The sequence below is a fragment of the Streptomyces bottropensis ATCC 25435 genome (assembly GCF_000383595.1).
In the GTDB taxonomy this organism is placed as follows: domain Bacteria; phylum Actinomycetota; class Actinomycetes; order Streptomycetales; family Streptomycetaceae; genus Streptomyces; species Streptomyces bottropensis.
The window spans coordinates 1-461,373 of sequence record NZ_KB911581.1; the positions used below are offsets into that span (position 1 = coordinate 1).

Consider the following 461,373-nt stretch of genomic DNA (forward strand, 5'->3'; position numbering starts at 1 on the left):
TACGCGCGGCTACGCCATCCGGTCAAACCGGAGGTCACAGGGAGACACTATCCACAGGCTGGGGACAACAACTTGAACCGTACCGGTCGCCGTGACTACCGTGACTGAACTCCGATTCGTTCCTTTTCCTTTGGCTGCTGGGACCCGACCCACCCATCAGCTCCTCGTCTCGAGTGCCCCACCCGAGTTCCGAACCGACCTGTCCCAGAACCACACGTTCGTGGGACCTGTGAGAGAGCGTGCCCTGTGGCTGACGTACCTGCCGATCTTGCCGCAGTGTGGCCACGAGTACTGGAGAAGCTCCTCGGTGAGGGCCATGGTCAGGGCGTCGAGGTGAAGGACGAGCGCTGGATCAAGCGCTGCCAGCCCCTCGCCCTGGTCGCGGACACGGCGCTTCTCGCCGTCCCGAACGAGTTCGCCAAGGGCGTACTGGAAGGCCGTCTCGCGCCGATCGTCAGCGAGACCCTGAGCCGGGAGTGCGGCCGCCCGATCCGTATCGCGATCACCGTCGACAGTTCCGTCGGCGAGCAGCCCCCGCCGGTCCAGCACCGCTTCGAGGAGCCGGAGCAGCCTTCCGTCCCGGCCCAGAGTCGCGACGGCTACGAGGGCAGGACCGCCTACGACGGCCAGGGGCGCGACGCGCGCGGTGGGTACGACAACCAGAACCCGTACGACAACCAGAACCCGTACGAGAAGCGGAACGGATACGACGGCCAGGCCCGCGACCCCTACGAGGGGTACGGCCGTCACCGGGCCGAGGACCGTGGTCCCGGCCGCGGCGAGCAGATGGGCGGCGGGCCCGGCGACCAGTTGCCGCCCCCCCGCTCGGAGCACCCCGCCGGCCGCTCGGACCAGCTTCCGACCGCGCGCCCCGCATATCCGTCCGAATACCAGCGCCCCGAACCGGGCGCCTGGCCGCGACCGTCGCAGGACGACTACGGCTGGCAGCAGCAACGGCTCGGATTCCCGGAACGGGATCCGTACGCCTCGCCGTCGTCGGACTACCGCTCGCAGTCGAGCGACCGGCCGCCGTACGACCAGCACCGCGGCGACTACGACCGGCCGGGCGCCGACTCCGACTATCGCCAGGACCGGCGTGAGCTTCCCGATCCGCCGCCGGGCTCCGGCCATGTCCACCGGGGCGGCCCGGCGAGCAGCGCGCCCGGCCCGCTGGCGGCGCAGCCCGCGCCGGCGTCCGGCCCCGGGGAGCCGACGGCACGCCTGAACCCGAAGTACCTGTTCGACACCTTCGTCATCGGTGCCTCGAACCGTTTCGCGCACGCGGCCGCGGTGGCCGTCGCGGAGGCTCCGGCCAAGGCGTACAACCCCCTCTTCATCTACGGGGAGTCCGGACTCGGCAAGACGCACCTGCTGCACGCGATCGGGCACTACGCGCGCAGCCTCTACCCGGGCACGCGGGTGCGGTACGTGAGCTCGGAGGAGTTCACCAACGAGTTCATCAACTCCATCCGCGACGGCAAGGGCGACAGCTTCCGCAAGCGGTACCGGGAGATGGACATCCTGCTCGTGGACGACATCCAGTTCCTGGCGGACAAGGAGTCGACGCAGGAGGAGTTCTTCCACACCTTCAATACGCTCCACAACGCGAACAAGCAGATCGTCCTCTCCAGCGACCGGCCGCCCAAGCAGCTGGTGACACTGGAGGACCGGCTGCGGAACCGTTTCGAGTGGGGTCTGATCACCGACGTCCAGCCGCCCGAGCTGGAGACGCGGATCGCGATCCTCCGCAAGAAGGCGGTGCAGGAACAGCTCAACGCCCCGCCGGAGGTCCTGGAGTTCATCGCGTCCCGCATCTCGCGCAACATCCGCGAGCTGGAGGGCGCGCTGATCCGGGTGACGGCGTTCGCCTCGCTCAACCGGCAGCCGGTGGACCTGGGGCTGACCGAGATCGTCCTCAAGGATCTGATCCCGGGCGGCGAGAACGCCTCCCCCGAGATCACGGCCACCGCGATCATGGGTGCTACGGCCGACTACTTCGGGCTCACGGTCGAGGACCTGTGCGGCACCTCGCGCGGCCGCGCCCTGGTGACCGCCCGGCAGATCGCCATGTACCTGTGCCGGGAGCTGACCGACCTGTCGCTGCCCAAGATCGGCGCGCAGTTCGGCAACCGTGACCACACCACCGTCATGCACGCCGACCGCAAGATCCGCGCACTGATGGCGGAGAGGCGCTCCATCTACAACCAGGTGACCGAGCTGACGAACCGCATCAAGAACGGCTGACACAGGGCCGTCGCACGACGCCGAGGGCGCCCCGGGACGAGTTCCCGAGGGCGCCTTCGTCGTTCCGAGGGGCCTCGGGCCGTCGCCGGGGAGTCTCGGGCCGTCGCCGGACCGACATCAGGTGTTCGAATACCAGCCGCGTTACGGCCTCCCTCCACAGATTCGGGGACTTTCTTCCGTCCACACCCTGGGGACCGGGAAGTTATGCAGATCGTGTCCACAGGGGCGGCTGTTGAGGGATCATCAGGCCAGGTCATCCCCCTGTGGATTCGTGGACGAAAGATTTCCACAGGCTGTGGACAAAGCGGTGATCCACAGACTGTGGACGGGGTTGTCCACCGACGGCCCACAGGCTGAGCCGTGTTGTCCCCAGTGATCGACGGCTTCTCCACATGCCTGTCCACTGTTCGGCAAGCCAACGCGCCTCCTCACTGTGTCGAGTGAAAGGCGTCACACGAAGTTGCCTGGTTGGGCTGTGGGAAAGACGGGTAAACCTGGGGACGCCGTTGGGGAGAAGTGCCCCGAGGCTGTGCACGGTGTGTGCAGAACTTTCCGTTCTCCACAGACACCCCCGGTTGTCCACCGCCTCCGCCCACAGGCACGGTGGACAAAATTTGCCGTCTGAGCTGCGAAAACGGGGTTATCCACGGTTTCCACAGGCCCTACTACTACTCCCAACTAGAGAGAGCTGGGAATCCGTTTCGAAGTGGGTCCTGTGCACAACTCGCTCCGGGCTGCCTGACCGCGCCTCGTCACGACTTGACCCCGAGAGGCTCCGAGTGTCAGTGGTGTGCGTCAGACTGGTCCCCGGTGTCCTTCCCGTCACAGGGACCACCGACACCGAGACAGACGACGAAGCCAGGCAGGGCGAGAAGCGCCGGCAACAGCAGGAGGCGGCAACAGTGAAGATCCGGGTGGAACGCGACGTACTCGCGGAGGCCGTGGCCTGGGCGGCGCGCAGCCTCCCGGCCCGGCCGCCGGCGCCTGTCCTCGCCGGCCTCCTTCTGAAGGCCGAGGAAGGCCAGCTGAGCCTCTCCGGCTTCGACTACGAGGTCTCCGCCCGGGTCTCCGTGGAGGCGGAGGTCGACGAGGAAGGCACGGTGCTCGTCTCCGGCCGGCTGCTCGCCGACATCTGCCGTGCCCTTCCCAACCGCCCGGTGGAGATCTCCACAGACGGTGTACGGGCCACGGTGGTCTGCGGCTCCTCGCGATTCACACTCCACACGCTGCCTGTGGAGGAATACCCGACCCTGCCGCAGATGCCGAACGCCACGGGCACCGTTCCCGGTGAGGTCTTCGCCTCCGCCGCCGCCCAGGTGGCCATCGCCGCCGGGCGCGACGACACGCTGCCCGTCCTCACCGGTGTGCGCATCGAGATCGAGGGCGACACGGTCACGCTGGCCTCCACCGACCGCTATCGCTTCGCGGTCCGCGAGTTCCTGTGGAAGCCGGAGAACCCCGAGGCGTCCGCGGTCGCCCTGGTGCCCGCCAAGACGCTCCTGGACACCGCCAAGGCCCTCACGAGCGGCGACAGCGTCATCCTGGCGCTCTCCGGCTCCGGCTCGGGCGAAGGCCTGATCGGCTTCGAGGGTGCGGGCCGTCGTACGACCACGCGGCTGCTGGAGGGCGACCTCCCGAAGTACCGCACGCTGTTCCCGACGGAGTTCAACAGCGTGGCCGTCATCGAGACCGCCCCCTTCGTCGAGGCGGTCAAGCGCGTCGCCCTGGTCGCCGAGCGGAACACGCCGGTGCGGCTGAGCTTCGAGCAGGGCGTGCTGATCCTGGAGGCCGGCTCCAGTGACGACGCACAGGCTGTGGAGAGGGTCGACGCCCATCTGGAGGGTGACGACATCTCGATCGCCTTCAACCCGACGTTCCTGCTGGACGGCCTGAGCGCCATCGACTCCCCGGTCGCCCAGCTGTCGTTCACCACGTCCACCAAGCCCGCGCTGCTCAGCGGCAAGCCGGCGGTGGACGCCGAGGCGGACGAGGCCTACAAGTACCTGATCATGCCGGTGCGGCTCAGCGGCTGACCGGCCGGACACCGCCGACGGCTCGGCCGCGGCGGTGTCCCTACCGCCGCGGGCCCGGCGGAGCGGCGGGCCCGCGGTGCGAAGCCGCAGGTCGGGGGCCACTTATGAGCGGGTATGCCCACAGGTGTGCGTGAGCGTCCGGGTCTAGGCTCGTGGGTGGGTACGCAAGTGCCCTCATGCCACGTCGCAACCTAAGGAACAACTGATGGAGCTCGGTCTCGTCGGCCTCGGCAAGATGGGCGGGAACATGCGCGAGCGGATCCGCCGCGCAGGCCACACCGTCATCGGATACGACCGGAACCCGGATCTCGCCGATGTCCACAGCCTCGAGGAGCTTGTGGGCAGGCTCACCGGCCCGCGGGTCGTGTGGGTGATGGTCCCGGCCGGCGCGGCCACCCAGTCGACGGTCGACGAGCTGGCGGAGCTGCTCCAGCCCGGTGACGTCGTCGTGGACGGCGGCAACTCCCGCTGGACGGACGACGAGAAGCACGCCGAGGAGCTGGCCGCCAAGGGCATCGGCTTCGTCGACTGCGGTGTCTCCGGCGGCGTCTGGGGCCTGGAGAACGGCTATGCGCTGATGTACGGCGGTGACGCGGAGAATGTCGCCAAGGTGCAGCCGGTCCTCGACGCCCTGAAGCCCGAGGGCGACCTCGGGGCGGTGCACGCCGGCAAGGTCGGCGCCGGGCACTTCGCGAAGATGGTCCACAACGGCATCGAGTACGCGATGATGCAGGCGTACGCCGAGGGCTGGGAGCTCCTGGAGAAGGCCGACTCGGTGACGGACGTCCGTGAGGTCTTCCGTTCCTGGCAGGACGGCACGGTCATCCGCTCCTGGCTGCTCGACCTGGCGGTGAACGCCCTCGACGAGGACGAGCACCTGGACCGGCTCAAGGGCTACGCACAGGACTCCGGCGAGGGCCGGTGGACCGTGGAGGCCGCCATCGAGCACGCCGTGCCGCTGCCCGCGATCACGGCCTCGCTCTTCGCGCGGTTCGCGTCGCGCCAGGAGGACTCTCCGCAGATGAAGATGATCGCGGCGCTGCGGAACCAGTTCGGCGGGCACGCGGTGGAGACGAAGTAGCCCGCGGCACCGAAGACGAGACGAACACCGAACGTCGACGAGAAGTCGTCCACAGGGCCGCACGGTGGTCCACAACCCTGGGGGAGGTCGGCACCCGACCATGCACGTCACGCACCTGTCGCTGGCCGACTTCCGCTCGTACGCCCGGGTCGAGGTCCCGCTCGACCCGGGCGTCACCGCGTTCGTGGGTCCCAACGGGCAGGGCAAGACGAACCTGGTCGAGGCGGTCGGCTATCTCGCGACCCTGGGCAGCCACCGGGTGTCGTCGGACGCGCCGCTGGTCCGCATGGGCGCCGACCGTGCGGTGATCCGGGCGCAGGTGCGGCAGGGCGAGCGGCAGCAGCTGGTCGAGCTGGAGCTGAATCCCGGCAGGGCGAACCGTGCCCGCATCAACAGGTCGTCCCAGGTCAGGCCGCGCGACGTGCTCGGCATCGTGCGGACGGTGCTGTTCGCCCCGGAGGACCTCGCGCTGGTCAAGGGCGATCCCGGGGAGCGGCGGCGTTTCCTCGACGAGCTGATCACCGCGCGGACACCGCGCATGGCGGGCGTGCGCTCCGACTACGAGCGGGTGCTCAAGCAGCGCAACACACTGCTCAAGTCGGCCGCGCTGGCCCGCAGACACGGCGGCCGCACCATGGACCTGTCCACGCTCGACGTGTGGGACCAGCACCTCGCGCGCGTGGGCGCCGAACTGCTCGCCCAGCGCCTGGACCTGGTCGCCGCGATCCAGCCCCTCGCCGACAAGGCCTACGAGCAGCTGGCACCGGGGGGCGGACCTGTGAGTCTGGAGTACAAGCCCTCCTCTCCCGGCCTCGTCGGCCACGCGCGCGAGGAGCTGTACGAGCAGCTGATGGCCGCCCTGGCCGAGAGTCGCAAGCAGGAGATCGAGCGGGGCGTCACCCTGGTGGGACCCCACCGGGACGATGTGAATCTCAAACTCGGTGAGCTGCCCGCCAAGGGGTACGCCTCGCACGGCGAGTCCTGGTCCTACGCCCTGGCGCTGCGGCTGGCCTCGTACGATCTGCTGCGGGCCGAGGGGAACGAGCCCGTGCTGATCCTCGACGACGTCTTCGCAGAGCTGGACACCCGTCGACGGGAGCGGCTGGCGGAGCTGGTCGCGCCGGGCGAGCAGGTCCTGGTTACCGCCGCGGTCGACGACGACGTACCGGACGTACTGACAGGGACGCGGTACGTCGTGTCCGACGGGACGGTGGAGCGCGTATGAGCGGATCCGATGCAGTCCCGACACCGCCCGAGCCCTCCGGCGTGGACCTCGCGCGCGTGGCGCTGCGGGCCGCGAAGGAGGCCGCACGCGCGCGTGGGGAGGCCACCCAGCAGAAGAAGCAGGCCAGGCGCGGCGGTGGACTGCGCTCCGGCGCCCGTGCCGACGGCCGTGATCCGATGCCGCTCGGTCCCGCCATCAACCGTCTGATCACCGAGCGGGGCTGGGAGACGCCGGCCGCCGTCGGCGGGGTCATGGGCCGGTGGCCGCAGATCGTCGGCGACGACCTCGCCCGACGATGCGTACCGGAGCGGTACGACGAGGACGAGCGGGTCCTGCACGTGCGGTGCGACTCGACGGCCTGGGCGACGAACGTGCGGCTGCTGGCTCCGCAACTGGTCGCCCGGCTCAACGAGGACCTCGGGCACGGCACCGTACAGCTGCTGAAGGTCCACGGTCCCGCTGGCTCCACCCGTCGCTACGGGCCCCTGCGTGCTCCGGGCAGTACCGGGCCAGGCGATACCTACGGGTGACCGTAGTCACATTTTCGGGTGCTCCCGCGCCCCTCACCGGGGGGTTCGCGCTGCCCTGTGAGCACCCGTGCGCTCCGGTGTGTGTCGTCGCGTGCGGTTGCGAACGTGGACGTGACCCGGGAGTAGCAAAGGGTTGACACCCGGAAGCGCTGAGTGCCGCTGTGAGCCTCTTGGAGCCCCGCTCCCCATATGGGGAGTCGGGAGAGACCGGTTCAGGGCGGCACATGCGGACTCAGGTACCGGCAAACCCCCATCACTGTCGGCGCTACCGGTAGACTGGAAGCGAATCACGCCCCATTCGTGGGGACCGCTTCGGTAACACCGTTCAACCCAGACAAAGGCTTCCACCGCAACGCCGCAGCCGTTCCGGCAAACCCGCCGGGAGCCTGGCTTGTGCTGTGCCAGAAAGGGCGCTTCGTGGCCGATTCCGGCAACCCCAACGAGAACATCCTGTCCAACGAGGCCCCGGCTGGAGTCGCCGAGGCCTCGACCCCGGCGTACGACGCCAGCGCCATCACCGTCCTCGAGGGCTTGGACGCGGTCCGCAAGCGCCCCGGTATGTACATCGGTTCAACCGGTGAGCGCGGACTTCACCACCTGGTGCAAGAGGTCGTCGACAACTCGGTCGACGAGGCGCTGGCCGGCCACGCGGACACCATCGACGTCACGATCCTCGCCGACGGCGGCGTGCGGGTCATCGACAACGGCCGTGGCATCCCGGTCGGCATCGTCCCCTCCGAGGGCAAGCCGGCCGTCGAGGTCGTGCTGACGGTCCTGCACGCGGGCGGCAAGTTCGGCGGCGGCGGTTACGCGGTCTCCGGCGGTCTGCACGGCGTGGGTGTCTCCGTCGTGAACGCCCTGTCGACCAGGGTGTCCGTCGAGATCAAGACCGATGGCCACCGCTGGACCCAGGACTACAAGTTGGGCGTCCCGACGGCCCCGCTTGCCCAGCACGAGGCCACGGACGAGCACGGCACCACGGTCACCTTCTGGGCCGACCCGGACATCTTCGAGACGACCGAGTACTCCTTCGAGACGCTCTCGCGGCGCTTCCAGGAGATGGCGTTCCTCAACAAGGGTCTGCGGATCAACCTCGCCGACGAGCGCGAGTCGGCGAAGGCCACGGCCGGGGCGGACGAGGCGGGTGAGGACGAGAAGCACGAGGTCAAGAGCGTCTCGTACCACTACGAGGGCGGCATCGTCGACTTCGTGAAGTACCTCAACTCCCGCAAGGGAGACGTGGTGCACCCCACCGTGATCGACCTCGAGGCCGAGGACAAGGACAGGAGCCTGTCCCTCGAACTCGCGATGCAGTGGAACAGTGGCTACACCGAGGGTGTCTACTCCTTCGCGAACATCATCCACACGCACGAGGGCGGTACGCACGAAGAGGGCTTCCGCGCGGCGCTGACCAACCTGGTCAACAAGTACGCGCGCGAGAAGAAGCTCCTGCGTGAGAAGGACGACAACCTCACGGGTGACGACATCCGCGAGGGCCTGACGGCGATCATCTCGGTGAAGCTGAGCGAGCCGCAGTTCGAGGGCCAGACGAAGACCAAGCTGGGCAACACCGAGGTGAAGACCTTCGTCCAGAAGGTCGTCTACGAGCACCTGAACGACTGGCTGGACCGCAACCCGGTCGAGGCGGCGGACATCGTCCGCAAGGGCATCCAGGCGGCCACCGCGCGCGTGGCGGCCCGCAAGGCCCGGGACCTCACCCGGCGCAAGGGCCTGCTGGAGACGGCGTCCCTGCCGGGCAAGCTCTCCGACTGCCAGTCGAACGACCCCATCAAGTGCGAGATCTTCATCGTCGAGGGTGACTCCGCCGGCGGTTCTGCCAAGTCCGGCCGGAACCCCGAGTACCAGGCGATCCTCCCGATCCGCGGCAAGATCCTCAACGTGGAGAAGGCCAGGATCGACAAGATCCTGCAGAACCAGGAGATCCAGGCGCTGATCTCGGCCTTCGGCACCGGAGTCCACGAGGACTTCGACATCGAGAAGCTGCGCTATCACAAGATCATCCTGATGGCGGACGCCGACGTCGACGGCCAGCACATCAACACGCTGCTGCTGACCTTCCTGTTCCGCTTCATGCGGCCGCTGGTCGAGGCCGGCCACGTGTTCCTGTCCCGCCCGCCGCTCTACAAGATCAAGTGGGGTCGGGAGGACATCGAGTACGCGTACTCCGACCGGGAGCGTGACGCGCTGATCGAGATGGGCCGTCAGCGCGGCAAGCGCATCCGCGAGGACTCGATCCAGCGCTTCAAGGGTCTCGGCGAGATGAACGCCGAGGAACTGCGCATCACGACGATGGACCAGGAGCACCGCGTCCTCGGCCAGGTCACGCTCGACGACGCCGCCCAGGCCGACGACCTCTTCTCGGTGCTGATGGGCGAGGACGTCGAGGCCCGCCGCGCGTTCATCCAGCGCAACGCCAAGGACGTCCGCTTCCTCGACATCTGAGTCGGTCTCAGCTGACCGCACAGGGAAGGATCTTCACCAGCAATGGCCGACCAGAACATTCCAGTGACGCCTGAAGAGGGCGGCGAGATCGTCATGCGTGTCGAGCCCGTCGGGCTCGAGACCGAGATGCAGCGCTCGTACCTCGACTACGCGATGTCCGTCATCGTGTCCCGCGCGCTGCCCGACGTGCGCGACGGTCTCAAGCCCGTCCACCGCCGTGTCCTGTACGCGATGTACGACGGCGGCTACCGGCCCGAGAAGGGCTTCTACAAGTGCGCCCGTGTCGTCGGCGACGTCATGGGCAACTACCACCCGCACGGTGACTCCTCGATCTACGACGCGCTGGTCCGCCTCGCGCAGCCGTGGTCGATGCGGATGCCGCTGGTGGACTCCAACGGCAACTTCGGCTCTCCGGGCAACGACCCGGCGGCGGCCATGCGCTACACCGAGTGCAAGATGGCGCCGCTGTCGATGGAGATGGTCCGTGACATCGACGAGGAGACCGTCGACTTCACGGACAACTACGACGGGCGCTCCCAGGAGCCGACCGTCCTGCCTGCCCGCTTCCCGAACCTGCTGATCAACGGCTCGGCCGGTATCGCGGTCGGCATGGCGACCAACATCCCGCCGCACAACCTCCGCGAGGTCGCGGCCGGCGCCCAGTGGTACCTGGAGAACCCCGAGGCCTCCCACGAGGAGCTCCTGGACGCGCTGATCGAGCGCATCAAGGGCCCCGACTTCCCGACCGGCGCCCTGGTGGTCGGCCGCAAGGGCATCGAGGAGGCGTACCGCACGGGCCGTGGCTCCATCACGATGCGCGCGGTCGTCGAGGTCGAGGAGATCCAGAACCGCCAGTGCCTGGTGGTCACGGAGCTGCCGTACCAGACCAACCCGGACAACCTCGCGCAGAAGATCGCCGACCTCGTGAAGGACGGCAAGATCGGCGGCATCGCGGACGTCCGTGACGAGACGTCGTCCCGCACGGGACAGCGGCTGGTCATCGTCCTGAAGCGCGACGCCGTCGCCAAGGTCGTCCTGAACAACCTGTACAAGCACACCGACCTGCAGACCAACTTCGGCGCCAACATGCTGGCGCTGGTCGACGGCGTGCCGCGCACCCTCTCCCTGGACGCGTTCATCCGCCACTGGGTGACGCACCAGATCGAGGTCGTCGTCCGCCGTACGAAGTTCCGGCTGCGCAAGGCCGAGGAGCGGGCGCACATCCTGCGCGGCCTGCTGAAGGCCCTGGACGCCATCGACGAGGTCATCGCGCTGATCCGGCGCAGCGACACCGTCGACATCGCGCGCACGGGCCTGATGGACCTCCTGGAGATCGACGAGATCCAGGCCAACGCCATCCTCGAGATGCAGCTGCGCCGCCTCGCAGCCCTGGAACGCCAGAAGATCATCCAGGAGCACGACGAACTCCAGGCCAAGATCCGCGAGTACAACGAGATCCTCGCGTCCCCGGTGCGCCAGCGCGGCATCGTCAGCGCGGAACTCGCCGCGATCGTCGAGAAGTTCGGCGACGACCGCAAGACGATGCTGGTGCCCTACGACGGTGACATGTCCATCGAGGACCTCATCGCCGAGGAGGACATCGTCGTCACCGTCTCGCGCGGCGGTTACGTCAAGCGGACCAAGGCGGTCGACTACCGCGCCCAGAAGCGCGGCGGCAAGGGCGTACGCGGCACGAAGCTCAAGGAAGACGACATCGTCGACCACTTCTTCGTGTCCACGACCCACCACTGGCTGCTGTTCTTCACCAACAAGGGCCGTGTCTACCGGGCCAAGGCGTACGAGCTGCCGGACGCCGGACGTGACGCGCGTGGACAGCACGTGGCCAACCTGCTGGCCTTCCAGCCGGACGAGGCGATCGCCGAGATCCTCGCGATCCGCGACTACGAGGCCACGCCCTACCTGGTGCTCGCCACCAAGGGCGGTCTTGTGAAGAAGACGCCTCTGAAAGATTACGATTCGCCCCGTTCCGGTGGTGTCATCGCCATCAACCTCCGTGAAAAAGAGGACGGTTCGGACGATGAACTGATCGGAGCCGAACTTGTATCGGCAGAAGATGACATCCTTCTGATCAGCAAGAAGGCACAATCGATCCGCTTCACCGCGACGGACGAGGCACTGCGGCCCATGGGCCGTGCCACCTCGGGTGTCAAGGGCATGAGTTTCCGTGAGAGCGACGAGCTGCTCTCGATGAATGTTGTTCGACCCGGTACGTTCGTGTTCACTGCCACAGACGGCGGGTACGCGAAGCGGACCGGCGTTGACGAGTACCGCGTCCAGGGTCGCGGCGGCCTCGGTATCAAGGCCGCCAAGATCGTCGAGGACCGCGGTTCGCTCGTCGGCGCGCTGGTGGTCGAGGAGACCGACGAGATCCTCGCCATCACGCTGTCGGGCGGTGTGATTCGTACGCGAGTCAACGAGATCAGGGAAACCGGCCGTGACACCATGGGCGTCCAACTGATCAACCTGGGCAAGCGCGATGCCGTGGTCGGCATCGCTCGTAACGCCGAGGCGGGGCGGGAGGCGGAGGAGGTCGACGGCGACGAGGCCGTCGACGAGTCCGCCGAGGGTGCCGCGACGACCGGTACGGACGAGGGTGAGGCGCCCTCGTCCGAGTAGCACGAGGAGTGAGTCAGCGTGAGCGGAGCCACGGGCGCCGGGTCGTCCGGTACTTCGGCCGGCACTTCGACCGGGTCGGAGGCGGACGGCGGCGGCCGTGGCTCCGCCGCGCGTGCGATGGACACGCACACGACCCAGCTGAAAGCGATCAAGACGGGCGCGACGGACTCCACCGCGCCCGCGCCGTCGACCGAGAAGGCTGGACCCCAGGGGAGAACCGTGACGGACACACGTGGTCCGCAGGCCCAGCAGTCGGCGCCGACGGGCCCGTCCGCGCCTGCGGCCGGGCCCGTCCGCCCGGCTCCGCCGCAGCCCCAGCCTGCCGCCCAGGCGCAGTCCGGCGGCTCCGCGCTGCCGGGTGAGCGGCAGTCGCAGCAGCAGTCCGGCCCGTACCACCCGCCGCAGGCGTACCAGCCGGCGCCGGAGGGCTCCCGCCAGCCGCGCACGGGGGCGCGCACGACGCCGCGTACGCGCAAGGCACGGCTGAGAGTGGCCAAGGCCGACCCGTGGTCCGTGATGAAGGTCAGCTTCCTGCTCTCCATCGCCCTCGGCATCTGCACGGTCGTCGCGGCCGCGGTGCTGTGGATGGTCATGAACGCGATGGGCGTGTTCTCCTCGGTGGGCGCCACCATCTCCGAGGCCACCGGCTCGAACGAATCCAACGGTTTCGACCTGCAGTCGTTCCTGTCGCTGCCCAACGTGCTGGTCTTCACCACGATCATCGCGGTCATCGACGTCGTCCTCGCGACCGCCCTGGCCACCCTCGGCGCCTTCATCTACAACATCTCCGCGGGCTTCGTCGGCGGCATCGAGCTGACGCTCGCCGAGGACGAGTGAGCACGGCGCCTTCATAGAGACGGCTGACGGGAACGGCCTACGGGGACGGTGTCGAACACCGTCCCCGCCGAGGTCCCCCACCGCCTCGCGGGCCCCCTCCGGGTATCGATTTTGGGACTCCCCAGGTCGTGCGCTAATCTTCAGGAGTCAGCGCGCGGGACACACACCGCAGAGCGCGGCGGGGCTATAGCTCAGTTGGTTAGAGCGCATCCCTGATAAGGATGAGGCCACAGGTTCAAATCCTGTTAGCCCCACAGCTGAAGACCCTCAACCGGTAACGGTTGAGGGTCTTCGTCGTTCGAGACGCAGCCCGATGAGTGGTGACGCGGAAGCCCCCGGCCAGTTCGGCCGGGGGCTTCCGTTGTTCTGTCGCGGTCGTTCTCTGTGGTCGTTCTCCGCGCGTGTTCTGTGTGCTTGGGCTTGTGCCGTCTGCTTGTGCTGTCTGCCTGTGCTGTTCGTTTGTGCTGTCTGCTTGTCCTGCGAGGCGTCGTACGCAAGATCGCCACGGTGTGGTGCGTTCTGTTGCCTGGGTCGGATCAGCGCTGGAGGGGTGCGACGGGTCGCTCGGCCTGCGAGTGGGAGGGCTCCAGGACGGTGGAGTCCGTGCCCGCCGATTCGAGGAGCGCGCGGTGGCGGCAGGAGGGGGAGGAGCCGTGGGCCTCGGCGCGGATGCGTTGCTTCATCGTGGGAGGCAGGGCGCGGTCGTGGGGCCGGGCCGGTAGGGACATCGCTGTCGTCGTCGTGGGGGCCGCGCAGTTGCGAGTGGTCCCGGTCTGCGGTACCGCGGCCGACGCCGTGGTCGTGATCAGTCCGAGCGCCGTGCACAGCGCCAGGACGGCGGTGACGATGGCGGTCCACAGCTTCATGACCTTGTTCTGGGCCACGGCCCCTCACTTTCGGGTTGGGCGATTTGCGTACTTTCCTCATGATGTGTATGTGGGCTCCGAAATCATGTACCGACGCCCATGGCGCGTGGATCGTCGGATGAACACCACTCGGATGGGCGCAAGGGCCTCGCAAAGCTCCAGAGAGCCCGTATGTGGCCGCAGAGCCGCGTAGTGGCCGTAGTGGCCGCGGGAAGGCGCGCGCGGGGTGGGTGGGGCCGAGGGGTGCCCGCGGGGTTCGTCGCGGCGTGCGAGAGGTGGGGGACCTGTGTGATGAGCCTGCGATCGGAACAGCTGAATCCGGTTGTACTGCGGTCTTCCGGGCGGCAGTTGAGGGGCGGACGCAGGTCACCGATCGGTATCGGTCGGTGTGTATAGTCGGGCGCCAGAGGTCCCCTACGTCAAGGAAAGACGAGGTCGCGCGGTGAAGAAGCTTCTCCTGGTCGCACTGGCCGCCATCGGCGGGCTCCTCGTGTACCGCCAGATCCAGGCGGATCGCGCCGAGCAGGACCTGTGGACGGAGGCTACTGACTCCGTGCCCACGGGTTCGTGAACATCGACATCAGTCTCAGAGCAGACCCCGGCCGCGCTCGCGGCCGGGGTTTTGTGTCGCCCGGGCGCATAGCCCCTCTCCTCGCGGACATTCATGAGCATTTCGTCGTGGACGGATTCGCGTAGGCGAACGATGTGATTGCCCAGGCGAAGCAGGGAGTCGAGCAGAGGCTGTTTTCAGCCGCTCCTTCCCAGGAACGAGGGCACCGACGGGTACGGCCCGGCAGGATGGGCGCATTCACTCCAGGCTTTCTTCCGGGCGGTTCTTCCGGCCTTTCCTGCGGCCTTCGACTTCGGAGCCGCGACTTCGGCTACGACGAGGGGTGGCGCGTGATGAGGCGGCGCACGGGCTGGTGGCGAACCGCGGCAGCCGTGGGAGCGGCCCTGTGCGTGGCGACCATGTCGGCCGGACCCGCGACTGCCGCTGACCCGCCCGCTCCGTACGGCTACGCCGACGGCGCGAGGACGGTCGAGGGAGCCACGAGCAGCACGGGCGCCGTGCGGCTGGCGGCCGGCGGGGCATACCGCAGCTCCATCGGGCCAGGCGGGAAGCTCTACTACCGCCTCGATCTCGGTGCCGCCGCCAACGCGTACGTCTCGGCCACGGTCGTACCCGACGCCGGAGCGGCGGTCGCCTCGGCGGACGGCATCAGGGTCTCTCTGCAGGACGCGGACGCCCATCGCTGCTCGTACGAGACCGCCCGCTTCGGTGCGACCCGCAGTGCGCACCCCGTCACCGCCTGGGCCTCGCGCGAGATCGGCAGCGACGAGTACATGTGTCAGGAGGCGGGGACGTACTACGTCGTCGTCGAACGGGTCGGCGGCGCGGGTTCTGGAAGCGGTACGGGGACGGGTCCGGGCTCGGCTTCCGGTTCGGCGTCCGGCTCGGTGTCGGGTTCGCCCTCGGCCGGCGCGTCGGAGGAATGGGGGCTGGAGCTCGGCTTCGTGTCGGAGCCCGCTGTGACGAAGGGGGGTTCGACGCGTGCTCCCGACAGCTTCGACTCCGCACCACCCGAAAGCCTGTCCGGCGACCCCGAGAGCCGAAGCGGCGGAAGCGGCTTCGCCACGGCGAGCCCGGTGGGGCAGGGCGTCTGGCAGGACGAGGCCGGCATCAGGGCCGGGGAGACGCTCTTCTACAAGGTGCCTGTCGGCTGGGGCCAGCAGCTCCACGTCACTGCCGAACTGGGCAGCACGACCGGCGGCGACGGGTACGTGGGCAACGCGTTCGTCCTGTCCCTCTACAACCCCGTACGTGGCTTCGTGAACGAAAGAACCGCCAACTACGGGGGCGAACAACGGTCCACCGCCCTCGACCCGCTGCCGCCCGTCGCGTACGAGAACCGTTTCTCCCTCGAGGACGAAGTGAGCGGGATGCGGTTCGCCGGCTGGTACTACCTGGCCCTGCACCTGGGGACATCGGTCGCGGACCGGTACGGCGAAAAACCTCTGGGGCTGACCCTGCGGGTGCGGCTGGGGGGCAAGGCCGAGGGCGGGCCGGGATATCTCGGCATCTCCGAGCCTGGTGGCATCTTCGAGGTCACCGCGGAGGACCGGGAGGCCGCGGAGACCGGGGCCACGGGGGAGACCCTGGACGGTGCGGGGGTCAGCGGTGGCCGGGAGGACGCGCAGACGTCCGACGGCCGGGAGGGTTCGGGCGCCTCCGGAGAAAGCCGGCGTCTCGCCATGACGGTGGTCGCGGCGGGTGGCATCGGTACGGGGAGCCTGCTGGTGTTCGGACTCGTGGTGTGGACTCTCGTGGCGCGCAGGCGGGCGTCCGCCGACGTGAGGACGGAGGCGGAGCGCTCCAAGGCGAGCACGGCACCGCGGGGGCGGCACGGTGCGTCCCGGGGCCGGTGAAGCGTTCCGTGGGCTGGCTCCCTGGATCGTTCCGTGGGCTGTTCCGGGAGTGGCGGGGCGCTCAGCCGCGTCGCGGAGTCAGATCAGAGCTGGCCCAGGGCCCAGAAACCCACGGCGAAGCAGGCCAGTGCGAGCAGCAGGACCGGGAGGACCACCTTGAGGGGAGGACCCGGACGGCGTCGTGGAAGCGCCCTCGATCGCCGTGGAACCTGATGCAGCCGAGCGGTGTATGAACCAGTAGAGGCGTAAGCGTGCTGCTGCACCGCCGCGGTCGGGGCCTGAGCGAGGCCCAGCGGCGAGTGCGACTGGGGGGAGGGCACATGCGCGGGTTCGACGTTCTGCGCCGGGGCGACCTGTACGGGGGTCGCGGCAGGGGGAGTGGCCTGCTGCTCGGGGTGGTGCTCTGGGTAGCCCGGGTCGGGGCTGCGATGCTGCTCCGCCTGTCGCAGCGGTGCGTGGGCGGTGAGTACCTGGGGCGGCGGCAGATGGAAACTGCCGGTGTCCGACATCGAGGACGCCCGCGGGGGCACGGGATCGCGTTCGGGCCGTGGGGGTACGGGGGCGGGGGGCGCCTCGGGCGATATGTGACCGGTCTGCGGCGGAGACGCCGGAGAGGCGGGGGGCGAGGAGGCGGCATCGTGAAACCGATGCTCGGTGCCGGTGCCGGTGCCGGTGCCAGTGCCGGGTCCAGAAGTGGCGGAGTCGGTCTGGGGTGGAGCAGCCGTGGGCATGGGTGGCGGCGATACGGGTCCCGTGTGCCGGGGCTGGACTCCGGAAGCTGTGGACGGTGCGGGTAGCGCGGTGCCTGCGCCGGGCGGGGGCGGCGGGCTCGGGAACGGCGGTGCGTAAGCCGGCGGATTGTGGGGTGGCGGCGGGGTCGCTTCGGCGCCGGATGGCGAGTCGCCACGCGTGGCCGGTCCTGGGGGCCAGGACGGAGACGCCGAGGACGCCGAGGATGGTGCAGCCGGATAGGGAGGTGCAACAGCGGACGGAAGGGAGGCGGGTGCCGACGGGACGGCAGGCGCGGAAGGAGACGCAGGGGTCTGCCGGTCGAGAGGGTGGGAAGAAGCATCCCCATCCGCGCCCGCGCCTGGGCCGGGAGTCGGTGAGGACGTACCACCGCCCATCCCCGTACCGCCGGTACCGGTACCTGTTCCGGTCTTGTCCAGACCCGATGCCCTCTGCAGGGGTCCCTCGGGGGCGAACCCTGCGGGCAGCGGGCCGAGTTGGTCGAATACCTCCACGACCTCGTCGTCGGGCCCAGGCTCGGGCAGGAGCTCGGTGGCCGCGGCGAGGGCCTTTCGGGCGCCCGTGGCGGTGCGGAAGCGGGAGTCGGGGTCGGGCTGGAGCAGCGTGGCGATGACCTGCCACAGCGGCTCGGGGACGCCTCGTGGGGCCTTCGGTGTGCCGTGGGCGGCGAAGTGTTCGATGAGGGCCTTGGAGTCGGGTTTCGCGCCTTCCAGGAGGTACAGCGCGACGAGGCCCACCGCGAAGAGGTCGGCCGGGAAATCCGGGTCGGCTCCGAGCATCTGCTCGGGAGCGAAGTAACCGGGCGTTCCCACCACGTAGTTGGTCTCGGTCAGGCGTGGTTCGCCCAGGCGCATGGCGATGCCGAAGTCGGACAGGCGCAGGCGGGGCCGGGCCGTGCCGGTGGCCTCCAGCAGCACGTTGGCGGGCTTGATGTCGCGGTGGATGATGCCCTCGGCGTGCACGGCGGCGAGGCCGGACAGCAACTGATCGAGCAGGTCGCAGACGTAGACGGGCGGAAGGGGACCGTAGTCGTTGATGAGGTTGACCAGGGAGCCCCCGGCCACCAGGTCCATGGTGAACAGGACCTGGTCGTCATCGGCGGCCCAGCTGGCGGGCGCGAGCACATGGGGGTGGTCGATCCGGACGGCCTGCTCGCGGACGAAGCGCAGCAGGGCGTGCGCGTCACGCTGTTGCAGGATCTTGGCGGCCACATAGCGGCGGCGGCGGTGGTCCCAGGTGCGCCAGACCGCGCCGACTCCCCCGCGTCCGATCGGGTCGACCAGTTCGTACCGGCCGGCGAAGACCTCACCCATGGCTGTGCGTCGTTCCCCCTTCGGCTCCCCCGTGGCTGCCCGTCGGCGGAGGACACGGCGTTTCCGCCGCCCTCCGCAGAGCCGGCTCGCACGTGCCCGGCCCTCTCCGGAGCTTGATTCCGCGCCTTTTGTCTCCCTGCCGCCTTCCGCTGTGTCCACCGGCTCTCCTGGAGCCTACGTCCACGTCTCCAGGGCTCAAGAGGGCCCTACAGAACCCTCGTCCCCTTTTCGGCCTCGGCCCGGCCGCCGAACCCCCTTTCGGGGACCGGGCCTTGGGCTCAGCTCTGGTGGGACTGGTAGTGCGCCACCGCGTCCGAGGTGCGGCCCGCGCCGTACACCCGGAGGAACTCTGCCAGTTCCGGGTGGGTCGGGGCGAGGGTGTCCGCCGCCTCGATGATGTCGCCCGCTGCCGCCACGGAGCGAAGCAGTGACTGGATCTCGCGGACGACCCGCTTGACCGTGGGCGCCCCCGAACTCGTCGTCGACTGCGTGGTGTTGCTGAGCACCGATCCCCCCTGTGACTTCTTGATCTCGTCCATGCGCTCGGTCGCCTCGGCGGCACTCACACTGCCGTCCGCGACCTGACCCGCCAGGTCCTGCAGCAACTGCACCCGCTGGACCACCGCCGGGTTGCCGATCTTGGCACGCTGACCGCTCATCAGCTGCGACAGCATCGGTGCGGACAGGCCCAGCACCCCCGCGAGACGGGCCTGGTTGAGCCCCAGGTCCTCGATGAGCCTACGGAAGAGCGCCCCCAGCGGCTCTCCGTACCAGTTCCGCTGCAGCTCCCGGGCTCTTGCGGTCGCTTCCTGCTGTGCGGCGTCCATTGCGTCTCCCCATCGCTTCCCCAAATACCGTGGTTCGCTGTAGCGAACCACGACGAGCATCTTACGGAGAGTGGTCGTTCACGGGGACCCCCAATCTTTTTGCGAGATCCCGGGGGTGACCCGGTACTCTGGTCTGCGAAGCCCCCCGGTGGTCGGTTGTTCCGGGTGGATGCTTCGCCTCCGGGGCCTTAGCTCAGTTGGTAGAGCGCTGTCTTTGCATGGCAGATGTCAGGGGTTCGACTCCCCTAGGCTCCACAGCGGATTGACCGGGCCGGATGTCGTAGGACATCCGGCCCGGTCTTTTTGTTGCCCTCTGCGAGGGGCTCGTCGGTGCTGTTCCGGGCGGGGGTCGTCGCGATCGCTATCGGTGCGCTGAGGCGGGAAGGTGCCGCTGGAACGGGGCGACGCGCGTCGGCGGGTGCTGGTGTGCGCATATGCGAAAACGGTGCTCTGCGTCACAAGCGGGTGTGGCGGAATGTGCGCCTCACTCTTTGCAACCGGACCAATACATTCCGGCCGACGGCTTCCTGGGTCGCCGACGCCAGGGCTGTTTCACGTGAAACAGCCCTGGGGGGCAGAAGACCTGTAAGTCTTCTGCCCCCCAGGGCTGTTGGATGGTGCCCCGCCGAACGGGCTTCCGGGCAGAGCCGGGCCACGAGGAAAGCGTCGCGGCCCGGCCGGTGGCCTGTGAAAAATGACGTCGCCCGCCGGTACGTCGCCCGCCGGTCCTCAGGGGCGCTTGTCGCGGTCGGCGGCTTCCTCCTCGGCCTGCTTGGCCTGGACCTCCGGGTCGAGGGCGGACTGACCGCTGCCGTCGACGGAGGACAGGCGACCGGAGTCGGAGACCTCCGTGGCGGCGGGCGGCTCGACCAGCCAGTCGGGGTTGGCCTGCTTGTCCCACCACTTCCATGCGGCGAACGCGCCGCCGGCCAGGACGCCCATCACGGCCAGGCCCTTGACGGCGCGGCCGAGCCGTGCGCGGCGCTCCTGCCTGCGGACCAGCCTCTGGATCTGCTGGGGCGAGACCTGTCCACGTAGTGCGGCCAGCGCCGCGACGCTCCGGGCGGTGGCTTCCTCACGGACCGGGCCGGCGGCGGCCACGGCCTGCTCGATGCGGGGACGGGAGTAGTCGGCGGCCTGACGAGCCGCCTTACGGGTGCGGACGGCGGCTTCATGGGCCGCCTGATCGACTTTCGGCGGCACATGCGTGCGGGCCTGCTCAAGACGCGGGACGACCAGGGCGCCGTACTGGACGCGTGCCTGCTCCGCGGCCTGCGACACCTTCGGCGCGATCAGCACGCGTGCCTCGTGCGCGTAGTGCGAAGCCTTGTCCTTGGCTGTGTCGGCGTAGGGCGCCACCACTTCCGCGGCGTGCAGCACGCTGTCCTTTGCCGAGCCGGTCGCGGCGCGCACGCTCTCGATGCGGGTCACGGGATCCTCCTCCTCGGTGGCGTACGTAATTCGACTTTCCACCCTTTTGGGGATCATGCCTCTCGGAGCGATCCGGGGCATGTGCGGGCGGGCATCCGGGTCATGGGCGCCGACTCCGGCTGATCATCGAGCGGGAGCCGTTCTGAACCGGTCCGTGCAACAGAGTCCGTGCAATAGAGGATGAATACGGGACAACGGGAACTTGTCCACGACAGTGCCGACAATGCCACGGATCGCCGCGAAGCGCGCCGCTCCGGGGGTACTCGGCCGCTTTTCCGCGTCACTCCTCGTACGAGAGCGCGGGCGTCGGGGGACGCACGGCGTCGTCCGTGCGAGGATCAGGGGAGTCACAAAGGACAACGGAAGGCAGATCGTGGCAGAGCAGCTGTACGCCACCCTGAAGACCAACCATGGCGACATCGAGGTACGGCTGCTGCCGAACCACGCGCCCAAGACGGTCCGTAACTTCGTCGAGCTCGCCCAGGGCGAGCGTGAGTGGACCAATCCGGCCACCGGCCAGAAGTCCACGGACAAGCTCTACGACGGCACGGTCTTCCACCGGGTGATCAGTGGATTCATGATCCAGGGCGGTGACCCGCTGGGCAACGGCACCGGTGGGCCCGGCTACCAGTTCGCGGACGAGTTCCACCCGGACCTCGCCTTCGACAAGCCCTACCTGCTGGCCATGGCCAACGCCGGCCCGGGCACCAACGGCTCGCAGTTCTTCATCACCGTCTCCCCGACGGCATGGCTGACCCGCAAGCACACCATCTTCGGTGAAGTGGTCGACGCGGCCAGCCAGAAGATCGTGGACGCCATCGCCGGCGCCCAGACGAACCCGCGCACCGACCGCCCGGTCAACGACGTCGTCATCGAGTCGGTCGTCGTCGAGACCCGCCAGGGCTGATTCCGTCGGCGTTCACCGCGACGGAGGAACGCGCAGGGTCCATCGCGAGGCCGGAACCCAAAGGTTCGCAGGTCCCCGAAGGGAACCAATCGCCCCGCTCATCCGTAGGGATGGGCGGGGCGACGCGCTCCACACACGCGCAAGGGAGGGGATCCCGATGGACCAGGTGCCGAGCAGTCCGCAGGACGCGCAGAGCCTGCCCACCTGCTACCGGCACCCGGACCGCGAGACGGGCATCCGCTGCACCCGCTGTGAGCGTCCCATCTGCCCCGAGTGCATGGTGAGCGCCTCCGTGGGCTTCCAGTGCCCGGAATGCGTCCGCGGCGGCTCCGGCACCGGCCACGCGCCCTCCGCCTCCGCCCCGCGCACCCTCGCGGGCGGCACCGTCGCCGCCGACCCCCGGCTTCTCACCAAGATCCTGATCGGCGTGAACCTGCTGCTCTTCCTGGTGCAGCAGGCCGTGGGCGACACCTTCGAAGACCGGTTCGACCTCATCGGAAGGGCGTGGGACCCGGAGCTCGGTTCCTCGCTCCAGGGCGTCGCCGAAGGGCAGTGGTATCGGCTGGTGACGTCGATGTTCCTGCACGGCAGCGTCACCCACATCCTGTTCAACATGCTCAGCCTGTGGTGGATCGGCGGCCCTCTGGAGGCGGCTCTCGGCCGGGCCCGCTATCTGACGCTCTACTTCGTCTCCGGCCTCGCCGGCAGCGCGCTCACCTACCTGCTCGCAGCGCCGAACCAACCGTCGCTCGGTGCGTCCGGTGCCATCTTCGGCCTCTTCGGTGCGACCGGCGTTCTCATGCGACGTCTCAGGTACGACATGCGTCCGTTGATCATCCTGCTGGTGATCAACCTGATCTTCACCTTCAGCCCGATGTTCAACATCGCCTGGGAAGCCCACGTCGGCGGCCTCGTCGGCGGTGTGCTGATCGGCTACGCGATGGTGCACGCACCGCGTGAGCGGAGGGCACTGATCCAGTACGGCGCGTGCGCCCTGGTGCTCGCCGCCGTGGTGATCATGACGGTGATCCGGACGGCACAGCTGACCTGAGGTGATGTCGGAACGTCACCGTTCCACCGCTCCTCGGGCACCGTGACAGCACTGTTGTCCACAGAACGTGGCGGATCTTGTGCATAGGGTGCGGGCGCGGGTGCGCCCCCTGCCGCTCACCTGCGTTCTCGCAGGTCAGGCAAGGGGCGAACATGTTTACGGAAGCCGGTAGGTCAGTCATACCGGCGTCAACGCCCGGTGAGTTATCCACAGATCGTCGTTCTTTTTCCCCACTGTGGAAAACACCTGTGGATAACTCGGTGGATAGCTCTGGGGAGAGCTACTTCCGCCGGGCGGAGACCGCTACTTCCACTGGGTCGAGACGCCGAATCCCGCGGCGATGAAGCCGAAGCCGACCACGATGTTCCAGTTGCCGAACGCGTCGATTGGCAACGAGCCGTCGGTCACATAGAAAACCACGATCCAGGCCAGCCCGATGAGGAACATGGCCAGCATCACCGGAGCCACCCAGCCTCGGCTGTTCAGCTTGATGCTCGTGGCCTGCTTGGACGGTGGCGGCGTGTAGTCGGCCTTCTTGCGGATACGTGACTTCGGCACGAGGGTCTCTCCTGTCGATGCGCTGCGTGGCCGCGCAGGGAACTGTGGCGGGCTCCGGGGCAGCGTACAAGGGGACACGGAATGCTCCCCCGGGCGTCCGTTAGCGTAGTGCTTCCGTGGCGCCTAAGGAGATAAGGGTACGTTGAGCAATTCAGCCGACTCCCCCGAGGCCGGGTCCGGCACCTCCCCCGAGGCCGGGTCCGGCGGCTCGCCCGGCCCGGGCCCCGATCCCGCCGACCGGGACGACGCCCCCTCCTCCCGAGGCTTCCGCCCCGTGCGCGTGCTCACCGTCGGCGTCTTCGCCCTGGCCGGGCTGATCTTCTTCACCAGCTTCGACACCGCCAAGGGCACCGACATCCGCACGGACGCCTCGCTGCTGAAGCTCTCCGACCTGATCCAGGAGCGCAGTCACAAGAACGGGCAGCTCGACGAGTCCAACGCGGTCCTCCGGGACGACGTCGAGGCGCTCGCCGAGCGCGACGACGGCAGTACCGAGGCCGAGGACGCCAAGCTCAAGGCCCTGGAGAAGAACGCCGGCACCCAGAAGCTCAGGGGTGAGGCCGTCACCGTCACCCTGAACGACGCCCCGCCGGACGCCACCGCCAAGCTTCCCGGCTACCCCGAGCCGCAGCCCGACTATCTGGTCATCCACCAGCAGGACCTGCAGGCCGTGGTGAACGCCCTGTGGCTGGGTGGCGCCGAGGGCATCAAGGTCATGGACCAGCGGCTGATCTCCACCAGCGCGGTCCGCTGCGTCGGCAACACCCTGATCCTCCAGGGCCGCGTCTATTCGCCCCCGTACAAGATCCAGGCGGTCGGTGACCCGGAGAAGCTGCAGAAGGCGCTCGCCGCCAGCGAGGCGATCCAGAACTACATGGTGTACGTCAACGTCTACGGGCTGGGCTGGAAGGTCACCGAGGACGGGCCGGTGACTCTGCCCGGGTACTCGGGCACAGTGGATCTGAAGTACGCCAAGCCCGTGGAGTGACGGCAGCCGGGGGACCCGTGTCGGTGCGCGTGATCGTGAGGACCGTCAGCGAACTCTGCATCACCGTCGGCACCCTGATCGTGCTGTTCGTCGTCTACGTGCTGTTCTGGACGGGTGTGAAGGCCGACACCGAGATGGACCGTCAGGTCGACCTGCTCCAGGATCAGTGGGCGAAGCAGCCGGTGAGGCCGACGTCCGGCCCGGGCGCCTCGGCGGCTCCGGAGCGGCCCGCCCCGTACACGGACGCCAAGCCCTTCGCGCTCATGTACATCCCCCGCCTCGGTTCCACGTGGAACAAGCCCGTCCTGGAGGGCACGAAGACGGACACTCTCAAAAAAGGGCTCGGGCACTACGCGAACACCACGCAGCTGGGGCAGAAGGGGAACTTCGCGGTCGCCGGCCACCGCCGCACCTACGGAGATCCCTTCAAAGATTTTCCCAAGCTGCGCCCCGGTGACGCGGTCGTTCTGTCCGACGGCACGGACTGGTTCACGTACGTCATCGACAAGGGTCCCTTTCGGACATTGCCCACGGATGTCCAGGTCATCGACCCCGTGCCGACACAATCCGGGTACACGCGCGCGGGGCGCTATCTGACGCTCACGACGTGCGACCCGGAGTGGGGACACAGCCACCGGCTCGTCGTCTGGGGCCATCTGGATTCCACACAGCCTGTGGAGTCAGGGAAACCGGAGGCACTACGCCGTTAGTCTGGTGGCGGTACGGCGTGAGACCGGTGCCGTGGTGTGAAGGAAGGGACGGCATGTACGGCTGGATCTGGCGGCATCTGCCGGGTAACGCGTGGCTGAAGGCGCTGATCTCCCTCGTGCTGACCCTGGCCGTCGTCTATGTCCTCTTCCAGTACGTCTTTCCCTGGGCGGAGCCCCTGCTCCCCTTCAACGATGTGACGGTGAACGACCAGTGAGTGCCGCCCGACCCGCCCGGGTCCTCGTCGTCGACAACTACGACAGCTTCGTCTTCAACCTGGTCCAGTACCTGTACCAGCTGGGCGCCGAGTGCGAGGTGCTGCGCAACGACGAGGTGGCGACCGCCCACGCCCAGGACGGCTTCGACGGTGTGCTCCTGTCCCCCGGCCCCGGCACCCCCGAGGAGGCCGGCGTCTGCGTCGACATGGTCCGCCACTGCGCCGCGACCGGAGTGCCCGTCTTCGGCGTCTGCCTCGGCATGCAGTCCATGCAGGTGGCGTACGGCGGTGTCGTGAACCGCGCTCCCGAACTGCTGCACGGCAAGACCTCGCTGGTGGAGCACGAGGGCACGGGTGTCTTCGCGGGCCTGCCCACCCCCTTCACGGCGACCCGCTACCACTCCCTGGCCGCCGAGCCGACGACCGTACCGGCCGAACTGCAGGTCACCGCGCGTACCCACGACGGGATCATCATGGGCCTCAGGCACCGCGAACTGTCCGTCGAGGGCGTGCAGTTCCACCCCGAGTCGGTGCTCACCGAGCACGGCCACCGCATGCTCGCCAACTGGCTGGCGGAATGCGGCGACCAAGGGGCCGTGGCGCGGTCGACGGGGCTCGCCCCCGTGGTGGGCAGGGCCACGGCGTGACAGCACTGCGCCCCGAGCGCGAGAGTGCCCCCTACGGCGGCGAGGCCGCGTACGGGGGCGCCGAGTCGTTCGAGGCGGAGGCCTTCGATCCCGGGTCGTCCTACCGTGACACGGCCGAACCCCAGCAGTGGGCCGCCCAGCAGGCTTCTCCCTACGTCCAGGACCAGGGCGACTGGTACGGGCAGCAGCCGTACACGGAGCCCTCATTCGAGCCGTACGGGACCTACGAGCAGCGTCCGCAGGCTCCGTACGACGGCAGCTACGACGCCTATGCGCCGACCAGCGTCCAGGGGGAACTCCCGGCGGACACCGCCCAGGAGCACCCTCCGATCGACGAGGAGACCGTGGCGCTCCGGGTGGAGGAGGCACGGCGGATAGCGGCGACGGCCGAGTCCATACCCTCCTCTGCCGTCACGGCCGGCCGTGCGGCCCGCCGTAAGGCCGCCAGACGGCACGGGAGGCACGGAGGCTCCCCGGGCGCCCACGGGGCTTCCAGGGCCGCTCAGGGGCCCGACCAGCCCTTAGGTGCGGCCCCGCAGGCGTCGGCGCCCCTCTCCAGGATCGAGGCGCGGCGGGCGGCGCGGGCGCAGAAGCCCAGCGTTGGCGTGATCGCGAGCCGTGCCATCGGCGAGGTGTTCATCACCACGGGTGTGGTGATGCTGCTGTTCGTCACGTACCAGCTGTGGTGGTCGAACATCCGGGCCCACCAGCAGGCGGGCAGGGAGGCGACGAGCCTCCAGGAGGAGTGGAAGAGCGGGAAGCGTGCGCCGGGAGCCTTCGAGCCGGGGCAGGGCTTCGCCATCCTGCACATCCCGAAGCTGGACGTCGTCGTGCCGATCGCCGAGGGCATCAGCAAGTCGAAGGTGCTGGACCGCGGGATGGTCGGCCACTACGACGCGAACAGCATCAAGACAGCCATGCCCGAGGCCAAGACGGGCAACTTCGGCGTCGCCGGCCACCGCAACACCCATGGTGAACCGTTCCGCTACATCAACCGGCTGAAGCCGGGCGACCCCATCGTCGTGGAGACGCAGAACACGTACTACGTCTACGACATGGCCTCGATCCTGCCGGTGACACCGCCGTCGAACGTCAGTGTGCTCAATGCCGTGCCCCCGGGATCGGGTTTCACCGAGCCGGGCCGCTACATCACCCTGACCACCTGCACGCCGGAGTTCACGAGCAAGTACCGCATGATCGTGTGGGGCAAGATGGTGGAGGAACGGCCGCGCAGCGAGGGGAAGCCCGACGCGCTCGTCCAGTAGGGGCTCGACCGAGGGCGGAAGAATAACTGTGGCAGTGACCACCGACGAGACCGAAGACAAGACGAGCGCGCCCGAGGCCGCGCCCCGCCGCCGTATGAGCCGGCTCGCCACGGCGGTCAGTGTCTTTGGTGAACTCCTCATCACAGCGGGCCTGGTGCTCGGACTGTTCGTCGTCTACTCGCTGTGGTGGACGAACGTCCTCGCCGATCGCGAGGCGGACAAAGAAGCGAACAAGGTCCGCGACAACTGGGCCGCGGAGAACGTCCCGGGCGCCCTGGACACCAAGGACGGCATCGGCTTCCTGCACGTCCCCGCCATGGACAACGGCGAGGTCCTGGTGAAGAAGGGCACCTCCGCCAAGATCCTCAACGGTGGTGTCGCCGGGTACTACACCGACCCCGTCAAGGCGACCCTCCCCAGCTCCGAGAAGGACGGCAACTTCACCCTGGCCGCCCACCGGGACGGCCACGGCGCGAAGTTCCACAACATCGACAAGCTCGGCAAGGGCGACGCGATCGTCTTCGAGACCCGCGACAACTGGTACGTCTACAAGGTCTACGACACCCTCACCGAGACCTCGAAGTACAACGTCAAGGTCCTGTCGAACATCCCCAAGGAGTCCGGCAGGAAGAAGGCCGGCAAGTACATCACCCTCACCACCTGCACGCCCGTCTACACGTCCCGGTACCGGTTCATCGTGTGGGGCGAGCTGGAGCGCGTGGAGCGGGTCAACGCGGAACGCACCCTGCCGAAGGAACTGCGGTAGGTAGCTGTCCCGCTGACCGTCCGCCTGATACCCCATCGCGATGTTTCACGTGAAACGTCCGGTTTCACGTGAAACATCGCTGACAACGAAGAGTCCCGGCCCCCACAGAGGGGACCGGGACTCTTCGTTTGCGGAACCGAGGGGGCTAGCCGAAGAAGCCGCCGCCGTCGCCCCCGCCATTGTTGTTGTTTCCGTTGTTTCCACCGAAGCCGACCGAGGCGAGGGTGATCGTCGTCTGGGCCGGGTCGGCGTCGTTGCCGCCGTCCGGGTCCTGGTCGGTGACGAGGGCGGTGTCGCTCTGGTCACTGCCGTTGGCGAACTGGATGTTGGTGAAGCCGGCCGCCTGCAGGATCTGCTTGGCCTGGCCCACGGTCCGTCCCACGACGTTCGGGACCTTGGCCTTCGGCTCCTCCTCCTCGGCCGCCTTGCCGATCTGGATGGTGACCGTGTCGCCCTTGTTCAGCTCGGAACCCGCCTCGGGGTTGGTCGCGACGACCTTCCCGACGAGGCTCTGGTCCTCGGTCTCGACCTCGGTGCAGGTACCGACCAGGTTGTTGGCCGCCATCTGGTTCTTGGCGGCGTCACAGCTCTGGCGGGCCACATCCGGGACGGTCTCCTTGTCCGGAGCCTTGGCGACCGTCAGCGTGACCGTGGAGCCCTTCTCGATCTTGCCGCCCTCAGGGTCCTGGCCGATCACGATGCCTGCCGTGCGGTCGGACTCCTTGGTCTTCTTCTCGACCTCGAAGCCCTTGTCCTCAAGCTGGGTCTCGGCCTCGTCGTACTGAAGGCCCTGGACGTCGGGGACCGAGACCTTCGGAGCGCCGGTCGAGATCACGAGGGCGATGGTGTCGCCCTTCTTGACCTCGACGTCGGCCTTCGGCGTCTGGTCGCAGACGTTTCCGGTCTTCTCGGTTTCGCACGCGCGCTTGGTGGTGGTCACGTTGAGGTCGACGTTCGCGGCCGACTCCTTGGCTTCCGCCTCGGTCTGACCGATGAAGTTCGGCGCCTTGAGGGTGTCGTTGCCCGCGTCGTTGCCGGCGAACATCCACCGGCCGATGAGAACCGCGCCGATCAGCACCAGCACGCCGGCGACGACCAGGAGGATCGTCGAGGTGTTGTTCTTCTTCTGCTGGCGGCGGCGGCCCTGGCGGTCGTCGTACCCGCCGTAGCCGTCGTCCGGGCCGACCGGGGGCAGCATGGTCGTGGCCCCGGCGTCGGTGCGCAGGGCGGTGGTCGGCTGGTCGTCGGGGTAGCCGCCGTAGCCGACCGAGCCCATCGCCGCCGTGGCCGCGACGGGCTGGCCGTCGAGGCAGGCCTCGATGTCGGCGCGCATCTCGTCGGCGGACTGGTAGCGGTAGTCCGGGTCCTTGACCAGGGCACGCAGGACGATGGCGTCCATCTCCGGCGTGATCTCCGGGTCGAAGACGCTCGGCGGCTGGGGCTCCTCGCGCACGTGCTGGTAGGCGACCGCCACGGGGGAGTCACCGATGAACGGCGGGCGGACCGTCAGCAGCTCGTAGAGCAGGCAGCCCGTCGAGTACAGGTCGGACCGGGCGTCCACCTGCTCGCCCTTGGCCTGCTCCGGGGAGAGGTACTGGGCGGTGCCGATGACCGCGGACGTCTGCGTCATCGTCATGCCGGAATCGCCCATGGCGCGGGCGATGCCGAAGTCCATGACCTTGACCTGGCCGTTGCGCGTCAGCATGACGTTGGCCGGCTTGATGTCGCGGTGGACGATCTGGTTGCGGTGGGCGTACTCCAGGCCTTGGAGGATGCCGATGGTCATCTCCATGGCCCGCTCCGGCAGCAGCTTGCGGCCGCTGTGGAGAAGCTCACGGAGGGTGGAACCCTCGACGTACTCCATGACGATGTACGGGATCGAGACCCCGTCGATGTAGTCCTCGCCCGTGTCGTAGACCGCCACGATCGCGGGGTGGTTGAGTGAGGCGGCCGACTGGGCCTCCCGGCGGAACCTGGCCTGGAAGGTGGGGTCGCGCGCGAGGTCCGCTCGCAGCGTCTTCACCGCCACGGTGCGGCCGAGGCGGGTGTCCATCGCGAGGTAGACCTCCGCCATGCCACCACGGCCGAGCACCTGGCCCAGCTCGTACCGGCCGCCGAGGCGACGCGGCTCTTCCATAGCTTCCTACCAGCCCTCTCCGTCGGATCCCGACCGCACCGATGTGTGGTCCGGCGGCTGTGCTCCGGGCATACGGTACCCGGCTCGCCTTCTGTGACCTGGCCAACCGCGTCACCCGATACAGGACCGGTATCGCAACGTGCACCGATGTGAAGGCGACGTGAGCGGGGTCACTTCTTGCTGTTGATCACGGCCTGCATCACGCTCTTCGCGATCGGGGCGGCGAGACCGCCACCGGAGATGTCACCGCGATCGGCCGCACCGTCCTCGACGACCACGGCGACGGCGACCGGCGAGCTGCCGTCGCTGAGCTTGGCGTACGAGATGAACCAGGCGTACGGCTTCTCCTTGTTGTTCACGCCGTGCTGCGCGGTACCGGTCTTGCCGCCGACGGTGACGCCGCCGATCTTCGCCCTGCCGCCCGTGCCCTGGGGGTCGTTGACGACGGTCTCCATCATGTCCTGGAGCTTTTGGGCTGTCTCCGAGGAGACGGCCTGGGACAGGGTCTCGGGCTCGTGCGTCTCGATGATGTCGAGGTTGGAGGCGCGCAGCTGGTCGACCATGTACGGCTTCATCAGCTCGCCGTCGTTGGCGACGGCGGAGGCGACCATGGCCATCTGCAGCGGGGTGGTGCGGTTGGAGGCCTGACCGATGCCGTCCATGGCGTTCTGCGGAGCGTTGTCCTCGGGGTAGACGCTCTCGGCGGCGCGGACCGGGACGTCCAGCTCGGCTTCGTTGAAGCCGAACTTCTCGGCCTGCTCGATCATTTTCTCGTTGCCGACGTTGTCCGACATCTTCGCGAAGACGGTGTTGCAGGAGACCATCAGCGCGTAGCGCAGGGTGGCGTTCTTGCACACGCCGTGCTCGTTGGTGAGGTCGGTCTTCGTGCCGGGCAGCTGGTACGGGTCGGGGGTCTTCGTCTTGTCGTCGATGCCCGAGACGATGCTGTTCTCCAGCGCCGCGGCGGCCGTGACGACCTTGAAGGTGGAGCCCGGCGGGTAGGTCTCGCGCAGCGCGCGGTTCAGCATCGGCTTGTCGGGGTCCTTCTCCAACTTCGAGAAGGTCTCACCATCCTTGTTGCTGATGCCGGCGAAACTCGACGGGTCGTACGACGGCGTGGAGGCCAGGGCGAGGATCGCGCCGGTCTTGGGGTCGAGCGCGACGACGGCACCCTTCTTGTCGCCGAGGCCGTTGAAAGCGGCCTTCTGCGCGGCGGCATTCAGAGTGGTGACGACGCTGCCGCCCTCCTTCTTCTTGCCGGTGATCATGTCCAGCGTGTTCCGGAAGAAGAGGCGGTCGTCGTTGCCGGTGAGGATGCCGTCCTCGAGGCTCTCAAGCTGGTTCGCGCCGACAATCTGTGAGGAGTAGCCGGTGACAGGCGCCCACATCTCGCCGTTCTTCCAGGTGCGCTTGTACTTGTAGTCCGTCCCCTTGGTGGCGACCGACCCGGTGATGGCCTTGCCGTCGACGATGATGTCGCCGCGTGGGGTGGCATAGCGCTCGATGGCCACCCGACGGTTCTTGGTGTCCGTCTTCAGGGAGTCGGCCTGGACGTACTGAATCCAGTTGTCGCGGATGAGCAGGGCCAGGACGAGAAGCCCGCAGAAGATCGCGATCCGGCGCAGGGGCTTGTTCACGGTCGGACCACCTGGGTCATCTCGGCGTCGGGGGACGGAGCGGGGGACGGCGCCGGGCGGCGCGCCGTGTCGCTTACGCGCAGCAGGATGCCGATCAGTGCCCAGTTGGCGATGACGGAAGAACCGCCGTACGCCAGGAAGGGCAGGGTCATACCGGTCAGCGGAATCAGACCCATGACGCCGCCGGCGACGACGAACACCTGAAGGCCGAAGGCACCGGACAGGCCGATGGAGAGCAGCTTGCCAAAGGGGTCACGGGCGGCGAGGGCGGTACGGATGCCGCGTTCGATGATCAGCCCATAGAGCAGCAAAATCGCCATGACGCCGGCCAGGCCCAGTTCCTCGCCGAAGGTGGCGAGGATGAAGTCGGAGTTGGCGGCGAAGCCGATGAGGTCGGAGTTGCCCTGGCCGAGGCCGGTACCGAGGGTGCCGCCGGAGCCGAAGGCCCACAGGGCCTGCATGGCCTGCTCGGAGTGGATTCCCGCGGCGCCGGATTGACTCAGGGTGTATTCGCGCATCGGGTCGAGCCAGGCTTGGACGCGCTGCTGGACATGCGACTCGAACGAGGCCACGCCGACCGCACCGACCGCGGACATCAGCAGACCGAAGACGATCCAGCTAGTGCGCTCGGTGGCGACGTACAGCATGATCACGAACATGCCGAAGAACAGCAGCGACGTACCGAGGTCGGTCTCGAAGACCAGGATCAGGATGGAGATGACCCACACGACGATGATCGGGCCGAGGTCGCGTCCGCGGGGGAGGTAGAGGCCCATGAAGCGGCGGCTGGCGAGGGCGAGCGCGTCACGTTTCACCATGAGATAGCCGGCGAAGAAGACCGCGAGGATGATCTTCGCGAACTCTCCGGGCTGGATGGTGCCGAGGCCGGGAATCGAAATCCAAATCTTGGCACCGAACGTTTCGGCCCCGAGACCAGGTACGAGAGGCAGCACCAGCAGCACCAGGGACGCCGCCATGGAGATGTATGTGTAGCGCTGCAGGACGCGGTGGTCCTTGAGGAGGATCAGCACGGCGATGAATAGCGCGACGCCGATCGCGGAGTTCAGCAGTTGCCGGGGCGAGGCCTCGAAGTACTCGCTCCGCAGTTGCAGCCGCGCCGACTGGTCCAGGCGCCAGATCACCACCAACCCCAGCCCGTTCAGCAGAGTGACCAGCGGCAGCAGCAGCGGGTCCGCATACGCGGCGAACTTGCGTACGACGAGATGGCCGATGCCGGCCATCACGCCGAGACCGATGCCATAGGCGGCCAGCCCTGCCGGGATCTCGTCGTTCAGGGCGAGACCCACGTTGACGTAGGCGAACACCGGGATGACGACCGCGAATGCCAGCAGTGCCAGCTCGGTGTTGCGTCGGCTCGGGGTGCCGATCGCGCCGATCGTGGACGTGTGCTGCGTCGACGGGTTGGTAGTACTGCTCATCGTATGACTGGGCCCCTCGCGGCTTGCCTACTGCTCACCGCACCGTGAGACCAGTTCCTGCTCCTCCTCCGAGAGGCTGGGGCCGGTCGACGGTGTGGGTGCGGTCTGGGTCGGGGTGGGGGACGTCGACGGTTTCGACGTCGGGGACGGTGTGGCCTTGGACGTGAGGGAGGTCTTCGTGGTTCCCGTGACTCCGCCGGCCTCGCCCGCGCCGGTCTTGGCGTTGCTGTCCGCCGCCTCGCGGCGCTCGGCGTTCTTCTTGCACGCCGACGCCTGGGTGGACAGCTCCGTGATCTTCTTCTCGGCGTTGCTCAGACCGCCCTCGGCGATCGTGGCCTCGACCAGCTTCTGCTGGTAGGGCGGGAGGTACTTGAGTTCGATCTCGGGGTGGTCCTTCTGCACCTTCGAGAGCGAGATCCACGCCAGGTCCTGGCTGATGCCCCGGTACAGCGCCACATGGTCGTCGTTGGCGCCGACGTAGTACTGCGTCTGGGTCCAGCGGTAACCGCCGTACAGACCCCCGCCGACCACGGCGAGGGCGAGGACGCCGAAGAAGGATCTCTTCAGCCACCTGCGCTTCTTGCGCGGCTTCACGAAGTCGTCGTCCGAGTAGTCGTCGAAGCTGCCCGCGGCCGGCATGTACCCGGTGGCGTCGCCGGAGCCGGGCGGGCCGAACTCGCCGCCACCCTGCCCGTGCCCCTGACGGCCAAGGCCCGAAGCACGGCCGGCCGGGGTCTGCATGATGCCGTTGTCCTGCAGGTGAAGCTGGTTCTCGGCGACCGCGCCGACCACGACCGGGGTGTCGGAGAGCTGCCCGGCGAGAGTGTCCCCGGTGTCGAGGTCGAGGACATCGGCGATGATCACCGTGATGTTGTCCGGGCCGCCGCCGCGCAGCGCGAGCTGGATCAGCTCCTGCACGGTCTCCTGCGGGCCCTGATAGCTGGCGAGGGTGTCCTCCATCGTCTGGTGGGACACGACGCCGGACAGTCCGTCGGAGCAGATCAGGTACCGGTCGCCGGCCCGCACCTCACGGATGGAGAGGTCCGGCTCGACGTGGTCGCCGCTGCCCAGCGCGCGCATCAGCAGGGAGCGCTGCGGGTGGGTGGTGGCCTCCTCCTCGGTGATACGGCCCTCGTCGACCAGACGCTGCACCCAGGTGTGGTCCTGGGTGATCTGGGTGAGGACGCCGTCCCTGAGGAGGTACGCGCGGGAGTCGCCGACGTGCACGAGGCCGAGTCGCTGGCCGGTCCACAGCAGGGCGGTGAGCGTGGTGCCCATGCCCTCCAGCTGGGGGTCCTCCTCGACCATGGAGCGCAGCTGGTCGTTGGCGCGCTGTACGGCGGTGCCGAGCGAGGTGAGGATGTCGGAGCCGGGGACGTCGTCGTCGAGCGTGACGAGGGTGGAGATCACCTCCGAGGAGGCCACCTCGCCGGCCGCCTGGCCGCCCATGCCGTCGGCGATCGCGAGCAGCCGGGGACCGGCGTAGCCCGAGTCCTCGTTGCCCTCGCGGATCATGCCTTTGTGCGATCCGGCGGCGAAGCGCAGTGACAGACTCATGCGCACCTCGCCCGTCGGCTCCGGGTACATCCGCACGGTGCCCACCCTCCGGTCGGGAGCGCGCCGGGGCCCCTGGTGGGGGACTCCGCTGCGTGCTCGCTCCGCTCGCGCCTATTCATGATGTAGCACTACTTCCGCAGCTCGATGACGGTCTTGCCGATGCGGATCGGCGCGCCGAGCGGAATCGGCGTGGGAGTCGTCAGTCGGTTCCGGTCGAGATACGTGCCGTTGGTGGACCCCAGGTCCTCGACGATCCACTGGCCGTCGCGGTCCGGGTAGATCCGGGCGTGCCTGCTGGAGGCGTAGTCGTCGTCCAGCACGATCGTGGAGTCGTGCGCGCGGCCCAGCGTGATGGTCTGGCCCTGCAGCGCCACGGTGGTGCCTGTCAGCGTGCCCTCGCTGACGACGAGTTTGGTCGGGGCGTTACGCCCGCGGCGGCCGCCGCCTGTTGCGGGCGCGGGCTGCTGGCCGCGCTGCTGCGGTGGGGCGGCCTGGCGGGCGGCCGCAGCCGGCCGCGCGCTCTCTCGGCGCGACCCCCGCTGGGTGACGCGCGTACCGAACAGGTCGCTGCGGATGACCTGCACGGCCACGATCACGAACAGCCACAGTACGGCCAGGAAACCCAGCCGCATGACCGTGAGGGTCAGCTCTGACATTGCCCCCGCTTCACCCTTCGGCTTGCCGGTAAATGATGGTGCTGCTGCCCACGACGATCCGCGAGCCGTCGCGGAGCGTAGCGCGGGTGGTGTGCTGCCCGTCCACCACGATGCCGTTGGTGGATCCGAGATCCTGGATCGTCGAGGGCGTTCCGGTCCGGATCTCGCAGTGCCGGCGGGAGACGCCGGGGTCGTCGATCCGCACGTCGGCTTCGGTGCTGCGTCCCAGCACCAGCGTCGGGCGGGAGATCTGATGGCGGGTGCCGTTGATCTCGATCCAGTAGCGCATGCGGCCGCCGGCCGCCGGAGCGCCGGGCGGCCGCTGGCCGAGCGGGGCGACGCCGGGGCGGCCACCGCCGGGCGGCGGCGCGGCCGGCATGGGCGGGGCGCCCGCGGGTGCCGCGGTGGGCGGGTAGCCGTAGCCGCCGGGGCGGCCGGCGGCGGGGCTCGCCGGGGCGCCGGAGGGCGCCTGCTGGTCCGTGGATCCGGCGAGCGTACGGCTGCGCACCCGGTACAGACCGGTGTCCAGGTCGTCGGCCTTCTCCAGATGGACCTTGATGGGGCCCATGAAGGTGTAGCGCTGCTGCTTGGCGTAGTCGCGCACCATGCCGGCGAGCTCGTCGCCGAGCTGGCCGGAGTAGGGGCTGAGGCGCTCGAAGTCGGGCGTGCTCAGTTCCACGATGAAGTCGTTGGGGACGACCGTGCGGTCGCGGTTCCAGATGGTCGCGTTGTTGTCGCACTCCCGCTGGAGTGCTCCCGCGATCTCCACGGGCTGGACCTCGGACTTGAACACCTTGGCGAAGGTGCCGTTGACCAGACCTTCGAGACGTTGCTCGAACTTCTTCAGGACTCCCATGGGGCACCTCCTCCGTCGTCACCGCTCTGCGTACCGTGTCGGTACTGCTTACTGATCGTATCCACGCGCCGGGAAATCGGCTGGTTCCCCCGGTCGGCCCGGTCGACCGGTGTCACCCGGTATCGGCGCCCACTGGAGTCCCCTGCCGGATTCCCACCGGAGCTCCTCTTCGAACTACCTCGTCCGAACTCTGCCAAGGATCGTAGAGGCGGTGCGAGACCAGTGTCCCGCACCGGACTGTGCGCCCCGTCCCTCTCCTGTGGAGATGGCCGGGACCGGTACGAGGTTGATACGTGAACCAGCACTCGTTGATACGCGGCCGGAGGGGCCGTGCGTTCGGTCCGTGCCGGTCGGCCCTGTCACGTCGCCGCAGCGGGGCCGGCCGTGCGGAAGGGATGTGAAGCCACCGTCCCCAGCGTGCTAATCTTCTCGATGTCGGAAGGCGCCGAGACCGCAAGGAACGGGGCCTGAGGGCACACCCAATGCGCGGGTGGCGGAATAGGCAGACGCGCTGGATTCAGGTTCCAGTGCCCGCAAGGGCGTGGGGGTTCAACTCCCCCCTCGCGCACAGCGAAGCGGCCCCATCGTAATCACGATGGGGCCGCTTCTTTTTGTGCGCTCGCCAACCGCTCGGCAGGGCTGGATGCGCGATTGTGTGGCTGTGAAGTGTGAGGAGTCTCTCAGGGGGCTTCGGTAAGGGCTTTCGGCTTCCGGTGGTGCGGAACGGCACGGGGGCGTGCCGAGCTTGGCGTGCGCGGTCGCGGGTGGTGTTCGGGTCAGCGTCACGAGAATCGTCGTAGACGTTGCAGATGGGCATACCTGCGATGTTTCACGTGAAACGGTGCCGCGTGGTGCATCGGTCGCTCTCTCTCGGTGTTGGTTCCGCGAAACCGGTCAGCGCGACAATTCGCTCAACGTTCGCATTTTCGAACGGGCTTCTCGCTTCTCCCCCACCTGCCAGAGACGAGGCGTACATGGCACCGCCGCTCTCCACGTGGTCGGTGCGGCCGTTCGCGCTGAGGGACGTGACGCTCGGCCGGGGCCTGTTCGCCGACAAGCGTCAACTGATGCTCGACCACGGGCGTGGCTACGACGTCGACCGTCTGTTGCAGGTCTTCCGGGCGAACGCGGGACTCTCCGCCAAGGGCGCGGTCGCCCCCGGCGGCTGGGAGGGCGCACGGCCCACTCCGACAAGATCCGCTACATGCTCGACGCCCTGATCGAGGTGCGCGAGGTGCTGCGTGCCGACCCGCGCATGCTTGCCGGGGCCGAGAGGTTCGGCACCGCGCACGAGAACGTCCGGGGCTCCTACCAGTTCGTCGACCTGCCGGACAGCGTGAGTCATCTCGTGGTGACGATCGGCGGCGGCACCGGCACGCTCTACGTCAAAGGCAGGGCCGTGGCGCGGAACACCTCGATGTCGCTCACACCTGCGGCTCTCGGCGCTCTGGCGAACCGTAAGTCCGGGCTCTCCGGCGATCTGCTGCCCTCCCTCGCCCCGGTGGACGGGCAGCCGCTGCACTACACGCTGGACGGCACCGCGTTCGCTCCCTTCCACGAAGGGAGCGAGGACCTGACCCACGCCTATATGAAGCGTGCCGAACCGAAGGTGGTCCTCGGCAGGACCGACTCGGGCGTCGCCAACCCGGCGAAATCCGACGGCACGACCCTGCTGGACGAGATTTGGGCCGGGGCGCCGTTCGCCGACAGGGACGCCCTGGTGGCGCGGGTGCGGTCGGCCGTCACCTCCTGGGTGTCGGCCGGACTGCCCAGCCGCGTTCCGCCTCCCGCGCGGCTACGCGGCGAGGCGGGCGGCCAGGGTCTTGGCCTTGGCGGCCGCGTCCTCGAAGGCCTTGGCCCGGGAAGCCTCCGCGAGGGGGACCAGCTCGCTCATCGCGGGGTTGTGCGCGGCCATCGTCAGCTCCGGGACGATGAAGTCGACCTCCAGCCCGAGCGTTTCGGACAGGAGTGCCGTCAGGTAGTTCTGCACGTACTCCAGGGGCTCGCGGGGCGTGCCCGGAGCGTAGGAACCGCCGCGGCTGGCGACGACGGTGACCGGGGTGCCCTTCGTCTTCGAGTCCTCGCTCAGGGCGGTGCGGCCGATGAGGACGACGTTGTCCAGCCACGCCTTGAGGGTGGACGGGATCGAGAAGTTGTACATGGGGGCGCCGATCAGGATCGCGTCCGCCTGCTCCAACTCCACGATGAGCTTCTCGCGCTCGGCGAAGGCCGCGGCCTGCTCGGGGGTGCGCGTGGCCGGGTCGGTGAAGCCGGCGGAGTGCGCGGCGGCGCTGATGTGCGGCACGGGATCGGCGTGCAGGTCGCGGTAGACGACCGTGCCGTCCGGATGCTGGTCCTCCCAGGCCTTGCGGAAGGCCTCCGTCACCGCGCGCGATGACGAGGCGCCGGCGGGAAACACGGACGAGTCCAGGTGCAGCAGCGTAGCCATGGAGAGCTCCAAGGGAAGTGGCTTTGTTTTCGTACTCGACTATGAATAACACAGTCACTTACTTTTTTTCATCCCCGTACTTCAAGCCAGTACTCTTGTTCTCATGGCGGAGCAGCAGCAGGGCATCCATGGCGCCGGGCCGTGTCAGCGGGTCGACGAAGGCATCACGCGTGTGTTCGCCCTGCTCGGCAAGCGGTGGACCGGTCTGATCGTGGCCGTCCTGATGCCGCATCCCGCACATTTCGTCGATCTGCGCAGGGCGATTCCCGGCATCAGCGAGCGCATGCTCTCCGACCGGCTCACCGAACTCGGCGCGGCCGGACTGGTGGTGCGCGAGGTCGACGACGGACCGCCGTTGCGCGTCACCTACCGGCTGACCGAGGCGGGTGCGGCGCTGGGACCGGCGCTGCGGGAACTCAAGGACTGGTCCGAGAGCCATCTCCCGCAGAGCGGGCCGTGTCCGGGGGCGGCGCGGCCGGCCTAGCGCGGGCGCCCTGGCGCGGCCGGCCAAGAGGTGTCCAGTGCTTCGCGGGTCGGCTCGGCAGTGGGTGGACGACCGGGGTTTTCGCAGGTGCGGGCGGGTGCGACACGGAGTTTTCCACAGGGTCTGACGCGTTTCGGCCACCGGCTGTAACGTCAGCACGAGTTGATGTTCGTGCGTGGACGTGTACGGGGGAGGCGGTCGTGATGACCGAGGCCGGTACGACGGCAGGGCCGGTGGCCGACGCGGAGTCGGCGCAGTCGCGGGTGGCCGGGGTGGAGGCGGCGGTGTCGCCGTCGGCCGCCGCGCGGGTGCCGGAGGTGCGCGGGTTCGCCCGGTGGCCGTCGGCGGGGTCGCCCAAGGACGAGGGAAAGGCGCTGCGCACGAGGGTGCCCCGCAGCGCGCACGCGGACCTGACGCTCACCACCGACCGGCCGGACGCGGTGTCCGCGGTCGAGGAGTCCAACCGCGGCCGGATCGCCGGCCTCACCCCGATAAGGGTCGGCAGGATGGCGGCCACCCCCTTCGCGTTCCTGCGCGGCTCGGCGGGCCTCATGGCCCACGACCTCGCCCGTACGCCGATGACCGGCATCGGCGCCCAGCTCTGCGGCGACGCCCACGCGGCCAACTTCGGCCTGTACGGGGACGCCCGCGGCGGACTGGTCATGGACCTCAACGACTTCGACGAGACCGTGCACGGCCCCTGGGAGTGGGACCTCAAGCGCCTCGCCGCCTCCCTGGTGCTCGCCGGCCGCGAGGCGGGTGCCGACGAGGACGTCTGCCGCAAGGCGGCCTACGACGTGACGGGTGCCTACCGGCGCACGATGCGCCTTCTCGCCAAGCTCTCGGCGCTCGACGCCTGGAACGCCATCGCGGACGAGGAACTGGTCTCCCACACCGACGCCCACGACCTGCTCGGCACACTGGAGCGGGTCTCGGAGAAGGCGCGTGCCAACACCAGCGGGCGCTTCGCGGCCAAGGCGACCCGCGCCGTGGAGGGCGGCGGCCGCCACTTCGTGGACGCCCCGCCGGTGCTGCGCCGCGTGGGGGACGCGGAGGCGGCCGCCGTGGCCACCTCCCTGGAGCAGTACCTGACCACGCTGACGGAGGACCGCCACCCGCTGCTCGCCCGGTACGCCGTGCACGATGTGGCGTTCCGCGTGGTCGGCACCGGCAGCGTGGGCACCCGCTCGTACGTCGTCCTGCTCCTGGACCACCGCGGGGAGCCGCTCGTCCTCCAGGTGAAGGAGGCCCGCCCCTCGGCGCTGGAACCGCACCTCGCGACAGCCGGCTTCGAGGTGCCGGAGGTGGACCACGAGGGCCGCCGGGTGGTGCTCGGCCAGAAGCGCATGCAGGTCGTCAGCGACATGCTGCTCGGCTGGACCTCGGTCGACGGACTCCCCTTCCAGGTACGTCAGTTCCGCAACCGCAAGGGCAGCGTCGACCCCGCGGCCCTGGCCGCCGACCAGATCGACGACTACGGCCGCATGACCGGTGCTCTCCTCGCCCGCGCCCACGCTCACAGCGCCGACCCGCGCCTCATCGCCGGCTACTGCGGCAAGAACGACGAACTGGACGAGGCGACGGCCACGTTCGCCGTGACCTACGCGGACCGTACCGAGGCGGATCACGCGGACCTGGTGACGGCGGTGCGGGCGGGACGCGTCGCGGCGGAGGTGGGGGTCTGAGCGAGGGCCGGTGGAGGGTGCCCGGGGGTACCGAGCGGGCCGAGCGTGGCCGGCCGGGCGGCTGGGTGGCGCGGGCCTCATCGCTCCGTTCGTCGTCCTCGGCGGCTTTCGCCGGGGGTCGCAGCCGTGGCCTAGGCTGGGTCGGGTGACGACCCCGGAAGCCGAGCAGACACCGTCCGAGCGCCCCACCGAGCCCGGGCGGCCCGATGAGGGCACCGAGCCCGTCGAAGGCGCGGCACCGACCGAGGGCGCCGAGGGCACGGCGTCCGCCGGGAGTGGGGCCTCCGCCGAGGGCGGCTCGGGGCGGCCCGAGGAGCGGCTGGAGCGAGCCGTGCGGGCGGCCGAGCAGGCGCTGATCGAGTACGAGATCGCCGTCGAGACCTTCCGGGTCGAGGTGGAGAACTTCTCCCGGTTGCACCACCAGAAGCTCGGCCCCGTGTACGCGCGGCTCGACGAGCTGGACGCCCGGATCGCCGAGGCGAAGGCCGCGCGCACCGGTGACCCCGAGGATGTGCGCAAGGCCCAGGAGGCGCGGGCCCGGGTCATGCCCATGCCGGGCGTGGAGGAGCTGTTCCACGGCTGGATGGACTCGGAGGGCCTGTTCCCCGAGGCCGCGGCCATGCTCACCGATCAGCCCGTACGGTCGCCGGAGCGGGTGCGGCCGAGCGACGAGGCTCGCCGGCTCTACCGGGAACTGGTCCGCAAGGCCCACCCCGACCTGGCCCAGGACGACAAGGAGCGGGTGCGGCGGGACGAGTTCATCGCCCGTGTGAACGCGGCGTACGCTCGGGGCGACGAGGTCCTGCTGCGGGAGCTGTCCGCGGAGTGGGCGGCCGGGCCCGTGGAGCAGGAGCGCAGGCCGAGCCGGGCCGAGGAGCTGTACGCCCGGCTCGAATGGCTCGCCCAGCGCAAGGAGTTGCTCGCCCTCGTGGCCAAGGAGCTGGAGGAGGGTGCCATCGGGTCGATGCTCCGTCTCGCCCCGGAGGACCCCGACCGGCTCCTCGAAGAGATCGCCGACCAGTTGCTGGCGGAGGTCGAACAGCGGGAGACCGAGCTGGCGGAGCTGCTCGGCCGGGACGATTAGCCGGGGGTCGGGTCGGGTAGCGTCGTGCGCATGCAATCCGGATCTGGTGTGCCCACGGTCGAGGTCGGAGACCTCAAGGACGACGACTTCCTGCTGGACGTCCGGGAGGACGACGAGTGGCAGGCGGGTCACGCCGAAGGGGCGCTGCACGTTCCCATCAGTGAGTTCGTGTCGCGCTACGGCGAGGTGACCGAGGCGGCTCCGCAGGACGGCAGGATTCATGTGATCTGTCGTTCGGGCGGTCGTTCGGCGCAGGTCACCATGTATCTCGTCCAGCAGGGCATCGACGCCGTGAACGTGGACGGCGGCATGCAGATGTGGGCGGCAGCCGGCCGCCCGGTGGTGGACGACAAGGGCGGGGCCGGGTTCGTTCTCTAGGGAGGACTGGGGGAACACCTGGGGGACGTCTCCCTGGGGGCAGGTGCCGGACCGTGGGCGCGTGGGGCGCGCAGACAGGACGTACGCGCGCCCCAGGGTGTGGTGTGCGCGGCCCTCAGCCCAGGGGGTGGGCAGCCAGAAGGTCACCCAGTGCCTCTTCGTGGGCCGCCGCGGGGCCGAGCGACAGTTCCAGGTGCTTGGCCCAGGCGTGATAGCGGTGCAGGGGGTAGTCGACGTCCGCGCCGAAACCCCCGTGCAGATGCTGTGCGGTCTGCACGACCCGTCGTACGCCCTCCGAGGCCCAGATCTTGGCCACCGAGACGTCTCCGGCGGCGGGCAGCGCACCCCCCGCCCCGGAAGTGATCCGCCAGGCGGCCTGCCACAGCGTCGCCTCCATCGCACGCAGGTCGATGAAGCGGTCGGCGGCCTGGACGGCGACGGCCTGGAACGAGGCGATCGGGAACCCGAACTGTTCGCGCTTTCCGGCGTATTCGCTGGTCATGTCGAGTACGGCCTCACCCAGACCGAGCGCCAGCGCGCAGGTGCCGGTGGCCAGCAGCTCCCGCAGCCGCTCCCACGCCCCCTCCGCGTCGATGACGTCCCGCGCGGCGATCCGTGCCGACTCCAGCCGCAGCTCCGCGAGGCGTTCACCGCTGGTGGAGATCTGCTCGGCGAGCGTCACGCCTGGGTGGACGCGTGGAACGAGGGCGAGCATGGCCCGTCCGTCGACGGCGGCCGTGTCCTGTCCGGTCCCGTCGGGCGAGAAGCCGGGGACGACGGACTCCGGCGCGACCGTGGCGGGTACGACGACGAAGTCCGCGTGGTGCGCCCAGGGCACCGCCGTCTGCACGCCGTCCAGGACCCAGCCGCCGTCGCTGTCCCGCCGCGCGGTCACGGCGAGTTCGGCGGGGTCGTGGCCGGTGCGGCCGTGCGCGGCGACGGTGAGGACGATCTCGCCCCGGCCGACGCGGGCGAGTAGATCCTCCTTCAGCTCCTCGCTCCCGTGCGCCTGGACGGCCACGGCGGCGGCACTGGTCTCCAGCAGCGGTCCCCTGGCCAGCACCTTGGCCGACTCGCGCAGCACCAGGCACAGCGCGATGGGGTCGAGCCCCGAACCGCCGTACGCCGGGTCCAGCAACAGGCTGAGGAGATCCGCGCCCGCGAGCTTCGCCCACAGGGGCCGGTCGAAGTCGTCGGCCACGGCCCCCGGCACGAGCGACGGGCTCGGGACGCCGTCCGGTGCCACCCCGGCGAAGACCGCCCGCGCCGCCTCGGCCGCCGCCTGCTGCTCCTCGGTGAAGGTGAAGTCCACGGTTCCGCCCTTCCGTGTCGCCGATGACAGGGCGTCAAGATAGAACAGGTTCTAGAAGAGGGGAATGGTGCGGAGCCGGCCGTCGGTCGCGCGACGGGCGAGGCGGGCGGCTGAGCGGCCGAAGCGGCTTTCGGGGAGAGGCGGACCACACCGCGCCGTAAGGTGTCCCCCGCTGTGGATAACCTCAAAGGCGCCGTGCGAGCGGTGTGACGATGTGACTGCTGTGACCATCGGGGCTGTGCCGGACGGATACGGCTGAGTAAGTTCCGGTGGGGAAGCGGACCGGGTCCGTAGGAATCGGGGAGCGGGGCGGAATGGACGCGAACGACGAGGTCTCGAACGCCCGGCGGGGGCCGGACGAGCCCGAGGGCTCCGACTCCGCGAGCGAGGCGGACCCGCGGGTGCAGCCGTCCCGGCAGACCCCGGACCCCGCCTCGTCCCCGGCCCAGGAGGCCGCCTCGTCCCCGGCCCAGGAGGCCGCCTCGCCGTCGGCTCCGGACCCCGTCACACCCTCGGCCCCGGCCCCCGCCTCGCCGTCGGCTCCGGACCCCGTCACACCCTCGACGGCAGACCCCGACACGGCCTCGACGCCGGTCACCGCTCCGGACCCATCCCCGGGCCCGGAGGCCTCCGGTATGGCCGCGCTCACCCTGCCGTACCAGATCGCCGTGGCGCTGGTGCTCGCGGTCGTGGCGGTGGTGACCTGCGTCCACCTCGGGCTGGTGTTTCTCCATATCGCGCCCTCGAACACGCTGACGAAGCAGCACGGTCGTGCGGTGGACGAGTGGGTGTATCCGGAGTTCGAGCAGAACTGGAAACTGTTCGCGCCGAACCCGTTGCAGCAGAACATCGCCGTGCAGGCGCGCGCCGAGGTCCGCACCGCCGACGGTGAGACACGCGAGACCGGCTGGTACGACCTGTCCGCGCTGGACGGCGCCGCGATCGACAGGAACCCGGTGCCGAGTCACACCCAGCAGAACGAACTGCGCCGGGCCTGGGACTTCTACGTCGCCACGCACGACAACGACCATCGCGCCACCACCTCGCGCGGCGAGCTGTCCGAGCGCTATGTGCGCCGGATCGTGGTGATGCGCCTGGACCGCGAGCGGGCCGGCGAGCCGGGCGGTGTGATCGAGCGGATCCAGCTCCGGTCCCGTACCACCAACGTGCCGGCGCCCGAGTGGAGCGAGGAAAAGGTGTCCGACAAGCCAGTCGTCCGTGAGCTGCCCTGGTGGCAGGTGACCGACGACGACCGGACGGACGCCGCCGCCGACGCGGGCAGGGCCGGCCGGTCCGCCACCGGCCGGACGGAGGCGAGCGCCGAATGAGCGGCTCCGTGACTGCGACCGACCCGGTCCGCCGAGGGAGCCCCCTCGTGCGTCTGACCGCCGCGATAGGCAACGGGATCACCCGCGTGACGGATCGCGCGCTGGGCCCGTACCAGAGCGCGATCGTCCGCATCGGCTTCTCCGCGACATGGCTGCTGTTCCTGCTGCGCGAGTTCCCGCACCGACGCGAGCTCTACGGCCCCGACGGGCCCTGGAGCTGGGAGCTGGCCCAGCAGCTGACCGCGAGCAACGACGCGTTCACGGTGCTGATGTGGTCCGACAGCATGGTGTGGTTCGAGATCGTCTACGCCGTCGCCGTACTGTCCACCTTCCTGCTGCTGCTCGGCTGGCGCACCCGCGCCATGAGCGTGCTCTTCATGATGGGTGTGCTCTCGCTGCAGAACCGCAGCGTCTTCATGGGCGACGGCGGCGACAACGTCCTCCACCTCATGGCGATCTACCTCGTCTTCGTCCGCTGCGCCCAGGTCTGGTCGCTGGACGCGCGGCGCGCACGGCGTGGACGCGAGCGCCTGGAGCTGGACGGCGGGGCACCGGAGGACCGGGTCGGTCCCGCGCTGTGGTGCGTGCTCGGGTTCGCGCTGCTGCTGGCGACGTTCGGCGGTCTGATCCCCGGCGGTCTGCTGGGCGGCTGGCTGACGTTCTTCTGGGGCCTCTGGGTGGTGCACGCCCTGTGGTGGGCCGCCGGGCGCGTCGCGTCGGACACCAAGCCGCGCGCGCTGCTCGACATCGTCGGCAACCTCACGCACAACGCCGCTCTCGTCGTGATCATGGCCGAAGCCTGTCTGATCTACGCGGCGGCGGGCTGGTACAAGATCCAGGGTGGGCGCTGGCAGGACGGGACGGCGGCCTACTACCCGTTCCACCTGGACTACTTCTCGCCCTGGGCCTCGCTCTCCGACCTGCTCTCGTCCAGCGGCACGATGGTGATGCTGGTGACGTACGGGACGGTGATCGTGCAGGTCGCCTTCCCGTTCACGCTGTTCAACCGGCGCGTCAAGAACGTCCTGCTGGCGGTGATGATGACCGAGCACGCCGTGATCGCCGTAGTGCTGGGGCTGCCCTTCTTCTCGCTCGCGATGATCGCCGCCGACGCCGTCTTCCTGCCCACGTCCTTCCTGAAGCGCCTCGGCGCACTGGTGGCACGCGCGCGTGAGCGCGTCGTGCGTCGCGTCCTGCCGGGGCGCGCCCTCACGATCCCGGGCCCGCGCCGGCCACCGGTCCCCGACGAGGCGGAGGCGGCCGAGCAGGCGCACGTAGGCTTCAGGGCATGAACGATCCGGTGAGCGGACCAGCGGGCGGACCAGCGGGCGAACCGGCGGCGCGACCCGTGGCCGGCCCGGCGGGAGATGCCGAGGCCGGACGGGCGGCCGCGGAGGCCGCCCGGCCGTCGGCGGTCGGTCCCGTGGGGGCATGGCACCGCCTCGCCGCCGCCTCCGTCCTGCTCGACGGTTTCCACGCTCTGAAGCACGCCGTGCGCTTCGGCGCGCAGGTGCCGGTGGCCGTCACCGCCGACCGCACGGCGGCCCTCGCCCTCGCCGACGACCTGGCCCCGGACGTACGGGACCGGCTCGAGGACCTCCTCCAGGAAGTCCCGGAGGAGACGTACCGGGCCCTCGTGCCGCGCCCGCACCCCACCGCCGTCGCCGCCCTGGCCGTACGTCCCCCGCGCGCGGCCCATCTGGCGGCTCTCGCCGGTCTCCCGCGCGCCGCCCCCGTGGTCGTCCTCGACAACCCGCGCAACCTGGGCAACGCGGGTGCCGTGATCCGGCTGGCCGCCGGGTTCGGGGCGACCGGCGTGGTCACCACGGGCACCCTGGACCCCTGGCACCCCACGGTCGTGCGCGGCGGGGCGGGTCTGCACTTCGCCACGGCCGTCGAGCGCCTGGAGGTGGCCGATCTGCCTCCCGGCCCGCTCTTCGCGCTCGACCCGGAGGGCGACGACATCCGGGGACTGAAGCTCCCGGACGACGCCGTCCTCGCGTTCGGCTCCGAGCGCAGCGGCCTGTCGACCGACCTGCGTGCCCGCGCCGACCACCTGCTGTCCCTCCCGATGCGCCCCCAGGTCTCCAGCTACAACCTGGCGACGAGCGTGGCGATGACGCTGTACCACTGGAGCGCGGGTTCCTTCCGAGGGACGGGCTGAGGAAACCGAGCCGAGGGAACGCGCAGAGCGCGCGCCCCTAGCGGAGCGCGTCGCTGCGGACCTCGACCACCCGGAAGCGGTTGGCGACGAAGGCTCCGTCGCACAGGGCCGCGTTCGCCGCCGGGTTGCCGCCGGACCCGTGGAAGTCCGAGAACGCCGCCGTCTGGTTCACGTACACCCCGCCCGTGAGGTTCAGCGACAGCTGCGCGCACTCCTCCAGGCAGACCTCCTCGACGGCCTCGGCCACCTCGTCGGAGGTCGTGTACGCGCCGACGGTCATCGCGCCCTTCTCACCGATGGTCCGGCGCAGCAGCTCCAGCCCCTCCGCGGCCGAGTCGACGGCCACGGCGAACGACACCGGCCCGAAGCACTCGCTCAGGTAGGCGGCCTCGTCCTCCGCGCCCTCCCAGTACTTCCGCGCGCCGTCGAGCTTCACGATCACCGGTGTGCGGACGACGGCGTCCGGGAACTCGGGGTTGGTGATCTCCCGTGAGGGGAGCGCGACTTCGCCGAGCGACGCGGCCGCTTCGAGGCGGGACTTGACGTCGGGGTTCACGATCGCGCCGAGCAGCGCGTTCGCGCGCGCGTCGTCGCCCAGCAGACCGTCGACCGACCGGGCGAGGTCGGCGACGACCTCGTCGTAGGACTTGGCGCCCTGGTCGGTGGCGATGCCGTCGCGGGGGATGAGCAGGTTCTGCGGGGTGGTGCACATCTGGCCGCTGTACAGGGACAGGGAGAAGGCCAGGTTGGAGAGCATGCCCTTGTAGTCGGCGGTGGAGTCGATCAGCACCGTGTTGACGCCGGCCTTCTCGGTGTAGACCTCCGCCTGGCGGGCGTTGGCCTCCAGCCAGTCGCCGAAGGACGTCGAGCCGGTGTAGTCGATGATGCGGATCTCGGGGCGGGTGGCCAGGTCCTTGGCGATGCCCTCGCCGGGCCGTTCGGCGGCCAGCGCGACCAGGTTGGGGTCGAAGCCGGTCTCGGCGAGGACCTCGCGGGCGACCTGGACGGTGAGGGCGAGCGGCAGCACCGCGCGCGGGTGGGGCTTCACGAGGACCGCGTTGCCGGTGGCGAGGGAGGCGAACAGGCCCGGGTAGCCGTTCCACGTGGGGAAGGTGTTGCAGCCGATGACGAGGGCGGTGCCGCGCGGCACCGGCTTGAACTTCTTGGTGAGCGCGAGCGGGTCGCGCTTGCCCTGGGGCTTGCTCCACTCCGCGGCGTCCGGGGTGCGGACCTGCTCCGCGTACGCGTACGCCACCGCCTCCAGGCCCCGGTCCTGGGCGTGCGGGCCGCCGGCCTGGAAGGCCATCATGAAGGCCTGGCCGCTGGTGTGCATGACGGCGTGGGCGAATTCGTGGGTGCGGTCGCTGATGCGCTTGAGGATCTCCATGCACACCGCGGCACGCGCCTCCGCTCCCGCGTCGCGCCACGCGCGCCGGCCCGCCCTCATGGCGGGCAGCAGCGTGTCGAGGTCGGCGTGCGGGTAGGTGACGCCCAGCTCGATGCCGTACGGCGAGACCTCGCCGCCCACCCAGTCGTCGGTGCCGGGTTGGCCGAGGTCGAGACGGGTGCCGAGGAGGGCGTCGAAGGCTGCCTTGCCCTCGGCCATCCCCAGGCTGCCGTTCTCGCCGTAGGCCTTGGGGTGCTCGGGGTGGGGCGACCAGTACGCGCGGGTGCGGATCGCTTCCAGCGCCTGGTCGAGGGTGGGCCGGTGCTTGGCGATCAGGGCGTGCGCGGACGGTTCGGCGGCCATGCTTGACCAACTCCTCACGTCAGACACTCTTCTTCGAGCTCTGACCTGGGCAGGAACAGAATCAGGGGGTGGCGCGGAGCGCCTCGTGCGGGGTGGTGGTGGGCGACGGGTGGGCGGACAGAGTTAGAGTAACCGAACGATCGGTCGGGACAAGGGGGTCCGCCGCATCTGTGGACAACCCCGTGCGGGAGGATCGCGCACATGACAGGACTCGACCCCGGCAGCCCCGTGGCCGTCGTAGGCGCCGGCACCATGGGCCAGGGCATCGCCCAGGTCGCGCTGACCGCGGGCCATCTCGTACGGCTGTTCGATGCCGCGCCCGGCCGTGCGCGGGAGGCCGCCGAGGCGATCGGTGCCCGGCTCGACCGGCTCGTCGCCAAGGACCGCATGACCGGTGCCGACCGGGACGCCGCGCGCGCCCGGCTGCACGCCGCCGAGGATCTCGCCGACCTCGCGGACTGCGGTCTGGTCGTCGAGGCGATCCTGGAGCGGCTGGACGCCAAGCAGGAGCTGTTCCGCGCGCTGGAGGACCTCGTCGGCGAGGACTGCCTGCTCGCCACCAACACCTCGTCCCTGTCCGTCACGGCCATCGGCGGCGCCCTGCGCAACCCGGGCCGCTTCGTGGGCCTGCACTTCTTCAACCCCGCGCCGCTGCTGCCCCTCGTCGAGGTGGTCTCGGGCTTCGCCACCGACGTGACGTCGGCCACGCGCGCGTACGAGACGGCCCGCGCCTGGGGCAAGACGCCCGTCGCCTGCGCCGACACCCCCGGCTTCATCGTCAACCGCATCGCACGGCCGTTCTACGCCGAGGCCTTCGCGGTGTACGAGTCGCAGGCCGCCGAGCCCGTCACCATCGACGCGATCCTGCGCGAGTGCGGCGGCTTCCGGATGGGCGCCTTCGAGCTGACCGACCTGATCGGGCAGGACGTCAACGAGTCCGTCACCCACTCCGTGTGGCAGGCCTTCTTCCAGGACGTGCGCTTCACGCCCTCACTGGCCCAGCGCCGGCTCGTCGAGTCCGGCCGGCTCGGCCGCAAGACGGGCCAGGGCTGGTACGACCACACCGACGACGCCGAGCGACCCGAGCCGCACACCGCCGACCCGGTCCCGCCGCCCGCGTACGTCGTCGTCGAGGGCGACCTCGGCCCCGCCGGCGACCTGCTCGCGCTCCTGCGGGAGGCGGGCATCCCGGTCCGCGAGGACGAGGAGGACCACGGCACCCGGCTCGTCCTGCCGAGCGGCGGCCAGTTGGCCCTCGCCGACGGGCAGACCTCAGTGGAGTTCCGGGACGTCGTCTACTTCGATCTCGCACTCGACTACCGCAGGGCCACCCGGATCGCCCTGTCCGCCTCCCAGGACACCTCGCCGCAGACCCTCACGGAGGCCATCGGTCTCTTCCAGGCGCTCGGCAAGGACGTCAGCCTCATCGGGGACGCCCCCGGCATGATCGTCGCCCGCACGGTCGCACGGATCATCGACCTCGCGCACGACGCCGTCGCCAAGGGGGTGGCCACCAAGGAGGACATCGACACGGCGATGCGCCTGGGCGTCAACTACCCGCTGGGGCCCTTCGAGTGGAGCCGCAGGCTGGGCCGCAACTGGGCGTACGCCCTCCTGGACGACCTGCACCTGCGCGACCCCTCCGGGCGCTACGCGCCCTCGCTGGCGCTCTACCGCCACGCCTACGCCTCCGACAAGCGGGAGGGCACGTCCTCATGACGACCGCCAAGCGCGACACGTACACCCCCGAGACGCTGCTGTCGGTCGCGGTCCGGGTCTTCAACGAACGCGGCTACGACGGCACCTCCATGGAGCACCTCTCCAAGGCGGCCGGTATCTCCAAGTCGTCGATATACCACCACGTCACGGGCAAGGAGGAACTGCTGCGCCGGGCCGTCAGCCGGGCGCTGGAGGGTCTCTTCCAGATCCTCGACGAGGAGCCGGCGCGCTCGGGTCGCGCGGTGGAGCGCCTGGAGCACGTCGTACGGCGCATGGTCGAGGTGCTCCTCGACGAGCTTCCCTATGTGACCCTGCTGCTGCGGGTGCGCGGCAACACCGCCGCCGAGCGCTGGGCGCTGGAGCGGCGCCGCGACTTCGACCACCGGGTCGCCGAGCTGCTCAAGGCCGCGGCCGCCGAGGGCGATGTGCGCCGGGACGTGGAGGTGCGGCTCGCGACCCGGCTCGTCTTCGGCATGATCAACTCGATCGTCGAGTGGTACCGGCCGGAAGGCCGGGGCATGGGCGAGCGGGAAGTGTCCGAAGCCGTGGCCCATCTGGTCTTCTCGGGACTGCGGGCCCAGGACTGACGGACTGCGGGCGTGGGGGCTGAAGGTTGTGGACTCGGGGCTGAAGGCGTGCGGGCTCAGGGCTGACGGGCTGCGGGCGCAGGGCTGACGGGCTGACGGGCTCAGGCCCAGGGCTGACGGGACCGCGCGTCAGGACCGGTCGCGGGAGGTCCGGTCCCCGGGCAGCCGCCTGATGCCGCCGTCTGCCGCTGGTCCCGCCGCGCGCCGCCGGCCCCGCTGCCCGGGGACGATTCACCCCTCCGGTTCCACGTCCTCCTCCTCGAAGACCAGCAGGGTCCGGGTGCTGAGCACCTCCGGGATGGCCTGCAGCTTGGTGAGGACGACTTCGCGCAGGGCCCTGTTGTCCGAGGTGTGCACCAGGAGCAGGACGTCGTAGTCGCCGCCCACCAGCGCGATGTGGGCGGCGCCGGAGAGCTGGCGCAGCTGGTCGCGGACCGTCCGCCAGGAGTTCTGCACGATCTTGAGGGTGATGTAGGCCGAGGTGCCCTTTCCGGCACGCTCGTGGTTCACGCGCGCCCCGAAGCCACGGATCACGCCGTCCTCGACGAGGCGGTTGATGCGGGCGTAGGCGTTGGCGCGGGAGACGTGGACGCGTTCGGCGACGGACCGTATCGAGGCGCGGCCGTCGGCCTGCAGCATGCGCAGGATGTCCTGGTCTATGGCGTCCAGCGGTCGAGGGGGCGGCAGGGCCGGGCCGTGCTCGGGCGGCTCGGCCATTTGTTCAGGTGCCATGTGCCCCTGCCTCCCTGCCATGGACGGACTGCGTTCATTCCAGGCTGTGCAGAACCGTTTGTCCACAGCCTGAGGGTGCCTGTAGCCAAAATGCGTCAGCGACCGAACAATCGGTAGGTGAGGCGTGTCACAACCCGTGCCACGTCCCTGAGCCACTCCCACGAGGAGGTGCCGTATGACGGTCATGGAGCAGCGGGGCGCGTACCGCCCGACACCGCCGCCCGCCTGGCAGCCCCGCACGGACCCCGCGCCGCTGCTGCCCGACGCGCTGCCGTACCGCGTGCTCGGCACGGACGCGGCGGCCGACGCCGACCCCGCGCTGCTGCGCCGGCTCTACGCCGAGCTGGTGCGCGGCCGTCGCTACAACACGCAGGCCACCGCCCTGACCAAGCAGGGCAGGCTCGCCGTCTACCCCTCCAGCACCGGTCAGGAGGCGTGCGAGGTCGCCGCCGCGCTCGTCCTCGAAGAGCGGGACTGGCTCTTTCCCAGCTACCGCGACACGCTCGCCGCCGTCGCCCGTGGCCTCGACCCCGTGCAGGCGCTCACGCTGCTGCGCGGTGACTGGCACACCGGCTACGACCCGCACGAGCACCGGGTCGCCCCCCTGTGCACCCCGCTCGCCACCCAGCTCCCGCACGCCGTGGGCCTCGCGCACGCCGCCCGCCTCAAGGGCGACGACGTGGTCGCGCTCGCCCTGGTCGGCGACGGTGGCACCAGCGAGGGCGACTTCCACGAGGCGCTGAACTTCGCCGCCGTCTGGCAGGCGCCGGTCGTCTTCCTCGTCCAGAACAACGGCTTCGCGATCTCCGTCCCGCTCGCCAAGCAGACCGCCGCCCCGTCGCTGGCCCACAAGGCCGTCGGCTACGGGATGCCGGGCCGCCTGGTCGACGGCAACGACGCGGCGGCCGTGCACCAGGTGCTCGCCGAAGCCGTTGCCCACGCGCGCGCGGGCGGCGGTCCCACGCTGGTCGAGGCGGTGACGTACCGCATCGACGCCCACACCAACGCCGACGACGCCACCCGCTACCGGGGCGACGCCGAGGTCGAGACCTGGCGCGCGCACGACCCGATCACCCTCTTGGAGCACGAGCTGACCGAGCGCGGCCTCCTCGACGAGGACGGCATCCGGGCGGCCCGCGACGCCGCCGAGACGATGGCGGCCGACCTGCGCGAGCGCATGAACCAGGACCCGGTCCTCGACCCCATGGACCTCTTCGCCCACGTCTACGCCGAGCCCACCCCCCAACTGCGCGAACAAGAAGCCCTGCTCAGGGCCGAGCTGGCGGCGGAACACGAAGGGGCGCATCGATGACCACCGTCGCCGTCAAGCCCGCCACCATGGCGCAGGCGCTCAACCGCGCGCTGCGCGACGCCATGACCGCCGACCCCACCGTGCATGTCATGGGTGAGGACGTCGGCGCCCTCGGCGGTGTCTTCCGGGTCACCGACGGGCTCGCGAAGGAGTTCGGCGAGAACCGGGTCACCGACACCCCGCTCGCCGAGGCGGGCATCCTCGGCACGGCCGTCGGCATGGCCATGTACGGGCTCAGGCCGGTGGTGGAGATGCAGTTCGACGCGTTCGCCTACCCGGCGTTCGAACAGCTCATCAGCCATGTAGCCCGCATGCGCAACCGCACGCGCGGAGCGATGCCGCTGCCGATCACCATCCGGGTCCCGTACGGCGGCGGAATCGGCGGCGTCGAGCACCACAGCGACTCCTCCGAGGCGTACTACATGGCGACTCCGGGCCTCCATGTCGTCACACCCGCCACGGTCGCCGACGCCTACGGGCTGCTGCGCGCCGCCATCGCCTCCGACGACCCGGTCGTCCTCCTGGAGCCCAAGCGCCTGTACTGGGCGAAGGACTCCTGGAACCCCGAGGAACCGCAGGCCGTCGACCCGATCGGCCGCGCGGTCGTGCGCCGCCCCGGCCGCAGCGCCACCCTCATCACCTACGGGCCGTCCGTGCCCGTCTGTCTGGAGGCCGCCGAGGCGGCCACGGCCGAGGGCTGGGACCTCGAAGTCGTCGACCTGCGCTCCCTGGTGCCCTTCGACGACGAGACGGTCGCCGCGTCGGTGCGCAGGACCGGCCGGGCCGTCGTCGTGCACGAGTCCGGCTCCTACGGCGGGCCGGGCGGCGAGATCGCGGCCCGTGTCACCGAGCGCTGCTTCCACCACCTGGAGGCGCCCGTGCTGCGCGTCGCCGGGTTCGACATCCCGTACCCCCCGCCCATGCTGGAGCGGCATCATCTGCCCGGCGTCGACCGGATCCTGGACGCCGTGGGGCGCCTGCAGTGGGAGGCGGGGAACTGATGGCCCAGGTGCTGGAGTTCAAGCTGCCCGACCTCGGTGAGGGGCTGACCGAGGCCGAGATCGTGCGCTGGCTGGTCCAGGTCGGGGACGTCGTCGCGATCGACCAGCCGGTCGTCGAGGTCGAGACGGCCAAGGCCATGGTCGAGGTCCCCTGCCCCTACGGCGGTGTCGTCACCGCCCGCTTCGGCGAGGAGGGCACCGAACTGCCCGTGGGCGCGCCGCTGTTGACGGTGGCCGTGGGGGCGCCCGCCTCGGACGCCACCGCCGACGAGGGCTCCGGCAACGTGCTGGTCGGATACGGCACCGGGGCACCGCCGGCGCGACGCAGGCGGGTGCGGCCCGGGGAGCCGCTCCGGCCCACCGCCCCCGCCGAGCCGTCGGCTCGGCGCACCACCGTCGACGCGGCCCCCGTCGCGGTCGCCGCTCCCGCGTGCCCGGACGGACCCGTGCCGGTCATCTCCCCGCTCGTCCGCCGTCTCGCCCGCGAGAACGGCCTGGACCTGCGGAAGCTGCACGGCTCGGGCCCCGAGGGACTGATCCTGCGGGCGGACGTGGAGCACGCGCTGCGGGCCGCCACGGCCCCCGCTCCGGCGCCGAGCGCCATGACCGCGCAGCCGGTCGCCGCGCCCGCACCCGCCGAAGCCCCCTCCGTCACTCGGATCCCTCTGCGCGGCGTCCGGGGCGCCGTCGCCGACAAGCTCTCCCGGAGCCGGCGCGAGATCCCCGACGCGACCTGCTGGGTGGACGCCGACGCGACGGAACTGATGCGCGCCCGTACGGCGTTGAACGCGGCCGGCGGCCCGAAGATCTCCGTCCTCGCGCTCCTCGCCCGGATCTGCACCGCCGCTCTGGCCCGTTTCCCGGAGCTGAACTCGACCGTCGACATGGAGGCCCGCGAGGTCGTCCGGCTCGACCGGGTGCACCTCGGGTTCGCCGCGCAGACGGAACGGGGGCTGGTCGTGCCCGTGGTCCGGGACGCGCACACCAGGAACGCGGAGTCGTTCGCCACCGAGTTCGCCCGGCTGACCGAGGCGGCGCGGACCGGGACACTGACGCCCGGCCAGCTGACCGGCGGGACCTTCACCCTGAACAACTACGGCGTCTTCGGCGTCGACGGCTCCACCCCGATCATCAACCACCCCGAGGCCGCCATGCTCGGCGTCGGCCGCATCGTCCCCAAACCGTGGGTGCACGAGGGCGAGCTGGCGGTACGGCAGGTCGTGCAGCTCTCGCTCACCTTCGACCACCGGGTGTGCGACGGCGGCACGGCGGGCGGCTTCCTGCGCTTCGTGGCGGACTGCGTCGAACAACCGGCGGTGCTGCTGCGCACGCTCTGAGCGGCGGAGGAACCCGGTCGGGGCCGATCGACCACCGCGGGCGGACCCGACCGGGCCCGGGGCGCGCCGTCTCCCCCGCGTTCCCTGTGATCGTCTCGGCCCGCATACTCGGGGAGTGACCGCGCATGAGCCCCCGGGCGACCCCGGTACCGAGGCGTTCGACGCCGTCGTGCTCGCCGGAGGCGCCGCCCGGCGGCTCGGCGGCGCCGACAAGCCCGCCCTGCGGGTGGGTGGACGGGCGCTCCTCGACCGTGTGCTGACCGCCTGCGCCGGGGCGGCGACGACCGTCGTCGTCGCCGAGCCCCGGCCCACCGCGCGGCCCGTGCGGTGGGCCCGTGAGGAACCCCCGGGCGGCGGCCCGCTCGCCGCGCTGGGCGCCGGACTCGGGCACACCACCGCGCGTCAGGTCCTCGTACTCTCCGCCGACCTGCCGTTCCTGGAGGAGGCGACGGTACGGCGGCTGCTGCGCGCCCTCGCGGACTCCGAGGACAGCGCGGACACCGCCGACGGTGTGCTGGTCACCGACCCCGAAGGCCGTGACCAGCCCCTCGTGGCCGCCTACCGGGCCGAGCCCCTGCGCCGCGAGCTGGCCCGGCTCGCCGCCGGGCACGAGGGCCTCACCGGGCTCCCCCTGCGACGGCTGACCGCCGCGTTGCGCCTCACCCGCATCACCGACCCGGTCGCGTCCTTCGACTGCGACACCTGGGACGACATCGCCGCCGCCCGCGCACGGATCAGGGAGCATGGCCACGTGTTGGATGAATGGATTTCCGCAGTCAAGGACGAGCTGGGGATCGACCTCGACGTCGACATCACCGAACTGCTCGACCTCGCCCGTGACGCCGCCCACAGCGTGGCCCGGCCCGCCGCCCCGCTGACCACCTTCCTGATCGGCTACGCCGCCGCCAGGGCCGGGGGAGGCGCCGAGGCGGTCACCGAGGCCGCCCGCAAGGCCTCCGCCCTGGCCCTGCGCTGGGCCGACGAGGCAACGCCCGACGCCGAGCCGGGTGCCCCGTCGGGTCGAGGACCCGGTGCCGGGTCCGACGCCGGGTCCGACGCCGGGTCCGACGCCGGGTCCGACACCGGCGAGGACACCGGGTCCGGCCCCGGCCAGGACACCGGGCCGGCCGCCGGATGACCGCCCAGGACGCCGAGGAACTCGACGTGGAGGAGGCACTGGCCGTGGCCAACGACAGGGCCGTCCAGGGACCGAAGGAGCCCCGCTCCTCCCGCGAGACCTCCACGACGGGCCGGCCCGACACACACGGGTCCCAGGGCGACGCCCACCAATCCAGGGGCGACGCGCACGGGTCCAAGGGCGAACCTCACCACAGGGCCACCTCCTGGCCCGAGGCCCGGGCCGTGGCCGAGCGCGCCGCCCGCTCGGTCGGCCGCCGGGCCCCCGTCTCGGTCACCGTCGACAAGGCCCTCGGTCTCGTTCTCGCCGCGCCCCTGACCGCCCTCACCGACCTCCCCTCCTTCGACACCTCCGCGATGGACGGCTGGGCTGTGGCGGGTCCCGGTCCCTGGGCCGTGCGGGAGGACGGTGTGCTGGCCGGGCACGCCGATCCCGGGCGGCTCACGGACGGGGAGGCGGTCCGGATCGCCACCGGCGCCCGTATTCCGCCCGACACGACGGCCGTTCTGCGCAGCGAGCACGGCCGCACCGACGACCAGGGACGGCTGCACCCGACCCGGGACGTCTCCCACGGGCAGGACATCCGCCCACGGGGTCAGGAGTGCCGCCACGGCGACCAACTGCTGCCGCTCGGCACGCAGATCACCCCGGCAGCGCTCGGGCTCGCTGCGGCCGCCGGGTACGACACGGTGAGCGTGCTCCCCCGCCCGCGCGTCGAACTGCTGGTCCTGGGTGACGAACTGCTCACCGACGGACTTCCGCGCGAGGGCCTCATCCGCGATGCTCTCGGCCCGATGCTGCCGTCCTGGCTGCGGGCACTCGGCGCCGAGGTGACCGCCGTACGCCGCCTCGGGGACGACGCCGACGCCCTGTACCGGGCCGTGAAGAAGTCCCCCGCCGACCTCGTCGTGACCACGGGCGGCACGGCCGCCGGACCCGTCGACCACGTCCACCCCATCCTGCGCCGCCTCGGGGCCGAACTCCTCGTCGACGGCGTGAAGGTGCGCCCGGGGCACCCCATGCTGCTGGCCCGCACCAAGCAGGACCAGTATCTCGTCGGGCTGCCCGGTAACCCGCTGGCCGCTGTCTCCGGGCTGTTCACGCTCGCCGAGCCTCTGCTGCGGACCCTCGCCGGACGTCCCGCCCCGGAGCCGTACGCGGTGCCGCTGCGGGAGGGGGTGCATGGGCATCCGTACGACACCCGGCTGGTTCCCGTCGGTCTGCGCGGTGACGACGCCGTGCCGCTGCACTACAACGGTCCCGCTATGCTCCGCGGAATCGCCACCGCCGATGCCCTTGCCGTCGTACCGCCCGGCGGTGCCCGCCCCGGTCAGCAGCTGGAACTGCTCGACCTGCCCTGGGCGACCGCCGGGATCCAGGTGTGTTTCACGTGAAACATCGATACGGCCGACCAGCCGTAGGACCACGGTGTTTCACGTGAAACAACGGGCTGTCGGGGGCGAGGGACAGCCAGGGGATGTACGTCGAAACGGGGAGTGTTTCACGTGAAACTGCCGGGCCAGGACGCGATCGCCCGCAAGGCGGACGAGCGTCTGGTGACCCACCAGGTGAGGCTGCCGAGACGCGAGGTCGAGCGGCCGATCCGGCAGGTCGCCAAGCGACTGGCGATGGCCTTGTTCGTGCTGGTCGCGACCGCGTTCATCGTCTATGCCGACCATGAGGGGTACAACGACAACTCCGACGGGTCGGTGGACCTGCTGGACGCGTTCTACTACGCCACCGTCACCCTCTCCACCACCGGGTACGGCGACATCACCCCGGTCAGTGACGCGGCGCGGTTCACCAACATCTTCGTGATCACGCCGCTGCGTGTGCTGTTCCTGATCATCCTGGTCGGCACCACGCTGGAGGTCCTCACGGAACGCACCCGTGAGGAATGGCGAGAGAACCGCTGGAGGGCGGCCTTGAGAGAGCACACCGTTGTCGTCGGCTGGGGGACCAAGGGGCGGTCGGCGATCCAGACCGTCTGCGCGACCGGGCTGAAGAAGGAGCAGGTGGTCGTCGTGGACCCCAACTCCGAGGTCATCGAGGCCGCCACCGCCGAGGGGTACACGGGTGTCATCGGTGACGCGACCCGCAGTGATGTACTGCTGCGGGCCGAGGCGCAGAAGGCGCGCCAGATCATCATCTCCACCGCGCGGGACGACACCGCCGTCCTGGTCACGCTGACCGCCCGCCAGCTCAACCGCCAGGCCAAGATCGTGGCCGCTGTGCGGGAGGAGGAGAACGCGCCGCTGCTGAAGCAGTCCGGGGCGGACGTCGTCATCACCAGCGCCAGCGCCGCCGGACGGCTGCTCGGGCTCTCCGTGCTCAGCCCCGCCGCCGGCATGGTGATGGAGGACCTCATCCAGCAGGGCAGCGGCCTCGACATCGCCGAACGGCCGGTCATAAAGGCCGAGGTGGGGCGCGGGGTGCGGGAGACGGAGGACCTGGTGGTCAGCGTGCTGCGCGGACACCGGGTGCTCGGCTACGACGACCCGTCCATCGGTGAACTCCAGCTGACGGACCGGCTGATCACCATCGTCCGGGCCACCCCGAGCACGAAGATCACCCCCGAGACCAAGCACCTGCCGTAGCGGGAGCGAGAGGTGGCCCCGGGGCGCAGCGCCCCAGGGCCACCTTTTTCGTGACGCTCGCCTACTTGCGGTTGTAGAGCCGCATCGTGATCGGTCCGAAGACCAGCACGAACAGGGCGGACCAGCCCAGCGTCCAGGCGATCTCCGCGGTGGGCCACTCGCCCGCCATCAACTCGCGGACCGCCGACGCCAGATGCGTGACCGGGCTGTTGTTGACGAACGCCTGGAGCCAGCCCGGCATCGTGCTCGGGTCGACGAAGACGTTGGACAGGAAGGTCAGCGGGAAGATCACCATCATGCTGACGCCCATCACGGACTTCTCGGTGCGCAGCATCAGGCCGAACATCGTCCAGATCCACGAGAACGCGAACGAGAAGACGATGAGCAGCGCGACCCCGGCGACCACGCCCAGCACCCCGCCGTCCGGGCGGTAGCCGAGGATCATGCCGACGGTGAGCATCACCGCGGACGCGATCGCGTACCGCAGGGCGTCGCCCAGCAGATAGCCGACCATCGTCGACGGCCGCCAGATCGGCAGCGAGCGGAAGCGGTCGAAGACGCCCTTCTCGATGTCCGTGTTGACGGAGACACCGGTGTACATCGTGATCATCACGACCGACATCACCAGGATGCCCGGCAGCAGGAACTGGATGTACTCCTCCGGTGAACCGGCCAGCGCACCGCCGAAGAGGTACGTGTACATCAGCACCATCATGATCGGGAAGGCGGTGACGTCGAAGAGCTGCTCCGGTACGTGCTTGATCTTCAGCATGGCCCGCCAGCCGAAGGTCAGGGACGCCGACAGCGCGCTGGGCCGCGGTGGCCGTTCCCTGGAGATGAGCAGCGCGGCGAGCGACTCGGCGCTGACGGGAGCGAGTTCCTGGTTCTCGGTGGTGGTCGCGGTGCTCATACCGCCGCCTCGTCCTTCGTCTCGGGGGCGTCGTCGGCCTGCGTGGCCGCCGCCTTGGTGTCGTGTCCGGTGAGGGCGAGGAAGACCTCGTCCAGGCTGGGCTGCCCCAGCGAGAAGTTGTCGACGGTGATGCCGGTGCGGGCCAGTTCGGCCAGTGCCCGGGCGGCCGCCTCGGTGGCGCCCCGCCCGTTGGCGGAGCCGCCGCCCACGCGCGCGGTCAGCGCCACCGGGTCCGGCTCCCGCTGCACCTCGGCGTCCAGGGCGAGGCGCAGCACCTCCTCGGCCTGCGGCCGCTGGGCCGCGTCGCGCAGCCGCAGATGGACGGAGCCGGCCCCCACGGACGCCTTCAGCTCGCCCTTCGTGCCCTCCGCGATCACCTTGCCGTGGTCGATGACCGCGATCCTGGACGCCAGCTGGTCCGCTTCGTCCAGATACTGCGTGGTCAGCAGCACCGTCGTGCCCTGGGCGACCACCGCGCGCACGATGTCCCACACCTGGTTGCGGCTGCGCGGGTCGAGGCCGGTCGTGGGCTCGTCGAGGAACAGCAGGTCGGGTGTGTTCAGGATGGACGCGGCGATGTCGATACGGCGCCGCATGCCGCCCGAGTAGTGCTTGACCTGTTTCCCGGCGGCCTCGCTCAGCCCGAAGGCCTCCAGCAGCTGTCCGGCGCGGAGCCGTGCCGCCTGTTTGCCGTGGCCGAGGAGGCGGGCGAGCAGCACCAGGTTCTCGGTGCCGGTCAGGTCCTCGTCCACGGAGGCGTACTGCCCGGTCAGGCTCACCCGGCCGCGGACCTCGTCGGCCTCCCGGACGACGTCGTGACCGAAGACGTGCGCCTCACCCCCGTCGGGGCGCAGCAGGGTGGCGAGCATCTTCACCGTGGTCGTCTTGCCGGCGCCGTTCGGGCCGAGGACGCCGTAGACCGTGCCGGCCGGCACGGCCAGGTCGACGCCGTCGACGGCCCGGGTCTCGCCGAAGGTCTTCACCAGACCCGCGGTCTCGATCGCGAGGCCGGACGTCTGTGCGCTCATGTCTGAGATCCTTCCGCGTACGGGGCCCGTGTCTTGGGCTACGCAAAGGGAGACCGTGGGGCCCGCCGAAACTCATCGGTCGCCGCGCGGAAAGTCGCCACGGCTTCGCACTCGGGGCCGAGGCGTGTCTCGTGCGTCCGCGAGGCGATGGAGTCTTCACGATCTCGCCGATGGGCTGTGAACGCATCCCTGTGACGACCAGAGGTTCAGGATCGGCGGTGCGGGAGGGTCGGGGGCGGGCTGCCCGCCGAGGGCAACCGGGGTCGGGCGGGGGCCGGGCGGGGTCGGCGGCGGAGGCGTGAAGGTGTGGGTGCCAAGGGCGTGACGCCGAGGTCGGGGAGTAGCGTCCCCCTCATGCATGCGATCACGATTCCCGAACCCGGTGGACCCGAGGCCCTGGTGTGGGACGAGGTCCCCGACCCGGTGCCCGGCGAGGGCGACGTGCTCATCGAGGTGGCGGCGAGCGCGGTGAACCGCGCCGATCTGCTCCAGCGACAGGGCTTCTACGACCCCCCGCCCGGCGCCTCCCCCTACCCCGGCCTGGAGTGTTCCGGGCGGATCGCGGAGATCGGGCCCGGTGTGGCCGGGTGGAACGTCGGCGACGAGGTGTGCGCGCTGCTCTCGGGCGGCGGCTACGCGCAGAAGGTCGTCGCCCCGGCCGCCCAGCTGCTGCCCGTGCCCGCCGGGGTCGGCCTGACCCGGGCGGCCGCGCTGCCCGAGGTGGTCTGCACGGTCTGGTCGAACGTCTTCATGATCGCCCACCTGCGCCCCGGTGAGACCCTCCTCGTCCACGGCGGCTCCAGCGGCATCGGCACCATGGCCATCCAGCTCGCCAAGGCCGTCGGCGCGAAGGTCGCGGTCACGGCGGGTACCGAGGGGAAGCTCGAACAGTGCGCCGCCCTGGGGGCGGACATCCTGATCAACTACCGCGAGCAGGACTTCGTCGAGGAGGTCCGCAAGGCCACGGACGGCAAGGGCGCGGACGTGGTCCTCGACAACATGGGCGCCAAGTACCTCGACCGCAACGTCCGGGTCCTCGCTGTCAACGGCCGCCTCGCGATCATCGGCATGCAGGGCGGCGTCAAGGGGGAGCTGAACATCGGCGCCCTCCTCGCCAAGCGCGCCGCGATCAGCGCGACCTCGCTGCGCGCCCGCCCCCGGGAGGAGAAGGCCGCGATCGTCGCCGCCGTGCGCGAGCACGTGTGGCCGCTCGTCGACGGCGGCCATGTGCGCCCCGTCGTGGACCGTGAGATCCCCATGGACGACGCGGCCACGGCCCACCGGGTGCTGGAGGAGAGCGGCCACATCGGCAAGGTTCTGCTGGTCGTGCCGTAGCGGACCGGGCCCGTACCGAGCCGGGGTGCGACCCGGCTCAGTACCGCCTGATCCGCAGTCCGACGAAGGCCAGCCCGAGGCCCACGCCCATCAGGATGAGGCCGCTGCCGAGGGTGAGGACCCGCAGGACGGGTTCCTCGCCGGTCGCGCCGTCGGTTCCGGGCGGCGCGACCGGAACCGGCAGGGCCGCGTCCGGGTCGTCCGGCTCGGGGGCGGGGTCCTCCGGAGGCACGTACGTCTCGTCCTCCGGTGCCTGGGGCCAGGCCTCCTGCCGCCCCGGCCGCTCCCGTCCCTCGCCGGCGCGACTGCCGGCCCAGGAGGTCGCGGGGTCGGGCTCGGCCGCGTGCGCGGCCGGCACGGCCCCCGCCACCAGGACCAGGAACAGTCCCGCGACGAGGACGAGTCCCGTCAGGCGTGCCGTGCGAAACGTAGGGGCCACGCCCTCAGGCTCACACGCCCTCCGCACCCCGGCATCTCGGCCCGGGCCGCCCCGCCCCCGGCAACCGCCGTGTGCACGGTGGATCACCCAGGGTGGGGGGCTACGGCCCGGTGCGGTGCGGGCGTGGGAGAGAATGGCGGTATGGAGATGCCGAGGAACGAACGGTCGCCCGAACAGCCCCAGATCCTGGTCGTGGGCCAGGACGGAACGGCGGTGGGCGGCGCAGGAGACAAGGACTCCCGCGAGGTCCCGGTGACGGAGATGGTGGAACAGCCGGCCAAGGTCATGCGCATCGGCAGCATGATCAAGCAGCTGCTCGAAGAGGTACGGGTCGCCCCCCTCGACGAGGCCAGCCGGGCCCGGCTGAAGGAGATCCACGCCAGCTCGGTCAAGGAACTGGAGGACGGCCTGGCGCCCGAGCTGGTCGAGGAGCTGGAGCGGCTCTCCCTGCCCTTCATGGACGAGGTGATCCCGAGCGACGCGGAGCTGCGGATCGCGCAGGCCCAGCTGGTCGGCTGGCTCGAAGGCCTCTTCCACGGGATCCAGACGACGCTGTTCGCCCAGCAGATGGCCGCCCGGGCCCAGCTGGAGCAGATGCGCCGCGCGCTGCCGCCCGGCGTCGGCGGCCACGAGGGCGACGACGACCCGCGGACGATCGGCCGCTCGGGAGGCCCGTACCTCTAGCCCCGGGGCGGACCCCCGTCCGGCGCGACACCCCCCACTCCCTTCGTACACAAAGGGCCCGGCACGTGAGGTGCCGGGCCCTTCCACATGCCAGGGGTGCGGGGGTCAGGAGGGGTTGCCCGTGGAGACCTTGAGGACGACCGAGGGCATGTCCTTGGGGTCGACGTCCTCGTCGGCCGACGGGTACTGCTCCATCACGGTGCCCTCGCCGTAGGTGTTCTCGTCGACCTTCTGGACGTCGTACTCCCAGCCCGCCGCCTGGAAGCACTTCTTCACCGAGTCGATGTTCTTGAAGGTGAAGTCCGGCAGCTCGATCTTGTCCGGGTCGTTGTACGACTCCACGGGGTCCGTGCACTCGGTCGTTTCGATGACCTTCGAGGTGTCCGGGCCCTTGTGCCCCTCGACCACGGTGGGCGAGGAGGACGCGGTCGTGCCCTCGTCGCCGCCCTCGGTCTCGCTGCCCGAGTTCAGGGTGAGCGCCACGATCAGACCGCCGACCGCGAGGACCGACACGGCGATCGCCCCCACGATCACGCCCTTGCTGCTCTTCCCGCTCCCGGGACCCCCCGCCGACGGCGAGGACTGGTGGGGCGCGATGTTGTACGGGGGCGGGGTGGCCGCCCCCTGCTGCGGCGCGTAGGCGGAGGTCTGCGGCGGCGTCGCGTAGCCGCCCTGCTGCGGGTAGCCGTAGGACGGGGCGGGCGCGGGCGTCGGCGGGCCGTATCCGCCCGTCCCGTGCGGCTGGTACGGCGTCTGGACGCTGCCCGACTGTGGTGTGCCCGTGTGGTCGATGGGCGGGAAGACCGCGGAGGAGACCCCTGCGCCGCTGGGCGTCTGCGCGCCCGGCACGATGCTCGGCGCGAGGGGCTGGAGCGACGCGGCGACCCGCAGGCACTCGTCCCGCATCGCCTCCGCGCTCGGGAACCGCTCGTTCGGGTTCTTCTTCAGCGCGCGGGCGACGATGGCGTCGACGGCCGGCGGCAGGGAACGGTTGATCGAGGAGGGAGCGACCGGCTCCTCCTGGACATGGGCGTACGCGATGGCCAGCGGCGAGTCCGCCTCGAAGGGCAGGCGCCCGGTGGTCAGCTGGAACAGCATGATGCCGACCGAGTACAGGTCGGAGCGGGCGTCCACGCCACGGCCGAGGGCCTGCTCGGGCGAGAGGTACTGCGGGGTGCCCACGACCATGCCGGTCTGCGTCATCGACGTGACGCCCGACTGCATGGCGCGGGCGATGCCGAAGTCCATGACCTTCACGACGTCGCGCTTGGTCATCATCACGTTGCCCGGCTTGATGTCCCGGTGGACCAGGCCCATCTCGTGGCTGATCTCCAGCGCCGCCAGCACGTCCGCGGTGATCTTCAGTGCCTTGTCGGAGGGCATCGCGCCCTGCTGGGCGACGTCGGCGTCGAGCACCGAGCCGAGCGGGTTGCCCTCGATGTACTCCATGACGATGTACGGCGTCGTCATGCCGTCCATCTCGTCCTCGCCGGTGTCGAAGACGGAGACGATGTTCGTGTGGGTGAGCTTCGCCACGGCCTGCGCCTCACGGCGGAAGCGCTCACGGAAGGCCTGTTCGCGGCCCAGTTCGGTGTGGAGTGTCTTGATCGCGACCTGCCGGTCGAGCACCGAGTCGTACGCGAGGTGGACGGAGGCCATACCGCCCTCGCCGAGCAGGTCACGCAGCTGATAGCGGCCACCGGCTAGCGACCGCCCCGCGTACCGGCCCTGTGCGGCGTCCTGGCTCATCGTCCTGCGTCCCCCATCGGCGCGCGAAAGCTGCTGGCATGGCTCCCGCGATCGGTGATCCCTGCTGCTGCCGGTGATCCTTTGAGCTATTCCCGGCCAAGTCTGCCGCAGGCCACTGACACGTCAAGCTCGGTGCCCGATCCGTGACCGTACGAGAAAGAAGCGTCGCGGAAGCGTTACAGGGGGCGTACGCCCGGTACACAGAACTTGCACGAGTGCGCGCGCTGCGGGTTTCATGGCCGACTCGACCTTTGGATCCACCTTGAACCCGTCGTGAACCCCGTCGCGCATCCAACCCGGACCGGCCCCTTGCGTGAAGGCTGTAGCGTGGCCGCCGGAGACCGTAACAAGTACCGCGCGGACCGCGGGCAGAAACGACGGCGAGGACTGATGGCACAGCAGCAGCGCTCTCAGGGCCCGTCCGACCCCGAGGCGACTGGCGGCGGCATGTCGGACGCGCCGGAGTTGTGGGGCAACGGCGGGCTGGTCGGTGACGGTCGGTACCGGATGACCCACAGACTCGGCCGGGGCGGCATGGCCGAGGTGTTCGCGGCGGAGGACGTGCGCCTCGGTCGCACGGTGGCGGTCAAACTGCTCCGTTCCGACCTTGCCGAAGACCCCATTTCCAAGGCCCGCTTCACGCGTGAGGCCCAGGCGGTGGCCGGTCTCAACCACCACTCGATCGTGGCGGTCTACGACTCCGGCGAGGACGTCGTGAACGGCACGCCCGTGCCGTACATCGTCATGGAGCTGGTCGAGGGCCGCACGATCCGCGATCTGCTGATCAACGCGGAGGCGCCCGGCCCCGAACAGGCGCTGATCATCGTCTCCGGTGTGCTGGAGGCGCTCGCCTACTCCCACCAGCACGGCATCGTGCACCGCGACATCAAGCCGGCGAACGTCATCATCACCGACAACGGCGCCGTGAAGGTGATGGACTTCGGCATCGCCCGCGCCCTGCACGGGGCGTCGACGACGATGACGCAGACCGGCATGGTGATGGGCACGCCCCAGTACCTCTCCCCGGAGCAGGCCCTCGGCAAGGCCGTCGACCACCGCTCCGACCTGTACGCCACCGGCTGTCTGCTCTACGAGCTCCTCGCGCTGAGGCCGCCGTTCATCGGCGAGACCCCGCTGTCGGTGGTCTACCAGCACGTCCAGGACATCCCGGTGCCCCCTTCCCAGTCCTCGGACGGAGCGGCGCCGCCGGAGCTCGACGGCCTCGTCATGCGCTCCCTCGCCAAGGACCCGGACGACCGGTTCCAGACGGCCGAGGAGATGCGCGGCCTCGTCCAGTACGGCCTGCAGATGCTGTACGACCAGGGCAGCCACACCGGCACCTGGAACACCGGGCCCGTCGCCGTGCACGACGGCCGGCAGACGCCGCCGGGCGGTATGTCCGGTACGACGGTCATGCCCCACCCCGGGGAGCCGGGCACCTCGCAGATTCCGCAGCCGATCCTGCCGGGATACGGCGGCGGTGGCCGGGACGACGGCGGCTTCGAGGGGCGCGGCAACCGGGGCAGCGGCCGCGGCAAGCTGTGGATCCTCGCCGTTCTCGCGGTGATCGCCATCTCGGCGGGTGTCGCGCTGGCGCTGAACACCAACAAGGACGACGGCGGCGGCGGCAACGAGACCACGAAGTCGCCGACGACCTCGACGTCCAGCAAGGACAAGGACCCCACCGAGACGCCGAGCGACGACGTGACCGAGGAGGAGACCGAGGACAGCAACAGTACGGGCGACCAGCCCGACTACACGCCGTCGTACACACGGTCCCCGTCCTTCAGCCAGTCGCCGACGCCGAGTCAGCCGACGGCCAAGCCGACGACGGAGGACCCGCCGACGGAGGAGCCGACGGTCTCGGAGGAGCCGGAGCCCCCGGTGAGCGAGAGCCCCGACGAGGGCACCAGCGGGGACACCGCCGGTCTGCCGGGAGGTGTCGGCGGCGGCGGCGACGAGGAGTGATCCCGAGGCGTGAGCGCAGTGGCCCCGGACGGGTCACTCCACGAACGCCTCGCACACCGCGTCGTACTCCCTCGTCCACCACACCGCCAGCGCCGATGCCGCGGGGAACTGCGGATCGGCGCGGGTGTCGCCGCGCTCGTAGTGCCAGCGCAGCATCCAGAAGTCGTTGAGCCGCTCCCACCACACGCGGTGCACGGCGGCCGCGAGTTCGGCCGGGCCGGCCCCCGCGGAACGCCGGTACGCGCGCGCGTAGGACCGTACCCGCGCCAGATCCAGGGCGCCGACGGGACGCACGAAGAAGATCACCGCCGCCCGGACCGCCTCCTCCGCGCGCGGCCGCACACCGAGCCGGTCCCAGTCGAGGATCGCGGCGGGCACCTCGGGGGCGTCGTCGCGGTAGAGCACGTTCAACGGGTGGAAGTCCCCGTGCACCCACCCCACCGGGCCGCCCCCGGGCGGCCGCAGCCGCGCGTGGCGCTCCAGCAGTTCCCGCCGCTCCAGCAGCCGGTGCCGGGCGAGCGCGTCGAAGGCGTCGGCCGGCCGGTGGCGCCCCACCCGGTCGAGCAGCGCGTCGATGAGGGCGAAGGTCTCCACGGGATCCGCGCTCTCGGACCAGGGAGTCTCCGCGCCGCCGGGATCCCGTACGGCTTCCGCGCCGCCCGCCGTGCGATCGGCGCCGCGGGGCGCCGAGGCCGGCCTCCCCGGGCTCCGGCGCCGGGCCTGGAGCAGCCGCTCGCGCACCGGTGCCACCGGCACCTCCGGCGACGACACCGCCGGAACCGCCGGCTGCCGCGCCGCCATCACCCGCTCCAAGGACGCGTGCACGACACCCAGGAGTGACCCCAGCCGGCCGCACTGCCCGGGGGTGAGCTGGCCGCCGTGCCGGTGGCGTCCCTCGATCCAGGGGTGCAGGGCGTAGGCGTGGCCGCCGACCACGGCGACCGTGTCGCCGTCGAGCCCGGCCAGGGGCGGGGCCACCGGTACCCCCAGCTCGGCCAGCCGCTGCGTGGCCCGGTGCTGGCGGACGATCGCGGCCGGAGCGGCGGTCTCGGGGTCGAAGTGGTGCTTCAGGAAGAACCGGCCGCGGGTGGTGGAGAGCCGGTAACCGCGATTCAGGAGCCCTTCGTCGACGGGTTCGCAGGAGAGGGCGGATCCGGCGGAGAACCGCTTCAGGAGGGAACCCAGCGGGGGCGCGTGGAGCGCGGAGGGTGGTACAGATGAGCGCGGCACGCGCCAGATGTTAGGGCACGCGCCACGCCCCTGAGCTGCCGGTTGTCGCACACAGTCGTTACCGGTCACACAGTGCTCAGAACCGAACGGTGGCTCGACGCGCAGACGTACGGGCCGGGCGGCCGCCGCGTCCGCGAGGGCCGTGGCGGGATCGCACGGCAGCACGGATGGAGCAACTTCGGCAGTCGATCTCGATGCCCGCCCCCGGTGAAGTCTTCCCGTGGCCGGGGTGACCGGGATAACGTGCCCGTGTTCCGGCCCCCTGCCAGGCTGTTAACCAGTGCTGTGACCAGCGACTGTTCCCGACGGACGCGACTTTCTTGGACCCCCTAGTACCGAATTACTTGGAAATCCAAGGAAAATCGCAGGTCAGTAGGGGTTTCACAGGAATGTGGAGCACTGGGTAACGTGCCTCGTGCAGGGCGCTCGCCGGGGCACCTGTCACGTCTGTTCCCGGCCAAGGGCACCCACCCCGTGCACGGGCACCGGGATCAGGCGAGCCGCACTGGTCACCCGGCAACCCCGGGGGCCGGACCGACGGAGGAGCACACGTGACCGTGGAGAGCACTGCCGCGCGCAAGCCGCGACGCAGCGCCGCAGGCAAGACCGGCACCACCGGCAGCAAGGCGGCCGGCACCACCGGCACCAGGCGCGCCGCCACTGCCGAGAAGCCGACCGACGCCCAGCCCGAACTCGTTCAGCTGCTGACGCCCGAGGGCAAGCGCGTCAGGAACGCCGAGTACGACCCGTTCGTCGCGGACATCACCGCCGACGAGCTGCGCGGCCTGTACCGCGACATGGTGCTGACCCGTCGCTTCGACGCCGAGGCCACCTCCCTGCAGCGCCAGGGCGAGCTGGGCCTGTGGGCCTCGCTGCTCGGCCAGGAGGCCGCCCAGATCGGCTCCGGACGGGCCACCCGCGAGGACGACTACGTCTTCCCGACCTACCGCGAGCACGGCGTCGCCTGGTGCCGCGGCGTCGACCCGACCAACCTGCTCGGCATGTTCCGCGGCGTGAACAACGGCGGCTGGGACCCGAACAGCAACAACTTCCACCTCTACACGATCGTCATCGGCTCCCAGACGCTGCACGCCACCGGCTACGCCATGGGCATCGCCAAGGACGGCGCCGACTCGGCGGTCGTCGCCTACTTCGGTGACGGCGCCTCCAGCCAGGGCGACGTCGCCGAGGCGTTCACCTTCTCCGCGGTCTACAACGCGCCGGTCGTGTTCTTCTGCCAGAACAACCAGTGGGCGATCTCGGAGCCCACCGAGAAGCAGACCCGCGTCCCGCTGTACCAGCGCGCCCAGGGCTTCGGCTTCCCGGGCGTCCGCGTCGACGGCAACGACGTGCTGGCCTGTCTCGCGGTCACCAAGTGGGCGCTGGAGCGCGCCCGCCGGGGCGAGGGCCCCACCCTGGTGGAGGCGTACACGTACCGCATGGGCGCCCACACCACCTCCGACGACCCCACCCGCTACCGGCACGACGACGAGCGGGTGGCCTGGGAGGCCAAGGACCCGATCGCGCGCCTGCGCGGTTACCTTGAGTCCCAAACCGACACGAACGAGGGATTCTTCGCGGAACTCGAAGCGGAGAGCGAGGCGTTGGGAAGGCGAGTGCGCGAAGTGGTGCGTGCCATGCCCGACCCGGACCACTTCGCCATCTTCGAGAACGCGTACGCGGACGGACACGCGCTCGTGGACGAGGAGCGCGCCCAGTTCGCCGCGTACCAGGCGTCGTTCGCCGACGGGGACGTAGAGGAGGGCAAGTAGCGATGACCACGCAGACAGCCGCGCAGACGGCAGGGCAGGACGCCGGGCGTTCCGCCCCGAAGAGCATGGCGATCGCCAAGGCGATCAACGAATCGCTGCGCAGGGCCCTCGAAGCCGACCCGAAGGTCCTCGTCATGGGCGAGGACGTCGGCAAGCTCGGCGGTGTGTTCCGGGTGACGGACGGCCTGCAGAAGGACTTCGGCGAGGACCGGGTGATCGACACCCCGCTCGCCGAGTCGGGCATCGTCGGCACCGCCATCGGCCTCGCCCTGCGCGGGTACCGGCCGGTGGTCGAGATCCAGTTCGACGGTTTCGTCTTCCCCGCGTACGACCAGATCGTCACCCAGCTCGCCAAGATGCACGCGCGCTCGCTGGGCAAGGTCAAGCTTCCCGTCGTCGTCCGCATCCCCTACGGCGGCGGCATCGGCGCGGTCGAGCACCACTCCGAGTCCCCGGAGGCGCTGTTCGCGCACGTGGCGGGCCTGAAGGTGGTCAGCCCCTCCAACGCCTCGGACGCCTACTGGATGATGCAGCAGGCCATCCAGAGCGACGATCCGGTGATCTTCTTCGAGCCCAAGCGACGCTACTGGGACAAGGCCGAGGTCAACCCGGAGGCCATCCCCGGTCCGCTGCACAAGGCACGGGTCGTCCGCGAGGGCACCGCCCTCACACTCGCCGCGTACGGCCCGATGGTGAAGCTCTGCCAGGAGGTCGCCGACGCGGCCGCCGAGGAGGGCCGCGCCCTGGAGGTCCTGGACCTGCGGTCGGTGTCCCCGCTGGACTTCGACGCCATCCAGGCGTCCGTGGAGCGGACCGGCCGGCTGATCGTGGTCCACGAGGCTCCGGTGTTCTTCGGCTCGGGCGCGGAGATCGCCGCCCGCATCACCGAGCGGTGCTTCTACCACCTGGAGGCGCCCGTCCTCCGCGTCGGCGGGTACCACGCCCCCTATCCGCCGGCCCGGCTGGAGGAGGAGTACCTGCCGAATCTGGACCGGGTGCTCGACGCCGTCGACCGCTCGCTGGCGTACTGAGGGAGAGGTCCGTGACGACGATGACAGACACGTCTCCGCGCGAGTTCAAGATGCCCGACGTGGGCGAGGGACTCACCGAGGCCGAGATCCTCAAGTGGTACGTCCAGCCCGGTGACACCGTCACCGACGGCCAGGTCGTCTGCGAGGTCGAGACGGCCAAGGCCGCCGTCGAACTGCCCATCCCGTACGACGGTGTCGTACGCGCCCTGCACTTCCCCGAGGGCACCACGGTCGACGTCGGCACGTCGATCATCGCGGTGGACGTGGCGGGCGGGGCCCCGGCCTCGGCGCCCGCGTCGGCGCCGGCCGCGACGGCTGCCCCGGCCGAGGCAGCCGCGCCCGCCCGGCCCGCCGCGAAGCCCGAGCCGGTGGCCAAGAAGCCCGAGCGCAAGCCGGTCCTCGTCGGCTACGGGGTCGCCGAGTCGTCCACGAAGCGCCGCCCCCGCAAGGGAGTTCCGGCCGCGGCGGTGCCCGCCGAGGACACCTTGTACGCGGCCACCGCGATCCAGGGCGTCCAGGGCGAGCTGAACGGACACGGTCACGCCGCCGGCGGGCAGCGTCCGCTGGCGAAGCCGCCGGTCCGCAAGCTGGCCAAGGACCTCGGTGTGGACCTGGCGACGATCACCCCGTCCGGCCCGGACGGCGTGATCACCCGCGAGGACGTCCACGCGGCCGTCGCCCCGCCGAAGGCTCCCGAGCCGGTGGCCCAGGCGCCGGTGACCCAGGCCGCTCCGGCCGCCTCCGCCCCGGCCCCGGTGGCGTCGTACGACGGCGCGCGCGAGACCCGGATCCCGGTCAAGGGGGTCCGGAAGGCGACGGCGGCGGCGATGGTCGGCTCGGCCTTCACCGCGCCGCACGTCACGGAGTTCGTGACGGTCGACGTGACGCGCACGATGAAGCTGGTCGAGGAGCTGAAGCAGGACAAGGAGCTGGCGGGCCTGCGGGTCAATCCGCTGCTGTTGATCGCCAAGGCGCTGCTCGTGGCGATCAGGCGCCACCCGGACATCAACGCCTCCTGGGACGAGGCCGCCCAGGAGATCGTGGTCAAGCACTACGTGAATCTGGGCATCGCGGCGGCCACCCCGCGCGGTCTGATCGTCCCGAACATCAAGGACGCCCACGCGAAGACGCTGCCGCAGCTGGCGGAGTCGCTGGGCGAGCTGGTCTCGACGGCGAAGGAGGGCCGCACCAGCCCCGCCGCGATGCAGGGCGGCACGGTCACCATCACCAACGTCGGAGTCTTCGGCATCGACACCGGCACGCCGATCCTCAACCCCGGCGAGTCCGCGATCCTCGCGGTCGGTTCGATCAAGCCGCAGCCGTGGGTCCACAAGGGCAAGGTGAAGCCCCGTCAGGTCACCACCCTGGCGCTCTCCTTCGACCACCGGCTGGTGGACGGGGAGCTGGGCTCCAAGGTGCTGGCGGATGTGGCGGCGATTCTGGAGCAGCCGAAGAGGCTGATCACGTGGGCATGAGGCCCACGACTGAGTAGGCTGACGGGTAAGGGCCGGTCGCAAATTGCTGTTGCGACCGGCCCTTACCCTCAACTCCGCTCAGGTGCCGTCAGCGGCGGCTGAGCACATACACCGGCGCCCCGTCCTCCGCCGCGCCCATGGGGTGGATGCAGGCGTGCTTGCGCAGCAGCCGCAGACATTCGTTGACGCGGTGCACGGACAGCCCCGTACGGGCCGCGATCGCCTCCAACGGCTGCCGCAGTTCACCCTTCTCGACCAGCACCGGGGCGATCACGACGGCCACCGTCCACACGTCCTCCGTCACCGACAACCGCTCCCGCCAGTCGGCCAGCACGGTCTCCGTGGTGGGCTGCTTCGGGACCGTCGTGGTGTCGGACACCGGCCGGGCGAGAGTCAGGGCGTCGAGCCGGTCCGCGATGCGCTCCATGGCCTGGGCCATGGCCTGCTGGGCGGCGAGGGTGGCGGTCTGCAGCTCCACCATCTGCTCCTGCAGGGCGATCGACCTCTGTTGTGCCACCGCGAGTTGCTCGTCCGCCTGGAGGTTGCGCTCCTCCAGCCGGACGATGGCCTCGGCGACCTGCTCGGGCATGGCGTAGGCGACGGGCGCGCCCGGCTCGCAGGGCTGCACCTCGGCCTCCTCCAGGGTGTAGGAGCCCTCGCGCTGAACGGTCTCGATCACTTCGGCGACCCACCGCTTGAAAGGTGCGCACTCCGGCTTGGTGCAGGCGCTGACGAGAAGGATCAGACCCTGGAGATCGATGAGATTCATGTCTCGGCGCCACTCCCGACCTGCGGGAACGCTGAGACCGTGACCTCCAGTCAGTGTCTCGAGAGACTCTCGATGCGTCTCTGGGACGTGATCGAGAAGAGCCTTCCGAGGCGTGGTGTAGCCCAACTGCTTGCAGACGTCCACCGCCGGGAACCAGTGCGTCCCGTCCGGCATTGTCAGTCGGCGGACCCGGGCTCCGGTAGCCGCGTAGACGAAGTCGCCGACGTCGAGCGCGTCCTGCTGACGCATGCGGGGGTCGGGCTGGTGCTTGCTGGGTTCGATCATGTGAACCACCTCCGCTGCGGAACGTATGGCGGAGGAAATCGAATATGCCAGCTGGATTAACCATGTTCACTAATGCGAGGTAAAGAGGCCTGATTGGCTTGCGCGAAGAAGCGGGAAGGGGCCACCGCGGTGAGCGGTGGCCCCTTCCCGTGAGATGCCCGGGTCGCCTACAGCGTGGCGAACCCGTAGTCCATGAGCTTCTTCACGTCCGCCATGCGGTTGGCCTCGGTGGAGGACGTGAGCACGGTGCCCATGACGGTCTTGCCGCTGCGGGTGGCCGCGAAGACGAGGCAGTACTTGGCCTCGGTGCCCGAACCGGTCTTGATACCGATCGTGCCCTTCCAGCCGAGCAGCAGGTTGGTGTTGTTCCACGCCGCCATGGTGCGGGTGCTGCCGGTCTTGGTGATCGTCTTCGCCGTGTAGGACTTCGTCGCCACGATCTTCTTGAAGTTCGCGTTCTTCATGACGTCGCGCGCGAGCTTGGTGAGGTCACGCGGAGTCGAGGCGTTCGCGCCCTTGCTGATGCCGTCGAACGAGTCGAACTTGGTGTTCGTCATGCCGAGGTTCTTGGCCGTGGTGTTCATCTTGGCGATGAAGTTCTTGGTACGGGCCGAGACCGTCGAGCCGGAACCGTACTTGTCGGCCAGGGCCATCGCGGCCTCGCAGCCCGACTTCAGCATCATCCCGTACAGCAGCTGACGGACGGTGACCTTGTCACCGACGATCAGATTGGCCGACGAGGCACCGTTCTTGACGATGTAGTCGCTGTAGGCCCCCTTGATCGTCACCTTGGCGTCGAGGTTCAGGTTCGGCTGCGACAGCACCACCTTGGCGGTCATGATCTTCGTGGTGGAGGCGGTGAGCCTCTTGGTGTCAGCGGCCTTGGTGAAGAGGGTCTTGCCGTTGGCGCTGTTCATCACGAACCCGCCCTTGGCGGTGATGGTGGGCTTCGCGGGTGCGGCCTGCGCAGGGGCGGAGCCGACGACTCCGGTCGCGATCATCGCGCCGGTGGTCACGACGACTGCAGCGGCTCTGCGGACACGTACGCCCTTTATGGCGGTAATCAAGTTAAATACCCCGATTGCGTCAAATGTCTGTGGAGCGCGGCCACTTGGGCTCCGGGTTTCGGGCAAGCAGGGCCGCTTCTCGTGTGACAAGTGAGTAGCACAAAAGGTTGTGCTCCGGGTGGCGCGGGGGTCAATTCAGGTTCACCTCACACTCTTCCGGCAGGTTCATGGTGGGTTTCCGTCCGGATCGTGGACGGGAGCGGCGATGAGTACGTGTTGTATCTATGCTGTCGACATGCCCTCCGCCCCCGCCCCCGCTCCCGCCTCCGCCGTGAAGCAGCCCCCCGCCGCCGACCGTGTCTACACACACGTCAAACAGGGTGTCCTGGAGCGCCGTTACGAAGGCGGCACGCTGCTCACCGAGGGCGAGCTGGCCGAGGCGGTCGGGGTCTCCCGGACGCCGGTGCGGGAGGCGCTGCTGCGGCTGGAGGTGGAGGGGCTGATCAGGCTCTACCCGAAGAAGGGCGCCCTGGTGCTGCCCGTCTCCGCGCAGGAGATCGCGGACGTCGTCGAGACCCGGCAGCTTGTCGAGGAGCACGCGGTCCGCAAGACGGTGCCGGCCTCGCCGCGGCTGATCGCCCGGCTGGAGGAACTGCTCGAACAGCAGAAGGCCCAGGCCGCGGCCGGGGATCTGGCCGGCGCGGCCGTGACCGACCGCTGTTTCCACGCCGAGATCGTCCGCAGCGGAGGGAACGAGATCCTCTCCCGCCTCTACGACCAACTCCGCGACCGGCAGCTGCGGATGGGCGTCGCCGTGATGCACGCCCACCCCGACCGCATCACCAAGTCGCTCGCCGAGCACGAGGAGATCCTCCAGGCGCTTCGCGCTGGAGACGCGGAGGCGGCCGTGGCGTTCGTGCACCGGCACGTCAGCTGGTTCTCCATGCTGGCGCGGGGGGACGTCCGTTGAGCCGCCCCGCCACACCCTCGTCCACCGGGTCCGTGCCCGGGGACCCGCCCGGTGGCCGCCGCGCCCTCGCCGTCTGGGGTGTGGGCGTCTCCGTCTACTTCGTCGCCGTCATCTTCCGTACGTCGCTGGGCGTGGCCGGCCTTGACGCCGCCGACCGCTTCCATGTGGGCGCCTCCGCCCTGTCGACCTTCTCGATCCTGCAACTGCTGGTCTACGCGGGCATGCAGATCCCCGTCGGCCTGCTGGTCGACCGGCTCGGCACGAAGAAGGTGCTGACGCTGGGGGTCCTGCTGTTCACGGCCGGCCAGATCGGCTTCGCGCTGTCGCCGTCGTACGGCACGGCGCTGGCGTCGCGGGCGCTGCTGGGCTGCGGTGACGCGATGACGTTCATCAGCGTGCTGCGGCTGGGCAGCCGCTGGTTCCCGGCCCGGCGCGGACCCATGATCGCGCAGATGGCGGGCCTGGTCGGCATGGCGGGCAACCTGGTCTCCACGCTGCTGCTGGCCCGCCTGCTGCACGGGGTGGGCTGGACGGCGGCGTTCGCGGGCAGCTCGGTCGCCGGCCTCGTCGTCCTGGTCCTGACCCTGTTGTTCCTGAAGGACCACCCCGACGGTCACGAGCCGGAGCCGTTCCCGCACCACGGGGCCGCGTACGTGCGGCGGCAGATCGCGGCGTCCTGGCGGGAGCCCGGCACCCGGCTCGGCATGTGGGTGCACTTCACCACCCAGTTCCCGGCGATGGTGTTCCTGCTGCTGTGGGGGCTGCCGTTCCTGGTCCAGGCGCAGGGCCTCAGCCGTGGCACCGCCGGTGAACTGCTCACCCTCGTCGTCCTGTCCAACATGGTCGTCGGACTGGTGTACGGCCAGATCGTCGCCCGGCACCACACTGCGCGGCTGCCGCTGGCGCTCGGCACGGTCCTCGCGACGGCGGCGGTGTGGGCGAGCACGATCCTGTACCCCGGGGAGCACGCGCCGATGTGGCTCCTGCTCGTCCTGTGCGGGGTGCTCGGCGCCTGCGGGCCCGCCTCGATGCTCGGCTTCGACTTCGCCCGCCCGGCGAACCCGCCGGAGCGTCAGGGCACCGCCTCCGGGATCACCAACATGGGTGGTTTCGTCGCCTCCATGACCATCCTCTTCGCGGTCGGCGTCCTCCTGGACGCGACCGGGGACGACTACCGCATCGCCTTCTCCGCCGTCTTCGTCCTCCAGGCCCTCGGCCTGACGCAGATCCTCCGTCTGCGCGGCCGCGCGGCCCGCCGCGAACGGGAACGCCTGGTGGCGAGCCGGGTGGAGACGGTGCACGTACCTGCCTGAGGGCCGGCCGGCGGCGAGCCCCCGGACGCGGCGGCTAGACGGTCACCGCGAACGCGCGCAGGATCGCCGCGATCAGATGGGGGTCGCCCTCGGCCTTGACGCGGTCGGCGACGAGGTCGGCGCTCACGCGGCCGCAGGCGAGGCGGACGTAGGTCTCCCAGTCGAGGGTGAAGCTGGCGGCGGGGCCGAGGGCGGGGGCGGTCTCCAGGGTGCCGCGGCCCTGCATGTCGACGCGGACGGTGCGGATGAACTCCACCGGGCCGTGCACGTCGAAGACGACAGCCGAACTGCGGGGCGCCTGCGCGTCCTCGGCGACGACCTTCGGCAGGACGGACAGCAGCTCGTCACGGACGACGTACGCGCCCGGCGAGTCCAGGTTCCCCGGCTGCCCCAGCGCGGCGCGCAGGTCCTGTTCGTGGACCCATACGTCGAACGCGCGGTTGCGCATGGCCTGTTCCAGGGTGACTTCGGTGCTGAGGGGGCCGCGGATCTTGTGCCCGGGGTCCCGCGACTCGTTCCGCAGCTGGCGGTTGCGCCGGATGATCGTGTACTCCAGCTCGGAGGTCATCTCCGGCGCGGTGTGGTGACGGCGGGCGTCGACCTGCATCTCCATGTACCGCTGGTGCTCGGTCCGCACGTGGTACAGGTCGCGCGGGAGGGTGTGGATGGGCCGCGGGTCGCCGAGCATCTCGCAGTCCAGGCCGATGACATGCGAGACCACATCGCGTACCGACCAGGCGGGGCACGGCGTCCGCCGGTTCCACTCACCCTCCACGAGCGGCGTCACCAGCTCGGATATCGCGTCCACGGAGTGGGTCCAGGCGTCGGCGTAGGGCTGAAGAGTGGGATGCAGACTCACGGAAACGGGACCCCTCGGGCGGTCGGTACCTGTCAGTACGGTCGGTGCGTACGGGTATGTGGGTGGCGGTTTCGGTGGGGGTGTCGGCGGTGACGGCGGTGAGTGGGCGTCGGCGGCTGTCGGTGGGTGTTCTGGAACGTTAAGTTACGCTGCTGGGAGTCACCCCGGCAGTGCTTTGGTGTGACGATCGTAGGCCGGTGTGGACGTCTCGAATGCCAGGACGGTGGTAGTGTGCGCGCCTCGCTCATCCAGATCGGTGTAGACGAGGACGAATCGGTCGATTCGCGCAGGCGGCGTGCGGCCTCGCTGGTGCGGGACCAGGCCGGTGCCGATCTCGTCGTCCTCCCGGAGCTGTGGACCACCGGCGCTTTCGCGTTCGAATCCTTCACCACGGCGGCCGAGCCGCTGGAGGGGCCGACGTACGAGGCGATGGCCAAGGCGGCGAGCGACGCGGGCGTATGGCTGCACGCGGGCTCGATCCCGGAGCGGGCCCCCGACGGGCCGCTCTACAACACCTCCCTCGTCTTCTCACCGTCCGGCGACCTCGCCGCCGCCTATCGCAAGATCCACCGCTTCGGCTTCGACAAGGGTGAGGCGGTGCTGATGGGCGCGGGCTCGGAGCTGGTGACGCTCCGCCTCCCCGAGACGACCGTCGGCATCGCCACCTGCTACGACCTCCGCTTCCCCGAGCTGTTCCGCGGGCTCGTCGACGCGGGCGCCGAGACGCTTCTGCTCTCGGCGGGCTGGCCCGAGCGGCGGCGCGCGCACTGGACCCTGCTGGCGCGGGCGCGGGCCGTGGAGAACCAGGCGTACGTCCTCGCCTGCGGAACGGCCGGTACGCACGCGGGGGTCCCCCAGGCCGGCCACTCGATCGTGGTCGATCCCTGGGGCGAGGTCCTGGCGGAGGCGGGCGCCGACGAGGAGGTCCTGACGGTGGAGTTCGACCCGGCGAAGGTCGCGACCACGCGGGAACAGTTCCCGGCGCTGAAGGACCGCCTCCTGGGCTTGGAGCCACCGCGCCGCTGAACCTCCGCTCAGCCCTGCGGCGGGGTTCGGGGGCCGTCCCGCAGGGCTGTGAGGAGCGCGTGCAGGGCGGTGGGGGTGGGCGACAGGATGGTGGTGGGGCTGTCGCTCTCGCGGAGGTGGAGGGTGGTGGGGGCGGTGGATATCTCTACGCAGGAGGTGTCTCCGCCTCCCCCGGAGAACGACGACTTCTGCCAGTGGAGTCCTTCGGGCACAGGGAGATCCTTCACAGTTCCTGGGCGATGCGGCGGATGAGGTCAAGGGAAGCATTCTGCGTGAGCGCTGCCTTGTCGATACTTTCGAAGAGAGCCCGGTATCGGTTCAGCCGCGCTGTGGCGTTGATGAATTCGGCGCCGTGTGTGGTGTCGATCTGCACGGTGTCGAGTGGGGATACCGGCCCGCCCACGTACTGCATGGCGTACCCGGCGCCTGCGAAGCCCTCGGCGGTGAAGGGGACGACGCGGAGGGTGAGAGAGGCCCTGTCGGCTGCCTGAAGAAGGTGTCCGAGCTGGGCGCGGGTGACCTGGGAACCGCCGACGCGCATGCGCAGCGCGGCCTCGTGGATGACGACGTCGTACGGTGTGCCTGCCTCCAGTACCTGCTGTCGCCGCATCCGGAACGAGACACGGGTCTCGCGGGCCTCTTCCGAAAGGCTCGGTTCGCAGAAGACCGAGGCGGCGCGCACGTGTTCCTCGATCTGGAGGACTCCCGGGATGTGCACCACTTCGAATACGCGTACGTATGACGCGTCATGCTCCAGTTCGGCCAGGTCGAGCGCCTGCGGTGGCATCGCGCCCCTGTACTCCTCCCACCAGTTGCCGAGGCGGGGTACTGACATCTCGACCAGCGCGTCAACGAGGGCGGTGTCGTCGCAGTCGTAGAACTCCGCCATCCTGCGGAGTCGTTCAGTGCTGAGGCCGAACCGTCCGGACTCGATGTGGCTGATCTGGGTCGGGCTGACTCCCAGTTGCGCGGCGGCCTTCCGGTTCGAGACGCCCGATGCCTCGCGCAGTTTCCGCAACTCTGCGCCCAATCGAGCCTGTCGGGCGGTCGGGGTGGGCCTCGATGTCATGCCTTCTCCTCGATCGAGTGACGAGCTTCCCTGAAACGTTGAGCCTGCTCAACGTTTACCGCTACGGTTGCCACTGTACTCACGGAGAGTGCCCGTGTGGTCGCCCATCCGCAACTCCCGCACGCCCATGCCCCGTTGGAAGCGCCACCCCGACCATCGACACCGGGGCGCCGGACAGCAACGCGGACAGGCGCGTGCAACCCCCTCACCTCCACCGGAGTTGATGCCCCATGCCCTCGTACACCCTCATCTGCCCACCCGTCGAAACCTCCCCCCACATCGCCCGCGATTTCGTCGCCACCGTCCTGCACGCGCTGCACCTGGACCGCACCCTCGTCGACGACGCGGTCCTCTGCGCCTCCGAACTCGTCACCAACGCCTGCGTGCACGCCAAGGGCGGTGACGGCACCGTGCTGTGGCTGGACGTGCAGGAGGGGCGGCTGCGGGTGGTGGTGTACGACGGGGACGAGAACCCGCCGGTCATAAGGGAACTGACGACTGAGACCTGGGAGCGGGGCGGCGGCCGGGGGCTGTATCTGGTCGACGCCCTCACCGAGGGCCGCTGGGGGCACGGCCCGGACCTCCCGTACGGCGGCCCGACGCACCCGGTGGGCAAGGCGGTGTGGTTCGACCTGCCCGTACGGCGAAGGGCGCTGCCGTGTTGACCGACGAGCCGCGAACACCCGACAGCCGTCAGCGGCAACTCGAAGCGGCGGCCGTTGTCCTGGACCTCGCGCGGCCGATGGTCGACGACGGCGCGTGCCTCACCGCCGACCAACTGCGCTGGATCGCCGGCCGCCTGGTCGCGTCCCTGGCGGACGTGCTCAGGATCGCCGCCGGTCGGTGCGATCTCCCGCCTGAACCGGGTGGAGGAGGTGGGTACGACACCTCCCCCCACTCGATCACCCGCCCCTAGGATGACCGGCATGGCTATGGACGGCGCGCAGACGACCCCTGACGTGGTGGAGGACGTGTTCGAGGGACACGCCACTGACATCGAGGTCGAGGACCCCGGTGAGGAGACCGAGCGGATCCAACGGCCGTGGAACCCCGACCAGATCCGGGTGAACACCAGCCAGTTCTCCCTGCGCAACATCCTCGACCAGATCGACGAGGGCTCCATCGAACTCGCGCCGGACTTCCAGCGTCTCCAGGTCTGGCGCGCCGACCAGAAGTCCCTGCTCGTCGAGTCCCTGCTGCTCCAGATCCCGCTGCCCGCCTTCTACTTCGCAGAGGACGCGGACGGGTCGTTCCGGGTCGTCGACGGACTTCAGCGGCTCTCCACGCTGCACGCGTTCGTCCGGGGCGGCGAGAACGGCTTCGCCCTCGGGAAGCTGGAGCATCTGAACGATCTGAAGGACTTGCGCTTCACCGATCTCCCCGTGCCGTTCCAGCGGCGGATCAACAACACCCAGCTGATCGTCAACGTGATCGACCCGACGACACCGCGCGGAGTGACGTACGAGATCTTCAAGCGGATCAACACCGGCGGGACTCCGCTGAACGCGCAGGAGATCCGACACTGCATGAGCAGCCCGCGCAGCAGGGACATCCTGCATCGGATGACCCACACGGACGCCTTCGCCAAGGCCACCGGGGGTCGCCTGACCAACCACATCCGGATGAACGACCGGGAGATGGCCCTGCGGTTCGCCGCGTTCTGGCTGAAGGACATCGAGGCCTACCAGGAGCGGCCCATGATGGAGCTGTTCCTGATGGACGCCACCGAGATGCTCGACGATCCGAAGCAGGTCCCTGACGAGCGGGTGGCGGCGCTGGAGGCTGCCTTCGACCGGGCGATGACCCACGCGTACCTCGTCTTCGGGGAGCACGCCTTTCGCAAGTGGCCGAAGGGCGATGACTACCGTCGTCCGATCAACCGAGCCATGTTTGAGAGCTGGTCGCTCGCCCTTGCCGATCCCGACCACACCACCGCCGATCTGCGAGCGCGCAGGAAGGCGATCGTGCGGGCCGCGCGGGAGCGGATGACCACGGACGTCACCTACCTCAACGCCATCACCTCCTCCACCACCGACCGTCATCGCGTCGACTACCGCTTCAAGGCCGCCGTCGCGGACGCCGGAGCCGGCCGGTGATCACTTCCCTGGAGATCCGCGGCTTCAAGCGGTTCGAGTCGGAGTCGTTCGAACTGCGCCCCCTGACCGTCCTGACCGGGGTCAACGGCGGTGGCAAGAGCACCATGCTCCAGTCCCTGCTGCTGGCGCGGCTGGCCGAGACGGCGCGCGGCGTGGCGGGCGACGCCGTGCGGCTGAACGGTCCGCTGCGGCTGGCCCTCGGTGAGGCCCGGGACGTGCTGAACTGGGCGACCGACGCACGCGAGATCACCGTACGGCTGGGCGGCCCGAACGGTGAGCAATGGGTGTACGTCCTCGGCCTGCCCGACTCGGAACAGGCACTGCACCTGAACGCGCTGCGGCTGCCGGTGCAGTCCGTGCCCGGCATCGGGCGGGATGTCGTCGACCCCGCGTTCACGTATCTGTGCGCTGAGCGTCTTGGACCACGCGACACGCTGTCGGTGTCCGCCGAGGAACCTGACCGGATCGGGGTGGGGGTGCAAGGTGAGTTCACCGCACAGGTGCTGGCACTGCGCGAGTCCCGTGCGGTCAGCCACCGCGGCCCCCGCGGGGAGGTCCGAGGCTCGCTGCACCACCCGGACGCTGCCGGTCCGCAACTCCGCCTCCAGACCGAGGCCTGGGCCTCGGAGATCATCCGCCCTCTGCAGATCACCGCACGGGTGGCCGTGGGCATCTTGGCCGGGACGATCCGCTTCAGCGAGCCCGGCCTGAGCGGTGAGGAGATCCGCCCCGTCAACACCGGCTTCGGTGTTTCCTACGCCCTTCCCGTCATCGTCGCCGGTCTGCTCACCGAGCCGGGCGACCTGTTGATCGTCGAGAACCCCGAGGCCCATCTGCATCCGGCGGGGCAGTCCCGGCTCGGCCGCTTCCTCGCGCGCGTGGCGGGCAGCGGAGTACAGGTCCTGGTCGAGACGCACAGCGACCACGTCCTCAACGGAGCCCGACTCGCCGTCGCCCAGGACGGCTCCCTCCCGGCGCAGGACATGATCACGCACTACTTCGACCACGACCGGACCCTGCCCATCGACATCAACGACAAGGGCGAACTCAGCCATTGGCCGAGTGGCTTCTTCGACCAGATCGAGACCGACCTGGGGAGGCTGGCCCGTGCCGGACGCAGCAGGTGATGGCGACGACTACCGCGTGGTCGTCGGCGAGGAGTCCTTCGACTGGCGGGAGCTGGCGGACGCCGATCTGCCCGAGGCCCTCGGCATGCTCGCGAAGTTATTGGAGCCCCTGGCCGACGGCCGCAAAGCGGCGTTCATGAACGCCGCGTACGACGTGGAGTGCCGGCCCTCGGTCTCGCTGATCGACGCCCTGTACTCGCCCGACGGCGGGCTGCCCCGTGACGTGCGGGCCCGCCTGCAGACGCTGCTGGGCAAGTGCAAGCGCCTGGATCCCGACGAGGCGGACCTGCCCCAGCCCGTCCGGGTGGCCGACGGACCCTGGCGCGAGCCGTCCTGGGGCACCGCACACGCCCTGGCCAGAGCGGCGGAAGGCCGCGCGATGTCCTGTCTCCTGGCGCCGTACGCCGAGGAACCCGACTGGCCGTCCGGATGGGTCACCTTCACCCGGACGACGGAGACGGGCCAGGACGAGGTGAAGGCACACGTCCTGCGCTCACCGAAGGACGCGCCGGACTTCTGGCGAGGCGTGTTCACCCACGAACCCGTTTCGGCCGAGCACTTCTTCACCCTCACCGAGGACGCCTTTCCCCGGCTGCTCTTCGCGGAGACTCTGCGTCTGCACCACTTCAAGGGCTCCTACGCCGAGGTCCTGCCCTGGCTGGTGAAGCTGCTCGGTGCGCTCAACGACCACTTCGCCCGGACCCTGGCCGACTGTTGCGGCGACCAGAACCAGGTCATGGCCAGATTCTCCGCCCTGGGCCTGGACATCTCCCCCGAGAGCTCGAACACGAAGAAGAACGCGAAGGCGTGGGAGCAGCGCAAGGTGGTCCACGGCGACGCCGTCTACCGCTGCGAGTGGCACGGCAAGCGCCTGTGGGACCGCGACCGGGTGCACTTCTCCCTGCCGCTCGCCGAGCAGGACGACCGCGTGCTCATCGGGATCTTCGTGGAGCATCTGGCGACCTGACGAGTCGTCTCAGTCGTCCCGCTCCTTCTCCGCCAGGTTGATCACGCACACCGTGACGGCGATGAGCAGCGCCGGGTCCGCGTCGTCGCGTACGACGTCGAGGCCGTAGGTCTCGCGGACCCGCAGCCATCTGCGGGAGATGTGGGCGAGGAGTTCGCCGTCGTACTCGACCACGAACTCACGGTCGAGGATCTTGCCGCTGACGTCGAGTTCGGTGCCGTCCGCCAGGGAGACGCGGTAGTGGTTGCGCAGCAGGGACAGGCGTTTGCGGCGGACGGTGGCGAGGGGCTCGCCGTCCCGTTCGACGACCATGGTGTCGCGCACGGCGAACATCTTGCGGCGGATGTCGATCAGCACCCGGCCCTGGGTGTCCTTCAGCTCGAAGGTGTCCCGCAGCCGCATGGCCTTGCCGTCGACGAGGAAGGCCTTCCGGCCGTGCTCGTCCTCGATCCAGTAGTCGTCACCGATGCCGAGGAGCCGGTCGCGTACGAGGAATCTCATGCCTACAGGCGTTCCCCGTGACCCGACCCGAAACGTCCTGTATAGGCCGAAGGGACGAGGCCGGCCCCGTTTCCGGGGCGGGCGCGCACGGAGGTCCGCGCCGGAACGTGGGGCCTCGGCCGCAGGCGGGCCCAGCCCTTCGGCCGGGGGCGGCCCGGTCCGGCTCACGGGGAGCGGGACCGGGCCGGCCGCCGCCGGGGCCGACGGGTCGGACGGGAGTTGTGGTGACGGAGCCGGCCGTTCTAGTAGCCCTGGTAGCCGCCCCGCTGCCGGTCGTCGTCGACCACCGGGGTCGTGGGCGGTACCACCACCCGCCTGCGCCTGGCGATGCTGCTGAAGGTGGCGACACCTATCAGTCCGACGATCATGAAGATGATGCCGACCAGGTCGAGGTTGACCCCCTGCATGTCCCAGTCGGTGGCGAACGTGAGGATGGCCCCCACGGCGATCAGGATGATGCACCCGCCCAGGCCCATGAGTGTTCCCTCCAGTGTCCGGTTGGGTCGGCCGGTCGTTCCGGTCGTTCGGTCCTACCGGTCGACATCGGGTACCCGGACCGGCCGCTCCGTAACAGCCGTTGCGGGCCTGACTGGTGCTCAGCCCTCCAGGAAGGCCGCCAGAGCGTTCGCCAGGAGGTAGGGGTCCTTCGCGCCGCACAGCTCACGGACGCTGTGCATCGAGAGGATGGCGACGCCGATGTCGACGGTGCGGATGCCGTGGCGGGCGGCCGTGATGGGGCCGATGGTGGTGCCGCAGGGCATGGAGTTGTTGGAGACGAACGTCTGGAACGGCACACCGGCCTTCTCGCAGGCGGCGGCGAAGACGGCGCGCCCCGAACCGTCGGTGGCGTAGCGGTTGTTGACGTTGACCTTCAGGATCGGGCCGGCGTCCGCGCGGGGGTGGTGCGTCGGGTCGTGGCGCTCCGCGTAGTTGGGGTGCACGGCGTGCCCGGTGTCGGAGGAGAGACAGACCGTGCCGGCGAAGGCGCGCGCCCGGTCCTCGTAGGAGCCGCCGCGGGCGAAGACCGAGCGCTCCAGCACTCCGCCGAGCAGCGGGCCGTCCGCGCCGGTGTCGGACTGGGAGCCGTTCTCCTCGTGGTCGAAGGCGGCGAGCACGGGGATGTACGGGAGGCCGTCGGCGGCACCGGCGACCGAGACGAGCGCGGCCGTACCGGCGTGCACGGAGAGGAGGTTGTCCATGCGGGGACCGGCGAGCAGGTCGTTGTCGCGGCCCAGGTACGCGGGAGGCTCGACGGAGTGGGTCATCAGGTCCCAGCCGGTGACCTCGCTGGCGGGGATGCCCGCCTCCTCCTCCAGGAAGGCGATCAGGTCGCCGTCGCGGACGTCGTCGCCGAGGCCCCAGACGGGCTGGAGGTGACGCTGCTTGTCGAGCTTCAGTCCGTCGGAGGTGACGTTGCGGTCGAGGTGGATGGCCAGTTGAGGGACGCGGAGAAGGGGTCTGTCGACGTTGACGAGGCGGGTGGTGCCGTCACGCAGGGAGAGCCGGCCGGCGAGGCCGAGGTCGCGGTCGAGCCAGGAGTTGAGCAGCGGGCCGCCGTAGATCTCCACGGCGATCTGGCGCCAGCCGTGCGCGCCGCTGTCGGGGCGGGGTTTGACCCGGAGGTTGGGAGAGTCGGTGTGGGCGCCGATGATGCGGAACGGGGTGTGGGCGTCGGCGCCCTCCGGCACGTACCAGGCGATGATCGCGCCGCCGCGCAGGACGAACTTCCCGCCCAGCGAGCCGTCCCACGCGTCGGTCTCCGAGACCTGCCGGAAGCCGGCCTTCTCCAGCCGCTCCGCGGCGCTCGCGACCGCGTGGTACGGGGTCGGGCTGCTCGCCAGGAAGGTCATGAGGTCGTCGGTGTGGCCGCGATCGAAGCGTGGGGGTGTGCGCATGGGGTTCACCTTAACGACGTACGAGGGCCCGCTCCCGGGGGATGGGAGCGGGCCCTCGTGGTGGGCGTGCGAAGGAGGGGCGCCGGACGGACGGGCAGGGTCCGTCCGGCGCCACGACCGGGTGCGGCCGGGATGCGGCCGTGAGCCACGCGCGGGACACGCCCGCGATCGCACCTGCGATCACGTCCGGGGTGAGGCGGGACGCGACAGCGGGTGGAGCCGGCCGGAGTCGCCTAGAACGCCGCCTCGTCCAGCTCCATCAGATCCAGCTCGACACCCTCGGCGATCTTGCGGGCGAGGGTGACGCCCGGGAGGACGTCGGCCGCGAAGAACTTCGCCGCCGCGATCTTGCCGGTGTAGAAGGCCTTGTCCCTGGCGGAGGCCGTCTCCAGCTTCTCGGCGGCGACGGCCGCGCCCCGCAGGAGGAGGTAGCCGACGACCACGTCACCGGAGGCGAGGAGCAGGCGGGTGGTGTTGAGGCCCACCTTGTAGATGTTCTTGACGTCCTGCTCGGTGGCGGCGAGGTCGGTGAGGAGCAGGCCGACGATGGCCTCCAGCTCCACGGCGGCCTTGGCCAGGTGCTCGCGGGCGCCGGACAGCTGCTCGCCGCCCTCGCCGAGCGCCAGGAACTTCTTGATCTCCTCGGCGAGGGTGTTCAGCGCGGCGCCCTGGTTGCGGACGATCTTCCGGAAGAAGAAGTCCTGGCCCTGGATCGCGGTGGTGCCCTCGTACAGGGTGTCGATCTTGGCGTCGCGGATGTACTGCTCGATCGGGTACTCCTGCAGGAAGCCGGAGCCGCCGAAGGTCTGCAGCGACTGGGCGAGCTGCTCGTAGCCCTTCTCGGAGCCGTAGCCCTTGACGATCGGCAGGAGCAGGTCGTTGAGGGCCTCCAGGGCGGAGGCGTCCTCGCCCGCCGCCTCCTTGACCTGGATCTCGTCCTGGATGGAGGCGGTGTAGAGGACGAGGGCGCGCATGCCCTCCGCGTACGCCTTCTGCGTCATCAGCGAGCGGCGGACGTCGGGGTGGTGCGTGATGGTGACCTTGGGGGCGGTCTTGTCCATGAAGTTCGCCAGGTCGGTGCCCTGGACGCGCTCCTTGGCGTACTCCAGCGCGTTGAGGTAGCCCGTCGACAGTGTGGAGATCGCCTTCGTGCCGACCATCATCCGCGCGAACTCGATGATGCGGAACATCTGGCGGATGCCGTCGTGCTTGTCGCCGATCAGCCAGCCCTTGGCCGGGTGACGGTCGCCGAAGGTCATCTCGCAGGTGTTGGAGGCCTTGAGGCCCATCTTGTGCTCGACGTTCGTCGCGTAGACGCCGTTGCGCTCGCCCAGTTCGCCGGTCTCGAAGTCGAAGAGGTACTTCGGGACAAGGAAGAGGGACAGGCCCTTGGTACCGGGGCCGTGGCCCTCGGGGCGCGCGAGGACGTAGTGGAGGATGTTCTCCTCCATGTCGTGCTCACCGGAGGTGATGAAGCGCTTCACGCCCTCGATGTGCCAGGAGCCGTCCTCCTGCTGGACCGCCTTGGTGCGCCCGGCGCCGACGTCCGAGCCGGCGTCCGGCTCGGTGAGCACCATGGTGGAGCCCCAGGTCCTGTCGACCGCGATCTGGGCGATCTTCTTCTGGACGTCGTTGCCCTCGTCGTAGAGGATGCCGGCGAAGGCCGGGCCGGAGGCGTACATCCACACGGCCGGGTTCGAGCCGAGCACCAGCTCCGCGTAGGACCAGATCAGGGAGCGGGGGGCGGTGGTGCCGCCGATCTCCTCGGGCAGGCCGAGACGCCAGTACTCGGAGTCCATGAAGGCCTTGTAGCTGTTCTTGAAGGAGGCCGGTACCGGAGCGGTGTTGGTCTCCGGGTCGAAGACCGGCGGGTTGCGGTCGGCGTCCGTGAAGGACTCCGCCAGCTCGTTCTCCGCGAGACGGGCCAGCTCCTCCAGGATGCTCTTCGCGGTGTCCGTGTCCATCTCCGCGAACGGGCCGGTGCCGTACAGCTTGTCGCGCCCGAGCACCTCGAAGAGGTTGAACTCGATGTCGCGGAGATTCGACTTGTAGTGCCCCATGGCGACGGCTCCGTAAGAGAGATCGGCGAGGCACTGGCTCCTCGCGCTAGTTCGCGTACCAACAAGTAGCTTCTATGTCGATGATGCTACCCATCGGTAATAAGAAGCAACCCCGAGCACTCCATCTGTGACTCGTTACGCTTTGCCGCATGTACGGCTACGACCAGAGCGCCGGCCCCCAGCAGCAGTACGCCCCGCCGCCGCAGCAGCAGATGCCCGGGCAGATGCCCGGCGGCCAGATGGGGGGCGGATACGGGCAGCAGCCACCGCTGTACCCGGAGCCGTCCCCGCCCTCCCTCGCGGACGCGGTCCGCGCCTTCACCACCGGCCAGCTGGCGGCGGAGGACTTCCAGCAGGTCTTCGCGACCTCCAAGGTGTACTGCCCGCGCGGCGACAACCCCGGGTTCCTCGCGCTGCACAACACCCAGCAGCCGGTGATCCCGATGTTCACCTCGCTCAAGGAGCTGCGCCGGTACGCCGGCAAGGAGTCCAAGTACTTCGTGATCACCGGCGCGGAGGTGATCGACCTGCTGCCCACCGGGTACGGCTTCGTCCTCGACATGGAGGGCGAGCACCGGATGGTGTTCGACGCGAAGGCCGTGGAGCAGATGGTGGAGTTCGCGATGCGGCGGATGTACGGGTAGCTCCGCGAGTGGCTCCGCCGGTCGGGCCGACCTGGGCCGGGCTGGGCCGGGCCGAGCTGGGCCGGATCGGGCCGGGTTCGGGTTCCGGTCCTTCGGGTCGCCTGCTGCTCGCCGGTGACCGGGATCGTCACCTCGCCGCTGGTCCTCTGGGACCGGCGGCGTTTCGTTGCCCGGGGACCGGAACCGCGGCGAGGGAATGGGATGAGGTTCGTGCGCTGTTAGGGCTGGCAGAAAGTTCAACAATCAACTAAAGTGAGCGCACAAGGAGGTACCGACATGCCCGCAGTGACCGTCGAGAACCCGCTGACCCTGCCCCGTGTGGCCGCACCGGCCGACGCGGTGGCCCGCCCGGTGCTCACCGTGACGACCGCGCCCAGTGGTTTCGAGGGCGAGGGTTTCCCGGTCCGCCGTGCGTTCGCCGGGATCAACTACCGCCACCTCGACCCGTTCATCATGATGGACCAGATGGGCGAGGTGGACTATGCGCCGGGAGAGCCGAAGGGCACCCCCTGGCACCCGCACCGCGGCTTCGAGACCGTCACTTACATCATCGACGGGATCTTCGACCACCAGGACAGCCAGGGCGGTGGCGGCACCATCACCAACGGTGACACCCAGTGGATGACGGCCGGCTCGGGCCTCCTCCACATCGAGGCGCCGCCGGAGTCCCTCGTCATGTCCGGCGGCCTCTTCCACGGCATCCAGCTGTGGGTGAACCTCCCGGCCAAGGACAAGATGATGGCCCCGAGGTACCAGGACATCCGCGGCGGCCAGGTCCAGCTGCTCACCACCCCCGACGGCGGCGCGCTCCTGCGCGTCATCGCCGGTGAGCTGGACGGTCACGAGGGGCCGGGCATCACCCACACCCCGATCACGCTGCTCCACGCGACGGTCGCGCCGGGCGCGGAGATCACTCTGCCGTGGCGTGAGGACTTCAACGCCCTCGCGTACGTCCTCGCCGGGCGCGGCAGCGTCGGTGCGGACCGGCGGCCGATCCACCTCGGCCAGACGGCCGTCTTCGGTGCGGGCTCCTCGATCACCTTCCGCGCGGACGAGCAGCAGGACTCCAACGCCTCCGACCTGGAGATCGTCCTCCTCGGCGGACAGCCGATCCGGGAGCCCATGGCCCACTACGGCCCGTTCGTCATGAACACCCGCGACGAGCTGCAGCAGGCGGTCGAGGACTTCCAGAAGGGGCGCCTGGGCACGATCCCGGCGGTTCACGGAATGACCGCCGAGGGGTTGTAGGCCCGCGCGGTCCGTTCGCCGGAGTTTCGGTGCGCCTGTCGTCCTCGGGTGCGTCGAGGTGTTCGGCGGCGGTGGGTGGGTAAAACCCGGTACTGTACGACAAGGCCCGAAGCCGCAACTTCGTTTTGCGACTTCGGGCCTGTCTGTTGCCGGGCTGCCGCCGGGGTCCGTGTCAGGGCCGCGCGTTTCTACGGCAGGACGTAGACCGGTGCCCCGGTCGGGGTGCAGCCCGTCTCTCAACTCCGGCTCCGGGGCGGTGTGGTCGTAGCGGTGCCTGAGGGTTGCGGCGATGTCCTGAAGGGCGTCGGCCATGATGCTCTGGCTGCGGTCGATCCGGTGCAGCAGGTCGTTCCGCTCCTCCTGGAACGCCGTCAGCATCTCGTCGGCCCGGATGTTGCGCTCTTCGAGCCGGACGAGGGCGTCCACGACCGGCTGGGGCATGACGTAGGCGGTGCCGCCGGTGGGGGCGGGTTGTACGGGGGCCGGGGCGAGGGCGTAGGAGCCGTCGCGCTGGATGGTGGCGATGACTTCGGAAACCCAGGTCTTGAAGGGCTCGGCTGCGGGTTTGGTACTGCTGTTGACCAGCCGGATCAGGCCATGGAGGTTGACGAGGTTCATGTCTCGTCGCCACTCTCGACCTGCGGGAACGCTGAGACTGTGCTGGCTGAGCACAGTCTCGGCGCTTCCGAAATTGGCCGTGTCGGCAATGTTCCGCAGAGCGGAGCCGACGTGGGCGAAGCCCAGGTTTCGGCAGATGTCCACCGCCGGGAACCAGTACGTCCCGTCCGGCAGTGTGAGTCTGCGGACCCGCGCTCCCGTCGCCGCGAACACGAAGTCGTTGATGTCGATCGCGTCCTGGCGTGCCGTCGGTTCCGCCTGCGGCGTGGGCGTGTTCTTCTGCTCGTCCATCGAGCATCACCTCCGCCTCGGAAGCTAGGCAGGCGCCGGTGTGACTCGTTTCCGTAGCAAGGATGTTCACCCGATAGGGGACAGAGGCGTCGATTCTGCTGCGAAGGCGGCGTGGGACGGCTTCGCCTTCTCACCGCGTCCGTGGCTAGTCGACCGGCCCTCCGTTCGAGCCGCCCGGTGCTGCCGTTTCGTTCAGCTCGAACCAGATGCTCTTGCCGTCGCCGCGGGGGTCCACGCCCCACGCGTCCGCGAGCACGTCCATGAGGACGAGGCCGCGGCCGGAGGAGGCGAGTTCGCCGGGGTGGCGCTTGTGGGGGAGGTCGTCGCCGGCGTCGGTGACCTCGATACGCATCCGACGCTTACCGCCGTCGCCGGTCATCTCGGCCACGAGGAGTGCGTCGGCGTCCGTGTGGACGAGGACGTTGGTGAGCGTCTCGGAGACGAGGAGGACCGCGGAGTCGACCTGGTCGCGGCAGTTCCAGTCGTGGAGAAGTTCGCGCACCTGTTGGCGGGCGCCGGCGATCCGTTCGGGCTCCGCCTGGGCCACGGTGAGGGCGGTGCGCCGTACGGCGGTGCCGTCGTTCCGGTCGCATGCCTCGCTCTCCCGGCACAGCAGCAGCATCGCTATGTCGTCCTCCCGCCGGTCGGCGAGCGGTCCGGGCGTGTGGTGCGAGGAGGGGCCGTGCACCCCCTGCACGAGCGCGTCCGCCAGCGCCTCCAGTCGCCCCGGCGCCAGGCCGGCCGGCTGTGGACGGGCGAGGGCGGGGGCGGTCGCGTCGGGGCGGGTGGGTGTGGGGGCGGGCGCCGGCCGCGAGCCGCCGGTGGCGCCTGACCGGCTGGGGAGCGCCGTTTCGCCGACGGTCGGCCGGCCGGCTGCCGGTGGGCCGGCCTTCGTTCGGCCGTCGGCTGGACCCTCGGCCATCGGCCTGTCGGCGGTGAGCGCGTCGGTTTTCGTGCGGGGACTTTCCCCCGGCCCGCTGCCGTTCGGCCCGCCGACGGCCGGCCGGTCGGCCTTGGGTCTGTCGGCAGTCCGTGCGTCGGCGTCTGTCCCGGAGCCTTCCAGTCCGGCGGCCTTCGAGCCGTCGACGGTGAGTGTGTCGGCCTCCGTCCCGGGACTCGCCGGGCTGTCGGCCTTCGAGTCGTCGGCAGTCGGTGTGTCGGCCTTCGGACCGGCACCCTCCGACCCACCGACGGTTAACTCCCGCGCCCTCGGCTGCCCCTCCCCCGAAGCCCCCGCACTCTTGTCCTCGTCCCCGGGGGACACCGTGTCGAAGGATTCCAGGATCGTGCGGATACGGCGCCAGCCCGTGTCGAGGTCGTGGCCGCCTGTTTCGATGAGGCCGTCGGTGCAGAGGAGCATCGTCTCGCCGGGTTCGAGGACGAGGCGGGTCGTGGGGTAGTCGGCGTCGGGGTCGATGCCCAGGGGGAGGCCGCCCGGGGTCGGGCGGACCAGGACAGTGCCGTCGGCCATGCGGACCACCGGGTCGGGGTGCCCGGCGCGGGCGATGTCGAGCACGCCGGAGACCGGGTCGACCTCGACGTAGAGGCAGGTCGCGAAGCGCAGGTCGGCGAAGTGGGCGGCGGAGTCGTTGGTGACGCCGTGCAGGAAGCGGGAGGCGCGGGAGAGGACGGCGTCCGGGGGGTGTCCCTCGGAGGCGTAGGCACGCAGGGCGATGCGGAGCTGGCCCATGAGCCCGGCGGCGCGCACGTCGTGGCCCTGGACGTCGCCGATGACCAGGGCGAAGCGGCTGTTCGGCAGGGCGATCATGTCGTACCAGTCGCCGCCGACCTGGAGTCCGCCGCCGGTGGGGACATACCGCGCGGCGACGCTCATCCCGGGTATCTCCGGGCCCAGCGTGGGGAGCATCGTGCGCTGGAGGCCGTCGGTCAGCTCACGTTCGGTCTCGGCGGCGCCGGCGCGGGAGAGCGCCTGGGCGAGCATGCGGGCGACGGTGGTCAGCACCGAGCGCTCGTCGGGTGTGAAGGTGACGGGGTGGGTGAAGCCCGCCATCCACGCGCCCATCGTGCGCCCGGCGACGGTCAGCGGCAGGAACGCCCACGACTGCCGGGCGAACTGTTCGGCGAGCGGCCAGGCCGTGGGGTAGCGCGCCTTGTACTCCTCGGGGGAGGAGAGGTAGACGGCGCGGCCGGTGCGGACCACCTCGGCCGCCGGGTAGTCCGTCTCCAGCGGCATATGGGTGAAGGGGCCCTCGTCGCCCTGGCTGTGCCCGTGGTGCCCGATGACGGTGAGGCGGTCGGCCTCCACCCCGAACACGGCGAGCCCGTCCGGCGAGAAGCCGGGCATCGCCAGGCCCGCGGCGACCCGCAGCACCTCGGCCGTGGACCGTGCCTCGGCCAGCGCGCGGCCCGCGTCCAGCAGGAACGCCTCACGTGAGCGCCGCCAGTCGCCGGTGACGGACGGGGCGCGGGCGGCGGTCGCGGGCGAGGGCTCGGTGACCTCCTGGAGGGTGCCGATCAGCTCGAAGGACTTGCGCACCGGGTCGAAGGCCGGCTTGGAACGGCTGCGGACCGTGCGGACCACCCGGCCGCGTTCGTCCATGATCCTTATTCGCACCTCGGCGAGGGTGTCCTCGGCTACGGCGAGCTGCACGACCGACACGATCTCGTTCCAGTCGACGGGGTGCAGACGTGCTCGCGCCCCGGCCTGGGTGAGGGTCGTCGGCTCCGCGGGCAGCCCCAGAAGACGGGCGGCCTCGGCGTCCACCGTGACGGTTTCGGCAGCGCTGTCCCAGGTCCACAGTCCCGTCGCGAGGGCGGACAGGACGTCCCCCACAGTGGGCGGGGGCTCACCAGTGCGCATTGACCCACTCTAAGAACAGCTGATCGGACCGTGCCACCGGCGCTGCGCCGGGCTCCGATCGGGACCGGGGGCACGGCAAGCGACCACGACCGGTGGCGACGGAGGTGACGGCAATCGACGCTAGCGACAGTAACCGCTTACGGTCCTGCCCATGGCTATGACCGTGCGTATCCGGTCGGCGGTGCGGTCGTCGCGGAGACGGGGAGCCTGCTCCACGGTGCCCGCCGCTCATCAATGGTGGGGAGGTGATCTCGGGGTGCCCGGTACCCTTGGGTTTGTTTCACGTGAAACATCGGCCGTGAGACACCGGCCGTGAGGCACCGCCCAGATCCCCGATCAGCGAAGGCTGGATGAACGACGATGCATCGGTACAGGTCCCACACCTGCGGCGAGCTCCGCGCCTCTGACGTCGGCACCGACGTCCGGCTGAGCGGCTGGCTGCACAATCGGCGCGACCTGGGCGGCATCCTCTTCATCGATCTCCGCGATCACTACGGCATCACGCAGCTGGTGGCCCGTCCGGGCACCCCGGCCTACGAGGCGCTGGACAAGATCTCCAAGGAGTCGACCGTCCGCGTCGACGGCAAGGTCGTCTCGCGAGGCACCGAGAACGTCAACCCGGACCTGCCCACCGGTGAGATCGAGGTCGAGGTCGGCGAGGTCGAGCTGCTCGGCGCGGCCGCCCCGCTCCCCTTCACGATCAACGCCGAGGACGGGGTCAACGAGGAGCGGCGTCTGGAGTACCGCTTCCTCGACCTGCGCCGCGAGCGCATGCACCGCAACATCATGCTGCGTACGGCCGTGATCAGCGCCATCCGTCACAAGATGACGGCCCTCGGCTTCAACGAGATGGCGACCCCGATCCTGTCCGCCACCTCCCCCGAGGGTGCCCGCGACTTCGTCGTGCCGTCGCGCCTCAACCCGGGCAAGTTCTACGCGCTCCCCCAGGCCCCGCAGCAGTTCAAGCAGCTGCTGATGATCTCGGGCTTCGACCGGTACTTCCAGATCGCGCCCTGCTTCCGTGACGAGGACGCGCGCGCGGACCGTTCGCCGGGCGAGTTCTACCAGCTCGACGTGGAGATGTCCTTCGTCGAGCAGGAGGACGTGTTCCAGCCCATCGAGAAGCTCATGACCGAGCTGTTCGAGGAGTTCGGCAAGGGACGGCACGTCACCTCACCCTTCCCGCGCATCCCGTTCCGCGAGGCGATGCTGAAGTACGGCTCCGACAAGCCGGACCTGCGGGCCCAGCTGGAGTTGGTGGACATCACCGACGTCTTCGACGGTTCGGAGTTCAAGGCGTTCGCCGGCAAGCACGTGCGCGCGCTCGCGGTGCCGGACGTCTCGGCCCAGCCGCGCAAGTTCTTCGACCAGCTCGGCGAGTACGCGATCGAGCAGGGCGCGAAGGGTCTGGCCTGGGTGCGCGTGGCCGAGGACGGTTCGCTGTCCGGCCCGATCGCCAAGTTCCTCACCGAGGAGAACGTCGCCGAGCTGACCAAGCGGCTCTCGCTGGCCGCCGGTCACGCCGTGTTCTTCGGCGCGGGCGAGTTCGAGGAAGTCTCGAAGATCATGGGCGCGGTGCGGGTCGAGGCCGCCAAGCGGGCCGGGCACTTCGAGGAGGGCGTCTTCCGCTTCTGCTGGATCGTCGACTTCCCGATGTACGAGAAGGACGAGGAGACCGGCAAGATCGACTTCTCGCACAACCCCTTCTCCATGCCGCAGGGGGGCCTGGAGGCCCTGGAGTCCCAGGACCCGCTGGACATCCTCGGCTGGCAGTACGACATCGTCTGCAACGGTGTCGAGCTGTCCTCCGGCGCGATCCGGAACCACGAGCCCGAGATCATGCTCAAGGCCTTCGAGATCGCGGGCTACGACCGTGACACCGTCGAGGAGCAGTTCGCGGGCATGCTGCGCGCGTTCCGCTTCGGCGCGCCGCCGCACGGCGGCATCGCGCCGGGTGTCGACCGCATCGTCATGCTCCTCGCGGACGAGCCCAACATCCGCGAGACCATCGCCTTCCCGCTCAACGGCAACGCCCAGGACCTGATGATGGGCGCGCCGACGGAGTTGGAGGAGGCGCGGCTGCGCGAGCTGCACCTGTCGGTGCGCAAGCCCCAGCCGAAGTAGGGCAAGCCTTTTCGCCGGCCTTTCCGTGAAGGGGCCTGAAATCGTTCGTCGATTTCAGGCCCCTTTCGTATGCGCGGCGCGGGAAGAAGGAGCCTTTTCCCGGCGCGCGGGTGTGCGTCAGGTGGCGCGCAGACAGCGGGAGTCGTCCGTCGGCTCCTGGTGGCAGCCGCCCGGGGCAGGCCGGAGGAGTGCCGGCTCGGGGGTGCGCCGGGCGGGACCGAACGCAAGCCTCAACGGAACCTCTGCCGAAAAGAGGGCCGGAAACAGACGGCCTTCTCGGACCCCTTTACTTTTGTGGAGGAATCCGCGCGAGAATGCGAGGCAAAGCACAGTCCTTTCTCATGCCATTGACAGGCGGCCTCCCTAATTTCCTGGCCATGACGGGAAACCAGACCGGAGACGAGAAGGCCCACGGGCCGAGGCACAAGCGCGATCTGACGCGCCGCAAGGTCGTCGTGGCGGGGGCGGGCGCCGTGGCCGCCGTGGGTGTGGGCGGGGCGGTCGTCGCCACCGCGAGCGCGGGCACGAACGGCGGCAAGGGAAGCGGAAGCGGTGAGCCCCTCGCCGCCACGAGCGCCAGCGCCGGCGAGGACTGCTACAAGCTGACCTCGGAGACCACCGAAGGCCCGTACTACATCGACGCGGACAAGCTCCGCCAGGACATCACGGAGGACAAGGAGGGCATCCCCTTCACCCTCCGTCTCAAGGTGATCGACGCCGAGACCTGCAAGCCGCTCCGCGACGCGGCCGTCGACATCTGGCACTGCGACGCGCTCGGTCTCTACTCGGGCTACGAGAGCTTCTCCGAGGGCGGCGGCACCCCGCCCACCGACGCCCCCTCGGGCACCCCCACCGACGTGCCGACCGGTGAGCCGCCGACGGGTGGCGGCGGTGGCGGGGGCGGACACGAGGAACCCACCAGCGACACCCGCTATCTGCGCGGCACCTGGAAGACCGACAAGCGCGGCCTCGTCACCTTCGAGACGATCTTCCCGGGCTGGTACCGGGGCCGCTGTGTGCACATCCACACGAAGGTGCACGTCGACGGCGAGTGGACGGACGCCGGTTACGAGGGCGGCACCACCTGCCACACCGGTCAGTTCTTCCTCGGCGAGGAGGCCGTGCTCGACTCAGCCGAGGTCGAGCCGTACTCGACCTCCACGACCGAGCGCACGACCCTCGACGACGACACGATCTACGACGGCGGCGGCGTCCAGGGCGGTCTGCTCAAGCTGAAGTACAGGAAGAAGAACGACATCTCCCGCGGTGTCGTCGGCTCCATCACGGTCGGCGTCGACCCGGAGGCCACGCACACCGGCACGGACGACTCCGTCCAGCCGGGTGCCTCGGCCACCGCGTCGGAGTCCGCCACGGCGGGCTGACCCCGGCCGAACCGGCGTACGGCAGGCCCGGAACCCCTCCCCAGGGTTCCGGGCCTTCGGCGTGCGCTCGTTTGTCGGGCGCCGGGTACCCGCAGGGGGACTCATCAGGGGACGCACAGGTTTGTCGACGGATGAGCACAGCGGGAAGGGGTGTCATGGGACGTACAGGGTGAGGGAACCCGTACGAAGCGTACGGTGGCGTACCAGCCGTACGGGACGAAGTGGCCGTACGGGACGAAACGTCGGAGCTGGAGGAGGCCATGAAGCCGGCAGTGCTGGTGGCGGTGTTGCTGATCGTCGGGGCGGTGGTCGCGATCGTCGCGCGGCGGCGGTCCGTGGACGACCCCGGTCCGTCGTCCGGCCTGGACGCGGAGGCGGACGCCAACCGCTGGGTCGTACGGCTGGGCGGCGGTCTGGCCGGTATCGACGTACGCGCGCAGGCCGGCGCGGGCGGCGCCGCCGGGGAGTCCCTGACCGAGGCGACGGAGTGTCTGCGCACCGCCCGCGCCCAGCTGACCCGGGCCCGCACGCCCGACGAGTACACGCGGGTGACGCACACGGCGGTCGAGGGGCTGCGCCATGTGGGGGCGGCACGTGCGGCACTGGGCATGGGCACGGTGCCGGGGGTGGACGGCCGTGCCGAGGAGCCGTCGACGGTCCGGAGTGCGATCAGCAGGCCGCTCGACCCGGCCGGCCGGTGCGGGCCGCCCCAGCGGGGTTCGCGGGACGGGGCGGACCCGGCGGCGGGGACCTCCACCCGACTGTTCGCAACTGGCGGTCTCCCTCCGGCGTCGTACTGATCATGACCACGTCGACCGCGTCCACCTCCGCCTCCGTCCCCACCGCCTCGACCCTCGGGGAGGAGATCCTCCTTCTCTCCCTCGACGACTCCTCCGGTGAGGCCCGGCTCCCCCTGCGGACGCCCTACGCGATCGCGACGGCCGCCCTGCTGGAGCGGGCCCTGTCCGACGACGCGGCGGACGCGGAGTTCCCCGAGGACATCGGGAAGTGGATCCACGAGCACAGCAAGAGGGAGTACGAGACCGCGCTGCGGGGCGTGCTGGACAAGGGCCTGATCCGGGAGGAGAAGCGCCGTGTCCTGCTCGCCTTCCGGACGACCCGCTACCCGGAAGCCGACGGCACGGTGGAGGCCGCGCTGCGCGGGCGTCTGGCCCGGGTGGTCCTGGAGGGTGCCGAGCCGGACACCCGCACCGCTGCCCTGATCAGCCTCCTCCACCACGGCGACCTGCACACCCTCGCCTTCCCGGACGCCGGCACCGAGAAGTCCCCGGCGAGGCGGCGGATGGCCGAGATCGCCGGACGGCACTGGGCCGATCCCGCGCTGCGCCGCATGGCCGAGACCGCGGCGGCCGCGGCGGCGGCGCTCGCGGCGGCGGCGATGGTGACGACCGTGGTGATCCTGACGGTGACGTGACACCGGGGCGGGGCGGCTACCGCCGCTCGGCCCGGTACCGCTTCATCAGCGCGCTCAGCCGCCGCGGGTCCTTACCGCCGTTCAGCTCGGTCAGGAGGTCGTCGGGGCAGAGTTCGTAGAGGTCGCCCCACCAGCCCCGGCGGCGGTTGTCGTAGACGCGGTAACCGCCGGGGACGCCCCGGGCGACGTAACGGCGTCTGCTCACTCGGGGTCCTCCTCCGGCGGGGACGCCAGGGCCTCCTCTTCCAGGAGGCGTTCGGCGATGTCGTCGGCCCAGGTCTGGGCCCAGCGGCGCAGACCCAGGATGGCCTCGGCGTCCAGGCCGTGGCGAGTGAATTCCCGGTCGTCGAGCCACTCGGTGCCCTCCAGGCGTGACTGGAGGTCGGTGAGGTCGAAGGTGGTGGACGTGGCGGAGGTGTGGCGGCGGGCCAGCTCCTCCAGTTCGGCGACGGTCCAGTGGGCGGTGGCCGCGTGCACGGCGATCAGGTCGCGGGCGGTGCCCCGGTCGGCCACGGCCCGGACCTTGGTGCCGACCACGTCCTCCAGGGAGAGCGTCGGGCCCCACGGTGTCCGGACCGGTGGGTGCCAGAGGGTCTCCTTGAGCAGGTCGAGGGTGCGTTCCTCGGCCGTGACGGGATCGGTGACGAGGAGACGGGCGAAGAGCGGGGCGGTCTCCACCGCGTGCACCAGCCAGCCGCGCTCCGCCAGGCCCGCCCGGACCGCGGCGGCGATCTGCTCCATCGGGGCCGCGTGCTCCGTCGCCACCTCCAGGTCCCGGCCGGGCGGCTGTGCCTCGACCAGTCCGTGTGCCTGCGCCGCGTGATCGCCGGTGAGGGCGAGGGCGTACGGGACACCGATCTCCAGCACGTCGTCCACGAGGCGGCGGAGCTGGTCGGGGAGGTCGTTCACGGGTGTGCCTCGAAGGCGGCGGGGCGCGGGAGCGACGGGCGTGGGGCCATGGAGGGATTATCGCGGCCCCGCCGGACTTTCCCCGGTCAGTACGGCCGTCGGCCCAGCCAGTTGCCGGGCGGATCGAAGTTCGCCACCACATACGTCCAGCCGTTCCGGCACCTGGCCCCGGCCGCGCCGACCCGTGTCGAGGTGCGCCCGACCACCTGGGTGTGGTGCAGGCACTCCCGGTCGTTCACGCAGGCGTTGGAGGGGCGGTCGTAGACGTCCGTCTCGTCGAGCCAGAGGCGGGCCGCGTCGGCCAGGGAGTAACGGGGGTTCGACCCCTTGGCCAGGTTCTCGCCGTACCGGCTGTTCGAGTGGATCGGCTCGCAGTCGGCGACCCGTACCCGCCCGCCCAGTGCCGGGCGTGCCCGGCGAGGGACTCGGCCCGGACGAGCGGGGGGAACGCCGACATCGGCTCGCGCCTTGTTGACGATCGTCAGAAATCCGCCGATCTCCGGTGGCCGGGCCGCCGGGGCAACCGACCCGGTGGTGGTCGCCCCGGTCGCCGTCGCCGTCCCCGCCGTCGCCGTGACCGTCACGGCCGGGGGTCGGGGAGCCACTGCCTCGCCACGCCCGGCGCGAGTGCCAGCAGCGCCGCCGCCACGGCCGCCGTCACCCGCATCCTGTCCCGTCCCGCCACTGGACCCTGTCCCGCCATCGGACCAGGAGAACGTCGCCTCGTGGAAGGGCACCGCGCCCCGAAGGACACCCTGCCGTCGGAGAACGTCGCGCGGTCGAAGGACACCCTGCCGCCGGAGAACACCGCGCCGGTCCCGCCCCCGACCGATTCCCGGATCGGTCGTCCAGTGCGTCGGCGAGGTCGGCGCCGAGGCTGTATCCGGCCCCGGGACTGGTAGGCCCGCATGTTGAGGTGTCGCGTATTCCAGCTTGGACAGCCCTCGTTGGTCACTCTGGGTGGCGAGGAGCGTGTTCGTGGTGCCCCCTCGGACGGATAGGTTCACCGTGGTGCGTTCGAGCTACTTCTGGAGGGGCACGGTGGACGTTGTCGCGATCATGAAGGCGCTGGCCGAACAGGGAACAACCGTGTTGTTTAAGGCTGATGCTGAGCGGATGGCAGAGAGGCGGAAGCCCTTGACGTTCGTGGTCAGTGGCGCCCCGTAGCGTGACGACATCCTCGTGCGTACCGATGCTGTCGGCGGAGCAGTGCCTCGAAGCCTGCTTGCCCCGCCTGCGCGAACTGGGCTTCAACTTTTCGGTACCGCGGGAGGCTATGCCGCGCGGCTTGACGTCGACCGGCCCGCCGCAGCCGCCGGACTCCAGGAGGCACAGGCCACAGACGGCTCGGCCCCCTGCTTCCCGAGTGAGGCAGGGGGCCAAGCCGTCTCCGCCGTCAGGCGAGCGGTGGAAGCTGTTCGCCCTGGACGGCCTGGAGGTCGATCCCGACGCGGAGCGTGGTGCCGATGGCGGCCATGCCGGGCCTGGACGACCTGGACTACCTGGACGACCTCGTTGCAGTCATCGCGAAGTCCTCGCGCGGCAGTTCCACGGTGGCCCGGAACGCGGCCCGTGGGCCGCCTCACGGGTCGGGACCGGTGCCGAGGTAGGCCAGGTCCAGGTCAACGACCCGGGCCTTGTTTGTTTCCTGACCGCCGACGCCGGCGCGTAGGCCGACGGCCCGGCGCGCACGCCACGGGTGGGTGGCGTTGCTGTCGGGCCGTCAGTCACTCACGCGATCTCACTTCCCGTGCAAAGCCCTGCGGCGACGTCCGCGAAGCACCAGCACGCCGCCAGCGACGATGACCAGCAGGCCACCGATGGCGCTGTACGTGACAGCGGTGCTCGCCCCGGTGGAAGCCAGGGGGCCGAACGAGTTGCTGCTGCCGCTCGGGGACGGCCGGCCGACGGGTGCGCCGTTCTCCGCCTGTGCACGACTGCCGGTCGTGCCGGCGGCGGAGACAAGAGGCGCGGCGGCGGTCGGCGTGGGGGCGGGCGACGGCTTGTCAGCGCCGGCGGTCCCCGACGCGGGCTTCAGCTGAAGAGTCGTGATCGAGTACGGCGGCAGCTTCTGTGCGCCCGCCGTGCCCCGCTTCGCCGTCGTCAGGGAGGTGTCTCCCTTGGCATACGAAACGGTCGTGACCGCCCCTGCGGCCGGGGTGAATCCGGCGTACGAGAGCGACACCTGCGCCGCGTCCTTCGGGCTCTTGTTGATCAGCATGACGTTCAGACCCTTGCCGCTCCGCACCGCGTGCACGGCAACCGACGAGTTGCGCGAGGACGACTTGACCATGGTGTCGCCGGGCTTCGCCAGTGCGGTCAGCGAGCGGATGCCCCAGTAGGTGGGGAAGGGCGTGTCGCGCGGCGGTTCGCACTTCCCCCCGGCGCAGGTTCCGGCGGAGAGAATTCCCCCGTCCTGGTAGTCGGTCTCGCCGTTGACCGTGGTGGGTGCGTCGCCCGAGCCGTTGTGCAGGTTCCACCAGTCCACGTGGGTGGCACCCTGCTCGAACCAGGTCATGTAGGTGTCCGGCGCGAACAGGGCTGCGGCCTGGCTGGTCAAGACGGGCGAGAAGACGGTGTCGGTCTCGGTGACCGCGATCTCCACCGAAGCGGCGCGCGAGCCCGTGTACTTGGCGATCAGCGAGCGCAGCGAGGACCTGACACCGGCGATCTGGGAGGGGGTGTTCAGCAGGTCGGCCGTGGTTTTGCCGCCCGGATACCAGTGGACGATGACGAAGTCGATCGAGCTTCCCGCGATGGAGAGCACCGTGTTGTTCCAGTCGGCGGTGTCACCGGGAGCCTTTTCCTTGTCCGGCCAGAAGCCGGGGGTGGTGAGCACCGCTCCGATCTTCACCTTCGGGTCCACGGCCTTCATCGCCTTCGAGTAGGCGACCAGGTTCTTCCCGTACTCTTTCGGGCTCTTGTCGGCGTGGTTGTCGGTTTCCCAGCCCTTGCCGTTGCCGTAGTGCCCGTTGCCGTAGACCTCGTTGCCGATCTCCCAGTACTTCACGCCGTAACCTTTGTCGACGTTGGCGTACTTGACCCAGTCGGCGGCCTCCTGGGGGGTGCCGGAACCGTAGTTCGCGGTCAGGATCGGCTGGGCGCCGACCTTCTTCGCGGTGGCCATGAAGCTGTCGAAGTCGGTGTTGGGTACGATCCAGCCGCCGTTGCCCATGGTGTGGGTCTTCCAGTGGAAGTCGTCCGCGCCGGAGCCGCCGGGATAGCGAAGCTGCCGAACTCCCGCGGCCTTCATCAGCGATGTCACCTTGGCGTCCCCCATGCGGTCGTCGCCGACGCCCGTGTTGAGGCCGACACCACTGCTGGGCACCGTGCCCAAGGAGGTACCGGCATCCACACGGATGCCGACGGTCGCCGCGGCGCCCGCGCTGGGCGCCAGGGCGCCGACACCGGCCGAGGCGGCGAGCACCGCCACCGCCCCCGCGACAAAGCGGAGGCGCATCCGGCTACGGCGGGGCGTGCGACCCCGAGGCATCGGCTGCTCGGCGGATCTCGGGTCTTCTGATGACACGTAATGCTCCGATCGGGTGGTGACACAGAGGACGTAGCGTCGCTGACCACGGCTCGCCCTCGTCGGTACACCCCTGAGTGGCCACTCAGAGCGGAAAAGGTTGCCATCTCAATCGTTTTTCGCCGAGATGCGGTCGCACCGTCTCACTGGAGGTGGAGCACCGCGTATCTGAGGTCGCGGGCGCTCGGGATCGGCCCTCGGGACTGGTGGGCTCGCATGTTGCGGTGTCGCATATTCGCTGGGCCGGTCCATCTCCAGCAGGGTCTTGACCAGCGGCAGGAACGCCGGGGCGACACGGCCAGTGCCGTCGTCGAGGAGGTGGGCGAGCGTGTCGGCGAGGGTGCAGTGTTCGCAAAGACGCCCGCCGAGTAGCAGCCCCTCGAAGCCGCAGCGATCACAGAAGAAGTCGCGGACGATGCCCGCGCAGTCTCGGCAGATCGGTGTGCCATCGGTGTCCCGCCCGGGCAGCAGCCGGTCGGTGCCGCAAGAGGGGCAGCGGCCGCGGACGCGCATCGCGCGTTCGTAGCAGGTCCGGTGGTGAGGCCGCTTCTGCGCGGTCCTGGGCCCGCTTCCAGGACGGGTGTCGCCTATTCGCATCCGACGCAATTGGCGTCGGTAGGATCAATCGAACCGTGGTTGGCGCTGCGATTGATCATGGGTTCTGCCGGGGTGATGGCCTGAGCTTGTCGAGGTCGGGGGCGTAGACGGTCATCCAGTGCGGGTTCAGCCGGTAGTAGACGACCTCGCGGTTCCAGTCGAAGGCGTCGTCGTCGTAGAAGTCCTTCAAGTAGGCGAGAAGTTCCTGCCAGTCGGCCGTGGTCGCGGCGTCCTCGGGGTTCATCTCCTCCACCGTGCCGTGAGTGAACACGCCGAGGTCCTCGCCGCGCATGTGCGCGACGCTGGCGGCCGGACGGGCCGCGAGATGGCGGGCCTTGGCGGCGTTGCGCGCCGTGCCGAAGTGCCACCGGCCGTGCAGGAAGTGCCCGTCGGCGCCGCTGATCCGCGGTTCGCCCTTTGCGGTCACCGTGGAGAGGGCGAGCGTGCACATGCCGGTGAGGACCCCGGTGAGCTGTGCCGCCGTGATGGTGCGGCCCTCGACGATCGAGCGGAGGTGTGCGGTCGAGCCGGAGAGGGAGGAGTCGAGGAGGGACTGGAGCTTGTCGAGTTCTTCTGGGGTTTCGCGCATACGCCCATCGTCGGCCGTAAACCCGACACCCTCTGTCGGTATTGATGAAGCAGCGGTGACCTGCCACCGCATCCCGGAACTGTGTCAAATGACGAAGATCAATCTCAGCGCCGACAATCGAGCGGACCGTTCACCGATCTGGCTGTGGTCCGACGCTTCGGGGACGGGGACGGGGACGGGGACGGGGACGGGGACGGGGTCGGGGTCGGGTCGTGTCGCCGGCCGGCCGGACATGACGGTGGGGCGGCACCAGGCCGCCCCACCGAACCCCCGTTGCCCGATCGGCTCGCTCAGCGCAGGAGCGCGCCGAAGCGGGCGTCCGTGGCGGGCGCCGAGAGGTCGCCGGCGCCGAACGCGAGGGACGACGTGGCCGTGAGTCCGGTCGCCGTGCCGCGCAGCACCCAGACCGCGCCGTTCCAGCCGTTCTCGGCCTCGGAACCGGCCGCGAGGTCGGCGTGGCCGTCACCGTCGAAGTCCAGCGGCGCGCTGCTCGCGCCGAACTGGTCGTCGTTCTCGGCGACTCCGGGTACGCCGGCGGTGTCCTGGTGGAAGGTCTGCGTGCCGGCGCCCGTGACGCCGGTGGCGCTGCCGGGGACCAGGGCGACGGAACCGGCGTCGGTGATGTCGCCGATGTCCTCGCCCGGGATGCCGAGCGCGATGTCGCCGAAGCCGTCACCGTTGACGTCCGCCACCGAGACCGTGGAGCCGATCCCGTCGCCCTCCTCCTCCACGCCGGGGAAGCCGGGCAGGTCCTGGTCGAAGGTCTGTACGCGCTCCTCGGACAGGCCGGAGGCCGACCCGAACGCGATCTGGACCTTGCCGCCGTTCCAGTAGTTGCCCACCACGACGTCGTCGAAGCCGTCGTTGTTCACGTCCCCGATGCCGGTGCCCGTGCCGGTCGCCGTGCCGTCCGAGGGGGTCCAGCCGGTGGTGAAGCCCGTGCTGCCGCCGCCGAGGAGAAGATGGTTGCCCCACTGGCCGTCGCCCGCGTACTTCCAGGCGACGATGTCGTCCTTGCCGTCGCCGTTGACGTCGCCGGTCCGGGTGGAGCGGATGGGACCGGTGATCGAGTCGCCGTCCTCCCGGCAGCCGATGCCGTTGGTGGCGCAGGACGCGTCGGGGGTGTCGTAGCCCCACCAGTCGGCCTTGTCCAGCAGGGGCAGGGTGGCGGTGGGCTGTCCGGCACGGGAGACCGGGCCCTTCCACACCGTGGCGTCGCCGCTCGACGGGTCGTCGCCCGCGCCGGACAGGTAGGAGAACAGGGCGAGATCCGTCTTGCCGTCGCCGTCGAAGTCACCGGTCGTGGGGGACTGCCCGTACCCGGGTATGGCCGTGCCGCCGGTGAGTCCGGAGGCGGAGCCCCAGAGGATGACGGAGCCGGGGCTGCCGCCCGAGATCACCAGGTCGCTGAAGCCGTCGCCGTCCAGGTCGCCCTTGGTGAAGTTGGTCCCGAAGCGCTGGTTCGCGGTGGCGGAGCCGGGAACGCCGCTGGTGGAGCGGCTGATGAGCTTCTTGTTGGCGGTGGAGATCCCATTGGCGGAGCCGTACGTGACGGCCACGTAGCCCGCCTTGGCCTGGCTGGAGATCGTGGCGTCCGGGGCCGACACGACCAGGTCGGCGTATCCGTCGCCGTTGAAGTCGTCCTGCGCGTCCGCGGACCCGGTGGCCGCCAGCGCCGGACCCCCGGTGAGAACCATGGCGCCGAATCCTCCGGCGAGCAGCACCGCGGCTGCCAGGGGTGCGGTGAGCGCGGTACGGGTTCGGCGGTGTGCTCGGGACATACGTGAGCCTTTCGAGTCGGTCGGTTCTGTACGCGGAAGGCCGCGTTCAGTGGGTACGACTCGACCCGGGCGATCCCAGTTGTACGTCCCAATGTCATGGATTCGTAACCGAGGAGACAGGTGTGGCGCTGAACTCCCTTGTTGCCAGAGGGAGTTCAGCGCGTGTCACCGTCGGTCTAGCAGATCGCCTCGAACCACTCGGGGTGGTCGATGAACGGGTTCTGAGTGTTGGCGCACATGCACCTACACCGCGCCCTCGAAGATCGACCGTCGCCTGTAGGAGCATGCGCCAGCCGCGGAGCTGGTCGAGGATCTGGGTGTCGAGGAGCTTGAGATCCATGAGCGGGATCCCGCACACGCGGACCGCCCGCGACCCCGAGGGGTGCGCGGGCGGTCCGGCGCCGGGCGCCGGGAGCGGCGCGGTCGGTGGGCGGGCCGGCTACGGCGTGACCGTCAGTGGTGTGTGCCCCACGGCCGCCGAGCCGTCGCCGAACTCGACGACGCCGACGTACCGTTCACCGCGGGCCGCGCCCGGCCACGCCACGGTGACCTTCGGGTGGTCGCCCGCGGAGACGGCCTGCCCGGCCGGGGTGACGGTGGGTGTGATCGCCGGGGTGCCCTGCCCGACCTTCCAGCTCCACAGGGTGTACCGCTGGCCGGTGGTGCCGGCCGGCAGTTCGTACTGCACGACGTAGACGTCGTAGTCGCCGGGCGGCAGGTCGACGTGTTCGTCGGAGCCGACGTCGGCCCATTCGCCGACGTGGTTGCCCTCGGTGTCGAAGGCGTACAGATCGAGATCGCTGCCGGGGACGTGGTCCGCGGAGGTGATCGCGAACCGGGTGAAGGCCGCGCCGTCGGGGACGTGGACGCGGTGCTTCACCGCGGCGTCGCCCGTGTGCGGGCTCTCCCAGAAGGAGGACTGGTCCGTTCCGGTGAGGGTGCCGGTGGTCTTCTCGCCGGTGTAGAGGGCCGCCTCGGCGGTCAGCTCGCCGGACCAGCCGACCCCGGGCGTCAGCGTCGCCGAGTCCCCGCCGGTGACCGTGACCCCGTCCGGGGCCGCGAACAGCGCGGAGCGCAGGGCGATCGGGCTGGTGACCTCGTGGTGGCTGTGCGCGTCGCTCAGGGTCAGCGAGCCGAAGGACCAGGTGCCGTGGGCGGCGCTCGTACGCTCGAACGCCACCTCGTACGAGGCCGATCCGCCCGGCGGGACCGTCAGCCGCTTCGGGGTGACCTCGGCGCGGAAGCCCGGCGGGGTCCGCAGCTTCGCCCGGTAGGTGGCGGTTGCGTCGGAGACGTTGGTGACCGTGCGGGTCACCGTCTGCACGCCCAGCAGGTCGCCGACCGAGATCGACGCGGAGTTGAGGTCGCTGGGGTCGGTCTTCGCGGCCGTGGGGCAGGCGTCGTCGCCGCTCTCCGTGACCGGCTTCTGGCCGATCGCGCAGAGGTACGCGGTCCAGTCGGCGGAGGTGGAGTCGTAGACCAGCCCGGGGTCGGCCGCCCGGGTGACCCGGGGCAGGCCCGCGCCGTGGTCGAGGGGCGAGGCGGAGTCGGCCAGGGCGCGGCCGATGGGGTCGCCGTTCTCGTCGGTGGTCGTGGCCGTCGTCATCAGCGCCGACTTGATCTCCATCGGCGACCAGTCGGGACGCAGTTGCCGCAGCAGGGCGGCGAGGCCCGCGATGTGCGGCGACGACATCGAGGTGCCGTCGGCGAAGCCGAACCGGCCGGTGAACCCGCCGCCGCTGCCGGGCACCACGCCCGCCGGGACGCTCATCCCGAAGGAGGCGATGTCGGGCTTGAGCAGGTCGCCGTCGCCGAAGTGGTCGGGGCCGCCGGAGGAGAAGGAGGTGATCTCCCGGGTGGCGCGGTGGCTGCTCCGGCTGGGCGTGAACGCGGCGGTCGCACCGGCCCGGGAGGCGTACGCGTGGACGGCCTTCGCGTCCTCGGTGGCGACCTGGACCACGGGCACCGCGAAGACGTACGCGAAGAAGTCCTGGGCGCTGGTCGGGGTGTGTGTGAGCACGATGCCCCTGCCGCCGACCGCCGCGACCTCGTCCGACTTGGTCTCGACGAAGATGGCGTCACCGCCCCGGTCGCAGACGATGAGCTTGTCCTCGGCCCGGGCCGGGTCGAGCGTGCCCGGCGCGCAGAGTGCGGCCATGGCGTCGTCCGCGCCGTCCTTCTTCACGGCGGTGGCCTCCACCAGCGCGGTGGAGTCGACGCCCGGGTTCAGGCCCGGGTTGGTGTAGCGGCGGCCGTCGCCGAGGACCAGGGAGGCGGTGTACGCGGTGTCGTGCGTCGCCGCGGCGACCGTGGTGACCCAGGGGCCGGTGTGCTCCACCGTGTCCGGGCCGCTGTTGCTCGCGGACGCGGCGATGAAGACCCCCGCCTTGGCCGCGTTGAACATGGCCTCCATGTCGGGCTGTTGGGGGAGCGTGCCGCCGATGGAGTAGTTGATGACGTCGACGCCGTCCGCCACGGCCTTGTCGATGGCGGCGGTGGTGTCCACGAGCGGGCAGCCGGTGCTCCAGCACGCCTTGTAGTAGGCGAGGCGGGCGGCCGGGGCGACACCGCTGAGCCTGCCCTCGGCGTTGCTGCCGGGCACCGACGCGGCGACGCCGTGGTTGCCGGCGGCGGTGGTGCCGGTGTGGGTGCCGTGGCTGTCGGTGTCCATCGCCGAGGGGATGTCCTCGCCGTCCGGGTCGGGCCTGCCCACGCCGAACCACTGGGCGCCGATCACCTTGTTGTTGCAGGTCACCTTGTGCGCGGGGTCGTCGCCGGGCACACAGTCCCCGTGCCACTTATCGGAGATGGTCCGGGCGTCGGGGCGCGGCTCCGGGAGGGCGGCGAGCATCGGGTTCGACGGGGAGACGCCGGTGTCCACGATCCCGACGATGACCCCCTCGCCGGCGTGCCCGGGACCGCCGGCCTTCGCCCAGAGGCCGCGCGTTCCGCTGAGGCCGAGGAGGCGGGGGGTGTCGGGGAAGGCGGCGGGGGTGCGTGACGCCTTGGTGCTCGGGGTGCTCGGGGTGCTCGGGGTGCGCGCGGGTGCGACGGCGGCCGCGGTCGTGTCGCTGTCGGTTTCCGAGCCGGTCCCGGTGCCGGTGGCCGTGCCGGAGCCCGTGCCCGTGGCCGTGGCCGTGCCCGAGCCGGTCGCTCTGGTCGCGGGTCCGGTGATCGCCGCCCGCTGGGCTTCGGGACCCGGACCGGGACCGTCACCGGGTGCGGGGCCGGGAGCCGGGGCAGGGACCTTGGCCTCGGTGTCGGCCGGGCTCCCGGCTTCGTCCCTGGCCTGATCCCCGGCCTGATCCCCGGCCTCGACCCGTACGTACGTCTCCGCCCGGCCGTCGGCGTCCGCCCCCGGTCCGTGGTCCGGCCGCGGTCCGTGGTCCGGCCGCGCATCCGTCAGCCGGGCGACCGTGTTGCGGGTCACCGAGACGACGCCCGGTGTCGTGCTCAGCTTCGCCGCCTGGCGGCCGGTCAGCTCGGCGGCGAATCCGTTGAACGTGTAGGAGTAGTCGTAGAGCGACTTGACCCCGGGCACGGCGGCGAGGATCCGCTCCCGGCGGTCGTCCAGATGGGCCACGTACGTGCGGACCGTGGCGGAGTCCGCGTCGAGCCGTTCGCCCGCGGTGGGTGCCGTCCGCTTCAGCCGGGGCAGCCCGCCCTCGTAGGCGGCGACGGGTGCGTCGGCGAGCTTCACGATGTAGGTGTCGTCGCCGTGGCTTGCGCTGTTCGCAGGGGCACCGGGTTCGGCGGCGAAGGTGGGAGCGATGACCGCCGAGACGATCAGGGCTCCGGCGAGCAGCGGTGCCAGCAGGGTGACCGCGGCTCTCGGGCGTATGTGATGGTTCGTCAACTGTGGTCCATGTCGATCGACTTGAGAAATCTCGATCCCCCGAGGACCCCAATGTCACAGACGACTCAGCGGTAACAATCTTGAAAGCTCACGTACTCGTGGGTCTCCACAGTCGTTTCACAAGAGACGACCGAAGTGGACCCGGTGGGCCGGGCGTCGGCTTTCCCGACTTCTCAAGTTCAGTTAAGCGGAGGCAAAGCAAGCTCAAAGGTTCACCTCGGATTGTCTTTCGACATGGACCAGACCCTTCTCGTGGTCGCCGATCTGGCCGCCATCTCCGTACTGACCTTCACGGTCTACTTCCCGCGCCACCACCGCCGCGACCTCGTCGCCGCCTTCCTCGGCGTCAACGTCGGTGTCCTCGCGGTCGCGATGACGCTCAGCTCCTCGTCGGTCGGCATCGGCCTCGGGATGGGGCTGTTCGGCGTCCTGTCGATCATCCGGCTGCGGTCCGACGAGATCGCGCACCACGAGATCGCCTACTACTTCGCCGCGCTCGCCCTCGGACTGCTGGCCGGGCTGCCGCAGGAGGTCGACGTCCTGTCGGCCCTCCTCATGACGCTGATCGTCGCCACGTTGTACGTCGGCGATCACCCGAAACTCTTCGGCCGCCACCGGCAGCGCAGCCTGCGCCTCGACGCCGCGTACACCAACGAGGACGCCCTGCGCGCGCACCTCGAAATACTGCTGGGCGGGCGGGTGGTGAACCTGTCCGTGCAGAACGTCGACCTGGTCAACGACATGACGCTGGTGGACGTCCGGTACGTCGTCACCGGCACGGGAACGCGCGCGCCGAGGGAGGCCGTGCACCCGGCCGGGCAGGAACAGGGGGTGCGCGCATGACGGCCCTGGACTCCGTCGCCCACGTGGTCGGGGCGCTGCGACCCATCGGCCTCGACGAACTCGTGGACCGCGCCGAACTGCTCACCCGCCTGGACCGCAAGTACATGCTGCCCCTCACCGACCTGCCCCTCGTGGTCGGCGGGCTGGTCGGCGGGGGTCTCTCACGGTCGGGCGCGGTCGAGGCCGAGGCCGGGGGAGCCCAGGTCCTGGAGGTCGACGGCGAACGGCGGTTCGCGTACCGGTCCGTGTACTTCGACACCCCGGAGATGGACGGCTATCTGGGTGCGGCCCGCGGTCGTCGGCGCCGTTTCAAACTGCGCGTCCGGACCTACCTGGCGTCCGGCCGGCACTTCCTGGAGGTCAAGACGCGTGGCCCGCGCGGCACCACCGTCAAGCAGCGCGTCCCGTATGACGGGGAACCCGGGCGGCTGACCCCCGAGGCCCGCGCGTACGCCGACGACGTCCTGGGCGAGGCCGGCATCGACGCCCGCGGCCTCCGCCTGGTGCCCGCGCTCACCACGCGCTACCTCCGCACGACCCTCTTTCTGCTGGACAGCGGCAGCCGGGTCACCGTCGACACCGGCCTGACCTGGGCACTGCCCGACGGCACCGCACTGCGCACGCCCGGACGGACCATCGTCGAGACCAAGTCCGGGCGCGCGGGCTCCGGCGCCGACCGGCTGCTGTGGTCGCTCGGACACCGGCCCTGCCCGGTCTCCAAGTACGGCACCGGGCTCGCCGCGCTCCGGCCCGACCTGCCCGCCAACCGCTGGCTGCCCGTCCTGCGGCGCCACTTCCCCACCGCACCTGCCCCGAACGGGAGCCCCGCATGAACCTCCGCATGAACGCCCGCATGAACAGCCGCACGAGCAGTCGCACGAGTCGCGGTACGAGCAGTCGCACGAGTCGCGGTACGAGCAGTCGTACGAGTGGTCGTACGAAGACCCGTGGGAGCGCGTGGAGGAGAAGGGTGCGGGGTTTCCGTACGAAGGCGGCGGCCGCTCTCGCCTCCGTCGTCCTCGCGACCGCCGCACTGGCCGGGTGCTCCTCCGGCACCGACTCCGGCTCGACGTCGTCCGGCTCCTCGTCGAGCGCGAGCGCGGCGGCGGCCGTGGACGGGACACAGGACGCGGCGGCGGTCCTCGCCGACAACGAGAAGACGCACGCCGAGGACGGTGACACGGAGTACGAGGAGTCGGATGCCGTCGCCATCGACCTGAAGGGTGACTCGGCCTCGGCCGACGGCAAGGGTGTGGAGGTCGACGGGACCACCGTCACCATCACCTCCGGCGGGACGTACCTGCTCAGCGGGTCCCTCGACGACGGGCAGGTCGTGGTCACCGCCCCCGAGGCGACCGTCAGGCTGGTCCTCGACGGTGCCGACATCTCCAGCTCCTCCGGGTCGGCGATCGCCGCGACCGAGGCGGAGCGGCTCGTGGTCGTCCTCGCGGACGGCAGCGAGAACAGGCTGAGCGACACGGACTCCTACGCCGACGACGCCGAGGCGAACGCGGCCCTGTACAGCGCCGGCGACCTGACGATCGGCGGCGACGGCTCGCTGGCCGTGCGGGGGAACGGCAACGACGCGATCGCCGGCAAGGACGGCCTGGTCGTCGAGGGCGGGAACATCACCGTCGAGGCCGCCGACGACGGTATCCGGGGCAAGGACCACCTCGTGGTCGACGGCGGCACGGTGACCGTGACGGCGAAGGGCGACGGGCTGAAGGCCGACAACGCGGACGAGGCGGACGCGGGGTACCTGGTCGTCGCGGGCGGCACCGTCTCCGTGACGGCCGGCGGTGACGCCCTGGACGCGGCCACCGATCTCCTCGTCACCGGCGGCAGGTTGACCGTAAAGGCCGAGGCCACCGACGACACCTCCGCGCACGGGCTGAGGTCCGGGGTGATCACGGTGCTGGACGGCGGCACGGTCGACGTGGACGCCTCCGCCGACGCGCTGCACGGCGACGGGGCCGTTCACCTCGACGGCGCCACCGTCACCCTCGCGGCCGGTGACGACGGCATCCACGCCGAGGGCGACCTCGTCATCAGCGGGGGCACGCTGGACATCACCGGCTCCGCCGAGGGCTTGGAGGGCAAGGACATCCTGGTCCGGGGCGGTACGTCACACGTCACCTCCAGCGACGACGGGGTCAACGCCTCGGGCAGCGAGGCGACTTCGGAAGGCGACGCGCAGGGCGGGGGCCCCGGCGGGGGCGGTGGCATGGGGGTCGGCGACTACTCGGCCGAGGTCACCGGCGGCACGCTCGTCCTGAACTCCGAAGGTGACGGCTTCGACTCCAACGGCACTGCCGAGATCACCGGCGGCACGATCGTCGTGAACGGCCCCCAGCGGGGCGGCAACGGAGCGCTGGACGTCAACGGCAGCTTCACCGTCAGCGGCGGCACGCTGCTCGCCTCGGGCAGCGCGGGCATGGTCGTCGCCCCGGGCGAGGAATCGGAACAGGGCTGGTTGTCGGCGACCCTGGACGCGTCGGTCGCGGCGGGCACCACCCTGCACATCGTCGACGCGGACGGGAAGGTCGTGGCGTCGTACGTCACCTCGAAGACCATCCAGAACGTCGTGTACTCGGGTGCGGCGATCAAGAGCGGAGAGGAGTACACCGTCTACTCCGGCGGCACGACCTCCGGCTCCGACACCGGTGGCCTCGCGGGTTCCGGCAAGCTCGGCTCGGCGAAGAAGCTCACGACGATCACGGCGGGCGAGGCGCCGGAGGGTGGTTTCGGGGGACCCGGTGGGGGCGGCGGGGGCCGGGGCTAGGAGGCGGCTGGCTCAGCGTCAGCCCGAGGCCTCAGCCGTACGGTCGGTGAAGCAGATCCTCCGCGCGCTCGACCGTATCCGCGCGGTCGAGCCAGGCGCTGACCAGGGTGAGGTCGGTGCAGGTGGTGATGCGTTCACGGACGCCGTCGGAGACGGCGATGCCTCGCACCTCCAGAACACGCAGCACACCCTGTCTCCGGGAGGGCTTGGCGGTGCACCGGTCCTGGCAGACGACGAGCAGGAGTACGGGCAGACGGTACTTGGACCGGAGATACGAGAGGTAGTACGGCCGGCCTACGCGGGCGTGCCGAAGTTCTGGGTCCAGTAGTTGCCCGGGCCCGCCAGGCCGATGCCTATCTCCTTGAAGCCGCAGTTGAGGATGTTGGCCTTGTGGCCGGGGCTGTTCATCCAGCCGTCCATGACGCTGTCGGCGGTGCCGTACCCGGCGGCGACGTTCTCGCCCGCCGACCTGTACGCGTATCCGACGCGGGCGAGGCGGTCGGTCATGGAGGAGCCGTCGGAGCCGGTGTGGGACATGTTCGTGTGATCGGCCATGTCCTGGCTGTGGTTCTGCGCGGCCTTGGTGAGCTTGGCGTCCACGGTCACCGGTGAGCAACCCGCCTTCGCCCGCTCGGCGTTGACCAGTTCCAGGACGCGGTCCGTGGGGCCGGAGTCCGCGCTGGTCGCGGCGGGGGCGGGAGTGCTCTCGGCCTTCGCGGGGTTCGGGGTCTTCGCGGACTCGGCCCGCTTGTCGACGGTGTCCGCGGGCTTCTCGGCGGGCGGGCTGGTCTTCTTCTTCGAGGGGGACGCGCTCGGGGTGGGGCTGGAACGGCGTTTGCTCGGCGTGCGGGACGGGGTGGCGGTCGCCGGGGCGTCCGCGACGGCGGTGCGCTCACGTTCGGAGGGCGTACTCGACGGTGTGGCGTCGGGTGCGGGGCCGGACTCCTGCCCGCCCCACCAGGATGAGGCCACATCGCGCCAGCCGCCCGGTCCGTCACCGCCCGCCTGGAGGACGGCGGTGGTGCCCACGGCTCCCACGGCCACCACGACGGCCGCGGCGATGACCGCCTTGCGGCGTCCCGCTCCCGCGCGCCCCGCCTTCGAGGCGTTCGGGGCCTTCGAGGCTTTCCTCTTCCGGCGGTGACTGCTCATGCGTGGCCTCACTGACTGGTCCGACTGCGGTCCGACGGCGTCGCGACCTCGGCGGCCGTGGCCGTGGCCCTGGCGAGCCCGGTCATTATGGGGACCCTCGAACACACCAGGCAACGAACGTGTGTGCCACCGCAGGTGACGTTCCGGTGACGCTTCGCAGGCGTGCGAGGGCGTGCGGCCCCGGTTTTCGACGCCCCTGTCCGGACGTCAACACCCGCCCGGGACCAGGCACAAGGCCGGTCGGCATCGACGGCCGGAGCTGTCGGCGCGGATCCCGGCGATGGGTTCGATTAGCCACCCCGTGGCCGAAATGGCCGATAGATACGAGGAAGTGTGCGGTTGTCGCCCCGGAAAAGCGGGCGATCGACAGCATCGGGGCGCAATTCGGCCGTGACGCATGTCACCCCCGATTCGAGGCGGTGAAGGACGGCCGCGGACGGGACGCGGCGGGGCTCCCGAGAGAGCGGATCGTCGTACGGGGGCCCAAGGCCCCGCGGCGGATCGGCCGTGGAGGAATCATGACGGCAGTCGCGCGCACGGCAGCCCCCGTCTAGATGGAGGGCGACGGCCTGGAGGCGCACATCCAGGGGGTGGGCGGCGGCATGAGCGTCGCCTTTCTCCAGCTCCCCCGGGGCACCGACAGGGCCCCGGCCCCCCCAAGGGCCTCCCCCGACGCCCGGCGACTCCCGCGGTGACTCTCACCAAGTGCCAAGGGGGAAAGTTCAGCTCGGCGGCAACCTATCCCGGCGCCGCGACCACACAGGAGTCGGAACCCCCTCCACAGGGGCTCCACACGAACCACGTGTTCCCCCGAACCACGTACGTTACGTAAGGACTCATCCGTGGCCTCTGCCTCCCCGCGCCCGTCCCACCGCCGGTCCCTCCGCACGCGCCGGGCCCTCGTGGTCTCGGCCGCCGCCGTGGCCGCCGCGGTCGGCGCCGGCGTCCTCGTGATGAACGCCAGCGCCTATCCCGTGGACCTCTATCACCAGGTGCTGCCCGCCAAGGACGGCTGGGCGGCGTCCGGTTCCGGTACGACCGGTGGTGCGAAGGCCGACGCGGCGCACACCTTCACGGTGTCGACGCGGGCGCAGCTCGTGAAGGCGCTGGGCTCCGCCACCGACACCACGCCCCGGATCATCAAGATCAAGGGCACGATCGACGCCAACACCAACGACTCCGGCAAGAAGCTGACCTGCGCGGACTACGCCTCCGGCACCGGTTACTCGCTCTCCGCCTACCTGAAGGCCTTCGACCCGTCGACGTACGGCAAGAAGGCCCCGAAGGGCACCCAGGAGTCCGCGCGTGAGGCGGCCGAGACCAAGCAGAAGAAGAACATCGTCTTCAAGGTGCCCGCCAACACCACCCTCGTGGGCGTCCCCGGCACCAAGGCGGGCATCCTCGGCGGCAGCCTGACGGTCCAGAACGTCAAGAACGTCATCATCCGCAACCTCACCTTCGCGGACACCCAGGACTGCTTCCCGCAGTGGGACCCGACCGACGGCTCGTCCGGCGAGTGGAACTCCAACTACGACGCGGTCACGCTGCGCGGCGCGACCAACGTGTGGGCGGACCACAACACGTTCACCGACGCACCGACCTTCGACAAGACGGAGGCGACGTACTACGGCCGCAAGTACCAGGTCCACGACGGGGCGTTGGACATCACCAACGGCTCGGACCTGGTGACCGTCGAGCGCAACCGGTTCCTCAACCACGACAAGACGATGCTGATCGGCAGCAGTGACACCGACTCCACCGGCAAGCTCCGCGTGACGATCCACCACAACCTGTGGAAGGGGATCGTGCAGCGGGCGCCCCTGGCCCGCATCGGCCAGATCCACCTCTACAACAACGTGTACGACACCGCCACGGTCAACGGCTACGCGCCCAAGTACAGCATCGACTCCCGCGCCAAGGCCCAGGTCGTCGCCGAGCGCAACGTCTGGAAGATCCCGGCCGGCGCGAAGGTCGCCAAGTTGCTGAGCGGCGACGGCACGGGTTCGCTCGCCGGCACCGGCAACATCGTCAACGGCAAGGCCACCGACCTCGTCGCCGCGTACAACACCGCGAACTCGTCGAAGAAGCTCAAGACCACGGTCAACTGGACCCCGGCCCTGACCGCCGGCCTCCAGACCTCCGTGACGAACCTGCTGACCGACCTGACGGGTACGGGCACGTCGGCCACGGGCGCCGGCGTCCTGTCCTAGTCCGGACCCGAAAGACTCCTGGCTGGGGGCGCCACCCGAGGCCAGGAAGGTGTCCCGGGCCCGATCAGGAAGGGGCCCGGGACACGCGCAGAGGGACCCGGGGGGCGAGCACGCTCCCCGGGCCCCGTGGGTTCCGCGGCCGCCCGCCGATGAGGCCGCCCGCCCCGCCCGACATCACGCGCGGCGCATGATGCTGTCCTTCACAGCGTGCCCTGGCCACAGCCCGCCAGGGGACACGGCAGGGTCGGGCCGAGAGGAGCGGGGCCCAGGTGCGGGCCGCGTCCCCTGGGCACCTCCGTGCGGGGTCGGGAGCGCGCGCCCGCGCTCCCGCCAGGTGTCGCCGTTCACCGCTCCACTTCCGGGCATCCGTGTACGGGGTCGACATCCTTGCCGAACCCGTGGCTACTCGTCCGTGAAGATCTCCTCGGCGGAGGGGACGATGACGGCCCGCCGGTGCCAACGGCGCAGGGTCTCGGGGTCGTCGCAGTTGGTGATCCGTTCGCGGACTGCCTCGGGGACGTCGATCCCGCGCACCTCGAAGGCGTCCAGGATGTCCTCGGCCCGGCCCGCGGCCCGGCCCTCATCGCGGATTTCCTCAGAGATGTAGGACTTGTAGAAAGAGAGGTCCACGGCCACCAGTTTCCTCCACGGCTCTGCGGCTGGGTGCGTGCCCATGCCTTGTGAGATGAGTTCGATGATCGGGTTGGCGAGGGCCGCGGGTGTGTCCCGCAGCACGTTGGTGATTGCTTTGAGTATGGCCCCGACGTCTGGATTCCTGGCGTGGGTGATGGCTGACAGTGTGGCGACGGCGAGGTCTTTGCGAACCTCGGCGGGGTCGGTGATCACCGGCATGTTGTGTGGACCCGCGACGAGCGGGCGCAGGGTGAGCAGAGGCCACTGGCGAGGGCCGAAGCGGACCTCCTGTGCCGCCCATTCGGCGGTCGCGCGGTCCTGGCAGACGACCAGCAGCATCGGCTGCAGCCGGTACTTCGTGAGCAGGTACGAGGCGTAGTACGCCCAGCTCGCGGGCTTGGCCGGGTCTTTCTTGCCCTGGGCCTCGACGGCGAGCAGAAGCGGCTCGTCGGCCTCCGTCTCCAGCCGCAGCAGCGTGTCGAGTCGGCGTTCGAGCGGGCGGGGCTCGGTGACGTCGGTCGGCAGGATGGTGACAGACGTGGGTGGGGCGAAGTCGACGCCGAGTACCTCGGAGAGCCGGGAGAAGAGGTCCGGGTATTCCTGGAAGATGCGGTGCATCGCCTCGTGGGGCGAGCTCAGGCAACCGGTCCCGAAGCCAGCCGAGTTGGCGATGTTCACTCGCGCGAGTGAGCGGACGCCGTGGGCGGGAGGGGTGGGGCTTGGTGGGGTTTCTTTCCCCATCGTGGTTCTTTGGGAAGAGCGCCCGTGGCACCGGAGCTCAGGTTTCTGAGCTCCGGTGGGAGGCCGGTCCTTCGAGCCGACCGGCTCATACGGTATTGCGGGGGGACGGGGCCCCGTTCGACGCCCCAGCGGGTCGGCGAGGGCCTCGACGAGGAGCAGGCCGCATCCGGACTCGGCGTCGGGGACGAGGGGCGGCGGCGCGGGAGGGCCACTCGGTGGAGAGGAGTCGGGCGAGGCGGGCGTGACGTGGGGGACAGCAGGATGCTGAAGTGTCGGATGCGGTGATCCAAGCATCGGCTCACCCAAGAGGACCGTGGTGCGCTTCGGTTGGGGCAGCCCGTGTGGTGAAGCTGCCCCAACCGAAGACGCGGGCCGTTGATCAGGACTAATCGCCGCGGTCGGCCCGGCGCAGGATGTCGCGTTCTCGGCCGATCTGGGTGTCGGGAGAGTCCTCGTGGTCGATGACGATGGTGTCGTCGGCCTCCTGGGCCCGGAGGTGGGCCCCGTAGGCGTCGGTCGCCCTCACCAGAAGAGCTTCCTGGTGTGCCGCGGGCCAGCTCTGGAGCAGGTAGGACTCCACGACCTCATCCACCACTGTCTGGTCGACAGCCGTGTCCCTGCCCCGGGCATGGACCCGCAACCGGTAGTGGCCCGGTCCTCGCGAGGCCAGCGAGGGCAGGTCCACGGGGTCGTCCATGAGTGGAGCCACGAGCGCTTCTCCGGACGGGGATTGCCATGAGATCTCGGCGATCTCTTCCCACTCCGCAGCGGGCTCGGGCTTCACGGCATGAAGCTCGACGCTCACGTGGACGTCGCCGGTGTGGATCCCGGTCGACACCTCGATCGCCCCGTCGATGGCCGACACGAGCCCGTTGTGAGACGAGTCAAGGTCATGGGCCACGGGCCCCTCCGGATCCGAGATCTGGACGAGGTGATACTCGGCGTGCACCAGAGCGGTTCGGGTGTGGACTGACTCATTCACGGTGTTGTCTTCCGGTCTCATCCGTCAGGGGCCTACCTGATCCATACCAGGTACCGGTCTCCTTCGAGGACGCGGCTGTAGGCGTAAAAACCTTTCAGCGCGCGACCGGCGCCCTTGTTCTGTTTGTCGTTGACCATGCGTCGGCTGAACGGACCGCCGCTGTATTTGGCACCCTGCCATGTGCTGGCGAAGGGGTACTCGTCGCAGGACTTGCCCGGTGGGCGTTCCAGGCTGCCGTACGCCTTCGTGCCGCTCACGGCCTTCCCCGACCGGGACACCTCCACGAGCTTGACCTGAGCCGCCCACGTCTTGGAGTCGCGGGCCGTGAAGGAGTATCCGATGAAGAGAAACTTGATGTTGCCGACCACGCGGCCCGTGCGCACATCCTTGGCATGGACCTTGCCACGCCACACACCGCAACTGCGCATCCGCTGCATGTACCAGGTCGAGTCCACGCCCTCGTCGATGCACCACTTGGGTTCCTTCCACGGCGAGCGCTTGGCCGCGGCGGTGAGAGCGTCCGGGCTTTCGACGAGCTCGGTCTCCGAGGGTGTGTCATCCGTCGTGTCCTGCAGCAAGGCTTCCTGATCGATGCTTTCGCGGGCCGCTGCGACAGCCAGGGCAGCCGCCTCACCTGCGGACGGGTTGGCGGTGGCATCACTGCGCGACAGTGCGGCCTGTTCCTCGGCAGTCAGCTCGTCGGCCGGCGTCGGAGGCGATACGCAGGCCACGTACTGCCCGTCGGGCGCCTCCTCGGCGCCCGACTCCGTCTGCTCGTCGCACGCCGTCTGGGTACCGGTCTCCATCGTGACGGGCTGTCCGTCCTCGGCGGTATCCGGCGCCGCCGCCGGCTCATCGGCCGTGCCTTCGATGCCCAGCGCCATGTCCTCTTCCGACGGCTCCGACTCCGGGTCACCCTCAGTGTCTTCCTCAGCCAATGGCAACTCGTCTGCGGCCGGGTCGGCGAGGTCTTCTTCCGTGCTCAGCGAGCTTTCCGGTACGGCTGTGGGATCGTCCGCCGCCTGCGCCACGGTGAGACTGCTGCCCAACAGCGCCAGCGAGGCGGCCCCCACGGCCAGCATGATTCTCGGTCCTCAAGTCGTACCCCCTGTGGATGGTCAGAGCAGCGCAAACCCGCCTACTTCTTGGCGTGTTCACGCTAATCAACCCGATCGAAGCACGGGGGACTGACAGTCGGCCATTGAGTTAGGCGCAGACCCGGCGGCGGGAGTCCGGCTCGAACGATCCGATGCAAGCGCGCAAGCGGCCGAGCGCGTCACGTTCCGGCCGTCGCCTCGGCCACACGCGTGAAGAGAGCTTGAGCTGATCTGTCAGGACGTCCCGTTGCGTCATTCGCCAGGGCTTGCCTGCGGCTCAAGACTCCAACGCAACGGTGTTGAGATCGAGTTCGGCCCATACCGTTTTGCGGGGGACGGGGCCGGGTTCGGTGCCCCAGCGGTGGGCGAGGGCCTCGACGAGGAGGAGGCCGCGTCCGGATTCGGCGGCGGGGGCGGGTGGCCGACGGCATGGGAGGTCGTCGCCGGGTGTGTCCGTCACCTCGATGCGGAGTGTGTTGTCCCGGGTCTGGAGGACGAGGCGGAAGTCCCGGCCGGGGAGCCGGCCGTGGGTGGCGGCGTTCGTGGCGAGTTCGGCGACGAGGTGTTCGGCGGTGTCGAGGGCGCCGTACGGCGGGCCCCAGGCGCGCAGCCATTCCGTGGCGAGGAGACGGGCGAGGCGGGCACCGCGCGGTGTGGGGGACAGCAGGACGCTGAAGTGCCGGGTGGGGGTGTCGAGATGGATGGACTTTTCATCAATGGCCGCCCGACCTCCGACCCGAAGGAGCTGCGGATCCTCGAACTGCGGTATGGCGTCATCCGGGCCCAGGCTCTCACTCCGAGGGAGTCACTCGCCTTCATCGAGCAAGTGCTGGGAGAAACATGATCCGTAAGGTCTCTGCCGGAGACGCCTCCGAGCTGAAGTGGTTCAAGAGCAGCTACAGCGACGGCACCGAAGGCGACAGCTGCGTCGAGATCGCGACCGCCCCCGGCACAGTGCACGTCCGCGACTCCAAGAACATGGGCGGTCCCCAGCTCGCACTCGCGCTGGAAGCATGGGCGGGCTTCGTGGTGTACGCCTCGGAGAGCTGACCGCTCAACTGCTCGTGCCCCGCCTTTGGTTGACACTAGAAGCGGGGGCGCGTTGGAGCACAGTTAAGAACACGGCGCAGGGTTGGGGGGAACAGTCCGTCAGCGAAGTCCTCTTCGGCGCTCTTGGGTGTGCGTGCAGCGGCCCAGGCTTTCACTTTGGTCTTACGGGCAGCGGCTCGGCGCCGCTTCGCGCCGTCGGGCACGGCTGATCGTGGTCGGCACCTGGGGCGAGAGCCCGATGCGCGGGGCCCTGCTGGGCTCGGCCCCGCACAAGCTGCTGCATCTGTCGCGCTTTCCCGTCCTGTGCGTGCCCACCGAGGAATGACGTGGTGAGGCCGGTGCGGCGCGCGCAGGACGGGCGGGCGATCGGCTCCCTACTGCTCGGGCGCGCCGCCGAAGCGCTCCTTGTACGTCTCCAGGTCCTCGTCCGTCAGCTTCGCGAAGAGGACCGGCGGGACGGTGAAGGGCGTACCGGCCGGGACGAGGTCGAGGGACCTGGCCTCCTCCGCCGTCACCCAGACGGCCGTGTCGTCCTTCAGGGCGAAGGCGGCGCGCATGACGGCCGAGGACGCCGGGATGAAGGGCTCGGAGACCACCGAGTAGAGGTGGATCAGGTTCATCGCGGTACGGAGGGTGAGGGCCGCGGCCTCCTGGTCGGTCTTGATCTCCAGCCAGGGGGCCTTCTCCTCCAGGTAGGAGTTGCCCGCCGACCACAGGGCGCGCAGCGCCGCCGCCGCCTTGCGGAACTGCAGGGCCTCCATCTGCGCCTCGTACTCGGCGAGCAGACGGGCGATCTCCTCGCCGAGGCGGGTCTCCGCCTCGCCGGCCGCAGCGCCCGCCGGGACCTCGTCGCCGAAGCGCTTCCTGGAGAAGGACAGGACGCGGTTGACGAAGTTGCCGAGGGTGTCGGCGAGGTCCTTGTTGACCGTGGCGGTGAAGTGCTCCCAGGTGAAGGAGGAGTCGTCCGACTCCGGGGCGTTGGCGATGAGGAAGTAGCGCCAATAGTCCGCCGGGAGGATCTCCAGGGCCTGGTCGGTGAAGACGCCGCGCTTCTGCGAGGTGGAGAACTTGCCGCCGTAGTACGTCAGCCAGTTGAAGGACTTGACGTAGTCGACCTTCTTCCACGGCTCGCGGATGCCCAGCTCGGTGGCCGGGAACATCACCGTGTGGAAGGGGACGTTGTCCTTCGCCATGAACTGCGTGTAGCGCACGGGGTGGTCGCCGGCGTCGGCCTCGTACCACCAGGACTTCCAGTCGCGCCTCTCGCCGTCCGGGGCCGCGTCCGACCACTCCTTCGTCGCGCCGATGTACTCGATCGGGGCGTCGAACCAGACGTAGAAGACCTTGCCCTCCGCCGCCAGCTCCGGCCAGGTGTCGGCCGGGACCGGGACGCCCCAGTCCAGGTCACGGGTGATGGCGCGGTCGTGCAGGCCCTCGTTCAGCCACTTGCGGGCGATGGAGGACGACAGGTGCGGCCACTCCTCCTCGTGGGCCGCCACCCAGGCCTCGACCTCGTGCTGCAGCTTGGACTGCAGCAGGAAGAGGTGCTTGGTCTCGCGGACCTCCAGGTCGGTGGAGCCGGAGATGGCGCTGCGCGGGTCGATCAGATCGGTCGGGTCCAGGACGCGGGTGCAGTTCTCGCACTGGTCGCCGCGGGCCTTGTCGTAGCCGCAGTGCGGGCAGGTGCCCTCGACGTAGCGGTCCGGGAGGAAGCGGCCGTCGGCCGGTGAGTACACCTGGCGGATGGCCCGCTCCTCGATGAACCCGTTCTCCTTCAGGCGGCGGGCGAAGTGCTGGGTGATCTCGACGTTCTGCGGGGAGGAGCTCCGGCCGAAGTAGTCGAACGCGAGCGCGAAGCCGTCGTAGACGGCCTTCTGCGCGTCGTGCGCCTGCGCGCAGAACTCGTCGACCGGCAGGCCCCGCTCCTTCGCGGCCAGCTCGGCCGGGGTGCCGTGCTCGTCCGTCGCGCAGATGTAGAGCACGTCGTGGCCGCGCTGGCGGAGGTAGCGGGAGTACACGTCCGCCGGGAGCATGGACCCCACCATGTTGCCCAGGTGCTTGATCCCGTTGATGTACGGAAGGGCGCTGGTGATGAGGTGTCGAGCCATCGGGGGCTGCTCCCAGGTCGGTTCTCTGACTGCTTCGCGAACCTTGAAATCGTAGCCGACACGGGTGTGCCGCCCGCCTCCCGTTTTAGGGGATGAGAAGCGGGCGGCACGGTGGGACCGGGGGTGGGGCTACGGGCGCCAGGCGGCCAGGATGCCCTCGTAGACCTCGGCGTCCGTGAGTTCGCGTGGGGTCTCGCCCGCCAGGAAGTGGGACGTGGTGGTCGTCTTCAGCTTGCGGAGGTAGTCGAACGCCTTGTTCTCCGGGTCGCCGAACGCGACGAACGCGAAGTGGACGGCGGGGTGGTTCTCGGCCGCGTCCGCGAGGGCCTGGTTCGCCGGGGTCTTGGCGTCCGGGGCGCCGTCGGTCTGGAAGACGACGAGGGCGGGGATGCCGGGGGCCGCCTTCCGGTGCTGGGCGAGGACTTCCTCGACGGCCACGTGGTAGCTGGTACGGCCCATGCGGCCGAGGCCGGCGTGCAGGTCGTCGACCTTGTTCTCGTACGCGTCGAGGGTCAGCTCGCCGGTGCCGTCCAGCTCGGTGGAGAAGAAGACGACCGGGACGGCTGTCTTCTCGGGGTCGAGGTGGGCGGCGAGGGCGAGGGTCTGCTCGCCGAGGGCCTGGGCGGAGCCGTCCTTGTAGTAGCCGCGCATCGAGGCGGACCTGTCCAGCACGAGGTACACCTTGGCGCGGGCGTCCTTGAGGTCCTGCTTGGCGAGTACGGTCCCGGCGGCGTCGTAGGCGGTGCGCAGGCCGGCCGGCACGGGGGCGGCTCCGCCTGGGGTGGCCGCCGACCCGGCCTCGGCTTCGCCCTCGGCCACGCCCGTTCTCCCATCCGCACCACCCGTGCCGCTTTCGTCGTCGGCCGCGGGTGCCACCTGCGGGGCGACCTCGCCGTCGGCGACCGCGGGTTCGGGGGCGGGTTCGGGCTGGGGTGCGGCCTCGGTTTCGGCTTCCGGGTCGGGCGCGGCTGCGGGCTCGGACGCGGCTTCGGGCTCGGGCTCAGAGGCGGCGACCGGCTCCGGCGCTGTTTCGGGCTCGGGCACGGAGGCGGCTTCGGGCTCGGCGGCGGCGACCGGCTCCGGGGAGGCCTCGTCTTCCTTCGCGGCTTCCGGCTCGGGTGCGGCCTCGACGGTGGGCTCGGCCTCGGGCGTGGCCTCCGGCTCGGTGGCGGCTTCGGGCTCGGCAGAGGCTTCTGCCTGCGGCTCGGCTTCGACCACGGGCTCGGCCTCGGGTGCCGCCTCGGCCACGGGCGCGTCGGCGGGCTCGGCCGCGGGTTCCGCGACGATCGGCTCGGCTTCGGCGACCGGCTCCGGGGCGGCGGTCTCGGCCACCGCCTCCGGCTCGGTCTCCTTGGCGGCAGAGTGCTCGGAGTCGGCCTCGGCAGGAGCCTCGGGTGCCGTCTCGGCGGCGGGCTCGGCCTCGGCAACGACCTCAGCCGTCGGCTGAGGCTCGGCTTCGGCGACTGCCTCCGGCGCGGCTGCCGACTCGGGCTCGGCCTCGGCAACGGCCTCGGCTTGCACCTCGGCGGCGGGCTCGGCCTGAGCCGCCGACTTGGGCCCGGCCTCGGTCACCGCCTCCGGCTCGCCCGCCGACTCGGGCTCGGTCTGGGCCTCAGTCACGACCGCGGCCTCCGCGTCGGCGGCCGGGGCCTCGGACGCAGGCACGGCCTCCACCTCGTCCGGCGCAGCCGCTACCGCAGCCACAGGCTCGGCCTCGGTCACCGGCTCCGGCTCGGCATCCACCTCGCCGGCAGGCTTCACCACCGGCTCAGCGGCGGCTTCCGGCTCGGGTTCGGCGGCAGCCGTCACCCCGGGCTCGGGTTCGGCGGCAGCCGCCGCCTCCGGCTCGGCCTCGGCGGCCGGCGTCGGCTCGGTCTGCGGGGTCTTCGCCTCGGGAGTCGCCACCGTGTCCGCGGCCGGGGTCTTCGCCCCGGTCTCCGTGGACGCGTCCTTCGCCTCGGCCTCCGTGGTCGACGCGGGGGTCTCCTCGGCCTCGGCCTCGCTCTCGCCGCCCCGCGGCTTCGGCACCGTGACGTTGTCGAAGGCCGCGGAGACGAGGTCGTCGGCGACGGAGGTGGGCGGCGTAGGCGCCGCGGGCTCGGGCTCGGCAGCCTGGGCCGGAACCCTCGGCTCGGCCGGCGCGGAGCCGTCGGTCGACTCCGGCGGGGAAACCCGCTCCGCCTCCTGCGAAGAATCCGTGTCGCGCCCCTTGCGTGAGCGACTGAACGCATTCCGCAGAAGAGAGAGAATGCCCATGTGCGCAACCCTTCGGGTGAGTTGAAGCCGTCAATCCCTGGCCAGGACGGACACGTAAGGTTAGCGGCCGGACGTGGCGATCTTGGGGTGGGGCGGGGGGCTTTCTCTATCCCCGCCGCCCCGCGCTGTCAACACCGCCTGGGCCGCAGCAGGTTCACCCCTTGTTCACCTCGCGTCCCCGTGCTCGAACGCACGCCCCCCTAGCGTCGCGCTCACACCAAAAAGTACAAAGAGCACCGAGGAGCGCGCTGTGCGCAAGCTGCTGCCCATGATCGGCTCGCATCCCGGCGGCCGTTCCGCCCTGACCTGCCGGTTCCGCTGTGGGGACGCCTGCTTCCACGAGATACCGAACACCAGTGCCAACGCCTATGTGGGTGACGTCATCGCGAGCGCGCTGAGCCGCCGCTCGGTGATGCGAGCCGCCGCCGTCGTCTCCGTGGCCGGCGCGGCCGGTACGGCCGTCACGCTCGGCACCGCCGCGCCCGCCGCCGCGGCCACGACGGCGGAGTCCGCCGAGGCCGCCAGGACCGCGGCGGCCAGGGGCAAGAACAAGGCCGCCCGCGGTCTGAGGTTCACCGCCGTCGAGCCGAACACCGCCGACACCGTGACCGTCCCCGAGGGGTACGAGCAGAACGTCGTCATCCGCTGGGGTGAGCCCATCCTGCGCGGCGCCCCCGCCTTCGACCCCGAGAACCAGACGGCCAAGGCCCAGGCGGGGCAGTTCGGCTACAACAACGACTTCCTCGCGCTGCTCCCGCTCCAGGGCGAGCGCGACCGCAAGCTGCTCGTCGCGAACCACGAGTACACCGACGAGATCCTGATGTTCCGCGGCTACGACGCCGCCAACCCGACCCGTGACCAGGTCGAGGTCGCCTGGGCCGCCCACGGTCTGTCCGCCGTCGTCGTCGAGGAGAACCGGCGTACCGGCAAGCTCACCGCCGTGCCCCGCCACCAGCTGAACCGGCGGGTCACCGCCACCACCGAGTTCCGGCTGACCGGCCCCGCCGCCGGCTCCGACCTGCTCAAGACCTCCGCCGACCCGACCGGCCGCAAGGTCCTCGGCACCCTCAACAACTGCTCCGGCGGCACGACCCCCTGGGGCACCACGCTGCACGGCGAGGAGAACTTCAACCAGTACTTCGCCAACAGCAGCCGTCCGACCGACAAGCGGTACGGCGTCGGCACCGGTGCCACCGAGCGCAAGTGGGAGCGGTTCGACAAGCGGTTCGACGTCGCCCAGGAGCCGAACGAGGTGCACCGCTTCGGGTACGTCGTCGAGTTCGACCCCTACGACCCGTCCTCCACACCCCGCAAGCACACCGCGCTCGGGCGGTTCAAGCACGAGGCCGCCACCATCCGCCTGACCTCGGACGGGCGTCCGGTCGTCTACTCCGGTGACGACGAGCGCTTCGACTACTTCTACAAGTTCGTCGGCAGCAAGCGGATGAAGAAGGGGTCGAGCCGCTCCGTCCGCGAGCACAACCTCTCCCTGCTGGACGAGGGCACGCTCTACGTCGCCAGGCTCACCGGCGACTCCCCGGCCATCGAGATCGACGGCACGGGCAAGCTGCCGGCCGACGGCGAGTTCGACGGCGCCGGTGAGTGGATCCCGCTGGCCACCGCCACCGCCAAGGGCGCCGTCTCGCACGTCGACGGGATGACGGCCGACGAGGTCTTCGTCTTCACCCGGCTCGCGGGCGACAAGGTCGGCGCCACCAAGATGGACCGGCCCGAGGACATCGAGCCCAACCCGGTCACCGGCAAGGTCTACGTCGCCCTCACCAACAACTCCAACCGCGGTGTCGGCTCCAACGCCAAGGCGGACGAGGCCAACCCGCGCAACGCCAACAAGCACGGCCACGTCCTCGAACTCACCGAGCACCGCAACCAGCCCGAGAGCACGAAGTTCGGCTGGCTGCTGTTCCTCGTCGCGGGCGACCCCGAGGACCCGGCGACCTACTTCGCCGGTTTCCCGAAGGAGCACGTCAGCCCGATCTCCTGCCCGGACAACGTCGCCTTCGACCCGCACGGCAACCTGTGGATCTCCACGGACGGCTCGCAGCTCGGCTCGCACGACGGTCTGTTCGGTGTCGCCACGCGCGGCAAGCGGCGCGGTGAGCTGAAGCAGTTCCTGACGGTCCCGAGCGGCGCCGAGACCTGCGGCCCGATCATCCAGGACCGCCGCGTCCTGGTCGCCGTCCAGCACCCGGGCGAGCTGGACGGGGCCACCGTCGAGAAGCCGAGGAGCACCTGGCCCGACGGCCCGGGCACCTACGTCCGCCCGGCGGTCGTCGCGGTGTGGCGCGCGGACGGCAGCGACATCGGCGTCTGATCCCGTACGCACCCGTACGCACCCATGCGCATGCGGGCCGTCCTCCTGTCGGGGAGGACGGCCCGCACGTCTTTCGGTGCCGCGTGGTTCAGGGAGCCAGGCAGCTGACGCCCGGCAGGCCCGCCGGGTCCACGAGGGCGGCCGGGTCGGCGAGCACGGCCGGGTCGACCAGCTCCGTCACGCCGGCCGGGGTCTCGGTGACGCAGGTGACGGTGGCGACGGGGTCCGGGATCGCCTGGGCGGCGGGGGCCGCGGCTCCGGCGAGGGCGAGGGTTCCGAGCAGGACGGTCGCGGTGCGACGCATGAAAAATCCCCTTATAGGTAGGGCGGTTGAACCGGATTGATCATGTCTGCTTTTCGGCTGCGCATTCGCCCTCAGTCACCCGTGCGGGGATGACGTAACGATTCGGCGGCCTGCACCCGGTTGACCTGCTCAGAGGGGCGAGGTGATCGCCCGCGCCGCCGCCACCTCCTGGCGCAGCGGCTCCAGCACGCTCCCGGGCGGCCCGCTGAGGTCGGAGCGCACCTCGTAGAGGGTCTCCGTCCTGCGCAACCCGTCCGACAGCTCCCGCAACTGCAGCGCGACCTGGTCGACCTCGGCGGTGGACGGCGGCTGCGCGCCCTGCTTGATCCGGACCCGCGCGGCCGTCGTCGCGTCGACGATCCGTTCGGCCGCCACGACCAGCGGCCACCAGGCGGCCGCGCGCCGGCCGATGGGCGGCGGTTCGGTCAGGGCCCGCTGGAACTCCGTACGGATGGCGGACAGGTCCCGGTACAGACGGCGGCGCATCCGGGTCCGGTCGGCGGGGTCGGCCGGCTCCGTACCGAAGGCCGCCTCGACGTACGCGGCCGTGTCGGCGACGGCGTCCGCGAGGCGGGCGCCGACCCGGGCGTGCCAGCTCTCCGGCCAGAGCAGATAGCCCGCGACCAGCGCGATCGCACAGCCCATGAGGGAGTCGACCAGGCGCGGCACCAGCAGACCGGTGCCCTGGTGGTTGAGGACGTCGGACAGGAGCAGGATCACCGGGGTGATGGCGGCCGTCTGGTAGCCGTAGCCCCGGGGGGTGAACACCGGGATGAGCGGCGCGAGCAGCAGCATCACCGGCACGTCCCACCAGCCACGCGGCACCTCCGCGAGGATCCCGGCAGCGACCACCAGCCCCACGACCGTGCCGAGCGCGCGCAGCAGCGCCCGGGAGAACACCGACCCGAAGTCCGGCTTCAGGACGAACGTGATGGTCAGCGCCACCCAGTACGAGCGCGGTACGGGCACGAGCGACACCAGGGCCTGCGCGATGCCGATGCACAGGGCGAGCCGCAGGCCGTAGCGCCAGGAGGCGCCGGACAGGGCGACGTTGCGGGCGACCCGGGCGGCGCGCACGCCCAGCGGGGCGGGGCCCCCGGACCGGTCGCCGGCCTTCCGCAGGGCGTCCGGCGACTTCTCGGTGGCGACGTCGGCGGCGTGCCGCAGCGCCTGGTCGACGGCCCGCCCGATCTCGCTGCGGGGCTCCGGCAGCCGCAGCCCCAGTGGCCCCGAGTACCCCGTCTCGACGGCCTCCGCGAGATGCCGTACGGCCACCGGGATCTCGGCGGGCAGCGGGCGGCCGGACAGCCGTACCGCGGGGGCGGCCTCCACCAGCGGGGTGACGGCGTTCAACTGGGCCAGCAGCCGCACCAGCTCGGGGCTGCGGCCGTGGTGCCGGGCGCGGCGGGCGAGGACCAGGTCGTAGGACTGGTTGAGGGACTGGGTGACGATGTGCCGGGCCGCGTCGTAGGCGTCCGTGTGGCCGGCCGGGTCCTCGGCGGTGGTCGTGGCGAGCAGGTCGGCGACCTTGCGGTAGGTGTCCGCGACGGCGTCCCGTTCCGGTACGCCCGCCCTGAGCGGCCAGGCGAACAGGGCCAGGGCGAGGACGAGCAGGCCGCCGCCGGTCATCAGCACCGGCGCGAGCCACCACTGGCCCGGCATCGGCAGGCCCGCGCCCACCACCGAGTTGAGGAGCAGGAGCAGACCCGAGACGGAGGCCACGGCGCCGATCGACGAGATCATCCCGGAGACGAGCGCGGCCAGGGTGAGCGCCACGACGGTGACCCAGCCCTGCCCGTACACCAGCGAGCCGAGCGTGATGCCGACGGCGGCGAACAGCTGGGGGACCGCGATGTTGAGCAGCCGCATCCGGTACGCGGCGGCCGTGTCGCTGATGACGCCCGAGAGGGCGCCCATGGAGGCGAGCGCACCGTACTCGGGCCGGCCGGCGGCCAGGCCGAGTACGAGTGGCAGCGTCAGCGCGACCGCCGCGCGGGCGACGGCCGGCCGGTTGACCGGGGTCGGCTGCGGCTGGAGGTTCCGCACCAGCCAGTCGGGCGGAGCGAGGCCGATGGGGAACGGGCGGGACATGCGCCCATTATGACCGCGGGGTTTCGGGGATTCGGGGGAGCCTGTGTGCCCGTTGGTTCACGCGCGGCGGTGCAGGTCGAGGTCGACGGTGACGGCGTCGTGGTCGGTGCCCGCCAGCTCGACGAAGCGGACCTCGCGGGCGGAGAAGTCCTCGCGCGAGACGAGGACGTGGTCGATCTGGGCGCCGAACCTCGGGGTCGTGGCGGAGGGCCAGGTCGGTCTGCGGTCCTGTCCGGTCAGCCGGGCCGCGTCGCTCAGACCGGTGTCGAGGATGGCGCGGAAGGCCGCGTGGTCCTGGGAGGCGTTGAAGTCGCCGGCCAGGATGGTCGGCGTGCGGGTGTCCTTCGCCGCGTACGCCCGCAGCGCGTCGAGCTCCTGCCGCCAGGTGTCCAGCGCTCCCGGGAGCGGCGGCATGGGGTGCGCCAGCTGCAGCCGTACGGGCCGGCCCTCGATGTCGGCGACCGCGGCGGGCATGCCCATCGAGCCGGGGATCGGGTCGGCGGACTTCAGGGGGTAGCGGCTGAGGATGACGGAGCCGGTGGAGCCGTAGCCCTCGACGGATTGGCGGTGGGGGTAGAGCGGTTTCTTTCCGCTCAGGTCCCCGAGGGTGTCGCGGAGTCTGGCCGAGCAGGTGACCTCGCACTCCTCGACGAAGACGATGTCGGGGCGGTCGCGGTGCACGGCCCTGACGAGGGCGTCGGTGGCGTGGCCGAACTGCACGTTCGACGTCATCACGCGTACCTCGGCGAGCACCGGGCCGGTCGGCTCGGTCGCCTTTCCGTACGGCTCGATGTACCAGGCGAGTGTGCCGAGGACGACGACGCCCCAGGTCAGGCCGGTCCACCAGCGGGCGACGAGGGAGAGGAGGAGGGCGAGGGCGGTGGGGGCGAGGAGCCAGGGCAGGAACGCGAGGAGCTGGGGGACCGGGGTGAAGGCGTCCACGTCGGCCACGCGGGAGGCGGCGACGACGGTGACGCCGAGGAGGAGCAGGGCGGCGAGGACGGCCTTGGCGCGGTGCCGCTTGCGCGGGGGTGGGGGCGGGGTTGCCTCCGGTGCCGGGTCCGGCATCGGCTCCGGCCGCTCGATGGTCGCGCTCTCCACGGGCCGGTGCCTCTCGTTCTTGTTGCGGGGTCCTTTTAAGGACGGGTGGGGCGGGGAGAAGGTTGCGTGGTCGGGTGCGGTCCGGTGGGGCTTCTCGCGCAGTTCCCCGCACCCCTTGGAAAGACAGGGGGTGCGGGGAGAAGGTTGCGTGGTCGGGTGCGGTCCGGTGGGGCTTCTCGCGCAGTTCCCCGCGCCCCTTGGAGGTCAGGCCCTGCGGGCCTGACAGGGGTTCCTGCGGGCCCGCGGTCGGGTGCGGGTGGGGTCACATGCGGGAGTGGGACTCCGGGGACGTCGCCAGGGACCAGATCACGAACACCGCGGCGCCGATGCAGATGAGTGACCAGATCGGCGCGTAGGGCAGGAACATGAAGTACTCGATGGCGAACAGCGACGTCAGGGCGATCCCCGCCGCACGGGCCCAGCCACGGCCCTGCATGACGCCCCAGCCGGTGGCCAGGACGGCGAGTCCGAGCACCAGGTGGATCCAGCCCCACGCGGTGAGGCTGAACTCGAAGACGTAGTCACCGATGTTCGTGTAGACGTCGTCCGTGGCGATCCCCGCGATGCCGTTGAGGATGCTCATGACGCCGATGGCCATCATCAGGACACCGGCGAAGACCATCCCGCCGTGGGCCCACTCCGAGCGGGCGTCCCGGTGGTGCGCCGACGTCTCCTGCGACGTCGGGTTCGAACGCGGTGCGGTGCTGTGCTGGGCCATGAGGGCCTCCTCCGACGGATTGACAGCTCACCCGCATGCTCACGCGGCGGGGGTGGCGCCGCATGTGGTGTAGGCCGAACGGGTGAATCACGGCCCCGGGGGCCGCCCCCGGTCCAGCCGGGCGAGGAAGCCCTCCAGCGCCTCGTTGAACGCGTCCGGTCGCTCCAGGTTCGGCAGGTGGGCGGCACCCTCGACGACGTGGAGGGTGGAGTCGGGCAGGGCGGCGTGCATGGCCTCGGCGTCGGAGACGGGGGTGTACTCGTCGTCGGCGCCCACGACGACCAGGGCGGGCACGGCGACCCGGGTGAGCAGATCCCGGTAGTCGGGGCGCTCGGCGCGGCCGCGCAGGGCCGCCGCCGCGCCCACCGGGTCGGTGGCCGTCATCATGTGGCGCACCTGGGCCGCGACCTCCGCGTCCGCGTACGGCGCGACCATCTTGAACAGCACCTCGTCGGCGTACCCCGTCATGCCCTCGCGCAGCAGCCGGTCGGCCATGGCGTTCCGGTCGCGCCGGCCCTCGGGCGTCTCGGCGGCGGGGAAGGTGTCGGCGAGGAGGAGTCCACGGACGCGGTGCGGGTACTGGCGGTAGCACTCCATCGCGATCTGGCCGCCCATGGAGAGGCCTCCGAGGACGAACTCGGAGATCCCGAGGTCGTCGAGGAGGGCGGCGATGTCCGCGGCGAACGTGGACAGCGGGGTGACGCCCGGGACCACGGGGGAGGCGCCGTAGCCGCGCAGATCGGGGGCGACGACGCGGCGGGAGGCGGCGAACCCGGTGATCTGGGGGTGCCACATCGTGCGGTCGAAGGGGTGGCCGTGGATCAGGACGAGAGGGAGGGAGCGGGACGGGCCTGCTTCCCCTTTGTCCTCGTATGCGAGGAAGGCGGTCATGAACACGACCCTAGGGTCGCCCGACTGGTCGGTGCAATAAGATCTTTGCCCTCGGTGCAATGTGAAGAGGCCGGGAGGCGGACGAGCGGGAAGCGGGGAACGGTCGTGGCCGACTACCGGCGTATCGCCGATCGCATCGCGGACGACATCGCCGCCGGACGGCTGCGGCCCGGTGACCGGCTGCCGCCGCAGCGGGTGTTCGCGCGGCGGCGGGGCATCGCCGGATCGACCGCCGGGCGGGTGTACGCGGAGCTGGTGCGGCGCGGGCTGGTGGTGGGCGAGGTCGGACGCGGGACGTTCGTACGGTCGGCGCCGACCGGGCCGGCCGGGAGGGCGCTGGTGGAGCCGGCCGGCAGCGCTCCCGTGAACCTGGAGCTGAACTACCCCTCCGCGCCCGGCCAGTCGGAACTGCTGGCCGCCGGGATCGCGCCGCTGCTGCGCCCCGACGTGCTGACGGACGCGCTGCGCACGGCCCCGGCGACCGGGACGGCCGCCGCGCGCGAGGCCGCCGCCGGGCTGCTCGCCACGGCCGGCTGGCGCCCGGCCCCGGACCGCTTCCTCTTCACCGGCAACGCCCGCCAGGCCATCGCCGCCGCCCTCGCCCTCCTCGTACGGCCCGGGGGCCGTGTCGGCGTCGAGGCGCTCACGTATCCGCTGGTCAAGGAGATCGCCGGGCGGCTGGGGGTGACCCTGGTGCCGCTCGCGACGGACGGGGAGGGCGTGCGGCCGCAGGCCGTGGCCGCCGCGCATCGGTCGGCGCCGCTGTCGGCGGTGTACGCGCAGCCGACGCTCCACAATCCGACGTCCGTGACGGCGGGAGACGTGCGGCGGACTCAACTGGCGTGTGTGGTGCGGGAGTTGGACCTGCCGGTGATCGAGGACCGGATCTGGTCCTTCCTCGTGGACGGCGGCCTCGGCGCGGGGGCGCCGGTGCCGCCGCCGCTGGCCGCGTACGCGCCGGAGCGGGTGTTCGTCGTCGACGGGCTGTCCAAGCGGGTGGCGCCGGGGCTGACGGTCGGGTTCCTGGTGGTGCCGCAGGGGCGGGCCGAGGGGGCGGCGGAGGCCTTGCGCTCGGGGGGCTGGGCGGCGGGACGCTTCGCGCTGGAGGCGGCGGTGCGGTGGATCGCGGACGGCACCGTCGGACGGCTGGTCGCGGCGAAGCGGGCGGACGCGGCGGCGCGGCAGCGGCTGGTCGCCGAGCATCTCGCGGGGTTCGCCGTGCGCGGTGATCCGCGGGCCTACTACGCCTGGTGGGAGTTGCCGCAGCCGTGGCGCGCCGACACGTTCCGCGCGGCGGCGGCGCGGCGGGGGGTGGCGGTGACCCCCGGGCCCGCGTTCGCCGTCCCCCTGGTGGGAGCCGGCCGGCGGGCCGGGGAGGCGGTGCGGGCCACCCCCGCGGTTCCCGCGTCCGACTGCGTCAGGCTCGGACTCGCGTCGGTTTCTCCGCCGGAGCTGGCGGGGGCGCTGCGGACCCTCGCCGAAGTCGTACGAGGTACCCCGTGAGCCAGGCGGTCGCGGCCACGGTGGTGCCGAGGCCCAACAGGCCCCAGGTGACGCTGCGCAGGGTGGCGGTCAGGGCGTCGTAGACGGCGCCGGCGGCCGCGGGGGAGACGTCCGGGGGCAGGTCGGCCAGGGTGAGATGGCGGCCGAGGGCGACGGCGACGCCGAGCAGCGCCCCGCCGAGAGCCGTGCCGAGGCCCGTCGCGCAGACGGCCCGGCGGCGTTGTGTCGCGACGAGAATGCCCCCGGCGGCCAGCGCGAGCGCGCCGACCGGGAGCCAGAACGCGGCGATTTCGAGCACGCGATATCCCTTCCGAAGCTGAACCAGTTCCGTGGCCGACACCACCTCGACCTCGGTGTGCGCGACCGGGATGCGATGGGCGAACGGCACGTGGTCACGGACGAGTTGACGCTTGACGCGTTCGCCGATCGGCGCGAGGTCGAGCGTCACCGAGCGGGCCCCGGCGCCTGTGCCCCCGCCGTACGGGCCCTCCTCGCGCACCGCCGTCAGCACCGCGTCGTGCGCCGCCAGGTTCGCCAGGTGCCAGGCCGTGCGGAACGCCTCCGTCCGGGTGAAGGAGTGCGCCGCGTCGTACGTGAAGTCCCGTACCGGTCCCCGCAGTCGTGGCCCCACCCGCACCTCGCGCAGGATCCCGGTGGCGACCGCGTCCGCGAGCGCCTCCCGGACGGCGGGGTCGGCGGCCAGCGGTGCCATGACGGCCTCGTACCGGGTGCGGTCCGCGATCTCGTACGTCGCCCACGCCGCGAGCGCGCCCACCGGCGCGAGCAGGCAGGCGAGCACGGTCAGCGCGGCCGACAGGGTGCCGCGGGCACGGGGGGACACCCCTCCAGGCAAGACCCCCGCCCGGCACCGCGCGAGCGCTCCCGCCCGGGGTGACTGCGAATGGCCCCGCAGGACAAGCCGAACGGGGCCACCGGGCCCGGTCCTCCGGTGGAGCACTCACCCGAACGGGTGTTACCTGGGAGGGAGGTGACAGGGGGTAGCGAGGGGGTGCTGAGGAGGCCGAGCATGCGTGGTAATTCGGGTACGTCGGTCCTGCGGGGCCTCGTCGCGGCCGGGATCACGGGTGGTGTGCTGACGGTGACGGCGCTCGGGACGGCGTCCGCGGCGGTGGACCGCGCGGCGGACCGCCCCCACGGGGACCACGAGGGTTCCGTCCGCGGCACGATCGTCGCCCGCGGCGATCTGAACCTCCGCGAACAGCCGACCACGCACTCCCACGTCGTCGGCTTCCTCGCGCCCGGCAGTCAGACCCGCGTCGACTGCGTGGTGCGTGGCCAGAAGGTGTTCGGCGACCGGGACTGGTACTGGCTCGCGGACGCCCGCGGCTGGGCGAGCGCCGTGTACGTCGACACCCACGGCCGGTCCGTCCCCGCGTGCACGGACCCGTGCCCGCGCTGGAAGGACTGCGATCCCTGCCAGGACGGGCACGGGCACGACGACCGGAACGGATCCGTCTCGTTCACCTGGACCTTCACGGCCTCCGGCACCTGGGAGTGGACGGAGGACTGAGGACCGGACGGGCGGTCCGGCCGGGCGGACCGGCCGGGAGGACTGGCCGGACCGGACGGACGGAGCGGCCACCGGCTCACCGCAGCCGGTGGCCGCCCGCGTCCTCGTGCGTGTAGTAGCGGTAGAAGTTCACCGCGAGGAATCCCGCCGCGACGGCGAGGGACATGCCCACCGACCGCAGCACGGAGTGCTGGGACGCCTGGCTGTACAGGAACCCGAACGCGCAGCCCGCGAAGGCGGCCCAGACAGCGGCGTGCAGTTCGCGGCGCAGCCGGGGGGCCACGGCCAGGACGACCGTGTGGAGCGCCGCGAACACGAACGCGACGACGAGGCCGAAGAGGACGTTCCAGCCGGTGATGGGGCCGGCGTCACGGTTCATGGCCGCGGCCCAGTAGCCGTAGACGAGGCCGAGGACCACGGGCACGAGCCGGTTCGCGAGCACGTGCGTGCGCTCGCTGAACACATCGGGCGTGGCCGGCGCCGCCGGCCTGCCCGCAGCCGAGGGCCTGCCCGGAATCACCGGCCGGCCCGGAGTGGGTGCCGCTTGCGCCATGGGAGCACTCCTCTCTTCCCGCCCCCGCGCCTCTTCGCCCCGACTACCAGAGCACACCTGGGAGGACCCCGTGGCAAGTCGGACGACGAGGACTGTGCCGGGGCAGGGGCAGGGGCAGGGGCGGGGGCAGGGGCGGGGGCAGGGGCAGGGGCCGGGGCAGGGGCAGGGGCGGGGGCGCCGCCGACGCCTCGGGGCGGGTGGTCGGGATGCGCCGGGCGTGGGGGCGTGTTTCGCTGTGGGGCATGCGGATGCGGATGCCGGGGCCGCGTGTGCGTCGGGAGCCGGACCCCGCCGAGCGGCAGCTGCCGCTGCGGGTCCGCGGGCATGACATCACCTGGCTCCCGCCGCTGGTGCTCCTGCTCGCCGTGCCCGTGCTCGACTGGTTCACCAGCGGCGACTTCCGGGTCATCTCCTGGCTGGTGCTCGTACCGGGCCTGGCCGCCGCGGTCTGCGGGCTGTGGACGACGGCCCTGTTCGCCGCCCTCGCGATGCTCATGTACGTCGTGGGTGACAACTCCTGGCCGCACCAGTACCGCACCGGCCTGCCCGACTTCGTCCTCGTCGCCCTCGGCGGAATCCTCTCCGTGCTCGCCTGCGCGGTACGGCTGCGCGGGCAGGAGAGGATGCTGCACATGCGGGCCGTCGTCGACACCACCCGCCGTATCCTGCTGCGCCAGCTGCCGCCGGACGTCGGCGGCCTCGACCACGCGGAGATCTACCTCGCCGCCGACAGCCAGGCCCGCGTGGGCGGCGACTTCTACGACATCCAGCCCAGCCCGTACGGCACGCGCGTCGTCGTCGGCGACGTCCAGGGCAAGGGGCTCGCGGCGGTGGAGGCGGCGTCCGTGCTGCTCGGCACGTTCCGCGAGGCCGCCTACTGCGAGGCCGACCCGGTCACCGTGGCCGAACGGCTGGAGACGCGGATGGTGCGGCACGTGCGGTACTGCGCCCACGTCGGCCGCGACGACTCCGAACGCTTCGCCACCGCCGTCCTCCTCGACTTCCCCGAACTGCGCAGCGAACGGACCGACTGGGGGCCCGACCTCACCGGGCTGGACGCGGTCACCGTGGACATCGTCAACTTCGGCCACGAACGCCCGCTCCTGGTCCGCCCCGACGGCGTGCGTTTCCTGCCGTTGCGCGACGGACTCCCGCTGGGCCTCGGCGAGCTGGCCCCGCGCACACCCCGCACGGCCACCGTCCGGCTCGCCCCGGAGGAGACATTGCTCCTGGTCACGGACGGCGTGACGGAGGCCCGCGACGGCAACGGGGAGTTCTTCCCCCTCCGCGAGTACCTCACCCGCGCCCTCGCCGCCGGGCCGCCCGCGCTCGACCCCGCTTCGCTGGTCCGGCTCGTCCGCGACGGCGTCCTCGCCCATACCGGCGGCGGCCTCGACGACGACACGACGATCTTCGCGGTGCGCCGGGCGTCGGAGCCGATGCACAGGGGCCCCGGGGCCCCGCCGTGACCGGCCCCGCCCCCCTCCTCCCCTGCCACTTTCCCCGTTCGCACGCGCAGCGGCTACCGTGCTGACTTGCCTACGTGATCGACGGGGAGGGAACGATGCCCGGAACAGTGCTGCTGCTCGCGGCCTCGCCCATGGGCAGGGGGTGCCTCGTGGACGCGGCCTCCGTGCTCCCCGTACTGGCGGCCGTCACACCCGAGGTGCTGTCCGGCACGGGGACGGCGAACGTCGTCGAACTGGCCGATCCGCTGGAGCCGCAGGCCGTCCTCACCCGGCTGCGCGCGGCGGCCACCGCGCCGGGCCCGCTCACGGTGTACCTCACGGGACAGCTCCAACTCGACCGCAGACAGCGGCTCGTGCATCTGGCGCTGGCGCGTACGACGCCGGCGACCGTGCGGTACACGGCGTTCCCCTGGCACTGGATCGTGGAGGAACTGCGGCTGCGTGCGCCCGGATCGACGACCCTGTTCGTCGATCTGCACGCCGACGCGGAGGTGTGGCGGCAACTGGCCGGGCAGCCGTTGTCGGCCGGGCCCGGGGTGAGCCTGTACGGGCGGATCGCACCGCCCGCGGGCGGGGTGCGGCGCGGGGTGGCCGCACCGGGGTACATGAAGGCGCTGGCGACGATACTGCGCAGTGGGCAGCGGCCGGCGCCGGGAGCGCTCCATGAGCAGGTGCTCGCGCGGACGGGGGGCTACGGCGATCTGGTGCTGTCCCCGGACGCCACGGCGCCCGGCGCGCCGATGCCGCACGGTGAGGCCGCCCGCGCGGTCCCTCCCGTGCCGGCTCCCGTGCCGGCTCCCGTGGCCGCCCCCGCGGTCACCGATCCCCACAGCGCCATCGCCGTCGCCGTCGAGGCCGGGCGGCACTCCGAGGCCGCCGGGCTGGCCGCGCGGTGGGAGCAGGGGGCGTCGCGGGAGTTCGGGGAAGGGTCGGAGGAGGTGCTGCACTGGCGGGAGGTGCGGGCGGACCTGGCGATGTTCGCGGGGGACGCGGCCGGCAGCTGCGAGGCCTGGATGGGGGTCGCGGGGGCGCGGCTCGCGGCGGGGCGGCTCGCGCGGGACCCCGTGGTCGAGGCGGCGGTCGACCGGGCGCACCACCAGTGGGGACTGGTCACGGACGCGGGACGAGCCCTCGAACTCGGTGCCGTCCTCGTGGAGTTGCGCGGCCGGGTGCCGGGGCGGCGTGCCGGGGCCCTGGAGCACGCCCGGCAGCGACTGGCCGAACTGCGTCGGCGGGAGGGCGAGTTGAGGTCGGCCCAACACGTACCCGGTTAGCCGAGCCGGTCGATGAGCCGTCGTCCGTTCGTCGTAGATCGATGAGCCGTCGATCAGGGCGAATGCCGGGCCGACCTCGGAGGGGAGTCGTACGAGGCCGCACCGCACTGCACAAGGTGGACACCGTACGTTGATCACTTAAGCGGCCTCCGTTCCGGAACGGATCGGAGTTGGATCAGAGAATGATCAGAAACTTGCCAGCCGTCGGCAAAGTCCACCCCCTGTCACAACCCGTGGGCTAGGACGGGTGGGCTGGGACGGGTGAGTCAGGACGGGCGGGTCAGGACGGGCGGGTCAGGACGGGCGGGTCAGGACGGGCGGGTCAGGACGAGGCCGGGATCAGCACCCTGAACCAGGCCCCCCGGTGCACGGGATGGGACGGCTCCAGCGTGATCGTCCCGCCGTGGGCCGTCGCGATCGCCGCGACGATGCTGAGTCCGAGCCCGCTGCCGGCGGCCCGCGTCTCCTCACCGCGTACGAAGGGGTCGAACAGCCGGGCGCGCAGGTCGTCCGGGATTCCGGGACCGTCGTCCAGGATCTCGATCACCCGGTGGCCGTCCTCCGTGCCGAGCCCCAGTGTCGTCGTGGTGCCCGGCGGGGTGTGGACCCGCGCGTTGGCCAGCAGGTTGGCGACCAGCTGGTGCAGCCGCAGCGGGTCGCCGGTGACCGTGTGGTCCCCGGGGGCGAGCAGCAGCCGTACGGGACGGTCGGGGTGGCAGTCGCGGGCGGCGGAGACCGCGTCGCGGCACAGCTGGGCCAGGTCCACGCAGGTCAGCTGGAGGGGCTGGCCGAGGTCGAGGCGGGTCAGCAGCACGAGTTCGTCGATGAGCGTGCTCATCCGGCCGACCTCGGTGGCGATCCGGCCGAGCGCCTCCTGCCGCATGGGTTCGTACGCGGGGTCGCCGACCCGGGCGAGTTCGGCGTAACCGGAGATCGTGGTCAGGGGGTTGCGCAGTTCGTGCCCGGCGGCCGCCATGAACTCCCGCAGCCGCCGCTCGGTGTCCTCCCGTTCGCGGACCTCACGGCGGCCGAGCCGGCGCGCGCCGAGCAGGACGGTGGCGAGCAGGGGGAAGGCGGCGGCCGTCTCGACCTGGAGGAGGCGTTCGACCGCCCGCCGGTCCTCCACCGTCGACCTGGCCGTGACGACGTAGCCGCCCTCGTGCCTCCGGTCCGTCTCCGCCACGCGCACCACCTTCGCCCGGTAACTCTCCCCGAACGCCGAGGGGTCGGACCGGGCGGCGTACGCCTTCAGCCGGGCGGGCGTGAGCGCCGGGAACGCGGGGAGCCCCGCGGAGCCCCGGTGGCGCTCCACGACCCGGCCCTCGGCGTCGAGGACGAGGACCAGCTCGTTCCTGCCGAGGGGCGGGAGCGGTAAGGGGGCCGCATCCGCCGGCGCCCCCGCCCCTGGCAGCGCAACACCCGCCCCCGGACCGCCGAGTCCGCCCAGTTCACTGGCCCTGGTGATCTCCTGGTCGGTGCGGGCGGCCAGATGCTGGGCGAGGGTGTGGGCCGAGAGGGCGGCGACCGCGCCCAGCGTGGTGAGGGTGGCGATCAGCCAGAAGCCGACGGTGCGCCGGCCCGCGTGATGGGGGCGGATCGGCTGTTCGACGGGAGGCAGGGGCCGGCCGGGGTGCGGCCGTCGGCACGTGTCAGTCGGCGCGAGCATCCCGGCCGCCCTGATGTTCTCGCCCAGCCCGGTGAACCCGCTCATCCGACCAGCTTTCCGTAGCCCTCGCCGTCGTTGCCCGCCCCTCCCCCCGAGGCCTCCGTTCCCTCGCTCAGTTCGTGCACAGCTGGTAGCCCACACCCCTGACGGTCCGTATGAGCGACTGGCCCGGCTCGCCCAGTTTGCGGCGCAGGTAGTAGATGTACGTGTCGACGACCCCGGACCCCTCGTCGCGGTGGTTCCAGACGCGTTCCTGGATCTGGCCCCGGGACAGGACGCGGCCGGGGTTCTCCATGAGGTAGCGCAGGAGGGCGAACTCGGTGGTGGTCAGCTCGACGGGGCGGTCGGCGGCCCAGACCTGGTGGGCGTCGGCGTCGAGTTGGACCACGCCGGCGCGCAGCCGGTTGCGGTCGGGCGCGGGGTGGCCGCCCCCGGCCCGGCGCAGCAGGGCGCGGACGCGGGCGGCGACCTCCTTCAGCTCGAACGGCTTGGTGACGAAGTCGTCGCCGCCCATGTCCAGCCCGCGCACCCGGTCGTCGACGCCGCCGAGCCCGGTGAGGAAGAGGACCGGGACCGCGTTGCCCCGGTCGCGCAGGGTCCGGCACACCTCGAAGCCGCCCAGGTCGGGGAGGTTGACGTCGAGGAGGATCAGATCGGGGTCGTACCGCGTGACGGCCTGCAGTGCCTGACGGCCCGTCGCCGCGGCGGTCACCTGGTATCCGAGGAACTCCAGCGCCATGGTCAGCATGGACCTGATCCCCTCCTCGTCGTCCACGACGAGGAGGCGTCCGGTGGACCCCGGGGTGCCCGTCGGCGGGGACTGTGGGGCCGGAGTCGCTGAGGGTCCTGCTGATGGGGCGGAGGGCACAGGGGTGGTCATGTCCTGTTCCTTTGCGGCCGTGACCTCATATTGAGATCTCAAGTTTCGGCGGAGTCCGTATCGTCACACGTACCGGCAGGTAAGGGAGAGCAGTTGGGGATTCATGCGGAATGACTCCTTCCTTGCTTTCGTCCCACGACAGCGGCGAGCGCCGCCGGTGGACCCGTGGATCCGCCGACGGCGCTCGCCGTGGTGCCGCCTACGGCCGCCCGGTACCGCTCGGACCGGCCGCCCCGTGTGCGTCTAGCTGGTGAAGATGAAATACTTCCAGGCCCCGTACGTCGTGGTGTTGACGTTGTCGCCCGAGGTCGTGTCGTGGTACTCGGAGCGGAAGCGCAGGCGGACGTTCGTGGTCGGGGTGCCGGTGAGGGTGATGTCCGACCCGCCGGAGGTGCCGAGCGCGAAGTACTCGGCGCCCCAGTCCTGCCACGCGCCGTCGTAGTGGAACTGCAGCTGGAGGCGCTGCTGACGGTTCGGGTAGTACGTCATCGTCGTCTTCAGGACGGGGTCCTTGGACTTGCGGATGTAGTGGTACTTCTGGCCCCATGCCGTCCGGGTCGTGTAGTGGCCCGAGATCGACGACGAGATCTTGACCTTGGTGTAGACGGTGTTGGTGACGGTCTTCGCCTTGTAGCGCGAGTCGCCCGCGAACTTCGCCGAGAGCTTGGTGTCACGCTTCAGGTCGACGGTGACCGACAGGTTCCCCTGCGAGTTCACCGTCCCCGACTTCACCAGCTTGTTCGGCCGGTCGGAGCCGTAGGGGTCGGCCCAGATCTCGACCTTGCGGTTCTTGTACGTCGTGCCGAGGTGCGCGGTGAACTTCACGTCCGCGCCGTACGCGTAGGTCTTGCGGTTCTTGTCCAGCGTCAGCGTGGGCGTGGCCCGCGAGACCTCGACGGTGTCGGAGGCCGACGCGGCGGTGTGGTCCGCGTCCCCCGCGTACTTCACGGTGTACTTCACCTTGCCGCCGGCCGGCGGGGTGTCGGAGAAGCTGTAGGTGCCGTCGGCCGCCACGGTCACCGCGGCGAGGGCCTTGCCGGACGGGGACTCCAGGTCGGTGCGGGTCACCGTCAGCTTCACCCCGGCCGGGAACGCGGCCTTCGAGGTGACCTTGCCCTTGACCGTGAGCTTCTTGGCGCGGGTGGCCGTGGCCGGGGCGGCGACGGTGAGCGCGGTGAGCGCCGTGGTGGGGGCGTCCAGCGTGCGCAGCGAGTACACGCCCTCGTCGTTGTACGTCACCGCGAAGAGGCGGGAGGCGTCCGGCGCCCAGGCCAGGCCGGAGTCGGGCAGCTCGTCGCCGCCGCTGCTGCCCCCGGTGTTCGGGAAGTCGTACTCCCGGATCGAGGTGGTGGAGCCCGGCTCGTAGACGTAGATGTCGGGCTCGTAGATACCGTCGATGCCCGCCGCGACGGTGCCGTCGGGCGCGATGGCGACCGAGTTCGGGTAGCTGTCGCTGGCGTAGGTGCCGTCCGGTGTCAGGTCGGAGGTCTTGAAGACCTGGTGGTGGTACGGGTAGCCGCTGGCCACGACGACGCGCTGCCCGTCCGGGGTGACCGCGAGGTCGCCCATGTTCCCGCCGTCCGTGCCCACGGCCGCCGTACGGGAGGCGGTGCCCGAGGAGACGTCGTACACGGCCAGCTTGCTGCCGCCGGGCTCGCCCGCCACCAGGGCGCCGGAGCCGGGGGCCGCGTCCAGGACCGGCGCGGAGTACCAGAGGCGGGTGGTGTCCTGGTCGAGGGCGACCACGGGCTCCTCGCCGGACAGGTCCAGCGAGCCGATGTTGCCCTCGGCCGCCGCGCCGTAGCCGAACCAGACCTTGCCGCCGGCCACGGCGACACCCACCGGGGCGTCGCCCACCGGGTAGCGGGCCGACTCGGTCTCCGTCGCCGTGTCGACGGCCACGATCGTGTCGGCGTCGCGCACGGCCCCGTACAGCGTGCCGGAGTCGGCGGACAGCTCCAGGCCCTGGACGCCCGGGAGGTTCGTGAACTGCTTGCGGACGATGCCGTAGTAGTCGGTGACGACGATCTTGCCGCTGCTGGGGTCGCTGATGAAGACCCGCTGGTGGACGCCGTCCACCACGATGTCGGCGCTGGACGCGACCGGCAGCACCTTGGTGCTGTCGGCGGACGCCGTCGGTGCGATGGCGAGTGCGGCGGAGCTGAAGAGGACTGCCAGTGCGGTGGCAGCCGGAAGAGTGCGCATACGCACGGTGTCGAACCCCCCGGTACGAAAGAAATGGGCGCGTCGTCGTGCGGGGCCGGTGTGTTCGACCTGTGCGGCACGTGTGACGCGTGTGCGAAGACTAAGTCATGGATCTGACAAGAGTCACAGGGGGTGGTGGCGAACTCAATGGATTTACGGGACGGACGTCCACTCCGGCGCACGCGCCGTCCGCGCACCTCGCGCGCGGTCACCCGAACGGCCCTGAACTGCGCCGTCACCCGGTCGGCCCACTGCTATCCACAAGGGGAGGGGACGTATCCGACGTACCCGCGAAGGGAAGAACCACCCATGGTCAGCCTGTCCGTCGACCTGTCCGTCGACTTCACCCAGGGCCTGAACGACGCCTGGTCCAAGGTCGCGCAGTTCGCTCCGCAACTCGCCGCCTTCCTCGTCATCCTGCTCGTCGGCTGGTTCGTCTCGAAACTGATCGCCCGCGTCCTCGACCGCGTCCTGCGCAAGGTCGGCTCCGAACGCCTGTCCGAGCGTGCCGGAACGTCACGGCTGTTCCAGGACTCCTCCTACGACCTGACCGGCATCCTGCGCCGGATCGTGTACTACGCGCTGATGCTGATGACCCTCCAGCTCGCGCTCGGTGTCTTCGGCGCGAACCCCGTCAGCGCGATGATCGACGACATCGTGGCCTGGCTGCCGCGCGCGGTCGTCGCCGTCGTGCTCGTCGTGGTGGCGATGGCCATCGCCAACGCGGTACGCGGCATCGTCGGGGGCGCGCTCGCCTCCGTCTCCTACGGCCGCACCCTCGCGACCCTGGTCTGGGCCTGCGTCGTGGGCCTCGGTGTCATCGCGGCGCTGGGCCAGGCCGGCATCGCCCAGGACATCACCCGGCCGGTCCTCTACGCCGCGCTCGGCACGGTCGCCGGGATCCTCGTCGTCGGTGTCGGCGGAGGCCTGATCGCGCCGATGCGGCAGCGGTGGGAGCGGGCGCTGACGACGGTGGAGCGGGAGACCGTGCAGGCACGGGAGAGCGTGGCGGCGTACCGGGCGGCCCGCGAGACCGTCCCCGCCAGCCGCCCGACCGCCGACGTCTGACCGTGGGCGCGCCCTGGCGCCTTCCCCACACGGATCCCCGCACTTCTTCGAGGTGCGGGGATCCGCGCGTCGGGCGGTCGCGCGCCTGCCGCGCCGGGGCGGAAGCACAATCTCCCTCGAAGAGGGATAGCCGTGCGTGGCTCGGCACGTCGTGAGGGTTGCCGAGAAGGGGGAGGGTTGATGAAGGCGTCGAGTCACGACGAGTTCCGGGAGTTCGTAGCGATGCGCTCCACCGCGCTGCTGCGGCTCGCGGTGCTGCTCACCGGTGGTGACCGGCACGGAGCGGAGGATCTGCTGCAGATCGCGTTGATGAAGGTCTACGGACGCTGGTCGAGCATCGAGCAGCCCGAGGCGTACGTGCGCCAGGTCATGTACCGCCAGCAGGTCAACCGCTGGCGGCTGCGCGGACACCGCGCGGAGACGACGGTGCCCGTGGTGCCCGAGTCGGGTACCGACGCCGACGCCGGGGCGGAGTCCGAGCTGCGGGTCGCGCTGTGGGCGGCGCTCGCCCGGCTGACGAAACGCCAGCGGGCCGTGGTCGTCCTGCGCTACTTCGAGGACCTGCCGGAGGCCGAGGTCGCGACGCTGCTGCGGTGCCCGGTCGGCACCGTGCGCAGTACGGCGTACCGATCACTGGCCAAACTCCGCGCACTCGTACCGGAACTGGGGCCGGCGGGCCTCGCGGAGGAAGAGGGACGGCAGCTCAGTCTTACGCCGAAGGGGGCACGGGGATGACGACGGAGCAGGTGGAGCAGAAGGTCCGGGAGACGCTGCACGCCGTCGACCTGGACGGCGTACGGGCGCCCGGTGACCTCGTCGAGAAGGTGGTGCGGCGGCGCGCGCGGCGCCGCTTCACGCAGGTGGCGGGGACGGCGGCGGCCGTGGCCGCGATCACCGTGGGAGCGGTGTTCGGTTTCGGGGGCGGCGGGGCGGGCGACCAGGACCGGCCGGCGCGACCGGCGCAGTCGCCGGAGGGCTGGCATCCCTGGCGGATCGACGCCCGGGGCGCCCTCGACCGGGGCTGCCTGGTGGACGGCGCCGCGCTGTACTGCTCCGGGTACAAGTACGACGCCGTGAAGTTCGACGCGAACACCGGCGAACGGCTGTGGACACTCAAGGCGATCGGCGACGGCTCCGGGCCCGTGTCGGTGTCCAGCCGACCGGTCGCCGTGCGCGACGGCGTGCTCTTCGTCTACCGCGCCCACACCGCCGAGAAGGGGTCGGACGGGAACTACGCGCCCGGCACCGACCTGACGGCGGTGAACACCGACACCGGCAAGGTGCTGTGGTCGGTGCGACTGGCTAGCGACAACCGCGACGACCAGGCCGCCCAGCTCATCGACGGCGCGGTCCTCGCCAACACCCCGAGGGACCGGACGATGTCGGCCCTCGATCCGCGGACCGGTGCGGTGAAGTGGCGCCACACCTGGGGCAAGGGCATCTGGTGCGACCGGGTGGCGCTGAGCGGTGTCCCCTACCTCCTGTGTTCGCCGGACACCAAGAAGCCCGGGCGGACCGACGTCCTGCGTCTCGACCCCGCCACCGGACGGACCACCAAGGTCACGGCCCTCCCCGGCAGGCAGCAGATCGTCGGGACCTGGGGGGACCGGATCGTCCTGACCAGGATGCCGGAACGGTCGAGCGTGGTGTTCGAGACGGAGGAGCAGAAAGCGAGGACCGAGAGGCTGACCGTCGTCGACGGCTCGGGCAGGCAGACCCCGCTCTCCTACCCGGTCCGGGGTACGACGGTCCGCAGCGTGCTCGCCGAGGACCGGCTGATCTCCGTGTCCTCCAGGGGTGAGGCATCCGCCTACTCGCTCACGACGGGAAAGACCCTGTGGACCGCCCCGGTCGGCATCAAGGTGCCCGACGCCGAGGCGGCCTGGCCAGACCTGGCGAACCCGGTGGTGTCGCCGGGCCGGGACGTCGTGTACTTCTTCGGCCCGGACGGCGCCCTGTCCGGCCTCGACGCGAGCACGGGCGAGCGGATCTGGCGCGGACACGTCGACGCCGGCAAGCACGGGGCTATGCCTCAGGCCCTGCTGTACGAGGACGTACTGATCGCCCGCAGCGGCAGCAGGGTGGTCTCCCTCCTGCCGAACCTGGGCGACTGACGCCCCGCCCCGGGCCTGCCCCCCGCCCCGGCCCGGGGCGGCTCACCCCGACCCGGAGGCGGAGCCGCCCCGTCCCGTTCGCGCGAAGCCCGGCGCCTTCACCCCGCGAATGGGGCCGGCCGTCCCCCTGCCCGCGCCCCTCGGCTTCGAGGGGGACACCGCCGAGTCCTGAGCCCGGGGCGGGCACTCGGGCCGGCAGGGTGGGCCGAGCGTGTTCGACGCGTCGCTCGACGTAAGCCTTTGCCATGTCAACGGCAAGAGTGTGGTGGGGAGTTGGGGTAAAGCGGCCGTCGTAAGCGGGGTTACTGGCATGCTTACGTCATGGCAGGTACGGCCGAGCGTGACGATCCCGAGGTCATCGGGCGCAGAGTGCAGCGACTGCGGACGGAACAGGGCCTCACACAGCGTCAGTTGGCGGAACCCGCGTACACCCCGGCGTACATCTCGACCCTGGAGGCCGGTCGTGTTCGCGCCTCCGAACCGGCCCTGCGGCACATCGCCGAACGGCTCGGCGTGGGGTACGAGGAACTGGCCACCGGCCGCCCCGCCGGCTTCGCCACCGAGCTGCGGCTGCGCCTGACCGAAGCCCAGCGCACCCTGTCCGGCGGCGCCACGGAGGCCGCCGCCGAGGGGTTCGCGGCCGTCCTCACCGAGGCGGAGGAGCACCAGCTGGTCGCCGAGCAGGCCGACGCGCTGCTCGGACTCGGTGAGTGCGCCCTGGAGACCGGGGACCTGGAGACCGCCCAGCTGCGGTTCGAGCAGGTCGAGCAGTGCCTCGCCGAAGCCCCGCTGCCCGCCCGCGTCCCCGCCCTGCGCGGCCGCGCCACCGCCCACTACCTCGCCGGTGAACTCCGCTACGCCTGCTACCTCTACGAGTCCACCCTCGACGAGCTGAACCGCAACGGCTTGCACGACCCCGACGCGCTGCTCCTCCTCTACACCGGCGTCATCGCCCCGTACATGGACATGGGCGCCCACGCCCGCGCCGCACAGGCCGCCGAGCTGGCCCTCGCCCTCGCCCCGCAGTCCGGCGATCCCGCCCTGGTCGCCCGTATGCACCGCTCGGTCGCCCGCACGATGATCGCCGAGGGCCGCATCGCCGAGGCCGACGCCTCGCTCGCCAAGGCCTCCGAGCTGTACCGGCAGCTCCAGATCCGCACCGAACTGGCCAACTGCCACTGGATGCGCGGCTACCTCCACGCCCAGAACGGCGACTACGTCCGCGCCGAGGAGGAGCTGCGCGAGGCCCGCCGCATGCTCTCCGCCAAGCGAGCCGCCCTCTACACCAGTCAGGTCGCCGTCGAACTCGCGGACGTCCTGCACCGCCGCGGCAAGTCCGAGGAGGCCGCCGAGCTGCTCCGCGAGGTCCTCAGCGACCTCAGCTCCGAACGCGGCGCCCTGCACTCCGCCGCCGCCCACCGCCTCCTCGGCATCATCGCCGAGGACGCCCGGAACGCGGACACGGCCGAGGAGCACTACGTACGGGCGCTGAGCCTGCTGGAACGCGCGGGCGCCGCCGGTGACCTGGCCGACCTGTGCCGCCTGCTCGGGGACCTGTACCGCCGCACGGGCCGCGTCGAGGCCGCCCTCGACGCCTACCGCACGGGCCTCGGCCACCGCACCGCCCCCGGCACGACCACCCTCGGCCCGGCCCCCGCACAGCCCCCGCTGTGACGGGGGCTCAGTCGTCGAACGTCCGCGACACGAGGACGGTGCCCTCCTTGTCGTACACCGTGACCTTCTCGGTGAGGCTCCGCAGGCGCTCGGCGTGCGGGGTCCCCTCCTCGCGGTGCGTGAGCACGTACCAGGCACCCCACCCCTTGTTCCCGGCCAGCCGCAGGACCGTGCCGTCGAGGGTCCGGCCGTCGCGGAGTTCGAGCCGTACGCCGGCCGCCGGGCTCCGGGTGCCGAAGTAGAGGCCGGACAGGAGGGCGTAGTCGGTGCCCGACACCGCCTCCTGCATCGCGGCTCCCGGACGGCTGCGGTCGATGTCCTCGTCGAGCAGGTTCTGGAACTCGACGAGGTCGGACATCACCGGCTCGTACGCGTGCTTGCCCTCGGCGGTCAGCCAGATCCGGGTGCCCTTGCCGACGTCCACGCGCTCGCCCGGCTCGACGACGCGCGTCTGCCCGGCGTACGGTCCGGTGATCCGGGCGGGCGTGGGCGAGGCGCTCACGGCCGGCGTCGGCGGGGCCATGGGCTGGACGGTCGCGGGCGGGCCGCCGGGCCGGAGCGCCAGCACCACGGCGAACGGGAGCAGCAGCAGTCCGCAGCCCGCGCTCAGCGCGACGGCCCGGCGCCGCCGCCGGACGACCCGGCCGTCGCGCTCGATCGCCGACAGCGGCACGGCCTGCGGGGTGATGTCGTACGCGGCGTCGGCGAGGGCCTCGCGCAGCAACCGCCCGGTGCCGGCGTCGTACGCGCCGTCCTCGACCGTACCCACGTCCGTACCCACGTCCGTTCCGCCTCCTTCTCCTGTCGTTCTTCCTGCGGTGGTGTCCGGGCCGGTCCCGGGGGTGGGCTGGTTCATGGGCGTGCTCCGGAGACGGGCGAAGGGGCCGCGTGGACGGCGCCGGCGAACTCGGGGTGGGCGCGCAGGGCCTGCAGCCCCCGGCGCAGGTGGGTCTTGACGGTGCCGAGCGAGCAGCCGAGCAGCTGGGCGATCTCCATCTCGCCGAGGTCCTCCCAGAAGCGGAGCACCAGCACGGACCGCTGCCGGGCCGACAGCGCGGCCAACGCCTGGGTGAGAGCGGCCCGTTGGGCGATGGACTCGGCGTGCCCGGCGTGGCGTTCGTGCACCCGCTCGGGCAGGAACGGCGTCAGCAGAAGGGCCACGCGTCTCTTGCGCACGCGGCTGATGTTGTTGTTGACCAGCGAGCGCCGTACGTAGAAGTCGACGTCGTCGCGCGGTATGCGCCGCCAGCGGGCGTACACCTTCGCGAGGGTGGTCTGCACGAGATCCTCGGCCTCGTGGAAGTCGCCGGTCAGCATGTGCGCGGTGCGCACCAGACGCGGCCAGGCGGCGGTGGCGTACGCGGCGAAGTCGCCGGCTTCCGGTGATCCGGGTTTCTCTTGCGGCACGGACGACGGTCCTCGGACTCGGGAACGGGGGAGCATGCCGTGCGGGAGCGGGGTGGTCAAGTCCCGCTCCCGCACGATCACTTCGGCGCGGGCGCGGCCGTCAGCCCAGGGACAGCCGGGAGTAGACGCCGCCCCGGGTGTCGTGGACGGTCACGGAGCGCAGGAACTCCTGACCGTCGTCCTGCGCGGGCAGATCCGCGACGGCGTACCAGACGCCCCAGCCCGGCTTCCCGGGCAGCTCGATCAGCTTGCCGTGGACCGTGCCCGTACTGGTCCGGACCGCCACGCGGGATGCGGTGCCCTTGCCTCCGTAGTAGATGCCGGAGAGGTAGTAGTGCCCCTCGAATCCGGACGCCTGGAGGGAGACCCCGGGCCGGGACAGGTCGATGTTGCCGTCGACGACGCTGCGGAACTGCGGGAAGTCGGGCAGGTCCGGCTCCAGCCAGTGCTTGCCCTCCGCCGTCAGCCAGAACTCGAAGCCGGGCGCGGCGACGACGTGCTCACCGGGCTGGACGATGCGCGGAGTCGGCGCCTTCCTGGCCGCCGCCTCCGCCACCGCCGTGGCGGCGCCGTGCGCCGTCTCCCCCCGCGAGACGGCGTACGACGTCGTCGACGCCCCCGCCAGCAGCGTGGTCAGCGCTGCGACGGCGACGAGTGTGCGCATCCGTGTCATGGTCATGAACGGACGACCCCCAAAGGTGTGTTGGTTCAGGTGCGTTGGTCTGACACTCCTGAAACCCCGGAGGCGTACGGGACGGATGACACCGGTGCGACGTTTTTTCTGCCGCCTCAGCTCAGCGCGCTGCCCTCCTTCCACCGGTCCCAGCTCAGGTTCCAGTCGCCGTACCCGTTGCCGACGGCCACGGTCTCCTTCGAGCCGGTCACCTTCACCACGTCACCGGGGATGACCTGGTCGTAGAACCGCCTCGCCGTGCCGTCGTCCGCGAGACCCACGCAGCCGTGGGTGACGTTCTGCCGGCCCGCGTAGGTGTTGGCCTTCGGGTTCTCGTGGAGGTAGGTGCCGGAGGCGGTGAGGTGGACCGCGTAGCCGTACCAGCCGGCGTAGGAGTCGCCGTAGCCGACCGTGCTGGAGTCCATGAACACCCGGCGCTGCTTGTCGGAGACGACCATCGTGCCGTTCCACGTGTCCATGCCGGGCGCGCCGGCGGTGACCGGGATGCGCTGGGTCGAGCCGTCCTTCTCGACGGTCATGGTGTGGCTGCGGACGTCGACCGTGGCGATGAGCGAGCGGCCGATCGTGAAGTGCCGGGTGAGGTCCGTACCCACCTCGACGGTGACCTTCGTACCGGGCTTCCAGTAGGCGCGGGGACGGTAGTCGACGCGTCGGCCGTCGGCGAGGTTGTGCCCCTTGACCCAGCTCCAGGACCCCTCGGCGCCGGTGTCCGTCGTGACCTTCAACCGCCGTTCCACAGCGGCGCGTTCCGACTTCGCGACCGGGCGGTCGAAGGTCACGGATATCGGCATGCCGACGCCCACGGCCTGGCCGTCGGCGATGTTCACGCGCACGCCCTCGAAGGCCTTCGGCAGGGCGGGGCTCGGCTTCACGCGCACGGCCTCGGCGTCCCCCCTGGCCCCCGCCCCGTTCTCCGCGTCCGCCCGGGCATGCGCCTTCGGTATCGCGCTCGGTCCCTCCACCCGTACTCCCGCCCCGGCCCCCGCACAGCCCGTGAGCGCCACCGCGACCGTGCACGCGGCCGTCGCGGCGAGCGCGTGGACCAGGCGCCGGGCCCGCCTCGCCCCCGTGGTCCCGCCTCTCGCGGCTCTCTTCCCCGAGCCGCTGTTCCCCGTGGTCATGTTCCCCCCTGCTGTCTTACGACCAGATCTCTTTCGAGCGGTGTGTTTCCGTGATGTGTTTCGATGTGTGGCGTACGTACGGGACCTGTACGCACGACGGGGGCGACCGGGTTGCACGGCGATGCACGGGAGTTCGGAAAAATGGCGGGGGGCATGACCGAGGACGAGTTCGACGCGTTCTACGCGACCGCGTTCCCCCGGCTGACCGGCCAGATCTTCGCCTTCACCGGAGACCACGGGGAGGCGCAGGACGTGGTGCAGGAGGCTTTCGTACGGGCCTGGGACCGGCGCCGGGAGTTCCTGGCGGACGGGGCGCCCGAGGCGTGGATCCGGACCGTGGCGATGCGGCTCGCGGTGAGCCGGTGGCGGCGGGCCCGCCGCTGGCTGGAGCTGGTGCGCCGCAATCCGCCCCCGGAACACGCGCCGGGCCCCGATCCCGAACGGGCGGTACTGGTCGACGCGTTGCGCAAAATCCCGGAGGCACAGCGGATGGCGGTGGTTCTGCACCATCTGTGCGACTTGAGTGTGGAACAGGTAGCCTCCGAGACGGGCGCCCCCGTGGGCACGGTCAAGGCCCGGCTGTCCCGCGGCCGGGCGGCGCTGGCGCGCGAACTGGCCCCCGGCGAGGGTGAGAAGGAGGACGGCCGTGTCCGATGAACTCACCGTCCGGCTGCGCGAACTGGCCGAGACCGCCGAGGTCCCGCCGCCCGGCTCCGGCGCCGAGGTCCGCGCCACCGCGGGCCGCCGTCGCCGCCGGCGCCGTACGTCCGCCGCCGTCGCGGGCGGCTGCGCGGCGGCCGGGCTGGCCGCCGTCCTCACCCTGAACGCCGCCTCCCACGGCACGCAGCAGCGCCCGCCCACGGCCGCCAGTGACGTGCCCAGCGCGTCGGCGGCGCCCGAGGCCGTGGTGGACCTCTCCCGTCACGTCCTCACCTTCGCCGGCCGTGAGCTGCCCATCTCCGCCGGGAAGGAGCGCACGCCGACGCCGACCGGTCTGATGACCGTGACCGGCAAGCACGCCACCGTCGTCGCCACCGGGGAGACGGTCCGCCTCGGCTCCGACTACGACCTGAAGCTGTCGTGGGCGCTGACCCTGTCCCCGGTCGAGGACGCCGGTCCCCGTACGGGCGAGGCGCGCGGCACCGTCGAGGCGACGGACGGGACCGAGCCGAGCGGCTCGGCGGACGAGCGGACCACCCTGAGTCCGTCCTGGGGAGAAGGCGTCTGGATCGCCGCCATCGCGCACAACGAGACGGCACCCGGCAGCCTGGACACCACCGACGGCTGGATCGGTCTGCGCACCGCGGACGCGCGGTGGCTGTACGAGCGGATGCCCGAGGGAGGGGTCGTGGAGATCCGGGGCGTGGGGGCGACCCCGTCCCCGTCCGCCAGTCCACCGTCCGGCTGAGCGGGGGCGGCCGTACGGGGGAGCGGCTCACCCGTACGCCCTCGTGCGGTGGTGGACGGGCCCGGACGGTGCTGGCGTGGGAGCGGAAACGTCGTGCTCTCGGGAGGCTCCGCCATGCGTCGTCCGCACCGTGTTCTCGCCCGGGTCGTGGCCCTCGGGATGCTCGCGGGGGCGGCGGGCTGCTTCGTGGAAGATCCAGGACATCCGCGAGGCTTCCCCGAGGCGGCCGTCGACGACACCGCCTCCCCCTCGTCCCCGCCCTCCGCCCCGTCCGCCCTCACCGACGCCCGGGCCAGAAGCGCCCTGCTCCGCCAGGACGACCTCGGCGAGGCGTGGGCCGGTACCCAGGGCGCGGCGACCTGGCGGGACGGCCTGCTCAAGGGCCGCACCGACCTCCCCGAGTGCCAGGAACTCCTCGACGCGGTGTACGCCGAGGACGTTCTCGGCAAGCCCCGGGGCGGGGCGGCCGTCACGGGCTTCGACGACTACGAGTACGGCTCCCAGTTGCGCTACCAGGTGGGCGCCTACGACCGGGCCGACATCGACGCCCGGCTCAGCCACCTCCGCGAACTCATCGATGAATGCGGGGAGTTCACCATCACCGGCGCCCAGGGCCGGGAGTACGGCGCCGAGGTCACCCCCGTCGAGCTGCCCGGCGACCTGGGCGACGCCCGGCAGGGCCTGCGGCTGGTCGTCAGCGGTGACGTCGAGGGCGAGGACAGCGCCCTCACCCTCGACCTCGCGACCGTACGCGTCGGCGACACCGCCGCCCTCGTCACCCACGGCGGCCTCTACGGCATCGACGACACGGCCACCCGCGACGCCGCCCAGGCGGGAGTCAAACGCCTCCGGGACCTCCTGAAGAAGCAACAGCAGGAGAAGAAGGAGAAGAAGGGCGAGCAGCCGAAGAAGGGAGAGAAGAAGACACCGTCCGAGGGGAGTTCCGCCGAGGAGGACGCCCCCGACGAGCCGTCTGCGGACGAGCGGTCCCTCGACGAGGAGTCCTCCGCCGAAGGTGACTCCTCCGAGGCCCGGCGGTCCGCTGTAGTCGGCGCTTCTCCTGCTTTCCCTCCCCCAGCATCGGCGTGAGGAGGGAAAGCCCGAAGGTCAGGTCAGAACTTGCCGTAGAGGCCGGTCATGTCCACCTGGGGGCACATGACCGAGCCGACGAGGCACTTGGTGCTGCCGTGCTTCTTCTTGTGGACATTGGTGACCTTGCCGCCGTCGTAGATGTAGACGTAGTTGTTCGGGTACTGGCGGTGCGTGCCCGAGCGGATCTCATAGTTACCACTCTTGGACATACTGATGGTGAAGGCACCGGAGGCCGCGCCCTTCACTCCGCCCAGACCCTTGCAGTACGGGTTGGTGGCGTGGACGACCATCCGGATGCCCACGGTGTTGCCGCTCGACGCCAGCTTCTTCGCGTACGTGTTCTTGGCGGTGGCGGTCTTCGAGCCCACGTACTTGTTCGTCTTCTTCACGTAGACGGTGGTGGGGTTGATGTGCTTGTTACTCACCACCTTCTTGGTCTTCCAGGTGATGGTGGCGTGGAGCGCGAAGCGGTACTTGTTCGACTTCCAGTTGAAGTCCTTGTGGTTGTCACCACCGAACTTGAAGCTCTGGCCGTAGTCACAGCCAGCGATGGGAGCGGCGACGTACTTTTGCGGGATGAAGCCGACCCAGCTCAGCGTGGACTTCTTGGCCACGGCGGCGGTGGACGCCCGCTCCACCGCCAACTCGCGCAGCCCCGTGAGCGAGCCGGAGTGTGGGACTGCCACCCTCATGCCGTAGAGCCTGGAGTTCGGGTTGCCGCCTTTCGGCAGCAGAGGAATGACCTGGTAGGTGTAGTCGGCGCCCGCCTTCACGTCGGTGTCGCGGAAGGAGGTCACGCCTGCGCCCAGCGTGGCGATGCTCTTGCCTTCTCGGGTGACGACGTACCGGGCGTCCTTCGTGTAGCCCTTCCAGGACAGCTCGACAAAACCCTTGCCTGCAGCCGTGGTGACGCCCTGGCGTGCCATGGAGCTGTCGACGACAGCGGCCTCTCCTGAGGCCGCCCGCATGACACCGAAGTCTTCCGCCTTCATGGTCTTGCCCTGGGTGCTGTTCGAGCTGAAGCCGGAGACGTCCTTCAGCCCGCCGTCGGACCTGGCGGACAGCGCGGACGCAGAGAACGCCGCGGCGGCGGGCTGTGCGTCCTGAGCGGACTGGTCCGCGAGAGCCGACGCCTGGAAACCACCCGCGACCAGCGTGAGCGGAGCCACGGACAGCGCCGTCACCTTCGCGAATCGAGAGAGCTGCATGTTTGTCCCTTCGTCCCCGTCAATGCCAGGCGACCTGATGGGAGCGGATAGCTTCTTGTCAGGCGCCTGCCAAAGACACTAGGGAGGAGGGGGGCGGGGTGTAAGTGACTCCTGGGGCAGTGCCCTCTTGGGCAGTGCCCGAAAAGGCAAGGCACTGGTGGGCGGGCCCGCACGGTGCTGGCGTAGGCCGAGGCCACCGGCTTCGATGACAACGAGTGCGGTGTCCTATCGCGCCGCCGGGGCGATGCGTACGAGAAGCGCGCCGTCGACCCCAGCGGATAGGGCACCTTCGCGAACTCGGCGACGATTGAGGGGAGGTCAGGATCACAAGCGGTCAGAGCCGCGAGAACGCGCCCAAGTCACCCTCGTTGATGAGGGAATCGGTCCTCACCCCCTGAGGGGCCTGGGGGGGCGCCGACATCCCGCAACCACGTTACGAAGAGCGTTGCCGGCGGACCGGCGCTCCTGCCCCTATGAGCGATCTACCGGCGCCTCCCGACCCGGTGACACCACCCCCCGGGTCATGGTCGACAGGGGGCAAAAGTCATGGCGGGCCAGAAGGCCGGGAGCCCCAAGATCGGGGCCGTCTAGAAGGTAACGGGGATGCCTCAGAAGCCGCCGGTGAAGACGAAGAAGAAGGAGAGCGGGTAGAGGAACCCGAAGGCGCCGGTGACCAGCCCGATCGTGCTCTTGGTCCGGTTGACCTTGCTGGTCAGGCCGAGGATCCCGAAGGTGATGGCGAGGGCGCCGGCCAGAATGCCGAAGATACCGAAGAAGAACGCGGTGATCAGCGCGATGACCCCGAGACCGAGCGACACCGGCCCGTAGAGCGTCGCCGGGCTGTCGGTGGTTCCAGCTGCCATGTCTCGGGTCCCTTGCTGTGGGGCGTGGCCGTCCTGCGCCGTACGGGGAAGCGGCTCGTACGCTCTCATCCTGGCACTCTCGGCCGCCCCGGCCGCAACCGCCCCTACTCCTGTGTCTTCCCTGAGGTCTCCTTCAGTATCGGAGTGAGAATGGCCTGCAACTCCTTCTCGGTCAATGGCGCCTGGACGGCCCCGGCGATCTTGCCTTCCCGGTCGACGAACAGGGTGAAGGGGAGGAGCTGCGTGTTCACCATGCCGCGCGGCAGCTTCAGGAACTGCCTGCCGTCCGGGTCGTGCAGGCTCGGGTAGGAGAGGGCGAACTCCCGCTGGAAGGCCCGCGCGTTCTGTCGCTCGACGTCGGTGCTGATCCCTAGTACCTGCACGCCTTGGTCCTTGAACTTCTGATACGTGCGCTCCAGAGCGGGCGACTCGGCCCGGCACGGACCGCACCAGGTGGCCCAGGCGTTCACGACGACGACCTTGCCACGGTAGTCGGAGAGACGGACCGGATCCTCGTCGACCGTACTGCCGGAGAATTGGGGGGCGTCCGCGCGCTCGGCCACCGGAACGCTTTTGAACGGCTGGGACCGGCCCGACGGCGCCGTGTCCGTATCGAGTACCAGTGGTTCGCTCGTCGAGCAGCCGGACAGCGCGACCGCGATCGCGCACATGGCCGCCAGCCGGACCGTCTTCGTCGTGGCCATCGGGTACTACAACTCCCTCAGTGGGTGCTTTGCGTGGGACTCGGGGGTGCCATGACATCGGAGGGGGAAAGACACTCGTTGCGTTGCTTGAGGGATCTCACGGCGGGGGAGAGGCCGACGAGGACGGAGTCGGGGGCCGCCTTGCCGACGGTGAGCTGCACCTCGACGGACGGTTCACGACCGTAGGTGACCAGCACTTCCCGTCCGTCGTCGTCCGTGCTCGTACGCCATGCCCAGTCCACCCCGTTGACCTGGGCACACGCGTCGGCGGTGGCCTTGAGCCGGGGGAAGCCACAGCGCGCGACGACGGCTCCGTCACCCCAGACCGCCGCGCCCTTCGTAGTGGTGTCCGACCGGTCCAGCCCGGCCAGCCGGTTGGGGTACCGCTCGCCGACCCGGGTACAGGCGGGATCGTCGGCCAGTGGGGCGGGGGCGAAGCTGAAGGTGGGTTCTCTCAGCATGTGCACGGTGACCACGGCGGCGGTGGTGAGGGCGAGGGCGCCGATGGTCAGACCGGCGATTCGGGTGCGGCGGGACATGGCGGGATCGTACGGGGTGGGTGTGAGTGTCCCTTGAGGCAGTGCCCAAAGAGTCAATACCGCCGCCACCGGCCAGGACTCTACGGTCCTGATCACCAAGTACGTGATCTGGAGAAAGCGGTGGCTTCATGAAGAACGCGGTGAAGGGGCTTGTGCTCGCCGGTGCGGCGGGCGCTCTGCTGGCGGGCGGCGCGCTGCCGGCGTCGGCGGCGGGCGCCGGGGCGCAGGACAAGGTCCCGAAGGGCTACGGCAATGTGCGCCTGGAGAAGGTGTTCGGCACGTACGGCATGTGCCTGTCGATGGACAACTCCAAGGCCAACAAGGCGGACCTGAAGCTGCGCAAGTGCGCGAAGAAGGCGACCACGCAGCGGTGGGACCTGGTGTGGATCAATGACAACAAGCCCAACCAGGCGCGCATATTCGTGATCAAGAACAAGCACTCGAAGAAGTGCCTGTACGTGCGGTCCGCCAAGACGAAGACTCAAGTGGAGCAGACGAGCTGCAACACCAAGTCCAAGGCGCAGCAGTGGACGTTCGCCGGCAGTACGATCAAGAACGTGTCCGCGAAGAAGGTGCTCACGGCCGCCAGCAGCAGCTCTGGTCAGAAGATCACGATCACCCCGGTCGACGGGTCGAACAAAGGGCGAGTGAAGCAGGAGTGGGGCCTTTCCTGACCTGTCTCCGTCTCTGCCCCGGCGCGAACACAGCGTCATTGGTGTCGCCAGAAGGCTGCTCAGTCCTCGAATCGGGTCGGCGCGCCCGATGCCGCCGGGGCCGGCGACAGCACCCCCGGATCATCAAGGCAAGGGCAAAGAGTCATACCGGCCCCGATGGCCACGAACCCGAACCGGGCTCTACGACTAAGGCAATGGGCGACAGTGCCCCGTCGACGCCTCATCGGTGTTCCGTCGGTCTCGGCCCAGGGCTCCGGACGGCACAGCAACTGCGGTCGTTCTGGACCGGGCTGGGCGGCAGGAGCCGTTCACCACGCAGGCCGGGTTGGACTGTGCGAACCGGAGAACGGTCTTGGTGCTGCGCTTCTTTGCGAAAGTGTGGCCGTTGAAGTACATCTCATGGTTCGGGGCTGCTTGTGCTTGCCCGAGAGGTAGAAGTCGCCCTTGAGGGATAGGCAGGCGTGGTAGACGGCCAAGACGGCCGGCCTTGCAGAAAGGGATCGCCGCGTCGACGGCGCACCGCATATGACGGGTCTTGCCGGTGGTGCGGGAGGGCGGGGATCGGCGGAGAAGGGCCCGACGGATGGTGGGCCCTTCGTCCCACCTCTTGCCTCTTGTTCCTCATCTCGTGGTCATACGCGCATCTACCCCGTAAGTCGCTCGCGTCGCACATGAGTTGCGTGTGCTCGGCTGGTCATTGACCGGTTGTGATTCTCAAGAGTGAACGAACAATCCCTTGCGGCGCATGCCGATGGGCAAGCATGTCCGGGGTATCGCCCCGTGGCCACCGCGGCTGGCGGCCTGCCGGATGCTGACCTCGGTCGACGGTCAGACGGCGGACACCCGACGAGACGGGACAGTCGGCGCGGCGGAGTCGCACGTGCACTGGGGGTCGGCGCACAGCAACTCGTGGGCGAGGGCGGAGAGCACCGCGGCCTGCAGCCGTGTCTGCTGCTCCAGCTTCTCCACTATGCGTGCGACATGCGCCTTCACCGTCCTCTCGGCGATACCGAGCTCCCTGGCCAACTGCCGATTGCCCAGGCCCGTTCCCAGCAGAAGCAGGACTTCCTTCTCCCGGTCCGTCAGCGTCTTGAGCCTGCTGATGTTCCGGACCGGATCGGCCCCCGTGCGCCGGTAGGCGCAAGCGGTGTCTCCTACGTCAGACCTTTTGGTCATGGGTCGGCCCTTCCCGATGCCGCTTTCCCGACAGAGCCCCGTGCCCCGAGTGCGGCGGCGATCTACCCTCAACTTAACGTCTGCTACTGACATTGGCACGCCGCAAACGACGCGGGCGCGTCGCGAGGGCCTCCCTCTCAGGTCAATTCCCCAATGGCAGTTACCGCCAACTTGGCTGGTTTCTTGGCACGTTGTGCCGCGACCACAGCCCCTCGTGCCGTGGTTATCAGGTCAGCGGCGTGCTCCTGGTCGGCGCATAGTGCTGTATAAGTGCGAATTCGGCATCGGGTGGAGGGGTGCGCCCGGACTCCAGCCGTGAGCACTTCGACTCGTGCCAGTCGGCGCGCCTGGCCAGTTCGCGCGCCGTGAGGCCGGCGTTCTTGCGGATCTCACGCAGACGCCGGCCCAGGGCCTGTCGTGCTTCCTGAACACTCGAAGAGGTCGCCGAGGATTGTGGTTCAGGCGAGCCGGTAGTCCGCATGCGGCACCGCCAGCGCACACGGTCTCGAACGCATCCGCACACAGCATGATGACCGCCGGATCATCGCTGAACTCCTCGTCGTGAGGGGCGAGTTCTCCGTCACCGGCGAAATGGTGGAAGACCACGGAACCGTCGTCGAACAGCCAGAAGTCGTTGCCGGGCAGGGCCAAGGCGGACGTGCGTCGGCGCGGCCGCCATCGAACCTGCTCGCTGGCCCGCATGTTCGGACCGGTCAGATGGTGCTCGAACTCGATGTAGTCGCTGACCGGTACGGAGATGATCCGCGCCCGAGGCCACGCCGGTGACGGAGACGGGGTCGCGGGACTCACCGGCGATCCGGGCGGGGTAGTGGTCCGCGATCCGGGTGCACTCCAGGTCCCCGGCGCGCGCGGCCGGCCGTACGTCGAGGGCGGGGGAGGAGACCTTCCGGGCCACGAGCACTCCGGCGACCACCGCCGCGCCCAGACCCGTCCCGATCGCGGCCCACCCACGCCTCGATGGGCGTCTCATCCGTCAACTCTCCTGGTGCGTCGACCTCATGGCGAACACGGTCCCGCTGTCGGGTCCCTCCCGCTCAGGCCGGCATGTTCGCATTCATCCCGGAGGCGGTCGGGGCCGACCCCCTCGGGGGCGCCGCGCCGCAACGGCTCAACCCTGTTCGGCCGACGGCCGCACGGACCGCCCCGTGCCCGGCTTGACGCCCCACACGTACACCGCGTCGTCCTCGTGCATGACGTTCCAGAGCCGTTCGGCGTCCGCGTAGCGCAGGTTCACGCAGCCGTGGGAGCCGCCTCTGTAGAGGTCGTCGAGGACGCCGTGGAAGGCCTGCCCGTTGTCGAAGAACTGGGCGAACGGCATGGGGGCGTCGTCGTACAGGTCGGAGTGGTGGTCGCGGTCCTTCCAGTAGACCGTGTGCCAGCCGGTGCGGGTCTCCAGGCCGTCCCTGCCGGTGCGCACGGGCACCGGCGCGTAGATCACCCGCTCCCCCCGCTGCACCCACATCAGCTGACGGTCGAGGTCCACACACGTCACCTGGTACGACCGCACGGGGCACTTGCCGGCCGCGTTGGGGTCGGGACGGGCCTGCACGACCAGCATCGTGCGGTAGGTGGCGATGCCCGCGTAGCCGTCGGCCGGCCTCACCCCCGTGCGCTGCTGGAACGCGCGGATCGCCACACAGTCGGCGGTGGACTGCCGGCCGTCCTGGGGAAGCCGGAGATGGCGTTCCAGGTCCCACTGGTAGGGGCCGGTGCGCGTGGCGCACTCCGGCGCGGGCGCCGACGCGGCGGCGGGGACCCACGTCCAGCCCAGCAGCGCGGTCGACACCGCCGCGACCACGCCTGTCCGGGTCTTCTGCGCCTTCCCCGTCTTCCGTGTCCTTCGTCTCGTCAACGCGGCCTCCGGTACTCACTGACTCGCTCGGTCGCCGAACCCCCTCCCAGAGATACGGCATCCGGCCCGCCCCGGAGACGTCGTGCTGGGCCGAACGGGCACCCGCCCGCCGACCCGCACACCACGGCGCCCCGGGTCCTCGAACGGGACCCGGGGCGCCGGAGTCAGGAAGGTGTCAGCACTTCTTGCCCTTGCACGCCTCTCCCCGCGCGTTGCGCAGCTTCACGAGCAGCCCGTTCCCGGCCGAGGCGTTCTTCGGGGTGAGGACGTACGGCCCCGTGACCGGCTGCTTCGGCTTGCGGTAGCCCTCGGGGACGTCGGTCTCGACCAGGTGGTACGTGCCGGGCAGGAGCGAGCCGAACGAGCAGCGGCCGGTGCGTGAGCTGGCGCAGTCGTTGACGAACCGGTCCTTGCGCATGCCGTGCCGCTGCAGGCCGCGGACGCCGTTGGTGTCCTGCCACAGCTCGAACACCGCCCCGGCCAACGGCCTGCCGGACTTTTTGTCCAGCTTCAGGAGCGTCAGCCGCACCGACTGGGTGAGGCCGGCGTCGACCGTGTGGTTCACATGGCCGGGGTCGCCGACGCGGACCGTGGTCCGGCCGTGCGCGTCGACGTCGGAGTCGATCGCGCGGTTCGAACCGGCGCCCTTGACCGTCCACTTGAGGGCGGCGTGGCTCGGGCGGCCCGGCAGGACGGTGGTGTCGACGCCGCGGTGGTCGAAGGAGACCCGGTAGGTGGTGTTGGGCCGCAGGCCCTGCCCGCTGCCGATGTAGTACTCGCCGTTCGCGTCCGTGCGGGCCGTGAGGTCGGGGCCGGGCGACTGCGGGTCGAGCGTCACCTTCACGCCCTTGACCGGCGGCTCGGAGGGGTCCTGGACGCCGTTGCCGTTGCCGTCGTACCAGACCCGGTTGCCGATCTGGACGGGCGCCCGGTCGCAGACCATCTCCAGGTCGGCGAGGCCGTTGCCCTTGCCGAAGAGGAGGGCGCGCCGCTGCGCGTCCGCGCTCCAGGTCCGCTGGATCGTGAGGTTGCCCTCGGTGCGGCCCTTGTCGGTGCTCCAGCGGCGGACGCCCTGCTCCCAGGGGTAGTCGTCGAACGGGTCGTAGACCGTGCTCCACAGCCTGTTCCGGAACGGCTGCAGTGCCGTGCCGCCCTGGGTGACCTGGTCCTCGTGGGCGTCCGCGAGCGCGGTCGAGTCGGCGTAGAACTCGCCGTGGCCGGGGCCCTCGTCGTTGTTGGGCCGCGCTCCGTAGAGCGCGTCGCACCGGGCGTTGTTCTCCAGCGTGTACGTCGTACGGGAGGCGCACACGCGCAGCACGTCACCGGCGGCGATGGCCCTGACCAGGCCCTTCTTGTGCGCGTTGAAGGGGTACGTCGCCGTCCCCTGCATGTCGGCGAAGCGGTCGCGGAAGCCCAGCACCAGGTCACCGTTGTCGGCGATCTCGATGTTGGACAGGATCGGCTGCGGCGCGGAGACGAAGGAGAGGTGTCCGGGGACGGGGACGCGCTGGTTCCACGCCTCCCACATGGCGCTCAGCGGCCTGCCGACGGTTGCGGGCTTGGCGCAGCGGGCGATGCTCGCGGGCAGTCCGGTGAACCGGTAGGCGCAGCCGCGCGGGTAGTTCATGGCCGTGTGGAAGAGATGGCTGAACTTGCCCTGGCGGAACTCGTAGACGTGCGCGGTGACTTCGGACGGGTCGCCCCACGGGGCGGTCCTGCTCACCGTGTTCTCCGCCCCGCACACCCCGCCGACGAGCACCCGCCCGCCGCGCACCCCGATGCCGTACGGGTGCCAGTGACCGGCACAGTCCGCGGGCTTGGGGATGACGTGCGAGCGGTAGGTGCCCGGGTAGACCCGGTCGCCGCTGCCGCGGATCGGCACGGAGTACAGCCGGGAGTCGTTGAGGCTGACGGCGTAGAGGGTCCTGCCGTCACCGGAGACGTCGACGTCGCCGATGCCCTCCCGGCCGACCCTGCCGTAGACCGGGTCGTCCCGGAGCCAGTCGTCGGACTCGTCGTGCTCGGTGAGCAGGCCCGGCAGGGTGACGAAGGTGCTCACCCCGGAGTCCCTGTTGCGGCGGTAGATCGTGTTGGTCGCGCCCGCCGGCCCGTAGGCCGCGTGCCGCTTGACCAGCGTGCCCATGTAGGTGTTGCCGGTACGGTCGTTGCCGATGCCGAACACGGCGCCCTGCTGCGTGTTGTTGGTCAGCCGCTCGACCGTGCCGCCGGGGTGGGTGTCGGAGAAGTTCCCCGCGAACCGCACCAGACCCTGATGGGTGTCGGGGGCGTCGCCCTTGGTCAGGTTGCAGGTCACCAGGTCGGGGTTCTCCTGGCAGTAGACCCCGGGCTCCCAGAAACCGGTCGTGTACGTGATGCTCCGGTTGCGGGTGACGTCCACGAAGCCGACACTGCTGCGGATGACGTTCGGGCCGTCGCCGAGTCCCGCGATCGCCGGCTGCAGGGTGCGGGGGTCGGGGTTGTGGACCTGGACGCGGTATCTGCCGCCGAGCAGCGGGGACTTCGACGGCTGGAACCAGGCGACGCCATACGCGTTGGTGGTCAGGGCCACCACCGTCCCCCGGTCGTCGGTCAGCGTGACCCGCACGCCCTCGCGGCCCTTCTCCAAGGGGCGGTCGTACAGCCCGTCGCCGTCCACCTCGTTGACGACACGTACGGTCACGCTGCCGTCGCCGGGTGCCCTGCCGTCCACCGTGGCCCTGACGCCGGGGCCGGCGCCGACCGCCTCGCCGGCCGGCCCGAGCACCAGCGCCGCCGAGACGGCCAGGACCAGACCCACGCCCCCCGGAGTTCTTCGCTTCACGCCACGTCCCTCTTCTCCTGATGTCCTGCCGAGGCGACGGAACCCGGTGCCCGAAGCCGACCCCTGCATTCATATGAAGTGCCAAGCGCGACTAATCAGGCCGAACGGGGCACGGGAGGGATGGGAGGGGGCGGGGTAATGCCGGGAATGCGGAGATTCGGGGGAGACGGCGGGTATGGGGAGAGGGTCGGAGGCAAGGCGAGTTCACCCGGCCGGCCGAGCGAAGGCGTCCCCGCATGGCGTACGGCGACGATGGGCGGTAGGCCCATACCGCGGGGAACGGCGGTGGGCGGCCCGTACCCGCGGGGAAACGGCGGTGGGCGGCCCTACCCGCGGGGAACGGCGGGGTCAGGCCGGCGGATCATCCGACGGGGCCGTCGGGCGGGTCCGCCAGGGACTGTTCCGCCCAGATCACCTTGCCCTCGGGCAGGAAGCGGGTGCCCCAGCGCTGGGTGAACTGGGAGATGAGGAAGAGGCCCCGGCCGCCCTCGTCGCTGGTGCGCGGGTGACGCAGGTGGGGCGCGGTGGCGCCGCCGTCGAACACCTCGCAGATCAGGGTGCGTTCGAGGACGAGCCGGAGCCGGATGGGCCCGGCCGCGTGCCGGATCGCGTTGGTGACCAGCTCGCTGACGACCAGTTCGGTGGTGAACGCCAGCTCGTCCAGCCCCCACGCGCCGAGCTGCCGGGTGGTCGACTTGCGGGCCTCCGCCACCAGCGCCGGGTCGGCCGGCAGCTCCCAGGAGGCGACCCGGTGGGCGGGCAGCCGCCGGGTGCGGGCGAGGAGGAGGGCGACGTCGTCGGTGGGGCGCGCCGGGGCGAGGGCGTCGAGGACGCGCTGGGCGTGCCGTTCGAGGGAGGGCTCGGGCCGGGCCAGCGCGCGGCACAGCGCCTCGCGGGAGGCCTCGGCGAGCAGTCCGTCGGTGTGCAGGGCGATGACGGTGCCCTCGGGGAGTTCCAGCTCCAGCGCCTCGAAGGGCTGCTGGTCGACGCCGAGCGCGGGCCCCTCGGGCAGCTTCGGGAAGGTGACGGTGCCGTCCGGGGCGACCAGGGCCGGGGCCGACGGTCCGGCGGCGGCCATCGCGCACCTGCCCGACACCGGGTCGTGGACGACGTACAGACAGCGGGCCCCGACCGTCTGGCCGCTGCCCCCGCCCGGCTCGGCACCCTCCTGCCGTGCCGACTTGGCGACCATGTCGTCGAGGTGGGCGAGCACCTCGTCCGGCGGCAGGTCCAGGTCGGCGAGGGTGCGTACGGCCGTACGCAGGCGGCCCATGGCCGCGGCGCCGTCGATGCCGTGGCCCGCGACCTCGCCGATGACGAGGGCGACACGGGCACCCGACAGCGGGATGACGTCGTACCAGTCGCCGCCGAGGCCGGTCAGTTCGTCGGCGGGCCGGTAGCGGGCGGCGACCTCGGCCGCGTCCTGCTCGGGCAGCCGGCGCGGCAGCAGGCTGCGCTGCAGGACGAGGGCGGCGTCGCGTTCGCGCGTGTACCGGCGGGCGTTGTCGACGCAGACGGCGGCCCGGCCGACCAACTCCTCGGCGAGGCCCAGATCGACGGCGTCGAAGGGGTCCTGCCGGTCGCGCCGGAAGAACGTGGTGATGCCGAGCGTGATGCCGCGCGCCCGCACCGGCACGATCATCACGCTGTGCAGCCCCAGCGCGTCCGCGGGCACCGTCCGGCCGCCCGGGACCGCCCTGGCCCACTCGGCCGACAGCGGGTCGAGCCTCGGCTCCGTCCACGACCGGCCCTCGACCAGCGCCCGCACCGGCGGCGAGCCGGCCGCGTACGAGGCGACCGCGCCGATCTCCAGGACGGCCTCGGGCACCCCGGCGCGCACGGACTGCTGGGCGACCCGCCGCAGCAGGACGGAGTCGTCGCCGAGGGGGCCCGGTTCGGCTCCCCGCAGCACCGAGTCCAGCAGGTCCACGGTCACGAAGTCGGCGAGCGTCGGCACGACCACGTCCGCCAGCTCCTGCGCGGTACGGCCCACGTCGAGGGTCCGGCCGATCTGGTCGCCGGCCCGGTCGAGCAGGGCCAGCCGGATGCGGGCGCGGTGCTGCTCCGACACGTCGACCACCGTGTAGTACACGCCGATCGGCCGCCCGTGGTCGTCCTCCAGCCGGGTGAACGACATGGCGTGCGCGGTCTCGCGGTGCGGTGACGACCGCAACCGGCCCACGTGCTCGTAGTCGAGCACCGGGACGCCCGTCTCCAGCACCAGCCGCATCTGCGTCTCGATGCGCTCGGCGTCGAGGCCCGGCTGCACCTCGGCGAGCCGCAGCCCGACCCGTTCGTGCGCCCGGCCGCCGCCGAACCGCTCCAGGGCCGCGTTCGACCACACGAACCGCAGCTCCGTGTCCACGATCGCTATGCCGACGGGCGACCACGCGGTCATCCGCTCCAGCACGGTCCGGCTCATGTCCCAGCCGGGGGCCTGCGTGGCATCGGAGACGAGAGCGACCCAGTGGGCGGCCTTGAGAGGGGCGGGGGAAGGGGAGGGCTGGGGTGCGGAGAGGGCCGGGGACGGGGGGAAGGGCAGACGGGCGGACGGGGACGGGAGGCCGGGGGCGGGCGTGTTCTGCCGGACCGCCGGCTTGCCGGAGCCCTGGGCGGCGGACCAGGTGCCGTGCCCCCGGACGGCCGGGCGCCCGGCTTCGGGCGCGGGCGGATGCGGGGTCGCCTGCGGGGTTGCCTGCGGCGCCGGTGACGCGGGCCGGGGCGATACGGACTGGGACGACGCGGCCCATGGCGACATGGCCCGGGGCGGGGCGGGCTTGGGCGGGAGCGTGCCCTGCCGGGACGGCGTCCCGGCGTTCGCGGAGGCCGGCAGGGTGCCCGTCTCCCGGGCGGGCGCGTGCCCGATCCCGGGCGGGGTCGGCGGTACGGGCCGGGGCGGCGCCGCAGGCGGCGTGGCGGAGTGGGCCATGTCGGGATAGCCGGGGCGCGGGGCGGGCCAGGCGGAGGGGGGCGGCGGCGAGGGGGCGACGGGGGTGGAAGCGGGGGCGCCGGGTGGGGCGGCTGAACCACCGGCCGGCCCGGCGGGAGCGGCGGGTCCGGTTGCCCGGGTCGAGCCGGCCTGACCGGTCGCAGGGGTCGAGCCCGTCGTTTCGGTGGAACCGGTGGAAGCGTGGGGACCGGCGGCGGGGGCCGCACTGGGCCGGGCGGCTGAACCGGGCCGCCCAGGGGAGCCGGTCGGGCCGGCCGCGGGAACCGCACCAGGCAGGGCGGCTGAACCGGCCCCACCGATGGAACCGGCGGAACCGACCGAGCCCACAGAAGAATCCGAGCCGCCCGCCGGAGCGAAACCACTCACCGGAGCCGTCGGGCTGTTCACCGCGTCGAGGTCGCCCACCGGACCCGAACCACCCACCGGACCCGAGCCTCCCGCCGGACCCGAACCACCCACCGCCCCCAACCCACCCACCGACGCTGAGCCACCCGTGTGACCCGTCGGGTGATCCGCCGTGTGACCCGTCGGGTGATCCGGCGAGGTCGCCTCGCGGGTGGGGACGACCCGGACCATCACCTTGATGCGGTGGCCGTCGCGGTGGCGGGCGGTGAGGATGCCGGACCAGCCGCCGAGGGCGCGATGTGTTTCGGCCAGGCGCCCGATGCGTTCACCGTCCTCGTCGAGCAGGAGCGTGCGGACGCTGCGGCCGAGGATCTCGGCCGCCGGATACCCGAAGAGCCGCTCCGCGTCCCGGGTCCAGCTCGTCACGAACCCGTCCGCGTCGATCAGCAACGGCGCGGCATCGGCCACGTCGAAGCGCTGACGGGAAACGGCACTGTCCCTGTCGGTCCCCACGGCGACCCTCTCTGTCGCTGAGACGCCCTCCGGCCCCATTATTCACCTTGTGTGATCGCAGGTGGGCCAACTTGTGACGGCGCAAATCACACGGTCGCACGCCGTGGCGCACGGACCGGCACGTGTCCAGCGCCCACCAGGCAGTCGACCGCCGTCGCGCGAGCCCTACGGGACCGGGCGGGATCGGGCGGGATCGGGCGTGATCGGGACGAAGCCGCCCGCCCGAACACCCCCCAAGCCGCACACACGGACCCCCGTCCCCCTCATCAGCCATGCAGCCGTACGCCGGTAATGCGCCCCTGTGCGCCCCCCAAGCTCCGGCGTGTCCAAACGACCGCCCCCTCCGCGGGAGGGGTGCGGAGGGGGCGGTCGATGGCCGATTGAGGCCGGTCGGGAGGCGAGGGCGGGACCGGGACCTGGGCCGGGACCGGGCCGAGGCGTCAGCAGTCGCGGAACTCCGGCGACTGGTTGAGGATCTGCGACCGCAGCGAGGTGAAGCGGACATACGTCGCACCGCCGCGCGCCTCCGCCGGGAAGACCGCCACCCGGTGGCAGTTCTGGAAGGCGAGCGCCACCCCGAAATGCCGCTCCAGGCTCCCCCGGATCGCGTCGCCGGACAGCGCCCGCAGCAGCTGCCCACGCTCGCGCTCCGACGGCGGCGGGTTCTGGTTGTCGGCGAACTCGGCGCTGCCCGCGCGCAGTTCACCGACGAGGGAGGCGATCAGCTCGTACGCGTACGGCAGCGACGTACGGACCGTCTCCATGAACTCCTCCTCCCGCACCTCACCCTTCTCGGCATCGGCGAGCAGCTGCGGGGAGACCATCCGGACCGTGGCGGAACCCGGGGTCCACCTGCGCGGCCAGGTCGTGCCCGGTGGCGGCGTTGGCCCAGGCGGCGGCGTTGCGGAGATGGAACTCGACGGCGTGGCGCTGGAAGGTGGCCCAGTCCTTGGTGCGGGCGTCGACGGCGGCCTTCAGCTGTGTCAGCGTGTGCAGGTTGTGCGCCTCCAACTCGCCCTGCGGACGCCCCTGTTCCTGCGCGCGGACGTACGACGACTGCACGCAGTACGCCAGCAGGTCGTCGCCGACCTGCTCCTTGAGGAAGAGCAGGTCGTCCTCGCCGGTGACCTTGTTGCCGACGACGGCGATCGGGATGCCGAACTCGGCGGCGTGCTCCCGGTACTGCCGGTAGACGGACACGCTCTTCCGGGTCGGCTCGGCGACCAGGAAGGTCATGTCGAACCGGGTGAAGAGGCCGGAGGCGAAGGCGTCCGCGCCTGCGGTCATGTCGACGACGACGTACTCGCCGGGCCCGTCCACCAGATGGTTGAGGTACAGCTCCACCGCGCCGAGCTTGGAGTGGTAGCAGGCCACGCCGAGGTCGTTCTCGTCGAAGGCGCCGGTGACCATGAGCGGCACCCCGTTCACGCGCTCGACATGCCGGCTGTGGATCTCGTCGTCCCCGAGCAGCCGCAGCAGCCGCGAACCCCGGCCCGGCGGGGTCGTCTTCACCATGGCCTCGCGCGAGACGATCCGCGGATTCGTGCCGCGCAGATGATCCTTGATCTCGCCGGTGCGCGAACTCAGCGCCGGAGCGCCGAAGTCGTCCTCCTCGTCGAGGCCGAGCGCGTGCGCGAGATGCTGGTTGATGTCACCGTCGATCGCCACGAGCGGCGCGCCCGAGCGGGCGAGATGGCGGGCGAAGAGCGCGGAGAGCGTCGTCTTGCCGCTGCCGCCCTTGCCTACGAAGGCCACGCGCATGGACCGTCACCCCGCTCGCCCTCGGCGGCACCTTCGACGCCGATAATGAAAATGGATGTCATGAACGTAGAGTCGGGAGCGGTGGCCGGGATTGTCAAATCCGCCCTATATGAACTCACCGGTATGACCGGTGAGTTGGTGAACCCTTTGCGGTTCGGCGACCCGGCCTCCGGGCTCTCGCGAGGCCCTTCGTGAGGCCCTTCGTGAGGCCCTCGTGCGGCAACTCGGAGGCACTGATTCCCTTTGTGTCCCAAATGTGCGGTGCGCAGGGTTCACGTGGGCCCGAGGGTGGCCGACCCAGGCAACCGGACGGACGTTTCACGAGGTTGACAGCCCCTACCCGTTGGTAAACGATGTGCAGACTCTGTGGTTCAAGTGACTCCTGGGCCCAGTGTTTTCTACGACCACTCACACCCTGGCGCGGCCGGACCGGCGTGACTTCGTGCTGCCGTCCTGTCGACATGCCTCGGGTGGGGTCCCGTACGTTCCGAGTTCGAGAATGGGATCTGCATGTCCATAGTGAGACGTGTCATCGTGACCCGCATGGTGGGAACGGGCATCGCCGCTCTCGCGCTGAGCGCGGCCGTGTCCGCTCCGGCCTTCGCCCAGGACACGCCCGGCGGCGAGGGCTGGGGCAAGAAGAGCTACGCCCCCGGCCAGGGCGCGGGCACGCCCACCGAGACCGACCGCTGCGAGTTCTCGCTGGACGGCGTGAAGTTCGCCGACTGGGTCAAGCTCGACGAGCAGAACCTCAAGCCCACCGAGGACGGCAAGGTCCACATCAAGGTCCGCGCCGCCTCCGACGCCACGACCTGCACGGTCTCCCTCGCGTCCTACCTCGCCCACGGCCCGACCTTCGCCACCTCCGGCGAGCAGGTCCTCGTCGACTTCGACACGGTGACGGTCGCCCAGGGCGCGACGGACTCCCTGGACATCGCGGTCCCCGACGCGGGCTGCTACGGCCAGGTCGACCTCTACCGGGGCAAGGTGAAGTTCGACGGCAAGCTCGACGCGAAGGACGGCTTCGAGCACGGCGACGTCCCCAAGGGCCCGGACCGCCCGGTCATCAAGGACAAGCTGATCGCGGCCTGGAACGGCGGCACGAAGGACTGCACGACGGAGCAGCCGCCTGCCGAGGAGAACCCCCCGGCGGAGGAGCAGCCCCCGGGCGGCGACCAGCCGCCCGCCGAGGAGCAGCCGCCGGCGGACGAGAAGCCCCCGGCGGACACGACCCCGCCGGCCGACGACAAGCCCCCGGCCGACGCGCCCCCGAAGGCCGAGTCCCCCTCGCCCTCTCCCTCCGACTCCACCCCCGGCGCCGCCACCCCCAACGGCGGTGAGCCCGGCGACCTCGCCGAGACGGGCGGCGGCAACGCCATCCCGATCGCCATGGGCGCGGCGGGCCTCGTCGCCGCGGGCGGCGTGATCTTCGTGATGACGCGACGCAAGAGCACGAACCGCACGGCGTCGTGACGCGAAGCGTGAACGTCTGATCGCCTGAACGTCTGTTGGTCTGAACGTCTGACGGTCTGAACGTCTGGTGGTCTGAACGTCCGCACGGATGTGGCGCCCGACCCTTTCTCCGAGGGCCGGGCGCCACCTCCGTTCGTGCCCTCGGCTCAGCGGCCGGCTGTCGTGGCCGCGCCGCGAAAGCGGGTCAGGAGTGTCCGCGCCTGTGCGGCGTCGGCGTCGAAGAACTGCGTGGCCGGGGCGGGCGGTACAGCGGGCCCCTGCAGCCGGATCTCGTCGCAGGTGAAGCAGAACGCCGCCTCGAACAACGGCAGGTCGAGGACATCGTCGTACGCCCGCACACCCCACCCGGGGGAGAACCCGCAGCGGTGCTGCGTGCTGCCGGGCAGGCTTTCGACCAGGGCCAGGACCTCGGCGACCTCGTCCCCGGCCCAGTGGGCGACCACCTCACCGGGGTACGGGGCGCCCCGCCTTTCCGGGAGCCCGGAGATCCGGACGACTTCGATCAGCGCGGTGGCCGCGACGGCCGGTGCGGGAAGCTGCATGGCCGCAGTCTGCCCGTGGTCGGGCCGGCTGTGGGTTTCGGCTACGCCGCGAGCAACTGTCCCGTGGACGTGACGGTGAACGCTCGCCCCCGTACGGCGAAGTCCGACGTACCGCCGTCGTCCGCCCAGGCGAGGAAGACGGACTCCGCTCCGTCGCCGAAGGCGGCCGCGGCGCAGAGCTGGAAACGGTCACCGGCTGTCGCCGTGCTGACCTGCACCTTGTCGCTGAGGGAGAGCGCGGTGTCGGAGCACATCTTCGCCATCACGGTGGGCACGGTGTCGAAGGTCGCCGCGCTCTTCTCCACCCAGGCGAGAAGGAAGCGTCCGCCCGGCAGTGCGGTGAGGGCAGGGCTGGAGCGGTTGAAGTCCCGGGGCTGCCCCGCGGTCACGCTGGTGACCTCGACGCCCCCGCCGCTCGGGTCGTAGACGCTGGCCTCCACGGTGGTCTGCGGGACACCGATGTCGCTGGGGCCGATACCGTCGACGTGCGCGACGACGAACCGTCCGTTGTCGAGCAGCGTGATCGCGTTGTCGCCCTTGAATCCCGAGGCGTTGGGCTGGACCTCGCCGCCCTGCGGCACCCCTTCGAAGTCGAAGACCCGGAAGGTGAGCCGGCCTCCGCCGATCGAGGAGGGGTCGGTGGTCCAGGCGATGGCGTAGTTCCCGTCCGCCAGTACCGTCACGGCCGGGTTCACATGGAACCCCTCGGTGGTGTTGACCGTGAACTCCGGCCCGGCCTTGATGCCTTCGGAGGTGAAACGCTGGGCCCGGATCCGCTGGTCCGCGCGGGAACCCGCCCATGTGACGAGGCAGCCGCCGTCGATCATGTTCGTGACGGACGGCCGGGTCGCCGGGTCGATGTCGGAGCCGTTGACCTGGACCTCGGGCCCCGACGGCTGCCCGCCGACGAACCGCCGCAGCTTCAGCTGCGGGCCGGGCGGAGGGTTGAACGCCTCTTCCCGCCACACGGCGAACGACGAGAACCCCGCGGACTCGACCGTCGGCCACTGCCGGTTGGTGTTCCCGCCGGGCGCCGCCGCCGGACTGCTGACCTGGAACTCCGCGCCGAGCTTGGTCCCCGTCACGCCCAGGTTCTGCCCCTTGATGCCGGCATTGCTCTCGTCCGCCCACATGGCCACGTACTGCGCACCGAAGACCGAGTCGACGGACGGTTGGAACTGAGCACCGCTGGTGGTCGTACTGACCGTGATCTCACCCATGCCGGACTCCGTTTCGTCTCTTCAGATGCGGGTGGTCTTGCTGCGAGAGGGATCCGGCACGGCGCTACGAAAAGCGTGACACGTCCCCGAGGCCCCTGCATCCGCACCGCCGCCACGCACGCGCTCATCACCTCGCACACGACCCGGCGCCGTCAGCGGAGCCGCCACCGCAGCCGCTGCCCAGCGTGGCCACGCGGGAAGCTACCGCCCAGGCCGAGCCCTCGCAGAGCCCGGCATTGAGCAATCCCCCCGTCGCCGCACGTACCCCCTGCCGAGTGCACTCGGTACGGGACGCGAACGGAGATCAGGACATGGTGAGGAAGCTGTCGCGTGGGGTCGCGTTGGCTGCGAGCCTGGCTGTCCTGCCCCTGACGGCGGCGTGCAGCGGTGACGAGGGGAAGGGCGAGGCCGGCTCTGTTGCCGCGGTGGTCGCGCCGGCCAAGGTCGAGGTGATCGCCGAGCTCACCGGGTGCGAGGTGAAGATCCGGACCGAGGCGGAGGAGCTGCGCGAGGGCGTGTGTCAGACCGGTGTGGGGGACTACCTCATCACCACCTTCCCCAAGGACGAGCTGAAGGAAGTCTGGCTGGAGTCGGCCTCCATGTACGGGGGCAAGTACCTGGTCGGTCCGCAGTGGGCCATCTCCGCCAAGCCCAAGGTGCTCAAGAAGCTGAAGGCAAAGGTGGGCGGCACGATCCGGGACCTGAGTCAGCCGAGCGCCTCGTAGTCGCCGAGGGTGTACGCCTCCTCGTCGTCGATCGCGTCCTCCTCCCAGTCGATGGAGATGCTGGTCGGACGGCCGTCCTTCGCGTACTCGACGTCCACGGCGTCGGCGCCTTCGTCCCGTGCCGCCTCCACCTGCTTCGACAACCCCGCGATGGTGGGCACTTCGGTCAGTTTCCGGTCCACCACCCGTCGGCCGCTCTCGTCGATCCCGACGGCCTTCACGACCTTCCCGTCCCGGACCGTCACCTCGAACGTCCCGATCAGCGCCCGCTCACCCTCGCTCGACCTCAGGGTGTAGCGGTACGCGGAGGGCTCCTCCCAAGAAGAGGGCGACGACCCCTTCGCTGTCGTCGACTCCTCCCCGCACGCGGAGAGCGCCCATAGCAACGTTGCGGCCGTCGCGGCGGCGGCCGCGGCGCGGTGACGGACTCGTACGGTGGCGGGCGTCGGCATGGTGGTGGCCTCCTTTGTGGGACGGGCACCACTGAGACGCGGGGTGGGTCGGTAACGTTCGGCGGGGCCGCCGCCGACACGCGTGGCGGCGGCGGCGCGGCCGGAAGGTTCATTCCGGGGGCGTGCAACGGGCAGGATGGCTGCATGACGAAGCTGTCCGTACCTTCAGGCCGTCGCACTTCCTCCAATTCGGTGCTGTCGTTGTGGTCGCAGGACTCCGTGTTGTCGATCGGGTCGGTCGGATCGGTGCTCTCCGTGGGATCCGTCGGCTCGGCTCTGTCGGTCGGCTCGATCGGGAGTGCCTTGTCGGTCGGCTCGATCGGTTCCTCCCTCTCGCTGATCTCGACCGGGTCGTGGCTGAGTACCGGGTCGTTGTTCTCCGCGCAGTCACGGTGGTCGGTGCTGTCGTGGCGTTCCCACGGTGGTTTCCTGGCCGTGGGAGCGGTAGGGGCGGCTGCCGGAGGAGCGCTGTTGTTGGTTCGGCTGCTGCACAAGGCAGAGACCGCCACCGCATGACAACGTTCGGCGGACCCCCGCTCACGCCCTGCACCAGGCGCCGGGCAGCGCGGGTGACATGGCCGGGCTCGCACTCGGCCGGGTCCTCCGCGCGGCTCGGGGCCGTACGCCGCCCGGAGGCCGGTGCTCGGCCACCGGCTGCCGGTCGGCGCCCACGAGATCGACCTCGACGTCGTCGCTGATACAACGCAAGAACCCCACCTCGCCGAAGCGAAACGGGGTTCTTGTCACTGGAGCGCCGGGCAGGCCTTGCACCTGCATTTCCCCGCAGGAAGCGGGGCGTCTTTCCTTGGACCACCAACGCATTGAGTACTACCGGGAGTTCGTGTTCCGGTGAGCGGCTCGTGATCAACTATAGCTGATCGCCGGGGGTGTTGCATCCCCGGAGGTCGCGCGGTCAGAGTAAGTGCGCCTGGGGGGCGTACTCGACGACGAGGTGCTTGGCGTTGTGGTCGCCGTAGGCCTTGCGGAGGATCGGTTCGGCCTTGCCGGGGTCGTCCACGCCGATCTGGACGCGGCCGGTGCCGTCGAGGCCGACTTCGCGCAGGTCGAAGGTGCCGTCCCAGCGGGTCATGTCCTCGCTGACGCGGTCGAGGAGGGCGTTGAGGTCCCGCTCGTTGATGTCGCGGTCGTGGAGGCGGACGGTCACGCCCTTCTCGGCGGCGTCGCAGACGGCGGTGTCGAAGGGCTGGGAGGGGATGCGGTAGATGTCCAGGGAGACTTCGTCCTCGGCGAGGACCAGGCCGGTGTAGTGGGCGGCGTAGCGGCCCGTGACCAGCTTGTCCACGTGGTCCAGGGTTCGGTACAGGGGGGTGTCGTCCTCCGGGACTCCGTCACCGGAGTGACCGGTGCTGCCGCCCTTCGGCTGGGCGCCGTGGCAGGTTGTCGAAGGGCTCGACACGGCTTCCACGGTCTGCGCGTCGGCCGTCGAGCCCTGGAGTCCGCCGAGAGCCAGGACGGCGACCGCCACGGCCACGGTCGTGCCGGGCCTGGTGGGTGTTCGCTTGGTCATGTGTCCCTCCGGTCCTTCGTGCCGGGTGCGGTCGCCCGGGAGGGCGGGACCGCGATCGGTACTGAGACGCCGGAGAGGGGCGCGGGGTTCGGCTCGTGGCCCGGAGATTTTCGCGCCTCCGCCGCCCTCACCCGCCCTGTCCCGCCCCGTCCCGCCCCGGTCCATGACCCCGCCCGCGTTCGGGGCACGCGTCCAGCCGGGGGTCAGGCGCCAGTACCCGTAGGGGTTGTGGAAGAAGTGGTCCTCCTCGAAGCGTTCGCACTCCAGGCGGTTCGTGATCCAGCGGTGGGCGTCCGGGGCGATGCGGAAGCCTTCGCCGTCCTGGACTCCGTGGATCACCGGCTTTCGTTCCTGACCGCGGTGGCCCCGTTGGCCGGCAGGGCGGCGGTGGCGGCTTCTGCGGCACCAACACCCCTGGGGGCCGGGCCCGTTCGCGCGGCTCCCCGCGCCCCGCGCCCCCGGGAGAACGGGGGCGCGGGGAACGGTCGGTCACATCGAGCGGGGCCGTCGTCTCAGTAGCCGACCCGGAACGTCGCGTCCGCCTTCTCCGTCGCCGTCGAGATCGGGTCGATGCGGAGCACGTAGTTGCTGTGCCGGATGTAGCGGGTCGGGTTGTTGTACGAGCGGAAGGACGACCAGGTCGAGTCCGCGAGGCCGGCGACGCGGGTGAACGTGGCGTCGGCGGCGAAGGTCGACGTGCCGTCGTTCACGTCGAGGCGCAGGCTGTAGCTGTAGTGGCGGAGATAGCGGGTGGGGTGGCTGACCGACTGGAAGGAGACCCCGGAGGAGTCCGCCAGGCCCGGGACCAGCTTCCACTGGGAGTCCGTGAACGGGTCGAAGGGGTACTCGTCGATGCGGCCCACGTAGTTGCTGTGGCGGACGTAGCGCGAGGGGAAGTTGTACGACTTGAGGCGGTTCCAGGCCGGCGCGCCCCACTTGGTCAGCAGGTTGGCGTACTCGGTCGAGGTGATCGGGTGGATGCCGCAGTGCTTGGAGTTGAGCGGCTGGGTGTAGAGCTTCTGGTCGAGGGCGGTCCAGATGCCGGCGGCCAGGTCGCTGGACTGCCAGGCGTAGAAAACGCCGTTGGGGGTGTACGTGTCGCCCCACAGGTACCAGGAGTTGGACGTCAGGGACTTCACGACCGTGGGGGCCTCGGTGCCGCCGTGGGACACGGCGGTGCTGAACGGGGTGAAGCTGCCGGGGTTCAGGGTCGTCGAGCGGGCGCCCACCAGGGTCTGGTTCACCTTGTGGTAGAGGTAGTTGACGCCGTTGACACCGACCGTGAGGTTGCCGTCGATGATGTCGTAGCCGGGGTCGAAGAAGACCTGGGGGTTGGACGTCGTGACGAAGTCGGTGGTGTAGCTGACCATGATGACGTTGTGGCCGCTGCTGTTCACCGAGGAGTAGAGGATGCCGTACCGGCCGCGTGAGGCGTCCCAGTAGGCCTCCGGGGCCCAGCTGTGGGTGCCGGTCATGTCGTGCAGCTTCACGCGCCGGTAGCCGGTGAAGGTCCGTAGGTCGGTCGAGTCCCAGACGTGGATGTAGGTGCTGTTGTAGTTCCAGTCGGTGCCCTTGAGGTCCGTCGCCAGGACGACGAACGTACCGTCCTGCTTGCGCATCAGGAACGGGTCGCGCAGCCCGCCCGCGCCCTGGGTCGGGGTGACCAGGGGGGCGTTCTGGTTCAGTGGGGTCCAGTTGAGTCCGTCCTGGCTGACGGCCAGGTGGAGGCCGTAGTCGGCCTCCAGCATCGTGTTCGACTCGGTGAAGTAGACCATCGCGTAGGCCGAGTCCGCGGCGTGGGCGGTGCCGGCGCCGAGGGTGAGCACACCGGTCGCGGCCAGCGGCACGGTGGCCGCCGTGCCGAGGAACATGCGGCGGGAGAGGCCGTGCCCGCTGGTCGTGCCGCTCATGCCTGGCTCCACTTCTGGTTGTTCTGGCCGTTGCAGGACCACAGGACGAGCTTCGTGCCGTTGGTGGTCGCCGCGTTGTAGGCGTCCAGGCAGAGGCCGGAGTTGACGTTGACGATCGTGCCGTCGGCGTTCACGTTCCACTGCTGGTTGGTACCGCCGTGGCAGTCCCAGATGACGACACGGGTGCCGTTGGAGGTGCCGCGGTCCCAGGCGTCCAGGCACTTGTTGCCGTACACGACGAGTTCCTTGCGGGAGGTGTACTGCCAGACCTGGTTCCGGCCGCCGGAGCAGTCCCACAGCTGGGCGTCGGTGCCGTTGGTGATCGTGTTGTCGTCGATGTCCGCGCAGCGGCCGGAGCCCGTGCCGGTGATCAGGGTGCCGTTGGTGCCGGGCAGCGGCCGTACGACGATGCCTTCGAGGGCCGGGGCGCCGGAGAACGTGATCGTGTTGGCGCTGCCCTTGGTGAGCGACATGGCGACGGAGATGTTGCCGGGGGAGGAGCCGGTCGGCGGGAAGGAGACCTTCGTGGAGGTCTGGCCGTTGACGGTGAGGGTGCCGACGCGGGCCGAGGAGGTGTTGTTGGTGTACGAGACGTCGACCGTCTTCAGCCCGGTGTTCCCGGCGGCCACGCCGGTGAAGCTCGACGTGCCGGTGTACGCGCTCGACGCCTGCTCGGTGCCGCCCTTGACGGTGAGCATCACGGAGGTGCCCGCGGGGACGCTGGTGGTGTAACTCGTGCCGGGCGTACCGACGTCGCTGCGGCTCCACAGGTCACGCACGGTCGCGGCGGCGTTCGTCAGGCCCAGGTCGGACCAGCGGACGGTCATGTTCTGCGTGGTGGAGGTGCGGTTGAGCAGGACGACCGCGCGGTTGCCGCTGCCGGAGAGGACCTTGCCGTACACCTGGAGGCCGGTGGTGTCCTCGGCGACCTTGACGCCCTGCTGGCCGCGGGGGTCCTGGTCGACGGCGATGACCTCGGGGTTCTTGAGGATGTTCGCCGTCTGGGTGGTCATGGTGGAGAGGTCGTTGCCCGCGAGCAGCGGGGCGCCGGAGACCGCCCACAGGTTCATGTGGGTGCGGTCCTGGGCGGCGCTGAGGCCCATGCCGATCATCAGCATGTCGGGGTCGTTGTAGTAGCCGGTGTGCTGGGCCGTGGGGTGCACGTTCCGGTCGTAGTTGGTCAGCATGCCCGCGTACGTCAGGCCCTGGCCGTGGTAGAAGATGTCCGTGTTCGTCCGCCACATGGGGCCCATGCCGGGCGCCCAGTTCCAGGGGTTGGAGTAGCCCCAGTTGCACAGGGAGAGGGCGAGGGGGCGGCCGGTGGTGGCGGTCGCGGTGGCCACGGCGTCGCTGATGGCCTGGTAGGTGGTCTTCGGGTCGAGGCCCTCGGCGTCACCGCCGCACCAGTCGACCTTCACGAAGTCGAAGCCCCACTTCGAGAACTGCGTCATGTCCTGGACGTAGTGGCCCTCGCTGCCACTGCCGGGCGCGGCCGGGCGGCCGGTGGGGAAGTAGTAGCCGCAGCCGTCCTTGCCGGCGTCGGTGTAGATGCCCGCCTTCAGGCCCTTGCTGTGGATGTAGTCGGCGATGGCCTTCATGCCGCCGGGCCACTCGGCCTCGTCGATGGTGATGTTGCCCGCGCTGTCGCGGGTGCCCTGCCACCAGCCCTCGTCGATGTTGATGTACTCGTAGCCGGCCTCGGGCAGCCCTGCCGCGACGAACGCGTCGACCTGCTGCTTGATGACGTTGTAGTCGACCTTCGCGGCGAAGGCGTTCCAGGAGGCCCAGCCCATCGGGGCCTTCGGCACCGGTATTTGCCGGTCCGTCACCGCCACGGGAGCGGCGTCGGTCAGCGTCCGGGGGCCGGGGGCCGCGGTCGGCGGCTGGGCGAAGAGCAGGGCGGCCGTGGCGGCGGTCGCCAGGGTGACGGCGCGGATCACCGTCGTCTTGCAAAGCCGGTGGAGACCACGGGAGTTGGCACGTGGAGGGGAGGTCATGCGGCTCCTTCGATGGATACCCGGAGATCGATATCTCGAACGGGGATCGGCACGCCGAACATGCTGGCTGGCCGAAAGTAGAGCCGGGAGTGAAGGAAGTCAACGGGTGGGACAGAGGTGGTTTTTGAACCGGTCACAAAGTGGCGACGCCGAGCCTGGGCAGTGGCGACGCCGCGGAGCCGGGAAGGGGCTCGGCGGCACCTTCCGGCGCGCTCACCGAGGACGTACGGCGGCAAGTGGCGGAGACGGCTGCCCCGTCGACCGCTCACGTCCCCAGGCGGCCAGCGGCTGGAGCGCCTCGTTGAGGCGCGTACCGGCTTCGGTCAGCGAGTACTCGACGCGGGGCGGCACCTCGTCGTAGGAGACGCGGTGTACGACGCCGTCCGCCTCCATCTCGCGCAGATGAGAGGCCAGCACCTTCTCGCTGACACCGGGGAGCAGCCGCCGCAGCTCACCGAAGCGGCGGCAGGGGTGCTCGTGGAGCGCCCAGAGAATCAGAACCTTCCACTTGGCGACCCTCGCCCCCTCGGCGGCGAGCGCCGCGGCACGGGCCGGGGTCCACGAGACCGCCGACCGGCTGCGGAGCGGTCAATACACCGGAGGAGTCGTCTCCAACCTGGCCATGCAGGTGGCCGGCACGCCGACCTTCCTGGACACCGCCGAGCAGCAGGGCGTCAGCCCGGAACTGCTCAGCCCCTACTTCGCGTTGCTGCGCCGCCGCCTGGCCGAGGGCGGCGGCGAGGAGGACCTGACGGGGGTGATCGACCTGTTGGCGCTCTGACCGGCGGAATCGTGGGTGGACGCCGCACCTCGGCCCCGCCCCGCCGCCCCGGAGTTGATGTCGGGCCGTTGGCCGGGGCACGCCCCGGCAGGACGCTCGGCCGGAAGTATCCGGCCGAGCGCCTGTCGTGGTCGTATGCGTCACACCGCCTCTGTCATGACGACTCGGCTATGTCCGCTACTTCGTCGCCGTCGGCCTCCTCGACGCCGCCGTCGCCCCCTTCACGTCCGTCAGCGGGCGCAGCCGGTACGTGTACGCGTAGTCGCGGTTGGCGAAGAGCTTGTACTCGTCGTGCGTGTGGGCGCCCCAGCTGTTGTCGCCGCCGACTCCCATCTGGCGGTGGTTGACGCGCAGGACGGGGGTGTCGCGGGGGGTGAGGTGATAGTCGTGGCGCAGGCCCGTCGACAGGTCCTCCGGGGTGAAGTACGAGGCGTTGACCTCGATCAGGGAGTCGCCCGAGACCAGCAGGCCCACCCCGTCGCGGTCGGTGACGGCGGCCCAGCGGACGTCGGTCTTGTTGCCGTTCTCCTGGGGGCGGATGTAGCCCGACCACTGGTCGGCGATCTCGCCGGAGTAGAGGCCCACGTCGGTGCCGTTGTTGCGGTCCCAGTGGTTCTCCTCGGGGCCGCGGCCGTAGTAGTGCAGGCGCTCCAGGCGGCGGTTGAGCAGGAACAGGGTGCCCACCTCCGGGATGTACGGGAGGGAGGAGGCGCCCGGATGCAGGGTGTTGTCGACCTTGATCTCGGCGTTGCCGAACACCGTGTAGGTGGTGGTGTACGTGGACTCGGTGGTCGTCGGGAGCGTGCCGCTGACCTTGATCTCCACGGCCCGGTCACCGAGGGCGCGCACCGTCACGTCGGTGACCTTGCGGTTCGTGCCCGCGTCCCGCCAGGTCTGGTTGCGGGTGTGCTGTCCGTTGCCGTGGTCGTTGTCGGTGGGGGCCCGCCAGAAGTTGGGCACCGGGCCGGAGGAGATCAGCCGGGTGCCGCCCGCCTTGTACGAGGTGATCGTGCCGCTCGCCTTGTCGACGGTGACGGAGAAGCGGCCCGGGTAGCCCTTGCCGGTGACCGTGACGGCCTCGTCGCTCTCCTCGTACCTCAGCTCCGGGACGTCCGCCAGGGGGACGGGTGTCACCGCCGGGCTGCCCGCGTCGACGGGCAGCTGCTGCCGGGCCACCTCGAAGCCGGCCTCGGCCCACGGGGTGTCGTCCTTCGTGGTGAAGGAGAGTTCGAGGAAGTACTCGGTACCCGGAGCGGGGGAGGCGGGAAGGTCGAAGGGGACGGTGATGTCCTTGGTGGACAGGGGCCCCACGTCCAGCTGGTCGCGGGTGAGGCGGCCCTTCTGGACCTCCTTGCCGTCGGCCACCAGCGACCAACCGCCGTCCAGCTCACGGAGGTTGGTGAAGAGGTACTCGTTGGTGAGCGTGACCTTCCTGGAGGTCGGGGTGGTGCCGGTGGCCGGCTTGGCGTGCACGGCCTGGTAGATGCGCTTGACCTCGGCCGCCTTGCCGGTGTGGCCCCGGTCGGCCTTGAGGATGCCGTCCGCGACGAAGGCCCCGTCGTTGGGGTTGTCGCCCCAGTCGCCGCCGTACGCGAGGAACGTACGGTCCTTCGTGCGGCTCTCCGCCACGTCGACCGTCGCCGCGTCGAACCAGAACCGCACCCCGTCGTCACCGGCGCCACGCCCCGCTGAGGCCAGCTCGGAGCCGCTCAGGGCGCGCGCGTACACACGCGCCCGCCGGATCGTGCCGCTGAACTCGCGCGTCGGGTTGTCCGTGTCGGTGCCGAGCGCGAGCGGAGCGACGTTCACGCTGGGCCGCCGGGTCGTGGTGCGGGTCGCCTTCACCTCGCCGTCGACGTAGAGGGTGAGGGACCCGGAACCGGCGTCGAAGACTCCGGCGACGTGGTGTTCGCGGCCGGTCCAGCCCTCGGCCGGGAGCCCCCAGCTGACGCTGACCCACTGGCCGCCGCCGTGGATGAAGAACTCGATGCTCTTCTCGCTCTGCTTCAGGGCGTACTGCGTGTCGCCCTTGGCGATGATCGGCTGGTGGCCACCGGTGACCTTCGGGGTGAACCAGGCCTCCAGCGTCAGGGAGCCGGTGAGGTCCAGGGCCGGGTCGCGGGTGAAGCCGGTGGCGCCGGAGAGGCCCTGGTCGCGGCTGAACGTTCCTGCTGCGGTGAGGAGTTGCCCCTTCAGCCCGCTCGGACCGGCGTCGGTGAACACCTTCAGCCGCGGGATCGGCCAGGTCAGCGACTGGTCGACGAAGTCCCAGATCCAGCCGCCCTGGAGGACGGGGTAACGCCGGACGAGGTCCCAGTACTTCTTGAAGTTGCCGGTCGAGTTGCCCATCGAGTGCGCGTACTCGATCATCACGTACGGCCGGGTGTCGGCGGTGTCCTTCGCCCGCTGCTCGACCCGCTGCGGGCTGTCGTACATCTCCGAGCGGATCTGGCTGATCGTCGGCCGGTCGTCGCCCTCGTACTGGATGACACGCGTCTTGTCGTACGACTCGATCCAGTCGCGCATGGCGACGAAGGTGGAGCCGCCGCCCGCCTCGTTGCCGAGGGACCAGATGACGACGGAGGCGTGGTTCTTGTCGCGGTGGACCATGTTCCTGGCGCGGGCCACACAGGCCTTCGTCCAGTCGGGGTCGTTCCCGGGGAAGCGGTCCCGGATGCCGTGGGTCTCCAGGTTCGTCTCGTCGACGAGGTAGAGGCCGTACTCGTCCGCCAGCTCGTACCAGAGCGGGTTGTTGGGGTAGTGCGAGGTGCGGACGGAGTTGATGTTGAGGCGCTTGATGATGCCCATGTCCTGGACCAGGTCGGCGCGGGTGAGCGCCATGCCCCGGTCGGGGTGCATCTCGTGGCGGTTGGTGCCCCGCAGGGAGACCGGCTTGCCGTTGATCCGCATCAGCCCGTCCTTGAGCGCGAACTCGCGCAGGCCGACGCGGTGGGAGAGGGTCTCGACGACCTTGCCGCCCGGGTCGCGCAGGTGCAGCACGGCCGTGTAGAGGGTCGGGTGCTCGGCGGACCACAGCTCGGGGGACGGCACGGCCCTGGCGGCCTGGACGGTCACGTCCTCACCGACGGCCGAGGCGCCGACGGTGACGGACTGGACGAGGGGGCGTGACCAGACGGCGTGCCCGCCCGCGTCGTAGAGCTGCGTCTCGACGGAGTACGCGCCCTCGTGCCCGGCCTCGTACGCGCGCACGCTCGCGGTGACGGACAGCTCGGCGCTCGTGTAGCCGTCGGCGAGCGGGGTGTCCAGCTTGAAGTCGCGCAGGTGCACGGCCGGGGTGGAGTAGAGGTAGACCGAGCGGAAGATGCCGCTCAGCCGGATCATGTCCTGGTCCTCCAGCCAGTCGCCGTCCGAGTACCGGTAGACCTCGACGGCGATCTGGTTCGACCCGGGCTTCAGGTGCTGGGTGATGTCGTACTCGGCCGGGTCGAACGAGTCCTCGTGGTAGCCGACCAGTTCGCCGTTGATCCACACGTAGTGGGCCGACTTGACACCCTCGAAGTGCAGGAAGGTACGGCGGTCGCCGGCCGTCCAGTCCTTGGGGAGCTGGAAGGAACGGCGGTACTGGCCCACGGGGTTGTAGCGGGTCGGCGCGTTCGGCGGCTGTGCCTCCTCACCGCCGCCGTTGGGGCCCCACCAGGGGTAGGTGATGTTGATGTAGATGGGGAAGTCGTAGCCGTGCAGCTGCCAGTTGGACGGCACCGGGATGGTGTCCCAGTCGCTGTCGTCGACATCGGTCCTGTAGAAGTCCTCGTCCCGGTCGCCCGGCCGGTCGACGTACGCGAACCGCCACTTGCCGTCGAGGCTCAGCCGGTACGGGGAGCGGGTGCGGTCGCCGGCGAGTGCCTGTCTGACGTCCGCGTACGGCATGAGGGTCGTGTGGGGCGGTTCGGCGCCGACCTGGAAGAGGGCCATGTTGCCGGACCACTCGGGGGTGCCGTCGGCGGCCGTCCCGGTGAAGGGGGCCGCGTAGGCATCGCCGCCGGAGAGGGCCAGGGCGCCGAGGAAGGCGGCGCCGCCCTCCAGCAGACGGCGGCGGCTCATGACGGGGCGGGCGGCGGCGGGGGAGCCTGTGTGCGGGTGCTGCTGTGGCATGTACCGGGGCCTTCCTCGACGACATTGGGGAGTGCACGTGCTGAGGAGCGTCGGATGGTGTCCGAAGTTGTTGAAAAACCGGGCCCACCCTAGGACTTCGAACAGAACGGGAGCAATGAATCTGTCGCACTTTGTGCGGTCGTGAGGTGCGGTCGTGCGCGTGCGGGGATGACGGCCACGTGGGTGCGTGTGCCGGTGTCGCCCCCGGCCCCGACCCGTCGCGCCGCTTACGGTGCCCCCATGGTGGCGGGTGTGGTGTGGGCGTTGTGCGCGGCGGTGTGCATGGGTACGGCGACCGTGCTGCAGGCGCTGGGCGCGCGGCGGGCGGCGACGAGGGACGACGGGCGCGGCCGGGGGCGGACCGTGGTGGAGGTGCTGCGCGGCTGGCCCTTCCTCGCCGGGGCGGGCCTCGACACGGCGGGCTTCGCGGCACAGGTGGTGGCCCTGCGGCTGGTGCCGCTGTTCCTGGTGGAGGCGGCGGTGGCCGCCTCGCTGGCGGTCACCGCGGTGGTCGGCACGCTCGTGCTGGGACTGCGGCTGCGGCGGGCCGAATGGGGCGCGGTGGCCGTGGTGTGCCTGGGGCTGGCGACGCTCGCGGTGTCCGCCGGGCGCACGGGTGACGGACACGGTGACGCCGGGCTGCGGGTGGCGGTGCTGGTCGCGTCGGTGCTGGTGGTGGCGGGCGGCTGGGCCGTGGGCGGCCGGCTGCGGCGGGGCCGGGCCGTCGTCCTCGGCGCGGCGGCGGGCCTCGGCTTCGGCCTCACCGCCATCGCCGTACGCCTGCTCTCGGACGCGACCGTCCCCGCGATCCTGGCCCAGCCGTCCGCCTACGCCGTCGTCGTCTCCGGCCTCGGCGGCTACCTCCTCCTCGTCCAGGCCCTCCAGTCCGGCTCGGTGACGGCGGCCACGGCGGCGATGGTCATCTGCGAGACCGTCTGGCCCGGCGTGTTCGGGGTGGTGTGGCTCGGCGACTCGACGCGGGACGGGTACGGGTGGCTGGCGGTGATCGGGTTCGTGGGGTGCGTGGGGGGCGGGGTGGCGCTGGCTCGGTTCGGGGAGGCGGGGGGGACCGTGGAGTCCGGGGGCGAGGGTGGGGCTGCCGCGCGCTGATCCCTGGCCCAGGGCGGCTTCGGGTCGGTACGGGTCCAAGGACTCGGCGGCGCCCCGCACGCGTTGGCCGGCCGCGCGCCCCGCGCGCCCCGCGCGCCCCGCGCGCTTCGGCCGGTGGGGCAGGGGCGGTTGCGTAGGTACCCCTGATCCACCCGGGGCGCCGTAAGGACGACCGCGACCCGTGCGGCCGTCGGCGGCAACCTTCCCGGGGCCGGTGGCGACCACACCGTGAAGTGAAGGCACGTGAAATCCCGCCCCCACCAAGGGAGTTCACCATGCGCATTCCACGCCCCATTCGCCCCCCACGCCCTGCCCGCACCCCACGCACCCGCATCGCGAGCCTGTTGACCGTGCTCGTCGCCGTTCTGGCGGTGCTGCTGGCGCCCGGGCTGACGACGCCGTCCGTCGCGCAGGCGGCGAACGACCGGGCCGCCACCCAGGAACGGGCCGAGGCGGCGGCGGCCGTCTGGAACCCGCCCTCGAACCTGGTCCAGCCCCTGGGCGAGGTCTGGAACCACGTCGAGTCCACCTACGGCGACCTCTACGGCTTCCGCAACTACGGCTGGGACCAGGTCATGGCCAACCGCGGCAGCGTCAACTACTGCGTCCGCTGGGAGTCGGACCAGCCGGTCAGCACCGCCCTGCGCGACCAGATCCACGCCGCGCTGAAGAAGCAGTTCGGCAAGTGGATGGCGGCCATGGTCGACAACGGTCAGGGCCACAACGCCTGGCCGTACACCAACGTCCCCGTCAACATCGTCGGCTGGGCGGTGAAGAACCGCTCCACCCTCCAGTGGACCGACAACTCCGTCGACATCTACACCAACATGCTGGACGGTGCCGGAGCCCCGCAGTGCGCTCCCGACTGCGGCCGCTTCTTCCACCAGGACGGCAACTACTCCCGCTGTCCCGGTGGCACCGCCCGCCACTACGACCAGTCCCTCTGGCTCACCGAGGGCTTCGGCGGCGGCGCCGGCGGTGACTGGGGGCAGCGCATGGGCCGTTCCTACTTCACCGGCGCGCTCGGCCAGGAGAACATCCACATCTATCTGCACGAGGTCGGCCACACCTTCGGCCTCGACGACTTCTACGACTGGTCCCCCACCGGCCAGTGCTGCTTCCTGATGAAGGCCGGCAGCGCCACCCAGATCACCGAGTTCGACAAGTGGATGTTCCGCGACTTCTGGCGCCATCTGAAGTCCCGCTACGGCCTCTGACACCCATCCGTCACCGACGTTCGCGGGGCCGTGACAGATGTCATGGCCCCGCTGTGAAGGCGCTCGTCCACAGGAACGATGTGGCGCCCACCGGCTGTTCATGACAATCGCCTTACGGGACGCGGGAGTCGACCGCCCGGGTCCGCACAGACGTCAGGGCACGTCAGGAACATCGGAAACGAGGGACAAGCCGTGCGCATCACCCATCTCGTGGGGACCGCTCTGGGCACCACACTCCTGCTCGTCACGGCGGTACCGACCGCCTCGGCCGCGCCCACGGCCGCAAACACGACCGGCAAAACGGCCCCGGGGCAGGGCGGACTGGACCGGGCCGAACTGCGCGACACGCTCGCCGCGATCCCCGAGGCCGGGATGTACGGCACGTACTCCTCGGTGCGGGACGGCCGTGCGCGCTGGACCGGCGCGGCGGGTCTGGCCGACGTGGACACCGGCCGCAAGGTCACCCCGAACATGCGGCACCGTGTCGGCAGCATCACCAAGACGTTCACCGCGGTGGCGATCATGCAGCAGGTGGAGCGGGGCCGGATCAGCCTCGACGCCCCGGTGACGCGCTATGTCCCCGAGCTGTTCAAGGGGAGAGGCACCGACGCGAACGCCCGGGAGCGCGGCGACGCCATCACCGTACGCATGCTCCTCAACCACACCAGCCACATCGGCGACTACGTCCTCGGCGCCTTCCCCTCCCTTCAGCAGAACTCCACCGCCAGCCTCGACGAGGGCCGCTTCCGCTCGATCAGCCCCCGGGAACTGGTCCGCCTGGGCCTCGCCGCCCCCGCCACCGGCAGCCCCGGCGCCCAGCCCGGCTCGTACTCCAACACCAACTACGTCATGGCCGGCCTGATCCTGGAGAAGGTCACCGGTCAGAAGGCGTCGAGGTACCTCACCCGCAACGTCATCGAGCGGGCCGGGCTGGGCGACACCTCGTTCCCGCGCACCCCGTACATCAAGGGCCCGCACTCCAGGATGTACGAGTCGTTCTACGGGCTCATCGACCCGCCCCGCGACTACAGCGTCTACGACATGTCCTGGGCCTCCACCGCCGGGGCGATCGTCTCCACGACCGACGACCTCAACCGTTTCTACCGCCTGCTGCTCACCGGCCACCTCGTCGGCCGGGCGTCCCTGGCGGAGATGCAGCGCACGGTCCCGGTGGAGCTCGGCCCGGGCTCCGCCATCGACTACGGCCTCGGCATCTACCCCCTCGACCTGCCCGGCTGCGGGCGTTTCTGGGGCCACGACGGCGGTGTCTTCGGTGCCGGCACCATCAGCTTCACCGGCGCGGACGGCAAGCGCCAGCTCTCCATGGGCTACAACCTGATGAAGTACCAGCGTCTCAACGAGGACGGTACGGAACTGGAGCCGAGCCCGATCGACGAGGCGCTCATCATGCACATGGTGAAGGGGCTGTGCCCGTCGCTGGACACGGGCGAGGAGCCGGGCGAGGGCTCCGGGGCGGCGATGAAGTCGGGGATCGCGGCGGCGGACGTCCGGCGGATCCTTCCGAACGGCCTGCCGGGCGCGGACCTGGCCACCGGGAGCAGCCCGATGGCCCCGAGCCCTTTCATGACCCCGAACCGCTGACCCCGTCCCGGGGTCTGCCGGTCCCGGGGTCCGCGACCCCGGCCGCCGGTGGGTAGAACGCTTCCGTAACCGCCCTCGCACCTCAGGGAGAGTAGCGTTTTGCCCACCTTCGTCATCTTCGACCTGGAGTTCACGACCTGGCCGGGGGCCATGGACCAGCACTGGTCGGCCCCCGGCCAGCTGCGCGAGATCGTGCAGATCGGCGCGCTGCGGCTGAACGAGGAGTACTCCGTCGTCGAGACGTACGACGCACTGGTCCGGCCGGTGGTGAACCCGGTCCTCTCTCCGTTCCTCACCGCCCTCACCGGTATCGAACAGGGGGCGGTCGACCGGGACGGTCTCGCACCGGCCCGGGCCCTGAGCGACTTCCTCGCCTTCTGCCGGGGACGGTCCGTCCTCTCCTACGGCAACGACATGCTCGTCCTCGGCGAGAACATCGGCTGGGCCCGGGCCCGGGGCGAGGAGATCGAGCACAGTGCCCTCACCCCCGGCTTCGTCAACATCCGGCCCTGGCTGAACGCCGCCGCCCCGAACACGGCGGGCGTCAACTCGGGCCGCCTGTGGCAGGCCCTGGGCCTCCCCCGCCCCGCCACCGAGGGCGACGAACACTCGGCCCTCTTCGACTGCCACTCCATCGCCACGGCGCTACGGCATCTGGCGAGGACGGGGGCCGCCCTGCCGGACGGTCTCCTCCACGGGGGCTGATCAGCTTCCGAGGCGACCGGCGAGGCGGTCCAGCTCCTCGCCGATCGCCTCGCGCAGCTCGTCGTGGCGCGGTCCGAGCGCGGACCGCTCCTCGCTCCACCGCTCCGGCGGATACCGCCACACCGGCCTGCCGACCAGCTCCGGCGGCTCCCACGCGTAGCGCGGCCACACATGCGCGTGCAGAAACGGGTCCCTGTTCCCGAGGATCTCCAGGTTGACCCGCCGGAACGCCGGATCCAGCCGCGCGCAGGCCCGCTCGACGGCCTCGCCCAGCCGGTCCATGTCGGCCAGGAACGCCGTCCGCCTCGCCGCCGGCAGCTCCGACAGCCGCCCCACCGCCGGATCGTCCACGAGCAGCACGCAGTACCCGGGCAGGAACTGGGTGTCCCCGATCACCGCGAACCCGGCCGTGAGCCGCCGCAGCACCGTCGGGTTCTCCCCTCGAAGCGCGCTGCCGATCCGTTCGTTTCGCCACCCTTCAGCCATGGCCGGTGACTTTACAATCGCCGTCCCACCGCCCCACCGTCCCGCCACCCCGCCGTCCAACACCCAGACATTCAGGAGCTGTTGTGTCCGACGAACCCGCTGTCCGTGAACTCCGTCTGGTCGTCACCGCCGCCGACTACGACGCCGCGCTGCACTTCTACCGGGATGTGCTGGGACTGCCCGAGCGAGCCGCGTTCTCGTCCGACGGCGGGCGGGTGTCGATCCTCGAAGCGGGCCGGGCGACGCTGGAGATCACCGACCCCGACCACGCCGAGTTCATCGACGAGGTGGAGGTCGGCCGCCGCGTGGCCGGGCACATCCGGGTCGCGTTCGAGGTGGACGACTCGACCGCGATGACGGCGAGACTGGCCGCGGCCGGCGCCGAGGTGGTCGCGGAACCGACCCGCACCCCCTGGAACTCCCTGAACGCCCGCCTCGAAGCCCCCGGCGACCTGCAACTGACCCTGTTCACCGAACTCGGCGAGTCCGAACCGGGCGACGGGGGCGTGTAGTCGGGCATGTGCTCACCGTCGAGGTGAGTAGACGTACTCATGTGCGCGGTGTGCGGTCTCCGCCACGATGCGTGCATGCGACCAAGATCCCTTTCAGGTAGGAAGTCCGTTCTGGTGGCGGTGCTCGGCTGCGCCGTCCTCTCGGTGGGCGGCGTCCGGAGCGCCGTCGCGAGCGACAACGATCCGGAGGCCCGATTCCGCGTTCTGGCGACCGCGATCACGCAGAGCTGTGGTCCGGTGCGCGTGGACCGCGTCACGGCATCCGTGTCGCCGTCGAAGGCGGCTTCGGCTGCGGCGGCAGCGGCGGCGTCCGCCTCGCGGTCCGCCTCGTGGTCCGCCTCGCGGTCCACCTCGGTCCCGGAGGTGCCGCTGGGAGTCGTCGAGGCGTGCGCCGCGCGCGTGCACGTCCAGCGTGTCGACGACGCGTTCGAGAGCACCGGGACGAGCGGCTATCGGGCGATGCGCGACAAGCTGACGGAGCTGGGCTACCCCGCCTCGCGGATCCACCGCATGCCGGACGTCTTCTCGGACACGCCCCGGGCGAGGCTCGACCTGCGGGTGGACGGCGGTCATCTGGCCCTGGACGTCACCGACTACGGCGCCAACGTGGTCGTCGAGGCGTTCGGTGCCCCGGCGTCCACGGGTGTGAGCGTGACCGATGTGCGGCGGACCCCGATCGTGGACCGGCCCACGTCCTGAGCGTCCGGCACGGGGGTGGGGGCGGCGGACGTGAGGGCCGTCACCGGGAGCGGCTTTGCATGATCATGCATTGGCATGCATAATATTTCTATGTCCAAGGTCCTCACCTCTCTTCCGGCCGGCGAGCGCGTCGGCATCGCCTTCTCGGGCGGGCTCGACACCTCGGTCGCCGTCGCGTGGATGCGCGACAAGGGTGCTGTCCCCTGCACCTACACGGCTGACATCGGCCAGTACGACGAGCCCGACATCGCCTCGGTGCCCGGCCGCGCGAAGACCTACGGTGCCGAGATCGCGCGCCTGGTCGACTGCCGGGCCGCGCTGGTCGAGGAGGGCCTGGCCGCGCTGACCTGCGGCGCGTTCCACATCCGTTCCGGCGGGCGGGTGTACTTCAACACGACCCCCATCGGCCGTGCCGTCACCGGCACGCTGCTGGTCCGGGCGATGATGGAGGACGACGTCCAGATCTGGGGCGACGGTTCGACCTTCAAGGGCAACGACATCGAGCGGTTCTACCGCTACGGCCTGCTGGCCAACCCGCACCTGCGGATCTACAAGCCCTGGCTGGACGCGGACTTCGTCACCGAGCTGGGCGGCCGCAAGGAGATGTCCGAGTGGCTGGTCGCGCACCAGCTGCCGTACCGGGACTCCACGGAGAAGGCGTACTCCACCGACGCCAACATCTGGGGCGCCACCCACGAGGCCAAGACCCTGGAGCACCTGGACACCGGCGTCGAGACCGTCGAGCCGATCATGGGCGTCCGGTTCTGGGACCCCTCGGTCGAGATCGCCACCGAGGACGTGACGATCGGCTTCGACCAGGGCCGCCCGGTCACGGTCAACGGCAAGGAGTTCGCCTCCGCCGTCGACCTGGTGATGGAGGCCAACGCCATCGGCGGCCGCCACGGCCTCGGCATGTCCGACCAGATCGAGAACCGCATCATCGAGGCCAAGAGCCGCGGCATCTACGAGGCCCCCGGCATGGCCCTCCTGCACGCCGCGTACGAGCGCCTCGTCAACGCCATCCACAACGAGGACACCCTCGCCCAGTACCACGCCGAGGGCCGTCGCCTCGGCCGGCTGATGTACGAGGGCCGCTGGCTGGACCCGCAGGCCCTGATGATCCGGGAGTCCCTGCAGCGCTGGGTCGGCGCGGCCGTCACCGGTGAGGTCACCCTGCGTCTGCGGCGCGGCGAGGACTACTCGATCCTCGACACCACGGGCCCGGCGTTCAGCTACCACCCGGACAAGCTGTCCATGGAGCGCACCGAGGACTCGGCCTTCGGCCCGGTGGACCGGATCGGTCAGCTCACCATGCGCAACCTCGACATCGCCGACTCGCGCGCCAAGCTGGAGCAGTACGCCGGTCTCGGCCTGATCGGCACCGGCAGCCCCACCATCGGCGCCTCCCAGGCCGCCGCCACCGGCCTGATCGGCACCATGCCCGAGCTGCCGCAGGGCGGCGCCGAGGCCATCGCCTCCCGCGGCGAGGTCTCCGAGGAGGACGCGCTGCTGGACCGCGCGGCGATGGAGTCCGGCACGGACTGATCAGTCCGGCCCGGACCGATCGCCGGGACGACGGCACCGCACCACGAGGGGCCCGCGCGACACGTCTGTTGTCGCACGGGCCCCTCGCGCATGCGCCGACGGCCACGCGGTCGGTCAGGGGCTCCCGCTCGTGTCCAGCGCGTCGAGGACCTGCCCCGCCGCGTACCGGACGCTGCGGGAGGCGGGTGACCGGGAGAGCGCGGTGAGGGTGGCGAGCAGATCGACGCCGGGGGGTGCGGCGGGCAGTTCCCCGCACCCGTCGACGTGACGACCGATCCCGTACAGGGCCTCGCGGCGGACGTCTTCGGACGGGTCGTCGAGGTGGGACAGGAAGAGGGCGACGTCTCCGTCGTCGTCCTCGTCCAGGAGGCTGAGGACGGTCGCCCTGACCTCCTCGGACGGGTGGCCGATCAGGCGGCGTACGGCGGGGCGGGTCTCGGGGTACTCGGTGAGCGCGTTGCGGGTGTGCCGGAGGTTCGGTCCGTCCGTCGTCAGGCTGCCGAGCAGGGCCTCGGCCGCCGCCCGCCGCTGCGGGGGCGGCAGTTCGTGCCCGCCCAGATGCTCCAGGCCCGCGAGCGCCCCGGCCCGCACCCGCTGGTCCGGGTCGCGCAGGAGCGGCAGCAGTGTCTCGGTGGCCCCGGGTTCCGCGAGTTCGCCCAGGGCGGTGGCGGCGGTCGCCCGGACGTCGGGGTGGCCGAGACCGGGGCCCGGGTCGGGCCCGGGACCACAGACGGCCACCGCTCCGATCCACCGGACCGCCGTCGGCGTACCGATGGCGGCCAGCGCCCGTACGGCGGCGGGGCCCGATCCCGGGTGGTCGAGCCACCGCACGGCGGTGGGCACGGCACGGACGTCGCCCCAGCCGCCGAGCGCGCTCAGCAGGCGGGCGGCGACCTCGGCGTCGGTCTCGGTCTCCAGCGCCGACAGGAACGCGTCGGCCGTACCCGAGGGGCGCAGGACCGGCAGGAGCGACTCGGCCGTGCCGGTCCGCCGCAGGGCGTGATGGAGGGCGTCGACCGGTCCGGACAGCCGCAGGGCCGACAGCAGCGCGTCGGCCGGGCCGTGTCGTGGGTCGTCGGCGAGGATCCCCACGACCACCCGCCGTACCTCGGGGCACTCGTCGCGCAGGCCGGTGAGGAGCGAGTCACGCAGCTCGCGACGGTGCCGCGCGGGCAGCATCTCCAGTGCTCGTGCGCGGGAGAGTCCGTGGCCGTGGCGGGCGGCGTGCAGGAGCTGTTCCCGGACGGGTCCCTCGTCCCGCGAGGCGTGGAGCGCCCGCTGCGCATGCCCCCACACGAGGGGCTCGGTGTCGCCCAACAGCCTGACGAGCACCTCCGGTTCGACGGTCTCGCCCCGGGCGCGCAGGCCCAGCAGCGCGTTGACCCGCAGATGCCGGTCGGTGTCGTCCGACAGCCGCCGCAACGCCGCCACGACGTCGGGCCCGCTGAGCCCCAGCCGCTCGGCTGCGAGCGAGGCGCGGCGCCGTACGGCCGGATCCGCGTCCCCCATCAGCGCGACGACCACCGCGCCCGCGCCGTCGCCCCCGACCGGCCCCAGCCACCCGAGCGCATGCGCCGCCGCGGCCCGCACCACGGCCGCGGGGTCCTGAGCGGCCCCTGCGACGGCCTCCCCCACCCCGGCGACCACCTCCCCGTACGCGGCGGCCCACCGTCCCACCCGCCCGAGCCCTTTGACGGCGGCGGCCCTCCGCCCGGCTTCCTCGGTCGTCAACTCCCTGAGGAGGAAGCCGATCTGATGAGCCGCACCATCGGCTCCGCCACCCCTGACAACCCCCACGCGTCCCCTCCGAGTCCCCCGCGCGCCCCGCTGCGAGCTAGTCGTCGCCGTCGCCGTTCCGGTCGGACGAGGTCTTGTTCGCCTTAAGTACCAGCTCACTCAGCACGTCGGTCGCCCCCGCCACACCGCGCGCCCAGAGCGGAGCGTCGCCCCGCGCCGTCCAGTGGACGCAGATGCCGCCGCCGACGGCGAGCAGGACCAGGAGGGACAGGACGAGTACGAGCACGGTGGTCATCGCTCTCTGTGGTGGGGGCCGTGGCGTCGGCGGTCCCGGACTCCTCGGTACTCCTCGGTCAGCTGTACGGCAGGGGAGACGCGTGTACGGGGGAGCAGGTTCCGCCGACGATCCGGCCCGCCGCTCGGGCGCGCTGCCGCTGCCTCCGGTCGCACCCCCGTTGTCAGTGGCCCGCGGTACGTTCCGGGCATGGGGATGTACATGGTGAGCCTCGGCAGGCAGGAGTGGTTCGAGGCGGGGGAGGAGCCCGAGGACGGCTGGGGGCGGGTCGCTTCCGCGCTGAACGACGAGCTTCGGCGGCGGGGGCTGCCGGCCTTCGAGCCGATGCCTGAGGAGACCGGCTTCGTCCGGGGCTCGGGGCTCGCCTTCGAGGAGAAACTCGTCCCGCCGATGCAGGGTTTCCTCCGGCTGGCCGAGGCGCACCTCACCCGTGCGGAGACGGAGACCCTCTGCGGGTGGACGGTGCTGGTGCCGCTGTCGCTGGAGGAGGACATCCGGCTGGACGGCGTCGAGTCCGGCTACGCCGAGTCGACGACGGTCGCCGGTGCTCCCCAGGTGCTCGCGCTCGCGGAACGGCTGGCGGCCGTCGTCCAACTGCCGCCCGAGACCCCACAGATGTGCGACAACCTGGATCTGACCACGTGGCTCCTCGACGGGTCTGCCGCGAAGCTGACCGCGCGGCGCCCCGGCCCGTGGGCCGACGACCTCGACACGGCCTTCTACGTGGCCCTGTACCTGCGCGCCGCCCAGCACGCGCTACGACGCGGCTGCCCGATCGTCTTCTCCTGACGCCGTGCGGACACCGGTTCCCGGCTCCCGGCTCCCGGGCGGGGGGAGTGAGCGGGGCCGTGCACGTCCGACGCGTCGCGCACGGCCCCGCGCACGGCCCCGCGGCCGGTCACCGAGCGGCGGTCACCGTCCGCCCGTCACCCTCCCGAGGAACGCCGCCAGCGTGTGCGTGGCCGTGTTGTGGGCCGTGGCCGCGAAGAGCGGGTCGAGGTGGTTCATGCCCTCGTCGGTCTCGTAGGCGGCGTACGGGACGCGGGACTCGGCGACGACGCGGCGGGCGCTCTCCACGGCGGTGCCCCGGTAGGCGCTGGTCTGGAAGGCGTAGAGGGGTATGTCCAGGCCGGGGGCGTGGCGCAGGCGCAGACCGAGGGAACGGGCGAGGCCGGTGTCGGCGTAGGCGTCGCTCACGTCCAGGTCGACGGAGAGCCGCGCGGGCCAGTACCACTCCCACACGCCGGGCATGGGCCCCGCGTACGCCTCGGCGACCCGCCCGATCGGTGTGATCCCGGCGTCGACCCACCCCCGTACGCCGGCGGCGTCGGCATCGGCCTCGGCGGCGAGGTGTCCCGAGTGGACGCTGATGTCGTTCGGCCAGCCGAAGCCGGCGTCGACGAAGGTGCCGAGCAGCGCGGCGTTCGTCACCGGGAACGGCACCCGCAGCGCCTCGGGAACCCGCTCCTGGAGGACGGACCGCCCCTCGGGGTCGTGCCGGGCGTACCACCCGGCGAGCTGGTACCAGATCTGGGTGCTCTCCGCCCGGTCGCCGAGGCCGACCGCGCTGAGGGCCCTGTCGAAGACCTGCCCGCCGGCGATCGCCGCGAGCCGCTCGCGCACCTCCTCCGGCGAGTCGTGCACGGGCGTCCCGCTCCCCTCGAACGCCCCGCGCACGCCCCCGTCGAGGACCGCGAGCCCGGCGAGATCCCGGTAGCCGGGCCGCCCGCCGAAGTCCCAGGCCGCGTACGCCATCGCGGTGGTCGCGCCCCAGGAGTGCCCGCCGAGCACGACCCGCCGCCGCCCGCCCGCGCGCGCGGCGCGCACGACGCACCGCAGGTCGTCGAGGGTCTGCCGCAGCCCCCACCGCCCGAAGTACCCGGCGTCGGCGGGCTCCAGCGTCCGGTACCGCCCGTCGAGGTAGTACCCGGCGGGGTCCCCGTGGCCGCCCTCGAAGCCGCTCCGGTCGGCGAGGTTCTCCTCGCGCCGGTCGACGGCCCACACCTGGACCCCGGGCACCGAGGCCACCAGGTCCCGGGCCATCAGCCGGAAGTCGTTCGCCGCGCCGAACATCCCCGGCACCAGCACCAGCACGGTCCCCGTGTCCCGCGGCCCCACCTTCAGCACATGCACCCGGTCGCTCCCGACGGGTCCGCCCCCGGCCCCGGCCGCGATCGGCACATACGCCTCACCGTCCCGGCGGACGGCGGCCGAGGCATGTCCGCCCCCGGCCCCGATGCCCGCGAGCACCAGCCCTCCGCCAAGCCCACCACGCAACACCGCTCTACGCGCCAGACGCTTCGTCATCTCCGGTCGTCTCCTTGGAAGTTGGGGGGTAACGACACCGGCCCCAGCTTCCCCCGGCGGGCGCGCGGGCCGATCACCGGGGCACCGGATCGGACGGTTTCCGGCGGATCGGCGTATGTCGGCCCGTGGCGCACTAGAGTTTCGCCTGCGTCGAATGTGCGGCATGTCACATGGGGAGTGGGTGGCGGGCGCAGGGGGCCCGGCATGCCCGTGTGCGGGGATTGGGGACTTCATGCACGAGATGGTCAAGGGCGCCAACGTCGGGTTGGCGGGGCTGAGCGAGAACGTCGACTCGGTGAGCGTGACGCTGGGGTGGGCCAGTTCGACCGGCGAGGGCGACGCGGACGTCTCGGTCATGCTCGGCGAGCACGGAAAGGTGCGCGGCGACAGCGACTTCTACTTCTACAACAACCCGGTGGCCGCCGACGGCAGTGTGCAGCTCCTGGGCAAGAAGCCCGCCGGGGAGGGCAGCGAGGACCAGATCGTCTTCGACCTGACGGCGATCCCGGCGGACGTCGAGCGCATCGTCGTCGCCGCGAGCCGCTACGAGGACGCGCGCTTCGGCGAACTCGACGACCTGCGCGTGACGTTGGCGGACGGCTCCGGCGAGGGGCTGCTCCGGTTCGCGATCGACGACGCCGGATCGGTGAGCGCGTTCATCTTCGGCGAGCTGTACCGCCGGGCGGGCGAGTGGAAGTTCCGGGCCGTGGGCCAGGGGTACGACACCGGCCTGGCGGGCCTCGCGACGGACTTCGGCGTCGACATCGACGACGCGCGTGAGGACGACGACACGGGTGAGTTGACCGGGACGACCGGCACGGGGACCGAGGGCGAGACCGGCGCCGGGGCCGACGTCGACGAGGGCGCGGGCATGGGCGCAGACCCGGGCACCGGCACGGGCATGGGCACGGGCATGGGGGCCGAGGGGACCGGGGCCACGACCGCGCCGGCGACCGCGGCCGTCGAGCAGGCGTCACCCGCCGCGGCGGGCCTCCCCGGCGTCCCCGCGCCCCGGCAGCCCGGCGAGGACGCGGAGCCGACCGGGCCGAAGAAGGCGTCCGCGCGCCCCCGTACGGCCAAGAAGAAGGTCACGCTGCCCAAGGCGGTGAAGAAGTCCCTTGCGGAGAACGACTCCTGGCGGGAAGCCCGGCTCTTCCCGGTGTCGGCGCTGAAGAGCGACCGCGACCGCGAGATGCGGGCCACCTCGGTGCTGCTGTCGGTGATGGCGCAGGTGCCGGAGTTCGGCAGGAGGCTGACCGCCGCGTTCGGGGCCCCGGCGGGCCGGACGGAGACGTTCACGGAGGTCTCCCTGCCGCACGGCGAGACGCCGAGGCGCCCGGACGGGGTGATCCGGGTCGAGCGGGCCGGCAAGCTGTGGACGGCGCTGCTGGAGACCAAGACCAACGGCAACGCCCTCAGGGCCGAGCAGGTGCAGGCGTACATGGACATCGCCGCACGCCGTGGCTACGAGGCCGTGATCACGCTGTCCAACGACGTCGCGCTGGAGGGCAGCCCGCTCGTCGAGGTCAAGATCGACGGCCGCCGCAAGCACAAGGTCGCCCTCTGGCACCTGTCCTGGGCCGAGGCCACGCATCAGGCCCAGATGCTCATCCGGCACGAGGGCGTCGGCAACAGCGCGCACGCCTGGCTGCTCCAGGAGCTCCTGTACTACCTCCAGCACGAGAACTCCGGCTGCCACGGCTTCCAGAACATGGGCGCGGCCTGGGTCCCCGTCCGCAACGGCATCGACGACGAGACGCTCTGCCAGGGCGACCCGCGCACGCTGGAGGTGGTCGAGAGCTGGGAGCGGCTCATCCGCCAGGTCTGCCTGGGACTAGGCGGTGAACTCGGCCAGAAGGTGCTCCCGGTCCGCCGGGCCAGGCGCGGCACCGACCCCGGGGTCCGGCGCGCGCAGATGGCGGACGAGCTGTGTCTGCGGGGGATGCTGCAGTCGGAGGTGCGCATCGAGGGGACTCCGGGTGTCCTCGCGCTCAGCGCCGATCTGCGGACGGGCAAGCTGCGTACGTCCATCGAGATCCCGGCACCCGAGCAGGGCTACCCGCTCAACTGGGCCAAGCGCCTGGTCAGGCGGCTGGCCGAGGCGCCGGCGGACCTTCATGTCGAGACGCTCGTCGAGGGCGAGTCCGGCGGCCCCCGAGGCACCCTGGAACGGCTGCGCCCCGAGCCGGCGGACCTGCTCCCGGCGAACGGGGCGCAGATCACCGGCTTCCGGCTGTCCCTGTTCAAGGGCATGGGCAGCACCCGGGGCAACGCCGAGTCCGGTTTCATCCGCAGCGTCGACGACGCCGTGCACCGGTTCTACGCCTCGGTGGTGACCCACCTCGACCGCCCGGCCACCCGCCGGAACCCCGCCGAGGAACGGACCGTCCCCGCCGCCGGCTGACCCGCGGGCTCGGGCCCCGCCCGATGGGCTACGTCTCCTCGTCGAGGGTGATCGCCGCCGCCGGGCAGACGGCCGCCGCCTCGCGGACCGCCGGGTGGTGCGGTGGGGCGGGGGCCGGGGTGAGGAGGACGACGACGCCGTCCTCGTCGCGTTGGTCGAAGACCTCGGGGGCGATCAGGACGCACTGACCGGCGCCGCAGCAGGTCGTCTCGTCGACGCGGACCTTCACGCGGGGTCCCTCCTGCCCGGCCGGCGGGGCCGCTCGGCGGGGCTCACCAGCGCACCGGTACGTCGCGCAGGCCCCCGACGAGGAGGCCCTCGACCTTGCGCAACTCGTCCGCGGGGACGGCCAGTTCGAGCGTGGGCAGTCTGCGCAGGAGGACTTCGAGGACGACCTGCAGCTCGGTGCGGGCGAGGGCCTGACCGAGGCAGGAGTGGGGCCCGGCGCCGAAGGTGAGGTGCGGGTTGGGGCTGCGGGTCAGGTCCATCTCGTCCGGGGCGGCGAACACGCGGACGTCCCGGTTGGCGGAGGACATCCCGCAGAACACCGTGGTGCCGCCGGGCAGCAGCTCCCCGCCGAGGTCCACGTCCTCGCTCAGATAGCGCCGCATCCCGAAGGCGCTGAGGTTGGCGTCGAAGCGCAGCACCTCCTCCACCGCCGTACGGACGAGCGCGGGGTCGGCCAGCAGCTGCTCCCACCGGCCCCGGTCGGCCAGCAGCAGCGCGGCCATCTTGCCGATCATGTTGGCGGTGGTCTCGTGGCCGGCCACCAGCAACCCCATGCCGGTGGCGAGGAGTTCGGCGTCGGTGAGTCGCTCGGCCTCCGGCAGCGCGGCGCTGTCCACGATCAGCATGCTCAGCAGGTCCTCGCCGGGCTCGGCCCGCTTGGCCGCGACGAGGTCGGCCATGTAGCGCGCGAACTGCGTGAACGCCGTCCCCGTCTCCTCCTTCGAAAAACGGCTGACGTTCAGGAACGCGTCCGACCAGCGCGAGAAGCGGTCCCGGTCCTCGGCCGGCGCGCCGAGCAGGTCGCAGATGACGTACACCGGGAGCGGGAAGCCGAGGGCCGCCTTGAGGTCGGCGGGCTGCCCGCGCTCGATCATGTCGTCGAGCAGGGCCTCGGCGATCCGCGTCATGCCCGGGCGCAGGGCCGCCATGCGTTTCGCGGTGAAGTACCGGCCCACCTGGCGCCGCCAGCGCAGGTGCGGCTCGCCGGTCTCCGGGATCGCCAGCGCGTACTCCGGTGACGCGTCGGCCGCGACGCCGCCCGAGCCGTCGGCGGACAGACGCGCGGCGTCGTCCCCGGCGCGCGGGCGGGTGAAGCGGGCGTCGGCGAGGAGGGTGCGGACGTCGTCGTAACGGCTCACGAACTTCGCCCGGTCGCCGCTGGGCAGCTCGACCGTGGCCACCGGGCACCGCGCGCGCAGCCGCTCCCAGGCGGCGGGCGGGTCCAGGGGGCCGTCACCGGTCATCGGCAGCCGGACCACCTCGCCGTCCGTCGCCTTGGCGCCCGTCGTGTTGCCGCTCGTCGTGTCGTCGCTCGTCTCGATCTGGCTCATCTAGGCATCTCCTGGTGGGGGAAGGGGAGATGGCAATGCACGCTACACAGGTAGTGCATCGTGCATCAACAGTGCATCATGCACTATCTGTGCATGGCGCAATCTCGACGTAGGCTGTGAGGGGTCGACGAAGGCCGGAGAGTCAGGAGGAGAGCGGTGGATGCCCGAGAGGCGGGGGAGCGCATCGAGCGGGAGCTGCTGATCCTTACCCGGAACCGTGAGACGTCGACGCCCCGCGGCGTCCGCGACGGCGGTGCCCTGGACCGCAGCGCCTATGTGCTGCTCACCAGACTTGAGGCCCAAGGGCCCATGTCCATCCCGGACTTCGTGGAGGCGTTCGGGTTCAACGCGTCCACGTTCACCCGGCAGACCTCGGCGCTCCTGCGGGAGGGCCTGGTCGAGCGGACCCTCGACCCCGACGGGGGAGTGGCCCGCAAGTTCCGTGTCACCGACGAGGGGTCGGCGCGTCTGGCGGCCCAGCGCGAGGAGTTCGTCACCGGCGTCACCGGCGTCATCGCCGACTGGCCCGCCGAACGCCTCCGGCGCTTCGTCGCCGACCTGGAGCGGTTCAACACCGACATCGAACGCGTCAGCGGACGTTCCTGGCCACGCCCGATGGCCGACGAGCACTGAAGGCCGCCGACCACCGACCGCGCCGGTCGTCCTCGTCAGCTCACGCACACCAACCCGAGCAGGCACAGCCCCGAGGGTGACGTCGTCGCCGTGTCGGAGCTCGAACCGTCGGACGCGCCGGTGCCGTTGCCGTTGCCCGTACCCGAGCTGTTGTCGTTGCCGTTGCCGTTGCCCGAGTCCGCACCGGTACCGGTGTCCGAGCCGGTACCCGTACCCGTGCCGGTGTCCGACGAGGAGCCGGAGCCGCCGGAGTTGCCGGAATCACCGGTGGCCGGGGGTGTCGTCGCCCCGTCCGTCGGGCTGCCGGTGTCGGTGCTCGTGTCGGCGGCCGTCCCGCCCTTGCCCGAGGTGCCGGTCCGCGCGCGTTCGGCGGACGGCGTGGCCGACGCCGTGTGGGGCGCGTTGGGGTGCTCGGCGCGGGAGCCGGACCTGTTCGCGGCGGAACGGTCGCGCGGGGTGTCGCCGGACGGAGTCCACGGGGTGGGGGCGTCCGCGGTGCGCCGGGCGTCGTCGGTCTCCGTCGCCGGCGTACGGCCGCGCTGCGAGCCCTGCTCCTCGACGGAGCCCAGGTTCTCGGCATCCGGTGCCGTGGCCGCCTGGGTGCGGTCGGTGGACTGCCGGTCCATCCCCAGCACGGTCAGACCGCCGCCGACCAGCGCGACCGCGGTCGCGACCACGGCCCGGCGCTGGTTCTTCTTCCACCGCGCCAGCTGGCGCCGCCGAGCGGCCCGGCCGTGCGGCGTCACCGGAACGCCCTCCGTGTCCACGTCCACGTCCACGTCCGTGTCCGTGTCCGTGTCCATGTCCGCGGTCACGTCGGCGTCGAGGTGGGCGCTCCCGGTGCCGGACACGGGCGCGTCCGCCGGGAATCCCTCCACCGGACCGTCGTACCCGCCCCCCTCCGCCACCCCGTAACCCCAGGCGGGGAGCATCACCGACCCGGTCGTCGCCCCGGCGGGCCGGGGCGGGGCGACATGGCTGTCGATCGTGGCCGGGGCTATGTCCGGCGCGTAGGCGCCGCACCCGGGACACACGAGGGCACCGTTGAGATGTCGGCGACATGAGGAGCAGTAGTCCATCGAGGTCTTCCTGTGTTGACACGCCGTCGACCCGCCGGGCCGCGGCCCGGCCACGTCACGTTCGCACGTGGGATCGAGCGGATCGAGCGGTCAGCAACGCTAACGAGGCATTCTCAGAGCTGTGTGCAGGCTGTGTGACGCTCCTGCGTGGATTCGCCGGGGACTTGGCGACCGTCCCGCAGGGATGTACCGGCATGTGTGTGCCGCGTGTTCACCGCTCCTTTCGTCGAATTCCGCCGCAACAGGCAACCCGCACACGTCATTTACCGGTCTCACAGATTGCTCACAGGGCGGAGGGTTCGAGTCCGGTCGGCCGAGGCGTGTTGGGGTGCGTCCGTGCCACCGGCCGTCGTCCGTGGGTTGTCCAGTCCGATGCCACCGACCATGGCACTCGCAGACGAGGAACCGATGACCAGCCAGATGACCAGTCCGACGAACAGCCCGAATCCGGGGAACGACGGGGCACCGGAGGGAGCGGCCGTACAGACCGGCCAGCACCGCCTCAGCCGCCTGAAGCGCCCCGGCCTCGCGGCCCTGGCGTCCCTCACCGTGGTGGCCGCCGTGGCCGGTGCCGCCCCCGGCGCCGGCGCGGCGCCCGCCGCCACGCCCGGCAAGCCGCAGCTCAAACTGATCGCCGCGTCGAAGTCCGTGACCCTCACCCGCTACGAGTGGGACGAGGGTGTCCAGCTGCAGCTGGGCACGTACCTCACGATCGACAACGCCCCCCTGGAGTTCCGGGTGACGCGGAAGTCGTACAAGGACCCGATCGTCGCCCAGCAGATCCTGCGCAACGGCAAGACCGTGAAGACGAAGACCCTGCCCAAGGGGACCGTCAGCGACTTCTCCGGGCTGACCGGCTTCCTGGAGGTCTCGGTCAAGGACGCGTCCGGGAAGGAGGTCCTGAAGAAGAAGCAGAACTTCTGCCCGAACAACGCGTCGGGCCGGATCCGGCCGGACGCCCCGTCGACCAACCACTATCCGCAGAGCTGCTCCACCAACCCGTGGACGCTGGGCTCGGTGTGGGGCGTCGAGAAGGGCTGGGCCGCCAACACCACCACCTCGTACTACGGCGAGGACGAGGTGCAGCTGCCGGAGGGCGAGTACACGGCCAAGGTGGGCGTGGCGAAGAAGTACCGCGACCTGTTCGGCATTCCCGACACCCGGCCGACCATCAAGGTGACGGTGCGGGAGGACAAGGGTGACGAGGGCGACGGCGGCGGCGCGGGCCTGGCCCCCTCGACGTCCTCGTCCTCCTCCCACCACGGCGGTCACGGCGGCCACGGCGCCGGCCACTCCGCGCAGTCGGCCCCGGCCGGTCAGCCGGCCCAGGGCAATCACCACTACGGCCCGCGCGGCGCCGACGCCCCGACCCCGCCGGAGCTTCCCTTCGCCCTCGTCGACCGGGGCATCGCCAAGCACCTGGGCGACGGCGCCGGCCACACCGACGGCTCCCGCATCGCGCCCGCCCTGAAGGCCAACGCCAAGCGGCCCACCGGCAAGGCGGGCGTCGCGAAGAGCGTCCCCAAGCCGGACCTGCGGTCGCTGCCCGCCTGGGACATCGCCATCACCGACGGCGAGGACGGCGACGTGGCCGGCAAGGACTACCTCGCCTTCAGCGCCAACGTCTGGAACGCCGGCCCCGCGCCCCTCGTCGTCGACGGCTTCCGCAAGCCCGGCGCCGACCTGATGGACGCCTACCAGTACTTCTACGACGCCAAGGGCAAGCAGATCGGCTACGCCCCCACCGGCACCATGGAGTGGGACCCGCGCGAGGGCCACGAGCACTGGCACTTCACGGACTTCGCCAGCTACCGCCTGCTCAGCGCGGACAAGACCAAGGAGGTGCGCTCGGGCAAGGAGGCGTTCTGCCTGGCCAACACCGACGCCATCGACTACACGGTGAAGAACGCCAACTGGGACCCGGACAACACCGACCTGTCCACCGCGTGCGGTTCGCAGGACGCCATCTCCGTGCGTGAGGTCCTCGACGTCGGCTCCGGCGACACGTACACCCAGTACCGTCCCGGCCAGTCCTTCGAGATCACCGACCTGCCGAACGGCACGTACTACATCCAGGTCATCGCCAACCCGGAGAACCGTCTCCAGGAGACCAACCACAAGAACAACGTCGCCCTGCGCAAGGTGATCCTGGGTGGTACCCCGGGCGCCCGCACGGTGAAGGTTCCGCCGCACCACCTGATCACCGCGCCGTGACGCACGTGTCCTGACGCACGTGTCCTGACGCACGTGTCCTGACGCACGTGTCCTGAAGCGCGTGTCCTGACGCGAGGGCCGTGACGCACCCGTCGTGGCGACGCGGGCTCCTCCTCAGGCGGCGACGACCCCCAGGCTCCCGGGCCTGGGGGTCGTCGTCATGAGAGGGGCCGCGCGGGGCGTCAGGCCTTGGCCGCCCCGGCGATCTCCGTCCGCTCCTCGGCGGGGCCCTCGCCGGCCGGGGCGAGGGCGGCCGGGCGGCGCTTCGGGATGAAGGACGCGAGGACGAAGGCGAGGAGGGCGGCGCCGGCGCCGATGGCCATGACGACCTTGAAGCCGTTCTCCGAGGGCAGGGCGTAACCGCCGAAGTCGGTGGTCATCTGGGCGAGGATGACGCCGGCGAGGGCGCCGGCGAACGAGGTGCCGAGGGAGCGCATCAGCGTGTTGAGGCTGTTGGCGGCGGCCGTCTCGGACTCCGGCACGGCACCCATGATCAGTGCGGGCATCGCGCCGTAGGTGAAGCCGATACCGCCGCCGATGACGCAGGACACCAGGACGAGGTGCCAGACCTCGCTCATCAGGACGATGTTCAGCCCGTACCCGGCGGCGACGATCAGCGCGCCGGCCATCAGCGTCACCTTCGGCCCCTTGGCCTTGGTGAGCCCGGCGGACACGGCGGACATGGCCATCATCACCAGACCCTGCGGGGCCAGCACCAGGCCGACGGTCATCATGGACCTGCCGAGGCCGTAGCCGGTCTGCTCGGGCAGCTGGAGGAGCTGCGGCAGGACCAGCGACATGGCGAACATCGAGAAGCCGAGCGCGACCGAGGCCAGGTTGGTGAACAGCACCTGCGGCCGGGCGGTGGTCCGCAGATCGACCAGCGGCTGCCTGGCCTTCAGCTCGTAGAGGCCCCAGGAGGCGAGGACGACGACCGCGGCGGCGAACAGTCCCAGCGTCGTGCCGCTGGTCCAGCCCCAGTCGCCGCCCTTGGAGACGGCCAGCAGCAGCGAGACCAGTCCGGCGGACAGCCCGAGCGACCCGACCAGGTCGAAACGGCCGCCGGTGCGCACCGTCGACTCCGGTACGACCAGCAGGACCAGCAGGAAGGACACGGCGCCCAGCGCGGCGGAGGTCCAGAAGAGCAGGTGCCAGTCCCAGTTGTCCGCGATGAACGCGGCGGCGGGCAGACCGAGCGCGCCGCCGACGCCCAGCGAGGCGCTCATCAGCGCGGTCGACCCGGCGAGGCGCTCGGCGGGCAGGACGTCCCGCATGACGCTGATGCCGAGCGGGATGACGGCGGCCGCCAGCCCCTGCAGACCCCGGCCGATGATCATCGGGACGAGCGAGTCGGCCAGCGCGCAGACCACGGAGCCGGACACCAGCAGCACGATGCTGAGCAGCAGCATCCGCCGCTTGCCGAACATGTCGCCGAGCCGTCCGACGACGGGCGTCGCCACGGCCGCCGCGAGCAGGGTCGCCGTCACCGCCCACGCGGTGTCCGACGCGGGAGCGTCCAGCAGCTTCGGCAGCTCCGGCACGATCGGGATGACCAGTGTCTGCATCAGCGCGACGACGATCCCGGCCAGCGCCAGCACCGCCACCACGGCGTTCGGCCGCGGCGGGAGGCCGGCCCCCGCGGCGGCGGGTCGGGCAGGGGTGTGGGACATGGCGGAGCCTCCGTCAGGAGCGAGGGGCGGGAGGAGGAAGAGGTCGTCGGACACTCTCCTTGCTTGACTTACTCAACCATAGATAGATTGATTGACTTACGCAAGTTAAATGTGGGTCGGCCGGCCCGGCGGGAACCTCGACCGGCGGAGACCCCGGCCGGCGAGCAGAGGCGGCTCGGCCGGCCGGGGAAGAGGCGGCCGAGCCGCCGGGGAAGGGGTCAGCCGATCGGGACCGCCCGGCCCGTGACCCGCGTGCGGGGGTCCTCGGGGGGCACGTCGACGCGCAGGTCGCTCGGGCGGCCCATGTCCTCGCCCTGGCGGATGGTGACCGTGGCCGGGGCTGTGACCAGGCCGAGGGCGCGGAGGTAGCCGCCGAAGGCAGCCGCAGCCGCACCCGTCGCCGGGTCCTCCACGACACCGCCCACGGGGAACGGGTCCCGGGCGTGGAAGTGGTCCGGCGACTCGCGCCACACCAGGTGCACGGTCGTCCAGGCGTGCCGCCGCATGATCTCCGCGAGGCCGTCGAAGTCGTAGTCCAGGTCCGCGAGGCGGGCGCGCGAGCCGGCGGCCAGGACCAGGTGCTCGACGCCGCCGAAGGCCACGTGCGGCGGGAGCGCCGGGTCGAGGTCGTCGGGGGACCAGCCGAGGGCGTCGAGGGCCGCGTCCAGTTCGGCGGCCGTGGCGGGGCGGGAACGGGCCGGCACGCTGGTCAGGGTGGCGCGGACCGTGCCGTCGGAGTCGTCGAGCGCGGTGGCGACGGGGATCTCGCCCGCCGGGGTGTCCAGGAGGATCTCGCCGGGACCCAGCCGCTCGGCGAGCGCCACGGCCAGGGCGACGGTCGCGTGACCGCAGAAGGCCACCTCGGCGAGCGGGCTGAAGTACCGCACCCGGAAGCGGCGCGCGCTCTCGTCGGCGGCGGTGACGAAGGCCGTCTCCGAGTAGCCCACCTCGGCGGCGACCGCGAGCATCGCCGCGTCGTCGAGCCGGGAGGCGTCGAGCACCACCCCGGCCCGGTTGCCGCCCGCCGGGTCACGGGTGAAGGCGGCGTAGCGCAGGACCTCGGGAGCCGGGTTCTGCGGCGTGGCGTTCTCGGGGCGGGACAGCGGGCTCGTCACGTGCGCGTCGTGGGTCATGGCTCCACGCTGTCACTGTACGACGATCGAGTCCAACGATCGATTTCGATCCGGACGATCGCGAAACCCGATGGGCGGCCTAGGCTGGCGCCGTGGACACCCGACTTCTGCTCACCTTCACCACCCTCGCCCGGACCGGCGGCTTCACCGCCGCCGCCGCCGAACTGCACCTCGCCCAGTCGACGGTCACCGTGCACATCCGCACCCTGGAGAGGGAGTTGGGCACCCGCCTCTTCGACCGGCTTCCCACGGGCACGGTGCTCACCGACGCGGGCCGGCGTCTGCTGGAAGGGGCGGAGGAGATTCTCGACGCCGTGGCGCGACTGCGGGCCGCCGGCCGGGAGGGCGACGGCGTCGTACGGGGGCGGGTGCGGGTCGGCACCCCGGAGTCCCTGTGCGCGACCAGGCTGCCCGGCGTGATCGCGGCCCTGCGCGCCCGCCACCCCGAGGTGGACGTCGACCTGCACGCGGCCGGTACGGCGGAGTGTGTCGAGGGGCTGCGGGCCGGGCGGCTGGATCTGGCGCTGCTGCTGGCGAGCGAGGCCGACTTTCCGGAGGTCACCGCCGAGCCGGTCGCGCACGAACCGCTCGCCCTCGTGTGCGCGCCCCACCACCCGCTCGCGGCACGCACGCGCCCGGCCACCTGGGCGCGGCTGGCGAAGGAGAGCTTCTTCCTGTTGGAGCAGGGCTGTGCGTACAGCGACGCGCTGGAGCGGCGGCTGCTCGCCGTCCCCGGGTCCGGGGCCGGGTCCGGGCCCCGGCTCACCCGGTTCGGCAGCGCGGACGCGGCACGGTCCTGCGCCGCCGCCGGCCTGGGTCTGACGCTGCTGCCGCTGACGACCGTGGAGGACTATCTGGGGCAGGGGCGGCTGACGAGGGTGCGGGGGCCCGTCTTCGCCGATGTCCCCGTACGGCTGGCCCGGCACCGCAGACGCTGGACGGCCCCGGCGACGGAGGCGTTCGCCCGGGAACTGGTACGGCAGTTGGCCGCCTGAGGGCGGCCTCCCGGCGCCGGCGCCGGGGCCGGGAGGCCGCCGGGCGGGTCTCACCGTGATCGACGGGACGGGGGTGGGGGCAGGGCGCTCAGGGCCTCCGGCGAGATGGTGTGGTCGAGGAGGTGGAGGGGGGCCGCGCGGACGCCGGCGGCTTCGGCGGCGGCCCAGTGGGCGAGTGCGCCCGGGAGGTCTACCAGGCCGTGGACGAGGGGTAGTTGCGTACCGGAGGCCGGGTCGGCGAGGTGGGCGTGCAGAAGGGATTCCAGGCGGCAGGAGGCGAGGGTGCCGGGGAGGTGGAGCGCGAGGTGCTGTCGCGCGCGGGCGGTGGCGGCGGTGTGGCCGGTGAGGGCGGCGGCCGGGAGGTCCGGCGACAGGTGGGTCTCGGTGGAGTCCAGGGCCAGCAGACCGCCCCCGACGATCAGGACGTCCCGCCGGCTCCGCATCCGCTCCAGGGCCCGCCCGGTGTCGAAACAGTGCGGGAAGGAGTCGTCCACGACGATCGTGCCGGGGCGCAGCCGGTCGACGTCCACCAGGGTCGTCGGGCCGCCGCCGACCGCCGCGACGACGACGTCGGCCGATGCGTAGAACTCGGCGGGGAGCGTGCGGGAGTCGGCCGACTCGACGACCCGCACGGGCAGCGCGGGGTGGGCGGCCGACAGCTCGGCGGCGAGCCGCCGTAGGCGGGGGGCGCTGCCGGGTACGTCGCAGAGCAGGAGCCGGGCCGGTGGGTGGGGGCTCAGGCTGAGGAGCAGCCGCAGGGACGACGTGCCGATGGAGCCGCAGCCGACGACGGCGAGGGTGAGTCCGGCCAGGTCGCGGCCGGTCGCGGCGAGGGCGGTACGGACCGTGGTGACCACGGCGACGGTCGTGGTGGCGTGGCCGGTGGTGAGGGTGGTGCCGGCCGCCGGGGAGGCTTCGCGCAGGACGTCGTAGCCGTAGCCGGTGAGGGCCGGGATCATGCCGGCCAGGGAGACGCAAGCTGCGCCGAGGGACGCGGCGTGGTCCACGGCGCGCGCGGTGAGGGTGGCCAGGGTGACCGGGTCCCCGGTGGGGAGCGGGCCGGTCAGCTCGTCGGCGAAGAGCGGCAGCGAGACGAAGCCGGATCTGCCGAGAGGCGTGGTGACGCTCTCCAGGAGCCGTGCACGGCCGTCCGGGAAGAGCAGGGCGCGGATCGCCTCACGGCTGGGCGCGGTGTCCGGGGACATCCCGGCGAAGGCGGCCAGGTCGTGCGGGGCGGGGAGGTAGCCGATGAGGGCCGCGTCGAGGGGTGGAGTGGTGGGGGTTGGAGCGGTGAGGGGTGCGGTGGTGGGCGGCGGAGGGGTGAGGGTGGTCCTGTGGTGCGGTGCCTCCTCCATCTGACGCATCAACTCCGTCGTGAATCGCGCTAGTTGTTCAGGTGTGAGCGCGGTCGCCGGGACGCGGGCCGTGAGGCGCAGACCGCCGTCACCGCCGCCGTCACCGCCGTCACCGCCGTCGCCGTTCGGTGCGGGGCGTACGGCGAGGAGGACGTCGGTGCCCACGGGGGGCGGGGCGAGGCTGGTGTCGGTGTCGTCGGGGCGGAGGGTGAGGGGCGCGTCGGGGGGTGCGCCGAGGGCGGTGAAGTCGAGGAAGGTGAAGAAGAACTGGGCGGTCCGGGGGAGGCCCTGGGGCGTCCGGAGATCCAGCGGGCCGGCGGTGCGGGCCGCGAGCGACTCCGTGGCGACGCGGCGGAGGTCCTCCTCGAAGCCGGGAGCGGCGGAGCGGTCGTCGGACGGGAGCGCCGGGCGCAGCGCCACGGCCTCGGCGAACGGTCCGAAGACGCCGTGAGTGTCCCGTGCGGTCTCGTCCCTGCCGGTGACGGCCAGGCCGAGGACCAGGTCGCGGCGGCCGGTGAGGGTGGTGAGGGCGCGGTAGTACGCCGTGAGGACCGGGGCGTGGAGCGTCGTGCCGGCGGACCCGGCGAGGCGGCGCAGCGCGCGGGTGTGTTCGGCGTCGAGGACGAGGGTGCTGGTGTGGAAGGCGGCGGTGGTGCCGTCCTGGTCCTCGTGCGGTGCTCGCAGGGCGGGCGGGGTGTAGGGGGCGAGGTGGCGGGCCCGGTACGCCTTTGCCTCCGGGGTCGCGGGCGGTCGCGGTGCCGCGCGGTGGAGCGCGTGCTCGCGGAAGGTGGAGGGCAGGCACTCCAGGCCGTGGGGGAGGCCGCGTGCGAAACGGCCGTACACGGTGAGGAGTTCGCGGGTGAGGAGGGCCGCGCTGTAGCCGTCGCCGATGAGGTGATGGGCGTGGACGAGGAGCACGTGGTCGTCCGGCGCGACGGTGAGGACCCGCAGACGGAGCAGGGGCCAGGCCCAGGGCTCGAACCGGCGGCGCGCCTCCTCGGCGACCCGTTCCTCCAGCAGACCGGGGCGGGCCAGGATCTCCGTCTCGACGGGAAGCCGTAGCGAGGGCGGGAGTTCCTGCTGCACGGGTGGGCGGGCACCGGCCGGGAAGACCGTGCGGAGCATGGGGTGACGGGCCATGAGCACGTCGACCGAGCGTTGGAGGAGGTCCGGGTCCAGGGTGCCGTGGATACGGAAGCGGGCCAGCCAGGCGGGGTTGGCGCCGGGTGTGTTGGACGCTCCGGGGGTGCCGGACGCGAGGGCGTCGGCGAGGAGGAAGCCCTGTTGGGAAGGGGTGAGGGGGTAGGGGGCGAGGGCGTGTTCGGGCTGACGGCTCTCGGGTGCGTCGGGTGCGTCGGGTGCGTCGGGGGCGGGGGATGCGGCGGCGGCGTCGATGGCCGCCGCCAGGGCGGTCAGGGTGCGGTGGGTGTACACGGCGGTCGGGCGGGGCAGGGCGGGGCGTTCGTGGCGTAGGCGGGAGAACAGCTCCAGCACCGTGATGGAGTCGCCGCCGAGCGCGAAGAAGTCGTCCTCCGCGCCGATCCCGGACTCCGGCGCGTCCAGCAGCTCGGACCAGACGCGCGCCAGCAGGTGCTCGGTCGGGGTCGAGATCGGGGCCGTGGCCGGAGTCGTTGTCGTGGTCGGGGGAGCCGTGCGCGGTGACGCGGCCGAGGTGTGCGGGAGGTCCGTGGCCGCCGGACCGGGTGGAGCCAGGCGGTTGCGGTCGATCTTGCCCGTGCCGGTCAGGGGGAGGGCCGGGAGGAGGTGGACGCGGGCGGGGAGCATGTACGGAGGGAGGGTGCGGGACAGGAAGGCCCGCACCTCGCGGGGGTCGAGGACGGGTGCGCCCGTCCTGGGCTCGACGTACGCCTCCAGCCGTTCGTCGCGCAGCAGTACGGCCGCACGGGCCAGACCCGGGTGGGTGAGCAGGGCGGCCTCGATCTCGCCGAGTTCGACGCGGTGGCCGCGCACCTTGACCTGGTCGTCGAGCCGGCCGAGGAACTCCAGCACCCCGTCGGCCCCACGGCGGACGCGGTCGCCGCTGCGGTACCAGCGGCGGCCGTCCCGTTCGGTGAAGGCGGCGGCCGTGAGGCCGGGATCGCCCAGGTAGCCGGGGGTCAGGCCGGTACCGGCGATGAGCAGTTCGCCGGGCTCGCCCGGGGCGCGTTCGTGTCCGTCCTCGCCGATCACGGCCAGTTCGGTGCCGTCGATCGGGCGGCCGATGGGGAGATGGCGTACGTCGTCGCCGGGGCGGGTGTCGATGATGTGGCAGGTCGCGTTGACGGTGGCCTCGGTGGGGCCGTAGAGGTTGGCGATCCGGGGGGTGTGCGCGGGGCGCGGGTGGTCACCGGCGGGGCCGCCGAGGAGGTCGAACCAGCGGCGGACGTGGGCCGCCGGCAGGGCCTCGCCGCCGACGTGGACCCAGCGCAGGGCGGAGAGGTCGGGGGCCCTGCCGTGCTGCCGGGCGCGCTCCTCGGCGGCGGTCAGCAGGCGTTCCCACAGGGTCGGGACCGAGCTCCACACCGTGATCCGGTCCGCCACGACGCGGTCGAGCAGGGCCTCGGGGTCGCGCAGCAGGTCGCGGGAGAGGGTGTGCACCGTGGCGCCGGCCAGCAGCGGGGCCAGCAACTGCCGTACGGAGGCGTCGAAACAGACCGACGCCGTCTGTGCGAGCCGGTCGCCGGGGCCGTAGCCGAAGGTGGCCAGGGACCAGTCGAGGTAGTTCGTCATCGACCGGTGCGTGATGGGGACGGCCTTGGGGCGGCCCGTCGAGCCGGAGGTGAAGATGACGTACGCGATGGCCTCGGGGGACGGGCACGGGGCGTCGTCCGCCGGGGTGGTGCCGGACGGCGACGGCTCGGGCACCGGGACGGCCGTGACGCCGTCCAGGCCGCCGGCCGCCTCCCGGGTCGCCCGGTCGCGGACCAGGACGCGCACTCCCGTACGGGACAGCTGGTCCCGGTGCCGGGCGGTGGGGTGGGTCGCGTCCAGCGGCACCCAGCCGGCGCCCGCCCGCAGGATGCCGACGACCCCGGTGACCGTGTCCGTGCCGCCCGGTTCGGTGAGGAGCCCGACCAGGTCGCCGGGGCGTACGCCGTGGGCGCGCAGCCGGGCGGCGAGGGCGGCGGAGGCGCTGTCGAGGGCCGCGTAGGTGAGGGTGGTCCCGTCGCCGGTGTCGACGGCGACGGCGTGGGGCGTGGCGCGGAACCGGGCCCGCAGACGGTCCACGATGCCGCCGTCGACCGCTGCGGTCGGGGCGGCGGTGGGGCTCGTGACGGCGGCGCGCAGTTCGGTGACGTACTCGTCGGCGAGGCGCCGTACGGTCTCGGGGCGGAAGAGGGCGGCCGGGTGGTTCCACGACAGGCGCAGGGCGGAGTCGGCCTCCCAGCACAGCAGGCCGAGCCGGGTGGCGGCGGTGGCGGTGGCCGCGGCCGTCGGGGTGACGGTGACCGGCCAGTCGGGGCCGTGGACCACCGGGAAGCGGGCGAAGCTGAAGCCCGCCTCGGCCGCCGTGCGCGGTGCCGGGCCCGTGGTGGGCCGCAGCCCGGACAGCAGCCGGGCGACATCGGTGCTGCTCAGGGTGGCGTGCGCCTCGGCCTCGGCCCAGATCCGCCGCAGCCGGTCGGCGAGCACGGTGACCGGTTCGTCGGGGTCGACGTCTACGAACACCGGCAGGGTGTCGGCCAGGGGCCCCACCAGACGGTCGATGCCGGCGACCGGCAGCTCCCGCCGGGCCCGCGCCACGTTCACCGCGACGGCCCGCCGCCCGCTCCACCGCGCCAGACAGCGCCCGTACACCGCCAGCAGCAGATGGAACAACGAGACCCCGTGCCGGGCGGCGGTCTCGCGCAGCGCGCTGGTCAGTGCCTCGTCGATGCCGGTGCGGTGGTGGGTGAGGGGCGGTGCGGGGGGCGCTTCGGGATCGCCGTCGTAGGGGAGGGCCAGGGAGGGGAGGGCGGGGGCGGGGACGGTGTGCTCGGCCAGGCGGTCGCGCCAGTACCGCTGGTCCTCCGCGTACGCCGGTGACCGGCGTTCGGCGGTGAGGGCGGCGGCGTAGTCGGCGAACTCCACCTCTGGCAGAGGGAGTTGTGCGGGGTCGTCGCCGCGCTCCAGGGCCGTGTAGAGCGACCAGAGTTCCTCGGCGAGCAGCTTCAGGCTGAAGCCGTCGGCGGCGGTGTGGTGGACGACCAGGAGCAGGTGGGCGAGGTGCGCATCGTCCCGGTCGTGGACGAGGACGGCCCGCACCGGGTCCTCCGTCGTCAGGTCGAACGGGCGGTTGCACAGGTCGAGTTCGAGTCGGCGCAGGTCGTGCGGCTCCCTTACCTCGTACCAGCGCGGCGCCGTGTCCACGGGCCCGGCGGGGGCGGCGTACCGGCGGGGGCGCGCGTCGTCCTCCGTCAGCCGCAGGCGCAGCATGGGGTGGCGGGCGGCGAGGTGGGCGAGCGCCCGGCCGAGGAGGGCGGGGTCGAGGGGGCCGCTGACGCTCTGGCGGAGGTAGCCGTAGGCGGTGATGCCCTCGTGGAGGGATTCGGTGGTGTGGAAGGCGAGTTGGAGGGGGGTGAGGGGGTGGGAGGCGTCCTCGGTGACGTTCGGCGCCGGGTGGGACGCAGGAGTGGGTGCCGGTCTCGGGGTGGGTGCCGGGGCGGTGGCGGCCAGGTGGGCGGCCAGTTCGCCGATGGTGCGGTGTTCGAAGAGGAGGGTGGCCGGGAGGGGGCGGCCGAGTTCGCGTTCCAGGCGGCGGGCGAGGTCGACGGCGGTGAGGGAGTCCAGGCCGAGCGTGAGGAACTGTTCGTCGTCGCCGATCTCCTGCGGGGGCCGGTGCAGGGCCTTTGCGAGCAGGCGGCGGATGAGGGGCGCTTCGCGGCTCGGGAGGGGTCGGCCTGGGGTGGCCTCGGGCCCTTCGTGGCTGCTCGCGGCGGTTGCCGCGCCGCTGGAGGGCTCGCGTTCCGTGCGGGGTGCGGGGTCGGCGAGGGGTGCGGGGTCCGCGGTCTCCGGGCCCGTCACCAGGACGTGTGCCGCGTCCAGGCCGGTTGCCGCGCGCAGGCCGGCGAGGGCGGCCCGGACGGTCATGGGGGTGAGCGCGGGCGCCTGGCCGGGTGACCGGCGTCCGGTCCGGGGGCCGGAGCCGCTCGCCAGGCCGGTGTCGGTGACGGGGCCGAGGGCGATGCTCTGCCAGGGGCGCCCGGCGGCTCGTTCGGCGGCGGCGAACGCGTCGAGGAAGGAGTTGGCGGCGGCGTAGTCGCCGAGGGCGCCGGCGAGTCCGGGCCGCACGGCGGAGACGGACGACAGGACGACGCACACGGCGTCCCCCCGGCCGTGCCGCCGCAGTGCCTCGGCGAGGAGGGTCGTGCCGCGCACCTTCGCGGCGCATACGGCCTCGATCTCGTCGTCGGGCTTGGCGCGCAGGCTGCCGGGGCGGGCCGTACCCGCCGCGTGGAACACCGCGTCCAGGGACGGCAGTCCGGCGATGAGGCCGTCCACGGCGGCAGCGTCGGTGACGTCGGCGGCCTGGTAGCGGGCGTGGGCGCCTAGGGCGCGCAGATCGGTGAGCAGGTCCTGGGGCGGGGTGGCCGTGCGGCCGGTGAGGACGAGGATGGGGGCGCCGCGTTCCGCCAGGTCACGCGCGAGCGCGGAGCCGAGGCCGCCGGCGCCGCCGGTGATCAGGTAGGTGCCGTTCGGGGGGAGTGGCGTGGGGCGGGCCGAGGTGGCGGGCGCGACGGCCGTACGGACGAGCCGGCGGCCGCCCCGTACGGCGACGGTGCCGCCCGCGCCGGGGACGGCAGCGGCAGTGGCACTCAACTCCTGCTCCAGCGCGGCGAGTTGTGCGTCCAGCGTGTCCTGGGCGGACAGATCGATGCCCAGGGAGGAGAGCCCAGGGTGCTCCTCGGGGAGGGCCAGGGCGAAGCCGTGCAGCAGGGCCTGCGCGGGGCGGGGGCAGGGGCGGTGGGTGGCGTCGCCGGTGCTGTGGGTGCTGTCGGTGGTGGCGGCGGCGGTCGTGTAGGCGTCCTCCGTGATCAGCAGCAGACGGGCCGGGGTCGTGCCGAGCGAGGCCAGCACCTCGCGCAGGGCGGAGACGGCGGTGCCGGTCTCCGCCGCCGCCGGACCCGTGGTGGCGGCGAACCACAGCACGGCCTCCGGAGCGGCGGCCGCCCCCTCGGTCCGCCCCGGTTCCAGCACGGTCACTCCGCGCCCGGTGAGCCGGTCGGCGAGGGCCCGGCGGAGGGTGGTGTCGGCGCCGGTCAGACGGACGACACGGGGCGTGGGGCCGGGAGCGGCGGTGAGCGGGGCGTCGTCCCAGAGGAGGGGTCGGGGGGTGGGTACGGCGGCGGGGGAGGGGAGCGCGGGGGGCGTCGCACGAGAGGGCGTCGTACGGATCGCCGTACCGGGCTCGGGTGCCACGTCGAGGCGCTGCGGCCAGTGGTGGCCGCGCTGGAAGGGGTACGTGGGGACGGGCACCCGTCGCCGGGCCACGCGTCGCGCGGGAGACGCGGGAGACGCCGGGTCCAGCGGGGTCCCACGGGTCCAGAGCCGGCCGACCGTGGCGAGCAACGCCGCTGCCCCTGCCCCCGCCTCCGCCGTGGCGGGCAGTGCGGGCAGGACCGTCACGTCGGAGGGCGTGGCACCGGGCCGGGTGGCGGCGGTCGCGCGGATCGGGGTGGTGAGGGAGGCGCCGGGACCCAGTTCGACGAACGTGTCGTAGCCCTCGTCGAGGAGCCGGGCGACGGCGTCGCCGAAGCGGACGGGAAGGATCGCGTGCTCGCGCCAGTAGCCGGTGTCGGTGTCGGTGTCGGTGCCGGTGCCGGTGCCGGAGCCGGTGCCGGAGCCGAGGCCGAGGTCGGGGTCCCACCGGCCGGTGACCGTGCTCAGCATCGGAACGGTGGCCGGGTGGACGGTCAGGGCCTTCGCCGCGTGGTGGAGCGGGTCGAGCACGGGGCGCAGCAGCGGTGAGTGGAAGGCGTGCGAGACGCGCAGGCGGCGGGCGGCCACGCCCCGGGCGGTGAGGGCCGCGATCGCCCGCTCGACGGCGTCCGTCGCGCCCGCCAGCACCACCTGCGTCGGCGAGTTGACGGCGGCGACACAGAGCGCGCCGACGGACCCGGACCCGGACCCGGACCCGGACCCGGACCCGGACCCGGACTTGGACCCGGACTCGGCGAGCACGGCGGCGACGGTCTCCTCGTCGCCCCGCACGGCCGCCATGGCACCCGGCGCGGCGAGCCGGCCCATGAGACGCCCGCGTTCGGTGGCGAAGCCCACCGCCTCGGCCGGTGACAGGGCCCCGGCGACGCACGCGGCGGTGATCTCGCCGACGCTGTGCCCCACGACCGCGTCCGGCGTCACACCCCACGCGGCCAGCTGCCCGGCCAGCGCCACCCCGAAGGCGACCAGCAGCGGCTGCGTCACCTCCGTACGGGCCAGGTCGACGGGGTCGGCGTCCTCGTCCAGACACCAGGCGGCCAGGCTTCGGCCGAGCACCGGCCCGGTGAGCGACGAGACCTCGTCCAGGACGTCCCGGAACACGGGCGCCGAGCGATACAACTCCCTCCCCAGGCCCGCCCGTTGAGCACCCTGACCCGGCAGGACGAACACCGTGCGGGGCCGGCCCCGCACGGGCTCCACCGCCCCGGCCGCCCCGGCCACCCCGGCCGCTTCGAGCCGCTCCGCGAGGTCACCGTCCTCCGCCACCACGGCCAGCCGGTACGGCCCCTCGTCCCGGGCCGTGTTGACGCTCGCGCACACGTCGCCCTCGTCGAGTTCCGGGTGTGCCCGCAGATGCGCGGCCAACTCGGCGGCGGCGACGCGCAGTCCGGCGGCGGAACGCGCGGAGAGGGTCAGCAGACGCGGGCCGTCGGCGGCCCGGGGCGCCACCGCGGCGGCGGCATCCGCACGCGCCGGCTCCTTCGGCGCCTCCTCCAGCACCGCGTGCGCGTTGGTGCCGCCGAAGCCGAAGGAGTTCACGCCGGCGATCAGCGGGCGGCCCTCCGCGCTCGCGGGCCCGGTCCACTCCTCGTTCTCGGTCACCAGGCGGAAGCCGGGGGCGGCGTCTTCGAGGAAGGGGGCCGGTGGGGTGGAGTGCGGCGAGGGCGGGAGGCGGCGGTGGGAGAGGGCGAGGGCGACCTTGACGAGGGCGGGCATGCCGGCCGCGTTGAGGAGGTGCCCGAGGTTCGCCTTCACCGAGCCGAGCCCGCGCGGGACACCGTCGGCGCGGGGCGGGAACGCCTGGCCGAGCGACCGCGCCTCGACGGGGTCGCCGATCGGCGTACCCGTGCCGTGCGCCTCGACGTACGACACGTCGGCCGGATCGACGCCGCACTCCTCGTACGCCGCCCGGATCACCTCGCGCTGGCCGCGCGGGGCGGGGGCGAGGAGGCCGAGCGAGCGGCCGTCGTTGTTGACCGCCGTCCCGCGTACGAGGGCGAGGACCGGGTCGCCCGCGGCGCGGGCGTCGGCGGGGCGGGCGAGGACGAGCGTGGCGCCGCCCTCGCCGGGGACGAAGCCGTCCGCGTCGGCGGCGAACGCGCGGCAGCGTCCGCTCGGGGACAGCGCGCCCGTCGCTTCGAGAAGGCGGTGGCCGGTCGGGGTCAGGCCCAGGTTGACGCCGCCGACGACGGCGAGGTCGCACTCGCCGGCCAGCAGGCTGCGCCGGGCCAGGTGCAGGGCGACGAGCGCGGAGGAGCAGGCCGTGTCGACGGCCAGGGCGGGGCCGTTCAGGTCCAGCACCTGCGAGACGCGGGCGGCGATCAGGTTGGGCAGGTTGCCCGTGAGGGCGGCCGGGTGGCGGGCGAGGTCCCCGTCGGCGGCCTCGGCCAGGATCTCGCGGTACCCGCTGTCACCGGCCGCCGCGAACACCCCGATGCGGCGGCCTGCCCTGCGGGGCCCGGCGTATCCGGCGCGTTCCAGTGCCTCGTGGGCCAGCTCCAGGAAGATCCGCGCCTGCGGGTCGGTTACCCGTGCCTCCCCGTCGTCCATACCGAAGAAGCCGGCGTCGAAGGCGCCGGGATCGGCGAGGAAGGAGCCCGCGCGGGGCCCGTCCCCCCGCCGCCCCTCGGGCAGGCCGCCACCGACCGTGTCACCACCGCTCGCCAGCAACTCCCAGAAGGCTTCCGGCGTTTCGGCCCCAGGGAACCGGCAGGCCACCGAGAGAACGGCGACAGCCCCGGCCTGATCGGCGTCGGCACGCGCATCGGAGGCGCCCTGGGCCGGGAGCCCGGCGGCCCGTGCCCCGGCGGCGGCCCCCGCGTTCCCCTCCCCCAGCAACCCGAGCACGTGCCCGGCCAGACCCGCCACCGTGTCGTGATCCCGCAGGGCGCCCGGCTCCACCGTCACCGAGAAGACGTCCTCCAGCCCGGCGAGCACGGCCATCGCCCTGAGCGAGGACCCGCCGAGGTCGAAGAACCGCTCCCGCAGCCCCACTTCGGACACGGGAACCTCCAGAACCCCCGCCCACACCCCCCGTACCGCCTCCTGAACCTCCCGCAGCGAACGGGGGACACCCGCGCCCGCCCCGGCCGCCCGGCCCACGACCGTCGCCGCCCCGGCCGCCCGGCCCACCACCGTGTCGGCAGCGTCCGTCACGTCCGCCGGTCTCACCGCCGCGTCCACCGCGTCCGCCCAGCGCGCCTCGGCCTCCGCGTACGCGCCGCCCTCGAAGCGTGCCCGCAGCACTCCCCGGCGCAGTTTCCCGCTGGTGGTCCGGGCGAACGCCCCCGGCGGCAGCGGCAGTACCCGTACGTCGTCATGGCCGAGGGCCTCGCGCAGCCGGCCGGCCGCGGCGCGGAGCACCGGGCCGGCGGTGGAGGGGACGGGCCGGGCCCACTGCACGAAGGCGGCGACCCGCTCCCCGCCGCCGCCGGGATCGGTGGACCCCACGACGGCCACGGCCCCCGGCGGCAGCCCGGGTGTCGCGGCCACCGTCTCCTCCAGGTCGGACGCGTGGAACGTACGGCCGTTGACGAACACCACGTCCTTGTGGCGCCCGGTGACGGACAGCCGCCCGCCCCGCAGGAAGCCGAGGTCCCCGGTGCGCAGCCAGCCGTCGGCCCCGAACGCCTCCGCGCTCGCCCCGGGCGCCCGGTGGTACCCGCGCCCCACCTGCGGCCCCCGCACCTCCACATGCCCGACCCGCAGTTCACCCAGCGGGCCCCCGGACCCACCCGTGATCCGTACCTCGCACCCCGGAACCGGCCGCCCCAGATCCATCAACTCCACCGCGTGCGGGCCGTGTTCGGTCTCCACCACCCGGCCGCGACCGAGCGCGGCCCGGTCCAGCACCAGCGGCGTCGCGGTCTCGCCGAGCGGCGGTACGGTCACCGCGAGGGTCGCCTCGGCCAGGCCGTACACCGGCAGCGCGGCGCGCGGGTCCAGCCCGGCCGGAGCCGTCCGGGCGGTGAACTCCCGCCAGACGCGCGGCGCGATGGGCTCGGCGCCGACGAGCAGCAGACGGACACAGCCGAGGTCGAGGCCACTGAGCGCGGTGGCCGGCACACGGCGTACCGCGAGGGCGAGGGCGAAGTTCGCGGCCGACAGAAGCGTCGCGCGGTGGCGGTCGACGGCCTCGAACCACAGGGCGGGCCGCTTCGCGAAGGACAGCGGCTCGATCCGTATCTGCTTCAGGCGCGCGGCCAGGGGGACGAGGTGCGTACCGATGAGACCCATGTCGTGGAAGTACGGCATCCAGGTCGCGAGCACGTCGTCCGGGGTGATCGCCATCGCGGCGCGGATCTGCCGGAGGTTGGCGAGGACGCCGGCGTGGGTCAGCTCCACGCCCTTCGGGGCGCCGGTGCTGCCGGAGGAGAACTGGAGGAAGGCGACATCGTGCGGGGCCGGCCGGGGGAGGTGGCGCGGCGGACGGCCGCGGCGGAGTGCGTCGAGCCGCAACACGGTGAGGGGAAGCGGGAGTCGGCCGCCGGGCTCACCGCTTGCGTCGCCCATCGCGGTCACGACGGCGGCCGTGGTCTCGTCCACCACCACGGGCGGCCTGCCGAGGAGTTCCCACACCGGACCGATCCGGCGCGGCTCGGGGGCGAGGGGCACGGGTACGGCCCCCGCCGCCAGCGCCCCCCAGAACATCGGCAGGAAGGCGTCGCCCCGGTCGGCGACCAGTGGCAGGGGGGTGCCGGGCGTCACGCCCGCCGCCCGCAGCCCGCCCGCCACGCGCAGGGCGTCGTCGTGGAGTTCGGCGAAGGTGACCGTGTGCTCGCCGCCGTCCCCCCGGACGTGGACGACGGTCTGGCCGGGGGTCTCCCGCGCGGCTCCGACCAGCACGTCCAGCAGCGTCGACGCGGCTCTGCCGTTCACATCTTCGTTCGATCTCTCCACCGTCCGGACCCTACAAGTCGACCCGTACGGAGCAACGTCGCAGCCAGGCGTCCGCGTGTCCGCGCCGCCGGGTGAGCGGTGCTGACCGCCCCGGCCGGCGATCCGCATCCGGAGGTGCGGGAGGCCGTGGAGGCGGTACGGGAGGAGTAGGCGGCGACGGCCCCGGAGGGCTTCCGCCCCCCGGGGCCTCCTCCTGCTACGTCCAGCTGTGGGCCACGTCCACGATCAGCCGGCCGGGGAGCTGGAGCACCCGGAACGGCAGACGGGCGCGGACGCCGACGCCGATCTGGGTCTCGCCCTCGAAGCTGCCGGCGAAGCGGGTGTCGCGGAAGGTGCGGTAGCCGGAGATGTTCACGCCGGGCAGGGGCTCGGCGACGTCTCCCGGGTAGGCGGCCTGGCCGGTCTCGGGGTCGTAGCTGGGCGCGGCGACCCGGATCTCCAGGACGGCCCCGCCGGTGACCGGGATGGCGTCGCCGGAGCCGGTCTGGTGGAGCTGGTCGACGTACTGGACCCAGTAGCCGAGGTGGTCGCCACCGTCGGGGACGTCGAACACGATGCGGTCGTAGCAGTCGTGGCGGCCGGTCCGGATGTCCGACAGCGGCACCGCGCCGCTGTCGGGGCTGCCCTTGACGCCGCTGCCCCAGCCCGTCGGGCAGGCCGCGGCGGCCCGTGCGGCGCCCCCCGGCGCGGCACTCGCGGTGGCCGCCGCCGTCCCGATCGCGGTCCCCGCGAGCGCGAGTGCCATGACCATGGCTCCGATTCGTCGCATGCCGTCCCCCTTGGTGACGCAACGCTGCGGTGGCGTTGTCATCGGGGAGGACGACCGGTTCCGGTGGATGGTTGTATTCCGGTGCTACGGCTACGCGACGGGGGAGCCGTTGCGCTCCGGGTGGCGGCGGCGGGCCGTCGGGGCGGGGGAGGGGGCCTTGCGCAGGAGCGGCGCGGTGGTGGGGCGGCCGGCGCCGGGCGGGCGGCTCACGTACTGGCTGTGCAGGCTGTCGTCGATCCGCCAGAGGATGCCGGTGGTGCGGCCCGTGGCGGCCGCCGGGTCGAGCTTGGCGGTGAAGGAGGCCAGCCGGTCGTAGAGCGTCCTGGCGCGGGCCCCGGTGGCGGTGAGGTCCGAGGCCTGGGCGTCCCGGAGCGCGTCGAGGACCAGCACCAGGTTGTGGCCGGAGAGCAGGACGTCCTGCATGCCGCCGTCCGCCTTGCCGATGCGGCCCGGCGGCAGGTTGGGGTCGGTGGTGAAGTGGGCCGCCCTGGTCGCGGTCGGCCCGACCCGGTCGTACGGGTCGGGCGTGCTCTGGGTCCAGTTCGGCTCCCAGGCGCCGAACGCCGTACGGGCCAGGAAGGTCCAGGTGTCCTCGTGGCAGCGCAGGGTGAGGTACGAGACGCCGGCCGCCTGCCGGAGCGTGGCGTTGTGCTGTTCGAGGGCGACCCGGTTCGCGGCGAGGGCGGACCGCAGGACCGACCGGTCCTCCTCCCGCCAGCGCCGCTCCTGCTCACCGCGCTGCGCCCGCAGCTCCCGTTCGAGCTGCTGGTTCCTCGCGTACTGCTCGACGAACGTCTTGACCAACGTCTTCAATGCCTTGAACATGCCGCCTGCTGAGGTCGGGCCGGAGATCTGGGTGTCGCCACATCCTGTGTCGCAGCGGCCCAACGACCGGCGGCGGATCCTGGTCACGCCGGCGGCGGGCCCACCGGTCAACTCGCCCTGCGGCGCCTGTGGTTGAGTCGGGTGCGGCTTCTTTGACGCGGGCCGGCGCAGTCGTTGTGGAATTCCTGTGGCGGGCTGCCTTACGTGTGAGTAGAGCATTAGGGTCTGCCGTATGAACGCACGGCTGGCCCTGCTCAGCACGGTGGATCCCGGCGTCGCGGAGAGCGAGGTCTTCCGGCTGGCGCTCCAGCACGCGGTCGGGGAGCTCAACGCTCTCGGGGCGATGATCCATCTGCGGGGGCCCATGTCGGCCCTGCGTCTGGTGTCGGTGACCGGTCTGCCGCCCGCCCTCACCCGCCCCTGGGAGATCATCGACCAGGAGGGGCCACTGCCCCCGGCCCGCGCCCTGCACCAGGGCAGCGGGGTGTGGTCGCCGCTGGGTTCCATGGCCCTCGCCTGGCCCGGCAGCGGGCTCGCCGCGTTACCCGTCTCCGGCTGCGACCGCACGATCGGCGCGCTCACCGTCCTCACCGGCGACCGGGGCGAACCCACCGGTCTGGAATGGGACTTCCTGCGGGAGATCGTCGACTGGACCGAGGACCGCATGGCGCAGGCGCCCCCGCCGTCGGGCCCGGCCCAGCCCGAGCCGAGCGGCGAACGGCTGCGGCAGGCGCTGAAGGAGGTCAGCGTCGGCTCCTGGGACTGGGACATCCGCACCGGCGACCTGATCTGGGACGAGGCGGCCCTGGAGCTCTACGGCACCAGGCAGGCCGAGTTCACCGGCCAGATCGAGAACTGGATGCGCATCGTCCACCCCGACGACCTCGCCCCGACCCTGGCCGCGGCGGAACGCGCGATCCGCGAACACGGCGTGTACGAGGCGGAGTACCGCGTACGACGCCTCGACGGCACCTGGGGCTGGACGCGCGCCCGCGGCCGGGCGACCTACGACCGGGACGGCCTGCCCCAACGGATGATCGGCGTCGGCTGGGAGAGCAACGAGTCGCGGACCGCGCGGGACGCGCTCGGCCGGGCCCTGCGGCACATGAGCGACGGCTTCCTCGCCGTCGACGACGACTGGCGCATCACCTTCGCCAACCTGGAGGCGGAGCGCACCCTCGGCCTCTCCGAGGAGGAGCTGTTCGGACGGCTCCTGTGGGACCTGCCCTCCGTGCGCGAGACCCCGTGCCTGGAGCGCCGCTGCCGGGAGGCCGCCGCCGAGGAGAAGCCCGCCGGGTTCGACGTCCATGTGCCGGACAGCGGCCTCGTCCACCACCTGCGGCTGGTCCCCGGCCCCGACGGCCGCACCATCTACTTCAGCGACGTCACCGAGAAGCGGCGGCACGAGGAGGAGCGCCGCGAGGCCGAGCGCGCCGCCTCCGAACGGGCCGACCGGATCGCCGCGTTGACCGCCGCGCTCGCCAAGGCGACCACCTCGCAGGACGTCGTCGACGCGGTCGCGCTGCGGGTCCTGCCGCCCTTCGCCGCCGCCGGGCTGCTCGTCCAGACCGTGGAGAACGGCCGTCTGCACAACGTCGGCGCCGTCGGCTACGCCGCCGAGTTCATCCACTTCGTCGACCACCGCCCCGGAAGGCCGTACGGCCCGGCCTGGGACGCCATCAACACCGGCACGCCGATCTTCCTCTCCTCACCGCGGGAGTACGCCGAGTACGCCCCCCAGCACGCCGACCTGTCCGCCCGCTCGGGCAAGCAGGCCTGGGCGTTCCTGCCGCTGACCGCGTCCGACCACACCTTCGGCGTGTGCGTCGTCTCCTTCGACCGGCCGCGCCGCCTCACCGACGAGGAACGCACCCTCCTCACCGCCATCAGCGCGCTCCTCGCCCAGGCCCTGGAACGCGCCCGGCTCTACGACCTCGAACACACCCGGTCCCGCGAACTCCAGCGCGCCCTGCTGCCCCAGGACCTGCCCGTTCTCGCCGCCTGCGAGTCCGCCGCCCGCTACCTCCCGGCCGGGCAGGGCATGGACGTCGGCGGCGACTGGTACGACGTCATCCCGCTCTCCAGCGGACAGGTGGCCCTCGTCGTCGGCGACGTCATGGGCCACGGCCTGTCCGAGGCCGCCACCATGGGCCGCCTGCGCACGGCCGTCCACACCCTCGCGGACCTGGAACTGCCCCCCGACGAGATCATGAGCCACCTCAACGACATCGTCGGCTCCATGGGGGAGGAGTCGTACGCCACCTGTCTGTACGCCCTCTACGACTCCACCACCCAGGTCTGTTCCCTGGTCCGCGCCGGGCACCCGCCCCCGGCCCTGGTGTGCCCGGACGGGACCGTGCGCTTCCCGGAGTGGACCGCCGACCCGCCGCTCGGTGCCGCCGACCCGCCGTTCGAGACGGTGGAGCTGAGCGTGCCCGAGGGCAGCCTGCTCGTGCTCTACACCGACGGTCTGGTCGAGTCGGCGAAGCGCGGCATCGACGAGGGCATGGCCGACCTGGCCCGTCTCCTGCGCACCGCCCACGAGGACGGCACCGCCGCCGACCTGGAACGCCTCTGCGACACCCTCACCCACGGCCTGCTTCCCGCCGAGTACGCGGCGGCGGACGACGCGGCCTTCCTCGTCGCCCGCCTGCACGCCCTGACCGGCGACCGGATGGCCTCCTGGCCCCTGCTGGACGACCCGAGGGCCGCCGGGCAGGCCCGCCGCCATGTCCGTGAGCAGCTCGCCGCCTGGGGCCTGGACGACCTGGCCCCGACCACCGAACTCCTCGCCAGCGAACTCGTCGGCAACGTCGTACGCCATGCCAAGGGCCCCGTCCGGCTGCGCCTGCTGCATGGCTCCGCGCTGGTCTGCGAGGTCTTCGACGGCAGCCTCACCATGCCCCGCATACGCCGGGCCGCCGACACCGACGAGGGCGGCCGGGGTCTGCAGCTGATCACCGCGCTCTCCCAGCGCTGGGGCACCCGGTACACGCCCACCGGCAAGTGCATCTGGACCGAACAGTCCCTCACCGGCCCCGACCGCACCCCACCGCCCGACCCGCTGGAGCGCCTGCTCCTGATCCCGGACGACTTCGACGGCGACCTGGACGCGCTGTCCTTCGAGGACCTGGACATCGGCCCGGACCACGACAGGTAGCCCCGGCGGCCGACGACACCCGGACATGCGAAACCCCGGGGTGCCCGCCGTGGAGGGGCGGGCACCCCCGGGGTCGGGCCGGCCGGTCAGGTCACCGACCGGGCCGCGTCACCGACCGGGCAGGCCGGTCAGCGGACGACGCCGAGGCTGTCGACGCGCTCGTTGACGCCGTTGCGGAGTTCGCCGAGCGTCGTGCCGGGCGGGGCCGTCTTCGGGGTGGAGGACGGCGGCTGGGTCTCGTCCGCGCAGGTGGTGCCGCGGGCCGGGACCGTCAGGTCGACGAGGTAGTCGATCACCGCGCTGGTCGCGCAGGCGCTGCGGCCGAAGGCGGTGTGGCCCTCGGCCTCGAACGTCACCAGCGCGGCGTTGTCGAGCTGGTGGGACAGCGCGACCGCGTGCCGGTAGGGGGTGTCCGGGTCACCGGTGGTACCGAGGACCAGGATCGGAGCCGAGCCCTTGGCCCGGAAGGAGCCGTCGTAGCGGCTGGCCTTCTCGGCGGGCCACTGGACGCACGCGGTGGCGTGCTGGTGGTCGTAGGTCGGCGGACCGAACGCCATGGCCGGGCCCAGCAGCGGCGCCGCGGCCGCGTTGGACTCGACGTTCCACTCCAGCTTGCGCAGGCTCTTGGGGTAGTCCTTGTCGACGCACTCGACGACCACGTTCGGGCCGAGGAAGTCGAAGCTGGCCGGGGACGGCGGGCGCAGCAGGAACGAGGTGTTGTCCCGCAGCTGCGCCTTGCGCAGGGCCGCGCCGAGCGAGGGCCAGATGACCTTGCCCTCGTTGATGTTGAACATCAGCCGGTAGACCAGGGTGTAGCCGTTGGCCTTGCCGCCGCTCGCGGTGGTCACCGGGTTGGCGTCGAGGTCCTTCTTCAGCTGCTCGAACGCGGCGCGCGGGTCGCCGTCGCCGAAGCCGCAGACCGGCTGGTCGGAGGCGCACCAGTCGAGGAAGCGGCTCATCGAGCCGTCCAGCGCCAGGTACTGGTCGCGGTCGTAGGCGTAGGGCCGGTTGGCGTACTTGTACGGGTCGTACGCGCCGTCGAGCGTCAGCGCCCGCACCCGCTTCGGGAACATGGCGGCGTAGACGGTGCCGATGTACGAGCCGAACGAGCGGCCGTAGTACGTCAGTTGCTCCTCGCCGAGCGCCTGGCGCAGCAGGTCGATGTCGCGGGCGACGTACTCGGTGCCGACGTACGGCAGCAGCGGGCCCGAGTTGGTCTGGCAGGCCGCGTCGAACTCGGCGGCCTCGGTCAGCGCGGGACCGAACGCGTCCGGGCCGGGGACGCCCTTGGCGTCGGTGACGGCCTTGGTGTAGCGGGCGTCGTCGAAGCAGGTGAGCGCCGAGCTGCGGCCGACACCGCGGACGTCGTAGCCGAAGACGTCGAACGACTCGCGCAGCTTGGCCGGGAGGCCCGCGTGGTTGTTGCGGACGTAGTCCACGCCGGAGTTGCCCGGACCGCCGGGCTGCATGAACAGCGTGCCCTTGCGCTTCGTCTGGTCGGCGGCCTTCTTGCGGACCACCGCGAGCGTGATCTTGGTGCCCTCCGGCGCCCGGTAGTCCAGCGGCACGTCCGCGTTGGCGCACTCGAAGCCGCCCTGGCAGTCGGACCAGGTCAGGGACGGGACGGGCGGCGGCGGCAGCTCCGCCGTGCGGGGCTTCTGCGTCGTGCTCCGCGCGGCCATCGCCTGCGTCGCCGTCCCCGTACCGGCGAGGACGAGGGCGGTCAGCGCGGCGCCGACGATTCTGAGACGCGTGAAACGTCTGGGTGCGTGGTGATACGTGGTCATGGGTGTGTTCCCCCTGAGCGGTAGAGACCCCAAGAACCCACTGGTCAAGGTGAGTTCGGGGATTGTCTAGCCGAAGAGACGGTAAAAAGGCCAGGGCGGTGCCGTTGTGGCCGAGTTTCCACGCCATCTTTCCACTACCCGACGGTAGTTACCGTCCCCGATCACCACTTCGTAACCTGGGGCCCTCCCCGGCCGACGGTCTCCCGCGCGAGGCCCGGCCGGACCCCCCACCAGCACGAAGGATCCGCGCACGTGTCGATCAAGAACAGCCGTCTCAGGTTCGCCCTCCTCGCCGTGGCCGTGGCCGCCGCCGGTCTCGCCCTGGCGGGCCCCGCCGCGGCCGCCGCACCGCACGCCGCCCCGGCCACCGTGTCCACGGCCCCGCGGGCGTCCGCCCTGCCCGCCGACTTCGTCGAGCTCGCCGCAGTCCCGCTCACCGCGGACGGCGCGAGCCACGAGGTCACCCTCACCTACCGCAACGACTCGGCCGCGGACCGGACCGTGGCCCCGCAGCTCCTGCTGGAGTCCCCGGACGCCGGCCCGTTCCTCGACCCGGCGGACGTCGAGGTCGAACGCCGCACCGCCGGAGGCTGCTGGAAGGCTGTCGCCCTCGGCAGCCAGACCGGCACCCTCTTCACCGACCTGACCACCGCGCGGCGCACCCTGCCGGCCGGCGCCACCCTCACCGAGGTCTACCGCGTCACCGTCACCGACCCGGCGGCCGAGGGCACGGTCCACCCGAGGATCGCCCTCTACTGACCATCCGCCGCACCGCCCGCCGGACAGGCACAGGGCCGGGCCCAGCTCCTCGGAGCGGGCCCGGCCCTTTCCCGTGCGGCCGGACGGAACGCGCCCGGACTCCTCCTGCCGCCCCTGGGGCGGTACGCCCAGCCCGTAGCCGGGGCGCGGCCGGCACCGGCCGACGCGAAGGCGGCGTGACGGGGGTCACACGCGGGCCTGTCACATCCGGCCCGCCCCGGCCCGTCCTTGTGTTGTCACCACTGACGACGACACAAGGAGCCCGCCATGGAAGCACGTCTGAACCTGCTCGCCAGCCCTGTCGCCGGCAAGCTCGTCAAGCACCTCGTCGCGGCGAGCAAGGCCGTCGACGACACGGGGCTGCCGGTCACCACCCAGGAACTGGTGAGGATCCGCGCCAGCCAGATCAACGGCTGCGGGTACTGCCTCGACATGCACACCAAGGAGGCCGAGCACGCCGGGGAGACCGCCCAGCGGCTGCACCTGGTCGCCACCTGGCGGGAGGCCAAGGTCTTCACCGAGGCCGAGCGTGCCGCGCTGGAGCTGGCCGAGCAGGGCACCCGCATCGCCGACGCGGCCGGCGGCGTCCCCGACGAGGTCTGGGAGAACGCGGCCAAGCACTTCGACGAGGACCAGCTCATCGCCCTGGTGGCGCTCATCGCCCTCATCAACACCTTCAACCGGCTGAACGTCATGGTGCGGCAGCCGGCGGGCGACTACCAGGTCGGCATGTTCGGCTGACCTGGGGGCGCGGTCGCGTCAGGTCCCGTCCCGCTGGGCGAACTGCAGCGAGAGGGCGCGCAGGACGTCGGCGGTCGTCATGTCGGCCCGTCCCTCGTCGTGCACCTCGGCGAGGTGGACGAAGGCGTAGGAGAAACAGTTGACGAGGCCCACGATCGCCGGGCCCAGGGCATCCGTGATGATGGCCGTGGCCTCCTGGGCGCTCGCGTCGGCGGGCAGCCTGATCACGGGCAGGGTCTCCGTGAGCAACGCGGAGACCGCCCCCGTCAACGCCACCTCGTCCCCGGGATGCTCGCGGACCTGCCGCCGCATCTCGATCGCCTCGGTGAGGATGCCCACGACTCGCCGCATGATCTCGGATTGCTCCACGGGGGGGGAGCCTAGGGCCAACTCCCCCTGAGTACGCGACCTGGGGCGGACCCGCTTCGGGTCCGCCCCCTCAACATGCCTGCGCACGGCCTTTTCAGGCGTTCGGTTCGCTCTCTTCGGACGCTTCGCCGACCGGCTGCTCGGCCTGTACGAACGTGCCCTTGATGGGGACCGTGATGACTAGTCCTTGATCGCGGAGTTCGCGGACGGCTCGCCGAATCGTGTTGACGGCGACGCCGTACTGCTCGGCGAGATCGCGCTCAGCGGCAAGGCGTGCTCCCACGGGCAAGCGGCCCGTGCGGATCTGCTCGGCGATGTGGTGCACCACCTGGAGATACACGTAGATGTGGCTCGTCGGGTCGGGGCTCCACTCGCGATCGTTAGCCATAGCTGCACGCTAAGGCGACTGGTAGCAGCGCACCACATGAGGGAACGTCCGCATGCAACCCCATGCTTCCGGTTGCTACCTATCGCGTCCTAAGGCAAAGTGGTCACGAAGGACCCCGGCGAGGTGGCTAGACCTCCCGGGGCACGGCCCACGCTTACAAGGAGCGTCGACATGACCGACCTTATCCCCCGCGCCCTCCAATGGCTGCGCCTCCTCTTCGCCCCCGGCCCTGGCAAACGGCGCCTCCCCCGCCACCGCCCCTACCTCTGCCTGCACGTCACCGCCGTACGCCACCTCTCCACCCCCGCACCGGCGCCCGCGTCCTCCGGCCTCCCCCGTCACCGCTCCCCGTACGGCGTCCACGCCCCCATCGACGGCGCGGCCTCTCCTCTCGTCCGCCCCTACCTCGCCGCCCATGAAGAAGAGGCCGCCCTCCGGCAGCGCCGCCGTCTCGCGCTCGTCCTGGCCGCGGACTTCGGGGTCGACCTCGACCAGCACCTGGTCGGCGTACAGAAGGTGGCGGTCTGATGGAACACCTCGACGGCACACCCGTACCCGGCCGCGCGTCCGCGCCCCGACTCCTGCCCTGGCCGTCCCCGGAGGGCAAACCCTCCTACGTGGTGACGGACCACCACGGCGGCTACCTCTCCCGCCTCGCCGACGACCTGGAGGCCACCCAGCTCGCCACCGGCACCGACGTACTCGGCCTCGCCCGCGTGGTGCTGGACGACCCCACCTCGCCGTACACCGAGGTCCGCTACGCCGGCATCCGTCTCGCCGAGTGCCTTACCGATGCCCTGCGCGTCGCCGAGTCCCGGGGGCTGCGCCTGCCCACGCCGGACTTCGAGGACGACGAAGGCGCGGAAGCGGCCGAAGTGACCGCGCTGCCCGGCGTCTTCGGAAGTGAGTAAGCCGCCCCCGTCGGAGATTGATCCGGTGGGGGCGGGTGAGACATGGCCGCTGCTCTGCCGGCCTTCCCTACCCCCCTGCGCTCCTGGCGCCGGCGGCAGCGGTGCTGTTCGAGGGGGCGCACTCACGTGGCCGGCACGGCGATGCGTCGTTCGGAGCCGCCCCCTCCCCCCGCCCCGGATAGAACTGCGCGTACCACCGCCGCAGCGCCCTGATCCCCTTCTCGTGCGGCAGCAGCACCGGCCGGGCCTGGTGGATCTTGTGGTCCCAGATCCGGACCTCCTCCCGCACCTCACCCAGCGCCTCGGCCCGGAAGACGAGCTTGAACAGGGGGGTGAGGAAGGGGAGCCGGGCCGGCTTGCGGAGGTAGTACAGCATCCGCAGCTCGCTCGTGCGGTCGTCGACGGGCGTGCTGAGCGCGACGGCCGTCACCGACAGCACCGGCCCGTGGGCCCGCACGACCATCACCCCCGGCCCGTACATGTACGCATCGAACGTGTTGTCGATGTTCCAGCCGAACACCCGCCTGTTGATGGTCCCCCGCGCCTCCGCGAACGGCCCGTCCTCACGCCACTCCTGGACCGGCGGCTCGCTCTGCCCGTGGATGAAGTGGAAATGGGACTCGTCGACGATGTTCTCGCGCATCTCCTGGACATGGATCCGCGCCCGGCAGACGTCGTCGATCGGCGAGGCGAAGTCCCGTGACCCCGTCTCCCCGATCTCCGGCACCTCCCATGTCGGCTCGCCCGGCCCGGCGTACACGAACACGAGCCCGCTGTGCTCCCGTACCGGAAACCCGCCGATCGACACCTTGGGCGTCCGCGCGGCGAACGGCGCCTCCACGCACCGCCCGTCCGTCCCGAACCGCCAGCCGTGGAACGGGCACTCCACCGCCCCGTCCACGACCTTCCCGCCGACGCCCAGGTGCGCGCCGTAGTGCGGACAGTGCGCGTCCCGCACGGCCGCCCGCCCGTCCGCCCCCCGGAACGCGATCAGCGCCCGCCCGAAGTAGTGCAGGCTGACGACCTTCCCCGTCCGCAGCTCCCCGCTGCGCAGCACGGCGTACCACCCGTGCGGCACGCTCGGCATCGGATACTCGTCGGCGCGTGGATCACGGGGCAGCGTGGTCGGATCAAGGGCCCGGCTGTCATGACTCCGCCAAAATCGCATGAGATCGATGCTAACGGCGACCATGAACCACGACCCCGAACTCGCGCCACCCAAAGGGAAGTTGGCGTTGACGCACACGGCCCGCACGCTCCGCTACGACTACGACTACGACTACGACTACGACTACGACGGCGGCCCGTACGCCGCGACCATCACAGCGAGGGCAACCCTGCTCACGTCCCGACCCTTGGCGTCCGTGGAGTTGACACTGTGGACGAGCGTGCGGGAGCCGTCGCGGGTGGAGGCGATGGCCGCGTTGTAGCCCCAGCGGCCGCCCGTCTTGCCCCACACCTCACGCCCGCCGAGCACCTTCCTGGCCAGCCCGACGGCGTACTCGGCCGGCTTGCCGCCCGGGAAGGCGGTCACCTTCGGCACCGTGAACATCTCCTCCAGCAGCGGCCCGCGCGGCACGATCCGCCCCCCGAACAGCGCCTGGGTGAAGCGCTCCAGATCCGCCGTGGTCGAGACGATGTCGCCGGCCGCCCAGGTGTCCGTCACCCCCCACACGCTCACGTCCCGCAACCCGGTCGTCCCGTCGTCCAGCGTCATCCGCTGGTACCCGTGGTTGTGCGGGCCGACGATCCGCGGGTCGGCGCCCGGGAGGTAGGTGTCGCGCAGCCCCAGCGGCCTCAGCACCCGCCGGGTGACCTGCCGCTCGTAGGAGTCCCCGGTCACCCGCTCCACCAGCAGCCCGGCGATCGTGTAGCCGATGTTGAGGTAGTGCTGCCGCTCACCCGGCGCGAACTCCCGCTCCTTCGCCGTGGCCGACCGCACCATCGCCTCCGGGTCGTGGACGCGGAAACGGTTCGCGTACCACTCCTCGACCGTCGTCCCCGGGAAGTCGGCCGCCGGGATGCCGTGCGTGTGATCGAGCAACTGCCGGACCGTGACCCCGCCGTACGACGCCGGAATCAGCTCCGGCAGATACGCGCGGACGCTCCGGTCGAGGTCGACCTTCCCCTCGGCGGCCAGCTGCAGCACCACGGCCGCCGTGAACACCTTGGTCACGGACCCCACCCGGAAGCGGGCGTGCGGATCGGCAGCGCGGCCGGTCGTCAGGTCGTGCACCCCCGAACTGCCCCGCCACACCCCGTCGGTGCCCCCGACGCGTACGAGCGCGGCGGTGGCGTCGGCGGCGGGCAGTCCGGCGACGGCGGCCTTCAGGGCGGCGGCCGTCACCGGGTCCGTCCGCGACGGCACGGTCACGGCCCCGGCGCCGCCCGACGAGGAGGCGGTGGCCGGCAGGGCCGCCGGGCCCGTCACCACCCCGAGGACGAAGACGGCGGCGAGCAGCGAACGCGTGGCGCGCTTCATGGTCAACTCCGTTGATGTGAGCCGGTGTTCGCGACCCTGCGGCGGGTCGCTCTCGACGGCTCCATCCTGCTGACCGGCGGCCCCGGCGCGGATCGCCCGCGCCGGGGGTCTTCGGGGGCCGCGTCCGGTCACTTCCTCGCCGACGTGGGGGAGGAACCGGGCCGGAGGACTCCCCCGGGCGGGGGACCCGCGACCGGGGCGCGCGCGTCCCCCGCCGCGATCAGGCCCGTCTCGTAGGCGCAGATCACCGCCTGGATGCGGTCCCGCAGCCCGAGCTTGGCGAGCACGTTGCCGACATGCGTCTTGACCGTGTGGTCGCTGACGACCAGCTCGGCTGCGATCTCGGCGTTCGACAGCCCCCGCGCCAGCAGCAACAGCGTCTCGCGCTCCCGCCCGGTCAGCACGTCGAGCCGGGGGTCGGGCCGCGCGGCCCGGGCGGCGGCCGGCCGTGTGTACTGCTCCACCAGCCGCCGCGCCACGGACGGCGCGAGCAGCGAGTCCCCCCGCGCCACGACCCGTACGGCGTGCACGAGGTCGTCGCGCCGGACGTCCTTCAGCAGGAACCCGCTCGCCCCCGCGTGCAGCGCCTCGTACACGTACTCGTCGGTGTCGAAGGTCGTCAGCATCACGACCCGGCAGCCACCGTCCCCGCCGCCCGCGCCCCCGCTCTCCTTGATCGCCCGGCAGGCCTCGATCCCGTCCGTCCGGGGCATCCGGACGTCGAGCAGTGCCACGTCGGCGCGGTGCCGCCGCACCGCCTCGACCGCCGCAGCCCCGTCGCCCACCTCGGCCACCACCTCGATGTCCGGCTGGACGTCGAGGATCAGCGCGAAGCCGCTGCGCACCAGCTCCTGGTCGTCGGCCACGACCACCCGGATCGTCAACGCCCCGCCCCCGCCCCGGTCTTCGTGCCCGCGAGGGGCGCCACCGGTATCCGTACGCGCACTGCGAACCCCCGTCCGCCGGGCCCCGCCCCGGTCTCCGCCGTACCGCCGTGCACGGCCGCCCGCTCCCGTACCCCGACGAGCCCGTGCCCGCCGCCGTGCCCGGGGCGCGGCCCGCGACCGTCGTCCGTCACCTCCACGCGCACGGCGTCGTCGCCGTAGACGAGCCGCACGGAGACCGTACGGGCGTCCGCGTGCCGGACCGTGTTCGTCAGCGCCTCCTGCACGATCCGGAACACGGACGCCCCGGTGGCACCCGGCAACGGCCGCTCCCGCCCCTGCACCTCCTGCACGACGTCGAGCCCACTGCTCCGCACCCGGTCCAGCAGCGCGGCGAGATCCCCGATCCCCGGCTGCGGCTCCCGGGGCGCGCGCCCCTCCTCCGCCCCCTCCCCGGTCTCCTCCCGCAGCACGCCCAGCATCCGCCGCAGCTGGACCATGGCGTCCCGTCCGGCCTCGGAGATCGCGTCGAAGGCGGCCTCGGCCCGCTCCGGCGCCGTCCGCACGGCCACCGGCCCGGCCTCCGCCTGCACGATCATCAGGCTCACGGCGTGGGACAGGATGTCGTGCATCTCGCGGGCGATCCGGGCCCGTTCGCGCGCCGCGGCCCGCTCGGCCTCGACACGGTGCGCCCGCTGGCGGGCGTCGGTCAGCCGCCCGAAGACGTAGGCCGCCGCGAACACGAAGGCGGAGAAGGCCAGTTCACGTGCCGACCGGCTGTTGAGCCCCACCCCCACCGGCACCGCGACCAGCACGAGGACCCCGGTGACCAGCCGTTTCCACGGCGGCGAGAGCACGGCGACGGTGTAGACGATCACCAGCCCGTTGTACGGCAGCGGCTGCCCGGGCCCGTCCAGCGCCACCTGGTAGACCAGGCTGGTCACCATGATCGCCAGCAGCGCGGCGATCGGGGCCCGCCGCCGCCACACCAGCGGCACCACGGTCAGCGTCGTCAGCCCGTACGCCGCCCAGGTCGCCGGCGGCAGCCCGGCCGCCCGCGGCACCACGAACGGCATCGTCACCGCCCCCTGCACCAGCAGCGCGACCCCGACATCGACCACCCACGGATACCCCTCCGCGAGCACCCGCCCCCGCTCCCACCACTCCCGCACGCCGCGCCCACCCCGTATGCCACTCACGACTGCCCACCCCACACCCTCCTCCCCGCCGCGCGAAGAAGAACCGACCCCACCGCTTGTGAAGAAACCTGTGCGAGCTCTTACCGGCCCGTACGTGGTCCGGACCGAACGGCGACGGCATGATGACCAACGAAGTCCGAGGGCGCCCCTGGGGGTCCCAGGGCGAGCCCGAGGGAGGGTCGCATGAGGTCGCGCTTGGTGTGGATTCCGGGCCGGGGAGAACGCGCCATGGTCGAACAGAACCAGCCGTACACGGTGATCCTGCTCAAGTTCTTCGTCCTGGCCGGCCTGCTGTCCATGCCGGCGCTCGTCTTCCACTGGGGCGCGTGGTTCCCGTTCGCCGGAGCCGGCGTCTACCTGCTCTGGGAAGCACACCGCCTCCACGGCGCGCTCGACGAGCTGGCCCACCTCTGGAACGAACGGAACCAGCGGGAACAGCGGCACGGGCGGCAGCATCAGCACCGGCAGGAACAGGAGTCGGCGACGAGCGAGCGCTGAGCGCGCTCAGCGCACGGGCGTCGGTGGCGATGCCGTACTCCGCCGCCGTACGAGCCGCGTGGGCACGAGCGTGGTCCCGTGCTCCGTCCCCACCTCCGCGCCGGCCTCCGTGCCCTCCCGCATCTTGCTCAGCACGCCCGCCACGCACAGCCGCCCCACCTCCGCGAAGTCCTGGTGGACGGTGGTGAGGGGCGGCAGGAAGGACGCGGCCTCGGGAATGTCGTCGAAGCCGACGACACTGACGTCCTCGGGGACCCGGCGCCCGCGCTCGTTCAGGGCCCGCAGCAATCCCAGCGCCATCTGGTCGTTCGCGACGAACACGGCCGTGCAGTCCGGCTGTTCGGCGATCCGCAGCCCGGCCCGGTACCCCGACTCCGCCGACCAGTCGCCGCGCACGAGGGGCGGCACCTCCCGGACGCCCGCCTCGTCGAGCGTGGCGCGCCAGGCGTTGGCCCTCCGCTGTGCCGCGAAGGAGCCCTCGGGCCCGGCCAGATGCCACACCGTTTCGTGCCCCAGCTCCAGCAGATGCCGTACGGCGTCCCGCGCGCCGCCCGCCTGGTCGGTGTCGACGACGGTGTACCGGTCCCCGGCGTCCGAGTCCGCCACCACCACCTGCACCCCGGGCGGCACCGACACGGTCGCCGCGTCCAGCAGATGCACCTCCATGATGACGATCACGGCGTCCACGGCCAGCTCCCCGAGCCGTGAGAACGCCCCGTTCACCTCGTCCTGCGTCGGCACGGCGACGGGCAGCAGTGTGACCGCGTACCCCTCCCGCGCGGCGGACGTGGCGATCGCGTCGAGGGTGCGGATGTTCCCCAGGGTGGAGAGGGAGAAGGTGATCACGCCGAGCGTCCGGAACTCCCCGCGCCGCAGTGCCCGCGCGGCGCTGTTGGGCCGGTACCCCAGCTCCCGCATCGCGGTGAGCACCTGCCGCCGGGTGTCCTCGTTGACCCCGGCGAACCCGTTGGACACCCGGGAGACGGTCTGGGAGGAGACACCGGCGAGCCGCGCGACGTCACCCATGGAGGGACCCTGCCGGGGCCGGGCGGAGCGTCTCCTCGTCGTGCTACGACCGTCGGTCGCGTCCACCTGATTCCCCCGACTCTTCCTGCTGGTCCGGCCGTTGTGCCACTTCCGGCACTTCCGGAACGACGTGTTGATCTCTTACGAATCCTTGACCGCCGCGATTCGGACAGTGTAGACATCCGCCTCAGTGGATGTTTACGTAAACATGCATCGCGACAAACCCTACGAGAGCGCATCGAACCGCTCCGTACCAGTCTGAACCCGTACCAGCCCGAACCGCACCACGCGTCGCCCGAACCGCACCACCACGCGTCGCCCGAACCGCACCACGCCGAACGCCGGCCCCTTTCTCCGTGTCTCGCCGGGACGCGAACCACGGAAGAGTTGGAGTACTCGAATGGCACACCGCACCCGTACGAGACGGCTCTTGGGGGCCATCGGCGTCACGGCCCTGGCCACCGGAACGGCCATGGCCACGACCTCGCTGCCGCTGGCGCACGCCGACACGGCCGCCGTCGCCTCGGTGACGGTCCGCCCCGACCCCTCCTACAAGGCGGCCGGCTTCGAGGGCTGGGGCACCAGCCTGGTGTGGTTCGCCAACGCCACCGGCGACTACCCCCCGGAGGTCCGCGAGAAGCTGGCCGACCTCCTCTTCGGCAAGGACGGCCTCGACCTCAACATCGCCCGCTACAACATCGGCGGCGGCAACGCCCCCGACGTCAAGGACTACCTGCGGGCCGGCGGCGCGGTCGAGGGCTGGTGGAAGGCCCCGGCGGGCACCACCCGCACGGACGTCGACTGGTGGAGCGCCGACGACAAGAACGACTGGAACAAGGACGCCGACGCCACCCAGCGCTGGTGGGTCGACCGCATCAAGAACGACATCGACCGCTGGGAGACCTTCAGCAACTCCCCGCCGTGGTTCATGACGGAGAGCGGCTACGTCTCCGGCGGCTTCGACTCCTCCAAGGACCAGCTGAAGGCGAGTTCGGTCGACGACTTCGCCAAGTACCTGGTCGGCGCCACCGAGCGCCTGGAGAAGGCGCACCACATCAAGGTCGACACCCTCGACCCCTTCAACGAGCCCAACACCCCCTACTGGGGCACCAAGCTCGGCGCGGACGGCCAGCCCACCGGCGGCCGCCAGGAGGGCGCCCACATCGGCCCGGAGCTGCAGCAGAAGGTCCTCAAGGCGCTGGCCCCGGTCCTGGACAAGTCCCGTACGGACGCGGAGATCTCCGCGATGGACGAGACCAACCCGAGCATCTTCGCCACGAACTGGAACTCCTACCCGCAGGACGTCCGCGACCTCGTCGGCCAGATGAACGTCCACACCTACGGCACCGGCCAGCGCACCATGGTCCGTGACCTCGCCAAGGCGGCCGACAAGCCGCTGTGGATGAGCGAGGTCGAGGGCGACTGGGGCGACGGCCAGAGCTTCACCGACATGCGCCCCGGCCTGGGCCTCGCCCAGCAGATGGTCAACGACCTGCGCGAACTGGAGCCCCAGGCCTGGGTCTTCTGGCAGCCGGTCGAGGACTACGACAACATGAAGCCGGGCGGCGAGTCCGCCAAGGGCGGCAACTGGGGCTCCATCCAGATGTCGTTCTCCTGCAAGTCGACGGACACGCTGAAGTCGTGCCCCATCTACACGAACACCAAGTTCGACACGGCCCGTAACTTCACGCACTACATCAAGCCGGGCGACCGCCTCATCAAGACCGACGACACGTCGAGCACGGCGGCGGTCGCGAAGAAGGGCAAGAAGGCGACGGTCGTCCACGTCAACAGCACGACGGCACCGCGCGCGGTGACGCTCGACCTCTCCCGCTTCGGCGACGTCGGCAAGCACGCCCGGGTCACCCCGGTGGTGACGGACGCCTCCGGCAAGCTGGTCCGCCAGAAGGCCGTGGACGTCAGGGACAAGAAGGCCACCATCACGGTTCCGGCCCAGTCGGTGACGTCGTTCCTGATCAGCAGCGTCTCGGGCGTCGCCGCCTCCGCCGCCGAGCTGCAGGACGACCACACCTACACCCTGACCGGTGTCCAGAGCAGCAAGAACCTCGCCGTCGCCGCCGACGGCAAGAGCCTGGTCATCAAGAACCCCAACACGACCGCCACCGCCGGCCAGCGATGGACCCTGGACCGCGTCGGCACCGGCCCGACGGACAACCGCACCCGCTACGTCCTGACCGAGGCGGCCTCCCACAAGCGCCTGGCGGTCCGGGGCGGCTCCCTGGTCGCCGAGCCCGACACGGGCACCCGCGACAAGGCCACCCAGTGGATCCTCTCCACCACCGGCGACTCCACCTGGACCCTGATCAACGCGGCCACCGGCCAACTCACCGATGTGGGCGGCCAGTCCACCAACGATGGCGCGGGCGTGGGCCTGTGGTTCCCCAACTCGGGCTCGAACCAGCGCTGGAAGCTGACGGACGTCACTCCGGCGGCTGCGAAGTAGTCGAAGGGGTCGCGACGCCGACCGTGCGAGGGGCGGCCATCGCCCCCGGCAGCGCGGCAGCGCGGCTGAGCGACTGAGGCCGCAGGGCCGACGAGGAAGCCCCAGGGGGATCCCCTGGGGCTTCCTCGGCTTGCTACCCGGCGGCAGCTGAGGGGCATGGTGGGCCAGACGCTCGTTCTGTGGTCCGACTGGGGAGACGCGCCGTCTTAGAGCCGGTCGAAGGCCCTGCTGGGGCCGGTCCGACGAGTCGCCCGCGCCGGAGATGGAGACTTCTGCGCACGCCCCACGACGTGCGACGCCCCGGGCGAGACCCGGGCGAGATCTGAACCGACTGACGGCAGTCCGGCCCGGCCGGAGCCGCCGGCTCGCAGTCCGTGCAGGTTCCGCGTCCGGGCCGGGCCACCCAGGAAGAAGCCACGGATGACCGGACTCCCGGCCGTGGCCATGCGCGCATGTGGACGGTCGTCCGCCGGAGTGCACGTTTCCGAAAAAGGATCTCCGGCGCACCGAACCTCCGCCGGGCAATCTCCCTCTCCAAGGGCGTAGGCGCGCACCGACCTGGCGCGCCGATTCGTACGCGAGGGGAACCCGTAACTTCATGAAGAGCAAGCTGACCGTCGTCGCCCTTGCCGCCGTCGTCGTCGCCGGCACTGCCGCGACCGCCGTCCCCGCGGCGGCCGCCGCCAAGGCCGCGCCCACCCGCTGCCACACGGCCGACCTGAAGGCCGGCTTCGCCACCGGGGGCGACGCGGCGCCGGAGATGGGGCAGACCGAGAAGCAGACGCAGGCGTACATCTGGTTCACCAACCAGAGCGAGCGCACCTGCACCCTGTCCGGCTTCGCCGGCGTCGACATGGTCGGAGCGCAGACGACCGACGGCACCTGGTCGCTGGTGCGCTCCTCCAGGACGCCCTCGAAGCAGACCCTGGCGCCGGGCGACACGGTGGATTTCAGCATCACGCTGCTTCCGGTGGCCGCTTCCACTCCGAAGGCGGAGAAGTTCGTTCCGGCGAAGTTCGTGGTGACCCCGCCGAACGAGACGAAGTCCTTCACCCTGAAGTGGCCGTTCGGCGGCCAGATCCTCAAGCAGGACGGCGCCACCCACCCGGGCACCTTCCTCAACCCGATCGGGCTGTGACCATCCTGGCCTGCGTCTGAGCCCTCCTCAGGCGGTATCGGCGGCGGCCACCGCCGGACTCGCGGTACGAGTCGAGGCCCCTGGGCGGAGCGGTGGCCACGTCCGAGAGGTGGTACGCCCGGTTTCTTCCCTCAGACCTTGATGACAGTGATGCGGGAGCCGCACAGGGCGGTCAGGTCCTCGGGGTCCGAGGTGAGAACCGTCGTAGGGCCGGGGGCTGCGAGGGCGGTGGCGCCGAGCATGGCGTCGATGGCGTACTTGTGGCCGTGCAGGCCCGCGTCGGCGAGGAGTTCGGCGGCGTGGCGGGCGATGGGCTCGGTGACCGGTGCGATGACGAGACGGGAGAGGGTCCATTCGAGGGCCGGGCGGTTGATCCGGGGGTGGACCACTTCCACCAGGGTGGCCGCGGAAGTGATCACCCGCAGATCGTCGGCACGGGCGAGAGCGAGCCAGCCGGTGACGGTGCGGTCGCGGAGGACGGCTTTGGCCAGCCCTTCGCTGTCCAGGACCAGGGTGCCGCCGGGGGTGGCGGCCGAGGAGCGGGTCATACGGCGCTCGCACCGCCGTGCGCCTGCTGTCGTCGGGCCTCGTGGAGCCGGTCGCGCAGGGCCTGGACCTCTTCGTCGGTGACGGGCCCGTGTTCGGCCTCGGCGACCTGGATGAGCTCGTTGAGATTGTCCCGCTCGATCTGGCGTGCGACGGCGGCGGCCACATAGGCGGACAGGCCGGAGGGGCCGCTGCGGGCTTTGGCCGCCTCGGCGATGTCGCGCGGCATGGTGATCGAGTACTTGCCGGTAGGGTCACTCATGCTACTTATCCTACCTCCGATCCTCCTCCTGATCCTGCGTCGAAGCCCCACATGTCACGCCATATACGCCGCGCAGAGCACCGGTCCATCGAAGCGCAGACCATGCTGACCAGCACGAACCTTGTGACAGAGACTCAGCAACTGCTTCACTGTGGCGACCTACGGGCCGTGCGGCAGTCTCGCCATCTCCGCTGCTGTCATGCCGTCATCCAGGAAGCGGGGGCATGAACGATTCAGCGCTGATCACGACCGGTTTGCCCGTCGCGCTCGCCGTCATCATGTTCGGCCTCGGGCTCTCGCTCACCACGGGCGACTTCAAGCGGGTGGCCCGTTCGCCGAAGGCGGTCGTATTCGCCCTGACCGTGCAGATAGCGGTGTTGCCGCTGCTCGCCTTCGGGCTGGTCGAACTCTTCGACGTGGACCCGCTGCTCGCCGTGGGCGTGATGCTGCTGGCCGCCTCCCCGGGCGGCACCACCGCCAACCTCTTCAGCCACCTGTTCCGCGGCGATGTGGCGTTCAACATCACCCTCACCGCCATCAATTCCGTGCTGGCCGCCGTCACCATTCCCCTCATCACCAACCTGGCCATCAACTACTTCGATGCCGCGGGCGACCTGGGACTGCAGTTCGGCAAGGTGCTGCAAGTGATCGCCATCGTGCTCGTCCCGGTCGGTCTCGGGATGCTCGTCCGGAAGCGCTCCGCGGACTTCGCCGCCCGCGCGGACCGCCCGGTCCGCGTGTTCTCCATCGTCATCCTGGTCGCGGTGTCCCTGGGGGCGCTGTTGGGAGAGCGGGAGAACCTCGCGGATTACCTTCGCCAAGTCGGCCTGGTCACCGGCCTCTTCTGTCTGGCGAGCCTCGGTATCGGCTACGGCGGCGCCAAGGCCCTTCGCCTGAACGAGCCCCAGGCTGTCGCCAGCGCCATGGAGGTGGGCATCCACAACACCACGGTGGCCCTCACCATCGCCCTGAGCATTCTCGACAGCACCGAGGTGGCGGTTCCCAGCGCTGTTTACTCGGTTCTCATGTATGTGTTGGCGACGGCTTTCGGCTACGCCATCACCCGGAACCGCTCAGAGAATCCCTCGACGGCGAGCTGAGCCCGTGAGCGCGTACGGAGAGGGAGGGACGGCCGTGACGACCATCGCGGTGACCGGGCATCTGGATCTGACCGAGAACACCGTCCCCCTCGTGCGGGCGGCCCTGGACGCGCTGCTCAGGCCCTACGCCGCCGACGGGGGGCTCGTCGGGGTGTCGTGTGTCGCCAAGGGGGCCGACACCCTGTTCGCCGAGGCCGTGCTCGCGCTCGGGGGGCGGCTGGTCGTCGTCACGCCGTCGCGGGACTACCGCCGGAACACGGTCGAGGCCGAGCACGGGGCGTCCTACGACCGGTTGGTCGAAGCCGCCGAGGAGGTCGTCGCGCTGCCCTACGAGACGGCCGGACGGCAGGCGTACGAGGCCGCCAACGCCGTACTCGTCGCGCGCGCCGACCGTCTCGTCGCCGTGTGGAACGGCGCACCGCCCACCGGCAACGGCGGCGGCACCGCCGACGCCGTCCTCGACGCGCGTGCGGCCGGCGTCCCCGTGGACGTGGTGTGGCCGGACGGGGCCGCCCGGCGGGGCTGAGGCCGCCGTACCCCCGGTTCGGTGAGGGCCGCATGGTCCTGGGCACTCGGGTGCGGGACCGTGGAGTGAGGCGGGTTCCGCGAGCGCACGGTTCCCAGAAGGAGGGAGACCCCCCATGAAGCCGACACGGCCTTCGAAGACGAGCGCCACCGGGACGGAGACGCAGGCCCCCGAGGCACGGGACGAGAGCGGGTTCGGCCCGTTCCTCGTCGCGTGGGACCGGGCGCACCCCGCCCCCGTCGCCGACCCCGACTGGCGGCATCTGCTGGACGAGATGGTGCACCCCGGCACCACCCGGGCGTTCCACCGGCTGGCCGAGGCCAGGGCGGTGGCCTGAGACGTCGTATCGCAACGACGTCAGGACGACGTCAGGACGCCCGACCGCTGCTTCGCCCGTGTCATCGCGACGTCAGGACGCCCGACCGCTGCTTCGCCCGTCTCATCGCGACGTCAGGACGACCAATCGCTGCGTAGCACGCGTCATCGCGACGTAGTGGTCCACCGCCCCCTCGATGCCCTCGCCGAAGTCCTCCGGATCGATGAGGACCACGAGGTCGAATTCGAGGCCCTTCGACAGCTCGGGGGTCAGGGTGCGGACCCGGGGCGACGTAGGGGCCGAACGGGGCGGCGACCCCGGCGCCGCGATGACGCAGGCGATGCCGTCCGCGTGGGCGGCCAGCCACGTCTCCAGGGTCTCGTCCAGGTCCGAGACCGGGCCGTGGACGACCGGTACGCCCCCGCTGCGGATCGACGTCGGGACGTTCGCGTCCGGGAGCACCGCCCGGATCACCGGCTCCGCCTCCGTCATGATCTCCTCCGGCGTCCGGTAGTTGATCGTCAGGGACGCCAGGGTGACGCGGTCGAGGCCCACGCCCTTCAGGCGTTCCTGCCAGGACTCCGTGAAGCCGTGCCGGGCCTGGGCGCGGTCGCCGACGATCGTGAAGCTCCGGGACGGGCAGCGCCGCAACAGCATCTGCCACTCCGCGTCCGTCAGCTCCTGCGCCTCGTCCACGACGACATGGGCGAACGGACCCGCGAGCAGGTCGGGGTCGGCGACGGCCAGCTCGGAGTCGTCCACCAGGCTCACCTGCGCGTCCTCGCCCTGGAGCATGTTCACCAGGCCGATGCCCTCGTCCCCGTCGGCGCCGGAGTTGGCCACGGCCTGGACCAGGTTGTCGACGACCTGGCTCATGCGCTCGCGCTGCGCGGCGAGGGTCGCCGCGTGCCGGCGCTTGCGGCGGGCCGTCTCGGGGTCGCCGAGGCGCTGACGGGCCGCGTCCAGGAGGGGAAGGTCGGACGTCGTCCAGGCCTGGGGCTCCTCGCGCTGGAGGCGCTGAACCTCCTCGCGGCTGAGCCAGGGCGCGCACATCCGCAGGTACGCCGGCACCGACCACAGGTCCCCGACCAGGTCCGCCGCCTCCAGCAGGGGCCAGGCACGGTTGAAGCTCGTGACCAGGTCGCGGTTCTGGAGGAGGGACCTGCGCAGGAGCGCGGGGGTGGGGGCGGCGGCGGTCTCCGGATCGGGATCGGGGTCGGCCTCGGCGTCGTGCTTGTCCGTCAGGATGGTCAGGAGCTCCTCCCAGACCTGGTGCCGGGCCTCGTTGTGCGGGGTGCCGGGTTCCGCCGCGTCGAAGGCGGCCGCCCAGTCCTCGGGACTCAGCCAGATGTCGGACCAGGGGGTGGTGACCGTCATGCCCTTGGCGGGGGGTTCCTCGTAGAAGCGGACGGCTTTCTCGATCGAGCCCACCAGAGCCGCCGACGACTTCAGGCGCGCCACCTCCGGGTCGCCCTCCGTACCGGCCGCCGCCCCCTCCGTGACCAGGTCGCGCAGGATGCACGTCTGCACGCCCTCCTCGCCGAGGCTCGGGAGCACGTCGGCGACGTAGGAGAGGTACGGGCGGTGCGGGCCCACGAAGAGGACGCCGCCCCGGCGGTGGCCGAGCCGGGGGTCGGAGTGGAGGAGGTACGCCGAGCGGTGCAGGGCGACGACGGTCTTGCCGGTGCCGGGGCCGCCGTCCACGACCAGCGCGCCCCGGGAACTCGCGCGGATGATGGCGTCCTGGTCGGCCTGGATGGTGCCGAGGACGTCCCGCATGCGCTCCGACCGGTTGGTGCCGAGGCTGGCGATGAAGGCGGACTGGTCGTCGAGGGCGGCGGCGTGGTGGCCGGTGCGTCCGTCCAGTTCGTCGCGGGAGAACACCTCGTCCCAGTAGTCGCTGATCCGGCCGTTCGTCCAGCGGTAGCGGCGGCGGCTCGTCAGGCCCATCGAGTTGGCGTGGGTCGCGCCGAAGAACGGCTCGGCGGCCGGGGAGCGCCAGTCGATCAGCAGACGGCGGCCGGTCGTGCTGTCCGTGAGGCCGAGGCGGCCGATGTGGACGGGGTCGGGGTCGTCCGGGCTCACCATGTGGCCCAGGCACAGGTCCAGGCCGAAGCGGCGCAGGGTGCGCAGGCGGGCGGTCAGGCGGTGGACCTCCGTGTCCCGGTCCATCGCGTGCCGGCCCATCCCGCCGGGAGCCCTGCGTGCGGCGTCGAGCTGGGCGGACACCTCGGCGATCGACCGGGCGAGACAGTCGGCGAGCGCGGCGAAGTACCGCTCGTCGGCGGCGATCAGCGCCGGGTCGGCCTTGGCGGAGAGGCGGTCGGGGAGGTCGAACGCGCTGGGGCCGGTGGTCGGGGGGTTCATGTCAATCGCTCCGAACGCTCCGAATGGGGGGTTGTCTACGACCATGGGTGCTGCTGGGTGTCCTGCCTGCGGTGTTACCGGTCCTCCTGGGGTGTGTGGGACAAGCCTGCACGGTCGGTGGTGCGGGGCACGTGGCGGGTGTCGCTCGGCAGGTGTCGCTCGGCAGGTGGGTGGCTCAGCCGCGCACGGCCGTGTCGAGGAGCAGCTTCGCCGCCACCGCCGCCCCGTCCGTACGGACCGTGCCGGCGACGTCGGCCGCCCGTACGCGCGTCCCGGGTGCCAGGGCCACCTCCAGCGCCGCCGACAGGGACGCGAAGGTCGGGGCCGGGCCGTCGTGCGCCGCGCCGATGCCGAGCGCGGCGACCCGGCCCGCGAAGCCCGCCACGCGAGTCGTGGTTCGCCAACAGCACCCGCATACAACGGCCCCCGGTTCCCCTCGAAACTGGCTCAGGCCGGAGATTCTGCGCCACGACGGGGGCCTTGCCGCAAGCCCCCCGGTGCGCTATACGTTGAGAGTGGCAAGGAGAGCGTGACGTCCTTGCCTTTGCTTTTGCCCGAACGCCATGGCGCGGGACGCCAGACGCTCGACCCCAGACGCGCGACGGCGAACCCGGGGCGGCGAATCAGGCGTGGCGAGCCCGGTGCGGCGAACCCGCCATGCGAGCCCGCGCCTGGCGAGCCCGGGACAGCGGGCTCCGGTGGGTGGACTCACTACGGCGAGGCCAAGGGAGCACGCAAGGCATGCCGGACGCCATTCCCGCCCCCGTCCTTCGCGAAGTCGTCGCGGAAATCCGCAGATGGTCATCGACGCGATGCCATGAGCCCAGCCCCCGCGACATCAGGGTCGTGGCGACCACACGCGACGCCGCTCATGCCCTGCTGTACCCGGGCACCAGATCCAGCGAGGCCCCGGTGTTCTTCGCTGTCGCCCGAGGCGACTTCCACCTGACCGGCTCGGGGCCCACGCGCAGCGGCGTGTGGGCCGGACTGTTCGTCACCCACCCCCCGGCGCGCGTCACCACGTTCACGCTGCGACCGGAGGCGTACATCCCCGTGCTGGATCTCGCCACCCTGGGCCAGGTGCACCCCGCCCCCCGGACCCACTGAGCCGAGACCTCCCGAGCCGAGACCCCCGAGCTGACACCCACCAAGCCCGGCACCGCTCGTTCACAACCTCGGATGGGAAGCCGGTGAACCGGCGATCCCACAGGCCCCCGATGCCCTCGCGCCGGCCTCGCTCGCATTCCCCGCGACACCGCTGAACAGCGACAGCCCGCCCCTCCACGGCGGCACTCCACCACCTCCCGAGAATTCATCCATGTGAACGCAACTCACGTACCAGTCTATTGACGTGTTCAGAGCATCCTCAGACACTCATGGGGAGAAAGCGCTTTCTGACTCTCATCGGCCAACCCGTCCAGGAGATCAACGATGCATACGACGCATATGAGACCCGTCACGGCGACGGCGAGCGCGGCTCTGGTGGCAGGTCTGCTGGTGGCGGCGTCCGGTACGGCGGCGCAGGCCGCGAGCGCGCGGTACGAGGCCGAGGTGTCGCCGGCGGTCTGCACCGGCACGATCGACTCCGACTGGGCCGGCTACTCGGGCAGCGGATTCTGCAACGGCACCAACGCCGCCGGCGCCTACGCGCAGTTCACCGTGACCGCACCCGCATCGGGCACGGCGACCCTGTCCGTACGGTTCGCCAACGGCACCACCGGGGCCCGTGCCGCGAGCGTCACGGTGAACGGCACCACCGCCGCGACCACGTCCTTCGAGAGCACCGGCACCTGGACGGCGTGGACCACCAAGACGCTGACCGTGCCGGTGACGTCGGGCAGCAACGTCATCCGCGTCAACCCCACCGCCGCCACCGGCCTGCCCAACATCGACTACCTCGACGCCACCGTGCCCGACGGCGGCACCACGCCCCCGCCGACGACCGGCTCCACGCTGTACGCCGCGCCGAGCGGGACGGACTCCGCGGCCGGCACGATCTCCGCCCCCACCACCCTGACCTCGGCGATCAGCCGGATCACCGCGGGCGGCACCATCTACCTGCGCGGCGGCACGTACGCCCAGGCCGCGACCGTCACCATCCCGGCCGGCAGCTCCGGGACCGCCGCCGCCCGCACCAGGCTCTCGGCCTACCCGGGTGAGAAGCCGGTCCTCAACTTCTCCGCCCAGAGCGAGAGTTCGTCGAACCGGGGGCTCCAGCTCAACGCCTCGTACTGGCACGTCTCCGGGCTGATCGTCGAGCGCGCCGGGGACAACGGCATCTACGTCGGCGGCAGCGACAACATCATCGAGCGGACCGTGACGCGGTTCAACCGGGACACGGGGCTGCAGTTGGGCCGGATGGCCTCCACCACCCCCGCCGCCGACTGGCCCTCGGACAACCTGATCCTGAGCGCCGAGTCGCACGACAACGCCGACTCCGACGGCGAGGACGCCGACGGGTTCGCGGCGAAACTCACCACCGGCACGGGCAACGTCTTCCGCTACGCCGTGGCCCACAACAACATCGACGACGGCTGGGACCTCTACACCAAGACGGACACCGGCCCCATCGGCCCGGTGACCATCGAGGACTCGCTCTCCTACGAGAACGGCACGCTCACCGACGGCTCGCAGGCCGGCAACGGCGACCGCAACGGCTACAAGCTCGGCGGCGACGACATCGCCGTGAACCACGTCGTCCGGCGCAGCATCGCCTACGACAACGGCAAGCACGGTTTCACGTGGAACAGCAACCCGGGCTCGATGGCGGTCTCCGGGAACGTGAGCATCGACAACACGGAGCGGAACTTCAGCTTCGACGGCGGCACGTCGGTGTTCCGCGACAACACGTCGTGCCGCAGCGGCAGCGGTACGAACGACCGGATCATCGGCAGCTCCGACAGCTCCAACCAGTTCTGGTCCGGGACGAACGGCTCCCGCTGTTCCTCCTACTCCGGCGGCCTGCACTGGTCCTTCGGCGGCGACGGCAAGCTGAACGTCACCTTCGGATAGCCCCCGCCCCGCCTTTGCCCCCGCCCCCGTCCGTGACGGCCCGCCCTCACGGACGGGGGCTCTCCCTTGCCCGACCGGCGCCGAAACCCGCACCCGCCCCCGCCTCCGCACCCGGATCCGGACCCGCCCCGTCCACGAAGGCCGTCACCGCCCGCGCGTACGCCTCCGGATGGGTCACGTGCGGGATGTGACCCGCGCCCTCGAACGTGAACGTGTCCGCCTGGGGGAGGGCCTCCATGAGCCGCCCGGTGATCGGGGCGAACCACGGCGGACTGTCCGTGCCCCGGGTCAGGAGCACCGGACCGGTGTAGCCGGAGAGACCGGCGAGGTCGAGGTCCGCCCAGTGCGGGTCGCCGTGCTCGTCGAGGAACGTGGGGGCGTTGGCCAGGAACGTCTGCCGGACCGGGGGCGGCAGCCGGTCCCAGGTGCCGGGGCCGATAGCGATCTCGTCGGTGAACCGCCGTGCCGCCGCCAGGGGTTCGTGTGCGCGGAGGTGGGTGAGGACGGAGGCGAACCGCTCGCCCACGGCCCTCATGAGCGGCCGTACGCGGGGGTCGTCGGGGACGATGCCCGTGAGCGGGGGGTCGTGCGCCACGATTCCCCGGAAGAGGTCGGGGCGGCGCGCGGCCAGACCGAGGGCGGTCGAGGCGCCGAAGGAGTTGCCGGCGACGTACGCCGGGGCGAGGCCCAGGGTCTCCATCAGGGCGGCCAGGTCCTCCTCGTCCTCGCGCCGGGCGCCTTGTCCCGGTGGACGTTCGCTGCGGCTGTGGCCGCGGCGGTCGTACACGAGGACGCGGAAACGCCCGGCGAGGGCGGGGAGGACGGGGAGCCAGTGGTGGTGATCGCCCCAGGAGCCGTGCACCAGGACCAGCGGGTCGCCGGACCCGGCCACCTCGTAGAAGAGTTCGACGCCGTTCGCCTCGGCCCTTGGCACGCCCGGTCTCCTCGTTCGTCGGTCCACTAAGGGGGTGGTGCTGTGGACTTCAACGAGGGGGCGCCCCGCGCGGCACTGTGACGCCGGTGCTCAGCCCTGGGGCTCGCCGATGTTCACCATCCACGGCACGCCGAAGCGGTCCGTGCACATGCCGAAGACGTCGCCCCACATCTGCTTGTCGAGGGGGACGGAGACGCTGCCGCCGGCGGAGAGCTTCTCCCAGTAGCCACGCAGTTCTGTGTCGTCGTCACCGCTGAGGCTGACGGAGAAGTTGGACCCGGGGGTGTACTCCATGCCGGGCGGGGTGTCGGCGCCCATGAGGGTGAAGCCGCTCGGTGTCTCCAGCATGCCGTGCATGATCTTGTCGGAGACCGGGGTGCCGGGCTGCCCGAAGTCGCCGAAGGTGTTCAGCGTCAGATTGCCGCCGAAGACCTCCTGGTAGAACTCCAGCGCCTGCCGGGCGTCGCCGTCGAAGCTGAGGTAGGGGTTGAGTCGCGAGACCACGAGAACCTCCTGAAGGGACTCGGAAACTCCTGAAAAGGAGCAAACGGTCAGTTGTCCGGAGACTAGCCCCGGCCACTGACAACGGCATGCCGTGGCCTCTGTCACAAACGCCTGTCGACGCGTCAAGTCTTCACAAAGTACCCATGGGTAGCGGGAGTCCCGGCTGTTACTTTCCTTTTCAAGATTCGCGCTCGCGCGATGCCGACGCAGCTTCTCGAACCTCTCGAACCTCCCCCACCCCGAGGCCCCCCATGTCCAGCTCCCCCTCCCCCTCTCCGTCCACCGTCCTTCGCGCGAGCGGCCGGCACCGCAAGGCCAAGGCGCCGAACCCGGCGCTGCGACGGGCGGCCGTGCTCGCCGTGGTCGCGCCGGTCGCCGGAACGATCCTGGCCGGCACCTCGGCCTTCGCCGCCGACAAGACGACCGCGAAGCCCGGCGCCGCCGAACTCGACGCCGCGGAGCAGAAGATCGCGGACAACCTGAACACGCGCAGCCAGGACACGCGTCTCGGCAGCAAGCTCAGCGGTGTCGTCATCGACGCCGGGTCCGACCGGCTGGTGTGGGGCCACAACGCGGACACCGCGCTGATGGCCGCGTCGAACACGAAACTCGCGACCGCCACCGCCGCGCTGACGGTGCTCGGTCCGGACCACCGGTTCACCACGAAGGTGGTGTACGGGGACGGCACCCTCACCCTCGTCGGCGGCGGCGACCGCACGCTGACGACCGCCGACCTCGACGCGCTCGCCAAGACCGCCGTCGCCGGGCTGGAGAACGCCGGCCTCACCTCGGTGAAGGTCCGCATCGACGACAGCCTCTTCCCCGAGCCGACCCTGGCCAACGGCTGGAACACCGGCTACTACCCCGACTCCGTCGCCCCCGTACGCGCGCTGGTCGTCGACTCCCACAACGTCGAGGACACCTCCCTCGACGCGGGCGACGTCTTCGCCAAACAGCTCGCCGCGCGGGGCGTGACCGTAGACGGCGGGGTCACGCGCGGGGTCGTCGGCACGGGTGACGTGCCGGTCGCGACGCACACCTCCGGCAAGCTGTCCTCGGTCGTCAAGCAGATGCTCAAGGTCAGCGACAACGACATCGCCGAGTCGCTGCTGAGGCTCACCGCGCTCGGCGCCGGCCGCTCCGCCACCTTCACGGACGGCACGGCCGTCGTCCGCGACGTCCTCACCCGCTACGGCATCTCACTCGCGAACTTCGAGATGTACGACGGCAGCGGGCTGTCCCGCGCGACCCGCATCCCGGCGCGGACCATCGCCGACATCGTCGACCTGGCCGCCGACCCCCGGCACGCGCAGACGCTGAAGTACATCATCGACGGGCTGCCCGTCTCGGGCGAGGCGGGCGCCACGCTGGGCCCGGAGTTCGGCCGCTTCGACACCGCCGACTCCCAGTGCGCCGTCGGTCAGGTCAAGGCCAAGACCGGCACGCTCACCGGCGCCGTCGCCCTGAGCGGTCTGACCAAGGCCCAGGACGGCGAGTGGAAGGTCTTCTCCTTCATCGAGAACGACTCCACCGCCGGGCCGTCCGACATCAAGGACGCCCTGGACGGGCTCGCGGCCACGGTCAACGGCTGCTGGGCGTAAGGCTGTAGGGCCCGCCCCTCAGAACTCCACGGACGCCGGGTGTGGGGACGGCCGGCGTCCGTGGGGCACGTCGGCGCCCGTCAGAGGCCGAACTCCTGCGGCGACAGGTTGAGGGCCGCGCACGCCTCGCGCAGGACCTGCTCCTCGGACTGGGCGATGTACCCGTCCACGCCCGCCACCACGAACCCGGTCTGGACGACCGCCCGTGCCTCCGTCGGCTTCTTCGCGGCCTTGGCGATCTCCTGCATGGCCTCGGCCTTGCCCTGCTGGAAGTTCCGGGACAGCAGGTCGACGTGCTTGTGGAAGCGCTGGCGCAGCTGGTCGGCCGGGAAGTTCTGCAGGACGTCGTTGTTCAGGATGAGTGACTCCACGTGCGCCCGCTCGTGCTCGTCCACGTTTCCGTCGGCGGCGGCGACCAGGGCGCACATGGCCATGCTGGCGTCCCGGTAGGCCCCGCTCTTCAACTCCGTCTTGAGAGAGGTGAGCTGGGACTTGAGCGCGCTCACCAGCTGGGCCTTCGAGCCGCCGCCGGACCGCCCGGAGCCGGAGGACCCGGTGGAGCCCAGGGGCCCCGCGCCGGGCCGCCCGTGTGCGGTGCCGCCGCGCGCTCCCTGTGCCTGCTGCAGACCCTTGGCCTGGTCCTTGATCCGATCCCACATCGCCATGCGTTGCCACCTCGGCTTCAGCCCGTGTCGTGCCGGTCGTTCCGGTCGTCCGCGTGCGTTCCGCACGTCACCCGGTGAACGGCCGCCACCCCCTTCGAAGTTCCGAGGCCCGCGCGGCTGTCAGCGGCCGTTGCCCTTCGCGGGGGCGCGGCGGCGGCCCTGGGAGGGGCGGCTGCGGCGGTTGCGCGACGACGAGGACGGGCGGCCGGCCGGCTGTGCGGTGACCGGCGGGGCGAGGACGACCGGGACGCCCGAGGGAGCCTGCGCGCCGGTGATGCGGTTCAGGTCGTCGCCGCCGGAGCGGACCCGGGTGGTCGTCGGGGTGATCCCGGCGACGGCCATCAGCCGGGTGACGTCACGGCGCTGGTGCGGCAGGACGAGGGTGACGACCGTGCCGGACTCGCCGGCGCGCGCCGTACGGCCGCCCCGGTGGAGGTAGTCCTTGTGGTCGCCCGGCGGGTCGACGTTGACGACGAGGTCGAGGTCGTCGACGTGGATGCCGCGCGCGGCGACGTTCGTGGCGACCAGCGCCGTCACGTCACCGTCCTTGAACTGGCTCAGGGCCCGGTTGCGCTGGGACTGCGACTTGCCGCCGTGCAGGGCGGCGGCGCGCACGCCGACCGCCAGCAGCTTCTTGACCAGCCGGTCCGTCGCGTGCTTGCTGTCCAGGAACATGATCACCCGGCCCTCACGGGCGGCGATCTCGGTCGTGGTGGCGTGCTTGTCGTCGTCCTCGATGTGCAGCACGTGGTGGTCCATCGTGGTGACGGCGCCCGCGGACGGGTCGACCGAGTGGACGACGGGGTCGTGCAGGTAGTCGCGGACCAGCCGGTCGACGTTGCGGTCGAGGGTGGCCGAGAACAGCAGCCGCTGGCCGCCGGGACGCACCTGGTCGAGCAGCGCGGTCACCTGCGGCATGAAGCCCATGTCCGCCATCTGGTCGGCCTCGTCCAGGACGGTGATCGCGACCTGGTCCAGCCGGCAGTCGGCGCGGTCTATGAGGTCCTTGAGCCGTCCGGGTGTCGCGACGACCACCTCGGCGCCGCCGCGCAGCGCGCTGGCCTGACGTCCGATGGACATGCCGCCGACCACCGTGGCGAGCCGCAGCCGCAGGGCGCGGGCGTACGGGGTGAGGGCGTCGGTGACCTGCTGGGCCAGTTCCCGGGTGGGTACGAGGACGAGAGCGAGCGGCTGGCGGGGTTCGGCCCGCTGCCCGGCCGTACGGGCCAGCAGCGCGAGACCGAAGGCGAGCGTCTTGCCCGACCCGGTGCGTCCGCGGCCGAGGACGTCCCGGCCGGCGAGCGAGTTCGGCAGCGTCGCGCCCTGGATGGGGAAGGGGGCGGTCACCCCTTCGGCGTGGAGGGTCTCCAACAGCCGCCCGGGAAGGTCCAGTTCGTCGAACGCATCGACCGCGGGCAGCGCGGGCGTGATCGTCACCGGCAGCGCGAACTCCCCGCCGACGGCCACGGCGGCGGGCTTGCCGCCTCCGCCTCCACGTCGGCTCCGGCCGTTCTTGGGCGAGCCGTTCTTGGCGCCGCCGGACTGGGCCGCACCGTTCTTGGACGCGCCGTTCCTGGCCGCACCGTTCCTGGCCGCACGCGAGGGAGCGCCGGGGTTGCCCGACCCTGATCCCGTCCCCGTCCCCGCACCGGCTCCCGATCCCTGTGCGCGGGTGCGGTTGCCCCGGGAGGTGCCCGCACCGGTGGAGCCCTTGTCCGAGCGGGTGGCAGAGCCCTTCTCCGTACGGGGGCGGGAGGAGCTGCTGCTGTTGGTACGAGCCGTGCGGTTCATGGGGACCTTCCTCGATGCGGCGACGCCGGTCACACACGAGCCGGGGCCCGCACCTTTCGGGCGCGGGCCCCGGCTCATGCGTACGCGTCAGAGTCAGGCGGGAACGATGTTCTCGGCCTGGGGGCCCTTCTGGCCCTGCGTGACGTCGAAGGTCACCTTCTGGCCTTCCTGAAGCTCACGGAAGCCGGAGGTGGCGATGTTCGAGTAGTGGGCGAAGACGTCGGGGCCGCCACCCTCCTGCTCGATGAAGCCGAAGCCCTTTTCCGAGTTGAACCACTTCACGGTGCCGGATGCCATGCTGTAACTCCCTTGATGCAGTGCCCGGAGTCCACACTTTGCGGACCCGGTGTCGCAGCACGGTTCGACCCGCCGGGAAGGTTTCAACGTCCCCGAAAGTCCCGGAAACAACAAAGAGTGCTCGTCGACGGAAGGTCGAAGAGCACTCAGAAGCCTCTGGTAACCAAAACTGCCACTTCATGTCAAGGTAGCACAGGCTGGGGGTGACTGGTGTGAGACACGGGACACCCCCAGCAAAATTTTTCCGCCGCGCGCCATGCGTCAGTCGGCGGCCGGGGGCGGAGGCGGTGGCTGACGCGGCGCCGCCGACGGTGCCGACGGGTACGGCTGGGCCACGGGCGCGCCCGGTGCGCCGGGTGCGGTGTGCCAGGGCTGTGCGGGCTGCTGCGGCGGTGGGGCCTGCGAGGCGGGCGGGGTGTGGAACGCGGCCTGGGCGGGGCCGGGGAAGGCGGCGGCGGGGCCTCGGAGGGCGAGGACCGTGGTCACGGTCGCGCCGAGGGCGAGCAGCAGGGCGACGGTCAGCAGATAGAAGCCGGGGCCGAAGGTCGTGGTCCGGCCGTCCCCGTCCCACTGTGTGTCGTTGACGGCGCCCGTCAGCACGGTGAGCGTCGTGCCGAACAGCAGCACCGCGCTCACGATGCCGAACGCGGGCCCCAGCGGGGAACGGCGGCTGCGGCCGGTCAGCAGGAGCACGGCGGCGGCGATGGCCAGCAGGCCGCCGAGGAGCAGCGGGACCCCGGAGAACTGCGTGACCGAGGTCGGCTTGTCGATCGCTCCCGAGCCGGAGTAGGACCACGCCTTCGCCACGTTCTCGTAGACCGCGCCCCCTTCCTTCTCGCCGCCGAGGTACTGGACCGACTTGTCCAGCGTGGCGAACGAGCCGCCGATGGCGAGGAGGGCACCGAGTATCAGCAGCGCGCCGGACGTGCGGTCGGCGGTCGTCGCCGGGTCTGCCGGCGGGGCGGGAGGTCTGCCGTATCCGGCGGGCGGCGTGGCGTAGGGAGAGGGGGCCCCTTGCCGCGGGGGCGGAGGAGCGGGCGGGCCCGTGTACGGGCCGGGCTGAGTCGGTTCCGTCATCATCCGATCATAGGGAGCGGAGATCGTGTGCATAAGGTGAAGTCGCCTCGAAGATAAGGGAGTTGAGTCTAGAATTCCCGCCCCCGTTCTTCGGTCGTGATATCGGATCCGCATACGCCGATCGCAAAGCATCACTGTGCGACCCGATTTCGTCACTCTCCGGGCATGGCTCTCCTCTGTCGCCGGCGCAGCACGACCAGGCTCGCTCCCGAACTCGACGACACCGACCTCGGGAAGGTGCGCAAGCGTCTGGTGGGGAGGGGGAGTTCGGGTGGCCGCAGTCTCGCGGTGGCCATGATCGAGCAACTGCTCAGCTCGAACGAGCTGCCCCGTGTTTGCCCCGACGGGCCTGCCTGGCAAGGGAGTGACGCGTGTAGGGCCACAGATTGTTCGGGTTCGTACGACGTTCCGCGGCGTGCCGGGTGTCCGCGATCCGGGGCCGCGCCCGCCGCCGAGGCGCCGATGCCCGGTTGGTGGTCACGAAATAGAGTGAAAAAGGATGCAAACGGACATACCAAAGGTAGCGGTGAGAGCCTCGGTGAGTGAGGGTGGGCTCGGGCGAGAGTGAGATGAGCGGCCATGGATCGGCATGTCGTCGGCGGACCGGGAGCGGCCCCGGGCCCGGACACGGTGGGTGAGGTACCCACCGCGCGAGCCACCGTCGACGAACAGGGCACCGTGACCGGCTGGAGCGCCGGCGCCGAGCGGCTGCTCGGGTACACGCCGGCGCAGATCCTGGGCCGGCGGGCCGTCGCCCTGCTCGCCGAGGAGCCCGCGCCGAGCACCCTCCCGCCCTTCTCCGGCATGTCGAGATGGCACGGCACGCTCGTCCTGCGTCACCGGGACGGCTGCCGCGTGGAGGTCAGGGTCCTGGCGCACCACCGCACGTCGTACTGCGGGACCCGCGACTGGTTCCTGGTCTCCGCCCTCACGGGCACCCGGCCCCGCCCCGGTGACGACCCGCTCGCGCTCCGCGGGTTCCTCGACTCCCCGTGCTGCTCGACCTCCGTGCACGACACGGACCTGCGCTTCCGCCGGTCCAACCTGGCCTCGGAAGGTGCCCTCGGGCTGGGCGACGACCACCTGCGCGGGCTGCGGATGACGGAGGCGGTGGACGACCCCGCCGTCGGGGAGGTCGAGCGGCTGATGCGGCGGGCCCTGGAGACCGGCGAGCCGCAGTACCTGGAGAACCACGCGCGCGCCCCCAACGAGAGCCGCGAGCACGCCTGGTCGGTCCACTGCTACCGGCTGGAGGACGACGACGGCCGGGTCCTCGGCGTGGCCACCACCGGGCACGACACGACGGAGCAGTACTGGGCCCGCACCCGCCTCCAGCTGATCGCCGAGGCCGGCCGGCGCATCGGCAGCACCCTGGACGTGACGCGGACGGCACAGGAGCTGGCGGACGTCGCGGTCCCGGACCTCGCCGACTTCGTCAGCGTCGACCTGCTGGCGTCCTTCGACGACCTGCACGAACCGCCCGCGCAGGCCCCGGCGGCGGGCCGTGCGCTCGCGCTGCGGCGCATCGCCCACCAGTCCGTGTTGCCCGGGAGCCCGGAGGCGGTCGTCGCGCCGGGCGAGGTCGACGAGTACCCGGACAACTCGCCGCCGGTGGAGAGTCTGCGCTCGGGAAGCGCGGTGCTGTACCGGGTGACCGAGCCCGCGATCGCCGACTGGGTGGCCGAGGACCCGGTGCGGACGTCCCGTATCCGCGATTTCGGGTTCCACTCGGCGATGACCGTGCCCCTGTCGGCCCGCGGCACCACCCTGGGCGTCGTCGTCTTCGCCCGTCACCGGCACCCCGACTCCTTCCAGGACGACGACCTCGTCCTGGCCGAGGAACTGGCGGCCCGCGCGGCGGTCAGCATCGACAACGCCCTGCGCTACACCCGCGAGCGCGGAACGGCCGTCACGCTGCAGCGCAGCCTGCTGCCCCGGAGCCTGCCCGAGCAGGACGCGGTCGAGGTCGCCTCGCGCTATCTGCCGGCCGGCGCCCGCGCCGGGGTGGGCGGCGACTGGTTCGACGTGATCCCGCTGTCGGGGGCCAGGGTGGCGCTGGTCGTCGGCGACGTCGTGGGCCACGGCATCCACGCCTCGGCGACCATGGGCCGGCTGCGCACCGCCGTCCGCACCCTCGCCGACATCGACCTGCCCCCCGACGAACTGCTCACGCACCTCGACGACCTCGTGGCCCGGCTGGCCACCGAGGCGGAGGCCGGCGAGGAACTGGCCGCCGAGGAAGGGGAGGCGGCAGGGGACGTGACCGCGGGCGTCGTCGGGGCGACGTGCCTGTACGCCGTGTACGACCCCGTCTCGCGCCGGTGCACGCTCGCCCGGGCGGGGCATCCGCTGCCGGTCGTGGTGCGCCCGGACGGCGCCGCCGAACTGCTCGACATTCCGGCGGGGCCCCCGCTGGGCCTGGGCGGACTGCCCTTCGAGTCGCTGGAGACGGAACTGCCGGAGGGCGGCCTGCTCGCCCTCTACACCGACGGGCTGATCCGGTCCCGCCGAGGTGACGACGACGGCGACGGTTCCGGCAGCGGTGCCGGCTCCGACAGCGCGGAGCGAGGCGACATCGACGACGGCGTCACCCGCCTGCGTCAGGCCCTCGCCGCCCCCGACGCCTCCCTGGACGCCCTGTGCGACCGGGTCCTGGACACCGTGCTGCCGCGACGGCCGACCGACGACGTGGCCCTGCTGCTCGCCCGGCCCCGCGCACTCGACCCCGAACGGGTCGCCACCTGGGAGGTGTCCCCGAACCCGTCCGCCGTCGCGGACGCCCGCAAGAACGCCCTGTGCCAACTGGAGAGGTGGGGACTCAACGACGCGGCCTTCGTCACCGAGCTGGTCGTCAGCGAACTGGTCACCAACGCCATCCGGCACGCCCAGCCGCCCGTGCGGCTGCGCCTGATCCACGACCGGAGCCTCATCTGCGAGGTCTCGGACGCCAGCAGCACGGCCCCCCACATGCGCCGCGCCCGCAGCTACGACGAAGGGGGCCGAGGCCTGCTCCTGGTCGCCCAGCTGACCCGGCGCTGGGGCACCCGCCCCACCCCCACGGGCAAGACGATCTGGACGGAACAGGCCCTCGATTGACCGGACGACGCCTGAGAAAGGGCTACGGCCTGCCCTGCTTGGGTCCGTTCAGGGCCTCGGCGGCGTGCCGGGGGCCGTGTCCGGATGAGAACTGGCCGACGAGTTCACGGAAACAGACGAGGGCGGTGATCGGCGGGATCCCGACGATCACCATGGCCAGCACGGAACTCGTCGTCTGGCCGATGCACAGCGCCACCGCCGTGCCGGAGCAGATGAGCATCACGGCCCAGGACTTCCGGGCGGTCCGCTGCTGCACGGACGCCCGCAGGATGGACAGACCCGCCAGGAGCCACGGCCCGTACACGGTCAGGGGCCACCATCGCGCCAGATGCTCCGCCACGACCAGCAGGGCGATGCCGCGAAGCTGACCGTACGAATAGGAGACGGACCAATAAAGCATTGTCAGTGCGCACACGGCGATTGTCGTAATTAAGAAAAAGACAGGGACGATCCTAGGGTTTTTCGAAAGCATGTGGGTGCCCGGGCGTGGCCGCCGCCTGCTGACCGGGCGGCGCGGGAGGTCGCGGACGTCCGGCAGGGGAGGGATGGGGACCTCCACGGCGTGTGCCACGTAAGGCATGTGGATCAGCTCGTCGTTCGGGTCCCACACGCCGGACGACGCCCTCGGACCGGGGAGCCAGATGGGCTGCGTCTCGAACGGCTGAGCCCCGTCGAAATGATGATCCACCGGGTCGTAATCGGTTCTCATTTTGTATCCAGTCCATTCGGGATCCGCTTTTCCGACCGGTACGCGAGGAGTCGATACCTGATTTTGAGCATTCGGGAGAATAGCGACCGGCGGCGATTTTCGCGAGTTTCGAATCGCGGTGGGCGGCCGGTGGACGGCCGATGGATGGCCGATGAAATGGTGCGGGCGCGGCCGGCTCCGAACGAGTGGACTCGCCTCGACGCGTCCTGGACGGCGCTCGTTGCCCGGGGCCCGGATGGTGACGTTGCCCCTCTGGTCCCCGCTCCGGAAGAGGCCCCCCGACATGCGAAGTACCCCCTCCCGCCGACTGCTCGCCGCCGCCGTGCTGGTGGCGTCCGTGCTGGTCCCGATGGCGGTGACGCCGGCCGCGACCGTCCACGCCGCGGCCACCGGCCGCCACGACACCAGCGGACGCCACGACACCAGCGGACGCCTCGACAACGACGACCGCCACGACAGCCGCGACCACGGTGAGCGCGACCGCCACGACAGCCGCGACCACGGTGAGCGCGACCGCCACGACAAGGGCGACTGCCCGTCGGGCGGTCTCGGTCGCTCGCTGACCGCCCGGCTGGACCGGGCCGTCGCGGACGTCCGCCGTGAGGCCGGCATCCCCGGCGTCGTCGTCGGGCTGTGGATGCCGGGGCAGGGGTGTTACGTCCGCGCGACCGGCGTCGCCGACACCGCCACCGGCAGGCCGATGACCGCCGACCAGTACGTGCGGATCGGCAGTGAGACCAAGACCTTCACGGTCACCGCCCTGCTCGAACTCGTCGACGACCGCCGGATCCGGCTCGACAGCCCCATCTCCCGCTATGTGCGCGGTGTGCCGAACGGCGACAGGATCACGCTGCGCCATCTCGCGGAGATGCGCAGCGGACTGTTCCCGTACAGCGCCGACCCGGACTTCGTGCGGGCTCTGCTGAGCGACCCGAGCCGCTCGTTCACCCCGCGCGAGTTGCTCGCGTACGGCTTCCGGCACCAGAACACCTTTGCGCCGGGTGAGCAGTTCCAGTACTCCAACACCAACCTCATCCTGCTCGGTCTGGTGATCGAGAAGGTCGGCGGGCGGCCGCTGGCCGAGTTCATCCACGAGCGGGTGCTGCGCCCGGCCCGGCTGCGGCACACGCTGTTCCCCGAGGGCCGCGAGTTCCCCGAGCCGCACGCGCGCGGCTACACCGACCAGACGCTGAGCGGTGAGGTCGAGGACGCCACGGACCGGAACCCCAGCTGGGCCTGGGCGGCCGGGGCGATGATCTCGGACCTGCACGACCTGCGTCGCTGGGCCCGGATCGTCGCCACCGGGACGCTGCTCAGCCCGCAGACCCAGCGGGAGCGGCTCAGGATGCTGCCGACCGGCTTCCCCGGCACCAGCTACGGCCTCGGCATCTTCGAGACCGGCGGCTGGATCGGGCACAACGGCTCCATCCCGGGCTACCAGACCGTCACCGTCCACCTGCCGACGCGCAAGGCCACCCTGGTGCTGCTGCTGAACACCGACATCACCCACGACGGACAGGAGCCGTCCTCACTGCTGGCCCGCGCGGTCACGGAGATCGTCACCCCGGACAACGTCTACGACCGCCCCGCGCCCCCGCGCTGACCCGCTTGCGGTGGATGTGGCAAATGCAGCATTTGTGCGCATGGGTGGGAATCGGCCGGATACCCGCCCGTCATGATGCGGACGTTGAGACGACACGATCGACATGACAACCGGCCTGACGTCGAACAGGGCGTCGGGCCGGACGAGCAGGTGGAGCGGCGGGCCCCCGACAGCCCCACGGACCTGTCCGGCCGCTCCTGGCGGTCGGTGCTGAAAGGCACGCTGAAGGAGTTCAAGAAGGACGAGCTGACCGACCGGGCGGCGGCCCTGACCTACTACGGCATCCTGGCCCTGTTCCCGGCGCTGCTGGCTCTCGTGTCCCTGCTGGGGATCGCCGGGGAGTCGGCGACGCGGCAGGTGCTGGACAACATCCAGAAGCTGGCCCCCGGCGCCGCCCGGGACGTGCTGACCAACGCCGTCCAGCAGATGCAGAGCAATGCCGGACTCGGCTCGATCATGGCGATCGTCGGTCTGGTGCTCGCGGTGTGGTCGGCCTCCGGCTATGTCGCGGCGTTCATCAGGAGCGCGAACGCGGTGTACGACGTCCCCGAGGGGCGCCCGGTGTGGAAGGTGCTGCCGGTCCGGGTCGGTGTGACGGTCGTGCTGATGGTCATGGCCGTGATCAGCGCGCTGATCGTGGTGTTCACCGGTGGCCTCGCGCGCGAGGTGGGCACCGCGCTCGGGGTCGGCGACACGGCGCTCACCGTGTGGTCGATCGCGAAGTGGCCGGTGCTGATCCTGCTGGTCACGATCATGATCGCGGTCCTCTACTGGGCCACCCCGAACGCCAAGATCCGCGGCTTCCGCTGGATCACCCCGGGCAGTTTCCTCGCCCTGCTGATCTGGATGGCGGCCTCCGCCGGGTTCGCCTTCTACGTGGCGAACTTCGGGTCCTACAACAAGACGTACGGCGCCCTCGCGGGTGTGATCATCTTCCTGGTCTGGCTGTGGATCACCAACCTGGCGATCCTGCTGGGCCTGGAGTTCGACGCGGAGCTGGCCCGGCGGCGGGCCGTCGAGGGCGGTCATCCCCCGCACGAGGAGCCGTACGTCCAGCCGCGTGACACGCGGAAGTGGGACGAGGACGACCGGCGCCGCCTCGGATCCTGAGGAGTCGGTGATGAAGGTTTCCAAGGTTGCCTACAAGCCCGTCGGTCTCGCGCTGGGCGCCGTCAGCGGTGCCCTGGCCGGCGGGGTGTTCAAGCAGGTGTGGAAGAAGCTCGGGCACGACGAGGACGCCCCCGACGCCACCGACGAGGGCCGCGCCTGGCGCGAGGTCGTGTCGGCGGCCGTCCTGCAGGGCGCGATCTTCGCCGGCGTCAAGGCCGTGGTGGACCGCGGCGGCGCGGTCGCGACCCGGCGGCTGACCGGCACCTGGCCCGGCTGACCGGCACTTGACCGGGCTGACCGGCACTTGAGCGGCTGACGGCCGTCCGCCATCGGCGGGGTCGGCGCTCGGGTGGTCGGCGCTCGGGCGGCCGTCGTGCGGCGATGGTGCCGTTGGGTCGTGCGGGCCTCGGTGGTACGGGTACGGACCGCCGGCATCGCCCCCACCGGCGGTCTGCGGTCTGCGGTGGGCGGTCGGCGGCCGGGGCGGCGGGGGACACGCCGTCGGATGGACTATCGGGCCTTTCGCGGCCAAGCTGGTCATATCTTGCGGAATATGACGAAATGGCATATTGCCTTTGTGGCGAGCATCGTGGCGGTCATCGGGGCGGGGCTCGGGGCCGCCCCGTCGGCCGTCGCCGACCAGCACCGGACCCATGTGGTCTTCCCCGGCGAGTCGATCCAGGAGGCGGTGGACGCCGCCGCGGCGGGTGACACCGTCCTCGTGGCCTCCGGCACGTACCGCGAGAGCGTCAGGGTGAGCACCCACGGGATCACCCTGCGCGGCATGGGCCGCGGCACCGTCGTCGTCCCGGCCGCGGCGAAGGCCGCCGGCGGCTGCGCCGACGGCAACGGCATCTGTGTGATCGGGACCAAGGACCGCAAGGTCGAGGACGTGACCCTCGCCGCCCTGACCGTGACCGGCTTCACCGGGTCCGGGGTGTTCGCCCAGGACACCGACGGGCTGACCGTGCGGCACGTGACCGCCGAGAAGAACGGCGTGTGGGGCATCGCCCAGGAGCGTTCGGTACGCGGGGTGTTCCGGAAGAACACCGCCCGGGACAACGGCGACGCGGGCCTGTTCCTCGCGAACACCGTCAAGGCCGAGCAGGGCGCCACGGACAGCGGCGCGACCCTCGTCGCGCACAACCGGCTGGAGGGCAACCGGATCGGCCTCACCGTCCGGCGCCTGCGCAACCTCACGGTCGCGGACAACCACCTCACCGGCAACTGCGTGGGCGTCTTCGTCGTGGGCGACGAGAACATGCCGAGGGCCGGCGCGCTCACCGTGCGCGACAACCTCATCGAGCGGAACAACAAGTCCTGCCCGAAGACCGCGCGGCTGGACGCGCTGCAGGGCACCGGCATCGTGCTGACCGGCGCCGAGGACACCCTGGTGACCCGCAACCGCGTCACGGAGAACGTCGGCGCCTCCCCGCTGTCGGGCGGCATCGTCGTCTGGAAGAGCTTCGTGGGCACCACCAGCGAGCGGAACCGGATCACCGACAACGTGCTGGAGGGCAACTCCCCGGCGGACATCGTCAACACCGACACCGCCGGCAAGGGCAACACCTTCACGGGCAACACCTGCGGGGCGTCCCGGCCCGCGGGACTGTGCTGACCGGCCTCGGTCGCTCATGAACTCGAAGAAGGAGGCCGTCGCATGACGACCGCTCAGACCAGACAGACCACCACCACGCCCATCTCACCGGCCAAGGCCCCGCACACCGCGCAGGACGCCCCAGCGCCCCCGCCCCCCATGCGGTTCAGGGAACTGGTGTTCGGCGCCGCCTGTGCCGCGGCCCTGCGCGCCGCCGCCCGGCTGGGGGTCGCCGACGTCCTCGGCGACACCCCGTCGTCCGCGGAGGACCTCGCGGCCGCGGTGAAGGCCGAACCGAAGCCGCTGCGACGGCTGTTGCGGGCCCTGTCCTGCTACGGCGTCTTCACCGAACGGCCGGACGGGACGTTCGCCCACACCGACATGTCCCGGCTGCTGCGCGAGGACGACCCGCACAGCCTGCGCGCCATCGCCCTGTGGTGCACCGAGCCGTGGACCTGGGACGCCTGGCCGAAACTGGACGAGGCGGTGCGCTCCGGCCACAACGTCGTCGAGGAGCTGTACGGCAAGGAGTTCTTCGTCTACCTCAACGAGGACGCCCCCGAGTCGGCCGACGTCTTCAACCGCGCCATGACGACCTCCAGCGTGCAGTCCGCGCGGGACGTCGCCGAGTTCCTCGACCTGTCGGGGAGTTCGTCCGTCGCCGACATCGGCGGGGGACAGGGGCACGTGGTGGCGAGCCTGCTGGAGAAGTACCCGGCGCTGCACGGCACCCTGCTCGACCTGCCGCGCGTGGTGGAGAACGCCGATCCCCGGCTGCGACCGGGCGGCGCGCTCGCGGAGCGGACGCGCGTCGTCCCCGGCGACTGCCGCGAGGCCGTCCCGGTCCGGGCCGACGTCTACGTCATCAAGAACATCCTGGAGTGGGACGACGACAGCACGGTCCGGCTGCTGCGCAACGTCATCGGGGCGGGCGGCCCCGGCACACGCGTCGTGGTCATCGAGAACCTCGTCGACGACTCGCCCTCGATGCGGTTCAGCACCGCCATGGACCTGCTGCTGCTCCTCAACGTCGGCGGGGCCAAGCACACCACCGAGAGCATGTCCCGCAGGCTGACGGACGCGGGGCTGGTGATCGACGACGTGCGCCCGGTCAACGCGTATCTGCACGCCTTCGACTGCCACGTGCCCGGATGACCGCACGGGCCGCCGGGCACGCGCGTTCGCACGTGCCCGGCGGCCCGACGGGGGTTCAGGAGCGGCTGTCCCGCTCCCACCGGTAGAAGCGGTTCGCCATCGCGTCCTTCGGCGAACGCCAGGTGGCCGGGTCGTAGGCGGTGACGTACGACGACAGCCGTTCGCTGATGGCCCGGAACTCGGGGTGTCCGGCCATCTCGGTGATGACGGGTGTGGGGTCCCGCTCGGACTCGACGAGGTGGATGTACACGTCGTCGAACTGGAAGAGGCTGCGCCGGGAGACCCCGATGAGGTGCGGCAGCTCACCCCGGTCGGACTCCTCGAAGATCTTGGCGATGTCCGGGGCCGACCCCGGGGCCATCCGGGCGACGATCAGGGACTGGTGCATACGGTGTTCTCCGTCCGGCTCGTTCGGTCGGCGCGCGATCGCTCGGCGCTCAGTCGGTCAGTCCCGGCGCGGCGCCCTGCTCGGCGGCGGCCTTCTCGATGCGGTCCCGGATCAGGGCCATCTGGACCTTGGAGTTGCGGTTGATGTTGTCCGTCATCCAGTCGTCGTCGACCGGCGCGTCGGGCTTCATCGCGAAGTCCTGCGTCCACGTCATCCGGGTGCCGGTGGGGACCTTCTCGTACTCCCACAGGATGTTCATGTAGGCGAAGGGCCCGGTCTCGACGCGGCGGGCCTCCACGCTGAGCGTCTCGCGGTCCGTCTCCCGCTCCGAGACCCAGCTCCAGACCTTGCCGTTCTCGTCCGGGTGCATGGTCAGCCGGAACGTCACCCGGTTCCCCTCCTCGGAGAGGATCTCGGCGGTGGCGTACTCGCTGAACAGCCGGGGCCAGTTCGCGACGTCGTTGGTCATGTCCCAGACCAGGTCGACCGGAGCGGCGATGGTGATCTCGTTCTGCGTGTGTCCGGTCATGTCAGGCACCCGCCATCAGCGCGGTGTTGACCTGGTCGAGGAACTGCTTGGGGCTGCGGCTCTTCTCCGCGTCCGGCGGCATCGGCGTGCCGTAGCGGTTCTCCAGCTCGCCCACGATGCCGAGCAGACCGAGCGAGTCGATGCCGATGACGTCGAAGCCGGACTCCATACGACGCTGGAGCTCCTCCGGGGTGACGGTGACCCCGGCGGCCTTCTTCATCAGCTCGGACAGCTCTTCCACGGTGATGCGGTCACTCATGCGGTTCTCCTTGGTGCGTCGGTGGTGCGTGGTGAGGGGGGTGTGGCGCGGGGGTGCGGTGAGGGGCGGTCAGGAGGCGCCGCCGGGGCCGAGCCGCAGCACCAGCGCCGCGTTCGACCCCATGAGGCCCCGGCTGAGGACCAGGGCCGTGCGCGGCTCGGCGGCGCGGGCGGTGCCGGTGACGAGGTCGAGGTCGTGGCAGACGTCGAAGACGTTGGGGGTGGGCGGGATCACGCGGTGCTCCATCGCGAGCACGGCCGCCGCGATGTCCAGCACGGCCGCCGCGCCGTTGCCCCGGCCGATGGCGGTCTTCGGCGCCGTGACGGGGACGCGGGTGCCGTGCGCGCCGAGGGCGTCCGTGATCGCCAGCGCCTCCGCACGGTCCGCCGCCGGTACGCCGAGGGCGTCGGCGAAGACCACGTCGATCTCCTCCGGGGCGCAGCCGGCCTCCTCCAGGGCGACCCGGACGGCCTCGGCGAGGCCCGCCCGGGACTCCTCCCAGCGGGAGGCGCCGGTGAAGGTGGCCGCGTGGCCCGCGAGGAGGGCCCGCACGGGCGCGCCCCGTTCCCGGGCCGTGTCCTCGGCCTCCACGACGAGCATCGCGCCGCCCTCGGCGGGGACGAACCCGCAGGCCGCGGCGGTGAACGGGCGGTAGGCGCGGGCCGGGTCGTCGACGGTGCTCAGCTCCTCGTAGCCGAGCTGGCAGACCACCGAGTAGGGGGCGAGCGGCGCCTCGGTCGCGCCGGCCACCATCACGTCCGTGCCGCGCCGCACGGCCCGTGCCGCGTGCGCCACGGCGTCCAGCCCGCCGGCCTCGTCGGAGGCGATGACCCCGCAGGGGCCCTTGAAGCCGCGGCGGATGGAGATCTGGCCGGTGCTCGCCGCGTAGAACCAGGCGATGGACTGGTACGGGCCCACGAAGCGGCTGCCCTTGGACCACAGCTGCTGCAGTTCCCGCTGCCCGAACTCGCCGCCGCCGGAGCCGGCCGCGGTGACCACGCCCACCGAGAACGGCGCGGCGTCGGTCTCGGGCCGGTCCAGGCGGGCGTCGTCGAGCGCCTGGTCGGCTGCGGCCATCGCGAAGTGCGTGAAGCGGTCGGTCTGGACGAGGTAGCGCTCCTCGACCGCCGACGGCGGATCGAAGTTGCGGACCTCGCCCGCCACCCGCAGCGGCAGATGCTCGCAGCCCTCGCGGGTGACCCGGTCCAGGACGCTGATGCCCTCCCTGGTGGACTTCCAGAACGTCTCGGTGCTCGTTCCGTTGGGCGCGACCACGCCGATTCCGGTGACGGCCGCGCGCCGAGGACGCCGTTCGCTCATCGTGTCTTCTCCCTCGGCAGGCTCATGACCACCGCGGACTGGAACCCGCCGAACCCGCTGCCCACGGAGAGCACGTTGGTCAGCTTCCGCTCACGGGCGACGCGCGGCACGTAGTCCAGGTCGCACTCGGGGTCCGGGGTCTGGTAGTTCGCGGTGGGCGGGACGACCTGGTGGGCCAGGGCCAGCGCACAGGCGACGACCTCGATCGCGCCGATCGCGCCCAGCGAGTGGCCCACCATGGACTTGATGGAACTCATGGGCGTGTCGTAGGCGTGCGCGCCGAGCGTCCGTTTGACGGCGGCCGTCTCGTGCCGGTCGTTCTGCTTGGTGCCCGAGCCGTGCGCGTTGACGTAGTCGACGTCCGTGCGGTCGATCCTGGCGTGGTCGAGGGCGTCCTCGATGGCCCGCGCCATCTCCAGCCCCTCGCTGGTCAGACCGGTCATGTGGTAGGCGTTGCCGAAGGTGGCGTAGCCCCCGATCTCGCAGTACACGTGGGCGCCGCGGGCCCGTGCGTGTGCCAGCTCCTCCAGGACGAGTACGGCACCGCCCTCGCCCATGACGAACCCGTTGCGGTCGGCGTCGAAGGGGCGCGAGGCGTGGGCCGGGTCGTCGTTGTCGGGGGAGGTGGCCTTGATCGCGTCGAAGCAGGCCATGGTGATCGGGGAGATCGGCGAGTCCGAGGCACCGGCTATGCAGATGTCGGCCCGGCCCTCCTCGATCGTGTGGAAGGCGTACCCGACGGCGTCGAGCCCCGAGGTGCAGCCGGTGGAGACGGTCTGCACCGGCCCGCGCGCCTCGAAGCGCTCCGCGACCGTCGAGGCCAGGGTGCTCGGCGCGAACGCCCGGTGCAGATGCGGACCGGCCTCCCGGTGGTCCACGTCCCAGCGCTGACCGTGATGGCTGACCAGGACGTAGTCGTGCTCCAGCCGGGTGGTGCCACCGACCGCCGTGCCCAGGGAGACACCGACCCGCCAGGGGTTCTCCGAGGCGAGGTCGAGCCCGGAGTCCCGGATCGCCTCCTCACCGGCCACCAGGGCGAACTGGATGTACCGGTCGCAGCGGGCGACCAGCTCCGCGTCCAGTCCGTGGGCCGCCGGGTCGAAGTCGCACTCGGCGGCGATCCGCGAACGCAGCCCGGACGGGTCGAAGAAGGTGATGCCACGTGTCGCCGTGCGACCGTCGGCCAGCAGGTCCCAGAACGCCGGGACACCGATGCCGCCCGGAGCGACGATGCCTATGCCGGTGACCGCCACGCGCCTGGTCATGAGCGGACCTGAGGCCGCTCGGCCCGTCCGGCGTGGGCCGCCTCCACCGGGATCGGTACGCCGTTCGCGTCCTCGGTGTCGACGTGGCCGAGCGGCGGGCTCGGGGCCAGCGGGCCGAGGTGGAAGACCATGCGGGCCTCCACCTTGCCGACGTTGCGGAACCGGTGCCGCATGTGGGCGGGGATCAACAGCCCCTGCTCCGGCCGGAGTCGGTGGGGCTCGCCGTCGAGGTCCACCTCCAGCTGTCCGCAGATGACGTAGATGAACTCCTCGGAGTACGGGTGGTAGTGCTCGGCGATGCGGTCGCCGGGCGCCACGATGGCCACGCCCATGAAACCGCTGGTGGAGCCGACCGTGGAGGGGGTCAACATGGCGCGCAGATCGCCGCCGCGCCGGGTGTTGGGCTCGACCTCGCTGACATCCACGATGCCGGGATGGCGATTGATCACGACGTTCCTCCGAACATGAGCTGAGTCGAACGGGTGCGGGTGCGGGTGCGGGTGCGGGTGCGGGGACGGGGCGGGGGCGTGCGGCGCTGCCGCACGGCCCCGGGTTCCGGGGGATCAGGCGTCGGGCGCCCGGCGGTCGGTGACGAGTTCCATGCGGGCGACCGTGAGCAGGCGGGCGGAGGCGCCGCCCCTCGGCGTGCCGTCCGCGCCGAGGGCGCCGCCGTCCAGCAGCGCGGTCAGTTCGGCCGCGCGGGCGCGGTCGGCGAGACCGAGCACGGGGCCGGGGTCGTTGTCGATGCCGCCGCGCACGTCGACCAGCCGCACCACGATGTCGTCGCGCTGGAAGATCGTGCTGCGCAGCACCGGCCCCTGCGGGTCGTCCGCCGCCGCCTCGTCCTGCCGGGCGAGCAGCTCGGCCAGCCGCAGACCGCAGCCCTCGCGGGCCGGGTAGTACAGCGCGTGCCGTACCGCGTCCGGGCTCTCCTGGCCGGCCGTCACGTGGTGGACGGCGGGGAGCGCCGCGCGGGTGAAGAAGACCCGGGCGGAGTCGGGGTCGTCGAGGTCCCGGTCCTGCTCCAGATAGGGGTTGATGGCCTCCTCGACGGCCCGCACCTCGGGCTGCCGGGCGACGTGCCGCAGCGCGGCGAGCAGGTCGCCCCGGACCTCGACGGCCCGGACCACCCGGTTGCCGTGCATGAACAGGGACGTGCGGCACAGCCGGGTGGTGTCGTCGACCTTCGGCTCCGGCGCGGCGTAGTCGGCGAGGATCCTGGCGACCTTCTCCTCGCTGCCCGGCTTGACCGTGAAGGTGAGCGCGTGCCGGATCAGACCGTCGCCGATGCGGGGGGAGGTCTGCAGGCGGCGCTTGCCGGCGTCTGCGTCGACGGCCGGGCCGCCGGTCTCGCGGACGATGTGGAAGCGCAGCGAGCGGGTGTCCCGGACGCAGTTGTGCAGCGGCTTGACCATGTCCACGTGTTCCTCGCTGTTCACCCAGGTGAGGAACGGCGGGGCACTCTCCCACTCACTGGTGATGAGCCACTGGGAGGGGTTCTCGATGGACTGGCACAGCTGGTCGCTGACATGTCCGGGCACGGAGGCGACCTGGTTGCACAGCTGCTCGTACGCCTCCAGGAACTGCTGCTGGGCACCGTCGTAGACGTCCACGAGGAGGACGACACGGAGCCGGGAGCCGTCGAAGACGGACTGGGAGACCCGCTGCGACACCTGTCGCTTCAGCGTCTCCGTAAGACGTTCGGACGTGGTGGTCATCCTGCGCACATCTCCTCGGTGGGGGGCGGGGACGGACGTATGTCGGCCGGATCGGCGTGACGTCGGCGTGCCTCGATCCTGGGCCCGCCCCATCCGGCGCGCGACTCGTATGCACTGCGCGGGTGACCGGTGCGCCACTCGGGTGAAGGGTGGTGTGCCGCCCGGTGCCCGGCCGGGCCACCACACCGCGCGGCCGGTCACGGGGGCCGGTCACGGCGGCTGCCGGCGCCCGGCAGGGGGCGGGCCGCGCTCGCGGGAGGGTCCGCGCCGGTCCTCCCGCGGCGCACCGCGCAGGGCCGTCGCCCCCCGGGCTTCTCGTGACCGTCGCCCAGGACCCCTCGTCCCGCTGCCGGCACCGTCGGCACTGCCGACGCCTCGTCAGCCGGGGTGAGGAGCACAGGATGTGATGTCCCGTCAGCTCGGAGTGTCCCGGCCGCCACGCGAGACCGTCAGTGGGTGAATCCGGCGACCGGGCGCGCGAGTTCGGCCCGGAGCCGCGACGGCGTACGGCGGTGCGCACCGCACGATGGCGGGCACCGCATGACGCGGCCGGCCGGCCCGGGGTGTCCCGGGGCCGGCCGGCCGTGTGAGGTGGGGTCAGGCCGTCGCCAGCAGGGTGGTCAGGGCCTCGCGCAGGGCGGACTCGGCGTCCGGGACCGCCCCCGGCGAACGCCACGCCACGAACCCGTCGGGCCGTACGAGTACGGCGCCCGCGGCCGTCGTCCCGTGCGCGGCCGCCCAGTCCGTGTCGCCCTCCGGGGCCAGCTCGGCGTCGGGCCCCGTGCCGAAACGGTACGAGGCCAGGGGGACGGACATGGCCTCGGCGAGGCGGAGCGCGGCCGCGTGCCAGCTGCCCGGTCCGCCGGCTGGTCCGCCGGCCGTGGCGTCCGCGTCGCTCAGCAGGACGAGGGAGCGTTCGTAGAGGTCCAGGGTCGAGATGCTCTCGCCCTGGTGCCGTACCGCCAGATGGGGGGCCCGGCTGCCGGGTTCGCCGGTCAGGTCGAGGCGTTCGGGGACGACCGGCGCGGTGGGGTCGGTGCCGAGGACGGCTCCCTGCGGATAGCGGTAGCCGAGCGCCACGTTGAGGATGCCGCGCTGCGGGCCCCCGCCGCCGCCGACGCCGGGGGCCGGGGCGAAACCGGGGTGGCTGTGTTCGACCGACCGGGCGGCGGCGCGGGCGCTGGTGGCCTCCGCGACCGGGCGGCGCTCGGCGTCGTACGAGGCCAGCAGCCCCTCGCCGGCCCAGCCGCCGAGGACCGCCGCGAGCTTCCAGGCGAGGTTGTGCGCGTCCTGGATCCCGGTGTTGGAGCCGAAGGCCCCGGTCGGGGACATCTCGTGGGCGGAGTCGCCGGCCAGGAAGACCCGCCCCGACCGGTAGCCGCGGGCGACGCGCTGGGCCGCGTGCCAGGGTGCCTTGCCGGTGATCCGGACGTCGAGGTCGGCGACCCCGACCGCGCGGCGGATGTGCTCGGCACACCGCTCCTCGGTGAACTCCTCCAGCGTTTCGCCGTGTTCCGGGTGCCAGGGCAGGTGGAAGACCCAGTTCTCCCGGTTGTCCACGGGCAGCAGCGCCCCGTCGGCGTCCGGGTTCGTCAGGTAGCAGACGATGAAGCGGCGCTCGCCCACGACCTCGGCGAGGTCGCGGGAGCGGAAGGTGACGCTCACGTTGTGGAACAGGTCGCCGGGGCCGCTCTGGCCGATGCCGAGCTGTTCGCGGACGGGACTGCGGGGGCCGTCGGCGGCGATGAGGTACTGCGCGCGGATGGTGGTGTGCTCGCCCGTCTCCCGGCTCTTGACGATCGCGGTGACACCGGAGGGGTCGCTGTCGAACGACATCATCTCGGTGGCGTACCGCAGATCGCCGCCGAGCCGCTCGGCGTGCTCGAACAGCACCGGCTCCAGGTCGTTCTGGCTGCACAGACACCAGGAGCTGGGGCTGAAACGGGCGAGTCCGCCGCCCGCGTCGATCTCCTTGAACAGCCACTCGCCCGCGTCCCCGACCAGGGTGGGCGTCTGCAGGATGCCGTGGTTGCCGGCCAGCGTGGCGGCGGCCCGCCGGATGCCGGACTCGACGCCGGCCGCCCGGAACACCTCCATCGTGCGGACGTTGTTGCCCCGGCCGCGCGGATGGATGGAGGTGCCCGTGTGCCGCTCCACCAGCGTGTGCGGCACCCCGAGCCGGCCCAGGAACACCGAGGCCGACAGGCCGACGAGAGACCCCCCGACGATCAGGACCGGGACTTCGTGGGTCGCGGCGCCGGTGGGACCGGTCCGCTCGGGGCTCTGTTTCTTCGCGTTCATCGCTCAACTCCAGCGCGTCGTGTCCGCCGACTCGGCCGGATGCGGCCGGGGCTTCATCCATGCCCCGCACCACCCACCGGAGCGCAGGCTTCACCCGCTTAGAGGGCAGGTCCCGTCCGCTCGGGTACTCGGGTGCGGATGAGTACCCGCGCTCTGTCCGGCCGAAGGGCGCGACGGCAGGCTGAGGTCATGAGCCAACGACTCCTGAGATCCGTTCCCGCACCGCTGCCGGCCCTGGTGACGGCGGTGGCCTCCCTGACGATGTGGGCCGCCTGGCTGGGCTGGGACCAGCGGCGCGACCTGCACCCCGACGGCTCGTCGAGCGGCCCGTACGAGCCGTGGCAGGTGATCGGCCTGGTGCTGACGCTGCTCGTCCCGGTGGTCTGGGCGGCGTCCCGGGGACACATCGCGAGCGCCGTCGTCGGCACCACGGCCGGGCTGACCTCGGCCTCCTTCTACGACTGGTCCGACGACGCCAGCGGCCTCTTCGTCATCGGCGTCATGATGGTGGCGCTGGGGACCGCCGCCATGACCACGGCCCTGTCCTTCCTGGCCGCGTCCATCTGGCGGCGGCCTCAGCCGACGGCGCCCGTCACGTCGTAGGCCTCGGGGTCGAACCGCGCCAGCCGTCGGCGCATCCGGCCCGTGGACCAGGGCCAGCTGAAGCTGTTGACGCCGTTGTCGTCGAGGTAGTAGCTGGAGCAGCCGTCCGCGGCGTAGACGGTGGACGGCAGCGCCTGCCGCACCTCGGCGTGGAACGCCGCCTGCACCTCGGGCCGTACGTCCATGCTGGTCAGGCCCGCCGAGCGGAAGTGCCGCACCGCGCCCGTCACATAGTCGAGCTGGGCTTCGAGGACCGCGTACGCGGAGGAGTGGCCGGTGCCGAGATGCGGTCCGAGGAGGACGAACGCGTTGGGGAAGCCGCTGACGGTGGTGCCGAGGTAGGCGTCCGGGCTGCCCTTCCAGTGGTCGTCGAGGCAGGCCCCGTCGGCGTCGAACACGCGACGCGCGATGGGCATGTCGAGGATGTGGAAGCCGGTGCCCAGGATGATCGTGTCGACGTCCGCGCGGCTGCCGTCGGCGCCGATGACACGGCTGCCCTCGACGGCTTTGACGGCCGTGGCGTGCACGGTGACGTTGGGCCTGGTCAGCGCCTGATAGTAGGTGTTGGAGAACAGCAGCCGTTTGCAGCCCGGCGTGTAGTCGGGGGTCAGCGCCCGCCGCAGCGCCGGGTCCTTGACGGTGGCCCGCAGGTGGAGCGTGCCGACCTTCTGCACGGCCCGCAGGAGGGCCGGGTGGCGGAAGCCGACGCCGAGGGTCTCCAGCGCCGCGTACTCCGCCCGGCGCAGGGCCCGTTGGGCTCCGGGCAGGCTCCGCAGCAGCCATCGTTCGGCGCGCGGCACCGGGTGGTCGGGCTTGGGCAGCACCCACTGGGCGGTCCGCTGGAACAGGTGCAGCCGTCCGACGCCGGGCTGGACGGCGGGCACGAACTGCACCGCCGAGGCGCCGCTGCCGACGACGGCCACCCGGGCGCCGGTCAGGTCGTGGTCGTGGCGCCAGCGCGAGGAGTGGAAGACCTCGCCGGGGAAGTCGGCGAGGCCGGGCAGGTCGGGGAGCCGGGGTTCGTGCCAGGGCCCGGCGGCGGCTATCAGGAACCGGGCCGTGTAGCGGTCCCGGCTGGTCTCGACGTGCCAGCGGGCCTCGGCCCGGTTCCACCGCGCCCGGGTGACCTCGGTGCCGTAGCGGATGAGCGGGGTGACGCCGTACGCCGCCGCCGTGTCGCGGAGGTAGGCGCGGATCTCGGGCTGGCCGGCGAAGGCGCGCGTCCACTCCGGGTTGGGTGCGAAGGAGTACGAGTACAGGGCGGAGGGCACGTCGCAGGCGCAGCCCGGGTAGGTGTTGTCGCGCCAGGTGCCGCCCAGGTCGTCCGCCTTCTCGACGACGACCAGATCGCGCACTCCCGCCTCGCGCAGTCTGATGGCGGCGCCGATGCCGGAGAGACCACTGCCGATGACCAGCGCCTCGACGTGGCGGGTCTCGCGGGTGACGGTTCCGGCCGGGCTCGCGGGGGCTTCGGGGTTCGCGGGACGCTCGGGGCCGCCTGGGATGGCGGGGCTGTCTGGGCTGCCTTCGGGCCGGGGCATCTCAGGCTCCTGTCCGGGCGTCGGTGATGTCGGCGGCGGCGGCGGCGGTGTCGGTGGCCTCGGGGGTCGCGACGGCCTCCACGGTCTCCACGGCCTCGCGGACGAGGGCGCGGGTGGTGCGCAGGGAGGTCTCCAGGACCGCCGGGCGGCGCCGGGGGTCCATGAAGTTGCCGCCCATCACCTCCAGGTCGGCGGCGGTGGGTTCGATGCGGACGACCCGGGTGCCCGCCGCCCGCAGGGCGGCGCACTCCGCGTCGAGCGTGCGGGTCATGACCCGGCGCAGCAGCGCCTCCGCCCGGCCGAGGCCCCGGCGCGGTCCGGGGGAGCGCGAACTCATCGGCGCGATGACGTACACCTCGTCGAGTCCGCTCGGGACCAGCAGGTCGGCGGAGGCGGTGGAGAGGATGCCGCCGTCGGCGTACCGCCGGCTCCCCACGCGTACGGGCGGGAACCAGCCCGGCACCGCCCAGGACGCCCGGAGCGCGTCCCGCAGGGCGACCGGCGCGGTGTCCGGGTGACCGAAGACGGTACGGCGGCCGGTGTCGAAGTCGGTGGCCACCAGCCAGGTCGCCGGATGCCGCACCCACTGTCCGGGAGGGGTCAGCGCGTCCGCGAGGGCCGTCAGCCGACGGGCGTCGCCGCGGCCCTGGGGCAGCAGGCCGGAGAGCCCGGCCAGGACGGGAGCGGTGCGGCCCAGCGCGCGGCGGGCCAGCCGGGGCGACCCGGGGAAGGCGGCCGGCCGGGGCGGCAGCGCCCGGGGCGGGGCGGTGACGTGCCGGAGGAGTTCCGGACGGGCGTCCTCCCGGCCCAGCTGCGCGGCCAGCAGTTCGTCCACGCCGACACCCGCGCCGAGCAGCGCCGCGATCTCTGCCCCGGCGGAGGTCCCCACCAGGACCTCGGCGTCGCGCGGGTCCCAGCCCGTGGCCCACTGGAGCGAATGCAGGGCGCCGGTCGTCCAGGCCGCGCCCAGCGTTCCTCCGCAGCCCAGTACAAGGCCCCGGGAGGGGGTCGTTCGGGAAGGGGTCGTGCGTGTGCTCGGCGCGGTCACTGGGGTCTCCGCCCATCCGGGATACCGACGAGATCCGGATACTAGCGGTATCCGAAAGCGGGGGACAGACCGTGGCGGAGTTAGGATCCGGGGGCTGGGAGAGTGCGGAACCGTGAGAGGTTCCCGAGTACACCGCGACGGACGGGAGAGGGAGCGAGACATGGCCCGCCTCAGCCGCGTCGAGAGCCAGGAGCGCACGCGCGAGCGGCTCGTCGCCACCGCGCGGCAGCTGTTCCTCTCCCACGGCTACGCCGCCACCTCGCTCAGCGACGTCGCGGAGACGGCCGGCTACTCCAAGGGCGCCGTCTACTCCAACTTCCGCGGCAAGGGCCATCTGTGCCTCGCCGCCCTCGACGACATCCGGGCCGAACAGCTGGCGCTGCTCACGGCCGCCGTCATGGGCGAGGCCGGCATCGACGAACGCCTGGCGGCCTTCGCCGGGTGGGCCGAGGCCCACATCGGCGACGAGGCCTGGACGACGCTGGAGGTCGAGTTCCTCACCAGCGCGCGCCACGACGCCGAGCTGCGAGGGGAGGTCACCGCGCGCGTCGGCGTGATCCGCGAGGCCCTCGCCCAGCTGATCGACGCGCTCGCCCAGGAGCTGGGCGTCAGCGCGGCCATGCCCGCGGACCGGGCCGCGATGACCCTTCTCAGCCTCGGCATCGGCCTCGGCGTCCAGCGCGTCGCCGACCCGACCGTCCCCACCGCCGTCCTGACCGAGACCCTGCGGCTCGTCCTGCGGATGGACGAGCCGGACACCGCCGGGTGACCCCACGGGCCCTCGTGAGCCGGACACACCGCCGGTTGATCCCACGGGCCCTCGTCGCGGCCGGGTGACGCGTGTGCCGTCAGGCCCGTGCGCGCGCTTCCGCCGCCCGGCGGGCCAGCGAGTCGAAGACCACCGCGACGAGCAGCACTCCACCGGTGATCATGAACTGGACCGCCGGCTGGACCCCCAGCAGCGCCATGCCCGAGGCGATCGACTGGATGATGAGCACCCCCAGCAGTGCCGACCAGGACGAGCCGCGCCCGCCGAACAGGCTGGTGCCGCCGATGACGGCGGCGGCGATGGCGTTGATCAGCAGCATGCCGGAGCCCGGGACCTGGGTCGCCGAGGTGAGCCGTGAGGCGACGAACAGACCGCCGACCGCCGCCAGGGTCCCCGAGATCAGGAACACCGAGATCCGTACGCGCGCCACGTCGACGCCGGACCGCCGGGCCGCCTCCACGCCGCTGCCCACCGCGAGGACCTGCCGGCCGTACACCGTGCGGCGCAGCAGGAGGTCCGAGGCGACGATGACGCCGAGGAAGATCACCAGCGCCAGGGGCAGCCCCTCGAACCGGTCCAGTACGACGACGGCGGCGAACGCGACCGCCGCGAGCAGGGCCGCACGCACCCAGATCTCGGCACTCGCCCGGTACGGCATCCCGGCGGCAGCCCGGCGTCGGCGGTCGCGGAGGCAGAGCAGGAGGTACACGACCGGGCCGAGCGCCGCCAGGCCGTAGGTGACGACGGGGGAGCCGAAGGACAAGCTGGTCAGGTCGGCGACCAGCCCGTCATCGCTGAAGCTGATGGAACTCTCCGGCCCCAGCAGATAGAGCATCAGGCCGTTCCAGGCCAGCAGACCGGCGAGGGTGACGACGAACGCGGGCACGCCGATCCTGGTGAAGATGATCCCGTGCAGGGCCCCGGCCGCCGCGCCGCAGCCGACCGCGACGAGCACGGCGAGCCCTTCCGGCATGCCGTGGTTCACGTTCAGCGTCGCGAACATGGCGCCGGAGAGCCCGGCCAACGAGCCCACCGACAGATCGAGTTCGCCGATCAGCAGCACGAAGACGACACCGACGGCGACCATGCCGGTGCCGACGATCTCCACAGTGAGGACGGACAGGTTGCGCGGCGAGAGGAAGTTCTCGTTGAGGCTCTGGAAGACGGTCCAGGTCACGGCGAGGGCGAGCAGGGCCGGCGCCGGACCCAGCCCGCCCGCGTGCACCCTGCGGCGCACGGCATGGGCGTACGCGCGGGGGCGCTCGCCGTACCACCGGCGCCCGCCCTCACGCGGACTTCCCGGCTTCCCGCCGTCGCCCCGTTCGCTGCCGTCGCCCCGCCCGTTCCCCCTCACGGCCATGTCTCCTCCGCGTCGGTGGGGCGGTGGTCGGCGGTGTTGTCCACCGCGCCGGTGATGGAGGAGATGATCTGCTCCTGGGAGGTCGTGCTCACGTTGAACATGCCGTTGTTGCGGCCGAGGCGCAGGACGGCGATCCGGTCGGCGACGGCCTTGATGTCCCCCATGTTGTGGCTGATGAGGAGTATCCCGGTGCCCCGGTCGCGCAGTTCCTCGATGAGGTCGAGGAGCTGGTTGGTCTGTTCGAGGCCCAGGGAGGCGGTGGGCTCGTCGAGCAGGAGCAGCCGGGGCGCGCTGACGAACGAGCGGGTGATCGCGACGACCTGGCGCTGCCCGCCGGACAGCGTCGCGAGCGGCACCCGCACGTCGGGGATGCGGATGGAGAGGGTGCGCAGCAACTCGCGGGTGCGGCGCTCCATCTCCACCTCGTCGAGGACGCCGAACCGGCGGATCTCCCGGCCGAGGAACAGGTTGCCGACGACGTCGAGGTTGCCGCACATCGCGAGGTCCTGGTAGACGGCCGCGATCCCGAGGAGCTGGGCGTCCTGGGGGCGCCGGATCTGGACGGCGGTGCCCTCCCACTCGATGACGCCCCGGTCGGGGGGACCGACCCCCGAGATCACCTTGATCAGGGTGGACTTCCCGGCGGCGTTGTCGCCGACCAGGGCGACCACCTCCCCGGCCCTGATCTCCAGCTCGACGTCCACCAGTGCCTGGACGGCGGCGAAGCGCTTGGACACACCGCGCAGGGCCAGCAAGGGCTGAACCACCGGGCCACCTCCTGGATGAGGTTCACGGGCTGAGTCCGGCCTTGTCGCAGGCGGGCCGGAGCTTCGGGGTGCAGATCTGGTCGATGGTGTACATACCGTCCTTGACCAGAGTCTCCTCGATGTTGCCGGCCGTCACCGGGACCGACGGGAGCAGGACCGCCGGGATGTCCTGGTCGGTGGGGCTGTCGACGGTTCCGGTGGCGATGGAGTCGATGCTCTCGTCGCGCCCCAGGGCCACCGCCATCTCGGCGGCGGCGTCGGCCGCCGGCTTGAACGGTTTGTAGACGGTCATGTACTGCTCGCCCTTGATGATGCGCTGCGCGGCCGCGAGATCCGCGTCCTGGCCGGTGACCGGCGGTGGCGGGCTCACGCCGCTGGCGCCGAAGGCGGAGACCACGGCGCCGGCGAGGCTGTCGTTGGCGGCCAGGACTCCGTCGATGTTGTCCGCGCCCAGGGCGGAGATGGCGCCGCTCATGTTGACGTACGCGTTCTCCGGACGCCATCCGACGGTGTCGTACGACTTTCCGATCTTCACCTTGCCCTCCAGGACGGACAGCGCGCCGCGCTTGTACCAGTCGGCGTTGGGGTCGGTGGTGGCGCCGTTCATCATGACGATCTGGCCGCCGTCCGCCTCGGGGCCCATGGCCTTGAGGAGGGCTTCGCCCTGGAGCCGGCCGACGGTCTCCCCGTCGAAGGTGACGTACCCGGAGATGGGTCCCTGGGCGAGCCGGTCGTAGGCGACGACCGGGATGCCGGCCCGGTCCGCGGCCTCGATCGAGGAGCGCAGCGCCTTGGGGTCGACGGCGGCGACGATCAGGACGTCCACACCCTGGGTGATCATGGCGTCGAGCTGCTGCCGCTGGACCGCCGGTTCGGCCGTGGCGGCGACGGTCGCCGCCGGGCAGTCCGGGCACAGCTCCTTCAGCTTCTTCTCGATCAGGGGCCGGTCGAACTGTCCGAACCGGGAGGCTCCGCCGCCCGGGAGCAGTACGCCGACCTGGAGGTCGTCACCCCCGCCCCCGCCGCCCCCGCCGCTCCCGCCGCTTCCGTCCGCGCCACACGCCCCGGTCAGCACCAGGCCGACGGCGACCACGGCCGCCGCTCCCGCCCGGCTGAGGGACCTTCGCTTCACGGCCGACCGACCGACACCGAGACCCATTTTCGATTCCTTAAGAAATTTGCCCGATCTTACCCCGCTATGGATGGCTATCGTCCAGCGTAGTCAAGCGGCCGGTGCGGTCCAGTGCGGTCCAGGGGGTCCAATGGGGCCGAGGGACTCGGTGCGGTCCAGGGGGGCCCGGCCGGAGGTCCAACGGGTCCGGCGCGGACTGCGGCGGTGCGCGAGGGGCGTCCGGCGTCCGGTGTCCTCAGGTGCGTGGGGGCGTCGGGGCCGACGTGAAGAAGATCATGACGCTGGCCCTGCTGCCCGCCCCCGCCCTCGCCTCCCCCGCCCACGCGGAAGTGACAGCAACTTCGGCTCCGGAGTGAACGCCCCGAACGACTGGAACTTCAGCGCGGGCGCCGTGTGCTTCCAGGAACTGGCCGTGGTCCCGGTGGGCGGCGCCAGGACCGGCAACACGGTCGACCACTGCGCGAACGGAAACGTGCTGAACTCCGCAGGCTGACCGGCCCCGGCCGGTACGCCCCCGGGGGCGGCGCCCCACGAACCCCAGGCCGGCATCGGCCTGGGGTTCGTCGTGGAGCGGGCCCGGCCGGCGGCGTCCGGGACACCACGGCACCCCCCCGCCACACCCCGGCACACCCGGCGCGACCGATACGTCCGCCTGCTCGGCCTGCTCGGCCTGCTCGGCTGTCCGTCCGGTGCCTCCCGCGTGCCCCCGGCCTTCCGCCGTCCCGTCGCCAGGCCTCGCCAGGCCCTCGCCAGGCCCTCACCAAGGTCCTCGCCCGGCCCCCGCCGGCCCCGGACGCCGTAACTGACCCCTCCGAAGGCCTGGACCAATCCAGCGCCGCCCGCCATAGTGACGCTGCCATGACAACCTCGCCTCGTCCATGGATGGTGACCGTGCGCCGATCCTTCGTCGGGGCCGCCCTGACCGCCGCCGTGTTCCTGCTGCTGCCCCTGGCGCCCGCCCTGGCGCATGCCCCGGCGGCCGCGGCGGCGCAGGCCCCCGCCCCCGGGTCCGCCGCTCCGCCCGGCGCCGCCGTGACCGCGGCGGACGACTGGACGGCACCGCTCAGCACACGGGGCCGCTGGATCGTCGACGCCGACGGCGAGCGCTTCAGGCTGCGGTCGGGCAACTGGCACGGCGCGAGCGGGACATGGAACGGCTCGGGCGGCACGGACCAGGACGCGAACCACCATGCGGGCGAGAACTCCGGCCGGACACCCCTCGGCCTGGACCGTGCCCCCGTCGCGGAGATCATCGCCGGTTTCCGGGAGATCGGGATCAACAGCGTCCGGCTGCCGTTCTCCAACGAGATGATCCACGACAGCGCCCCCGTCACGGACGCCGCCATCGCCGCCAACCCCTCCCTGCGCGGCAGGACCCCCCTCCAGGTGTACGACGCCGTCGTCCGCGAACTCACCGCCGCCGGCCTCGCCGTCATCCTCAACAACCACACCAACACCACCCGTTGGTGCTGCGGCGTCGACGGCAACGAACGCTGGAACGCCTCCCAGACCGCCGCCGCCTGGGAGAACGACTGGCTCTTCATGGCCCGCCGCTACCGGGACAACAAGCGTGTCGTCGGCGCGGACCTCTACAACGAGGTGCGCCGCGACATCTGGGACGACCCCAACTGGGGCCTCGGCGACGCCCACGACTGGTTCGCCGCCTCGCAGCGCGTGGGCGACCGCATCCTGACGGAGGCCGCCCCCGACCTGCTGATCATCGTCGAGGGCATCAACTGGACCGGCATCCCCGTCGACGGCCTGCCGCACGAACGCCCCACCCTGGAACCGGTACGCCGTCTCTCGCACACGCTCGTCGACTCGGACAAGCTCGTGTACTCGGCCCACTTCTACGACTACACCGGCCCCCGCCACAGCGGCGCCACCGGAACGGGCGAGACCAGCGACCCCCGCTACCGCGATCTGACGCCCACCGAGCTGACCGACGTACTGAACCGCCAGGCGTTCTTCGTCACCGCCGAACAGGACCGGCACTTCACCGCCCCGGTCTGGATCAGCGAGTTCGGCGTCGGGGGCCGAGCGGAGACCGGCGCCCGCCAGCGCGCCTGGTTCGAGAACTTCGTCGACCAACTGGTCCGCGCCGACGCCGACTTCGCGTACTGGCCCCTCGTCGGATGGCACGAGAACCGCACCGGCAACGGCTGGGCCCTGCTCCACTGGGACGCTGCCGGCAACCGCATGGGCCTGTACGACGGTGACGACTGGCGAGCCGCCGCGTGGACCCGGCTCGTCAGGGCTGAGGGCCGCACCGGCCGCGTGGCCCCGGTGACCGACTGGTCGATGCTCAGCCCCGACCACGGCGACTTCGTCGCGTCGCGCCGGATGCGTGCCCTGCCCGACTGGGATCCCGGCGCCCGCAAGGCCGTCTGCCCCGACGGCCGGCGCCTCGTCGGCCTGAGCCACACCGGCAACCGGGGCCTGTGCTCGAACGTGTCCGGCGGGCCCGTGTGGGACCCGGCCGCCGGGCACAAGGTGGTTGTCGACGAGCGGTACGTCACTCCGGGCCGTGACTGGGCGTCCGGGTACACCAAACTCCAGTGCCCTCAGGGTCACTTCCTCACCGGCTACAGCGTCCGGGGGGCCGCCGTCTCCGCCGCGCTGTGCGTACCCGCGCCACCCGGTTCGCTCGTCGGCACGAGCGGCCGCACCGTGTGGTTCGACCGCGGCGACAACCGGGGCGACACCCCCAAGGGCGGTGACTTCGCGCAGGGTCACCACAAGGGGCAGTGCGCCGACACCGAGTACGCCGCCGGGATCGCCTACACGGGCCGCGTGGGCTCGTCGCGCACCCCCGACGCGCTCTACTGCCGTCCGAAAAGCTGACCTTTCCCGATCCACTCCGAGCCGCTCGGATCCGCTTCGAACGGTCCCGTTGAACCCGCCCGGCCCTTATCCGATCCGACCCGCTCGGACCCGCTCCGAACGGTCCCGTTGAACCCGCCCGGCCTCCATCCGATCCGACCCGCTCAGCCCCGCTTCGCTCCGGTATGCGGCCTTCCGCTTCCCATGTACATCCAAGGCTCTGTCGCGTGTGTCTTACGAGGCAAGTCCGCTGCTCAAACGGGAAGTTGACCGCCACCGGAGGATCTGATGCAACGACGCCTCGTCATCTCGGCCATCATCACAGCCCTGTGCGGCACCACACTGGTCGGTACCGCCACATCCGCCTCGGCCGCACCCCAGGCCGTCGACTGCCGCAAGGTCAAGTGTGTCGCCCTCACCTTCGACGACGGGCCGGTCACCGACACCCAGCGGCTGCTGCGCCTGCTGAGCGAGCGGGACGTCAGAGCGACCTTCTACGCCGTCGGTGCGAACGTCCAGCGAAACCCGTCGACGATGAACGCCGCGGCGCTCGCCGGCCACCAGATAGGTAACCACAGCTGGGACCACGCCGATCTGACCAGACTCAGCGCCGCCAAGATCAAGTCGCAGCTCTCCCGTACGGACACGGCGATCAAGCAGGCGACCGGCAAGAAGCCCACCACGTTCCGCGCCCCCTACGGCGCCCACAACGCGGCGGTCCGCTCGGCCGCCGGACGGCCGCTGGTCCACTGGAGCGTGGACACCCTCGACTGGAAGTACCGCGACTCGGCCCGGCTCATCAAGTACGTCGACGCGCAGACCAAGCCCGGTGACATCGTCCTCATGCACGACATCCACCGGACGACGGTCGACGCGGTGCCCGGCATCATCAAGGCACTCAAGGCCCGCGGCTTCCACTTCGTGACCGTCGACCAGCTCTTCGCCCCGGCCAAGCTGCCCAGCGGCAAGGTCACGTACCACAACCGCGCCGCCTATCGGCCGTGACCTTCAGCCGGAACCGGACACCGAGCCGGGCACCGAACCGGAGACCTCGCCGTCGAGCGCCTCGTGCCCGGCACGACGGCGGTACTCGGCGTTGATGCGCTGCGCTTCCTCCAGTTGGTCCTCGAGGATGACGATGCGGCAGGCGGCCTCGATCGGGGTGCCCCGGTCGACCAGTTCGCGGGCGCGCGCGGCGATCCGCAGCTGGTAGCGCGAGTAGCGGCGGTGTCCGCCCTCCGAGCGCAGCGGAGTGATCAGCCGGGCCTCTCCGAGGGCGCGGAGGAATGCCGGGGTGGAGCCGAGCATCTCGGCGGCCCGCCCCATCGTGTACGCGGGGTAGTCGTCGTCGTCCAGACGACCACTGAGGGGGTTATCTGCTGTCATGTCACCTCGTAGTGCAACGCGTCGAGGGGCCCTGGTGCCGTACGGCACCAGGGCCCCGAAGGAAATTCAACACCATCTGTCGGCTCTTGTGCTGTGCCGACCTTCTGTATCCGCTACCAGCCCTGACGAAGGGGGGTGCGGGGATCGCGGCTGCTTGACCGGAGACCACCTTCCCATCCGGGGTCTTGCGGTACCCGGGCCGAGTGCCTCTCGGGCCGGGCGATCCTGATGGCGTCTCCTCCGTTCTTGCTCGTGTACTGCGACCTCGCCGGTCCGTGGCCGGTAGGTCGCCAGACCGTCTCAACGAGTAGAAGGCTAACCGCGTCGGAAGCCAATGTCTACTGTGGCCAAGATAGATTTCAGTCGTCTGGAGGCACAGATAGCTTGTTACCAGGCGTGATGGGCGACATGCGATCCGTTACGGCGGCGCCTGGCGGCCGGCGCGGGCCGGGGTGGACCGGGGCGGGCCGGGGTGGACCGGGGCGGGCCGGGGTGGACCGGGGCGGGCCGGGGTGGACCGGGGTGGGCCGGGGCGGACTCGAAGGCGTGGGCCGGGTCGGCCGCGATCGGCGAATTCGACGGCGGAAAGCCAAAGCGGCGCTGTGTCCTGCGCGAGGGAATCGTCGGAGCGGATCGGAGGCGACACGCACGGAACGCGTGATCGCGCGACCGTGATCCGCTCTCGGCCGGGGAAGTGCCCGGTGGGAAGTGTCCCGGTGGGTAAGTGCCAGGTGGGGCGGAAACGCGACGAGCTGGGGCCCGCACCTCAAGGTGCGGGCCCCAGCTGCTGAGAATATGTGCCGCGAGTGTCAGGCGGTGACGATGTTCTCGGCCGTCGGGCCCTTCTGGCCCTGCGCGATGTCGAAGGACACCTTCTGGCCTTCCTGCAGCTCGCGGAAGCCCTGGGCGGCGATGTTCGAGTAGTGGGCGAAGACGTCGGGGCCGCCGCCGTCCTGCTCGATGAAGCCGAAGCCCTTTTCCGCGTTGAACCACTTCACGGTGCCAGTAGCCATGTCATTTCTCCTTCGGAGACGAGGTACGGAATTCGCCGTGTGCGGATTCCGCGTCGCCGTGCTGATCAACCCGTCAGGAAATGAACCTTCTGGCAACCACACCTGCAACTGGCATCGACATTAGCACGGCACGATCCGGTTTGAATGATCCAAAATTCCGTTCGGGTCGGGGGTCGAGGAATACTCGTCGCACGCCCCGCCTATTTCTGACTTCGCGGATACAGATATTCCTCCGCGCCGCGCTGCGGTCCCCGCGCTACTCCGCCCGCCCGGCGGTCCAGGTGATGAGCGGGGGCTCGACTCGTGCGCACAGGGGGCCGCCCTGGGGGTCCGTCAGAGCGACGCGTCCGACCAGCAGCCCGTCGCGTGCGGCGGCGGCGAGCACCTCGGCGGGGATCACATCGAGCATGAGCTTGGCGCGGCGGAACATCGTGAAGATGCCCGAGCCGTCGACCGTGCCCCACGACAGGTAGACGAAGCGCCGGCCCAGCCGGTCCTGCACATAGGGCCCCTTGATCCCGATGCCGTCCGCCGAGGCGCTCGCGGTGCACTCCAGGGTCCAGGTCGCGGACGGGGCGTCGCCGGGCTGCGGGTCGAGGAGTTCGGCCGGACGGTCGCGGCGCTGTACGGCGACATGGAGGTTGTCGTACGCCGGGACTCTGCCGTCGGCGGAGGCGGGGCGGGTGCGGCCGGGGAGGTCGACGGCGTCGATGCGGATGCGCATGACCCCCATCATCCCGCCGCCGGTGTCCACGCCGACTCCACCCACCCGGCGGGTGTCCCAGAGCGTGTACGCGCCCGGCGCCAGGGAGGAGACATCGCCGAACTCTTCCCACTGGACCAGCGTGCACGGCGTGTCGACCTCGGCCCCCGCCTCGCCGCCCATGACCGCCATGCCGCCGCCACCCGCCCCCGTCCGAGGCGGCGGGGGCCGGCGGTCGACGCGAACGGTCGACGCGGGGAGTCGCTACGGCGGTCGATGGCGGGCCCAGGGCATCGAAATCGGCCAGATCGCGACCCCCTGTCACGGACGCCGTGCCTCATGCTGGACGTCACCGAGGACCACACCCCAGGTCCTCGTGGCGGACAACTACCGAAAGCGTTTGTGTGCGTTCCGTTGACACCCGGCACATCCGCTCCTAATGTCACGCCAATCTCGCCAATCTTCTGACCATGTGACGAGATTTCGAACGACGGGAAAGGCAAGTGCCCTGCGTAGCACCGGAGTCAGCACCGACGTGGCCGGGACGCCGTGGCGCAGCCTCACCCTTGTCCAGGTGCACGCGGGCAGCGGGATCACGACAGCCGAGGGGCCCCGGGACGCCGACGCGTCCGGGCAGCGGCTCGACCGATGTGCCGGGCGACCTGAACCGCGATGACCCAGCGCGGTCCGTCCCCCGCTCACCGGCACCGAGGCGGCACGACGAGACCGCCGGGCCCATCCTCCGCGGCCGCCGCCGCTCGACCTGACGTTCGGTCCGTCTCGACGACGACAAGAACAGGGAAAGACACCATGCCCAACCGAAGAGCCGCCCTCGCCTCCCTGGCCGGAGCGGTCTCGCTCGCCCTCACCCTGTCCGCCTGCGGCGGCGAGACCAGCGAGAGCAGCTCCGAGAGCGGCACGATCGGCATCGCCATGCCCACGCGGGCCTCCGAGCGATGGCTCACCGACGGCAAGAGTGTCGTGGAGGACCTGGAGGACAAGGGGTACAAGACCGAGCTGCTCTACGGTGAGGACAACCCGCAGACCCAGGTCAAGCAGATCGAGAAGCTGATCAAGCAGGGCGTCGACGCGCTGATCATCGCGGCCATCGACAACAAGTCGCTGAACGGCGCGCTCGAACAGGCCGCCGCCGCGGAGATCCCCGTGATCTCCTACGACCGGCTCATCCTCGGCACCAGGAACGTCGACTACTACGTCTCGTTCGACAACGAGCAGGTCGGCCGGCTCCAGGCCCGTCACATCATCGAGAAGCTCGGCCTGGAGGACGGCAAGGGCCCGTTCAACATAGAACTGTTCGCCGGCTCTCCCGACGACAACAACACCAAGTTCTTCTTCGACGGCGCGATGCATCTGCTGCAGCCGTATCTGGACAACAAGCAGTTGGTGGTCAGGTCCGGCCAGACCGAGATGGACAAGATCACCACGCTGCGCTGGGACGGGCCCACCGCGCAGAAGCGGATGACCCAGGTCCTCTCCCAGTCGTACAGGAGCCAGCGGGTCGACGCGGTCCTGTCGCCGTACGACGGCATCTCCATCGGCGTCCTCACCGCGCTGAAGGCGGCCGGTTACGGCACCGCCGCCAAGCCCCTCCCGATCATCACCGGACAGGACGCCGAACTGGCCTCGGTGAAGTCGATCATCGCGGGCGACCAGTCGCAGACCGTCTTCAAGGATCTCCGCCAACTCGCGGGCAGGGCAGCGAACATGGCGGACGACATCCTCAACGGCGAGACTCCGGAGCTGAACAACAGACGGGCGTACAAGAACGGCGTCAAGGCCGTGCCCGCGTATCTGCTGCAGCCGATCAGCGTCGACAAGTCCAACTACGAGTACGTCCTGGCCGCGAGCGACCTCTACACGGAGGAAGAACTCAAGTAGCTCGGGGCCCAGTGACCCGGATCACATCCTGAGGTCGATCACATCCGCGGCCCCCGCCGGTCATGACCGACGACACGTGCCGACGCGCGCGGACCCGCGCCGCGCTCGGCCGACCGACGGAAAGGACGCGACCGACATGACCGCACCCGTGAAGGGCCCCGCCAGTTACTTCCCCTCGATCGAGAAGAAGTACGGCCGTCCCGTCGCCGAGTGGAAGGACATGATCCGGGCCTCGCCGCTCACCAAGCACATGGAGCTCGTCTCCTGGCTCAAGAGCGAGCACGGCCTGGGCCACGGCCACGCCAACGCCCTCGTGGCCCACACACTCGCCGAACAGTGAGCGGGGCGGCTCCGCCGCGTGCCGGTCGCCTGTCCGTGTGCCTGCACGTGTGCACGCACGTGTGCACGTGTGTATTACGCCCCGGTTCGAGGTCTTCGTGCCCCCGTGTTCGGGTACCCGGCGAAGGGCGGGACCGGGTCCGTGACCGGGGCGACGACCGGATCGCCTGATCGGCGTGCAGAGAGGGGCGACGGCATGCAGACCTTCTTGCCGTATCCCGATTTCCGGGCCTCGGCGGAGGCCCTGGACCGTCGTCGGCTCGGAAAGCAGCGCGTCGAGGCGCTGCAGGTGCTGCGCGGGCTCATCCGGCCGGGGTACGGGTGGCGGCGGCATCCGGCGGTGCGCATGTGGGCGGGTTACGAGGAGGCCCTCGTCCGGTACGGCCTGGAGGTCTGCGAGGTGTGGTGCGAGCTGGGCCACCGGGACAGCTGCGCGGCCACCCTGGTCACCGATTTCACGGAGTTCCGGCCCGACGGGCCGACCCGGGACCAGGCGCGGCTGGCGGCCGTCGGGGAGCTGCCGCCCTGGCTCGGCGACGAGGCCTTCCACCGCAGCCACCGCTCCGCGCTGGTCCGCAAGGACCCCGCCCTCTACGCCGAGTCCTTCCCCGGCGTGCCGGACGACCTGCCGTACGTATGGCCCGCGTCCGACCGGGAGGCCACCGCCTCACTGTGACCGGTACCGGTGACCGAGTGACCGAGTGACCGAGTGACCGAGTGACCGAGTGGTCGCTCGATGGGCGCACGCGCTCGATGAGTGCGTCACCCGTCCTTCTTCCTGCCGCCGCGCAGCGCCTGCGGCTTGTGTACGGCCGTGCGCCCGGACTTGTCGCTGCGGACCAGGTACTGAGGGTCCTCGGCGGAGGCGTCGACGGTGCGTCCGGCGGCCTCGGTCCTCTCGGTGATCTTCTTCTCGACCTTGCCCGTGGTCTCGGACCCGTGACTCTTCCACGACACTCGATCGCCCTTGCGCGGCTGTCGCTTCCCGGCCATGATTCACCTCCCGTCACTCAGGTCGCGAGTGCCCCGGTAAAAACGGACGAAAGCGACACCCGGAGTCCCGTCGGAAGCGCGGCGGCGAGCGCCGTCACCACTTCGCCACCGGGCACCGGCATTCCAGAACGGTGGAACCCGCGGCTATCGCATGCAACCGCGATGGCCGAAAATGTGTCTCACTCTCCACGCGGCCCGGTCCCGGGGGAGTGGATGGGCGGCGGCGCACGGCGGCCTTGGGGGTGGAATGAACACATGGGCGGTGCCCGGATACACCGAGTCACTCGAACTCGGGTCCGGGGCGAGCGGGCGGGTCGTACTGGCCGTGCACGAGGAGACCGGAGTTCCGGTCGCCGTGAAGTACCTCAGCGAGCCCCTGCGCACCCGGCCGGGCTTCGTACGCGACTTCCGGGCCGAGGCGCGGCTGCTCGGCGGACTGCAGAGCCCGCACGTGACCGGACTGTACGAGTACGTGGAGGGCCCGCACGGCGCCGCCATCGTGATGGAGCTGGTGGACGGCGTCTCGCTGCGGGCACTGCTTTCCAGACAGGGCCCGCTCGATCCCGAGGCCGCGCTCGTCATCCTCAAGGGATCGCTGCTCGGCCTCGCCGACGCGCACCGGATCGGCGTCGTCCACCGCGACTACAAGCCGGAGAACGTCCTGGTCGTACCGGACGGCGAGTCCAAGCTCGTCGACTTCGGGATCGCGGTGGACGCCGGCACCAGCGCAGGTGTGGCGGGAACCCCGTCCTACATGGCCCCGGAGCAGTGGACGGGCGCGCCCGCCTCGCCCGCCGCCGACGTGTACGCGGCCACGGCCACGTTCTTCGAGTGTCTGACGGGCCACAAGCCGTACGCGGGCGACAACCTCGCCGAACTCGCCCTGCAGCACGTCGACGCGCCCGTCCCCGTGGACGAGGTCCCCGAGCCCGTACGGGATCTGGTGCGGCGGGGGCTGGCCAAGGACCCGGAGGACCGGCCCGCGGAGGTCGAAGCGTTCGTCTCCGATCTGGAGGCGGCCGCCGGAGGCGCCTACGGGCCCGACTGGGAGGAGCGCGGTCGAGGCCGGCTCGCCGCGCTGGTGGCACTGCTGCCGCTGCTGCTGCCCTCGGCCCGCAGCGGCCCCCGGACCAGTACGGACACCGCGCGCACGGTGCTGAGCCAGGGGTCGGGCGGCGGCTGGGCGCGGTCCTGGAGACCCGGCCGGCCCGGGATGCTCGTGTCCGGGGCCGCCGCGCTGCTGGGTGTTCTCCTGACCTACGGGATCCAGCACGCCCCGGGGGCCGCTCCGCAGGCGGCGGCCCAGGCCCTGGCCACCACCAGCGCCGGGGCCGGTACGACGACGGGTCCCACCGCCGCGACCACCTCCGCGTCCGCGTCCCCGACCCCGACCGTCTCCGAGTCGGCCGACGCGTCGGCGTCCCCCGGCCTGTCGCCCTCGGCGCCGTCGCCCACCGACACGGGGGAGCCCTCGGCCTCCGCCCCGGCGACCGGGGACCCGGACACGACGCCGCCCGGCGACAGCGACACGGAGAGCCCACCGGCGCCGACGACGTCCGCCCCCTCCGCGCCCGCCGCCACGGCCGTGAAGGACGTCACGGTGGCGGCCTTCCGGCAGACGGGCCCCGCGACCGCCACGTCGACCATCACCATCACCACGGACGGCACCGGCCCGGTCTCCGTCACCGTCTCGTGGTTCAAGAGCGACGGCTCCGGACAGCTCGGCGCCCCGGACGGCGCGTCCCAGACCTTCCAGCGCGACGGCGCGACCCAGTACACGATCACCGTCGACCACACCTTCGGACGCGGCGGCTGCTACTGGGCGGTCCAGGGCACGACCAGCCCGGCCTCCGCCGACGGCGGCGCGTCGCAGCAGCTGCTGACCAGGCAGTGTGAGATCCGGTGACCACGCGAAACGACCGTCCTCCGACACCTGCCGGGGACCATGAGCCGACGCAGGTGCTGGGTTCTGTCGACGAGCAGGGAGCGACTGTCCGGCTGGGCCCGGTCGACGAGGAGGGCGGGACCGTCCGGCTGGGGTCTGTCGACGAGTACGGAGGTACCGTCCGTCTCGGCTCCGTCGGCTCGGTCGGCTCGGTCGGCTCGGTCGATGAGGATGGCGGGACTGTCCGTCTCGGCCCGGTCGATGACCAGGGCGGGACCGTCCGCCTCGGCCCCGCCGACGCGCACGACAGCACCGTCCGTCTCGACCCCTCCGACGGCCACCCCCCGAGCGGCGAACCCGCCTACGACGACGCCGAGTACAGCGCCACCGTGCTGGCCAGCCACTGGATCCAGCGCCCCCAGGCCGGCGACACACTCGTCGAGCACTCCCCGACGCGGCCTGCGGCCGAGCCCACACCGGTGCTCTTCCCGGAGCCGCAGTCGCAGTCCCGATCGCAGCCACGGTCGGAGCCCGAGGCGGTCGGGGAGCCGGGATCGACGCCCCCCGACCGCGTCGAGGGCACCCTGCTGCGTTTCGGCCCGGGCGTGACCGCCGAGGTCGCGCACCGCACCCACCGGACGCTGCCCACCATGCCTCCGGTCCAGGTGCCCCGGCGCCGACGGCTGCGCCGGCACGCCCTGCCCGTTCTGGTGGTGCTCTGCGTCCTCGCGTTCCTCGCCTGGCAGCGCATGGGTCCGTCCGTGCAGGTGCGTACGGTCGCGGTCGCGGCCGAGCCGAAGGTCCTGGGGTGCGACGGCACCGCGGACATCGTCGGCCTCGTCAGGACGAACGGCCGTCCGGGCACGCTCTCCTACCGTTGGATCCGGAGCGACGGCACCACCTCGGGCGTCCTGCGCGAAGTGCTGGTCCGGGACCAGCGTCAGGCGCGCCTGCACCTGCTGTGGACGTTCCAGGGCACGGGCCGTCACGAGGGCCGGGCCGAACTGCGCATCCTCTCCCCGTCGCAGCGAGCGGTCACCGTCCCCGTCACGTACGACTGCCCCTGACGGACGAACCGGCTGGCCGGTTCACGACCCGCCGGCCGGTTCACGACCCGCCGATCGGCGGGGTGGAGAAGGCCACCCGGCGGGTCAACTCCCCCCGAATGTTGGGTGGTTGGCCCACATCCGTCTAGGCGACGTTGTCCCGGTGACCGAGATCGAAAGCACCGAGAAGCCCTCACCGCCCGGCTCACCCGCACCCGCACCCGAGTCCACACCGTCACCTGCACCCGCACCCGCGCCCGCCACGGCGGCGGAACGCGCCGCGCCGATGACGCGGCTGGTCGCGGTGGACCTCGCCCGCGCACTGGCCGTGTTCGGGATGTTCGCCGTGCACGTGGGACCCTTTCCGACGCCGGGGGGCGGCGTCGGGGACTGGTTCCTGGGCCTGGCGAGCGGCCGCGCGTCCGCGCTGTTCGCCACCCTCGCCGGATTCTCGCTGACACTGATCGCGGGCCGCCTCGAACCGAAGACCGGACTGGCCGGCCGACAGGCGAGGGCCCGGATCCTGATCAGGGCCGTGGTCCTGCTGGTCCTGGGCGTCGCGCTGGCGACGACGAACTTCGGCGGCGCCGGGATCCTCAACTTCTACGCCGTCTACTTCCTGCTGGCCCTGCCCCTGCTGCGGCTGCGGGCCAGGACGCTCGCGACCGTCGCGGTCGCGCTCGCGGTCGTCACCCCGCAGGTGGCGTACGCCCTGCGGTCGCTGCTCACGGAGTCCGTCGTGAGCGGCATCGACTCCTACGACCCGATCGCCCGCCTCTCCGGCGTGGGCGTGCTCGACTTCCTGCTCACCGGCCTCTACCCGGCCATCACCTGGATGACGTTCGTGGTCACCGGCATGGCGCTGGGCCGCCTGGATCTGGCCTCCGCGGCGGTGCAGCGGCGGCTGGCCGTGGTCGGCCCGGCGCTGATCGCGTTCGGGTACGGCGTCTCGTGGCTGGTGCTGCGGTGGACCGGTGGCGATCAGAAGATCATGAGCGGGATGCCGTCCATGGAGGACTTCGAGGCCATGAAGGACTCAGGCACGGCGGCGGCATCCTTCGACATGCCGGTCGGCGGTGAGCTGTGGGGCCCCGACGCATGGGGGCTGCTGGCGGCCGAGCCGCACAGTGGTTCCACGTTCGACCTCATCGGCAGCCTGGGGATCGCGATCACCGTGCTGCTGTGCCTGACGGTGGCGCTGGCGCGGCTGCCGTGGCTGGGCCGGGCGGCGACGCCGGTCATCGCCGTCGGCACCATGTCCCTGACCCTCTACGTCGGCCACATCCTGGTCATCCTCGCCCTCCCCGGCGAAGCCGCCGCACCACCCCGGTCCGCGTCCACCACACTGCTGCTCGCGTTCATCACCGGAGCCATCCTCTTCGCGACGGCCTGGTCCCGCTTCTTCCGCCGGGGCCCCCTGGAACACCTGCTCCACCGTGCGACGACACTGGCTCGCCGGGTGCGCTGAGCGTCGCGGGGTGTCCGCGGGTACAGCCGGGCTTCCGAAGCCGGAGGCGTTGCGGGTACGGCCGCCATCCGGGACCGTGCCCTCCGTACGCCCGATCTCCGTACGCCCGATCTCCGTGCGCCCGACGGCCCGGAACTCGCAGGTCAATCTCCGGGAAAACACAAACCCCAGGCCGTCGACCTGGCCAGTCAGCCACGACGGCGGGCGTGCCCATCGACCAGGGCGCGCATGTGCCATGACCATGTCCAAGCCCCCCAGGGTGGAGCCCCGCTGTCACGGACTCTGGGGCCAAGAGTTCGTGGGCTGTCCGGGCACACGGGCACACGGGCACACGAACCGAAGCGCCTCCTGCGCGTGAACCCTCCTGGCCGCTTCGGACAACAGGGGGTGGAATGCACTCCACTCCTATGGCACGAAGAAGCGAGGGCCTCGTGGGGGATCCACCCACCGACGACGCGCTGGTCATCCAGGAATCCCTGGAGCGGCCGGAGGTATTCGCCAGGCTTTACGACAGACACGCCGCCGAGATCCACCGGTATGTGATGCGCCGGCTGGGCGACGGTCATGCCGACGACATCACGGCGCAGACCTTCCTCATCGCCTTCCGCAACCGCGCCCGCTACGACGTCGCGCGCGCCAGTGCCCGGCCGTGGCTCTACGGCATCGCCGGCAACCTCATCGGCAGCCACCGCCGCTCCGAAGTGCGGGCGCTGCGGGCGCTGGCCCGTACCGGCGTCGACCCGGTGGCCGAGTCCTGGTCGGAACGGGCCGACGAGCGGGTGACGGCCGAGGCCTCGCAGCAGGCGCTGGCCGGGGCGATCGCGGCCTTGCCCAGGAAGGACCGGCATGTGCTGCTGCTGGTCGCCTGGGCTGACTTCACCTACCAGGAGTGTGCCGACGCCCTCGGGGTGCCGGTCGGCACGGTCCGCTCCCGGCTGAACCGGGCGCGGCGCAAGATGCGTACGGCGCTCGGCGCCGACCCCACCATCGTGAGCGACCACAACGGGGCGGTAATCCATGGATGACATGACCAAGATGCACGAGCTGCGCGCCGACGCGCCGACGCCGGACCGGGTGCGGCTGGTTCCCGGCCGCCAGAAGCTGCTGGAAGCAACGCAGCAGGGTTCTGCCCGCAGGATGCGGCTGGACTGGCGCGTGACGGCTGCGGGGGTCGCCGCGACGGTGGTCGGCATCGCGGTGCTGGTGACCATGCTCGCCGGTGGTGAGGAACCCGAGCGCGGAGTGCAGCCTGCCGGGCCCGGCCTGACGTCCGCGACGGCAGTCCTGGAGCAGGCGGCGGAAGTGGTGTCGCGGCAGCCGGATCTGCATCCGCGCGACGGCCAGTGGGTCTACCTGAAGACCGCGCAGTGCCGAAACGGAGCGTCGGACGCGGCGCCCGACGCCAAGCCCAAGGTGAGCGAGGAGTGGGTCCAGTACGACAGCCCCGTGAGGGAGGACGACAAGGACGGCGACAACGAGCCCTCGCAGCGGCGGCTGTATCGCCTGCTCGCCTCGCTGCCGGACGACCCCGCCGAGATCCGGAAGCAGGCGGTGGACATGTTCCCCCTGGGCAAGGACACCGGCTTGACGGATGAGCAGGTCGAGACCTTCGCGCTCCTGGCGACCCTCGACGAGGCCTATCCCGTGCATCCGCAGGGCATGGCCAAGCTGTACCGGGCCCTGGCCGCGGACCCCGGGATCGAGGTGGTCCCGCACCTGGTGAAGGACCCCATGGGGCAGGACGCCATCGCCATATACGCGGACCTGGGCAGCAAGGCCGCTCAGCGCCGGGAGTACCTCCTCGACCCCGACACCTTCCAGTACCAGGGAAACCAGTCGGTCGCGGTGCGCGACTACGAGGAGAAGTACGAGGACGGCTCGTCGGCCGGGCGCTCGCACAAGAAGGGCGAGGTCACATTCTGCGAGATGAAGACGACCCAGTCCCTCGTCGACCGGGACGGCGAGAAGCCGTGAACCGGCCGGGCGGAAGTGGCCCACAAGCAGAGTCGGTCTGCCGGAAGCCACGCTTCCGGCAGACCGCCCCGCTGAACGCCGTCGAGCGACAGTTCGATCGACGTGTCAGCGTGTGACGTCGAACGTGGCGGCGCGGGGCACGAACGTCGTGCCCCCGTCCTTGGCCGTCGCCAGTACCGAGACGTACCAGGTGCCCTTGGCCAGGTCTGCCGCCTCCTGCTTCGTGACCTTCTCCCCGTAGGTGCAGCGGACGGTCTCGTCCGAGGTGCTCCGGCACGTGGCGCTCTCATCCGCCGAGCGAACCTCCGCCGCGGTCGGGTCGAGCTTCGAACTCGCGGGCCACGCGAGGACCTTGAGACTCCGGATGCCTGAGTCGTCGCTCACGTCCACGGTGTAGGTGAGCGAGCCCGCACTGCCGCCGGACGGAGCCGTGTAGCGAGCCGAGCCGTGCTCCAGGGTCGGCTCAGTGGGGGCCGAGGCCAGGGCGATGCCGCCGGCGGCCACTCCGCCGAGGGCGACGGCGCCGATGAGTGACGAGAAGAGAATGCGCTTGGACATGGGAGATCCCCCTGAATTCGTTGAAGAGCCGCGTCGGCTACGGAAGAGCGCGGAAGAACCGCTGCGCAGCCGGTCTTGGAAGTGGTCGTAGAAGCGGTGGCCGACCGCGTTCTCGATGTGATCGAGCCTATGGCCGGGGGCATGGAGCCGTCCTCGCGCTGCGGGACGATCGGCGCGTCGAACCACAGGTAGAGACTCTGCACCCCAGGTAAGAGACCGGCATCCGCCTCCAGCCGGATCCGGGCCGCTCACCTGCGGCCATAGCCTTGATCCGCCATGAATCGAACCGACGACCGGCTGCTCCCGGTCCTGCTGATCTGCGCCCAGGCCGTGGTGTGGCCCGGGGTGCCGTTTGTGCGCGGGGCCGTCCCTCCCGCATCCGCCCTTCTCGTGGTGGCCCTGGTCGCCGCGGTGGTGACGGCCGCGCTCGCCCTGCGCCGTGCCCGCCCGGTGGCCACCCTCGTCGTGGTCGCCGCCGCCTGTGCGCTGGGTGCCGGGCCGCTGCCCGCCGGGGCGACGGCGGTGCTCGGGACCGCGGGTGTCGCGCTGGCCCTGTTCACCGTGGCGACCGAACGCGACGCCTTCACCGCCGTGCTGTGCGTGGTGGCGCTCGCCGCCTGGCAACTCCTGTACAACATCAGCCTGCACGGGCTCAGCGACCGCGACGGGCTCGACCTCGTCCTGACCGCTCTGCTGTACGCCGCCGCGTGCGGCGCCGGCCTGCTCGTACGGCGAACCCGTCGCGCACGGCGAGCCGCTGAACACCTGCTGCAGCGGGCCGAGTCCGAGCGCCACCGGCTCCCGGCGGCCGAACGGCGCCGTATGGAAAGGGAGTTGCACGACGTCAGCGCCCACCATCTGACCGCCGTGGTGGTCACGGCGGGAGCGGCCCTCGGGTTGCGTGACCGTCGTCCCGAACTGGCCGAGCAGGCACTGGAGTTCGCGGTCGAGACCGGCGGCGAGGTCACCCGCGCGCTCGGCGCCGTACGAGCGCCGGCGCCCTCCCGCGGGGATGTGCCGTCACCGGAGGAACGGCTGCTGGACCTGGTCGCCGGGTTCCGGCGCCTGGACCAGCGGGTCGACTGCGAGATCGACCTCCTGCCGGACGGCGCCGTCGCGGAGGCGGCGTACGGCATCGTGCGCGAGGCGCTGACCAACGTCGCACGGTATGCGCCCGGCGCGCGTACGAGGGTGCTGTGCCGGTACGGCGACACCCGCACCGACGTCGTGGTCACCAGCACGGCCCCGCCGGCCGGTGCGGTGGCGCACGGCGCGGGACTCGGCGGCGGACGCGGGCAGGACTTCCTGCGCTCCCGGGCACGGGAGGCGGGTGGCACGGTGCACAGCGGCCCGACGGCGGAGGGCGGTTGGGAGGTACGGGCGGTACTGCCGGGCCGGACGGCGACGACGGTGGAACCGTCGGCGCCGAGGAGCTACCGCGCGGCGCAGGTGGTGGCGGCGCTGGGCCTGGTCCTGCAGCCGCTGCTGCCCGTGCTGGTCATCCGGGCCGAGGAGACGTCGAGCGCGCCGGGGGTGTCCGCGGGTGTCTTCTTCGCCCTGCTGGCGGCGGGCCAGGCGGTGGCCCTGCTGTGGCTGCGAAGGGCTCCGCGGACGGCGTACGGGATGCTGCTGGGGCTGGCGCTGCTGTGGCCGGTGGCGATGGCGGTGGGGAACTACGGCGGCCCCGTCCTCCTCCCGCCCGCGCTGAGCCTGTTGGCCACGTGCGCGGCCCTCGCGATGCAACCGACCTGTATTGCCACGTCCCGAAAGGGGCGCGGCGCTGTATCGGAACGCGGCTCCGCCGCGAGGGGGATCCCTCATGAGCGGGGGAGCGACCGGCTCCCACCGGCCTACGGCCACGTCACGACCATTCTCCTCACGGTGCTGGTGCACGCCGCGGCCGCCACCACCGCGGTTCTGGGCCGAGGTACGGCCGCTCCCCTCTGGACGGTCATCGCGGGAACCACCGTCGGCGCGACCCTCACCGGCACCGCGGCTCACCTGACCGGACGCCGCCGCACCCGGCGCCGGCAAGCCGACCGCCGCGCCCACGACGAACGCCTCGCCACCTGGACCGAGGAGGCCGTCCGCGACGCCTGGACCGAGCGCCGCCGCATCGCCGCCGGTCTCGAAACCACGGTACTGGCCCGCACCGCCGACATGGTCACCGAGGCGGAGGCAGGCCGGCTCGACGCGACAGCGACCCGTGCCCGCGAGGCCCTGGCCGCGATGCGCACCCTGCTCGACACCGTCCGGGAGGGCGGGGCAGGGGCCGAACTACGACCGCAGCCCACCCTCCAGGCGCTGGACCTGCTCGCCCACCAACTCCGGGCCACCGGGCGGGACATCGAGATACGGCTGACCGACCGCGTACCGGAACAACTGCCCACCGCCGTCGACCTGGCCGCCTACCGCGCCGCCGAGACGGTGCTCGCGGCCGGCGGCGAGGAGCCTGCGATGCTCGAACTCGACCTGCATGACGATACGTTGACGCTCACGGCCACTGGAGTGCCCCGCGCCGCCGACTCCGCCGTACGGGAGCGGCTGACCACGCGGGTCGCGGCGCTCGGCGGCACCGTGACCACCGGCCCGCGGGGGACGGTCCGGCTCCGGCTGCCACTCGCCGTCGCGCAGGACAACGAGGAGAGACACCGATGAGCCTCAACGTGCTGGTCGTCGACGACCAGGGCATCGTACGGGCGGGGTTCGCCGCCGTGATCGACGCCGAGGAGGACCTGACGGTCGTCGGCGAGGCCGCCGACGGCGCCGCCGCGGTGCGGCTGGCCGAAGAGCTGGCTCCCGACGTCGTCGTCATGGACGTACGCATGCCCGGACTGGACGGCATCGCCGCCACCCGCATCATCACCGGGCGGGACAACGCGCCCCGCGTCCTCGTCCTGACCACCTTCGACCTCGACGCGTACGTCTTCGACGCGCTGCGCGCCGGCGCCTCGGGCTTCCTCCTCAAGGACGTACACCCCTCCCAACTACTCCAGGGCATCCGGGAGGTGGCGGCCGGCGAGAGCGTCCTGGCCCCGTCCGCGACCCGCCGCCTCATCGGCCACTACGCGTCCGGACCACCCGCCGCGGCCCCGGTCGGGAGCTCCCCCGAACTGGACAGCCTGACCGGCAGCCAGCGGGGCGTCCTCACCCTGGTCGCGGCCGGACTCACCAACACGGAGATCGCCGAGCAACTCGGCATCACCGTAGGCACCGTGAAGTCCCACGTGAACGCGCTGCTCCGCAAGCTCGGCCTGCGCGACCGCGTGCAGGCGACGATCCTCGCGTACGACCTCGGCCTCGCCCGCCCGAACCCGCCCGGCACCCACCTCTGACCACCCCCACCGACCACCACGACGCAACCGACGCAACCGACGCAACCGACGCAACCGACGCAACCAAGGAGTCCATCCCCATGACCGATTCCGATTCCGATACCGATACTGAAACCGATGCCGATACGCGTACCGATCCCGGCCGATCCGTCCCCCGCCGGCTGCGCGACCACATCGGCGTCGTCGGCCTCGGCTACCTCGGCATCTGTGTCGTACTGCTCGTGTGGGCCGTGGTGGTGACCGTCGGCGACAGCACGGACGAGTCCATGGCCGGCGTCATCCCGCTCTTCGCCACCGCTCCCGCGAGCCTCGTGCTCCTCGTGTTGCCGGGCAACATCGTCATGGCCTTCATCGCCGTCGCTTTCGGGGCAGCGGTCAACACCGCGATCATCGGCTGGTGCACCCGCGCACTGCGCCGCGGCGGTCGCATGGACTGAAGGGCATCCAGGGCTCCTTCCCGTCCTGACCTGCGGCGGAAGGGGTGCACACGCTTGCCCGTGTCGAGGCCCATGCCCACGCCCATGCCCACGCCCACGTCCATGTCTGCTTCGCCGGTGATGCTGAGGAGGGGTTCCCTATGGTGATCGCGCCCCCGACGACATGGCGGCACCGTACGTCCGAGTCCTGCGGGACACTGATCGAGTGATTGTCGAACGTGCGTATGCCCACCTCTCCTCGCACGACGAGGACGCCTGGCCCTGGTCGGTGCCCTGCGTCCGGCAGCTGCTCGACGAAGGGCTGCGCTTCACCGCGCCGGTGACCTTTCTGGTCGGTGAGAACGGCTCAGGGAAGTCGACCCTGGTCGAGGCGCTGGCGGAGGGGTTCGGCCTGGACTCCTATGGCGGCTCCCACGACTGGCGGTACGCCTCCCCACGTGGCAAGTCGGTGCTCGGCGAGCGGATGAGGTTCGACGCGGCCTCGGGCGGGCGCCGTATGGCCACCAGCTGGTCGGCCCGCAAGGGCTTCTTCCTGCGGGCCGAGACCGCGCTGGACGCCCTGGGCAGGGAGGGGTTGTCGCCGGACTCGGTCAGCCATGGCGAGGGCTTCCTCGCGGCATTCCGCGGTAAGTTCCTGCACGCCGGGCTCTATGTCCTCGACGAGCCGGAGGCGGCGCTCTCCTTCTCCTCGTGCCTCGAACTGATCGGGCACATCGACCGGTTGGCCAAGGAGGGCGGCCAGGTCATCTGTGCCACGCACTCCCCCTTGCTGACCGCCCTGCCGGGCGCGGACATCGTCGAGGTCGGCGACCACGGCCTACGAAGGGTCGTCTGGCGGGAGCTCGGCGTCGTGGATCACTGGCGCCGCTACCTCGCCGACCCGCAGGCCTATCTGCGGCACATCATCGAACCGTAGGGCGGTCGCCCTCCACAGTGCTCCAGACCCGACGCGCGAGAGCGTCGGCGAGATCGACGGTGTCGCCGGCACAGAGCGGGTAGAGGGCCGAGCGGGCTTCCTGCATCTGGTTCGCCAACTCGTCGGCTCCGGGACCGTCGTCACCCAGCTGTGTTTCCTTCAGGTGGTCCAGCAGCTGGACCACGGCGGTGTTGAAGCCGATCCCGGCTGTGAGCTGCTGCTCGCGGAGCCACCTGCGGCCCTGCCGGCGCGCGGTGAACCACCAACCGAACACCGCCCCTAGAGGCCGATAGCGGACCCGATGGCCACGGACAGGATGTTCTCCACGGTCAGCTCCCCCCGACGGACAGCGCCGCCAGGCTACAGAACCGTCGTAGGCGCCGCACTCGAAACAGCGGCGCCTACGGTCCCACTGGAGGGACGTGCTTGTCGCCACCGCCGGCCCGCGTGGGGAGCCGGTGGCCCGCACATGCTGCGGCTTCTTCACCCCCGTGCCGCTCCCCGCCTCGGCGTCACGGGCCCCAGGTCTGCCCTTGGAGGTGGCGCAGAGCTCGTGCGGCGGCGTGGGCTCCGCACATTCCGTGTGCGCCGGGGCCGGGCGGGGTGGCCGCGGAGCACAGGTAGTGGCCGGGCAGACCGGTGTCGTACGGGTGCGGAGTGGGCCGCGGGCCGAACAGCAACTGGGGGATGTCCTTGGCGCCGGTCATGATGTTGCCGCCGACGTAGTTCGGGTTGTACGCGGCGAATCCGGGGGTGGTGCGCACCGAGGTGCCGACGATCCGGTCCCGGAATCCCGGGGCGAACCGTTCGATCTGGGCGGTGATCGCTCCTGTGGCGTCGCCGGGCCAGTCGGCCGGTACGTGGGCGTAGGTCCACACCGGATGCACGTCGCCGGCCGACCGCCGGGGATCGGCCAGATACTGCTGGCCGACCAGGACGAACGGACGGTCGGGCATCCGTCCGGCGTGGATGTCCCGCTCCGTGGCGGCGATCTCGGCGTACGTGCCGCCGACGTGCACCGTGCCGGCCCGCCGCGCCGCTTCGGCGGTCCAGGGCACGCCGCCCTCGACCGCGAAGTCGACCTTGAACGCCCCCGGGCCGTACCGGAACCGCCGGTAGGCACGGGCGACCCGGGGCGGCAGCCGGTCACCCAGGATGTCGGCCAGCGCGGAGGGCGCCACATCCCAGAGGGTCACGTCCGTCGGCGGCAGTTCGGAGGCCGACCGCACCCGCACGCCCGTCTCGATCTTCCCGCCGAGGTCGGTCAGCAGCGCGGCCATGGCGTCGGTGATGCGGCCTGATCCGCCGGCAGCCACGGCCCAGCCGTGCCGGTGCCCCGCGGTGAGGATGCCGAGTCCGATGGCGGCGCTCAGTGGCCGGTCGAGAGGGTGGAAGGCGTGCGCCGCCACCCCGCCCCACAGCGCTCGCGCCTCCTCGGTCGCGAACGCCTTCGCCAGCAGCGACGCGGGTGCCAGCGCGGGGACGCCGAAACGGGCGAGGCGGACGGGGTGCCGTGGGACGCGGAGCAGCGGGCCGAGGATGTCGGCGCCGATGGTGTCGTACGCCGCCGACGGGCCGTCGAACAGCCACCGCCAGCGCCGGCCGTCGCCGCCGAGACCGGCCGCGGTCTCGGTGACGGAGCGGTGCAGCACCCCTGCCGTGCCGCTGTCCAGGGGATGTACGCAGTCGATCTCCGGCAGCGCCCACCGCAGCCCGTACCGCTCCAGGCCGAGCCCGCGCAGGAACGGTGAGCCGACTGCCATCGGGTGGATGGCCGAACAGTGGTCGTGCAGCAGCCCGGGAAGGATCGCCTCACCGGAGCGGGCGCCGCCGCCGATCTCGTCGGCCGCCTCCAGGAGGGTGACCTGTACGCCCTCCCGGGCCAGGGCGACGGCGGCGGCCAGCCCGTTGGGGCCGGCGCCGACCACGGTTGCCGTACTCATGTGGCCAAGCTTTCCACCGTGCCCTGCCGCCCCACCACCGGCGACGACTGCTCGCGGGTCCAGGTCACGTCGAGCGGGATCGGGCCGTTCGGCAGCCACGGCTGCTCCTCGACCGCGTCCGCGACCTTCCACGTACCCCGTTCGATGACCCCGAGCGCGGCGTCGATCACCTGGTAGTGCTGCACCGAGCGGTGGATGGCCTGCGACTCCACCCATACGACGATCCACTCGCCCGGGGCGAACCCGACCCGGGCCTGCACGGCGTCGACGAGGTCGATGTTGTGCAGATGGCCGTCGCCGAAGTTGAACCCGATCAGCGAGTTGCACGCGAACTCGGCTTCGCGCACGGTCCGTCGGTCGAGGTCGGGAAGGTTCTTCATGAGGACGGAGAACAGGCCGCGGCCCTGGCTGTGCATCGACCGCCAGGCGATCGTCTGCTGCATGGTGATCTCGGCGACCTCCCGCGGGTAGCCCATCGCCTGGAGCTGGTCGACCTGGTTGGTGGTGGGGCGGTGCGGCAGCGAGTTCAGCTTCTGCTCCGCGCCCGGGGCGAAGACCCACAGCGCGGAGGCCCAGTTGCCCGCGTACTGGCGCATCGAGGGCAGGAACGACACCAGGTCCGGGCGCAGATTGCCCAGCACGGGGAAGAACAGAAGCGCGGCGGCGATACCGGCGGTCAGCCACGGCGACGACATGTCGCCGACGCCGTAGCCGTCCTGGGCCGGGAAGCCGAGGAACAGGAAGACCGACAGGTACGCGAACAGGATGTTCCACTCCAGCGGCACCGCCAGCGGGAACGTCGAGACGATGAAGAGGTGGAAGACGACCATCAACGCCACGCCGGCGACGGTCAGCCAGTGGTTCGTGGAGAAGAGCAGCACCAGCGGGGTGATGACCTCCACGGCGGTGCCACCGACGTGCGCCACGAGGGTCGCGGCCTTCGACGGGCGGATGTCACGGGGGAAGTCGCGGTAGTGGAGCCGCTTGATCCGCCTCGACGGGACACAGGGGCTGTTGGAGACCATCGGCGACACCACGTTGGTGAAGTGCAGCCCGAACTTCGACACCCCGGCGCCGATCCACACCACGCAGATCAGCAGCTTCGCCGCGACGATCAGGTCGGTGAGGGGCAGGACGGCGAAGAACACCAGCGCGGGCAGGTACTGCTCGCCCCGGGCGGCCAGGAAGAGCGTCTTGTCCCGCAGGCCGCACACGACGTACAGCGCGATCGGCGCGATCAACAGGCCCACGGGCACCAGTCCGTCGGTGGGCACCGCGACCGCTGCCAGCAGGGACGCCAGGAAGGCCAGGTACAGGACGACATCGGCCACGGTACGGCGGTCGCCGGCGGTGAACGGCACCCGCTTCCAGGGGCGCAGCCGGATGGTGCCGGGCCGGGCCCAGAACAGGACGCCACCGGTCATCGGCTTGAACTTGCCCGCGATCGGCCCCCAGGAGCCGGCCACGCCCAGCGCCTCCAGGAAGACCGTCCAGAGCACGAGCTTCTGGTAGACGGCCGGCTCGTCCCACCAGTGGGCGACGTCCCAGAACGGTCCGGTGCCCGAGGTCCAGGTCACCAGGGCCGTGCCGGCGAGGACGTACAGGAAAAGGACCTTGACCACGTACGTCGTCGGAATCATCTTCGGCGAGCCGAAACCGTACTCCACCCAGTGCAGGGCCAACGTCTTCATGCGCTCCTGGAGAGGCTTGTCCAGGAATGTCTCCGGATCGACCGGCGGGAAGTCGCCTGTTTTGAACCCCATGGTTCTCGCCTTTCTCGTACCGATTTTCGGGCGTGCTGATCCACACCGGAAATGCGCAGGAAAAATGTCCGGTGAGGTGGATTGGTGATGCGGGCGTGATGTGGGGAGATGGTGCTTACGGGCTCACGGTGAATGAGCGCAGGCGGGGTTTGTCGATCTTTCCCACCGGATTCTTGGGCAGCGACTCGGTGACCCGGACCGACACCGGTACCTTGACGCGGGCCAGCGAGCCGCGGCAGTGGTCGACGAGTTCCTCGGCCGTGGCGGCGGCACCCGGCAGCAGCGTGACGTACGCGACCGGCACCTCGCCGAGCACCGGTTCGGGCGCGCCCACCACCGCCGCTTCCAGCACCGCGGGGTGGGTGTGCAGGACGCTCTCGATCTCCTTGGGGTAGATGTTCTCCCCGCCGCGGATGATCATGTCCTTGATCCGATCGACCAGGACGAGATGGCCGTCCGTGTCGAAGCGCCCGACGTCGCCGGTGTGCAGCCAGCCGTCGACGACGGTCCGGGACGTCTCGTCCGGCAGCCCGAGATAGCCACGCATAACGTTCGGGCCACGGACCACCACCTCGCCCACCGACCCGGCGTCGAGGAGATGGCCCTCGGCGTCCATCACAGCGACGGTCTGCCCCGGCAGCGGGAGCCCGACCGTCCCCGGCTTGCGCGGCCCGGCGGGCGGGTTGAGTGTCGACGCGCAGGTGCCCTCGGACAGCCCGTAGCCCTCGACGACCGGTACCCCGAACCGGTTCTCGAACCGGGCGATCAGCTCGGCGGGCATCGGCGCGGCCCCGCAGATCGCCCGGCGCAGCGACGAGGTGTCCGGGAGTACCTCGTCCGGCAGCGAGACGAGCATGGCGTAGATCGTCGGTACCGCCGAGAAGTACGTCGGCCGCGCGGCCTCCACCGAGGCGAAGAAGGACGACGCCCGGAAGCGCCCCGCGATCGTCGCCCGCCCACCGGCCAGCAGCGGCGACAGCACGCTCACCACGATCCCGTTGACGTGGAACAACGGCAGAACGAGCAGGCTGTGATCGGTCTCGTCCAGACCGATGCCGTCGACGATCATCCGGCACATCGCGGCGATGTTGGCGTGGTCGAGCATGACGCCCTTCGGGCGGCCGGTGGTCCCGCTCGTGTAGATGATCAGGGCGAGGGAGTCGAGGGCGGGGAGGACGGCGCCGGGTGCGGGGGAGACGGCGTCCTGGGCCTGGACAGCGGCGCCGGCGAACGCGGTCACGTCCAGGGTCCCCGTGCCGCGGCTGTCGGTGATCACCACCTTGGCTCCGGAATCCTCGATCTGATGGCGGGCCTCGGTATCGGTCAGCCCGGGATTCACCGGCGTGACCGCGGCGCCCAGCCGCCACGCCGCGAACATGATGACGACGAGTTCCAGACGGTTCGCCAAAGCGACCGCGACCACATCGCCGACGCCTATTCCGTGTACGCGGAGAACACCGGCCGCAGACCGGACACGTTTCAGAAAAGCGTCGTTGTCCAGCTGCTCTCGATCATCCGCGATACAGGGCCCGGTAGGATTCCGGCCGGCCCGGATGTCCGGCAATGCGGAGATGTGCTGCACGATTTCCTCACCATTGAGTCGCGCCATGACGAAGGTAATAGGTAAACGCAATACCTGAAAGGTAGGGAGCGGACGCGCGTTCGGCCATGGGCTCGCGTCCCACCCCGGACCCGCCTCTTTGTGCCGCCGTCACAAAGCGCGAGGCGGACGTCTCGGGTACGGTCCGGCCATGAGCGCCGCCCATGTCGACGTCGACGTGATCGTGCGGGACGTCGCCAGGCGCACCCAGGCCGATCTCGAGAACCTCACCGCCGAGATGACCTCGATGTTCGTCGACGTCATCCCCGAGTTCCGCCACGACGACGCCGTACGACGGCTGATGGTCGCCAGCACCGCGTCGAACCTGTCCGCGATCGTCGACATGCTGGCGCTGAACATCTCGCTCGACGACATCACCGTCCCACCCGCCGCGGCGGAGTACGCCCGCCGCTTCGCCCAGCACGGCCTGTCCCTGGAGGCGCTGCTGCGCGCCTACCGCCTCGGCGAGCACATGCTCGTCCAGCGGGCCATGACCACCCTCGGCGATCTCGACCTGGCCACCGACGCCGCCCTGGCCGCGACCAGCCGGATCGCGCGACTGACGAACAGGTACATCGACCAGGTCATCGAGGGCCTCATCGCCATCTACGAGGACGAACGCAGCCGCTGGGACGCCCGTTCCGACGCGGCCCGCGCCGCCCAGGTCCGCGCCGTACTCGACACCGAGGGGCTCGACCTCGCGTCGGCCGAGAAGATGCTGTCGACGTCCCTGCGCGGCTGGCACCTGGCCGCGATCATCTGGACGCAGCCCGGTTCACCCGACCCGGACGCGGCCCAACTGCGGGCGGGCGCAGCCATACTGTCCGCGGCCACCGGCAAGGCTCCACTGACGATCTCGGCGGACGAGCGAACGCACTGGGCCTGGATCTCATCCACCACCAACCCAACCCTGGACCTCCCCCTCCTCCAACAGGAACTCGACAAGCACCCGGCACTCCGGATCGCCATCGGCGACGACCCCTCCCCCGGACTCGACGGCTTCCGCCAGGCCTTCAGGGACGCGCAGCGTGCCCGCACGGTCGCCGTCACCGCGGCCGACCCGCACCGCGCGCTCGTCCTCCATTCCCAGGTCGCGCTCGCCGGCCTCCTCGTCGATCACCTCGCCGACGTCAAGGCGTGGGCCGGACGCGTCCTCGGCGGCCTCATGCGCGAGGACGACGCCACGCTCCGCCTGCGCGAGACCGTGCAGGTGTTCCTGGACGCCCAGGGCAGCTTCACCGACGCCGCCGCACGTATGCACGTCCACAAGAACACCGTCCACTACCGCGTACGCAAGGCCGAGGAGATCCTCGGCCACCCCCTCACGGCGAACCGACTGGACATCGAGGTGGCCCTACTCGCCTGCGCACAGCTCGGACTTGGAGGAGCGGGCGCACATCCGGCACGCGACAACTGATCAGAGGGGACAGCAGAAAGGCCTCGGTCTCTGACCTGGTCCTTGGACGGTGTCCTAGGTAGTCATGGATCGGGTGGGAAAGCTTCCCCGTGCATTCACCCTGCGCCGCAACTGGCCGGGATCTTGGTAGCAGTCGGGGGTGTCCCCGCTGAGGGTGACAGTGGCTGGCAGGTCGCATCCCCAGAGGGGGTCCGTGCTCGACCGGAAGCTGTTTCCGCTGCGTCATCACGCACGCCGCACCTGCGATCGCGGTCGGCGGAGTCCTCACGACCGAGTCAAGCCGCTGTGGTGGTGCGCGTCCTCGCTGGTTGGCGCGCACCGATGCGCCGGCCCGCGCACACTCCATGGGGCCGCGTCTGGGGCCTCCCGTCCGGGCCGTCTGGAACCACCAACTCGGACGGATCGCCCACGAGAATCGCACCCAGCCGCCCGGTTGACCAGCCGCGCCCGTGCGGTGCCTGGCGAGGGTTCAGTTGTCGGCGACACCTCCCATTCGAGGGTATGGCCATGAGTCGGAAGCGTGATCAAAGTATTTACTCAGCATTGTGCGCTGTTTGAATGACCGGAATTTTCGACTGCCCCGCTTAAGTCTGGTGACTACATATTGCTGCGTAATATGCAGTGGAATAGGCGGCAACAAGGCTCGCCGAATGTTCGGTAGGTCTGGTTCGCCACTGCCCCCACAGAAAATGGCCTTTCGATGAAGCTGAAGATCCCTCGAACGGCTGACCGCCGTTCTTTGTCCGGAGTTTTGGCCTCGGCCCTTGCCGCGACGGTTGCCACCGTGTTGGTCGCCCTGACGCCGACGCAGGCGCTGGCCATCGCTACGCCTGTGCCTCTGGCCACGGCCGCGAGTTTCTCCGTTCTGGCGGGTCAGGGAGTCACCAACACCGGCCCCTCGCTGATCAGCCACGACCTTGGGACGCACCCGAATCCGTCCATCACCGGATTCCCGCCCGGCCAGGTACTCGGCGCCGTGCACGCGGGGCGGACGCTGTCGCGCTTCAGGCCAAGTCCGACCTGGTCACGGCGTACAACAACGCGGCCGGCCAGGCCACGGACTTCGCGCTCGCGTCGGCAATCGGCAGCGGACAGACGCTGCTGCCGGGCGTCCACACCGCTGTCTCCGGGGTCGGACTCACCGGTGACCTGATCCTGGACGCCGCGGGGAACCCGAACGCCGTCTGGGTGTTCCAGATTCCTGAAGCTCTGACGACTGCCTCCTCCAGCCGAGTGCTCCTCACCAACGGGGCTTCGCCGTGCAACGTCTACTGGCAGATCGGGAGTTCGGCCACGCTCGGCACCAACTCCCACATTCGTGGGCACCATCATGGCTCTGACCTCGATCAGCGTGACGACAGGGACGAACATCCAGGGGCGGGCGCTGGCCCGTAACGGCTCCGTGACGCTCGACAACAACAGGATCTTCCTCGGCGGGTGCGCTACCTCCACCACTGGTGGAACGACCACGGGCACCACGACAGGAACGACCACCGGCACCACGACAGGAACGGTCGCAGGTGTCACGACCGGCGGGCTGCTCAGCGGCGGCCTCGTCACCGGTGGCGTCCTGGGCGGACCGATCCTCTCGCCCGGTGCCTCTTCGGGCAACGTCGCCGGCACCACGTCCGGGAACACCGAAGGCAACACCGCTGGTAACACCGCGGGCAACACAGCCGGGAACACCACCTCCGGGATCACCTCGGGCAGCACGGCCGGGAACACCTCCGGCGGTAACGGCGGCGGGCACGACCACGCGCCGGGCCGGCCGGACCACGGCGGCAAGCCTGGAGGGCCGGACCAGGGCGGCAAGCCCGACCGGCCGGACCACGGGGGCAAGCCTGGAGGGCCGGACCAGGGCGGCAAGCCCGACCGGCCGGACCACGGGGGCAAGCCTGGAGGGCCGGACCACGGCGGCAAGCCCGACCACGGCAAGCAGTCCGACGAGGACTACGGCTACGACGACATGCCCAAGGGCTACGAGAGCTAGGCACCGCACTGCGGTCAGTCCGCTCACCTGATGACGGCGTGCGGGCGGAATTCCTATCGAATCCGCCCGTGCGCCGTCGGTGGCAGTCAGTGACAAAGCCAGGCGCGAGCAGCCGATAGAGAAAGACAGGTAGGCGGTGTCGAGCGGAATCGACTCAGCTGACGTGGAGGAAATCCAGCAGTCCCACTCCGGTCCGGCCACGCAGGAAATTCCTGACGCCACGGCCGCGCCGCACAGGTCGTCGAGGGGTGTCCGTGCGCTGAAATCAGGACTGCGCGCCGCCATGGTCCTGTGCCTGGCGGCGAGTTTCGTCCACGTGCTTCTCGTGTTCCTTCATGTGGCACCGGCCAACACCGTCTCCAAGCGATACAGCCCACTGATCAATGCATGGGTGTACCCCTTCTTCGAACAGAACTGGCGGCTCTTCGCCCCGGACCCCGAATCCGTCAACCGGCAGATTCTGGTCAGAACCGCACGCGCCGGTTCCGGCGGATCGGTTCAAGTGGGCCCCTGGTTCGACCTGACGGCCGTGGATGGTTCCGCGGTCGAACATCAGCCGTTTCCGAGCCATACGGCGCAGAACATGCTGCGCCGTGCCTGGACCGGCTACGTCGACACGCACGGAGGGGACGACAAGGCGCGCACGGAACGCGCCCTGATGATGCGGAAGTACCTGACCAACATCGCCGCGGACCGCGTTGCCGCCCACAGGAGCGGCACCTTCGACTTCATTCAGCTCCGCGTCGTCACACTGCCCATCGACGCGCCCGGCCCCGCCGCCGGCAAGCGCCCGCCGGCTCCGGCCGAGAACCGGCTCCTGCCCTGGTGGAAGGTGACCCGTCATGGAGAATGAGGCGCAGAGGACCGCGTCCGCCGACGCCGACCCGTGGCTCGCCGCCCGGATCGCAACCGTATGGGACCTCCTGACCGGCCGCCCGGTGTCTCTGTACGCCGCGTCGGTGCTGCGCATCGGCTACGGGCTGCTCTACCTGCTCTTTCTGCTGCGAGAGTTCCCGCATCGTGCCGAGATCTGGGGTCCCGGCTCCGCGTGGACGCCCGCCTTGGCACGTCAACTCTTCGAGCAAACAGGGTGGTTCAGCGTCCTGACCCTGTCCGACAGCCGCGCCTACTTCGAGCTCTGCTACGTGCTGGCCCTCGTCACGACCGCGCTGTTCATGCTGGGCTGGCGGACCCGCGTCCTGTCCGTCCTCTTCGCCTTCGTGGTGACCTCGTTCCATGCCCGGGCGGTCTTCATGACGGACGGGGGTGACAACCTGATCCTGCTGATGGCCTTCTACCTGGTCCTGACGGCCTGCGGTCGACGCTGGTCGCTGGACGCGCGCAGGAACAGGCTGAAGACGGTTCGCGCGGGGACCGCGCCGGAACCGGCGGGGCGTCCCTTCACGCTGCAACTCCGCGACGCCCGCACCACCTTGATCACGGTGGTGCACAACTGCGGCATGCTCCTGATCGCGGCACAGGTCTGCTTCCTCTACGGATCGGCCGGCCTGTACAAGGTCCAGGGACCTTCCTGGAGCAGCGGCACCGCACTCCACTACGTCCTCAACCTCGAACTCTTCCGACCCTGGCCCGCACTCTCCCACTTCGTGGACGAGCACACACTCGCTGTCGCCGTCGCCGGCTACATGACCGTGCTCTTGCAGGTGGCCTTCCCGTTCGTCCTCTTCGGCAGGCTCAAGTACCCCGTTCTCGCGATGCTGCTGGGCATGCACATCGGCATCGCCGCACTCATGGGGCTGCCTCTGTTCTCCGGCGCGATGATCGTTGCGGATGCCGCGTTCCTTCCCGACCGCTTCTACACCTTCCTGCCCCACCTCTGCCGACGCGCGATGCGCCGGCCGGACGGACGGCATCCGGCAATTGGACGAGCGGCGGGAGCCGGAACGGTACCCGCGCAAGGCAGGCCCGGTGTGCTCGGCTCGAAGCATCGAGTCGTACTCCCCGAAGGGCGAACGGACAACACGCTCGCCACCGAGCCCGCGTCCCCCCGGACGCCCCCGAAGAGCAGGTGAGTCGGCTACCGAGCTGCACGATGTCGAAGGGGCCCTCGTAGAGGCCGTTCGGCGGTGGGCTTTGCGGTGGCGCGGACCACGCGTTCGGTGGTGGCGCTGACCCCTGCGAGTTGCGCGGACCCCACGACTGCGGCTCTTGAGCGCGGTGCTGTCAGTCCACGTGGGGAGGCCGCCGAGAGCTCATGGTGCGGTTGTGGTGCGCGCTCCACCCACCGGTCTGGAGCATGGGTACTCAGGGGTGCGATGGCCGTCGCCGATGCCGAGGACGGCTTTGTCGAGGAGCTTGTGGTGCAGTGAGCACAGGGGCAGACCGTTGTCGACATCGTCCGGGCCGCGAAGGCCCACCACCGCACGTGCGCGGCTTCCAACCCGACGGGTACGGCGCCGATCCTGCCGTCTGGCCGCAGCAGGCCACTGGTACTCGTAGCCGGTCAGCATCGACTCTCTCCGTCGCATCCGCCGGTCCCGCGAGGTACCGCGGTGGTGCGGGCGAGGCGGTAGACCACAGGCCGACCTGATGCCGCCGGTGCCGCTGTGCGGGGCATCAGGTCAGGGGTGCGCATGCGTGGCGCCTGCGGGCCGCAGTCGTCGGCCGCCGCAGTGCTCGTCGCCGACTACCTCCCCAGTACGGCGGACGCCCTGTGGGGTCCTCTGGCGGCCGTCGCTCCCCGGACGCCCCCCGGAGCGGACGGTTGCGAGGGGGATTACCTCGCCGCCGAGCGCACGAAAATCTGTGGTGGCTGAAGTAGACATTGGGTGGTCCCATGGTTATGGTTTCTCTCGTAGCCCAGAGGGACAGCAGGGCCTGGCAGACACGAACTGCCGGGCAGTAGTACGCAGTTGTTGTTCGCAGGACGGTGCGGTGGTGGAGTCCCGAAGCCAGGGTTGTCGCAGGACGGCGACGGGGCTGACGACCGGACCGGGTGGCCCGCGGTGATCAGGGGCCGCCGTGAGCAGGGCCGCGGTCGACGCGGTGGCAGTACCCGTAAGTGCAGTTCGCGGTATCCAGCAGTGAAGTCAGTGAGCGGTACCTCGGTGAAGGCGTCGGCTGCGGGCGCGCGCATCGGGAGGTTCGGCAGTGGGGTTCCAAGCCAGAGTGGACGCAGGACGGGCGACGGGGCTGGCTGCCGGAGAGTGGCGCTTCGCGAGGCCACCAGTAGTTCGCAGTATCAGCAGTGCCAGCAGTCAGTACCCGTTTGGCAAGTGATTGGTTCAGAGGGAAGAACGGAGGAGCCGAGCGCCATCAGGATCGCCCGGGCGGACGTGTTGGGCCCGGGTACCGCAGGACATCGATAGTGAGGTGGTCTCCGGTCGAGCAACCGCGATCCCCGCGTCCCCGACAGCGTCTCGGTCGGTTCAGCGGACACAGAAGGCCGGCGCAGCATTGGGGCCGGCAGATGGTGTAGCAGTTCCTTCGGGGCCCTGGTGCCGTACGGCACCAGGGCCCCTCCACGCGTTCCACAGAGAGGTGAGATGACAGCAGACGATTCCTTCGGCCGTCTCGACGACGACGATTACCCCGCCTACACCATGGGTCGAGCTGCCGACATGCTCGGCACCACCCCCGGCTTCCTCCGCGCCCTCGGCGAAGCCCGCCTCATCACCCCGCTCCGCTCCGAGGGCGGACATCGCCGCTACTCCCGCTACCAGCTGCGGATCGCCGCCCGCGCCCGGGAACTCGTCGACCACGGCACCCCCATCGAGGCGGCCTGTCGCATCGTCGTCCTCGAAGACCAGCTCGAAGAAGCCCAGCGCATCAACGCCGAGTACCGCAGTGCCGCCTCCCGGCACACGGTCGGCATCTGACCCGCCGTCCGCAGCCAGGGGCCACACCGCACTGATCCGTACTGATCCGTCCATTTCAGAATTCGAGCGCGTGATCACCGAAGACACTCAGCCGCCGGAACACGGTCGCGATCCACGGCCTCGCCCCGGCACCGCTCCCGACGCCCCGCGCACCCTCGCGGTCGATGCGCCTGTCGGCCCAACCGGCCGGCAGGCTGCCGCCGGCCTGGAAGGCGGGGCGGAGCGTGTGGCGGCCGCCCTGAAGCCGAGGATGCGTGGCTGGCTGCACGCCGGCGTGTTCCCCCTGTCTCTGGTCGGCGGCATCGTCCTGATCGCCGTCTCGCGTTCGGCGGCGGCAGTGGCGGCCTGCTCGGTGTACGCGTTGTCGGCCTGCCTGCTGTTCGGTACCAGCGGGGTCTACCACCGTGGAACGTGGGGTCCGCGCGGGGAGGCGGTCCTGCGGCGGCTGGACCACGCGAACATCTTCCTGATCATCGCCGCCACCTACACCCCGCTGGCGGTACTGCTGCTGCCCGCGGACCGGCAGCGGGTGCTGCTGACCGTGGTGTGGGCGGGTGCCCTGGCCGGCATCGCCTTTCGCATCCTGTGGATCGGGGCTCCCCGGTGGCTGTACACCCCGTGCTACATCGCGCTGGGCTGGGTGGCCGTCTTCAACCTGCCCGACTTCGCACGCACCGGCGGCACCGCGGTCGTCGTACTCGTCATCGCCGGCGGTCTGCTCTACACCGCGGGTGCCGTCGTCTACGGACTCAAGCGCCCCGACCCCTCACCGTCCTGGTTCGGCTTCCACGAGGTCTTCCACGCCCTCACCATCGCCGCCTTCACCGCGCACTACACGGCCATCCTCCTGGCAGTCACATGACCGCGGTCGGAGGCAGCCCCAAGCACATGGTGCCTTGGGGTCCCCGACCGCACCTGGTCAGCGAGACTGGTGGGCGAGGGGCCTCCGGTGGAGTCCTGTGCGTCATCGAGCAGTTGAGGAGCCGATGTGACCGCAAGAGGGCCGGACGGCGGGCGGGCCTCTCGCCCTCCCGGGGGCGGGAGTCTCCCGGACAGGGCGATGACTCTGGCCGGGGCGTTGGCGGCGGCGGAGGCCGCGGCGCCCGTGGAGTCGCTCGACGTGGTCGCGCGCATGCTCAAGGAGCACCTCGGGGCTGTGTCGGTGTCGTTCCTCATCACCGACTTCACCGGCGGCTCAGTCGTACGACTGGGGGCGGTGGGCAGCGTCGAGACCGATGAACCCGCCCGGCGGATCATGCTGCGGGGCACCGTGTACGACGACGTGATCCGCACCCAGCGGCCGAGCGTGGCGGAACGGGGCGAGGGCGCGCTGGTGCGCATCGTCGCTCCGGTGACCAACCGCGGGGACGCCATCGGGCTCCTCGAACTGTTCCTGCCCACGGCGCCGGACACGGAGGTGATGCGGGAGATCGGCGAGACCGCCCACGCCCTGGCGTACATCGTCATCGCCAACCGGTCCTACACCGACGTGTACCAGTGGGGCCGCCGTACCGTCCCGCTGAGCCTGGCCGCGGAGATCCAGCACCGCCTGCTCCCGGCGTCGCTGGCGTGCGAGGCGGCGCAGTTCGCGGTGGCCGGGGCGCTGGAGCCGGCCGACCACGTCGGGGGTGACACCTTCGACTACGTGATCGACCGGGACACGGTGCAGCTCTCCGTCACCGATGCCATGGGTCACGATGTCGAGGCCGCGCTGCTGGCCACCCTTCTCGTGGGCGCTCTGCGCCGGGCCCGGCGGGCCGGTGGCGGCCTGGACGATCAGGCCCGCCAGGCCGACCAGGCCATGCGCGAGCACGGCCGCCAGGGGTACGTCACCGGCCAGCTCCTGCGTATCAGCCTGATCGACGGCACAACCGAGTTCATCAACGCGGGGCACCCCTGGCCGCTGCGGATGCGGGACGGACAGGTGCGGGAGATCACTCCGAAGATCGACATGCCGTTCGGCTTCCCCGCTCCTCACAGCTACCGGGTCCAGTCGCTGGACCTGCGGCCGGGCGACCGGCTGGTGATGCTGACCGACGGCATGCTGGAGCGCAACGCAGGCAGCCTCGACCTCTCCGACCTGATCGTGCGCACCCGTGATCTGCATCCCCGCGAGGCGGCCCGCGCACTCATCGCGGCGGTCGTCGACGCCCACCACGGCCGTCTGCAGGACGACGCGACCGTCATGTGCCTGGACTGGCGGGGCGTCGGCCGCTCCCAACGTGTCGCCGCCACCGGAGCCGACCTCACCGACGCCTCCGCCGCGTCAAGGACGGGACGGACCACTCCCGGACGATGAATCTGGGCATGTGCGTGGGGCGAGGGCCCGGCCGAACCACGGCGGCGTAGTCCGGTTCGAGTTCCAGTTCCTCGCACTGGCGGCGGACGATGGTTCGGGCCTTGCGCAGGCCGGTGCCGGGCATGCCGGGGAACAGGTGATGCTCGGGCTGCCGCCGCCGCGGGATGCGCTCGCTGGCTGCCCGCGCGACCGCGGAGAGAGGAAGACGTCTGCTTTCGTCCACCGGTGGCGGCGCAGGCCCTCTGTCCGCATGGGGGCTGCCTGCCAGTCAGTTCTCACACCGTGGCAGGACAGAGCTTCTGGAGCGGTCCGTGCGCTTTCGGGGCAGAACCGGGGCCGACCGGTGAAGAGGGTCCGGCCGATCACTCGATGACGGCCAAGGCGTACCGACTTCTCAAAGCCATCATGGAAACGGCCGTGGACGACGAGCTGATCACGCGCAATCCCTGCCGGATCAAGGGCGCCGGTAAGGACAGGACGGCTGAACGACGCATCGCCGCCGTCGCTCAGGTCGATGCCCTCGCCGAAGCGGTCGGGATGCGTTACCGGCTCATGGTCTACCGCGGTGCGTACGGTCCGATGCGGCCGGAGGAACTGGCCGGCCTCCGCCGCCGAGACGTCGACCTCGACAACCTCCGGGTCCGCGTTCGCCTCGCCGAGCCGGAGCGGATGAACGGGCGGCGCGTCCAGGGCGACACCAGATCCGAGGCGGGCACCCGGACTGTGATCCTTCCCGCGTTCCTCCGCCGGGAGCTCCGCCGGCACCTGGAGAGCTACGCCGAGCCGGGCCCGGCCGGGCTGATCTTCGTCGGGGAGAAGGATGCTCCCTTCCGGCGCAGCACCTTCGGGCGGAAGTGGCGGAAGGCGCGTGAGATCGTCGGCATGTCCGAGGGCTTCCGGTACTACGACCTCAGGCACACGGGGCACACGCTGTCCACGCGCTCCGGGGCCACGCTCAAAGGCACCATGGTCCGCGCCGGGCAGTCCTCGGAGAAGCGGCGCTGATCCATCAGCACTCCGACGACGAGCGGCAAGAAGAGGTCGCCGCCGGGCTGGACGCCACCGTACGGAAGGCGCGGGCCGCTGCCAGGGAGAAGCAGCGCAACGCGGAGGCTGGCGAGCCTTCTGGCACGAATCTGGCACGCGACGAGTGATCACAACGGACAGCAAAAAGGCCCGGGTCTTTGACCTGGGCCTCAGTCATGGAGCGGGTGACGAGAATCGAACTCGCGCTCTCAGCTTGGGAAGCGACGGCGCTTGGGTGGCGGTGTGGCTGCTGACCGGCGTGGATTCGTCGTGCCGGCGTGGCTGCGCGGCCCTGGTCGCACCGCTGTTGACCGTGACTGTCCGCTCATACGGGCACGCTGTGGGCACGGGTCCGAAGAACGGCGGGCGGAGCGGGTGTGCGGACGAGTGTGGCGCTTGACTCTGCTCGTTCGTTCGTCCGGCTCGGGGAGCCTTCGCGAGTGCACTGGGCTCCGGCGCATTACGCCCCTGCGCTCCGGGATCGACTGTCGCGCTTCCCTAGGAACTGCCGGCGCCCGGCCCTGGCTCATTCACGGGTACTTCCGTTGCACTTCCCGCCCCGCGTTTCATCGCCGGCACCACAGGTACCGTCGACTCCCCGATGCAGCGGGTGAGGCTGGACACCGCGTACGGGCACAACTCCGCAGCCACCCGGGATGCTGGCCGGGACCGACCGACCGCCCGCGCTGAGCCGAGCGCCGGGCGTGCGGTCTGCCGGTGCGCCACCGGCGCGGCAGTGAACGACGTCCACCGTGCTGCAGCACACCGGTGTCGCGTGGCCGCGGTGTCCCGCAGCAAGCTTCTTGCCTCGGTTCAGTCGGCCGTGGTCGGGCCGAACCAGGCGGTGAGGGCGGTCCGGAGAGCGGCGGGCTCGGGGGTGGCGCCGGCGTGTGCGGTCCAGGCGACGTGGCCGTCGGGGCGGATGAGGAGCGCGGTGGGGGCGGGGGTGTCGTCGACCGGCCAGACGGGCCAGTGGCCGGCCGTGGACCGGGCCTCGACGAGGTCGACGCGATTGGCCCAGCCCTTGGCCGTGGCCGCCAGTGCGGTGTCACCGCGGAGGTCGAGCAGCACGGGGCGCGCGGTGCGCAGCAGTTCGAAGACGCGACGCCGGCTGTCACCGGTCTTCAGATCGACGTCGGGGACCCGGCGGCCGGTCAGCGGGTGGTCGCCGCTCCTAGGGTGGCGGAGGTCCAGCGCGGTGATCATGCCACCCAGCGTCCGAGTGGCCGGCCAGGGTCTTCAATCCGGCGGCGTTGGCCTCAATGACGATCTCGCCGCCCAGGTTGCGGACCTTGATGCGGCTGGCCTTTCTTGCACTGGCCCGGGGCACACGATCTGCTCACGCTGCTGTTGACCGTCGCCCAGGACGACGGGCCGGCCTTGTCGCAGGCGGACCGGCTTGCGCGGGAGATCGCCGCACGCATCCCGTCAGAGACCTGACTCCGCCTGCGACAGCGGCCGTGAAAACCGTGTGACGGCAGCGCGATGCGGCCGAGTGCGCAGATTCAGCCAGGCTGTTACTCACTTACGGGTGACGGGCCAGATCCTGATGGGGTGGCGTGCTGCGGCGATCAAAAGGCACGGCCCCGCTCCCGCTACGGCGGATCATCTATCGAGACGTCAACCTCACACATACGAGATATAAATGGACGTTACAGTCAACAGTCACGGAAATGTGGGCAATAGGTAACACCGTCCATGTTTTCCCCTCAATTCCTGCACGCGGTGGACAGAGTGTGGTCAGCGGCCAAACCGGCCGCCACCGCACACCGCACCGACTCCCACGGTGGCTCACAAAGGTCGCCATCGCAGGGAGGGTGCCCGCACCATGCAGGGGACTCCATGTCTGCTTCCTCTCTCATCACCGCCCGCCGCCTGGTTGCTGCTGTGCTCGCGGCCGGCGCTGCCATCGGGGTGGCGGCGCTGCCGGCACCGGCCGCCGACCACGACCGCAGCGCCCGCCCGAAGGTGGAGATCTCGGCCGTCCAGTACGACTCCCCGGGACACGACGACCGCTCGCGCCGGTCGCTGAACAGGGAGTGGGTGGAGCTGACCAACACCACACGCCGTACCGTCAACCTCGACGGCTGGACTCTCGAAGAAGACGAGGACGGCCACACCTACACCTTCGACCACTACCGCCTGGCCGGCCGCGCCACGGTCCGCATTCACACGGGCGAGGGCCGCGACACCCGCACCGACCTCTTCCAGGACCGCCGCAACTACGTGTGGGACAACCGCTCCGACACCGCCACCCTGCGCAACGACCGCGGCCGCTTCATCGACAACGAGTCCTGGGGCCACAACCGTCACCACGGCGACAACCGCCACCACGGCGACAACCGCCACCACGGCGACAACCGCCACCACGGCGACAACCGTCACCACGGCGACAACCGTCACCACGGCGACAACCGTCACCACGGCGACAACCGCCACCACGGCGACAACCGCCACTGACCACTCCCACACCGCGCCGGTGACGTCTAAACGCCCCACCCACGCGTGTGCATGAAGCATCGGCGCGACCGGCCAACTCCACGGGCCGGGCGCGCCGCCTCCCCCAGTGATCCAGACGATCAGCGTTCTGGCACGAATCTGGCACGCGACCGCTGACCACCACGGACAGCAAAAGGCCCGGGTCTCTGACCTGGGCCTTAGTCGTGGAGCGGGTGACGAGAATCGAACTCGCGCTCTCAGCTTGGGAAGCCACGGCGCTTGGGCGGGCTCTAGGGCTCTGACCTGCCCATATGCCTCCTCCCTGAGGTGCTCGTGGGGGTGCATCGCACCGCTGTTGACCGTGGTTGTCCGCTCTAACGGGCACGCAATGGGCACGACACCGCGGATCGGCGGGGTATTGGGTGAGAGCGAAGGCCGATGCCTCGGTTTCGGCTTGCTCGGCTGTCTGCTCCAGCAGTCTCGTCGCGAGTGCACACACTTGATGCGTTTGGGGTTAACGGATCAAGCCCAGGCAGCACCTCGGCGGGGGTCACGGTCAGGAGCCGAGAACCCTGCGCTTCTGCTCCTCGAACTCCGCATCGGTGAGCACCCCTTGGGCTTTGAGTTCACCGAGTTCCTTCAACTGGGCGATCGTGCTGTTCGAGTCGTCGGCCGACTGGGTGGGAGGCGGTGGTGCCGGGGCTGCGTCGGGCGGCTCGGCGGCCTGTTGCTCGGCCCAGCGGCCCTGTTGGCGTCGTGACACTCGGTTGGAGACGGCGGTTGCGGTTCCGGCGACGACGGCTGTGCGTGCGACCCCTCGGATCAGACCTGGCATGTTTCTTCTCCCTGGTGCTGGTACTGGCTCCTGAGGCGGCCCTGGCTCCGTAGGCGAGATCGTTTGGCTTCGGAGGTGGACCGATCAGTTCAGGACTCCGGCTCGGCGAACCCGGCTTCGAAGGAAGAGCCCGGTTCGTCCGCGTCGAGCGCGGCCACGAGGGCTTCGCCCGCCGCTACTACCTGGACCATCTGCCGCCCCAGGTCCAGTCGGAGGCCGCGGCGGCGGCCGTGTTCGACACCTTGCTGAACTTCCTGAAGGTCAGCCTGCGCACGGCGATCGTGCTCGGCGTCGTCATCGCGCTCGGCGCCTATTCCGTCGGCCCCGGAAGGCTGCCGCTCGCCGTCCGGGGCACATCCGAGCGCGCTGCGGACTCCGCCGCGCGGTGGGCGTACGGCCACCAGGTCCGCACCGGCCGGGTGGGCGCGTGGGCCCAGGCCCACCGCCGGTGGATCGCGCTGACCGCGCTGCTGATCGTGGCCCTGGTCTTCGCGCTCTGGAACCATCCGACGGTTCTGACCATCCTGCTGCTCGTCGTCATCCTGCTGGTGCTGCTCGCACTGCTCGCCCTCCTCGCCGCCTCCGGCCGCGCCGCCGCCGTCGACGCCGAGCGGGTGACACCACACCGCCCGGAGAGCGGTGAGTGACGTCCTTCCCACGCTCAGGCGTGCCAGGTCCTCCAGGCTCGTACCGTGTCGGCGGCCAGGTCTCGCGTCCGGCCGACAGCGGCATGATGTGTCCGACCCGGTGATCCCTTTCGGCGCGGGACGGGGTCCGTGCCGGCCGTACGCCGCGTGCGCGCGCTGTTCACCGCGACGGCCGCGGCGGCTCCGGGTGAACGCACGGTTCCGGTGAGCCGGCGTGCCGCCGCGGGCCTGGAAGGTTCGGGCTGCCAAACCTCGGCCCGCGAGGACTAACCCGGACCTTGTCGGTGGCACTTCCGTGCGCTCCGTGCCGCTGCTGCTGGTCCGGCGGAGCGGTGAAGCGTCGGTGAAGCGAGGACGGCGTGGAGCCGGCCGCCCGCGGCTATGGCTTCGCCGAACCGGGCTGGCCCTTCGGGATCCGCGAGGTGAAGAACATGGCGAGGAGCGCGGCGAAGGCGAGGATGGCGACCGCGGCGCGCAGGCCGTCGATCCTGGCTTCCTCGTTCGCGTCGAGCGCCGCCTGAGCCACCTTCTCGCTCGTGCCCGCTTCGTCGAGCGCGGACTCGAGCTCGGCGTCCGACAGGAACGGTACGCCGCTTTCGAGTTCGACCGTCGCCCGGCTCTTGACCTCGTCCGGGACCGCCGGATTCTTCTCCACGTTGGTGAGGAAGGAGGTCGTCATCGCGGCGATCAGGATCGAACCGGCGAGTGCCGTACCGATCGAGGCGCCGAGGTTGGTGACGGAGTTCTGGACGCCGCCGACTTCCGCGCTCTTTGCCTCCGGCACCGCGGACACGGTGACCGACCCGAGCTGGGACGCCAGCGCGCCCATGCCCAGCCCGATCAACAGCAGGGGGATGGTGACGATCTCCGCACCGGCGTCCACGTCCAGCGCGGCCATCAGGACCACCGCGCCCGCGAACAGCGCGAGGGTCCCCAGCCGCACCACCCGGCGCGGCGAGACGTCCGGGAGGTAGCGGGGGATCAGGACGGCGGCCGCCAGCAGGGTCAAGGAGAGAGGCAGGAGACGGGCACCGGTCTTGAGCGCGGACAGGCCCAGAGCGACCGACAGATAGAGCGGTACGACGAAGAAGACACCCATCTGAACGAGGTACTGGAAGAAGAACATCGTCAGTCCGCCGGTGAGCTGCTTGTTCTGCAGCAGGGCCGGTTCGACGAGAGGCTCCTTGAGCCGCTCCACCATGCGGGCCTCCCAATGGAGGAAGAGCCACACCAGCAGCAGACCGGCCAGCATCAGCCACACGACCAGCGACACCCCGAGCCATGAGGGCGCGTCGGGCTTCGGCTGGAACCATCCCCATTCGTCGGAGCGGAGCACGCCGTAGACGAAGAGCCCGAGCCCCAGCGCGGACAGTACGGCGCCGACGAGGTCGAGGCGAGGGCGTTCGCCGACCGGGGCGTCGGCGATGCGGCGGGCGAGCACCAGGATGCCGAGCACCACCAGGACCTCTCCGGCGAAGACCCACCGCCAGGAGAAGTACGTGGTCGCGACGCCGCCGATGAGCGGTCCGACCGCGATCGCCACGGCCCCCGCGGCCGCGACGAGACCGTAGGCGGCGGGACGGCGTTCAGTGGCGAAGTTGCCCGCCACGAGCGCCACGATCGCGGGCAGGATGAGTGCCGCACCGATGCCTTCGAGGAACGACCAGCCGATCAGCAGCACGGTCAGGTTGGGTGCGAGTGCCGTGGTGAGGGAGCCGCAGCCGTAGATGCCGCAGCCGATCATGAACGCGCGTTTGCGGCCGATCAGCGCCCCCACCTTGCCGCCGGGGATCATGAACATCGCCATCACGAGGGTGTAGGCAGTGATGGCGCCCTGGATGCCCGTCACCGTCGTGCCCACGTCTTCGGCCACCGTCGCGATCGAGACGTTCATGACCGAGCTGTCCAGCGCCATCAGGAACTGACCGGACGCGAGGGTCAGCAGAACGATTCGCGCCTTTGTCGCACTCTCGGGAGTGTTTGTCCTGGGTGCCATGCGCGCATCGTCCCAGCCGCCCCGGAGGGCGGGCCCCGACCCGCCCCGGGGGTCGACCGGTTGGCGCAGTCACTGGGGGCGGGGGAATTCTCAAGGAGCGAACGGCGCGAAAGGGGCAGCCTCATGTCGCGCAACTGGCGGACGGAGACGTCGTGCTGTCTCCCGTCGACGGCATCCGCGACGACACCGCTCCGTCCTGTGCAGATGGGCTGTGAACCGCTCATCGACCGCTGCCGATCAGGCACCCCGAGGTGCGCAGTGGCCCTGGTGGGCCGCGATGGGGAGTAGCCCGACCAGTCGAACGCGAGCGTGTGATCGCGCGGGGCTGCACGACACGGAAGAACTGGCCCATGGAGGACTTCAGTTGGAGCAGAAGCGCTCGCTGTCACGCCTTGAGGCGGCTGACCGGCTCACAGATCCAGACGTCTTTTCTGCGGGGGCCCTCGGTAACTGAAGTGACTGATGTGGCTACAGAGACGATGGATTGCCGGGCGGGTACCGACCGTTTCGAGCGCAGGCCCGTGACCCATCGGGGTGATGGGTGCTAGAAAGACCAAATGGAAGACCGCTTTGTACGAATTTCTCACGTATTGCCACTGTGGTCGCTGGCGCGAAGGAACACCCGAAGCGTCGCGGGGCAGATATTCCTCCTGCAGGTGGCGCTGGTGGTGCTGCTTGTGGCGTTCGCCGTCTTCGCCCTCGTCCTTCAGTCGCAGCGGCACACCGACGCCGAGGCCAAACGAAGATCCATAGCTGTCGCGCAGACTTTCGCGCATTCCCCGGGCGTGCTGTCCGCACTGCAGGCCCCCGAGCCCGCGAAGGTCCTGCAGCCGCTGACCGAAGCGGGACGCAAGTCCGCCGGCGTCGACTTCGTCGTGGTGATGGACACGAAGGGAATCCGCTACACCCATCCCCTGCCGGACCGGATCGGCAAGCGATTCGTAGGAGAGATCGAGCCGTCGCTGGCGGGGAAGGTCTATACCGAAAGCGTGCGGGGCCCCCTCGGCGACGAGGTTCAGGCGACCGTGCCCATCCGGGACACGCGGGGCCAAGTGGTGGCCCTCGTTTCCGCCGGGCTGAAGGTCAAGAACGTGACCAGTCTCGTGGACCGGCAGATACCGATCATCCTGACCGCCGGTGCGGGCGCACTCGGAGTGGCCACCGCCGCCACCGTGCTGGTGGGCAGGCGGCTGCGACGGCAGACTCACAGCCTGGCACCGAACGAGATGTCCCGCATGTACGAGCACCACGACGCGGTACTGCACTCCGTACGCGAGGGCGTGCTCATCGTCAGTGGTGAGGGGCGATTGCTGCTGGCGAACGACGAGGCCAGGCGCCTCCTGGAGCTGGAGCCGGACGCAGAGGGGAAGCACGTGTCCCAGATACCGGCCCTCGAACCCGAGATGCTGTCGTTGCTCAGCTCCGGCCGCGAGGCCACGGACGAGGTGCACCTGGCCGGGGCGCGGCTGCTGGTGGTCAACCAGAGGACCACGGATCGCGGCGGAGGTCCCCGTGGCACCGTCGTGACGCTGCGTGATTCCACGGAGCTGCGGGCCGTGTCCGGCAGAGCCGAGATCACCGGTGAGCGGCTGAAGCTCCTCTACGACGCCGGACTGGGCATCGGCACCACCCTCGACGTGGTCCGAACGGCCGACGAACTCGCCCGGATCGCCGTCCCTCGTTTCGCCGACTTCGTCACCGTGGACCTGGCCGACGCCGTACTGCACGGTGAGGAACCGGCGGCCACGGCCAAGGGAATGCGACGCGTTGCCGTATGCGGTATCCGCGACGACCAACCGCTCTACGAGAAGGGCCGGCTGATCGACTTCCTGCCCTCCACGCCCCAGGCACGCGGCTACGGCTCCGGCCGCTCGGAACTGGTGGCCGACCTGTCCACCGCGGCGGGCTGGCATCTGCAGGACCCGGAGCGCACCGAGCAGATAGTGGACTTCGGCATCCATTCGCTCATCGCTGCTCCGATCCAGGCCCGCGGTGTCGTGCTGGGCATGGTCAACTTCTGGCGCTCCAAGGAGCACGATCCCTTCGACCAGGAGGAGCTCTCGCTGGCGGAGGAGCTGGTGGCTCGTGCCGCGGTCAGCATCGACAACGCCCGCCGCTTCACACGTGAGCACGCTCTGGCGGTCACCCTCCAGCGCAGCCTGCTGCCGCGGGCCCTGCCCGAACAGAGCGCCCTCGACGTCGGCTACCGGTACCTCCCGGCTCAGTCGGGTGTGAGCGGGGACTGGTTCGACGTGATTCCCCTGCCGGGCAGCCGCGTGGCGCTGGTCGTCGGTGACGTGGTCGGCCACGGCCTGCACGCCGCTGCGACCATGGGGCGGCTGCGCACCGCGGTGCACAACTTCTCCACGCTCGATCTGCCCCCCGACGAGCTGCTGAGTCATCTGGACGAGCTGGTCGGGCGCATCGACCAGGACGAGGCGTGCACGGAAAGCCCCGCCGCCGTCGTGGGCGCCACCTGCCTGTACGCGATCTACGACCCTGCGACGTGCCGCTGCACCATGGCGAGCGCGGGGCACCTGGCTCCCGCGCTGGTCCAGCCTGACGGGAAGGTCACCTTTCCCGACCTGCCGCCGGGCCCGCCCCTGGGTCTCGGGGGCATGCCCTTCCAGACCGCCGAGCTGGACATCGCCGAAGGTTCCCAGCTCGTCCTCTACACCGACGGCCTCATCGAGGACCGGACCCGTGACCTGGACGAGGGAATGGAACTCCTGCGGCAAGCCCTGACGGATCACACGGAGCGCGCGCCGGAGGAGAGCTGCCAGGCGGTGCTGGATGCGCTGTTGCCCGAACGCCCTACGGATGACGTGGCGTTGCTCATCGCCCGTACCCATGCGCTGCCACCGGATCGGATAGCCGAGTGGGACGTGCCCCCCGATCCCGCTGCCGTCGCCGGGGTGCGCGCCGCGGCGACCGGCAGGCTCGACGAGTGGGGGCTGTCCGAACTGGGCTTCAGCATGGAACTGGTGCTGAGCGAACTCGTCACCAACGCCGTCCGTTACGGCGGCGAGCGGATCCACCTGAGACTGATCTACGACCGCACGCTGATCTGCGAGGTGACTGACGGCAACAGCACCTCGCCCCACTTGCGGTATGCCGCGACGACCGACGAAGGCGGCCGGGGCCTGTTCCTGGTGTCGCAGCTGACCGAGCGCTGGGGAACCCGGTACACGCCCCAGGGCAAGGTGATCTGGGCCGAGCAGGCGCTACCGAACGACTGAGACGCCCTTCGCCGGTCGCCGGCACGGGGTGAGATGGGCGCTGCCTTCCGCCGCACGTCCTCCGGCCGGAAGCGGCGTCGTGCCTGTGCCGGGACGTTGCCCCGTAGTCGACCTAGGGACCTTCGGCCCTTTGACCCGGATCCGTTGACGGTCGATCGTGGTAGGGGAACCGACCAGTGACGGCTGGAGACCAGGCCATGAGTGCACAAGGCTCGCCGAAACCCGTCCAGCGCCCAGCCGCCGCGCCAGGAGCACCTGGCCGGGGGCGCGAACCCGTTGAGGCGTGCCTCCGACAGGATCGAGTCCTGGGTCCTCGGCTTCCTGATGGTCGTCCTCCTTCTAGGGCTGCCGGCGGCGTCACTGAGCGTGGGGCGGACCGCGTACGAGTCCAACATGGACACCGTGCGGTCGCAGGCCGCGGACCGGCACGAGGTCACCGCCCGGCTGTTGTCGGACGCCGAAGGAGCGGGGGAGGGCGCCCTGCAACCGACGCGCGTTCGATGGACAGACGACGAGGGCGAGGAAAGGACCGGAACGGCACTCGTGAAGTCTGGTACGGCCAAGGGAGCGACCGCACGAATCTGGGTGGACCGGGAAGGCACTGTCGCCCATCCCCCGATGAGCGCGGACAACGCGACAGCCACCGGCTGGGTGGTCGGCGGCATGGCGGCGCTCGCGATGGCCACCGGGGTCTGTGCGGCGAGGGCGGGCGTGCGCAAGGTGCTGGACCGCGGAAGGTACGCGCGGTGGGATGCCGAGTGGGACCTGGTGGAGCCCCAGTGGTCGGCACGCTTCCGCGGATGACCGGCCGCGGGCCGCTGAGGCCCCGAGGGAGGTGAGGGCGATGTCCGACGCGACGACCACCGACCTGTACGACGACCACCGACCTGTACGACGACCACCGACCCGTACGAGGTGACGATGGCGATGTCGTATCTGCGGGAGGGGATGCCGGCCCCGGCGGGATCCGTCGCCGATCTTGCCGGGCTGCCACCGGCGGCCCTGCGGATCCGAGCCCCCATGGCACCGCAAGCGACGACCTCCCAGCAGCTGAGCACGTTCGCCGACCAGGTCCGACGCCGCATCGTCGAGCAGACGCACGCCCCCGCCGCCCGTTGGCGGAGCCCGGAACGAAGCACCTACGCATCGCATCGTTCCGTACCGAGCTGAGGAGGAAAGCGATGCCGCATACCGCGGAGTGGAAGGTCCGTCTCCACCTCTTCGAGGAGGAGGGAACGACGAAGGCCCGTGTGGTGCTGGACACCGGAGCCACGACACTCACCGGCCACGGGGTCGCGCACTGCAACCCGGCGGACACCGACGTGCCGGAGATCGGTGACGAGCTGGCGGCCGGCCGGGCCATGCGCGACCTCTCCACGCAGCTGGTGAAGGCCGCCGAACAGGACATCGAGGGCATGGGTGCGTTCCGGACCGGCTCGCGCACCCAGCAGGCCACCGGGTGGCCCCTGTGACCGCCGACGGCGAAACAGCCTGGACAACCTCGCAGGGGGCCGGTGCCGGTGCCGGTCCGGCTCAAGCCGCGTCGGCCCGGATCAGGGCTTCTCATCCCATGCGGCGGCCTGTCGCGCGTGGCACGTTGGGTACAGGAACATTCTGAGGAAGGGGCGGCGATCATGCGAGCTCACCTCGGCGACCAACTCGTCATCGAGGGCCCGGCCACCGGCGCCACCAGGCGCGACGGAGAGATCGTCGGACTCCACCATGCGGATGGCACACCTCCCTACGATGTGCGCTGGTCGGACACGGACCAGGTCACGCTGGTGTTCCCCGGGCCCGATGCCCACGTCCGACACCTTGAGCGGGAGCCCGGGACCCCCGAGCCCTCCCGGCCGCGCTCGGAGGAGGCGGGTGCGGAGCAGGCGGGTGCGCGGGAGGCCGGTGTGGTGCAGGAGACGACCCCGCTGAGCGTGGCCCCCGACCCCGGGGACATCGGTCGGCGCGTGGCCACCGAACGCGAGCGCCAGGGGCTGAGCCGGACAGAGACAGCCCGACGTGCCGGAATGGCGCCGGACTACCTGGCATACCTCGAAGAACAGCCGGCCGACCCGAGCGTGGGGAGCCTGATCAGACTGGCGGACGCGTTGGGCACGACGGCCGCAGCCCTTCGTGGGGCCGGTATCGATCTGCCGCCGGGCCGGGGCCAGGCACTCCTCCACCCTCGGCTACGGGAACTGGGGCCCGACGAATGTCGCGCCCTGCTGTCCACCCATGGCGTGGGCCGCGTCGCGGTGTCGACCGCCGAGGGGCCGGCGGTCGTCCCGGTGAACTACGAGGTCGTCGACGACACGATCGCCTTCCGGACCGCACCCGAGTCGGTACCCGCGGCTGCCGTGGGCTCGGAAGTCGCCTTCGAGGTCGACCATGTGGACGAGGCGATGAGCCAGGGCTGGAGCGTGCTCGCCGTCGGCCCCGCGCGGGTTGTCACGGAGCCCGACGCCGTGCGCCGGCCGGCCGATCGTGCCCGGACCACGCCGTGGGCGGGAGGCGAGCGCGAGATGTGGGTGTCGATCCGGCCGCGGCGCCTCACGGGGCGCCGCATCAGTCCCGCCGACCAGTGAGCGGGCCCCCTGCGGCCGCTCCGACGCACGGAGGGAGGCTCCGATGGCTCCTGGAGCACCATCTGAAGAACGTGTGACGGCCTTGGTCCAGGACGCCTCGGCCGCTCCGTCGATGCACAACGCGCAGCCATGGCACTTCGACTACTTCCAGGGCAGCCGCACCTTCCACGTCCGAGCCGACTTCGGCCGTGGCCTGCCGCACGCCGACCCCGACACCCGCGGCCTCCACCTCGGCTGCGGAGCCGCCCTGCTGAACCTGCGGGTCGCGGCCGTTCAAGGAGGCTGGTGTCCGGCGACCCGCCTGCTGCCCGACCCCGCCGACCCGGCGCTGCTCGCGGCCGTGCGGCTGGCCGACACCGGAAGCGGTGAGAAGGACCTCGCCACGCTGTATCCGGCGATTCACCAGAGGCACACCAGCCGCTTCCCGTTCGAGGAGACGGAGATCCCCCAGACCGTACGCGCGGCGCTCACCGTCGCCGCCCACCGTGAGGGCGCCGTACTGACCTTCCCCACCTCATGGCATCTGCAGCAGGTGCTGGAACTGATCGAGGAGGCCGAGGCCCGCAATCGGACGGACGAGGAAAGCGACGCGGACCTGGCGGCCTGGACCAGCACTGACGGCTCGTCAGGGACCACGGCTCCTGAGGGGGTCCCGGAGTACGCCTTCGGACCGCGCAAACGCGGCGGCAAGGCCCCGATGCGGGACTTCGCCGGAACCAGGCCGGTGACGGGACGTGGCGCGGCCGAGTTCGAGAGGTCTCCCCAACTGGCCCTTCTCAGTACGGCCGAGGACCGCCCGGAGGACTGGCTGCGTGCCGGTCAGGCGATGGAACGCGTACTGCTCGTGGCCACCCTGGAAAACCTGTCCAGTTCCTTCGCCACCCAGGCCCTGGAGTGGACCGACCTGCGGTGGCCCATGCGCGACCCGGTAGCGGGAAGCGGCCGCGTACAGATGGTGCTGCGCCTCGGATACGGACCCGAGGGGCCCCTTACACCCCGCCGCCCGGTTCCGGACGTACTCGACATCCGGCCGTGACGGGCCAGGGCGCCGTCACTCAAGTGCGGGGCACGGGCGTCATGGCCGGGGCGTTCTCCGTGTCGCGCCGCGGACGACCCGTCAACGAGCCGCACGCGGCCTGCCGGCGTGCAAGGACACGTACACCAACGTCACCGCAGCCTGGGTCCTCGGCCGTGCCCTGGAACCTCTGCGGCGCCTTCCGGCAGGCGTCGGCAGGAACTGGTCGAGCGCATGCAGCTGGGCGACGAACTCCCGAAGTGGGAGGAGTGTCGCGGCGGTTGCGGGTGCCCCACCACCAGGGTGTCATCAGTCAGTTCGACGGCTACGGTGACCTCGCCGAGCTGGACTGGGACGCCTACCGCGAGCGGTACGACAGCATCCGGCGCCTCGACCGGATCCTGGAGGCGGAGGGCGACACGGTCAACCGGTACCAGGCATCCAAACAGGCCGACGTCCTCATGCTCGGCTACCTCCTCTCGCCCGTCGAGCTCCAGCGGATCTTCCACCGTCTCGGGTACGGGCTGGACGAAGACCTCTGGCACAGGACCGTCGACTACTACCTGCGGCGCACCAGTCACGGCTCCACCCTCAGCGGCCTCGTCCACGGGTGGGTCCTCGCACGGGTCAGACGGGCCGAGGCGTGGAAGTACTGCCAGGAGGCCCTTGAGGCGGACATCGCAGACCTCCAGGGCGGCACGACCGGCGAAGGGATCCACCTCGGCGTCATGGCCGGCACCGTTGACCTGGTCCAACGAGGCCTGACCGGTCTGGAGACCCGCGAGGACGCGCTGTGGCTGGAGCCCGTGCCCCTTCCGGCTCTCTCCGAGTACGGATTCTCGCTGTGCTACCGCGGTCACCGGGGTATCGGCGTACAGCTGCGGAGCGGGCAGCTGCGGATCGGCGAACCCGACTCGGAGGAATCGCCGATCCGCGTGGTTCTGCCCGACCGGGCGGTCACCATCGCGATCCCCGACGCGAACTCGCCGAGTTCCTGCGCACCCGCCGAACTCGGCTGAGCCCGCAGGACGTCGGCCTGGAGCCCGGACCGAGGCGGCGCCTCGCTGGGCCGCGGCGGGAGGAGCTGGCGCTGCTGGCCGGGGTGAGTTCGGACTACTACCAGCGCATGGAGCAGGGACGCGACGTACGGCCCTCCGAACAGGTCCTCGACGCCGTCGCCCGCGCCCTCAACTTCTCCGCCGAGGAGACCCGCCACCTGCACAGCCTCGCCGTCGCCGCACGTACCCCGACCCGCCTGCCGCGTTCGTACGAGCCGGAGGAGGTACCGGACACCACGCTACGACTGCTGCGTACGATGCCCTCGCCCGCTCTGGTCGTCGGCCGTTTCCTGGACGTGCTGGCCCGGAACCCGCTCGGTGGTGCCCTGCTGGGGGAGTTCACCCGGCAGCCGCAGAGGGAGCGGAACCTGCTGGCGCTGTTCCTCCACCCCGAGGCCGACCGGGCGTGCCCGAACCGGGCGGCCACCGTCGTAGAGCTGATCGGGATGCTGCGGACGCAGGTCGCAACCGATCCCGGCCATCCGCGCGCGGTCGAGCTGGTGGGTGGACTCACGGTCCGCAGCGACGAGTTCGCGGCGCTGTGGGCCCTTCACGACGTCGAGGAACCGACCCGCGGCCAGATGCGCCTCAACCACCCCCGAGTCGGCGAACTGAACCTGGACTGGGACGCCTACCCGATACCGGGCAACCCCGGCCCCACGCTCATGGTCTGCACCGCCGCCGACGCCAGCCCCGACGCCGAGAGACTCCGACTGCTCGCCGGCCTGCTGGGCACCCCCCTGGCCCAGACCGGCCGCACCACCCGCGCACTGGTCTAGACAACAAAGAACCCCCGGGTCATCGACCTGGGGGTTTCGCGTGGAGCGGTGACGAGAATCGAACTCGCGCTCTCAGCTTGGGAAGCGACGGCGCTTGGGCGGCCGTATGGCTCTGACGTGCACAGATGACTCGTGCTCGGGTGGTGTGCGGGTCGGATCGCACCGCTGTTGGCCGTGATTCTCCGCTCGTACGGGCACGCTATGGGCACGGAGCGCGAGGAGCCGATGGGCAGAGCGTATGCGCGGACGGCACCGGTGTCGGGTTGGGCTCGGTCGGACGTCAGGTTGGGATACTCCTTCGCGCGTGCACAGGGCTTGGGCGAAGGCGTTCATTTGCCGGCTTCGGGGCCGTACCACTGGAGCGCCTGGCCGGTGACTGCGGCGATGCACTCGAAGTCCCGGTCGCGATGGAGCAGCGTCAGTCCCTGCAACTCGGCCGTGGCGGCCACAACGAGGTCGACGGCCCCGGCGCTACGGTGCTGTCCGCGCTGGGTGAGGACCTCCTGGACCCGCCAGGCACGGTCGTAGGCGCGATCGTCGACTGGTACCCAGCCGAAGAGCAGGCGCATGTTTTCGATGCCTTGTGCACGGTCTGCGGCGGAACGGGCGCTGTAGAAGAACTCCAGCTCGGTGACGGGGCAGGTGGCGATGAGTCCGGCGGCTGCCGCCTGGTCCCATCCGTACTGCTCGGCGTCGCCGCGCAGCAGGCGGGCGAGCGCGCTCGTGTCGATCAGGTATTGCGCGGCGTTCACCGGCGGTAGTTCCCCTTGTCCTCGAAGAGATCGAGGTCGAAGGCGCCCTCTTCGGCCGACGCCCGCAGACGGGTGAGCGCCAGGGCCCGCCGCCGGTTCTCCAGCACCTCGCGCAGCGCGGTGTTCACCGTCTCCTTCTTGGTGCTGGTACCCAGGGCCTTGGCCACGTCCGCGACCAGCTGATCGTCGAGGTCGATCACGGTTCGGCTCATCGACAACACCTCCATGGATATCAACAGTGCCATCGATTATATCTGAATCCATGCACAGCGCGCCTCGAAGCCGACGGCGACGAACTGCGCGAGCACTGGCAGACCGACTTCCTCTCACCGGACGGGTACGCGCCGGTCATCACCGCCCGGGACTCGGCCCACACGACCGGCCGGCTCGCGGTCGCGGCGGGTGTCCGGCGTGGTCTCCTTCGAGAACACCGTCGCCGCCGATCTCGCCACCGGCCGCTACGAGGCCCGCCTGAAGGCAGGCCGCGACAGGGTCGTCCTCCTGGACCGCTCCTCCGGGACCCGCCTCGCCTCCGCCCCCGGTCAGCTGCACGGCGGTTCGGCCCCGGCTGTGCGGAATCCCGGAGGCCCCGACGCGGGCTGGACCTTCCGCGACCCGAAGGTGATCCGCGACGAGGCCCACGACCAGTGGCTGATGGTGGTCTCCGGCGGTGATCACATCCGCTTCCTCGCCTCCACCGACCTCCTCACCTGGACCCAGGGCAGCTCCTTCGGCTACGGCGACGAGGACATGGTGAAGTGGGCGCTCACCCTGGGCACGGGGCCGTACGCGCCACGGACGGCTCGGCCGCCCAGTACTTCACCGGCGACTGGAACGGCACCTTTTTTCGTCGGTCGAGGCGTTCGGCGCGGACGGCCTGGCGGCGGTGACCAGCCTGATCCTCCCCACCCCCGACGCCGACGGCATGTCCTTCTACGCCGAGGGCGGCACCGCCCGCATCGAGTCGCTAAAGGTGCACCACCTGGACAGCGCCTACCGCCTGGCGGACAAGGTGAAGCCACTCCCGACCGCCCCGACCGGCGGCGACTTCCGCTCGGACCTCGGCAGGCTGACGATCACCCCCGCCGGCCACTGGTCGACGAACAGCGCGGGCCGCGCCGGAAGCTTCGGCAAGGACTCCAACGCGATAACAACCCGCACGGTGCGGGACCCGGACCTCACCACCCTGGTACGCCTGGGCGGCCCCCACCCCGCCACCGGAGGCGCCCTCTCCCTCCTCTGGCGCGCCTCCTCCGAAGGGTGTTCCTCGACGGCACCCTGATCATCGACGTCACGGACACGACGTACACGAACGGGCACGTGAGCCTGAACGTGTTCGGGGGGAGGGCGGCGTACCAGGACACGTACGCGAGGGAGCTGTGACCGTGCTGCGGAGCTATGACCGTGAGGACTGGTCCAGCATCGTCAGGAAACGGCCCGTGGTGGTGCCGGCCGCGAGGGACAGGCCGGCGGTGACCAGTTCGAACCGGCCGTGCTCCAGGTCCTTCAGTGAGGGGGACAGCACGGTGAAGCACAGTTCGACGTGCGCGGGTACTTGCGTGGGTTCCCCGAGTGACATGGCCTCGATGTCCTCCTCGGTGAGGACGACTTCGCGCCGAGCGTTGAGGGCCGCCGACTGGGCGAGGGCGAGGATGTGTTCGTCGCGGCGGGTCGTGGCCAACACCGGCCGCTTCAGTACGGTGCCGCGAGTGGGGTGCTGTCGAGGACGCAGAGCGTCTGCACCAGGCGGAGAAGCGCAACCGGTGATCTACTTGCTCGACACGTCCGGCCTGGTCCGGCTGCTCCGGGACCCAAAACTTCAGACGGCCTGGTACGAAGCGATCGACGCGGGGGGCATCGCATCCTGTTACGTGCAGCGAGCCGAGTTCCTGTACAGCGCCCGGCACGCATCCGACCTGACCGAGCACCATGTCCGCGACATTGCCTGACGCGTTTCCTCCCCCGCCGACGTCAGCCGAAGGCGGCGATTGAGTCGATCGAGGCAATCAGGGAGAACGCGGAAGCCGGCAGGGGCACGAGTCCGGAAAGACACCGTCGCTTCGCCGCCGACATCCCCAACCCCGACGCGGGCACCCCCGCCACCTGGTCAGCCTGACGCGGCTGAGCACGCGCAGACGAGGGCCCTGGCCTCCATCGCTTTGGAGGCCAGCGCCCTTTTTGCGTTTCCAGTGGAAACGCGCGACACCCGGGCCAACACCGAAGCGTCAACGCGGCGTTGTCGATCCACCCCGCCATCCAGGAGCGAGCCACCTCCCGCCGTATCCAGCGCAAAATCTGGGCGGTGAAGGGTCCTTAAACGCTAGTCTCGCCCCCCGTGCCCACCGCAGTCCTGGAGATCTCATGGCAGGCGAGCTCCCGCGGCCCAAGCGTGAAAGCGCCGAGTCCAAGCCCGAAGTGGCTCCCGAAGAGGTCCCGTACACCGACACGGACATCAGCGGGGACACCCTGGAGCTGGAGCTGGCGTCTATGTGGTGGCTCCACACCGTCGACTCCGCCTTCCGCCCCAAGGGCCGGAACTGGCCCCTCATCTGGGCGTACATCATCGAAGGCGGCGGGTCCACCAAGACCACCAGCGCCACGTCCATGGCCGTCATTGCCGCCCTGGACGGCTTCCCAGGCGTCGTCTTCGACCTCGACAGCAACATGTCGGCGACCACCGTCCTCGGCTACGACGAGACCGCCCTCAAGGGCAAGAAGACCGCGATCGACCTGCTCCACGGCAGGGCCACCCTGGACGAGGTCGCGCTGCCCGCCCGCTACCGCATCGGCGACGGCGACGACCCCGAAGAGGACTTCGAGCCCATCGAGAACCTGCGCGTCGTGCCCGGCAGCCCCGCCATGGCCGGCGCGGACCTGGCCATCGCAGAGGACGCGGACCGCAACGACTGGTTCGCCGAGATCCTGCACTCCTACGAAGGCATCGACTCGGTCTTCTACCTGGACTTCCCGGCGAGCTACGGCAAGATGCCCTACTCCGTGCTGCGCATGCTGGACGAAGAGGACTCCGTCATTCCGTCGATCAAGGCCGACCCCAAGGCCGTCAAGCTGGTCAAGCGGCTCACGGACGAACTGGAGCGAGTCCGCGACAAGGAGCGCGGCAGCCGGTCCGTCCCCGGCCGGCCGACACTCAAGCACTTGATCCTCACCGGCACGCAGCCGCTGACCTGGCCCGAGCAGGTGGCAGCCCGCCGCGGCACGGCCGCGGCAGAGGCGATGTACAGCTCCGTGATGCTGCCCTGCATCCGGTACTCGGCAGACGCCGAGAAGATCTACGAGGACGCAGTTCCCCTGCCGATCCTCCTGCCCGACTCGGTGGCCTCCGTGGACTACCGGGAGGTGACGAGGCGCATGTGGACGGTCCCGTATCTCAACGAGTGTGGGTGCGACTACTGCCCGGATTCCCTGGAGTAATGCCAACCCCAAGGGCACCACCGCGACGTGGATCCGTGACCGCCTCGACGGCCTCTGGAGTGACGAGGACTTCACCGCCTGGTACCCGCGTGACGGCCGCCCTGAGCTCTCACCCGCCCAGCTCGCCACCGTCTGCGCGCTGCAGTACGCGATGAACCTCTCCGGACCGCCAGGCCGCCGAGGCGGTGGGCTGCCGAATCGACTTCACCTACGCACTCGGACTGGACCTGGACGATCCCGGCTTCCACCACAGCGTCCTGTCCGCCTTCCGCGACCGACTCGCCGAAGGCGACCGCGCCGACCGGCTGCTGGGCCTCGCACTCACCCGGATCCGACGGGCCGGCCTGCTCAAGGGGCGCGTCACGCAGCGCACCGACTCCCCCCAGGCCTGGAGCAGGTGGGCAACGACGCCCGCGAACTGCTGCAACGCCTTGACGACAGGTTCCCTCGGGTGGCGTGGTGCCGGCAGCCCTTGCCGATCTCCCGCGGGAGCTTGCACGGCGTCCCCTTCTGCGTGGGGCGACCACAGCGCGCCGTCGTTCGGCGTCTTCGGGAACCGTCGTACCTGGTGGTCATACCGGGCATGGTGAACCGCCCGGCCATACCAGCGCCGCGCAAGTGTCCCTCTGCGTAAGCGACTTGGTCGCCATTTGCTCGACCTGTGCTGCGGGTCACATGAAATGCGCCTCGTTATGTGAGGCGGTCGTGGGCTGGAGGGGCAAAGTGACGCCCGAGGGTCCGGTAAAGGGGTGCGTGACCCCTTAGGGCACGCGGAGGGCACGCAACCCCCGAATTGGTCTAGACAACAAACAAACCCCAGGCCGCTGACCTGGGGTTTCATTCTGGAGCGGGTGACGAGAATCGAACTCGCGCTCTCAGCTTGGGAAGCGACGGCGCTTGGGTGGGTTCTATGGCTCTGACCAGCGCAGTTACCTGATTCTTGGGGTGGTCGTGTGGGTTAGATCGCACCGCTGTTGACCGTGATTTTCCGTCCTTACGGGCACGCTGTGGGCACGACTCCCGAGAGAGTGGTCTCGGGTTGGGGCCACGGGCCTCGGGAGGATTCCGCGTTCCGGTGTCTCGAACCCAGGACCGCCGTGGTTGCGGATGCGTATGTGTGCCGGCCTCCGGTTCTCTCGCCTATTGCGAGCTGTTGCTTCCAATGTCCCGCCGAGTACCGGTCTCAGCCGTGCCCGCAGCCGGTGCACCGGTAGCGGCTCTGTTCGGCGGACGGGACATGTTCGAACAGCAGCACGTTCTCGCACACAGCTCAGTCACGGGAAAGAGCGAGCCGGGCTGAGGCCGGGAACCGGAAGAAGGGCCGGAGCCCATGGGCGGTTTCTAGGGATCGGCCCTCCATCATGCGCACATCGATCAGGCGGCGACGGACGCGGCCTCGCCGTGGGGGTGCGTCTCGGCGAAACGGACCACGGAACCGGCGATGGACGGCTTGGCGTCCTCCAGCACCCTGGCGCCGACGATGCCCGCGGCCTTGCGGGTCGCGTTCTGCGCCCAGACGCCGCCGAATTGGCCGCGCTCAACGAGTGATCGGGCGCTCCCGCGTGTCTTCCGGGAGCAGGGAGTGTTCCTGGCCTGTCACTCAGTAGGGCTCGGAGTCTCCGGTGTCGGGAGCAGGCGTCGCAGCAGGGACTCCTCCAGCTCGATCAGGACGTCTTCGCTGCCGGCGACGGGGCTCGGCAGGGTGCGCCACAGGACGAGCTGGCCGTGCAGGGCGGTCCACAGGTGGATGCCCAAGTCCTGCGCCTCCGCCCGACGGCCGGGGGCCGCTTCGATGAGGTAGGCGTCGGCGGTATCGGTCCACGTCTGGAGCACGGTGCCGATGGGATGGTCGGCGGAGGGGCGGCGCTCGGGCTCGTATTCCAGGCTGAACATCAGTCGGTAGCGGCGGGGCTTGTCGATGGCGAACCTGCGGTAGGCCGTGACGGTGGCCCGCACGCGCGCCCACGGGTCCGCGCCTGCGGCGGCGGCCGACTCGCCGGCCTCCCTCATCGCGACGGCCAGTGCGCGGTAGGTGGCGTCGAGGACGGTGGAGACCAGGTCGCCCTTGTCCTTGAAGTGCCGGTAGACGCTGGGCGCGGAGATGCCGACCTCGCGGGCGACTCCGCGCAGGGAGAGTGCGTCCTCGCGCCCCGTCTCCTCCAGGATGCGGGTCGCCGCGTCGAGGATCTCCTGCCGCAGCCGCTCGCCCTCGCCCCGCACATTGGGCACCCGCTTGACCTGCGACTTCATGGCCTCCTCCTCGCTACCCGCAGCAGCCTACCGACCCTCGGCGCACTCCGCCTTCAACGGTCGGCGCTTCGTCAGGTCCGACGTCGGGGCTTGACGATTCCTCGATTAACGCTGTTAGTCTAACAATGCTTCGACTAACAGCGTTAACCGATGCTGGAAAGGCACAGTCATGGCCTCGTCTCCGAACGTCCCCGCGTTCACGCTCACCCGCCCGCAGGACGCTCCCCTGGACCCCCCTCCGCTGTATGAGCGGCTGCGTGAGGAACAGCCCGTCACGCGTGTCTCCCTGTGGGAGGGGCGCCTCACTCCGTGGCTGGTGACCCGCTGGGAGGACGCCCGGGCGGTACTGGGCAGCCCGGCGTTCAGCAGCGACCCGACGCACCCCGGTGCACCCAGCTTCAAGGAAGATGAGCAGCCGGCCCCGCGCGGCTTCTTCCAGAACTACGACGACCCCATCCACGCGGCGATGCGGCGCACCCTGACCCGCGAGTTCATGATCAAGCGCATCGACGCGCTGCGCCCGGCCATCGCCCGCCTGACCGACGAACTCCTCACCGACCTGAGTGAGCTGAGCGGCCCCGCCGACTTCGTGGAGCACTTCGCGCTGCCGCTTCCCTCCCTGGTCATCTGCGAACTGCTCGGCGTCCCCTACGAGGAACACCCGTTCTTCCAGGAGCAGTCGAAGACCCTCGTAGACCTGAACGCCACGGGAGAGGAGGCCGCCCGGGCGTTCGCCAACCTCGGCGAGTATCTGCTGCGCCTCGTGCAGACCAAGCGCGCCACCCCCGGCGACGACGTGGTCACCCGGCTCGCCGCACAGGTGGACGAGGGCGTCATCACCGACCAGGACGCCGCCGACCTGAGCGCCTTCCTGCTGTTCGCCGGGCATGAGACGACGGCGAACATGATCGCGCTGAGCACCATCACCCTCCTCGACCACCCCGACCAGATCCCGCACCTCCTCGGCGGACCGGACCAGGTCGCGAGCGCGGTGGAGGAACTCCTGCGCTACCTGTCCATCGTGCACGGCGGACTGCGCCGCACCGCCATCGACGACGTCACCATCGGCGGTGTGACCATCCACGCGGGCGAGGGCGTGATCATTCCCGTCCACGTCGCCAACCGCGACCCGGAGTTCTTCACGAACCCCGACGACCTCGACCTGGAGCGTGCCAACGTCCGCCGGCACCTGGCCTTCGGCTACGGCATCCACCAGTGCCTGGGCCAGCCGCTGGCCCGCGCCGAACTCCAGATCGTCCTGCCCGAAGTCTTCCGCCGGCTTCCCGACCTGAAGATCGCCGTACCGATGGAGGAGATCGCCTTCAAGCAGGCCACCGCCGTCTACGGCGTCCGCGAACTGCCCGTCACCTGGTGACCGCAACCACCCGATCCCCCACCGAGAGCAGGGAAGAAACGTCATGCATGTAGAAGTCGACGTCCCCAAGTGCGTCGCCTCGGGCCAGTGCGTACTGCTCGCCCCCGACGTCTTCGACCAGCGCGACGAGGACGGCATGGTCGTCCTCCTCGACGACAACCCGCCGGCCGAACTCCACGACGCCGTCCGCGAATCCGCCACCGTCTGCCCCGCGGCCGCCATCCGCCTGGGGGAGTCGTGAGCGCGACCACGACCAGCCGCGTGGTCATCGTCGGCGCCTCCGCGGCCGGCCTCGCCGCCGCCGAAACCCTCCGCCGGGAGGGCCACACCGGCACGATCACCCTCATCGGCGACGAACCCACCGCCCCCTACGACCGCCCGCCCCTGTCGAAGGAGATCCTCTCCGGCGCCTGGCCCCCCGACCGACTGCCCCTGCGCACCCAGGCCAACCTCGACGCCCTTGACCTGGACACCCGCTACGGCCGCGAGGCCATCGGCCTGAATGTCGCAGAGGGTACCGTGCTGCTGGCCGACGGTACGGAGGTGCCGTACGACGGACTGATCGTGGCCACCGGAGTCCGCCCCCGGCGCCTGCCCGGCCCACCGGCCCACGTCCTGCGCACCCTGGACGACGCCGTCGCCCTGAAGGACCGCCTCGGCCCCGGCCGCACACTGGCCGTGGTCGGCGCCGGATTCCTCGGCGCCGAGGCCGCGTCGGTGGCGGCCGACCTGGGCACCCAGGTGACCCTCCTGGAACCCGCTCCCGTCCCGCTGGCTCATGCGGTCGGCGAGGACGTCGGCCGCATGCTCGCCCAGGCCCACCTCCATCACGGCGTGGACCTGCGCACCGGGACCGGGGTCAGCGAGGTCGTCCCCGGCGGCGTACGCCTCGACGACGGCAGCGTGGTCGAGGCCGACACGGTGTTGGTGGCCGTCGGTTCCCGGCCCAACACCGAGTGGCTGACCGGCAGCGGCCTCACCCTCGACGACGGGCTGGTCTGCGACGAGTTCTCCGCCGCCGCACCCGGCGTGTACGGCGCGGGCGACGTGGCCCGCTGGCACAACCCGCTCTTCGGCACGTCGATGCGCATCGAGCACCGTACGAACGCCGCCGAACAGGGCATGGCCGCCGCCCGCAACCTCCTGGGCGCCCAGCGGCCCTTCGCGCCCGTCCCCTACTTCTGGTCCGACCAGTACGACATGAAGATCCGCGCCTACGGCTACCTGCGCGGCCACGACGAGATGCGGATCGCCGAAGGCAGCCTGGAAGAACGCAAGTTCACCGCCGCCTACCGCACCGGCGACCGTCTCACCGGCGTCCTGGCAGTCGGCGTGCCGCCCAAGACCACCCGCCCCTGGCAGCAGGCCATCGCCGCTAGCACCCCCTGGCGCCAGGCGACATCCCTCCTGGAAGGAGCGGCAGCATGAGTGACACCACCGACTTCGAGGGACGGGGCGTCGTCGTCACCGGCGCCGGGTCCGGCATCGGACGCACTTCCGCGCTGCGGTTCGCGAGCCTGGGGGCCCAAGTTCTTGTCGCGGACATCAATCCCGTCGGCGCCGAGGCCGTCGCCAAGGAGATAGAGGCGAACGGCGGCACCGCCCGCACGGTCGTCGGCGACCTCAGCGACCAGGGCACGGTCGACGAGGTCATCACCACCGCCGTCGAGTCCTTCGGCGACCTCGGCGTGCTCGTCAACAACGCCGGAATCATGGACACCATGACCGCCACCGCCGACGTGAGCGACGCGGAATGGGAGCGAGTCATACGGATCAACCTCACCGCTCCGTTCCTGCTCACCCGCGCCGCCCTGCCCCACATGCTGGCCCGCGGCAACGGCGCCATCGTCAACACGGCCTCGGAGGCGGCTCTGCGCGGCAGCGCCGCCGGCACCGCGTACACCGTCTCCAAGCACGGGATCATCGGCCTGACGAAGTCGACCGCGGTCATGTACCGGGACCGCGGCATCCGCGTCAACGCCATCGCCCCCGGCGGCACCCGGACCCACATCACCGACACCGTCACGTTCGATGGCGACGGCGCCTCGATCGTGGGCCGCTACCGGGAGAACGTGGGCCGCTTGGCCGCGGCGGAGGAAGTCGCCGCGGCCATCGTGTTCCTCGCCTCGGACGCGGCGAGCAACATCAGCGGCACCGTACTCCCCGTCGACAACGGCTGGTCCGCCGTCTGACCCAGCCACCCATGCGGTGCCCGGCCCGCGCATCGGGGGCCGGCCACCGCATGCCCATGCCCTGTGAGACCGCTTCCCAAGGGGCGAGCGGATCGTCGTGCGGGCGCGGACGCGGCACAGGACGGAGTGCACGTCTCGCTGCGGGCACGGTCCGGCCGTGTGCGCGGCCCTCACGAGCCGACGGGGCCGATGTCCCGGCGGAGCGTCTGCACGTGGCCGGCGTGTCCACCATGTACCGCATCCTGCGCGAGCACGACGAGGTCCGTGAGCGTCGCCGCCACGCCGTCCACCCAGCGCACGCCAAACCGGAACTGCCGGCCACCCGCCCGGACGAGATCCGGTCCCGGGACGTAACGCGGCTGCGCGGACCGGGCGAACGGGTCTTCTGCCACCTGTACTCGATCATCGACATCTAGAGCCGCTGCACCGTCGTCCGGATGGTCGCCGTCCGCGCCGACGTCCTGACCGCCGTCTACCAGCGCACCCCTGGACGGTTCGTCAACAAGCCACCCGCCCCGCCGATCGTTCCCACCAACGTGTGGATCAACCAGCCGGACGACCACGCCGCCGCCCAGTAATCACCTCGGTCGCCGGCGACCCCGGCTCACTCGACGAACCCTGAGAACCGACCGACTCACCGGGTTTGACACGTTCCGCGTCTCGTGGTCGACCAGGATGAGGCCGCCACCATCCGGGTTCTCCACGTGAACGGGCGGGCTCGGCCTTGCACCGAGCCCGCCGCTCCCACTCCACCCGTTCCTGATCGCTCGCTGTGACGCTCACCCGGTTCGGCGTACGTCGTTGCCCGCGAACGTCAGGAACACCAGGAGCTGCGTCACGCCACCGGCTAGCGCTGCAGTGTCAGTACGCCCGGCCGGTAAGGGATGAGGCCGTAGTCCAGGCCGTCGATGTTGGGGTCGTGCCCCTGGTAGAGGAACTGCAGGTTGCAGGGGTCGATGGTCTTGGTCTGGTCGGGGTTGGTGCGAACCAGATCGCCGTGGCTGATGTCGTTGGTCCAGGTCGCGCCGCTGTTGGCCTTGCCGGCGAAGGGGCTGGTCACGGTGTCGGCCTGCGGCTGCGGTGTCCACGTGCCGCCGAGACTGGTGGCCGTGAACGAGCGGAAGTAGCGACCATACCCTGTGTAATTCTGGGCCTCGACGATCATGAGGTACTGGTTCTGGCCCTGAACCTTGTAGACCTCGACCGCCTCGAACAGGTTGAGCGCCGAGTCGCTCATGATCTTCGTGAACGAACCGAAGGTGCCCGGGAAGTTGCCGATGGGCATGCTGGCGCGGTAGATGCCGCCCTCGTCGTCAGCGAAGAACATGTACATGTTCGTGTCGTCGCCGATGAGGGTCACGTCGAGGGGGCCACCCTTCGGGAGGGTGCCCGTGAACAGCTCCTGCTGCTCGGACCAGCCGTTGGGGTTGGTGGGGTCGCTCGAGGTGCGGTAGCCGAAGCTGTACGGCCAAGCCCCGTTGTAGGCGAGCACCCAGAGGTTCTTCGGGGCGAAGTAGAACAGCGTCGGCGCGATGCCGCCGAAAGGAATCGTGTTCTGGGTGGCGGTGGCCATGTCGGACCAGTTCGTGAAGGGGCTGAAGGCCATCAATCCCCAGCGCCCGTCGTCACCGGCGGAGGTGTTGTGCGTCGTGGCATAGACGACGTGCTTGCCGTTGTGGACGACGCTGGTGAAGTCCTTGAGCGAGGCCCACCCCGCCTTCGGCTGCGCCAGCGGGCCGGTCGATGTCCAGCGGTAGGTCGACGGAAGAGCACACGCGTTGCCCGTCCCGGACAGGCCGGTCCACTTCTGGTTGGCGCCGCCGGTGCACGACCAGATCTGCACCCCCGTGCCGTTGGCCTTGCCCCAGGCCGAGACGTCCAGGCACAGCCCGGACCGCACGCCGACGATCGTGCCGTCGGAGTTCACCCGCCACTGCTGGTTGTCACTGCCGGTGCACGTCCAGATCTGCACCGGGGTCCCGGCCGTGGTGGCGCCGCCCCGGACATCCAGGCACTTGTTGCCGTACACGGTCAGCTGGTTGCTGTCCGTCAACGTCCACTGCTGGTTGGTTCCGCCGTGGCAGTCCCAGATGTGCACGTTCGCGCCGTCGGTCTGGCTGACGCCAGCCACATCGAGACAGCGGCCGGAATCAACACTGCGCACGTCGCTGGTGGTGGCCGCTTGGGCCGGGCTGGCGACGAGCAGCGCCGCCAACGCGGCCAGGGCCGCAACCACCGCGGCGAGCACCGCGGACGGGCGTCTGAGACTGAAACTACGTCTGTGCATAAGGACCTCGTCATCCTTGAGCAAGCGACTCCGGCTTGGCCCGTCAGGGGCTGTCCGGGGGCGGTGTGGTGTGACCCTCGTTGCCCGATATATCGAACAAGGGTCGAAGTGTCGAGCAAAACTGGATAATAGGGTTCCGGTGATCAGCGTCAATACCTCTCGCGCAATTCGCGGGAAGAAACGTTCGCAGGCTGAAACCAGGCGGCTTCAAGTCCCGTGGTTGTGCGAGCCTTTGGCGGGTGGGGCAGGTGGCAGTGCGGGCGCGGGCTTGGTGATCATTACGGACCCCGACCAGGTCGCTCACCCGAGCCTCTGGTTCGGCTCGGTGCCCGACCCGTGCTCGCGGCGGGGCCGGTGGCACTCACTGACGCCGGTCCGGTCGACGTGCGCCCGCGGCGGTCGTCTGCGGTGCGGGGAGCGTCGAGAACTCGCCGAGCGGGGTGCGAGTGGCCGGGCGAGCAGTCCTGCTCATCCCGCACCGCAGCGACGCGGCCGATGAGGGCGCGCTGCCCGGCGACTACCGCAAGATCCTGGCGATCGTGCGGGAGGCCGACGGCCCGGTGCAGGTCAGGGCGGCCGGCGAGCGGCTGGGCCTGGACGCCTCGGTGCGCGGCAAGCTGGAGCCGCTGCGGGCGAAGATGACCAAGCTCGCCGACCGCGACTGGCTGCACAAGCGTCCCGACGGCAGGTTCACCGCATGCGCGCAGGCGTAGGGAGGCGGGCGCCGACGGGGCGTAACTCGCGGGCCCCCGGCGGCAGTTGAGTTTGGTGTGAAGAAAAACAACCATCCCGTCGAGGGCCCTGACGGCCTTGTCTGCACTGCCCGCCTGCCGCTGTCGAGTGCCACCCTGAACTGGCTCGCCGATCTGATACGCGGCCGCTGCAAGAAGATCAGATCACGGTGGCGGGCCCTGCCCTCGGGGAAGGTCGCCGCCATCGTGCTCGCGGTACTGCGCTGTGACCAGCGGCCGGGCGACCTGGCCGGCGGCAACGGGATACACCGCACCACCGTGACCCGGTGGGTTCGGGAAGTCGTCGGCCTGCTGGCCGCCCGCGCCCCGCGCCTGGACCGCGCCCTCAAAAAGATCGCCCACAAGGGTGGCGGGGTGGTGCTGTTGGACGGCACGCTGATCCGCACCCGGCGGCGCACCGGCAAAGAGAACCGGAAGAACTACTCCGCCAAGAGCAAATGCCATGGTCTGCTCGTCATCGCGCTCACCGACGACCGCGGCCGACTGCTCTGGGTCTCGGCGGCCCGGCCCGGACGCACCTCGGAGATCACCGCCTGCCGACACGACCAGCTCACCGCCAAGCTGCGGGCGGCCGGCCTCGGCGCCATCGCCGACCTGGGCTTCGTCGGGCTCGATGACAGCGGTCCCGACGCCGACCCGGCGGTGATCACCGGCTACAAGGCCGCCCGGAACCGGCCCCTGACCCGCGGCCAGAAGCTGTCGAACACCGCACTGGCAGCGGTCCGGGCACCGGTGGAGCACGGCTTCGCCCACCTCAAGAACTGGCGCGTGCTCGGCAAGGTCCGCACCGACCCGACGTGGGCGACCGCCCTGGTCAGGTCCCTGCTCGTCCTCACAAACCGCGAAGCTTCCCGGTGACCGACGATCTTCACCGAAGTCATCCACCCACGACCAGCACGAGCATCCCGAACCCCACACACACCAGAACCGTGACCAGCAACTTCACGATGCACAGTGCCCACTCGTTGAGCGCGGCCAGTTCGGCGGCCTCTGGGCGCAGGGCGCGGCCCACAAGGCGGCGGGCATCGCCGGCGCCAGGGTGCTGCAGGACGCCAAGCCGTCCATCGCCGGTTCCGTGGTCCGTTTCGCCGAGACGCACCCCTCCGACGATGCCGAGGTCGCCACGCAGCTGGTCGAGGTCATCGGTCTGATCCACGGCGAGGCCGCGTCCACCGCCGCCTGATCGATGTACGCATGATCGAGGGCCGAAGCCGCATAGGCTCCGGCCCTTCTTCCGGTTCCCGGCCTCAGCTCGCTCGCTCTTTCCGGTTCCCCGGTCTCAGCCCAGCTCGGCCGCGCGCCGCACCGCCGTGGCCACGAACTGCTCGATCCAGGCCGCCTGCTCACCCGTGCGCGGACCCAGCATCACCGTCTCGATGCCGAACTTGGCGTAGCCCTCGATGTCCCGGACGAACGCCTCGACGACGTTCTCGACCGGAGCGTCGCCCATGCAGATCGGAGTCGAACATCTCCGGCACGTGCTCGGCCGCGGTCGTCCATGGACAGGAAGGAACTCGCCACAAGACCAGGCTCGGCGGATTCCTGCGCGACGCGAGTAGTACGCCTTCGATTCCCGCGTCGGCCGGATCACCGAAGTCCGCGACTGCTACACCTTCACGCCGCTCCGCGCGGATGGCCGGTCCCAGGTCGAGCTGGAGAACTTCGACTGCGGCGCCTGCTGGGGCTACCGCCCGTCCTGCCCGGTGCATCGCCCGCATGCGGACGCCGAGTACGCCAGGAGCGGTGGTGCACAGGCCACCGGCTGCACAGTGACTCGCCGACAAAGCAGGCCGCTGCAGGAGCCGGCACCCGCGGTCGGCCGTTCTCGGGCCGAGGCCGCACACCTGGTGTCAGTGTGCGGCCCCTGGATGGTTGGCTCGCCGGAAGGACGGACCTCAGCCAGCCAGTGCGTGGAAGCCGCGTTGGAAGTAGACGGTCGCCGGGTCCTGTCCGAGTCGGACGTCGTGCACGCGTCCCACCAGGATGGTGTGGTCGCCGGAGACGTGACGGTCGTATGCGGAGACGTGCAGGCGCGCCGACGCGTCGGGTAGGTAGGGCACGCCCTCGGGGTCGAGGTGGAACTCGTCGCCGGCGAACTTGTCCGCGCCGCGGGTCGCGAACCGGCGGGCGAGCGGTTGGTGGCCGTCGTTGAGGATGTTGATGGTCCAGTGCGTGGAGCGCTCGAACACCGGGTGGCACTCGGCGGTCCGGGACAGGCACACCAGGACGAGCGGCGGTTCGGCCGAGACCGAGGAGAAGGCGCTCGCGGTGAACCCCCAGGGACGTCCGTCCTCATCCACCGTGGTCACGATGGTGACGCCGCTGGGAAATGAGGCCATGGCCTCCCGGAAGCGTCCGGCGAGTTCGAGGTCGTCGGGTCCGGTCATGGGAGTTTCTCTTCTTGTACCGCGCTGGGCGAGGCGGTCATTGCCGGCGAGCCTGTCAGACACGGACGTAGACCTCCATGCCGGGGACTTCTCCGGCCAGGTGGTAGCCGCCGACGAAGTACTGTGCCGCATCGACCTTGGGGTCGTGCTGGGAGAAGGTGCGGATGTTGCGCCAGAAACGGTCGATGTTGTATTTGGCGGCGGCGCTGCGGGTCCCGGTGAGGTCGACGATCCCGGACGCGACCTCGACGGCGATGCTGGTCGCGGCGGTCTTGGCGGAGAGCGCGTCGATCATGAGCTGGGCGATCTCGGTTTTGTCGTCGGCGTTCTCCACGGCACGGACGAGTTCCATCAGCAGGGCTCGGGCCGCGTCCAGCTTGATGCGGAACTCGCCTATGCGCCGGCGGACGAACGGGTCGGTCTGGATCGAGTCGTAGATCTTCACGGTGGGAGTGGTGGAGGCCCTGACGTAGTCGATCGCCGCGTCCAGTGCCCCGTAGGCAGGGCCGAGAACGATGATCGCCTGGCCGGCCTGTGCCACGGGGAACAGTAGGGGGTCGCGCGTGGCCTGGACGGTGTACCAGCCGTCGGGGACGAAGACGTCGTCGTAGGTGATGCGCTGGCTCTGGGTGCCGCGCATGCCCATGACGTCCCAGTCGCCGTGGAGGCGAACGGCCAGGGCATCGAGCGGGATCAGGGCGGTGACCAGGGACGTCGAGCCCTCCAGTTGGGCGGAGACGCTCGCGTAGCCCTCGGCCGCGCTGCCGCTGTTGCTGTTGAAGGACTTGGTGCCCTTGACCAGCACGCCGCCGTCGACCTTGCGCGCGGTGGTCGGGCCGGTGGCGACACCGGTCTCGGAGGCGGACGCGACGAAGCGGAACCTCCGGCCGGTGGCGATGTCATCTGCCACCTGACGCTTGGTCGCTTCGGGAAGATCGCTGCTGAAGAGCTCGGCCAGGACAACGGAGCCGACGACGGTGTTGAGCAGGACGGCGGCGTCTCCTCGACCGATAGACAGATAGATCTTGTACAGGGCCTCCAGGCCGAACGCGACGCTGCCGTCGCTGTACCCGCCGTATGCGGCCGGGACCTGCAGACGCCAGAAGCCGGCTTCATTGAGCAGCTTCATCGCCTCCGTCGGGTCCTCACTCAGGCTGTCCGAGCGGTTGCCGATTTCAGCCAGCCGGGGAACGAGTTCCGCAGCTTTGTCAACAAGCTCCTGAATTTCACTGTCCGTGATTTTCGATTTCTGTCCCATGGCTTTCTCCTCAGAACGGCGGCACCGGGAAATTCCTCGTGTTGACCGCGCCATGAGCATCACGGTATGAGTGACTATCCATAGAAGCAAATAGTTCATTTGCTTACGTGCTATAGAATGCTTCTATGGGTCACGTGAGGAGAAACCGATGAACCTGCGCCAGTACGAATACGCCTTGGCCATGGCCGAAGAGGGCTCTGTCACTGCGGCCGCCGCCCGACTCGGCGTCGCCCAGCCCACGGTCTCCCATCAGGTCGCGGCGCTGGAGAAGGATCTCGGCGTCCGCATCTTCACCCGGATCCCGCGCGGAGTCGCGGTGACCGTCGCCGGGCGGGCCTTCCTCAAAGAGGCCGAGATCGCCGTGAGCGCCGCCCGCCGAGCCCGCGCCGCGGCACGTGCCAGCGGAGGCGATCTGACGGGCGAAATCCTCGTGGTCGCCTCAACCGGCCTGGCGACCAACCAGCTTGCCGCCGCCCTGGGAGAGTTGCGGTGCATCCATCCGCGCCTTCATGTGACTCTCGTGGAAGAACCCACGCCGGTGGAGATGGAACACCTCGACCACTTGGGTACGGTCGATCTGGTGCTGTACCACCACCTCGCACCCGAGTGCGGCTACGACGTCCACGAACTGGGCGAGGAGCCGTATGCCGTGATCCTTCCTCCCCAACACCCCCTGCACCGGGCAGACTCCGTACGACTGGAGGACCTGGCCGGCGAGGGCTGGGTGCGGTTCACCCGTGGCGGCCTCCTGGACGAACAGATCGGCCAGGTTCTCAGGCGCGTCGGGATCACTCCCTCGACCGTGGCACGCGCCTCTCAGATCGCCACGGCGGTACAACTGGTCGCGCATGGCCTGGGTGTGACCATGGTCCCCGCCTCCACCGTCCCGCCCCCCTATACCCAGCTGGTCAGGCCGCTGGCCCCCGCCCTCTCCGAACGGGTCCTGGTCGGCGTGCGTCACGACCCGGGGCCAGCCGAAACCGCCCTGCTGGACCTCCTTCGCCAACAGGACTGGTCAACGCCCGCTGCCTTCAGCAGCGCGCGGGCCCTTGCCGCCTCCTCGGCGTGACGCCGACCGGGCTTCCGTGCGCCGCTGAGGAAGTGTCTTGTCGTGGCGGGTGGCCAGCCTCCGCCCTTCCTTGAGCTTGTTGATGGCGCGCTCGACTGTGTTGCGGTCTTTGTAGAGCGTGGCTTCGTGGCTGCTCTACCTGATGCATGTCAGCAGCGAGGACCCGGACGTGGTCTGGATGTGCGCATGCTTCGCCGACGAGGCGGCCTTCGAGCGCGCCGTGTCGCTGGTGCGCGCGGAGGTCACCAAACGCCTCCGCGAACTCTGCGGCGCGGGGACGGAACACGTACCGGCTCGGCCTGGTCGCCGGGAAGGGGCACCCCCGCGGCGCCTTGGGACAACGACGCGTGCCGACGGTCAGGCGCCGCAGGCCCCGTTTCCGCCGAGGCTGATCATGGCGCGGTACAGCTGCTCCTCGGTGAGCGGCGGCGCCGGCAGCGGGTGGGCGCGGTCGGCTCGGAAGCCGTCGAGCAGAAGGTAAAGGTGGCGGCGCCAGGCGTCCGGGGCGATGGCGTGGGTGGCCTCGGTGACGCGGCTGTGCGACCAGATGACGAAGGCAAGGTCCTCGGGGGTGAGGTCGGGGCGCAGGCTGCCCTGCTGCTGCGCACGCTCGACGATGTGTACACCGAGTTCGCGGATGCGGGTCTGGGCGCCCGCCAGGCAGGCGCTCTCCGGCAGCCGTATGGAGGCCAGGTCGTTGAACCCGCGGTCCTGTGACTGGAGTTCGCACATGGTCTCCAGGAAGTGGCACAGCCCCGCCCAGGCGTTGTCCATGGTGACGGCCTTCTCGGCGGCCTCCCGCCAGGCGGCCAGCTTCTCGGCGAAGGTCGCCTGCACCAGGTCCAGCCGGGTGGGGAAGTGCCGGTACAGCGTGCCGATGGCCACCCCGGCCCGCTTGGCCACCTGCTCCAGGGGTGCCTCCATGCCCTGCTCGGCGAAGCAGGAGCGGGCCGCGGTGAGCAGTGCCTCGCGATTGCGCTGCGCGTCGCGCCGCAGGGGGCGGCCAGGGGCCGGGTTCCCGGCGGAGGCGGACGGACGGTCGATGGCCATGTCCCACAGCCTACCAACCGGAGGGGTGCCTCACATTCTCTGCTACGATCCAAGAACATGAGGCTGCCCTCGACTTTCAGTCCTGACCGCTGTCGTGGCGGGAGGTGCCCCTCATCCGTCCAGCCCGTCCGACCAGAGGAGCACCATCCATGCCCGTCATCGCCGTCATCGGGGCAGGCCCCGGACTGGGCCTGTCCATCGCCCGCCGCTTCGGAACGGAGGGTTTCCAGGTCGCCCTGGTCTCCCGGACCCAGGACAAGCTCGACGCGCTCGCCGCACAGCTCGCCGAGGACGGCATCGAGGCCGCGGGCTTCGCCGCGGACGTGACGCGTCCCGACTCGCTGCAGTCGGCGCTCGCCGCGGTCGCCGACCGGTTCGGGGCCGTCGACGTACTGGAGTACTCGCCCGCCGACCCCACGTTCGCCGGCGCCGCCGCCGTCGACGCCACGGCGCAGGACCTCCACAAGCAGCTCGACTACTACCTGTACGGAGCGGTCGCCGCGGTCCGTCAGGTGCTGCCCGCCATGCTCGAACGCGGCAGTGGCACCCTGCTGTTCTCCACGGGCGCCTCCTCCATCCGGCCGAGCGGCGGTGCGTTCGGCAGCATCGGCGTCGCGGCGGCGGCCCTGCGCAACTACGCCATGGCCCTGGGCATCGACCTCGCCGAGCGCGGGGTGCACGCCGCGCACGTGGCGATCGGGGTGTTCATCGGCAGCGGTCCCGGCACCGAGCCCGAGACCATCGCCGAGCACTACTGGGACGCGTACACCAAGCGCGACCAGGCCGAGATCGTCCACACCGTCCCCGGCGGCATCCGGTGAGCACCTCCGGCACACCCGCGGCGAACACGGCCAGGCCACCCATGGTGAAGATCTTTAGAGCCGCCAACAAGGTCGTACGGCCGCTGCTCGCCTCCCGCTTCCACAAGCCGCTGAGCGGACGCCTGATGCTGCTCACGTACAAGGGGCACAGGACGGGCCGCGAATTCACGGTCCCCATCGGCTACTTCGACTGGGGTCCCGGCACGGTGCTCGCCATGTCCTCCCAGCTCGGCTGGATCCCCAGCATGCGCCAAGGGCCCGCCGTCCGGCTGCGCATCCGGGGCCAGGACCACGGCGCCGTCCCGACGGTCGTCGAGGACCCTGAGAAAGTCGCCGCCCTGCTGGGTGAGTTCGGCCGGCGCAAAGGGCCCAAGGCCGCCAAGGGGCTGATGCTCGGCCTCCCAGGCGACCGGCAGCCCACCGACGACGAGCTGCGCACGGCCGCCGCGAAGACCCGCTTGGTCTGCTTCCGGATGGAGCCCGAGCGGCCGGGCCGGTAGCACTCGACCGGCTGATGCGGTCGACGGAGTTCCCCATCCCAGACACGCATCGCAGTTCTTGTGACACGTACCAGGCTTGGGAAAGGGTCAGCGCCGCGACCGCCTCGCGCGTCAGGTGATGCTGGTGGGGAGGCTCCGGACGGGGCTGGGCTGGGTGCTGTTGTCGGTGCGCCGGTCCAGCTCGGTGCGGAGTTCGTGGATGACCTGGGCATAGACGGCGACGCGCTCGCGGAGCCGGCCGTTGTCCTCCCGCAGTGCGCGGGCGACGGCTTCGGCGTCTGCTGGGCGGGCGTGCAGATGCTGGAACGCGGGCGGGATGCCGTTCGCCTCGGACTTTCGGCGGGTGAACTCTTCTTTCAAGTCGACGTGCTTATGCGTGAGGACCCAGCGCTTGACGCCTGCCTCTGCGGCGAGTTGCAGCGTGGTGAGCGCCCCCGTGGACCGGATTGGACGGCCGTCGAACAGCCGCTGGATCGCTGCGGTGATGGCGTCGCGTTCGGCGTCGCGGTCAGTGGCCATCGTGGGGTTCTCCAGTGTGGTCGTGGGCGGTGACGATGCGTTCCAGGCGGTCGAGCTCGTGCTGTTCGCGGGCGTGTCGGAAGGCGGGAGCCAGCGGGTCGTCGACGAGCGGCCGTAGCCGCTCGATCTGGACGTGGACGTGTTCGATGTCGCGATCGGTCCGCGCGATGTTGACGCAGTTCGGGCGGCAGTCGTCGAGGTCGGGGGTGCGGCGGGTGCCGTCCTCCTCGCTCCGCAGGCGGCAGGCTGCTCGCTTCGGGTCCAGGACGCAGGTCATGCCCTTGCCGGGGAAGATCTGCAAGTCGGGGTTGGTGAGCATGGCGTTGGCGTGCCGCTTGGTGCGCAGGACTCTCCCGGCGAAGCGCGTGGCGGCCTGGACGCGGTGCTGGTAGGTCTCGGCTGCCGGGCCGCTGACCTGCTCGCCTTCACGTAGGCGCTGGTGTGCGTCGGCGAGAGTGTCCAACCGGGCCAACCAGTCCTCAAACGCGAGGTCGTCGGGGAAGCCCGAGGCGTAGCTTCCGGCGTAGCCGAGGGTCATCTGGACGCGGAGATGTCCGTATTGGATCGCGGCGGCGACCAGGCCCCGCGGCCGGCGGACGATGAACCAGGCCAGAGTGCGGCGCAGGCGAGCGGAGTAGATGACCGGGTGGACCGGGTCGGGCGGGATGCGGTCACTGCGGCCGTGCTCGGTGCAGTAGGTCTCGACCCAGGCCAGGAACTCGGCGATGTCGTGGTTGATCCGGGTCTCCGACCGGGAGCCGCCGACGCGGCTGCGCAGGATGGTCGCGCCGTCGCGGCCGTCGGTGAACAACGTCGCCGGGAACAGCCAGGTGCTCGTGTGCAGCCGTTCCAGGACGGCGACGGCGGTAGCGACGACCTCGGTGACGACCCACGGATCGGCCCGGATCTCACCCTCAGGCATCTTGTCGCCGGCAGCGTCGCGGACACCTTTCCAGTGTCTGCCGCGCAGGAGGACCAGGCCGTGGGCTTGGTCTCGTTCGACGCAGCCGCGTTCCAGACTGAGGACTTCGCCTGCCCGCATCCCCGACAGGTAGCTGATCACGATGAAGCAGGCCGTGCCCAGGTGCCGGGGAAGGAAGCCGGCCTCGGTGTAGTCGATGGCCGCGTCGCGCCAGGGCCGGCCGTCCAACCGCCCGGTGACCGGCGCGTCCAGCGGTGCGCCCTCGATGACGGGCAGCCCCATCTCGGCGAGGCGGCACAACGTAGATGTGATGGTGTGGCCCTGACTCCTCCAATCCAGCCGAGGCTCGCCGAAGCGCGGAGGCAATGGGTCGCGGAAGAAAAGACGCAGGCCACTGCCCCCGCGGCGGCGACCCTTCGTGCCGCCCGTGCCCTCTTCCCCTCGGCGATCGACGACTCCTGGCATGCGGCGGCCGGCCCCAGCGATGCGGTCCCGCTCGATCTCCGCACGGACCTGCGCCTGGCCGCCACTCGCACTGCTCACACCTCCGTAGAAGTCGAAAGGTGAAAGGTGCCGCTCGGTGGCACCTCGCGGCTGGGCGAGACGTCCGGCACGGTCGCCCACCGCTCGGGTCAGGCCGCTGACGGAACGGCCAACGGCACAGCCTTGCTACGGACCGAGCGATGATCTCGGCACACCAGCAACGCCCCGACAGAGGAGTGCACTTCGGCCGGTGGCGGGGCTCCGGCTCGCCGCGCGCCTGCCTGACCAAGCACTACCGGTGTCACGCCACCTATTGACGCACCGCGAACCCGGCCATAGCCTCCCGCTACCGTTCGGGATGCGGACAATATTTCGCACAGCGCACACACTCGTCAGGAGGGGCCCCATGCAAAGAGGCATCATCGGGCTTGCCATAGCAGCGGTCACGTTCACGGTCGCGACCGGATGCGGATCCTCGTCTTCTACGACAGGCGGTTCCTCGCCCTCGGACGGGGACAAGGCAACGCAGGTCAAGGTAGGGGTCATTCCCATCGTCGATGTGGCGCCGCTGTATCTGGGAGAGAAGAAGGGCTTCTTCGGCAGTCGCGGCATCGAGCTGGAGTTGGTGACCGCCCAGGGTGGCGCCGCGATCATCCCCGGTGTCGTGAGCGGCGAGTTCCAGTTCGGGTTCAGCAATGTCACCTCGCTGATGATCGCGCAGTCCAAGGGAGTGCCGGTCAAGTCCGTGGTCAACGGTGTCGCCTCCACCGGCGTCACCGGGAAGGATGTCACGGGAGTCGCGGTCCAGAAGGACAGCGAGGTCAAGTCCGCGAAGGACCTCGCAGGGAAGACAGTGGCTGTCAACACCCTCAAGAACATCGGGGACACCACCGTCCAGGAGTCGGTGCGCAAGGACGGAGGAGACCCCTCGAAGGTCAAGTTCGTCGAGTTGCCGTTCGACCAGATGCCGGCCGCGCTGGACAGCGGACGGGTCGACGCCGCCTGGATGGCCGAGCCGGCGCTGACCATCGCCAAGGGACAGGGCGCCCGTGTCGTGGCGTCCCCGTTCGCCGACACCGACCCGAAGCTCACCGTCGCGACGTACTTCGCCTCCACCAAGCTGGCGCAGGAGGACCCCGAGCTGGTGAAGAAGTTCACCGAGGCGATGACCGAGTCCCTGGAGTACGCCGCGGAACACCCCGACGAAGCGCGCCAGATCCTCACCACCTACACCAAGATCAGCGGTGAGGTGCTGAAGAACCTGACGCTGCCGAGCTGGACCGCGGAGTACGACATGAAGTCCCTGGAGAAGCTCGCCTCCCTCGGCGAGCAGGACGGCCTCTTCGGCGGCAAGAAGCCCGACCTGGACGCCCTGTTCTCATGAGCGGTTCCCAGAGCACCTCTGTACTGACGAAGAGCGGCGGCGCCGTCGGGACCGTCAGCGGTCCCGACGGGCCGGACACGCGACGTGCCCGGCGCTCTCCGGGGAAGGCCGCCACGATGTTGCGTGGGGCAGCGGGCCTGGTGGGCCTGGTGGTCCTGCTTCAAGTGCTGCCCCACACCGGTCTGGTCTCCGCCGACTACCTCCCGCCCGCGTCGGAGATGGGCCGGGCCCTGTGGCAGGTGCTCGCCGAGGACGCGTTCTGGACCGCGCTCGGCGACACCTTGACCGGGTGGGGTATCGGACTGGCCATCGCCGTCGTGGCGGGCGTGACGGCGGGCATCGTGATCGGATCGGTGCCCGTGCTGCGGGCGGCGACCGCCTCGACGATCGAGTTCCTGCGGCCCATCCCGTCGGTGGCGCTGATCCCGGTGGCCGTACTGCTCTACGGCACGGACCTGAGATCGAAACTGCTGCTGGTGGTGTACGCCTCCTTCTGGCAGGTCCTCGTCCAGGTGCTGGCCGGGATGCAGGACGTCGACCCGGTCGCTGACGACACCGCCCGCAGCTACCAGCTGGGCACGTGGGGACGGGTGCGCCACGTCATGTGGCCCACCGCGCTGCCGTATGTGATGACGGGCGTACGGCTGGCCGCCACCGTGGCGCTGGTCCTGGCGATCACCGCCGAACTCGTCATCGGCTCGCCTGGGCTGGGCAACCAGATCGCTGTCGCCCAGACCTCCGGCGCGGTACCCGACGTCTACGCCCTGGTCCTGGTCACCGGGCTGCTGGGCATCGCGATCAACCTGGTGGCCCGTGCCGTCGAGCGGCGGGCGCTGCACTGGCATCAGTCCATCCGCAGGGAAGGGTAGCCGGATGATCCGGACGACTGTCCTCAACGCGGCCCGTCGGGCCTCGCTGGTCCTGGGCCTGCCCCTGGTCCTGTTCGGACTGTGGTGGTCCCTCACCGCCGGCAGCACCGACTTCTACAGCCCTCCGCTCTCCACCATCCTGGGGAGATTCGCAGACGTCTGGACGGGCGAGCGGCTGGCATCCGACGTGGTCCCCAGCGTGATGCGGCTGACCGCCGGCTATCTGCTGGCCGTCATCGTCGGAGTCGGGCTGGGGCTGGTGATCGGCATGAGCCGCCTCGTGCGCGACTTCCTGGAGCCGGTCATGGAGCTCTTCAGGGCCATACCGCCCCCGGTGCTGGTACCGATCATCATGCTCTTCGCGGGCATCGGCGACACCATGAAGGTGCTCGTCATCGTCAGCGGGTGCATGTGGCCGATCCTGCTCAACACGGTCGAGGGTGTCCGTGCCGTCGACGAGGTACTCAGCGACACCTGCCGCTCGTACGGCATCACCGGCACTCGACGCCTGTGGCACCTGGTACTGCGCTCGGCGAGCCCGCAGATCGTCACCGGCATGCGTCAGTCCCTGTCGATCGGCATCATCCTCATGGTCATCAGCGAGATGTTCGCCGCCAGCAACGGACTCGGGTTCGCCGTCGTGCAGTTCCAGCGGTCCTTCGCCATCCCCGAGATGTGGAGCGGCGTCCTGCTGCTCGGCCTGCTCGGTTTCGTCCTGTCGCTGCTCTTCCGGTTCACGGAGAACCGGGTCCTGGCCTGGTACCACGGCTTGCGCCGGGCTCAGCGCAATCCCTGACAAGGAGACGTCGATGCTCGACGTACGCAATCTGCAGAAGATCTACACCGGACGCAACCGCAGCGTCGAAGCTCTGCGGAACCTGACCTTTCATATCGCTGCCGGAGAACTGGTGTGTCTGGTCGGACCGTCGGGGTGCGGCAAGACGACTCTGCTGAAATGCATGGCGGGGCTGCTCGACCCCACCAGCGGCGAGGTCCGTCTGGAAGGCCGTCCCATCGCGGGACCGCCACCCGCCATGGCCGTCGTGTTCCAGGAGTACGGCCGGTCCCTGTTCGCCTGGATGAACGTGCGCGACAACGTGGCCCTGCCGCTTCGCCGCAAGAAGCTGGGCAAGGCCAGGGAGAACGAACTGGTCGACCACGCGCTGGAGGTGGTCGGTCTCGCCGATGCCCACCACGCCTACCCCTGGCAACTCTCGGGAGGAATGCAGCAGCGCGTCGCGATCGCCCGCGCCGTCGCGTTCGAACCGAAGGTGCTGCTGATGGACGAGCCGTTCGCAGCCGTCGACGCACAGACGCGCGCCGAGCTGGAGGACCTCATCAGGCGCCTGTGGCACGACCTGGGCGTCACCGTCCTGTTCGTCACCCATGACATCGACGAAGCGGTCTACCTCGGCCAGCGGACCATCATCCTGTCCAAGTCGCCGACCGTCGTGCAGGAGGATCTGACCATCGATCTCCCCGACGAGCGCGACCAGCTGCACACCCGCTCCAGCACGCGATTCGCCGAACTGCGCGCGCACGTCTACGAACAGATCCAACGCGCGAAACACCTCAGCGGCGACACGGACACGGAGGCGCCCGACCGCAGCAAGGACTTCGCCGCACAGGAGGCCGGGGCCTGACACACCGCACGGCACCGGGCCGGCCCGTGACACTGCACGCACCCCTGGTGATGCGCCATGAGGTACGGCGGCGCGCGCGGTGGTCGGCTCGGTGCTCTCCGCCCCTCCAACCTGTCATTCGAACCGTGAAGAAGTGGGCAACGCCATGGCGTTCAGTTCAAGAGTCCAGGCCAGAGGCATCCAACTGCTGCTCGGCCGCATGATGTCCCGCGTGCACAAGGACCTGCGCTTCACCGACGTCCCCAAGCGCACCGAAACCCTCCGGGTGGAGACCGGTGCCGGACCGGTGACCTGCACCGTCTACCGCCCGCCGGCCACGACCGGATCCCTCGCTCCCGCGTACGTCAACTTCCACGGCGGTGGTTTCGTGGTCGGCCGCCCGGAGCAGGACGACCACATCTGCCGCTCCATCGCCGCCACGGCCGGCTGTGTGGTGATCAACGTGGACTACGCCGTCGCCCCGCAGCGGCAGTTCCCCGTTCCCGTGACCCAGGCGTACGACGTCACCGCGTGGGTCGCCGAGCACGGTCCCGAGGGCGGCTGGGACGGTTCGCGCCTCGCGGTGGGCGGGCACAGTGCCGGAGCCAACCTGACCGCCGCGGTCTGCCGCCTGGCCCGGGACCGCGGCACCTTCTCGCCCCGCCTCCAGATCATCGACTCCGCACCGCTCGACCAGCTCGCCGACCCGGCCACCAAGCAGTCCCTCATAGCCAAACCGCTGCTCAGCCCTCAGCTCATGCGGATCTTCACCGCCGCCTACGTCCCGAATCCCGCCGACCGCGCGCATCCCCTCGTCTCTCCCGCACTCTCCGACGACCTCGCCGGACTTCCTCCCGCCCTGGTCATCACCGCGGAGAACGACCGCCTGCGCGACGAAGGCGACGCCTATGCCAAGGCTCTGGAGGCCGCCGGCGTCCCGGTCACCCACCGTGTCTTCGAGGGGGTCGACCACTACTTCACCCACACCGGCCCGGTGCCGGCGGCGAAACAGGCCATCGATCTGATGGCCACCACCTTGCGCAGCGCACTCAACGACTGACACCGGCGCTCCGGTCGGCGACGCATTCAGGGACGAGCGGGCGGGGACGGCCTCCCGCCCATCGACGGCTCACTCCCGGAACACGCACTCATATCAGGGATTCCTGCTGCGCCGGTTTCTGATCGAGACAACCGCGCTCCGTCGCCCGTTCCTGGCGGAGCGACCCGGACTCCCAGGCCCTCTGGAGGACTGATCGGCTACTGTTGCCTGCACCGAAGCAAGGAGTGACGGCATGACGGCCGAGGTCGCGGCCAGTGAGGTGGACGGCGCCGCAACGGAGCAGGTGCCCACCGAGGCGGTCGGCCCTCTGATACGTGGGATCGCCGTCCTCAAGGCTCTTGCGGACGCCGGCGGGCAGGAGGACCTGCAAGAGCTCGCGAACCGCACCAGCCTCGCACGGGCCACCCTCGACCGCATCACCGTCACCCTCGGCGCCATGGGCTACGTCCACATCGAGGGGCGTAGAGCCGTGCTGGCCCCGCCACTGATGGAGCTGGGCAACGCTTACCTGACTGCTGCCAGGATTCCCGAACTCCTGGGACCACGGGCCGACGCGCTGGCCGAGGAACTGGACGAGGGGGTCACCCTGACCGTGCCGGACCGGCACGGCGCCCATTTCGTCCACTCGGCGGAGCGCGACCGGCGGATGGGAATCGTCTGCAGCATCGGCGACAGGCTGCCACTCGACGCCTCGGCGCCGGGCGCGCTGCTGGCCGCCACCTGGAGCCCCGCCGAATGGGAACACCACCGGGCGCACCACCCCTGCGTGCGCGGCGCGAAACTCATCGAGGCGTGTACGGACGATCTCCGCGAACGCGCCACCGCCGCGAAAGCCAACGGCTGGTCCCTCGACGACCAGTGGCTGGAGCCCGGCCTGATCGCCCTCGGCCACCCCGTCCATGCCCCGGACGGGGACCTGGTGTGCGTGGTGAACGTGGTCAGCCTCATCGGACGCTACCCGAGCGCGGAAGCGCTGGCACGGGCCGCGCTGCCCGCTGTGCGGAGCGCCGTGGCGGACATGGAACAACAACTGCGCACACCGCCGCCGGAACCACCGGCCGCGGCGGTCAGACCACTGCTCGATACCGAAGTCTCCAAGCCCGGGCGCGGAATCATCGAGTCCCTCGTCCGCGGCCTGAGCGTGCTGACCGCCTTCGGCCCGGGCCGCGACGCCCTCAGGAACGCCGAGATAGCCCGTCTCACCGGCCTGCCACGGGCAACCGTACGGCGCGCGCTGATCACGCTGGACCACCTCGGGTATGTCACCGGTCAGGACGGGCTGTACCGGCCCAACGCCGCGATCCTCTCGCTGGGCTACGCCCCGTTGTCGCGTCTGTCTCTGGCGCAATTGGCCCAACCCCATCTCACGGCCCTGTCCCACCGGCTCTCCGACTCCGCGTCCATGACAGTGCTCTCCGGTTCGGAGATCCTTTACGTCGCCCGCGCTGCCCCCGCCCGCCTGATGACGGTCCACGCCACAGTGGGCACACGACTGCCCGCGTACGCCACCGCGATGGGCCGCGTACTGCTCGCCGGCCTGCCCAGGAACGAATGCGCCGCGATCCTCGCCTCCTCAGCTCCGACGTCCCTCACCGCGCAGACGGTGACGGATCTCAATGAACTGATCCGGCTTGTCGCACAGGCCGACGACGACGGATACGCCCTGCTCGACGGGGAACTCGAAGTCGGTCTGCGCTCGATGGCCGTGCCGGTCCGCAGCCGGGACGGCAAGGTGCGCGCCGCGATCAACGTCGCCATGCACTCCAGTCGGCGTTCGGTCACCGAATGCCTCGAGGAGGTCCTGCCCGCGCTCCACGCCGCGGCGGCAGGTATCGAACGTGACCTGGGGCCGGTCTCCTCGACCAAGACCTGACGGCGCCACCGCCGCGTGACGGCCGGGGTGTTCGGCGCAGGATCGCGTGAGCGCCGGAGCGCGCCTCCGCCCGTGACATGCGCCCGTCACTAGCCGGGTGAGGGCAGCCGAAGCCCTCGCAGTGGCGCTGTCGCCGGCCCGCTGCCGGTGGGTCGTGAGCCCGTGCATCTTCACCACCATTGACACCCGCTTGGTGCCAGACCCAAACTCATGCCAGCCGTCCAACGAATTAAATTTCGTCAGGCGAACGCGGTTCATCTGCTTCAAGTAATCCGGCCATCCCGGCTGTTCGGCATCCGAGCCGCCGGCCGCTTCCCACTCGAAGAGGAGTGAGCATGAGGATCCGGCATCGACGAACTACGCGGTTGCGTATTGGTCGCGCTCTCATGGCGCTGGCGGCATCTGTCATCGCCTTGGGGGTCACCATGGCCCCCGGTCATGCGGCCCCCGCCCCCGGACCCGACGAGGTGAGAGTGGCCAGGGACATCGCCTACGCGCCGGCCCAGCCGGCCGACAGCCAGGGCCACCTGTTGGACCTGTACATCCCCCGGTCGCAGCGGCCGGTTCCGTTGGTGATCTTCACGGGAGGCTCGGCGTGGATGGCCGACAACGGCCGACAGGGCGCTGACCAGGTCGCCGCCCAGCTCAACCCGCATGGGTTCGCGGTGGCGGGTGTGTCGGTCCGTTCCAGCTCACAGGCCGAGTTCCCGGCCCAGCTCCACGACATCAAGGGCGCCATACGCTGGCTGCGGGCGCACGCCCAGGTTTACCACCTCGACCCTCGACGCTTCGCGATCATGGGTGATTCCTCGGGGGGCTGGACCTCGGCGATGGCCGCGGTCACCGGAGACCTCCCGCGACTGGAGGGAGACGTGGGAGTGCGCGGTCCGTCCAGCGCGGTACAGGCGGCCGTGCCGTTCTACCCGCCGACTGATTTTTCCCAGATGGATGCGCACATGCTGGACGACTGCAAGGTGTTCAACCAGCTCCTGGGGACGACCGACTGCCACTCGGACGCACGCTCACCCGAATCGCGGCTGCTCGGCTGTCCCATCAAGGACTGCCCGGACAAGGTCGCGGCCGCGAACCCTCTCACCTACGTCACCGACCGGCCCCTGCCCCCGACGCTGATCTTCCACGGCGAGCAGGACCCCTTGGTGCCTTACCACCAGGGCCGACTGCTGCGCGACGCCCTGGCCTCCGCCAAAGCCAATGTGCGTATGATCTCCCTCCCGCACGCCGGTCACGGTCCGATTTCCAGCATGCTGGGCGACCCCGACACCCGCCGGGACGCCTACGAGGAATACGCACGGCACGGTCACACCACGCCGCCTGTTCCCGTGACACCGTCGTGGCAGACCATCGTCTCCTTCCTGACGTCCGAGTTGCGTCCCGCGGCGAGGTAGGCCCACCGCAAGGCGACCTCACGATGCACACCGCTCAGCGGGGCGGATACCGGCGGCGGCGCCCAGTGCCGTGGATACCCGGTACTCGGCCAGGACACCGTGCACGGTGTTGCCGGCCAGGTGGGAGCATGCCCGGCTCCAGAACTCGTCGAGTCTGCCTGCAGCTTCGCCGTTGGCCCGTATCGGCTCGTTGCCGCTCCGGCGCCTGATGACCAGAGGACCAAGAGCGGCTTTGCTCATGATCTCCTCCTGGCAACGGCCTGCGGCGAATGGCGCTCAGCCTGCCGGCAGCCACTGACAGAGGAGGTGGGCCCACCCCGACCCGGGAGCCGCAGTCACCGGAAGCCGTTGAGCGACGATAGATGACGGGCCCGACCATGGCATGGTAGGGCCCGTCAGCCGTTCGCCGGCCTGGAACCGGTTCCTTCGATCGACGTGTCAGAGTCTCCGGCAACCAGCGCTGGAGACCCTGCGTGTCTGGCCGGGTGATCACCGTGACCGGTGCGGAAGGAAGGCCAGCGGCGTGACCGCGGTAGGGGTGAGTTCAGCGGCCTTCGGGGCGGATCGGGCGCGGGCAGTGTTGCTGCGGGCTTGTTCGGCCCGGGTGCGTGGCGTTCGCCGAGGCGCTGGATGCGCCAGGTGAGGACTTCCGTTGGCGAGCCCGCATCGTCCAGCGGGCGTGGCCCGGCCGCTTGTTGAAGCAGGATGGCGGGGTCGTGGCCCGCGCGCTCGGCGTCCGCGAGCACGGCCGCGAATGCGTCCCGGGCGGTCTCGTCGAGGACTTGTTCGGCGTGGGCGGGCACGGCCGTGCGCAGGTGCTCGGGTATCGGTGCGTGACGTCGGCCGGCGGCTTTCCTACGACGAGCCGCGCCAGCGGGGCCGGTGCGGCCTGCCCGTAGGCGGCCTGGAGGTGGTGCAGGGTCTGCTGGGCGGCGGCGACCTGCTGGTCGTGGTGGTGCTGAGCGCTCCTGCGGCGCACGGCGAGGACAGGGAGGACGGCCGCGGTCGCCGCCGCCACGTTCGCGATCCGCCTGCGCTACCCGCTCGACACCTGGGTGCCGGTCCTGGACTTCGTCCAGGTCGAGCCCGCCCGGCTGCCGCAGCACGCCACGTTCTTCACCCTCGGTGTCCTCGCCCACCGCCACGGATGGCTCGACCGGCTCGATGCCCGCACCGGCTGGCTCTGGCTGACCGGCGGCCTGCTCGCCTTGGCCCTCCTGTTCGCCGTCGGCGCGGACGCGGACTGCTTCGGCCCGGCGGACTCAACGCCCCCGCCGCCCTGTGGTCAGCGTACGAGAGCGCCCTGTGCTGGCCCTGAGCGTCGGCCTGCTCACCCTGTTGCGCGAGACCGCCAGCGGCGACAACCGCCTGACACGCGAACTGGCGGCAGACGCGTACGCCGTCTATATCGACCATCTTCCGATCGTGGTGACCTTGCAGTACCACCTGGCGGACCGTGGCCTGTCCGCGACCGCCGCGTGGAGCATCGTCTCCGTCACCGCCGTGCCGACGTCCTTCCTGCTCGCTGCCGGACTGCGCAGGCTGCCGGGATTCCGGCGGGTGCTGTGAGTGAGTACGCATTGCCCTGCGGCGTTTCAGCACGTCGGAGGCGATGGACGAGGCACCCTCAGGATCGGGTTCCAGGCGAACCAGCCGAGAGCCTCGGCGCCCAGTTCCCAGGGGGCGTTCAGCAGCGCCTTCTCTGTCCTTTCCAGGTCTGTGGTGACCGAGTCCGGCGCTGGCCCGATGCGCTTCATCAGATCGCCGCGCTTGCGGAAGAACTCCTCGTCCTCGCCGCGCAAGCGACGGATCGCCGCCTTCACGCAAGCAGGCCATCTCGGCATACCGAAGTGGTCGTCGTGGGTTCCGAGCTGTGGGGCGGCCATGAAGATCAGGAAGTCGTCGTGCGGCAGCTGTTCCTCGAAGTGCATGAGGGTGTCGATGCGTCTCTTGACGTGCTTCTTGATCTCCCCCAGGAACCCCCAGCCGAAGTCCGTCAACGTCCCGTCGCACCCCGGCCAGACCGCCTCGCGGTCCAAGATCACGTCCTCCAGTTCCAGCAGACGGAAGGGCTCGCTGCTCCCCAAGGCGTCGAAGGCTTGTCGGGTCAGCCACGTGTTGCGGGCGAACATCGCGCCATCGTGCAGGTTCTTGCGTCGCTTGCTGGGTGGTGAAGCGTGCGCGTCCTCGATGGGGCCGTTGCGCCACACGAACAGCACGATCCCGTGGGCGGCTGCCCACCGAAGTCCCTCCGGGGACCGGAATACGCCCATCTCTTCGAGCCTCTGCCGCCCCCACGCCAGTCTTTCCCGCAGCTCTTCGTCCGTCACGACGCCATGCCCTCCACCCTCCGCGGCAGCCGCGCTTACCGGCTGACGACGTCCGTCCCGACGGTATGTGGTGCGACGCACCTGTGACAGGTACTTCGGTGGGCTCACGTGAAGTGGCCGTGGAGCGCCGGTCAACTACCGAGGACCGTCTCACGTGCCGCTCGTGCCCAGATGGCTTGCTGGCGCGTGGTGAAACCCATGCGGTCCCAGTGGAAGAGGACGTGCCGTGCCAGGATGCCGCGCAGGCCGAGCTGAAGGCTGCCCGCACGTGCCGCGTCCGCGAGGGTTCGGCCACCCCGCTCCATGCCTGTCACCCAGTTCCCCAACGGCACAAGTGGGCCGTCGGTGAGTGTGGGGCCGGCGTCGAGCGTCAGGAGGCGCCGTAGCGTGTCCGCCATGCGGCTGACCTGGTCCGGGGACACGTCTTCGGGGAGTGGCCGTCGGGCTTCGATCTGCCCCCAGACGTCTCCTTGTTCTCCCCATTCCAGTCCGGCCGCCCGCAGGAACAGGGCGGTGACGAGGAGGGAGGTCTCTTTGGCTCCGAGGAGGCCGCCGGTGCCTTCGGCGGCGTGCTGGTGGTAGTGGAGGACGCCGACGCTGTCGGTGTGGAACAGGGTGTGCCCGAGCATCAATCCTTCCGTACCACCGAACGCGATGGTTTCCGGCTCGTACAGGGAGGACCACCACCCCTTGGCCACGCCCCAGGACAGTGCGCTGTCGAGGGCTTCGGTGACCTGCGCGACGGCGTCTTTGATTCGCGCGTCCGGGCTCGCCTGGACGCGCAGGCGCCAGCAAGGGACTTGCGCACGAACCACCATGTTCCGACCGGCCCGGTGCGCAGGACCGGCAGGATGTACGCACGGAAGGCGCGTTCCGCGGTGGGGTAGTCGGCGAACTCGATGTTCACCTGGTGCCAGCCTGCGGGTGAGGTGGTGAGTGCGGCGCGACCGGCGGCGCGGTACCGCTCAACCGCGTCGGCCAGTCGAGCAGGGGATGTGCGTACCTCGCCGGCGGCCTCATCGAGGGGCGTTCCCGCGAGGACGGACAGGATGGCGCCCTCCATCGCAGTGGTGCCCGTGTGGTCCACGTCGTCCCCCTCAGCACAGGAGCAGGCAGGCATCCCAGTCGGTGGCGGGCGCGGCCCCCGGTTCGGCGCACTGGAAGGCCAGGGCCGCTCCTGCCGCCCCTTCGAGGAAGCCGGCTTCTTCCGGAGGGGGAGGGCGAGGGAGCGTTCACGCAGTTCGGGGAGCCGGTCCGTGAACACCGTGGGGGCCTCGGCGTCCTCAGCGACACGTTGCACGGTGCGCAGGAGGCCGCCGACTCCGTGGCACAGGCCGCGGGTGGTGAGCTGGTCGAGCTGGTGCGGGTCGGACAGGCATAACAGGAGAGCGCGTTCGGCCATCCTCTTGCGGTCCTCGTCGCCCAGGGCGATCGCAGCGAGCTGCTGCGCACGAGCCAGTCCGGGGACGCCGTAGCACCAGGACGGTGCGGTCGGCGCCACGGGTGTCGGGTTTGTATCGGTGATCCAGCGCGGCCAGCGAGTTCCGCGGTGGTCGCTGCGGCGTATGCGGTCGAGCCAGTGGCAAATGCGGGCCATGGCGGTGTCATGGTCGTTCACGGTGATGCCGTGGCGCTTGGCCAGTGCGAGGAGGGCGAGCGGGCCGGCGATGCCATGGGCGAGACCGGCGTTGGCATGACCGCCCGGCGTTGCCGCCTGGTGGCTGGCCGGGGCATGCTCGACCCACCAGCCGGGAAGCGGCTGCCCCTTGGGCCCGGTCACAGGTTCGCTGAGCCGCACCAGGTACTCCAGGACGGCCTTGAGCTCGTCGCTCTCCGGCAGGCGCCGCAGCAGAAGGGCACCGAGCCCGGTCAGGCCCCGGAACAGGTCGTACTCGGCGAAGCTGGCGTAGCGGCCCTGGCCGATGCGCGCGTGGGCGGCAGCCAGGCGGCGGCGGGTGTGTGCGGCGACACTGGTGTCCAGTGCGTGCAGTGCTCCGGCGTAGCGGTCGCTGTTGGTGGCGGCGAGGTGCAGGACGTACGTCATCGCGGGTGCGCCGAGGAACAGGCTGGCATCGTCTCCGTCGATCAGGGGGCCGACGGCGGCGAGTTGCCGGTGTACGGACTGCCATGGGGCGAGCCCGCGCCGGGCTCGTTCTATGTGGAGCAGGGTGATGCCGAGGGGGCCGTGCGCGAGGGACTGCCGGGTGGCCAGGTCGGCCCCGGGGGCGGGCGGGGCGGTGGTCACCGCGGGGCTCCTTGGGTGCGGGCGGTCCAGGACAGGGCGGCGGCGCGGGCGAGGCGGCGGCAGGTGGCTTCGCTGCCGGGGTCGATGCCGGTGGTGCGGTTGTGGTGCATGTGCAGTAGGGATGGCAGTACGGCGGCTGGGTCGGCACCGTTGCCTTTGAGTGCCTGGTGGTAGGCGGTGAGGGCGTCTCGGCGCCGGGCCCACGATGTGGCGACGTAGGCGCAGTCGGGCAGGGACCGCAGGGAGGCGTGGTCGGGGTCCGGGGTGCTGAGACGGATGGCCGTGGTGAGTACGTCGCGGGGTGCGGGGTCGCCGTCGTTCTTCAGAAGGTTGGTGGTGAGCCATGCCCGGCTGTCTGCGGGTGAGCCGAGGAAGGCGTCGGCGATGTCCACGAAGCTGGCGGCGGTGACGGCAGGCCGCAGGCGATCGGGGATGGGTAGGGCCAGCTGCGCGAGCGCGGCGGCGGAGTCCGCGGCGAAGAACCGTTCGGCGGCCTCGAGGACGGTGCCGGTGCCGTAGCGGCCGGTCTCCGGCTCGTCGGTGGCCCATTGCACGCGCTGGATCAGACCCTCGGCGCGTAGCTCTGCGGCCCACGCGGCGACGCGCTGTGCGGCGTGGCCGAAGGCATGCGGGTCTGGCAGGCGGAGCCGCAGTCGCAGGTGGCTGTCGGGGTCGGCGTAGCGGGTGAACCACCAGGTCGGCTCCTCGGTTCCCCAGTCGCTCAGCAGCCGCGGCAGGTGGGTGGTCAGCACCTCCGGCGTGCGGTCGGAGTTGCCGTACAGCTTGAGGTACGCCCACTCGCTCGCGCCCGGTATCCGGCCGGAGGTGCGGCTCACCACGGTCGCGGTCCGGGAGATGGATGTGAGGGTGGGCGGCTGGTCGGCGGCGAAGGGCACGGTGATCTCATGCGCGCGTCCCACCCAGCCGAACGCGCTCTCCGGGGGCGCCTCGTGGAGCACCACCGTTCCGTTTCGGTCCAGTTCGGCCTGGAGAAGTTGGACGTGGGCGGGGATGTCGAGGTCCAGGCGCAGCCGCTGGTCGTCGCTGCCGACATAGACGGTGCGCGGCACGCCGTAGCGGATGCGCCAGTCGGTTAAGCGGAAGGCCCAGTTGTCCCCGCCGAGGTCTCGGGCGCGGAGTCGCCAGCACGCGGCGGACAGGATGGTGCGGCCGACGCGTACTTCGGGCAGGAACGGTAGTTGGGCTGCCGCGCCCCAGGCGAAGGGCAGCAGGACCGCGGCGTGCGAGCGGTGCAGTTCGCACACGAAGCGGACCAGTGGATGGGTGGCGTTGGCGAGTTCCACGGCGTTCATGACCGACGGCTCGACGGGCCGGCCGGTGGCAAGCTGCACCAGGTACAGGCGCTGGGAGTCGGCGACGACGCCGAGGCCGTCCAGGTCGAGGGTGGCGTGCGGGTTGTGCTCGCTGACGGATAGCACCTTCGGCACGACGGCCGGGGCGCGGGCGACGTTGTACGTGGGCAGCCGCAGCGGCGGGCTGGAGACCTGGCCTCGGGTGGCGCCGGCGGCGAGCGTCGGCAGGTTGGCGTACGCGGCGATCATCCGCTCCCGGTCGGGTCGCTCCAGCATGGTCAGGAAGCGGCCGGTGGTGGTGCCGGCGGCGAGGGAGAGCCCGGCCGTGATCAGGGCGAACCGGCCTCGCTCCAGGTCCTTCAGGGAGGGCGACAGCACGGTGAAGCACAGTTCGACGTGCGCGGGAACCTGGTCGGGCTCGCCGAGGGACAGCGCCTGGATGTCCTCCTCGCTGAGGACGATCTCGCGCTGGTCGCTGAGGGCTGCGTTCTGGGCGAGGGCGAGGAGGTACTCGTCGCGGCGGCTTATCGCCAGCACTGGGCGCTTCAGGACCGTGCCGCGGTAGCCGACCGGAAAGCCGAGGCCGGTGTCCGGGTCGGTGAGGTCCCGCAAGGGGACGATGGCGCCCATGCTGTAGCGCTCCAGGAACCGCGCCCGGTAATCACTCCACGCCGGAGAGCCGTTCGGGTACGGCGTGACCCGGGCCATGACCTCCAGGGCGCGCTCAGCCTCACGTGTCACGATCTCCGGGAGGACGATGTCGAGGTCGGGCCGTAGGTTGACGACCAGGGTGCGGTCCGTGATGCCGGTGAGGGCATTCATCCTTGCGCCGGCCTGTGCGCGGAGAGAGCGTTGTTTGTCCAGTGGGCCGCTGTCGTGGGCGCTGAGGAGCGTGCGAATCTGCCGCAGCTTTCTGGCCGTGTCGGAGGCGACTTCGGCTGTTTCGAGCTGGTCGACCAGGTGACCGAGCGCGTCGTCGCACGTCATGGGGGCGTGCAGGCTGCCCAGCAGCACGCGGTGCGCGACAAGGCTGCGCAGCATGTCCTCGATCATCGCAGGCGGGGTGTCGGGGTAGTCGCTGGACAGCTTGGCCGTGAGTTCGCTGACCTTTATGGGTGTACGGGCGAGAGCCAGTACCGCTTCGACGGCCGGGGTGCGCCGTAGCCGCGTATCGGTGGGGCCGTCAGCGCTGCCCGGCTGGTGCTGCACAGTGATGCTGCCCCCTCGCACGGTGCAGGTGGGGTCGACGATGACATGCAGGTGCCGCAGGACGGCCAGGTCGCGTTCCAGGACGGTGATGACGTCCTTCAGCCATACCGCGTCGGCGCGGGCGAAGGCGCGGTGTTCGGCGCCCCACTGGACTCGGGCTGTACCCCCGACACGTATGGGTGCGGGACTACCTCACCGGACACCTTGACCAGTTGCACTACGACACCGCACTCGAAGCGGGCTGGCCCATAGCCACCGGCTCGGTCGAAGGCGCCTGCCGTCACCTCATCGGCGACCGCCTCGACATCACCGGCGCCCGCTGGGGCCTCGCCGGCGCCGAGGCCGTCCTCAAGCTCCGCGCCGTCCACGCCAACGACGACCTCGACCCCTACCTCGCCTACCACCACACCCGCGAACACCAGCGCACCTACCCCGACCAGCACAACTACCAACTCGGAGCCTGATCAACGACCTTCCCCGGAGAGGATCCGCACCCATCGTCTTCTGCATGCGCGACGACTCGGTGTGGCTGCGCTGCAGGGCCGGTCACGAGGCGCGAGAGCCTCGTTTGGACGCCGCCTGGTACAACCGCAATTCCAGTCCGGTAGACCAGTGGCACCCGACCCTTGAGGACGGGCTGCGTCACCCCGGCCACTGACCCCGAAACCCCTCACCCCTGCCCCTGGATATCGCCGGCGCCGGAGGACCGGCCTGGTCAGACCGTCAGCTCCGCAGCCACTTAGGGGTTTCACATGCGCCTTCACACCACGACCGCCCTCAGTCTGAGCGTCCTCACCGTCCTGGCCATGGCGGGCTGCTCCACCGGCAGCACGCCCACTGACGGTCCGGTCTTCCCCGCCTCCGCGCCCAAACAGCAGGAAGGCAAGCACGCTCCGGCACTCGCACCGCTGTCCTCGGCCGAGCTGAGCAAGCGCCTTTTGGACGAGCGGGACCTCGGCGAGGGATATCTCCGCAAGCCACAGCAGCCCAGGGGACATGACGACGTCATAGCGTCCGGTTGCCCGGCCCTGGACGAGCTCGGCGGCGCGGCTGTTGTCGGTGGCGGCCTCGACTTCCCGCGCAAGGCGAAGACGTCCTTCACCTATGCCCACGGCAGCAACTCGGAGGTGGCGGAGGAGTTGTACAGCGACACCGAGGAGAGGCTCTCGAATGGCGTGGGCCGGATCTTCGAAGCGATGACCTCCTGCCCCACGTACCAGCTCTTCTTCGGCAGCACCCCTGTCAAGGTGTCGACTCAGAAGGTGGCCGCGGCCCGGCTGGGCGATGAGCTGTGGAGCCAACTGCTCACCTTCACCGGCAGTGGACGCAGCCACCTCGTCAAGCAGACAGCTGTCCGCACTGGGACGGTGGTCGTCGTGGTCTCCGGCAGCCCCGGCCTTGTTGATGCCCACTTGGCGAAGGCGGTCGACAAGGCTCACAGCGCGGGCTGAGCCCGCCACCCGGAATTACTGAGTGCCTTCGGCGCACGCGGCGACTGCCTTCTGCAGGCCAGTGAAGTCGGTCTCCAGCGGGTTGAGGCGCTTGAGGCTGGACGGCCTGATGCTCTTCTGGCCGGGACACCGCTCATCCAGGACCCGGGTGGGCAGGACGTAGAAGGTCCACTGGCCGAGGTCCAGGGGATCGAGGGTCTGCTTGTCCTGGTGATGCAGCAGGCAGAAGACGTACACGTCCGAGCGGCGCAGTACTTCGGCCGAGGTGGTGCCAGTCTCTGCGTCCCAGCCGGCAGCCGGCGCGATGCCGAACTGGACCTTCGACGCCCCGGACTGCGCCCACGATTGCAGGTAGGCCGTCGACTTCACCTCGACGCGCCACCCTTCGGGCGTGCGGATGTCGACGGTGTCCCATTCGGTGCGGGTGCCGGCTGCCGCGCCCAGGGCCGTGGCCACGAGATACTCGGCCAGGACACCCCGCATAGTGTTGTTGGCCAGGTCGGAGCAGGCCCAGCTCCAGAACTCGCCGAGTCTACCTACTGCTTCGCCGTTGGCCCGTATCGGCTCGCTGCCGCCGCGGCGCGTGATGACCAGCGGGCCAAGATCGGCGTTGCTCATGCTCTCCTCCTGACGACGGCCTGCGGCGAATGGAGCTCAGCCTGACAGCAGTCACTGACAACGGAGTTGGGACCTTCCCGGAGCGGGGCCGCTGTCACCGAATCCGTTGGGTGACGCGAGCTGACGGGTCCGACCATGGCGTGGTCGGGCCCGTCAGTCGTTTGCCGACCTGGAAACGGTTCCTCCGATCGACGTGTCAGGGTTGCCGGTAATCGGCGCGGAAGAGCCTGCCTGTCTGGCCGGGTGATTACCGTGACCGGTGCGGACTGGACGTCAGCGGTGTGACCGCAGGAGGGGTCTGCTCAGCGACCTGCGGGTTGGATCGGGCGCGGGCAGTGGTGCTGCGGGCTTGTTCGGCCCGGGCGCGCGGGCCGGGCGCGTGGCGTTCGCCGAGGCGCTGGACGCGCCAGGTGAGGACTTCGGCCGGTGAGCGGGCATCGTCCAGCGGGCGTTGCCCGGCCGCTTGTTGGAGCAGGGTGGCGGGGTCGTGGCCTGCGCGTTCGGCTTCCGCGAGCACGGCAGCCAATGCGTCCCAGGAGGCTTCGTCGAGGACCTGTTCGGCGTAGGCGGGCACGGCCTTGCGCAGATGTTCGGCGTATCGGCGTGTGGTGTCGGCCGGCGGCTTGCGTTCGGCGAGCCGTGCCAGCGGGGCCGGTGCCGCCTGCCCGTACGCGGCTTGAAGGTGGAGCAGGGTCTGCTGGGCTGCGGCGACCTGCTGGTCGTGGTGGTGCAGGACGCTTCTGCGGCGTACGGCGATGACGGCGAGGATGGCGGCGTCCACGAGCATGGCTACGAGGCTGTCGTCGGCGGGGTGGGTGCTCATGGTCTTCAGGGCGCCGCGGATGGCGCGGGCATGCTGATGGCCCACGCGGGCACGGGTGTTGACCGCGTACTCGAACGCGAAGGCCGCCTGGCGCAGCTCGGAGCGGAGGTGGGCGGGGGCGAGTGCGGGCAGGGCGTAGAGGATCTCCCCGAACGCCACCAGATGCGCTGAGGCTGTGGCCGGGTTGTCCTGGGCGAGGTGGTGGGGGATGCGCTCGATGGTGGCGGTGGCCTGGTGCCACGGGTTCGGCCGAGGCCGGCCTGCTGGTTGCGGGGCGGCGGGTTCGGTGGCGGCGAGGCGTTCCTGGATCTTGGGCAGGGACAGGTCGGTGGCGAGACTGGAGCCGGAGTACCAGATGGGCTCGAAGTCGGTGTTGGTGTCGTCGGGCAGGGCCACCTTGTAGCCCTTGAGGTCCCCGGAGGGCAGGGTGCGGGTTTCGACCTGCAGGCCCGCGTCGGCGAGCAGGTTCAGGAACTCCTCCACACTGTGAGCGTGGGAGACCGCGGTGCGCACCATGCGGCGCAGCTGCTCGCGCGCCGCCCGGTCGCGTCCGTTGCGGGCGGCCTTCTCCGTCTCCGCCCGGGTGGGGCGCTTGGCGGCGGGCCAGGTGTCTCGGTCGCGGTTGACCTGGTGGAGGCCGAAGTCGGTCTCGATCTCGCTGAGTTCTGTCATGACGCGGTGGTAGTCGTTCCAGTTGCGCGGCGGGCGCAGGTCCCCGCGCATCTTGGTGGCGACGATGTGGATGTGGTCGTCCGCGTGGCGCACGGCGATCCAGCGGCAGCCATCCGGATCACCGTGTGGGGCGATGCCGGTGGCGTTCAGGACGCGGCGGGCGATGGTGGCCCACTCGGCGTCGGTCAGGGTGCGGTCCTCGGGTGCGGCACGGAGCGAGCAGTGCCACACATGCCCCTCCGGGGCCTGGTCGCCGACCTGCTTGACCCGCAGGTCGAGGGCCTTGACGAGCTGCTCCATCCGCTCCTTGTGGCTGGGGCTGTCTTCGGGTCCGGGGTCGGGGGCGAAGCCGTCCCAGGAGGCAACGATGTGCTGGTCGGTGTGCACGGTCGCCGTACCCGGACCGAAGAGGTAGATCAGCACGCCCCGGGTCCTGCTGCCCGGCTTGACGATGTTCGCGATCACACCCGGCCCGCCTTCTGCCCGGCCGCCCGGAAAGCGGCCTCGTCCACGGCCTTCACAGCGTCCCGGGCAGTGGCCAGGAGGCGTTCGGCCCGCTCCAGAATGGCGGCGTCCACAGGGTGTGAATCGCCGCCGGAGTTGAGGCGGCGGGCGATCTGGTTGACGTTGGTGCCGATCCGGGCGATCTGGGTGCGCAGGGCGGCGAACTCATCGATCACGTCGTCGTAGACCGTGCGCTGGTCGGGCAGGTGCTCCTCGCCGTTGACGAAGGCCATGACGACCGCGCCGACCAGGTGCGCGCCGGTGATGTCCAACGCCTTGGCCTTGGCGAGGATCTTCGCTTTCTCGCCGACGCTGTAGCGGGCATCGACACGCTCCTTGCGCTGCCCGTCGCCGCTGGCTTCGCGGCGACGGGCGACACGGTAGAGCGCGGCTTCATCGGCGGCGCGCACGACAGCGGGCTGCTGCTCGGCGACGACGTCTTCGCCCACCCCCTCCTGCTCCGGCACGCCCTCGTGCCGGAGCTCCCCCTCCGCCACCCCCGGGGCGGAGGTGCTCGCGATGGACCGGCCCATGGACGGTCCATCGCCATTGCTTGCTGCGCGGTTGTCCGGGGCGTTGGCCGTCTCCTGCCGGTTGGTGTCTTCGTGGTGTCGGTCGTGCACGTGTGGTTCTCCGAGGGTGTGGTCGGCAGGGGAGCTGAGCCGCCGAAGCGCCGAGCTATGGCAGATGAGGCCAGTGGCCGGAGCGATGCGACGGTTGTGAGAGCTGCGGTAGGTGCTGTCAGGGGCAGGGCTGTGGTTGCGAGGGGCGCTTTGGGGACCGGTCCCCAAAGCGCTGCGGTGCACGGTCCCCAGACAATTGGGGACGGGACGCGACGCTCATCGGGGACGGTCCCCCTGACACGTCGTCACGGGGACCGTCCCCCTTTCACCCCACGGTCCCGGTCCCCGCAGGGACCGAAGGGGGCTGTTCCGGGGACGGTCCCGGTTGCTGGGGACGCTCCGGGGACCGCAATAAAAGTCCCTCTGAGCTGCGGTTTCAGAGGGGACCGGTCCCCGGCAGCCGTCGGCACGGTCCCCGGGACGCGGTCCCCGAAGTGCTCGTCGGGGACCGCGTACGACCGGTTCGGGACCGACGTTCGTAGCCCCACGAAGCTGCGCGAGGAGCGAAGTCGGACCGCGTCAGGCAGCTCGGTGTCGGTCCATCCGGGCAGCGGCGAGGTCGACGCGCGACGGGTGGGGAGTCGTACGTACGGCATTGCCCCGGGCGGCTCCGTCAGGGCTCGCCCTGCGTTGACGGCACGGGGAGCCCACGGGGGCGTGGCACCAGTCGCACCGGACACCGAGCGCATCGGGGACGCCCTCGGCGACGGCGGCCTCGCGCGCGGCGCGGGTCGGACGGTAGCGGGCCAACTCGGCACGAACGGTCGGCGGGATGCACGAACCGATCTCGTGCAGGCGCTCCTCGACGTCCCGAGGCCGGCCATCGCTGGTGATCTGCCGGTGCGTCGACGGGGCGGCCGTGCCGGCGGCGACAGCGTTCCGGGCACGGAGCAGCTCGGCACGCCAGGCGGCCGGATCGTCGGGGTCGGCAGTGGGAGTGGGGTCGGTGTGCCGGTCGAGGCGGTCGCGTCGGTGGGTACGCCATCTGCGGGCGATGTCCACGGGCAGGATCGGGTACGGCGAGTCGAGGATGTGGGACCGTATCGCTTCGCGGACGTCCCAGCCGTGGTCGGTGGCGAAGGGCACGTCGTCGAGCAGCTCCTGCCACTGGGCGATCTGGCCACGGGCCTCGCCCGTGCCGGTGCGGATGGTGCGGGGGTCGAGGCGTCCGATGTAGGCGAGGACGGCGGCGACTTCGCGTCGGTGCAAGGGCGGGTTACTCCGTTCCGGTCGGGTCGTCGAGGGCGGCGAGCAGGGCGGCCATGTGCGCTTCGGAGCGCGTCATGCCGGTGGCTGCGGTGGGGGTGCCGCCAGGCAAGGCGTAGAGGTTGGGGCGGCCAGGGGCTGGGGTGTGCTCCCGAGCGATCCACGCGCGCCAGTCGGCGGCCCACGCGTCGATAGTGCGGGGCGCCCAGGTGGCCCGGTAGGTGCGCCACTTCTCGTCGGCGGCGCGCAGGGTGTGCTCGCCGAGTCGGTCGAGGTGGCCGTGGTGCTGCAGCCAGGCACGGGCATCGTCGTCGATGTGCCACTCGATGGCGGAGATGAGCGGGGCAGAGCTGCTGCTGCTCTTACCGTTCACCTTCGGTTCTCTTCTGTTCTGGGGGCCGGAATCTGCACCCCCATCGGGTCGGAATCCGTACCCCCCGGGGGCCGGATTCCGTTCCCCGGGGTCGGATTCTGATCCCCTCTCGAAGTGCTCGGCAGGGTCGGATTCCGATCCCCCGAGGGTCGGATTCCGCCCCGATGGGGGGACCGGATTCCGGTCCCCTTCCCGGGGCTGGTCCGCGAGGAACCGGGCGGCAACCGGGAGGACGTAGTACGTCTCTCCCCGTGGCCCCTTGCGGTCGGGGAGCTGCACCAGCTCGCCGCTGGCGATCAGATTCGCCAGGGCGTCGCGCACAGCGGTGCGGGAGGCGTTGGCGCGTTTCATGAGGGTGGGCACGGACGCGTAGGCGACGCAGTGCCGGTCGCGGCACCGGTCGGCGATCAGGGCGAGGACCATGCGGGCGGTGCCCTTGCTGCGGCTGTGGTCCCAGACCCATTCGCGGGCGTCGTAGCTCATCGGGCGGCGGCTCCTAGGTCAGGACGGGGAGGTGCGATCGGCCCTCGTCGGGCGGTGCACAGGGAGGGGGTTGCACACAGCCCCGGTCCGAAGGCGCGGGGGAGGGCTGGTGGCGTCGTATGGCCAAGACAGCCACACCCATGCCGCACAAGTCCAGCATTCCGCCGGGAAATCAGACAGCTGACGGCGAACGTGTGCTGCGAGGCAGGAATAAAACCATAAACCCGGATCGCCGGTTGCCGAAATAATGCACCGTCAGGTGAAGCCAGAAGCATCACATCGGGAACCCGTTGACTCCCGCTGAGAGTGCAAGCTACAACACAACACCCCACGTCAGAGCATGCCATCGGGCTGGCGAAGACACCGCCAACCGGACACTCGGAACCCGGCCCAGAGGTAAGCCCCGCCCGTTCGCCGGGCGCAACATAGCCGACGATCGCCGGTTAACCAAACCGGTGAATGGAAGCTACAAATGGAGCCATGGCAGCACGATCCCTGGAAATCGGGCCGGCCGGAATACGGACCGCTCGCACCATCGAAATTCTCCGCACCGAACGCGGCCTCGCCCAGCGCGAGCTCGCCGCCCGCGTCACCGCCCTCGGCCGTCCGATGACCAACACGATGCTGTCCCGCATCGAACGCGCCCAGCGCCGCTGTGACATCGACGACCTCGTCGCCCTCGCCCAGGCTCTCCGGGTCTCGCCCCTGGCTCTCCTCCACGGGACCCGCACCGCGTAGTTCCAGGCGACGCCGCCGAACGGCCTGCCACGCCCAACCACATCCGAGTAAAGGACCCAACGCCCTTGCGCCGACCCGCAATACCCCCTGCCTTTCCCCGCTCCCAGCGCACCGCCTGCACCGCCTGCACCGCGCAGGAGGTGACCGCGCATGGCTGACCGCCTCCTGACCGTGGCCGAGGCCGGCGACATGCTTGGCACGGGCGAGCGCTTCGTCCGCCGCCTGATCGCCGAGCGCCGCATCCGCTACGTGAAGCTCGGCCGCCCGGTCCGCATCCCCGAGAGCGCGATCACCGAGTACGTCGAGGCACGCACCGTCGAGCCGGTCCGCCGCCTCCGTGCCCGCTACGGGAAGGCGGCCTGATGGCGGCACGCAAGCCGCAGCGGCGGCGCGAGTTCGGCACGGTACGCAAGCTCGCCTCCGGCCGATGGCAGGCCCGCTACCTCGGACCGGACGGCCAGCGGCACAAAGCACCGGAGACGTTCGAGACCAGGTCTGACGCCCAGGACTGGCTCAACCTCGTCCGCGCGGACATCGAGCGCAACGCATGGAGCGACCCGGACGCCGGCGCGGTCAACTTCGAGAAGTACGCCCTGCGTTGGATGGAGGAACGCGGCCTGGCCCCGACCACGGTCGACCGCTACAACGCGCTGCTGAGCCTGCACATCCTGCCCACCTTCGGTGGTAAGGACCTGGACGAGATCGCCCCGCCCTCCATCCGTACCTGGAGGGCCGAGCGACTGAACGCCACCGGCGCCACCACCGTCGCCAAGTCCTACCGCCTGCTGAAGGCCATCCTCCAGACGGCGGTCGACGACGACCTCCTGCGCAGTAACCCGTGCCGTATCAAGGGCGCAGGAAAGGAGGAGGCCGACGAGCGCCCGACCGCGACCGTCGACCAGGTATTCGACCTCGCCGACGCCATGGGCCCGCGCTGGCGCCTCATGGTCCTGCTCGGCGCCTTCGCCTCCCTCCGCCCTGAGGAACTCGCCGAACTGCGCCGTCACAGTCTCGATATCGACGAATGCTCCCTGCGCGTCACGCATGCCTCACCGGAGCTGACCAACGGAAGGAGGGTGACAGGCGACCCCAAGTCCCGTGCGGGGAAGCGCACCGTGTACCTGCCCGACTTCATGCAGCCCGAGCTACGCCGACATCTTCAGTGGTTCGCCGAGAAGGAGCCCGACGGCCTCCTGTTCGTGGGTGAGAAGGGTGCACCCTTCCGCCGCTCGACCTTCGGCCGCAAGTGGCGCAAGGCGCGTACCAAGGTCGGCGTGCCGGAGAACTTCCGCTTCTACGACCTGCGCCACACCGGTAACAACCTCGCCGCCGACACCGGCGCCAAGATGAAGGACCTCATGGTCCGCGCCGGTCAGTCCTCGGAACGGGCCCAGCTGATCTACCAGCACTCCACGGCGAAGCACCAGCGCAAGCTCGCCCAGGACATCGACGCCGAGGTGCGACAGCAGCTGAAAGAAGCCGACGGCGGGCGTCAGCAGGCCCTTGAGGCATGATCCACGGCAGCTCCACGTGGCTTCGGCCGAGTTCCGGCCGGGGCCACGTGAGCGGCATGACCCCAGCGGCTCTGTACAGCGGGGGAGGGGGACCAAGGCGAAGTCGGGCTTGACCTTCGAGCTGGGTTGAAGGTTTACCGTCGGTGGTGTGACGAGCTACCGCATCTCGCAGCTGGCCGAGCGCTCAGGTGTTCCGGCCACGACGCTGCGTTTCTACGAGACCGCCGGGCTGCTGCCCGCCGAGCGGACCCCGTCCGGGTACCGCGTCTACGGCGAGGACGCGGTGGAACGGCTGGCGTTCATCTCCTCGGCCAAGCTGCTGGGTCTGGCGCTGGAAGAGATCCGCGAGCTGCTGGATGTCCGCGAGGAAGGTGTGTGCGCCTCGGTCCGGGCCCGGATGCTGCCGCTGGTGGCCGACCGGATCAAGGACACCGACGGTCGGATCGCCGAGCTGCGCGCGTTCTCGGCCCACCTGGCCGGAGTTCATACCGTGCTGTCGGGCCCGGCACCGGCGGGTGCGTGCGGCTCGGACTGCGGCTGCACGACCACCAGTGTCCCGGCGGCCGGACCGGTTCCGGTGACGCTTTCGCCGACCCGCCCCACCTCCGGATCGGAGCGGGAGACGTGGCGGGACGCCCCGGTCGCCTGCACGCTCGGCGGCGCCGAACTGGGCGAGCGCGTCGAGCAGTGGCGCACGCTCGCCGGGAAGGCCGAGCAGCGCGAGGAGATCGGCGACGGGCTGCGGCTGTCCTTCCCGCCGGAGGCCGAACTCGCCGGACAACTCGCGGCGCTCGCCGCGGCCGAGCAGAGCTGCTGTGCGTTCTTCGACTTCACCCTGCACCTGACTCCCGATGCCCTTCAGCTGAGCGTGCGCGCGCCAGAGAGCGCCGCCGGAATGCTGGCCGAACTGTTCGGAGCGACCGCATGACGCCTCCCTCATCCCGTCCACCTCGCCCGTGGGGCACACTCGGCGCGGGCACGGCTGCCATCGCAGCCTGTGCCGTGTGCTGCGCCGGCCCGCTGCTGGCGCTGCTCGGCGGTATCGGTATCACCTCCGCGATCGGCGCCCTGTGGATGCCCGTCCTCGCGGTACTGGCCGTAGCCGCCGCAGCAGGAATCCTCGTCGTGCGTCGGCGGCGACGGGCAGCGGCCTGCCGCACCACCCCGGCCCCCGCCGATCTCGGCATGCCCACCGTCCGGCCGGCGCCGAAGGACAGCGCGCCGTCGCGCTGAGAGGCCGAGCATCGCCGGTGTCCGAGCTGGTCGTGTGACCTGTGAGGATGGGCGAGAGGTCTGCCGCGGGGCGGCCGGTACGAACACGAGGGAGCAGGCAGGGTGTCGCAGAAGGGACCGCAGGGCCTGGTCGAGCGGATGGAACACCACCAGGTCGCGATCTATCTCGCGGCGATGGCCGTCGGCGGGCTGCTGGGCCGGCTGGCCCCGGTCGTCGGTCCGGGGCTGGAGCACGCCATCAACCCCCCCGTTCTCGGCACCCTCCTCTTCGTCACCTTCCTCCAGGTCCCGGCCGCCGAACTGGTCCGCTCGCTGCGCGACGGCCGTTTCCTCGCCGCGGCCCTGGCCGTGAACTTCGTGATCGTGCCGCTCATCGTCGCGGCGATGTTCACGTTCCTGCCCGAAGACCAGGCCGTGCGGGTCGGTGTGCTGCTGGTACTGCTCTGCCCGTGCGTGGACTACGTGATCGTCTTCTCCGGGCTGGCCGGCGGCTCCAGCCGCCGCCTCCTGGCCGCGACCCCACTGCTTCTCGTGGCCCAGATGCTCTTGCTGCCGCTGTTCCTGTACCTGTTCATGGGCTCCGAGCTGGCCGAAGTCGTTGAGGCGGGCCCGTTCCTCGAAGCCTTCGCCTTCCTGATCCTCATCCCGCTCGCCCTCGCCTGGGCCCTGCAGGCGTGGGCCGCGCGTCGGCCGGCCGGACAGAGGGTCTCCGACGCGGCGACCACCACGATGGTGCCGCTGATGGCCGCGACCCTGCTGACCGTGGTCGCCTCCCAGATCCCCAAGCTCGGCGACAGCCTCACCGACGTCGCCGTCGTCGTCCCCTTCTATGTCCTGTTCCTGCTGGTGATGGCCTTCGCCGGGAAGGCGATAGCCCGGCTGTTCCGGCTCGACACTGGCGCCGGACGGGCCATCGTCTTCACCGGCGCGACCCGCAACTCCCTGGTCGTCCTGCCCTTGGCCCTGGCACTGCCCGACGCCCTCGTGGTCGCAGCGGTCGTCGTGGTCACCCAGACGCTGGTCGAGGTTCTGGGGATGGTCGCCTACGTCCGGCTCATCCCAAGCCTGCTCCCCCTCGACAAGCGCGAGGACGACGTACCCGCCGCATCGTGAGCGATGGCCGGCAGTCAGCAGCACGACACCGCAGCCGACGGCAGCGCGAACTGTCGCTTTGCGTATGCGACTTCACCACCCCGACGCCTGCAAGTGGTGCAGGTCACAGAAAATGCGTCTCACTATTCGAGACAAATGGCTGACGTGTTGTCAGAAACTACCCTCTAGTGGTCCTCTGGTGGGCACATTCGCGCGACTTAGGGCACGCGGAGGGCACGAAGCCCTCAAAATGGTCTAGACAACAAACAAACCCCAGGCTGCTGACCTGGGGTTTCTCTCTGGAGCGGGTGACGAGAATCGAACTCGCGCTCTCAGCTTGGGAAGCTGATGTTCTACCATTAAACTACACCCGCGTAAGACGCCGGTCGGTGCCGGTGTCGGAACGCGTCGTTACTTTACCTCATGTCGGGCCCCGCGCGTTGAAGGCGTGGGGCCCCGTTGTGTTTGTGAGGCGGGGACGGGGCTGCGGGGCGCGGGAGTTGGGGCGTACGGTGGAGGTGCGGAAGAGGGTCCGGGTGGGGCTTCGGCGGGATCGGAGTGCCGCCTGGAGGGCCGTCCCAAGTATCCCGTAATGTGGCGGTTCGTCGTCAGGTCGACGTAGGTCGACAGCCAGACGCGGCTCTTGGGGAAGGGACTCTTGGACTTGATGGAGCGCACCGTCGTCCGCTGTGCCGATGGGCACATGTTCAGCACCGCTTCGTTCCCGATGCAGCAGGCCGAACGCCTCGGCCCCGGCCGGCTCATGCGCTGCCCACGCTGCGCCCGGTTGCGCAGTGTCGTACCAGTGACGCTGCAGAAGCGGTAAAGCAGCAGCACGGGAAGCGGGCACAGCGGGAACAGACAGGCGCGCGGGTTCGTCCAGCTGGTTAGGGACGGTCCGCGCGTCTTGCGTATCCTCAGGGCGTGCTTCTCTCAGACAAGGACATCCGGGCCGAGATCGACGCCGGACGGGTACGCATCGATCCGTACGACGAATCCATGGTGCAGCCGTCGAGCGTCGACGTGCGTCTCGACCGGTTCTTCCGGGTGTTCGAGAACCACCGGTACCCCCACATCGACCCGTCCGTCGAACAGTCCGACCTCACGCGGCTCGTGGAGCCCGAGGGTGACGAGCCGTTCATCCTGCATCCGGGCGAGTTCGTGCTCGCGAGTACGTACGAGGTCATCTCTCTCCCCGACGATCTCGCCTCGCGACTGGAGGGCAAGAGTTCCCTCGGGCGGCTCGGGCTCGTCACGCACTCCACCGCCGGGTTCATCGACCCCGGTTTCTCCGGGCACGTGACCCTTGAGCTGTCGAACCTCGCGACGCTTCCGATCAAGCTCTGGCCGGGCATGAAGATCGGGCAGCTGTGCCTGTTCCGGCTCAGTTCGCCGGCCGAGTTCCCCTACGGCAGCGAGCGCTACGGCTCCCGCTACCAGGGGCAGCGCGGGCCGACCGCCTCCCGGTCCTTCCTCAACTTCCACCGGACCCAGGTGTGAGCGCCGGGCAGCCGGCCGGGACGAGCGACGACGCGCCCGCACCCCGCGAGAACCTCACCTACGAGGCGTTCGGCACCGCGGTACGCGAACTCGCGCAGACCATCGCCGACGACGGGTACGAGCCCGACATCATCCTCTCCATCGCCCGCGGCGGCGTCTTCGTCGCGGGCGGGCTGGCCTACGCCCTGGACTGCAAGAACATCCACCTCGTGAACGTGGAGTTCTACACCGGCGTCGGCACGACCCTCGACATGCCCGTCATGCTCGCACCCGTCCCGAACACGATCGACTTCTCCGACAAGAAGGTCCTGATCACGGACGACGTCGCCGACACGGGCAAGACGCTCAAGCTCGTCCACGACTTCTGCCTCGACGCCGTGGCCGAGGTCCGCTCCGCCGTGATCTACGAGAAGCCCCACTCCCTCGTGAAGTGCGAGTACGTGTGGAAGCGGACGGACGACTGGATCAACTTTCCGTGGAGTGTCTTGCCTGTAGTGCGGAAGTCGGGGGAGCCTGTTACTCCGTCCAAGGAAGCGCTCTGACTTGGTTCGTGTAACCGGGAGTTACACCGCCAGTGATCTTGAAAACCGTCGTGGCGCGAGTCACCGTGGGTTCAAATCCCACACCCACCGCCAGGCGAAAAGGCCCCTGACCAGGTCATACGGTCAGGGGCCGTTGTCGTGTGCGGTGCCCGCTCAGCACCGTGGTTCCCCGTGGCTTCCCGCTGGATCGGGCACGGATGGGGCACGAGCACCTTCTGATCCGTAGGCGTGTGCAGCACCGTCACGAACCGCTCGCCTGCTGGGATCCGTTGGCTCGTGCGCCGATCACGGGGGTGCCACGGTGCGCGGTTGTACGCCTGTGTTGATGTCAGCTACTGATGTCGCTCAACATGCCGGGGTCGGGGGCGTGTGGGGTGGGTCAGAAGCAGCCGGGGCCGGTGGCGGGGTTGAAGCAGGCGTTGACGCCGGGGCCGCCATCGTTGGTGTTGGTGCCGGGGCCGCCGAAGAGCGCGTCGCTGCCGGGACCGCCGAAGAGGGCGTCGTTGCCGTTGTTGCCGTTCAGGTTGTCGGCGCCGTTGCCACCTTCGATGCGGTCGTTGCCGTCACCGCCGGACAGTACGTCGTTGCCGTCGCCGCCGCAGATGATGTCGTTGCCACCGCGGCCGTCGACCACATCGTTGCCGCCGAGAGCGAAGATCACGTCATTGCCAGGAGTGCCGATCAGGATGTTGTTGCCGTTGGTACCGGTGATGGTGGCCGTGGCGGTCGCGCAGGTGGGGGGCGCCGGCTCGTAGGTGACGGTCACCTGGGCCGGCCCCGCTGCGGGAGCGGAGGTACCACCCGTGGGGACGCGGTTCGACCCGCCACCGCCACCACCAGGACCTGCCGTGCCATCGCTGTTGATTTGGCCGCAGCCGCCTCCTCCGCCGCCTCCGAACCAGCCGCCTCCGCCGCCGCCTCCCCCGAAGCCGGTGCCGCCGGTGCCGGCGGCACCGGCCGTACCGTCGGTGCCGGCGGTGGTGGGGTTCGGCGAGCATGCGGCTCCGCCGGTGCCGCCGGTGGTCTGGGTTCCTCCGCCACCGCCGACGCCGCTCTGCGGTCTGTCGCCGCCGTCGCCTCCGGTGTCGCCGGCGTCCCCGCCGGTGGCCTCGGGGACCTGGAAGTCGCCGATGGCGGAACCGTAGCCGCCGCCGCCTCCGCCTCCGGCGACGATGAGACGCGGGTCGGTGCCGGGGCTGCCGGTCAGGGTGCAGCCTGGGCCGGCCGAGCTGCAGGTGCGGACGTCGCTGGAACCGCCGCCGACGCCGCCCGAGAAGTTTCCGGTGCCTGGTCCGCCGCCGGTGTTGACGTTCACGAACAGGGTGCTGCCCGGGGTAGCGGTCAGGGTGCCGGTGACGGTGGCCCCGCTCCCGCCTGCGCCACCATTAGGCACGTTTTGGCCTGTGGCGCCTGTGGCGGTGACCGTCAGTTGGGTGACGCCGGACGGGACGGTGAAGGGCTGGTCGGCGCCCACGTTGAAGGTGACCGTCACCGGCGCCGCAGCGGCGGGCGTGGCCGTGGGCACGACCAGGGCCGCCGGCAGTGCCACCGTGGCGAGCAGCACGGCAGCACGCCGGGCCGGGCGCCTCCGCTCACCCGCGACTCCGGCGCCACGTCGCTGGAGCATCGCATGTTGCAGGGTCCGTCTCACGATGGGGACTCCTCGGCAAAGAGCGCGGCACTCAGCACACGCCACGGACATCGGTTGATGTTCAGGCCCCTGCCGGGACCGCCCGACGATCAAGCCACACCCGCCCTGCGTGGTCGTACAGACACACCGTCATACCGCCCGCAATCCACCGACCAGACGCTCCCCGACCCCGAACTCGCTCCGGGAGCAGCCAGGGTGGTTCAGGGCTCGCCCACCCGTCGCTGCTCTCGCCAGGTCTCCTGCTTCCATCCCCGGCAACTCACCCTGGAGCGTCGAACAGCCGGTCGTCAGGCGGGCCGGGCAGGTGCTCGACGCCTGAGTGGGCCTGGCTGTCGGTGACCGCTCCGGGCGGCGGGGCGTGGTGGTGCGTTCGCTTCGGTCTGCCGGCGCCGCCCGGGTGGGCCGGGGGTCAGGTGGCCGGGTGGGTGCGGACGCCCCAGGGTTCGAAGTCGTAGATGGTCTCGTTGATGCGGAGGCCGTCGACGGCGCCGATCCACATGTAGTCGCGGCCCTTGCCGACCGCGGCGCTGTAGAGGGTCGCCGGGTCGCCGCCGTCCTGGAGGGCGGCCATGACCGTGTCGAAGTCGCACAGGTCCGACTGCTCGCAGTTGGTCAGGCCGCCCGCGGCGCCCGTGAGGAACCAGGTGCCCGTCTCGGTGGCGTCGAGGTAGTCGGTCCAGCGGTTGGTCACCGGGGCGGCGGCCGGTACCCACACGAGCGTGGAGTAGTTGACGCCGGCGTTCGGGGCGGCCAGGTTCGGGTCGATCTCGAACCTGATGTTCGGCATGTTCGTCGGGCCGCCGTAGGTGACGTTCTCGCCCGTCTGGAACACGTGGAAGCCGACCTCCTTCAGACCCGACACCGGCCTGCTGAAGAAGTCGACCTCATTGCCGAAGTCGACCTTCTCGTTGGGGGCGGGCGCGGTGGTGGTGCTGCCCGATACCTCGATGCCCAGGCTGCCCCGGCCGTACGGCGGTCTCCCCTCCGGGCCCAGCACGCCGAAGGAGCCGAACGGGCCGTTGCGCAGCTCGGCGACGGGGGAGCCGATCGTGTTGCGGGTGATCACACCCCAGTGGTCCGAGCGGCCCTGGTGGCCACCGCCGTCCCCGCCCTCGTCCCCGTTTCCGTTCCCGCTGGCGGAGGCGGTCCCGGGGAGGACCGCGGCGGACATGGCGACGAGCAGTGTGGCCAGGAGGATCGTTCCCCGGCGGACGCCAAAGCGAGCTTTCACGCGCACTCCTGTGGAGGTCTTCGTGGTGCAGATCAGGACGCGATGACGTTATCGGACGGTATGTGAATTGATGGTGCGATTGTGCGGTTTATGTGCGTGGTTCGTCCGTTTGTGCAGGAGTGCGCCCGCGCACGGACATACGGCGGGGCCCCGGCGCGCTGACTGCGCCGGGGCCCCGCCGTACGGAGACGTGCCGCCTAGAACGTACCCAGCTTGATCAGCGACAGGATCGCCACCAGCTGGATCGCCGAGGCGCCCAAGGCCTTCGGCCAGGGGAGGTCGTGGGACTTGGAGACCATCAGGGTCAGAAGGGCGCCGGCCGCGATCCAGGTGATCCAGCCGAGGATCTGGACGAAGGAGGCGTCGCCGCCCGCGAACATGGCGACGACCAGGCGGGGCGCGTCCGTCAGGGCCATGATCAGCATCGAGAGGCCGACCGTGGGCTGCCAGGCGCCGTCACCGCCGATCTGGCGGGCCAGGGTGTGGGTGACCACGCCCAGGATGAAGGTGCTGAGCACCATCGTCACGGCCGTGACGAGGACGATCGGGACGGCGTTCGACAGCGTCGCGTTGATCGCGTCCTCACGGGCGCCGTCGAAGCCGAAGACGGCCAGCAGGCCGTACAGGAACGTCACGATCAGGGCGGGGCCCCACACCGCGTAGTCGCGCATCACCAGGAACGTCTGGTTCGGTCTGGTGACGATGCCCTTGAGGAGGGCCTTCCACGGCAGGCGGGGGCCGAGCGGGGCCGCCGGGGCGTTGCCCGCCCGGTAGACGTCGCCCTGCTGGTACGGGTCCTCGCCGACGGCGAACATCTGCGTGTGACCCGCGTTGTTGGCCGCGTACGGGTCCGCGCCGCCCTGGGGGTGCCCGCCGTCGCCGAAGTACTCCGGCTCGCCGTGGCCCCCGGGGCCCCCGTGGTTCCCGCGTGGCCCGTGGCCGCCGGGCTGCCCGCCGCCGTGTGTCTGCGGCCAGCCGCCCTGACCGCCGCTCCGGCCGCCGCCGTACGGCGGCCCCGGGGGCGTCTGGGGGTAGCCGTACGACGGGCCGCCGGCCTGCGGGGCCTGCTGTCCGTACGGAGGGTTGTGCGGTCGCGCTTGAGGAGCGCCGTTGTCCCGGCCGCGTCCGATCCTGAATCCAGCCACGTCATCGAACGTACCTGGTCCCGGGCGGCCGCGTGCCGGGCCGGGGCCAACCGGCCCGGCTTTGCGGCCGAGCTGTGACATCCCCTAAGGGGTCGTCAGGGGCGCGTCAGGGACGCGGGAGGGACGTGGGAGGGACGCGGGAGGGACGCGGGAACCAGGCGCCCCGCAGGCCGGTCCCGCAGGTCGGCGCCGGTCCGCGTGATCGCTCGCCGGCGCGTCAGTGGCTGCTCAAGAACCTGCCGTACGACAGGGCCGAAGTCGGGGACGGGAGGCCGAGGTTCTTCGGGGTGAGGGCACGGGAGTTCGTCACGGACGTCTTCGGAAAGACCCAGACGCCGCCGGAGTTCGCGTTCTCGCCCGGGGCGCCGACGGCCATGTCGGGGACGCCGTCCTTGTCGTGGTCGCCGGTGGCGACGGCCGCGCCGAAGGCGTCGTTCGTCTCCGCCACGCCGGGGACGTGGGCACGGTTCTGGTGGTACGGGACGGAGGTCGCCTCGCCGAAGGCGTCGACGATGCCGCCCTTGTGGCCCAGCAGCAGCGTGGCCGCGCCGGCCGCCTTGCGGGTGCCGATGGCCTCGCCGGGGGCGCCCGCGATCAGGTCGTCGCGGCCGTCGCGGTTCCAGTCCAGTACGGCGAGGGCGGCGCCGAAGCGGTCGCCGGTCTCGGCGACGCCGTACACGCCGACGGTGTCCTGGTTGAGGGTCTGGGAGCGGTACCCGAAGGAGTTCTTGTCGCCGTACTCGATGTGGATGCCGCCGCCCTTGGCGTACGACTCGGGGCCGCACGGATCGTCGATGTTCTCGTCGGCGATCTCACGGCACTCGCCGAGGGCCAGGTCGTCCAGGCCGTCGCCGTCGAAGTCGCCGACGGCGAGTGCGGAGGCGGCGCCGTTGTCGGAGTTCCAGGTGTTGGCCATGCGCCGCTCGGCCTCGTCCCACGCCCACAGCCGGACGTGCGACTGTGTGGAGGGGGCGTCGACCGTGTGGTAGGCGAGGGCCAGGTCGTCGATGCCGTCCGCGGTGAAGTCGCCGGTGGCGAGGATCGGGGCGCGGCCGCCCATCGGGGTGGTGAGGACGGTGGTGATGACGAGGTCCTCGCCGTCGTCGACGACCGCGCGCATCGCCACCGTGTCCCGGCCGCCGACCACGATGTCCCTCTGGTGGTCACCGGTGAGGTCGGTCGCCGCCACCGACAAGCCGTACTCGGACTTCGCCGACGGGCCGGTCAGGGCCGTGGAACCCGGGCCCGTGCCCTTCTTCGCGCCCCCGACGACGGTGATCGCGCCGGCGTCGGTGCCCCGCCCGTCGATGTCCTCGCCGGGCGCCCCGATGATCAGTTCCGCCCTGCCGTCACCGCTGAGGTCCCGCAGCAGGACGGACGCGCCGAAGCGGTCGCCCTTCTCCGGGGAGCCGGGGACCTCGGGGGTGGCCTGGCTGACCCGGATGCTCCCGTACCCGCCGAGGCCCTTCGCGCCGCCCCAGACGAGGTTCACAAAGCCGGCCTTCGCCTTGCCGTTCACGGTCGCGTCGGGCATGCCGACGGCCAGGTCCGCGTAGCCGTCGCCGTTGAAGTCGCTGGTCGCGGCCGTGGGCGTGGGGGCGGGCTCGGCACGCGGCGCCGCAGTGGCGCCCGTGGCGAGTGCCAGGGCGAGGGCGGTCGTGGTGGCGGTGGTGGTCGCCACGGTGGCGGCGGCCAGGGCGTACGTCCGTCGGTGCGTCCGTCTGTGCACGGGTGGCTCCAGGTGAATGGCCGGATGTCGGGGGTGTGGCTGGTTCACCTGTGTGACACCTGGAGGCCGTGCGGGGTTGTGCGGGCGGGGCCGGAAGAGTCTCGCCCCACGCGGCTAGGACCAGAACTCGCTCTCCTTGTCCAGGTCCTCCTGGCACTCGTCGATGTCGGTCATCTTGTCCCCGACGATGCGGAAGACGAGGCAGCCGTTCTGCTCGATCCGCCTGCCGCCGCGCTCGGCGGTGTAGCGGTGCACGGAGACGGCGTGGCCGCGGCCGTCGACGCAGACATGGCTCAGGGTGACGCTGAAGGTTCCGGCGGTCTCCTCGAAGAGCCGCTGGTACAGGCCGATGATCGAGTCCTGGCCCTTGTAGTCGCCCGACAAGGGGTGGCTGCCGGGGACGTGGTGCGTGCAGTCCGAGGCCATCAGGTCGCGGAGGGTGTCCATGTCGCCGCGGGTGAAGGCGTCGTAGCCCTTGCGGACGAGGCTTGCGTTCGGATGTTCGGCCATGGGGATCGCCGGCTTTCCGCTGCTACGGGGGTTCTACGGGCTTCTACGGGGGGTTTATCGGGATTCTGTGGGAGTTTCCCGCCGTATGGGCCATTATCGCGCGGGCGTAGGCCTTCGCGCGCGGTCCGGTGGCCGCCACCGGGGACGCGGTCCGGTGGCCGCCACCGGGAAACGCGGTGGCGGCCGTCGTCGCTACTGCAGCATCCCCGAGACGATGTCGCCGTTCGCCGACTCCGCGCCCGACGTCGTGATGCCCTTCGACGAGCCCCGGAGCAGGAGCGAGCCGTAGTTCGCGGTGATGTACAGGTCCGCCTTGCCGTCGCCGTCGGTGTCGCGGAGGCGGACCGTGCTGCCGAAGGACTCGTCCTCCAGGCCGCCGGGGACACCGGGGGTGTCGCGGGCGAACCACTGCGAACCCGTGCCGGTGAGGCCGGACCTGGTGCCGCGCAGGACGTGGACGCCGCCCGCGTAGGCCTGGGCGCCGAGCTTCTCGCCCTCCGCTCCGACCGCCAGATCGGCGTAGCCGTCGCCGTCGACGTCGCCGGCGGACACCGACGCGCCGAACCAGTCGCCCCGCTCCGCGGTGCCCGCGACACCGGAGGTGTTCTGGGTGAAGCGGGCGCTCCGGCCCGGTCCGGACGAGGATCCGTACCACACCGACACGCGGCCCTTGCCCCCGTCGTACACCGAGGTGCCGATGGCGATGTCGCCGTAGCCGTCCTTGTCGAAGTCGGCGATGACGCCGTCGCCGCCGCGTTCGGCCTGGCCGCCGTTGCCGTTCACGCGCTCCAGGCGGAGGGTCTTGCCCGGGTAGAGCTTCGCCTTGCCGCCCTTGATGAACCAGGCGTCGGAGGCGATGTACTCCGGGTACACGACGTCGCCGATCACGACCAGGTCGGTCTTGCCGTCCTTGTCGACCTTGCCGGAGACGACGGCGGTGGAGTAGAAGCTGGAGCCGTCCTTGTCCAGGACCGTCACCGAGCCCTTCGCGCCGGACTTGGTGATCGCGCCCCGGTAGACGTACGTCTTGCTGTCTCGGACGAGGGCCAGGTCCTGGTTGCCGTCGCCGTCGAAGTCACCGGTGGCGAAGTCGCGGGCCTCGCCGGAGACGCCCTTCGGGCCCTTGAACGGGAGGGTCGTGCCGCCGGAGAGGCCCTGCTTGCCGCCCCACAGGACGGTGACCGTGCCGTTGTCCTTGTGCGTGCCGACGTTCTCGCCGTTCGCGGCGACCACGAGGTCGCCGTAGCCGTCCTTGTTGAAGTCCGCCGCCGTGCGGACCTCGCCGAAGAAGTCGTTCGACTCGTCGGCGCCGGGGACGCCCGTGCTCGCCTGGTCGACGAACTGGGTCTTCGTGCCGGGGCCGCCGGCCGCCGTGCCGAAGGTGACCAGGACGCCGCCGCCCTTGCTGTCGCCCTCGGGGCCGTACGAGAAGGCCGCGTAGTCGCGGTGACCGTCGCCGTTGAAGTCGTCCGCGTGACGGGCGGGCGCGGCGGAGGCGGAGCCGGCCGAGAGGGCGAGCGGGGTCACGGTGGCCGCCACGAGTGTCGCGGCCAGCGTGGCGCTACGGAATCGCATGCATGTCCTTCGAAGTGGGAGGAGGGGAAGGGCGCGGCTACTGGGCGAGCTGCGCGCCGAAGCTGTACGCGGTCTCCTTGAGCCCGACGTTCGCCGCCGTGATGCTCCTGGCGCCCTTCGTGGTCAGGCCGGAGGCCGTGCCCTTGAGGACGAGGAGCGCGCCCCTGGTGTTCTCGCCGGGCGCCGCGACGACCAGTTCGGCCCTGCCGTTCCGGTCGAGGTCGATCAGGCGGACGGCGCCGCCGAAGCCGTCCTGGGTCTCGGCGGTGCCGGGGACGCCCGAGGTGTCCTGGTGGTAGGCCTTGGCGCCCTTGGTGGTCAGACCGGCGGCCGAGCCGTACAGGACGGTGACGCTGCCGGTGTACCGCTTGCCGTTCACGCCCTCGTACTGCGCGCCGACCGCGAGGTCGGCGTACCTGTCGCCGTTGATGTCGCCGACGGAGAGGGAGCCGCCGAAGAAGTCGGACTCCTCGCCCGTGCCCGGGACGCCGGGGGTGTCCTGGTTGATGACCGTCGGGGTCTGGGTGAGGTCGGGGCCGCCCTTGCCGCCGTACCAGATCTCCACCTGGCCGCCCAGGTGGCCCGCGCCGTCCTGGAGCGCCGGCTCTCCGGGGTCGGCGAGGACGAGGTCGCCGTAGCCGTCGCCGTTGATGTCGCCGACGGTGACGCGGCTGTTGCCCTCGGCCTTCGGCATGTCGACCACGCTGGTCCTGCCGCCCTTGTACGTGTGGTACCTGACCTGGCCGCCGGGGTCGGAGGTCGTCGCGTACGTGTAGACGCGCTCGGCGGCCCTGTCGCCGGTGAGGTCGCCCGCGCCGACGTCGTCCGTGGAGCCGACGGTTCTGACGTAGTTCGCGCTCGCCGCGGCGCCGGTGGTCTTCTTGAACGGGCCGTTGTAGATCCGGGTCTGCCACAGGCCGGTGACGGTGAGGTCGGGTGAGCCGTCACCGTCGAAGTCGGCCGCCGCGAGGCCGTGGCCGTACCCCTGCTCGGCGGCGATGTCGGACGGCTGCGGCAGCGCGGTACCGCCCGACAGTCCCTTCTTGCCGCCCCACAGGATGGTGACCTGGCCCACGTACGTGTCGACGCCGACGCCCTCGCCGGTCGCGCCGACGGCGAGGTCCGCGTAGCCGTCCTTGTCGAAGTCGGCCGAGGCCAGGCTGGCGCCGAAGGAGTCCTGCCGCTCGGCCGTACCGGCGACCCCGCTCGTGTTCTGCGTGATCACGCTCCGGTTCGCGGCCGAGACGCCCGACTTGGAGCCGTAGAGCACGACCACCGCGCCGGCCGACGAGGCGCTGCCGACATCGGTGCCCGGCGCGCCCACCGCGAGGTCGTGGTAGCCGTCGCCGTTGTAGTCGTCCGCGTACCTGGCGGCCGCCGCGCCGGCGGGGGCGGCCACGGCGAGCGGTGTGAGACCGGAGGCGAGCAGGCCCGCGGCCAGGAGGAAGGGGCGAGTGCGCAAGGGGACTCCAGGAGGGAGGAGGGCGCGTGGCGCGCGCCCCACTGCCGGCTTAGGGGTGTGCGAGCAGGAGACCGGCGAAGGGGCGGGATGGTTGCACGGGAGGGCGGCGCGACTCCCGGGAGTGCGGAGCCGTCCTTCGCGAGCGGGCCCGCACCCTTGCCGGATGCGGGCCCGACTCGGCTGTCCCGTACGTCAGTTGGCCGCGTTCGCGCCGAAGAACGGCTGGCCGGAGGTGGAGACGCCGACCGCGGACGGGGCGAGGGAGCGCGACCCGGTGGTGGTGATCTTCGTGCCGTCGGAGGGCAGGCAGAGCACCGAGCCGTTGTAGTCGTTCTCGCCGTACGCGCCGATCGTGAGGTCCGCCCTGCCGTCACCGGTGACGTCGGTGAGCTTGACCTCGCCGCCGAGCTGGTCGTCCTTCTCGTCCGAGCCGGGGACACCGGCCGTGGACTGGGCGAGGTACTGGTAGCCGGAGGTGGTGTTCACGCCGGAGGCCGAGCCGTACAGGACGGTCACCGCACCGGCGTTGACGACACCGCCGAGGTTCTCGCCCGGTGCGCCGACGACCAGGTCGCTCTTGCCGTCGCCGTTGATGTCGCCGAGGGACAGCTCGCTGCCGAAGTAGTCGCCGCGCTCGGAGGAGCCGGGCACGTTGCCGCTGTTCTGCGTCACCGCGACCGTGGTGGCCGGGCCGTCGGCGGAGCCGTAGATGATGTGGACCTTGCCGCCGGTGGACGATCCGGGCACGCTGGGCTCGCTGCCGTCCTTGGACGGGTCCCAGTCCTGACCGGTGACCACGTCGCCGAAGCCGTCGCCGTTGACGTCGCCGATGCCGGTGATGACACCGCGCTTCAGCTCCCGCACACCGCCGTCCGAGCCCAGGCCCTCGGCCGCGCCGGGCACGTACCAGTTGGTGTTGTAGCCATAGTCCCCGTCGGTCTCGAAGCCGTCGACGACCAGGTCGGTGCGCTTGTCACCGTTGGTGTCGCCGGCGGTGAGCATGATCGAGCCCCCGTTGCCGGTGCGGAGGTCCAGCTTGATGCCGTACTGGTCGCCGAACGACCCGGACTTGGTGATGCCGTCGCCGATGACGTACACGAGGTTCGACGAGTTGCCGATCGCCAGGTCCTCGGTGCCGTCGCCGTCGAAGTCCCCGGCGGCCAGCGACTTGCCCCACTGGTCGTGGGACGAGGGCGCCTGGTCCTTGACGGTCGTGGCGCCGGAGAGGCCCGTGGCCGAGCCCCACGCGATGAGGACGGTGCCGCCGTCGGTGTCGCCGGACACGTCCTCGGTCGGCGCGCCCACCGCGAGGTCGTCGAAGCCGTCGCCGTTGAAGTCGCCGTACGCGCTGGACCAGCCGAACCAGTCGCCCGTCTCGGCGTCACCGGGCACGCCGGTGGTGTTCTGGCTGATGGTCGTGCGCTTGGTCGCCGTCACGCCGGTCGCGGACCCGTACAGGGCGACGATCTGTCCGGCGGACTTCTTGCCGCCGACCGTGGCTCCACCCGCCGAGTACGCGACGTCGCCGTAGCCGTCGCCGTTGAAGTCGGCCACGGGGTGGTGGACCGAGTCGGCCGCCGTCGCCGACGCGGCCGAGAAGGTGAGCAGACCGCCGGTCAGCGCGACCGCGGAGGCCGTCGCGAGGGCGAGTCGCAAATGCTTGCGCATGCGGGAATCTCCTGCCGCATGCGGGACGCCTGGCAGACGTCCCGCGTCAAATGGGGTGCCTTCCTGTCCGTGTTCGCCCGGATTTCACCTGGGCTTCACGGGGAAGTTGGCGAACAAGAGACCGGTGAGGTGGCGGGAGGGTTGTACGGGAGTTCGAGAAATTTTTGCGACGGGAGAGAGGGGAGAGACAGGAGAGAGGGGAGGGACTGGAGCGGACGGGAGGGAAGGAGAGGTGCGAGGGACGTGAGAGGTCAGGACCGCGTACGGGTCAGTTGGCGGCGTCGGCGCTGAAGTTCGGGGAGGAGTGCGTCGACACGCCCACGGCGGACGGGCCGAGGGAGCGCGTGCCGGTCGTGGTGATCTTCGTTCCGTCGGAGGGCAGATAGACCACCGAGCCGTTGCCGAAGTTCTCGCCGGCCCTGCCGACCGTCAGGTCCGCCCTGCCGTCGCCGGTGACGTCGGTGAGCTTCACCTCGGATCCGAAGTGGTCGTACCTCTCGTTCGTGCCGGGGACGCCGGCCGTGGACTGGGTGAAGTACTGGAAGCCCGCGTCCGTGTCCAGGCCGGCGGCCGAGCCGTAGAGGACCGTCACCGCGCCGGCGTCGACGACGCCCTTCAAGTCCTCGTCGGACGTGGCGGCCACCAGGTCCTGGAAGCCGTCGCCGTTGATGTCGCCGAGCGAGACTTCGAAGCCGAAGCTGTCCTCGCGCTCGGAGGTGCCGGGTACCTGGCCCGTGTTCTGGGACACCGCGGTGGACGTGGCCGTGACCGGGCCGGCGGCCGAGCCGTAGGTGATGTTGACCTTGCCGCCGGTGACGGAGTCGGGCGCGGAGAGCACGTCGGGGTCGTCGATCGGGTCCCAGTGCTGGCCGGTGACGATGTCGCCGAAGCCGTCGCCGTTGATGTCGCCGACGGCGCTGACGAGGCCGGGCTTCAGCTTCCGGGCCGAGGCGACGGACGGGCCGGTGGCCGTGCCGGGTACGTAGAAGTTGACGTTGTGGCGCCACGCGCCGCCGGCCTCGATGCCGCTGACGATCAGATCGGTCCGCCTGTCGCCGTTGGCGTCGCCCGCGTGGAGGTCGAGCGCGCCTGTGAACTCCTCGGACCTGATGGGCGCCTTGAAGGTGCGGTACGAACCGGGCTTGCCCGACGTGGCGATGCCGTCCCCGAACACATGGACCGTGCTCGACGCGGTGCCGATCGCGAGGTCCTCCGTGCCGTCGCCGTCGAAGTCGCCCGCCGCCAGCGACTTGCCCCAGCCGCCGTGCCGGGAGGGCGCCGGGTCCGCCAGCGTCGTACCGCCGGACAGGCCGCGCGGCGAACCCCAGACGATCGTGACCGTGCCGGTGTCCCGCACGCCTCCGGTGTCCTCCGTGGACGCGGACACCGCGAGGTCGTCGAAGCCGTCGCCGTCGAAGTCGCCGTACGCGCTGTGCCCGCCGAAGGCGTCGCCGATCTCGGCGCTGCCGGGTATGCCGGGCGTGTTCTGGCTGAGCGTGGTGCGGTTCTCACCCGTCACGCCGCTCGGCGAGCCGTACAGGGCGACGATCTGGCCGGCGTAGGTCTTGCCGTCCACCGTGGCGACGGGGGCCGAGTACGCGAGGTCGCCGTACCCGTCGTCGTCGAAGTCGGCCACCGGGTGGTGGACCGGGTCGGCGGCCGTGGCCGTCGTGGCGGAGAAGGTGAGCAGACCGCCGGTCAGCGCGGCCGCGGAGGCCGTGGCGAGGGCGAGTCGCGAATGCTTGCGCATGCGGGGATCTCCTGCGGCATACGGGACGCCCGGCAGCGGGTGTCCACGTCGATGGGGTGCCTGTTCCGCCCGCGTACGCCTGGAGTCGGTCGGCGGTCGGGGAGGACGTCGGCGAAGAGGAGACCGCCGGAGGGGTGGGTGGGTTGTACGTGAACTCGGGGAAAATTCCGGGGAATCGGGTGCGTCGGGGGTGGGGTGTGGGGCGCGTCGGCGGCCCGAACGTTCTTCCGCGCTCGTGCGTCTGCGGTGCGAGGCAACGACAGACGAGCCGTCGAACCGGTGGGAGACATGATGCTGAGCGGTACCCGTGTACGGATCGCCCTGACCGTCCTTGCGATGACGCCCCTGGCCGTCGGGTGCGCGGCACTGGACACCGGGGGCACGAGTTCGTCCTCGTGCGCGTTCGCCGTGGACTACGACAACCGGCAGTACGTCGACGCGGGCAGGGTCGGTTACACCCTCGGCGCCGAGGTGGGCACCGCACGGGACTCCGTCTGTGACGACCAGGGCGGTGGCGAGGAGGATCAGGTGGAGCCGGGGGACCTGGGCGACTACGCGGCCTACGCCATCAAAGGCGTCGACACCGAGGACGCGATCGCGGTCCGCGAGTCCCCGGGGGCCGAGGTGCGCGTCGTGATCCACATGACCGCGGACGAAGGCGTGCGGGAGGCGGCCGAGCGCCTCTTCGGGAAGAAGGAGCGGGGCGGCGAGGGCGCCGGCACCCACGACGGCACCCACGAAGACGGCTCCGACAGCGGTGACAGCGGTGACAGCGGGGTGGCTGCGGGGAAGTGTGTGCTCGTCGTGGAGTACGGGGACGAGAGCTACGTCAGCCGGGGCGACGCGAAGATCGAGCTGGGGGACAAGGCCGGGATCGCCCGTGCGGTGCCGTGTGGGGACATGCCCGGCGAGGCCCACCCCTCGGCCGAACCGGAGGCGTTCCAGGCGTACGAGATCAAGGGGCTGGACCCGGCCGACGCGATTGCCATCCGTTACTCGGCGGACCAGGAGCCGTTCCTCATGGTCCCCCTGTCCGACGACGACCTGGCGCCCGAGGTCGAGGACCTGCTCGCGGCCGAGGAAGGGTGAGCGGTACCAGCCCCCGAGCCGCAGGGTCCCTGAGCCGTGCGTGCCCGTGCGTGCCCGTGTGAGCCGTGTGAGCTGTGCGGGCCGTGCGGGCCGTGGCACGGCGACGCCCCCGGTCCGTGCGGACCGGGGGCGTCGGGGCGACTGCCGTGCGCGGACGGTTACTTCACCGGCTGCGGCTCCGGCTCGCTCTCCGTGTCCGTCGTGCCCGCCGGGGGCTCGTCCTCGTCCGGGACGGGTGTCTTGACGGACTCCAGCAGCAGCTGGGCGACGTCGACGACCGTGATGGACTCCTTGGCCTTGCCGTCGTTCTTCTTGCCGTTGACCGAGTCGGTCAGCATGACGAGGCAGAACGGGCAGGCGGTGGAGACGATGTCGGGGTTGAGGGAGAGGGCTTCGTCGACGCGCTCGTTGTTGATGCGCTTGCCGATCCGCTCCTCCATCCACATCCGTGCGCCGCCGGCGCCGCAGCAGAAGCCGCGTTCCTTGTGGCGGTGCATCTCCTGCTGGCGCAGGCCCGGGACGGCGGACATGATCTCGCGCGGGGGTGTGTAGATCTTGTTGTGGCGGCCCAGGTAGCAGGGGTCGTGGTAGGTGATCAGGCCCTCGACCGGGGTCACCGGGATCAGCTTGCCCTCGTCGATCAGGTGCTGGAGCAGCTGGGTGTGGTGGATGACCTCGTAGTCGCCGCCGAGCTGCGGGTACTCGTTGCCGAGCGTGTTGAGGCAGTGCGGGCAGGTGGCGACGATCTTCTTCGCGGACTTGGGCTTCTTGGTCGACTCGTCCTCGTCGTCCTCGCCGAAGGCCATGTTCAACGCGGCGACGTTCTCCATGCCGAGCTCCTGGAAGAGGGGCTCGTTGCCGAGGCGGCGGGCGGAGTCGCCGGTGCACTTCTCGTCGCCGCCCATGATGGCGAACGTGACGCCCGCCATGTGGAGCAGTTCCGCGAAGGCCTTGGTGGTCTTCTTCGCGCGGTCTTCGAGGGCGCCGGCGCAGCCGACCCAGTACAGGTACTCGACCTCGGTCAGGTCCTCGATGTCCTTGCCGACGACCGGGACCTCGAAGTCGACCTCCTTGAGCCATTCCAGGCGCTGCTTCTTCGCCAGGCCCCAGGGGTTGCCCTTCTTCTCCAGGTTCTTGAGCATCGTGCCCGCCTCGGAGGGGAACGCGCTCTCGATCATCACCTGGTAGCGGCGCATGTCGACGATGTGGTCGACGTGCTCGATGTCGACCGGGCACTGCTCGACGCAGGCGCCGCAGGTGGTGCAGGACCACAGGACGTCCGGGTCGATGACGCCGTTCTCCTCGACGGTCCCGATCAGCGGGCGCTCCGCTTCGGCGAGAGCCGCGGCGGGCACGTCCTTGAGCTGTTCCTCGGACGCCTTCTCCTCGCCCTCCATGCTCTTGCCGCCGCCGGCGAGCAGGTAGGGGGCTTTGGCGTGCGCGTGGTCCCGCAGCGACATGATCAGCAGCTTCGGGGAGAGCGGCTTGCCGGTGTTCCAGGCCGGGCACTGCGACTGGCAGCGGCCGCACTCGGTGCAGGTGGAGAAGTCGAGGATGCCCTTCCAGGAGAACTGCTCGACCTGGGAGACACCGAAGACGTCGTCGTCACCGGGGTCGGTGAAGTCGATCGGCTTGCCGCCGGAGGTCATCGGCTGCAGACCGCCCAGCGCCGTCGCACCATCGGCGTTGCGCTTGAACCAGATGTTCGGGAAGCCGAGGAAGCGGTGCCAGGCGACACCCATGTTGGTGTTCAGCGAGACGGTGATCATCCAGATCAGCGAGGTGCCGATCTTGATCATCGCGACGAGGTACACCAGGTTCTGGAGGGTGCTGGGGTCCAGGTCCTTGAAGGCGAGGACCAGCGGGTACGAGGCGAAGTACCCGGCCTCGTAGTGGTCCACGTGGTGGATGGCGCCTTCGAGGCCGCGCAGGGTGTAGATCGCGAGGCCGATGGTGAGGATGACGTACTCGACGAAGTACGCCTGCCAGGCCTTGGAGCCCGCGAAACGCGACTTGCGGCCGGCCCGGGAGGGCAGGTTGAGCAGTCGGATGGCCATCAGCACGAGGATGCCGAGGATCGTCATCACACCGATGAACTCGATGTACATCTCGAACGGCAGGAAGCCGCCGATCACCGGCAGCGTCCAGTCCGCCTGGAACAGCTGGCCGTACGCCTGGGCGAGGGTCGGCGGCAGCGTCAGGAAGCCGATCGCGACGAACCAGTGAGCGAAGCCGACGATCCCCCACCGGTTCATCCGGGTGTGGCCGAGGAACTCCTTGGCCAGGGTGATCGAGCGCGCCTTCGGGTCGTCCGTACGGCTGCCCGAGGGCACCGGCTGACCGAGCTTCACGAACCGGTAGATCTGCGCCACGGCTCGGGCGATGAGCGCAACGCCGACCACGGTCAGGACCAGCGACACGATGATCGCGGCGAGTTGCATTGGGGGCTCCTCGGGCCTGCGAGGGTTTTCTCCGGGGTGCCTGCCCGGCTCCTCGGAGATCATGGGAGATCATTACTAAGCGGTAACTTATGCAGTCCGTCTGAGACTACCCAGTTCTCCTGCCGCACTGTAGCCAGGGGGGCGGTGATCTGCGTCGCTGAGGGTTGCCTGAGTGCGGGCCTGTCGCGCCGGGGGTGATAAGCGCAGGTGCCGGGGCGGGGGCCGGTTGCGGGTGCCGGCGCGGGCGCGCTGTTTCAAAACGATCGTGTTATTCATGAGAAATTGTGACATTCACGCCTAACTTGGATCCGTGCTGTACGGAATCCTCGCTGCCGCCTCCGCCCTGTTGCTGACCGCCGTGCTCTCGGCGGCCGTCCGTGTGCCCGCGCTGCGGCTGGGGATCGTGGAGCGGCGGCGCGGACGGCGGGTGCCGGTGCTCGGCGGGGTCGCGGTGATGGCCGGGGTGGGGGCCGTGGCCTGGGTGGGGGAGTGGAGCGGGGTCGCTCCCCTGGGGGACGAGGCCGGGTGGCTGATCGTCGCGGGGGCCGGGCTCGGGTTGCTCGGGCTGGTCGGTGACGTGTGGCGCCTTCCGGCGGTGGTCGGGGCGGCGGGGGTCGTCGTCGCCGCCGCGCTGGTGGTGCCGTACCGCGACCTGGGTGTACTGGGCGGGGTGTCGGGGATCGCCTGGATCACTCTCGTGGTGCACGGGTTCAAGGGGATGGCGCGTTCCGACGGGGCGCTCGGGGTGGTCGGGGCGGTCACCGCGTTCGCGCTGAGCGGGTGTGCGGCGGCGGAGGTCATGGACGGTCTGGCGACGCTGTTCAGCGTGGTGGCGGCCGCGCTCACGGGGTTCCTGATGCACAACTGGCCGCCCGCGCGGGTCGTGCTCGGCACGTGCGGGGCGCTCTTCGTGGGCTTCGTGCTGGCGGGGGGTGTGCTGCATGTGTACGCCGTCGGGTACGGGGCGGGGGTCGGGGCGCCCTTCGCCCTCACGGCCGTGGCCACCGCCGACGCCGTCCTCGTCCTCGTGTCGCGGAAGCGGGCGGGGCGGGAGCTGTGGCGGGGCGGGCCCGACCATCTCGCCCACCGGCTGCGGCGGATCGGTCTCACGCCGCCGGGGGTGGTGGTCGTGCTGGGGATCGCCGCGGGGGGCTCCGCCGGGGTGGGGCTCGCCATCCACATGCTGTGGACGGAGCCGGGGGTCGCGTGGTGGGTGGCGGGGGTGGCCGGGGTGGTCGTCCTCGGGATGCTCTTCGTGCCGGTGGGTCCGCCTCGTACCGCCGTGGCCGCCGGACGGGCCGCGCGGTCCGGTGCGCGGTCCGGTGCGCGGTCCGTTACGGCCGGCGCGGGTGCCGCCGCTTCGGCCGCCGCCGCTTCGGCCGCCGCCGGTGCGGCCGCGCGCCGTCCGCGGCCCCCGGGTGCCCCGGTGGTTCCGACGGGCGTCCACCGGGTGTCCGACGCCGCCCCTCGCTCCATTCCGGGGGGCCGCGCTCCCAGCCCCTCCTCCGGGCCGACCCGCCTCGGCCGACAGGGGGCGGGGGGGCGGGGGGGGGCGGGGCGGGGGGGGGCGGGGGAACGGGGGTCGGGGGCCGGGGGAACCCTCCACGCGCCCCCACCAGCAGCCTGTCACCCCCATGCCCCGCCCCTCCTCTCCCCGTAAGCCCAGGTCAGCGCCCGCTTGCGCATAAGGAAAACATAAGAGTTGAGCCCCCTCGACTCAGGTCTGTTGACCCAACGGGAGGCGTCGTGCACACTTGAGTCTGTTCCACTCAAGTCATTGTTGGAGGAATCGAAATGGCACGTGCGGTCGGCATCGACCTGGGCACGACTAACTCCGTCGTCAGCGTTCTTGAAGGCGGCGAGCCCACCGTCATCACCAACGCAGAGGGCGCCAGGACCACGCCGTCCGTCGTCGCCTTCGCCAAGAACGGCGAGGTGCTCGTCGGCGAGGTCGCCAAGCGCCAGGCGGTCACGAACGTGGACCGGACGATCCGGTCCGTCAAGCGTCACATGGGCACGGACTGGAAGATCGAGCTCGACGGGAAGCACTTCAACCCGCAGCAGATGAGCGCCTTCATCCTGCAGAAGCTGAAGCGCGACGCCGAGGCGTACCTGGGCGAGAAGGTCGCGGACGCGGTCATCACCGTCCCGGCGTACTTCAACGACTCCGAGCGCCAGGCGACGAAGGAGGCCGGTGAGATCGCGGGGCTGAACGTGCTCCGTATCGTCAACGAGCCGACCGCCGCCGCCCTCGCCTACGGCCTCGACAAGGACGACCAGACGATCCTCGTCTTCGACCTCGGCGGCGGCACCTTCGACGTGTCGCTCCTGGAGATCGGTGACGGCGTCGTCGAGGTGAAGGCCACCAACGGTGACAACCACCTCGGGGGTGACGACTGGGACCAGCGCGTCGTCGACTACCTGGTGCAGCAGTTCCGCGCCGGCCACGGCGTGGACCTCGCCAAGGACAAGATGGCCCTGCAGCGGCTGCGCGAGGCCGCCGAGAAGGCGAAGATCGAGCTGTCCTCCTCCACGGAGACCTCGATCAACCTGCCCTACATCACCGCCTCCGCCGAGGGCCCGCTGCACCTGGACGAGAAGCTCACCCGGGCCCAGTTCCAGCAGCTGACGGCCGACCTGCTGGAGCGCTGCAAGACGCCGTTCCACAACGTCATCAAGGACGCCGGGATCGCCCTGTCCGAGATCGACCACGTCGTTCTCGTCGGCGGCTCCACCCGTATGCCCGCCGTCGCCGAGCTGGTCAAGGAGCTGACCGGCGGCAACGAGGCCAACAAGGGTGTGAACCCGGACGAGGTCGTCGCCATCGGCGCCGCCCTCCAGGCCGGTGTCCTCAAGGGTGAGGTCAAGGACGTCCTGCTCCTCGACGTCACCCCGCTGTCCCTCGGTATCGAGACCAAGGGCGGCATCATGACCAAGCTCATCGAGCGGAACACGACGATCCCGACCAAGCGGTCCGAGATCTTCACCACCGCCGAGGACAACCAGCCGTCCGTGCAGATCCAGGTCTACCAGGGCGAGCGCGAGATCGCGGCGTACAACAAGAAGCTCGGGATGTTCGAGCTGACCGGTCTGCCGCCCGCCCCGCGCGGTGTCCCGCAGATCGAGGTCGCCTTCGACATCGACGCCAACGGCATCATGCACGTGACCGCGAAGGACCTGGGCACGGGCAAGGAGCAGAAGATGACCGTCACCGGCGGCTCCTCGCTGCCGAAGGACGAGGTCGACCGGATGCGCCAGGAGGCCGAGAAGTACGCGGAGGAGGACCACGCCCGCCGCGAGGCCGCCGAGAGCCGCAACCAGGGCGAGCAGCTCGTCTACCAGACCGAGAAGTTCCTCAAGGACAACGAGGACAAGGTCCCCGGCGACATCAAGACCGAGGTCGAGGCCGCCGTCGCCGAGCTGAAGGAAGTCCTCAAGGGTGAGGACACCGCCGAGATCCGCACGGCCACCGAGAAGGTCGCCGCCGTCTCGCAGAAGCTCGGCCAGGCCCTGTACGCCGACGCCCAGGCCGCGCAGGCCGCGGGCGGCGAGGCCGGCGCCGGCGCCGGTGACGCCAAGGCCGACGACGATGTCGTGGACGCCGAGATCGTCGACGAGGACCGTGAGCGCAAGGACGGTGCCGCGTGACGGAGGAGACCCCGGGCTTCGACGAGCAGCAGCCGCAGTCGGCTCAGCCGCAGCAGCCTGATGTCCCCTCCGGCTCTGACGACGCCGAGCCGAAGGCCGCCCCCCAGGAGGGGGCGGCCCCGGCCGGGGACGCGGCGGCGACGGCCCAGGTGGCCGGTCTGACGGCACAGCTGGACCAGGTGCGTACGGCGCTCGGTGAGCGCACCGCGGACCTCCAGCGCCTCCAGGCCGAGTACCAGAACTACCGCCGACGAGTCGAGCGCGACCGGATCACGGTCAAGGAGATCGCCGTGGCGAACCTCCTGACCGAACTCCTGCCCGTGCTCGACGACATCGGCCGCGCGCGGGAGCACGGCGAACTCGTCGGCGGATTCAAGTCCGTCGCCGAGTCGCTGGAGACGGTCGCGGCGAAGATGGGCCTGCAGCAGTTCGGCAAGGAGGGCGAGCCCTTCGACCCGACGATCCACGAGGCCCTGATGCACAGTTACGCGCCCGACGTCACCGAGACGACGTGCGTGGCGATTCTCCAGCCGGGGTATCGCATCGGCGAGCGCACCATCCGCCCCGCGCGGGTGGCCGTGGCCGAACCGCAGCCCGGTGCGCAGTCCGCCAAGGCCGAGGAGTCCGAGGGCGCCTCCGGTGCCTCCGGTGCCGACGACAAGGAGAGCGGTGGCCCGGACGAGGGCTGACGCAGGCGGTATGCAGGTTGAGCGGAAGGAGGGACGTCGCGGATGAGTACCAAGGACTTCATCGAGAAGGACTACTACAAGGTCCTCGGCGTCCCCAAGGACGCCACCGAGGCCGAGATCAAGAAGGCGTACCGCAAACTCGCCCGCGAGTTCCACCCGGACGCCAACAAGGGGAACACCAGGGCCGAGGAGCGCTTCAAGGAGATCTCCGAGGCCAACGACATCCTCGGTGACCCCAAGAAGCGCAAGGAGTACGACGAGGCCCGCGCCCTCTTCGGCAACGGCGGCTTCCGCCCGGGGCCGGGCGCAGGCGGCGGCTCGTTCAACTTCGACCTGGGCGACCTCTTCGGAGGCGGCGCCCAGGGCGGGGGGCAGGCGGGCGGCTTCGGCGGGGGCATCGGCGATGTCTTCGGCGGCCTCTTCAACCGGGGCAGCTCCGGCACCACGCGGGTGCAGCCCCGGCGCGGCCAGGACATCGAGTCCGAGGTCACGCTGAGCTTCACCGAGGCCATCGAGGGCGCGACCGTCCCGCTCCGGATGTCCTCGCAGTCGCCCTGCAAGGCCTGTTCGGGCACCGGCGACGCCAACGGCACGCCCCGCGTGTGCCCGACGTGCGTCGGCACCGGCCAGGTCGCGCGGGGCTCCGGCGGCGGCTTCTCCCTGACCGACCCCTGCCCCGACTGCAAGGGCCGGGGCCTGATCGCCGAGGACCCCTGCGACATCTGCAAGGGGTCGGGCCGCGCCAAGTCGTCCCGCACCATGCAGGTCAGGATCCCGGCGGGCGTCTCCGACGGCCAGCGGATCCGGCTGCGCGGCAAGGGCGCCCCCGGTGAACGGGGCGGCCCGGCAGGCGACTTGTACGTCGTCGTGCACGTCGACCCGCACCCGGTGTTCGGCCGCAAGGACGACAACCTCACGGTGACCGTCCCGGTGACGTATCCGGAGGCGGCCCTGGGCGGCGAGGTCCGGGTCCCGACCCTGGGCGGACCGCCGGTCACCCTGAAACTGCCTCCGGGCACCCCCAACGGCCGTACGATGCGGGCCCGGGGCAAGGGAGCCTTCCGCAAGGACGGCACCCGCGGGGACCTGCTGATCACCGTCGAGGTGAGTGTTCCGAAGGACCTGTCGGGGAAGGCTCGTGACGCCCTGGAGGCGTATCGCGAGGCGACCGCGGGCGAGGACCCGCGGGCGGAGCTGTTCCAGGCCGCGAAGGGAGCATGAATGTGATGGACGGCCGCCGTCGAAACCCCTATCAGCTGACGGAAGAGACACCGGTGTACGTCATCTCGGTGGCCGCCCAGCTGTCCGGTCTGCACCCGCAGACCCTGCGCCAGTACGACCGCCTGGGTCTGGTCTCCCCGGACCGCACCGCCGGGCGCGGCCGCCGCTACTCGGCCCGCGACATCGAACTGCTGCGCACGGTCCAGCAGTTGTCGCAGGACGAGGGCATCAACCTGGCCGGCATCAAGCGCATCATCGAGCTGGAGAACCAAGTCGTGGCCCTGCAGTCGAGGGTCGCCGAGATGGAGGCCGCCCTCGACGGCGCCGCCGCGACCATGCGCCAGCGCGAGGCGGCGGTCCATGCCTCCTACCGGCGCGACCTGGTGCCGTATCAGGAGATGCAGCAGAGCAGCGCGTTGGTGGTGTGGCGGCCGAAGGGGCGGCAGCCGTCAGACTGACGGTTGGTCACGTGACGTCAGGGGCCCGGAGGTTCAGCTGAACCTCCGGGCCCCTCGCGTGCGCTCGGCGCCGTGCCCGCTCGCCGCTCGCGTTATGAGCCGCTCGGCAGGGTCACGGCCGAGTCCACGTTGGTGAAGGTCTCCGAGCCGTCCTGGGCGACGACCGAGACCACGTAGTGAAGGGTCGTTCCCGCGGGCGCGGTGGTGTCGACCCAGTAGGTGGTGCCCGGTGCCAGGGGTACGTCGTTCACGCGGACGTACTGGCTCGTGGCGCGGTCCCAGCGGTGGACGTTGAGGCCGGCGGCCCCGGTGACGACGGAGTCGTCGCAGTCCGGGTCCACGTTGACGCCCCCCGCCCGGATGCCCGAGGCGTACAGCAGACAGGCCGCCGTCTCCTCGGGGAACGACGTCGGCGTGAGGTCGAGTTCGGTGACCGCGACCTTGGAGGCGAGCTGGCTCCAGTGGTCGACGTTCGGGTCGACCGTGTCGATGAGGGAGTTGCCGTAGATGTCGTGGGCGACGACGATGAAGTGCGTGCTCTCGCCGTCCGCCGCTTCGGGCAGAACGGTTTCGGAGCGGCCGCCGTCCACGGTGCCGATGTACTGGGGGGTGCCCCACTGCGTCGGCTGCTCGTAGACCTCGTACCTGTCCAGGTCGGCGTCCGCGCTGTCGTCCCAGTCCAGCTTGACGCCGTACTCCAGCGGCTCGGCGGTCAGGCCGGTCACGGGCGGCGGCGGGATCTCGTCGCCGGGGCGGGTGACGGTGAGCTCGGCGGAGCCGGTGGACCACAGGCCCGCGGTGTTCTTCCGGGTCATCACGTAGTGGTACGGGACGCCGTGGGCGCCGTCGTAGTCGGTACAGCTGCGGACCGTGTCGCCGGCCTCGTCGGTGCTGGTCTTCCGGCTGCGGCAGTCGGCCGTCGTCCACTGCCTGGAGCCGTCCGCCGAGGTCTCCGAGCGGAGGACGCGGTAGTCGGCCGTGTCGCCGCCCGCCGGCTCCGTCCAGGTGAACACCGCTCCCCAGCTGGGCGTCGTCACGGTCACGTTCTGCGGCGGGGTGATGCTCCGCGTGCTGCGCACGACGCCGGAGGCGGTCGCGTTCCCGGCCGCGTCGATCGCGCTGACCTTGTAGTCGTACGCCGTGCCGTACCGGGCCGAGGTGTCGGTGTAACTGGTGGAGGTGGTGTCGGCGAGCGTGGTGTACGAGGTCGCGGAGACCGTCTTGCGGAAGACGCGGTAGTTGACCGCGTCGGCGGAGGCCGTCCAGGTCAGGTTGTTGGACGCCTCCACGGCGGTGGCGCCGAGGACAGGCGCGGCGGGGCCGGTCACGTCGTCCGTGGGGATCGGGCCCTGGTCGGCACTGCCGGACGACTCGTTGCCCGCCTTGTCGTAGGCGCGGACCTCGTAGGTGTACGACTGTCCGGTGGACGGCGGGGTGTCGGAGTGGCTGAGGTTGGTGGTCGTGCCCACCCTCGTCCAGGCGCTGGTGCCGGCCACCTTCCGGTAGACGCGGTAACCGGCCAGGTCCATCTCCTTGTTGCGCGCCCAGGTGACGACGGCGGTCGTGTACTCGTACGGCTCGATGATGTAGTCGAACCCGGTACCGGTCGGGGCGAGGGGCTTGGCCTGGTCGACCGTGGCCGACGTCCGGGGCGCGTACGCGAACTTGACCTTGGCGGAGCCGGTCCAATTGACGTAGTCGACGCGCAGGGTGTGCTTGCCGGACGGGATGGTGAGGTTGACGGTCTTGGAGACGGTCGTCGAGACGTTCTTCCAGAGGTCGATCTTGCGGGCCTCGGTCGTGCCCGGGTCCAGATAGACGCGGATGCCGTCCAGGCCGGAGACGGAGAGCGTGAACGGGCCGCCGGAGCCGAAATCCCGGGTGACGGTCCAGCGGACACCGAAATTGTTGGACGGCACGCCGGTGGCGGGCGCGCCGGTGCCCCAGTCCTGGTCGATGGCGCTGTCGCAGTCGGTCTTCTTCGGCGTTCCGGAGAAGGAGGTGTTCGCGAAGAACTGCCGTTTGAACACGGGCGAGGCGCACGTCACGGCGGCGGACGCGGGCATGGCGGTCGCGGTGAGCAGACCGCCGGCGGTCGCGAGCACGACAGCGGTCGCCGCGGCGGCCGCTGTACGTCTGGGAGGGGTCACTGGGGTCCTCGGTGGTTCTGGGCTGCTGGTGTGCCGGTGCCTGGGGCTGATGTCGTGCCTGATCGTCGGCGGCCGGGGACGTGTGCCGCCGACGATCGGACCGTCGGGGTGGGGGATTGGTTGTGCGGGTCAGTCCACGTCCGGGGTCCAGCCACGCAGGTAGTCGGCCTTCTCGTACGAGGCGGCCTCCTCGGCGGTGAGCTGGGGACGGTCGGCCGTGGCCGAGGGGACCGAGCCGGGGCCGGTGTTGGCGTACTCGCGGAAGAAGGAGTCCTTCCAGGAGTACGTGGTGCCGCCGGAGCTCCAGTCCTGGTAGGGCGCGGCCTTGATCGCCGCCGGCAGGGACGACTCGCGGATCACCAGGCTGCCCTCGGCGCCGGCGAACGCGGTCACCCAGGGGCGCCCGAGGTGGAAGCTGCTGGCGGGTGCGTCGCTGGTCAGCGTGGAGTCGGTGATCAGGAAGCCGTGGTTCGTGGAGGAGTCGGTCGAAGGGGCGGCCACATAACCGTTGTTGCTGTTCGAGCCCCGGCTGAGGAGCTTGAAGGTGGAGTGGTCGAAGACGGCGGTGGCGTAGCCGCAGACGAAGTCGACGTCACCCTCGACGTAGGAGTTGGTGAAGGAGACCCGGTTGGGGGTCGTGGTCGTCGACTTCAGGAAGAGGGTGTCCTGGTTGCCCAGGAAGCGGACGTCGTCGAAGACGAGCCGGTCGGCCTGGGTGAGGAGTGCGACGGCCTGCTCGTTGGCGTAGGTGCCTGCCGCCTCGTCGTACGAGTTCTCGATGGTGAGGTTGCGGGCCAGGAAGTCCGAGCCCTTCACGTACATGGTCCGGCTGTTCTGCGTGCCCAGTGCGCCGGTGCCGTCGGCGTTGTCGTACGTGATGACGGTCTGGGACGGGTCGTCACCGGCCCCGACGAGCCGGACGTACTTGTTGGTGACCTGGACGAGTTCCCTGTAGGTCCCCGGGTTCACCTGGATGACCTTCGGGTCGGCGGCCGTGCCCGCGCCGAGCGCGTTGAGCGCGGCCACGCTCGTGTGGTCCCCGTGGCCGTCCGCGTCCGCGTCCACGACAGCGTCGGCGCCCGGGACGGGGGCCACCCTGCGGGCGGCTTGTGCGGCCCTGGGGTACGCCCAACTGTCGCAGGTACGAACCGGGTGCGCTGTCCGGTCGTCGTGCCGAGAGGCCCGCCGGGATGCGTGCCGCTTGAGGGAAGCATGGCGCCGTGCGGGCGCAGAAAATCGTACCTTGCCATTATCGTCGGATCGACGATAAGCTTGGGATCATGAACCATGTGCCGTCACGACCCACAGCTCAGGCCTCAGAGACGACCGACGAGGAACTGGCCCAGCTAGCAGCGGAAATGGCCACGAGCTGGGTCTCCGCCGGCACCCCCTTGTCGCAGAACCAAGGATGGGATCTGGTCGGTCTGCAGTACGCCGGGTCCGCGCAGGGCGAGATGCACGCCTGGCGCCGCGTCGGGGCCTGGGAGCAACATCTGGTTCAGGTACTGGCGGCCGATGACGACTCCGAGGAGGCGCGCGGCCGCGTCGCTGTGGCGAGGGCGAGGCGGTCTCGCAGATGCGCGACATGCTTCTCTCCGGCATCCGCTCGGCTGAACAGCTCAACAGGACCTGGATCAACTCCATCGACCCCCGCGCCGAGCTGCGTGCCTTCATCAGCCGAAGCCAGTAGACCGGGCGGACGGGGCAGGGATTCCGACCGACACCACCGAAATGCCTCAGCGGAGGGAGCACCAATGGCCTGTGACTTCTACGTCGCGGGGACCATCGAACTGCGCTCACCAGTCCCGCTCGCACAACTGTGGGAACTGATCGACCAGGACGCGTTCCCGGGAGGGTTCCAGGTCGCGCCGTACGGACTGGACGAGCCGGAGCTGGCCGAACTGGTCACCCGGGCCCACTGGGTGCTCGTTCCGGACGCTGACGCGGGCGCTGACGACCAGGGCCGTCCGCGGGCCATCAAGTACCTGCGTGTGAGCGATCCCGGGGTCGAGTCGCTCGAGGTCGACAAGCGACTTCGGGGCCTGTCGGCGGGGATGGGTGGTGCGGACCATGAGTTCCACGGTCATCTTCGCTACTGGGCTGACACCGGGGGTGATGGTGGCGTGATCGAGCCCTACGAGAACGGCAAGTCGCCGGCGTGGCGCCAGATCGGAGGCCGGTTCTGGTGACGACGCCAGGCGCGTCGGATCGCCAAGACGTTGGAGCAACTGGGCCGAGTAGCCCAGGTTGTGACGCTCCTACAGCCGGCGGATCTCAGCAACATGGGCGGCTGGGCGGAAACGCGTGCTGACGCGTTTGATGTACAGGTCGGCCTGGGACGCGTTCAGCGGAGCACTGTTGTCTGGGTCGAACAAAAGGGCAGCCATGGCCTCCGTACCGAGGGAGTTGATTTCCTTGTCAGTTGTGAAGAGTGAGCCGGTATCCGGTCCCAAGGTCCACACGACACCGCAGGAGTTGGCGACGGAGCTCGCCGTGCTGACCGAGGTCGACTGGCGGAAGGTGTGGCCAGGAGCAGGCGGAGGCTACGAGCCCGACCCCGCGTGGCTCGCCCAGTTCGACTGGCAGGTGATCGACTTCCAGTGGCGCACCAACGACTGGGGGCCGATAACGGTGCAGACCCGCACCGGGAAGCGGCATCACCTGGAGACCACGACGTCCCATTCACAGGATTACGCCCGGGCTTCCCATCGGCTGTGGACCGGCGGTGATCCTGACCGGCACAGGGGGGTGCACGACAGGGAAGCGGCTGAGACGGCCACGGCGTGGGGGGAGTACCTGGCGGCCGCTCGGAGTGTTCTCGGCGCGCCGACATGGGACGGAGCCTGGGACGGCGCCGGATTTCCCGTCAGCTTCGGCAGCAGGTTCGGAGCCCTGGATGAGCGGCGGCGGTACAACCCGTACCGGCTGGCCGTGTGGAATCCGCCGGAGCCCGGGTCCGCCGTGATCGCCCTCGAGGTCTTCGCCGACGGCTACGGCCGACACTCTGTTGACCTGAACCTGCACGATCCCGCGCGCATCGTCCTGGACGACAGCGACGCCGAGGTGGAGAAGGTCGTCGATGTCACCAGGAGGGGAATGGCCCCAGGGGCCCGGCGATTCTTCGGCGATCCGGACCCGGTGGACAAGCCGGACACGACCTGGCAGGACGTGGCCACACAGCTGAGAGCGGTCTCGACCTGGGACTGGGACGCGATCTTCGGCGCCCACTGGTGGAACCGGGCATTCGCCTCGGTCGACGAACTGGAGCGCTGGGCGCGGGGGCTCGGCTGGACCGTGTCCGGCGTCGACACATCACACTGCGTCTCCGTCACCACAGCGGAATGCCTCTCCCTGTGGCTGCCCCCGGTGCTCCGCTACCCCGCACGCGTGAACTGGCTGGAGGCCAAGCTCTGGAGGATCAGCTCCAGGCCCTCCTCGCGCCACCACAGGAATGTGCTCGACCCTGCGGACGCCCTGTGGACGGACTGCATGGCGGCCGCCACCGAGATTCTGGGCGAACCCGGGTACTGCGGTCACCTGCACGGGCCGGGGTACCCGAAAGAGTGGAAGAGTCGGAGCCAGGGCCTGCACTTCAAGATCGACACCCGCTCGGTGGCGATATGGCCCTCGGCGGGCGAGCCCGCTCCCGCCATCGGACTCTTCCTGCAAGGCGGATTCCTGGAGCGGGGCTACGAAGGCGAAGCCGCACAGCTCGACCTGCGGATCTGGCGCCCGGCCACACCCCGCACCATCTGACCACCGCGCCGCGATGTCGGGCGGATCAGATCTCGGGCGGGCGGCAGGTGATGTTGATCAAAGGCCTTCGCAGCTCGCCCGGTTCGAGTGCGGGGCCCAGGTTCACCTTGAGCACGGTGACGCGGTCCTCGGGGTGGCGTTCCCGCCAGATCGTCATCCGGTACGGGCACATGTCCTCCAACCGGAGATCGCGGGGCATGAGCCAGTGGTGCTCGTGCCAGGGCTCGGGGAAGCCCGGGTCGTCCCAGGCTCCCGAGTACTCCGGTTCACCGAGGATGGGCCGGAGGGCCGCTTCGTAGGCGCTCCAGGCGTCGGCCGCCCGGTCGAGGACGGCGTCGTTCTCGGAGGTGTCGTCGGCGCTCAGCCCCCAAGGGGTCCAGCTGACGAGCTTCACCGGCGCCCAGCCACGCTCCTGGGCGGGGTAGAGCGCCATGCCCTGCCCGGTGGAACCGGTGACGTCCAGAACCCACTCGGCGGACCGCGGTTTCCAGCCGAACTGGGCGCACCAGTCCTCCAGCGGACGGCCCGGAGCAGGTGGCCCCGCCCACACCGTGGGCCAGTGCACACGCTCGAGCGCCCGGCACTCGTCGGCCAGTTGGGCGGGAGTGCGGTTACTTCTCGCGGTCGCCACTACCTGTCACCTTTCTCGAAGAGCTTTCTCGAAGACTGTGTCAACGGTGATCCTCTGCGCGGTGGCAGTGCAGTTCGATCCGCGTATCCGCGAGATAAGGCCGTTCCTCGGAGCCCATGCCGAGCAACACGGTGAGTTCGATCAGCGGTGATACCGGGCCGTCGAGGTGCCACAGCGCCAGGCGTTGGGGCCGTGGTGCGCCGCTTCGGGGAGTGTGCCGCGGCACCACGGGGAAGTCACGGGAGTCCAGCGCGCCCTGCCCCGAGGGGGTTCCCAACTCCGCGGTGATGGCGTCCGCGTAGGCCAGCGAGCGCTCGAAGGTCAGCTCGCGCAGCCGTGGGTTCTCGTCGAGCGTCTCCCCGCGGACCGCCCAGACGGTCGAGCTGATGGACGTGACCGGCTGTCTGGCCTTCCCGTGCCGGAGGAAGCGAAAGCGTCCGCCGGGCGCCGTACGCACGTACTGCAGGGGGTTCTGGTGCCAGAGGGGCTCCCAGCTGAGGCCCCCGTACCACTGCTTCAGGTCTTCCTCGTCCTCCGGCATCGCGGACCAGCGCCCGGGCCAGCCGCTGATCTTGAGCGCGAGCAGCTCGTCGAGCACCTGCCGTGGGCTGCGGCCGGCGATCAGGTGGGCCATGGGGTGCGCCTTGTCTCCTGGATTGCTGTGTCCATCGCGTGTCCTCGGCTACTGCTGCCCCGGCCAGTTCGGCGGCGGTCCCTGGGTCCAGCCGCCCGGGGGCTGCTGGGGCGGGCCCGGCTGCTGGGGCATGCCCCAGGCACGGGTGTCGGCCGGCTGTCCCGGTGACGGCCACTGGGTTCCCGGGGCCTGCGGCGGCGCTGGGGTGTACGGCTGCTGCGGTGGCATGGCCTGATGAGCGGTGGCGTACGGCTGCTGGGGCGCTCCGCTGTACGGCTGTTGCGGTGCCTCGGGCTGCTGCACAGGCGTGTAGTGCTGCTGTGGGTCCGGGTACGTCTGCTCGGCGGTGATGGCGGGGGCCGGGCTGTGGTGGGGTGGTGTGTCGAAGCGGGGCAACGGCTGTGTGCTGACCCGGTCCAGCAGGACGACGTTGGGGTTGCAGTCGGCGGCGTGCACCTGCACGGCCCCGCCGGGCTGCCGGTCCACCACCAGCAGGTTGAACTCGGCGAGCGACTGGAGCTGGGTGGGTTCGAGGGCGTACTCGTAGACGCGCTGCCGCCCGGTCGCCAGGCTCGTGCTGTCGCTGTCGCCGGTTGTGTGGGTGGTGGACTCGTTCGTGGTGTGCGTGACGCTGGTGGAGGTGCCGGTCGTCTCGCTGTAGCTGCCGCCGGAGTTGGTGGAGTCCGATGTCGACAGCGGGTTGAACCACCCTTGGTAGGTGGTGGAGTTGCTGCTGCCCCAGTTCTGGCCGCGGGTGACGGAGTGGCTGGTGGTGGTGCCCCGGCTCGTGGAGGAACCGATCGTTTTGGCGACGGACGTGTTGACGGTCCGGCCCTCGGTGTCCGTCAGGGAGTGCAGGACGAAGGAGTGGTGACGGCCGAGGAAGTCGGCGGCGACCGTGGCCTCCTGATGGTTGCCGAGCCGCATGAAGGCGACCGTTCCGCCACCGATCAGTTCTTCTCCGGCTTCCCGCAAATGGGGGTGCACGAAGGTGAGTTGGGCACCGCGGCGTTCGCAGACCTGGGCGAGCTGTTCGAGATGGCGCCGTTGGAGGCCCTGCTCACCGAGTGCCACGACCACGCACGGGGGCTCCTCCTGGAACGAGGAGAGCCGCCGCATCACGCTCTGCATGGCGAGGTCGGCCAGCAGCTCCGTGCTCGCCGAACCGGCGCCGAAGTCGAGGGCCACGCACGTCAGATAGCCAGGACCACGCCCCTCGCGGGCGGTGCCCAGCTGCTCCAGCGGGTGCACGAAGGACGCCAGCCGGAAAAGACTGTCCCGTATCTGGTCCTTGTTCTTGTCACTGAACAAGTCGTCGGCGATGCGGTTGCGCTCCTCCCTGCTCAGGGCCTTGGCGTCGTCGGGCTCACCCACGAGCACGCGCAACCCGGCACCCAGCCGCGCCAGGGACACATTCCCCTCCAGCGCGCCGCACAACTGGGTGAGGATCCGGGTGTTCACGGCCCGCTCGGCCCGGTCCGACTCGAGACTGTCCCCGTGCATGGCCTCGACCAGCGCCTGCACCAGTTCGTCCGGCGCGAGTCCGTGGACGATGCCGCTCTCCGTCATACGGCTGGGCAGCAGTTGTACGTCCACGGGTACTCCGCCCGCCTCGGCGAGCACGGACAGCTCACGGCACACCAGGGCCTGGGTCAGGTCCAGCACGATCAGCGGCCGCTCCCGCAGAGTCGAGGCACCGAAGATCGTGAGGAACCCTTCGCGGCCGCGCTGGCTGCCACCGAAGACGTCCAGCCGCCGGGCGTTGGCGCCGAAGGGCAGAGCGCCCCAGGCGTCCAGGCCGCCGACCCACTGCGTCTGCTGGGCCTCGTGGAGCGTCCAGCGCTGGTGCCATGACTGCCAGTCGTACTGGAACCGCTGCTCCAGAGCCTTCTGCTGGTTGGTGCGGGCGCGGGTGGCGGCGTTGAACCGCCAAGAGGCGTAGGCCACGCGTGCCACCTGGATGGCGACGACGGCACCGCCGATTTTGATCATCAGGGTGCCGAAGAGAAGGCTCAGCAGGTAACACACCACCGCGACAGTGATACCGATTCTCACCGCTGAGCTGATGCGGTCCTTGCGGTCGAGCCGGGTGGCCTGTACGCGGTTCTCGTAGCCGCCGTCCAGCTCCTCGCGCTGCGGCTCGGCTTCGACGAACGGCTGACGCAACGCCTCGGGGTCGCGGTAGATCCAACCGACACGCTGGCCGGCATCGAACAGTCTCAGATACGGGCCGAGCTGCCCGGCCTCGGTGCTTTCGATCGTCATGGGAGGGCTCCAGGCCGGTCAGGCGACGAAGTTCTCAAGCGCGCGTATGCGCTTGTGGAACGGCGGGTGTGTGGACATGAGGCGCGCCATCGGACCCTCCTTGCGGCGGGCGTCGTCGGCTCCCTGCGCGTGCCACGCCGTGAACACGGAGACCAACAGGGGGCCGTAGCCGATCAGGCCCGCGAACCGGTCGGCCCGCAGCTCTCCCTGGCGCCCGGACCAGGCGAGCAGGAACGGTACGGCGTACAGGGCGACCGCGGCCGGGAAGGTGAACAGCAGGCCGATGGCGATGGCGCCGAGGAACAGCACGACGAGTCCGGCGAGAATCTCGGAGACCACGGCGACGCCGCGGATCACGAGCCTCAGGGCACTCATGAAGAGCCGGGCGGGCACGGCGTACCAGTTGCCGAGCAGACCGGACCACGCGTGGCCGCCGACATGGTGGCCCAGTTCGTGGGCGAGCACGGCGGCCAGTTGCTGGGGTGGGAACTTGCGCATGGCGCCGCGCGTCACGGCCACGATGTGCCCCGCGGCGGCCGAGGCGTTGAGCTCGTCGGTGTCCTCCATCCACAGGTCGTACTTCGAGCCGTCGATGCCCGCCCGTTGGGTGACCTCGTCCCAGATCGGCTGGAGCACGGCGAGTTCGCTGCCCAGGGGTTCGCGCATCCTGAAGTACAGCTTCGCGAGGCCACGTTCGGCCGGCCGGGTGAACACCAGGGCGCCCGATGCCACCCAGGCGACGACGAACGCGATGTCCACACCGCTCGGCATGGACAGCGATATCAACAACATCACCAGCAGGCTGCTCAGAAAGAGGGGCAGGTTGAGCAGCAGGGTGGTCACCGACGAGGAGTCGGCACCGCGGCGGACGTCGGGGGTGCCCGGCGGGGCGTATGCGGAGGGGGAGGCGGCACCGGGGGTGGTGGGGATGGCGGGCGCCGGGGCGTACTGCACGGGCTGGGTGTATTGCGCGGGTTGAGCCGTCTGCGGGCTCTGCGGGTTCTGCGGGAGCTGAGTGACCTGCGGAGGGGTCGACTGCGGTTGCTGGTAGTGCGGTTGATGGGGGTGTGCGTATCCCTGATGGGGCTGCGGGTAGGACGATTGCGGCTGGGTGGGCTGCGGGTAGGCCGGCTGCGGCTGTGGCGGGGCCTGCGGGGACGCGTACAGCGGATGGTGGGGTGCCTGAGGCGGCGTCTGAGGTGTCGCGTAGGGCGGTTGAGCGGCCTGTGGGGGCGCCGGATACTGCTGCTGCGGATACTGGGGCGGCGCGAACTGGTGTGGCGGCGACCCGGGTTGGTACTGCTGCTGCTGCGGAGGCGCGTGGTGGAGCGGCTGAGCCGGCGGCGCCTGGTAGGCCTGCTGGGGTGGAGCCGCCTGGTAGGGCGGTTGCGCCGGAGGCGGGTGGGCGGGGCCCTGCGGGTATCCCTGGGGGTATTGCTGCGGAGGCTGGGCCTGGGCACCGTACGGCGGTATGCCCGGCTGCGCACCGGGAGCGGGGTACACGGGTGGCACCTGCCGCTGGCCGTGCGGAGGGTGGCCGGGGCCGACCGGTTGGCTCGGCTGGTGCGGATCGACGGGATGGGTCACGTAAGGGGTCCGCCCTGGGGAGAATGTGTGCCGAAGTGGTGGTCACACATGGACAGTTGAGAAATGACCGTCCCGAGGGCGGCAGCACGTACGCCTCTTGTGATTGAACTCGCCCCCGTGACCGCCGAAGCGGCCAGCCAGTCATTGATTCACAGCCGAAACATGCTGCACGAATCCGCCTCCCGAGTCCAGTCGGAACCACCGGAAACGAAGTCACAGTTGCAAGGCTTTCGCCCGGGACCGACCGGCCGTAGGGTGTAGGCGCAAGATCGACAACGGGGGAGACGTTGCCAACCACGCTGCATGCGCACAATCCTGGTCAAGTGAAGGATGCCACCCCCTTCTTCACCCTGTCGGAGATCTCCGGCATTTGGGATGGCTCATCCATTCGCGTGAGCGAACTCGGCAGGCGCGTCGACCTGCGGCGCCGGACGAGCGCCGGTCGGCGAACGGGAGCGGTCTGACCCCATGGACACCACGCCGCACGGCAGCACATGGCAGCGCTTCGTGGACATGGAGGCCTGTCTGCTGCGCGAGGTCCCGCGCCAACGCCTCACGGACGACAGGTCCCAGGGTTCCGGCGACGACCTGCACGCGCAGCGGCTCGCCGCCCTGGTCTCCGCGCATCACGCGCGGCGCCCCGACGACCCGACGGGCGGCGCGGTGTTCGTCGGTTGGGCACGTCACGCCGATCGGCCCATCGACGTGCTGGTCGGGGGGAGCACCTTGCTCGGCGGCCGTGCCGACGCGGATGTCGGTACGACTCTGCTACGACTCCCCGCCGGCGCGCGTGGATTCGCCCAGCCGACGGGAGCGGCCGCTTCCCTGCTCGCGGCGTTTCCGTGCTGGAGCGCTGTCGCGGGTGTCACCGACGGGCTGCTCGTCGACGCCGAGCCGGGCACCGCGGGGGCGGGCGCGGCGCGGCAGCGACCCAGCCTGGAGGACTGCCTCCTCGCGGTGTGGCAGGAGCCCTTCGCCTGGCTGGTGTTCGCCGAACCGGTCCCCACCGCCGAACTCGACGACCTCACCGGCGATGTCGCCGATGAACAGCGCCGCGCCATGTCCAAGGCGGATGGTTCGCCCGAGTACGCCATCGCGGCGGCCCGGCTGGAACGCCGGCACAAGGACCTCGCCAAGGCATCGGCCACCGGACTGTGGCGGATACGTCTGCTCGCGGGCGGCCGTACGTCCGAGGAAGCGACCCGGGTCGCCGCGCTGGTCTGCGCGTCGGCGGACCTGGAGGGGCTGCCCTACGCGCTCCGGCCGACCGGGCGGGTCGGGGACCTGCCCACGGCGCTCGGCGGAGTGCTCCCGGCCCCCGAGGAGTACCCCTTCCACGCCGGATCCGACCTGCTCGCATCCCTGGCCCGGCCACCCGCACACGAAATACCCGGCGTACGGTTCGCGCTGCGCCCGGAGTTCGACGTCACCCCGGAGACCGCGGGCCGACCGTCCACGCCGGACGCCCCGCCGGTCCGGCTCGGCTCGGTGCTCGACCGTAACCGCAATCCCGTCGGCGACCTCGAACTGACCCGCTCCACCCTCAATCGGCACACCTTCGTGTGCGGGGCCACCGGCGGCGGCAAGTCCCAGACCGTGCGCGGACTGCTGGAGGCGGCCACCCATGTGGGCATCCCCTGGCTGGTGGTCGAGCCGGCCAAGGCCGAGTACCGGTTCATGTCCGCACGGCTCGGCGACACGAGCGACGTCGTCGTCATCAAGCCCGGCGATCCCGACGCGCTGCCGGCCGGCCTGAACCCCCTGGAGCCCTCGGCGTACGCGAGCGGTGAGCGCTTCCCCCTCCAGACGCACCTCGACATGGTGCGTGCCCTCTTCCTCGCCTCCTTCGACCCGCAGGAACCGTTCCCGCAGGTTCTCAGCGCCGCGCTGACCCGGTGTTACGAGGACCTGGGCTGGGACCTCACTCTCGGCGAGCCCGCGGTCCCCGGTACCGAGCCGCGCTACCCCACCCTGGAGGACCTGGAGCACACGGCCCTCAAGGTCGTGACGGACATCGGCTACGGCAAGGAGGTCGCCGACAACGTCCAGGGTTTCATCAAGATCCGCCTGGCCAGCCTGCGGCTCGGCACGACAGGTCGCTTCCTGGAGGGCGGCCGTCCCCTCGACTTCGGCGGACTCCTGCGCCGCAACGTCGTCTTCGAGATCGAGGACGTCGGCGACGACAAGGACAAGGCGTTCCTGATGGGGACCATCCTCATCCGGCTCGTCGAGTACCTGCGCATGGAACAGCGCGTGACGCGTCAACTGTCTTTCCCGCTACGTCACTTGAGTGTCTTTGAGGAGGCGCACCGGCTGCTTCGGCGCTCGGAGGAGGGCGGCGCGAGCGCCCACGCGGTGGAGATGTTCGCCGGTCTGCTGGCCGAGATCCGGGCGTACGGCGAGGGCCTGATCATCGCCGACCAGATCCCGAGCAAGCTGTTGCCCGACGTCATCAAGAACACGGCGGCGAAGGTCGTCCACCGGCTCCCGGCCCAGGACGACCGCGAGGCGGTCGGCGCGACGATGAACATCACGGCGGCCCAGTCCGAATACCTGGTCACCTTGCGGCCGGGCGAGGCGGCGGTGTTCACGGACGGCATGGACTATCCGCTGCTGGTGCGGATGCGGGACGGGACGGAGCGCGAGGACGCGGGGGCGATCCGGCCGGCGTCGGCGGCCGCGCTGACGGGCGAGCGCAGCCGTGCGTGCGGCCCCTGCTGCACTCCGGAGCCGTGCACCCTGCGCGATCTGCGCATGGCTCAGCGCTTGATGGAACAGCCCGAGCTGCGGATCGTGTTGTGGGCGGAGATGGCCGTGGCGGCCCATCTGTTGGGGTGGACCACGCCGTTGCCGGGGGAGGCGATGCGGCGGGCTCTGGAACCGTACCGGGGTCGCCTTCTGGACTGCGCGATCGGTCAGGCTGTGCACCGGGCGGTGCACAGCCGGGTGGGCGCACCCGCGGCACCGGAGGCGCTGGCGGAGCATGTGGCCGCGATGATGCGGGCGCAATTGGATGGACAGGACCCTTGCCAAGTGGCTGAGCCGCATTACAAGGCGCGCAAGGGGACGAAGACACGGGAGTACTACCACGGGCGCCTTACGCCCTCCGTGCTGGAGAAGATCGTCGGGTGCGCGGATCCCTCGGAGGAGTGGGGCAAGCGGTTCTCCTCGGCATTGTCCTGCTTTGAGCGCAAGATCCGAAAGCCCGCCGCAGCCGGGTCAAGCGGTGGAGGGTCGGAATGAGCGAGTTGGACGCAGCGGAGAAGGGTCCCGAAGCGGCAGCCGTCGCTGAGACGCCGACGGCTCCCTCGGCAATTGAGTCCGCGGATGCGTGGGCGGAGCCCGAAGAACCTGAGGAGTTCAAAGGGCCCGAAGGGCGCGGATTATCAGAGACGCCCAAATCGCCCGAGGATGCTGAGGGAGCTGTCGAGGAGTCTGAGGCCTCGGAGGGAAGCGAGGATCCGCAGGAGTCCGAGGAGGCAGGGAGCGAAGAGTCGGCCGGGGTTGCCGAGAATGCTGAGGAGTTGGAAGGGTCGGATCAGCCAGCAGAGCCCGAAGAGCGCGCAGAGCGCGAAGGGTCGGTCCAGTCCATCGAGTCTGTCGAACCCGAGGGGCCCCTCGAAGCGGTCGCGCCCGACGAACTCGCGGACCCGGACGAGGCATCGGACTCCGGCGAGGCAGAGGATGTGAACGAGCCTGACGCACCGTCGGAGGAGGACGGCGAGGCCGGCGCTCCGGAGACGGGGGACCAATGGGAGAACCCACTGGCCGACGTGGCGGAGGCCCTCGGAGAGCGGCATCCCGAGGTGGCTTCGGTGATCACCAAGCTTGGTGCGGACGATGCGAACAGGCTGAACGTGATCGAGAACTTGAAGGACCCTGAGGGCGGTGGCAAACGGACCTTGGAGATCATTCAGGAACTCGCCGAGGGAGAGACTCTGGAGGGACGCTCCCTGGAGGAGTACAGGTCGGAGAGTCCTGGGCGTGGCCCCCTGTTCGAGCCCGTGGAGCATGAGGTGAACTACGAGCCCGACGGGACGTCCCGCAAGAACGGGTACGTCGAGCAGGTCAAGTTGGACGACCCGGTGCGAGCCCTCGGAGCTTCCATAGAGGACGGCGACCGCGACGCCCTCGACGAATACGGCATGAGGCTGCAGAACGAGGTGGAGCCGGCTGTCTATGAAGACGTGACGAGTCTCCTGGACGAGGCCGACGATGCCGAATTGAGCATCCGCACGAAATCCGCTGACGGCCTGGTCGACAAAGTGAATCGAATGACCGAGGGGAGCGAGGGCCGAAAGGCCCGCCCGGATTACGAGATCGGGGACGTCATCGATGCCGTGGGGGCAAGAATTACCGTCGAGGACACCGCCCAGCTCGAAACCGTTCTCGAAAAGTCCAAGGCGTACTTCGGTACCGGCGAGGACGGGCGCCTGCTGGAGGTCGAGAACATGTACGCGGAGCCCAAGAGCGGGAATCCGAGCTACCGCGTCATTCCCATGGTCGTAGCCATCGAGGTCGACGGAAAACCGTACACGTACGAACTCCAGCTCACGACAAAGCGGGCTTCCGTGGCCGCCGACCTTGAGCACAACACCGTGTACAAGTCGCATATCGAAACGACCCCGGGGGAGCGTGATGTGATGCGTAGGATGCAGGCAGAAGCGGCGGCGTTGGATCAGGAAGAAACTCGCAGGAGGCACCCGTGACAGATGAGACAGGCCCGAGGTTCGTCATGATCTCGACGTTCCGCAGAAGGACTGCGGACGGATTCATGCTCGCGGCTTTCGTCATCGACGAGAGGGAGTGCGAGTCTCCTGCGGAAATGAAGTTGATCAGGAACGAAGCCCTCATGGAAATCCAACGTCGACGCATCGTCGGAGAGTTCGAGACCCGCAGGGCGAAGGCTGACGAGCTGCCGTCGACCCTGCCTCGGTGGGCGGAGTACAAGGGGCAACTGGAAGCTGCGGATGAGGAGTCGTCTTGACCCATCGGGTGTTCGGCGCGTGGCACGACTGGGACACCGCCCGTCGACAGTTGGCGGTACTAGCTCCGGAGGTTTCGGCGCAGCGCCTCGGGGAGGCCGTCGCGTTCGCCGAAGAGGCCCACGGGGATCAGAAGAGGCCTGCCGGTGAGCCGTACGTGGAGCACCTCCTGGAGGTGGTGGAGATCCTCGTCTCGGGCGCGGGTGTTCGCGACGAGGACCTGCTGGTCTCGGCCATACTCCACGACGTCGTGGAGGACACCGACCGCACGGCCGGGGAGGTCGGTGAGCGGTTCGGCCCCCGGGTCGAGGAGTGGGTGGGCTGGGTGACGAAGCCGAACCCCGAGGCCCACGAGGATCCTGCAGAGGTGCGTGACCGCTACCTTCTGAGCCTGCGTTCCGCCCCGCCGGAGGTCCTGCTGCTCAAGCTGGCGGACCGGTTCAGCAACGTGCAACGGCTCGGCACGCACCCGCGGCCCGAAAAGCGGCGCTCCTACTACCGCGAGACGTGCCGCCACTTGGTACCCCTCGCTGCGGGGGTCCCGTGGTTCGAAGCGGCCTTCGAGGAGTGGCGGCAGTTCTACCGCCACCTGGAGGACGGGGCGCCCGCGGCGACGGCCTGACGCCCGCCGTCGGCGCGGATGCCTGGGCGCGGGGCCACCGAGTTGCCGGGCGCTGTCTGCCTGACCGTGCTTCCGAGATCGCCGCGCGCAGCGCCCCGCCCTGTGACGCCAACACCGGAGCCTGATTGGTCGCCCTCCGCCAGGGAGGAAGCGTGTACCCGGATGTCCTGCCTGGGAGCAGGTCGCCGCGAATCGGCCCGTGCCCGGCTACGCCAGGGGCCTGGGGGCTTCGGAGGCGGGCGGTAGCTGGTCGGCGACGAAGGTGCCCAGCCCGACTTCGCCCCGCGTCCAGCCTTGCTCCCGAACGTGTCGCATGGCCTTGGCCGCCGTCGCGTTGACCACGCCGAACTCCTGGGCGATCTCCAGAGTGGACGGCACGCGGCTTCCCGGCGGGTAGGTGCCGGCCTTGATGCGCTGGATGATCTCCGCTGCGATCTGCCGCCACAGCGGGCGCGTACGGTCAAGATCCATGGTTTCAGCGTGGGTGACCATGGCATTCTGTGCATCCGTGGTTATCTGCGGTTATCCACGGGTATGGTGGACTACGAACATAAGCGGCCCCGCCGGGAAGCGGCTACTTCCTCGCCGGGGCCTCAGCCGACTGAACAGGAGTCGACCTATGCGCAGCCTACTGGCAGCGGTCCTGAGCCTTTTCCTGCCCGCCCGCGGAGCGCACCGCGCTGTCGCGCCGCTCCCGGCCGCCGCTCCCTCCCGGCCCGTTCCCACATACCGGCCCGTACCCCCGTGCCCGTTCCTGGGTGACGTCATCAGGGTCGATGGGCTGCCCCTGGTCCGGCCGTACGTCGTCGTGTGGGAGCGCGAGCGGGACGAACTCGATCGTCGGCGCCTGCAGCGGGCGCGGCGTAGGGCGGTCGTCCTGGCGGCGCCGGGCCAGGACGGCCGCGCGTGGGAGGTCGCCGTATGAGCGGGCCGCGTCTTCGCAGTATCGGGGTGGATCCGGCGACCGGTAGGGAGGCCTTCGCGGACACGCGCCCCGGCGGTCTCCTCGAAGCGCTGGCTGACATGCATGCGCTGAAGGCGGCGGCTGTGCTGGTGACGGTCGTGGGTGCCGTACTGGAGGCGGGGAAGGCATCGGACGCCGAACTCGCCTCCTTCGTACCGGCGTTGTACGCGGCGCTCGAAGAATGTGTCGGCATCATGACCGGGGACAGGGAGTGATGGCGGAGGAGTGTCCGGTCCGGTCGTAGGGCCGTAACGGCGGTGGGAAGGCCTCTGCGAGCGACACGAAGGCCGGGGACGCCCTACTCGTCGGCTCCCGCCCAGTGAATGACGCGGCTGCGGCGGGGTCGACGTCGTGACAGCCCCTCAGCCCAGTTGTTCCGTCGTCCCGTCCGGATGGATGAGCAGGCGGATGGCGCCGCCGTAGCGGTTGTCCGTGATCGTCGCCGGGGTGGGGGCGCCGAGTTGCTGGGCGCGTTGCTGGAGGATCGACAGGACGACGTCCTGGATGTCGCCGTAGGGCGGGGCGGTGACGGGGACGCCGTCGATGAGGCCCGCGTTGGGGGAGAAGACGTGCACCTGGGCGTCCGAGGCGTGGGCGTTCGCGGCGGGCGGGGGCGGGCCCTGGCTCGGGGTCGGTTCGGTCATCGGGGTCGGGGGTTCCTTCCGGCTCAGGTCAGGCGCTCTTCGCCTCTCCCCGCTCGGGGAGGAGGGTGTCGTCGATGTCCTCGACGCTCAGGACGTCCAGGACGCGAGCGTACGTGCCGCGCGAGAGTCGTTGCAGGCGGCCCGACTTGACCAGGGCGGACAGGACGTTGCTGATGGTCTTCGACGGGTCGCCGTAGACGCCCGCGGGCAGTGCGCGCAGCACGTCGCGGGCGGAGAACGCGCCGGGGAAGGTCGCCACGGCCTTCTCGACGGCGGCGCGGATGCTGGGGGCGGAGGGCGTACGACGCGCGGGTCCCGCTCCCGCTCCCGTGCCCGCGGCCGGGTGGTCGCCGTGCAGGGGGTGGGCCGCCGGGCGGGGCGTGGAGGTGACCGAGCGGGGGAGGCGGTCGTGGATCTCGCGCAGGGCCGTGCGGATGGTCTCCAGTGGGGCGTCGGCGGCGTCGCCAGCGTCAGTGGCGAGGCCAGAGGTGGCCGCCAGCATGGTGGCGACCCTCTCTATGTTCCCGAGGGTGGCGGCCAGTTCGCGCAGCAGCGGCTCCAGGAAGTCGCGGCGCAGCGCGGCCACCGGGTCGGTGGTGGCGAGTTCGACGGAGACGGAGCCGGTGAGCGGGCGCCCGGGAGGAAGGGGTGCCCCTTCGGCGTCCTCGGGGGCGTCGGCGTCGTCCGGGAGCAGCGACTCGACGGCCTTCCGTACGGCCGGAAGGTCGCGCGGGGATTCGGGGGCCGTGTCCGCGCCGCCGGGCATGCACGTCAGCAGGGCGACGAGCTGTTCGAGGCTCGTGAGCGCGGGCAGGGCGGAGCGCACCAGCGGGCCGAGCACGGCCTGCCGTACGGCCAGGGCGGGATCCTCGTACGAGAAGGTGATCCGTTGCCCGGCCTCGGCCGCTGCCATGGGTTCCTCGCTCCTGTCATTCGACGGTCCGGTCGTGTGCGACGACGCGCCCGGCGGGGGCGCCTGTCTGTGAGTGGTCTGTGGGGCGGTGTGCGAGTGCAACTGCGGTGTCAACGCGGCGCGCCGCCCCTGTTCCCGCAACGCGCCCTGCTCCTGGGCGAGTTGGCCCTGGAGCAAGTCGAACGCGTCGAGGATCCGCTCCAGTTCGGGAAGGTCCGGTGCGAGCGGGCGGCGGGCTCCCGAGTGCGTGGCCGAGGAGTCGTCGGCGCGGGACCTGAGCCGGGTCAGCCGCCGGGGTACGGAGCCGGAGTCGAAACGGATCGCGGCATGAGCCGGCAGGTCGCCGTTCTCGTCGCCGATGCCGAGCATGCGGCGCAGCGAACGCCGGTCCTCCCGGGTGGTCGCCGCCGTGTAGGCGTACGGCTCCGCGTACGCGACGGCGTCTTGGAGGCACTCCGCCCAGAGCGGGCAGGAGGCGCACAGGTCGCGGGCGGTGCGGAGCAGGACGAGGTGCTGTCGGCGCTGGTCGGGCGAGACGCCCGCCGCTGCCGCCGCTGTCGGCGTACCGTCCGGGGCGTAAAGGCCGTGCGGGTTCTCCGAGTTGTCCAGAAGCGGGTGCTGGAAGACGTCCGGCCTACGCCGGCACGGCAGCGCCGCGTCGGGTATGTGGACTTCCCGTACGACCGCCTTGCGGGCAGGTCGGCCGGGCAGCCTGGCCAGCGTCGTATGGCTTGCCATACGCATGAGTAATATCCCCCGTGGTGATCTGTGATCGCGGGGGACTCTAGAACAAGTTGTCAAACTCATGCAACGCATGTGCAAAGTACTGGCCAGAAACGAACAGTGACGCGACGAACCATTCACAAGAGCCTCAACTGTCCGCCGTTTCACGGGTGTCACGGCGACGCGGACGCCTGATGACCTGCAAGGCCTTTCTGCCCCGGACCGTCAAGGCCTTCGCGGATGCGCCGCGTACGGCGAGCACTCCGAGTACGCCCACGAACCCGATGGGCACGCCCGCCTCCGGGACGAACATGCCGGCGAGCGATCCGATGACCAGGATCACATCGGCGATCACGACCGTGACACCGCGCCGGCCCGGATGCTCCTTCACCATCCAGGCGCCGAGCAGAGCCATTCCGGCCAGGGCCCAGTAGCCGAACGCGGCGGTTCCGGTGACGACGGCACTCGTGGTCATCCGGGCCGTCTCACCCACGGCCGAGAAGTAGCCCGTGAAGGCGGCGGCGAGGATCGTCGAGGCAAGGGCGAGGAGGAGTTGGGTGCGGCGGCGGAGCAGCCAGACGGCTCCGCCGAGGAGCAGCACGACGCAGATCATCACGAACGCGGAGCCGCTCTGTGAGGCGATCGCGAAGAGGGTGTACGCGGCGGCCAGACCGAACACGATGCGGGGGAGTATACGGACGGCCCAGGGGTCGTTCTTGTCCTGGCGGAGGAGGCGGTGGAGGCGGGACGGAGTACGGGCGGTGTCTTTGCTGTCGGCACGGGTGCCCGGGGTGCGGCTCATGGACCGGTCACACTCCCATGCCTGTGTCTTGTGCCTGTTCGGGGGCGGGCGGGGCGTGTGTGGGACCGGGGGTGGTGGGGGCCGCGGCGGGGGCCGGGGCTGGCTTCAGTGCGACTCCCGGCATGAAGTCGGCACCGATGGCCGACGCCGAGGGCTCGGGTGGCTGAACGGGCAAGGGGCCCACCTTGGCGTTCACCTCCACACCGGGCATGAAGGTGCCGTGGGTGCTGGCGTAGACGGCAGGGCCCGACTCGGCGGTCGGCGGTGACGGCGTCTGCTCGGGGACGGAGAACGCCGGCTGCTGCTCCCCGACGCCTGGGGCGGTGACTTCCCGGTCCGTGCTCAGGTCCAGATTCTGCTGGGCACCCGTCTCTGCTTCGGTCGGCTGCTGGTCCAACAGCGCGACCCGTTCGCATACTTCGAGAATGGCGGCGCGTTGAGCCTCAGGGGTGGTCAGTGACTTGAGATGGTCCAGGTTCAGGTATCCGGACTCCCAGTACTTCTGGGGCGGTGGGTTTTCGGGGTCGGGTGCGAAGAAGTGCACGTGTGAGCGGACCCGTCCCTCGGACAGGAGTTGCTGGCTCTCGGGCGGGAGACCTTCCAGGGTCTGCTCCGAGAGGTCGTACATGAAGTGGATGTGGTCAGCGCCGATCGTCCTGCGCAGCTGTGGCAGTTCGGTCTCGTAGGCGACGGTCCAGGGTGCGAGTTCGCCGGCGAAGAGGATCGCCTCGCCGTCGGTGGCCTTGGCGTAGTTCTCCGAGAGGGCGCCCCAGGCTTTGCCGGCTACGGCGTCACCCTTGGCCTCGTTGAAGTGCAATGCCTCTTGCACATCGCGGTCCCACAGGTGCAGCTTGCCCAGATCCTGCCCGCCTGGCGTGCCCTCCAAATAGCGGGCGCTGCCGCGCTCGCTATCGTTCTCCATATCTGACCAGATGGCAGCAAGGAATTGACTGCTCAGTACTTTGTCCGTCGGTAGGTCCGGGTGAGGAATTCCGTAGGACCAGAAAGCAGATTTCATACCCTTGCGGGGAGCCTTGACGTCCAATTCGCTGGCGTATTGGACGATGTATTCCTCGATGGTCTTGTCAGCTGCTGCAGCTGATGCGATGATCTCATCGGCGATTCGCTCGACTTCGTCTTCGGGAACAGGAGCATTCGCTTTGGCTTGGAGCGTGAGAGCGTGTCGAATGGGTGTTTGGACTTCGGTGTCCGCGCTCACTCGGTCTCCTGCGGGTAGCAGCCCACATTGATCATGACCCCGCGCAGGCCCACTCCGCGGGAGGTGACTCCGCCGCTGACCGCCCTGAGCACGATGACCGGCTCTTCAGCACCCGCGCCCCTCCAGACAGTGAGCCGGTACGGGTTGCGGGTGCGAAGGCGCCGCTCGGGCGAGGGGAGCCAGCGCTCGTTGCTCCGAGGTTCGGGAAACGCGGGGGAGTCCCAGGCGCCCGAGAACTCCGGCGTGCCAAGTACTTCGCGGGCGGCAGCTTCATACCTGGGCCAGAATTCTGCCGCTGTCTCCAATACCTGCTCGTTCTCGTCGGAGTTGTCAGCCGTGATATCCCAGGTTGTCCAGCCGAGAGAGCGAACCGGGCTCCAGCCCCCTCCGGTCACGGGCGTCAGGCTCAGTCGGCCGCCCGTGGCGGTGCGCACGGCGAGGACGCGGTCCTCGGGCAGGGGCTTCCAGCCGAACAACGCGCACCAGTCGTTCAGGGCAGGGCCCGGGTAGGGCGGGCCGGCCCAGATCGCGGGCCAGTCCACGTGCTCAAGTCCGGCCAGTTCCTCGGCCAGGCGCTGCGGCGATTCGTCGATCTGGATCGTTGGCATGTGTGCTCCTGCGGCTGTCTCTCGTAGGTCGGTGCTGTCAGGCCGGGCCGGGATTCCCCCCGTCCTGTGGCGCGTGACAGTTGAGCCCGATCCTCGCATCGGCCGGTGTCGGCTCGGCCGGGGAACCTGTTCCGAGTGTCATCTTCAGCTCGATCACAGGAGCTCCCGGCGTACTGAACCACCACACCGCGGCCCGGCGCGGATCCTGGTGGGTCAGGCGCCATTCGGGGCTGTACCAGGGGCCGCGGCCGGGGAGCTCCGGGAAGTCTGGGGCGTCCCACGTGCCGTTCCAGTGCGGGTTGCTCATGAGGCCCCGCAGAGCGTCCAGGTAGGCCGTCCAGCGGGCCTCCGCCAGTTCGATGACCCGGGGGTTCTCGTCCACGCCCCGAGCCCGGGCCGCCCAGAGCGTGTGCTCGACCCGCGTCACCGGCCGACCTGGCGCGGTCGAGGCCAGATGCAGGCGCCCGCCCAGCGCCGTACGCACTCGCAGCCCCGCCTCGAACCACAGCGGGCGCCAGCCGAAGCCCGCGCACCAGTGGGTGCGCTTGCCCGTGTCCTCAGGGACCCCGGCCCAGACCGTGGGCCAGTCCACACCGAAGAACCGCTGGAGCTCCGCGACCAGTTGGTCGGGGCTGCGGTCGGCGGTCAGGGCGGGCATGGGGAGGCTCCTCGGTGTGGGGCGGTACGTCAGGCGGTCGGCGGCGGCTTGTTAGACGCGGCCGCTCGGGCCGCGGGGGTCCCGTGGGGCCGGTGGAGGAGAGGGCGGCGTCGGATCCGCCGAAGCGGCAGGTCGGCGGGGCGTCGCCTGCGGCTCCGGGCGCGGTGCGGGGGCTGCGGGCGAGGGCGTGGTCGTCGGCTGCGGGGTCTGCGCACCGCTCGAACCGCTGACGCGTCCGCTGCGCCTGGCGGGAGTGGGATCTTGCTCCTGCGCATCCGGCTCGAGCTCGGGCTGGGACGGCGGTGTGTTGCCCTTATCCGCCCCGCGGGCTGCCGCCCTGTCCGCTCGGGCCTCGCCCGCATCCTTCTTCGCCCAGTACGCGGACTGGTTCTGCTCGCGCTTGGACTGGCCGAGCCAGCCCTTCTCCTGCATCTTGCCCCGGTACTTGCCCTTGAAGAAGCGTTGATCCACTGCCCAGGCCGTACCCCGTGCGGCGCTGCCGCCCACACGTGCGGCGCTGCCGCCCACACGGGCGGAGGTGCCCGCGACACGGCCGGTGGTGCGGGCCGTGGAGGCGGCGAGGCCGGGGGCCATGGCGGTGGCCTTGTTCGCCGCGTCCGCGACACCGAGGGCGTCCTCCGCCCCTGCGACCTGCGGCGAGAACTTCCCGGACAGCAGGTTCTTCAGCAGCATGACGACGGAGATCGTGACCAGCAACAGCATCAGCAGCTGCATGCCCAGCGGGACCGACAGCGGCAGGATCAGCTGGTAGAAGAGCAGCAGGACGGTGAGGATCACGCCGAATCCGGCGCGCAGGACGAAGCTGTGTACGAAGGTCTGCCACCAGCCCCTGAGGAGCTTCTGCTGGGTCGGGTGAATGGAGATGATCGCGACCAGGGGCAGCAGGATGATCATGATGAGCGTGACCGAGTGCCACAGCAGCGTCAGTGCGCTGAGCACGACCACCATGATGCCGACGATGAGGGAGGCGATGAGTGCGTAGATCCCCATGGTGATGCGGTTAGCGGGCTTGTGGCCGCTCCACTGCTCGTACACGCGCGACTTCTCGTTCTTGGCGATGTAGTTGCGCAGTTGCCCGTACTGGTTCTCCTTGTGCTTGATGACACCGCCTTCCACCTTCGACCAGTCCTTGTAGTAGTCGAAGTTGGTCACCGACTGGACATTGACCTGCTTGGCTCGCAGATCGGTGCACCGCGCCTTCTCTCCGAAATCACACGTTCCGGAGCCCTTGTATTCCATGCGCTTCTTGCCCGGGTCGCCGAACTGGCCGATGGCCCACGGGCGGAACGCCAGGGTGTCGTACATGGCGCAGCTGGATATCCGCATGCCGCGCTGCGGCGCGTTGGCGGCCAGGTCGCACGGCGGATCGATGTCGTCCACCGCGCCGCCCAGTACCGCCTCGGTCAACGCGGCGTTCCCTTGGGCGATTCCGGAGTCGGCGGTCTCGACCACGCGCGTGTAGTTGTTGTCGACCAGGAAGGCCGATACGGCGATCACGACGAACGCGGCCCATCCCACACCCGCCCAGACCTCACGCATGTCCCCCTTGCGCCATTTGCCGAACACCCAGATCCCGGTGAGCATGATCATGGTGGGTACGGCCAGCTTGAACACGTTGTCGTTCAGACGGTCGACGACGCTGTTGTCGCCCTCGACGGTGCCCTCGTACAACGCTGCGAGAGGGCTGGGGTTGGAGGAGATCTCCTTGATGCTGATGGAGGCGCGAGTGGTGAACTTGCTGATGTCGAAAACCATCTGTGCGATGGAGTTGTAGATCTCGTTCTGGACGCTGCAGTCGTCGTCTTCGGCTTTTTCCCCGGTGTCGCCCCGGCTTGCCTGGTCCCGGCTCTGCTGGGTCGAGGACCAGTTGAGACCCCGCATGGCGCCGAGTTCGTAGACGGTGTAGTCGCCGGGATCGCCTGGCAGGCGTACGGCACCGGAGACGAGCTCACGTTTGCCGCTCCACTGCTGCACCGAGGGGAAGATGTTCTCCGCGGCGCCCGGCATGTCGGCCATTTGGTTGATGCTGTCGGACGTCCAGTCACAGGTGTCGAAGAGAGCTTTCGCCGACTGCGGCGTGGAGAGCGAGAGCGCGATCACTCCGAGCACGACGAACAGCGTGGCGCGAGCCGCGACACCGGCACTGATGAATGTCTCGCGTAGGGAGCGCCTCGGCCGGCTCCGTGCCGGGCGGTCGGCGCGGGGCCGGCTGAGGGTCAGCATGAGAAGTCCTTCGGGCCGATCAGGAGGGGAAGTGGTCGGTCAGGAGACACCCGTCGACCAGTGCGGGCTCCTTCTTGTAACCGCTGGGGATCTCGAATTCCGGATCGCACGACAGGTACAAGAGGCCGGAGGTCTTGAGGTCCTGGGTCGTTTGGCCATCGTCCGGGTCCACCGCGAAGTCCTTGCCGACCAGAATGCCGCTGTATCCCTTTTCCTTCATGGTGGTTTGGAACTGCTTCATGTCCGATGTCAGGACCAGCGTGACGATGTCGTCGTACTTGTCCTTGCACACAGCGCGTTCCTTGATGGCCCAGGCAGGATCTTTGAGCATGCTTGAGTCACCCCAAGCGGGCTCCCTTTCCGCCAGGGAGGAATTGTCGTAGTCCCTGCCTGTCATCAGGTCCAAGCAGCCCACGGACTGGTTGAGGAAGTATTCGATCGACGCCATGTCCGAAGCCGAAGGCAGATCTCCGCCCGTCTCCTGACCGTCCGCCTTCCCGCCGCCCGTCTCCTTGCCCGCCCCAGCGCTCGCCTTCTCGGAAGCCGCGCTCTTGTCGTCGTCACCGCCGCATGCCGCAACCGACGTCGACATCAGGAGGAGGGCGCCGATAGTAAGTGCTCGTTTGATTCGCATGGTCCTTCTTCGCATGTGGGGCATCGGGTGGGGGATCGGCAAGCTCGACCGGTCGGAGGTCACACCGTGGCTGTCTCCGGGACGGCCGTCTCCGGCGCGGTCGGCCGTGCCGGGTCGTCCTCCACCTCCTGCAGGAACGTCCAGTCCCACACGCTCAGCGGCGGGTTGATGCCCTGCCGGGCCGGCCGGGTCGTGCCGTTGGTGTCCGTGGCCGCGAGGATCTCCTTGAAGACCAGGTCGACGGCGACCGTGCCGACACGTTTGTCGGCGTCCCGCTGGAGGCAGACACCGGTGCGGAGTTCCTGAAGGGCCGCGATGACCTTCTGGTCGTTCTCGGGGCGCCCCAGCAGCGGGGCCACCAGGGAGGCCTCCTGCGCGGACTTCTGCTTGAAGGCGAAGACCGTGTGGATCTGGTTGGCGCCACCGCTGCGGGCCTCGGAGTCCTCGATCTGGACGAGGTCGATGGCCTGCTGGGTGATCAGGACGGTGACCGCGAGATACGAGCGGCCCTGCTTCAGCGCGCGGCGCATCAGGTCGCGGCCCGACTCCGTGGCGGTGACGACGTACGCCTCGTCCACGAACAGCGCCTTGGGGCGCAGGCCGATCTCGCCCGTCACCGGGTTCTTCTCGTAGCCGACGTCGAGCATCTGGCTGCCCAGCTCCACGACCGCCATCAGGGCCGTCGCCGCGAGGCGCTCCGCGGGGTTCCAGCTGCGCGGGTCGGAGGCCGCGGGCGACTGGAAGCCGCGGAGGGTGATGACCGTACGGCGCTTGCGCATGCTGGACAGCGACTGCGGGCGCTCGGCGAACGCGAGCCGGGCGTAGGGGAGCGTGCGCAGCTCGGTGAGGAGCATCTGCGCGAGCTTCAGGTCCTTCGCCGCCTCACGGTCGTTCGTCGCGATGGCGTGGTCGTACGCCGCCACGACCTCGTCGACCACCTGCCACAGCGTGGGCCGCGGTACCTGCGCGTCGGCGTCCCGTGCTGTCAGGCCTTGGTCGACCGCCTGGCGGATCGCGGAGTTGTAGCGGCCGATCACCGTGGCCATCCCCTCGATGACGGGGAGGCGTACGCGCTGGTAGTCCTCGTCGCCGAGGAAGCCGCGGAGCATCGACTCGGCGAGCAGGCGGCCCGCCGGGACGTCACGGGCGATGACCCAGGGGTCCAGAACGCCCGCCTGGCCCTTCAGAAGGTCGACGACCTCCGTCTCCGCCCAGAACTCCGGGTTCACCGGCTGGAACTTGCTCTGCGGAGTGGCGAGGAGGCCCTGTTCCGCGTCGCTCGCGAAGGCCGGGTCGTTCACCTGGGAGCCGAAGGCCAGGTAGTAACAGAGCTGGGCGAAGTCGGTCTTGGGGTCGATGACCAGGCAGCGGACACCGGACTCGGACTCCTCGTAGAACTTCTGGAGGGCCAACGACGACTTTCCACCGCCCGAGGCGCCTACGATCGCCAGCCCACCGCCGTCATTGCGCGCCGGGCCCACGTGCAGCGAGTAGTGGACCGGCATCTTGCCCGCCCAGCCCACCAGGTTGCCGACCCAGCCGAGGCGCTTGCCGGAGCGATGCTCCGGGTTGTCGCCCAACTCGGTTCCCGCCGTGGGGAGTCCGGCGCCGAGCTGCTCGACCTCCTGGAGGCGGATGTACGGCGCGATAGGCAACTTGGGCGCGTCACCCGGGAGCTGCGACTGGAGCAGACGCCACTGCTGACGGGTCGGGCGCAGCAGGGTGACCTTCAGGTCCTGCTTGAACTGCATCTCCAGAACGCGGCGTCGGCGTTCCAGCTCCTTGAGGTCCGGGGCCGAGATCGTGAAGCGGATCTGCGCCTCCATGCCCGGCATCTTGTGCTCCTCGATGTCGTCGACGAGCTCCTGGGCGCGGGTGACCTGGTGGGCCAGCTTGGTGTCGGGGCTGCGGCCGGAGTTGGCCATGTCGTTCATCTCGTCGACCAGGTTGCCGCGGATCTTGTCGGCGCGGTCCTTGAACTTCAGGTACGGGATGAGCGTGAACCGCATGTCGATCTCGACGGGGAAGTCCACGTGCTGAGCCGCGTAGCGTGCCCATGCCGTCGACTGGCGGAAGCGCGTCTCCGCGGGCCAGTTGGCGGCGACCAGGGTGGTGGTGTAGCTGGTCTGCTGCTCGCCGGTGACCTCGTCGTACTGGTTGAGGACGATGTGCGTCTTGCGGTTCTCGCCGGAGAAGTCGACCACCAGGTCGAACGCGTTGGGTCCCCAGGCGCGCGAGCCGAGCACCGGCTCGGGCGGGACCGGCAGGTCACCGTGGAGCGGTTTGCGGATCAGCCAGACGAGTTCTTCACGGGTGAGCGGGGTGCCCCTGAGGTTCTCCAGGCTCTCGTGGACCTCGATCGCCACCTGCGTCCACTCCGCGACCACGGACGGCGACAGGTACTCGTCCGAGACACCGGTCGCGGCGGCGGCGACCTGGTCGGCGGCACCGCTCACGCCCTTGAGCAGTCCCGGGTCGTCGTGCGGCTCGTCGTCCTGGGACAACACGCCCGTACCGCCGCCGGCGCGCTTCACCGAACCCAGCTTCACCAGCAGGATGTTGCGCTCCCGCTTGGCGCCGATGCGCTCCTGGTACTCGGCCTTGCGCAGGTTGTACGCCTTGTAGTTGTCGGTCGGGTCCCAGGCGACCGCGTTGAGGTCCTCCGCCCAGGTGAGGGCCGTGATCGGCTGGTACACCTTGCGGTAGTGACACTCGACGTTGCGGTCGCCGCGGGCGAGGTTGAGCAGCCCGCGCGGCGGGCCCTCGGCCATCGCCTGGAGTTCGCCGGCGTTCAGGTACTCGTCGATGGCGGTGGGCAGGACGAGGCCCGTCCACACCGAGTCGCCGTGGACGAAGATCATGTCGTCGGCGTAGCGGTAGGGGAGGCGGAGGTCCTCGCGGCGGGCGGAGGCCGAGGAGCCGGACGGCTTGGAGCGGGAGGACGACGAGCGATTGCCGCCTCCGCCCTGGCCCTGCTTCTTGCCCGACGAGGCAGCCATGATCATGGCGACCACGAAGAAGGCGGCCGCCCCGCCCAGAAGGATCATCATGAACATGGAGGAGTCACCCTGCGGTAATCGAGGTCGGTTGGCGATGGGTCAGGGGCTGACCGGGGTGGTCAGCGGTGGTGCGGCGGCGCTGGGATCGGTTGGCGCGGTGCGGGCTCAGCGGTGCGCCGAGAACGCGGTGCCGCGTTCGGCCGCCACCTGGCGGGCGGCGTCGTAACGGGCCTGCCAGCGTGGTGAGCCCGGGGCCCAGAGGATGACCTGCCAGCGCAGTTCCTCCGGTTCCTGGTCGGCGGAGAGCCCCTGCAGCCGCTTGGGCTGGAACCACCAGTCGGTCCACACCACCAGCTGCTGGCTCAGCGTGAGCGCCGAGGGCAGCGGCCGGCCCCAGACGAAGTAGACGGCGAACGGCGGTCCGAAGTACAGGATCGACGTCCACATCGACATGCCGAGGAACGGCAGGAACGCGGACAGCGTGAACAGAGCGATGAGCCAGACCAGGCCGAAGCCGAAGGCCGCGCCCAGCGCGGGCAGCAGCAGGCCGGGCAGCGGGATGTTGCCCCAGTTCCAGATCCGCTTGGGGCGGTTGACCAGATCGGTGTGGTCGTACGCGACCAGCGGCTCCGGGGCCTCCTGGGCCATGGTGGCTGACTCCCCTCGTTCCTGCGGCGGCTGATGGGCGATCAGTCGTCAGTTGCCCTAGCCGCCCTCGCCGCCACCGATCTGGCTGCCGAGGTCGATGAGCACACCGGCGAGGCCGCTGGCGCCACCGATGATCAGGGCGGCGAGCGCGATCATGCCGAAGCCCTGGAAGGCCTCGCGCATACCGTCGCCGCGCTTCATCGACAGCAGCATGCGGATGCCGAGGACGAGGAGGGCGATGACGGCGACCATCGTGCCCACGTTGGTGAGGATGTCCTGGATCTCTCCGAACATCGAATCCAGGGTGGCTGCCAGGTACACGGGTGGTTCCTCTCGATCAGGGGGTGCGAAGCGTTGTGGGTGGAGCGAAGGACGGGGTGCCCGTCAGGACTTGTCGGACTGCTTGTCCTTGGAGGATTGAGGAGACTTGGAGGCGGACGGTGAACCCGACGGCGAGACGGCGTCGCCCTCGTCGGGCGCGGTGTCGTCGTCGGACTCCGCGTCCTCGTCCTCGTCGGGCGCGGCGGTCTCCTCGTCGACGTCGGCCCGGCCGCCCTCCGCGTCCAGCACGCCGCCCCGGACGTCCTTGATGAACCAGCCCTGCGCCGTGCTCACCACGGTCATCCGGTACGAGCGGTTCACGGCCCCGCCCGCCGGGCCGGTCCACGCGACGACCACCCGGAGCTGTACGGCCTGTCCGTTGCCGTAGGTGAACGGGTCGGTGCCCTGGACGTTCGACGGCACCAGTGCGTCGACCTCGCTGACGGTGGGATCGGTCAGCTCACCGGACAGACCTGTGGTCGCGGCCTGCGTGGCGTCGGACGTGGTGAATCGGGCCATCGCCGTGGTGTCGGACGCGCCCCACGCCTCGAAGTAACCCGGCAGCACCTGCTCCCGCAGCTGGTCGGACAAGGTGTCGTCGACGACCTCGGCGTCCTGGTCGACCGGCGGCACGTCCGCGCGGGGCGGCAGCGGCATCTGGCCGACGTCGCCCGCGACGCGCATGCCCTCGCCGGTCGCGAGGTCCTTCACATAGACGGGCACGGTGAGGGTGGTCAGTTCGCCGCCGTCACTGCGGACCTGGACTCCCAGGTAGCGGCCGTGGTCGCCGTACTCGGACAGCGTCTCGGCGGTTCCGTCCCAGGTGGCGGAGACGGCCTTGCTCGTTCCCTTGCCGTCCCAGCCGCACTCGCCGTCGACGCCGGCGGAGGTGTAGCGGGCGAGGTCGTCGCGGCGCGTGGACGCGGTCTCGGGGGAGTACGTCATGCACAGCATCGCGTACTGCTCCGCGAACGTCGCCGCCTGCCGGGTCGGGAACTCGGTGAGGCGGTACTTGGCCGCGTCGGCGGGGTCGAGCCCGGCGGTCGCAGGAGTCGACGACTTGCCGATGACCAGGCCCATCACACCGCACGAGCCGAGCGCGAACACACAGGTGGTGATCAGCAGGGTGGCGCGGAGCGCGACATGCGTACCGCGCCCACCGGCGGGGATACGGCCACCGGGCTTGGGGACACTGAAGTCGCGGGCGGCTGCCGGCCTGCCGACGCCCTGGGCGGAAGTCGAGGGTCCGGCCGCGGGGGTGGTCCGGGCCGAGGCGGGGGCTGCGGTCCCGGTCCTGGGCGTCAGCGTGGAGTTGCCGGGAGCGGGAGCCTGGGGCGCGGTCGCGGAGCCGGTGGTGTGGGGCGCGGACGGGGCCGCCGCGGCGGGCGCTGACGCCGAGCCGCCCTTCTTACGCTGCTCCTTCGCCGCCTTCTTCTGTTCGTACGCGGCCTTGCGGGCCGCCCTCTCCCGCTCGCGCTTCTCCTTCTTCGACTCGCTCGCGGGGCGCGTCTCGCGCGGCGGCAGCGCCGGTACGGCGGCCTGCCCGGCCTGGGGCGTGTTGCGCACCCAGGCGGCGGCGACCTGGGCGCGGGCCGCGTCGGAGGGAAGCGGCTGCGGCTGCGGGTGGGGAGCCTGCGGGGTCGCCGGCTGGGCCTGGTGCGGGGCAGGGGGGTGCTGCCCCTGACCCTGCGCCTGCCACGCCTGCTGCTGGGGCTGTTGGGGAGGACCGAAGGACCCGGGCTGGCCGGAAGGCTGGCCTCCGCCGACCGCGCCAGCAGGGCTGTTGTGGTCTGTCATCGAGTCGGTTACTCCAGCGAGTCGGTTCCCCGTCCGCCTGGGCGATCACGACCGCACCGCACGACGGGCCCTGGCTCAGCCAGGTGCGCAGGCAGTGTGACAAAGACCTGTCACGGGACCGCCGCCACTTTCCTCAGCGGGAGACCGAGGATTCCCGCTGGTGTCGAATTCGGGAAACCGGCCGGGAAAATCGTCAGGGACATGGCGGGAAAGCGGGCTCGCTGTCGGGACCCACCTTGGGCCCACAATGCGCTGGGCACGTCTGCCGTACGCACGACGCCCGGAACCCCCTGCATCCGATGGACCCGGCGAAGGACGAGAGTTGACCGACCACAACGGGCACCCGCAGCAGCCGCAGCCCGGCCCGCGCACCTGGGGTGTCCCCCAGCAGACCGCGCCGTCCCAGCAGGTGCCGCCGACGCAAGCGACCTCGCCGGTCGAGCAGACACCTCCGGTCCAGCAGGCGCCCGCCGCGGTTCCCGTCGAGGTTTCGGCTCCGCAGGTCCCGCAGACACCCCAGGTCTTCCAGGCCGACCAGGCCTGGGTCGACGGCTACGAGCCGGGCAATCCCTGGCAGGCGCGGCTGTGCATGGAGACGCCGTACGGGACTTTCACCTATCCCCTCACCCCGCACACCATGCCGGAACTCCTTGAGCAGATGGTCCTGGTGGCCCAGGAGCAGCAGGGCCTGCCGGTCGGTTTCGACGCCGACCCCGAGACCGGGGCCCTCCCGGAGGACGGTGAGGACGCCGACGCGGACCAGCACGGGCAGGCCGCCGGTCTCCACGGCGGTCGCGCCGCCCGGCTGACCGGCTGGGCCCTCGTCCACGACCTGTGGGAACGCGAGGATCCGACGGCGCGGATCGTGATGGGCGCGGTGGTGGTCGTGCTGCTGCTCCTCGGCGTCTTCCTGACCTGACCGTCTGCCGCCCCGGCCCCCACAGCAGCCCGTAGGAGTGGAGCGATGAGCGGTTCCGAAACACCTTCCGAGCAGCCGGAGTTCTACTTCGCGGACGTCTACGTCTTCGTCTCCGACTACCTCGCCCAGATGGTCCGCCGCCGGGTCAACGGCTCGTCGGCGACCTGGTGCCCCAGGTGGTGGGAGCACCCGGAGGCCGGCGCCCGGCTCTCCGCGCTCTGGCTGGCCTGGGAGCACCTGCGCCAGGACCCCGCGCTCGGCATGTCGACGTGGTGGCTGCACCACGCCGACCCGCATCTACGGGTGCTGATGGACGCCGACTCGGGCCCGTTCGCGGCGTGTTCGCCCAAGGACGGGCACACGGCGTACCCGTTCGATCCGCTGCCGGTGGATCCGCGGCCGGAGTGACGGCCCCGTTCGCGTACGAGAGGACGGGCGAGGGGAACTGCTCGGTGGCGGTTCGTCAGCTGCCACCCGCTTTGGACGCCGCCCCATCCGCACGCCGTCGTCGGTCCGGCGTCGGACGGGCACCGGACGCGTAGGGGGCTCAGCCCGTCGAGGAGGAGTGACGCCGGACGGTGGGCCGGAGCGGGGCGCCCGCCCGGCCCACCGTCCGGATTCCCGCTCTTTCCCGACACCACCCTGTGGTTTCCCCGCCGGGAATTCTGCCGACTCCCCGCCCCGCACCTCCCCCTACCGTGTCCCGGTCACCCGTCGACCGCCGTACCGGCTCAGCACAAGGGAGGCGCGGGAGCGTGGAGTTGCCTGAGGAGAACAAGCGCACGGGGCTGCTGGCCCTGGGAGTGCTCGGCGTTCTCCTGATCGCCGTCCTGACTGTGTTCACCGTGTTCGACGGAGACGACGGAAGCGACGAGAACGGCGGTTCGGCGGCCCCCACCGCCACCGCGGGCCAGAACGGCGGGGCGGGATCGGGCGGACAGGACACCTCCGACTCCGACGAGGACACGCAGGGCGGGAGCCGAAGCACGACGACCGTCCCGATCGTCTCGGTCGCCGAAGCCACCGAGGCCCACGAGATCATGACGCGGTACATGGCCGGCATCAACACCTACGACCACACCGCCAAGTCGGCTGCCTGGCAGGCCCCGCTCCTCGACCTCACCCTGAACGACGCGCGGATGAAGGAGCTGACCGCGCTGCCCACAGGCAAGGCGTGGGCCACCTGCCAGGCCGGACAGTGCACGTCCAAGGGAACCGCCGTCGTGCGGCGGGACGCGGTGATCTCGGATGATCTGGTGCGCGACAGCGGCCGTTCCATCTCCAGCCTGGTCGAGGTGAAGGCCACGCGCACCGAGGGTGGGGAGACCACCACGGAGTCCAATCAGTGGCTGGTCAGCGTCCAGGAGGTCAATGGCAAGTGGGTCGTCTCCGGATTCGACATCTTCGGCCTCGGTGACGTGGGCGCCTCCGACGACTCGGGGGCGTGACGCGCGATGGTTGCTCCGGCGGTACTGGCCGCCGCCGCGAAGGCGGCGAAGGTCGCCAAGGCGGCCAAGGCGGCCGCCCAGGCCAAGAACGGCTCGGGCGACGGTAAGAAGAACGGCAACAAGAAGTGGCTGTGGATAGCCGCCGGTGTCGGTTTCCTGCCGCTGGCCGGGATCGGCACCCTCGTCCTGGTCCTTCTGGGGTCGCTCCTCGGAGGCATGGGCGCGGGAGCCGCGGCGGCCGCCTGCGACGACTACGCGGACAACGCCGAGGCCGGTAACACCGACGACGCGGCGGCCACCAACCCGGTGATGCCGGCGGGCAAGATGTACATGCCGAGCACGACCGCGCGCAACGAGATCCCGCCGAAGATGATCCTCGCCTCGATGCGCGCCGCCGCCCGCTACGACGGCCTCGACTGGACGATGATCGCCGGGCAGATGTACCAGGAGACCAAGTACGGCCAGGATCCGTCGGCCGCCCCCGGCGGCGCCAACTCCCTCGGTTACATGGGTATTTTGCAGTTCGGCAAGCCGGCCTGGACGGACTACGGGGACGACGGCAACGGCGACGGCAAGAAGGACCTGTACAACATCGACGACGCGGCCTACGCCGCGGCCAACTTCCTGCACGCCAAGAAGGCGGAGACCCAGCCCTTCAAGGCCCTGCAGATCTACTCCGGTTCGTCCTCCTCCAACAGCATCTACCCGCGCGTCGTCCTCACCCAGTCCGCCCGCTACCGAGGGGTGCTGACCGGCGACAAGGACCTCATCAAGCGCTGGTACGCCCATCTGAAGGAGACGATCGAGAAGAACCCGGACTTCCCCACCCTGGGCAAGCAGTCGGACATCCCGGAGCCGGTCGGTAACGGCGCCCAGCCCGGCCGGGCCCTCAGCATCGCGGCGACCCCCGCCCGTTCCTGGTCGACACCGCCGCTGGACGACGCGGGTGACGACACCACCACCGCGATGTCCCTGGCCGCGTACTCCACCGACACGACGACCCTCGCCCTCCCTCTCGCCAAGCCCATCCCCGGCGGCGAGGACTGGCAGTGGCCCATGAAGCAGGGCACGTACCAAATGGGTACGCCTTACCACAAGCAGGGCAACATGTGGAGCCTCGGCTACCACACCGGCCTCGACCTGACGGCCACCACCGGCACTCCGATCTACGCTCCGGCCGACGGCAAGGTCGTGACCGCGGGCCCCGGCGGGTCGTACGGGAACATGACGAAGCTTCAGCACGCGGGCGGCGTTATCACGCTCTACGCCCACCAGACCTCGATCAAGGTGTCCACCGGTCAGTCCGTCAAACGCGGTGACCTGATCGGCACCATCGGCGCGACCGGCAACGTCACCGGCCCCCACCTGCACTGGGAGGTCCTCGTACCGGGCGTCGACAACCCGTTCGTCGGCGGCCAGGACCAGGGCCCCGGCATGGTCGACCCCGCGGCGTGGATGGCGGGCCGGGTCGCCGCCAACCCCGACTACGGCACCGTCCCCGGCGACAGCGGCAGCGAGGGCCGGAACGCGCAGTACGAGGAGTGCGCCGAGGACAACGGCGGCGCCGCCGTCGCCCCCGACGGCGCGGGCGCCTCCGGTGTCCTCCCCGACTCCGACGACCCGGTCATCCGGGCGGTGCTCGGCTGGGCGCAGCGCGGCATCGGCGTCCCGTACGTGTACGGCGCGCCGCGTCTGCAGGGCCGGAACCCGACCAGCTTCGACTGCTCCAGCCTCACGCAGTGGGCGTACTACATGGCCAGCGACGGAAAGATCAACATCGGTGCCACGACCCGTGATCAGGAACCCCGGCTCCGCAAGTACAAGGTGTCGCTGTCCGAGGCGCAGCCCGGTGACCTGATCTTCTTCCGGCCCGAGGGCGGCGGCTTCTCCGGGCACGTGGCCATCGTCTGGGACGCCAAGACCAAGAAGATCATCCACGCCCCGCGTCCCGGCAAGTCCGTCTCCTTCAGCACCTGGGACGTCCAGGACGAGATCACCGGCGTCTACCGCGTGCCGATCCCGGCCGGCACGAACGCGGTCGAGGGCGACGGCAAGACCGGTACGGAGGACGCGTGACGCGCACCCCGTACACCCCTTACTCATCCCCGCACCGGCACCAAGGGCCCCACGGAGCAAACACGTTGACGAAGACCCGTACGTTCCTGGTCGCCGGGGCGATCCTGTCCCTCGGGCTCGTCACCGCCTGCGCCGCAGACACCGATCCCGAGGACGCGGACGCCACCGGCAAGGCGAAGCCCAAGGCGTCCTCCTCCGCGAGGGAGGGGACGGGCCCGGCCTACGAGGGCGCCGAACTGCCCGGCCTGTCCGCACGACCGGCATGGAGTCTGAACGGCCGAGGTCTCAAGGGCTGCGCCGACGACCCGGCCGAGGCCGCCGCCACCGAGGTCGTCAACTTCGACGCGCAGACCTGTGTGCTCGGGGACGCCGTGGTCCTGACCGAAGACCTGTCGGAGTCGTCCCAGGCAGAGGCGACGGAGAGCCGCTTCCGGGCCCGCCTCTACGACCCGGCGACCGGCGAGGTCCGCCGGACCGTCGATGTCACGGTCCCTGCCGAGTGGCAGGGCGATCGCGACCGTGCCCTTGACCAGTTCATGCAGATCTCCGAGTGGAAGGACGGCTCCCCGGCTCTCCTGGTCGTCTCCGGTGACGTGGTCGAGGCCGACGGGCTGAAGAAGGCCTCGATCACCACGACGTACACCCTGTACGCGCCGTCCGGGAAGGAGCTGGGCAGCTCCACCCTCAGCGGTGAGGACGGCTCCGGTCTGACCGTCGAGGCGGGCCATCTGCTGACGAAGGAGGCGTACAAGAGCGACACGTACACCCCCATCGGCGGTGGCGCCCCCGTCGAGGTCCGCGACCGGGGCGTCGATCAGGCGCCGCTGGGTGCCGGGTTCGGCTACCGCGCCGTCTCGACCTGGTCCGTGGTCGACGGCAGCGGCAGCCGGCTGTCCGTCAGCGACCGCCTCACCGGCAAGGAACTGTGGAACCTGGAGGATGTCGACCGCCCGGCCGCCCTCACCGATGTCGAGGACTCCGACGATCCGAAGGTGCGACTCCTCCCGCTCACCGACGACAAGGGCATCCTCGCCTGGGAGCAGCCGGGTGACGACGCGGACGACGAGATCCTGACCGTCGTCGATCTCGGGACCGGCCGGCTGATCGCCGAAGGGCCGGAGCAGGACCTCGACCAGAAGTCCCGAGGCTGGGGCAGCACAGTCCTGTCTCCGGACGGCGGCACGGTGGTCACCCAGTTCGGCGGCGGTGCGGTCGCCTGGAACACGGAGACGGGCGCCGAGCTGTGGCGGCAGGAGAAGGACGAGCACATCATCACGCCCCTGGGGCTGACCTCCGGGGGCGTCCTCTACGGCTCCGTCGACACCATGGGGATCACCGCGCTGGACCTGAAGACCAAGAAGGTCCTGGCCTCCGACCTCGCCCCGGAACCGATCTCCGACCTGACCGCGGACGCCGAAGTCCTGCAGTTCACCACGGACGGCTACGCGGTGGTGGCGGGGTCGGACCTGTTCGTCTTCGCCCCGGAAACGAAGCAGTAGGCACGGCGGACGTCGTGGCGGACACAGCCCCGAACGCCCACCCCCAGAAGGGACGGACCCGCGGGTGACCGCAGAACAGCAGAAGAAGCCCCGCGCCGAGGACGACTGGACGATCGAGATCGTCATCGTGGTCGCGATCGTGCTCCTGGGGGTCGTCGGGGCCTGGCTCGCGGCGAAGATCGGTGCCCCCTTCGCGGACGCGCCGGCGCCGGCGTCGAACCCGCTGACGTTCCTCGTCGCCATGGTCAAGGGCGACTACAGCTGGCCGGGGTCCCCGGCCAGCGCCGTCGCCGCCGGAGAGGCCCTGCTGCTCGGCATCCTCACGACCGCCGCGTACCGGGTGGTGCGGCGGTTCAAGAAGAAGCCCAAGGTGGACGGCGCAGCTCAACACCTCGCCAAGGGCGAGGAGTTGGGCAAGCTCACCATGAAGGGCGCGGCGGCCACGGCCGAGCGGCTCGGGGTGAAGGCGCGGACGCCGGGCGTGTTCATCGGACGGTCCGTCAAGGGCAGGCAGCCGCTGTTCGGTTCGTACGAGGACATGCACGTCGACATCTGGGGCCCGCGGACCGGCAAGACGACCCGACGGGCGGTGCCCGCGATCCTCGACGGTCCCGGAGCGGTCCTCGTCACCTCCAACAAGCGGGACATCGTCGACTCCACCCGCGGCCCCCGTTCCGCCCGTGGCCCCGTGTGGGTCTTCGACCCGCAGCAGGTCGCCGCCGAGACGCCCAGCTGGTGGTGGAACCCGCTGTCGTACGTCACCGACGTGGCCAAGGCCCGCAAGATGGCCGACCACTTCGCCAGCGGTTCACGCGACGCCAACGCCTCCACGGACGCCTTCTTCGATCCGGCGGGCCAGGATCTGCTCGCCAACCTCCTCCTCGCCGCCGCCTGCGGCAAGATGCCGATCACGCAGATCTACACCTGGCTGTCCAACCCCAAGGACGACACCCCCGAGCGGATCCTGCGCGGCTCCGGGCACACCATGGCCGCCGACGGTCTCAACGGCGTCCTCACCGCCCCCGACAAGCAGCGCAGCGGAATCTACGGCGTCGCCCAGCAGATGGCGTCCTGCCTGATCAACCCCGAGGTCAACCGCTGGGTGACCCCGCCGGCCGACCCGAACGCCCCCGAGTTCGACCCGCACGCGTTCGTCCGCACCGCCGGCACCCTGTACTCCCTGTCCCGCGAGGGCCGGGACTCCGCCGGACCGCTCGTCACCGCGCTCACCGTGGCGGTCGTCGAGGCGGCCGAGGAGTACGCCACCACCCAGCGCGGCGGCCGTCTCGCGCTGCCCCTGGTCGGCGTCCTCGACGAGGCCGCCAACGTCTGCCGCTGGCGCACCCTGCCCGACCTGTACTCCCACTACGGCTCGCGCGGCATCATCCTCATGACCATCCTCCAGTCCTGGGCACAGGGCATCGAGGTGTGGGGCGAGCGCGGCATGGAGAAGCTGTGGTCGGCCGCGAACATCCGCGTCTACGGCGGCGGCGTCTCCGACACCCGCTTCCTGGGCGACCTCAGCGAACTGGCCGGCGAGTACGACCAGCGCGAGTACCAGGCGAGCCGTGAGTCCGAGTTCGGCGGCTGGAGCGGCAACCGCACGGTCAGCGAGTCCGTCAGCCGCCAACGCGTCCTCGGCGTCTCCGACCTCGGCGCCATGCCCCCGGGCCGCGCCCTCGTCCTCGCCTCCGGCACCAAGCCGGTCCTCGTCGAGACGATCCCGTGGTGGGAGGGGCCGTACGCCCAGGAGGTGCAGGCGTCCCTGCGGAAGTACGACCCCGGGGCGCGCTGAGCGCAGGCCCGGCGGCCGCTCGACGCGCCGCGCACGTGTGTGGCCGGGGTGGACGAGCCGCCCCGGCCACACGCGTCACGCCTCGATCCCACCGCCACGGGGACCCGACAGATCCGGCGGCGGCTGCTGCGCACCCGCGGGCCGTCCCGGTTCGCTCTCCCCGGTACCGCGCCCCGCGGCGGGCGGGTCCTGGGAGACGCCCACCTGCCACAGGGGCGTCGCGTTCTCGGCCGGGGCGGCCTCGCGAGGGCTCCCGGTAGCGGCCCGGGGCTGGGGGAGGCCCACTTGCCAGAGGGGGGTGCGGTTGTCGGGCGGGGTGGCACCGCGGGTGCTCTCGGCCCCGGCCTGGTGCTGTGCGCTCTCCGTGCTCCGGCCGTCCGGTGCGTTCTGCGCGAGACCCGTCTGCCACACCGGCGCGGGAGCGCCGGGTACCTGGCCCTCCTGCGCCGGCCCGTCCCGCTGCACACCGACCCCGGGTTGCGGCCCCTCCGCCGCGCGCGGCGCCTGTTCCGGCGCGTCGGGCCTGAGCAATTGCCCGTTGGGTCCCTGCACCGTACGAAGCAGGTCTCGCTCATGAGCCGTGTACAGCGCCCGGGGGTCCCGGTGCGGCAGCGGCGTCTGCTCCATCGCGGCCTGCACGGTGGCTGCGGCGGCGTGCTCCCAGGAGTACTGGTGGAGGATCTCGCGCATACGCAGTGCGCCGGCCTGCCGCGCGGGGAGGTCCTGCCTGAGCCGGCGGATGGCCTGCATCCACATCTGTGCGCGGCTGCTGCCGTCCGTCGGTTCGGTCACCACGCACGGTCGGCCGATCTCCGGTGGGAACCGCTCGGGATCCTGGAGGAACTGCGCGGCCCCGCTCTCCTCGTTGACGAGCACGGGGACCCCGTGCCCGAGCCCCTCGGACGCCACCATGCCGAAGCCTTCGTGCTTCGACGGCATGATCATCGCGTGGGAGGCCCTGATGTCCTCGTTGATTTCGTCCACGCTCTTCGTTCGGGGCTTGACCGTGACGTTTCCGCCGGTGAGATCCTCAAGCCGCTCGAACTGTTCTTCAAGCTCCTCATGGCGGACGCCACGGACGGTGAGGTGGACCCGGAGGCCGGCCTCGTTCAGTCGCTTCACCGCCGTGGCGGCATCGTCCACGCCCTTGAGCGGGTCACCTACGCGTCCCATGACCAGGAGATTCAGCGTCTCCGGCGCGGGGTCGTGCTGCACCGGATCGTAGACTTTGGTGCCCGGAACGAACTCGTGGGAGTGCGGAACGCTCACGCCCTCCGCGGAAAGATCCCTGCTCGCCTGTGCCAGGAGCGGGCCGACTCCGGCCACGACGTCCGAACGCTCCATCAGACGCCGTTCGATCGCTGAGTCCTTGGCGGCCTTGGCATCGGCTTGCTCAGGCGTCAGGTCGCGCACGTACGGAAGCCGCTGGGGGCTCGTGTGCAGGAAGTGCACCAGGCGCGCGTCCTGGTACCAGTTCTCGCGCAGCCCGGCGGCGGCCGGCCCGGAGAAACGCGAGTGCCCGATGATGAGGTCGTACGGCTGGGCCGCGGGGTCTTCCAGTCCGTACTGCTGTGGGTCCCGGCCCGAGAGTTCTTCGAGCCAGTCCCGCCGTTCCATCGGCCGAGGTTCGCCTCCGGCGCCCGGACCCGGATCGATCATCGGTGGCTGTGTGTGCACCGTTCTCTGTATGCCCTCGTGCGCGGGCATGTCGGGATTGGCCGTGAACAGTGTGACGTTGTGCCGGCGGGCGAGAGCCTCGGCCAGCTCCTGGTTGAACACCTCGGCACCCCCCTCGCCCCTGCCACTGTTGTCAGAGACGACGAGAATGTTGTAGCGCGCTTCAGACACCGTTTCCCCCGTATTCCCCAGTCATCCGTCCCCGTCTCAGAAGCCGTATGTCTCCCTGAGTTCGCGGCCGATTCCCTGGGCGACGAAGTCCGTCAGGTCGTAGGCGGAGAGGTGCACGACGCCGCACTGGGCGCCCGGGTGGATCCTCGCCGCGTACTCGTCCAGAAGCTCCGCCAGGATCTCCGCGCGGACGGCGGAGATGGCGACGTTCTCCGGGTTTCCCTTCTCGCGGAAGATGCGGTGCTCGTTGGCGTGCGGGGCCCTCGGTTTCCGGCCCAACTCCACACTGCGATGGAACCCCTTGGCCGTGCCCGTGATCGGCCGGGGATCCGGCCGGCCCTCGGTCCACGCCACCCCCAGCAGCGTGTGCACGCGCGGATCGATCGTCTCGTGCCGCTCGCGCCAGTACAGCCCCGACCGCCCCGCCAGCAGGTTCTGCAGATCGTCGGCCGCGATCGTCGTCGCCGGGTTCACCGAGAAGTCCCCGTGGTCCCGCATGTCCTTCAGGGACGGCAGGTTCTCCGACGCGCGCCAGGCCGCCCGGGACATGGTCTCGTACCGCGTCTGCAGGTCGTCCACGTCGGACGGCCGGTGGAACACCCTCGCCACGTCGACCGTGCCGACCGGGTGCGGGGTGGGGGTCGGTTTGCCGATCGCCGCGCGCAGTTCGTCGGCCGCTTCGTGCAGAAGACGGCTCAACTCCGCCGTGTCCGCGCCGATGGTCACCGCGGGACGTCCCGCCGCCAGCCGGTGGACCAGCTCGTCGAGCGGGCGGGTCAGCACCATCATGTGGCCCTCGGGAATCACCACGGCCCGGCCCGGCACCATGAAGTCGTCCGGGTAGGGCTCCATCCGCGGCTCGTACGGACCGGGATCCTCGATCAGCAGGGCCGTCCACTCGGCCACCGCCTCGGCGAAGGTGATGGGGCGATCGACGGGACCCGCTGCCCGACGAGAGATCAGATGACGTACGGGATCGGACGGTTCACCGGCCTGCGGCGCGGGTGCCTCGGAGACGCTGAGGGCCGCTTCCAGTTCCCGCCAGGCCTCCCGGCGCTCCTCCGGCCACCCGCCCCCCGGGCTGTCCGGGCGCCACACACGGGTCTCTTCCACCCACATCATCCGCGCCGCCGCCGAGTACACGAGGTCGTAGGCGTCGGCAAGCTGCATCTGGCCGCTCATCCCGGCTCTCCTTCACGACTGATCAAGTAACTCTCATTCTCACACCGCCCTTCAGCGAACCGGTGAAATCGTCGGGTGTGAGTGGGGCCTTCGGTGCGGACCGCCCTCGGCCGCTGAACCATCCTCCCCCGGACAACGTCTCACCAGGGGAAACGCAGAAGTCGCCACAGGGGAGGCACGCATGGCCATGGTCGGGCTGTTCTGGATCGCCGAGGACGGTGGGGTGTACGTCGGGGCGCAGCCGGAGGGGTTCGGGCCCGGGGTGCGGCTGACGCGGGACTGGGTGGAGGGGCTCGGGACCGGGCAGAGCGCGGTGTGGGGCTGGTCGGAGATCCGGTCGGTCGCCGTGCGGTACGTGCGGATCAGGTCCGCCGCCCGACTGCTCGCCACCACGGCCGTCGACCTCGTCACCAGCGTCGTCGTGGGCGGCGGTGAGGCCGCGGCGGCGTTCGAGGTGCACCTGGAGACCGTCGACCGGACCGTCGAACTCACCGCCCAGTCCGCCGCCGCGCTCGGCGGCTACGTCCAGTCCGAGTACGACCTCTCCGTCGCCCTGCTGGAGCGCTTCGTGGCGGGTACGGCGGAGGTGGAGACCCTGGCGGACTGGGGCCGCGCCCACGCCGCCGAGGGCACCCCGCGACGCGAGGAGCGCGAGGCGCTGCTGCGGGAGTGGAGCGGGGGCTGAGCCGCCGATGGGATGCGAGTGGCCGGTGGGCGTCGAACAGCGGGCGGACGGAGGGCGGTTGTCGGGAACCCCGTTCCCTCTGTCCGCCGTCCCCCACAATGACCACTGGACACCGGGACACCGGAGGGACACATGACCACACCTGACGCACCACAGGACGGTTCACGGGACACCGCGCGCGGCAACGGCATCTCCGTGACCCACGACCTTGAGGCGCACGACTGGTCGAACGAGGAGACGGCCGCGTACGAGGCGGCGATCGAGGCCGTCAACGGCGCGGTCGGCGCGTACAGCGCGCGGATCGCGGCGGAGGAGGCCAAGGACGCCCCCGACGCCGCCGTCGTCGAGGCCGCGCGCGCCGCGCAGGGGCGGCTGGCGAAGGAGCGTGAGCGGCTGCGCTCGGCCGACCGCGAGCAGATCGCCGAGGCCCGCGCCCGCTACGCCCGGCTCGCCCGCGAGGTCCTGGCGGGCCTCGCATGACCGACCCGGCCGAGCGCACGACCCGTCCGGGCACCGGGGTGCCCGAGCGGCCCGCACGCGTGATCGATCCCGCGGAGGTGGAGCGGTACCGGCTGCCCGACGCCGAGAACCGGCGGATCTTCCGCGAGCGGATCGTCCCCGACCTCCTGGCGGGCCGCGTCGAACAGCAGACGCCCACCGTGGTGTTCCTGATCGGCCAGCCCGGCGCGGGCAAGAGCCGGGTCACCGAGATGGTGGCCGGTGCCCTGAACCGCCACGGCGGCTTCGCGGACGTCGACAGTGACCTCTACAAGCCGTACCACCCTGCGTACGCCCGGCTGATGGCCGAGGACGACACCTTGATGGCCGCGTACACCCGCGCCGACGGGCGGGCCTGGATGGCCCAGGCGGAGGCGTACGTCCGTGAGCACGGCCTGCACGCGATCATCCAGGAGACCTCGCAGAACGCGGCGGCCGTGGAGGAGAAGATGCGGGCGTACCGGGACTCCGGCGCGCGCGTCGAGGCCCTGTTCATGGGGGTGCCGCAGGCGATGAGCGACCAGGGCATCGTCAACCGGTACTTCGAGCAGCTCGCCGACCGGGGGCAGGGGCGGCTGACCGTGCAGGCCAACGCCGACGAGTCCTACGCCGGCATCCTCGAACTCGCCGACCGCGTCGACCGGGGCGCCCTCGCCGACCTCGCGAGCGTCTACCGCCGGGGTGAGAGCAAGCCGCGCTACGGCAACTCGCTCGACGGCGCCGGCAACTGGACCGGCCCGGCCGAGCTGCGCCAGGCGCTCGCGGCGGAACGCGCCCGCCCCTGGACGCCGGCCGAGAGCGACTCGTTCGTCACCACGCAACTGCGCCTGCGGGAGACCGCACAGGCGCTGGGCCCCGAGTGGCCGGGCCGCCTCACCCGCATCGAGGACCAGGCCCGTCCCCTCCTCACCCCACAGGCGGCGGCACGGCTCCCCTCTCCGACGGCGCCGACCGGGCCGACGGCCGCGACCCCGCCGACAGCGCCCTCGGCCGCCCCAGCTGCTCCGGGCGCACCCGCTGCTCCGGGCGCTCCGACTGCGTCGGCCGTCCCACCGACGGTTCCTCCCGCCTCGCCGTCGCCCTCGGCGGCCGCCGCGCGCTCCCGCAGTACGCCCCGCCCCGGCGCCCCGACCACCCCGCAGCCTCCCGGCCAAGGGCAGGGCCAGGGCCCTCGCCCGGCTCCCGGCCGGGCGACGCCACCGCAGGGACCGAACGGCCCGGCCCCCCACGGACGCGGCAGGTAGCAGCCGCCCGCCGCGACCACCCCTGCCCCTGCCTGCCCCCCATCCCCACCCCGGGCCGGCCCCCGGGCCCCGCCCCCGGCCCCACCCCCGCCCTTGCCCGGCGTGAGGTCCGCCACCCCCGGCCCTCCGTCCCGCCGCGCCACCGTCCGGAAAGGGACGCGGGTGCCCCTCCGGGAACCGGCCCGGTCCCCGTCGCCACCTGCCCGGCCGGACCCGTCCCCGGCCCGCCACCAGCCACCCCGCTGACCTGCCACCCCACCCGCCGAACGCCCGGGGACCGCCGTCGCGAACCCCTCCGCACCCAACGCCCGCCCGCGTCGGAGCCGTTGATCGACAGCGGTGTTCCGGTCCAGCCGCCGACGCGCTACGCGTGAAGACCGAGCGGCGACAGAGGGAGCCCTTTGCTTTACCCTCTTCACACCGAGACCACACAAGGCTGTTGTCATCTCGTTAAGTGATTAGTCCTTGACGCTGAGGTGGTCACCGCGTTGGCTTTCAGCCACATGGGTCGCAGTTGCTGCACCCACGCCCGGAAGGCCCTTGATGTGAACGCCCGTACCACCCGTAATACCCCCGGCACTCGTATACGTCGTCGCACCACCGCTCTGCGCCGCACCGCCACCGCCCTCGCCGCGTCGGCCGCGGCCGTCTCCCTCGCCGCCTGCGGGGTCGTGGACGTCGGGGACAGCGCGGAGGCGAGTCCCACGAAGGGCGACGACATCACGGTGGGCGTGCTGTTCCCCGACAAGGACACCAAGCGGTACGAGCAGTTCGACTACCCGAACATCAAGAAGAAGATCGCCGAGCTCACCGACAACAAGGGCATTACCAAGTACGCCAACGCGGAGAAGGACCCGGAGACGCAGAGCAGCCAGCTGGAACAGATGGTGAAGGACAAGGTCGACATCATCATCGTCGACGCCGTGGACTCCAAGACCATCGCTCCCGCCGTGCAGAAGGCCGACGACGCCGGTATCCCCGTCATCGCCTACGACCGCCTGGCCGAGGGCCCGATCGACGGCTATGTCTCCTTCGACAACCAGCTCGTCGGGCAGGTGCAGGGCCGCTCGCTGGTGGAGGACCTGGGCGACAGCGCCGCCAACAAGATCGTCATGATGAACGGGTCCCCGACCGACCCGAACGCCGCCATGTTCAAGGAGGGCGCGCTCTCCGAGCTCCAGGACAAGGTGACGATCGCCGCGACCTTCGACACCAAGGACTGGGACCCGGTCGTCGCGAAGGCGAACATGGAGAAGACCGTCGCCAAGCTGGGCGTCGACAACATCGACGCCGTCTACGCGGCGAACGACGGAATCGCCGGTGCCGTCATCGACGTGCTGAAGACCGCCGGTGTCACCAAGGTGCCGCCGGTCACCGGGCAGGACGCCGACCTGGACGCCGTGCAGCGGATCCTCACGGGCGACCAGTACATGACCGTGTACAAGTCGTTCCCGACGCAGGCCGCCGCCGCCGCCGAGATGGCCGTCGCCAAGGTCCAGGGCCGCTCCATCGAGTTCGACGCCCTCGCCAAGGACAGCGTCGACTCCCCGACCACCAAGAAGATCCCCGCCCAGCTCGTGCCCCCGGTCGCGCTGACCAAGTCGAACATCCAGGACACGGTCGTCGTCGACGGCATCTACACGGTCAAGCAGATCTGCACGTCGGCCTTCAAGGCCAAGTGCGACGCGGCCGGCCTGAAGTAGCCGCCGACCGTCCCCGTCCTCCGGCCCGGCAGGGCCGCCGTTCGTGCTTCGGCCGGCGGTGGTCCGGTCGGGCCGTGACTTTTCCAGGGGGCCCGCGCCGGTCGTGCGCTGGGGGCCGGGGACTGCCCGCCCTCGCGCCCGGCGGCCCTCCTGCCGCGCCCGAGCCCCCGGCCCCCGGCCCCTTGGCCGCCTCAGGCCACCCGCGTGAACTCGATCGTCACCTCCGGCGGCCCCCCGGCCACCCCCCGGTAGATGCCCTTGTGCGGGGTCACGTCGTCGTAGTCGCGGCCGCGGCCGACGACGACGTGGGACTCGTCGGCGGGGACGCGGTTGGTGGGGTCGTAGCCGGTCCAGTCACCCGCCCAGTACTCGATCCAGGCGTGGCTCTGGCCGGCGACGGACCGGTGGAGTTCGGCCTCGCGTTCGGGGTGGAGGTAGCCGGAGACATAGCGGGCGGGCAGGCCGAGGGCGCGGAGCATGCCGAGGGTGAGGTGGGCGATGTCCTGGCAGACGCCGGCCCCCTGCTCCCACGCCTCGGCCGCGCTGGTGTGCACCCCGGTCGCGCCCGGCACGTACGCGACGTGGTCGGCGACCATCGACGCCACCGCCGTCGCCGTCCCGTGCACGTCGAGGCCGGCGGACGCCTCCCGCGCCCGGTCCAGCAGCCCGGCCGGGAGCGTCGTACGGCCGGTCGCGGCCAGGTACTCCAGCAGGCGGGAGCCGACGGTCGCCCGGTGGACCTCGGCCCAGCCGGGCGCGTCCGCCACCGGCTCCGGCGGGGCCGTCTCCACCAGGCTGGTCGCGGTGATCGTCAGGTCGGAGTGGGGCTCGATGAGGTCGAAGCCGGTGACCTGGGTGCCCCAGTAGTCCCAGTACGACCAGGTCGGCGTCGAGGGGTTCACCAGCACCCGGGCGTCCAGGGTGGTCTGGCCCGGCAGCGTCAGCGGGGTCATGCGGACCTCGTTGTGGGAGGAGGCCGCGGGCTGCGCGTACGCGACGCGGGTGATGTGCCGGATGCGCAGGCGCCGGGTCGCCCGTACAGCCGTTCCAGGCATGTCCATCGTGCTCACGCGCCTTCCTGGGCCCACTCGACGGGGCCCTGGTACGGGAAGAACTTCTCGGCCACCGCCTCCGCCGAGGCCATGCACGCCTGCTGCAGGTCCCGCAACAGCGTCGGCAGGCCGGCCTCCAGGGCCTCGGAGTCGAGGTATTCGAGGTGGGTGCGCAGGGCGCCGATCGGGCGGCGGGCCGGGTCCTGACGGGGACGGCCGAGCGCGGCCAGGCACTCCTCCGCCGTGGTCAGCGCGTGCAGCGCCGAGCGCGGGAAGTCCCGGTCGAGCAGCAGGAACTCGGCGACCTTGGGACTGTCGCCGAAGCCGCCGTGCACGCGCGCGTACGCCTCGTCGGCGCCGCTCGCGCTCAGCAGGGTCGGCCAGTCGGGCGCGTGCGCCGCGTCCAGCACCCGCACCGACAGCAGCCGTACGGTCATATCCACCCGCTCCAGGCTGCGGCCCAGCACCACGAAACGCCAGCTGTCGTCCCGGCTCATCGTCGAGTCGGCGAGCCCGAAGAAGAGGGCCGTACGCCGTCGTACCAGCTCCAGATAGGCGTACGGGCCGCCCGTGCGGCGCGCGGCCGTCCGCTGGTCGGCGAGGGCGTGCCAGGTGGAGTTGAGGCACTCCCACATCTCGGAGGAGACGGCCTCGCGGGCGCTGCGGGCATTGAGGCGCGCCGCCCCGAGCGCGCCCTCGATGGAGCCGGTCGAGCGGGCGTCGAAGGCCAGCTGGTCCAGCACCTGCTGCATGTCGCAGTGCCGGTCGGGGGCGTCCACGCCGAGGATCGCGTACAGCGAGCGGCAGGCCACGTCCTCGTCGCGCCAGGGGTCTTCGAGCAGGCGGTGGAGGTAGGCGTCGAGGATGCGGCCCGTCGCGTCGGCCCGTTCCACGTACCGGCCCGTCCAGGTCAGGGCCTCGGCTATCCGGGAGAGGATGACGTCGTTCATTGCTGCTGCGCCCCTTCCTGCACGATGGTGCGGATGCCGTCGGGACCGAGCTGGCGCGGTGCCTTCTCCGGCAGCGGGCCGCCGGTCTCCGCGCGGCGGGGCTCGGCGGATCCCTCGGCGAGCACCCAGGTGTCCTTGGAGCCGCCGCCCTGGCTGGAGTTGACGATGAGGTTGCCCTCCTGGAGGGCGACGCGGGTCAGTCCGCCGGGCAGGACCCACACGTCGCTCCCGTCGTTCACGGCGAAGGGCCGCAGGTCGATGTGGCGCGGGGCCATGCGCTCGCCGGCGAGGGTGGGGGAGGTGGACAGCGCCACCGGCCGCTGCGCGATCCAGCCGCGCGGATCCGCCCGCACGGCCTCCCGGGTGCGCTCCAGCGTCTCCCGGTCGGCCTTCGGCCCGATGACGATGCCCTGCCCGCCGGCCCCGTCGACCGGCTTGATCACCAGCTGGTCGATCTGGTCGAGGACGGCCTCCAGCTGCCCGGGCTCGTCCGGCCGGAAGGACTCCACGTTCGGCAGGACCGGTTCCTCACGGAGGTAGTAGCGGATGAGGTCCGGGACGTAGGTGTACAGCAGCTTGTCGTCCGCGATGCCGTTGCCCACCGCGTTCGCCAGCGTGACGTTCCCCGCCATCGCCGCGCCCATGATGCCCGGGCAGCCGATCACCGAGTCGGGCCGGAAGTGGAGGGGATCGAGGAAGTCGTCGTCGAGCCGCCGGTATACGACATGGACGGGCATCTCCCCGCGAGTCGTCCGCATCCACACGCGGTTCCCCCGGCAGACGAGATCGTGCCCCTCCACCAACTGCACGCCCATCAGCCGGGCCAGCAGGGCGTGTTCGAAGTAGGCGGCGTTGCTGGGGCCGGGGGTGAGGACGACGACCCGCGGGTCCCCGATGCCGCCGGGCGCGGCGGCCCGCAGCGCGGCGAGCAGCCGCTGCGCGTAACCGTCGACGGGCACCACGTGCTGCTCGGAGAAGAGGGACGGGAACACCCGGGTCATCGCGCGCCGGTTCTCGATGACGTACGACACCCCCGACGGCACCCGGACGTTGTCCTCCAGGACCCGGAAGTCCCCCGCCTCGTCCCGTACGAGGTCGATGCCGGCGACATGGATACGGACCCCGCCCGGCGGCTCCACGCCGTGCGCGGCCCGGTGGAAGTGAGGGGAGTTGAGGAGCAGCCGCCAGGGCACGACCCCGTCCTCGAAGGCGCGGCACGGCCCGTACGCGTCCGCGAGGTACGCCTCCAGCGCCCGTACGCGCTGGGCGACTCCGCGCTGGATGAGGTCCCACTCCAGGGCGTCCAGGATTCTCGGCACCAGGTCCAGCGGCCAGGGTCTCTCCTCGCCCGCGAAGGCGTAGGTCACGCCCCGGTCGGTGAACGCGCGAGCCATCTGGTCCGCCCGGAATCGCAGCTCGGCCGGCTCGATGGGTTGGAGCGCCGCCAGCACCGGCTCATAGGCGGTCCTGACCTCACCCGGCCGCTCAAACATCTCGTCCCACGCGTCGGCCAACGCGTAGGCGTCAAATATGTCCGCCATGGGCCGACGGTAAGCGCGCTCCGTAACGCCCCGGTCACCGATGCGTTTCCGCCACCTTGCGGCGACGATCGCGACCTGCGGAAACGGAGGGTTTGACGTACGGCCGGGCGGGGCAACCGAGGTTCTGCGATCCAGGGGCACCGGCCCGGCACGTGCCCGGTGTCGGACGGCGTCAGGGCGGTGTCAGGGCGGTGTCTCGCCTTCCCGTGCCGCCTCGCCGTGCCCGCCCCGGACGTGGCCTCGGGCGCGTGGACACCCCTCCCGTCCGCCCCGTCCGCACGAATTTCAGCTTGTTGCAGGGCGCACTGCCTGAGGGGTGGAGATAGTCGGATGCAAGGGCTGTTATGGGGACGTAGGCGTGGCGGAGCCGTGTTGCGGTGCCCGTGCGGGCCGCGCATAGTTGCGCTGCGAACAGGTCGGAACCGGGGGTGGAGTGGGTGATGGCCGGGCACGCGACCGAGGAGCATCCGCACGGGGCCGACCGGCTCTGCGCGGCCGGGGACCGCGTGTACTCCAGAGCCGTACGCCGGGGCCGCGTCCCGCGCTCCGACGCCGACGCCGTGCCCTGCCTCCTCGAACTCGCCCTGCTGCACCCCGACCCCGACGACATGGGCTGGCTGGTGCCCACCTCGCCGCAGGAGGTCATGACCCGGCTGCTGCGCGGCGTCCACGCCGAGGTCAGCGCGAGCCAGGCACGGATGGGCGCGGCGGTCGACGCCGTCGAGTGGTACGCGGGCCTCGGCAGTTCGCGGGCGCGATCGTCGGCGGAGAGTTCGGCGATCCGCGTGCTCGACGGGCTGGCCCGGATCCGGGCGGCGATCGACGAGGCCACCGACCGCTGCACCGCCGAGGTGCTGACCGTGCAGCCGGGCGGCATCCGGCGCGAGGACGAGTTGCGCGAGGGGCTGCACCGGGCGCTGGCGATGTGCCGTCGGGGCGTGCGGATGCGGGACCTGTACACGCATGTGGCCCGGCACGGGCAGGGTCTGCACAACTACATGGAGCTGATGGGGGAGTCGGCGGAGGCCCGCACCCTGGACGAGGTCGTGGAACGCCTCATCGTCTTCGACCGCACGGTGGCCTTCATCCCCGCCAACGCCGACCGCACCATGGCCCTGGAGATCCGCCACCCGGCGCTCGTGGAGTACCTGGTCACCGTCTTCGAACGGCTCTGGCGCCTCGGCGTTCCGCTCGCCGCGTCCCTCCCGGCGACCGGCGTCGCGGGCATCACGCACCGGGAGCGGTCCATCGCGGCGCTGCTGGCGGAGGGCCACCAGGACGCGGTGGTCGCCGAGCGGCTGGGCATGAGCGTCCGCACCTGCCGGGCCCACATCGCCCGCCTCTCCGAGCGCCTGGGCGCGGCCAGCCGCACCCAACTGGGCGTCCGCATAGCCGAGGCCGGCCTCGACGGCCCGCCCCGCTCGACCCCACCGGACGACCTGCCCGCCCCCGCTGCCGCCGAGTCGAGCACGACTCCTACAGCTCCGTGCCCTCCTGCTTGAGGATGCCGGACTCCGCGATGCGGTAGCCCAGCTGTGCCCGGCTCCCACTGCCCAGCGCCGTCGCCAGCTTGGCGATGTGGGCGCGGCAGGTGCGGACGTTCATGCCGAGACGGCGGGCGATGGCCTCGTCCACGTGCCCCTCGACGAGCAGCTTGGCTATGGAGTGCTGGATGTCCGTGATGCCGTCGGGCGCCGTCTCGTAGGGCGCGCCGGCGTTCAGTGGGACGGAGCGGCCCCACATGAACTCGAAGACCTTGATCAGATAGCGGACGAGACCGGGGTGGCGCAGCTCCAGGGCGACCTGCCGGTCGTCCCGGGTGGGGATGAAGGCGACGGTCTCGTCGCAGATGATGAGCCGCTCGACGAGCTCGTCGATGGTGCGGTACTCCACCTTGTCGTTGACGAACTGGTCGACATAGGCCTGCGTCTCGGGGCTGTACCGGGCCGTGTGCTGGTAGAGGGTCCGGATCCGCACGCCTCGATCCGTGAGGGCTCTGTCGCGTTCCAGTCCTTGCTTGAGGATGTGTTCGAGGCGGCGACCGCTCGGTTGCACCGTGAGCATTTCGACCCGGCACTGGACCGTGGCCAGGTCGAGCGCCGCGTTGATGCGGTCGAGGCCCTCCAGCACCGTGATCGCGTGGGTGGCGGCGGTCGCCTGGGCACTCATGGCCATGAACGGCTCGAATGCGTCGGCCAACCGGATGGAGAGCCGTCTGCGGTCGGTGATCTCCTGCTCGATGGGGTTGAGTCGTTGAGCCAGTGCGACCGAGGGTGGAACGGGACGCAGCCAGTTCACGTCGTCGATGTCGGGGTGCAGCAGGCCGAATTCCATCAGGCAGGGGGCGGCTTCGACATCGGCGCGCGCTATGCGGCCTGTGCGCAAGGCGGTGGAGTAGACACGGCTGCCCTCCTCGCACAATTCGGTCACCGCATGGGGATGTGTCGCATTAGTCCTATTTATCACCAAATCTCCACCCCCCAGGGTCCTGAACGTGCAGGAACATGATGCATCGATTGTGTGGCCATGACGTGCCCGAATGAGTCATCGTCATACCCGACGGGGGAAGAGGGGACCTTCAAGTGAGGACGAAGCCGATTATGCGTAACAAAATGCTTCGCTCGGTGCTTGTCGCCGCCTTCTCCGCCGTTGTGGCCTTCGGGACTCTGAGTGGCCTTGCTGGTGCGAAGGGTGATGACCGGACCGACGGCAGCCGGGGTTCGGTGCACATTTCCGCTGCCGCCAGCGACGAACACGACAGCAGCTGGGGTGTGACGCCCGCACTGCCGGCCGACAGTAGCTGGGGCTGACCGATGACCACTCCTCCCGACGACCGTTCCTTCCGCCGTGAAATGGCCACCGCCTACCGCTCCGGTTGGCACTTCATCGACCTGGCCACCGCCATCCCCCACAGCGGTGACTCGTTGATGGTGACCGTGTTCGGCGAACCGGTGGTGGTGACCCGGGACGAGGACGAGGACATCCGGGCATACCGGTGTCTGCGGCGACCGCGCGGCGCGCCGCAGCCAGTCGCGTGTGCCGTTCGATACGGGATGGTCTTCGTCAATCTCGACCAGCGCGACCACCGGCTCGCCGAGCCGGAGACCCCGGCCTCCACGGCCGTGACAGCCACCCCCCGCAGTGCCTGAAGCGATTCCCCCGTCGTTTCAAATCGCTCAGGCGCTTCCCCCCGGCAGCGGCGTCACCGTGACCTGAACACGGTGACGCCGCTGCAGGCTTGCGGAGACATTTCCGGATGTCCGCCGGTATCGGTGCGGGGCTGCCCGCTCGCCCATCTGTCCGAAAAATGGTCAACCCGCAGCGGACGTGACCATCAGCCGCGGCCCAGTGCCCCGGTCAGTTCGATCTCGATGACGACGCGGAGCGGGTTCGGCCGCGGCTCCCTGCCGTAGCGCTCCGCGTACCGCCGCTCCGCCTCCGCGACCCGCTCCCGGTCCTCGTACACCCGGCCGAGCCCCTCCAGCGTGGCCCAGCGCGCGCCCTCCAGCTGGCACACCGCCACCCGCGCGCCCCCGGCGCCCGCCGCGCGCACGTGCCGTGCCTTCGCACTCCCCGTACGGGTGATGACCCGAGCGATCCGGGCCTCGGGGTCGTATGTCACTCCGACGGGCACCACATGGGGGCTGCCGTCGGCGCGAAGGGTGGTCAGGGTGCAGAGGTGGCGCTCCTGCCAGAAGGCGAGGTAGGCGGCATCGGGCTCGCCGGGGTCCACTCGATAGGTGCTCACGGCCAGGAATCTAGCGGGGAAACGGGTTACCCGGCCCTCGGGCCTCCGGGAACGTCTCCGGGAACCTCCGGAACCCTCCCCGGTCCCACCTTGAGTGGAATAGACTCAACTTTGTGTACGTTACTTGAGTCACCCGAGCCGATGACGCCAGGAGGGAAACGCGAACGTGGACGCCGAGCTGACCAACAGGAGCCGGGACGCGATCAACGCGGCCAGCAACCGGGCCGTGTCCGAGGGACACGCCGACTTCACCCCCGCCCACCTGCTGCTGGCTCTGCTCCAGGGGCAGGAGAACGAGAACATCACCGACCTGCTCGCCGCCGTCGACGCCGACCAGGCGGCCGTGCGCGCGGGCGCGGAGAAGATCCTCGCCGGTCTGCCGAGCGTGACCGGCGCCACCGTGTCGCCGCCCCAGCCCAACCGTGAGCTGCTCAGCGTGGTCGCCGAGGCCCAGGCCAAGGCGAAGGAGCTGGGCGACGAGTACGTCTCCACCGAGCACCTCCTGATCGGCATCGCCGACAAGGGCGGCCAGGCCGGGGACGTACTCTCCCGGCAGGGGGCGAACGCCAGGAAGTTGCAGGAGGCGTTCCAGAAGGCAAGGGGAGGACGCCGGGTGACCACCGCCGATCCGGAGGGCCAGTACAAGGCCCTGGAGAAGTTCGGGACCGATTTCACCGCCGCCGCGCGGGAGGGGAAGCTCGACCCCGTCATCGGCCGCGACCAGGAGATCCGGCGCGTGGTGCAGGTGCTCTCCCGCCGGACCAAGAACAACCCCGTCCTCATCGGTGAGCCCGGCGTCGGCAAGACCGCCGTCGTCGAGGGCCTGGCCCAGCGGATCGTCAAGGGCGACGTGCCCGAGTCGCTGAAGAACAAGCGGCTGGTCTCGCTCGACCTCGGTGCCATGGTCGCCGGGGCCAAGTACCGGGGTGAGTTCGAGGAGCGGCTGAAGACCGTCCTCGCCGAGATCAAGGACTCCGACGGTCAGATCATCACCTTCATCGACGAGCTGCACACGGTCGTCGGCGCGGGCGCCGGCGGCGACTCCGCCATGGACGCCGGCAACATGCTGAAGCCCATGCTGGCCCGCGGCGAGCTGCGCATGGTCGGCGCGACGACCCTCGACGAGTACCGCGAGCGCATCGAGAAGGACCCGGCGCTGGAGCGCCGCTTCCAGCAGGTGCTGGTCGCCGAGCCGACCGTCGAGGACACCATCGCGATCCTGCGCGGACTCAAGGGCCGCTACGAGGCCCACCACAAGGTCGTGATCGCCGACGCGGCGCTGGTCGCCGCCGCCACCCTCTCCGACCGGTACATCACCTCGCGTTTCCTGCCCGACAAGGCCATCGACCTCGTCGACGAGTCGGCCTCCCGGCTCCGGATGGAGATCGACTCCTCGCCCGTCGAGATCGACGAGCTGCAGCGGTCCGTGGACCGGCTGCGCATGGAGGAGATGGCCCTCGACAAGGAGACCGACGCCGCCTCCCGCGAGCGTCTGGAGCGGCTGCGCCGCGACCTCGCCAACAAGGAGGAGGACCTGCGGGGCCTCACCGCCCGCTGGGAGAAGGAGAAGCAGTCCCTCAACGCGGTCGGTGAACTCAAGGAGAAGCTCGACGAGTTGCGCGGCCAGGCCGAACGCGCCCAGCGCGACGGCGACTTCGACACCGCCTCCAAGCTGCTCTACGGCGAGATCCCCACCCTGGAGCGGGCGTTGGAGGAGGCCTCCGAGGCCGAGGAGGAGGCAGCCGCCTCCAAGAACACCATGGTCAAGGACGAGGTCGGCGCCGACGACATCGCGGACGTCGTCGCCTCCTGGACCGGCATCCCGGCCGGCCGTCTGCTGGAGGGCGAGACCCAGAAGCTGCTCCGGATGGAGGACGAGCTGGGCCGCCGCCTCATCGGCCAGACCGAGGCCGTACGGGCCGTGTCCGACGCCGTACGCCGCTCCCGGGCCGGTATCGCCGACCCGGACCGCCCCACCGGCTCCTTCGTCTTCCTCGGCCCGACCGGTGTCGGCAAGACGGAGCTGGCCAAGGCCCTCGCCGACTTCCTCTTCGACGACGAGCGGGCCATGATCCGCATCGACATGTCGGAGTACGGCGAGAAGCACAGCGTGGCCCGGCTCGTCGGCGCGCCCCCCGGGTACATCGGCTACGAGGAGGGCGGCCAGCTGACCGAGGCCGTCCGCAGGCGTCCCTACTCGGTCGTGCTGCTGGACGAGGTGGAGAAGGCCCACCCCGAGGTCTTCGACATCCTGCTGCAGGTGCTGGACGACGGCCGGCTCA

The 461,373-nt window shown here is 70.8% G+C and carries 389 protein-coding genes, 4 tRNA genes and 19 pseudogenes (1 of these 412 only partly in view); 213 read left to right on the forward strand and 199 right to left on the reverse strand.

All coding sequences use genetic code 11. From position 1 onward, the window contains the following. Positions 1–246 precede the first annotated feature (246 nt). The 9 genes from dnaA to STRBO_RS0100045 all read left to right on the forward strand — a co-directional run bounded on the left by dnaA (position 247) and on the right by STRBO_RS0100045 (position 13,304). On the forward strand, positions 247–2,244 hold the full coding sequence (gene dnaA / locus STRBO_RS0100005) for a chromosomal replication initiator protein DnaA (protein ID WP_005482976.1): 1,998 nt from the start codon (positions 247–249) through the stop codon (positions 2,242–2,244). 902 nt (positions 2,245–3,146) lie between these two features. Then, on the forward strand, positions 3,147–4,277 hold the full coding sequence (gene dnaN, locus STRBO_RS0100010) for a DNA polymerase III subunit beta (protein ID WP_020113578.1): 1,131 nt from the start codon (positions 3,147–3,149) through the stop codon (positions 4,275–4,277). Positions 4,278–4,482: 205 nt separating this feature from the next. Further along, positions 4,483–5,358 (forward strand): phosphogluconate dehydrogenase (NAD(+)-dependent, decarboxylating), encoded by an 876-nt coding sequence (gnd, locus tag STRBO_RS0100015; protein ID WP_005482978.1) that lies wholly within the window; start codon positions 4,483–4,485, stop codon positions 5,356–5,358. A gap of 100 nt (positions 5,359–5,458) precedes the next feature. Further along, a complete protein-coding gene (recF, locus tag STRBO_RS0100020) occupies positions 5,459–6,583 on the forward strand; it encodes a DNA replication/repair protein RecF (protein ID WP_005482979.1) in 1,125 nt (374 codons plus the stop codon). Next, positions 6,580–7,113 (forward strand): DciA family protein, encoded by a 534-nt coding sequence (locus STRBO_RS0100025; RefSeq protein WP_028796392.1) that lies wholly within the window; start codon positions 6,580–6,582, stop codon positions 7,111–7,113. Before recF ends, STRBO_RS0100025 begins: the two co-directional genes overlap by 4 nt. A gap of 417 nt (positions 7,114–7,530) precedes the next feature. Next, positions 7,531–9,576, forward strand: a complete 2,046-nt coding sequence (gene gyrB, locus STRBO_RS0100030; protein ID WP_209442933.1) for a DNA topoisomerase (ATP-hydrolyzing) subunit B — start codon at positions 7,531–7,533, stop codon at positions 9,574–9,576. A gap of 42 nt (positions 9,577–9,618) precedes the next feature. Then, entirely contained in the window at positions 9,619–12,213 is a 2,595-nt protein-coding gene (gene gyrA / locus STRBO_RS0100035) for a DNA gyrase subunit A (protein WP_005482982.1), read from the forward strand. A gap of 18 nt (positions 12,214–12,231) precedes the next feature. Continuing rightward, positions 12,232–13,050: a DUF3566 domain-containing protein gene (locus STRBO_RS0100040; protein WP_020113579.1), complete on the forward strand. Its 819-nt coding sequence runs from the start codon at positions 12,232–12,234 to the stop codon at positions 13,048–13,050. Between the two features lie 180 nt (positions 13,051–13,230). Further along, a tRNA-Ile gene (locus STRBO_RS0100045) sits at positions 13,231–13,304 on the forward strand. Positions 13,305–13,586: 282 nt separating this feature from the next. On the opposite strand, the gene STRBO_RS0100050 is transcribed toward STRBO_RS0100045, so the two are convergent. Beyond that, positions 13,587–13,934, reverse strand: coding sequence for a DUF6344 domain-containing protein (locus tag STRBO_RS0100050; RefSeq protein ID WP_005482985.1), 348 nt, complete (start codon positions 13,932–13,934; stop codon positions 13,587–13,589). 424 nt (positions 13,935–14,358) lie between these two features. On the opposite strand from STRBO_RS0100050, the gene STRBO_RS41095 reads away from it, so the two are divergent. Beyond that, entirely contained in the window at positions 14,359–14,487 is a 129-nt protein-coding gene (locus STRBO_RS41095) for a DLW-39 family protein (RefSeq protein ID WP_003999697.1), read from the forward strand. A gap of 332 nt (positions 14,488–14,819) precedes the next feature. Beyond that, complete coding sequence (locus tag STRBO_RS0100060; protein ID WP_158698340.1) at positions 14,820–16,343, forward strand: hypothetical protein; 1,524 nt, start codon at positions 14,820–14,822, stop codon at positions 16,341–16,343. A gap of 83 nt (positions 16,344–16,426) precedes the next feature. Here STRBO_RS0100060 and STRBO_RS0100065 read toward each other — a convergent pair whose 3' ends face one another. Together STRBO_RS0100065 and STRBO_RS0100070 are read right to left on the reverse strand one after the other, a co-directional pair. Then, positions 16,427–18,406 (reverse strand): serine/threonine-protein kinase, encoded by a 1,980-nt coding sequence (locus STRBO_RS0100065; RefSeq protein ID WP_005482989.1) that lies wholly within the window; start codon positions 18,404–18,406, stop codon positions 16,427–16,429. Between the two features lie 278 nt (positions 18,407–18,684). Further along, entirely contained in the window at positions 18,685–19,233 is a 549-nt protein-coding gene (locus STRBO_RS0100070) for a helix-turn-helix domain-containing protein (RefSeq protein ID WP_005482990.1), read from the reverse strand. 182 nt (positions 19,234–19,415) lie between these two features. Here STRBO_RS0100070 and STRBO_RS0100075 point away from each other — a divergent pair. Beyond that, a tRNA-Ala gene (locus STRBO_RS0100075) sits at positions 19,416–19,488 on the forward strand. A gap of 474 nt (positions 19,489–19,962) precedes the next feature. Here STRBO_RS0100075 and STRBO_RS0100080 read toward each other — a convergent pair. Then, positions 19,963–20,664 carry a DUF5324 family protein gene (locus tag STRBO_RS0100080; protein ID WP_020113581.1) on the reverse strand — a complete coding sequence of 234 codons (702 nt, stop codon included), beginning with the start codon at positions 20,662–20,664 and terminating at the stop codon, positions 19,963–19,965. Positions 20,665–21,037: 373 nt separating this feature from the next. Between STRBO_RS0100080 and STRBO_RS0100085 the strand changes: the two genes are divergently transcribed. Together STRBO_RS0100085 and STRBO_RS0100090 are read left to right on the forward strand one after the other, a co-directional pair. Further along, entirely contained in the window at positions 21,038–21,571 is a 534-nt protein-coding gene (locus tag STRBO_RS0100085) for a peptidylprolyl isomerase (RefSeq protein WP_005482992.1), read from the forward strand. Between the two features lie 157 nt (positions 21,572–21,728). Continuing rightward, a complete protein-coding gene (locus STRBO_RS0100090; protein WP_005482994.1) occupies positions 21,729–22,622 on the forward strand; it encodes a rhomboid family intramembrane serine protease in 894 nt (297 codons plus the stop codon). A gap of 303 nt (positions 22,623–22,925) precedes the next feature. Here the strand turns inward: STRBO_RS0100090 and crgA are convergent, their stop codons facing one another. Next, entirely contained in the window at positions 22,926–23,180 is a 255-nt protein-coding gene (gene crgA, locus STRBO_RS0100095; protein WP_005482996.1) for a cell division protein CrgA, read from the reverse strand. Between the two features lie 142 nt (positions 23,181–23,322). Here crgA and STRBO_RS0100100 point away from each other — a divergent pair, with 142 nt between their 5' ends. Genes STRBO_RS0100100 through STRBO_RS0100125 form a run of 6 tightly spaced genes read left to right on the forward strand, consistent with a single transcriptional unit; the run spans position 23,323 to position 27,771 of the window. Further along, positions 23,323–24,168 (forward strand): DUF881 domain-containing protein, encoded by an 846-nt coding sequence (locus tag STRBO_RS0100100; protein WP_005483002.1) that lies wholly within the window; start codon positions 23,323–23,325, stop codon positions 24,166–24,168. 23 nt (positions 24,169–24,191) lie between these two features. Beyond that, on the forward strand, positions 24,192–24,878 hold the full coding sequence (locus STRBO_RS0100105; RefSeq protein ID WP_028796393.1) for a class E sortase: 687 nt from the start codon (positions 24,192–24,194) through the stop codon (positions 24,876–24,878). Between the two features lie 53 nt (positions 24,879–24,931). Further along, on the forward strand, positions 24,932–25,093 hold the full coding sequence (locus STRBO_RS42555) for a hypothetical protein (RefSeq protein WP_020113582.1): 162 nt from the start codon (positions 24,932–24,934) through the stop codon (positions 25,091–25,093). Further along, positions 25,090–25,740: an aminodeoxychorismate/anthranilate synthase component II gene (locus STRBO_RS0100115; RefSeq protein WP_005483005.1), complete on the forward strand. Its 651-nt coding sequence runs from the start codon at positions 25,090–25,092 to the stop codon at positions 25,738–25,740. Before STRBO_RS42555 ends, STRBO_RS0100115 begins: the two co-directional genes overlap by 4 nt. Then, complete coding sequence (locus tag STRBO_RS0100120; RefSeq protein ID WP_005483006.1) at positions 25,737–27,005, forward strand: class E sortase; 1,269 nt, start codon at positions 25,737–25,739, stop codon at positions 27,003–27,005. Before STRBO_RS0100115 ends, STRBO_RS0100120 begins: the two co-directional genes overlap by 4 nt. 28 nt (positions 27,006–27,033) lie before the next feature. Next, complete coding sequence (locus STRBO_RS0100125; protein WP_028796394.1) at positions 27,034–27,771, forward strand: class E sortase; 738 nt, start codon at positions 27,034–27,036, stop codon at positions 27,769–27,771. A 145-nt stretch (positions 27,772–27,916) separates the two neighbouring features. Here the strand turns inward: STRBO_RS0100125 and pknB are convergent, their stop codons facing one another. The 6 genes from pknB to STRBO_RS0100155 all read right to left on the reverse strand — a co-directional run bounded on the left by pknB (position 27,917) and on the right by STRBO_RS0100155 (position 36,053). Then, positions 27,917–29,908, reverse strand: coding sequence for a Stk1 family PASTA domain-containing Ser/Thr kinase (pknB, locus tag STRBO_RS0100130; protein WP_005483008.1), 1,992 nt, complete (start codon positions 29,906–29,908; stop codon positions 27,917–27,919). A gap of 170 nt (positions 29,909–30,078) precedes the next feature. Then, the gene (locus tag STRBO_RS0100135; RefSeq protein ID WP_005483017.1) at positions 30,079–31,545 is read right to left on the reverse strand and encodes a penicillin-binding transpeptidase domain-containing protein; all 1,467 of its coding nucleotides are present in this window, start codon (positions 31,543–31,545) and stop codon (positions 30,079–30,081) included. Further along, positions 31,542–32,984, reverse strand: coding sequence for an FtsW/RodA/SpoVE family cell cycle protein (locus tag STRBO_RS0100140; RefSeq protein ID WP_005483032.1), 1,443 nt, complete (start codon positions 32,982–32,984; stop codon positions 31,542–31,544). The genes STRBO_RS0100135 and STRBO_RS0100140 overlap by 4 nt, the downstream gene beginning before the upstream one ends. Before the next feature lie 27 nt (positions 32,985–33,011). Continuing rightward, the gene (locus tag STRBO_RS0100145; RefSeq protein ID WP_202500224.1) at positions 33,012–34,541 is read right to left on the reverse strand and encodes a Stp1/IreP family PP2C-type Ser/Thr phosphatase; all 1,530 of its coding nucleotides are present in this window, start codon (positions 34,539–34,541) and stop codon (positions 33,012–33,014) included. A gap of 128 nt (positions 34,542–34,669) precedes the next feature. Continuing rightward, positions 34,670–35,197, reverse strand: a complete 528-nt coding sequence (locus STRBO_RS0100150; protein WP_005483036.1) for an FHA domain-containing protein FhaB/FipA — start codon at positions 35,195–35,197, stop codon at positions 34,670–34,672. A 10-nt stretch (positions 35,198–35,207) separates the two neighbouring features. Beyond that, positions 35,208–36,053 carry an FHA domain-containing protein gene (locus STRBO_RS0100155; protein WP_005483038.1) on the reverse strand — a complete coding sequence of 282 codons (846 nt, stop codon included), beginning with the start codon at positions 36,051–36,053 and terminating at the stop codon, positions 35,208–35,210. Positions 36,054–36,537: 484 nt separating this feature from the next. Here STRBO_RS0100155 and STRBO_RS0100160 point away from each other — a divergent pair. The 3 genes and pseudogenes from STRBO_RS0100160 to STRBO_RS45805 form a co-directional block, all read left to right on the forward strand. Then, positions 36,538–36,621 (forward strand) — tRNA-Leu (locus tag STRBO_RS0100160). Positions 36,622–37,027: 406 nt separating this feature from the next. After that, entirely contained in the window at positions 37,028–37,273 is a 246-nt protein-coding gene (locus tag STRBO_RS45800; RefSeq protein WP_005483040.1) for a hypothetical protein, read from the forward strand. A 236-nt stretch (positions 37,274–37,509) separates the two neighbouring features. After that, a pseudogene (locus STRBO_RS45805) lies at positions 37,510–37,830 on the forward strand (beta-L-arabinofuranosidase domain-containing protein); the annotation flags it as partial. Between the two features lie 18 nt (positions 37,831–37,848). Here the strand turns inward: STRBO_RS45805 and STRBO_RS0100175 are convergent. Then, positions 37,849–38,502 (reverse strand): FMN-dependent NADH-azoreductase, encoded by a 654-nt coding sequence (locus tag STRBO_RS0100175; RefSeq protein ID WP_020113584.1) that lies wholly within the window; start codon positions 38,500–38,502, stop codon positions 37,849–37,851. A gap of 103 nt (positions 38,503–38,605) precedes the next feature. Here STRBO_RS0100175 and STRBO_RS0100180 point away from each other — a divergent pair, with 103 nt between their 5' ends. The 4 genes from STRBO_RS0100180 to STRBO_RS0100195 all read left to right on the forward strand — a co-directional run bounded on the left by STRBO_RS0100180 (position 38,606) and on the right by STRBO_RS0100195 (position 42,133). Beyond that, positions 38,606–38,986 (forward strand): winged helix-turn-helix transcriptional regulator, encoded by a 381-nt coding sequence (locus tag STRBO_RS0100180; protein ID WP_005483042.1) that lies wholly within the window; start codon positions 38,606–38,608, stop codon positions 38,984–38,986. A gap of 203 nt (positions 38,987–39,189) precedes the next feature. Further along, entirely contained in the window at positions 39,190–40,671 is a 1,482-nt protein-coding gene (locus STRBO_RS0100185) for a DUF2252 domain-containing protein (RefSeq protein ID WP_020113585.1), read from the forward strand. A gap of 145 nt (positions 40,672–40,816) precedes the next feature. Further along, positions 40,817–41,755, forward strand: a complete 939-nt coding sequence (locus tag STRBO_RS0100190) for a J domain-containing protein (protein ID WP_005483044.1) — start codon at positions 40,817–40,819, stop codon at positions 41,753–41,755. A 48-nt stretch (positions 41,756–41,803) separates the two neighbouring features. Further along, a complete protein-coding gene (locus STRBO_RS0100195; protein ID WP_005483045.1) occupies positions 41,804–42,133 on the forward strand; it encodes a rhodanese-like domain-containing protein in 330 nt (109 codons plus the stop codon). A gap of 115 nt (positions 42,134–42,248) precedes the next feature. Here STRBO_RS0100195 and STRBO_RS0100200 read toward each other — a convergent pair whose 3' ends face one another. Continuing rightward, complete coding sequence (locus tag STRBO_RS0100200) at positions 42,249–43,445, reverse strand: acyl-CoA dehydrogenase family protein (protein ID WP_005483047.1); 1,197 nt, start codon at positions 43,443–43,445, stop codon at positions 42,249–42,251. A 314-nt stretch (positions 43,446–43,759) separates the two neighbouring features. Between STRBO_RS0100200 and STRBO_RS0100205 the strand changes: the two genes are divergently transcribed. The 3 genes from STRBO_RS0100205 to STRBO_RS0100215 are packed head-to-tail and all read left to right on the forward strand — an operon-like array spanning position 43,760 to position 46,937. Next, positions 43,760–44,773 (forward strand): DUF5819 family protein, encoded by a 1,014-nt coding sequence (locus STRBO_RS0100205; RefSeq protein WP_005483048.1) that lies wholly within the window; start codon positions 43,760–43,762, stop codon positions 44,771–44,773. Positions 44,774–44,820: 47 nt separating this feature from the next. Further along, the gene (locus tag STRBO_RS0100210; protein WP_005483049.1) at positions 44,821–46,065 is read left to right on the forward strand and encodes an HTTM domain-containing protein; all 1,245 of its coding nucleotides are present in this window, start codon (positions 44,821–44,823) and stop codon (positions 46,063–46,065) included. Then, complete coding sequence (locus STRBO_RS0100215; protein ID WP_237547721.1) at positions 46,062–46,937, forward strand: TrmH family RNA methyltransferase; 876 nt, start codon at positions 46,062–46,064, stop codon at positions 46,935–46,937. The genes STRBO_RS0100210 and STRBO_RS0100215 overlap by 4 nt, the downstream gene beginning before the upstream one ends. A 37-nt stretch (positions 46,938–46,974) precedes the next feature. Here the strand turns inward: STRBO_RS0100215 and paaN are convergent, their stop codons facing one another. After that, positions 46,975–48,687 (reverse strand): phenylacetic acid degradation protein PaaN, encoded by a 1,713-nt coding sequence (gene paaN / locus STRBO_RS0100220; protein WP_005483051.1) that lies wholly within the window; start codon positions 48,685–48,687, stop codon positions 46,975–46,977. 201 nt (positions 48,688–48,888) lie between these two features. Here paaN and STRBO_RS0100225 point away from each other — a divergent pair, with 201 nt between their 5' ends. Both STRBO_RS0100225 and STRBO_RS0100230 read left to right on the forward strand, forming a co-directional pair. Further along, the gene (locus STRBO_RS0100225) at positions 48,889–50,406 is read left to right on the forward strand and encodes a 3-hydroxyacyl-CoA dehydrogenase (protein WP_005483052.1); all 1,518 of its coding nucleotides are present in this window, start codon (positions 48,889–48,891) and stop codon (positions 50,404–50,406) included. Next, on the forward strand, positions 50,403–50,993 hold the full coding sequence (locus tag STRBO_RS0100230; protein ID WP_005483053.1) for a TetR/AcrR family transcriptional regulator: 591 nt from the start codon (positions 50,403–50,405) through the stop codon (positions 50,991–50,993). Before STRBO_RS0100225 ends, STRBO_RS0100230 begins: the two co-directional genes overlap by 4 nt. A 231-nt stretch (positions 50,994–51,224) precedes the next feature. Here STRBO_RS0100230 and STRBO_RS0100235 read toward each other — a convergent pair whose 3' ends face one another. Further along, positions 51,225–51,710: an Lrp/AsnC family transcriptional regulator gene (locus STRBO_RS0100235; protein WP_005483056.1), complete on the reverse strand. Its 486-nt coding sequence runs from the start codon at positions 51,708–51,710 to the stop codon at positions 51,225–51,227. A 190-nt stretch (positions 51,711–51,900) separates the two neighbouring features. On the opposite strand from STRBO_RS0100235, the gene pdhA (STRBO_RS0100240) reads away from it, so the two are divergent. From pdhA (STRBO_RS0100240) to STRBO_RS0100265, 6 genes are all read left to right on the forward strand, one after another. Next, on the forward strand, positions 51,901–53,037 hold the full coding sequence (gene pdhA, locus STRBO_RS0100240; RefSeq protein ID WP_005483057.1) for a pyruvate dehydrogenase (acetyl-transferring) E1 component subunit alpha: 1,137 nt from the start codon (positions 51,901–51,903) through the stop codon (positions 53,035–53,037). Continuing rightward, entirely contained in the window at positions 53,034–54,038 is a 1,005-nt protein-coding gene (locus STRBO_RS0100245; RefSeq protein ID WP_005483058.1) for an alpha-ketoacid dehydrogenase subunit beta, read from the forward strand. The genes pdhA (STRBO_RS0100240) and STRBO_RS0100245 overlap by 4 nt, the downstream gene beginning before the upstream one ends. Beyond that, entirely contained in the window at positions 54,038–55,375 is a 1,338-nt protein-coding gene (locus STRBO_RS0100250) for a dihydrolipoamide acetyltransferase family protein (RefSeq protein WP_020113586.1), read from the forward strand. The genes STRBO_RS0100245 and STRBO_RS0100250 overlap by 1 nt, the downstream gene beginning before the upstream one ends. 115 nt (positions 55,376–55,490) lie before the next feature. Then, positions 55,491–56,513 (forward strand): NTP transferase domain-containing protein, encoded by a 1,023-nt coding sequence (locus STRBO_RS0100255; protein WP_005483060.1) that lies wholly within the window; start codon positions 55,491–55,493, stop codon positions 56,511–56,513. Next, positions 56,510–57,907, forward strand: a complete 1,398-nt coding sequence (locus tag STRBO_RS0100260; RefSeq protein ID WP_005483062.1) for a molybdopterin molybdotransferase MoeA — start codon at positions 56,510–56,512, stop codon at positions 57,905–57,907. The genes STRBO_RS0100255 and STRBO_RS0100260 overlap by 4 nt, the downstream gene beginning before the upstream one ends. Positions 57,908–58,018: 111 nt before the next feature. After that, complete coding sequence (locus STRBO_RS0100265; protein ID WP_020113587.1) at positions 58,019–59,110, forward strand: potassium channel family protein; 1,092 nt, start codon at positions 58,019–58,021, stop codon at positions 59,108–59,110. A gap of 61 nt (positions 59,111–59,171) precedes the next feature. On the opposite strand, the gene STRBO_RS0100270 is transcribed toward STRBO_RS0100265, so the two are convergent. After that, positions 59,172–60,020 (reverse strand): ABC transporter permease, encoded by an 849-nt coding sequence (locus STRBO_RS0100270; RefSeq protein WP_005483065.1) that lies wholly within the window; start codon positions 60,018–60,020, stop codon positions 59,172–59,174. Continuing rightward, positions 60,017–61,048, reverse strand: a complete 1,032-nt coding sequence (locus STRBO_RS0100275; protein ID WP_005483067.1) for a daunorubicin resistance protein DrrA family ABC transporter ATP-binding protein — start codon at positions 61,046–61,048, stop codon at positions 60,017–60,019. Before STRBO_RS0100275 ends, STRBO_RS0100270 begins: the two co-directional genes overlap by 4 nt. 354 nt (positions 61,049–61,402) lie before the next feature. Here STRBO_RS0100275 and STRBO_RS0100280 point away from each other — a divergent pair, with 354 nt between their 5' ends. Further along, entirely contained in the window at positions 61,403–62,383 is a 981-nt protein-coding gene (locus tag STRBO_RS0100280) for an NAD(P)H-quinone oxidoreductase (RefSeq protein WP_005483071.1), read from the forward strand. A 37-nt stretch (positions 62,384–62,420) separates the two neighbouring features. Here the strand turns inward: STRBO_RS0100280 and STRBO_RS0100285 are convergent, their stop codons facing one another. Then, positions 62,421–62,822, reverse strand: coding sequence for a hypothetical protein (locus STRBO_RS0100285; protein WP_020113588.1), 402 nt, complete (start codon positions 62,820–62,822; stop codon positions 62,421–62,423). Between the two features lie 141 nt (positions 62,823–62,963). Here STRBO_RS0100285 and STRBO_RS0100290 point away from each other — a divergent pair, with 141 nt between their 5' ends. Beyond that, on the forward strand, positions 62,964–63,506 hold the full coding sequence (locus STRBO_RS0100290; protein WP_005483072.1) for a bacterial proteasome activator family protein: 543 nt from the start codon (positions 62,964–62,966) through the stop codon (positions 63,504–63,506). 105 nt (positions 63,507–63,611) lie between these two features. Here the strand turns inward: STRBO_RS0100290 and STRBO_RS0100295 are convergent, their stop codons facing one another. Then, positions 63,612–65,255 carry a protein kinase domain-containing protein gene (locus STRBO_RS0100295; RefSeq protein ID WP_005483073.1) on the reverse strand — a complete coding sequence of 548 codons (1,644 nt, stop codon included), beginning with the start codon at positions 65,253–65,255 and terminating at the stop codon, positions 63,612–63,614. A 390-nt stretch (positions 65,256–65,645) separates the two neighbouring features. On the opposite strand from STRBO_RS0100295, the gene STRBO_RS0100300 reads away from it, so the two are divergent. Then, the gene (locus STRBO_RS0100300) at positions 65,646–67,223 is read left to right on the forward strand and encodes a protein kinase domain-containing protein (RefSeq protein ID WP_020113589.1); all 1,578 of its coding nucleotides are present in this window, start codon (positions 65,646–65,648) and stop codon (positions 67,221–67,223) included. A gap of 33 nt (positions 67,224–67,256) precedes the next feature. Here the strand turns inward: STRBO_RS0100300 and STRBO_RS0100305 are convergent, their stop codons facing one another. Further along, a complete protein-coding gene (locus STRBO_RS0100305; protein ID WP_005483077.1) occupies positions 67,257–68,453 on the reverse strand; it encodes a phosphotransferase in 1,197 nt (398 codons plus the stop codon). A gap of 551 nt (positions 68,454–69,004) precedes the next feature. On the opposite strand from STRBO_RS0100305, the gene pdhA (STRBO_RS0100310) reads away from it, so the two are divergent. From pdhA (STRBO_RS0100310) to STRBO_RS0100320, 3 genes are read left to right on the forward strand one after another with little or no spacing between them, the layout of a single operon-like run. Further along, on the forward strand, positions 69,005–70,225 hold the full coding sequence (pdhA, locus tag STRBO_RS0100310) for a pyruvate dehydrogenase (acetyl-transferring) E1 component subunit alpha (RefSeq protein ID WP_005483078.1): 1,221 nt from the start codon (positions 69,005–69,007) through the stop codon (positions 70,223–70,225). 2 nt (positions 70,226–70,227) lie between these two features. Further along, positions 70,228–71,256 (forward strand): alpha-ketoacid dehydrogenase subunit beta, encoded by a 1,029-nt coding sequence (locus STRBO_RS0100315; RefSeq protein ID WP_005483080.1) that lies wholly within the window; start codon positions 70,228–70,230, stop codon positions 71,254–71,256. 11 nt (positions 71,257–71,267) lie between these two features. After that, positions 71,268–72,731 (forward strand): dihydrolipoamide acetyltransferase family protein, encoded by a 1,464-nt coding sequence (locus tag STRBO_RS0100320; RefSeq protein ID WP_005483081.1) that lies wholly within the window; start codon positions 71,268–71,270, stop codon positions 72,729–72,731. 88 nt (positions 72,732–72,819) lie between these two features. Here the strand turns inward: STRBO_RS0100320 and STRBO_RS0100325 are convergent, their stop codons facing one another. After that, the gene (locus STRBO_RS0100325) at positions 72,820–73,785 is read right to left on the reverse strand and encodes a BRO-N domain-containing protein (RefSeq protein WP_005483083.1); all 966 of its coding nucleotides are present in this window, start codon (positions 73,783–73,785) and stop codon (positions 72,820–72,822) included. A gap of 167 nt (positions 73,786–73,952) precedes the next feature. Beyond that, positions 73,953–74,801 carry a D-alanyl-D-alanine carboxypeptidase family protein gene (locus STRBO_RS0100330; protein WP_005483084.1) on the reverse strand — a complete coding sequence of 283 codons (849 nt, stop codon included), beginning with the start codon at positions 74,799–74,801 and terminating at the stop codon, positions 73,953–73,955. Positions 74,802–75,087: 286 nt separating this feature from the next. Here STRBO_RS0100330 and STRBO_RS0100335 point away from each other — a divergent pair, with 286 nt between their 5' ends. Together STRBO_RS0100335 and STRBO_RS0100340 are read left to right on the forward strand one after the other, a co-directional pair. Then, positions 75,088–75,762 carry a GntR family transcriptional regulator gene (locus STRBO_RS0100335; RefSeq protein WP_005483086.1) on the forward strand — a complete coding sequence of 225 codons (675 nt, stop codon included), beginning with the start codon at positions 75,088–75,090 and terminating at the stop codon, positions 75,760–75,762. Continuing rightward, positions 75,759–77,075, forward strand: a complete 1,317-nt coding sequence (locus STRBO_RS0100340) for an MFS transporter (protein ID WP_005483088.1) — start codon at positions 75,759–75,761, stop codon at positions 77,073–77,075. The genes STRBO_RS0100335 and STRBO_RS0100340 overlap by 4 nt, the downstream gene beginning before the upstream one ends. 34 nt (positions 77,076–77,109) lie before the next feature. Here STRBO_RS0100340 and STRBO_RS0100345 read toward each other — a convergent pair whose 3' ends face one another. Continuing rightward, complete coding sequence (locus tag STRBO_RS0100345; RefSeq protein ID WP_020113592.1) at positions 77,110–77,934, reverse strand: maleylpyruvate isomerase family mycothiol-dependent enzyme; 825 nt, start codon at positions 77,932–77,934, stop codon at positions 77,110–77,112. Positions 77,935–78,165: 231 nt separating this feature from the next. On the opposite strand from STRBO_RS0100345, the gene STRBO_RS0100350 reads away from it, so the two are divergent. Continuing rightward, positions 78,166–78,960, forward strand: coding sequence for a carbon-nitrogen family hydrolase (locus STRBO_RS0100350; RefSeq protein WP_005483092.1), 795 nt, complete (start codon positions 78,166–78,168; stop codon positions 78,958–78,960). Positions 78,961–78,968: 8 nt separating this feature from the next. Here the strand turns inward: STRBO_RS0100350 and STRBO_RS0100355 are convergent, their stop codons facing one another. Together STRBO_RS0100355 and STRBO_RS0100360 are read right to left on the reverse strand one after the other, a co-directional pair. Then, a complete protein-coding gene (locus tag STRBO_RS0100355) occupies positions 78,969–79,172 on the reverse strand; it encodes a DUF397 domain-containing protein (protein ID WP_020113593.1) in 204 nt (67 codons plus the stop codon). Between the two features lie 11 nt (positions 79,173–79,183). Then, a complete protein-coding gene (locus STRBO_RS0100360) occupies positions 79,184–80,029 on the reverse strand; it encodes a helix-turn-helix domain-containing protein (RefSeq protein ID WP_028796396.1) in 846 nt (281 codons plus the stop codon). Positions 80,030–80,259: 230 nt separating this feature from the next. On the opposite strand from STRBO_RS0100360, the gene STRBO_RS0100365 reads away from it, so the two are divergent. From STRBO_RS0100365 to STRBO_RS0100385, 5 genes are read left to right on the forward strand one after another with little or no spacing between them, the layout of a single operon-like run. After that, positions 80,260–80,694 carry an ATP-binding protein gene (locus STRBO_RS0100365; protein ID WP_005483099.1) on the forward strand — a complete coding sequence of 145 codons (435 nt, stop codon included), beginning with the start codon at positions 80,260–80,262 and terminating at the stop codon, positions 80,692–80,694. Further along, positions 80,688–80,945, forward strand: a complete 258-nt coding sequence (locus tag STRBO_RS0100370) for a hypothetical protein (RefSeq protein WP_005483100.1) — start codon at positions 80,688–80,690, stop codon at positions 80,943–80,945. The genes STRBO_RS0100365 and STRBO_RS0100370 overlap by 7 nt, the downstream gene beginning before the upstream one ends. Positions 80,946–80,955: 10 nt before the next feature. After that, entirely contained in the window at positions 80,956–82,125 is a 1,170-nt protein-coding gene (locus STRBO_RS0100375) for a DUF262 domain-containing protein (RefSeq protein ID WP_237547723.1), read from the forward strand. After that, positions 82,122–83,252: an AAA family ATPase gene (locus STRBO_RS0100380; RefSeq protein ID WP_005483102.1), complete on the forward strand. Its 1,131-nt coding sequence runs from the start codon at positions 82,122–82,124 to the stop codon at positions 83,250–83,252. The genes STRBO_RS0100375 and STRBO_RS0100380 overlap by 4 nt, the downstream gene beginning before the upstream one ends. Further along, positions 83,233–84,219, forward strand: a complete 987-nt coding sequence (locus STRBO_RS0100385) for a hypothetical protein (protein ID WP_005483106.1) — start codon at positions 83,233–83,235, stop codon at positions 84,217–84,219. Before STRBO_RS0100380 ends, STRBO_RS0100385 begins: the two co-directional genes overlap by 20 nt. Before the next feature lie 9 nt (positions 84,220–84,228). Here the strand turns inward: STRBO_RS0100385 and STRBO_RS0100390 are convergent, their stop codons facing one another. The 4 genes from STRBO_RS0100390 to STRBO_RS0100405 form a co-directional block, all read right to left on the reverse strand. Next, the gene (locus tag STRBO_RS0100390; protein ID WP_005483108.1) at positions 84,229–84,720 is read right to left on the reverse strand and encodes an LURP-one-related/scramblase family protein; all 492 of its coding nucleotides are present in this window, start codon (positions 84,718–84,720) and stop codon (positions 84,229–84,231) included. A gap of 242 nt (positions 84,721–84,962) precedes the next feature. Continuing rightward, positions 84,963–85,196, reverse strand: coding sequence for a DUF6458 family protein (locus STRBO_RS0100395; RefSeq protein ID WP_005483113.1), 234 nt, complete (start codon positions 85,194–85,196; stop codon positions 84,963–84,965). Between the two features lie 120 nt (positions 85,197–85,316). Continuing rightward, complete coding sequence (locus STRBO_RS0100400; RefSeq protein WP_005483114.1) at positions 85,317–86,615, reverse strand: M18 family aminopeptidase; 1,299 nt, start codon at positions 86,613–86,615, stop codon at positions 85,317–85,319. 233 nt (positions 86,616–86,848) lie between these two features. Beyond that, positions 86,849–88,675 carry an acyl-CoA dehydrogenase gene (locus STRBO_RS0100405; RefSeq protein ID WP_005483118.1) on the reverse strand — a complete coding sequence of 609 codons (1,827 nt, stop codon included), beginning with the start codon at positions 88,673–88,675 and terminating at the stop codon, positions 86,849–86,851. 149 nt (positions 88,676–88,824) lie between these two features. On the opposite strand from STRBO_RS0100405, the gene STRBO_RS0100410 reads away from it, so the two are divergent. Both STRBO_RS0100410 and STRBO_RS0100415 read left to right on the forward strand, forming a co-directional pair. Then, a complete protein-coding gene (locus STRBO_RS0100410) occupies positions 88,825–89,319 on the forward strand; it encodes an SseB family protein (RefSeq protein WP_005483119.1) in 495 nt (164 codons plus the stop codon). Between the two features lie 276 nt (positions 89,320–89,595). Next, complete coding sequence (locus STRBO_RS0100415; protein WP_005483120.1) at positions 89,596–90,567, forward strand: pirin family protein; 972 nt, start codon at positions 89,596–89,598, stop codon at positions 90,565–90,567. Positions 90,568–91,152: 585 nt separating this feature from the next. On the opposite strand, the pseudogene STRBO_RS44270 reads toward STRBO_RS0100415, so the two are convergent. Then, positions 91,153–91,398, reverse strand: a pseudogene (locus STRBO_RS44270) (BRO-N domain-containing protein); the annotation flags it as partial. Between STRBO_RS44270 and STRBO_RS44275 the strand changes: the two are divergent. Then, complete coding sequence (locus STRBO_RS44275; protein WP_005483121.1) at positions 91,322–91,504, forward strand: hypothetical protein; 183 nt, start codon at positions 91,322–91,324, stop codon at positions 91,502–91,504. The pseudogene STRBO_RS44270 and the gene STRBO_RS44275 overlap by 77 nt on opposite strands. A 117-nt stretch (positions 91,505–91,621) precedes the next feature. Here STRBO_RS44275 and STRBO_RS0100430 read toward each other — a convergent pair whose 3' ends face one another. After that, complete coding sequence (locus STRBO_RS0100430) at positions 91,622–94,297, reverse strand: SpoIIE family protein phosphatase (protein WP_202500228.1); 2,676 nt, start codon at positions 94,295–94,297, stop codon at positions 91,622–91,624. A gap of 360 nt (positions 94,298–94,657) precedes the next feature. On the opposite strand from STRBO_RS0100430, the gene aspS reads away from it, so the two are divergent. The 4 genes from aspS to STRBO_RS0100450 all read left to right on the forward strand — a co-directional run bounded on the left by aspS (position 94,658) and on the right by STRBO_RS0100450 (position 99,238). Next, positions 94,658–96,421, forward strand: a complete 1,764-nt coding sequence (aspS, locus tag STRBO_RS0100435; RefSeq protein WP_005483123.1) for an aspartate--tRNA ligase — start codon at positions 94,658–94,660, stop codon at positions 96,419–96,421. Between the two features lie 377 nt (positions 96,422–96,798). Continuing rightward, positions 96,799–97,803: an intradiol ring-cleavage dioxygenase gene (locus STRBO_RS0100440; protein ID WP_005483124.1), complete on the forward strand. Its 1,005-nt coding sequence runs from the start codon at positions 96,799–96,801 to the stop codon at positions 97,801–97,803. A 260-nt stretch (positions 97,804–98,063) separates the two neighbouring features. Beyond that, positions 98,064–98,603, forward strand: coding sequence for a hypothetical protein (locus STRBO_RS0100445; protein WP_202500229.1), 540 nt, complete (start codon positions 98,064–98,066; stop codon positions 98,601–98,603). A 2-nt stretch (positions 98,604–98,605) separates the two neighbouring features. After that, positions 98,606–99,238: a GOLPH3/VPS74 family protein gene (locus STRBO_RS0100450; RefSeq protein WP_005483126.1), complete on the forward strand. Its 633-nt coding sequence runs from the start codon at positions 98,606–98,608 to the stop codon at positions 99,236–99,238. Positions 99,239–99,254: 16 nt separating this feature from the next. Here the strand turns inward: STRBO_RS0100450 and STRBO_RS0100455 are convergent, their stop codons facing one another. The 8 genes and pseudogenes from STRBO_RS0100455 to STRBO_RS0100500 all read right to left on the reverse strand — a co-directional run bounded on the left by STRBO_RS0100455 (position 99,255) and on the right by STRBO_RS0100500 (position 110,499). Further along, entirely contained in the window at positions 99,255–99,443 is a 189-nt protein-coding gene (locus tag STRBO_RS0100455) for a hypothetical protein (protein ID WP_005483127.1), read from the reverse strand. Further along, positions 99,440–100,147 (reverse strand): hypothetical protein, encoded by a 708-nt coding sequence (locus tag STRBO_RS0100460; RefSeq protein WP_005483129.1) that lies wholly within the window; start codon positions 100,145–100,147, stop codon positions 99,440–99,442. Before STRBO_RS0100460 ends, STRBO_RS0100455 begins: the two co-directional genes overlap by 4 nt. A gap of 86 nt (positions 100,148–100,233) precedes the next feature. Beyond that, positions 100,234–100,752: a CAP domain-containing protein gene (locus tag STRBO_RS0100465; RefSeq protein ID WP_245170562.1), complete on the reverse strand. Its 519-nt coding sequence runs from the start codon at positions 100,750–100,752 to the stop codon at positions 100,234–100,236. Positions 100,753–101,543: 791 nt separating this feature from the next. Next, positions 101,544–101,780: pseudogene (locus STRBO_RS44280) on the reverse strand (YceI family protein); the annotation flags it as partial. Between the two features lie 108 nt (positions 101,781–101,888). After that, positions 101,889–103,607: an LPXTG cell wall anchor domain-containing protein gene (locus STRBO_RS0100480; RefSeq protein ID WP_202500230.1), complete on the reverse strand. Its 1,719-nt coding sequence runs from the start codon at positions 103,605–103,607 to the stop codon at positions 101,889–101,891. Positions 103,608–104,328: 721 nt separating this feature from the next. Then, positions 104,329–104,862: a pyridoxamine 5'-phosphate oxidase family protein gene (locus STRBO_RS0100490; RefSeq protein WP_005483137.1), complete on the reverse strand. Its 534-nt coding sequence runs from the start codon at positions 104,860–104,862 to the stop codon at positions 104,329–104,331. A 290-nt stretch (positions 104,863–105,152) separates the two neighbouring features. After that, the gene (locus STRBO_RS0100495) at positions 105,153–106,643 is read right to left on the reverse strand and encodes an FG-GAP and VCBS repeat-containing protein (RefSeq protein ID WP_005483139.1); all 1,491 of its coding nucleotides are present in this window, start codon (positions 106,641–106,643) and stop codon (positions 105,153–105,155) included. Positions 106,644–107,082: 439 nt separating this feature from the next. Beyond that, positions 107,083–110,499, reverse strand: a complete 3,417-nt coding sequence (locus STRBO_RS0100500) for a S8 family serine peptidase (RefSeq protein WP_005483140.1) — start codon at positions 110,497–110,499, stop codon at positions 107,083–107,085. A gap of 234 nt (positions 110,500–110,733) precedes the next feature. Between STRBO_RS0100500 and STRBO_RS0100505 the strand changes: the two genes are divergently transcribed. The 3 genes from STRBO_RS0100505 (at position 110,734) to STRBO_RS0100515 (ending at position 114,124) form a co-directional block, all read left to right on the forward strand. After that, positions 110,734–111,342, forward strand: coding sequence for a DUF4956 domain-containing protein (locus tag STRBO_RS0100505; RefSeq protein WP_005483141.1), 609 nt, complete (start codon positions 110,734–110,736; stop codon positions 111,340–111,342). Continuing rightward, on the forward strand, positions 111,339–112,175 hold the full coding sequence (locus tag STRBO_RS0100510; RefSeq protein WP_005483142.1) for a VTC domain-containing protein: 837 nt from the start codon (positions 111,339–111,341) through the stop codon (positions 112,173–112,175). The genes STRBO_RS0100505 and STRBO_RS0100510 overlap by 4 nt, the downstream gene beginning before the upstream one ends. A 137-nt stretch (positions 112,176–112,312) precedes the next feature. Beyond that, entirely contained in the window at positions 112,313–114,124 is a 1,812-nt protein-coding gene (locus STRBO_RS0100515) for a carbohydrate-binding domain-containing protein (RefSeq protein WP_020113603.1), read from the forward strand. Positions 114,125–114,155: 31 nt separating this feature from the next. On the opposite strand, the gene STRBO_RS43610 is transcribed toward STRBO_RS0100515, so the two are convergent. Next, positions 114,156–114,311, reverse strand: a complete 156-nt coding sequence (locus STRBO_RS43610) for a hypothetical protein (RefSeq protein ID WP_005483144.1) — start codon at positions 114,309–114,311, stop codon at positions 114,156–114,158. Positions 114,312–114,418: 107 nt separating this feature from the next. Next, on the reverse strand, positions 114,419–115,276 hold the full coding sequence (locus STRBO_RS0100525; protein WP_005483145.1) for a CAP domain-containing protein: 858 nt from the start codon (positions 115,274–115,276) through the stop codon (positions 114,419–114,421). Positions 115,277–116,118: 842 nt separating this feature from the next. Here STRBO_RS0100525 and STRBO_RS0100535 point away from each other — a divergent pair. Beyond that, entirely contained in the window at positions 116,119–117,486 is a 1,368-nt protein-coding gene (locus STRBO_RS0100535; protein WP_020113604.1) for a pectate lyase family protein, read from the forward strand. A 402-nt stretch (positions 117,487–117,888) separates the two neighbouring features. Here the strand turns inward: STRBO_RS0100535 and STRBO_RS0100540 are convergent, their stop codons facing one another. From STRBO_RS0100540 to STRBO_RS41125, 4 genes are all read right to left on the reverse strand, one after another. Next, complete coding sequence (locus STRBO_RS0100540; RefSeq protein WP_005483148.1) at positions 117,889–118,737, reverse strand: hypothetical protein; 849 nt, start codon at positions 118,735–118,737, stop codon at positions 117,889–117,891. A gap of 508 nt (positions 118,738–119,245) precedes the next feature. Then, complete coding sequence (locus tag STRBO_RS0100545) at positions 119,246–119,863, reverse strand: hypothetical protein (protein WP_202500231.1); 618 nt, start codon at positions 119,861–119,863, stop codon at positions 119,246–119,248. An 11-nt stretch (positions 119,864–119,874) separates the two neighbouring features. Next, complete coding sequence (locus STRBO_RS44285; protein ID WP_005483150.1) at positions 119,875–120,924, reverse strand: NucA/NucB deoxyribonuclease domain-containing protein; 1,050 nt, start codon at positions 120,922–120,924, stop codon at positions 119,875–119,877. 292 nt (positions 120,925–121,216) lie between these two features. Further along, on the reverse strand, positions 121,217–121,657 hold the full coding sequence (locus STRBO_RS41125; protein ID WP_078531544.1) for an ATP-binding protein: 441 nt from the start codon (positions 121,655–121,657) through the stop codon (positions 121,217–121,219). On the opposite strand from STRBO_RS41125, the pseudogene STRBO_RS42570 reads away from it, so the two are divergent. The 3 genes and pseudogenes from STRBO_RS42570 to STRBO_RS42575 all read left to right on the forward strand — a co-directional run. Further along, positions 121,652–121,783: pseudogene (locus STRBO_RS42570) on the forward strand (transcriptional regulator); the annotation flags it as partial. The gene STRBO_RS41125 and the pseudogene STRBO_RS42570 overlap by 6 nt on opposite strands. Continuing rightward, positions 121,780–121,989 carry a DUF397 domain-containing protein gene (locus tag STRBO_RS0100560; RefSeq protein ID WP_005483152.1) on the forward strand — a complete coding sequence of 70 codons (210 nt, stop codon included), beginning with the start codon at positions 121,780–121,782 and terminating at the stop codon, positions 121,987–121,989. The pseudogene STRBO_RS42570 and the gene STRBO_RS0100560, both read left to right, overlap by 4 nt. Positions 121,990–122,164: 175 nt before the next feature. Beyond that, a pseudogene (locus tag STRBO_RS42575) lies at positions 122,165–122,314 on the forward strand (universal stress protein); the annotation flags it as partial. A gap of 49 nt (positions 122,315–122,363) precedes the next feature. On the opposite strand, the gene metG reads toward STRBO_RS42575, so the two are convergent. Together metG and STRBO_RS0100575 are read right to left on the reverse strand one after the other, a co-directional pair. Further along, positions 122,364–124,097: a methionine--tRNA ligase gene (metG, locus tag STRBO_RS0100570; RefSeq protein ID WP_005483155.1), complete on the reverse strand. Its 1,734-nt coding sequence runs from the start codon at positions 124,095–124,097 to the stop codon at positions 122,364–122,366. A 129-nt stretch (positions 124,098–124,226) separates the two neighbouring features. Then, positions 124,227–126,353, reverse strand: coding sequence for a VWA domain-containing protein (locus tag STRBO_RS0100575; RefSeq protein ID WP_005483156.1), 2,127 nt, complete (start codon positions 126,351–126,353; stop codon positions 124,227–124,229). A 250-nt stretch (positions 126,354–126,603) separates the two neighbouring features. On the opposite strand from STRBO_RS0100575, the gene STRBO_RS0100580 reads away from it, so the two are divergent. Continuing rightward, a complete protein-coding gene (locus STRBO_RS0100580) occupies positions 126,604–128,685 on the forward strand; it encodes a PhoX family protein (protein WP_005483157.1) in 2,082 nt (693 codons plus the stop codon). Between the two features lie 88 nt (positions 128,686–128,773). On the opposite strand, the gene STRBO_RS0100585 is transcribed toward STRBO_RS0100580, so the two are convergent. From STRBO_RS0100585 to STRBO_RS0100605, 5 genes are all read right to left on the reverse strand, one after another. Then, a complete protein-coding gene (locus tag STRBO_RS0100585) occupies positions 128,774–128,989 on the reverse strand; it encodes a hypothetical protein (protein ID WP_005483158.1) in 216 nt (71 codons plus the stop codon). Between the two features lie 129 nt (positions 128,990–129,118). Further along, positions 129,119–131,080 carry an FUSC family protein gene (locus STRBO_RS0100590; RefSeq protein ID WP_005483159.1) on the reverse strand — a complete coding sequence of 654 codons (1,962 nt, stop codon included), beginning with the start codon at positions 131,078–131,080 and terminating at the stop codon, positions 129,119–129,121. Between the two features lie 57 nt (positions 131,081–131,137). Next, positions 131,138–132,181 carry an endonuclease/exonuclease/phosphatase family protein gene (locus STRBO_RS0100595; protein ID WP_005483160.1) on the reverse strand — a complete coding sequence of 348 codons (1,044 nt, stop codon included), beginning with the start codon at positions 132,179–132,181 and terminating at the stop codon, positions 131,138–131,140. Positions 132,182–132,443: 262 nt separating this feature from the next. Beyond that, positions 132,444–132,899 carry a DUF7144 family membrane protein gene (locus STRBO_RS0100600; RefSeq protein WP_005483161.1) on the reverse strand — a complete coding sequence of 152 codons (456 nt, stop codon included), beginning with the start codon at positions 132,897–132,899 and terminating at the stop codon, positions 132,444–132,446. A gap of 87 nt (positions 132,900–132,986) precedes the next feature. Beyond that, positions 132,987–133,790, reverse strand: coding sequence for an alpha/beta fold hydrolase (locus tag STRBO_RS0100605; RefSeq protein WP_028796397.1), 804 nt, complete (start codon positions 133,788–133,790; stop codon positions 132,987–132,989). Between the two features lie 105 nt (positions 133,791–133,895). Here STRBO_RS0100605 and STRBO_RS0100610 point away from each other — a divergent pair, with 105 nt between their 5' ends. Next, positions 133,896–135,293 (forward strand): aminotransferase-like domain-containing protein, encoded by a 1,398-nt coding sequence (locus tag STRBO_RS0100610; RefSeq protein WP_005483165.1) that lies wholly within the window; start codon positions 133,896–133,898, stop codon positions 135,291–135,293. Here STRBO_RS0100610 and STRBO_RS0100615 read toward each other — a convergent pair. After that, entirely contained in the window at positions 135,208–136,134 is a 927-nt protein-coding gene (locus tag STRBO_RS0100615) for a hypothetical protein (protein WP_020113605.1), read from the reverse strand. The genes STRBO_RS0100610 and STRBO_RS0100615 overlap by 86 nt on opposite strands. A gap of 186 nt (positions 136,135–136,320) precedes the next feature. Between STRBO_RS0100615 and STRBO_RS0100620 the strand changes: the two genes are divergently transcribed. Beyond that, positions 136,321–136,824: an SH3 domain-containing protein gene (locus tag STRBO_RS0100620; RefSeq protein ID WP_005483167.1), complete on the forward strand. Its 504-nt coding sequence runs from the start codon at positions 136,321–136,323 to the stop codon at positions 136,822–136,824. Between the two features lie 76 nt (positions 136,825–136,900). On the opposite strand, the gene STRBO_RS39765 is transcribed toward STRBO_RS0100620, so the two are convergent. Then, entirely contained in the window at positions 136,901–137,377 is a 477-nt protein-coding gene (locus tag STRBO_RS39765) for a hypothetical protein (protein WP_037626870.1), read from the reverse strand. Positions 137,378–137,619: 242 nt separating this feature from the next. Between STRBO_RS39765 and STRBO_RS0100630 the strand changes: the two genes are divergently transcribed. After that, a complete protein-coding gene (locus STRBO_RS0100630) occupies positions 137,620–138,846 on the forward strand; it encodes a PP2C family protein-serine/threonine phosphatase (protein ID WP_005483171.1) in 1,227 nt (408 codons plus the stop codon). Between the two features lie 95 nt (positions 138,847–138,941). Further along, positions 138,942–140,120, forward strand: coding sequence for a hypothetical protein (locus STRBO_RS0100635; RefSeq protein WP_037626873.1), 1,179 nt, complete (start codon positions 138,942–138,944; stop codon positions 140,118–140,120). A gap of 322 nt (positions 140,121–140,442) precedes the next feature. Here STRBO_RS0100635 and STRBO_RS0100640 read toward each other — a convergent pair whose 3' ends face one another. The 3 genes from STRBO_RS0100640 to STRBO_RS0100650 all read right to left on the reverse strand — a co-directional run bounded on the left by STRBO_RS0100640 (position 140,443) and on the right by STRBO_RS0100650 (position 144,871). Then, positions 140,443–141,831, reverse strand: coding sequence for a sensor histidine kinase (locus STRBO_RS0100640; protein ID WP_005483175.1), 1,389 nt, complete (start codon positions 141,829–141,831; stop codon positions 140,443–140,445). A 67-nt stretch (positions 141,832–141,898) separates the two neighbouring features. Then, positions 141,899–142,666, reverse strand: a complete 768-nt coding sequence (locus STRBO_RS0100645; protein ID WP_202500233.1) for a response regulator transcription factor — start codon at positions 142,664–142,666, stop codon at positions 141,899–141,901. A gap of 243 nt (positions 142,667–142,909) precedes the next feature. Continuing rightward, a complete protein-coding gene (locus tag STRBO_RS0100650) occupies positions 142,910–144,871 on the reverse strand; it encodes a YncE family protein (protein WP_005483179.1) in 1,962 nt (653 codons plus the stop codon). Between the two features lie 309 nt (positions 144,872–145,180). Between STRBO_RS0100650 and STRBO_RS0100655 the strand changes: the two genes are divergently transcribed. From STRBO_RS0100655 to STRBO_RS0100670, 4 genes are all read left to right on the forward strand, one after another. Further along, the gene (locus tag STRBO_RS0100655; protein WP_005483181.1) at positions 145,181–145,939 is read left to right on the forward strand and encodes a mechanosensitive ion channel family protein; all 759 of its coding nucleotides are present in this window, start codon (positions 145,181–145,183) and stop codon (positions 145,937–145,939) included. A 180-nt stretch (positions 145,940–146,119) separates the two neighbouring features. Continuing rightward, positions 146,120–146,674, forward strand: coding sequence for a SigE family RNA polymerase sigma factor (locus STRBO_RS0100660; RefSeq protein WP_005483183.1), 555 nt, complete (start codon positions 146,120–146,122; stop codon positions 146,672–146,674). Next, a complete protein-coding gene (locus STRBO_RS0100665; RefSeq protein WP_005483185.1) occupies positions 146,671–148,053 on the forward strand; it encodes an outer membrane protein assembly factor BamB family protein in 1,383 nt (460 codons plus the stop codon). Before STRBO_RS0100660 ends, STRBO_RS0100665 begins: the two co-directional genes overlap by 4 nt. Positions 148,054–148,374: 321 nt before the next feature. Next, complete coding sequence (locus STRBO_RS0100670; RefSeq protein WP_005483189.1) at positions 148,375–149,727, forward strand: tetratricopeptide repeat protein; 1,353 nt, start codon at positions 148,375–148,377, stop codon at positions 149,725–149,727. 7 nt (positions 149,728–149,734) lie between these two features. On the opposite strand, the gene STRBO_RS0100675 is transcribed toward STRBO_RS0100670, so the two are convergent. The 4 genes from STRBO_RS0100675 to STRBO_RS0100690 all read right to left on the reverse strand — a co-directional run bounded on the left by STRBO_RS0100675 (position 149,735) and on the right by STRBO_RS0100690 (position 152,949). Continuing rightward, complete coding sequence (locus STRBO_RS0100675; protein WP_020113608.1) at positions 149,735–150,508, reverse strand: hypothetical protein; 774 nt, start codon at positions 150,506–150,508, stop codon at positions 149,735–149,737. Between the two features lie 71 nt (positions 150,509–150,579). Further along, a complete protein-coding gene (locus STRBO_RS0100680) occupies positions 150,580–151,134 on the reverse strand; it encodes a SigE family RNA polymerase sigma factor (RefSeq protein WP_020113609.1) in 555 nt (184 codons plus the stop codon). Between the two features lie 100 nt (positions 151,135–151,234). Further along, on the reverse strand, positions 151,235–151,798 hold the full coding sequence (locus tag STRBO_RS0100685; RefSeq protein WP_020665467.1) for a hypothetical protein: 564 nt from the start codon (positions 151,796–151,798) through the stop codon (positions 151,235–151,237). A gap of 125 nt (positions 151,799–151,923) precedes the next feature. After that, the gene (locus STRBO_RS0100690) at positions 151,924–152,949 is read right to left on the reverse strand and encodes a L,D-transpeptidase (protein ID WP_005483197.1); all 1,026 of its coding nucleotides are present in this window, start codon (positions 152,947–152,949) and stop codon (positions 151,924–151,926) included. Positions 152,950–153,102: 153 nt separating this feature from the next. On the opposite strand from STRBO_RS0100690, the gene STRBO_RS0100695 reads away from it, so the two are divergent. The 3 genes from STRBO_RS0100695 (at position 153,103) to STRBO_RS0100705 (ending at position 155,446) form a co-directional block, all read left to right on the forward strand. Further along, the gene (locus tag STRBO_RS0100695; RefSeq protein ID WP_005483199.1) at positions 153,103–153,606 is read left to right on the forward strand and encodes a SigE family RNA polymerase sigma factor; all 504 of its coding nucleotides are present in this window, start codon (positions 153,103–153,105) and stop codon (positions 153,604–153,606) included. After that, positions 153,596–154,357 carry a L,D-transpeptidase gene (locus STRBO_RS0100700; protein ID WP_005483200.1) on the forward strand — a complete coding sequence of 254 codons (762 nt, stop codon included), beginning with the start codon at positions 153,596–153,598 and terminating at the stop codon, positions 154,355–154,357. Before STRBO_RS0100695 ends, STRBO_RS0100700 begins: the two co-directional genes overlap by 11 nt. A 114-nt stretch (positions 154,358–154,471) precedes the next feature. Beyond that, positions 154,472–155,446 (forward strand): hypothetical protein, encoded by a 975-nt coding sequence (locus tag STRBO_RS0100705; RefSeq protein WP_005483202.1) that lies wholly within the window; start codon positions 154,472–154,474, stop codon positions 155,444–155,446. 23 nt (positions 155,447–155,469) lie between these two features. Here the strand turns inward: STRBO_RS0100705 and STRBO_RS0100710 are convergent, their stop codons facing one another. The 4 genes from STRBO_RS0100710 to STRBO_RS0100725 all read right to left on the reverse strand — a co-directional run bounded on the left by STRBO_RS0100710 (position 155,470) and on the right by STRBO_RS0100725 (position 158,763). After that, positions 155,470–156,657, reverse strand: a complete 1,188-nt coding sequence (locus tag STRBO_RS0100710) for a hypothetical protein (RefSeq protein ID WP_005483205.1) — start codon at positions 156,655–156,657, stop codon at positions 155,470–155,472. A gap of 608 nt (positions 156,658–157,265) precedes the next feature. Further along, complete coding sequence (locus STRBO_RS0100715) at positions 157,266–157,520, reverse strand: hypothetical protein (protein WP_005483206.1); 255 nt, start codon at positions 157,518–157,520, stop codon at positions 157,266–157,268. 104 nt (positions 157,521–157,624) lie between these two features. Beyond that, entirely contained in the window at positions 157,625–158,224 is a 600-nt protein-coding gene (locus tag STRBO_RS0100720; RefSeq protein ID WP_020113611.1) for a TlpA family protein disulfide reductase, read from the reverse strand. Positions 158,225–158,241: 17 nt separating this feature from the next. Then, positions 158,242–158,763, reverse strand: coding sequence for a DUF3515 family protein (locus tag STRBO_RS0100725; RefSeq protein WP_005483211.1), 522 nt, complete (start codon positions 158,761–158,763; stop codon positions 158,242–158,244). A gap of 128 nt (positions 158,764–158,891) precedes the next feature. Between STRBO_RS0100725 and STRBO_RS0100730 the strand changes: the two genes are divergently transcribed. After that, on the forward strand, positions 158,892–159,437 hold the full coding sequence (locus STRBO_RS0100730; protein ID WP_005483213.1) for an RICIN domain-containing protein: 546 nt from the start codon (positions 158,892–158,894) through the stop codon (positions 159,435–159,437). An 828-nt stretch (positions 159,438–160,265) separates the two neighbouring features. On the opposite strand, the gene STRBO_RS0100735 is transcribed toward STRBO_RS0100730, so the two are convergent. From STRBO_RS0100735 to STRBO_RS0100770, 8 genes and pseudogenes are all read right to left on the reverse strand, one after another. After that, on the reverse strand, positions 160,266–160,613 hold the full coding sequence (locus STRBO_RS0100735) for a helix-turn-helix domain-containing protein (RefSeq protein ID WP_005483215.1): 348 nt from the start codon (positions 160,611–160,613) through the stop codon (positions 160,266–160,268). Positions 160,614–160,839: 226 nt separating this feature from the next. Beyond that, positions 160,840–161,094 carry a helix-turn-helix domain-containing protein gene (locus tag STRBO_RS41135; RefSeq protein WP_005483217.1) on the reverse strand — a complete coding sequence of 85 codons (255 nt, stop codon included), beginning with the start codon at positions 161,092–161,094 and terminating at the stop codon, positions 160,840–160,842. Between the two features lie 65 nt (positions 161,095–161,159). Then, positions 161,160–161,585: pseudogene (locus STRBO_RS45590) on the reverse strand (DUF6879 family protein); the annotation flags it as partial. A 157-nt stretch (positions 161,586–161,742) separates the two neighbouring features. Next, the gene (locus STRBO_RS0100740; protein WP_161375688.1) at positions 161,743–162,486 is read right to left on the reverse strand and encodes a L,D-transpeptidase; all 744 of its coding nucleotides are present in this window, start codon (positions 162,484–162,486) and stop codon (positions 161,743–161,745) included. Between the two features lie 175 nt (positions 162,487–162,661). Further along, positions 162,662–165,307 (reverse strand): SdrD B-like domain-containing protein, encoded by a 2,646-nt coding sequence (locus tag STRBO_RS0100745; protein ID WP_037626878.1) that lies wholly within the window; start codon positions 165,305–165,307, stop codon positions 162,662–162,664. A gap of 361 nt (positions 165,308–165,668) precedes the next feature. Continuing rightward, complete coding sequence (locus STRBO_RS44070) at positions 165,669–169,115, reverse strand: SpoIIE family protein phosphatase (protein WP_005483226.1); 3,447 nt, start codon at positions 169,113–169,115, stop codon at positions 165,669–165,671. A 440-nt stretch (positions 169,116–169,555) separates the two neighbouring features. Beyond that, entirely contained in the window at positions 169,556–169,939 is a 384-nt protein-coding gene (locus STRBO_RS0100765) for an SCO5389 family protein (RefSeq protein ID WP_005483227.1), read from the reverse strand. After that, positions 169,899–170,876, reverse strand: a complete 978-nt coding sequence (locus STRBO_RS0100770) for an ATP-binding protein (protein ID WP_005483228.1) — start codon at positions 170,874–170,876, stop codon at positions 169,899–169,901. The genes STRBO_RS0100765 and STRBO_RS0100770 overlap by 41 nt, the downstream gene beginning before the upstream one ends. Before the next feature lie 510 nt (positions 170,877–171,386). Here STRBO_RS0100770 and STRBO_RS0100775 point away from each other — a divergent pair. Continuing rightward, a complete protein-coding gene (locus STRBO_RS0100775) occupies positions 171,387–172,349 on the forward strand; it encodes an LAETG motif-containing sortase-dependent surface protein (RefSeq protein WP_005483230.1) in 963 nt (320 codons plus the stop codon). Between the two features lie 146 nt (positions 172,350–172,495). Here the strand turns inward: STRBO_RS0100775 and STRBO_RS0100780 are convergent, their stop codons facing one another. Both STRBO_RS0100780 and STRBO_RS0100785 read right to left on the reverse strand, forming a co-directional pair. Continuing rightward, positions 172,496–172,891 carry a hypothetical protein gene (locus STRBO_RS0100780; protein ID WP_005483231.1) on the reverse strand — a complete coding sequence of 132 codons (396 nt, stop codon included), beginning with the start codon at positions 172,889–172,891 and terminating at the stop codon, positions 172,496–172,498. 41 nt (positions 172,892–172,932) lie between these two features. After that, positions 172,933–174,111 carry a hypothetical protein gene (locus tag STRBO_RS0100785; RefSeq protein ID WP_005483232.1) on the reverse strand — a complete coding sequence of 393 codons (1,179 nt, stop codon included), beginning with the start codon at positions 174,109–174,111 and terminating at the stop codon, positions 172,933–172,935. 311 nt (positions 174,112–174,422) lie between these two features. Here STRBO_RS0100785 and STRBO_RS0100790 point away from each other — a divergent pair, with 311 nt between their 5' ends. Then, a complete protein-coding gene (locus STRBO_RS0100790; RefSeq protein ID WP_020113616.1) occupies positions 174,423–174,836 on the forward strand; it encodes a hypothetical protein in 414 nt (137 codons plus the stop codon). Here the strand turns inward: STRBO_RS0100790 and STRBO_RS0100795 are convergent. Then, positions 174,818–175,288 (reverse strand): DUF6174 domain-containing protein, encoded by a 471-nt coding sequence (locus STRBO_RS0100795; protein ID WP_005483234.1) that lies wholly within the window; start codon positions 175,286–175,288, stop codon positions 174,818–174,820. The two genes, STRBO_RS0100790 and STRBO_RS0100795, sit on opposite strands and share 19 nt — an antisense overlap. A gap of 144 nt (positions 175,289–175,432) precedes the next feature. Here STRBO_RS0100795 and STRBO_RS0100800 point away from each other — a divergent pair, with 144 nt between their 5' ends. Next, a complete protein-coding gene (locus STRBO_RS0100800; protein ID WP_028796400.1) occupies positions 175,433–175,804 on the forward strand; it encodes a hypothetical protein in 372 nt (123 codons plus the stop codon). 21 nt (positions 175,805–175,825) lie between these two features. Here STRBO_RS0100800 and STRBO_RS43335 read toward each other — a convergent pair whose 3' ends face one another. From STRBO_RS43335 to STRBO_RS39780, 5 genes and pseudogenes are all read right to left on the reverse strand, one after another. Continuing rightward, positions 175,826–175,996, reverse strand: coding sequence for a hypothetical protein (locus STRBO_RS43335; protein WP_158690980.1), 171 nt, complete (start codon positions 175,994–175,996; stop codon positions 175,826–175,828). Positions 175,997–176,201: 205 nt separating this feature from the next. Further along, entirely contained in the window at positions 176,202–177,155 is a 954-nt protein-coding gene (locus STRBO_RS0100805; protein ID WP_005483236.1) for a hypothetical protein, read from the reverse strand. A 173-nt stretch (positions 177,156–177,328) separates the two neighbouring features. Then, positions 177,329–178,726 (reverse strand): glycoside hydrolase family 43 protein, encoded by a 1,398-nt coding sequence (locus tag STRBO_RS0100810; RefSeq protein ID WP_005483238.1) that lies wholly within the window; start codon positions 178,724–178,726, stop codon positions 177,329–177,331. Further along, positions 178,723–180,723, reverse strand: coding sequence for a ricin-type beta-trefoil lectin domain protein (locus STRBO_RS0100815; RefSeq protein WP_020113618.1), 2,001 nt, complete (start codon positions 180,721–180,723; stop codon positions 178,723–178,725). The genes STRBO_RS0100810 and STRBO_RS0100815 overlap by 4 nt, the downstream gene beginning before the upstream one ends. A 213-nt stretch (positions 180,724–180,936) precedes the next feature. Continuing rightward, positions 180,937–181,233 (reverse strand): annotated as a pseudogene (locus tag STRBO_RS39780) (winged helix-turn-helix transcriptional regulator); the annotation flags it as partial. Positions 181,234–181,243: 10 nt separating this feature from the next. On the opposite strand from STRBO_RS39780, the pseudogene STRBO_RS0100825 reads away from it, so the two are divergent. Then, positions 181,244–181,504 (forward strand): annotated as a pseudogene (locus tag STRBO_RS0100825) (imine reductase family protein); the annotation flags it as partial. Positions 181,505–181,681: 177 nt separating this feature from the next. On the opposite strand, the gene STRBO_RS0100830 reads toward STRBO_RS0100825, so the two are convergent. After that, the gene (locus STRBO_RS0100830; protein WP_005483248.1) at positions 181,682–185,617 is read right to left on the reverse strand and encodes a glycoside hydrolase family 2 TIM barrel-domain containing protein; all 3,936 of its coding nucleotides are present in this window, start codon (positions 185,615–185,617) and stop codon (positions 181,682–181,684) included. Positions 185,618–185,857: 240 nt separating this feature from the next. Between STRBO_RS0100830 and STRBO_RS0100835 the strand changes: the two genes are divergently transcribed. From STRBO_RS0100835 to STRBO_RS0100850, 4 genes are all read left to right on the forward strand, one after another. Next, entirely contained in the window at positions 185,858–186,727 is an 870-nt protein-coding gene (locus STRBO_RS0100835; protein WP_005483249.1) for a DMT family transporter, read from the forward strand. A 344-nt stretch (positions 186,728–187,071) separates the two neighbouring features. Then, on the forward strand, positions 187,072–187,944 hold the full coding sequence (locus STRBO_RS0100840) for a hypothetical protein (protein WP_005483251.1): 873 nt from the start codon (positions 187,072–187,074) through the stop codon (positions 187,942–187,944). A gap of 192 nt (positions 187,945–188,136) precedes the next feature. Beyond that, positions 188,137–189,546 carry a serine hydrolase domain-containing protein gene (locus STRBO_RS0100845; protein WP_005483253.1) on the forward strand — a complete coding sequence of 470 codons (1,410 nt, stop codon included), beginning with the start codon at positions 188,137–188,139 and terminating at the stop codon, positions 189,544–189,546. A 99-nt stretch (positions 189,547–189,645) separates the two neighbouring features. After that, the gene (locus STRBO_RS0100850; RefSeq protein ID WP_005483254.1) at positions 189,646–190,251 is read left to right on the forward strand and encodes a 3'-5' exonuclease; all 606 of its coding nucleotides are present in this window, start codon (positions 189,646–189,648) and stop codon (positions 190,249–190,251) included. Here the strand turns inward: STRBO_RS0100850 and STRBO_RS0100855 are convergent, their stop codons facing one another. Next, positions 190,252–190,737, reverse strand: a complete 486-nt coding sequence (locus STRBO_RS0100855; protein ID WP_028796401.1) for an HIT family protein — start codon at positions 190,735–190,737, stop codon at positions 190,252–190,254. Between the two features lie 83 nt (positions 190,738–190,820). Between STRBO_RS0100855 and STRBO_RS0100860 the strand changes: the two genes are divergently transcribed. The 3 genes from STRBO_RS0100860 (at position 190,821) to argG (ending at position 193,493) form a co-directional block, all read left to right on the forward strand. After that, positions 190,821–191,249: a VOC family protein gene (locus STRBO_RS0100860; protein WP_005483264.1), complete on the forward strand. Its 429-nt coding sequence runs from the start codon at positions 190,821–190,823 to the stop codon at positions 191,247–191,249. A 75-nt stretch (positions 191,250–191,324) separates the two neighbouring features. After that, positions 191,325–191,948, forward strand: a complete 624-nt coding sequence (locus STRBO_RS0100865) for a hypothetical protein (RefSeq protein WP_202500235.1) — start codon at positions 191,325–191,327, stop codon at positions 191,946–191,948. 90 nt (positions 191,949–192,038) lie between these two features. Next, positions 192,039–193,493, forward strand: a complete 1,455-nt coding sequence (argG, locus tag STRBO_RS0100870) for an argininosuccinate synthase (RefSeq protein ID WP_005483267.1) — start codon at positions 192,039–192,041, stop codon at positions 193,491–193,493. Positions 193,494–193,607: 114 nt separating this feature from the next. Here argG and STRBO_RS0100875 read toward each other — a convergent pair whose 3' ends face one another. Next, the gene (locus tag STRBO_RS0100875) at positions 193,608–195,290 is read right to left on the reverse strand and encodes a HEAT repeat domain-containing protein (protein ID WP_005483269.1); all 1,683 of its coding nucleotides are present in this window, start codon (positions 195,288–195,290) and stop codon (positions 193,608–193,610) included. A 37-nt stretch (positions 195,291–195,327) separates the two neighbouring features. Then, positions 195,328–195,525, reverse strand: a complete 198-nt coding sequence (locus STRBO_RS0100880) for a hypothetical protein (RefSeq protein WP_020113620.1) — start codon at positions 195,523–195,525, stop codon at positions 195,328–195,330. Between the two features lie 189 nt (positions 195,526–195,714). Here STRBO_RS0100880 and STRBO_RS0100885 point away from each other — a divergent pair, with 189 nt between their 5' ends. After that, positions 195,715–196,314 carry a hypothetical protein gene (locus STRBO_RS0100885; RefSeq protein WP_005483271.1) on the forward strand — a complete coding sequence of 200 codons (600 nt, stop codon included), beginning with the start codon at positions 195,715–195,717 and terminating at the stop codon, positions 196,312–196,314. A gap of 123 nt (positions 196,315–196,437) precedes the next feature. Here STRBO_RS0100885 and STRBO_RS0100890 read toward each other — a convergent pair whose 3' ends face one another. Next, complete coding sequence (locus STRBO_RS0100890; RefSeq protein ID WP_037626884.1) at positions 196,438–197,832, reverse strand: alpha/beta fold hydrolase; 1,395 nt, start codon at positions 197,830–197,832, stop codon at positions 196,438–196,440. A gap of 232 nt (positions 197,833–198,064) precedes the next feature. Here STRBO_RS0100890 and STRBO_RS0100895 point away from each other — a divergent pair, with 232 nt between their 5' ends. After that, positions 198,065–200,236 (forward strand): TerD family protein, encoded by a 2,172-nt coding sequence (locus STRBO_RS0100895; protein ID WP_005483275.1) that lies wholly within the window; start codon positions 198,065–198,067, stop codon positions 200,234–200,236. Between the two features lie 28 nt (positions 200,237–200,264). On the opposite strand, the gene STRBO_RS0100900 is transcribed toward STRBO_RS0100895, so the two are convergent. Next, positions 200,265–200,465, reverse strand: a complete 201-nt coding sequence (locus STRBO_RS0100900) for a ferredoxin (protein ID WP_005483277.1) — start codon at positions 200,463–200,465, stop codon at positions 200,265–200,267. Positions 200,466–200,508: 43 nt separating this feature from the next. Further along, positions 200,509–201,795: a cytochrome P450 gene (locus tag STRBO_RS0100905; RefSeq protein ID WP_005483279.1), complete on the reverse strand. Its 1,287-nt coding sequence runs from the start codon at positions 201,793–201,795 to the stop codon at positions 200,509–200,511. A gap of 156 nt (positions 201,796–201,951) precedes the next feature. Here STRBO_RS0100905 and STRBO_RS0100910 point away from each other — a divergent pair, with 156 nt between their 5' ends. Continuing rightward, entirely contained in the window at positions 201,952–202,428 is a 477-nt protein-coding gene (locus tag STRBO_RS0100910) for a MarR family winged helix-turn-helix transcriptional regulator (RefSeq protein ID WP_005483281.1), read from the forward strand. 35 nt (positions 202,429–202,463) lie between these two features. Here STRBO_RS0100910 and STRBO_RS0100915 read toward each other — a convergent pair whose 3' ends face one another. Further along, positions 202,464–203,507 (reverse strand): SCO2400 family protein, encoded by a 1,044-nt coding sequence (locus STRBO_RS0100915; protein ID WP_005483283.1) that lies wholly within the window; start codon positions 203,505–203,507, stop codon positions 202,464–202,466. 384 nt (positions 203,508–203,891) lie between these two features. On the opposite strand from STRBO_RS0100915, the gene STRBO_RS0100920 reads away from it, so the two are divergent. After that, a complete protein-coding gene (locus STRBO_RS0100920; protein ID WP_028796403.1) occupies positions 203,892–205,721 on the forward strand; it encodes a lysyl oxidase family protein in 1,830 nt (609 codons plus the stop codon). A 182-nt stretch (positions 205,722–205,903) separates the two neighbouring features. On the opposite strand, the gene STRBO_RS0100925 is transcribed toward STRBO_RS0100920, so the two are convergent. Beyond that, positions 205,904–207,391 carry an MFS transporter gene (locus STRBO_RS0100925; RefSeq protein ID WP_028796404.1) on the reverse strand — a complete coding sequence of 496 codons (1,488 nt, stop codon included), beginning with the start codon at positions 207,389–207,391 and terminating at the stop codon, positions 205,904–205,906. Positions 207,392–207,609: 218 nt separating this feature from the next. After that, positions 207,610–208,524 carry a PhzF family phenazine biosynthesis isomerase gene (locus STRBO_RS0100930; protein ID WP_005483295.1) on the reverse strand — a complete coding sequence of 305 codons (915 nt, stop codon included), beginning with the start codon at positions 208,522–208,524 and terminating at the stop codon, positions 207,610–207,612. Positions 208,525–208,616: 92 nt separating this feature from the next. On the opposite strand from STRBO_RS0100930, the gene STRBO_RS0100935 reads away from it, so the two are divergent. Then, a complete protein-coding gene (locus STRBO_RS0100935) occupies positions 208,617–209,519 on the forward strand; it encodes a LysR family transcriptional regulator (RefSeq protein WP_005483296.1) in 903 nt (300 codons plus the stop codon). 50 nt (positions 209,520–209,569) lie between these two features. Here the strand turns inward: STRBO_RS0100935 and STRBO_RS0100940 are convergent, their stop codons facing one another. From STRBO_RS0100940 to STRBO_RS0100950, 3 genes are all read right to left on the reverse strand, one after another. Next, a complete protein-coding gene (locus tag STRBO_RS0100940) occupies positions 209,570–222,193 on the reverse strand; it encodes a non-ribosomal peptide synthetase/type I polyketide synthase (protein WP_245170564.1) in 12,624 nt (4,207 codons plus the stop codon). A 196-nt stretch (positions 222,194–222,389) separates the two neighbouring features. After that, complete coding sequence (locus STRBO_RS0100945) at positions 222,390–222,962, reverse strand: AMIN-like domain-containing (lipo)protein (RefSeq protein WP_051085361.1); 573 nt, start codon at positions 222,960–222,962, stop codon at positions 222,390–222,392. 90 nt (positions 222,963–223,052) lie between these two features. After that, positions 223,053–223,787, reverse strand: coding sequence for a hypothetical protein (locus tag STRBO_RS0100950; RefSeq protein ID WP_005483301.1), 735 nt, complete (start codon positions 223,785–223,787; stop codon positions 223,053–223,055). Positions 223,788–224,019: 232 nt separating this feature from the next. Here STRBO_RS0100950 and STRBO_RS0100955 point away from each other — a divergent pair, with 232 nt between their 5' ends. Further along, positions 224,020–226,947, forward strand: coding sequence for a SpoIIE family protein phosphatase (locus STRBO_RS0100955; protein ID WP_005483303.1), 2,928 nt, complete (start codon positions 224,020–224,022; stop codon positions 226,945–226,947). Positions 226,948–227,075: 128 nt separating this feature from the next. On the opposite strand, the gene STRBO_RS0100960 is transcribed toward STRBO_RS0100955, so the two are convergent. Continuing rightward, a complete protein-coding gene (locus STRBO_RS0100960) occupies positions 227,076–228,734 on the reverse strand; it encodes an alpha/beta hydrolase (protein WP_005483305.1) in 1,659 nt (552 codons plus the stop codon). A 252-nt stretch (positions 228,735–228,986) separates the two neighbouring features. Here STRBO_RS0100960 and STRBO_RS0100965 point away from each other — a divergent pair, with 252 nt between their 5' ends. Together STRBO_RS0100965 and STRBO_RS0100970 are read left to right on the forward strand one after the other, a co-directional pair. Then, on the forward strand, positions 228,987–229,493 hold the full coding sequence (locus tag STRBO_RS0100965) for a hypothetical protein (RefSeq protein WP_005483307.1): 507 nt from the start codon (positions 228,987–228,989) through the stop codon (positions 229,491–229,493). Between the two features lie 267 nt (positions 229,494–229,760). Beyond that, positions 229,761–230,234, forward strand: coding sequence for a carboxymuconolactone decarboxylase family protein (locus STRBO_RS0100970; protein WP_005483308.1), 474 nt, complete (start codon positions 229,761–229,763; stop codon positions 230,232–230,234). An 18-nt stretch (positions 230,235–230,252) separates the two neighbouring features. On the opposite strand, the gene STRBO_RS0100975 is transcribed toward STRBO_RS0100970, so the two are convergent. After that, positions 230,253–230,603, reverse strand: a complete 351-nt coding sequence (locus tag STRBO_RS0100975) for a hypothetical protein (RefSeq protein WP_005483311.1) — start codon at positions 230,601–230,603, stop codon at positions 230,253–230,255. A gap of 94 nt (positions 230,604–230,697) precedes the next feature. Next, entirely contained in the window at positions 230,698–230,991 is a 294-nt protein-coding gene (locus STRBO_RS0100980) for a GntR family transcriptional regulator (RefSeq protein WP_020113623.1), read from the reverse strand. A gap of 171 nt (positions 230,992–231,162) precedes the next feature. On the opposite strand from STRBO_RS0100980, the gene STRBO_RS0100985 reads away from it, so the two are divergent. Then, complete coding sequence (locus STRBO_RS0100985) at positions 231,163–231,519, forward strand: hypothetical protein (RefSeq protein WP_005483315.1); 357 nt, start codon at positions 231,163–231,165, stop codon at positions 231,517–231,519. Further along, positions 231,519–231,902, forward strand: coding sequence for a hypothetical protein (locus tag STRBO_RS0100990; protein ID WP_005483317.1), 384 nt, complete (start codon positions 231,519–231,521; stop codon positions 231,900–231,902). Before STRBO_RS0100985 ends, STRBO_RS0100990 begins: the two co-directional genes overlap by 1 nt. A 67-nt stretch (positions 231,903–231,969) precedes the next feature. Here STRBO_RS0100990 and STRBO_RS0100995 read toward each other — a convergent pair whose 3' ends face one another. The 4 genes from STRBO_RS0100995 to STRBO_RS0101010 all read right to left on the reverse strand — a co-directional run bounded on the left by STRBO_RS0100995 (position 231,970) and on the right by STRBO_RS0101010 (position 236,467). Further along, positions 231,970–232,989 (reverse strand): Rieske 2Fe-2S domain-containing protein, encoded by a 1,020-nt coding sequence (locus tag STRBO_RS0100995; RefSeq protein WP_020113624.1) that lies wholly within the window; start codon positions 232,987–232,989, stop codon positions 231,970–231,972. A gap of 204 nt (positions 232,990–233,193) precedes the next feature. After that, complete coding sequence (locus STRBO_RS0101000) at positions 233,194–234,384, reverse strand: serine hydrolase domain-containing protein (RefSeq protein ID WP_020113625.1); 1,191 nt, start codon at positions 234,382–234,384, stop codon at positions 233,194–233,196. A gap of 128 nt (positions 234,385–234,512) precedes the next feature. Next, complete coding sequence (locus tag STRBO_RS0101005; protein WP_005483320.1) at positions 234,513–235,268, reverse strand: response regulator transcription factor; 756 nt, start codon at positions 235,266–235,268, stop codon at positions 234,513–234,515. Beyond that, positions 235,265–236,467 (reverse strand): sensor histidine kinase, encoded by a 1,203-nt coding sequence (locus tag STRBO_RS0101010; RefSeq protein WP_037626890.1) that lies wholly within the window; start codon positions 236,465–236,467, stop codon positions 235,265–235,267. The genes STRBO_RS0101005 and STRBO_RS0101010 overlap by 4 nt, the downstream gene beginning before the upstream one ends. Positions 236,468–236,650: 183 nt before the next feature. On the opposite strand from STRBO_RS0101010, the gene STRBO_RS0101015 reads away from it, so the two are divergent. Next, positions 236,651–236,965, forward strand: a complete 315-nt coding sequence (locus STRBO_RS0101015; RefSeq protein ID WP_237547726.1) for a hypothetical protein — start codon at positions 236,651–236,653, stop codon at positions 236,963–236,965. A 6-nt stretch (positions 236,966–236,971) separates the two neighbouring features. On the opposite strand, the gene STRBO_RS0101020 is transcribed toward STRBO_RS0101015, so the two are convergent. Continuing rightward, on the reverse strand, positions 236,972–237,991 hold the full coding sequence (locus tag STRBO_RS0101020; RefSeq protein WP_005483323.1) for a LacI family DNA-binding transcriptional regulator: 1,020 nt from the start codon (positions 237,989–237,991) through the stop codon (positions 236,972–236,974). A 400-nt stretch (positions 237,992–238,391) separates the two neighbouring features. On the opposite strand from STRBO_RS0101020, the gene STRBO_RS0101025 reads away from it, so the two are divergent. Beyond that, complete coding sequence (locus STRBO_RS0101025; protein WP_005483325.1) at positions 238,392–240,455, forward strand: RICIN domain-containing protein; 2,064 nt, start codon at positions 238,392–238,394, stop codon at positions 240,453–240,455. Between the two features lie 598 nt (positions 240,456–241,053). Beyond that, a complete protein-coding gene (locus tag STRBO_RS0101030) occupies positions 241,054–241,593 on the forward strand; it encodes a DUF4232 domain-containing protein (RefSeq protein WP_005483327.1) in 540 nt (179 codons plus the stop codon). A 131-nt stretch (positions 241,594–241,724) separates the two neighbouring features. Here STRBO_RS0101030 and STRBO_RS0101035 read toward each other — a convergent pair whose 3' ends face one another. Continuing rightward, positions 241,725–242,141, reverse strand: a complete 417-nt coding sequence (locus STRBO_RS0101035) for a type II toxin-antitoxin system VapC family toxin (protein WP_005483328.1) — start codon at positions 242,139–242,141, stop codon at positions 241,725–241,727. Continuing rightward, positions 242,138–242,401: a hypothetical protein gene (locus STRBO_RS0101040; RefSeq protein WP_005483329.1), complete on the reverse strand. Its 264-nt coding sequence runs from the start codon at positions 242,399–242,401 to the stop codon at positions 242,138–242,140. Before STRBO_RS0101040 ends, STRBO_RS0101035 begins: the two co-directional genes overlap by 4 nt. A gap of 224 nt (positions 242,402–242,625) precedes the next feature. On the opposite strand from STRBO_RS0101040, the gene STRBO_RS0101045 reads away from it, so the two are divergent. The 3 genes from STRBO_RS0101045 to STRBO_RS0101055 all read left to right on the forward strand — a co-directional run bounded on the left by STRBO_RS0101045 (position 242,626) and on the right by STRBO_RS0101055 (position 244,364). Next, positions 242,626–243,501: a bile acid:sodium symporter family protein gene (locus STRBO_RS0101045; RefSeq protein ID WP_005483332.1), complete on the forward strand. Its 876-nt coding sequence runs from the start codon at positions 242,626–242,628 to the stop codon at positions 243,499–243,501. A gap of 34 nt (positions 243,502–243,535) precedes the next feature. Continuing rightward, positions 243,536–244,027, forward strand: coding sequence for a hypothetical protein (locus STRBO_RS0101050; RefSeq protein ID WP_020113628.1), 492 nt, complete (start codon positions 243,536–243,538; stop codon positions 244,025–244,027). Between the two features lie 115 nt (positions 244,028–244,142). Next, the gene (locus tag STRBO_RS0101055) at positions 244,143–244,364 is read left to right on the forward strand and encodes a hypothetical protein (RefSeq protein ID WP_005483336.1); all 222 of its coding nucleotides are present in this window, start codon (positions 244,143–244,145) and stop codon (positions 244,362–244,364) included. Positions 244,365–244,466: 102 nt separating this feature from the next. Here the strand turns inward: STRBO_RS0101055 and helR are convergent, their stop codons facing one another. Then, the gene (gene helR, locus STRBO_RS0101060; RefSeq protein WP_005483340.1) at positions 244,467–246,710 is read right to left on the reverse strand and encodes an RNA polymerase recycling motor ATPase HelR; all 2,244 of its coding nucleotides are present in this window, start codon (positions 246,708–246,710) and stop codon (positions 244,467–244,469) included. A gap of 175 nt (positions 246,711–246,885) precedes the next feature. Next, positions 246,886–247,086: pseudogene (locus STRBO_RS0101065) on the reverse strand (hypothetical protein); the annotation flags it as partial. Between the two features lie 470 nt (positions 247,087–247,556). Between STRBO_RS0101065 and STRBO_RS0101070 the strand changes: the two are divergent. Together STRBO_RS0101070 and STRBO_RS0101075 are read left to right on the forward strand one after the other, a co-directional pair. After that, a complete protein-coding gene (locus STRBO_RS0101070) occupies positions 247,557–247,817 on the forward strand; it encodes a hypothetical protein (protein ID WP_020113629.1) in 261 nt (86 codons plus the stop codon). Positions 247,818–248,156: 339 nt separating this feature from the next. After that, positions 248,157–249,722 (forward strand): carbohydrate-binding protein, encoded by a 1,566-nt coding sequence (locus STRBO_RS0101075; protein ID WP_005483345.1) that lies wholly within the window; start codon positions 248,157–248,159, stop codon positions 249,720–249,722. Between the two features lie 46 nt (positions 249,723–249,768). On the opposite strand, the gene STRBO_RS0101080 is transcribed toward STRBO_RS0101075, so the two are convergent. Together STRBO_RS0101080 and STRBO_RS0101085 are read right to left on the reverse strand one after the other, a co-directional pair. Further along, positions 249,769–250,656 (reverse strand): alpha/beta fold hydrolase, encoded by an 888-nt coding sequence (locus STRBO_RS0101080; RefSeq protein WP_005483347.1) that lies wholly within the window; start codon positions 250,654–250,656, stop codon positions 249,769–249,771. 90 nt (positions 250,657–250,746) lie between these two features. Continuing rightward, positions 250,747–251,160, reverse strand: a complete 414-nt coding sequence (locus tag STRBO_RS0101085; protein WP_005483349.1) for a VOC family protein — start codon at positions 251,158–251,160, stop codon at positions 250,747–250,749. 251 nt (positions 251,161–251,411) lie between these two features. Here STRBO_RS0101085 and dacB point away from each other — a divergent pair, with 251 nt between their 5' ends. Beyond that, positions 251,412–252,761: a D-alanyl-D-alanine carboxypeptidase/D-alanyl-D-alanine endopeptidase gene (gene dacB, locus STRBO_RS0101090; RefSeq protein WP_005483351.1), complete on the forward strand. Its 1,350-nt coding sequence runs from the start codon at positions 251,412–251,414 to the stop codon at positions 252,759–252,761. Positions 252,762–252,841: 80 nt separating this feature from the next. On the opposite strand, the gene STRBO_RS0101095 is transcribed toward dacB, so the two are convergent. The 4 genes from STRBO_RS0101095 to STRBO_RS0101110 all read right to left on the reverse strand — a co-directional run bounded on the left by STRBO_RS0101095 (position 252,842) and on the right by STRBO_RS0101110 (position 256,591). Continuing rightward, entirely contained in the window at positions 252,842–253,426 is a 585-nt protein-coding gene (locus STRBO_RS0101095; protein ID WP_005483353.1) for a tellurite resistance TerB family protein, read from the reverse strand. 120 nt (positions 253,427–253,546) lie between these two features. Beyond that, a complete protein-coding gene (locus tag STRBO_RS0101100; protein ID WP_020113630.1) occupies positions 253,547–255,217 on the reverse strand; it encodes a DEAD/DEAH box helicase in 1,671 nt (556 codons plus the stop codon). A 93-nt stretch (positions 255,218–255,310) separates the two neighbouring features. After that, positions 255,311–255,514: a cold-shock protein gene (locus STRBO_RS0101105; protein WP_005483357.1), complete on the reverse strand. Its 204-nt coding sequence runs from the start codon at positions 255,512–255,514 to the stop codon at positions 255,311–255,313. A gap of 261 nt (positions 255,515–255,775) precedes the next feature. Further along, a complete protein-coding gene (locus STRBO_RS0101110) occupies positions 255,776–256,591 on the reverse strand; it encodes a hypothetical protein (protein ID WP_020113631.1) in 816 nt (271 codons plus the stop codon). 579 nt (positions 256,592–257,170) lie between these two features. Here STRBO_RS0101110 and STRBO_RS0101115 point away from each other — a divergent pair. Then, on the forward strand, positions 257,171–259,687 hold the full coding sequence (locus STRBO_RS0101115) for a SpoIIE family protein phosphatase (RefSeq protein ID WP_005483362.1): 2,517 nt from the start codon (positions 257,171–257,173) through the stop codon (positions 259,685–259,687). A gap of 22 nt (positions 259,688–259,709) precedes the next feature. Here the strand turns inward: STRBO_RS0101115 and STRBO_RS44295 are convergent, their stop codons facing one another. Continuing rightward, positions 259,710–260,102 carry a DUF2637 domain-containing protein gene (locus STRBO_RS44295; protein WP_245170565.1) on the reverse strand — a complete coding sequence of 131 codons (393 nt, stop codon included), beginning with the start codon at positions 260,100–260,102 and terminating at the stop codon, positions 259,710–259,712. Positions 260,103–260,679: 577 nt separating this feature from the next. On the opposite strand from STRBO_RS44295, the gene STRBO_RS0101125 reads away from it, so the two are divergent. The 5 genes from STRBO_RS0101125 to STRBO_RS0101145 all read left to right on the forward strand — a co-directional run bounded on the left by STRBO_RS0101125 (position 260,680) and on the right by STRBO_RS0101145 (position 265,861). Beyond that, positions 260,680–261,999: a serine hydrolase domain-containing protein gene (locus STRBO_RS0101125; protein ID WP_020113633.1), complete on the forward strand. Its 1,320-nt coding sequence runs from the start codon at positions 260,680–260,682 to the stop codon at positions 261,997–261,999. Positions 262,000–262,071: 72 nt separating this feature from the next. Then, positions 262,072–263,109, forward strand: a complete 1,038-nt coding sequence (locus tag STRBO_RS0101130; RefSeq protein ID WP_005483369.1) for a YihY/virulence factor BrkB family protein — start codon at positions 262,072–262,074, stop codon at positions 263,107–263,109. A gap of 10 nt (positions 263,110–263,119) precedes the next feature. Continuing rightward, positions 263,120–263,386, forward strand: a complete 267-nt coding sequence (locus tag STRBO_RS0101135) for a DUF4235 domain-containing protein (RefSeq protein ID WP_020113635.1) — start codon at positions 263,120–263,122, stop codon at positions 263,384–263,386. 276 nt (positions 263,387–263,662) lie between these two features. Continuing rightward, the gene (locus tag STRBO_RS0101140) at positions 263,663–264,727 is read left to right on the forward strand and encodes a right-handed parallel beta-helix repeat-containing protein (RefSeq protein WP_037626894.1); all 1,065 of its coding nucleotides are present in this window, start codon (positions 263,663–263,665) and stop codon (positions 264,725–264,727) included. Between the two features lie 42 nt (positions 264,728–264,769). Further along, positions 264,770–265,861, forward strand: a complete 1,092-nt coding sequence (locus STRBO_RS0101145; RefSeq protein ID WP_005483375.1) for a methyltransferase — start codon at positions 264,770–264,772, stop codon at positions 265,859–265,861. Positions 265,862–265,916: 55 nt separating this feature from the next. Here STRBO_RS0101145 and STRBO_RS0101150 read toward each other — a convergent pair whose 3' ends face one another. From STRBO_RS0101150 to STRBO_RS0101185, 8 genes are all read right to left on the reverse strand, one after another. Then, positions 265,917–266,249, reverse strand: coding sequence for a TcmI family type II polyketide cyclase (locus tag STRBO_RS0101150; RefSeq protein WP_005483377.1), 333 nt, complete (start codon positions 266,247–266,249; stop codon positions 265,917–265,919). Positions 266,250–266,298: 49 nt separating this feature from the next. After that, complete coding sequence (locus tag STRBO_RS0101155; RefSeq protein WP_005483379.1) at positions 266,299–266,778, reverse strand: SRPBCC family protein; 480 nt, start codon at positions 266,776–266,778, stop codon at positions 266,299–266,301. A gap of 1 nt (position 266,779) precedes the next feature. Continuing rightward, complete coding sequence (locus STRBO_RS0101160) at positions 266,780–267,037, reverse strand: acyl carrier protein (RefSeq protein WP_005483381.1); 258 nt, start codon at positions 267,035–267,037, stop codon at positions 266,780–266,782. 69 nt (positions 267,038–267,106) lie between these two features. Continuing rightward, positions 267,107–268,357 carry a beta-ketoacyl synthase N-terminal-like domain-containing protein gene (locus STRBO_RS0101165; RefSeq protein ID WP_005483388.1) on the reverse strand — a complete coding sequence of 417 codons (1,251 nt, stop codon included), beginning with the start codon at positions 268,355–268,357 and terminating at the stop codon, positions 267,107–267,109. Next, complete coding sequence (locus tag STRBO_RS0101170) at positions 268,354–269,622, reverse strand: beta-ketoacyl-[acyl-carrier-protein] synthase family protein (RefSeq protein WP_020665472.1); 1,269 nt, start codon at positions 269,620–269,622, stop codon at positions 268,354–268,356. Before STRBO_RS0101170 ends, STRBO_RS0101165 begins: the two co-directional genes overlap by 4 nt. After that, positions 269,619–270,071, reverse strand: coding sequence for a cupin domain-containing protein (locus tag STRBO_RS0101175; RefSeq protein WP_005483392.1), 453 nt, complete (start codon positions 270,069–270,071; stop codon positions 269,619–269,621). The genes STRBO_RS0101170 and STRBO_RS0101175 overlap by 4 nt, the downstream gene beginning before the upstream one ends. Positions 270,072–270,185: 114 nt before the next feature. Continuing rightward, the gene (locus STRBO_RS0101180) at positions 270,186–271,340 is read right to left on the reverse strand and encodes a SchA/CurD-like domain-containing protein (RefSeq protein WP_020113636.1); all 1,155 of its coding nucleotides are present in this window, start codon (positions 271,338–271,340) and stop codon (positions 270,186–270,188) included. A 597-nt stretch (positions 271,341–271,937) separates the two neighbouring features. Further along, complete coding sequence (locus STRBO_RS0101185) at positions 271,938–273,641, reverse strand: FAD-dependent oxidoreductase (protein ID WP_005483397.1); 1,704 nt, start codon at positions 273,639–273,641, stop codon at positions 271,938–271,940. 189 nt (positions 273,642–273,830) lie between these two features. On the opposite strand from STRBO_RS0101185, the gene STRBO_RS0101190 reads away from it, so the two are divergent. Further along, positions 273,831–274,244, forward strand: a complete 414-nt coding sequence (locus STRBO_RS0101190) for a hypothetical protein (RefSeq protein WP_037626901.1) — start codon at positions 273,831–273,833, stop codon at positions 274,242–274,244. On the opposite strand, the gene STRBO_RS0101195 is transcribed toward STRBO_RS0101190, so the two are convergent. Then, complete coding sequence (locus STRBO_RS0101195; protein WP_005483399.1) at positions 274,217–275,785, reverse strand: flavin-containing monooxygenase; 1,569 nt, start codon at positions 275,783–275,785, stop codon at positions 274,217–274,219. The genes STRBO_RS0101190 and STRBO_RS0101195 overlap by 28 nt on opposite strands. 1 nt (position 275,786) lies before the next feature. Continuing rightward, complete coding sequence (locus tag STRBO_RS0101200; RefSeq protein WP_020113638.1) at positions 275,787–276,833, reverse strand: patatin-like phospholipase family protein; 1,047 nt, start codon at positions 276,831–276,833, stop codon at positions 275,787–275,789. A 160-nt stretch (positions 276,834–276,993) separates the two neighbouring features. Here STRBO_RS0101200 and STRBO_RS0101205 point away from each other — a divergent pair, with 160 nt between their 5' ends. Continuing rightward, positions 276,994–277,602, forward strand: a complete 609-nt coding sequence (locus STRBO_RS0101205; protein ID WP_005483401.1) for a TetR/AcrR family transcriptional regulator — start codon at positions 276,994–276,996, stop codon at positions 277,600–277,602. Between the two features lie 79 nt (positions 277,603–277,681). On the opposite strand, the gene STRBO_RS0101210 is transcribed toward STRBO_RS0101205, so the two are convergent. From STRBO_RS0101210 to STRBO_RS0101220, 3 genes are read right to left on the reverse strand one after another with little or no spacing between them, the layout of a single operon-like run. Continuing rightward, positions 277,682–278,962, reverse strand: a complete 1,281-nt coding sequence (locus STRBO_RS0101210) for a sugar ABC transporter permease (protein ID WP_020113639.1) — start codon at positions 278,960–278,962, stop codon at positions 277,682–277,684. Continuing rightward, positions 278,953–279,729 carry an ATP-binding cassette domain-containing protein gene (locus tag STRBO_RS0101215; protein WP_245170566.1) on the reverse strand — a complete coding sequence of 259 codons (777 nt, stop codon included), beginning with the start codon at positions 279,727–279,729 and terminating at the stop codon, positions 278,953–278,955. The genes STRBO_RS0101210 and STRBO_RS0101215 overlap by 10 nt, the downstream gene beginning before the upstream one ends. A 22-nt stretch (positions 279,730–279,751) precedes the next feature. After that, positions 279,752–280,888, reverse strand: a complete 1,137-nt coding sequence (locus tag STRBO_RS0101220; RefSeq protein WP_005483405.1) for a sugar ABC transporter substrate-binding protein — start codon at positions 280,886–280,888, stop codon at positions 279,752–279,754. A 325-nt stretch (positions 280,889–281,213) separates the two neighbouring features. Here STRBO_RS0101220 and STRBO_RS43625 point away from each other — a divergent pair, with 325 nt between their 5' ends. The 3 genes from STRBO_RS43625 to STRBO_RS0101235 all read left to right on the forward strand — a co-directional run bounded on the left by STRBO_RS43625 (position 281,214) and on the right by STRBO_RS0101235 (position 284,689). After that, entirely contained in the window at positions 281,214–281,354 is a 141-nt protein-coding gene (locus STRBO_RS43625) for a hypothetical protein (RefSeq protein WP_005483409.1), read from the forward strand. Positions 281,355–281,743: 389 nt separating this feature from the next. Next, a complete protein-coding gene (locus STRBO_RS0101230; RefSeq protein ID WP_005483410.1) occupies positions 281,744–283,705 on the forward strand; it encodes a glycoside hydrolase family 5 protein in 1,962 nt (653 codons plus the stop codon). A 267-nt stretch (positions 283,706–283,972) separates the two neighbouring features. Then, a complete protein-coding gene (locus STRBO_RS0101235) occupies positions 283,973–284,689 on the forward strand; it encodes a polysaccharide deacetylase family protein (RefSeq protein ID WP_005483411.1) in 717 nt (238 codons plus the stop codon). A gap of 3 nt (positions 284,690–284,692) precedes the next feature. On the opposite strand, the gene STRBO_RS0101240 is transcribed toward STRBO_RS0101235, so the two are convergent. The 3 genes from STRBO_RS0101240 to STRBO_RS39785 all read right to left on the reverse strand — a co-directional run bounded on the left by STRBO_RS0101240 (position 284,693) and on the right by STRBO_RS39785 (position 286,819). Beyond that, complete coding sequence (locus STRBO_RS0101240; protein ID WP_005483412.1) at positions 284,693–285,070, reverse strand: helix-turn-helix domain-containing protein; 378 nt, start codon at positions 285,068–285,070, stop codon at positions 284,693–284,695. Between the two features lie 809 nt (positions 285,071–285,879). Beyond that, positions 285,880–286,083, reverse strand: coding sequence for a cold-shock protein (locus tag STRBO_RS0101245; RefSeq protein WP_020113641.1), 204 nt, complete (start codon positions 286,081–286,083; stop codon positions 285,880–285,882). Between the two features lie 256 nt (positions 286,084–286,339). Beyond that, positions 286,340–286,819, reverse strand: coding sequence for a DUF5990 family protein (locus STRBO_RS39785; protein ID WP_202500322.1), 480 nt, complete (start codon positions 286,817–286,819; stop codon positions 286,340–286,342). Positions 286,820–287,596: 777 nt separating this feature from the next. Between STRBO_RS39785 and chvE the strand changes: the two genes are divergently transcribed. The 3 genes from chvE (at position 287,597) to STRBO_RS0101265 (ending at position 289,700) form a co-directional block, all read left to right on the forward strand. Further along, positions 287,597–288,685 (forward strand): multiple monosaccharide ABC transporter substrate-binding protein, encoded by a 1,089-nt coding sequence (gene chvE / locus STRBO_RS0101255; protein WP_020113642.1) that lies wholly within the window; start codon positions 287,597–287,599, stop codon positions 288,683–288,685. 136 nt (positions 288,686–288,821) lie between these two features. Next, a complete protein-coding gene (locus STRBO_RS0101260; RefSeq protein ID WP_028796408.1) occupies positions 288,822–289,025 on the forward strand; it encodes a DUF4287 domain-containing protein in 204 nt (67 codons plus the stop codon). A gap of 195 nt (positions 289,026–289,220) precedes the next feature. Next, positions 289,221–289,700: an MSMEG_6728 family protein gene (locus tag STRBO_RS0101265; protein ID WP_020113643.1), complete on the forward strand. Its 480-nt coding sequence runs from the start codon at positions 289,221–289,223 to the stop codon at positions 289,698–289,700. 86 nt (positions 289,701–289,786) lie between these two features. Here the strand turns inward: STRBO_RS0101265 and STRBO_RS0101270 are convergent, their stop codons facing one another. Beyond that, complete coding sequence (locus STRBO_RS0101270; RefSeq protein WP_020113644.1) at positions 289,787–290,017, reverse strand: hypervirulence associated TUDOR domain-containing protein; 231 nt, start codon at positions 290,015–290,017, stop codon at positions 289,787–289,789. A 247-nt stretch (positions 290,018–290,264) separates the two neighbouring features. Between STRBO_RS0101270 and STRBO_RS0101275 the strand changes: the two genes are divergently transcribed. From STRBO_RS0101275 to STRBO_RS0101295, 5 genes are all read left to right on the forward strand, one after another. Beyond that, positions 290,265–291,923: a serine/threonine-protein kinase gene (locus STRBO_RS0101275; protein WP_028796409.1), complete on the forward strand. Its 1,659-nt coding sequence runs from the start codon at positions 290,265–290,267 to the stop codon at positions 291,921–291,923. A 53-nt stretch (positions 291,924–291,976) separates the two neighbouring features. Next, positions 291,977–292,969 carry a hypothetical protein gene (locus tag STRBO_RS42615; protein WP_020113645.1) on the forward strand — a complete coding sequence of 331 codons (993 nt, stop codon included), beginning with the start codon at positions 291,977–291,979 and terminating at the stop codon, positions 292,967–292,969. Between the two features lie 142 nt (positions 292,970–293,111). After that, on the forward strand, positions 293,112–294,416 hold the full coding sequence (locus STRBO_RS0101285) for a DUF418 domain-containing protein (protein ID WP_005483436.1): 1,305 nt from the start codon (positions 293,112–293,114) through the stop codon (positions 294,414–294,416). Positions 294,417–294,823: 407 nt separating this feature from the next. Next, positions 294,824–295,441: an RNA polymerase sigma factor gene (locus STRBO_RS0101290; RefSeq protein WP_237547727.1), complete on the forward strand. Its 618-nt coding sequence runs from the start codon at positions 294,824–294,826 to the stop codon at positions 295,439–295,441. 1 nt (position 295,442) lies between these two features. After that, positions 295,443–296,390 (forward strand): CU044_5270 family protein, encoded by a 948-nt coding sequence (locus STRBO_RS0101295; RefSeq protein WP_005483439.1) that lies wholly within the window; start codon positions 295,443–295,445, stop codon positions 296,388–296,390. A 105-nt stretch (positions 296,391–296,495) separates the two neighbouring features. Here the strand turns inward: STRBO_RS0101295 and STRBO_RS0101300 are convergent, their stop codons facing one another. Then, on the reverse strand, positions 296,496–296,948 hold the full coding sequence (locus STRBO_RS0101300) for a DUF5707 domain-containing protein (RefSeq protein WP_020113647.1): 453 nt from the start codon (positions 296,946–296,948) through the stop codon (positions 296,496–296,498). 276 nt (positions 296,949–297,224) lie between these two features. On the opposite strand from STRBO_RS0101300, the gene STRBO_RS0101310 reads away from it, so the two are divergent. The 4 genes from STRBO_RS0101310 (at position 297,225) to STRBO_RS0101330 (ending at position 301,636) form a co-directional block, all read left to right on the forward strand. Further along, positions 297,225–299,606, forward strand: a complete 2,382-nt coding sequence (locus tag STRBO_RS0101310; RefSeq protein WP_005483442.1) for a sensor histidine kinase — start codon at positions 297,225–297,227, stop codon at positions 299,604–299,606. After that, on the forward strand, positions 299,603–300,283 hold the full coding sequence (locus STRBO_RS0101315) for a response regulator (RefSeq protein ID WP_005483444.1): 681 nt from the start codon (positions 299,603–299,605) through the stop codon (positions 300,281–300,283). The genes STRBO_RS0101310 and STRBO_RS0101315 overlap by 4 nt, the downstream gene beginning before the upstream one ends. A gap of 80 nt (positions 300,284–300,363) precedes the next feature. Then, positions 300,364–300,720, forward strand: a complete 357-nt coding sequence (locus STRBO_RS0101320; protein ID WP_005483445.1) for an SCO4225 family membrane protein — start codon at positions 300,364–300,366, stop codon at positions 300,718–300,720. 205 nt (positions 300,721–300,925) lie between these two features. After that, a complete protein-coding gene (locus STRBO_RS0101330; protein WP_005483447.1) occupies positions 300,926–301,636 on the forward strand; it encodes an AAA family ATPase in 711 nt (236 codons plus the stop codon). On the opposite strand, the pseudogene STRBO_RS0101335 reads toward STRBO_RS0101330, so the two are convergent. From STRBO_RS0101335 to STRBO_RS0101350, 4 genes and pseudogenes are all read right to left on the reverse strand, one after another. After that, positions 301,632–301,963 (reverse strand): annotated as a pseudogene (locus STRBO_RS0101335) (hypothetical protein); the annotation flags it as partial. The gene STRBO_RS0101330 and the pseudogene STRBO_RS0101335 overlap by 5 nt on opposite strands. A gap of 185 nt (positions 301,964–302,148) precedes the next feature. Beyond that, positions 302,149–303,579, reverse strand: coding sequence for a phytoene desaturase family protein (locus STRBO_RS0101340; protein WP_005483449.1), 1,431 nt, complete (start codon positions 303,577–303,579; stop codon positions 302,149–302,151). Further along, on the reverse strand, positions 303,576–305,342 hold the full coding sequence (locus STRBO_RS0101345) for a DUF3556 domain-containing protein (protein WP_005483450.1): 1,767 nt from the start codon (positions 305,340–305,342) through the stop codon (positions 303,576–303,578). The genes STRBO_RS0101340 and STRBO_RS0101345 overlap by 4 nt, the downstream gene beginning before the upstream one ends. A gap of 115 nt (positions 305,343–305,457) precedes the next feature. Continuing rightward, positions 305,458–306,924: a class I adenylate-forming enzyme family protein gene (locus tag STRBO_RS0101350; RefSeq protein WP_245170567.1), complete on the reverse strand. Its 1,467-nt coding sequence runs from the start codon at positions 306,922–306,924 to the stop codon at positions 305,458–305,460. A 169-nt stretch (positions 306,925–307,093) separates the two neighbouring features. On the opposite strand from STRBO_RS0101350, the gene STRBO_RS0101355 reads away from it, so the two are divergent. The 4 genes and pseudogenes from STRBO_RS0101355 (at position 307,094) to STRBO_RS0101370 (ending at position 312,382) form a co-directional block, all read left to right on the forward strand. Continuing rightward, entirely contained in the window at positions 307,094–308,359 is a 1,266-nt protein-coding gene (locus STRBO_RS0101355) for an RsbRD N-terminal domain-containing protein (RefSeq protein WP_005483454.1), read from the forward strand. Positions 308,360–309,059: 700 nt separating this feature from the next. Continuing rightward, positions 309,060–310,349: pseudogene (locus tag STRBO_RS39790) on the forward strand (ice-binding family protein). 163 nt (positions 310,350–310,512) lie between these two features. Further along, positions 310,513–311,202 carry a DUF5819 family protein gene (locus tag STRBO_RS0101365; RefSeq protein WP_005483460.1) on the forward strand — a complete coding sequence of 230 codons (690 nt, stop codon included), beginning with the start codon at positions 310,513–310,515 and terminating at the stop codon, positions 311,200–311,202. Further along, entirely contained in the window at positions 311,192–312,382 is a 1,191-nt protein-coding gene (locus STRBO_RS0101370) for an HTTM domain-containing protein (protein ID WP_005483462.1), read from the forward strand. Before STRBO_RS0101365 ends, STRBO_RS0101370 begins: the two co-directional genes overlap by 11 nt. 5 nt (positions 312,383–312,387) lie before the next feature. Here the strand turns inward: STRBO_RS0101370 and STRBO_RS45810 are convergent. Continuing rightward, positions 312,388–312,850, reverse strand: a pseudogene (locus STRBO_RS45810) (HNH endonuclease); the annotation flags it as partial. Between the two features lie 1,005 nt (positions 312,851–313,855). On the opposite strand from STRBO_RS45810, the gene STRBO_RS0101375 reads away from it, so the two are divergent. The 4 genes and pseudogenes from STRBO_RS0101375 to STRBO_RS39805 all read left to right on the forward strand — a co-directional run. Further along, positions 313,856–314,188 carry a helix-turn-helix domain-containing protein gene (locus tag STRBO_RS0101375; protein WP_005483467.1) on the forward strand — a complete coding sequence of 111 codons (333 nt, stop codon included), beginning with the start codon at positions 313,856–313,858 and terminating at the stop codon, positions 314,186–314,188. Between the two features lie 70 nt (positions 314,189–314,258). After that, positions 314,259–315,050 carry a PAQR family membrane homeostasis protein TrhA gene (trhA, locus tag STRBO_RS39800; RefSeq protein ID WP_005483468.1) on the forward strand — a complete coding sequence of 264 codons (792 nt, stop codon included), beginning with the start codon at positions 314,259–314,261 and terminating at the stop codon, positions 315,048–315,050. Positions 315,051–315,248: 198 nt separating this feature from the next. Next, complete coding sequence (locus STRBO_RS0101385; RefSeq protein WP_005483471.1) at positions 315,249–316,487, forward strand: PP2C family protein-serine/threonine phosphatase; 1,239 nt, start codon at positions 315,249–315,251, stop codon at positions 316,485–316,487. A 375-nt stretch (positions 316,488–316,862) separates the two neighbouring features. After that, positions 316,863–317,641 (forward strand): annotated as a pseudogene (locus tag STRBO_RS39805) (tyrosine-type recombinase/integrase); the annotation flags it as partial. Between the two features lie 685 nt (positions 317,642–318,326). Here the strand turns inward: STRBO_RS39805 and STRBO_RS0101395 are convergent. After that, positions 318,327–318,719 (reverse strand): aromatic-ring hydroxylase C-terminal domain-containing protein, encoded by a 393-nt coding sequence (locus tag STRBO_RS0101395; RefSeq protein WP_005483474.1) that lies wholly within the window; start codon positions 318,717–318,719, stop codon positions 318,327–318,329. A 105-nt stretch (positions 318,720–318,824) separates the two neighbouring features. On the opposite strand from STRBO_RS0101395, the gene STRBO_RS45815 reads away from it, so the two are divergent. Then, positions 318,825–318,953 (forward strand): DUF6417 family protein, encoded by a 129-nt coding sequence (locus tag STRBO_RS45815; protein ID WP_005483476.1) that lies wholly within the window; start codon positions 318,825–318,827, stop codon positions 318,951–318,953. 402 nt (positions 318,954–319,355) lie between these two features. Further along, positions 319,356–319,973, forward strand: a complete 618-nt coding sequence (locus tag STRBO_RS0101405; protein WP_028796411.1) for a lamin tail domain-containing protein — start codon at positions 319,356–319,358, stop codon at positions 319,971–319,973. A gap of 535 nt (positions 319,974–320,508) precedes the next feature. Here the strand turns inward: STRBO_RS0101405 and STRBO_RS0101410 are convergent. Further along, positions 320,509–320,787, reverse strand: a complete 279-nt coding sequence (locus STRBO_RS0101410; RefSeq protein WP_005483479.1) for an SHOCT domain-containing protein — start codon at positions 320,785–320,787, stop codon at positions 320,509–320,511. A 230-nt stretch (positions 320,788–321,017) separates the two neighbouring features. On the opposite strand from STRBO_RS0101410, the gene STRBO_RS0101420 reads away from it, so the two are divergent. Next, positions 321,018–321,434 carry a hypothetical protein gene (locus STRBO_RS0101420; RefSeq protein ID WP_005483480.1) on the forward strand — a complete coding sequence of 139 codons (417 nt, stop codon included), beginning with the start codon at positions 321,018–321,020 and terminating at the stop codon, positions 321,432–321,434. 379 nt (positions 321,435–321,813) lie between these two features. On the opposite strand, the gene STRBO_RS0101425 is transcribed toward STRBO_RS0101420, so the two are convergent. After that, positions 321,814–323,430 (reverse strand): MFS transporter, encoded by a 1,617-nt coding sequence (locus STRBO_RS0101425; protein ID WP_005483482.1) that lies wholly within the window; start codon positions 323,428–323,430, stop codon positions 321,814–321,816. 557 nt (positions 323,431–323,987) lie between these two features. On the opposite strand from STRBO_RS0101425, the gene STRBO_RS0101430 reads away from it, so the two are divergent. The 8 genes and pseudogenes from STRBO_RS0101430 to STRBO_RS0101465 all read left to right on the forward strand — a co-directional run bounded on the left by STRBO_RS0101430 (position 323,988) and on the right by STRBO_RS0101465 (position 332,100). Next, positions 323,988–326,669, forward strand: coding sequence for a SpoIIE family protein phosphatase (locus tag STRBO_RS0101430; protein WP_237547728.1), 2,682 nt, complete (start codon positions 323,988–323,990; stop codon positions 326,667–326,669). Positions 326,670–326,870: 201 nt separating this feature from the next. Continuing rightward, positions 326,871–327,473, forward strand: a complete 603-nt coding sequence (locus tag STRBO_RS0101435; RefSeq protein WP_005483486.1) for an Rv1733c family protein — start codon at positions 326,871–326,873, stop codon at positions 327,471–327,473. 117 nt (positions 327,474–327,590) lie between these two features. After that, positions 327,591–327,839, forward strand: coding sequence for a hypothetical protein (locus tag STRBO_RS44080; RefSeq protein ID WP_020113660.1), 249 nt, complete (start codon positions 327,591–327,593; stop codon positions 327,837–327,839). Between the two features lie 11 nt (positions 327,840–327,850). Beyond that, positions 327,851–328,141: a DUF1876 domain-containing protein gene (locus tag STRBO_RS0101445; protein WP_005483490.1), complete on the forward strand. Its 291-nt coding sequence runs from the start codon at positions 327,851–327,853 to the stop codon at positions 328,139–328,141. 162 nt (positions 328,142–328,303) lie between these two features. After that, positions 328,304–329,248: a pyridoxamine 5'-phosphate oxidase family protein gene (locus STRBO_RS0101450; RefSeq protein WP_005483492.1), complete on the forward strand. Its 945-nt coding sequence runs from the start codon at positions 328,304–328,306 to the stop codon at positions 329,246–329,248. A 43-nt stretch (positions 329,249–329,291) separates the two neighbouring features. Then, a complete protein-coding gene (locus tag STRBO_RS0101455) occupies positions 329,292–330,284 on the forward strand; it encodes an Acg family FMN-binding oxidoreductase (protein ID WP_005483494.1) in 993 nt (330 codons plus the stop codon). Positions 330,285–330,399: 115 nt separating this feature from the next. Next, a pseudogene (locus STRBO_RS0101460) lies at positions 330,400–331,282 on the forward strand (glycosyl hydrolase family 65 domain-containing protein); the annotation flags it as partial. Continuing rightward, positions 331,186–332,100: a helix-turn-helix transcriptional regulator gene (locus tag STRBO_RS0101465; protein WP_086016355.1), complete on the forward strand. Its 915-nt coding sequence runs from the start codon at positions 331,186–331,188 to the stop codon at positions 332,098–332,100. The pseudogene STRBO_RS0101460 and the gene STRBO_RS0101465, both read left to right, overlap by 97 nt. Before the next feature lie 329 nt (positions 332,101–332,429). On the opposite strand, the gene STRBO_RS0101470 is transcribed toward STRBO_RS0101465, so the two are convergent. Next, on the reverse strand, positions 332,430–332,852 hold the full coding sequence (locus tag STRBO_RS0101470; RefSeq protein WP_005483500.1) for a PIN domain nuclease: 423 nt from the start codon (positions 332,850–332,852) through the stop codon (positions 332,430–332,432). Next, positions 332,849–333,064, reverse strand: coding sequence for a type II toxin-antitoxin system VapB family antitoxin (locus STRBO_RS0101475; RefSeq protein WP_020113663.1), 216 nt, complete (start codon positions 333,062–333,064; stop codon positions 332,849–332,851). Before STRBO_RS0101475 ends, STRBO_RS0101470 begins: the two co-directional genes overlap by 4 nt. A gap of 674 nt (positions 333,065–333,738) precedes the next feature. Here STRBO_RS0101475 and STRBO_RS44305 point away from each other — a divergent pair. Then, on the forward strand, positions 333,739–334,134 hold the full coding sequence (locus tag STRBO_RS44305; protein ID WP_020113664.1) for a hypothetical protein: 396 nt from the start codon (positions 333,739–333,741) through the stop codon (positions 334,132–334,134). A 114-nt stretch (positions 334,135–334,248) separates the two neighbouring features. Here the strand turns inward: STRBO_RS44305 and STRBO_RS0101490 are convergent, their stop codons facing one another. Further along, on the reverse strand, positions 334,249–334,536 hold the full coding sequence (locus STRBO_RS0101490) for a lantibiotic dehydratase (RefSeq protein ID WP_020113666.1): 288 nt from the start codon (positions 334,534–334,536) through the stop codon (positions 334,249–334,251). A 79-nt stretch (positions 334,537–334,615) separates the two neighbouring features. Between STRBO_RS0101490 and STRBO_RS0101495 the strand changes: the two genes are divergently transcribed. The 3 genes from STRBO_RS0101495 (at position 334,616) to STRBO_RS44310 (ending at position 336,874) form a co-directional block, all read left to right on the forward strand. Then, complete coding sequence (locus STRBO_RS0101495; protein WP_005483504.1) at positions 334,616–334,801, forward strand: PIN domain-containing protein; 186 nt, start codon at positions 334,616–334,618, stop codon at positions 334,799–334,801. Positions 334,802–335,213: 412 nt separating this feature from the next. Beyond that, positions 335,214–336,284 carry a ParA family protein gene (locus STRBO_RS39810; protein ID WP_020113667.1) on the forward strand — a complete coding sequence of 357 codons (1,071 nt, stop codon included), beginning with the start codon at positions 335,214–335,216 and terminating at the stop codon, positions 336,282–336,284. A gap of 185 nt (positions 336,285–336,469) precedes the next feature. Continuing rightward, positions 336,470–336,874: a transposase gene (locus tag STRBO_RS44310; RefSeq protein WP_005483506.1), complete on the forward strand. Its 405-nt coding sequence runs from the start codon at positions 336,470–336,472 to the stop codon at positions 336,872–336,874. A 784-nt stretch (positions 336,875–337,658) separates the two neighbouring features. Here the strand turns inward: STRBO_RS44310 and STRBO_RS41165 are convergent. Both STRBO_RS41165 and STRBO_RS0101515 read right to left on the reverse strand, forming a co-directional pair. Next, positions 337,659–337,817: pseudogene (locus STRBO_RS41165) on the reverse strand (FMN reductase); the annotation flags it as partial. Between the two features lie 63 nt (positions 337,818–337,880). Next, entirely contained in the window at positions 337,881–338,534 is a 654-nt protein-coding gene (locus STRBO_RS0101515) for a TetR/AcrR family transcriptional regulator (RefSeq protein WP_005483510.1), read from the reverse strand. Between the two features lie 169 nt (positions 338,535–338,703). Between STRBO_RS0101515 and STRBO_RS0101520 the strand changes: the two genes are divergently transcribed. From STRBO_RS0101520 to STRBO_RS43630, 6 genes are all read left to right on the forward strand, one after another. Further along, positions 338,704–339,909, forward strand: a complete 1,206-nt coding sequence (locus tag STRBO_RS0101520) for a cytochrome P450 (RefSeq protein ID WP_005483511.1) — start codon at positions 338,704–338,706, stop codon at positions 339,907–339,909. A 43-nt stretch (positions 339,910–339,952) separates the two neighbouring features. Next, a complete protein-coding gene (locus tag STRBO_RS0101525) occupies positions 339,953–340,150 on the forward strand; it encodes a ferredoxin (RefSeq protein ID WP_005483513.1) in 198 nt (65 codons plus the stop codon). Beyond that, positions 340,147–341,337 (forward strand): NAD(P)/FAD-dependent oxidoreductase, encoded by a 1,191-nt coding sequence (locus STRBO_RS0101530; RefSeq protein WP_005483515.1) that lies wholly within the window; start codon positions 340,147–340,149, stop codon positions 341,335–341,337. The genes STRBO_RS0101525 and STRBO_RS0101530 overlap by 4 nt, the downstream gene beginning before the upstream one ends. After that, positions 341,334–342,101 carry an SDR family NAD(P)-dependent oxidoreductase gene (locus STRBO_RS0101535; RefSeq protein WP_005483517.1) on the forward strand — a complete coding sequence of 256 codons (768 nt, stop codon included), beginning with the start codon at positions 341,334–341,336 and terminating at the stop codon, positions 342,099–342,101. The genes STRBO_RS0101530 and STRBO_RS0101535 overlap by 4 nt, the downstream gene beginning before the upstream one ends. 212 nt (positions 342,102–342,313) lie before the next feature. After that, positions 342,314–342,517, forward strand: coding sequence for a hypothetical protein (locus tag STRBO_RS0101540; RefSeq protein ID WP_005483519.1), 204 nt, complete (start codon positions 342,314–342,316; stop codon positions 342,515–342,517). A gap of 21 nt (positions 342,518–342,538) precedes the next feature. Continuing rightward, positions 342,539–342,679: a hypothetical protein gene (locus tag STRBO_RS43630; RefSeq protein ID WP_005483521.1), complete on the forward strand. Its 141-nt coding sequence runs from the start codon at positions 342,539–342,541 to the stop codon at positions 342,677–342,679. Between the two features lie 269 nt (positions 342,680–342,948). On the opposite strand, the gene STRBO_RS0101550 is transcribed toward STRBO_RS43630, so the two are convergent. Next, positions 342,949–344,388: a non-reducing end alpha-L-arabinofuranosidase family hydrolase gene (locus tag STRBO_RS0101550; protein WP_020113669.1), complete on the reverse strand. Its 1,440-nt coding sequence runs from the start codon at positions 344,386–344,388 to the stop codon at positions 342,949–342,951. Between the two features lie 446 nt (positions 344,389–344,834). Here STRBO_RS0101550 and STRBO_RS0101555 point away from each other — a divergent pair, with 446 nt between their 5' ends. From STRBO_RS0101555 to STRBO_RS44315, 3 genes and pseudogenes are all read left to right on the forward strand, one after another. Next, the gene (locus tag STRBO_RS0101555; protein WP_005483525.1) at positions 344,835–345,101 is read left to right on the forward strand and encodes a hypothetical protein; all 267 of its coding nucleotides are present in this window, start codon (positions 344,835–344,837) and stop codon (positions 345,099–345,101) included. Positions 345,102–345,158: 57 nt separating this feature from the next. Continuing rightward, a complete protein-coding gene (locus STRBO_RS0101560; RefSeq protein WP_005483527.1) occupies positions 345,159–345,998 on the forward strand; it encodes a transposase family protein in 840 nt (279 codons plus the stop codon). Positions 345,999–346,113: 115 nt separating this feature from the next. Then, positions 346,114–346,323 (forward strand): annotated as a pseudogene (locus tag STRBO_RS44315) (FMN reductase); the annotation flags it as partial. A 96-nt stretch (positions 346,324–346,419) separates the two neighbouring features. Here STRBO_RS44315 and STRBO_RS0101575 read toward each other — a convergent pair. From STRBO_RS0101575 to STRBO_RS0101585, 3 genes are all read right to left on the reverse strand, one after another. Continuing rightward, positions 346,420–346,590: a hypothetical protein gene (locus STRBO_RS0101575; protein WP_005483531.1), complete on the reverse strand. Its 171-nt coding sequence runs from the start codon at positions 346,588–346,590 to the stop codon at positions 346,420–346,422. Positions 346,591–347,035: 445 nt separating this feature from the next. Further along, positions 347,036–347,527, reverse strand: coding sequence for a flavin reductase family protein (locus STRBO_RS0101580; protein ID WP_005483533.1), 492 nt, complete (start codon positions 347,525–347,527; stop codon positions 347,036–347,038). A gap of 55 nt (positions 347,528–347,582) precedes the next feature. Next, positions 347,583–348,656, reverse strand: a complete 1,074-nt coding sequence (locus tag STRBO_RS0101585) for an acyl-CoA dehydrogenase family protein (RefSeq protein ID WP_020113671.1) — start codon at positions 348,654–348,656, stop codon at positions 347,583–347,585. A 277-nt stretch (positions 348,657–348,933) separates the two neighbouring features. On the opposite strand from STRBO_RS0101585, the gene STRBO_RS0101590 reads away from it, so the two are divergent. Beyond that, positions 348,934–349,854 (forward strand): LysR family transcriptional regulator, encoded by a 921-nt coding sequence (locus tag STRBO_RS0101590; RefSeq protein ID WP_005483536.1) that lies wholly within the window; start codon positions 348,934–348,936, stop codon positions 349,852–349,854. Positions 349,855–349,887: 33 nt separating this feature from the next. Here the strand turns inward: STRBO_RS0101590 and STRBO_RS45820 are convergent. Further along, a pseudogene (locus STRBO_RS45820) lies at positions 349,888–349,986 on the reverse strand (IS5/IS1182 family transposase); the annotation flags it as partial. A gap of 225 nt (positions 349,987–350,211) precedes the next feature. Next, positions 350,212–350,904, reverse strand: a complete 693-nt coding sequence (locus tag STRBO_RS0101600; protein WP_005483539.1) for a TetR/AcrR family transcriptional regulator — start codon at positions 350,902–350,904, stop codon at positions 350,212–350,214. A gap of 149 nt (positions 350,905–351,053) precedes the next feature. Here STRBO_RS0101600 and STRBO_RS0101605 point away from each other — a divergent pair, with 149 nt between their 5' ends. Both STRBO_RS0101605 and STRBO_RS0101610 read left to right on the forward strand, forming a co-directional pair. Then, positions 351,054–351,725 (forward strand): SDR family NAD(P)-dependent oxidoreductase, encoded by a 672-nt coding sequence (locus tag STRBO_RS0101605; protein ID WP_005483540.1) that lies wholly within the window; start codon positions 351,054–351,056, stop codon positions 351,723–351,725. A 41-nt stretch (positions 351,726–351,766) separates the two neighbouring features. Then, the gene (locus tag STRBO_RS0101610; RefSeq protein WP_005483541.1) at positions 351,767–352,225 is read left to right on the forward strand and encodes a nitroreductase/quinone reductase family protein; all 459 of its coding nucleotides are present in this window, start codon (positions 351,767–351,769) and stop codon (positions 352,223–352,225) included. A gap of 111 nt (positions 352,226–352,336) precedes the next feature. Here STRBO_RS0101610 and STRBO_RS0101615 read toward each other — a convergent pair whose 3' ends face one another. Together STRBO_RS0101615 and STRBO_RS0101620 are read right to left on the reverse strand one after the other, a co-directional pair. Next, the gene (locus STRBO_RS0101615; RefSeq protein ID WP_005483543.1) at positions 352,337–352,744 is read right to left on the reverse strand and encodes a hypothetical protein; all 408 of its coding nucleotides are present in this window, start codon (positions 352,742–352,744) and stop codon (positions 352,337–352,339) included. Then, complete coding sequence (locus STRBO_RS0101620; RefSeq protein ID WP_020113673.1) at positions 352,734–353,966, reverse strand: hypothetical protein; 1,233 nt, start codon at positions 353,964–353,966, stop codon at positions 352,734–352,736. Before STRBO_RS0101620 ends, STRBO_RS0101615 begins: the two co-directional genes overlap by 11 nt. 589 nt (positions 353,967–354,555) lie before the next feature. Between STRBO_RS0101620 and STRBO_RS0101630 the strand changes: the two genes are divergently transcribed. The 7 genes from STRBO_RS0101630 (at position 354,556) to STRBO_RS0101660 (ending at position 362,363) form a co-directional block, all read left to right on the forward strand. Continuing rightward, on the forward strand, positions 354,556–355,533 hold the full coding sequence (locus STRBO_RS0101630; protein ID WP_005483546.1) for an ABC transporter substrate-binding protein: 978 nt from the start codon (positions 354,556–354,558) through the stop codon (positions 355,531–355,533). A 116-nt stretch (positions 355,534–355,649) separates the two neighbouring features. Next, positions 355,650–356,402, forward strand: coding sequence for an ABC transporter permease (locus tag STRBO_RS0101635; RefSeq protein ID WP_028796412.1), 753 nt, complete (start codon positions 355,650–355,652; stop codon positions 356,400–356,402). Between the two features lie 4 nt (positions 356,403–356,406). Further along, entirely contained in the window at positions 356,407–357,198 is a 792-nt protein-coding gene (locus STRBO_RS0101640; RefSeq protein WP_005483550.1) for an ABC transporter permease, read from the forward strand. Between the two features lie 13 nt (positions 357,199–357,211). Then, the gene (locus STRBO_RS0101645; protein WP_005483551.1) at positions 357,212–358,045 is read left to right on the forward strand and encodes an ABC transporter ATP-binding protein; all 834 of its coding nucleotides are present in this window, start codon (positions 357,212–357,214) and stop codon (positions 358,043–358,045) included. Between the two features lie 145 nt (positions 358,046–358,190). Then, the gene (locus STRBO_RS0101650) at positions 358,191–359,084 is read left to right on the forward strand and encodes an alpha/beta hydrolase (RefSeq protein ID WP_028796413.1); all 894 of its coding nucleotides are present in this window, start codon (positions 358,191–358,193) and stop codon (positions 359,082–359,084) included. A 232-nt stretch (positions 359,085–359,316) separates the two neighbouring features. Next, the gene (locus STRBO_RS0101655) at positions 359,317–360,957 is read left to right on the forward strand and encodes an IclR family transcriptional regulator domain-containing protein (protein ID WP_005483554.1); all 1,641 of its coding nucleotides are present in this window, start codon (positions 359,317–359,319) and stop codon (positions 360,955–360,957) included. Positions 360,958–361,430: 473 nt separating this feature from the next. Next, the gene (locus STRBO_RS0101660; RefSeq protein WP_245170568.1) at positions 361,431–362,363 is read left to right on the forward strand and encodes an alpha/beta hydrolase; all 933 of its coding nucleotides are present in this window, start codon (positions 361,431–361,433) and stop codon (positions 362,361–362,363) included. A gap of 18 nt (positions 362,364–362,381) precedes the next feature. Here the strand turns inward: STRBO_RS0101660 and STRBO_RS41175 are convergent, their stop codons facing one another. Continuing rightward, the gene (locus STRBO_RS41175; protein ID WP_005483558.1) at positions 362,382–362,603 is read right to left on the reverse strand and encodes a hypothetical protein; all 222 of its coding nucleotides are present in this window, start codon (positions 362,601–362,603) and stop codon (positions 362,382–362,384) included. A 368-nt stretch (positions 362,604–362,971) separates the two neighbouring features. On the opposite strand from STRBO_RS41175, the gene STRBO_RS45825 reads away from it, so the two are divergent. Continuing rightward, positions 362,972–363,262 carry a hypothetical protein gene (locus STRBO_RS45825; protein ID WP_020113677.1) on the forward strand — a complete coding sequence of 97 codons (291 nt, stop codon included), beginning with the start codon at positions 362,972–362,974 and terminating at the stop codon, positions 363,260–363,262. Positions 363,263–363,668: 406 nt separating this feature from the next. Beyond that, entirely contained in the window at positions 363,669–363,932 is a 264-nt protein-coding gene (locus STRBO_RS0101670; protein WP_020113678.1) for a hypothetical protein, read from the forward strand. Positions 363,933–363,958: 26 nt separating this feature from the next. Here the strand turns inward: STRBO_RS0101670 and STRBO_RS0101675 are convergent, their stop codons facing one another. The 4 genes and pseudogenes from STRBO_RS0101675 to STRBO_RS0101690 form a co-directional block, all read right to left on the reverse strand. Then, entirely contained in the window at positions 363,959–364,693 is a 735-nt protein-coding gene (locus STRBO_RS0101675; protein ID WP_005483563.1) for a hypothetical protein, read from the reverse strand. A 131-nt stretch (positions 364,694–364,824) separates the two neighbouring features. Further along, positions 364,825–365,511: a thiopeptide-type bacteriocin biosynthesis protein gene (locus tag STRBO_RS0101680; RefSeq protein WP_078531549.1), complete on the reverse strand. Its 687-nt coding sequence runs from the start codon at positions 365,509–365,511 to the stop codon at positions 364,825–364,827. Between the two features lie 509 nt (positions 365,512–366,020). Next, positions 366,021–366,938, reverse strand: a pseudogene (locus tag STRBO_RS39815) (lanthionine synthetase C family protein); the annotation flags it as partial. Next, complete coding sequence (locus STRBO_RS0101690; protein WP_078531551.1) at positions 366,935–369,637, reverse strand: lantibiotic dehydratase; 2,703 nt, start codon at positions 369,635–369,637, stop codon at positions 366,935–366,937. The pseudogene STRBO_RS39815 and the gene STRBO_RS0101690, both read right to left, overlap by 4 nt. An 11-nt stretch (positions 369,638–369,648) precedes the next feature. On the opposite strand from STRBO_RS0101690, the pseudogene STRBO_RS0101695 reads away from it, so the two are divergent. Further along, positions 369,649–369,924: pseudogene (locus STRBO_RS0101695) on the forward strand (ISKra4 family transposase); the annotation flags it as partial. Positions 369,925–370,212: 288 nt separating this feature from the next. Then, positions 370,213–370,911 (forward strand): hypothetical protein, encoded by a 699-nt coding sequence (locus tag STRBO_RS0101700; protein WP_005483574.1) that lies wholly within the window; start codon positions 370,213–370,215, stop codon positions 370,909–370,911. A 15-nt stretch (positions 370,912–370,926) separates the two neighbouring features. On the opposite strand, the gene STRBO_RS0101705 is transcribed toward STRBO_RS0101700, so the two are convergent. The 5 genes from STRBO_RS0101705 to STRBO_RS0101725 all read right to left on the reverse strand — a co-directional run bounded on the left by STRBO_RS0101705 (position 370,927) and on the right by STRBO_RS0101725 (position 376,213). Then, complete coding sequence (locus STRBO_RS0101705; protein WP_005483576.1) at positions 370,927–371,529, reverse strand: hypothetical protein; 603 nt, start codon at positions 371,527–371,529, stop codon at positions 370,927–370,929. 247 nt (positions 371,530–371,776) lie between these two features. Further along, positions 371,777–373,489 carry a relaxase/mobilization nuclease domain-containing protein gene (locus STRBO_RS0101710; protein ID WP_005483577.1) on the reverse strand — a complete coding sequence of 571 codons (1,713 nt, stop codon included), beginning with the start codon at positions 373,487–373,489 and terminating at the stop codon, positions 371,777–371,779. Continuing rightward, a complete protein-coding gene (locus tag STRBO_RS43635; protein WP_005483579.1) occupies positions 373,486–374,151 on the reverse strand; it encodes a MobC family plasmid mobilization relaxosome protein in 666 nt (221 codons plus the stop codon). The genes STRBO_RS0101710 and STRBO_RS43635 overlap by 4 nt, the downstream gene beginning before the upstream one ends. 519 nt (positions 374,152–374,670) lie before the next feature. Beyond that, entirely contained in the window at positions 374,671–375,360 is a 690-nt protein-coding gene (locus STRBO_RS0101720; protein ID WP_005483580.1) for a zinc finger domain-containing protein, read from the reverse strand. A 7-nt stretch (positions 375,361–375,367) separates the two neighbouring features. Further along, positions 375,368–376,213: a hypothetical protein gene (locus STRBO_RS0101725; RefSeq protein WP_005483582.1), complete on the reverse strand. Its 846-nt coding sequence runs from the start codon at positions 376,211–376,213 to the stop codon at positions 375,368–375,370. A 480-nt stretch (positions 376,214–376,693) separates the two neighbouring features. On the opposite strand from STRBO_RS0101725, the gene STRBO_RS0101730 reads away from it, so the two are divergent. The 6 genes from STRBO_RS0101730 (at position 376,694) to STRBO_RS0101755 (ending at position 380,811) form a co-directional block, all read left to right on the forward strand. After that, positions 376,694–376,951: a helix-turn-helix domain-containing protein gene (locus tag STRBO_RS0101730; RefSeq protein ID WP_005483584.1), complete on the forward strand. Its 258-nt coding sequence runs from the start codon at positions 376,694–376,696 to the stop codon at positions 376,949–376,951. Between the two features lie 150 nt (positions 376,952–377,101). Further along, positions 377,102–377,314 carry a helix-turn-helix domain-containing protein gene (locus STRBO_RS0101735; protein WP_005483585.1) on the forward strand — a complete coding sequence of 71 codons (213 nt, stop codon included), beginning with the start codon at positions 377,102–377,104 and terminating at the stop codon, positions 377,312–377,314. After that, positions 377,314–378,465 carry a tyrosine-type recombinase/integrase gene (locus STRBO_RS0101740; protein WP_005483586.1) on the forward strand — a complete coding sequence of 384 codons (1,152 nt, stop codon included), beginning with the start codon at positions 377,314–377,316 and terminating at the stop codon, positions 378,463–378,465. The genes STRBO_RS0101735 and STRBO_RS0101740 overlap by 1 nt, the downstream gene beginning before the upstream one ends. Before the next feature lie 148 nt (positions 378,466–378,613). Next, positions 378,614–379,393 carry a heavy metal-responsive transcriptional regulator gene (locus STRBO_RS0101745; protein WP_005483587.1) on the forward strand — a complete coding sequence of 260 codons (780 nt, stop codon included), beginning with the start codon at positions 378,614–378,616 and terminating at the stop codon, positions 379,391–379,393. Continuing rightward, entirely contained in the window at positions 379,390–379,698 is a 309-nt protein-coding gene (locus STRBO_RS0101750; RefSeq protein WP_234360664.1) for a hypothetical protein, read from the forward strand. The genes STRBO_RS0101745 and STRBO_RS0101750 overlap by 4 nt, the downstream gene beginning before the upstream one ends. Positions 379,699–379,836: 138 nt before the next feature. Then, on the forward strand, positions 379,837–380,811 hold the full coding sequence (locus tag STRBO_RS0101755) for a bile acid:sodium symporter (RefSeq protein WP_173531639.1): 975 nt from the start codon (positions 379,837–379,839) through the stop codon (positions 380,809–380,811). Between the two features lie 279 nt (positions 380,812–381,090). Here the strand turns inward: STRBO_RS0101755 and STRBO_RS0101760 are convergent. Next, positions 381,091–381,164, reverse strand: a tRNA-Gly gene (locus STRBO_RS0101760). Between the two features lie 550 nt (positions 381,165–381,714). Here STRBO_RS0101760 and dcd point away from each other — a divergent pair. Then, positions 381,715–382,290 carry a dCTP deaminase gene (gene dcd, locus STRBO_RS0101770; RefSeq protein WP_005483590.1) on the forward strand — a complete coding sequence of 192 codons (576 nt, stop codon included), beginning with the start codon at positions 381,715–381,717 and terminating at the stop codon, positions 382,288–382,290. After that, complete coding sequence (locus STRBO_RS0101775; RefSeq protein WP_005483591.1) at positions 382,287–382,832, forward strand: phosphoribosyltransferase; 546 nt, start codon at positions 382,287–382,289, stop codon at positions 382,830–382,832. Before dcd ends, STRBO_RS0101775 begins: the two co-directional genes overlap by 4 nt. A gap of 379 nt (positions 382,833–383,211) precedes the next feature. Here the strand turns inward: STRBO_RS0101775 and STRBO_RS45320 are convergent, their stop codons facing one another. The 9 genes from STRBO_RS45320 to STRBO_RS45325 all read right to left on the reverse strand — a co-directional run bounded on the left by STRBO_RS45320 (position 383,212) and on the right by STRBO_RS45325 (position 395,553). Further along, on the reverse strand, positions 383,212–384,483 hold the full coding sequence (locus STRBO_RS45320; RefSeq protein WP_158690983.1) for a calcium-binding protein: 1,272 nt from the start codon (positions 384,481–384,483) through the stop codon (positions 383,212–383,214). A 409-nt stretch (positions 384,484–384,892) separates the two neighbouring features. Then, positions 384,893–385,714, reverse strand: coding sequence for a hypothetical protein (locus STRBO_RS0101785; RefSeq protein ID WP_020113682.1), 822 nt, complete (start codon positions 385,712–385,714; stop codon positions 384,893–384,895). A gap of 197 nt (positions 385,715–385,911) precedes the next feature. Continuing rightward, positions 385,912–386,940, reverse strand: a complete 1,029-nt coding sequence (locus tag STRBO_RS0101790) for a Yip1 family protein (RefSeq protein ID WP_086016348.1) — start codon at positions 386,938–386,940, stop codon at positions 385,912–385,914. A gap of 136 nt (positions 386,941–387,076) precedes the next feature. After that, a complete protein-coding gene (locus tag STRBO_RS0101795) occupies positions 387,077–388,588 on the reverse strand; it encodes an FG-GAP-like repeat-containing protein (RefSeq protein ID WP_005483597.1) in 1,512 nt (503 codons plus the stop codon). A 114-nt stretch (positions 388,589–388,702) separates the two neighbouring features. Then, a complete protein-coding gene (locus STRBO_RS0101800; RefSeq protein WP_005483598.1) occupies positions 388,703–389,098 on the reverse strand; it encodes a nuclear transport factor 2 family protein in 396 nt (131 codons plus the stop codon). A gap of 192 nt (positions 389,099–389,290) precedes the next feature. Then, positions 389,291–390,673, reverse strand: coding sequence for an FG-GAP and VCBS repeat-containing protein (locus STRBO_RS0101805; protein ID WP_005483600.1), 1,383 nt, complete (start codon positions 390,671–390,673; stop codon positions 389,291–389,293). A 37-nt stretch (positions 390,674–390,710) separates the two neighbouring features. Next, positions 390,711–392,135, reverse strand: coding sequence for an FG-GAP-like repeat-containing protein (locus STRBO_RS0101810; protein ID WP_005483602.1), 1,425 nt, complete (start codon positions 392,133–392,135; stop codon positions 390,711–390,713). Positions 392,136–392,327: 192 nt separating this feature from the next. Next, complete coding sequence (locus STRBO_RS0101815; protein ID WP_020113683.1) at positions 392,328–393,803, reverse strand: FG-GAP-like repeat-containing protein; 1,476 nt, start codon at positions 393,801–393,803, stop codon at positions 392,328–392,330. Positions 393,804–394,071: 268 nt separating this feature from the next. Next, entirely contained in the window at positions 394,072–395,553 is a 1,482-nt protein-coding gene (locus STRBO_RS45325) for an FG-GAP and VCBS repeat-containing protein (protein WP_005483607.1), read from the reverse strand. 288 nt (positions 395,554–395,841) lie between these two features. On the opposite strand from STRBO_RS45325, the gene STRBO_RS0101825 reads away from it, so the two are divergent. Then, on the forward strand, positions 395,842–396,642 hold the full coding sequence (locus STRBO_RS0101825) for a DUF6281 family protein (RefSeq protein ID WP_005483609.1): 801 nt from the start codon (positions 395,842–395,844) through the stop codon (positions 396,640–396,642). Between the two features lie 158 nt (positions 396,643–396,800). Here the strand turns inward: STRBO_RS0101825 and STRBO_RS0101830 are convergent, their stop codons facing one another. Next, positions 396,801–399,083: a (Fe-S)-binding protein gene (locus STRBO_RS0101830; protein ID WP_005483611.1), complete on the reverse strand. Its 2,283-nt coding sequence runs from the start codon at positions 399,081–399,083 to the stop codon at positions 396,801–396,803. 310 nt (positions 399,084–399,393) lie between these two features. On the opposite strand from STRBO_RS0101830, the gene STRBO_RS0101835 reads away from it, so the two are divergent. The 5 genes from STRBO_RS0101835 (at position 399,394) to STRBO_RS0101855 (ending at position 405,099) form a co-directional block, all read left to right on the forward strand. Continuing rightward, entirely contained in the window at positions 399,394–400,743 is a 1,350-nt protein-coding gene (locus STRBO_RS0101835; RefSeq protein ID WP_020113684.1) for an MraY family glycosyltransferase, read from the forward strand. A 134-nt stretch (positions 400,744–400,877) separates the two neighbouring features. Beyond that, entirely contained in the window at positions 400,878–402,731 is a 1,854-nt protein-coding gene (gene dnaK / locus STRBO_RS0101840) for a molecular chaperone DnaK (RefSeq protein ID WP_005483619.1), read from the forward strand. Then, positions 402,728–403,420: a nucleotide exchange factor GrpE gene (gene grpE / locus STRBO_RS0101845; RefSeq protein WP_005483620.1), complete on the forward strand. Its 693-nt coding sequence runs from the start codon at positions 402,728–402,730 to the stop codon at positions 403,418–403,420. The genes dnaK and grpE overlap by 4 nt, the downstream gene beginning before the upstream one ends. Before the next feature lie 42 nt (positions 403,421–403,462). After that, entirely contained in the window at positions 403,463–404,641 is a 1,179-nt protein-coding gene (dnaJ, locus tag STRBO_RS0101850) for a molecular chaperone DnaJ (protein ID WP_005483622.1), read from the forward strand. Between the two features lie 5 nt (positions 404,642–404,646). Beyond that, positions 404,647–405,099 carry a heat shock protein transcriptional repressor HspR gene (locus STRBO_RS0101855; protein ID WP_020113685.1) on the forward strand — a complete coding sequence of 151 codons (453 nt, stop codon included), beginning with the start codon at positions 404,647–404,649 and terminating at the stop codon, positions 405,097–405,099. Positions 405,100–405,191: 92 nt separating this feature from the next. On the opposite strand, the gene STRBO_RS0101860 is transcribed toward STRBO_RS0101855, so the two are convergent. After that, the gene (locus STRBO_RS0101860; protein WP_005483630.1) at positions 405,192–407,249 is read right to left on the reverse strand and encodes a fibronectin type III domain-containing protein; all 2,058 of its coding nucleotides are present in this window, start codon (positions 407,247–407,249) and stop codon (positions 405,192–405,194) included. Between the two features lie 129 nt (positions 407,250–407,378). Next, positions 407,379–408,344 (reverse strand): pectinesterase family protein, encoded by a 966-nt coding sequence (locus tag STRBO_RS0101865; protein ID WP_005483632.1) that lies wholly within the window; start codon positions 408,342–408,344, stop codon positions 407,379–407,381. A 659-nt stretch (positions 408,345–409,003) separates the two neighbouring features. Here STRBO_RS0101865 and STRBO_RS0101875 point away from each other — a divergent pair. After that, positions 409,004–409,438, forward strand: coding sequence for a hypothetical protein (locus tag STRBO_RS0101875; protein ID WP_005483637.1), 435 nt, complete (start codon positions 409,004–409,006; stop codon positions 409,436–409,438). A 235-nt stretch (positions 409,439–409,673) separates the two neighbouring features. After that, on the forward strand, positions 409,674–411,005 hold the full coding sequence (locus tag STRBO_RS0101880; RefSeq protein ID WP_020113688.1) for a hypothetical protein: 1,332 nt from the start codon (positions 409,674–409,676) through the stop codon (positions 411,003–411,005). A 25-nt stretch (positions 411,006–411,030) separates the two neighbouring features. On the opposite strand, the gene STRBO_RS0101885 is transcribed toward STRBO_RS0101880, so the two are convergent. From STRBO_RS0101885 to STRBO_RS0101900, 4 genes are read right to left on the reverse strand one after another with little or no spacing between them, the layout of a single operon-like run. Beyond that, the gene (locus STRBO_RS0101885) at positions 411,031–411,636 is read right to left on the reverse strand and encodes a hypothetical protein (protein WP_020113689.1); all 606 of its coding nucleotides are present in this window, start codon (positions 411,634–411,636) and stop codon (positions 411,031–411,033) included. 40 nt (positions 411,637–411,676) lie between these two features. Then, positions 411,677–412,270, reverse strand: coding sequence for a hypothetical protein (locus STRBO_RS0101890; RefSeq protein WP_005483641.1), 594 nt, complete (start codon positions 412,268–412,270; stop codon positions 411,677–411,679). A 48-nt stretch (positions 412,271–412,318) separates the two neighbouring features. Then, complete coding sequence (locus tag STRBO_RS0101895) at positions 412,319–414,535, reverse strand: hypothetical protein (protein WP_005483642.1); 2,217 nt, start codon at positions 414,533–414,535, stop codon at positions 412,319–412,321. 18 nt (positions 414,536–414,553) lie between these two features. Then, positions 414,554–415,489, reverse strand: a complete 936-nt coding sequence (locus tag STRBO_RS0101900; RefSeq protein WP_005483643.1) for a M48 family metalloprotease — start codon at positions 415,487–415,489, stop codon at positions 414,554–414,556. A 1,101-nt stretch (positions 415,490–416,590) separates the two neighbouring features. Here STRBO_RS0101900 and STRBO_RS39825 point away from each other — a divergent pair. From STRBO_RS39825 to STRBO_RS0101925, 4 genes are read left to right on the forward strand one after another with little or no spacing between them, the layout of a single operon-like run. Continuing rightward, entirely contained in the window at positions 416,591–419,365 is a 2,775-nt protein-coding gene (locus STRBO_RS39825) for an ATP-binding protein (protein WP_005483647.1), read from the forward strand. Continuing rightward, on the forward strand, positions 419,362–420,831 hold the full coding sequence (locus tag STRBO_RS0101915; RefSeq protein ID WP_005483649.1) for a hypothetical protein: 1,470 nt from the start codon (positions 419,362–419,364) through the stop codon (positions 420,829–420,831). Before STRBO_RS39825 ends, STRBO_RS0101915 begins: the two co-directional genes overlap by 4 nt. After that, complete coding sequence (locus STRBO_RS0101920; RefSeq protein WP_020113691.1) at positions 420,828–421,109, forward strand: hypothetical protein; 282 nt, start codon at positions 420,828–420,830, stop codon at positions 421,107–421,109. Before STRBO_RS0101915 ends, STRBO_RS0101920 begins: the two co-directional genes overlap by 4 nt. Beyond that, a complete protein-coding gene (locus tag STRBO_RS0101925) occupies positions 421,106–421,729 on the forward strand; it encodes an HD domain-containing protein (RefSeq protein WP_202500239.1) in 624 nt (207 codons plus the stop codon). Before STRBO_RS0101920 ends, STRBO_RS0101925 begins: the two co-directional genes overlap by 4 nt. 207 nt (positions 421,730–421,936) lie before the next feature. Here STRBO_RS0101925 and STRBO_RS0101930 read toward each other — a convergent pair whose 3' ends face one another. Then, positions 421,937–422,200 carry a GntR family transcriptional regulator gene (locus tag STRBO_RS0101930; protein ID WP_237547730.1) on the reverse strand — a complete coding sequence of 88 codons (264 nt, stop codon included), beginning with the start codon at positions 422,198–422,200 and terminating at the stop codon, positions 421,937–421,939. Positions 422,201–422,348: 148 nt separating this feature from the next. On the opposite strand from STRBO_RS0101930, the gene STRBO_RS0101935 reads away from it, so the two are divergent. After that, positions 422,349–422,654 (forward strand): hypothetical protein, encoded by a 306-nt coding sequence (locus STRBO_RS0101935; protein ID WP_005483654.1) that lies wholly within the window; start codon positions 422,349–422,351, stop codon positions 422,652–422,654. After that, on the forward strand, positions 422,651–422,908 hold the full coding sequence (locus tag STRBO_RS0101940; protein WP_020665479.1) for a hypothetical protein: 258 nt from the start codon (positions 422,651–422,653) through the stop codon (positions 422,906–422,908). Before STRBO_RS0101935 ends, STRBO_RS0101940 begins: the two co-directional genes overlap by 4 nt. A 147-nt stretch (positions 422,909–423,055) precedes the next feature. On the opposite strand, the gene STRBO_RS0101945 is transcribed toward STRBO_RS0101940, so the two are convergent. The 12 genes from STRBO_RS0101945 to STRBO_RS41180 form a co-directional block, all read right to left on the reverse strand. Further along, complete coding sequence (locus tag STRBO_RS0101945; protein ID WP_005483657.1) at positions 423,056–423,337, reverse strand: hypothetical protein; 282 nt, start codon at positions 423,335–423,337, stop codon at positions 423,056–423,058. Between the two features lie 28 nt (positions 423,338–423,365). Beyond that, positions 423,366–424,994 (reverse strand): WhiB family transcriptional regulator, encoded by a 1,629-nt coding sequence (locus tag STRBO_RS0101950; RefSeq protein WP_237547731.1) that lies wholly within the window; start codon positions 424,992–424,994, stop codon positions 423,366–423,368. Positions 424,995–425,121: 127 nt separating this feature from the next. Next, positions 425,122–425,775: a hypothetical protein gene (locus STRBO_RS0101955; protein ID WP_005483661.1), complete on the reverse strand. Its 654-nt coding sequence runs from the start codon at positions 425,773–425,775 to the stop codon at positions 425,122–425,124. Positions 425,776–425,782: 7 nt separating this feature from the next. Next, positions 425,783–426,994 (reverse strand): hypothetical protein, encoded by a 1,212-nt coding sequence (locus STRBO_RS0101960; RefSeq protein ID WP_005483662.1) that lies wholly within the window; start codon positions 426,992–426,994, stop codon positions 425,783–425,785. After that, complete coding sequence (locus tag STRBO_RS0101965; protein WP_005483663.1) at positions 426,991–427,602, reverse strand: hypothetical protein; 612 nt, start codon at positions 427,600–427,602, stop codon at positions 426,991–426,993. Before STRBO_RS0101965 ends, STRBO_RS0101960 begins: the two co-directional genes overlap by 4 nt. A gap of 37 nt (positions 427,603–427,639) precedes the next feature. Next, complete coding sequence (locus STRBO_RS0101970) at positions 427,640–428,260, reverse strand: hypothetical protein (RefSeq protein ID WP_005483664.1); 621 nt, start codon at positions 428,258–428,260, stop codon at positions 427,640–427,642. A 51-nt stretch (positions 428,261–428,311) separates the two neighbouring features. After that, positions 428,312–430,504: a DUF4199 domain-containing protein gene (locus tag STRBO_RS0101975; RefSeq protein WP_005483665.1), complete on the reverse strand. Its 2,193-nt coding sequence runs from the start codon at positions 430,502–430,504 to the stop codon at positions 428,312–428,314. A gap of 19 nt (positions 430,505–430,523) precedes the next feature. Then, positions 430,524–431,138, reverse strand: coding sequence for a hypothetical protein (locus STRBO_RS0101980; RefSeq protein ID WP_028796415.1), 615 nt, complete (start codon positions 431,136–431,138; stop codon positions 430,524–430,526). A 59-nt stretch (positions 431,139–431,197) separates the two neighbouring features. Continuing rightward, positions 431,198–434,194: an ATP-binding protein gene (locus STRBO_RS0101985; RefSeq protein WP_005483667.1), complete on the reverse strand. Its 2,997-nt coding sequence runs from the start codon at positions 434,192–434,194 to the stop codon at positions 431,198–431,200. Positions 434,195–434,302: 108 nt separating this feature from the next. Then, positions 434,303–434,785, reverse strand: a complete 483-nt coding sequence (locus tag STRBO_RS0101990; RefSeq protein ID WP_005483668.1) for a hypothetical protein — start codon at positions 434,783–434,785, stop codon at positions 434,303–434,305. A 57-nt stretch (positions 434,786–434,842) separates the two neighbouring features. Next, positions 434,843–435,106, reverse strand: a complete 264-nt coding sequence (locus tag STRBO_RS0101995) for a TrbC/VirB2 family protein (protein ID WP_005483669.1) — start codon at positions 435,104–435,106, stop codon at positions 434,843–434,845. A 63-nt stretch (positions 435,107–435,169) separates the two neighbouring features. Then, positions 435,170–436,903 (reverse strand): conjugal transfer protein, encoded by a 1,734-nt coding sequence (locus STRBO_RS41180; RefSeq protein ID WP_005483670.1) that lies wholly within the window; start codon positions 436,901–436,903, stop codon positions 435,170–435,172. A 322-nt stretch (positions 436,904–437,225) separates the two neighbouring features. Here STRBO_RS41180 and STRBO_RS0102005 point away from each other — a divergent pair, with 322 nt between their 5' ends. From STRBO_RS0102005 to STRBO_RS0102030, 6 genes are all read left to right on the forward strand, one after another. Beyond that, the gene (locus STRBO_RS0102005) at positions 437,226–437,822 is read left to right on the forward strand and encodes a hypothetical protein (RefSeq protein WP_005483671.1); all 597 of its coding nucleotides are present in this window, start codon (positions 437,226–437,228) and stop codon (positions 437,820–437,822) included. A 45-nt stretch (positions 437,823–437,867) separates the two neighbouring features. Next, positions 437,868–438,230, forward strand: a complete 363-nt coding sequence (locus STRBO_RS0102010; RefSeq protein WP_005483672.1) for a DUF4913 domain-containing protein — start codon at positions 437,868–437,870, stop codon at positions 438,228–438,230. Between the two features lie 347 nt (positions 438,231–438,577). Next, positions 438,578–439,270, forward strand: coding sequence for a hypothetical protein (locus STRBO_RS0102015; protein ID WP_005483673.1), 693 nt, complete (start codon positions 438,578–438,580; stop codon positions 439,268–439,270). A 6-nt stretch (positions 439,271–439,276) separates the two neighbouring features. Next, positions 439,277–441,346: a peptidoglycan DD-metalloendopeptidase family protein gene (locus STRBO_RS0102020; protein ID WP_005483675.1), complete on the forward strand. Its 2,070-nt coding sequence runs from the start codon at positions 439,277–439,279 to the stop codon at positions 441,344–441,346. 65 nt (positions 441,347–441,411) lie between these two features. Further along, positions 441,412–442,845: an outer membrane protein assembly factor BamB family protein gene (locus STRBO_RS0102025; protein WP_005483677.1), complete on the forward strand. Its 1,434-nt coding sequence runs from the start codon at positions 441,412–441,414 to the stop codon at positions 442,843–442,845. 64 nt (positions 442,846–442,909) lie between these two features. Further along, a complete protein-coding gene (locus STRBO_RS0102030; RefSeq protein WP_005483679.1) occupies positions 442,910–444,640 on the forward strand; it encodes a type IV secretory system conjugative DNA transfer family protein in 1,731 nt (576 codons plus the stop codon). A gap of 75 nt (positions 444,641–444,715) precedes the next feature. Here the strand turns inward: STRBO_RS0102030 and STRBO_RS0102035 are convergent, their stop codons facing one another. After that, entirely contained in the window at positions 444,716–446,488 is a 1,773-nt protein-coding gene (locus STRBO_RS0102035; RefSeq protein WP_005483680.1) for a glycosyltransferase family 4 protein, read from the reverse strand. A gap of 36 nt (positions 446,489–446,524) precedes the next feature. Next, a complete protein-coding gene (locus tag STRBO_RS0102040; protein WP_005483681.1) occupies positions 446,525–447,670 on the reverse strand; it encodes a hypothetical protein in 1,146 nt (381 codons plus the stop codon). Positions 447,671–447,851: 181 nt separating this feature from the next. Here STRBO_RS0102040 and STRBO_RS0102045 point away from each other — a divergent pair, with 181 nt between their 5' ends. The 4 genes from STRBO_RS0102045 to STRBO_RS0102060 all read left to right on the forward strand — a co-directional run bounded on the left by STRBO_RS0102045 (position 447,852) and on the right by STRBO_RS0102060 (position 451,800). Next, positions 447,852–448,355, forward strand: a complete 504-nt coding sequence (locus STRBO_RS0102045; protein ID WP_005483683.1) for a hypothetical protein — start codon at positions 447,852–447,854, stop codon at positions 448,353–448,355. A gap of 132 nt (positions 448,356–448,487) precedes the next feature. Next, positions 448,488–448,835 carry a hypothetical protein gene (locus STRBO_RS0102050; protein ID WP_005483684.1) on the forward strand — a complete coding sequence of 116 codons (348 nt, stop codon included), beginning with the start codon at positions 448,488–448,490 and terminating at the stop codon, positions 448,833–448,835. Beyond that, on the forward strand, positions 448,832–450,097 hold the full coding sequence (locus STRBO_RS0102055; RefSeq protein WP_005483685.1) for a zeta toxin family protein: 1,266 nt from the start codon (positions 448,832–448,834) through the stop codon (positions 450,095–450,097). Before STRBO_RS0102050 ends, STRBO_RS0102055 begins: the two co-directional genes overlap by 4 nt. A 545-nt stretch (positions 450,098–450,642) precedes the next feature. Further along, a complete protein-coding gene (locus tag STRBO_RS0102060) occupies positions 450,643–451,800 on the forward strand; it encodes a sugar ABC transporter substrate-binding protein (RefSeq protein ID WP_020113697.1) in 1,158 nt (385 codons plus the stop codon). 191 nt (positions 451,801–451,991) lie between these two features. On the opposite strand, the gene STRBO_RS0102065 is transcribed toward STRBO_RS0102060, so the two are convergent. The 3 genes from STRBO_RS0102065 to STRBO_RS0102075 are packed head-to-tail and all read right to left on the reverse strand — an operon-like array spanning position 451,992 to position 455,343. Then, a complete protein-coding gene (locus STRBO_RS0102065) occupies positions 451,992–452,861 on the reverse strand; it encodes a transglutaminase family protein (protein WP_005483687.1) in 870 nt (289 codons plus the stop codon). A 5-nt stretch (positions 452,862–452,866) separates the two neighbouring features. Continuing rightward, positions 452,867–453,802: an alpha-E domain-containing protein gene (locus tag STRBO_RS0102070; protein ID WP_005483688.1), complete on the reverse strand. Its 936-nt coding sequence runs from the start codon at positions 453,800–453,802 to the stop codon at positions 452,867–452,869. After that, positions 453,799–455,343, reverse strand: coding sequence for a circularly permuted type 2 ATP-grasp protein (locus STRBO_RS0102075; protein ID WP_020113699.1), 1,545 nt, complete (start codon positions 455,341–455,343; stop codon positions 453,799–453,801). Before STRBO_RS0102075 ends, STRBO_RS0102070 begins: the two co-directional genes overlap by 4 nt. 440 nt (positions 455,344–455,783) lie before the next feature. Between STRBO_RS0102075 and STRBO_RS0102080 the strand changes: the two genes are divergently transcribed. Further along, entirely contained in the window at positions 455,784–456,845 is a 1,062-nt protein-coding gene (locus tag STRBO_RS0102080) for a helix-turn-helix transcriptional regulator (RefSeq protein WP_078531575.1), read from the forward strand. Here the strand turns inward: STRBO_RS0102080 and STRBO_RS0102085 are convergent. After that, the gene (locus STRBO_RS0102085) at positions 456,820–457,773 is read right to left on the reverse strand and encodes a helix-turn-helix domain-containing protein (protein ID WP_005483694.1); all 954 of its coding nucleotides are present in this window, start codon (positions 457,771–457,773) and stop codon (positions 456,820–456,822) included. The two genes, STRBO_RS0102080 and STRBO_RS0102085, sit on opposite strands and share 26 nt — an antisense overlap. 383 nt (positions 457,774–458,156) lie before the next feature. On the opposite strand from STRBO_RS0102085, the gene STRBO_RS0102090 reads away from it, so the two are divergent. Beyond that, positions 458,157–458,492, forward strand: a complete 336-nt coding sequence (locus STRBO_RS0102090) for a Rieske (2Fe-2S) protein (RefSeq protein ID WP_028796418.1) — start codon at positions 458,157–458,159, stop codon at positions 458,490–458,492. A 185-nt stretch (positions 458,493–458,677) separates the two neighbouring features. Here the strand turns inward: STRBO_RS0102090 and STRBO_RS0102095 are convergent, their stop codons facing one another. Next, positions 458,678–459,091: a pyridoxamine 5'-phosphate oxidase family protein gene (locus STRBO_RS0102095; RefSeq protein ID WP_028796419.1), complete on the reverse strand. Its 414-nt coding sequence runs from the start codon at positions 459,089–459,091 to the stop codon at positions 458,678–458,680. A 166-nt stretch (positions 459,092–459,257) separates the two neighbouring features. Here STRBO_RS0102095 and clpB point away from each other — a divergent pair, with 166 nt between their 5' ends. Beyond that, positions 459,258–461,373: the 5' portion of an ATP-dependent chaperone ClpB gene (gene clpB, locus STRBO_RS0102100; RefSeq protein ID WP_005483702.1), read on the forward strand. 500 nt of this gene lie beyond the right edge of the window; 2,116 of the gene's 2,616 nt are visible here — the first part of the coding sequence; the start codon lies at positions 459,258–459,260; its stop codon lies beyond the right edge, outside the window.

Coding starts and splice junctions, on each gene's coding strand:
- pknB (WP_005483008.1), bottom strand. CDS start 29,908: ATGGAAGAGCCGCGTCGCCTCGGCGGCCGGTACGAGCTGGGCCAGGTG.
- STRBO_RS0101140 (WP_037626894.1), top strand. CDS start 263,663: ATGACGAAATGGCATATTGCCTTTGTGGCGAGCATCGTGGCGGTCATC.
- STRBO_RS0100510 (WP_005483142.1), top strand. CDS start 111,339: ATGACGGCCCTGGACTCCGTCGCCCACGTGGTCGGGGCGCTGCGACCC.
- STRBO_RS0101650 (WP_028796413.1), top strand. CDS start 358,191: ATGGCGTTCAGTTCAAGAGTCCAGGCCAGAGGCATCCAACTGCTGCTC.
- STRBO_RS0101680 (WP_078531549.1), bottom strand. CDS start 365,511: ATGGTGGTTCGTGCGCAAGTCCCTTGCTGGCGCCTGCGCGTCCAGGCG.
- STRBO_RS0100960 (WP_005483305.1), bottom strand. CDS start 228,734: ATGACCACGTATCACCACGCACCCAGACGTTTCACGCGTCTCAGAATC.
- STRBO_RS0100645 (WP_202500233.1), bottom strand. CDS start 142,666: ATGACCACCCCTGTGCCCTCCGCCCCATCAGCAGGACCCTCAGCGACT.
- STRBO_RS0101110 (WP_020113631.1), bottom strand. CDS start 256,591: ATGACGGAACCGACTCAGCCCGGCCCGTACACGGGCCCGCCCGCTCCT.
- STRBO_RS0101610 (WP_005483541.1), top strand. CDS start 351,767: ATGGTGAAGATCTTTAGAGCCGCCAACAAGGTCGTACGGCCGCTGCTC.
- STRBO_RS44080 (WP_020113660.1), top strand. CDS start 327,591: ATGGCGATGTCGTATCTGCGGGAGGGGATGCCGGCCCCGGCGGGATCC.
- STRBO_RS0101195 (WP_005483399.1), bottom strand. CDS start 275,785: ATGCCCCGGCCCGAAGGCAGCCCAGACAGCCCCGCCATCCCAGGCGGC.
- STRBO_RS0101290 (WP_237547727.1), top strand. CDS start 294,824: ATGGCACGAAGAAGCGAGGGCCTCGTGGGGGATCCACCCACCGACGAC.
- STRBO_RS0100685 (WP_020665467.1), bottom strand. CDS start 151,798: ATGCGCACACTCGTCGCCGTCGCAGCGCTGACCACGCTGCTGGCGGGG.
- STRBO_RS39765 (WP_037626870.1), bottom strand. CDS start 137,377: ATGGCGCAAGCGGCACCCACTCCGGGCCGGCCGGTGATTCCGGGCAGG.
- STRBO_RS45325 (WP_005483607.1), bottom strand. CDS start 395,553: ATGCGCAAGCATTCGCGACTCGCCCTCGCCACGGCCTCCGCGGCCGCG.
- STRBO_RS0100375 (WP_237547723.1), top strand. CDS start 80,956: ATGGCTATGGACGGCGCGCAGACGACCCCTGACGTGGTGGAGGACGTG.
- STRBO_RS0101990 (WP_005483668.1), bottom strand. CDS start 434,785: ATGGCCCAGGAGGCCCCGGAGCCGCTGGTCGCGTACGACCACACCGAT.
- STRBO_RS0101830 (WP_005483611.1), bottom strand. CDS start 399,083: ATGCAACTCGCCGCGATCATCGTGTCGCTGGTCCTGACCGTGGTCGGC.
- STRBO_RS0100795 (WP_005483234.1), bottom strand. CDS start 175,288: ATGCCGACGCCCGCCACCGTACGAGTCCGTCACCGCGCCGCGGCCGCC.
- STRBO_RS0100785 (WP_005483232.1), bottom strand. CDS start 174,111: ATGGGTGAGATCACGGTCAGTACGACCACCAGCGGTGCTCAGTTCCAA.
- STRBO_RS0101750 (WP_234360664.1), top strand. CDS start 379,390: ATGACGCCTCCCTCATCCCGTCCACCTCGCCCGTGGGGCACACTCGGC.
- STRBO_RS0100315 (WP_005483080.1), top strand. CDS start 70,228: ATGACCACGCAGACAGCCGCGCAGACGGCAGGGCAGGACGCCGGGCGT.
- STRBO_RS0101585 (WP_020113671.1), bottom strand. CDS start 348,656: ATGAAGCTGCTCAATGAAGCCGGCTTCTGGCGTCTGCAGGTCCCGGCC.
- STRBO_RS0100145 (WP_202500224.1), bottom strand. CDS start 34,541: ATGAGTCTGTCACTGCGCTTCGCCGCCGGATCGCACAAAGGCATGATC.
- STRBO_RS0101155 (WP_005483379.1), bottom strand. CDS start 266,778: ATGACCGGACACACGCAGAACGAGATCACCATCGCCGCTCCGGTCGAC.
- STRBO_RS0100945 (WP_051085361.1), bottom strand. CDS start 222,962: ATGCGACGAATCGGAGCCATGGTCATGGCACTCGCGCTCGCGGGGACC.
- STRBO_RS0101000 (WP_020113625.1), bottom strand. CDS start 234,384: ATGAAGCGCGCCACGCGTTCGCTGCTCGCCGCCGTCTTCGTCCTCGGG.
- STRBO_RS45800 (WP_005483040.1), top strand. CDS start 37,028: ATGGCACCGCCGCTCTCCACGTGGTCGGTGCGGCCGTTCGCGCTGAGG.
- STRBO_RS0100505 (WP_005483141.1), top strand. CDS start 110,734: ATGGACCAGACCCTTCTCGTGGTCGCCGATCTGGCCGCCATCTCCGTA.
- STRBO_RS0100720 (WP_020113611.1), bottom strand. CDS start 158,224: ATGGCCACGACGAAGACGGTCCGGCTGGCGGCCATGTGCGCGATCGCG.
- STRBO_RS0102075 (WP_020113699.1), bottom strand. CDS start 455,343: ATGGCGGACATATTTGACGCCTACGCGTTGGCCGACGCGTGGGACGAG.
- STRBO_RS0100560 (WP_005483152.1), top strand. CDS start 121,780: ATGATCCGTAAGGTCTCTGCCGGAGACGCCTCCGAGCTGAAGTGGTTC.
- STRBO_RS0102045 (WP_005483683.1), top strand. CDS start 447,852: ATGGCCATGGTCGGGCTGTTCTGGATCGCCGAGGACGGTGGGGTGTAC.
- STRBO_RS0101270 (WP_020113644.1), bottom strand. CDS start 290,017: ATGGCCGGGAAGCGACAGCCGCGCAAGGGCGATCGAGTGTCGTGGAAG.
- STRBO_RS0100205 (WP_005483048.1), top strand. CDS start 43,760: ATGGACGCGAACGACGAGGTCTCGAACGCCCGGCGGGGGCCGGACGAG.
- STRBO_RS0101205 (WP_005483401.1), top strand. CDS start 276,994: ATGGCCCGCCTCAGCCGCGTCGAGAGCCAGGAGCGCACGCGCGAGCGG.
- STRBO_RS0101185 (WP_005483397.1), bottom strand. CDS start 273,641: ATGAACGCGAAGAAACAGAGCCCCGAGCGGACCGGTCCCACCGGCGCC.
- argG (WP_005483267.1), top strand. CDS start 192,039: ATGTCCAAGGTCCTCACCTCTCTTCCGGCCGGCGAGCGCGTCGGCATC.
- STRBO_RS0101475 (WP_020113663.1), bottom strand. CDS start 333,064: ATGAGCCGAACCGTGATCGACCTCGACGATCAGCTGGTCGCGGACGTG.
- STRBO_RS0100705 (WP_005483202.1), top strand. CDS start 154,472: ATGCGTCGTCCGCACCGTGTTCTCGCCCGGGTCGTGGCCCTCGGGATG.
- STRBO_RS0101890 (WP_005483641.1), bottom strand. CDS start 412,270: ATGGCCCACCTGATCGCCGGCCGCAGCCCACGGCAGGTGCTCGACGAG.
- STRBO_RS0101790 (WP_086016348.1), bottom strand. CDS start 386,940: ATGTCACAGCTCGGCCGCAAAGCCGGGCCGGTTGGCCCCGGCCCGGCA.
- STRBO_RS0100735 (WP_005483215.1), bottom strand. CDS start 160,613: ATGACCAAAAGGTCTGACGTAGGAGACACCGCTTGCGCCTACCGGCGC.
- STRBO_RS0101035 (WP_005483328.1), bottom strand. CDS start 242,141: ATGACCCGCTCCTCGGCCGCCACCCCCGGCGGCACCCTGGTCCTGGAC.
- STRBO_RS0101100 (WP_020113630.1), bottom strand. CDS start 255,217: ATGAACCGCACGGCTCGTACCAACAGCAGCAGCTCCTCCCGCCCCCGT.
- STRBO_RS0101855 (WP_020113685.1), top strand. CDS start 404,647: ATGGACGGCCGCCGTCGAAACCCCTATCAGCTGACGGAAGAGACACCG.
- STRBO_RS0100155 (WP_005483038.1), bottom strand. CDS start 36,053: ATGGGAGTCCTGAAGAAGTTCGAGCAACGTCTCGAAGGTCTGGTCAAC.
- STRBO_RS0100925 (WP_028796404.1), bottom strand. CDS start 207,391: ATGTCCCACACCCCTGCCCGACCCGCCGCCGCGGGGGCCGGCCTCCCG.
- STRBO_RS0102090 (WP_028796418.1), top strand. CDS start 458,157: ATGACCACTCCTCCCGACGACCGTTCCTTCCGCCGTGAAATGGCCACC.
- STRBO_RS0101805 (WP_005483600.1), bottom strand. CDS start 390,673: ATGCGATTCCGTAGCGCCACGCTGGCCGCGACACTCGTGGCGGCCACC.
- STRBO_RS0101375 (WP_005483467.1), top strand. CDS start 313,856: ATGACAGCAGACGATTCCTTCGGCCGTCTCGACGACGACGATTACCCC.
- STRBO_RS0101550 (WP_020113669.1), bottom strand. CDS start 344,388: ATGCACAGACGTAGTTTCAGTCTCAGACGCCCGTCCGCGGTGCTCGCC.
- STRBO_RS0102040 (WP_005483681.1), bottom strand. CDS start 447,670: ATGAGCGGCCAGATGCAGCTTGCCGACGCCTACGACCTCGTGTACTCG.
- STRBO_RS0102080 (WP_078531575.1), top strand. CDS start 455,784: ATGGCCGGGCACGCGACCGAGGAGCATCCGCACGGGGCCGACCGGCTC.
- STRBO_RS0100585 (WP_005483158.1), bottom strand. CDS start 128,989: ATGCGTCGCACCGCGACCGTCCTGCTCGGAACCCTCGCCCTCGCCGGA.
- STRBO_RS0102055 (WP_005483685.1), top strand. CDS start 448,832: ATGACCGACCCGGCCGAGCGCACGACCCGTCCGGGCACCGGGGTGCCC.
- STRBO_RS0101355 (WP_005483454.1), top strand. CDS start 307,094: ATGAGCGCCGCCCATGTCGACGTCGACGTGATCGTGCGGGACGTCGCC.
- STRBO_RS0100650 (WP_005483179.1), bottom strand. CDS start 144,871: ATGCGCACTCTTCCGGCTGCCACCGCACTGGCAGTCCTCTTCAGCTCC.
- STRBO_RS0100780 (WP_005483231.1), bottom strand. CDS start 172,891: ATGCAGCTTCCCGCACCGGCCGTCGCGGCCACCGCGCTGATCGAAGTC.
- STRBO_RS0100810 (WP_005483238.1), bottom strand. CDS start 178,726: ATGAGCGGCACGACCAGCGGGCACGGCCTCTCCCGCCGCATGTTCCTC.
- STRBO_RS0101525 (WP_005483513.1), top strand. CDS start 339,953: ATGCATGTAGAAGTCGACGTCCCCAAGTGCGTCGCCTCGGGCCAGTGC.
- STRBO_RS0101160 (WP_005483381.1), bottom strand. CDS start 267,037: ATGAGTGACCGCATCACCGTGGAAGAGCTGTCCGAGCTGATGAAGAAG.
- STRBO_RS0101245 (WP_020113641.1), bottom strand. CDS start 286,083: ATGGCTACTGGCACCGTGAAGTGGTTCAACGCGGAAAAGGGCTTCGGC.
- metG (WP_005483155.1), bottom strand. CDS start 124,097: ATGGCTCGACACCTCATCACCAGCGCCCTTCCGTACATCAACGGGATC.
- STRBO_RS0101630 (WP_005483546.1), top strand. CDS start 354,556: ATGCAAAGAGGCATCATCGGGCTTGCCATAGCAGCGGTCACGTTCACG.
- STRBO_RS39785 (WP_202500322.1), bottom strand. CDS start 286,819: ATGATGGGGGTCATGCGCATCCGCATCGACGCCGTCGACCTCCCCGGC.
- STRBO_RS0101040 (WP_005483329.1), bottom strand. CDS start 242,401: ATGAGTGACCCTACCGGCAAGTACTCGATCACCATGCCGCGCGACATC.
- STRBO_RS39810 (WP_020113667.1), top strand. CDS start 335,214: ATGGCAGGCGAGCTCCCGCGGCCCAAGCGTGAAAGCGCCGAGTCCAAG.
- dnaK (WP_005483619.1), top strand. CDS start 400,878: ATGGCACGTGCGGTCGGCATCGACCTGGGCACGACTAACTCCGTCGTC.
- STRBO_RS0101320 (WP_005483445.1), top strand. CDS start 300,364: ATGACCGATTCCGATTCCGATACCGATACTGAAACCGATGCCGATACG.
- STRBO_RS0100980 (WP_020113623.1), bottom strand. CDS start 230,991: ATGGCTAACGATCGCGAGTGGAGCCCCGACCCGACGAGCCACATCTAC.
- STRBO_RS0101590 (WP_005483536.1), top strand. CDS start 348,934: ATGAACCTGCGCCAGTACGAATACGCCTTGGCCATGGCCGAAGAGGGC.
- STRBO_RS0101190 (WP_037626901.1), top strand. CDS start 273,831: ATGAGCCAACGACTCCTGAGATCCGTTCCCGCACCGCTGCCGGCCCTG.
- STRBO_RS0100715 (WP_005483206.1), bottom strand. CDS start 157,520: ATGGCAGCTGGAACCACCGACAGCCCGGCGACGCTCTACGGGCCGGTG.
- STRBO_RS0100830 (WP_005483248.1), bottom strand. CDS start 185,617: ATGCCACAGCAGCACCCGCACACAGGCTCCCCCGCCGCCGCCCGCCCC.
- STRBO_RS0101945 (WP_005483657.1), bottom strand. CDS start 423,337: ATGACCGAACCGACCCCGAGCCAGGGCCCGCCCCCGCCCGCCGCGAAC.
- STRBO_RS0100090 (WP_005482994.1), top strand. CDS start 21,729: ATGGACCAGGTGCCGAGCAGTCCGCAGGACGCGCAGAGCCTGCCCACC.
- gyrA (WP_005482982.1), top strand. CDS start 9,619: ATGGCCGACCAGAACATTCCAGTGACGCCTGAAGAGGGCGGCGAGATC.
- STRBO_RS41135 (WP_005483217.1), bottom strand. CDS start 161,094: ATGCGGACTACCGGCTCGCCTGAACCACAATCCTCGGCGACCTCTTCG.
- STRBO_RS0100430 (WP_202500228.1), bottom strand. CDS start 94,297: ATGCGCACTGGTGAGCCCCCGCCCACTGTGGGGGACGTCCTGTCCGCC.
- STRBO_RS0100275 (WP_005483067.1), bottom strand. CDS start 61,048: ATGAGCGCACAGACGTCCGGCCTCGCGATCGAGACCGCGGGTCTGGTG.
- STRBO_RS0100950 (WP_005483301.1), bottom strand. CDS start 223,787: ATGTTCAAGGCATTGAAGACGTTGGTCAAGACGTTCGTCGAGCAGTAC.
- STRBO_RS0100630 (WP_005483171.1), top strand. CDS start 137,620: ATGCGGATGCGGATGCCGGGGCCGCGTGTGCGTCGGGAGCCGGACCCC.
- pdhA (WP_005483057.1), top strand. CDS start 51,901: ATGACGGTCATGGAGCAGCGGGGCGCGTACCGCCCGACACCGCCGCCC.
- STRBO_RS44275 (WP_005483121.1), top strand. CDS start 91,322: ATGTCCACCGCCGGGAACCAGTACGTCCCGTCCGGCAGTGTGAGTCTG.
- STRBO_RS0100890 (WP_037626884.1), bottom strand. CDS start 197,832: ATGACGAAGCGTCTGGCGCGTAGAGCGGTGTTGCGTGGTGGGCTTGGC.
- STRBO_RS0101600 (WP_005483539.1), bottom strand. CDS start 350,904: ATGGCCATCGACCGTCCGTCCGCCTCCGCCGGGAACCCGGCCCCTGGC.
- STRBO_RS0100150 (WP_005483036.1), bottom strand. CDS start 35,197: ATGTCAGAGCTGACCCTCACGGTCATGCGGCTGGGTTTCCTGGCCGTA.
- STRBO_RS0101340 (WP_005483449.1), bottom strand. CDS start 303,579: ATGAGTACGGCAACCGTGGTCGGCGCCGGCCCCAACGGGCTGGCCGCC.
- STRBO_RS0101975 (WP_005483665.1), bottom strand. CDS start 430,504: ATGCTGACCCTCAGCCGGCCCCGCGCCGACCGCCCGGCACGGAGCCGG.
- STRBO_RS0100575 (WP_005483156.1), bottom strand. CDS start 126,353: ATGGGCATTCTCTCTCTTCTGCGGAATGCGTTCAGTCGCTCACGCAAG.
- STRBO_RS0100775 (WP_005483230.1), top strand. CDS start 171,387: ATGTCCATAGTGAGACGTGTCATCGTGACCCGCATGGTGGGAACGGGC.
- STRBO_RS0100390 (WP_005483108.1), bottom strand. CDS start 84,720: ATGAGATTCCTCGTACGCGACCGGCTCCTCGGCATCGGTGACGACTAC.
- STRBO_RS0101170 (WP_020665472.1), bottom strand. CDS start 269,622: ATGACCAGGCGCGTGGCGGTCACCGGCATAGGCATCGTCGCTCCGGGC.
- STRBO_RS0101725 (WP_005483582.1), bottom strand. CDS start 376,213: ATGAGCTACGACGCCCGCGAATGGGTCTGGGACCACAGCCGCAGCAAG.
- STRBO_RS0101800 (WP_005483598.1), bottom strand. CDS start 389,098: ATGGCCGAACATCCGAACGCAAGCCTCGTCCGCAAGGGCTACGACGCC.
- STRBO_RS0101210 (WP_020113639.1), bottom strand. CDS start 278,962: ATGGCCGTGAGGGGGAACGGGCGGGGCGACGGCAGCGAACGGGGCGAC.
- STRBO_RS0101125 (WP_020113633.1), top strand. CDS start 260,680: ATGCGAAGTACCCCCTCCCGCCGACTGCTCGCCGCCGCCGTGCTGGTG.
- STRBO_RS41180 (WP_005483670.1), bottom strand. CDS start 436,903: ATGACAGACCACAACAGCCCTGCTGGCGCGGTCGGCGGAGGCCAGCCT.
- STRBO_RS0100765 (WP_005483227.1), bottom strand. CDS start 169,939: ATGGTCTCCCCGCAGCTGCTCGCCGATGCCGAGAAGGGTGAGGTGCGG.
- STRBO_RS0100605 (WP_028796397.1), bottom strand. CDS start 133,790: ATGACCGCCTTCCTCGCATACGAGGACAAAGGGGAAGCAGGCCCGTCC.
- dnaJ (WP_005483622.1), top strand. CDS start 403,463: ATGAGTACCAAGGACTTCATCGAGAAGGACTACTACAAGGTCCTCGGC.
- STRBO_RS0101055 (WP_005483336.1), top strand. CDS start 244,143: ATGAAGCCGACACGGCCTTCGAAGACGAGCGCCACCGGGACGGAGACG.
- STRBO_RS0101915 (WP_005483649.1), top strand. CDS start 419,362: ATGAGCGAGTTGGACGCAGCGGAGAAGGGTCCCGAAGCGGCAGCCGTC.
- STRBO_RS0101615 (WP_005483543.1), bottom strand. CDS start 352,744: ATGGCCACTGACCGCGACGCCGAACGCGACGCCATCACCGCAGCGATC.
- STRBO_RS0101950 (WP_237547731.1), bottom strand. CDS start 424,994: ATGCGTATGGCAAGCCATACGACGCTGGCCAGGCTGCCCGGCCGACCT.
- STRBO_RS0100670 (WP_005483189.1), top strand. CDS start 148,375: ATGGCAGGTACGGCCGAGCGTGACGATCCCGAGGTCATCGGGCGCAGA.
- STRBO_RS0101580 (WP_005483533.1), bottom strand. CDS start 347,527: ATGACCGGACCCGACGACCTCGAACTCGCCGGACGCTTCCGGGAGGCC.
- STRBO_RS0101265 (WP_020113643.1), top strand. CDS start 289,221: ATGCAGACCTTCTTGCCGTATCCCGATTTCCGGGCCTCGGCGGAGGCC.
- recF (WP_005482979.1), top strand. CDS start 5,459: ATGCACGTCACGCACCTGTCGCTGGCCGACTTCCGCTCGTACGCCCGG.
- STRBO_RS0101025 (WP_005483325.1), top strand. CDS start 238,392: ATGGCACACCGCACCCGTACGAGACGGCTCTTGGGGGCCATCGGCGTC.
- STRBO_RS0100450 (WP_005483126.1), top strand. CDS start 98,606: ATGACCACGTCGACCGCGTCCACCTCCGCCTCCGTCCCCACCGCCTCG.
- STRBO_RS0101020 (WP_005483323.1), bottom strand. CDS start 237,991: ATGGGTGACGTCGCGCGGCTCGCCGGTGTCTCCTCCCAGACCGTCTCC.
- STRBO_RS0100225 (WP_005483052.1), top strand. CDS start 48,889: ATGACAGGACTCGACCCCGGCAGCCCCGTGGCCGTCGTAGGCGCCGGC.
- STRBO_RS0100250 (WP_020113586.1), top strand. CDS start 54,038: ATGGCCCAGGTGCTGGAGTTCAAGCTGCCCGACCTCGGTGAGGGGCTG.
- STRBO_RS0100325 (WP_005483083.1), bottom strand. CDS start 73,785: ATGATCGAACCCAGCAAGCACCAGCCCGACCCCCGCATGCGTCAGCAG.
- STRBO_RS0101940 (WP_020665479.1), top strand. CDS start 422,651: ATGAGCGGGCCGCGTCTTCGCAGTATCGGGGTGGATCCGGCGACCGGT.
- STRBO_RS0101935 (WP_005483654.1), top strand. CDS start 422,349: ATGCGCAGCCTACTGGCAGCGGTCCTGAGCCTTTTCCTGCCCGCCCGC.
- STRBO_RS0101310 (WP_005483442.1), top strand. CDS start 297,225: ATGAATCGAACCGACGACCGGCTGCTCCCGGTCCTGCTGATCTGCGCC.
- chvE (WP_020113642.1), top strand. CDS start 287,597: ATGCCCAACCGAAGAGCCGCCCTCGCCTCCCTGGCCGGAGCGGTCTCG.
- STRBO_RS0101260 (WP_028796408.1), top strand. CDS start 288,822: ATGACCGCACCCGTGAAGGGCCCCGCCAGTTACTTCCCCTCGATCGAG.
- STRBO_RS0101535 (WP_005483517.1), top strand. CDS start 341,334: ATGAGTGACACCACCGACTTCGAGGGACGGGGCGTCGTCGTCACCGGC.
- STRBO_RS0101095 (WP_005483353.1), bottom strand. CDS start 253,426: ATGGCGATGTGGGATCGGATCAAGGACCAGGCCAAGGGTCTGCAGCAG.
- STRBO_RS0100070 (WP_005482990.1), bottom strand. CDS start 19,233: ATGGACGCCGCACAGCAGGAAGCGACCGCAAGAGCCCGGGAGCTGCAG.
- STRBO_RS0100230 (WP_005483053.1), top strand. CDS start 50,403: ATGACGACCGCCAAGCGCGACACGTACACCCCCGAGACGCTGCTGTCG.
- STRBO_RS0101445 (WP_005483490.1), top strand. CDS start 327,851: ATGCCGCATACCGCGGAGTGGAAGGTCCGTCTCCACCTCTTCGAGGAG.
- STRBO_RS0100920 (WP_028796403.1), top strand. CDS start 203,892: ATGGCACTCGCAGACGAGGAACCGATGACCAGCCAGATGACCAGTCCG.
- STRBO_RS0101740 (WP_005483586.1), top strand. CDS start 377,314: ATGGCGGCACGCAAGCCGCAGCGGCGGCGCGAGTTCGGCACGGTACGC.
- aspS (WP_005483123.1), top strand. CDS start 94,658: ATGCATCGGTACAGGTCCCACACCTGCGGCGAGCTCCGCGCCTCTGAC.
- STRBO_RS0101345 (WP_005483450.1), bottom strand. CDS start 305,342: ATGGGGTTCAAAACAGGCGACTTCCCGCCGGTCGATCCGGAGACATTC.
- STRBO_RS0101030 (WP_005483327.1), top strand. CDS start 241,054: ATGAAGAGCAAGCTGACCGTCGTCGCCCTTGCCGCCGTCGTCGTCGCC.
- STRBO_RS0101430 (WP_237547728.1), top strand. CDS start 323,988: ATGGAAGACCGCTTTGTACGAATTTCTCACGTATTGCCACTGTGGTCG.
- STRBO_RS0101520 (WP_005483511.1), top strand. CDS start 338,704: ATGGCCTCGTCTCCGAACGTCCCCGCGTTCACGCTCACCCGCCCGCAG.
- STRBO_RS0101970 (WP_005483664.1), bottom strand. CDS start 428,260: ATGCCCGCCCTGACCGCCGACCGCAGCCCCGACCAACTGGTCGCGGAG.
- STRBO_RS0100025 (WP_028796392.1), top strand. CDS start 6,580: ATGAGCGGATCCGATGCAGTCCCGACACCGCCCGAGCCCTCCGGCGTG.
- STRBO_RS0101165 (WP_005483388.1), bottom strand. CDS start 268,357: ATGAGCGAACGGCGTCCTCGGCGCGCGGCCGTCACCGGAATCGGCGTG.
- STRBO_RS0100395 (WP_005483113.1), bottom strand. CDS start 85,196: ATGGGCCTGGGCGGGTGCATCATCCTGATCGCCGTGGGGGCCATCCTC.
- dacB (WP_005483351.1), top strand. CDS start 251,412: ATGTCCAGCTCCCCCTCCCCCTCTCCGTCCACCGTCCTTCGCGCGAGC.
- STRBO_RS0100955 (WP_005483303.1), top strand. CDS start 224,020: ATGAACGCACGGCTGGCCCTGCTCAGCACGGTGGATCCCGGCGTCGCG.
- STRBO_RS0101755 (WP_173531639.1), top strand. CDS start 379,837: ATGGAACACCACCAGGTCGCGATCTATCTCGCGGCGATGGCCGTCGGC.
- STRBO_RS0100800 (WP_028796400.1), top strand. CDS start 175,433: ATGACGAAGCTGTCCGTACCTTCAGGCCGTCGCACTTCCTCCAATTCG.
- STRBO_RS0101275 (WP_028796409.1), top strand. CDS start 290,265: ATGAACACATGGGCGGTGCCCGGATACACCGAGTCACTCGAACTCGGG.
- STRBO_RS0100295 (WP_005483073.1), bottom strand. CDS start 65,255: ATGAGCCAGGACGCCGCACAGGGCCGGTACGCGGGGCGGTCGCTAGCC.
- STRBO_RS0100260 (WP_005483062.1), top strand. CDS start 56,510: ATGACCGCCCAGGACGCCGAGGAACTCGACGTGGAGGAGGCACTGGCC.
- STRBO_RS0100695 (WP_005483199.1), top strand. CDS start 153,103: ATGACCGAGGACGAGTTCGACGCGTTCTACGCGACCGCGTTCCCCCGG.
- STRBO_RS0101705 (WP_005483576.1), bottom strand. CDS start 371,529: ATGAGCAACGCCGATCTTGGCCCGCTGGTCATCACGCGCCGCGGCGGC.
- STRBO_RS0100300 (WP_020113589.1), top strand. CDS start 65,646: ATGGCACAGCAGCAGCGCTCTCAGGGCCCGTCCGACCCCGAGGCGACT.
- STRBO_RS39825 (WP_005483647.1), top strand. CDS start 416,591: ATGGACACCACGCCGCACGGCAGCACATGGCAGCGCTTCGTGGACATG.
- STRBO_RS42555 (WP_020113582.1), top strand. CDS start 24,932: ATGTACGGCTGGATCTGGCGGCATCTGCCGGGTAACGCGTGGCTGAAG.
- STRBO_RS0101235 (WP_005483411.1), top strand. CDS start 283,973: ATGCAACGACGCCTCGTCATCTCGGCCATCATCACAGCCCTGTGCGGC.
- STRBO_RS0101955 (WP_005483661.1), bottom strand. CDS start 425,775: ATGAGCCGCACCCCGGGCACCCGTGCCGACAGCAAAGACACCGCCCGT.
- STRBO_RS0100445 (WP_202500229.1), top strand. CDS start 98,064: ATGAAGCCGGCAGTGCTGGTGGCGGTGTTGCTGATCGTCGGGGCGGTG.
- STRBO_RS0100865 (WP_202500235.1), top strand. CDS start 191,325: ATGCGACCAAGATCCCTTTCAGGTAGGAAGTCCGTTCTGGTGGCGGTG.
- STRBO_RS0100140 (WP_005483032.1), bottom strand. CDS start 32,984: ATGAGCAGTACTACCAACCCGTCGACGCAGCACACGTCCACGATCGGC.
- STRBO_RS0100730 (WP_005483213.1), top strand. CDS start 158,892: ATGAAGAACGCGGTGAAGGGGCTTGTGCTCGCCGGTGCGGCGGGCGCT.
- STRBO_RS0100970 (WP_005483308.1), top strand. CDS start 229,761: ATGGAAGCACGTCTGAACCTGCTCGCCAGCCCTGTCGCCGGCAAGCTC.
- STRBO_RS0101985 (WP_005483667.1), bottom strand. CDS start 434,194: ATGTTCATGATGATCCTTCTGGGCGGGGCGGCCGCCTTCTTCGTGGTC.
- STRBO_RS0100710 (WP_005483205.1), bottom strand. CDS start 156,657: ATGCAGCTCTCTCGATTCGCGAAGGTGACGGCGCTGTCCGTGGCTCCG.
- STRBO_RS0100400 (WP_005483114.1), bottom strand. CDS start 86,615: ATGCGCACACCCCCACGCTTCGATCGCGGCCACACCGACGACCTCATG.
- STRBO_RS0100600 (WP_005483161.1), bottom strand. CDS start 132,899: ATGGCCCAGCACAGCACCGCACCGCGTTCGAACCCGACGTCGCAGGAG.
- STRBO_RS0101385 (WP_005483471.1), top strand. CDS start 315,249: ATGACTCTGGCCGGGGCGTTGGCGGCGGCGGAGGCCGCGGCGCCCGTG.
- STRBO_RS0100365 (WP_005483099.1), top strand. CDS start 80,260: ATGCCCTCGTACACCCTCATCTGCCCACCCGTCGAAACCTCCCCCCAC.
- STRBO_RS0100635 (WP_037626873.1), top strand. CDS start 138,942: ATGCCCGGAACAGTGCTGCTGCTCGCGGCCTCGCCCATGGGCAGGGGG.
- STRBO_RS0101980 (WP_028796415.1), bottom strand. CDS start 431,138: ATGCGAATCAAACGAGCACTTACTATCGGCGCCCTCCTCCTGATGTCG.
- STRBO_RS0100290 (WP_005483072.1), top strand. CDS start 62,964: ATGGAGATGCCGAGGAACGAACGGTCGCCCGAACAGCCCCAGATCCTG.
- STRBO_RS0100490 (WP_005483137.1), bottom strand. CDS start 104,862: ATGCGCGAAACCCCAGAAGAACTCGACAAGCTCCAGTCCCTCCTCGAC.
- STRBO_RS0101645 (WP_005483551.1), top strand. CDS start 357,212: ATGCTCGACGTACGCAATCTGCAGAAGATCTACACCGGACGCAACCGC.
- STRBO_RS0100885 (WP_005483271.1), top strand. CDS start 195,715: ATGGGGATGTACATGGTGAGCCTCGGCAGGCAGGAGTGGTTCGAGGCG.
- STRBO_RS0101180 (WP_020113636.1), bottom strand. CDS start 271,340: ATGACCACCACGTCCGAACGTCTTACGGAGACGCTGAAGCGACAGGTG.
- STRBO_RS0101135 (WP_020113635.1), top strand. CDS start 263,120: ATGAAGGTTTCCAAGGTTGCCTACAAGCCCGTCGGTCTCGCGCTGGGC.
- STRBO_RS0101405 (WP_028796411.1), top strand. CDS start 319,356: ATGTCTGCTTCCTCTCTCATCACCGCCCGCCGCCTGGTTGCTGCTGTG.
- STRBO_RS0100440 (WP_005483124.1), top strand. CDS start 96,799: ATGACGGGAAACCAGACCGGAGACGAGAAGGCCCACGGGCCGAGGCAC.
- STRBO_RS0100770 (WP_005483228.1), bottom strand. CDS start 170,876: ATGCGCGTGGCCTTCGTAGGCAAGGGCGGCAGCGGCAAGACGACGCTC.
- STRBO_RS0101230 (WP_005483410.1), top strand. CDS start 281,744: ATGGTGACCGTGCGCCGATCCTTCGTCGGGGCCGCCCTGACCGCCGCC.
- STRBO_RS0100545 (WP_202500231.1), bottom strand. CDS start 119,863: ATGAGACCGGAAGACAACACCGTGAATGAGTCAGTCCACACCCGAACC.
- STRBO_RS0101605 (WP_005483540.1), top strand. CDS start 351,054: ATGCCCGTCATCGCCGTCATCGGGGCAGGCCCCGGACTGGGCCTGTCC.
- STRBO_RS0101395 (WP_005483474.1), bottom strand. CDS start 318,719: ATGATCACCGCGCTGGACCTCCGCCACCCTAGGAGCGGCGACCACCCG.
- STRBO_RS0101370 (WP_005483462.1), top strand. CDS start 311,192: ATGGAGAATGAGGCGCAGAGGACCGCGTCCGCCGACGCCGACCCGTGG.
- STRBO_RS43630 (WP_005483521.1), top strand. CDS start 342,539: ATGGTCGCCGTCCGCGCCGACGTCCTGACCGCCGTCTACCAGCGCACC.
- STRBO_RS0101825 (WP_005483609.1), top strand. CDS start 395,842: ATGATGCTGAGCGGTACCCGTGTACGGATCGCCCTGACCGTCCTTGCG.
- STRBO_RS0100915 (WP_005483283.1), bottom strand. CDS start 203,507: ATGGACTACTGCTCCTCATGTCGCCGACATCTCAACGGTGCCCTCGTG.
- STRBO_RS0101130 (WP_005483369.1), top strand. CDS start 262,072: ATGATGCGGACGTTGAGACGACACGATCGACATGACAACCGGCCTGAC.
- STRBO_RS0101105 (WP_005483357.1), bottom strand. CDS start 255,514: ATGGCATCCGGCACCGTGAAGTGGTTCAACTCGGAAAAGGGCTTCGGC.
- STRBO_RS0101455 (WP_005483494.1), top strand. CDS start 329,292: ATGGCTCCTGGAGCACCATCTGAAGAACGTGTGACGGCCTTGGTCCAG.
- STRBO_RS0101640 (WP_005483550.1), top strand. CDS start 356,407: ATGATCCGGACGACTGTCCTCAACGCGGCCCGTCGGGCCTCGCTGGTC.
- STRBO_RS0102070 (WP_005483688.1), bottom strand. CDS start 453,802: ATGAACGACGTCATCCTCTCCCGGATAGCCGAGGCCCTGACCTGGACG.
- STRBO_RS0100410 (WP_005483119.1), top strand. CDS start 88,825: ATGTACGGCTACGACCAGAGCGCCGGCCCCCAGCAGCAGTACGCCCCG.
- STRBO_RS0100495 (WP_005483139.1), bottom strand. CDS start 106,643: ATGTCCCGAGCACACCGCCGAACCCGTACCGCGCTCACCGCACCCCTG.
- STRBO_RS0101635 (WP_028796412.1), top strand. CDS start 355,650: ATGTTGCGTGGGGCAGCGGGCCTGGTGGGCCTGGTGGTCCTGCTTCAA.
- STRBO_RS0101735 (WP_005483585.1), top strand. CDS start 377,102: ATGGCTGACCGCCTCCTGACCGTGGCCGAGGCCGGCGACATGCTTGGC.
- STRBO_RS0100180 (WP_005483042.1), top strand. CDS start 38,606: ATGGCGGAGCAGCAGCAGGGCATCCATGGCGCCGGGCCGTGTCAGCGG.
- STRBO_RS0100415 (WP_005483120.1), top strand. CDS start 89,596: ATGCCCGCAGTGACCGTCGAGAACCCGCTGACCCTGCCCCGTGTGGCC.
- STRBO_RS0100640 (WP_005483175.1), bottom strand. CDS start 141,831: ATGAGCGGGTTCACCGGGCTGGGCGAGAACATCAGGGCGGCCGGGATG.
- helR (WP_005483340.1), bottom strand. CDS start 246,710: ATGAACCCCCCGACCACCGGCCCCAGCGCGTTCGACCTCCCCGACCGC.
- STRBO_RS0101115 (WP_005483362.1), top strand. CDS start 257,171: ATGGATCGGCATGTCGTCGGCGGACCGGGAGCGGCCCCGGGCCCGGAC.
- STRBO_RS0101075 (WP_005483345.1), top strand. CDS start 248,157: ATGAGACCCGTCACGGCGACGGCGAGCGCGGCTCTGGTGGCAGGTCTG.
- STRBO_RS0100360 (WP_028796396.1), bottom strand. CDS start 80,029: ATGACATCGAGGCCCACCCCGACCGCCCGACAGGCTCGATTGGGCGCA.
- STRBO_RS0100060 (WP_158698340.1), top strand. CDS start 14,820: ATGAGGCGGCGCACGGGCTGGTGGCGAACCGCGGCAGCCGTGGGAGCG.
- STRBO_RS0100655 (WP_005483181.1), top strand. CDS start 145,181: ATGGTCAGCCTGTCCGTCGACCTGTCCGTCGACTTCACCCAGGGCCTG.
- STRBO_RS0101815 (WP_020113683.1), bottom strand. CDS start 393,803: ATGCGCAAGCATTTGCGACTCGCCCTCGCGACGGCCTCCGCGGTCGCG.
- STRBO_RS0100590 (WP_005483159.1), bottom strand. CDS start 131,080: ATGTCCCGCCCGTTCCCCATCGGCCTCGCTCCGCCCGACTGGCTGGTG.
- STRBO_RS0100065 (WP_005482989.1), bottom strand. CDS start 18,406: ATGGGTGAGGTCTTCGCCGGCCGGTACGAACTGGTCGACCCGATCGGA.
- STRBO_RS0100175 (WP_020113584.1), bottom strand. CDS start 38,502: ATGGCTACGCTGCTGCACCTGGACTCGTCCGTGTTTCCCGCCGGCGCC.
- STRBO_RS0100990 (WP_005483317.1), top strand. CDS start 231,519: ATGGAACACCTCGACGGCACACCCGTACCCGGCCGCGCGTCCGCGCCC.
- STRBO_RS0100895 (WP_005483275.1), top strand. CDS start 198,065: ATGCACGAGATGGTCAAGGGCGCCAACGTCGGGTTGGCGGGGCTGAGC.
- STRBO_RS0100930 (WP_005483295.1), bottom strand. CDS start 208,524: ATGACCCACGACGCGCACGTGACGAGCCCGCTGTCCCGCCCCGAGAAC.
- STRBO_RS0101015 (WP_237547726.1), top strand. CDS start 236,651: ATGAGGTCGCGCTTGGTGTGGATTCCGGGCCGGGGAGAACGCGCCATG.
- STRBO_RS0101295 (WP_005483439.1), top strand. CDS start 295,443: ATGACCAAGATGCACGAGCTGCGCGCCGACGCGCCGACGCCGGACCGG.
- STRBO_RS0100405 (WP_005483118.1), bottom strand. CDS start 88,675: ATGGGGCACTACAAGTCGAATCTCCGCGACATCGAGTTCAACCTCTTC.
- STRBO_RS0100480 (WP_202500230.1), bottom strand. CDS start 103,607: ATGCGCCTCCGCTTTGTCGCGGGGGCGGTGGCGGTGCTCGCCGCCTCG.
- gnd (WP_005482978.1), top strand. CDS start 4,483: ATGGAGCTCGGTCTCGTCGGCCTCGGCAAGATGGGCGGGAACATGCGC.
- STRBO_RS0100985 (WP_005483315.1), top strand. CDS start 231,163: ATGACCGACCTTATCCCCCGCGCCCTCCAATGGCTGCGCCTCCTCTTC.
- STRBO_RS0102010 (WP_005483672.1), top strand. CDS start 437,868: ATGAGCGGTTCCGAAACACCTTCCGAGCAGCCGGAGTTCTACTTCGCG.
- STRBO_RS0101450 (WP_005483492.1), top strand. CDS start 328,304: ATGCGAGCTCACCTCGGCGACCAACTCGTCATCGAGGGCCCGGCCACC.
- STRBO_RS0100905 (WP_005483279.1), bottom strand. CDS start 201,795: ATGAGCCAGATCGAGACGAGCGACGACACGACGAGCGGCAACACGACG.
- STRBO_RS0100725 (WP_005483211.1), bottom strand. CDS start 158,763: ATGTCCCGCCGCACCCGAATCGCCGGTCTGACCATCGGCGCCCTCGCC.
- STRBO_RS0101515 (WP_005483510.1), bottom strand. CDS start 338,534: ATGAAGTCGCAGGTCAAGCGGGTGCCCAATGTGCGGGGCGAGGGCGAG.
- STRBO_RS0101895 (WP_005483642.1), bottom strand. CDS start 414,535: ATGACGATCGAAAGCACCGAGGCCGGGCAGCTCGGCCCGTATCTGAGA.
- STRBO_RS0102065 (WP_005483687.1), bottom strand. CDS start 452,861: ATGGACATGCCTGGAACGGCTGTACGGGCGACCCGGCGCCTGCGCATC.
- STRBO_RS0101730 (WP_005483584.1), top strand. CDS start 376,694: ATGGCAGCACGATCCCTGGAAATCGGGCCGGCCGGAATACGGACCGCT.
- STRBO_RS0100880 (WP_020113620.1), bottom strand. CDS start 195,525: ATGACCACCGTGCTCGTACTCGTCCTGTCCCTCCTGGTCCTGCTCGCC.
- STRBO_RS0100185 (WP_020113585.1), top strand. CDS start 39,190: ATGACCGAGGCCGGTACGACGGCAGGGCCGGTGGCCGACGCGGAGTCG.
- paaN (WP_005483051.1), bottom strand. CDS start 48,687: ATGGCCGCCGAACCGTCCGCGCACGCCCTGATCGCCAAGCACCGGCCC.
- STRBO_RS0101700 (WP_005483574.1), top strand. CDS start 370,213: ATGCGCCTTCACACCACGACCGCCCTCAGTCTGAGCGTCCTCACCGTC.
- STRBO_RS41175 (WP_005483558.1), bottom strand. CDS start 362,603: ATGAGCAAAGCCGCTCTTGGTCCTCTGGTCATCAGGCGCCGGAGCGGC.
- STRBO_RS0100835 (WP_005483249.1), top strand. CDS start 185,858: ATGGTGGCGGGTGTGGTGTGGGCGTTGTGCGCGGCGGTGTGCATGGGT.
- STRBO_RS0101410 (WP_005483479.1), bottom strand. CDS start 320,787: ATGCCAGGTCTGATCCGAGGGGTCGCACGCACAGCCGTCGTCGCCGGA.
- STRBO_RS0100540 (WP_005483148.1), bottom strand. CDS start 118,737: ATGCACCGCATCTTCCAGGAATACCCGGACCTCTTCTCCCGGCTCTCC.
- STRBO_RS0100620 (WP_005483167.1), top strand. CDS start 136,321: ATGCGTGGTAATTCGGGTACGTCGGTCCTGCGGGGCCTCGTCGCGGCC.
- STRBO_RS0100335 (WP_005483086.1), top strand. CDS start 75,088: ATGCCCTCCGCCCCCGCCCCCGCTCCCGCCTCCGCCGTGAAGCAGCCC.
- STRBO_RS0101045 (WP_005483332.1), top strand. CDS start 242,626: ATGAACGATTCAGCGCTGATCACGACCGGTTTGCCCGTCGCGCTCGCC.
- STRBO_RS0101240 (WP_005483412.1), bottom strand. CDS start 285,070: ATGACAGCAGATAACCCCCTCAGTGGTCGTCTGGACGACGACGACTAC.
- STRBO_RS0101425 (WP_005483482.1), bottom strand. CDS start 323,430: ATGGCACCCAGGACAAACACTCCCGAGAGTGCGACAAAGGCGCGAATC.
- STRBO_RS0101150 (WP_005483377.1), bottom strand. CDS start 266,249: ATGCACCAGTCCCTGATCGTCGCCCGGATGGCCCCGGGGTCGGCCCCG.
- STRBO_RS0101145 (WP_005483375.1), top strand. CDS start 264,770: ATGACGACCGCTCAGACCAGACAGACCACCACCACGCCCATCTCACCG.
- STRBO_RS0100280 (WP_005483071.1), top strand. CDS start 61,403: ATGCATGCGATCACGATTCCCGAACCCGGTGGACCCGAGGCCCTGGTG.
- STRBO_RS0100665 (WP_005483185.1), top strand. CDS start 146,671: ATGACGACGGAGCAGGTGGAGCAGAAGGTCCGGGAGACGCTGCACGCC.
- STRBO_RS0100245 (WP_005483058.1), top strand. CDS start 53,034: ATGACCACCGTCGCCGTCAAGCCCGCCACCATGGCGCAGGCGCTCAAC.
- STRBO_RS0101965 (WP_005483663.1), bottom strand. CDS start 427,602: ATGCCAACGATCCAGATCGACGAATCGCCGCAGCGCCTGGCCGAGGAA.
- STRBO_RS0100690 (WP_005483197.1), bottom strand. CDS start 152,949: ATGACCACGGGGAACAGCGGCTCGGGGAAGAGAGCCGCGAGAGGCGGG.
- STRBO_RS0100660 (WP_005483183.1), top strand. CDS start 146,120: ATGAAGGCGTCGAGTCACGACGAGTTCCGGGAGTTCGTAGCGATGCGC.
- STRBO_RS0100790 (WP_020113616.1), top strand. CDS start 174,423: ATGGTGAGGAAGCTGTCGCGTGGGGTCGCGTTGGCTGCGAGCCTGGCT.
- STRBO_RS0100270 (WP_005483065.1), bottom strand. CDS start 60,020: ATGAGCACCGCGACCACCACCGAGAACCAGGAACTCGCTCCCGTCAGC.
- STRBO_RS0101315 (WP_005483444.1), top strand. CDS start 299,603: ATGAGCCTCAACGTGCTGGTCGTCGACGACCAGGGCATCGTACGGGCG.
- STRBO_RS0100855 (WP_028796401.1), bottom strand. CDS start 190,737: ATGGCTGAAGGGTGGCGAAACGAACGGATCGGCAGCGCGCTTCGAGGG.
- STRBO_RS0102050 (WP_005483684.1), top strand. CDS start 448,488: ATGACCACACCTGACGCACCACAGGACGGTTCACGGGACACCGCGCGC.
- STRBO_RS0101220 (WP_005483405.1), bottom strand. CDS start 280,888: ATGGGTCTCGGTGTCGGTCGGTCGGCCGTGAAGCGAAGGTCCCTCAGC.
- STRBO_RS0100995 (WP_020113624.1), bottom strand. CDS start 232,989: ATGCCGAGCGTGCCGCACGGGTGGTACGCCGTGCTGCGCAGCGGGGAG.
- STRBO_RS0100525 (WP_005483145.1), bottom strand. CDS start 115,276: ATGAGCAGTCACCGCCGGAAGAGGAAAGCCTCGAAGGCCCCGAACGCC.
- STRBO_RS0100815 (WP_020113618.1), bottom strand. CDS start 180,723: ATGACCTCCCCTCCACGTGCCAACTCCCGTGGTCTCCACCGGCTTTGC.
- STRBO_RS0100235 (WP_005483056.1), bottom strand. CDS start 51,710: ATGGCCGAGCCGCCCGAGCACGGCCCGGCCCTGCCGCCCCCTCGACCG.
- STRBO_RS0101875 (WP_005483637.1), top strand. CDS start 409,004: ATGGCCTGTGACTTCTACGTCGCGGGGACCATCGAACTGCGCTCACCA.
- STRBO_RS0100215 (WP_237547721.1), top strand. CDS start 46,062: ATGAACGATCCGGTGAGCGGACCAGCGGGCGGACCAGCGGGCGAACCG.
- STRBO_RS0101300 (WP_020113647.1), bottom strand. CDS start 296,948: ATGTCCAAGCGCATTCTCTTCTCGTCACTCATCGGCGCCGTCGCCCTC.
- STRBO_RS0101930 (WP_237547730.1), bottom strand. CDS start 422,200: ATGGATCTTGACCGTACGCGCCCGCTGTGGCGGCAGATCGCAGCGGAG.
- STRBO_RS0101575 (WP_005483531.1), bottom strand. CDS start 346,590: ATGGGCGACGCTCCGGTCGAGAACGTCGTCGAGGCGTTCGTCCGGGAC.
- STRBO_RS44285 (WP_005483150.1), bottom strand. CDS start 120,924: ATGCTGGCCGTGGGGGCCGCCTCGCTGGCGCTGTTGGGCAGCAGTCTC.
- STRBO_RS0102020 (WP_005483675.1), top strand. CDS start 439,277: ATGGTTGCTCCGGCGGTACTGGCCGCCGCCGCGAAGGCGGCGAAGGTC.
- STRBO_RS0101655 (WP_005483554.1), top strand. CDS start 359,317: ATGACGGCCGAGGTCGCGGCCAGTGAGGTGGACGGCGCCGCAACGGAG.